Consider the following 424,374-nt stretch of genomic DNA (forward strand, 5'->3'; position numbering starts at 1 on the left):
GGCACAGGACGCCATCGACGCGGTGGCAGCGGCCCTGGCGGCCTGATCTGGATGAATTGAAAAAAGGCGGGGTTCTACCCCGCTTTTTTGATTCTGGATGTTGAAATCCGAAAGGAACGTGATGCGCTTTGTAAATCCCATCCCTTTCGTGTGCGATATCAACCGCTCCAGGGAGTTTTATCGTGACAGGCTCGGCCTGAAGGTTTTGGACGATTTCGGAAATTTCGTCCTCTTTGAAAGCGGCTTTGCAATCCATGAGGGGCGTTCGCTCGAACAGACGGTCTGGCGGACATCGCCGGACACGGACAAACCTTACGGCAGACGGAACCTGCTGCTCTATTTCGAACACGAGGATGTCGATGCGGCATTTCGGAATATTGCGCCGCATGTGGAGTTGATCCATCCCGTTGAGCGGCAGGCATGGGGACAGAGAGTGTTCCGTTTTTATGATCCGGACGGGCATGCAATCGAGATCGGCGAACCACTCGCCCAGCCCAACGAATAAGCCCGCTTCCAAAATCCGTTTTGTGACCCTTGTAAGCGCTCGTGCTCCGCTTTCAGGCGAAATGCCTGTCAGTTTCCTCAACCCGCTGCCTGCATATCCTTCGCTGCAGCTTCGTCAAGCTGGGTGGCCCGCTTGAAGGCGGGGCGGTCGGTCAGATGCGCCATATAGTCCGTGAAGGCCGGACGTTTTTCGATTGTGCCGAACTGCAGGCCCCAGCCGACATGGGCACCTACATAGACATCCGCCGCAGTGAAGTGATCGCCGGCGATGAAGCGGTTTTCGCTGACGGCACGTTCGAGCGTGTTGATCGCATCCGCATAGCTGCCGCAGCCAGCCATACGCAGCTTTTCCTGCGGCACCTCGAACCCCATCGCCTTCATGCTGGTTGTCATTTCCAACGGACCGGCAGCAAAAAACATCCAGCGGTAATAAAGTCCGCGCGCTTTGGGCGTCGGCGCAAGGTTGGCACCCGGAAAGGCATCCGCCAGATAGGCGCAGATCGCTGCCGCTTCGGTGACAATGGTGTCGCCGTGTTTGATGGCGGGCACCTTGGCCATCGGGTTGATCAGCCGATAGGCCGGCGATTTCATCGACGTCGAGAAGCCCAGTATCTCTGTCTTGTAGGGAACGCCCACTTCCTCGAGCATCCATCGCGCAATGCGTCCGCGCGACATGGGATTGGTGTAGAAGATCAATTCACTCATTGCTTTGCCTCCCCAAGCAAAATTGCAAAAGCATCATTGAAAACCTGCGCGCAGTTCGCGCTGACACGGTGCGTTTTTATAGTCCACAGCATTATCTGTTTTCCCGAAGGATCGCGCTGGTAACCACATGAATTTTTGACTGTGCCGGACAAGTTATGTGTCGTTTTATGCTGTTTCAGCTATATATTTTTATTTTTCTGACTGCGGCACGCTGTGGAATCGAAGTCTGCGCCTAGTGCAACATCTAAGCAAGATACTGTGAACAAAAAAAGAAACCCGGCGTTGCGGCCGGGTTTCCTTTTGTCGATATTTCAAACGGGCAGCGCCCCGTTCTTTTAAGCCGCCATCGCCGTCTTGAGGTTTTCATCGATCTTGTCGAGGAAGGCGGTGGTGGAGAGCCAGGGCTGGTCCGGACCGATGAGGAGCGCGAGGTCCTTGGTCATGAAGCCGCTTTCGACGGTGTCGACGCAGACGGTTTCGAGCGTTGCTGCGAACTTTGCGAGTTCTGCATTGTCGTCCAGCTTGGCGCGGTGGGCGAGGCCACGGGTCCAGGCGAAGATCGAAGCGATCGAGTTGGTCGAAGTTTCCTGACCCTTCTGGTGCTGGCGGTAGTGGCGCGTGACCGTGCCGTGTGCCGCTTCAGCTTCAACCGTGCGGCCGTCCGGCGACAGGAGAACGGAGGTCATCAGGCCGAGCGAACCGAAGCCCTGGGCAACCGTATCAGACTGAACGTCGCCATCGTAGTTCTTGCAGGCCCAGACGTAACCGCCGGACCACTTCAGAGCGGAGGCGACCATGTCGTCGATCAGGCGGTGTTCATAGATGATGCCGATTTCATCGAACTTCGCCTTGAACTCGGTCTGGTAGACTTCTTCGAAGATGTCCTTGAAGCGGCCGTCATAGGCCTTCAGGATGGTGTTCTTGGTGGACAGGTAAACCGGCCACTTGCGCATCAGGCCGTACATCATGGATGCGCGGGCGAATTCGCGGATGGATTCGTCAAGGTTGTACATTGCGAGTGCAACGCCAGCGCTCGGAGCGTCGAAGACGTCCTTTTCAATGACCTGACCGTCTTCGCCGACGAACTTGATCGTCAGCTTGCCCTTGCCGGGGAACTTGAAATCGGTTGCCTTGTACTGGTCGCCGAAGGCGTGGCGGCCGACGACGATCGGCTTCGTCCAGCCGGGAACGAGGCGGGGAACGTTCTTGCAGATGATCGGCTCGCGGAAGATGACGCCGCCCAGAATGTTGCGGATCGTGCCGTTCGGGCTCTTCCACATCTGCTTCAGGCCGAATTCCTCGACGCGCTGCTCGTCCGGTGTGATCGTCGCGCACTTGATGCCGACGCCGTGCTTCTTGATGGCGTGTGCCGCATCGACTGTTACCTGGTCGTTGGTAGCATCGCGGTTTTCGACCGAGAGGTCATAATATTCGATGTCGAGATCGAGGTATGGCAGGATCAGCTTGTCCTTGATGAGCTGCCAGATGATACGGGTCATTTCGTCGCCGTCGAGATCGACGACTGGATTGGCTACCTTGATCTTTGCCATGAATTCCTCACCTTCGAAGCTGTGGCGCCTGGTGACGCCGGTATTCGGAAAAATATCCGGTGCGGCTATAGCATCGCGCGCGCCTGAGGCAAAGCCATGGGGGGCGCTTTTTTGGCGCGGTGCAATAACGCTTTGCGCATTGCCAAACCATATTGCCGGAATACAGTCAGGCGAATCGCTTCGCCCGCGCGTCGGGCCTACCTCCGGGATCACATCATGCGGAATATTCTGCTTCTGACTGCCGCCGTCCTCTTTTCCCACAGCGCCCTTGCGGCCGGCCCCGCCGATCCCGTCCAGAAGGTGATGGACATTACCGTCAAGAACTGGTCCGGCGATGCGGAAAACTGGAAATACATCTTTGACGAGGACATGCTGACCAGCCTGTTCAGCAAGGACTTCGTTGCCCAATACCGCGAAGCTTCCAAGAAGCCGGCTTACGAGGCGGAAAGCGGCGAGACCGGCGATCCCTTCGGCTACGATGTGGTGACCAACTCGCAGGATGGCTGTCCGCTGGTGGATGTTTCGGTAACGCCCGGTGAGGTGAAGGACGGCGTGACTGACGTGACGGCAAAGTTCAAGCTCTGGGCCTGCATGGATGAGGCAGAGATGAAGGCAACGGTCGACGAGGTGCATTTCGATGTCATCGAGGAAAACGGCCAGCCTGTCATCAGCGACATTCACCGGGTTGGAGACGAGGGCAGGGATTCGCTGCGCGCAGAGATGGCGGCGATCATCAAGGGCGAATAACAGGGCGTTCTGCCTGCCCCGGCTTTGATTTTGGCGCCGATCTGTGCCAGTGAAGCGCGCTTTAGAGCATTTTCAGGAAAAGCGGCGACCGGTTTTCAGTCTGGAAATGCGCGAAAACCATAAAACGCATCGGCCTGAAAATCGATGCGGCGCTTCAGAAACTGGAAAACGACGATGGCAGGCACAAACAGCGAGCTTGAACTTGTGGCGGAAGGCCCGGCGATCATTCTGGTCGAACCGCAGCTCGGCGAAAATATCGGCATGGTGGCACGGGCAATGGCCAATTTCGGTCTTGCCGAACTTCGCCTCGTCAAGCCGCGTGACGGCTGGCCGAACGAGAAGGCGCGCGCCGCCGCTTCCAAGGCCGATCATGTCATCGACGGTACTAAGGTGTTCGAGACGCTGGAAGAGGCGATCAAGGATCTCAATTTCGTCTATGCCACGACCGCGCGGGAGCGTTACGGTTTCAAACCGGTTCGTGCCCCCGTCACCGCAGCCGGCACGCTGCGCGCGAAGTTCAAGGCGGGTGAAAGAACCGGCATCCTGTTCGGGCGTGAGCGCTGGGGCCTTACCAATGAAGAAGTGGCGCTGGCCGATGAGATCGTGACATTTCCGGTCAACCCCGCCTTCGCCTCGCTCAATATCGCGCAGGCCGTGCTTTTGATGTCCTATGAGTGGATGAAATCCGGCATGGACGATCTGGACGAGACGCTTTTCCAGCCTATCGAGCAGCGGCCCTCGACCAAGGAACAGGTCTTCGGCCTGTTCGAACACATCGAGGAGGCGCTCGATGCGCGCGGATATTTTCATCCGCCCGAAAAAAAGCCGAAAATGGTGGACAATCTGCGTGCGGTGCTGTCGAGACGCGGCTTTTCCGAGCAGGAAATCAGTGTTTTCCGTGGCGTGATCAGGTCACTCGATCGTTTTCCCCGGCAGTGGCCTAAGCAGGCAGGCCGGGCCGGAACGGCGGAGGGACCATTGTCGGAGAGGGCTGGGGAGAATGCTGAAGACGACTGAGGCTCTGGCCGATGTTCTCAAACCGGTGCTGGTGTTCGATTCCGGCATTGGCGGGCTGACGGTACTGCGCGAGGCGCGCGTGCTGATGCCCGAGCGCGGTTTCATCTATGTGGCCGACGACGCCGGTTTCCCCTATGGCGGCTGGGAAGAGGAGGCGCTGAAAGCGCGCATTCTTTCGCTCTTCGAAAAGCTGCTTGAAGACTATAGCCCTGAAGTCTGCATCATTGCCTGCAACACCGCCTTCACACTGGCAGGCGCCGATCTTCGGGCGCGCTTCCCTGATATGACTTTCGTCGGCACCGTTCCAGCTATCAAACCTGCGGCCGAACGCACCCGTTCCGGTCTCGTTTCCGTGCTGGCAACACCCGGCACCGTCAAGCGCGCCTATACGCGCGATCTCATCCAGTCATTCGCCACGCAATGCCATGTTCGCCTCGTGGGATCGGAAAATCTGGCGCGTATGGCCGAAAGCTGGATCAGGGGCGAACCGATCTCCGATGAAGCCGTGCTGGCGGAAATCGAGCCCTGCTTCATCGATAGCGACGGCAAGCGCACCGATATCGTTGTTCTCGCCTGCACTCATTATCCCTTCATGGCCAATGTGTTTCGCCGGCTGGCGCCATGGCCGGTGGACTGGCTCGATCCCGCGGAAGCGATCGCCCGTCGCGCGCGCCATCTGGTGCCGCTGCCGCAGGATGCGGAGCATCCAGATGGTTTCGATTTCGCCGTCTTCACTTCCGGCAAGCCGGATTTCGCCACACGGCGGCTGATGCAGGGTTTTGGCCTCAGCGTCTCGCTGAGCTGAACGGCTTGTTGCATTTTTGCATCTATTCTGCCGGACTTTTGCAATTCGAGATTGCGACCTCTTGTCGCGTCCGGCATCTCGTGTAAGATGCATCTTGTCTGTAACCGCTATAAAAAGGAGGCGTGGAATGACTGACTATATGAATATGCGCCTTACCGGCATGTCTGGCTTTTCCGGCATGGTCGTCGGCGGTTACATGTCCCGAGGCATCGACCTCCGATAAGGCTTCCTGCCTGATTTCCCTGCCGTTTGGCATCTTCACTTCGTCTGACAGCTGAATTGTGCGTCCGCGCTACCGCGTGTTGCGCCCGCCGTTCCTGCATGTCGTTTTATCATCGATAAAGGACCTGGCTGCTTCGCCGCGCCGGGACGGATTCCCCATGCAGAAAAATCAACCATTGGTAGCATATGCGCTGCCGGATGCGGTCGACCGCCTGTTCGTCACATTCGGCGTCTGGACAACCCTGAAAGCGGTTCTCGTCGCGGCAATGGTGCCGCGCCCGCCGCCCACCGATCTTTCCGATCTGCCGGAGCGTCTTCTGGACGATATCGGCCTGGAGCCGTCCGACCGCAAAATGCGGCGGGAGTGGGCGCCTCCTTACTGGGCGCCGCGGTTTTGATGGCGACAGTCTCTCCGGCGAGAAAATGCCGGGGAGGCTCCGTCGTCCGTTTCACACTTCTAATGATGTTCGAAATGCGCGCCTCCGTCATGCCGGACTTGACCCGGCATTCACCCACGATGCGTCTGTGAGGAGTTCATTGCCGCACTTCAGTTTTCCGTAACGGAAGCTGCGGAAAGGCCTGGCATATAGCGCGTTGCACTATTCTCGGGAACGTCCGGGCGGGCGATACCCCTGATCTTGCCCTGCGGCTGGAGCGGGCAGGGGGCAGCGCGGCGCGGCATGGCTTGCCATGCCGTCAAATTACGATCTTGCACAGGCGATGAAGCGGCGGCAGCAGCCTGTTCGTCCGCGGATGACAAAGCGGCATAGTCTCCGAAAATTTGGCTTGATACCGGGCGCTTTTGGTGGCTTGCTCCAAAGACCGAACGGGGGAGATTGCATCATGCCACTGGAGAACTGGCTGGCCTTCGTGGCCGCATCCGCCATCATGCTTGCCATTCCGGGGCCGACGATCCTGCTGGTGATTTCTTATGCTCTGGGGCATGGCCGTAAGGCGAGCACCGCGACGGTGACGGGTGTGGCGCTTGGTGATTTCACTGCGATGACGGCCTCCATGCTGGGGCTCGGCGCGCTGCTTGCCACATCGGCGGCCCTTTTTACCGGTCTGAAATGGATCGGTGCGGCTTACCTCATCTATCTCGGCATCAAGCTGTGGCGTTCGCCGGTGGGCGGAGAAGGTGGTGAAGCCGCAGGCGTGACCGGCCGTGAGCGGCCGCTCAAAATCTTCCTGCATGCCTATGTCGTCACGGCGCTGAACCCCAAGAGCATTGTCTTCTTCGTCGCCTTCCTGCCGCAGTTTCTTGTGCCGACGCTGCCTTTCTGGCCGCAGGTGCTGATTTTCGAAGCGACATTCCTTGTGCTTGCCAGCTGCAATGCGGCCCTTTATGGACTTCTGGCAAGTGCCGCCCGCAATACGATCCGCAAACCCAAGGTTCAGCGCATCGTCAACCGCACGGGCGGCGGTCTCCTGATCGGCGCCGGTCTCATTACATTTGGCTGGAAGAGGGCGGTTTCGGCGTAAAACGCCCGTCGATCGCCTGAAATTCGGACATAACAAAATGGCGTTGCCGCATATTCTTCTTGCCCTGATCACCGTGTTTTTGTGGGGCTTCAACTTCGTTGCCATCAAGATCGGCGTCGCCGACATGCCGCCTCTGTTTCTGACGGGGGTGCGCTATCTGTTTGCAGCCGTGCCGTTGGTATTCTTCCTGCCCAAACCCAATGTGCCGTGGCGGCATATGATCGTTTACGGCATGGCGATGGGTTTCGTGCAATTCGGCCTGCTTTACCCGGCCATCAAGCTCGGCCTGCCGGCTGGGCTTGCTTCGCTCGTCATGCAGTCGCAGGCCTTCTTCACGCTGGCGCTGGCCGTGGTGTTTCTCGGCGAGCGGCCGTTGCCGTCACAGATCGTCGGCGCAATCGTTGCCTTTGGCGGGCTGGCGGTCATCGGCGTGGAGCGCATGACGGCTGCAGCGTTGATACCGCTGCTGATGGGCGTCGGCTCGGCCATTGCCTGGGCCTGCGGCAACATCGTCAATCGCCGCATCGGCCAGGTGAATGCGGTCTCCTTTGTCGCATGGACGAGCCTTGTTCCCGTTCTGCCGTTGGTCCTGCTTTCGCTGGTGGTGGAGGGACCTGATGCGATTGCGGAAGGGCTGCGCAATGCGACGCCTACGATGGCTCTCGTGGTGATCTACATGGCCTATGGTGCGACCATCGTCGGCGCGGGTATCTGGAGTTACCTGCTTCTGCGTTATCCGGCCGGAACGGTGGCACCGTTTTCGCTGCTGGTGCCGATTGTCGGTTTCGTCAGCGCCTATCTCGCTTTTGCGGAGCATATTACCGTCTTCGAAGTGGTCGGTGCGGCATTGGTCATCATCGGGCTGATGCTGAATGTGTTCGGCAGGCGGCTATCATTTTCGCGCGTCTCGTCCAGAGCCGCATAGATGTGGCGCAATTGCCTGTGCATTATCGGCACGGGGCAGACGCAATCGGTGATTTTTTGGTAAAGAGCATGTTCGGCCGCCGTTACGGGAATCGGCCGGATGACATGCAGCACGAGGAACGGAACATTGCAGGTCGGCATCGACATGGGAACCCTATCGGGCGGGCAGCAGGCCAAGCTCGATATTGAGGAATTGCTTGCAACGCGTTTGCTGGTGCAGGGCAATTCCGGGTCCGGCAAGTCACACCTCCTGCGCCGGCTCCTGGAGCAATCGGCGCAATGGGTGCAGCAGGTCATTATCGATCCCGAGGGTGATTTCGTCACGCTGTCCGACAAGTTCGGCCATGTGGTGGTGGATGGAGAGCGCACGGAAGCCGAGCTTGCGGGCATTGCCAACCGCATCCGCCAGCACCGCGTTTCCTGCGTGCTGACGCTTGAAGGTCTTGATATCGAACAGCAGATGCGGGCCGCTGCCGCTTTCCTCAATGGCCTGTTCGATGCGGATCGCGAATTCTGGTATCCCGTGCTTGTCGTTGTGGATGAGGCGCAGATGTTTGCGCCCTCCGTCGGCGGCGAGGTGACCGAGGATGCGCGCAAGGCGTCGCTGGGCGCCATGACCAATCTGATGTGCCGTGGGCGTAAACGCGGGCTTGCGGGCGTTATCGCCACGCAGCGCCTTGCCAAGCTTGCCAAGAACGTAGCGGCTGAAGCCTCGAACTTCCTGATGGGCCGCACCTTTCTCGATATCGATATGGCGCGCGCTGCCGATCTGCTCGGCATGGACCGGCGGCAGGCGGAAATGTTCCGCGATCTGCAGCGCGGCAATTTCGTGGCGCTTGGACCGGCGCTGTCGCGCCGCCCGTTGCCCATCGTCATCGGTGCGGTGGAAACCTCGGCGCGGTCTTCCTCGCCGAAGCTCATGCCGCTGCCGGATGCACCGCAGGATGTGGAGGATCTGATCTTCACGCCGGACCCGGAAGAGTTCACACGACCCGCCACGCGCCGCACGCCGCCAGCGCCGCGCCCGACAACCGATATTCTCGCTGAACTCTCCCGCTCCACCCCCGCCGCCGCCGGTCCTTCACCGGAGCAGTCGGCGCGTGCAGGTCAGCCGGAGCTGACACCGGAGGAGCGCGAAGAGAAGATCGCGGCAGTGCTGGTCGAAATTCTCGACGATCCGCAATCGGCCTATCGCACGGACGCCGTGCTGTACCAGGATTTTCTGGTGCGCGCGCGCATGCGCCGTATTCCCGGCACGCCGATGACGCTGGCGGATTTCCGCCGGCAGGTGGCGATTGCCCGCTCCGGCGTGGATGCGGCAATGGCGGCCAGCGAAGGCTGGGAGAAAGCGCTGGAATTGTCGATGTCGGTCTCCGACGATCTGCAGGGGGTTTTCCTGCTGTTGGTCAAGGCGGCGCTCAATGAGGAGCCTTGCCCATCCGACGCCCGTATTGCCCGCGCTTACGGTACCCATTCCGCCCGCCGTGCGCGCCGTCTTCTCGGTTATTTCGAGGAGAAGGAGCTTGTGGTGGTACACGCCGATTTCTCCGGCAAGCGCATCGTGGCGTTCCCCGATCTCGACGCGAAGACCGCACCCGGCGATGCGGATGCGGCTGAGGATGATGCGAGGCTGGCGGCGGAGTAATCGCTATTCAGTCAAAGTCCGCACCGCAAAACTGATCGTCGTGTAGAGACCACTGAGGCTCAGAGCCAGTACGCAAACAATAACGGCTATAAACAGTGCCGAGGTCAATCGATGCGGCCGTTGATAGGGGCGGGTGCTGACATGTGTTTGCAAGGGGGCGAGCCGGGAGAGCTGGGTCGCTGTCCATCCGTCACGTTCGAATTCCGGCGAAGCGATAAATTCAGCAAGATGCCGTTGTCGTCTAATAGAAGAAGGCAATTGCGCCAGAAAGCGTTGCGGTTCACGCCTGTTGCTTCTCGACAGGAATATAGTGATCGCTTCCCTGAAACGCTCGTCGCGTGCGCCTGAGCAGAACAACATCCGTCCCGCTTCAATGAGATCGTTCATCTCAAGCAGCACTTCACCGTATTTTTGAAAGAGTGCCAGATCGACGTCGGGATGGCTGAGCCTGCCCTGAAGGATTTCCTTCGCTCGCCAAAGTTTCTTTTCTGAGATTGCCTGATCAACGGGTTCAAAAGTCATTTTTGCGATGAATTGGACGTTTGTTTTAATATTGAGAAAATAGATTTCGGTCTAGCTAACAATAATACAGATTATATATTTCATCATCAAAAAAGAAAGAGGAGGCGTAATCGCCTCCTCCTTGCTCATCATTACTCGATAGCCTTTGTTTCCTTGCGCGTCGCAATGAGCGAACCGATGATGCCGGTTGCGAGGATGGCGACGGTGACGCCGAGCGAGACGGCGGGCGGGATCTTGGCGATGCCGAGCATATCCGCGACGAAAATCTTCGAGCCGACGAAGACCAGAACCGCAGCCAGCGCGTATTTCAGATAGGCAAAGCGGTGGATGAGGGCGGCAAGTGCGAAATAGAGGGCGCGCAGGCCGAGGATCGCGAAGATGTTCGAGGTATAGACGATAAACGGATCGGTGGTGATCGCGAAGATCGCCGGGATCGAATCGACCGCGAAGATAAGGTCGGCGATTTCGACCATGATGAGGGCCAGAAACAGCGGCGTCACGAAGGTCTTCAGCTTGCCTGTGGCAGCATCGGTCTCCTTGACGAAGAATTTCTCGCCATGCAGCTTCTCCGTTACCGGAAGGCGGCTACGCAGGAATTTCAGGATGCGGTTATTGCCGATGTCGTTCTCGTCATGGTCGGATGAAAACAGCATCTTGAGGCCCGTGAAGACGAGGAAGGCCGCAAAGAGATAAAGCACCCAGTGGAAGTTTTCGACAATGGCGGCGCCGCCGGCAATCATGATGCCGCGCAGAACGATCACGCCGAGGATACCCCATAGCAGCACGCGGTGCTGATATTGGCGGGGAATGGCGAAATAGGAGAAGATCATCGCGATGATGAAGATATTGTCCATGGCGAGGCTTTTTTCGACCACGAAGCCGGTGACATATTCCATCGCTGACTGTTCACCGGACTGGTACCAAATCCATCCGCCGAAGGCCAAGCCGATGGCGATATAAAAGCCGGACATCAGCAAGCTTTCACGGATGCCGATTTCCTTGGAATTCTTGTGCAGCACGCCGAGATCGAGCGCCAAGAGGCCAAGGACGAGAGAAATGAAGACCGCCCACATCCATGTGGGGGTACCGAGAAAATCGTTGAGGAGGAACTCCATCAGTCAACCTTTAGCCGGACGAGGTTGGCTTTGCGGATGGGGACGCGTATCAGGAATAAACGTGGGCCCCAACCTTCAAGAGACTCGACATCGCGTGTTGTCCGGTAACACGCCAGAGGGGCCCGAGTCCTGATTACGGCTTAGAAGTGGGTGGGCGTTCCAGCTTTTCAAGGGCTAGTTCGAGAAAAAAGCGGCGGGCTTTGTTTGACAAATTTGTAAAACGTGTTTAGAAGCCGCCCCAACGCCGGGCAGTCATGTCCGGTGTGTTTCGTTGACTGCCTTGCAGTTTATAAGCTGACGTTCGGCGGTCAACATCACCGACATGTCCCGTGGTCTCTCCATTCGCATGTGAGAAACCTGTCAGAGGTCCTGAAACGGGCTTCAGAGGAGGGCGTGTTTCCTCAAACCGGTTTGGCAACAAACCGGCATAACCTATTGAGAAGGAAATACGATGAGCAAGCGCGAATCGGCTAAGTATAAAATTGACCGCCGTATGGGCGAAAACATCTGGGGCCGTCCGAAGTCCCCGGTAAACCGCCGCGAATACGGCCCGGGCCAGCACGGTCAGCGCCGCAAGGGCAAGATGAGCGACTTCGGCACGCAGCTGCGCGCCAAGCAGAAGCTCAAGGGCTACTACGGCGAACTGCGCGAAAAGCAGTTCCGCGCCACCTACGACGAAGCAAACCGTCGCAAGGGCGATACCTCCGAGAACCTGATCGGCCTGCTCGAGTCGCGTCTGGACGCCATCGTCTACCGCGCCAAGTTCGTTCCGACCGTTTTCGCATCGCGTCAGTTCATCAACCATGGCCACGTCACGGTTAACGGCGTTCGCGTCAACATCGGTTCTTACCGTTGCAAGCCGGGCGACGTTATCGAAGTTCGCCAGAAGTCCAAGCAGCTGGTGACCGTTCTCGAAGCTGTTCAGCTCGCAGAACGCGACGTTCCTGATTACATCGAAGTCGATCACAACAAGATGGTTGCGACCTATGCTCGCATCCCGGCTCTGTCTGACGTTCCGTACCCGGTCGTCATGGAACCGCATCTGGTCGTCGAATTCTACTCGCGTTAATCGGCGCGTTTCAGTATTGAGAAAGCCGCCCCTCGGGGCGGCTTTTTTGTTTGCTGGGGAAGGCTTTGCATGCAGGACATTCAGGCGATCGTCGATTCCATTTACGACAGCATGGTGCCGCGCCTGGGCGAGGGCAAGGTTGCGGATTACATTCCGGAACTCGCCAAGGTCGATCCGAACCAGTTCGGTATCGCCATCACCACTGTCGACGGAACCACCTATACGGCTGGCAATGCGCTCACGCCGTTTTCGATCCAGAGCATCTCCAAGGTCTTCATGCTGACGCTGGCGCTCGGCAAGGCGGGCGAGACGGTATGGAACCGGGTGGGGCGTGAGCCGTCGGGGTCGTCCTTCAACTCCATCGTCCAGCTGGAGCACGAGCACGGCATTCCGCGCAATCCCTTCGTCAATGCCGGTGCCATCGTGGTGACGGATATCGTTCTTTCCGGCCACCAGCCGCGCGAGGCGATTGGCGAGCTTCTGCGTTTCGTCCGTTATCTCGCTGATGATGACACGATCAGCATTGATGACACCGTGGCGAAATCCGAGCAGGCGACGGGTTTCCGCAATTTCGCGCTTGCCAATTTCATGCGGTCCTTCGGCAATCTGCATCACCCTGTTGAATATACGCTGGGCGTCTATTTTCATCAGTGCGCGCTGTCCATGACCTGTGCGCAGCTTTCACGGGCCGGTCTTTTCCTTGCCAATCGCGGCCGCAATCCGCTGAGTGGTCATACGGTTGTGTCAGACCGACGCGCGCGGCGCATCAATGCGCTGATGCTGACCTGCGGCCATTATGACGGATCGGGCGATTTCGCCTATCATGTCGGCCTGCCGGGCAAGAGCGGCGTGGGCGGCGGCATCATGGCAGTCGCGCCGGGTAAGGCGTCGATTGCGGTCTGGTCGCCGGGTCTGAACAAGGTCGGCAATTCGGCGCTTGGGTCGCATGCGCTGGAAATGCTGGCGACGAAAACCGGCTGGTCGGTATTCGGGGCTTGATATTGCGGGCGGATGCGGGCATTTCCTGCATTGAAAATGGCTGAATGCCAGAGCGGGCTAATCATGAACATTGTCACCAGCATCGCAGATGAGGTCGAGGCCGATCAGGACCTGGCCGGAGAAAATGGCGCTTCGCATCCGCTGTTCGACGCGGCACCCCGTTCTGTCTCCTTCAACAAGCTGCGCAAGCGGCTGTTGCGCAATGTACGTCAGGCCTTCGGGGATTTTGGCATGCTGAACGGCCAGAAGCGCTGGCTGGTAGGCCTTTCCGGCGGCAAGGACAGCTACGGCCTTCTGGCGCTGCTGCTTGATTTGAAGTGGCGCGGCCTTTTGCCCGTGGAACTCATTGCCTGCAATCTGGATCAGGGCCAGCCGAATTTCCCCAAGCACGTCCTGCCGGAATATCTGGCGAAGATCGGCGTCGCACATCGCATCGAATATCGCGACACTTATTCCGTTGTGAAGGAAAAGGTGCCGGCGGGTGGCACCTATTGTTCGCTCTGTTCGCGGCTGCGGCGCGGCAATCTCTACCGTATTGCGCGGGAAGAGGGCTGCGACGCGCTCGTGCTCGGCCATCACCGGGAGGATATTCTCGAGACCTTCTTCATGAACTTCTTCCATGGCGGCCGTCTGGCTGGCATGCCGGCAAAGCTGATGAACGACGAGGGCGACCTGATGGTGCTGCGCCCGCTTGCCTATTGCGCCGAAGAGGATATGGCGAAATTCGCGGCGGCGATGGAATTCCCGATCATTCCCTGTGACCTCTGCGGCTCGCAGGACGGGCTTCAGCGCAATGCCATGAAGGAGATGCTGGCTGACATCGAAAGGCGTATGCCGGGCCGCAAGGACGTGATGCTGCGGGCGCTTGCCCATGTCAATCCATCGCATCTGCTCGACCCGAAGCTTTTTGATTTCTCGGCGCTTTCTGTCACCGGGGCGTCACCTGAAGAGCGTACGGAGGCCAGCCCTCCCTTATGAAGAAGTGCCCTTAGCGATGACCCTTTCCGATAAAGATATCGACTTTCTGATTTCCACCGTTGTCGCTGCCGGCCGCCAGGAAATCATGCCCCGCTTCCGCAATCTCGACGCAGGCGCGATTTCCGAAAAGACCTCTGCGGTCGATCTCGTCACCGAGGCGGATATTCTGACGGAAAAGGCGATAACCGCCGCTCTTCTGCAACGGTTTCCGAAGGCCCATATTGTCGGCGAAGAGGCCTATGACGCGGATCAATCCGTTATTCCTGCCCTTGCCGATGCACCATTTGCCTTCGTGATCGATCCAATCGACGGCACTTTCAACTATGCTTCCGGTTTTCCAGCTTTCGGCACGCTGCTCGCCGTCACCGTCAAGGGTGAGACGGTCGCAGGCATCATCCACGATCCTGTCATGGGTGATACCATCCTTGCTCTCAAAGGCGAGGGCGCTTATCTCCACCGCAAGGACGGCTCGCAGGCAAGGCTCAAGGTTGCCGATCCCCTGCCATTGTCCGAAATGGTCGGCATATTTTCCTGGGGTCACAGCCATGAAGATCGCCGCCCGGTGATCGCCGCCAATATGGCCAAGATCAAGATGGCGCTTTCAATCAATTGCTCGGCTCATGAATATTGGCTTGCCTCGACTGGCAAGCTGCACTTCATCGGCCATGAAAAGCTGATGCCCCGGGATCATCTCGCCGGCGTTCTCATTCATCAGGAAGCGGGCGGCTACACGGCCCGTTTCGACAATACGCCCTACCGGCCAGGACAGACGACAGGCGGCATCCTGTCGGCACCCGACAAGGAAAGCTGGAAGATGCTGCGCCGGGAAATCGTGGCCTTATAATATTGATGCTTAAATAGAAGGATATCGCCCATGGCTATCGAACTCGACATCGCCTCTCTCGCCAATGCGCTTCAGGAGGCGGCGGCAGTGGAAATCCTGCCGAGGTTCCGTAATCTGAGTGAGGGCGACGTCAGGATAAAGAGCGAGGCGATAGACCTCGTAACCGAGGCTGACGAGGCTGCTGAGCGGCTGATCCGCGCCCGCGTGCAGGACATCATGCCGCAGGCGCTGTTCATCGGTGAAGAGGCCGTTGCGGCGGATGCCTCGCTGCTTGCCAAGCTTGCGGATGCGGATCTTGCCGTGGTGGTCGATCCGATCGACGGCACCTACAACTTCGCGTCGGGCCTGCCGCTGTTTGGCGTGATGATGAGCGTCATCTCCAAGGGCGAGACCGTTGCCGGTCTCATTTTCGATCCGATGGGCAATGACTGGGCGATTGCCGAAAAGGGTTCCGGCGCATGGCTTTGTGCCGCCGATGGTTCGCAGACGCAGATGTCCGTCGTGCCCGCACCGGCACTGTCGCAGATGGTCGGCATCGCCAACACCGGTTATTTTGAAGTGGAGACCCGTCGCAAGATTCTCATGAACCTCGCGGATGTGCGGCTCTTCACCAGCTACCGTTGTGCTGCGCATGAATACCGCGTGTTCTGCGGCGGCCATATGCATTTCCTGATGTACAACAAGCTTATGCCCTGGGATCATCTCGCTGGCACCCTGCTTTCGCAGGAAGCGGGCGCCTACGCCGCCCGTTTCGACGGCTCGCCATACCTGCCGCGCCACCTTGAAGGTGGCCTGCTGCTTGCTCCTGATCAGGAGACATGGGAATTGCTGCGCGAGAAGATTTTCACGGTTTGAGTGAAGTTCGGCTTTGATCAACAAAAAAGGGCGCGGAACCGAGTTCCGCGCCCTTTTTATTTGTCTGTCCGCCCTTAGTGCGTCGGCTTGTTGTGGGCCTGAAACAGCACGCCCTTTTCTCCAATCAGCACGAAGACGAGGCCGATAATGGAGACAGCGAAGAAGCCGGCTACCATTGGCAGCGCCGTGCCATCGAAAGCCTGACCAATAACGGCACCGATCAGCGAACCGCCGACGGTTCCCATGAAGCCAATGACGGACGAGGCCGTGCCGGCGACATGGCCGAGCGGCTCCATGGCGAGCGAGTTGAAGTTCGAGCCGATCCAGCCGAACTGGAACATGGCAAGCGCGAAGAACACGATGAAGATCGCAAAGGGCATCGGTTCCGGCCCGACCATCTGTACCACCAGCCACACGAAGGTGATGGCGATGAAGCCGAGCAGCGAACCGTGCGACAGCTTGCGCATGCCAAACCTGCCGACAAGCCTTGCATTGATGAAGGACGAGAAGGCCATGAACAGGGCGACGCCCGCAAAAGCGGCCGCAAACCATGCGCCCAGCCCGTAGATGCCCTTATAGACCTGTTCGGCGGAATTGATGAAGCCGAACAGCGCACCGAAGATGAATGTGCTGGAGAGCGTGTAACAGAGCGCGATACGGTTGGTGAGCACGATCTTGAAGCCACCGAGGATCGAACGAACCGTGAAAGGCCTGACGTCATCGGCATGCAGGGTTTCCGGCAGGCGGAAATACATCCAGGCGGTCACGACGGCGGCAATTCCGGCCATGAAGGCGAAGATAAGGTGCCAGTCACCGAAAAACAGCACGATCTGGCCAGTGCCGGGTGCGATGACCGGAACGACCATGAATACCATCATGATCAGCGACATGACTTCCGCCATCTGACGGCCGCCATAGATGTCGCGCACGATCGAAATGGTGATGACGCGCGTCGCCGCAGAGCCGATGCCCTGAATGAAGCGCAGAACCAGCAGGCCAGTGAATGACGGTACGAAGACGACGGCAATGGCCGAGACGATGTAGATTGCCAGCCCGACGAGCATCGGCTTGCGGCGCCCGAAACGGTCCGAGATCGGTCCGTACAGAAGCTGGGCAATGCCGAAGCCTAGAAGATAGCTGGAAATGACGTATTGACGGTGGTTTTCATTCACGACGCCAAGTGACGCGCCGATTTCCTGAAGGCCGGGAAGCATGATGTCGATGGCAAGCGCATTCAGCGCCATCAGCATCGCGGCAAGCGCGATGAATTCCGTGCGCCCCATCGAAACGGCGCGCGAAGTGGTGGATTGTGAAAGTTCTGTCACAGGATTGCCCCAAAAAGAACGGCAAAGGCGTTGCATGAAGCAACGCCTGGCATAAGTTTTCTGACAATCAGGGTGGGCCGGATGAACCGGCCGAAATCAGGCCGCGCCGCGGACGCTGATACCCTGTTCTTGGAAGTGATTTTGAAGTTCACCGGACTGGAACATCTCTCTTACGATGTCACAGCCGCCGACGAATTCGCCCTTGACGTAGAGCTGCGGGATGGTCGGCCAGTTGGAATAATCCTTGATGCCCTGACGGATGTCGGCATCGGCGAGCACGTTGACGCCCTTGTAGTCGACGCCGAGATAATCGAGGATCTGTACGACCTGGCCGGAAAAACCGCACTGCGGGAATTGCGGGGTGCCCTTCATGAAAAGAACGATGTCGTTGCTCTTCACTTCGCTGTCGATCATATCGTGAATGCCGCTCATAGGCCTATTCCTTTCACATGCGGTTCAAGGCCGCTGCTTTGACTTTGTCCCTAAATAACATGTCGCGGCGCGATTTCCACCCGGGAAGCGTAAAAAATACGCTGCTGTGGTATCGCTAAGTGAAGGTCGCAACCCCGCTACCAGCGCGTCGTCCCGGGCGGGTAAGAAAAGTTGAGCATTATCTTCCCGATAGGCTCCCGCCGCCTGAAGACTGATTTTATTATCGGACCTGATCTGCCGTTATAAATATTGAGTTCCTGTTTGTTGTCGAACGTCATGGTTTCGTGCCCGCTATTTAGTGAGCAGTCATCCTTGCACTTGATTTCGATCTCGCTAGAGAAGCGACCCGCTTTGATATCGATAATTAGTTTTGGACTTTTCTGGTCCACCAGGCGGCAGGTGTTGCCGGTTTCGCAGAAGGCTGTGCCGGATATCCGATCAGCACCATCAAGCTCTACGACGAAGCCGATCTTGATCTCTTTGCTGCTCTTAACCTCTGCGGCACCTTGTAGCGGCCCCGAAATCGCCAACACCAAAAAGGTGGGAAGCAGGCGGAGGTGATGCATCATCGAAGCCGCTGTCTGCTGCGGGCCGCGGCGGTGCGTCTTTTGCTCACCTGTTTTTTGGCCGGCTTGGGTTTGACGGCTGCTTTGATTGCCGCTTCCAGCACGGAGCCGACGATGCCGCCTGCGAGGGACGTGTTGCTTTTGGTCCGGCGGCGGATGCGGCGGGTTTTGCGAAGGCCTGTCTTGGCGAGGACTTCGGACAGAGCGCCTTTGACGACGCCGTTTAGCAATTGATCGACGATCCCAGACAAAATTCCCTCGCAACAAATAAATCATATTTCCGTCGCGTTTTTTACTATACGTGCATCGCCCACTGTATCAAGCGATCCTTTCGGGTGTCTCCAGCCCGAGGGTTTATGCATGCCGACCGTCAAGTCACGACTTGTTCTTTATTTCCCGGGCTTCGATCCGCTCGATGCGGCTGCGCATCATCTGCGCTATCAGCGGGCGGCAGCGCTTGCTGGCAAGACGTGGGATGTCAATTATGCCGTGGGTGCGCTGGAGAACTCGCCGGCTGGCGAAACATTCTCGGTGGAGGCCTCGGCCGGCGACTGGCGGACGCGTTCCACGATCTTCGTCTACGACCACAATGCGGTGATATCGCGCCTGCGGGATGCGCCACTCTGGCGGCAGATCGCACTAGGCTTTGCGGCTGCGGCCGGTATCGTCGCGGAAGGTGGGGCAGGGCGTTACCTCCGTCATGCCTGGCGTTTCGGCCTGTTCTTCATTTTCCCGTTTCTGCTGATGCTAGTGGGTGGTGCACTTACGGCGGGGATCGCGCTCTCGCCATGGCTGTTCGGTTTGCCGCTCTGGCTGTTTGCGATCAGTCTTCCCGCTGCGGCCTTGTTCTTCGTGAAGGCGTTTCTGCCTTTCGCCGAGCGGTTTCATACGTTGCATCTTTATGCCGACTGGCGCTTTGCGCTGGCCGTCGGGCGCGATGAGCCGATTGCCCGCAACTGGATTGAAGAGAAGGCAGCCCTCGTTCTCAAAGCGCTGGAGCAGCCGTCTGAGGAGGTTCTGGTCGTGTCGCATAGCATGGGCGCCAGCCTGGCGCTCGCCGTGATAGGCCGTGTGCTGGAACTGCGGCCAGATGCGCTGGATGGCCGGAAGCTGTCCTTTGCGACGCTCGGTGGCGCTGCGCTGCAATGCGCGCTGCTGTCGAGTGCGGACAGGCTTCGCCAGAGCGTCGGCGTGATTGCGCGTCACCCTGAAGTGACATGGTTCGATATCCAGTGCCTGACGGATCCGATCCACCTCTACCGCTGCAACACCGTGGCGCTGACCGGGCACAAGGATGCGCCGCAGCCGAAGATCGTGCCGATCCGTTTCAAGCACTCGCTTTCACCCGAACGCTACAAAAAGAACAAGCGCAACTTCCTGCGCATGCACCGGCAATATGTTCTGGGGCCGGACCGCAAGTCCGGTTACGATTTTACCCTGCTGACGGCTGGGCCGTTGCCGGCTGGCTCCTTTGCCGATCTGGAATCGCAGCAGCCACCTGTTTTGTAAGCGGCACGCGCCATTTGCCGGAAAAGAAAAGGCCCGCGTGACAGTCTCACGCGGGCCTTTTTCAATCCATGGCTTCAAGCGTTGCCGCGGCAAGGACAGTGAAACCGTCCTGCCGGAGACGCTTTTCCGGGCGCAGTCATTCGGGAGCCGAGGTCTGCAGGGCAAGGGCGTGCAGAACACCGCCCATATTGCCCTTCAGCGCGTCATAGACCATCTGGTGCTGCTGCACGCGGGTCTTGCCCTTGAAAGCATCCGCGACGACTTCCGCCGCGTAATGATCGCCATCACCGGCCAGATCGCGGATCGTGACCTTTGCCCCGGGAATTCCCGCCTTAATCATGTCTTCAATGTCGCCGGGTTTCATGGGCATGGTGTATCTCCTTAATTCATTCTGCGGCGATTAGAGTTTCGCCATCCATGAATTGAGGGAACCACGATTCATAGGCCAAGTGCAATTCTTTAATCTCGATAGCGCGTGCCGTGCCCAGCTTTACGCTTGAGCCGCCGGTGACGCCGATCGCCGGGCAGGAAACGCCCGCTGCCTTCGCTGCCGCCCGCACTTCATCCAGATCGCTCTTCTTGACGGTCAGCACATAACGGCCCTGATCTTCGCCATAGAAGGTGAGGACGGGATTATGGCCCGCGACCGCGTCGATCGTCGCGCCGATGCCGGAGGAAATTGCCATTTCGGCAACCGCGAGAGCCAGGCCGCCCGAGGAGCAGTCGTGAACCGCTGTGGCAAGACCGTCTGCGATAAGGGCGCGGACGAAATCGCCATTTCTCTTTTCAGCTTCCAGATCGACATGCGGTGCGGGGCCATCGATGCGGCCATGCACGTCGCGCATGTAGACGGACTGGGCAATATGGGTGCCAAGACCTTCAGGCGCGCCCGCCAGCAGCACGACTTCGTCCGCGGCGGCAAAGCGGATGCGTGCCATACGGCCCCAGTCCTTCAGCAGGCCAACGCCGCCAATGGTTGGGGTGGGCAGGATCGCCTGACCGTTGGTCTCGTTGTAGAGCGAGACGTTGCCAGAAACGATCGGGAATTCCAGTACGCGGCAGGCTTCGCCGATGCCCTTTATGGCATGGACGAGCTGGCTCATGATCTCGGGCTTTTCCGGATTGCCGAAATTGAGGTTGTCGGTGGCCGCGAGCGGCAAAGCGCCGGTTGCGGTGATGTTGCGCCAGCATTCGGCCACGGCCTGCTTGCCGCCTTCAAAGGCGTCTGCCTCGACATAACGCGGTGTCACGTCGGAGGAGAAGGCCAGCGCCTTCTTGTCATGGCCTTCAACGCGGACAACGCCGGCATCGCCACCCGGCAGCTGCAGGGAATTGCCCTGGATCAGCGTGTCATACTGCTCGTAGACCCAGCGGCGCGAGGAGTTGTTGGCCGAACCGACCAGTGACACCAATGCGTCGGCAATGTCTGCATCAGGAACGTCGTTCTCCGCAAGCGGAGCCTGAACCTTGGCGGGCGTCCACGGGCGGTCGTATTCCGGAGCCTGATCACCGAGATCCTTGATCGGAAGGTTGGCGACTTCCTCGCCATTGTGCAGCACGCGGAAACGCAGGTCGTCGGTGGTCTTGCCGACGATGGCGAAGTCCAGGCCCCATTTGACGAAGATCGCCTTGGCGACTTCTTCCTTGGAGGGCTCGAGAACCATGAGCATGCGCTCCTGGCTTTCCGATAGCATCATTTCGTAGGCCGTCATGCGCTCTTCGCGCACCGGTACGGCGTTGAGATCAAGTTCGATGCCGAGATCGCCCTTGGCGCCCATTTCGACGGCCGAGCAGGTAAGGCCGGCGGCACCCATGTCCTGAATGGCGATGACCGCGCCTGTTTTCATCAGCTCGAGGCAGGCTTCCAGCAGGCACTTTTCGGTGAAGGGGTCGCCGACCTGAACGGTTGGGCGCTTTTCTTCGATCGACTCATCAAATTCGGCAGAGGCCATGGTCGCGCCGCCGACGCCGTCGCGGCCGGTCTTCGCACCGAGATACACCACCGGCAGGCCGACGCCCTTGGCTTCCGAAAGGAAGATCGCATCGGACTTGGCAAGTCCGGCGGCAAAGGCGTTGACGAGGATGTTGCCGTTATAGCGGGGATCGAATTCCACTTCGCCGCCGACGGTCGGCACGCCGAAGGAGTTGCCGTAACCGCCGACACCGGCGACGACGCCAGCCACGAGGTGGCGGGTCTTCGGATGGTCGGGTGCGCCGAAACGTAGCGCATTCATGGCTGCGATCGGGCGTGCGCCCATGGTGAAGACATCGCGCAGGATGCCGCCGACGCCGGTTGCCGCACCCTGATAGGGCTCGATGTAGGACGGATGGTTGTGGCTTTCCATCTTGAAGACGACGCAGTCACCATCATCGATATCCACCACGCCGGCATTTTCGCCGGGGCCTTGAATGACACGCGGGCCCGTGGTGGGCAGGGTCTTCAGCCATTTCTTGGAGGACTTGTAGGAGCAGTGCTCGTTCCACATGGCCGAGAAAATGCCAAGCTCGGTAAAGCTCGGCTCCCGTCCGATCAGGTCGAGGATACGCTGGTATTCGTCGGGCTTCAGCCCGTGGGATGCAACGAGTTCCGGGGTGATCTTGATGGAGTTTGGAATCGACATAGGTCTCACGCGGTTCGAGCCGAGGAAAGTTTCCGGTTCTTTAGCGCAAGAGGCCTCTCCGTGCGACAGGAAAATGCGCAGTTTTGCCAGCAAAACGCTGCTTTGTTGGGTTATTCAGAACTTGTAGCCGACCATAAGTCCGACACGCGTCAGCCCGTCATTGGGGCCATCGCATAGATTGGCATGGGAGGCATGTTCGATCTGGGTCGAAATATTCCAGTTGCTGTTGAAGCGATATCCGATGGCGGCATATTCATGAAAAAGCACGCGGCAACCGAATTCCGCGCCAGTTTCGCCCGGACCGTTTCGCAGCCTGCCGTCATGCCACAGGCCGCCAAAGCCTAGGTCGACGAAAATCTTCGGATTGAGGTCGAAGGTCCAGTTGATACCGCCGTAAATGGTATTTGCTTCGCCCTCGGTGCCGATTTCCGCACCCAGATGCAGACGCGGTCGGGCAAGCTTTTCGCCAAAGGTGACGGCCGAGGCGCTCGCGAAAGGATCGAAATAGGCTGCGAAGGCCGGGAATACACCATCTTCGCCGCCACCATTGCGATCGGCGAGCGAGGTTGTGACCCCGAAACGCAATTCATCGAACACCGTGCCGTCTGCGGCAGCGGCCGGTGTCATGTCACTCAACACACATGCTGCGAAAACCATCGCGAGAGCAACAAATGCCCTGGCGGACATGGAACTGAATGCTGCCATCGAATCATTCCCCGCTCCGAAGTAGGGAAAGGATGGCAGATTCGTCGGCGTGGTAAATAATGAGTTACTGAATTAGGGGGCGTGTTGCAGGAAAGACTCGCTCCCGCTCACGCCTCGCTTTCGTAACCGGCTGAACCATTGTCGAGCAAATGCCGCAGGATACCCAGGGCATGCTTCAGTTCTTTCTGGTTTGACGGCCCGGAAAGGCTGATGCGGACACGGTGGTAAACCTTCTCCGTGCGCCCGGCCTTAAACTCGTCCTCATCGTCTATCAGCACACCTTCCTTCATGGCAGCGCTGCGGAAGGTTCCAGACAGCCACGGTTCAGGCAGCCTCAGCCACAGAAAGGCGATGTCCGGCAGGGAGTTGAATTCCAGCCCTGCAAAGATGCGTCTGGCGAGGGCCTCGCGCTGGTTGATCTCGGCGATACAGTCCTTGCGGATGTCGTCTGCGTCGCCGCTGTTGACGAGGCGTGCATTCAGTTCGGCGAGCATGAACGGCAGTCCGCCGGTTATCATCGAATGCGAAATGCGAATTCTCGAGGCGAATTGCGCCGGGCAGGCGACCCAGCCACCCCTGACGCCGGCGGAAACGGATTTCGACAGGCCGCCGACGACGAAAGTAAGATCGGGCGCGAATTCCGCAATGAGTGGGATCGCATCCCGCGTCATGGCGCCATAGAGATTGTCCTCCACGATCCATACGCCGTATCTGCGGGCGATATCGGCGATCGCCCGCCGCCGCTCCTCGGGCAGGGTGGCGCAGGTCGGGTTCTGGCCCGCCGACATCAGGAAGATCATTTTTGGATGCTGTTGGGCGCAAACGCGCTCGAAATCATCGGGGATGATGCCTTTCTCATCCACTTCCACCAGTGTTACCCGCCGTCCGGCAAGGGCGGCGCTGCGGCTGATATGGGAATAGGTGAGGGGTTCGAAAACGATACGGTCGCCCGGCGCGGTCATTGCCGTTACCACACTCATCACCGCAGCATGGGCGCCAAGCGTCGAAACGATGTTTTCCGGTTTCGGCGACCAGCCATTCTGGGAAAGCCAGCGAACGCCCGCCATGCACCAGTTGTCGGGAAAGGAGCGGGTGTAGTTGGAAATTTCGAACGGATGCTCTCTCGTCACGGCCTCGACGTGTTTGCTGACCAGCGCGCTCTGCCCGACATCGGGAGCAGCCGTGGTGTTCAGGCGGAACTCGGCGCTGGTGTCCACCGCGTAGCGCGTGCCGCCGAATGCCGATGCCGTCGGTTCCACGCGTGATAACGGGGCGGCAGCCTTACGCTCGTTGACATAGGTGCCACGGCCGACTTCGCCGCTGACGAGGCCGCGTTCGTGGATGAGGGCATATGCCCGGCTGATTGTACCGATTGTAACGCCCAGATCGAAAGCGAGATTGCGTTGCGGCGGCAATTTCGACCCGGCCTGCAAGATGCCATCCGAAATTGCGCCTTCGATCTTGTCCGCGAGGCGAAGGTAAATGGGGCCGTTGCCCTCGGTGATATCGGGAAGCCAATTTGTCATGGTGACAATTTATGCATTGTATCTATCCGCAAGTCAATTGTATTTATCGGATGCAGTCAATGAGATCAAACGCACGGAGACAATAGGTGCAATATGCGCAAGATGGATCAATACCTTTCGACAGCGGATACGCTTTATCCTGACGGCTACGAACGGGAACGCGTGTTCCGCGATACCGGCGACATGGTCGCACCGTCGCCCTTTCCGGCCCGGATCGCTCACACGCTTATTGGCCGCCTGATTGCGGGATTGTCCAACTGGCATGGCAAACGTCAGGGACGGCTTGCCTTGCGGGAATTGTCCGACGATCTTCTGGACGATATCGGCGTTACGCGGGACGAGGCCTTGAAGGAGGCCGCGAGATCGCAGCTGTTTTCATGGCCGTCGCGGCCGCTTTGATTTTCTGCCGGAGAGCGGCGCCATCTTTCCCCGGTGCCTGAACAGCCATTCGGCAGGCCCGCCACGCCAGTCCCAACCGGCGTCGGCGGGTCTTTTTTGTATTTGGTAGGCTTTTAGCGCAGTTTTGCCCGATCAGCAGCCCTTGCCGCCATTCGCCCAGCGTTTGACGTCGGTTGCGATGCGCCCGGAGATGGCTTCGTTCATAACGGGGCCGAAAGCGTCGAGCTTTGCCGGGTTGCCTTCTGCCTGAATAACCAGCATCGGGCGCGATTCCGGGCTGTTGCGCGGTACGAGCAGAATGCGCGGACGGCCCGAGAAGGAGTTGAGTTCGGGCGCCAGGCGATAGGCCTTGAAGGCCGGATCGCCCGATTTGAACCAGCAAGCATTGGCGCCAAGCGCGATGCGCTCCATCGTCGGTAATGCCGCACGGGATGCGGAGGACGATGCCGGTTGCGGCTTGGGCTGGCACGCAGCAAGCGCTGCTGCGGCGAGAAGCAATCCAGCGGCCTTCGGGGCGTGGGAACGGAGCAGGCGTTTCATCGCGTCATCCAAGGTAAGGGCCAAAAACTGGAGCCATAAAAAGCATCATCGGGAAGAGGGCAGGCGGGGATGGCCCGCCCGCTTGTCAGGCTGCGATAACGCCAAGCGCCGAGGCGAAGAGGCCACGGCCGTCATTGCCGCCATGGGCAGCTTCGATCAGGTTTTCCGGGTGCGGCATCATGCCGAGAACGTTGCCCTTGGCGTTGATGACGCCGGCAATGTCGTTCAGCGAGCCGTTCGGATTGGTGCCATCTGCATAACGGAAAACGACCTGACCGTTGTCTTCGACGGACTTAAGCTCATCCGTATCGAGGAAATAGTTGCCATCGTGGTGGGCGACGGGGCAGCGCAGAACCTGGCCCTTGTCATAGGCGCGGGTGAATTCGGTGTCGTTGTTGACGACTTCGAGTTTCACTTCGCGGCAGACGAATTTCAGTGAGGCGTTGCGCATCAGCGCGCCCGGCAGCATGCCCGCTTCGACCAAAATCTGGAAGCCGTTGCAGACGCCGAGAACCTTGACGCCCTGCTCAGCCTTTTCGCGAATGGCCTGCATGACCGGCATGCGTGCAGCAATTGCGCCGCAACGCAGATAGTCGCCATAGGAAAAGCCGCCCGGAATGACGATCAGGTCGACATCCGGGATAGTCGTCTCCGTCTGCCAGATGGTGACGGGCGCCTTGCCGGAGATTTTCGTGAGTGCCGCGATCATGTCGCGATCGCGGTTGAGGCCGGGAAGTTGGACGACAGCGGATTTCATGGTCGGCGGCTCCTGCGGCTTTAGAGAATGGCGATAGAATAGTTTTCGATAACCGTATTGGCCAGGAGCTTTTCGCACATCGCCTTCAGGTCGGTCTCGGCCTTGGCCTTGTCTGCACCTTCCAGTTCCAGATCGAAGACCTTGCCCTGACGGACATGGCCGACGCCACCGAAACCGAGGCTGCCGAGTGCGCCTTCGATTGCCTTGCCCTGCGGATCGAGAACGCCGTTCTTCAGCGTAACAGTCACCCGTGCCTTGATCACCTGATCTTCTCCTGATTTTACCTTGCTAGGCCGATATTATTTCACGAGGCCGAAATTACTTTACCAGGACAGGGCCGGTGCCGCGGATCGGTTCGTTTTCATTGATGATGCCGAGACGGCGTGCCACTTCGGAATAGGCTTCCACGAGGCCGCCCATGTCGCGGCGGAACAGGTCCTTGTCCATTTTTTTCTGGGTCTCGATGTCCCACAGGCGGCAGCTGTCGGGCGAAATCTCGTCGGCGAGGATGATGCGCATCATGTCGCCTTCAAACAGGCGGCCGCATTCGATCTTGAAGTCGACCAGCTGGATGCCGACGCCCAAGAACAGGCCGGACAGGAAGTCGTTGACACGGATCGCCAGCGCCATGATGTCGTCAAGCTCGGCAGGGTTGGCCCAGCCGAAGGCCGTGATGTGCTCTTCGGAGACCATCGGGTCTTCCAGCTCGTCGGACTTGTAGTAGAACTCGATGATGGAGCGCGGCAGAACCACGCCTTCATCGATGCCGAGTCGCTTCGACAGCGAGCCGGCGGCGACATTGCGCACGACGATCTCGAGCGGGATCATCTCGACTTCCTTGATCAACTGCTCGCGCATGTTGAGGCGGCGGATGAAGTGTGTGGGAATGCCGATCTTGTTCAGATGCGTGAAGACATATTCACAAATCCGGTTGTTCAACACACCTTTGCCGTCGATGACTTCGTGTTTTTTCTTGTTGAAGGCAGTCGCATCGTCCTTGAAGAACTGGATAAGCGTGCCTGGCTCCGGACCTTCGTAGAGGATCTTGGCCTTGCCTTCGTAAATACGGCGGCGACGGTTCATAATGGCAGGTCTCTTGGTTCACGCCGATTCTGGTGGCGTTGCGTTTCTGTCTTTGAGCGGTCCCATAAAGGAAAAGAGTGCATTCTACAATGCGGCTCGCATATCTTCCCTTCAATTCTTGTGTCGGGCGGAAGAATGTTGCCCGGCCGAAAATCGACCGGCTTCAGCGGCTGGCCACGATGGTCAGGGCTCGTTCACCTTGAGGCGGCTCAGGAACTGGGCAAATACCATGCCACCCTCGGGCCAGGGGCCATGGCCAGACTCGGCGTTGATATGGCCGGACATGCCTGCATCCACCAACATCGCACCCCAGGCGGCGGCAATATCGTCGGCATGTTCGTAGGATCCGAAGGGATCGTTGCGGCTGGCAATTGTGATTGCCGGAAACGGCAATGGATCGCGCGGATAGGGACCGAAGGTCATCAGATGTTTCGGCCTGATATCGGGATTGGCGACATCCGGTGGCGCCACCAGAAGCGCGCCTGCAACCTTCTTGCCGATTTCCGGAAGGGCGTGGATGACGGTCGGCACACCCAGCGAATGGGCGACGATGACAACGGGCTTGGTCGAGGCGTTAACTTCTTCCACCAGCCGCGCGATCCAGTCTTCCTTCACCGGTTTTGACCATTCAGCCTGCTCGACGCGGCGCGCTGTCGAAAGCTTGCGCTCCCAGCGTGTCTGCCAGTGGTCAGGACCGGAATTGGTGTAACCCGGTACGATGAGAATATCTGCTTCTGAAACTTTCATGGGCCCATATCTGTGGTTTCATGCCGTCGCGATCAAGGTCGCGACGGCATTAACTTCGGGAGCCTCGCCTCAGGCGTTGCCGAAGACGCGGGCGAAGATCGTGTCGACATGCTTGGTGTGGTAACCGAGGTCGAATTTTTCGCGGATGACGCTTTCGGGAAGGGCGGCGCGCACTTCCTCGTCGCCCAGCAGTTCCTCAAGGAAATCCGCACCCTGTTCCCAGACCCTCATGGCGTTGCGCTGCACCAGACGGTAGGCGTCCTCGCGGGAAACGCCGGCCTGCGTCAGCGCCAGAAGAACGCGCTGCGAGTGCACGAGGCCGCGGAACTTGTTCATGTTCTTCAGCATGTTGTCGGGATAGATCACCAGCTTTTCGATGACGCCGGCAAGGCGGTTCAGCGCAAAATCGAGGGTGACTGTGGTGTCGGGGCCGATGGCGCGCTCCACGGAGGAGTGGCTGATGTCACGCTCATGCCAGAGCGCCACGTTTTCAAGCGCGGGAACGACCGACATGCGCACCAGGCGGGCAAGGCCCGTGAGGTTTTCGGTGAGAACCGGGTTACGCTTGTGCGGCATCGCCGACGAACCCTTCTGGCCGGGCGAGAAGAACTCTTCCGCTTCCAGAACCTCGGTGCGCTGCATGTGGCGGATTTCGATGGCGACGTTTTCGATCGACGAGGCGATGACGCCGAGGATGGCGAAGAACATGGCGTGGCGGTCACGCGGGATGACCTGCGTGGAGACCGGCTCGGGCACGAGGCCGAGCTTTGCGCAGACATGTTCCTCGACGCGCGGATCGATATTGGCGAAGGTGCCGACAGCACCGGAGATCGCGCCCGTGGCGATTTCCGCGCGCGCATTGACGAGACGCTCGCGGTTGCGATGCATCTCGGCGTAGAAGCGGGCGAAGGTCAGGCCCATCGTGGTCGGCTCGGCGTGGATGCCGTGGCTGCGGCCGATGCGTACCGTGTTCTTGTGTTCGAAAGCGCGGGTCTTGAGCGCAGCCAGCACGCGGTCCATATCGGCCAGCAGCAGATCGGCGGCGCGGACGAGCTGGATGTTGAGGGTTGTGTCAAGCACGTCGGACGAGGTCATGCCCTGGTGGATGAAGCGGCTGTCGGGACCGACGAATTCCGCAAGGTGGGTCAGGAAGGCGATGACGTCGTGTTTGGTGACGGCCTCGATCTCGTCGATACGGGCGACGTCGAAAGTCGCGCTGCCGCCTTTTTCCCAGATGGTCTGTGCGGCCGATTTCGGAATGACGCCGAGCTCGGCCAGCGCGTCACAGGCATGCGCCTCGATCTCGAACCAGATGCGGAATTTTGTTTCCGGCGACCAGATGGCGACCATTTCCGGCCGGGAGTAACGAGGGATCATGGCAATGACTTTCTTTGTGGAGGAATTTTGCTGCCCGTTTAGCAAAGTGTTCCGCGAATCTCAATCTATCAAGCCTTCGCATCGGCTCGATGCGTACATTCAAAATGCTAGAGCGTCCGGTGTACGTCCGAACGGACGCGTGGCGCTCTGTGCGCACGGCGGCAAAGGATGGCGCCTGCCAGCGCAAGCGGAATGGCGGCAAACGGAAAATAGAGGCCGAGGCCGAGAATGCAGAACTGGTAGATCGCGCCAAGCGAGGTGAAAAATTGCTGGAAAAACCAGATGCGGGAAAATGCCGGCGCGTGCCATTGCGCATAAAAGATGCGGTACTGGAGCGCGAAAAATGCCGCCGCGACCGCGATCGTGAAAAAAGCGATGGCAAGGCAGCTTGCCGCAAAACGCAGCGGCAGGCTGGTGGATGCGGGCAGGAAGCGCAAGGCAACCATGGCCAGCGGCCAGCCCAGGAGACCGCCGAAGAAGAACAGCACGGCGATATCGGCGGCATGGTCGGTTTCCAGCCGGTTGCGGAGATAGAGGCCGAGGGTAGCGGTGGCTGCCGAGATGGCGGCCCAGACAAGCGGAGCGAGGAGCGAAAACAGCGCTGCCGGGATGACGTCGTGGAAATTCCGCCTGTCGCTGTTCATCAAAGCCCCCACCCAAACGTCCTGCCGTCCCGTCTCCGGTGTATCCGGCTGCTGTGGCGGGTCAGGACCGGGCGGCTTCCGACACCGAGCGCAACAACGAAACCGTCTTGCGATAGTCTGCGACACCATCGCCCTTGAAGACGGCCGAACCGGCCACGAGTGCGTTGGCACCGGCTGCGACGATGGCGCCGGCTGTCTCCGCCGTCACGCCGCCGTCCACTTCAAGTTCGATCGGCCGGTCGCCGATCATGGCCTTTGCCGCACGGATCTTGTCGAGCATGGCCGGAATGAATTTCTGTCCACCGAAACCGGGATTGACGCTCATGATCAGCACGAGATCGACATCGTCAAGCACGTTTTCGATGACCGAAAGCGGCGTGGCGGGGTTGAGCGTCACGCCGGCCTTCCTGCCGAGCGTGCGGATGGTCTGGAGTGAGCGATGGAGATGCGGGCCTGCCTCCGCATGGACGGTAATGCCGTCGCAGCCGGCCTTGGCGAAGGCTTCGAGGTAGGGATCGACGGGGGCAATCATCAGGTGGCAGTCGAAAAAGGCATTGCTGTGCGGGCGGAGCGCCTTGATGACGTCAGGACCGAACGAGATGTTTGGCACGAAATGGCCGTCCATGACATCGAGGTGGATCCAGTCTGCGCCCGCTTCCGTCACATCGGCGACTTCCTGTCCCAGCTTGGCGAAATTGGACGCCAGAATGGACGGTGCGATCCGGATGGGCAGGGACATGGGGCAAACTCCTCTCGACGCGTTGCGTAAGCTGCCTTTAGCATCAAGTATCAGGGTTTGAAACGGCTTGTCGCGCGGTTGCCGCCGGTTTTCAGCCGCGGCTTACTGAATTTCCAGCGATACCGGCTTCACCTATTGTCTTTCGGCCTTGTCCGCCTGTTCGAAACGCTGGCCGTTCCAGCGCTGCAGGCGATAGGGATTGTCTGCAAGTTCATGCGAAGGGTTGAAAGCGATATCGCCGAGCACGGTTTTGAAGACGGTGCCGTTCGCCAGTATCTCCGGTGCGGGTTTCCCTTGGGATTGGGCTGCTTCGGCAAGCGCCGCAGTCAGTTCCGCAGCCGCATAGGAGGGCAGGACGTAACCTTCCGGCTCGATATTGGCGGCACGCAATTCGCCGGCGACGGCCTGTGCCGAAGGCAATGTGTCATAGGCCGGGCGCGTGACCGCTAGCACATTTGCCGCAAGTGGCACGGGGTTGTTTGCCGCATTCATGGCGTCGCCGCTCATGATGGTGAGCGGAATGTTTTCGGAGCCGGCGTCTCTGGCGACAATCGCGACGTCGTTGCGTTCCGCGCCGATGAACACATGGGTGATGCCGGTGCGCCCCAGCCGGCGCACAAGCGCCACCTGTTGCTCCTGTGCCGGGCGCAGCGTATCGGTGAGTGTCGGTTTCAGCCCGTTCTCCTCCAGCGCCGAACGGATGCGATCTACCAGATCGCGACTGAAGATCGTGCCATCATCCACGAGGCCAATGGAATGTCCCTTCCAGTCGCGCAGGATGATTTCTGCGGCCCGGTCCGATTCGGCCTTGTCCGATGGCGCTAGGCGGAAAAGCGGCCAGCTATATTTCAGAGCGTCTTCCATCAGGATCGGGGCACGGCTGGAAAGCGTGATTGCTGGAATGGCGGCTGACTTCAGAGGCGGCAGAACGCCCTGAAGCGTTTCCGTGCACAAAAAACCGATTGCCGCGCTGACTTTGGCGGCCACGAGACCATCGGCAATCGCGCCGCCGCTGCCGTCTTCGCAGCTTTCATGGATTTCGACGACATCTAGCCCGAGCTTGGCGGCCGCGGCCTTCGCGCCCTGCCTGACCTGTTGCCCCAGCAGTTCGTATGGGCCGTTCTGTGGGGCAACGATGCCGATCGACGCCGCGCATGCTGAGCCCGCAAAGGCAAAACCGGCGATGATCGTTAGCAGGCGAAGTGAAAGCATGACGTGCGCGAAATCCTGTTGTCCCGGTTTGATGTTTATCGGCAACAACTGGTTTTCCAAAGGAAAAATCGCTGATACCCATCATAATCGCACATCATCGTTCACTGCACGGCCGTTTTGATCGCAACTCATCCAATTTGAAACAACAGTCTGCAATTGCGCGTTATGGTTGTATATATTCAATGTGATCGCGCGCGATTGTTTTTTGCCGAGATTCATCTTTTTTAAGGTCGGCAATTCACTCTGTAATTTCATAAGAGCGGAAGTACTGCTCGTCATGGTTTAGAGCATTTTTACTTTATAAAACTGTAACATGCAGTGCGTATAAGCACAGTTTTATAAGGGCGGGTTTGCGATTTTGCCTTTTATAGTGCACCCCAATAAAATGCACATTTTATTTCCACTAATCTAATTTATTGATATAAAAAGAGAATATACATATTTCCCTGCGCTTTATTTGTGCTTTGCCATGTTTTTTTCGCATTTGCGAGAAGATCTGCTTGACGAAAAGTAAATGGTTAGATTAGATATAGGTGTTTCAGGGGACGACTGAAATTGGCTGTAACAAGCCTCGGAAGTGTTCCGAACTTAAGCACTGCCAAACTATATTACATTCTATATTCTATTATTTTCATTACGTATAAACCGCTTCGGGCAACCGGGGCGGTTTTTTATGTGATGCTAATTTAAGCAATTTTAAATTGCATTCAAAACGCTTCCCGAAAAGATATTCTTCCAGCATTGGGTTTTCCGAAAGCAAATCGCGCAGGAGCGTCGCGTCTGTCGAAGGCGAGGCCTGTTTGTAGTAAAGCTCAAGACGCCGTTGAGTGCCGCGAAAAGCCCACGCCGGTCAGCGCTGATGCCGCTTCCGTCCGCTAGCGGCTCTATTTCGTCAGAGCAGCCAGCGCGTCTTTTGCAAAGGCAGAGATGGGTTCGGGAAGGTTATCGGGGTCGAACCAGCCGATATCGGAAAGCTTGTCCGGTTCTGTCAGTACCGGCTCACCCTGCGTGTCGCGGGTGACGAAGATCAGCGAGACCCAATGGTGCCGGTCTGCGACATTGATATATTCGCTATGACAGAGAAATTCGACCTTGCCGATTGTCAGCCCGGTCTCTTCTTCAGCTTCTCGCCGTGCTGCGGCGAGGGATGATTCAAGGTGATCGACTTTGCCGCCCGGAATATTCCAGTATCCGGCTTCCGGCGCTTTCAAGCGCCGGCATAAAAGCAGGCGGCCATCACGCAATATGGCAAGCCCAACGCCGACGCCTGGAAAATCTTGTCCTGGCTTGATCGTCGGCGTCATGCGTATTGTTTCCTGCGTCAGGCCGTCGGGGCTCAGCCCTTGGCGTTGGCCACGATCAGCATGAAAGCGGGAATGTCATCGCCGAAACCAACAGGCGTCGGGCCATCGTCATGGTCACGGTAATGGCGGCGACGGTCGCGGTTGTCGTCATTGGCGTGCAGCGGGTTCAGGTTGCGGCTGTTGCGCTCGGAATTGCGCGGGGTCTTTTCCGGTCTGCGTTCTGCCTTCACCTTGTCTTCTCCGTGAGCCGCGATGTCCGTATCCACAGTGGTGGATTGTGCACCCTGATTGATGTTTTCTACCGGCGATGCAGGTGCATCGCGACGGTTTCTGTCGCGGCCTCTGCCGCCACGTTCCTTGGTGCCCCGGCGGCCGGTATTGCTTTCAAAGCTTTCCATGGGCGCGGGGAGGGAGGACAGGTCACCGTTCAGCCATTCGACCTTCTCGGTGATCAGCTTTTCGATCGCGTCGAGATATTTCGCATCGCTCTTGGTGACGAGGGTGAATGCCTTGCCCGAACGGCCAGCACGACCGGTACGGCCAATGCGGTGGACATAGTCTTCGGCATGAATGGGAACGTCGAAGTTGAAGACGTGGCTGACATCGGGAATATCAAGACCGCGGGCTGCAACGTCGGAAGCGACCAGCAGCGTCAGCTGACCGTCCCGGAAGTTCTGCAGCATGGTCGTGCGCGAACGCTGGTCCATGTCGCCATGCAGCGCGCCAACGGAAAAGCCGTGACGATCCAGCGAACGGAAGAGGTCGGCAACGTCCTTTTTGCGATTGCAGAAAATGATCGCGTTCTTGAGTTCGGCTTCTTCGGCACGGACGAGATCGCGCAGGACAGCGCGCTTCTCATAGTCCTTGTTGTGCGAAGCGACGATGCGCTGGGTAACGGTCTTCGCCGTGGAGGAGGGCTTGGCAACCTCGATACGGGTCGGGTTCTGCAGGAACCTGTCGGCAAGCTTCTGGATTTCCGGCGGCATGGTGGCCGAGAAGAACAGGGTTTGCCGGGTAAAGGGAATCATCTTGGCGATGCGTTCGATATCGGGAATGAAGCCCATATCCAGCATGCGGTCGGCTTCATCGATCACGAGGATTTCAACGCCGGTCATCAGGAGCTTGCCACGCTCGCAATGGTCGAGAAGGCGGCCGGGCGTGCAGATGAGAACATCGGCGCCGCGCTCAAGCTTGCGGTCCTGATCTTCAAAAGAAACGCCACCAATCAGAAGGGCGACGTTCAGCTTGTGATTCTTGCCGTATTTCTCGAAGTTTTCGGCTACCTGAGCCGCCAGTTCGCGGGTCGGCTCGAGGATCAGCGTGCGCGGCATTCTGGCGCGTGCGCGGCCTTTTTCCAGCAGCGTGAGCATCGGCAGAACGAAGGATGCGGTTTTCCCCGTGCCGGTCTGTGCGATACCGCAGATATCACGCTTTTCGAGAGCGGGCGGAATTGCGCCAGCCTGAATGGGTGTCGGCGTCGTGTAGCCGGCATCTGCAATAGCGGAAAGAACTTTTTGGCTCAGGCCAAGATCAGAGAATGTTGTCAAAGGAAGAACTTTTTCCGTTCTGGTTCGGTAAGAATACCTGCGTGCCGCTGCGACACTTGCAAAGACTTGGCGCGGGGATATGCCCAAATTGCCAGAAAGTCAAGGAAACAACCGGAAATGCGCGCGAAACGGCGAGAGGTTGGCGAGGCTTTTGAGCCTTGGACGCGGTTTCGGGCGATTTATCGCAAAAAGGGCGAAAAAAGCGTTAAAATCGGACTGCTATTTGAGATAGGTTTTAAGCTCGGCCCCGGCGACCAGAAACCGCATCGGATCAACAGGCGTGTCGTTGCGGCGGACCTCGTAATGTACGTGCGGACCGGTGGAGCGGCCGGTGCTGCCAGCACGGCCAACGATGTCGCCGGCCTCCACCTTGTCGCCGGCTTTGACCAGAATGGTGGAGAGATGGCCGAATCGCGTCGATACGCCCTGGCCGTGATCGATCTCGACCATATTGCCGTAGCCGCCGGAGTTTTCCGCAACCGTCACCTTTCCAGCGCCCGTCGCCTTGACGTCGGCGCCTGTTTCGGCGCGAAAATCGATGCCGGTATGTAAGGCAGGCCGTCCAAGGAACGGGTCGAGCCGGTTTCCGAATCGGCTGGTGATCGCCCTGCCGGGGGCCGGATTGCCGAAGGGCAGGGCGGTTGCGGTTTCCTTGACGATATCCAGCCGGTTGAGCGCATTGTCTAGATTGGTCAGAGACATATTGAAGGGATCGGTTTCATTCCCCTGCGGATCCGCATAGGGGCCGCCGACACCGTCCGTGCCACTTTCGTCGATTTTCAGACCCGCCTGCCGGATGATATCCTGCATCGCGCTTGCCTTGTCCTCGGCGTCGCTGGTCAGTCTGGCGATCCGTGATATCTGCTGGCGTTCGATATCCTTCAGCGACAGCGTTACCTTGGAAAACACGCGGTCAGCGCGGTCGGAAGGCGTTTCGCCGTTTTCGGGCACATAGGACGCCCGCTTGTCGGTTCCGGCTGCCTTTTCCGGCTGCGATGGGCGGGGCGCCATCAGATTTTCTATGGCAGAGAGACCACCTGTCAGATCGGCGCGTTTTTCCGGCGCCATCGCGTTCGAGAGCGAGGAAGGCGCGGTTGGAATGGGGGCCGTGGCCGTGGAGGCGGCGATGCCGGAATTTTCCGCGCGCTCCAGCAATTCGCTCATGCGACCGTGTCTGGACGTGAGTGCCGCCTGCTGTTGCAGCAGCTTTTCCACTTTCTTTTCAACCACCTGCTGGTCGAGCAATTGTCTTGAGGTAACGCGGTCCACCTGCGCCCTCAGCGCGGCGATACGGTCTTCGTAATCGTGCTGCATGCGGGTCTGGCGCGCCATGGTCGCGCCGATCAGGTCGTCACGCAGGATGAGATAGCCGGTGGCGCCCAGATAACCGAGCGAGAAAAGGCCGATCGTGCAGCCGGCAAGCGCCGTCATCCACGGCCGGATCGTCATGTGCCGGACCTTGTCACCGCTTGCCAGCACCAGAACGTGCTGCTGCCGCTTTTTGCCGAATACCCGGTTTTCCGCTGTATCAGTCAAAATCTCTCTCCGGACTGGCCGATTTCTCACAGGAAATCATACTTCGTTAAGGTTAACGAAGTTTTGCACCATGCGCCGGGCTGCGGGCGTCAGCTGCTGTTGCTCACAGCGGTGAGGGAGCGGTAAAAGGATGGCGTCAACCCGGCTTCGGCGCGGGCGAGGTCGTTGAAGGGCGGTTTCAGCGGTCCCCGGAAATTGGCACGTACCAGTTGCCTGAAGGTTGCTGCCGGGTCCTTCTTTTCGCGGGCGCACAGGAAGCGAAACCATTTGGCGCCGATGGCGACATGGCCCTTTTCGTCATTGTAGATGACATCGAGAACGGCGGCGCTTTCAAGGTCTCCGGTTTCGCGCATCTTCGCCTGCAGGGAGGGCGTCACGTCCAGTCCGCGCGCCTCGAGGATGAGCGGCACGACTGCGAGCCGCGCGGTGAGGTCGTTGCGGGTTGAATTCGCCGCCTGCCAGAGCCCGTCATGGGCGGGCAGATCGCCGTAATCCGCGCCGAGGTTTCGCAGCCTTTCCCGCACCAGCCGGAAATGTTTCGCCTCCTCGAAGGCAACCTGCATCCAGCCGTTGAAAAAGGAATGCGGCACCGGCTCGCTGGCATAACGGGCGACGATGTCGAGCGCGAGGTCAACGGCGTTCAGCTCGATGTGGGCGATGGCGTGCAGCAGCGCTATGCGACCCTTGACGCTGTGGAGGGAGCGGCGCTCCACGGCGGTCGGCGGAACGAGTTCCGGTTTATCCGGCCTGCCCGGACGTTCGGGCAGGGGTGGATCTAGGGGGGAGCGCAGCGACAGGCGGCGCTCGAACCATCGTGTCGCCGTTTCCTGCGCCAGTGCGGTTTTTCTGTCGAGATCGGCGCAGGCAATCGCCTCGGTGGCGCCGCCGCGCAGCGAGATGATCCTGAAGGTGGGCGTCACGACAGGGGCGTTTCTCAGAGCTTCCGTGCGGCGTCGAGAACGGCCTGTGCGTGGCCCGGAACCTTCACCTTGTTCCAGATTTCCGCGACCGTACCGTCAGGTGCTACGAGGACGGTGGTGCGTTCGACACCCATGTATTTTTTGCCATACATGCTTTTTTCCTTCCAGACGCCGTAGGCCTCAAGAGCCTTCCGTTCCTCGTCGGCGGCCAGCATCACCGAAAGCTTGTGTTTTGCAGCAAACTTGTCGTGGCTTTTGACGCTATCAGGGGAAATGCCGATGACGACAGTATTGGCGGCCTCGAATTCCGCGCCAAGGGCACTGAAATCTATCGCTTCGGCGGTGCAGCCGGATGTGTCGTCCTTCGGGTAGAAATAGAGAACGACCGCCTTGCCTCGCAGGCCGGACAATGTCACCGTTCCTTCACCGTTGCGGGGCAAAGTAAAATCCGGGGCAGGGCTGCCAATCGTCAGTTCTGTCATAATCATCTTTCTTTCGCCGGGATGTTGAGTGAAAGTCGCCACATTCGATATATAGCGAAACCGGGCGTCGTCCAGTGTTGAGGCGAAACAAAAGCTATTCAGGGGCAAACACGGGCGTATGGCTGAAGTAAGGGGTGAAAAGGTCAAGTTCAGCAAGCGCGATATCGTTGCGCTGCATGATCTTCCTTCGGCGCAGGCCGAAGATCCTCTCATCGTGCATTGCCCGGCGCCGCGCTCCATGGCGCGTGCTCTCATCAAGATTTTCGCTGCTCTTTTCGTACTGGCCTTCTTGTCCATCGGCGGCATCATTGTCTCCGTCGAAACCGGATCGATCGACAATGCCCTTTCCAGCCAGGCGCAGCAGGCGCTCGAACGGGCGCTCGGACCCCACTACAGCGCGCGAATCGGTTCGTCCGCCATCAGGTTCTCGACCGGGCTGCGGCTTGCGCTGGTGGCCGAGGATGTGGATATCGTCGAGAAGGAATCCGGCCAGCATTTGAGCCGGGCAAGGGCTATCGGCATGGCGCTCGATCCGCTAGCGCTTTTGACCGGACGCGTCTCCGTGCAAAGCCTCGAGGCCGACGGGATGGAACTCGATACGGCCCTTTTGCCCAAGGGTAACGGTTTCGATCTCGCCAGCATCCGGCTGGACGCGGTGCCGCAGCAGTTGCAGGCGGCGTTTTCCCAGCTAGACAAATTGGCGCAGGCGTTTTTAAGCAGCGGAACCGAGGAAATCGATATTTCCAGCGTCTCGATCCACTTGCCACCGAGCGAAGCCGGCAAGCCACGCGTCGTTGAAGTGCGCGAGCTTTCGTTGACCCCTGACCAGCAGGGCGGATATTCGCTTGAGGGTGAAACGCTGTTTAACGGCGAAATCGCCAGCCTGTCGCTAAAGACATCGGGATCAGGCGGTGTGATCGACGGTTTCGACGCGCGCATCGACGGTTTCGACATCGGTCCTTTTCTGGAAAAATTCGATCCTGAAGGCAATCTTCATGAGGGGCTGAACGTCAAGACCGGTGTCAGCATCCTCGCCCGGCGTTCCATGCCCGGACATGAGCCGCGGCTGGAAATCTCACTCGGCATGGGCAATGGAATGCTTCTTATCGGCGGCGAGGCTCAACCCTTCACTGCCGGCACCGTCAACGCGCGCTACGATTTTCAGAAAAGCAGTCTTGTCATTGGGAATTCGCGGATCGACCTTGGGCGAACGGCTATTCCGGTCACTGGGGAAATCACGGATACCCAAGAGGGCTTCGGTCTTTCGCTGCGGATCGACAATGCGGTTGCTTCGGCTGAAGCCTCTGGCGAAGAACCCGTTCCTTTCAGCTTGAAGGCGGACGGGCAATTCAATGTCGCGACCAGGCAGCTCGAGGTTCCCTCGCTATACGTTACCGGCCCTCTTGGAGACATGGCAGGCTCGCTGAAAATCCGCTTCGGCCAGGGCTCGCCTGAAATCAGTTTCGCCGGACAGATTCCCAAGATGGAGGCCACGGCGGTTAAGCAGCTTTGGCCGTTCTGGATGGCGCACAAGCCGCGCGAGTGGGTGGTGTCCAATCTTTATGGCGGCACGGTCACAAACGGCTCGATTGCGATCTTCATTCCGCAGGGACGGATGTGCGGTCCCGGTTGCCCGCTGGTGCTGGGCGAGAGCGAAATGCAGATCCGCTTCGATATCGACGGTACGCGTCTCAATACCACCGGAGACATTCCGCCGCTGCGCGACGTTGATGCGCATTTCAATCTCGTCGGCAGCCGGATGAATGTCGATCTCAAGAACGCGACATCCTATTTCGCCTCCAATCGGTCGCTTGCGCTGGAGGACAGCCGGTTCTCCATGTCCGACGTCTATGCAAAGCCCCTGCTTGGAAATCTCGAGTTGAACGTTTCGGGCTCGGCCGATGCCGTGGCGGAGCTTGCGACGCTGAAGCCTATCAATGCGCTCAAGGATACGCAGTTCAAGCCGGATGACTTCACCGGCGACGTGACGGCGAATGCAAAGCTGACCGTCGGCATGCTTTCCAGCCAAAATCCACCGCCGCCGGTGTGGACGGCCGATCTAGATCTGAAGAACCTGTCGCTGACAAAGCCGTTTGCCGGCCGCAAGGTGACCGCGCTTGACGGTTTCATGTCCATCAACGACCGGCAGCTCAAGCTTGAAGGCAAGGGCCGGGTGGACGATGTGCCGATGTCTATCGAGATGACGGAGCCGGTGCGCAAGAATAGCGACGTTGCTCCAACGCTATCGCTGAAAGCAACCCTGAACGAGACGCAGGTCGCCAAGCTTGCACCGGAACTTTCCACGGTTCTTGGCGGCACGACCGTTGTGGAAATCGATGGCGCGGATACGAAAAGTCAGGAGATACAGCTCGATCTGGCGAAGGCGTCTATCATTCTGCCGGGGCTTGGATGGAGCAAGGGCGTCGGTATTCCGGCAAAAGCGACCTTTACCCTGGAAACCAGCGATGGCCGCACGACGATCAGTGATTTCTCCCTAACCGGGGACGGCTTCGGCGCTGCCGGAGATGTCACCTTCACCAAGAACGGGCTGATTTCGGCCGATCTCAGCCGCGTGCAATTGTCACCTTCCGACAATTACGCCGTCGCCGTCACTGCCTCCAAAAACGGATACAGCATCAACGCTTCGGGAAAATCTGCCGATCTCCGGCCTTTCCTCTCAAAGCTTCGCAGTTCCTCAGGGGCAGGTGATGGCACATCGCGTTCGCAGCCGTCCCTTGCCATCAAGGCGCAACTCGACAAGGTCTACGGCTTTAATGACGAGATCCTTTCCAATGTCAGTGCCGATGTCAGTGTGCGTGACGGCAAGGTCCGTTCGGTTGATTTTCGCGGCGTCACAGGCAGGGGCCAGGCGGTTGTGGCTCAGACGACCAATCGCGGCGCGACGGGAACCGTGACGCTTACCAGCAGCGACGCCGGTTCTCTTGCCCGTTTCACCAATATCTACACCCGCATTCGCGGTGGTCTTCTCAATCTCGCACTCTCGACCGTCAACGGCAGCGACTGGAGCGGCTCGCTCGATCTGCGCAATTTCGCCGTCGTCAACGAAGCGAAGCTTCAGGATATCGTCGCCACGCCGACGGGCGATGACGGCCGGAGCCTCAACACGGCGGTCCGCCGCAATATCGATGTCAGCTCGGAGAAATTCCAGCGCGGTTTTGCCCGGCTCGTTTACGTCAACGGCTCGGTTGCGGTGGAAAACGGCGTGGTGCGCGGCGAACAGATCGGTGCGACCTTCCAGGGCCTGCTGAAAGACCAGAACGGCCGTATGGACATGACCGGCACCTTCATGCCCGCCTATGGCCTGAACCGGCTGTTCGGCGAGCTGCCCTTTATCGGCATCTTCCTCGGCAACGGCCGCGACCGGGGGCTGCTCGGCATCACCTTCAAGCTTTCCGGCCAGACGGACCAGCCGAAGCTGACTATAAACCCGCTGTCGCTGATAGCGCCCGGCGTCTTCAGGCAGATTTTCGAGTTTCAATAAAAAGGGCCGCTTCCGCGGCCCTTTATCTGATGATTTGCGCGGGTGTTACGCCGGGCGAACGAGAACGTGCTTCTTCTTGCCAACCGAAAGCTTGATGATGCCATCGCCGGTGATCTCGGCGGAACCGATCATCTGGCGATCGTCGGATACGCCCTTGTCGTTGATCTTTACCGCGCCGCCCTGAACGTGACGGCGGGCTTCGCCATTCGAGCCGGCAAGGCCAGCGCGGACGATGAGCGACAGGACGCCAACGCCGGCATCGAGTTCGGATGCCGGAACCTCGATGGAGGGCAGGTTTTCAGCAAGCGCGCCTTCCTCGAAAGTCTTGCGCGCCGTTTCGGCTGCTTCTTCGGCAGCGGCACGGCCATGCAGGATAGCCGTGACTTCGGTCGCGAGGATTTTCTTCGCCTCGTTGATCTCAGATCCGCCAAGGGCGGCGATGCGTGCGATCTCATCCATCGGCAGCGTGGTGAAGAGCTTCGCGAACCGAACCACGTCCGCGTCTTCCGTGTTGCGCCAGTATTGCCAGAAATCATAGACCGGCAGCAGGTCCTTGTTGAGCCAGACGGCACCAGACGCGGACTTGCCCATCTTCGCACCCGAAGAGGTGGTCAAAAGCGGGGAGGTCAGCGCATAGAGCTGCGGTGTCCCCATGCGGTGACCGAGGTCGATGCCGTTGATGATGTTGCCCCACTGGTCAGAGCCGCCCATCTGCAGGCGGCAGCCGGTACGCTGGTTCAGCTCCACGAAATCGTAGGCCTGGAGGATCATGTAATTGAATTCGAGGAAGGACAGCGACTGCTCGCGGTCGAGGCGCGTCTTCACGCTGTCGAAGGACAGCATGCGGTTGACCGAGAAGTGGCGGCCGACGTCGCGCAGGAATTCGAGGTAGTTGAGCCCACGCAGCCAGTCGGCATTGTTGATCATCAGCGCCGGATTTTCCGCGCGATCGTAATCGAGGTAGTTGGCGAAGACGTGCTTGAGCGAGGTGATGTTGTCCTCGATCATGTCGATCGTCATCAGCTTGCGGGCCTCCTCCTTGAAGGAGGGATCGCCGACCATGCCGGTGCCGCCGCCCATCAGCGAAATCGGCTGGTGACCGGTCTTCTGCATCCAGTGCAGCATCATGATCTGGGTGAGGTGGCCGACATGCAGGCTGGAGGCCGTCGGGTCATAGCCGATATAGGCGGTCACGGTTTCCTTGGCGAACAGTTCGTCGAGACCCGACTCGTCGGAGATCTGGTGAATGAAGCCGCGCTCATCGAGCGTGCGGAGGAAATCGGACTTGAACCTGGACATAACCTTTTTCTTTCTGGTTGGACCTTTGCCGTCATTGTCTGTCAATGAACGCGGGGGGCTTTACCATTGTTTTTTGAAAAGTGCACCCGTTTCGGCCATGAATAACGGCGATTCATCTCCGCATGATTCGATATTGAAAGGGAGCAGCGCGTGGGCGAGGTCAAAACGGCAATCGGGCTGATGAGCGGGACGTCGATGGACGGCATCGATATCGCCCTGTTGCGCACGGATGGCGAAAACGTGGTCCGGCATGGGCCGAGCGGTTATTTCCCCTATGATCCGGGCCTGCGCGCCACGTGGCAGAAGGCGCTGGTTACGGCCAAAGCCATTCGCGAACGGCGCGAGCGTCCGGGTGACCTCGCGGATGCGGAACGCAAGCTGACGCTTGCCCATGCGGCGGCAGTCAAATCCTTCCTCCACCGCCACCGGCTTGAAGCCAGCGATATAGACGTGATCGGTTTTCATGGCCAGACGGTGCTGCATCGGCCGGATGAGGCGTTGACCGTGCAGATCGGCGACGGCGCACTTCTGGCCGAGGAAACCGGTATCGATGTGGTTTACGACATGCGCGCCAACGACATGGTGCATGGCGGGCAGGGCGCACCGCTCATTCCTGCGTACCACATGGCGCTCTCCGCCAATCTGCCTGATGGCTTCGAAACGCCCGCCGTCTTCGTCAATATCGGCGGCATATCCAATCTCACCTATATCGGCGAGGGAGGGCGGCTTGCGGCTTTCGACAGCGGTCCCGGCAATATGCTGATCGACCAGTGGATCGAGGCGCATACGGGCAAAGCCTTCGACAAGGGCGGCAGGACGGCGGCGGGCGGCAGCGTCGTTGCCTCGCTGGTCACGCGCTACATGGAAAGCCCGTTCTTCTCGGCCAATATCCGCCGCTCGCTTGACCGCAGCGATTTCGTGCCGCCGCAAAAGGGCGAGGTTTCGCTGGCGGACGGCGCACGCACGCTGTCGCATCTGACGGGTGCCGCAATCCTCAAATCGGCGAGCTATCTGCCGGAAGCGGCTAAGACCTATGTGATCTGCGGCGGCGGGCGGCTCAATCCTGTTATCATGGAAGAGTTTGCGAGCCTTGCTGCCAAGCAGGGTGCGCGGGTAATCGCGGCGGAAGAGGCGGGGTTCGACGGCGGGGCAATGGAGGCGGAGGCCTGGGCCTATCTGGCGGTGCGATCGCTGAAGGGGCTGCCGCTAACCTATCCGGGGACGACCGGTGTGAATGAGCCGGTTACGGGTGGGGTTTTGGTCAGGGCGTAAATAGACGATGGCGGGCTTGGCTCCTCCCCTCTGCCCTGCCGGTCAGAGGGGGTGAGCCAAGCCCGCCGTCGATCATTGTAGGTAGATCAACACTGACCTAAGCTGCGCTCCTAAATCACCGAATGCGCTTCGCCGCCGGTTCCGGAACCAGTTCGCCATTCAGGCGGCGGTCGAGGTAGTCCTCGCATTCGCTCATCAGCTCATCAACCTTGCCGTTGAAGAAGTGGTTGGCGCCGGGAAGGGTGCGGTGGGTGATGAGGATGCCCTTCTGGGTCTTCAGCTTTTCGACCAGACCGTTGACGTCCTTTTCAGGCGCGACCTTGTCGGCGTCGCCATTGATGATGAGGCCGGAAGACGGGCAGGGGGCGAGGAAAGAGAAGTCGTAGGTGTTGGGCTGCGGCGCAATCGACATGAAACCTTCGATTTCCGGGCGACGCATCAGAAGCTGCATGCCGATCCAGGCGCCGAAGGAATAACCGGCGACCCAGCAGCTTTTCGAATCGGGATGCAGGCTCTGCACCCAGTCGAGAGCGGACGCGGCATCGGAAAGCTCGCCGGCGCCATGGTCAAACTCGCCCTGGCTGCGGCCGATGGAGCGGAAGTTGAACCGGAGCGTCGTGAAACCGCGCTTCTGGAAAAGATAGAAGAGCTGATAAACGATCTGGTTGTTCATCGTGCCGCCGAACTGCGGGTGCGGATGAAGGATGATCGCTATCGGCGCGCTCTTTTCCTTGGAGGGTTGATAACGGCCTTCGAGGCGACCCGCAGGGCCGTTAAAAATGACTTCGGGCATTGGTACTCCGGTCGTGTTTTTTCATTCTCCAACCGCATTCTTCCGACGAGAAGACTTGACGAACTGTGTCATCTTTTCTAGAACGCAGTTTAGAATAATTCGAAACTTTGCGTGTGCTTAAGCACTCGGACCGTGTCATAAGGCAAGCGCAACTGTAATTTCAAGAAAAATGCGTTTTGGCGCATGGAAGATTGAGCGAAGCTTTTCCGCGATGACGGTTTTGACGCGCACATATATGGACTGGAACGCCACGGCGCCGCTTTTGCCTGCCGTGCGGGATGCTCTTGTCCGCGCTCTCGATATCACGGGTAATCCGTCCTCCGTACACCGGGAAGGGCGCGCAGCCCGTGCGGCCGTCGAGGCCGCGCGTCGTGACGTTGCTGTGGTCTGCGGCGCCCAGGCGTCACATGTGACCTTTACGAGCGGTGCGACCGAAGCGGCCAATCTGGTGCTTTCGCCTGAATTCAAGATGGGGCGCGCTCCCGTGCGCCATGGTCGTCTTTACGTTTCGGCGATCGAACACCCGGCTTTTCGTGAAGGAGGCCGGTTCGGCAAGGCTGACGTTACGGAAATTCCCGTTACGTCAACGGGTGTCATCGATCTTGCGGCCCTTGAGGCGCTGCTGTCAGCGCACGACAAGTCCACTGGTCTGCCGATGGTCGCCTGCATGCTGGTCAATAATGAGACCGGCATTCTTCAGCCGGTGGCTGAAGCGGCGCGGCTTGCACATGCAGCTGGGGGATTGATGGTCGTCGATGCCGTGCAGGCTGCCGGCCGCGTTCCGCTCGATATCAATGCATTGGAGGCCGATTTCCTTGTGATCTCGTCCCACAAGCTTGGTGGCCCGAAGGGTGCTGGGGCGCTGGTGTCCCGCGGCGAGGTGATGATGCCGAAGCCGCTGATCCATGGTGGTGGCCAGGAAAAGGGACATCGTTCCGGTACTGAAAATACCCTGTCGGTCATCGGTTTCGGTGCCGCCGCCGCTATTGCTGCGCAAAACCTCGAGACCGAAGCGACGCGTCTTGCAGCGCTGCGCGCAAGGCTGGAAGACGGCATGCGGGCAGTCGCGCCTGACGTGATCATCTACGGTGAGGACGTCGGCCGTGTCGGCAATACCACGTTTTTCACCTTGCCCGGTTTGAAGGCGGAAACGGGCCAGATTGCATTCGATATCGAAGGCATTGCGCTCTCGGCCGGTTCGGCCTGCTCGTCCGGCAAGGTGGGTGAAAGCCATGTGCTGACGGCGATGGGACGCGATCCCAAGCTTGGCGCACTCAGGATTTCGCTTGGTCATGCGACTGATGAGGCGGATATCGAGCGCGCGCTCGCAGCCTTTACGAAAATTGCCGGGCGGCGCAGGCTGACCGGTCAGGCCGCTTAAAATGCGGCAAAGAATTGCGGAATAGCAATTTTCCGCTTGCCGGGATGTGTGAAAAGCGCCATCCCGCACTTACATGGGTATAAGCTCCGCCCCGTTTATACGGGCCCGGATTATTTGCCCGAAGATGGATGAAGGCGGCTATCCGCCTTGATACGTTGACAAGCCACCGGACCTTGGCTCCGGCGAGATTGGAGAACGACATGGCAGCGGTTCAGGAAACGATCGATCAGGTTCGCCAGATCGATGTGGACCAGTATAAATACGGCTTCGAAACCGAAATTGAAGTCGACAAGGCCCCGAAGGGCCTTTCGGAAGAGGTGATCCGCTTCATCTCGGCCAAGAAGCAGGAGCCGGAATGGATGCTGGAATGGCGTCTTGAGGCTTACAAGCGCTGGCTGACGATGGAAGAGCCGACATGGGCGCGCGTCAGCTACCCCAAGATCGACTTCAACGATCTCTATTATTATGCCGCACCGAAAAGCACGCCCGGCCCCAAGTCGCTGGACGAAGTCGATCCGGAGCTGCTGAAGGTTTACGAGAAGCTGGGCATTCCGCTGAAGGAACAGGAAATCCTGGCCGGCGTGGAAAACCGTCGTGTGGCCGTGGATGCCGTGTTCGACAGCGTCTCCGTTGTCACCACCTTCAAGGCGGAACTAGCAAAGGCCGGCGTGATCTTCATGTCGATCTCCGAAGCCGTGCGCGAATATCCTGATCTGGTGAAGAAATATCTCGGCTCGGTCGTGCCGCAGACGGACAATTTCTACGCAACGCTGAACTCGGCCGTCTTTACCGATGGTTCCTTCGTGTTCGTGCCGAAAGGCGTTCGTTGCCCGATGGAGCTTTCCACCTATTTCCGCATCAACGAAAAGAACACCGGCCAGTTCGAGCGCACGCTGATCATCGCTGAAGAGGGCGCCTACGTCTCCTATCTGGAAGGCTGCACGGCACCTCAGCGCGACGAGAACCAGCTTCACGCCGCCGTGGTGGAACTCGTGGCACTCGACGATGCCGAAATCAAATATTCCACAGTCCAGAACTGGTATCCGGGCGACAAGGACGGCAAGGGCGGCATCTACAACTTCGTGACCAAGCGCGGCGATTGCCGTGGCAACCGTTCGAAGATTTCGTGGACGCAGGTTGAAACCGGTTCTGCCATCACCTGGAAATACCCGTCCTGCATTTTGCGCGGCGACGACAGCCGTGGCGAATTCTATTCGATTGCGGTTTCCAACGGCCATCAGCAGATCGACAGTGGCACCAAGATGATCCATCTCGGCAAGAACACGTCTAGCCGCATCATCGCCAAGGGCATTGCCGCCGGTTTCTCGGAAAACGTCTATCGCGGGCAGGTCTCGGCTCACCGCAAGGCGACCAACACGCGCAACTTCACGCAGTGCGACTCGCTTCTGATCGGTGACAAGTGCGGCGCGCATACCGTGCCCTATATCGAGGCGAAGAACTCGTCTGCTCATTTCGAGCATGAGGCGACGACGTCGAAGATTTCCGAAGACCAGCTGTTCTATTGCCTGCAGCGCGGCATTCCCGAGGAGTCGGCCATCGCACTGATCGTCAACGGCTTCGTGAAGGATGTCATCCAGCAGCTGCCGATGGAGTTTGCGGTTGAAGCGCAGAAGCTGATCGGCATTTCGCTGGAAGGTTCGGTCGGCTGATCGTCATACGAATACGCACTTTGAGTGCGCGGTTTCGCGCACCTTCGCTCACACTATTCTTAGGATAAAACCATGCTTGAAATCATCGACCTGCACGCAAAGATCGCCGATACCGAAACCGAGATCATCAAGGGCCTCAACCTTAAGGTTGCTGCCGGTGAAGTTGCGGCCATCATGGGCCCGAACGGTTCCGGCAAATCGACGCTGTCCTACATCCTGTCGGGCCGCGAAGACTATGAAGTCACCTCCGGTGACATCCTCTATAACGGCGAAAGCATTCTGGAACTGGATGCCGCCGAGCGCGCTGCCAAGGGTATTTTCCTGGCCTTCCAGTATCCCGTCGAAATTCCGGGTGTTGCCACCATGCAGTTCCTCAAGGTTGCTATGAACGAGCAACGCAAGGCGCGCGGCGAGGCCGAGCTTACGACGCCGGACTTCATCCGTCGCGTCAAGGAAGCTGCCGGCGATCTGAAGATCGACATGGACATGCTGAAGCGTCCGCTGAACGTCGGTTTCTCCGGCGGTGAGAAGAAGCGCGCCGAAATCCTGCAGATGGCACTGCTGGAGCCGAAGCTCTGCGTTCTGGACGAAACCGATAGCGGCCTCGACATCGACGCGCTGAAGATTGTGGCTGATGGCGTCAATGCGCTGAAGTCGCCGGATCGCGCCACTGTCGTCATCACCCACTACCAGCGCCTGCTCGATTACATCGTGCCTGATAGCGTTCACGTTCTCTACAAGGGCAAGATCATCCGTTCGGGCGACAAGGCCCTGGCGCTGGAGCTGGAAAACAATGGTTACGCCGACATCATCGGTGAAGCGGCCTAAGCCAGAGGCCAGGAGGTGATGTCCATGAACATTCAAACGACCAATCGGCTGACGCCAGCGGAAACCGCGCTGATCGACGCCTATACCGCCAAGTTCAGCGAATTGCCGGGCAATGGTGCGGTTGTCGCCGCCCGTGACGTGCTGTTCGACGATCTGAAGACCGGCGGTCTTCCGACCCGCCGCATCGAGGCGTGGCACTATACCGATCTCAAGAGCCTGTTGCGTGCCATTCCCGAGGACCAGCCCGCACCTGTTATCGAAAAGCAGGCGTCTGTTGTCGCCGGCTCGTCCGTCGCCTACGTGCTGCATGGCACGGCCAATGTCGGCAAGATCGAAGATATCAGCGTTTCCAGCTTTGCCGAGAGCCTGCTTGACGGCTCGGCCGCCACAGGCCTTGCGGAAGCCAGCAAGGACGACGTGATCGGTCGTATCAACGGCAGCTTCGTGCGCGACGGCCTGACGCTCGACATTCCCGCCGATGCCGAGATCGAAAAGCCGATCGAATTGCAGGCGATCCATGGCGCAGGTCAGGTTCACAGCCGCTTCCCGGTGCGCTTCGGCAAGGGTTCGAAGGCGACCGTCATCGAGCGTCACCTTTCGGTGACTTCGGATGCCGCCCTGGTTTCCTCCGTCACCGACATCGTTGTCGAAGACGGTGCGGAAGTGACCTGGATCATCCTGCAGCAACAGGGCGCGGCCGATATTCATCTTGGCCAGCTGCGCATGAAAATCGGTGCGGACGCCAAGATTCGTCTGTTCGTCATCAATGCCGGCGGCAAGCTGGTGCGGCAGGAACTGCGCATCGACGTGGACGGCGAGGGTACTGACCTCATCGTTCGCGGCGTCAACCTGTTGGGCGGCGAAACCCATACCGACGTGACGATGGTTCTTGGCCACAACGTGCCGAACACGACCTCGACGGAAGTGTTCCGCAACGTGGTCTTCGACCGTGCAAAGGGCATTTTCCAGGGCATGATCCGGGTTGCCCCCGATGCCCAGAAGACCGATGCGAAGATGGCGTGCAATACGCTGCTGATGTCTGACGATGGCGAGTTCTCGGCAAAGCCGGAGCTTGAAATCTTCGCCGACGACGTTCAGTGCGGTCACGGTGCGACGGTTGCCGATATTGACGACAACCATCTCTATTATCTGATGGCGCGCGGCGTGCCGCGGGCAAAGGCGCGGGCGATGCTCGTCAACGCCTTCGTCGCTGAGATCGCCGAGGAACTGGAAGAAGAAAATCTGGTAGAGGCGTTGGAGACTATCATCTCCGGCTGGCTGGAACATCATGCCTGAGAGCGAACGCGCCGCATTGGCGGCCCCTTATGACGTTGAAGCCGTGCGGAAGGATTTCCCGATCCTGTCGCGCGAGGTCTATGGCAAGCCGCTGGTCTATCTCGACAACGGCGCGTCCGCTCAAAAACCGCAGGTGGTGATCGACGCCGTTTCGCATGCCTATTCCAATGAATATGCGAATGTGCACCGTGGCCTGCATTTCCTCTCCAATGCCGCAACCGACGCCTATGAGGCGGCGCGCGAAAAGGTGCGCCGTTTCCTGAATGCCGGTTCGGTGGACGAGATCGTCTTCACCAAATCCTCCACCGAGGCGATCAATACGGTTGCTTACGGTTACGGCATGCCAAAGATCGGCGAGGGCGACGAGATCGTCATCTCGATCATGGAACATCACTCCAACATCGTGCCGTGGCATTTCATTCGCGAGCGGCAGGGCGCAAAGCTCGTCTGGGTGCCTGTCGATGACGACGGCGCGTTCCATATCGAGGCTTTCGAAAAAAGCCTGACGGAGCGCACCAAGCTCGTTGCCATCACCCATATGTCGAATGCGCTGGGCACCATCGTGCCGGTCAAGGAAATCTGCCGCATCGCCCATGAGCGCGGCATTCCGGTGCTTGTCGATGGCTCTCAGGGCGCGGTTCACATGCCGGTCGACGTGCGCGATATCGATTGCGACTGGTACGTCATGACCGGCCACAAGCTTTACGGTCCCTCGGGCATCGGCGTGCTCTACGGCAAGGCTGACCGCCTGAGCGAGATGCGGCCGTTCCAGGGCGGCGGCGAGATGATCCTCGACGTGTCCGAAGACAATGTGACCTATAATGAGCCGCCGCATCGTTTCGAAGCGGGAACGCCACCCATCGTGCAGGCCATCGGTCTTGGCTATGCGCTTGATTATATGGACAATCTCGGCCGTGCCGCGATTGCAGCCCACGAGGCTGATCTTGCGGCCTATGCTGCCGAGCGGCTGCGCGAGGTCAACTCACTGCGAATCATCGGCAATGCGCCTGATAAGGGCGGTATCTTCTCCTTCGAACTCGAGGGCATCCATGCCCATGACGTGTCGATGGTGATAGACCGGCGCGGCGTTGCCGTGCGTGCCGGCACCCATTGTGCCATGCCGCTCTTGAAACGGTTCGGCGTCACCTCCACATGCCGGGCATCGTTCGGCCTTTACAATACCCGCGCCGAAGTAGATCGTCTTGTCGAGGCGCTTGATTATGCGCGCAAATTTTTCGCCTGATATCAGGATTGAGGTTCAGGACCATGACTGCCGAAGCCACTGCAAAGACCCATGATGTGACCGAAGACGCTGCAAAGCCGTCTTCCATTGCGCCCGACGAACTGGCGCGTCTTAGCGACGACGTGATCGCGGCGCTGAAAACCGTGTACGATCCGGAAATTCCGGCCGATATTTTCGAACTCGGTCTCGTTTACAAGATCGATATCGAGGACGACCGGATGGTCAAGATCGTCATGACGCTGACAGCACCGGGCTGCCCGGTTGCCGGCGAAATGCCGGGCTGGGTGGAAAATGCCGTCGGCGCGGTCGAAGGTGTTTCCGGTGTCGAAGTATCGATGACCTTCGATCCGCCGTGGACGCCGGACCGCATGTCGGAAGAGGCTCAGGTCGCCGTCGGCTGGTATTGAGACTGACGTGATTTTGACAGGCGTCATCCCTTGATGGCGCCTTCAAGCGCTATTAAATTGAAATCCATAAACATCGAGCCTTGAACTCGATTGTCGAAGGAGAATTAAGCCCATGGGCTTTGCGATCATGACCATGACCGGCGCTGCTGCCTCGCGCGTTAAAGCAATCGTCGAGAATTCCGGCCCGGACGCCAAGGGTGTGCGCGTCGGCATCAAGAAGGGCGGCTGCGCGGGCATGGAATATACCATCGACCTCGTGACGGAAGCGGATGCGAAGGACGATCTGGTCGAATTCGATGGAGCCAAGGTGTGGGTTCAGCCCTCCGCCGTGCTCTATCTGCTCGGCACCCAGATGGATTTTGAAGTGACCAAGATGCGCTCCGGCTTCACCTTCAACAACCCGAACCAGACGTCAGCTTGCGGCTGCGGTGAGTCGGTGGAACTGAAGCCTGCCGATCTGGCGGCGCTGGCGAAGCAGCGCGAGGCTGAAGCCAGCGTTTGATTGGCTGCGCCATTTTTCCGATCAGCGGGATGATTGCTGTTTCAGCGTATCGATAAAATCCGCCAGCGGATGAATCGATGGCGTCGTTGTCAAAAGCGGCTCGAGAGCTGCTGCAATCTTCCCGCAATCCTCCTCGGCAAGTGGTCGAAGGCTGGAGCTGACTTTGTTGTAGTCGGGCGTTCCGCGTGACGCGAGGGAGCGATTGATCACAAACAGTTCCGTTTGCCCGTCAATTCGTTCCACGAAGAGCGCAAGCGAACCGCCGTCTGCAGCAGCGGCGCTATCCGATACCGATTTGAACATCGAAACTCTCCGTAAATCATGAACCTTTTCCGTTGAGGCCGTTGCAGCCTCGACGGCTCGTTTCACTCGTGCCGCAGCGCCTCGATCGGGCTCAAACTCGCTGCCCGCCGCGCCGGGAAATAGCCGAAAATCACGCCGATGGCAGCCGAGAAGGCGAAGGCGAGGAAGATGATCGACGGGCTGGTGACGAAGGGCACGTTGAGGAAGCTGACGACGCCATAGGCAAGGCCAAGGCCCGTCAAGATGCCGACCGTGCCGCCCAGGGCAGAGAGCATGACGGCTTCCACCAGAAACTGCGTCAGTACCTGTTTTTCCAGTGCGCCGATGGCGAGGCGAATGCCGATCTCGCGGGTGCGCTCGGTTACCGAAACCAGCATGATGTTCATGATGCCGATGCCGCCGACCAGCAGGCTGACGGCTGCAACCGCACCCAGAAGCCCGGTGAGCAGCGTTGTCGTGCCGGTCATGGCCGAGGCGATCTGCGTCATGTCGTTGACGGTGAAATCATCCTCGCGGCCAATGTTGATGCGCCGCCGTTCCCGCAGCAGGTTCTGCAGGTCGCTTTGCACCTTGGCGGTGGAAACGCCGTCCTGCGCGGAGACCATGATGGAGGAAATGGTGGTGGTGCCGCCGATGCGCCGCTGGTGGATTTTGAGCGGCATGATGATGGTGTCATCCTGATCGTCGCCGAGGCCGGATTGGCCTTTTCGGGCGAGAACGCCGATGACGGGGCAGGAAATGTTGCTGACGCGGATCGTCTGTCCGACCGGGTTTTCAGCGCCAAAGAGTTCCTGCCGCACCGTTTCGCCGATGATGCAGCCTATCTGCCCTCCGCGATCTTCGGCCGGCTGGAAGTCACGGCCCAGCGCAAGCGTCCAGTCCTGTGCTACAAGATAATCATTGGTGGTGCCGATGACGCTTGTCTGGTGGTTCTTGCCGCCGAAAATGACCGTTGCGGCGGAGCTGCGGTTTTGCGGAGCAACGGCGCGCAAGCCGCTGATCTGGTTGCGGATCGCCTCGACATCGCGATCATCGAAACGTTTGGCTTCCGTGCTGGCGCGGCCAGGCCCGAACTGGCCGGGGCGCACGAACAGCATGTTGGTGCCGAGCCGCGACAATTCCGATTTCACCTGTTCAGTCGTGCCGTTGCCGATGGTTACCATGGCGATGACGGCGGCAACACCGATGACGACGCCGAGCACGGTGAGGAAGGAGCGGAGCAGGTTGCGGCTGATGGCACGCAGCGCAAGACGCGACGTTTCAAAGAACATCGGAAGTCTCCTTGTTTTCCGCTGCGCTGTCGGAGGCGAGATGGCCGTCCACGAAACGCAGGAGGCGTCCCGCATGGGCAGCGATATCCTCTTCATGCGTGACCATGACGACCGTAATGCCCTTGTCGCGGTTGAGCGTGGTGATCAGCTCCATGATCTCGGCGCTGGTTTTGGTGTCGAGGTTGCCTGTGGGTTCGTCGGCCAGAAGCAGAGCGGGGCGGGTGACGATGGCCCGCGCAATGGCCACACGCTGCTGCTGACCGCCGGAAAGCTCCTGCGTCGTGTGGTGCTCGCGGCCATTCAAACCCACCTGTGCAAGCGCCTCCATGGCGCGCGCGCGCCGTTCCGAGGCTTTCATGCCCCGGTACACGAGCGGCAGCTCGACATTTTCCACCGCCGAGGTCCGCGACAGGAGGTTGAAGCCCTGAAACACGAAACCCAGCATGTGGCGGCGCAGCAGCGTCAGATGTTCATTGTCGAAACCGCTGGTCGGCACGCCCTGAAACAGATATTCGCCCAATGTCGGCACATCCAGGCAGCCGATGATGTTCATCGAGGTGGATTTGCCGGAGCCGGATGGCCCCATGATGGCGACGAATTCCTTCTCGTGGATCGACAGGCTGACGCCGTCAAGCGCGCGGATCGTCGCTTCGCCCCGGCCATATTGCTTGACGACATCGCGGAATTCTATGAGCGGCGGCTGTTGCATGCGGTTTTCCTCCGTCAGCCGGCGTTGCGGGCTGAGGCGTCGGTAATCACCAGATCGTCGGCCTTCAACTCGCCCGATTTTACCACGGTATGCTGGCCATCGGTGGAGCCGGTTTCGATCGAAACCGAGACGGGCGTGTTGTTACGCAGCACCCACACCGTTCTTTTGCCTGTCGCGGCCGGACCGGCATCGCGGTTCTGCGACCGGCCCATGCGGGGAGGGCGGAACAGGCTCATCAAGCCACCGCCACGGGAGGCGGATTCGCGCGGCGGCGTATATCGGAGCGCGGAATTCGGCACCAGCAGCGTATTCTTGATCTCCTCAACGACGATATTGGCGGTTGCCGTCATGCCGGGGCGCAGCAGCAATTCCTCATTGTCCACCGTCAATATGCCCTTGTAGGTCACTACGTTAGACACGGTCTCGGAGGCGAAACGCACGGTCTCTATTTCAGCCGGGAAGCTACGGTCGGGATAGGCATCGACGTTGAAGGTGGCCTTCTGCCCGGTTTCAACCTTGCCGACATCCGCCTCATCCACCGACACCTGCAATTCCATATGGCGCAGATCGCCAGCAATGGTGAACAGCACGGGAGCGTTGAGCGAGGAGGCGACGGTGGCGCCGGGATCGACACTGCGGGTGAGGATGACACCATCGATGGGCGAGACGATCTTCGCCTTGCCGAGATTGACCTCGGCCAGTCGCAAATCCGCTTCCGCCGAAAGCACGGTCGCCTCGTTGACCTGTAGCGTGGCGCCGGCGGCATCGTGGTTGAACTGCGCGGCATCCAGATCCTGCTGGCTGGAGACCCGGCTCTGGACGAGGGACCGCAGACGCTCCATCGATGTTTTTGCCGAACCGAGATCGGCGCGCGCCTTCAGCACATTGGCCTTGGCGGAGGCGAGCTTGGCGCGGGCGCTCTGCACGTCGGCCTCCAGCTTGTTGGTGTCCAGTTCCGCCAGAATATCGCCTGATTTGACCGGGCTGTTATAGGTAACGTTGACCTTGCGAATGGTGCCGGACAATTCGCTCGATATGTCGACCTGATCGGTCGGCTGGACTGAGCCGGTGGAGGTTACGATGACGGAAAGGTCGCCCTGTCTCGCCGCTTCCGTGGTGTAGGTATAGGCGACGCCTGCGGCACGCGACTGGTAATAATAACCAAGGCCCCCGCCGACCAGCACCACGGCTGCTGCGGCATAGAGATAGCGGCGCGACTTCTTCTTTCTACCTGACCTGCTGGTACCCAGAATGTCCCGCAGATCGGGCTGGCTGTTTTCCGTGTCGCGGCCATTGGTGTTGGCGTCATTCATTTTCGTCACCCGCAAAATTCAAAATACCACAGAGGATTGTTTCCAACCCCTGTTTCCGGTCCGTCTGTCGCTGTTTGTATTCCTCTGATTGTGGGAAGTGACATAGCTTGCCCAAAGGGGGAAGTGAAAACTTGGTAATATTTATGATAGCTCTGGTCTGCTAGAGATAAATCCGAAAAGGCCGATGCCATTGATGTGGCGCCGGTTTCAGCAGCGACATGCAGGACGATGATATAATGAACGACAATGTGGTGAAGTTCCGCAAACCGGCGCCCCCGAAAAAGCCGCGCCAGCCGCTTGGGCCAAAATCGAAAAAAGCCCTGACGATCGCCGCCATCATCGCTTTTTTTGCCGCCGCCTGGGGGTATTTTACGCTGTTCGGGCAGGGGTGACGCTCTGAAAGCCGTATTGGGTATAGACGCCGCATGGACTGTTACCCAGCCAAGCGGGGTCGCCTTGGTCATCAACGATGGAACAGGCTGGACGCTGCGTGCCGCCGCATCTTCCTACGTTGGCTTCCTCGCCTGTGGAACCGATATCCCGGTTCTCGCTGATCGCCCCAGGGGATCAGTTGCCGAAGCATCGGCGCTTCTGGCGGCCGCAGAAGGCCTTGCAGGATGCAAGATCGATCTCGTTACGATTGATATGCCGCTCTCGCATCAACCGATTACTGCCCGCCGTGCTTCGGACAATCTGGTGTCTTCCGCCTATGGTTCCCGGCAATGCGGCACCCATACCCCAAATGCAATCAGGCCCGGCAAGGTCAGTGATGATCTTAAAATGGGGTTTGAACTTGCGGGATATCCGTTATTAACCAGGGAAATCAGCAGTCCCGGTCTGCTCGAAGTCTACCCGCACCCTGCGCTTGTTGAACTGACCAACGCCGCGAAACGGCTTCCGTATAAGCAGGGAAAAGTCGGCAGCTACTGGCGGTCGGATACGTCCGCAGACCGTCGCGCCAAACTCCTCGAGGTCTGGTCTTTCATCATCGCACATCTGGATCGACGGATAGGTGGGGTTGCCGATGCACTCATCATTCCCGCGACGAACGCAAAGGGATGGGAGATGAAGGCTTTTGAGGACAAGATGGATGCCGTCGTGTGCGCCTGGGTCGGGATTTGTGCTTTGGAGAGTGAGGCAGTGCCGTATGGCGACGACATTTCCGCGATCTGGATCCCGAAAGCGGCAGTTTAGATGGAGATGGCGACCCCTGCAGGATTCGAACCTGCGACATTCGACTTAGAAGGTCGACGCTCTATCCAGCTGAGCTAAGGGGCCGTCGTGCCGGACTATTATTGCTCCGGCTAAAAATCGTTCAGTGCGTCTTCTTCAATGCGTCCAGGGCTGGGTGCGGTTGAAGCGGAAATTATCCGTGTAGGATACAACCTTGCGGGTTGCTTCCTTCGGCTGGATGACGCGGTATTCGATGCCCTTGCGCTGTGCATAGGCTTCTGCCTGTTCCTGCGTCTCGAATGTCAGCTTTACCTGCTGCTTCATGTCGGATGTCGAGGTGTATCCCATGATCGGATCGATCTTGCGCGGGACCTCAGCGTCGAATTCCAGAACCCAGACATTGGTTTTCGCCTTGCCGGATTGCATGGCGGTCTTTGCAGGGCGGTAAATCTTCGCAGACATGTCGAAACTGCTCCGGTTGGGCGGTGGGGCATGCGCCCCGGATTACTATTCACGGACCTGAATAGAATAACCAAATCGTGTCAGGAACGCTGAATTTGAAATGGACCGACTCCATGTGAGAGTCAAGACGATTATCCCTTGCGGCCTCTTCACGGTCCCATCGCGTCGCATGAGTTTTCAACAATCGAGGCAATGGGCTCAACAAAGATGAATTTCCCTGTTGCGGACTGCGGGTGAACCGTGTATTCCCCAGCCATCGCCTCGGCGGAGTGTAGCGCAGTCTGGTAGCGCATCTGGTTTGGGACCAGAGGGTCGGGAGTTCGAATCTCTCCACTCCGACCATTTAAAGCGAAACATTCGCTTGTCGGTGTAACCCCTTCAAATAATAGCTTCCGTTCAGTCCGCTGAAGGTCCGGCCAATGTGCTTTCGGCCGTGCCGATCGTCATGACATTGCCGCGCCATGCAACCGCGCTGCCGATCCAGCTGCGTACCCAGACGAATGGCATGATGACATCCCGCGCGACCATTGCCGGAAGGGTATAGAGTGATACCGGCCACCGGTTGAGAGCTGTGAGCGCCAGTTCCGGGCCATACATGATGGCGAGTACGGCAATCGCGGTGACGGCAAGGTTCGCATCCGCGGCAACCGCGGCAGCGAGCGCGAAGAGGAGCGGGGGAAGCGCGCCGGTGAGGATTTCCGGGGCGAAATATTGCGGGAAGGTGACGCGCCGCAGCCGCGCCCAGCGGGTCTGCCGCGACCAGATCTCACCGGCATGGCGCTGTCCGAGCGGCTGCTCGAACGGGGCCGACACCAGATGTACCTTGCGACCGGCATTTCTGACCAGCTTCGTGGAAGCGGCATCTTCGGCGATTTCGGCGGCGAGCGCGCGGATGCCGCCGCGCTCTTCCAGGAACGGCTTGTTCCACAACATCGATTTGCCCTGCGCGAAGCCCGTGCCGATGGCTTCCGCCGCATATTGCCAGCGGCCTTGCGAGCCGTTGAGGAAGGCGCATTCCACATGCGCCCAGAAGCCATCCGGCCGGGAGCCGAGTGGCGGCGAGCAGACCAGTCCGCTATCCGGCCGCCAGGCCGACATCATGGTTTCGATATAGGATTGCGGCATCAAAACATTGGAATCGGCCAGAATGACCCATTCGTGCCGGGCAGCACGCCAGCCCTTGACGCAATTGTTCAGTTTGGGATTGGCGCTGATGCGATCATCGCCGATGAGCAATTGCGCTGAAACTGCGGGGAAGGCCGCGCTTGCCTTGCGCACTTCCTCGATCACGGGATCGAACTCGTCGGCGACGCAGAACAGAAGCTCATAGTCCGGCCAGTTGAGCTGGAAGGCGCGCGACAGCGTCAGCGGTGTGAAAGTTTCGATGCCGCGCAGCGGCACCACCAGCGATACCGGCGGCTTCTGTCGTACAAGTGCGTTGTCCGTATCGCGTCTTTTAAGCCGCCAGCCTGCCAGAACGACGCCGAGAAGATTGAAGGCGAGGAGCAGAATTGCGCAAAGGGCAAAAACAGTTTCCATGCTGGCCAGTTCCACTCCCAAGCTTTCAGCGGTTTACCCGCCAACCGATTCCATGGAATTCGTCATTGCGGATTATAACGTTTGCATGACAGTTACATGTCATGTTCCGCAGGCAGGATCCGACTTCGGTCGTTCATGCGCCCCTGGCGCACGGGTCGATGCCGCGTTTGTTACCGAGAAAGCGTGAACGGTTTTTCCAGGCAACCTGTTCGCTAGGGGAGACGGTTGTTTGCCTGGTTGAATGCCATAACGACGAAGCGGGCCTGCCGCGCTATCAGGAATAGTCACGTCTAAACACCGATTGTAAGACCGAAATCTATCCGAGTATTGACTGCCGGTGCATGGGGAAAACTAAGACGGTGTATCTCACACCAACCTCCCGATCCCTGTGCACCCGGCCATCTGAATAGGACGAAGCTCAGGCTTCAATCAAACGGGCGATCCACGCAGGTGGATTGCCCGTTGTTTTGACCTATGGAGGCATGTTGATGAACGCAGATCGACTTGTCGCCCATCCGGTTGTCATCACCATAAGTTATTGATATTGGTCAATAATATTCACAAAGCCTTCCACATGACGAGCTAGTGGATGTTCAGAATATGCGCGTGGCTGCTTGCGACCAGAAACGATTCCCGCGCTTTTTCGATGTCGCATTTTCCGGCGATAGCATCGAGACAGTTCCTGCGTGCGTCCTCATATTCCGGTCCGTGTTCGTCCGGCCAGCGGTACATCAGCATGTCCAGCGCCACCAGAGGGCTGTAGATTTCCACCGCTGCGGATAGCGGCAGGTGGATCGCCACCGGCTTCATCCACGAGGCGTGGTGACACGGCTCCGTTTTGTTAATCAGCATGTCATTCTCCTCCCTGTTTCATGCGCCTTGACGGCAGATTTCACTCCCATGCGCGAAATGCTCACCTCACGAAATGGTTCCCGATCACCTAAAATGTGATCGGGCAGGGGGTTCCAATTTGCCAAGATGAATGGAAGATGAACGAATTGATGAACCGGAGATGAACAAAACCGTGATTCGGGCGTTGTAATAGCCAAGAAGGAGAACGCACATGTTCAATTTGTCAGGCATTCAGGAAAGCTTCTTTGGAGACCGCATGGCGGGTGTATGCGAGGCCATCACCTCTGCATTGGCTTTCGAAAACGGTCTCGAGAAGTCGCGGATTTCCGCAACCGTCGAAAATGACGTGATCTATCTTGAAGGGACGGCGGATTCGGTAGAGGCAATCGACATTGCCATCAATCTTGCCGCATCCATTTCCAATTGCCGGATTTTGAGCCATATCGAGCCGGTCTACTGAGATCTTGCCGGCCGAGCGAAACGTCGTCCGGCCTTTTCAGACGCAATAACGCGGCAATGTCATTTCCGGTTGCCGATTTGTGCACTGCGCACCAGATCGCCCGGTTTGATGCCGTAGCGTTTGGCAGTGCCGCCATTCAGTTCAAGCACGAATTTGACCGACCCACGGGAGCTGATGATCGCTTCTGAGTGTGGCACGGCGTTCTCGTGGATATGGGTTATGCGCCCGTCCCGGGCGATGAACAGCATGTCGAGCGGAATGAGAGTATTCCTCATCCACATGGCCACATCCCGCTCCTTGCCGAAATCGAACAGCATACCGCTTCCAAGCGGCATGGACTTGCGAAACATGAGGCCCTGTTCGCGCTGGGCGTTGTCCAGCGCCAGTTCCGCAACAAATTCGTGGGTTTCTCCGGAGGCGGTCTCTATCGTCAGCGGTTCGGATTGAAACGTCTGCTGTTGTTGAGCCTGTGCTGCGCTTGAGAGCGTGAAAAAAAGAAGCGCCAGAACGGCGCTCTTCATCAAGTTGCGAAACACAGCGGACATCAGTGCGACATCCCGATCGGGGCCGGGTTGTCGGGGTGGATTTCCGCCGCCATCAAACCCTTGTCGCCATCGCCGAAGCGCACCAGCACCACCTGGCCCGGACGCAGTTCAGTGAGGCCGAAGCGGCGCAGCGTCTCCATATGCACGAAAATATCTTCAGTGCCTTCGCCGCGCGTCAAGAAGCCGAAACCCTTGGTGCGGTTGAACCATTTGACGATTGCACGCTCAAGCCCGCTTGATGGCGTGACCTGCACATGGGTGCGCACCGGCGGCAGCTGCGACGGGTGAACGGCGGTGGACTGATCCATCGACAGGATGCGGAAGGCCTGAAAGCCGCGGTCACGCCGCTGGATGAGGGCAACGATGCGTGTACCCTCGAGAATGGTCTGATACCCATCGCGGCGCAGGCAGGAGACATGCAGCAGCACGTCCTGCATGCCGTTGTCAGGCACGATAAAGCCGAAACCCTTGGCAACGTCGAACCATTTCACCGCGCCGGTGATTTCGGTCAGGTCCACGGCATCGGCCGAAAGGTCCTCGACATCGACTATCGTTTTCGATGACATCCTATCAGCCATATCCTGCCAACCCCTCGATTACGCGCCACACACCGGTCAACTGATTCCTGTGTACCAGATTAACATCTTGGTAACGGTTCCACGCAAGCCCTAGTTTTTGATTTGCGTAGCTGCTTTTATGTCGCCGTCCTTGTCCGGGGCTTGCGATCATGCGTTTATGGCCCGGAAAAGCGTATTGGAGAGGAAGAAAATGCGGTATCTGCACACGATGGTTCGCGTCAAAGACCTTGGCGAATCAATGAAATTCTATTGCGACCTGATGGGTCTCGAGGAAATACGCCGGATCGAAAACGAAAAAGGCCGTTTCACTCTGGTTTTTCTTGCAGCGCGCGACGATATCTCTGCGGCGCGGGAAAAAAAGGCGCCTTCCCTTGAACTCACCTACAATTGGGACACCGAAGATTACACCGGCGGCCGCAATTTCGGGCACCTGGCCTATGAGGTCGACAATATTTACGACTTCTGTGCCCACCTTCAGCAAAATGGCGTTGTGATCAACCGGCCGCCGCGTGACGGTCACATGGCCTTCGTTCGTTCGCCCGACGGTATTTCCTTCGAAATCTTGCAGAAGGGCGAAAGCCTCGCTCCAGCCGAACCGTGGATATCTATGCAGAATACGGGTTCGTGGTAGGGGTTTTCCCGACCAGAAGAGACGATTTCGGTCACTCTTGCCTTGTCCGGATGGGTTGAGGCATAGTCCGCGAATCGAAACGGCATGTCCTGTTTTGAAAAAGCAGACGATTCCGTTCCCGTGCTGCTGTTGTAAATGCAAGATACGGAGGCCACCCATGAAAGCAGTCGATAGCGCGAAAGGACGCGTTGCCTGTCAGCGTCTTGTTGTCGCGGTTTCGTTGCTCGGGCTTTCCGGATGCGTTTCAGCGGTGACGGATGACGACATGGCTGCCAATAGCAAAAAGCCGGCGATTTCCGCCGAGCAGAAGGCGCAGGCGGCATCGGCGGTTCATAATCCGGCCGCCAAACAGCAGCAGGGGCATTATGTGGATCCCGCCGTGGCCTTCGCAACCGGCGGGGCCGTTGCGGCCCAGCCGCAGGCGCCCGGTGGCCCCGGACAGGGTTACGGTGCCGCCGCCGATATTGGCGGCCTGACGACGCAACCGACGGCGATTTCCGCGGGTACATCAAGCATATATTCAAGCAGACCTGCCGTTGCGGCGGGGGCTACAGCCGCAGCGGGCGCACCTTCCCAGGGGATCGCGCCCGCTGTCAGCAGCGTCTATTCGGCACCAGTGCAGGCGACACAGCCGCAACCGGTATCCGCAACGGGACAAGTGCCGACTGCCGTGCCGGTACCGGCAGAACAGCATAGCGAAAACCGTCAGGCGGTTCCCGTACCAGCGCCGCAAAATGCGTCGGAACAGCTCGCAGCTGCGTCAGTGCAGTCTTCTGGAGCCGGGAAACGGGCAGGCGAGGGGCAGGAAAGTGAGGGCACAGTCGTGCCGCTGGCAGCTTTCTTCGCCGGTGCGGCCAAGAAGCGCCTTCCGAAAATGATCGAAAACGGTACGGCGGAGAATACGCAGGTTGCGGCGCTCTCCGGCGGATCGGACAGGACAATGGGTATAGCGCTTTCCGGCCGTTCGATGATGTCTGACGAATTCGACGATGCGCATCTCGAAGACGAGGATGACCAGCCGGCCGGCCTGATGAAGCTTGCCTCGCTCTCCGGCCTCACTCGAGTTTCTCCGAACGGGCTTTTCCTGCAGACCGATCATGTTGAAGTCGGTTGTTTCAAGCCGGAACTGGTGCGCATGATCAAGGATGTCGAGCGCCACTACAACAGCCCGGCCATCGTCACCTCGGGTTATCGCCCGCCAAAGGGCATAAGGCAGGGTTCCAAGCACTACACCTGCGATGCAGCCGACATTCAGATCAAGGGCGTTTCCAAATGGGAGCTTGCGTCCTATCTGCGCTCGATGCCGCAGCGTGGTGGTGTAGGCACCTATTGCCACACCGAATCGGTTCACATGGATACGGGCGAAGCCAGAGACTGGAACTGGCGCTGCCGCCGCACCGCCCCGCGTAAATAATCTCGCGCCGCATTCTCGAACCGTCAAAGCTTGCGCGTTGCTCGCCCGAAATTTCGCCGGCGTGGAAATCACGGCATGCAGACAGGGTGCGCCACATGCTGTAGGAGACGGTTTCCCGACTCTATGCGCATGGTGCTTTCCGAATGCTGCCGATATCCGCTTTTCCCGTTTACATCATCTCCATCGCCAGAGCGCGCGCCCGTCTTGAAAAGATGCTGAACGGAGCATCAGGTCTTGGGCTGGATTTGCGCCCGGTGGAAGGTGTTGACGGTAAGACCATTCCCGCTGCCGAATGGACGGATTTTAACAGGCGCGGCTTTGAGCTTCGCAACGGCCGTCATGCCTTGCCTGGGGAGTATGGCTGTTATGCCAGCCATATCAAGGCACTGGAGATATTCCTTGCCACGGATGTGCCGGTGGCCGTGATCGTTGAGGATGATGTTACCTTCACGCCTGACTTCTCCGATCGGGTCAAGGCAATGGTCGCGATCATGCCTGAGAATTCCATCGTAAAGCTGACCAATCACCGCCACAGAGGTTTCAGAGCCAGGAAGACCAGCGCTCTCGGAGACAAGCTGGGGCGCTGCATATACGGGCCACAGGGATCGTCGGCCTGCTATATCATCTCACGCGGTGGAGCGGAGGAGTTTCTGAAAGCGGCAAGGGTGATGACGCTGCCTTTCGACCGGGCGCTGGAATGCGGCTGGGGTTACGGCACGCATGTCTACGTCACCGAAAAGGATTTTCTGCCTTTCGGCGATCCGGACACGCTGGTCGGAACGCGCGCGGAATATCGCGGCAGCAAATTTGCCCGGTTGAACCGGGTGCCAGCCTATCTCTCCAGTTTTTATGACAATATCGCGCGGTATGTGTACGGCTATCTGTAGAGGGAGGCCGCTTAACGCACGAAATCTTCCCTCTGGACCGCTTTGCGGCCCGTGAGGCTTTCTTTTTGGATGCTGAAGAAAATCGGCTTGGTGGAGTCCGTTCCAGTTTCGTGCGGATGGATCGTTGAGCCTCCCGGCTCCCACCAGTTCGGGTGTTTCTGGATCAGAGACCAGGCGTAGATCCGCTCGCTTTGCCATTGCTCGTTATCTTCAAGCTCCTGATAGAGGCCATGGAGAATTACGCTTGTCCACGTGCTGGTGTTTTTGACCTCATCGACCTGAAGGCAAACATGAGGGTTCAGGCGCATATTCTCTATCTTGGCTCCCATCATCGAGAAGCTGTAGACTCCACCCTCGTGAAACACGAAATGGATCGGCACCACATAGGGCCTGTCATGATCGATACAGGCAAGATGCCCGAAGCTCATCCGGGAAAGGAATGCGATGCATTCCGCCGATGTCATTTCTTCTAGATGGACACTTGACGCCATGATGATCACTCCGTTCTGGGCAGGTGACAACGATCATCTGATCGCGCCGCCTTCATTTTCCCATCTCTCGACAGCCGGGCTTCCGGATTTTTGGGTAGACTGAAATATTTCCCGGTTCTTATGGTGAGGAGCCGACGCAGCCGGGATTGGTTTACGCCTGCCGGAACCACGTCGAATGGCGGCGATCAGAACTCGCCTGCACGCGCCGAGTTTCGTGGAGCCGCATAACGTTGCAGCACCTTTTTCAAGCCTGTCGATCGCCTTGACGAGCAGGGGCGCACGATCTGGATCGACATTTCGTTTTCGATTGATGGAAGACATTTCGTCCTCCTTTGGTTGGGGCCAAGGCAGATGCACCTTCACACAACAGCGCCCGCTTCAAATGCTGCGATTGATTTATTCTGCGCTCTATATGAGGGATGCGCAAGCACATAGCTTGTCTGGAAACCATCCATGAAGTGCTGCAGCTGCTACTGTACCACCGGCACACAAAGCGCGTTCCGTTGCAAATGGAATCGGCGCGCGGGCGCGATTTTCCGTATTTTGTCGTAAATTTTCTAGCCTGTTTGTTTCAGCATGAGTTTTGTCAAAAGGTCGATCTGCTGCTGCTGTTTATCGACGAGGGCTTTCAGCTCGATAGAGCGCATCCGATCGAACTTATCGTGCAGCGCCATGATTTCGATCTCTGCCTTCAGATTGACCTCGTAGTCATGTGCGGCGTCGATCCGATCCTTAGCCGCATGGCGGTTCTGGCTCATCATGATCACCGGCGCCTGAACCGCTGCGAGCATGGATAAGATGAGATTGAGGAAAATGAACGGGTAGGGATCGAAGGCGTTCGAAGCCGCGATGATGTTTGCGCTCAGCCATATCGCAAGCAAAGCCGCAAATATAAGGATAAAGGTCCAGGAGCCACCGAATTTGGCAACTGTATCCGCAAGCCGCTGGCCGGGCGTCAGTCTCTCGTCGAAAACCGCATTCGCGTCCGCCGAGATGGTGCGCCTTGCTGCAAGACGACGAAATATTGCTTTTTCCCTGTCCGGCAGCAGCTCAAGCGGTTTCCCCAGATAACGGCTCGCTCCCTCCGCCAGGTCCTGAGGTATGAGCATGTCACTGTCGTCTTCGATATGGGTTGCCATTGTTCTTTCTCCCTTGGCTCGCGCCAATCCGACAACCGACTCCGGACCGAAGGCCGCCCCTACACGGATCAGGTATTAGCACACGCCATCGTACCATGCTTTGCATTGAGCGGCCTTATCGGCCGGTTCGCGAGGCAGGGGACGGCGTGTCAGGGAGGGCGGCGATTTGCGTTCTTTTGGGAGGCAGTTTCAGGGACGAGATCTGTCGTAACGCAACTTCATGTCACGCGGCGCAAGCGCATATCGTTACCGCCAGCGAACATATCGATGAGCATTATGCGTCTTAACTTACTGATATCTTTGATGAAGGTGGTGAGAGCGCAGGGATTCGAACCCTGGACCTACTGATTAAAAGTCAGTTGCTCTACCGGCTGAGCTACGCTCTCCCGTGTCGGGGCTGGGATGCCCTTCGGAAGTGCGCGGAACATAGGTAGAGCGATCCGTTCGGTCAACCCAAAAAAAGCGCTTTCTACAATCAATCCGGTTTTTTTTGTCGCACCCCCGAAAAGGTGATTGGAGAGAGGGGGCGGCTGGGGATAAAAGCGGCTTCAGACATGTCTGGCAAACGGGTGAAATCGTTTTGCGGCAATGGCATGCGCCAAAATGAGAGCGTGAAACGCGGCGAATCTCGGGAATCGCGACGTGCCTTGCTGATCTTTTTGCGCGTGACGTTATCCCAAAACCGATTCCCGCTTTTGGGAGACATGCGTCAATGCGGAGTTCTTTCTTGTCGATTGCCGATATTTCCCTGTTCAGCGCGCTTCTGGCCGGTGCCCTGTCATTTCTGTCGCCCTGCGTCCTGCCGTTGGTGCCGCCTTACCTCTGCTATATGGCCGGTGTTTCGGTGGAGCAGTTCAGGACGGAGAATACCGCGCCGCGGCCCGAAATCCGCAGGGCCGTGCTGTTTTCGGCTTTCTTCTTCACGCTCGGTTTTGCCACGGTCTTCGTGGCGCTGGGTGCCGGTGCTTCGACGATCGGCACGCTGTTGCGCCAGAACCTCGATATTCTCGCCAAGATTGGCGGTTTCATCATCATTCTAATGGGTCTGAATTTTCTCGGCGTTTTCCGCATTGGCCTGTTCTCGCGCGAGGCGCGGTTTCAGGGGGCGGGCAAACCGGCCACGCTTTCCGGCGCCTATGTCATGGGCCTTGCCTTTGCCTTCGGCTGGACGCCCTGCATCGGTCCTGTCCTCGGCGCGATCCTCGGCGTTGCCGCCTCGCGTGACACGGTTGGCGATGGCGCGATGCTGCTTGCGGTCTATTCGCTTGGCCTTGCGGTGCCGTTCTGGATTGCTGCAGCCTTTTCCGGTTCCTTCATGCGTTTCCTCGTCCGTTTCCGCCGCCATCTCGGTCTTGTGGAAAAGCTGATGGGTGTGTTGCTGGTGCTCACCGGCCTCGCTTTCATGACCGGTTTCATCACCAATGTGGCGATCTGGTTCCAGGAGACCTTTCCGATCCTGATGAAAATCGGCTAAGCCTCCCCGCGTATTTCATACGCGGGGGAAAGACTGTGGCCGATATCGTCGGATTGCTTTTGCCGTTTTTCGGCCTGATCTTCATCGGCTACGGCGCGGCGTGCATAACGAAACAGCCGGTCGAGGCGATGGGCTGGCTGAACACCTTCATCATCTATGCGGCGCTTCCGGCGCTGTTTTTCAAGCTGGTGTCGAAAACGCCGGTGGAAGAACTGACGCGCATGGATTTCGTTGCCGCCAGTCTTGCCTGCACCTACGGCATTTTCTTGGCTGTGTTCCTGATCGGCCGGTTCGTGAGAAAGAACAATCTCGCCGAAACGACGATCCAGAGTTTCGCGGCAAGCTACGGCAATATTGGCTATATGGGTCCGGGGCTTGCGCTTCTGGCGCTCGGTGAAAAAGCGGCAGTGCCCGTCGCGCTGATCGTCTGTCTCGAAAACGCCGCCCATTTCATCGTCGCACCGGCGATGATGGCGGTTGCGGGCGGTGATAAGCGCTCTGCAGCAAGGCTTGCGCTGGATGTGGCGCGCAAGGTCATTACTCACCCGTTCATCCTGTCGGTAATCGCCGGTTTTCTGGCCGCTTCGCTGTCATGGCAGCCGCCGGAGGCGGTGCAGCGGCTGGTGGACTATCTGGCGCAATCGGCAGCACCATGCGCTCTGTTCGCCATGGGTGTCACGCTGGCGCTGCGGCCAATGAAGCGGGTGCCGGTCGAAATCAGCTATATCGTACCGGCAAAGCTTATCCTGCATCCGCTCGCCGCTTATCTTGTGCTCTCGTCGCTCGGGCGGTTCGAACCGGTATGGATCTATTCCGCCGTGCTGCTTGCGGGCTTGCCGACCGCGACAAATGTCTTCGTCATCGGTCAGCAATATCACGTCTGGCAGGAGAGGGCGTCGGCGACGATCCTGATCTCGACGGTGCTTTCGGTCTTCACGCTGACGGGCGTGGTTTATTTCATCCAGCCTTTTTGAAGCTGCCGAACAGCAGCGAGGGCAGTGCCTTCAGCCCGCGCCCCGGCTCGATGCCTTCGCGCATGACCATGCTTCTGAGCGTGCCGATGCCGGATAGCACATGCAGACCAGCCGCACGCGCCATCTGCACCGGCAGTAGATCGGAAAGCAGCGACCGGTTGAGGAGATCGACGCTGAGGGTGCGGGTGTAGACATCCGCCCGCCGCTTGCGGTCGAAGCTGCTGCCGGCATCCGCCGCAATCGGGCGGTCGGAGACGGCGCCGAGCAGTTCGGTGAGGGCGATGATGTCGCGCAGGCTGAGGTTCAGACCCTGTGCGCCGATGGGCGGGAAACCATGTGCAGCCTCGCCGATCAGGGCGACGCGGCCCTTGCCGAAGCGATGCGCGGTCATGGAAGACAGTGGCCATGCCTGCACGCTGTCTTCCACCGTAACGCCGCCGAGCATGGATTGCATGCGCTCTTCCACCTTGAGGCTGAGCGCTTCAAGCGGCAGTGCCGTCAACTCTTCCGCTTGCGCTGGAGTGACAACCCAGACGAGGCTGGAGCGGTCGCCGGGCAGGGGAACCTGCGTGAAAGGTCCCGTGGGCGTATGGAATTCTGTCGAGACATTGCCGTGCGGCCGGCTATGGCTGAAGTTCAAAACGATGGCCGTCTGCGGATAGGACCAGGATTTGACGCCAATTGCGGCTGCATCCCGCACCATCGACTTCCTGCCATCCGCGCCGATCAGAAAATCTGCGGAGAGCGCTTCACCATCGCCAAGTGTTACCGATACACGGTCGTTGCCGATATCAATCGTCTCGGCGGTGGTTTCGAAGCGGGTAATATTGTGTTCCTGTTCGACCGCTTCGCTAAGCACGCCAAGCAGCGCCTCATTGGGAATATTCCAGCCGAATGCATCCAGCCCGATTTCAGAGGAGCGGAACTGCACGGTGGGCGCGCGCAGCAGGCGGTCGGTGCCGTCAATGATCTGCATGGTGGAAAGACGGGCTGCGGCAGGGGCTATGCGCGACCAGAGGCCAAGGCGGTCCATGAAGCGGATCGACTGGTCCATCAGCGCCGTCGTGCGCCGGTCCTTCTTTTCGCTGGGGGGCGCAACAAGCGCCACGTGGCGGCCCGCCCGCGCAAGCGCTATGGCCGCAATCTGGCCCGCAAGTCCCGCACCAGTGATGGCGATATCGAAGTGTCTCATGGTCCTGATCCGTTGTTATTTCCAAGGCATCATAAAGGCTTTGCGCGGGTAAATCCACTTTGACCCCGGAACATCCCGGCGTAAACATTCGTTGGTTGTACCGCTATATTAGTCCTAGGATAAGCCAGATCAGCCGGTTGCAAAGCGTGGTGAATGGCCGCATACCGGAATGAACAGGGCGGATGAAAAGCGGGGCGCAGACGCTGACCATGAAAATTTTCAACTACAAGCGTGTTCCCTACGCGGAAATCCGCGCCTTTTCCGTTCATATTTTGACGGCATCCGGGTCGTTTCTGGCTTTTCTTGGCGTCGTCGCCGCTTCCGAACACCGCTTTGTCGACATGTTCTGGTGGCTGGGGCTTGCGCTGCTGGTGGATGGCATTGACGGACCCATCGCCCGCAAGGTTCGGGTGAAGGAAGTTCTGCCCAACTGGTCCGGCGATACGCTCGACAATATCATCGACTATGTCACCTATGTGCTCCTGCCCGCCTTTGCGCTTTACCAGAGCGGCATGATCGGCGAACCGCTGTCCTTCGTGGCGGCTGGCATGATCGTGGTGTCGAGCGCCATCTATTATGCCGACATGGGCATGAAGACGGACGAATATTTCTTCTCCGGCTTTCCGGTGGTGTGGAACATGGTGGTGTTCACGCTGTTCGTCATGGATGCCAGCGCCACAACAGCCATGACTGTTGTTACCGTTTCGGTGTTCCTGACATTCCTGCCGATCAATTTCCTGCATCCGGTGCGCGTGAAGCGATTGCGGCCGCTAAATCTGGCAATCGTGTTCGTCTGGTGTGCGCTTGGCGGTTATGCGTTGCTGATGCATTTCGAAACGCCGACCTGGGCGGTGATCGGCTTTGTAGCGAGCGGGCTTTATCTCTATTGCATCGGCGGAATATTGCAGTTTTTCCCCGCGCTCGGCGCGAAATAAGAAAAGCGTAAAGCCGTTTATTGCTTGTGCAAATTGCATTTAAGCAACGTCTTTTTCAGTTGTGCGCAGCAGCAAAACAGTTATCAATAAATCATGATCGCGCAGCATTGCATACGTGTTGTAGCCTGATTGGGAACAATGACCACGGTTGCTGAAATGCTTCGAAGAAAGCATGGGTAGCCGGTGTAGAGAGGGAATTCGTGACTGGAACTATGGCGCCGGAGGCCGTGCCTCTCCTGTCCGTTCGCAAGCTGACCAAGCTGTTCGGCAATTTCGCCGCATGCAACGGCATCGACCTCGATATAGCGCCGGGCGAAATCCACGCGCTTCTGGGTGAAAACGGCGCGGGCAAGTCCACGCTCGTCAAGATGCTGTTCGGCGTGCTCTCGCCGAGCGAGGGTGATATCGTCTGGCAGGGTCAGCCGGTTTCCATAGGTTCGCCAAGCGAGGCCCGCAGGCTCGGCATCGGCATGGTCTTCCAGCATTTCTCCCTGTTTGAGGCGTTGACGGTTGCTGAAAACATCGCCCTGTCGCTGGACCCGAAAATTTCATTGAAGGAAATCGCCAAGGAAGCGGAACAGCTTTCGCGTGCCTATGGCCTGCCGCTCGATCCCAATGCGCATGTGGCCGATCTTTCGGTTGGCGAGCGCCAGCGTATCGAGATCGTGCGCGCCCTGTTGCAGAACCCGCGCCTTATCATTCTCGACGAGCCGACCTCGGTTTTGACGCCGCAGGAGGCGGACAAGCTGTTCGAGACGCTGGCGAAGCTGAAGGCCGAAGGCCGTTCGGTGCTTTATATCAGCCACCGGCTGGAAGAGGTGCAGCGTATCTGCGACCGCGCCACCGTTCTGCGCCATGGCAAGGTTACGGGCGCCTGCGATCCGCGCAAGGAAACACCGGCATCTCTGGCGCGCATGATGGTGGGCAGCGATGTCGCAAGCGTTTCGCGACCGACGGGCGACGCCCTCGGTCAACCGCAGATCGAAGTCATGGGGCTTTCCGTTGCGCCACGCACGCCCTTTGCCGTGGCGTTGAAAGCGGTTTCCATGACTGTGCGCGCCGGCGAAGTGCTGGCGATTGCCGGGGTTGCCGGAAACGGGCAGGGCGAGTTGTTCGATGCGCTTTCGGGCGAATATCCCGTCTATAATAATGATGCGATCCATCTCCGCGGCAAGCCGGTCGGTCGCATCGGCATCAATGGCCGGCGGCTGATGGGCGCCGGTTTCGTACCCGAGGAGCGCCACGGCCATGCCGCCGTTCCCGGCATGAGCCTTTCCGACAATCTTCTGCTGGCGCGGGCGCGCTCCGACCGCAAGGCGTTTCTGACGGGCGGTTTCCTGCGCATCGTCAGGGGCTCAGCTATCAAGGCGGCGGCGCGGCGCATATCGGAAACCATGGATGTGCGCAAAAGCGGGGCCGATCCGCTGGCGGGATCGCTGTCGGGCGGCAATCTGCAAAAATTCATCGTCGGGCGCGAACTCGATCGTCAACCGGCCGTACTTGTTGTCAACCAGCCGACATGGGGTGTGGATGCGGGGGCGGCGAGCCGTATCCGGCAGGCGCTGGTCGATCTCGCCAAAGCCGGCTCGGCCGTCATCGTCATCAGCCAGGACCTCGATGAAATCTTCGAGGTCGCCACCAATATCGCGGTCATTTCCGATGGGCAGCTTTCGCAGGCCTATCCGGTGGAAGACATGACGCTTGAAAAGATCGGCCTGCTGATGGGCGGCGTCCACACACAGTCAGGAGCCGCCCAGCATGCGCATTGAGCTTGAAAAACGGGCAGGGATCTCGAAGCTATTTACCCTTCTCTCGCCGCTTCTGGCACTGGTGCTGACGCTGCTTGTCGGCGCCATCATGTTCGCCATACTCGGCAAAAATCCACTCGATGCGCTTTACGCCTTTTTCATCGAGCCACTGCTGGAGGTCTGGTCGCTGCATGAGCTGGCGATCAAGGCCGCACCGCTGATCCTGATCGCGGTTGGCCTGTCTATCTGTTATCGCTCCAACAACTGGAACATCGGCGCGGAAGGACAATTCACCATCGGCGCGATCACCGGTTCCATCCTGCCGGTGCTTTATCCGGACTGGCATTCGCCACTCATCCTGCCGTTGATGCTGGTTATGGGCGCCATCGGCGGCGCACTCTATGCCGGTATTCCGGCGCTGTTGAAGACGAAGTTCAACACCAACGAAATCCTCGTCAGCCTGATGCTGGTCTATGTCGCGCAGCTTTTTCTCGACTGGCTGACGCGCGGCATCTGGCGCGATCCGGGCGGCTATAACTTCCCGCAGACGAAGCCCTTCAACGAGAGCGCAGTGCTGCCGGAAATGCTGGCATCGGGCCGGGCGCATTGGGGTTTCGTGTTTGCCATCGTGGCGGCCATCGCGCTGTGGTTCATGATGCGTTACATGCTGAAAGGCTTCGAGGTCACGGTTCTTGGCCAATCGGCGCGGGCAGGGCGTTTTGCCGGTTTCTCATCGAGCCGCATGGTCTGGTTTTCGATGCTGCTTTCCGGCGCGCTTGCCGGGCTTGCGGGCATTTCGGAAGCCTCCGGCTCCATCGGCCATCTTCAGCCCAGCATTTCTCCGGGTTACGGCTTCACCGCGATCATCGTCGCCTTTCTCGGCCGCCTCAATCCGCTCGGTATCATCCTCTCCGGGCTGGTGCTTGCACTGACCTATCTTGGTGGTGAGGCGGCGCAGCTTTCCATCGGTGTGTCGGACAAGGTGACGCGCGTGTTTCAGGGGCTGATGCTGTTCTTCGTACTCTCCTGCGATACGTTGATCTTCTACCGCATCAGGGTCGTCTTCACCGGCAAGGCGCATAACAGCCAAGGAGCGGCATGATGGATATGCTTCAGGCCATCCTTCTCACGGTCATCACTGCCGCCACACCGCTCGTCCTTGCCGCCTCGGGCGAGCTGGTGGCGGAACGCTCCGGCGTTCTCAATCTCGGCGTCGAGGGCATGATGATCATGGGTGCGGTCTGCGCTTTCGCTGCCGCGCATATGACCGGTTCGCCCTATCTCGGCATTCTGGCCGGTATCGCGTCGGGCGCGGTTTTCTCGCTGCTCTTCGGTTTCCTGACGCTGACGCTCGTTACCAACCAGGTGGCGACGGGACTTGCGCTGACCATTCTCGGTCTTGGCGTTTCCGGCATGCTGGGCGAAAGCTTCGTTGGCCTGCCGGGCGTCAAGCTGCAGCCCATCGTTTTTCCGGTGCTGTCGGAGATACCCTTCATCGGCCCCTTGCTGTTCCGGCAAGACCTGATCTTCTACATGTCCATCGCGCTCGTTGCCGGCATAAGCTGGTTTCTGTTCAAGAGCCGCACGGGTCTCAAGATCCGCGCCATCGGCGACAATCACGGTTCTGCCCATGCGCTTGGCATCAACGTCATCCGCACACGCTATCTGGCTGTCATGTTCGGCGGTGCGTGCGCGGGGCTTGCCGGCGCGCAGCTTTCGCTGGTCTATACGCCGCAATGGGTGGAAAACATGTCGGCCGGGCGCGGCTGGATCGCACTGGCGCTCGTCGTCTTCGCGTCCTGGCGTCCATGGCGTGTGCTGGCAGGCGGTTATCTGTTCGGCGCTGTCACCATAGGACAGTTGCACGCCCAGGCATTCGGCATTGGCGTGCCGTCGCAACTGCTTTCGGCGCTGCCCTATATCGCAACTATTGTCGTGCTGGTCATCATCTCGCATAATCGCCGCACGACCTTGATCAACACGCCGGCATCACTGGGCAAATCCTTCGTGCCGGACCGGTGAGAAAAACTTCCAGTCTCCAAACCAAACAGGGGTAAAAATGAAAAAACTGGTCATCGCACTTGCTGCTTCCATAGCGGCTCTTGGAGGCGTCGTTTCTTCGGCTGAGGCCGCCGACGCAAAGAAGGTCTGCTTCATCTATGTCGGCAGCCGCACCGATGGCGGCTGGACGCAGGCGCATGAAATCGGTCGCGAAGAGCTGCAGAAGCATTTCGGCGACAAGATCGAAACGCCGTTCCTCGAAAGCGTTCCGGAAGGCCCGGATGCCGAACGCGCCATCGAGCGCATGGCACGTTCCGGCTGTGAGCTGGTCTTCACCACCTCCTTCGGCTTCATGGATGCGACCGTTAAGGTTGCCCAGAAGTTCCCCCAGGTGAAGTTCGAGCACGCCACCGGTTTCAAGACCGCCGAAAACGTCGCGACCTACAATTCGCGTTTCTATGAAGGCCGCTACATTCAGGGCCAGATCGCCGCAAAGATGTCGAAGAAGGGTGTTGCCGGCTACATCGCTTCCTTCCCGATCCCGGAAGTGGTGATGGGCATCGACGCTTTCGTTCTGGGCGCGCAGTCCGTCAATCCTGAGTTCAAGGTCAAGGTCGTCTGGGCCAACACCTGGTTTGACCCCGGCAAGGAAGCCGATGCCGCCAAGGCGCTTATCGACCAGGGCGTCGATATCCTGACGCAGCACACCGACACGACGGCTCCGATGCAGGTTGCAGCCGAGCGCGGCATCAAGGCCTTCGGTCAGGCTTCCGATATGATCAAGGCCGGTCCGGAGACACAGCTGACCGCGATCAAGGACACCTGGGGCGCTTATTACATCAAGCGCACGCAGGCCCTGCTTGACGGCACGTGGAAGTCCGAATCCATCTGGGACGGCCTGAAGGACGGCATCCTGACCATGGCGCCTTACACCAACATGCCTGATGACGTGAAGAAGATGGCTGAGGAAACCGAAGCCAAGATCAAGTCGGGCGAGTTGCACCCCTTTACCGGTCCGGTGAAGAAGCAGGACGGTTCGGAATGGCTGAAGGCGGGTGAAAAGGCTGAAGACGGCGTTCTGCTCGGCCTCAACTTCTACGTTGCCGGCGTGGACGACAAGCTGCCGCAATAATGTGACACGCAGGTACTAGCTGCTAACGGGACCGCGCATGCAATTCATGCGCGGTCTTTGTTATTTTGATGTGTTTTATTGTTCGAACGAAGTTTGGCTTTGCTTTTCACGCGCGTTGATGTTTTTCACTGTATTCTGCGTTGAAAATCGGGCTGCTTTCCTGGATTACACAAGTCAGGCGCGATTTTTACATCTTCAACCGAACGGAAGGACATGGAATTTGCAGCGCGGAATGCTCGATGCGGCGATCGGTTTTCGAAAGTTGCGGACAAATCATGCTCAGGTCGTTCACAAGCTCGGTCTCGATATCGTGTCTGGAGTTTTCAAGACGGGTGACATCCTGCCGGGCGATGCCGAGCTGATGGAGCGGCTGAAAGTCTCTCGAACGGTGCTTCGCGAGGCGATGAAGACGCTCACCGCCAAGGGCATGATCTCCCCCAAGGCGCGCATCGGTACCCGTGTGACGGAGCGCGAAAGCTGGAACATGTTCGACAGCGAGGTGCTGCTCTGGCACTTCGAGGCTGGTGTCAGCGAGGAATTCCTGCTGCATCTCTACGATATCCGCCAGGCGTTCGAACCCTATGGCGCGGGTCTTGCTGCGGCCAGGGCAAAAGACGCCGATATCGCAAGGCTTGTCGCTTACGCCAACGAGATGGGCAACACGGCTTATTCCAAGGAAAAGCGCGCGCTTGCGGATATGAATTTCCACGTTCTCATCACCGAAATGTCCGGCAACCCGTTCATGCGCACCGTCGGTTCGCTGATAAAGGCGGCGCTGGCGGGCATTTTCCGGATGAGCAACCCGGAAGCCGATCCCAACGAGATTTCCGACGTGTCTGCCTCTCACCTGCGACTCGTCGAAGCGTTTCGCCTGCGCGATGAGGGGGCAGCCCGGCGCGAGATGGAAAGGCTGATTGAAAACGGCCGTCAGCAGATACTCGAATTCACGGCCCGTAACTCCCGCCCATAGATCATGCCAGCCTGCCGCTGATCACGTTTGATGAAAATCGGCGTGGAAATTTGGTGGAGATTTGCATGGTTTCTTAAGTGGGGCGCCGTTATAGCAGTGCCGGAAAGAAATCACCCATACGCCCGTCCGCAGTGCTGGCCGGCGTAAAGTCAAACATTGCCCCTGTCCGGGCCGCCTGTGGCCGGTGACGGGGTGTTGGAGGTCTTATGGAGCGCAGCTCTCTAGCCGTTATTCTCGCAGCGGGCGACAGCACGCGCATGAAGTCTTCGAAGTCCAAGGTGCTTCATCCGGTCGCTGGACGCCCGATGATCGGGCATGTGGTGGAGGCTGTTGCTGGAGCGGGCGTCGGCGCGGTGGCGCTGGTGGTCGGGCGCGATGCCGACAATGTCGCTGCTGCGGCAAGTCTCAAGGGCCTGCAGGTCGAGGCTTTCCTGCAAAAGGAACGCAAGGGCACCGGTCATGCGGTTCTTGCCGCACGCGAGGCGATCGAACGCGGTTTTGACGATGTCATCGTCGCTTATGGCGATGTGCCGCTCATCACCTCAGCCACGCTCGACAGGGCGCGCGAGGCGATTGCCGACGGTGCCGATGTCGCCGTTATCGGGTTCCATACCGACCGTCCCACGGGTTATGGGCGGCTTCTGGTCGAGAATGGCGAGCTGGTCGCGATCCGCGAGGAAAAGGACGCCACCGACGAGGAGCGCAAGGTCACCTGGTGCAACAGCGGATTGATGGCCATCAACGGCCGCAATGCGCTGGATCTGCTGGATCGGATTGGCAACAGCAATGTTAAGGGCGAATATTATCTGACTGACATCGTCGAGATCGCCCGTTCTCTCGGCCGCCGCGCCATTGCCATCGATGCGCCGGAAAAGGAATTGACCGGCTGCAACAACCGCGCTGAACTCGCCTTCATCGAGAGGCTCTGGCAGGAGCGCCGCCGTCACGAATTGATGGTCGACGGTGTTTCGATGATCGCGCCTGAGACAGTATTCCTTTCCTTCGATACGAAGATCGGTCAGGATGTCCTGATCGAGCCCAACGTCGTTTTCGGTCCCGGCGTGACGATCGAGCCGGGTGCGATCATTCATGCATTTTCGCATCTGGAAGGGGCCTATCTGGCCGAGGGTGCGGTTGTCGGTCCCTTTGCGCGGTTGCGTCCGGGTGCAAACCTGCACGCCAACGCCAAGGTCGGCAATTTCTGTGAGGTCAAGAAGGCCGAGATCGGCGAGGGCGCAAAGGTCAACCATTTGACCTATATCGGCGATGCTTTCGTGGGTGCAGGCAGCAATATCGGCGCGGGTGCCATCACCTGCAATTATGACGGTTACAACAAGTCCGAAACGCGGATCGGAGCCAACAGCTTCATCGGCTCGAATTCGTCGCTGGTTGCTCCCGTCTCCATTGGAGAGCGGGCCTATATCGCCTCCGGCAGCGTGATTACCGATGACGTGCCTGCCGATGCGCTGGCTTTCGGGCGCGCGCGCCAGGAGGTGAAACCGGGCAGGGCGGTCGCCTTGCGCGAGCGGGCGAAAGCGCTGAAGGAAGCGAAGAAAAAATCCTCTTAGATGACGTTACCGAGCGATACTGAAAGTGACCGGCGGGATAATTGCCGATTTCAGAGAAACGGTTAAAGCATTTCCAGTAAAGGTGCGCAGCGGTTTTACGTCCGGAAATGCGTCAGAACAAAAAGGTGGTGTATTTTCGCATTTCAGGGAAGGCGGAAATACTCTGGAAGTTTCGGTGAAGAGATCGCCGTCTGGAGAAATATATGTGCGGAATTGTCGGAATTGTCGGAACGCAGCCCGTTGCTGAACGGCTTGTCGATGCGCTGAAGCGCCTCGAATATCGCGGTTACGATTCGGCGGGTGTCGCCACCATCGACAATGGCGCGATGGACCGTCGCCGGGCGGAAGGCAAGCTGTTCAATCTGGAAAAGCTGGTCTCTGAAAAGCCGCTGCCAGGTGTCGTCGGCATTGCGCATACGCGCTGGGCGACGCACGGCGTGCCGAACGAAACCAACGCCCACCCGCATTTCGTCGAAGGCGTTGCCGTCGTTCATAACGGCATCATCGAAAACTTCTCCGAATTGCGCGAGGAACTGAGCGCCGAGGGTGCAACCTTCACCACCCAGACCGACACCGAAGTAGTGGCGCAGCTACTGGCAAAATACACCCGCGAAGGGCTTGGCCATCGCGAGGCGATGCTGAAGATGCTGAACCACGTGACCGGTGCCTATGCGCTGGTGGTGATGTTTCAGGACGATCCCCATACGCTGCTTTCGGCGCGCTCCGGCCCGCCGCTTGCCGTCGGTTACGGCAGGGGCGAGATGTTCCTGGGGTCCGACGCAATCGCGCTTTCGCCTTTCACCAATGAGATCACCTATCTGGTGGATGGCGACTGCGCCATCGTGACCCGTGACGGTGCGGAAATCATCGATTTCTCCGGCAAGCCGGTGAAACGCGAGCGCCAGATTTCGCAGGCGACGGCTTTCGTGGTCGACAAGGGCAACCACCGCCATTTCATGGAAAAGGAAATCTATGAGCAGCCGGAAGTCATTTCCCATGCGCTCAGCCACTATGTGGATTTCGCCTCCAAAACCGTGAAGGATGCCGACACGGCAATCGATTTCGCCAGGCTTTCCGGCCTTGCCATTTCTGCCTGCGGCACGGCCTATCTTTCCGGACTCATCGGCAAATACTGGTTCGAACGTTACGCGCGCCTGCCGGTGGAAATCGATGTCGCATCGGAATTCCGTTACCGCGAGATACCGCTCGTTCCCACGCAGGCCGCCCTGTTCATTTCGCAATCGGGCGAAACCGCCGATACGCTGGCGGCCTTGCGATATTGCCAGCAAGAGGGACTGAAGATCGGCGCAGTGGTCAATACACGTGAATCGACCATGGCGCGCGAATCGGATGCGATCTTTCCGATCCTCGCCGGCCCGGAAATCGGCGTGGCCTCCACCAAGGCCTTCACCTGCCAGCTTGCCGTGCTCGCTTCGCTCGCGGTTGCCGCGGGCAAGGCGCGCGGTACGCTTAAGCCGGGCGAGGAAAAGGAACTGGTGCAGCAGCTTATCGAGATGCCGCGCATCATGAGCAAGGTGCTGAACCTCATCCAGCCGCAGATCGAGGCGCTGTCGCGCGATCTGTCGCGCTTCAAGGATGTACTTTATCTCGGCCGCGGCACCAGCTTCCCGCTGGCGCTGGAAGGCGCACTGAAGCTCAAGGAAATTTCCTATATCCATGCCGAAGGTTATGCAGCCGGCGAGCTGAAGCATGGGCCAATCGCACTGATCGACGAGAACATGCCTGTCATCGTCATCGCGCCGCATGACCGCTTTTTTGAAAAGACCGTTTCTAACATGCAGGAAGTGGCCGCGCGCGGTGGCCGCATCATCTTCATCACCGACGAGAAGGGTGCCGCTGCCTCCAAGCTCGACACCATGGCGACGATCACGCTGCCCAATGTCGACGAGCTGATCGCGCCGATGGTCTTCTCGCTGCCGATCCAGCTGCTGGCCTATCACACCGCCGTCTTCATGGGCACGGATGTGGACCAGCCACGCAATCTGGCGAAATCGGTGACGGTGGAATGATCATCCGGCCGGAGCGGCAAGGTGATGAAGAGGCGATTGCTCGCGTTACGGAAGGTGCCTTCCGTGACGTCGACTACAGCGACAAGACGGAACATGTGATCATCGAACGGCTTCGCAAGGCCGGTGCGCTGACTGTTTCTCTGGTTGCCGAGGACAGCGAAGGCATCATCGGCCATATCGGTTTTTCACCGGTAACACTGTCGGGCGGCGAGACCGGCTGGTTCTGTCTTGCGCCCTTATCGGTGGCGCCGGACCGGCAACGGCAGGGTGTCGGCTCAGGGCTGGTTCGGGAAGGGCTTGCCGCGCTGGACCGTCTGAGTGCTTCTGGCGCAGTTGTCGCTGGCGATCCGGACTATTACGGCCGCTTCGGTTTTCGCCATGTTGAGGGCCTGAGCGGCAAGGGGATTCCTGACGAATATTTCACAGTTCTTCGCTTGCATGGCGGAACTCCATCCGGCATTGTCGGTTTTCATCCGGGTTTCGATAGCGACAACGCTTAATTCCGAACGGTAAATGACCGATATTCCAGTCAAAATTTCATTCGCAGCCCGTCTGCGCAACAGCTTCCTCACGGGTGTCCTCATCCTTGCGCCTGTCACCATCACCATGTGGCTGGTATGGAGCTTCCTGCAATGGGCGGATAGCTGGGTTAAGCCCTATATTCCCGCCCGTTACGATCCCGAGCAATATTTCGATGTGGCGATCCCCGGCTTCGGCCTGCTGATCGCCGTCATCGGCATCACACTCATCGGCTTTCTCGGCAACAACCTCATTGGCAAATGGATCGTCGGCGTCGGCGAATCCGTTCTCAACCGCATGCCGCTGGTGCGGCCGATCTACAAGAGCATCAAGCAGCTGTTCGAATCCGTCCTGAAAGAGCATTCGAACTCTTTCAAGAAGGTCGGCCTGATCGAGTTTCCGTCACCCGGCACCTGGGCGATGGTATTCGTATCCTCGGAGGTCAAGGGAGAGCTTGCCCATCGCTTCAACGAGATGGGCCAGGAGATGGTTGCCGTCTTCCTGCCACCGACTCCGGTGCCGACGGCGGGTTTCCTGCTGTTCGTGCCGAAGGACAAGATCGTGATGCTGGACATGACACCGGAAGACGCGGCGAAACTGCTGATTTCAGGTGGCCTGGTGGCTCCGGATTTCACGCCGCCGAAAATGATTGCGCCGGTTTAAGCGTTACAGGAGGCCGCTGATATCTGTTTGCGAAAAGTCGTTGCCGACATAAAGCAAAGGGCAGCCTTCAGCTTTTGCCAGCTCATAGGCAAAGCAGTCTCCGAAATTCAGCCCGGCGGGGTGGATACCCTTTCCCCAGATGCGATAGGCTTCCGAAATGCCACGGATTGATTTAGCAGTAACGGGTTTGATTTCGACGCTCAGCCCTTCGATCAGCATCTCGAGTTCCCGGCTGCGGCCACGTCTTTGCGCTACGATCACAGCTTCGGCAAGCGTACCGGCGGATATCAGCAATGGTTCATCCGTATCGAGAGCCATGGCACATGCATCTGCTGTGGGTTCATCAAGCAGGATTGCAAGCAGAGCAGATGTATCGATGACCATCATTTTGGAAGGCCGTGCTCGTCGTAAAGGAAATCCTGACTATGCGCGGCATCCGGGCCATCGTCGCTCTTGGTCGCGACGGCCACGCGCACTTTATCAAGCACGGCCCTGCGGGATTTTTTATCCGCCACAACAACCACTGGAACCAGCCGCACTGCTGCATGACCATGCCGGGTGAGAATGATTTCGTCCCCGGCCTCGGCGCGTCGTACCAATTCTGTCAGTTGGCCTTTTGCATCAGTTACGGATATCTGCATGGCTAACCTTAAGCGTTAAATCTCGCTTTAGATTAGTCTATTGAATGGACCAAATCAATCCTCGTCATCGAGATCATCCACCTCTGTTCCCGTCGTGGTCGCATGGAACACGGGGACGAAAAGCCGCATGTAGACCAGCCGCACGCTCCAGCCCTGTTCCAGTGCCTCTGTCCATGCCTTCTTGCGGCCTGGCTTTTTGAAGGCCTTGCCGATCGCTTTCTTCTGGCTTTTGGCGAAGGTGTCGGGTTGCAGGATGTTTTGCGGCGAGCAGAGCGCGTAGCCCTTTCTGAAGGCGGGCGGTGGGCGGCGTGGGTCGATCATGTTCATGGCGGTTCACTTTCAGCCGGCGTGCAGGAAGCGGATAGCTTCGTCGCGGCGGTGCAGATAGAGCAGGGTGCGCAGGCTTTCGCCGCGCGGGCCGGTCAGTTCGGGGTCGCGCTCGATGACATAGGCGGCGTCCTTGCGGGCGATTTCCAGGAGATCGGCATGGGCTTCGAGGCTGGCGATGCGGAAGCCCGGGGTGCCGGACTGGCGGGTGCCGAGGAGTTCGCCTTCGCCGCGCAGCTTCAAATCCTCTTCCGCAATCAGGAAGCCGTCCTCGCTGTCGCGCAGGATGGAAAGTCGGGCGCGGCCGTTTTCGCTGAGCGGCCCCTTGTAGAGCAGGATGCAGGTGGAGGCCTCGTCACCGCGTCCAACCCGGCCACGCAGCTGGTGAAGCTGGGCCAGGCCGAAACGTTCGGCATGTTCGATGACCATGATCGTGGCGTCCGGAACGTCGACACCCACTTCCACCACTGTCGTTGCCACCAGCAGCCGGGTTTCGCCGTTCTTGAAAGCCAGCATGGCGGCGTCCTTCTCCGGGCCGCTCATGCGCCCATGGATGAGACCGATATTGACACCGAGCATCTGCGAGAGAACCGCATGTCGTTCTTCCGCCGACATCAGGTCGGACTCTTCCGTCTCCTCCACCAGCGGGCAGATCCAGTAGGCCTTCTTGCCCTCCTTCAGCGCGGCGCGCAGCCGCTCGACGATGTCGCCGATGCGCTCTGTGGGGATTGTCACGGTCTGGATGGGTTTTCGGCCAGCCGGTTTTTCGGTGAGTTTTGATACATCCATGTCGCCGAAGGCGGCCAGCACCAGCGTGCGCGGAATGGGCGTAGCGGTCATAACAAGCATATGCGGCGTGATGCCCTTGGCGGTGAGACGCAGGCGCTGGTGCACGCCGAAACGGTGCTGCTCATCCACCACGGCCAGCACGAGGTTCTTGTAACTCACGCTGTCCTGGAACAGCGCGTGGGTGCCGATGACGATCTGTGCCTCACCGGAGGCCACGCGTTCTTCGATCTCGCGACGCTCCTTGCCCTTGGTGCGGCCGGTCAGCACCTCAACCGTGATGCCCGCGGCATTGGCGAGTTTGGAGATGGTGGCGAAATGCTGCCGGGCAAGAATTTCGGTCGGGGCCATCAACACCGCCTGTCCTCCGGCCTCGACGGCGGTTGCCATAGCCATTAGCGCCACCAGCGTCTTGCCCGCGCCGACATCGCCCTGCAACAGCCGCAACATACGGTCCTCGCTGGCCATATCGGTCAGGATATCTTTCACCGAGGCATTCTGGCTCGGCGTCAGGGAGAAGGGCAGTTGCGACAGGATTTTTGCAGCAATGTCCCCCTTGGCGCGGATCGGCTGGCCCGCGACCTTGCGCAGTCTTTGCCGCACCAGCGCCAGTGACAGCTGCCCGGCCAAGAATTCGTCGTAGGCGAGCCGTCTGCGTGCCGGGGCCTGAGGATCGATATCGGCGCTGTCGCGTGGGTCGTGCAATTCACGGAAGCTCGATGCCACGTCGCCGAACCCCTGACGGGTCTTCAGGGTCTCGTCGATCCATTCGGGAAAGACCGGCAGTTTCGAAAGTCCGCCTTCAATTGCCCGCCGCAGCACCTTCGGAGACAGCCCGGCTGTCATCGGATAAACGGCTTCGACCAGCGGCAGGTTCTCTGCCTCGGAGAGCTTCACCATGAAATCCGGATGCACCATGGAGGCGCGGCCGTTGAACCAGTCCACCTTGCCGCTGACGAGAACCTCTTCATCGACGGGCAAGGCCTTGGAAAGCCAGTCTCCCTTGGCGCGGAAGAAGGTCAGCGCCAGTTCCCCGGTCTCGTCATGCAGGAAAACACGGTAGGGCGCGGAACGATTGCCCGGTGGAGCTGGCTGATGCCGGTCGACACGTCCCTGGATGGTGACAATGGCGCCGGGAGCGGCAAGCGCGATGCCCGGGCGGTTGCGCCGGTCGATGACGTTTGATGGTGCGTGGAACAGAAGATCGATCACGCGGGTGTCGTCGGCATTTTCCCGGCTCAGCAGTTTGGCCAGAAGGTCGGCAAGCTTCGGCCCCACACCGGCAAGGGTGGAGACGGAAGCAAATAGCGGATCGAGAATGGCGGGACGCATGCTCAGCAAAATCGGGGAAGGGGACGCGTTATGCAAGACGTGGCGCCCGACAAAGGCTGTTTATCACCGGCAGATTTTAGCCGCCGTGGCATTATTTCGATAAAAACCGGTTCCAAGCGTTCGCCTCCTGTTCTATAGGAGGGCGCAATCAACATCCTGTTGAATAGCCAACCGAAAGGTGAATGCGATGACTGGACTGGTGCGCACGAGCGCCGACCTCGATCCGAGGCGCAGGCGGATACTTTACCGCTGCTGGCACCGGGGCATTCGCGAGATGGATCTGGTGCTCGGGCAATTTGCGGAAGACAATATTGCCGGGCTTTCCGACGATCAGCTCGACGAGCTGGAAATCATCATGGCGGAAGAGGATAACGACCTCGTCAAGATGGTGACGGGTGCCCTGCCGGTGCCGGAAAAATTCCAGACCCCGTTGTTCGAGAAGATCGCCTCTTACCGTCCCGATTTCGATCTCGTCACAGCCGAAACCCTGAAGGCCTGAAACATGATAGCCGGATTCGATGCAAAGCTGGTGGCGTCGGCCGATACGCCGCTGACCATCGGAAACGTGCCCTCCGGCATGGAAGCCCTGCTGCTCGCCGATATGGCGCGGGCGGGAACATCGGTGGCTTACGTGATGTCGGACGGCCAGCGGGTCGCCGATCTCGAACAGATTCTTGGTTTTGTCGCGCCGGATATTCCGGTGTTGACGCTGCCGGCCTGGGATTGTCTGCCTTATGACCGCGTGTCACCGAGTGCGGACACCTCGGCGCGCCGGCTCGCGGCACTTGCCGGCCTCATCAATCACGCCAAGAAACCGCATCCGGCCATCGTTCTCGTCACCGTCAACGCCATGCTGCAGAAGATGGCGCCGCGCGACGTTATCGAGAGCCTGGGCTTTTCGGCCAAGCCCGGCAACCAGATCCGCATGGAGGACATCGCCGCGCGGCTGGAGCGCAACGGTTTCGACCGGGTGGCGACGGTGCGTGAAGTGGGTGAATTCGCCGTGCGCGGCGGCATTCTCGATGTCTTCGTGCCGGGCACCGAAGAGCCGGTGCGGCTCGATTTCTTCGGCGATACGCTGGAAAGCATCCGCACCTTCGATCCGGCCAGCCAGCGCACCATCGCACAGGCGCGCTCGCTTGATCTCAATCCGATGAGTGAAGTGACGCTGACGCCGGATACGATCGGCCGGTTCCGAAAGAATTACCTGTCGCTATTCGGTGCGGCGACGCGCGACGATGCGCTTTATCAGGCCGTCTCCGAAGGTCGCCGTTATGCCGGTATGGAGCACTGGCTGCCGCTGTTTTACGAAGAGCTGGAAACCGCCTTCGATTATCTCAGCGGTTTCCGTATCGTCACCGACCATACGGCGCGAGAGGCGGCGAAGGAACGCTCCAAGCTGGTCCTCGATTATTACGAGGCGCGGCGGGCTTCGGGCGAGACCAAGGGCTCGACGCAGGGCGCGCCTTACAAGCCGGTATCGCCTGGGCAAATCTATCTCGACGGCAAGAGCTTCGAGGCGGCGCTTGCGAGCGTCAATGCGGTGCGGCTGACGCCCTTCAACGAACACGATAGCGAAGGTCGCCCGGTCGCGACGCTTGATGCCCATGTTGGTCCGCGCTGGGCACGTCCACCGACGGAAGGCGACAGCGAAGAGCGGGTCAATGTTTTCGATCTGGCGGTAAAGCACATTGCCGAGCGCCGGGCCAAGGGCTGGAAGGTTTTGATCACCGGCTGGTCGGAAGGTTCGCTCGACCGGCTGTTGCAGGTCTTGAACGAACACGGGCTTGAAAAGATCAAGCCGGTGACATCGCTGAAAGAGGTGGAGAAACTCGGCAAGGGTGAGGCGGCTTCGGCGGTGCTGAGCCTCGAAGCCGGGTTTGAGACCGGAACGCTCGCTATCATCGGCGAGCAGGATATTCTTGGCGACCGCATGGTGCGCCGTTCCAAGCGCCGCAAGCGCGGCGCGGATTTCATCGCGGAAGTGGCGGGGCTGGATGAAGGCTCGCTCGTGGTTCACGCCGAACACGGCATCGGTCGCTTCGTCGGTTTGCAGACCATCGAGGCAGCGGGCGCGCCGCGCGCCTGTCTGGAACTGCATTATGCCGACGACGCCAAGCTGTTCCTACCGGTCGAAAACATCGATCTTCTCTCGCGTTATGGTTCTGATGCCGCGGAAGCCACGCTCGACAAGCTCGGTGGCGGCGCATGGCAGATGCGCAAGGCCAAGCTCAAGAAGCGCCTGCTCGATATGGCCGACGAGCTTATCCGCATTGCAGCCGCGCGTCTGGTGCGCCACGCGCCGGCGCTTATCGCACCGGACGGGCTTTACGACGAGTTTGCCGCCCGTTTCCCCTATGACGAGACCGAGGACCAGCTGAACGCCATCGACGCTGTTCGCGACGATCTCGGTGCCGGGCGGCCGATGGATCGCCTGATCTGCGGCGATGTCGGTTTCGGCAAGACCGAAGTGGCCTTGCGCGCCGCTTTCCTTGCCGCCATGAATGGCGTTCAGGTGGCGGTGGTGGTGCCGACCACGCTTCTGGCGCGACAGCATTTCCGTACCTTTTCCGAACGGTTTCGCGGTCTGCCGATCCGGGTGCAGCAGGCCTCGCGCCTTGTGGGTTCGAAGGAGCTTGCGCTCACCAAGAAGGAAGTGGCTGATGGAAAGACCGACATTGTCGTCGGCACCCATGCGCTGCTCGGTGCGGGCATAAGCTTCGCCAATCTCGGCCTGCTGATTATCGATGAGGAGCAGCATTTCGGTGTGAAGCACAAGGAGCGGCTGAAGGAGCTGAAAAGCGACGTGCATGTGCTGACGCTGTCGGCAACACCAATTCCGCGCACCTTGCAACTGGCCATGACCGGCGTGCGCGAGCTGTCGCTCATCACCACGCCGCCAGTGGACCGCATGGCGGTTCGCACCTTCATTTCGCCCTTCGATCCGCTGGTAATCCGTGAAACGTTGATGCGCGAGCATTATCGCGGTGGCCAGAGCTTCTATGTCTGCCCCCGCCTTGCCGATCTCGCCGATATCCATGCATTCCTGCAGTCGGATGTGCCGGAACTGAAAGTGGCGGTGGCGCACGGCCAGATGGCGGCGGGTGAACTCGAAGACATCATGAACGCCTTCTATGACGGCAAATACGATGTGCTGCTTTCGACCACCATCGTCGAATCCGGCCTCGACGTGCCGACCGCCAATACGCTGATCGTGCATCGTGCCGACATGTTCGGTCTCGCCCAGCTTTACCAGCTGCGTGGCCGTGTCGGTCGTTCCAAGGTCCGCGCCTTTGCGCTGTTCACCCTGCCGGTCAACAAGGTGTTGACGACGATGGCGGAGCGGCGGCTGAAAGTGCTGCAATCGCTCGACACACTCGGCGCCGGTTTCCAGCTTGCCAGCCACGATCTCGATATTCGCGGCGCGGGCAATCTGCTTGGCGAAGAACAGTCCGGCCACATCAAGGAAGTCGGCTTCGAGCTTTACCAGCAGATGCTGGAAGAAGCTGTCGCAGAAGTGAAGGGTGACGAGCAGGTACAGGATAGCGGCTGGTCGCCGCAAATCTCGGTCGGCACCTCGGTGATGATCCCGGAAGACTACGTGCCGGATCTGCATCTGCGTATGGGTCTCTACCGCCGTCTCGGCGAGCTTGCGGATATAGGCGAGATCGACGGCTTCGGCGCAGAAATGATCGACCGTTTCGGCCCGCTGCCGAAGGAAGTGCAGCATCTCCTCAAGATCGTCTACATCAAGTCGCTCTGCCGCACGGCCAATGTGGAGAAGGTGGATGCCGGGCCGAAAGGCGTGGTTGTGCAGTTCCGCAACAAGGAATTCCCAAATCCGGCAGCGCTTGTCGGTTACATTGGCAAGCAGGGCTCGATGGCGAAAATCCGCCCGGACCACAGCCTGTTCCTGAACCGCGATCTGCCGACGCCGGAAAAGAGGCTGGCGGGTGCGGCGATGGTCATGACGCAATTGGCGGAACTGGCTCGGTCGTAGATTTAAGCCTTTGGCGGGGGAGGTGGGTGTGGCTTACCCCCTCTGCCGTGCCGGGCATCTCCCCCACAAGGAGGGAGATCGGCAAGACGCGCTGTCACCACTTCATTCTCTAACGTTGACATAGGCAAAACCTTGCCGCATATCGATCTCCCCACCTTTGGGGGAGATGCCCGGCAGGGCAGAGAGGGGTAAACCACACCCATCTTCGGCTCATTTCCGTTAGCCAATCCCTCGAAAACTACACTCACTGCCTTCAGCGAAAATTACCGCGATGTAACGAGACGGACATGTATCGGTAGTCTTCGCGGGCGTAATCTTTCCTTCATACCCGGTGCGGCGGATCGTAAAGCCGCCGGGTCTTGAAGGAGCAGGACGATGTGGACCAACATCAACAGGTTTGCCACCGCTGGTCTGGTTGCTTTGACAATTGCGGGCACCACAATTGCCACCACCAGTCAGGCGGAAGCGCGCAATAATTTCGGCCGCGGCCTTGCCGCCGGGATCGCAGGAACGATCATTGGCGGAGCGCTCATCGCCGGGGCAAGGCATCCCGGTTACGCTTATGGCCCCGGTTATTATGCACCGGCCTACGGTCCACCCGTCTACGCCGCGCCAGCTTATGGACCGCCTGTTGTTTACCAGCCGGTTTATCCTCGCTGCCACGTGGCCTGGCGACAGAACGCCTGGGGCGACATGTATCGGGTCAGGGTTTGTGATTGATCGAATGCCATGCCAGCGACGCAAACATGCGTCGCTGGTTCTCATGCATTTTCGACTTTAGCGCTCGTCTTCCGGCGTGATCCCGACAGCCACATTCTGGTCGGTCGCGGCGATGGAGGCGGGAAGCGGCACTTTTCGCTGCTTCTCGCGGATCAGCGTCAGCAAGCCGGAGCCCACGATCAGGGCGATGCCCATCAACATCCAGCCATCAATGCGGTCGCCGAAGATCAGGTAACCGAACAGGATGGCCCAGAGCATCTGGCTGTATTGCGTTGGGCCGATCATGGCGGCGGGCGCATATTGGGCAGCATACATGACAAGCACGTTGCCAAGCGCGCCGAGTAGGCCGTATCCCGCCAGTAGCAACCATTGTTCGCCGCCCGGCATGATGAAGGTCGGCACCATGGCGATGCCGCTGATGGTAAGACAGCCCAGGACGCCGGCCCCATACAGCGAGACGTTCTTTTCCGACGGACCCATGGCGCGGAAGATGACGATGCTGAGCGCGCCGCTGAAGCCGCCGATGATGGCGCCGATATGGCCGATGCCGAGTTCACGGAAACCCGGCCGCAGGATGACCAGCACCCCGAGGAAACCGATGATGACCGCAGACCAGCGGCGAATGCCCACCTGTTCCTTCAAAAACACCACCGACATGATGGTGACGAACGAGGGAAGCAGGAAGATCAGCGCAAAGGCTTCGGCCATGGAAAGATGGGTGAAAGCGGTGACGCTGCCGACGGCACCCGTACCGGCGGCAAAAAATCGGATGATCCATAAAGGCCGGTTGGTCGTCTTCACCACATCCACCCAGCGATCATTGCGCTTGCGGATGAAGGGCAGGGCGATGAGGCCGAACAGGGCGCCGAAGAAGGCCGATTCGATCGGCGAAATCTGGCCTTCTATGAGTTTAACGCTCGCGTCGCTCCACGCGTAGGCAGCGAAGGCGGCAAAGGCAAGCAGAATGCCTTTCAGGGTCTGGTCGGACACGGGAAAACACCAACAGTTTATCGATTACGGCAAGCTGCCGGTGTTCGACCGTCAGTTCATCGACTTATGCTCGTCCGCCTTGATTTTTGCAATATCCCGCAGTGCAGCAATCAATACATCAGGCGTTTGTGCACCGCTGATGGCGTATTTCTGGTCAACGATAAAGAACGGTACGCCGGAAACACCCATTTGCTGCGCCGCGTCAATTTCGGCAATCACCGTGTCCTTGTCCGCATCCGACGCCAGAAGTCGTGTTACCACCTTGGCTTCCATGCCCGCCTTTTCGGCGATATCGGTCAGCACGGCGTGATCGCCGATATTGCGGCCTTCCTCGAAATTCGCCTTGAACAAAGCGGTGACGATCCTCTCCTGAACGTCACGGCCTTCAGCATGGGCCCAGAGCGACAGGCGATGTGCGTCGAGCGTGTTCGGGCCAATCTTGATTGCATCGAAATCGTAGTGGATTCCTACCTGTTTGCCGAGTTCAACCAGCGAGGCATGGGCCTGCTCGAGACGCTCCTTGCCGAGCTTTTCCTCAAGCGCGGCCTTCTGGTCAACGCCTTCAGGCGGGTAATCCGGGTTGAGCCGGTAAGGTCGCCAGTTCACGTCGACGCTGATTTCGTCCTGCACCTCGGCAATGGCAAGATCGAGCCTTGCCTTGCCCAGATAGCACCAGGGGCAGACCATATCCGATACGACGTCGATAACGATGCGTTCCATGGCTTTATCTTCCGTTGTCTTGGACCGGGCAGGGGCGGGTTATTGCGCCCGCGCATCCCACCAGGTCTGTTTCTGATTGCCTGATATCGGGGTCATATCCGGGCGGTCGATATATTTCCAGCGGGCTATCCATTGCGCGCCGATGTAGTAGAGCGGAATGACATAGTGGCCGGCGACGAGAAGACGATCATAACCACGCACTGCCGCCTGAAAATCCTCCGTGGATCGGGCCTGCAACAGGGCCTCGATCATGCGGTCGATGTCGGGGCTGGCCGCACCCGCATAGTTGAAGCTGCCCTGCGCATCCCGCGACAATGAACTCCAGCGGTTGAGCTGCTCGGCGCCCGGCGAGAGCGATGAGGGCAGGGACCGGATGATCATGTCGTAATCGAAGCTGTTGGAGCGTGCCTGATATTGGCCATCGTCAACGGAGCGGATGCCCATGGCGACGCCGATCAGGTTCAGCGAACGCTGATAGGCAAGCGCTATGCGTTCCTGCGCCGGGTTCTGCGTCATGATTTCGAATGCGAGCTGGCGGCCATTGGCGTCGGACATCTTGCCGTTCTTGATGCTGTATCCGGCCTCTTTCAGCTTATCGACGGCGAGCTTCAGGACCTTGCGGTCCGCGCCGGTCCCGTCGGTGGTGGGCATGGCGTAGGTTCCCGCCAGAAGTTCCGGCGGCATGCTCTTGGCCGCATCGCCAAGCAGCGCAAGTTCGCGCTCATCTGCGGCATTGCCATAGGCACCGAGCGCGGAGTTCTGCCAGTAGCTTTGCGTACGCTTGAAGGCGCCGCCGAGAATGTTCTTGTTCATCCACTCGAAATCGAGTGCATAGGACAGGCCCTCGCGCACCTTTTCGTCTGCAAAGACCGCGCGGCGGGTATTGAAGACAAGGCCGAACATGCCCGATGGCAGACGTGGCTGGAACACATCCTTGACGATATCGCCGCGATGAACGGCGGGGAAGTTGTAGGCCTGGCCCCAATGGGACGTATCGGAGGTGCCGTTGATGGCGTCGCCTTCGGGATAGATGTCGATATCGCCTTTCTTGAAGGCCTCGAACATGGTGGTGACCTGAAGGAAATAGGTGATGCTGATCTCGTCGTAATTCTCGAAGCCGACCTTGCTCGGGATATCCTTGCCCCAATAGTCCGGGTTTCGCTCCCAGATGATTCGTTCACCCGGCCGCAATGTCTTGATTCGGTATGGACCCGACCCGACAACAGCGCCGAGGCCCGCCTGCTCGAATTTTTCCGGATCGATCGCGTGTTTCGGCAAAATCGGGGTGGAAGAGGCGAGAATGAGCGGCGTTTCGCGGTTCGCCTTGTCGTTAAAGGTGAAGCGGACGCCGTGTTCGCCGATCTTTTCCAGCTTCGCCACGCCGTCGAGGCGGCTGTTGAACGGCGGACGGCCTTTTTCCTTCAGGAGATTGAATGTGAAGATAACATCGTCAGGCGTCACCGGCTCGCCATCCGACCACTTGGCCTTGGGATTGATGTTGAACTGCGTGAAGGTGCGCTCCTCGTCCCACTCCACGGTTTCCGCAAGCAGGCCGTAAAGGCTGAAAGGCTCGTCGCTCGAGCGCTGCATCAGCGGCTCGTAGAGGAGATTGCCGAATTCAGGGTCCCAGACGCCGCGCGCCGTGGTGCGCATTCCCTTGAGAACAAAGGGGTTGAGGCTGTCGAAGGTGCCGACGACACCGTAGGATATGCGACCACCTTTTTTCACGTCCGGATTGACATAAGGGAAGTGCCGGAAGTCGGCGGGAAGTTCCGGCGTGCCGTGCATGGAAATGCCGTGAAGCGGCTGCGCTACGGCAATTTCCGGAGAAAGCAGGGCCGTTCCCCAAAGAAACAATGCGGGGATGAGGGCCGCAAGCTTGCGCATGTCACTATCCTGTCTCAACTGTCGGTCCGTTTTGTCGTCGTGGTCGGTTATCGTCATGATTGGTTTTTTGTTATGATTCTGGCGAATATGTAGCACAAGCCCATGGCTGGACCCATGCGAGGGCGGGAAATCTTGGGTTACCTCAAGAAAAAGTTAAAGAAGTGCTGGATATCGCCGCGAACGGCATGTAACAGGGTGGCCGGAAGAGACGGGTCACGCATTTGCCTCATTTAAACGACAGTTGAACGGGCAGAAGGATACCGCCATCGGCGAGCAGGACCCGCGGTTCTGTTCTGGCAGACATTCAGGAGACGGAACTCTTATGATGCAAAAGGCAAACACATTCACCCGGACAGCTCTGTCCGCTCTCGTTCTTTCCCTGGGCGCGGTTTCCGCTCCGGCCATCTCGCAGGCACAGGATGCTCCCGCCAATCAGGGCGCTGGCGCTCCGCCGCTCGGCTGGTTCAAGACCTGCTCGAAGCAGGAAGACAACGATGTCTGCGTCGTGCAGAACGTGGTTCTTGCCCAGAACGGCCAGATGATCACTGCCGTCGGCCTCATCACTGTCGAGGGCAAGGTCAACCGCAAGCTGCTTCAGGTTTCCGTTCCGACCGCGCGTCTCATTCCCCCGGGTGTGATGATGCAGATCGACGGTGGCAAGGGTCAGAAGCTCGATTACGCTGTTTGCCTTCCCGACAAGTGCACGGCTGAAGTTCCGCTGACGGACGCCATGATCGCGTCGCTGAAGAAGGGCAACGAGATCGTCTTCACCTCGATCAACTTCCGCCGCGCGCCGAACCCCATCAAGATCGCGCTTACCGGCTTTACCGGCGCTTATGACGGCGCGGCTATCACCCAGTCGCAGCTCGCAGAAAGCCAGCGCAGCCTTCAGGAAGGCATGCAGAAAAAGGCCGAAGAGGCTCGCAAGAAGCTGGAAGCTGCTCAGGACGCCGCAAAGGGCGCGCCGAAGCCCTGATCTCTTTACGAGAACACGAAAAAACCGGCCTGTTTTCAGGCCGGTTTTTTTATGCGCGGTTTTGATCCGACGTATTTTCAGTAAAAGCGCACAGCGCCCTTATGACTGTTGTCAAATCGGGCGTGCGCTAATGCGCCAGCGACATCTTCGGCCGCCACTCGCCATTAGGCGCCTTGTCGAACATCCGCTCGATATTGCGGTTTCGGAGCGGCGCCTCGTTTTCATCGTGGACGAGGTTCTGTTCGGAAACGTAAGCGACATATTCAGTCTCATCGTTTTCCGCCAGAAGATGGTAGAAGGGCTGGTCGCGCTCCGGGCGAATATCGGCGGGGATGGCGTTCCACCACTCTTCCGTATTGGCATATTCCGGATCCACGTCAATCACCACACCGCGGAACGGAAACACCTTGTGGCGGACGATCTCGCCAAGCGTAAATTTTGCGTCTCTTTGTTTCATGGTATGAACTTCCTTTCCCACTAATAGTTGGGTGCGGAATGGGAAATATCAAGGGCTAGCGGTATCCGGCCCTTTTTCCCGTGATGCTCTTAAGCGACCCTGCGGCCGATCGGTGCGGTGGCGATGACGACGCCGCCGGTAACCAGCACGATGCCGATGGCGTGATATGTTTCAAACGTTTCACCAAGGAAAAGCGTGGCCATGACAATCGAGACGGGTGGCATCATGTAAAGCGTGATGCCTGCCGTGGCGGGGCCGAAAACGCGGACCGTATGGGTGAAGCAATAAAAGGCAAGCAGCGAGGCGAACAGGATGATGCCGCCGATCTTGGCCCAGGCGATGGCCGTGGCCGGCAGCAAGCCACCATGCGCCAGTTCGACCGCTGCCGGCGGGAGCAGGACCAGCGCGCCGGAGAAGGCGATGAGGCCGAAAAGGCTGAACGAGGCCATCTGCCGCGCCGCGGGATCGCGCAATAGTAGCGAATAGACCGCAAAGGCAATCGCTGCCGTCAGAATGGCAAAATCGCCAATGTTGAATTTCATCTGCCAGAGAGCGGACATATCGCCCTTGAGCACAATTGCCGCCACGCCCGCAAAAGCGATGATCATGCCCGCCACTTCGAGCCTGCGGATCGGGCGGCCCTGAAAGATGCGCTGGAACAGGATGATGAATAGCGACGAAGTCGTGTAGATCAACGTACCGTTGGCAGCCGTCGTCATTGTGAGGCCCCAATAGACCACGCCACCGCAGACGCCCATGCCGAGAATGCCAAGAACGAGCCAGAGCAGCGTTTTCTGGCGCACGAAGGCGAGGCAGTTCCGCCAGTCGGCGATCATGAAGGGAGCGATGATGAGGCTCGATCCGATCCAGCGAATGAAGGCGGCAATGAAGGGCGAGACCTCGCCGATGACGCCGCGGCCGAAAATGATGTTGCTGGAGAAAAAGAACGGTACCGCCAGAAAGATGAGCCAGTCCGTGAGGCGCGTTTGCTGAGAGGCTGGCTTGATCGACATTGTTCGCGACATGGCTGGGCATCAAAAGAAAACGGCGGCTTTCCAGGGGAAAACCGCCGAGCGGGAAGGGACGCCTCTAAAGGCGTCCCAAATGCCGGTCAGGCAGAGTAGTACATGTCGAATTCGACCGGATGCGGGGTCATTTCGAAGCGCATGACTTCCTGCATTTTCAGCTCGATGAACGAGTCGATCTGGTCGTCGTCGAACACGCCGCCGGCGGTGAGGAACTTGCGATCCTTGTCGAGGCTTTCCAGCGCTTCGCGCAGCGAGCCGCAGACGGTCGGGATCTTTTTCAGTTCCTTGGCAGGAAGGTCGTAAAGGTCCTTGTCCATCGGCTTGCCGGGATGGATCTTGTTCTTGATGCCGTCGAGGCCGGCCATCAGCATGGCCGCAAAACCGAGATAGGGGTTCTGGGTCGGGTCCGGGAAGCGGACTTCGACGCGCTTTGCCTTCGGGTTGGAGCCGAAGGGAATGCGGCACGATGCGGAGCGGTTACGGGCGGAATAGGCCAGCAGAACCGGAGCTTCATAACCCGGCACCAGACGCTTGTAGGAGTTGGTGGTGGGGTTGGTAAAGGCGTTGATTGCCTTGGCATGCTTGATGATGCCGCCGATGTAGTACAGGCAGTTTTCAGACAGGCCGGCATATTCGTCGCCAGCAAAGGTCGGCTTGCCGCCCTTCCAGATCGACTGGTGCACGTGCATGCCCGAGCCGTTGTCGCCGAAGATCGGCTTCGGCATGAAGGTTGCCGTCTTGCCATAGGCATTGGCGACCTGGTGCACGACGTACTTGTAGATCTGCATCTTGTCGGCGCTGGATACCATGGTGTCGAACTTCACGCCCAGCTCGTGCTGCGCGGAGGCGACTTCGTGGTGGTGCTTTTCGACGACGACGCCCATTTCAGCGAGAACCGTCAGCATTTCGGAACGCATGTCCTGCAGGCTGTCGATCGGCGGAACCGGGAAGTAACCGCCCTTGACGCGCGGACGGTGGCCAAGGTTGCCGGTTTCGTAATCCGTGTCGTCGTTGGACGGCAGTTCCGACGAGTCCAGCTTGAAGCCGGTGTTGTAAGGGTCTGCCTTGTATTTCACGTCGTCAAAGACGAAGAATTCCGGCTCGGGGCCAACGAAGATGGTATCGCCGATACCGGAGGCCTTGAGGTAGGCTTCGGCCTTCTTGGCGGTGCCGCGCGGGTCGCGGTTATAGGCTTCGCCGGAAACCGGGTCGAGAATGTCGCAAAGGATGACGAGGGTCGACTGGGCGAAGAACGGATCGGTATGGGCAGTTGCCGGATCGGGCATCAGCACCATGTCGGATTCGTTGATGGCCTTCCAGCCGGCGATCGAGGAGCCGTCGAACATGACGCCATCGGCGAACATGTCTTCGTCTACGCAGACAACATCCATGGTGACATGCTGCAGCTTGCCCTTGGGGTCGGTAAAGCGCAGGTCCACGAACTTGATGTCGTTATCCTTGATCTGCTTCAAGATATCGTTTGCGGTCGTCATTTAAACGTTTTCCTTGAGTGTGGTGGTGACGAGGTGAAAAACCTGAGCCTCCCCGGCTCAGGACCTGGTTCCGATTATATGGCGTCCACGCCTGTTTCACCGGTACGGATTCGGATGACTTCCTCGACGTTGGAAACGAAAATCTTTCCGTCGCCGATACGTCCGGTCTGTGCCGCATTGCGGATAGCCTCAATGACGGCTTCCGCATTTTCGTCCGCCAATACGACTTCGACTTTCACTTTCGGCAAAAAGTCCACGACGTACTCTGCTCCGCGGTAGAGTTCCGTGTGGCCCTTCTGACGACCAAAGCCTTTTGCTTCCGTGACCGTGATTCCCTGAAGTCCGACTTCCTGAAGGGCTTCCTTCACTTCATCGAGCTTGAAAGGCTTAATGATCGCTTCGATCTTTTTCATGAGAAAATATCTCTCCGCTTCTCCCGTTAAAGCAGGTTATTCCCGCTCTGCCACAAGAATGCACGTATTGTGCCAGATCGGAAGCGGGCTTGAAGAAAAAACTTCGCTTGCCCGGCTTTCTGGCACAAAATGCATTCGCTTTTTGTGGTTTTCCAGCCAATTTCTCGCCAAAACCCGAAAAATCCGTCATCAATTCTGTCGGTTTTCCTTATTTTAGTTATATTGAATATTTCGGAATGCACTGACGGCGTTTTGTTGATTTGTTTATATTTTATGCATTTGATTATTATTTCGCCGCAGCCATTTGCTTATTTTTGTATCGATTGCCTTTCCGGCGTTTTGAAGGGATGATCGCTCCATGAAATCCCTATTGAATCTCTCTCTTATCGACCCTGCTGTGATGGCCCGCATCGATGCGGCCTCAGGCCAATCCGGCATTCCCCTATACGATCTTATGGAGCGGGCAGGGCAGGCGGTCGCTGCTTCGGCCCTTCGCTACTATCCGGACGCGCTGCGTTTCGTCGTGCTCTGCGGAGGCGGCAATAATGGCGGTGATGGTTACGTTGCGGCACGCTCGCTTGTGCAAAGCGGGGCGACAGTTGCGGTTCATCATCTTGGCCACGTCACGGCCATGAAAGGCGATGCCCGCACGGCTTTCGAGGGCAGCGGCGTCACAGCCCTGCCGCTTGGCGACTATGTGCCCATGGCTGGTGACGTGGTGATTGACGCAGTGTTCGGTGCCGGATTGTCCCGCGAGATTCCGTCGGAGCTCCGGCGCGTGATCGATGCGTTGACGCAGGCTGCCGTGCCAGTTCTCGCCGTCGATCTGCCGTCTGGTCTTTGCGGCAGGAGGGGCGTACCTCTGGGCGCATCGTTCAAGGCGGAGCGGACCGTAACCTTCATGGCGCGAAAACCCGGCCATCTGTTGATGCCGGGGCGAGAACTGTGCGGGACGCTTGAGGTGTTCGATATCGGTATCCCCTCCCGTATTCTCGCCGCTCATGCGGGATCGGTTGCGGAAAACGATCCACTTGTCTGGCGCGACGCCTTGCCCCGCTCAGAAATGGAAACGCATAAATTCCGCCGTGGGCATCTGACCGTCTTTTCCGGACCGCCACATGCGACGGGAGCAAGCCGCATGACGGCAATTGCGGCGCTGAAGGCGGGGGCGGGCATCGTCACCATCGCCGCGCCGAAGCAGGCGCTCGACGTGCTTTCGGTGACATTGACGGCGGTGATGAGCTCCGGTCTGGATGATGCGGACGATCTGCGCCACTGGCTGGACGACAAACGCCACGGCGCTTTCGTCCTCGGTCCCGGTTTCGGCGATCTCGAAAAGGCGCGGCAATTCGTGTCCCTGCTCGGGGAAAAGATGGTGGTGCTGGATGCCGATGCGATCACCGCTTTCAAGGACTGCCCGCAAACCCTGTTTGACCGGATGATTTCAGGCGCGGGGAAATTCGTATTGACGCCGCATGAGGGCGAGTTTGCCCGGCTGTTTCCCGATCTCGCCGCTGACACGTCACTGAGCAAGATCGAGAAGGCGCAGACCGCATCGGCGCGCAGCGGCGCAGTGCTGGTCTACAAGGGTGCGGATACGGTCATCGCCGCGCCGGACGGCCGCGCGCTGGTCAATACCAATGCGCCGTCGAGCCTTGCGACGGCGGGGTCAGGCGATGTGCTGGCTGGCATCATCGGCGCATTGCTTGCGCAGGGAACGCCTGCCTTTGAGGCCGCCGCTGCCGGTGTCTGGCTGCATGGCGAGGCGGGCAGCAGGGCGGGTGCAGGTATGACGGCAGAGGATCTCGCCGACGCGGTGCGGCCGTTTGCGTGACCTTGAGTTGGTGTCCACGCCGTCACCGGACTTGATCGCAGGAGATACCTTTCGCTGCGCAGACGCGTCGTGCCTGGATGCCGGACCTAGTCCGGCATGACGGGGGGAGGTTTTCATCACTGAGGCGAGGGCTTTTTCGCCCTAGAGGTTTAAAGCCGCGTCAGTGCGCGGCTTTGCCCTGGCTCGCGGTTGCCATCCGCGAAGCGCTGATCAGCAGCTTGCGTTCCGCCCGTTCCTGTTGCGGCGTGCGATTGTAGATTTCGCGATAACACTTGGAGAAATGCGAAGCGGAGACGAAACCGCAGGCAACGGCAACCTCGACCACCGGCATGGCCGATTGCACCAGCAGGTGGCGGGCGCGGTCCAGGCGGATTTCAAGATAGTAGCGGGCGGGTGAGCGGCCCATTTCCTGCCGGAAGAGACGCTCCACCTGTCGGCGCGACAGATCGGCCGCATCGGCGATGTCGAGCAGCGACAGCGGCTCGGACAGATTGCCTTCCATCAATTCGATGATCGACAGGACCTTGCTATTCTGAACGCCGAGGCGCGCACGCAGCGGCAGGCGCTGGCGGTCGTTGGGGCTGCGCACCCGGTCCGTCAATTGCTGCTCGCAGACGCGGTTGACAAGATTTTCGCCGAAATCCTGACCGATCAGGCTCAGCATCATATCGAGCGATGCGGTGCCGCCGGCGCAGGTATAGATGTTGCTGTCCACCTCGAAGAGATCGGCATAGACTTCCACCTGCGGGAAGGCTTCGGAAAAACCAGGCAGGTTCTCCCAGTGGATCGCGCAGCGTTTGCCGTTCAAGAGACCAGCCTGCGCGAGGATATGCGCGGCGGTACAGAGGCTGCCGATGGCGATGCCGCGATTATAGGCTTCACGCAGCCAGGCATTGACGGATTTGTTGATGTGCTGGTCGACATCGATGCCCGAACAGATGATCGCCATTTCAACGCGGTTTTCGCCGCTGACATATCGGCGCTCATCGGCAAGACAGGTGTCGACCTCAAGACAGATGCCGCTTGATGACATGACCTTCTGGCCGTCGAGCGAGGCAAGGCGCCATTCGTAAGCCTGATACCCCAGCATGCGATTGGCGATGCGAAGCGTTTCAACCGCTGCGGCGAACGGCAGCATGGTAAATTGCGGAATGAGAAAAAAGACGATTGAGCGTTTCTTCTGGGAGTTCCTGCTCATTTGCCCGTGCTCCGTTGCGAATACGCAATTCCTCCCTTGGAATCGGTCTTCTGGATGTCCTGTTTCCGACATCTTTAACGAAAAATACGCCGTGAAATCCGGGCTGTCAAAAAATAGCTTTTGAAATATGCAAAATTTGCGACAAGCCTTTTTAAAGGGCGTCGTGTCGCATGTAAAACAGGCAGGTCATTTTACGCCTATGCCGGCGCGTCTCGGGATTGACGGGGATGGCTCGCAAGTCCTGAGACGGCTGCGAGCCACGGGGTTGCGCATCATTTGCGGACGACCCTGATGCGGTTGCTGTCGGTTGTCGGCCATCCAATGTCCTTCAATGTTTCAGGCGGCAAACCTTCCAGCGCGCGGAGCATTCTTGCGCGCTTCCATGACGTATGGAGAGCGGAAATCTGTCCGGACAGGCGCTGGAGCCAGCTACCGGTCGAGGGGCGTTGCGACGAACGGCTCGCTGCGGGGTGATAATGTATCATGGCCATGTCTTGATCCTTTCGTGAACCACGATCCTGTTTACGACTTCGGTATGCGCTTACATATCTCATCAAACAAGAGAATGAATTTTATGTCATTCATCAGTTTTAGGAATGACTCGCGCTAGCCGCCTGCCGGAATTCCTGTCGTTCCGTGATGGGCCAGCGCTTCATTCCGACAAGGCGTTAGTTGCCCCGTCATTCGATGTCCCGGATGGTGCGCCTGTGTTGACATTCAATCAAACGAAATGATATCCATCTATAAATCAAAATATTTGAAGGTTCGTGCCATGACCGTAACTTTCCGCCAACCGCTGCCGCTGCTGGATAACGACATTCTGAGAACCTTCGTCGCGATTGCCGAGACCGGGAACTTCTCCACCGCTGCAGAGGTGGTGTTCAGAACGCCGTCCGCCGTTTCCATGCAGATAAAGAAGCTGGAGGAACAGCTGAAGACGACGTTGTTCCTGCGCGATGCCCGCTCGGTGACTTTGACGGCGCATGGCGAAACGCTTCTGACCTATGCGCGCCGCATGATCGCGCTGTCTAACGAGGCCGTGTCGCGTTTCGTCATGCCTGAACTGTCTGGCGTCGTCAGGCTCGGTGCGCCGGAAGATATTGGCGAGCGCGGTTTGCTCCCGGGTATCCTCAAGCGTTTTGCCGAGGTTTTCCCCGGCATCATGATCGATGTCACGATCGATTCCAGTTCCAATCTCTACAAGCGCATGGATGAACGGCGGCTGGATCTGGCACTGGTCAACTGTGCGTCGCATCCGCTGCGGGATACGGGCGAGGTGCTGATGCGCGAACGTCTCGTCTGGGCAGGGGCAAAATGCGGTACGGCCTATCTGCGCGATCCGCTGCCCATATCGATCTGGGAAGAGGGCTGCATCTGGCGTTCGGAAGCGATCAACTCGCTTGAAAAGCGGGGTCGCAATTTCCGCGTGGCCTATCTCAGCGGCCATACCATGGCGCAGCGCGCAGCAATTGCCGCCGATCTCGCCATCGCGCCCCTGCCGCGCTCCTATGTGCAGAACGACATGGTCATTCTGAGCGACAAGGAAGGCCTGCCGGAACTTGGTTATTTCGATATTCGCCTGATCACGGGCGAAAGACCCTCGCGCCCCATCCTTGCGGTCGCGGAAAGCATCCGCAACGCCTTTGTCGAGGTCGCCAAGGCGGCCTGAGGTAGATCTTTATAAGGAATGCGCGACGGCGAGCGTCCGTCGCGCCATAGGCAAAGGTGGGCCTAGATCGCTACCGTGCCCCGCTTTGCGGAAAAGTCCGCATCGCCGGTTTGCCAGCTTCCACGACCGGCCAGCCAGTCTGCCGAATTCTGTAGCCCACCAAATGGGAAAACGTGTATTTGCCGGATCGGCCCTGCCGGATTTGCCTGCCAGTGCCGTTCGATAGGGCCGACCACGCTTTCCGGTGAATGGCCCTTGGCCAGCGTCGTCAGGGAGAGCGCGTTCTTTTTCAGATAGGCGATGGAATTGCCGACGCCGCAGAGAGCTGCATATTTCAGCAGCGTCGTGATCCTGGCCGGACCGGAGACGCCGATATGCACCGGCAAGTCGATGCCGGAGGCGGCAAGTCCTTCCGCCCAGGCAATGAATCGCGCGGGGTCGAAGCCGAACTGGGTGACGATGCGCATTGCCGCATCGCTTCTTTCGGCAAAATCATACTTCAACTTCAAGGCGGCCGTCGCCGTCTCATCGCTGAAATCGGGGCTGCCTTCGGGATGGCCGGCGATTGCAATCTGATTGATCCCGCAGCGATCGAAGATGCCGGTCGACAGCATATCCATGCTGGATGTGAAGGGACCAGCCGGCGTGGCGACGCCACCGCCGACTACCAGCACATCCGACACACCCGCTTCGCCTGCCAGCCGCTTCACCTGCTCCTCGAATTCCACGCCAGACGATATGCGCCGTGCCGCGAGATGCGGCACTGGTGTGTAGCCGAGATCGCGAAGATGTTTTGCAGCGTCGACCAGCCTGTCCTGCGAGGCCTGTCCGGTGTCTGTCAGATAAACACGCACGCCCTGTGGAAAGAGACCGGCAAGACTTGCCGGGCCGAGCACCTGTGCGGGTGAGGCTTCAATGGAGGCGGCAATGGCGGGAGAGGTCGAGATATCGTGCAATTTGAATTTGGTCCTTTTCCTTATCATGCACCGCTTTTTTGCCCACGTCTTTGCCTGTTGCGGCAAGACAGCCCTGCATCTGCGACGAAGCTTGATTTCATGCGTTTGGCTGGCGGCAATGGCTGGTTGTTCTCACCAGACATGTTTGGTGAGGCCGTTCCACAGCCATGTCCAGATCGTCGGCGGAAACCGCAGCACCGATTTGCCAGGCAAGGGCGGTTGCGGCGCAAGGCTGCCGGAAAGGGCGTCCTCGATAGCGCTGACCGCAATATCGACCGAGGCGGCGGTCAGAAGCAGGGGGTAGGTGGCAATGGTATCGGAAGGCGAGGGCTTCAGCCGCTTTTCGTAAAGGGTTGCGCCGGTATCCACGCCCTTGTCGACCAGATGCACGGTTGCGCCGAAATTACCCCGGTCCTTTTCCACCAGCGCCCAATAACCGCCCATCTGGCCGCGATAGGCGGGATTGATGCCGGCGTGGAAATTGATGACCGGGCAGCGCAGGGCTTGAAGGGTTGCCGGTGTCAGAAGGCGGCAGGAAATGGTGAAGATCGCCGCCGGTTGCAAGGTGTTGATGGCCTTGTGGCACTCTTCGTCGTTCAGGGAGGCAACGTGTGTAACAGGAACTGCCTGGCCGAGATCGGCAGAGAGGCCATGTTCGGCAATGATCTCATTGGTGCGCCGAACAGTGAAGCGTTTGCCGAGCCGGGAGGCGATCATCGTCGCCATCTGGCCTGCGGCTGTCATCCAGCCGAGCCGCCGCGCCCGTCTTTTCAGAATGGCCGATTTGCTTTCCGCCTGCTCCACGATGACATGGATATCCGGAAACCGGGCGGCCAGCGCATTGATCATGACATTGGGGTTCAGCCCTCCCGCCGTCATCACCAGTAGCCGATTGTTTATCTCAGTCATGTCACCCACACGATTTTCCCGATCATGATCCCTGCGCCCGAGTTTCCCTCGCGAAGTTCAAAACCATGTTAATTTTCACCGACGGGATTTTTTCAAACGCCGGTGGAACCGATTTCCAATGCTCACGTTATTGTGACGCATATCACATCGGCGCTTGCCTTTGGACGGCAAGTCATAGGGGAGTTATTTCAAATGATCACACGTATTCTTTCGACAGTTTTCGTGGCTTTGTTGACCGTCGTGACCTTGAGTTCCTGCGGTAATACCATTCGCGGCGTTGGCCGGGATACGGCAAATGCAGTGGACGCCACGCAGGACGCAGGTCGTAGCGTAGACCGCGCCGCGCGTCGCTAAGTCTCTCCCCTCCAAGGTCTGGCGTCTCCCTGAATGAAGGGGACGCCTTTTCTTTGACCTGATTTCACCGTCACAGTTCATGTGTAAGAATCGCGCCGTACTAAGATGGGGCGCGAGGGCATGAGCGGGCGTTGATGAAAAGACTGGTGACGAAAAGACTGATTGGCTTGCTGCTGCCATTGCTTTTGCCGTTTTCGGCTAAGGCGGGCGGACAGGTGGATTTCTGCAAAACCATGGAGCATGCGGGCGGACGCTACATCGTCTGCAGTTTCGATCCGGCGAAAAGCATGATCCGGATTTACGACCGCGATCATGTTTCGGGTGAGGGATATCGCTCCTTCTCCGATCTCTCCTCCGCCCTGTGGCGGCAGCACATGTTCAGCGTCTTCGCCATGAATGGCGGCATGTATCATTCCGACTATTCTCCCGTTGGCCTCTTTGTCGAAAACGGCGTCGAACGTTCGCCGATTATTACCGGCGGCGGGTGGGGCAATTTCCATCTTCTGCCGAACGGCGTGTTTTATCTGAAGGGTGCAATGGCGGGCGTTCTGGAAACGCAGGCCTATGTCTCTGCCGGCTTGAAGCCGGATTTTGCCACCCAGTCCGGCCCGATGCTGGTGATCGATGGAAAGCTGCATCCGCGATTTCTGCCCGATAGCGACAGCCTGAAACGCCGCAACGGCGTCGGCGTGTCGCGCGACGGCATGGTGCATTTCGCGATTTCGGAAAACACCGTGCGTTTTTATGACTTCGCGACGTTGTTCAGGGATGTGCTGGATGCGCCAAACGCGCTGTATCTCGACGGGACGATTTCGAGTGTCGACATTCCCGCGATGAAAAGGCGCGATTCCCTGTTTGCCATGGGGCCGATTATCGCTGTCGTCGACAGGGTGCCTGACTAAGTCAGATCGGCGCCTTGGGGTAGGCTTTTTCGAGGCCTGCCGATGCCGTCAGTCCCTTGCGGAAGGCCAGATAGGCAGGATGCTGGCTGGCCTTGGCCGCTTCCGTGATGCGTATCTGCAGGCGGGCAGGGGCGTTACAGCCCAGCCATTCGCCTGATGTCTCCAGTTTCAGACTGTTGAGGAAGCGGGCGTTGGCCTGTTGATCGAGATAGAGATTGAGGCCGGCCAGCAGGTTTTCGTCCTGCAACACGTTTTCCATCAAAAGCAGCACCCACGCCTTGTCCTCGCTTGCAAGCGAGGCAAGTTTCGATGCGACCGTCTCGCGGTCCGGAAAAGATGATGCCTGCTGCATGTAATGACGAATCCCGTTGCCGTTTTCTGTCGATAAGGCACAGCCGAAAGGCTTTCAAGACACAACAGTCCGGACACTGAAATTCAACTCTGGAATGCCGATTGCCGCTGGCTTCAACAGGTGTTTGTGCGAAACCTTCATAAACCAGTTACACTTTGGTTCAAATTGAGGCGAACGGCAAAAAGGGGTAACCCGAAAGCGCCGATCTAAAGCCTTGTTTTTTCACACACCTATGCAACTGACGAATGGCAGCCCGTCAAAAACGCCTTCATTTAGCCGCTTTTTGCATTTGCGTTCTGCGCCGGATTTTAATAAATGCTTCCCCCAACGGGCCCGGTCTTGAAGATCGCCCGGAGAGTGAATAGCTGGAGTAATCATGGAAGAAACCGCTCAGAAATCCTGTTGGGCCGTCACCTTGCGCGCGCTTGCAGGCTTTGCCGCATTTCTCGCATTGACGTACATTTTTGGCAGCCCATAAGCACTTCTCATGAATGACGGGTTTTGAAACGGCGCGGTTTCCTCTGGAAACCGTGCTGTTTTCGTTTCTGCGGCCTGTATGTCGCAGCTGCAAAAGCCGGTGCCGCTCTTTTGTGGCGATCCGTCGCGGCTTTGGATATGATGGCGGTGGAATCCATTCTTATTCAAGGTAAGCCTCATGTTTCTTTCGGTCTTCGACGTCTTCAAGATCGGTATCGGTCCTTCCAGCTCGCATACGATGGGGCCGATGACGGCGGCGAACCGCTTTCTTGCGCTTATCCTCGGTGATGAATGGCCGCGTCCGGCGGGTGCTTCCGTGTCGCGCCTGAAGGTCAGCCTGCACGGTTCGCTTGCTTTTACCGGCATTGGCCACGGCACCGGCCGTGCGGTCATCCTCGGCCTGACGGGCGAGCGGCCGGATCTCGTCGACCCCGACGCCATGGACCCGATCATCGAAAAGGTTGAAAAGGCCGGTACCGTGTCGCCACCCGGCCACCCCTCCTATGAGTTCAACCCAGCCGAGGATCTGGTCTTCGACAAGAAGAACCCGCTGCCCGGCCATGCCAACGGCATGACCTTTTCCGCCTTCGACAATCAGGGCAGGCTGCTTCTCAAGCGCATCTATTATTCCGTCGGCGGCGGTTTCGTCGTGACCGATACGGAACTGGAGGCGATCAAGCAGCGCGGCAAGACCATCGATAATGGTCCGCGTGTGCCTTATCCGTTCGCCACGGCGCGGGAAATGCTTGAGATGGCGGGCCGCTCCGGCCGCACCATCGCCCAGATGAAGCGCGCAAACGAAGAAACGGTGATCTCCCGCGACGAGCTGAACGAGCGCCTCGACCAGATCTGGGAGGCGATGAACGGCTGCATCGAGCGCGGGCTGAAGGTGGACGGCATCATGCCCGGTGGCCTGAAGGTGCGCCGCCGTGCCCGCTCCATCTACGAGAAGCTGAATGAGGAATGGCGCAGCAACCGGCTCAATCCTGTCATGGCGAATGACTGGCTGAGCGTCTATGCCATGGCCGTGAACGAGGAAAATGCTGCGGGCGGGCGCGTGGTGACAGCGCCGACCAACGGTGCTGCGGGCGTCGTTCCGGCCACGGTCCGGTATTTCCGGCATTTCCACGAGGATGCGACCGTTGACGATGTTCGCGATTTCCTGCTGACGGCGGCCGCAATCGGCGGCATCATCAAGCATAATGCATCTATTTCAGGTGCCGAGGTCGGCTGTCAGGGCGAGGTTGGGTCCGCTGCCGCCATGGCGGCTGCAGGCCTTGCCGCCGTCATGGGCGGTTCGCCAGAACAGGTAGAGAATGCCGCCGAAATCGCGCTCGAGCATCACCTCGGCATGACCTGCGACCCGATCGCCGGTCTGGTGCAGGTGCCCTGCATCGAGCGCAATGCGCTGGGTGCGGTGAAGGCGGTAACGGCGGCTTCCCTGGCGTTGAAGGGTGACGGCCAGCATTTCGTGCCGCTCGATGCCTGTATCGAAACCATGCGCCAGACCGGCAACGACATGAGCGACAAGTACAAGGAAACTTCCACCGGCGGTCTTGCCGTCAACGTTGTGGAATGCTGAGCGGGCAGGGCGTCAGGCATTGTCCACATGCTTGACGCCCGACGCAAAAAGGCATTGATAAGCATATGCCTCTACATCTTATAAAACTTTGCGTCGGCGCGGATTCACTCCAGGATTTGAGAGACTGGGTCGCGCATCGCTCGCTGACCGCGATCGCAGCTGGCCTTGAGCCGCACAGCGTCCACACCACGCGGATGATCCCGAAACGGCTTGACGAATTGCTGGAAGGCGGTTCGCTCTATTGGGTCATCAAGGGCCAGGTGCAGGCACGGCAGAAACTTCTCGACATACGTTCCTTCAAGGGCGACGACGGCATTACCCGCTGCGATCTCATTCTCGGCCCCGAGGTGATCGAGACGTCGCCTGCGCCGAAGCGGCCGTTTCAGGGCTGGCGCTATCTCAAGGACAACGAGGCCCCACGCGATCTCGGCGGCGGTGATTTCGGCGGCGAGGAGATGCCCTCCGACCTCAAGCGGGAACTGGCCGAACTAGGCCTGCTCTGATCGTCAATGGATGTGATTGAAATGAAAAAGCCGGCTTCCTTGCGGAGCCGGCTTTTTCATTTGGGGAGACGGTATTTGCGTGGGTTTGGATGGCTTCAGTTGATGCCGCCAACCGCAGTGGTGGCGCGGCCATCCTGTATTTTCACCCAGCGTCCGGGATTGGCGGTGTCCTGACGCTTCAGGTAGGTATATTCGGTCTCCGACCAGTTCATGACCTTGTTGCGCATGTTGTCGAGGACGAAATCACCGCGATCGGTGCGAACGGTCAGAACTGCATGGCCTTCGCCATTCGGCTGCAGAACAACCGTGATCAGCAGGTTGTTGGCGGAGAAGCCCTTGTTCATTAGCATCTTGCGCTTCAGAAGCACAAAATCTTCGCAATCGCCGACCGTGGTGGGGTAGGCCCAGCGCTCTTCGACGCCGTAGATTTCCATGTCGGTCATCGGCGTGATCGTGGTGTTGGCGGTATAGTTGACGTCGAGCATCGTCTTCCAGCGCTCTTCGGTCAGTTTCATCGGGCCGTTATCCAGCGATGTCGGCTGGCATTCGCTCTGATAGGTCTGGCAGAACTCGTAGTGGCCGATCGGCGGGTTGGCCTTGCCGATCACGCGCATGGCGGCGGATGGCGAAGCGCTGGCCTGATGGGCGATGGCGCTGACGATGAATGCGATCAGAAAGAAACCGAAACGGTTGTTTTTGTTCATTGCTTGTCTCCCCGTGTTGAGGAGACACTCGCATGTATATTTTGACCCCGCGGAAAGATGCGCGTGTCAATTTGAGCTTATATTTCAGCAAATTAGCGGTTGTTTTGAACTGTATTCGAGTTAGTTTTTACGCGTGTTTGAAGCAAATTTTATTACAATTTTACGCATCTCGACCTTAGGTTTTTGGTAGCCATTTAGGCCGCTGTATTGAAAGCGATTTTCGGCACAGAGATATTTTTGCGATGCTGAGTAGTCAGGCCGCGGAGCGTATCGAAGACGCGGATTTCCCGTTTTGGGATTGGTGTTTCAAGTCGGGACAGAGCAAAAAGGCAGCGAAAAAAACTCCAAGAAAACTGTTTTTTTCTTGGAAAAAATGCCTGGAGCGGGATTTTCCAGTGCGGTTTTGCGCGAGAACTAACGCAAAATGGAGCGCGCCGGTCACTCTGACCGGATAGCACGGAAGTCAGCTTCAGCGGAATCCAAAGTGCGGGAAAGCAGTATTTTAGAGTGTCAGCGCAAATGCACGAGCGGCATTTTTGTAGACGAAAGCAGTCTGCTCCCATCATTCCGGCCTTGAGCCGGAATCGGATCGATGTGCGCCTGCGTGGCGGGAAAAGCTCTTTCGGCGCAGAGACTTGTGCTGGCTGTATTCCGGCTCACGGCCGGAGCGCCGGAAAGCGATAGCCGTGACAAGATCTGGCGAATGCCGCACTTGCCGCACGGACATATCGCTCCACGGTATTACGGGAAATGACCTAGAGAAATTCGATCAGGGCGTCGGGCGACTGGACCCGGTCGAATTCGACCGCAACGCCTTCCATGAAGTGGCGTACGATCTTGCCGCTCATGTTCTTGCCAAGCTGGACCCTGGTGCCGAGTGGAGGCCGGTTTTCGATCTCGATGGCTGCGCCCGACAAGGAAAGGTCGATCAGCCGGCAGGCGAGAAGCACGCCGTCTTCCAGCATCAGATGTGCCCGGGTATTGCGTGGTGTCAGGCGGTCGTGGCGGCGGTCTTCCGGCAGGCCGAGCAGCTGGCGCTTGGCGATCCATGCGAGCTGGGCGGCCAGCTTTTCCCGCTTGCGTTCGGGCGCATTGATGGCAATGACGAAGCCCGACGCGGTAAGCGCCGTAACCGTTCCTTCGATGCGGCCGATATGCTGGAGATAGGAGATGACGCGATCACCGTTGCGCGCAATGCCCGAGCAGGCGAACAGCGCTCTTTCGGCGGTCATCTCAGTTGCGGTGCAATCATATTCCTGGTGATCGGGCAACATGAGGCGGCCGGTGAAGGACACACGGACGGGATCGTCGAAGTGAACCTCTTCAACTGGACGCAGGGTTTGGGCAGTGTTGACCGAACGTGATGAGAACATGGCAGCGCAATTGTAACCAGTGATGATGACAAATCTCTACGCCGCCCGGGTTAACAGACTGTATTGTTTAACCCTTACAATTTTTGCAATCGTCAAAATCGTTACAGCTTTGACGTATTTCGTACGAAATTCCGGCGCGATCATACGCGATCCACCCTCACCATGCGGGGTGGGATGCGGCACTCAGCGGGTTACCGCATGCGGCATGACAGCGGTTCGCGCATTCGTCGAATACGTTGTCGGCGCGATATCCATGCGTAGCAGGCGGCTGCTTTTCATGACGAGGCAACTGATCGGTGCTGCGAATTCGTGACGGGGCCGCTCCGGCAGCAGCGCTCCGAGCAATCTCGGGGCTGTGTCATTATCCGAACTTAGCGGCAAGAGCAGCATTTCGAAAGCAAGCGGCGCCGCGCCATGGTCGTCCTCCGCTTCGATATCGAACACCACGGGCAATTGATGTTGCAGGATGCCGCGTGCGACACGGCAGGGGAACGTGGCACTTGCCGCCGGCCACAGATCCGAGAACGGGCTGTCGCGCAATTCCCGGCCGAACAGGTCGCACAGGTGCGTGCCTGCAAGGCGGAAGAATGGCGTCCTTTCTCCCTTGTCCACGAGGATGAAGAGGTCGCCGAGATGATGTTTCAGCTTTGCGGGATCGAAGTCTTCTCGGCGGGGCGCAGGTTTATTGCCGCGCAGCGTGTCCCAATAGGCATATATCTCCAGTCCGGCCATGCTCTTCATAGCATCGTTCTCCATGTTCGTTTTTGGGACATCATGTCCATCCGAACGTCTGTTACTTGTGGTGTAGCGAATTTCATGCCAACCGATTTTGTTAAGGTTAACAAATGGTTGAGATTGCGTAACGACCAATGTCGTGGCATCGCTGCGGCCATGTCGGGGACATGCTCCCAGTCAGCACAATTGATGCTTTCGCCCGTAATTTTACGGCGGGCGCGCAGGCCGGACTGCCCCTGGGTACAGGCGCTTGAACCGATTGCGGTTTTTGCGTCGTGGCTCGAAAGGCAGGACGGCTTTTTTTTCGCCCGGGCTTCCTATATTGCTCGGGAGACGCAAATTTCCACAAAAACAGGGATGGAATCATGTCCAACGGCGACGGCGAACAGCCGCCGGTTTCGGAAAGTCAGGAACTGAAAGAGGACGCACATAATCCCGTCTTCAACCTGCCGCCGCTTCTGGTCGGCATATTGGCGGCGCTGCTCTTGGCCTTCGTGGTTCCGGCCTATCTTCTTTCGGAGGATGGCAACGGCTGGTTCATCTTCACCTTCGGCTTCATTCCGCTGCGTTACGCGGTGCCATTATCCCAGCAGGGGCTGGAATGGCTCTGGACGCCGGTGACATATTCTTTTTTGCACGGCGGCATCGAGCATATTCTTTTTAACGGATTGTGGTTGATGGCCTTTGGCGCGCCGGTTCTGCGCCGGATCGGAACGCTTCGCTTCGTACTGTTATGGTGCACATCCGCCGCCGTTTCAGCTTTTGGCCACGCGGCGCTGAACTGGGGCGATGTGACGGTTCTGATCGGAGCATCTGGTGTCGTTTCGGCCCTGATGGGCGCCGCATGCCGTTTCGCTTTCCCGTCACGCGGCGGCTACAGCGCCTCTTTCGGCCATCTGATGCCGAGGCAGAGCATTGTCGCGGCGCTTTCGAACAGGACCGTGCTGATCTTCACGCTGATGTGGCTTTTCGGCAATGTCCTGATCGCGGTCGGCGTGCCGCTGTTTGGCGATGTCGGCGGTGAAGTAGCCTGGGATGCGCATGTCTTCGGCTTTCTGCTCGGCTTCCTGTTCTTCGGCCTGTTCGATCGCCCGATCCGCGGGAACCTTCCCAGTGAGGGTGTGGAACACCCGCTTTAGGGCGATCACGCTCCTTGTCGGCCGTGGCGCAAATTTGCTTGTGCAGGTCCCATCCGGGATTGCATTCGCATAGGCCTCAGCGCACCATGTTCCATGATTTGCAACCGCGGAGAGACTTCGCCGCGTTGCAGATTGCTGACAGGAGGAGGAAGGCATGGCAACATTCGTAAAAGATCTTCTCGACCGCAAGGGCCGGAATGTCGTGACTGTGGGTCCGAGCGTAAGCATCGGCGAGGCGGCAGCAACGCTGAATGCGCACAAGATCGGTGCACTCGTCGTGACCGATGCCGACGGCGTCGTTCTCGGTATTTTCACGGAACGCGATCTGGTGAAGGTCGTGGCAGGCGAGGGCGCTGCCTCCCTTCTGCAATCCGTTTCGGTGGCCATGACGAAGAACGTCATCCGCTGTCATCACAATTCCACCACCGACGAATTGATGGAAATCATGACCGGAGGGCGGTTCCGCCATATTCCGGTTGAGGACGACGGTCGTCTTGCCGGCATCATCTCCATCGGTGACGTGGTAAAGGCGCGGATCGGCGAGATCGAGGCGGAAGCCGAACATATCAAGGCCTATATCGCCGGATGAGGTTTCGTTTCCGGCGCGTCCGCAATAGTCATTTCGAAACGACTCCGTCATTCCTGTGACACGCGCAGGAATGACGGCCTAGGAGGCTGCGGCTACCGCAAGCTGGAATGCTCAGCACGAATATTTGTAGTGTAAGTTAGCGTCGGAACGCCTGCTGCATGCGCTCCAGCTCGGGAACGCGGGCGCGTGTTTCCTCGTATCCCCTGTCGATGGCTTCGCTGGCGCGATGGAATTCCGAGAGGCCGATATCGTTGATACGGGGATGCAGCATGAGGTCGGGCGGGTCGCCCGCCAGGCGCGAGCGCGAAATCCGGTCCTGAATGATATTGAAGGCCTGCACCATGACGCCAGGCAGGCCGGGGCGCGGCGGACCTTCCAGGGAAGGTGCTGCGCCATTCGGGGGCGAAGAGGAATGTTTGACCACGGCAGAGCGGCCGAACAGATCGTAATTGAGATTGACGGCGACGACGAGCGCCTGCTCATAGGCCCTGCAGACCGAAACCGGCACGGGGTTGACGAGAGCGCCGTCGATCAGGGTGCGGCCGTTGCATTGCACGGGCTCGAAAATGCCCGGCAACGCATAGGATGAGCGCAGTGCGGTGACGAGGTCGCCCTGGTGAATCCAGACCTCGTGGCCGGTGCGCAATTCCGTGGCGACGGCGATGAAAGGGTGCTCGAGGTTTTCGACGCGCAAGCCTTCGAGATGCTCCTGCATGCGCTTAGTCAGCCGCATGCCGCCGAAGAGACCGCCGCCGCCGATCGTCAGATCGAGCAGGCCGGCAATACGCCGCATTGTCAGCGAACGGGCAAATTCCTCCAGCTCATCGAGCTTTCCGGCGAGATAACAACCGCCGACCAGCGCGCCTATCGAGGTTCCGGCAATCATGCCGATTTTTACACCGGCTTCGTCTAGTGCCCTCAGGACGCCGATATGGGCCCAGCCGCGCGCAGCACCGCCGCCGAGCGCAAGCGCAATCCGGCGCGTATCAACGACCTCGTTGACGATTGTTTCGGTGCTGCCAGCCGCAAGAGCATTGTGACGATTGCTTCCCCAGCCCAACATGACCGTACACTCCCTGCCTGCTCCCAGGACCCGGTCTGTTCCTCCCCGAATCCTGAATTATTGGTAGCAAATTGGTGCGGCGGATGGAAGGTGGCCGTTCACGTGCCAGAATAGGTAGTCGCCGGGTCGAAATGGCGGGTATCGTCGGTGATTCTGGTGACGGCATTGCCATCGGCCAACTCGACCGTGCGGTAGAAGCAGGAGCGGCGGCCGGTATGGCAGGTTGCGTCATGACCTGCGACGGAGACCTTCAGCCATACGGCGTCCTGATCGCAATCGGTGCGGAATTCCTTCACGGTTTGCAGGTTGCCGGAGGTTTCGCCCTTTTTCCAGATCTTGTCGCGCGAGCGGCTGTAATAGTGGGCGATGCCCGTTTCCAGCGTCAGCGACAGGGCTTGCGCATTCATATGGGCGACCATCAGCAATTCACCATCACGCGCATCGGTGACCACGGCGGTGACAAGGCCGTGGGCATCGAATTTCGGTGAGAAGAGACCTGAATTTTCAAGCACTTCCTTGTCCGCAGGCGCGGACGGAAACGAAATGGACATTGCTACCCCGGGGAAAAAGCGGAACCGTTAGCGGTTCCGCACCATGGTCATGAAGCGCACCTGCTCTGCCGGGTCGTTCTTGAAGGTGCCGGTGAAGCTGGTGGTGAGGGTCGTGGACCCCTGCTTGTTTACGCCGCGCATGGACATGCACATATGTTCGGCGTCGATCATGACGGCCACGCCGCGCGGCTTCAGAGTTTCCTCGATGGATCTTGCGATCTGCGCGGTCATGTTTTCCTGCGTCTGCAGGCGGCGGCCAAAGATTTCGACGACGCGGGCGATCTTCGACAGGCCGAGCACGCGCCCGGCCGGAAGATAGGCGACATGCGCTTTGCCGACGATCGGAACCATGTGGTGTTCGCAATGGGAGAAGAAGGGGATGTCGCGCACCAGCACCACATCGTCATAACCGCCAACTTCCTCGAAGGTCGTGCCGAGAACGTCCTGGACGTTCAGCTCGTAACCGGCGAAAAGTTCGCGATAGGCCTTGGCAACGCGCTTCGGCGTGTCCAGGAGTCCTTCGCGGGCGGGATTTTCTCCTGCCCAGCGCAGAAGAACGCGCACTGCTTCTTCCGCTTCCGTCTGGCTTGGGCGAGCCTCTGCCACATCGGGTTTTGCGCCAGCGCCGGGGAAATTCTTCACGATCGCATCCATTCCGTCTCTCCCGATGCGGGTCAAGGCCGCACCTGAACTTTGTTTTTCGTAGCGGGGACTTCGTCCACCGTTGCTGCTATCTGGTTGTTTTACAGCATTTTGGCAAGGCCGATGCTGATATTTCGGTATCGGAGCCGTTAATTTCATATCGGCTTGATGTCCAGAAAGCTCGTTAGCATATAATGGGAATGAAGGGCAGGAAAGCTCCACTGCGACAAACGCTGTGTTTGAAAAATATATCCTGTCCCGTTTTTGGGCATTCTTGAACGCCGGATACCTGATGATGGACGATATCTACAACAACCGAATTCTGGAATTTGCCGGAAATATTCCGCTGACCGGCGTGCTTGATGATGCCGATGCCAGCGCTGAAAAACACTCGCGGCTGTGCGGCTCCAAACTCAAGGTCTATCTGAAGGTGGAAGGCGGCATCGTCACGGCTTTTTCACATGAGGTTCGCGCGTGCGCGCTCGGCCAGGCATCCGCCTCGATCATGGCGCATCATGTCGTCGGCGCTTCCAGCGGTGAGATCCGGCAGGCGCGGGAAGACATGCTTGCCATGCTGAAACAGGGCGGCGAGGGGCCGACAGGCCGTTTCGAGGATATGCGGGTGCTTTCACCCGTCCGGGATTTCAAGGCACGCCACGCCTCGACCATGCTGACCTTCGAAGCGGTCGTCGATGCTCTCGACCAGATCGAAGCCCGGCCGGTTCTGAACGCTGCGGGTTAGGCGATGTGCGGTGAACCGGACTGCGGACATCAGAAGACGGGGGAGAAGGTCGGGCGATCCCGCAACTGGGGGGGAGTGTTTGCGAAGACCCCAGGCCGTCTTTTCGGTGTTGGCTTCATCCGGCTCTATCAGCTGACTTTGTCGAATTTCGTCGGCAATTCCTGCCGCCACATTCCTACCTGTTCCGAATATGGGTATGAGGCGATCGCCCGCCACGGACTTTGGCCGGGCGGGTGGATGACGCTGTTTCGCGTCGCGCGTTGCGGTCCGGGCGGCACCAGCGGGCTGGACCCCGTGCCGGAAACACTGGGCGCTGACAAGCACTGGTGGACTCCCTGGCGGTATTGGATGCTGCATCGATGACCTATGTCGCTCTTCTGCACAGCATCGTGCTCGGGGCGGGCAAGCGGCTCATCATGGCCGATCTGCGTGAAATGGCGCAGGAGCTGGGCTTTGAGGAATGCAGGACGCTGGTCGCGACCGGAAATCTGGTCTTCCGTGCACCGGAGGCGCCTGTCTGCGAAATCGAGGAGGCGTTGGAGCGCGCCTTTGAAAAACGGTTCGGCAAACATGTCGATATTCTCGTTCGCTCAGCGCCTGATTGGCTTGCCTTGACTGCCACAAACCCGTTCCCTGATGGCAATCCACCGGATGTCTGCGTAAGGGTGATGCGCAAGCCCCTTGCCGGGGATTATCTTGGAATCTTGGAGAAGTATTGCAAGAAGGAAAAGATCGCCATTGTCGGCGGTGACCTGTGGATCGACTTTTGCGGCAAGCCAAGCGAAAGCCGGCTTCTCTCTGCGCTGACCACGAAGAAGCTCGGCATTGGCACGACCCGCAACGCCAACACCGTCAATGGAATTGCCGAAATGCTTCGCTGAGCCGCCGTTCACCTTTGACTGGAACGGGAAAATTCTTTATCAGCCTGCCTGCCCATCTGCGAAAGAGGGCGTTCTTTTTATTCCAACACCACCCGCATTCGTTGGCGGGACTGGATCAGGAGCATTCGACGATGTCACAAACCGTTTCCCTTACATTTCCCGATGGTTCCGTACGCAGCTATCCCGCCGGCACGACCGGCCGCGAGGTCGCCGAATCCATCTCCAAATCGCTTGCGAAGAAGGCTGTCGCCATTGCGCTTGATGGCACCGTGCGCGATTTGTCCGAGGCAATCACCGATGGCAAGATAGAAATCGTCACGCGTGAGGACAGCCGCGCGCTGGAACTCATCCGCCACGATGCCGCCCACGTCATGGCCGAGGCCGTGCAGGAGTTGTGGCCCGGCACGCAGGTGACGATCGGCCCTGTCATCGAGAACGGCTTCTATTACGACTTTGCCAAGAACGAACCTTTCACGCCGGAAGATCTGCCGAAGATCGAAAAGCGGATGAAGGAGATCATTCAGCGCAACAAGCCGTTTACCCGCGAAGTCTGGTCGCGCGAGAAGGCCAAGGAAGTGTTTGCCGCAAAGGGTGAAAACTACAAAGTCGAGCTGGTCGATGCCATTCCCGAAGGTCAGGACCTGAAGATCTATTATCAGGGCGACTGGTTCGATCTTTGCCGCGGCCCGCATATGGCGTCCACGGGTCAGGTCGGTACGGCCTTCAAGCTGATGAAGGTAGCCGGCGCCTATTGGCGTGGTGACAGCAACAATGCGATGCTGTCGCGCATCTACGGCACCGCCTGGGCGACCCAGGAAGAGCTGGACAATTACCTGCACGTTCTGGCTGAAGCCGAAAAGCGCGACCACCGCCGTCTTGGCCGGGAAATGGACCTGTTCCATTTCCAGGAAGAAGGTCCGGGCGTGGTCTTCTGGCACGGCAAGGGCTGGCGCATGTTCCAGACGCTGACGGCCTATATGCGCCGTCGGCTTGCCAATACCTATCAGGAAGTCAACGCGCCGCAGGTGCTGGACAAGTCGTTGTGGGAAACCTCCGGTCACTGGGGTTGGTATCAGGAAAACATGTTCGCGGTGAAATCCGCCCATGCCTTTACCCATCCCGATGACGAGGATGCGGACCAGCGCGTCTTTGCCTTGAAGCCGATGAACTGCCCCGGCCACGTGCAGATCTTCAAGCATGGCTTGAAGTCTTACCGCGAAATGCCCGTTCGCCTTGCTGAATTTGGCAATGTCCATCGCTACGAGGCTTCAGGTGCACTGCATGGCCTGATGCGCGTTCGCGGCTTCACGCAGGACGATGCGCATGTCTTCTGCACGGAAGAGCAGATGGCTGCGGAATGCCTGCGCATCAACGACCTGATCCTCTCGGTCTATGAGGATTTCGGTTTCAGCGAGATCGTCGTCAAGCTTTCGACCCGTCCGGAAAAGCGCGTCGGTTCCGACGATCTCTGGGACCGTGCCGAAAGCGTCATGATGGAGGTTCTGAAGACCATCGAGGAACAGTCCGGCGGCCGCATCAAGACCGGCATTCTGCCGGGCGAGGGCGCTTTCTACGGGCCAAAGTTCGAATATACGCTGAAGGATGCCATCGGTCGTGAATGGCAGTGCGGCACGACGCAGGTGGACTTCAACCTGCCGGAACGTTTCGGCGCCTTCTATATCGACCAGAACTCCGAAAAGACGCAGCCGGTGATGATCCATCGCGCCATCTGCGGCTCGATGGAGCGCTTCCTTGGTATCCTGATCGAGAACTTTGCCGGTCACATGCCATTGTGGTTCGCGCCGCTTCAGGTCGTGGTCGCGACGATCACCTCGGATGCGGACGATTATGGCCGCGAGGTTGCCGAAGCACTGCGCGAGGCGGGCATGGCTGTCGAAACCGACTTCCGCAACGAGAAGATCAACTACAAGGTCCGCGAGCACTCGGTGACCAAGGTGCCGGTCATCATCGTCTGCGGACGCAAGGAAGCGGAAGAGCGCACTGTCAACATCCGCCGTCTCGGTTCCCAGAACCAGACGCCGATGTCGCTCGAAGACGCGATTACAAGCCTCGTGGAAGAGGCGACGCCGCCGGATGTAAAGCGCAAGCTTGCGGCGAAGAAGCAGGTTGCGTGACAAAAAACAACGGCCCCTTCGGGGGCCGTTTTCGTTACTGGCTGAGGGTATTGAGGCCTATTCGAAATCGCCGGTCATGTCTTCCGGCGCCTGATCCTTCATCAGCACTTCCACATCGGCGTCCCGGCCGGACGTGACCTTGAAGTTGCGCTGGTAGACCTTGTCCTTGTTGCGGGCCATGGCGGTATATTCGCCTTCCGCCAGAACCATGGTCGAAAACGCGCTGACGCTTTCGTTCACAACGTCGCCGCCGCCGTTCAGCACCGACCAGGCCGTATCGGCAATGGCTTCGCCGCCCTGTTCAGAGACGAGCTTGAGCGTGATCTGTGCCGCCTGATGCTGCAGGGTCGCTTCGGTCAGCTTGCCTGCCTCGACCTGAATATCGGCGCGCACCACCGCATTGACGTTGCCGTATTCGGAAACGACATGATAGGTGCCGGCATTGAGGCGAACGACGGTGTTGGGCTTGATGTCGGCCATGACAAGGCCGCGCTCGCCATCCGGTCGGGCGTCGGAGGAATAGACGGAAAATTTGAGCTGGTTAGCGGAGATCTGTTTGTCGGAACCCGCGATCGCATTCAGAACGAAACCGCCAGCGTCGAGAATCAGCACCTGTTTCTGGACATTACCGGAGCTCGGAACATTGAGTTTCTTGGTAACACCTGCGCGCCCGAAGGCAACGTTGACGAAATATTCGCCGGGTACCAGATGGAACTGCGCCGAACCACCCTCGGAGCTTGCCAGCATCGGCAATTTGCCGTCAGCGCCCGGAATGGGGCTGAAGACGCGCCAGGAAAGGCCTTCCTTCACCGCTTCGCCTTCACTCGTCAGTTTCGCTTCCATGTCGATATCACGGGCGGTGCTTGCGGGGGCATTCGGGGCGGTAGGAGCGGTGAAAGCATTGAGTTTCGGCATTTTAGGCGTGCCGCCAAGCTGCTTGAAGTCCTTGAAAGCGTCTTGCGAAAAGGCTGCCTGTGATAAAACGCCGATCGCGGCGAACGCAATGGCCAGACGTGCCGCGATTTTGATTGCCGACATTTTCGATACCGATTGACTTCTTGATTTTCCCGCATCACTTCAAAACCAATGCCGTGGCTATTTCAAGGCCCATAATTTCGCGATGACAGCACAATGGAAGAATTTTGATCATGACAAGTGACATCAAGCTCCTCGACTATCTCAAGGTTCGCCGCTCCACCCCCGCCCTGCAACTTGCTGAGCCGGGTCCATCGAAAGCGGAAATCGAGGAAATCCTGCGCCTTGCCGTGCGCGTGCCTGACCATGGCAAACTGGCGCCATGGCGCTTCATCGTTTATCGCGGCGAAGACCGCGTGCGTCTCGGAGAAGAAGCGCTCCGGATCGCGCTTGAGAAGAACCCGGAACTGGACCTGCAGCAGCAGGACGCGGAGCGCACCCGCTTCACGCGCGCTCCCGTCGTCATCGCCGTCATCAGCACCGCCAAGCCGCATTTCAAGATTCCGGAATGGGAACAAATCATGTCCGCCGGTGCGGTGTGCCTCAATCTCATCTTCGCCGCCAACGCCAATGGTTTTGCGGCGAACTGGCTGACTGAATGGCTTGCCTTCGACCCGGCCTTCCTGTCGGAACTGGGGATTGCCGCAGACGAGAAGGTCGCCGGATATATTCACATCGGCTCAACGACATTCCCGCTTGTGGAGCGGCCGCGGCCGGAGCTTGCGGATGTGGTAACCTGGGTTGGGGACGTCTGATGTTCTATACCACCGACACCAACCAGCACGGCCTGCCGCATGATCCGTTCAAGGCTATCGTCGCGCCCCGGCCGATCGGCTGGATTGGTTCTAAAGGCCGGGACGGCTCTTTCAACCTGTCGCCCTATTCGTTTTTCAACGCGATTTCGGACCGGCCGAAGCTGGTGATGTTTTCCTCCAGCGGGCGCAAGGACAGCCTTCGCAATGTCGAGGAGACCGGTGTCTTCACCGCCAACCTCGTCAGCCGCCACCTCGTCGACCGGATGAACGCGTCTTCCGCGCCGGTGAACTATGATGTCGACGAGTTCCGGCTTGCCGGTCTGACTGCCGTTGACGGGCGGGTGGTGGATGCGCCTTTCGTGGGGGAGGCGCTGGCCGTTCTGGAATGCCGCGTGACCGAGATCATCCAGCTGAAGGACATCGACGGCACGCCGGCGGACTCGTGGATGGTGATAGGGCAGGTCATGGCGATTCACATCGACGATGCGATCATTCGTGATGGTCGCATCGATATGGGACTGGCACGTCCGGTGGCCCGAATGGGTTACATGGACTACTGCGACGGCGGCAGCGACGTGTTTCAGTTAAAGCGTCCGTCTACTGCGCCGTAGAACTTCTTCGCCGGCAACTGTTAAATTTTATGGTGAACCAAACGTAAACTATTTGCGCCTAGAGTTTTATACATGGCGGCGGCAATGATGCCGTCGTCCATTGTTGCGAATGTGTTTCGAGGCTCAGGTGATCGTACAGGCATTTCTTCGCTGGTCTGAAAAGGCTGGATCGACCGAGCGGGCGAAGGCCGCCAATGCGCTCGGCCGTGCCTATCTGCATTCAGACATGGCGCGGGAGAACCGTGACGCCGCCTATATGGCGATGACCTATCTTCTTGACGACCCTTCTCCGCGCGTGCGGCTGGCACTTGCCGAGGCGCTGGCGGATGATCCCGATGCGCCGCGCGCCATTCTCGTTTCGCTTGCCGAAGACCAGCCGGAGATTGCCTGCACCGTGATTGCCCGCTCGCCGGTTCTCGGCGAGGCCGATCTGGTCGATCTCGCCGGGCGCGGCGAAAGCCTGACACGCGCCTTCATTGCGGCTAGGCGGGGCCTGCCGCGCGGTGTCTGCGCAGCACTTGCCGAAGTCGGTGATCTGCCGGAAACGATGATCCTTCTAGAGAACGACGACGCCTTCATCACACCGTTTTCGCTGCGCCGCATTGCCGAGCGGCATGGCTGCAACGCCGACATTCGCGACCTGCTGCTGTGCCGAGAGGTGCTGCCCGCCGATACCCGCCATCTTCTGATGGCGCGCGTCAGCGAGGCCCTGGCAGGTTCGGCGCTGGTTCATGCCCTGATGGCGCGCAACCGCGCCGACAGTATTTTCCGCGAAGCGGAAGATTCCGCCACCATCCTCATCGCCGCCAATGTTTCGTCGCCGGAGTTGCCGGCGCTGGTGGAGCATCTGCGGCAAAGGCTGGAACTGACACCGGCGCTTCTCATCCATGCCGTCTGTTCGGGCAGGCTGGAGTTTTTCACGGCGGCGATGGTCAATCTCTCAGGTCTCGACGACCGCAAGGTGCGCGCCATTCTGGCGACCGGACGGCCGCACGCGCTGAAGGCGCTGTTCCAGTCCGTCGGTCTTTTGGGCGATGTCGTTGATGTCTTCATTGAGGCGACGCTGATGTGGCGCCGCGCCGCCCGATCGCATCTGTCGCAGGCCGCAGCCTCTGTATCGGCCGAACTGCTTGCGCATTTCCGCAACGTCGATGGTTCCGAAACGCTTTTCGAACTCTTGCACGCCGTGCGTAAACTGACCATTGCCGAGGAACGGCAGAAAGCGCGGCACTATGCGGAAGCGCTGACGGTCGAGGCGGCCTGAGGCTTACTTCTCGAACCGCTTGGCAATCCACGAATAGCTGTTTTCCACCATTCTGACCGGCGTTCCAAGCAGGTGCTTCACGCCTTCGGTGGAGGGCAGGATGCGGCTGACGCGGCTGATCGCCTGTTTTGTCAGGCTCTCTTCTTCCTTTTGCGTGACCTGTGCCGGTGGCTCCTCTGTTCCGGCCGGGGCCGTGGCGGCGGGAGGCTGCGTTGCGGGCGCGTTGCCCGCAGTCTGGGGCGTCTGCTCGCCCGGTGTCTGACACACGGCCACCACGACCGGATAGGACGCATTTGCGAAACGTTCCAGCTCTTTCTCCGACACGGCGTCGCATAGTTCGATGCTCGTCCAGCGCTGCTGCGAGGTGGCGAGGTAATGGCAATCGGTGGCGGTGTCGTCACAGCCTAGGAAAGTCATGAGAACGAGGGCTGTTTTCATGGTGTGTGTTGCCTCTGTCGGGAACTATGCTCTAGAAACTCATCTATCCCGATTGCAGTGACATTACGACGAAATACGCATTTTTTTGAGAGAAAGCAGGCATCGCATTGGCCCCCGAAATCAAGCTTGAAACACCCCGGCAGGAAGCGGTTCTGCGCCTTATCGATCTGTCTAACGTCTATATGGCGTCGCTTTATCCCGCCGAAAGCAATCATCTGGTCGATATCGGCCAGCTGGAAAAGGACAATGTCTCCTTTTTCGTGGCGCGGCATGATGGCCGTGTCGTTGGCTGCGGCGCGCTGGTGGAGGCGGGTGACGGTACGGCGGAGGTTAAGCGCATGTTCGTCGATCCAGAGGCGAGGGGATTGCGGATCGGCAAGCTGATCATGGATACGCTCATTGCGCGCGGCGCCGAGCTTGGGCTTACCGCCATCCGGCTTGAAACCGGCATCAGCCAGCCGGAGGCGATCGGTCTTTACCGCAAGGCGGGGTTTGTCGAGATTGAGGCGTTTGCGCCCTATAAGCCGGACCCGCTCAGCCTGTTCATGGAGAAGACGCTTTAAAGGCGAGGCGGGCGCTATCGGCGCGCTTTGCAGAACACTCGATGCCGCCCTTGGCGATGTCATCCTCGGCCTCGTGCCGGGGATCTGCCGACGTCTGGTAACATCGTTGGGTTGCAGATGCCAGGGACAGGCCCGAGCATGACGAAGACGAGGTTTAAGACGCTGCTTTTCGGAACGCCGTCGCTTCGTTGCTATCCTCTTCACGCGCAACGATGTCGTCGAGCGGGTCATTTTCAGCTGTAGGGGTCGGCGGAACGTCGACGGTGGCGCCAGCGGAGATTTCTACTTCACGCACCCATTCCCGCCAGATTGCCACCAGCAGCGCCATCAGCACCGGGCCGATGAAGAGGCCGAGGAAGCCCATGGTCTTGACGCCGCCGACGAGGCCGAAAAAGGTCGGCAGGAAAGGCAGCTTGATCGGGCCGCCGACGAGTTTCGGACGGATGGTCTTGTCGACGATGAAAAGCTCTACCGAACCCCAGATGAATAGCCCCAGGCCATAAGCGGGAGAGCCGCTGGCGACCAGATAGATCGATACGAGAGTGAAAGAAAGCGGCGCGCCGCCCGGGATGAGCGCCATGACACCGGTGAGCACGCCGAGTGTGACGGGCGAGGGGACGCCGGCAATCCAGTAGGCGATGCCGAGGATTATGCCTTCGCCGATGGCGATCAATGTCATGCCCGTGACGGTGGAGCTGATGGTGGCTGGCACGACGCGGGAAATGCGCTCCCACCGCGTCGGCAGGATGCGTTCCCCCACAAGATCGACCTGATGGGAGAAGCCGGCACCGTTGCGATAGACAAAGAACAGCGCGATCAACATGAACAGCAGGGTCAGCACGAGGTGGAACGCGCCGTTGCCCGCGGCGAGGATCGCCCGGTAGATATTGCCGATATTGGCACCGCTGACGAGCTGGATCACTTCGCCGATCGCACCCGGTGTGCCGATATATTTCACCCACTGCTCGCCGAGCCAGGAGCCTACGCCGGGCAGCGCCGCGATCCAGTCTGGCACGGGTGCGCCCACCTTGTTGACATGCACCGCCCAGCCGAACCATTCGCGGATTTCGCTGGCCGTATAGGAAGCGGCGATGAAAATCGGCACCACGAGGAAGGTGAGGATGAGGATGATGGCGATGGAGGCGCCGAGCGTGGTGTTGCCGCCCACCTGCCGCAGAAGCCGCGTGTAGACCGGCCAGCTGGCGAAGCCGATGACAAGGGCCGCCAGAACCGGAACGAGAAAGCCGTGGAAGAAGTAGATGCCCGCAAGGGCGACGAGAACTAGCAGCCAGCGCGCAGCCGATATTGGCGGGATCAGGGCGATCCGCGTCGGGCTTGCAGGACCAAGCCATCTCGGTTCGCCACTGGGCTTACGGCTGTCAATATTACTCACGGCAGGCTCTTTCTCGCATTCTCCCCGAAGGGTGCATTCACTCTGTCACACCAATACATATAAGTGCAATATAGCCGTATCACATTACCGTTGTGTGTTTATCGCTCAGCCTATTGAACGATTTTGGTAAAAATAGAACATCGGTCTTGGCGCGCGCATTGAAATATGACAATTGAACTCCGTTTTTATTGCGGCCTCCGCTTGCCGCGCACGCTCTTCAGGTCACGCCATGCTGCGCCGTTTCTTCGCCTATTACCGTCCCTATCGCGGTCTGTTTATTCTCGATTTTTCCTGCGCGGTTCTGTCGGGCGTGCTCGAACTCGGCTTTCCGATGGCGGTGAAGGTCTTTGTGGACGTGCTGTTGCCGGGCGGTGAGTGGGGCATCATCCTTGCCGCCTCCGTCGGGTTGCTCGTCATCTATGTCCTGAATACGGGTCTGATGGCGACAGTCACCTATTGGGGACATATGCTCGGCATCAATATCGAGACCGACATGCGGCGGCTGGCTTTCGACCACCTGCAGAAGCTCTCCTTCCGCTATTTCGACAACCAGAAGACCGGTCATCTGGTTGGCCGGCTGACGAAGGATCTGGAAGAGATCGGCGAGGTAGCCCATCACGGCCCCGAGGATCTGTTCATCGCCATCATGACCTTCATCGGCGCATTCCTGCTGATGCTGTCGGTCAATGTGCCGCTGGCGCTTGTCACCGCTGCCGTCGTGCCTGTCACCGCCTGGGTGACGAGCCGTTACGGTGGCCGTATGACGCAGAACTTTCGCGCGCTCTATGGTCGGGTAGGCGATTTCAACGCCCGTATCGAGGAAAATGTCGGTGGCATGCGGGTGGTGCAGGCCTTTGCCAATGAGGACCACGAACGCGCGCTGTTTGAGAAGGACAACCAGAAATACCGCCGCACGAAGCTGGATGCCTACAAGATCATGGCTGCCAGCACTTCGCTCAGCTACATGAGCATGCGGCTGACGCAGATGATCGTGATGATCTGCGGCGCCTGGTTCGTGCTGCATGGCGGCCTGACGGAAGGCGGCTTCGTTGGCTTCCTGCTTCTGGTCGGCGTGTTTTTCCGCCCGGTGGAAAAGATCAACTCGGTCATCGAGACCTATCCGAAGGGCATTGCCGGTTTTCGCCGCTTTACCGAGCTTCTGGACACGGCGCCGGATATCATCGACGCACCGGATGCGATCGAGGCACCGGCGCTTTCCGGCGCCATTGAATATCGCCATGTCGGTTTCGGTTATGCCGAGGGCAAGCAGGTTCTCGACAATATCGACCTGAAGATCAATGCGGGCGAGACGGTGGCTTTCGTCGGGCCTTCGGGGGCGGGCAAAACGACGCTTTGCTCGCTGCTGCCGCGCTTTTATGATGTCACCAGCGGTTCGATCACCATTGACGGCATCGATATCCGCAAGATGAAGCTTGCCTCGCTGCGCAACCAGATCGGAATCGTGCAGCAGGATGTGTTCCTGTTTGGCGGCACGATCCGCGAGAATATCGAATATGGCCGGCTCGGCGCTTCCGATGTCGAAATCATGGATGCGGCGCGGCGTGCCCGGCTGGATGGCGTCATCGAAGCGATGCCGATGGGGCTCGACACTGTCATCGGTGAGCGTGGCGTGAAACTTTCCGGTGGTCAGAAACAGCGTCTTGCCATTGCCCGCATGTTCCTCAAGAACCCGCCTATCCTCATTCTCGACGAGGCGACCTCGGCGCTGGATACCGAAACCGAGCGGGCCATCCAGCAATCGCTGACGGAGCTTGCCAAGGGCCGCACAACGCTCGTCATCGCCCACCGGCTGGCAACGATCCGCGATGCGTCACGCATCGTTGTGGTGGACCAGACGGGTATTGCCGAGACCGGCGCCCATGCCGAGCTTCTGGCCGCCAAGGGCCATTATAGCCGCCTGCATGAGGCGCAGTTCAGCGGGCATCTTCAGGGTCTGAGTTAAGCGACGCATCTTGCGCCGCATATCAGGCGTTCTCCGCTGCGTTTTCCTCGATGATGCCGGTATTCGGCTCGGGCTTGCCGGGATGGCTGGTGACGAGATAACCCATGGCGACAGCGGCGGCGACGATGACCAGCAGCACCACGCCGCTGATGGTCATCAGCCAGTCGCGCGGCCTTCGCTGCGCCATGATATATTTCGGCCACCGGTAAGGCTGGTTCGCCACGCTGAATTTATTGCCGTCTCGCATGAACTTCCCCGGACTATTGTCGCTTCGTGACAGACAAACGCGGGCATGCACGCGGCTGTTCCGCAATGGCGGGGCAGAGGCGATGACAACCCCGTGAGGTTTCGCGGTAGGATTGGCCGTGGGTCCCCCTTGTTCGCTGGTCACTACACGACGGAGAAGAGTCTTTTCAGCCCAGAGACTTTGGCTTGCTGGCTTCCGGCTTAAGGCTGGAATGACCGAGGAGGGGTCTCATTTCATTAAATCCATGAAGCGTTGCGCCGGTGCTTGCGTTCAGGCCGAATGTTACTGCGGCCTCTCGCGCCGGCACACAGCTTCGAAACTCCACTTGCCAGTCCACACCCTTTTATGCGAATGATTTGCAATTGCATTAATTCTATTTCCATTTGAAAGTTCGCAAGATGGACAAGCCTGTCTTTGGATGGCGGCGGAATGGCGACGATCTCTCGCTGTCCGACGTTCACAGCTCGATCAAGATAAGCCCGAATGCCGGTACGTTTCGCCGGGCGATGGCGTTCTTCGGACCCGGATATCTCGTCGCGGTCGGTTACATGGACCCCGGCAACTGGGCAACGTCGCTCGCCGGCGGTTCCAAGTTTGGCTACACGCTGCTGACGGTGGCGTTGATATCGAACATCATGGCCGTCGTTCTACAGGCGCTCTGTGCCCGTCTGGCGATTGCTTCCGGGCGCGATCTGGCGCAGGCCTGTCGCGATGCCTATCCGAAACCGGTGGCGATGGTGCTCTGGCTGCTGGCCGAAATCGCAATCATCGCGACTGATATCGCCGAGGTCATCGGGACGGCTATCGGCCTCAACCTGATTTTCGGCATTCCGCTCGAACTGGGCGTCCTCATCACGGCGCTTGACGTGTTCCTGATCCTTTATCTGCAAAGGCTTGGCTTCCGCTGGGTGGAAGCGCTTGTCATCACGCTTCTCGGCGTCATCGCGGTGTGTTTCGCCATTCAGCTGGCGCTGGCAGACCCCGACTGGAGCCAGGTGATTCGTGGTTTTGCGCCGACGACGGAGATCGTCACCAACCCCGAGATGCTCTATCTGGCGCTTGGCATTCTGGGCGCGACGGTGATGCCGCATAATCTCTATCTGCATTCAGGGATCGTGCAGACGCGCGCCATCGGCGAGACGCTGGCCGAAAAACGCGAGGCGCTCAAATTCGCGACACTCGATTCAACCATCGCCCTGACGTTTGCTCTCGTCATCAATGCCGCGATCCTCATCCTCGCAGCGGCGACCTTCAACAAAACGGGTCAGACGAATGTTGCCGAACTGGGTGAAGCGCATAGTCTGCTCGCGCCGCTGCTCGGCCTTGCGATTGCGCCGACGCTGTTCGGGGTGGCGCTTTTGTGCTGTGGCATCAATTCCACCGTTACGGCAACGCTTGCGGGCCAGATCGTGATGGAAGGTTTCCTCAAGATGCGGCTTGCCCCGTGGCTGCGCCGCCTCATCACCCGAGGCATCGCCATCATCCCCGCCGCCGGCGTCACCATCGCCTTCGGCGAAAGCGGCACGTCTCAGCTGCTGATACTGACGCAGGTGGTCTTAAGCCTGCAACTTTCCTTCGCCGTCTTCCCGCTGGTCATGTTCACCGCCGACCGCGCCAAGATGGGCGAACTTTGCGCCCCGCGATGGCTCTCGGCGTTTGCATGGCTTATCGCGGTGGTAATTGCGGCGCTGAATGTGAAGCTGCTGTTTGATTTTGTGGGGTAAGGCGCGTCAGGCCGCGCCTCTACGGAGCGCGGCCGCCGTTCCCCCGGGATCGACGGCGATGACTATCAGATAGGCGCGGGCAGGTTGATCCGGCTCGCTGCGGCCCTGTTCCCAATCACGCAAGGTGCCCAGCGGAATATGATAACGGGCGGAAAACTCTTCCTGCGTCAGTTTCAGCGCCCGGCGAGTGATCTTGATGCGCGGCATTCTCGAGGCGGAGGCGAGCTGTTCGGCGGAAAGCGGTGGATTGTCGGGGTCAGCAAGCGCGTTGGTTTCCGCTTCTTCGTCGGTCATTGCGTGAAGACGCGCCCAGTCGGTTTGATCGGTTTTACCAGCCATTGTCGTCATATTCCTTGCGCTCTGCGCGCGTCGAATGTGTTGACTGCTACTTCGATGGTGGCTTTCCTGCTGCTGCCAATTTTGCGTCCAACGCGGCTTTTTTCTGAGCTGCGATTGCGGGACGTTCGTAAAAGTGTTCGAACAGCTCTTCTAATATTTCAAGGCACCATTCGGCTTCTTCTGCCTCAACATCAATCACTTGCAAGGTTGTTTTTTCATCTATTGGATGAGCTGAGAAGTTTCCAAAATTACGGATAGCATCGACCGTTTCGTGTAATCCAATCGGTAACGCTTTTTTGGGATCCGTCTCATTAATTAATGCGTCGATCTGTTTTGCTAAATCCGTCGCCTTGTAATCTAGGCTGTTTAGAATGTTTTGCAGGCATCTCCGGGAAAGAGCTGCTGAAGCTTTGGCGCTAATGGGAAGAACATCGCACGCTTCTAGGTAATCTCGAGTAATGTCATCTGGAACAAATTGCGAAATTGAGCCGCGGTTGGGACTCATTGGTTCAACCATCCGTGCGTTACCGGATGGGCTTTCGATAACAATAGTCAATTTTTTGCAGCTTGGACATACAGCCGTTTCGTAGGACCAGTTTGTAACATAACCGTTGCGGCTAAAGCTGCCAGGAACCCAATTTTCATGGAAATTAATATTGCAATGTGGGCAGCGCATATATGCCTCCAATAAAAAGTCCCGCAGTGAACCTTAATCACTGCGGGACATATTCACTTCACCTTCCAAGACTGGAAAGTGGATTCACCACTTATCCATGTATTTCTTAAGAGCAACCGCTCGTCGCACCACAAGTATCGCACTTCTCACAAGTGCCATTGCGCACCATCGTGAAGTTCTGGCATTCCGAGCACATGTTGCCGGTATAGCCTTGCGCGATCGAGCGCATGCGGCGTTCGTTTTCCTTCTTCTTGGCTTCCGCTTTGGCCGATGCCGCGTCGGCGGCGGCCTTGTCGGAGAAGAGGGCGGTGGCGGTCTGCTTGGCTTCCTGAACCACGTCGTCGATTACCTCTTCGGCAATCTCTTCCGCCAGTTCCTTGGCGCGTTCTTCATAATCGCGCTTGAAGGAGACGATTTCCGAGGTGGAGATCGCGACTGTCGGTTCCAGCTTGCGGGCGGCTGAGCCTGCAAAGGAAGTGACGTTGGCCGAGGCGCGGGCGGGCGCTGCCGTTGCCGAGCCCTTGGGTTCGGAAGCAGCACGTTCGCCTTCGTTGTTGGAAACCAGCGTCGGCTTGTAACCGCGTGTCCAGCCGGTGGAGAGCAGATTGGTCTTGCCTTCCTGGATGCCCTTGCCGAGTGCGGTATTGGAGAAGTCAGACGTATCGACATGAGCAAGGTCGTGGCGGCCGAGATAGGATACGGCGAGTTCGCGGAACACGTAGTCGAGGATCGACGTGGCGTTCTTGATCGCGTCGTTGCCCTGCACCATGCCGGCCGGCTCGAACTTGGTGAAGGTGAAAGCCTCCACATATTCTTCCAGCGGCACGCCATATTGCAGGCCAAGCGAAATGGCGATGGCGAAGTTGTTCATCATCGCACGGAAGGCAGCGCCTTCCTTGTGCATGTCGATGAAGATTTCGCCGATGCGGCCGTCACCGAATTCACCGGTGCGCAGATAGACCTTGTGACCGCCGACCGTTGCCTTCTGGGTGTAACCCTGACGGCGGTTCGGCAGCTTTTCACGCTCGCGCGATACCCGCTCGATGACGCGCTCGACGATCTTTTCGGTGATCGTCACGGCCTGCTGGGCGAGCGGCTGCTGGATCAGTTCTTCAACGAAGTCTTCGTCGTCCTCATCTTCCACCAGCGAAGCGTTGAGCGGCTGGGAAAGCTTGGAGCCATCGCGGTAAAGGGCGTTGGCCTTGAGCGCCAGCTTCCAGGACAGCATGTAGGCTGCGCCGCAATCTTCCACGGTTGCATCATTCGGCATGTTGATCGTCTTGGAGATCGCACCCGAAATGAACGGCTGTGCTGCCGCCATCATGCGGATATGCGATTCGACCGAGAGATAACGCTTGCCGATCTTGCCGCAGGGGTTGGCGCAATCGAATACGGCCAAGTGCTCGTTCTTGAGGAACGGTGCACCTTCCAGCGTCATCGCACCGCAGACGTGCACGTTGGCCGCTTCGATGTCCTTTTTGCTGAAGCCGAGGTGCTCCAGCAGGTTGAAGCTCATGTCGGACAACTGCTCGTCGGAAACCTTGAGCGTGCCCTTGAGGAAATCGGCGCCCAGCGTCCACTGGTTGAAGACGAACTTGATGTCGAAGGCGCTTTTCAGCGCGCCGTTGACGGCTTCGATCTTCTCATCGGTGAAGCCCTTGGCCTTCAGCGTCGAGGGATTGATCGCAGGTGCCTGGTTGAGATTGCCGTGGCCAACGGCATAGGCTTCGATTTCGGCGATCTGGCTTTCCGAATAACCGAGCGAACGCAGGGATTCCGGCACGGCGCGGTTGATGATCTTGAAGTAGCCGCCGCCGGCGAGCTTCTTGAATTTCACCAGCGCGAAGTCCGGCTCGATGCCGGTCGTGTCGCAATCCATCACGAGGCCGATCGTACCTGTCGGCGCGATAACGGTGGTCTGGGCGTTGCGGTAGCCGTGCTTTTCGCCAAGCTCCAGCGCCTTGTCCCAGGCAGCCGTGGCGTGGGCGACAAGGTCCTGATCCGTGCAATCGGAATGGATGAGGGCAACCGGGTTCACCGACAGGCCTTCATAACCGTAGGAAAGGCCATGGGCGGCGCGGCGGTGGTTGCGGATGACGCGCAGCATGTTGTCGCGGTTCGGCGCAAAGCCCGGGAAGGGGCCAAGCTCGCCGGCCATTTCAGCCGAGGTGGCATAGGAAACGCCGGTCATGATGGCGGTCAGCGCACCGGCGATAGCGCGGCCTTCGTCGCTGTCATAGGGAATGCCCGAGGACATCAGCAGGCCGCCGATATTGGCGTAACCGAGGCCGAGCGTGCGGTATTCGTAGGAGCGTTCGGCAATCTGGCGCGAGGGGAACTGCGCCATCATGACCGAGACTTCGAGAACGACGGTCCACAGGCGAACCGCATGTTCGTAATCGGCGATGTCGATGCGCTTCGTTGCCTGATCCTTGAACTGAAGCAGGTTTAGCGAAGCAAGGTTGCAGGCCGTGTCGTCGAGGAACATATATTCCGAGCACGGGTTGGAAGCACGGATCGGGCCTTCGGCCGGCGAGGTGTGCCAGTCGTTCATGGTGGTGTTGAAGTGCAGGCCGGGGTCTGCCGATGCCCAGGCGGCGTGGGAGATCTTTTCCCAGAGGTCGCGGGCCTTCAGCGTCTTCATGACCTTGCCGTCCTTGCGGGCGGTCAGGTTCCAGTCACCGTCGTTTTCAACAGCGCGCAGGAAGTCATCCTTCAGCGATACGGAGTTGTTGGAATTCTGGCCTGAAACCGTGAGGTAGGCTTCGGAATCCCAATCCGTGTCGTAGGTCTTGAACTGGATGTCCTTGTAACCCTGCTGCGCGAACTGGATGACGCGCTTGACGTAGTTTTCCGGCACCATGTCCTTCTTGGCAGCGCGGATTTCGCGCTTCAGGGCAGGGTTCTTGGCCGGGTCGAAGCAATCGCCGTTATCTGCCTCGCAGTTGACGCAGGCCTTCATGATTGCCTTGAGGTGCTTGGCAACGATCTTGGAACCGGTGACGAGAGCGGCAACCTTCTGCTCCTCGTTCACCTTCCAGTCGATATAGGCTTCAATATCGGGATGGTCGGCATCAACGACGACCATCTTGGCTGCACGGCGGGTGGTGCCGCCGGACTTGATTGCGCCGGCTGCCCGGTCGCCGATCTTGAGGAAGCTCATCAGGCCGGAGGACTTGCCGCCGCCGGAAAGCTTTTCGCCTTCGCCGCGCAGGTAGGAGAAGTTGGAGCCGGTACCGGAACCGTATTTGAACAGGCGCGCTTCACGCACCCACAGGTCCATGATGCCGCCTTCGTTGACCAGATCGTCTTCGACAGACTGGATGAAGCAGGCATGCGGTTGCGGATGTTCGTAAGAGGACTTGGACTTGGTCAGCTTCCCGGTGAAGGGGTCGACGTAGAAGTGGCCCTGGCCCGGGCCGTCGATGCCATAGGCCCAGTGCAGGCCGGTGTTGAACCACTGCGGGCTGTTGGGGGCTACACGCTGGGTCGCCAGCATATAGGCAAGCTCGTCGCGGAAGGCGAGTGCGTCTTCCTCGGTGGAGAAATATTTGCCCTTCCAGCCCCAGTAGGTCCAGGTGCCGGCAAGGCGGTCGAAAACCTGACGCGCATCGGTTTCGGAGCCATAACGCTCACCCTCGGGGAGGTCCTTCATGGCCTTCTCATCGGCAACCGAACGCCACAGGAAGGAAGGAACATCGTTTTCCTCAACCTTCTTAAGCACCCTCGGCACGCCGGCCTTGCGGAAGTATTTCTGCGCCAGAACGTCGGTCGCGACCTGGCTGAACTGCGCGGGAACGTCGATATCCGCCAGACGGAACACGATGGAACCGTCCGGGTTCTTGATTTCACTGACGGCCTTGCGGAATTCGATTTCCGCATAAGACGATTGGCCGGGCTTCGTGAAGCGGCGTTCGATGCGCATGGTTTCGTGTCCTCGTCCATTGGGCGCCCGGCAAAGGGCGCAAAAATTCGTTCCAGCCGTGCGAACTATGCGCGCAGCCGGTTTTTGCCGATCTGTAAGGGATGTTCATCCTTGGATGTGATCCCTGTATCTCGTGGCTTATTCGGCTGCAAGAGTCATGTGAGTACTAAATATAGTATCAACAGCTTCCTGCCGCCAGTCCCCGCGTCATGTTTTTGGCGGTATCCGCAAGGCACGCAAAATCCACCGGCGAACCGCCCCCTGATGGTCGGGACGCCCCTTCTGGACTTGCGAACTGAGATTGAAAGGAACCGGCCTCGTTACTTTCCGGTCCGTTGCCGCCGCAACATAACTGTCACTTTCCTCCTGCGGCATAGATTCGTCAAGCCATAGATTGAAACCGTTTTTTAACCACAAGATATTGTGTGCAGTGCCTGTGGAAAACGGGGATAGCAAAAGCGTTCAAAAAAATCAGTGACTTGGCGTGAGACTTTGAAGCTTGTGCGAGGCTGGTTTCCGCAGCGGAAAGCGAAAACCCCGCATTTCCGGGGTGCGGCATAAAGGCGACACTGCGGTTTTTCCGTGTTTTTTTGCCGTTACCAAAAAAGCATTTCCACACAAAAAAACCGCCCCGAAGGGACGGCTTTTCAGGCATGGTTTTGGGTTGCGACAGGCGATCAGCCGCGCGATCCCTTGGCGATCGGTTCCTGATAGGTGAAGCCCATGTCCCAGGGGAAATAAATCCAGGTGTCCTGGCTGACCTCGGTGACAAAGGTGTCAATGGTCGGCACGCCCTTCGGCTTGGCGTAAACGCAGGCAAAATGCGCCTTCGGCAACATTTCGCGCACTTCCAGTGCGGTCTTGCCGGTGTCGGTCAGATCGTCAACGACGAGCACGCCTTCGCCGCCGTCGGACATCAGCTCCGGCGCCACGCCCTTCAGGAGAACCGTGTCGCCCTGGTTGACGTAATCGTGGCGGGTGGCGATGCAGACCGTATCGATCAGGCGGATGTTCAGCTCGCGGGAAATGATCGCTGCCGGCACGAGACCGCCGCGGGTGATACAGACGATCGCCCGGAACTCCCGGCCAAGGCCGGCAAGACGCCACGCAAGCGCGCGGGCGTCGCGGTGAAACTGATCCCAGGTTACGGGAAAGGCTTTATCGGGAAGGGACATGTCGTCTACCATCTGGTCAAAATTGTCGATGGCTTTGGCTAATAGCCGCAAGACCTGCAAAAAGGCAAGCATTGCGCGCAGGCTCTTGCGGCTTCATCCACGGCTACCGGTGTTTAACGCGACAGAAGCGTCATCGCCGTCATGGAATCGAGCAGCGTGCGCGTCACGCCGCCGAACAACAGTTCCCACCAGCGGGAATGGCCGTAGGCGCCCATGACCAGAAGGTCGATGCTGTGGTCTGACAGCCGGTTTTCGATAGCCGCCTGCGGCGAGATGCCGGCGATTTTTTCCTGCGAGGTTACCGTGACGTTGACGCCGTGGCGGGCGAGTGTTGCGGCCAGTTCGGTTCCGGCAAGTCCAGACGATTGCGTTTCGCTCTCGGCCTGATCGACGGAGAAGATCTCGACGCTCTCGGCTGCAATCAGGAAGGGCAGGGCATCGAAGGTGGCGCGTGTTGCCTCGCGGGAACCGTTCCAGGCGATCAGCACACGCTTGACCGGTTTGGCAACCGTCAGCACATGCGGAACGAGAAGAACAGGGCGGCCGCTTTCATGGAGAAAGCCGTCTATATCCGAGCGGCTGTCGGAGAGTGCGGAGGAGTTGCTCTGGCGGGCGACGATGAGATCGGCGCAGCGCGCGCTATCGATTGCCGATGACGAGGCGTAACCCACCGAGGTTACAAAGCTGCGCCACTCATGCGAGATGCCATTGGCAGACAGCGTGTGTTCGAAGAGGTTTCCAACATCCGTGGTTTCCTTGTGCGCCACGTCCTGAAGCACCTGAACGGTAGCGGGGTCGGGAATTTCCATCGGCGCGACGAGCGGAACGGCGGCCAGCGTTTCCATGTGCAGGCCAATCACATGCGAGGAAAACTGGTTGGCAAGACTTACCACGAAATCGCCGAGCTTTTGCGTGTTCTCCACATTGTCGATCACTGCCAGTATCGTTTTGTAACCCATTTTTTTGCTCCTCGGTGACGCGTCGTTTTTGGGAGAGTGGCTGCCTTTGCCGGGTGCCACCTTGATTTTGGTCAATCCGCTTCAGTCTCAGGCGGTTGCATCGCCCTTGCTGGCCGACAGTGTTTTTTCCTGACCAATGGTTTCGATCATCGTCGCCACTGCATCCGCCGCCGCTTTCAGGACGGTGGCATCACGGGCGCGCACGACGATCTCCGTCGAAAAGCGTTGTCCGTCATATTTCGGGTAGGAGCCGATGCTGGTTTCCGGGTGCGCTTTCTGGATTGCGGTCAGCGGCGTGCCGATGTCACCTTCGCCATAGGGAGACCGCACCGACTGCGACATGACTTTCGCGCCGGTGCGCAGCGTTGGCATGACATTATCCAGCATGGCCTGAAACACCTGCGGAACGCCGGCCATGACGTGGACGTTGCCGATGACGAAGCCGGGGGCGACCGAGACGGGATTGGCGATGTGGCTTGCCCCCCTTGGCATGCGTGCCATGCGCTTGCGCGCTTCGGTGAATTCCATCTCGCGCACACGGTACATGTCACCCAATATCCGCAAAGCCTCGGCATCGTGCTCGCAGGGCAGGCCGAAAGCCACGGATACCGCATCAGCGGTGATGTCGTCATGGGTCGGGCCGATGCCGCCGGAGGTGAAGACATAATCATAGCGGGCGCGCAGCGCATTCAGCGCTTCGACGATTGCATGCTCCTCGTCGGCGACGATGCGCACTTCCTTCAAGTCTATTCCGGACATGGTGAGCACATCCGCGAGGTGCCCGATATTCTTGTCCTTGGTGCGTCCCGACAGCAATTCGTCGCCGATGGCGAGCATGGCGGCGGTCACGACGGATGGGGTGGGTGAGGGATTGGACATGGGGGTACTCGTCAGCTGTTTTGTCCGACGTTAGTCCGCCGCCCGGTGAATGCAAAGCGGTTTTGAAAAAATGTCTATCTGTGAAAGGTTGACGTTCCGGCGTTTCGTTCACTGATTGCGAACAGTGCGTATGCGGATGCACCGCTGGTGTGGGACCTGCCTCTGGGCTACCTTTGCATCACATGCTTGTAACTGGTCACCACTAATGATCATCGCGTTCTTAAAAAGGCTTCTGGCTGGTACGCCTGAGACGATTAACCCTAAGGATACAAAGAAAATGACAAAAGTTCTTGTGCTTTATTATTCATCTTACGGCCATATCGAGACGATGGCATATGCCGTTGCCGAAGGCGTGAAGTCTGCCGGCGCGGAAGTTGTCGTCAAGCGCGTTCCGGAACTGGTTCCTGAGGAAGTCGCCAAATCCTCGCACTTCAAGCTCGATCAGGCTGCTCCCATCGCGACTGTTGACGAACTGGCAGAATACGATGCCATCATCGTCGGCGCCGGCACCCGCTTCGGCACGGTTGCCTCACAGATGCGCAATTTCTGGGACCAGACCGGCGGTCTGTGGTTTGGCGGCAAGCTTGTCGGCAAGGTCGGCTCGGCCTTCACGTCGTCGGCCACGCAGCACGGCGGTCAGGAATCGACCATCCTTGGTTTCCTCCCCACCTTCCTGCACCACGGCATGGCCGTTGTCGGTCTGCCCTATGCTTTCCAGGGCCAGATGGGCGTCGATGAAATCAAGGGCGGCTCGCCTTATGGCGCCTCCACCATCACCGATGGCGACGGCTCGCGTCAGCCTTCTGCTATCGAACTGGAAGCAGCACGCTATCAGGGCGCACATGTCGCCAAGCTGGCCGCCAAGCTTTCCGCTTGAGCCTGCATTGCTGGAAAAAGAAATGCGGCCCGAAAGGCCGCATTTTCTTACCCCGGCATCTAACGTCGCCGGTACCGCAGGGAATGATTTTTAAGGCGGGTCAGATCGGCAGGTTGACCATGAAAAGGCAGCTTGCAATCACGACGCCGAGCATGGAAATTTCGAGAAAACCATTCAATCCGTCACGCATTTCAATCCTCCTTGTTGATCGAAGAGAGAACGGAAAAGATTTATCGCGGTTCCATAACAGCAGAATGAAATTTAGGAAATTTTAATGCCCTGCCGCTCCGCCACAATACGGAGTGGACATCGGTGCTTCAGCCGGTAACGACGAAGGCGACCACGAGGTGGCCGAGAAGGCCGATGGCGAGGCAGGAGAGGAGAAATATGAACAGGGCTTTTTTCATGTTTCCAGAAGCTTCCATCTGATTTAACCCTTTAAACCTGTTTTCCTGACTTGTTTCGCCTCAGGACGCCATTTTAATTCTCGACCATGGGTCTTGATGCCGTCAGGCCTTGATGTCGAGACCAGCCTCGATTGCGGCAGCGATGAAGGCCTTGCGCGCATCCTCCGGCTTTTTCCTGCCGGCATCGACGGCGGCGCAGACCAGCAACGCCGCGTCCAACGCATCGCCATCCTCTATCGGCCAATCCTCGATCATGGCCCAGGACGCCGCCTGCGTGGTCTCGATGCTCGTATAGTCGCCCGGCGTTTCGAACGCGATCAGGACGGGTTTTTGCCAGCGCGTGTTCATCGCTCATCCGTGTTGGTTATCGTGCCCGGCTCTAAACCAAGCGGGCAGAATGCGCAATTGGTTTCGGTTGGCTTGCGGTGCGGTCAGTCGTCGCGTCCGAACAGCCAATCGCGAATGATGCGGCGGTCTATGAGTTCGAGCGAGCGATCGGGCGCAATGCGATAGGTTTCCACCGCCCTCGTGCTGCCGTCGATGCGGAACTCGTGGCTGAAGGTACTGCCGATCGGCGATTTCGTCAGCTTGGTGCGCGGCTGGCCCTTATAGGTGATGCTGCCGGGGATCGGTTCGACATAAGCGGCCGGGCCTGTGGTCGTGCAGCCCGCAAGCGTAAGCGCGATTGCGGCCAATGATACGAGCGTTTTCATCCTGTCCTCCGAAGTGCGTCTGCGAAAACGATATGGAGGCGCAACGGTTCCCCGCGAGTGATAAAGGGCAGAGCTATTCGCACCTGCTACTTGCGTCTCGGATTTTGAGTGTCGCGCGCGACCCAGCGGAAGAAAGCGTAGACGAGCAGGCCGAAGATGAAAAGCGGGATGAGGTTCGCAAAACCGGACATATGATTCTCATTTCTCCCTCCCGATCCGGGGTCTAACCGGAGAGAAAGAGGCAAGGCAAGCGTGGCGTGCAGCGCCGCAGGTAAAATGTCCGTGTGCCTGTTTGGGGAACGGTTTGCGTGCGGCGGGAAGATCGCCGGAGAAGAAGGAAACAGGTGAGACCTGGCGCACTGCCAGTGATACCAGGTCTCCCAGTCCCCCGCCAGTTTCAGGGAACGGGTGACTTGATTTAGTATGACGAACGGCATGCGATATACATAGACCGAGAAATTACCTCGAATAAATCGCTACCTTGGTCGATCACCCCGGGGCCTGAGCGTGGTGCGTAGCTAATTGCTGCCGCCATGCGCGCACGACCCGCCGCGTTGTCCGCAAATGCCGTTTAACCCGTTGAATCGGCTGGAGATGCATTCTCGGCCCACGCCATAAGCGGATGAAGTAAACGGAACTTTTTGCGTGTTTGATCATTAAATACAGCGCATACCTATTATTCATGGAGGGCTAAACATGATCGGCACCATTCTCGTTATCCTCATCATTCTTTTCCTGATCGGTGCTTTGCCAAGCTGGGGTTACCACAATTACGGTTATGGTCCCTCGGGTGGCCTCGGACTGGTTCTGGTCATCGTCCTCGTTCTTGTTCTGCTGGGTCGCATCTGATCGATCCGCATTGAAGATGCAGCGACTGCCCGCACCCGCGCAAAAGCGCCGGTTGCGGGCATTGTTTCTTCTGGAATATGAGTGAGATACAAAAAATGACGGAATCCGAAGGGCTTAGGACGTGGACTATTGCCCTTTGTCCATCGGATCGGAAAAAACAGCACATTCGGAACGAACCCTCTTGCGCGCATAATGGATTCGTTCTAAATGCCCGCCATCGCTCGAATTCATGAGCGTGTGAGGCCTCGTGGCGGAGTGGTGACGCAGAGGACTGCAAATCCTTGTACCCCGGTTCAATTCCGGGCGAGGCCTCCAAAAATTTCACCGAATAAAACCTGTTTTTTTGAACCTTTGGCTAACATTGCGGTCATCGGCTGCCCTTGCCGTTCTAAAAAATCCCGGCCATTTCGCTTTTTCCAGCACTTAGGGCTCACCGCGCTTGAAAGCGCAGGCTTGGGCAATTATGAGATTGTTTAAAGGCGAGGGGAGACCCGCGCCGTTTTGAGCTTTTGGGGCCGAGGCTTCCCGACCGGCATCCGCGAAATTGAGGCGATAACGATATGATGGATTTCGAAACCGCACGCGCCAATATGGTCGACAGCCAGTTGCGCACGACCGACGTGACGTCGCATTCTGTGCTGAAGGCGTTTTTGAGCGTGCCGCGCGAAGCTTTCGTGCCGGCGGGTGTGCGGCAGATTGCCTATGTGGACGAGGATCTGCAGATCTGTCCCGCCCGGGATGGTCGCCCGGCCCGTTACGTCATGAAGGCCTCGCCGCTGGCGAAGCTTTTGCAGCTTGCGGCGGTGACCAAGGAAGACGTGGTGCTGGAAGTCGGCGGCGGCGCCGGTTATACCGCGGCCATCCTGTCCCAGCTCGCCGGTTCGGTGGTTTCGCTCGAATGCGACGAAACGCTGGCAGCTGAGGCGACTGAGACGCTGGCCTCGCTCGGATATGACAATGTTGCTGTTGTCACCGGCGATCTCGAAAATGGTTATGCGGGCGAAGCACCCTATGACCTGATTTTCATCAACGGCTCTGTAGAGGAAGTGCCGGCGGCACTGACCGACCAGCTGCGCGATGGTGGACGTCTGGTTGTCGTTGTCGGATACGGTAACGCTGCCAAGGCAACCGTTTACCGTCGCGATGGCAACAGCACCTCGGCTGCAACCTCTTTCAATGCGTCGATCAAGCCTCTGCCCGGTTTTGCCAAGGCGGCCGAATTCGTTTTCTGATCTTTAAAAGCGATCATTGTTTTGGACGCCGGGGTGGACTTTTCGCCCCGGCGTTTGTTTTTGCGGATGCCGCACCGGCAGACCCGCTTCGCCCACCCAATTGCCCCAAAAGACCATTCTCACAAAGCTGTGCATCACGGCGAAACTTGTCGAATCAGTGATTTAGTTCCTGACTATGCTGCCCTAGACTAAGGGTGATTCGGGGTGTGCGTATTTCTACCCCTTTTCAGGCCATCGGCCCGAAAACCGGAAGCGATTTTCGACAGGAACGGTGTGCAGATTTAAAATGTTGGAGCGTCCTTTGGGCGTCCGTATGGACGCAAGGCGGTCTAGAGAGTGGAAACCGGGGATTGATATGGCTCAGCCAAGCGTAGCGCGTGAACCGTCCATGGAAGAGATCTTGGCGTCCATACGCCGGATCATCGAAAGCAACGAGACCGGGCCTACCGGCGCGTTTTCCGGGCAGTTGCCGCCTGTCTATGACGACGAAGACGATGGCGCAGGCGAAGCGTCCTTCGTGACGGAGGCCATCAGCCCGCCGGCGCGCGTTCCCCCCGCCGCAAACCAGGCATTTGGCGCAAGGCCGGTGCAGGATTTTTCCACGGCCGCCGAAAAGCAGACGCCAGAACAGCAGGAAATCTCGGCCGAGAAAAGCATGTCGCTTGCCGATGTTGCCGCGCGCGTTCGCGCTGCCGCCGACCGCAACGCTGCCATGGGGCCGCAGGCATTTGCCGCCCAGGCGCAGCGTGAGCCCGCGCAGGCAGCCCCGGCCGCTCATTCCTCCAGCGTACCGCAGCCTTCGGCTGCGCAACAGGTTGAACGCCCTGCGCCGCAGCGCCCGACGGATGTGCGGCCGCTGCTGGCGGCCGCTGCCGCGAGCACCAGTGAACAGCCGGCAGCTTTTGCCTCCGAGGATCGTGCTGCTGCTGCCGCTGTCGAGAGCGCAGCTTTCGAGAACCGCTTCGACCAGCTGACGCTGCGTGGCGCCATCGAAACGCCTGTAGCCCAGGATCATTTCGAGATTTCGGTGCAGGAACCTGCTGTCGAGATGCCGTCATTCGATCTGGCCGAACCCAAGGAAGAGGGCGGTTTGTCGCTCAACCTCATTTCCGAGGCTGCCGGTGCGCAGATCGCCCGTTCCTTCAGCGAACTTGCGGAAATTTTCGATGGCGTCGAACGACGCTCGATCGAGGATATGGCCGCCGAAATGCTGCGTCCGATGCTGCAGGACTGGCTGGAAGACAATCTGCCGACCCTGGTTGAACGTCTCGTGCGTGAGGAAATCGAACGTGTGGCGCGCGGCTCGCGCCGCTAGGCTCTGTTCGTCCGCATCTTGTAACATGCGCAAGATAATGAAACAGAGGCCGCTCCGGCACCGGGGCGGCTTTTTTGTTGAAGATGAAGGCGCTATGGGGTCATAGTCGCTGACGGGTCGGTTTCTGTTGACTCTCGACCATCCATCCTTATTTAAAAAATCCACACAAGAACTCTAAAATTCAGGTCAGGAAATGCTCGAAAAGACCTACGATTCCGCATCCGTCGAACCGAAAATCGCCAAAGCCTGGGACGAGGCGAACGCTTTTCGTGCCGGCGCCAACGCCAAACCGGGCGCGGAAACCTTCACAATCGTCATCCCGCCGCCGAATGTCACCGGCTCCCTGCATATGGGCCATGCGCTCAACAACACGCTTCAGGACATATTGGTCCGCTTCGAGCGCATGCGCGGCAAGGACGTGTTGTGGCAGCCGGGCATGGACCATGCGGGCATCGCCACGCAGATGGTCGTCGAGCGCAAGCTGATGGAACAGCAGCTTCCGGGCCGCCGCGAAATGGGCCGTGAGGCCTTCGTGGAGAAGGTCTGGGAATGGAAAGCCGAATCCGGCGGTTTGATCTTCAACCAGCTGAAGCGCCTCGGTGCGTCCTGCGACTGGTCGCGTGAGCGCTTCACCATGGATGAGGGTCTGTCCGAGGCCGTTCTCGAGGTGTTCGTCACCCTTTACAAGCAGAACCTGATCTACAAGGACAAGCGCCTCGTCAACTGGGACCCGAAGCTGCAGACCGCGATTTCCGACATGGAAGTCGAGCAGCTGGAAGTGAAGGGCAACCTTTGGCACTTCCGTTATCCGCTGGAAAAGGGTGTGACCTATCAGCACCCGATCGCATTTGACGAGGAAGGCAAGCCCACCGAGTTCGAAACGCGTGATTACATCGTTGTTGCTACCACGCGGCCAGAAACCATGCTCGGCGATACCGGTGTTGCGGTGAACCCGGAAGACGAGCGCTACAAGGGCATCATTGGCAAGCATGTCATCCTGCCGATCGTTGGCCGCAAGATCCCGATCGTTGCCGATGACTATGCCGATCCGACGGCCGGAACGGGCGCCGTGAAGATCACGCCTGCGCACGACTTCAACGATTTCGAGGTCGGCAAGCGTTGCGGTCTGCGCGCCATCAACGTCATGAATATCGATGGGACGATCTCCATCAAGGAGAACGAGGATTTCCTCGAGGGCCTCAATCATCCGGCGGCGCTGCACGGCGCATGGGATCGTCTGGAAGGACAGGATCGTTTCTTCGCCCGCAAGGTCATCGTCGAAATCTTCGAGGAAGCCGGCCTCCTCGACAAGATCGAGCCGCACAAGCACGTCGTGCCGCATGGCGACCGTGGCGGCGTGCCGATCGAGCCGCGCCTCACCGACCAGTGGTGGGTGGACAACAAGACGCTGGCTCAGCCGGCCATTGCCTCGGTTCGCGAAGGCCGCACCAATTTCGTGCCTAAGAACTGGGAAAACACTTATTTTCAGTGGATGGAGAATATCCAGCCCTGGTGTATCTCGCGGCAATTGTGGTGGGGACACCAGATTCCGGCATGGTACGGCCCTGACGGGCAGGTCTTCGTTGAAAAGACCGAGGAAGAGGCGCTTCAGGCCGCTATCCAGCATTATATTGCCCATGAAGGTCCGTGGAAGGCCTGGGTCGAGGAGAAGCTTGAAAACTTCAAGCCGGGTGAGATTCTGACCCGTGACGAAGACGTTCTCGATACATGGTTCTCATCGGCGCTGTGGCCGTTCTCGACGCTCGGCTGGCCGGAAAAGACGCCGGAACTGGCGCGCTATTATCCGACCAACGTGCTTGTCACCGGTTTCGACATCATCCCGTTCTGGGTCGTCCGCATGATGCAGATGGGTCTGCATTTCATGAAGGACGATGCCGGCAATCCGGTCGAGCCGTTCAGCACCGTCTACATCCACGCGCTGGTTCGCGACAAGAACGGCCAGAAGATGTCCAAGTCCAAGGGCAACGTCATCGATCCCCTGGAACTGATCGACGAATACGGTGCGGATGCGCTGCGCTTCACGCTCGCCATCATGGCGGCGCAGGGTCGTGACGTGAAACTCGATCCGGCACGTATCGCCGGTTATCGCAACTTCGGCACGAAGCTCTGGAACGCCACGCGTTTTGCCGAAATGAACGGCGTAAAGCGCGATCCGCATTTCCTGGCCGAAACCGCATCGCTGACGATCAACCGTTGGATCCTGACCGAGCTTGCCAACACCGCGCGCGATGTGACGGCGGCTCTTGAGAACTTCCGGTTCAACGATGCATCCGGCATCCTCTACCGTTTCGTCTGGAACCAGTTCTGCGACTGGTACCTGGAACTGCTCAAGCCCGTGTTCGGTGGCGAGGATGAGGCGGCAAAGGCGGAATCGCAGGCCTGCGCGGCCTATGTTCTGGATGAGATCTACAAGCTCCTGCATCCCTTCATGCCTTTCATGACGGAAGAGCTGTGGGCGCATACGGCGGGCGAGGGCGAGGAGCGGGCTGATCTTCTCTGCCTTACCGACTGGCCGACTCCGGAATTCCGCGACGATGCTGCGGCTGCGGAAATCAACTGGCTGATCGATCTTGTTTCGGGCATCCGCTCGACGCGTGCCGAGATGAACGTGCCGCCGGGCGCCACCGCATCGCTGGTGGTGGTCGGTGCCAATACCTCGACAGAAGCGCGGCTGGACCGCCATGCCGCCGCCATCCGGCGCTTGGCGCGTGCCGATGAAATCCGTGGTGCCGATGTGGCGCCCAAGGGCTCCGCGCAGATCATCATCGGTGAGGCCACCGTCTGCCTGCCGCTCGGCAACCTCGTCGATCTCGCGGCCGAAAAGGCCCGTCTCGAAAAGGCGATCGGCAAGGTGGATGCGGAAATGGAACGCATAGACAAGAAGCTGTCGAACGAAAAATTCGTGGCCAATGCCGATCCGGAGGTTGTGGCCGCCGAGCGCGACCGCAAGGCGGAGCTGGAAGTTCAGCTGACAAGTCTTCGAACCGCCCTGCAGCGGGTCAGCGAAGCAGGATAAGGTTCCTGTTGCGTGTAAAATCAAAACGCCCCGTGAAAACGGGGCGTTTTGCGTTCTGTCAGGGCCGGCTCAATTCATTGCTGCGTTGCAATGGCGAATCATGCACTGCGTGATAGCGCGATTATTTCTGCCGCGAGGCGCACAAAACCGCGCGGGAAGACGAAAAAGATCAATAAAAACGGCCTGATAAGCGATTTTCTTCGGAAACGTCCAACTGTGGTTATTTGGCGACATTTCCGGTGTGGATTGGGAGTTTGTTTCGTTTTGTGTCGTTTTTTCTAATTGGATTAGAATAATAGCCTAAAATGATTATGTAAGATGCCAAACATCAAAAACTTACGTAAAAAAATGGCCATCCGGTGGCAACCGCGCCGCGCCACGGCAGATTGTCATTTGCCGCAAAGCATTTCACTCTCTCAATGATCACATTGCCTTGATTGGGGAGAGAGATGGCAAAAACTGCATTTTTTCGCGGCGCAGTATGTTTCGTAGCCAGCATCGCGGCGGTCACGCCTTCACTGGCGGGCGGCCTCGAGCGCGGTGGCTACAATATCGACCTGCTGTTCGACCCGTCGGACTATGTTCTCGACAGTTCCGCTACATTCGTTGCGCCACAGCGCAAGGTTGAGAATGCGCGTGACAATCCGCTGAAGAGCGGTCCGCTGCCTGCGACTTGGTCAAGGAGCGCAGATGACTCTGAAAACTTCTGGTCGACCCGCATCGGCGCCAAGGCGGCAATCGGCGATTTCGGCGACTGCATGTTCGATTATTCGCAGCCTTGGGGCGCGCACCTCAATCCGGGCATCTGGCAGGGATCGAGCTACAATATCGAAACCAAGGTAAAGTCGCACAATTACGCCACCACCTGCCGTGTGAAGTTTGATCTTGGCAAGGGCGACTTCTCGATTATTGGCGGCGGCTTTTACCAGGAGATCAGCGGTTATAAATACCGTCAGGTTCTTGGCCCAGCTGTTCTTGGCCTCAATCCGGCCTGGTCCAGCTTCAGCGGCGTCGGCAAACTTGAGATGGAAGGTGACGGTTGGGGTTGGCGCGCCGGCGTTGCCTACGAAATCCCCGAGGTCGCCTTCCGGGCGAGCCTTGTTTATAACAGCGCCGTCGATCATGACCTGACCGGTTTCGCCGACGTCAGAGGAGTTCCGCAGACGCCGCCGTCCATCTCTCCGACGCTGGCGAAATACGGCGGCAAGCTGGTGCCGATCTATGGCTCCGTTTCGATGCCAGACAGCATCGAACTCAAGGTGCAATCCGGCATAGCGCCGGACTGGCTGGCTTTCGGTTCGGTGAAGTGGACTGACTGGAGCCAGATTCAGGTCATTCCTTTCTGCGCGGTCGGTACGTCCCCCTGCGTTCCAAGTGGCCAAGACACGCTGAACACGCTTGACCTGTTTTATCGTGATGGCTGGACGATTTCCGGCGGCGTTGGTCACAAGTTCAACGAGCAGTGGAGCGGTGCTGTGAGCCTGACCTGGGATCGCGGTACATCGACTGTTATCGGCACCCAGACCGACACCTGGACGCTGGGCACGCAGATCGTCTACTCGCCGAACAAGAATATCGAGTTCAAGGTTGCCGGTGCTCTCGGCCTCCTGACCTCCGGAAGCTCATCCATCAACGGTGGACCTTGCGGTGCGGGCTTCACCTGCGGCAATGAGGCGGGCTATGACTTCGGCAACGATCTCGTGGCTGCGATCTCTACAGGCGTCAAGGTCAAGTTCTGACACCATTCGCCACACCTGAACGAAAAGAAAGGTCCGGTTTACCAACCGGACCTTTTTTCATTCCCGACTATGATTCCTGCTCGATAAAAATTTCTATCCCGAAAGTTTTGTGACGATTTGGCAACACTTTTCTGCAAGCGTGGTGCCGCGTTGGAATGTGGGCATATCTGTCCATTTCCCGCCACAAACAAGGTGCTTGGCTTCTGTTTATGGACGCGGGGATGGAAGAACATGCAGGCGTTTGATGTGGGCCTGCGGAGTTGCGAAGAGTGAAAACGGGTTTGGATTCAGGGTTTAAGCAAGTAATACGGGAATTTGATCCGGGTTTCTTGTTTGGCGCTGACCGGCAGGCGGTCAAACGCCGTTATATTGCCGGAAATTATGCCTATATCTGTCTCACTGAAAATTTGGAGCAATTACCGCATATGACCACCGGCAGTGCGCTGGAAAGTGCTGCCGGAAAGACGCAGTGTGTTCGAAAAATCGCGACCCGGCGGGGTTCAGCTTTGCAGTATTCCGCAAGTATTGGCTATATGCCGGGAAGAGTGAGAGAAGTTCGCCTAAATGCTGAAATGTGAAGCACATGTTCTAAAGCCGCTCATCATGAGCCTTTTGCTTGCGTCGCTCGCAATGCCGGTGCTGGCTTTTGACATCAACGCAGGCGTTACCAAGGAATCCGGCCCCTTCGACCTGTTCAAGTTCGGCTTCAAGGCCTACAAGAACGGTAACAAGGACGAAGCCGTCGAGGCCTATCGCTATGCGGCCGAAAAGGGCCATACCGGCTCGCGCTGGGCGCTTGCCAATATGTATGCCTTCGGCGATGGCGTTGCCAAGAACGACTTCGAAGCTTTCAAGATCTACAGCGAAATTGCCAGCCAGGGCGTCGAGCCGGGCTCCGAGGATACCGGCTTCTTCGTCAACGCGCTGCTTTCTCTTGCCGATTATTACCGCCACGGCATTCCCGGCACTCCGGTAAAGATGGACCTGTCGCAGGCCCGCCAGCTCTATTTTCAGGTGGCTTCCACCTTTGGCGTGGCTGAGGCCCAGTTCCGTCTGGCGGAAATGATCCTTGCGGGTGAGGGCGGCCGGGCGGATGTGCAGCAGGCCAAGAAGTGGCTCAATCAGGCACGCAAGCACGGCCATGCCGGCGCCATGTCGATTTTCGGTAATCTGCTTTTCCAGGAAGGCCAGACGACGCAGGGACTCGCCTTCATGACGGCCGCGCTCGACAAGTGCACGGCGGTGGATTGCACCTGGATCCAGACCCTTCAGGAACAGGCTTTTTCGCTCGCGGGTGAAAACGATCGCCGCGCGGCCATCGCGCTGGCGCAGAACATGCAGATCGACGATCCGAACTGACAATTATGTCTATTGTGGCTGAGGCGACTTAGAGCGCGTCCTGTTTAAACGGGCTCGCTTGCCGTGCTCTAACTCTTTGTTTCGGCTTACTTTTACCGGAAATTCTCTAACTCGCCCGGCGAGCGCCGTTCAATTGATCGGCGTAAAATTGAAATAACCGCAGACCGGTACGTGGTCTGACGGTTTTTCCCAGGCCCGCACATGTTTTTCGATGCTCACCGATTCCAGCCTGTCGGCCGCTTCCGCCGACAGCATCAGGTGATCGATTCGGATGCCGTTATTCTTAGGCCATGCGCCAGCCTGATAATCCCAGAAGGAATAAAGTCCGGGTTCATCCGTCGTCGCGCGTGCGGCATCGGTAAAGCCGAGATTTTCCAGCCTGCGGAATGCCGAGCGCGTCTTGGGCAGGAACAGCGCATCGCCAGCCCAGACCCGCGGATCGTGGCAATCGAAGGGTTCGGGGATGACGTTGTAGTCACCCGCCAGAATAAGCGGCTCCTCAAGCGCAAGGCGATCTTCGGCAAAGCGGCGCAGCCGCTCCATCCATGCGAGCTTGTAGGGATATTTGACCGGATCGTCAGGCGGATTGCCGTTCGGCAGGTAGAGCGAGCAGACCCGGATCGCACCGCCATCAACGGAAAACACGCCCTCGATGAAGCGGGCCTGTTCATCGGCATCGTCGCCCGGCAGGCCGCGATTGATCTCGTCGGGCTTCATCTTCGACAGAAGGGCGACGCCGTTGAAGCCCTTCTGGCCATGGGTCTCGACGTGATAGCCGAGCGCTTCCAGCTCAAGGCGGGGAAAGCCTTCGTCAACCGACTTGATTTCCTGAAGGCAAACGATGTCGGGCGATGAATCCTTCAACCACTGGCAGAGGTTTTCGATACGCGCCTTGACGCCGTTGATGTTCCAGGTGGCAATCTTCATCGGAGTTTCCCTTTTGTGAGGTTACTTTTACCCGATGCAAAAGCGATTGCCACCGTTTTTGGAAACGGCTGGTGAGGATGTGGTGGATAGAGGGGAGGTTGGTAGAGTGAACTGGGCCGCGAAGTCAGCGTCATGTCTCTATCCCCTCATTCCTGTGCTTGTCACAGGAATCCAGCCGACGCGCGTCTGCGCGGCGGGGAGACAGGGATGAGGCAGGAGTGGGACGCGGATCACCTCAAAGCTGAGAGCATTGAGGCAGAGCCGCGGGCCGTTTCACTCAGATCGAGAAGCTGGTGCCGCAGCCGCAGCTTGCGACCGCGTTCGGGTTCTTGATCTGGAAGGACTGGCCGAGCAGATTGTCGACGAAGTCGATTTCAGAGCCGGCCATATAGACAACCGACAGGCTGTCGATCAGCACCTTGGCGTCGCCACGCGCAATCACGATGTCGTCATCGGCGGGGTCTTCCGCCAGATCGAACTTGTAGGAGAAGCCCGAGCAGCCGCCGCCTTCCACCGAAACGCGCAGAGCCTGCTTGCCCGCATCCGCTGCGACGATCTGGGCGATTCGCTTCGCTGCGGCTTCCGAAAGTGTAATGTCGCTGTTTTCCATGTCGTTCCTCGTGCCGGGGTCAAGAACCGGAGAGCAATAGATTTGTCGCCACCATTATAAACCAGTCAAATAAACGGTCTATAGCGATGTCCGCAACGGCATTTGCCGCGATGATGCTTTGCGCCGACCTTTGCGATAGGTATGAAGGGCGGATGAAAAGGTCAATGGTCAAAGGCCATGGACTTCGGGTCAAATGAAGTCCCGGCCAGAGAACAGTACAGGTGGATGAATGATTATAGACCAGCGCGCATTGGGTTTCGGAAGTGGCGAGAGGGCGGTTTTCGCCTCTGATCCATGGACCACGCGCGGGCGTCTTTTTGCCGAGGAAGGTAGCCTGACGCGTTCGGAGTTCCAGCGCGACCGGGACCGCATCGTCCACACCACGGCCTTTCGCCGGCTTAAACACAAGACGCAGGTTTTCATCAGCCCTGACGGCGACCATTACCGCACCCGGCTCACCCACACGATTGAGGTTGCGCAGATTGCCCGCGCACTCGCACGTGCTCTGAAGCTGGACGAGGATCTGGCCGAGGGCGTGGCTCTGGTGCATGATTTCGGCCACACGCCGTTCGGCCATACTGGTGAGGATGCGCTGGATGCGGTGTTGTTGCCCTATGGCGGCTTCGATCACAACGCGCAGTCGCTGCGCATCGTCACCAAGCTGGAGCGCCGCTACGCCGAATATGACGGCATCAACCTGACATGGGAGACGCTGGAGGGGCTGGTGAAGCACAATGGCCCGCTGGTCAATGCCGAGGGCGAGGGCGTGAAGGGCCCGGTTCCGCTGCCCATCCTCGAATATTGCGAGCTGCAGGATCTGGAAATCGGCAGCTATGCCAGCCTTGAGGCACAGATGGCGGCTATTGCCGACGACATCGCCTATAATACCCATGATATCGATGACGGCCTGCGTGCCGGTTATCTGAGCTTCGAGATGCTGGAAGAGGTGCCTTTCCTCAGCAAGGTGATGGCTGAGGTACGTGCGAAATATCCCGTGCTCGACAAGGAACGCTTCGCCAATGAAATCATGCGCCGCCAGATCACTCATATGGTCGAGGATGTAATCGGGGTCGCGCAGCAGAATCTTTCCCGGCTGAAACCGAAGAGTGCGGCCGATATCCGCGCCGCTGATTTTACCGTCGCGACTTTCTCGCCGGAAATGGCTGAAACCGACAGGCAGATCAAGAAACTGCTGTTTGCCCATATCTACCGGCATCCGGAAATCATGCGCATCCGCGCCGGCGCTACGCAGATCGTTACCGACCTTTTCCACCGTTATATGGAAGTGCCGGCAGAGATGCAGAGTCACTACTGGGTGGACAGCATTTCCGGTATGAGCAAGGCCGCAAAAGCCCGCCATGTGGGGGATTATCTGGCCGGTATGACCGACAGTTATGCACTGCGCGCCCACCAGCGGCTGTTTGACCACACCCCCGATTTGCGATAGGGCAGCGGGCGATCGCGAAGCCAACCCGGTTATGATGGCCGGACATGAACAGAAGCCCTTCGCGCAGGTTGGAACGATGAACATTTTTGCCGATTTCGATACCAGGATCAAAAACGCGCTCGAGACTCTCGATCTCGTGAAAGAGAACCGCGAAAAGGTCGATTTCAGTCGAATTACGGTCGAATCCCCGCGCGATCTCAGCCATGGCGATGTCGCAACCAATGCCGCTATGGTTTTGGCGAAGCCGCTCGGCACCAATCCGCGGGCGCTGGCCGAACTCATCGTGCCAGCACTTCAGGCCGATGGCGATGTCGATAGCGTCAACGTCGCCGGTCCCGGCTTCATCAATCTCAAGGTCTCTGTCGGTTACTGGCAGCGTCTTCTTGCCGACATGATCGGGCAGGGCATCGATTTCGGCCGCTCGAAGATCGGCGCGGGCCAGAAGATCAACGTCGAATATGTCTCCGCCAACCCCACCGGTCCTATGCATGTCGGCCATTGCCGTGGTGCTGTCGTGGGTGACACGCTGGCGAACCTGCTCGCCTTCGCCGGTTATGGCGTGACCAAGGAATATTACATCAACGACGCCGGCTCGCAGATCGACGTGCTCGCGCGTTCGGTCTTCCTGCGTTATCGCGAGGCGCTTGGCGAAGATATCGGCGCCATTCCGTCGGGCTTCTACCCCGGTGACTATCTCGTTCCAGTCGGCCAGGCGCTGGCGGATGAATATGGCATCAAGCTGCGCGCCATGCCCGAGGAAAAGTGGCTGCCTATCGTCAAGGACAAGGCGATCGCCGCAATGATGGTGATGATCCGTGAGGATCTGGAGACGCTGAACGTCAAGCACGACGTGTTCTTCTCGGAGCGCACGCTGCATGAGGGCAATGGCGGACCCATTCTCTCGGCCATCAACGATCTCACCTTCAAGGGCCACGTCTACAAGGGCACCCTGCCGCCGCCGAAGGGCGAGTTGCCGGAAGACTGGGAAGACCGCGAGCAGACGCTGTTCCGTTCCACCGAGGTGGGCGACGACATGGACCGTGCGCTGATGAAGTCGGACGGTTCCTACACCTATTTTGCCGCCGACGTCGCCTATTTCAAGAACAAGTTCGATCGCGGTTTTTCCGAGATGATCTATGTGCTCGGCGCCGACCACGGCGGCTATGTGAAGCGGCTTGAAGCGGTTGCGCGCGCCGTCTCGGAAGGCAAGTCGAAGCTGACGGTTCTTCTGTGCCAGCTCGTGAAGCTGTATCGCGATGGCGAGCCGGTGAAGATGTCGAAACGCTCAGGCGATTTCGTCACGCTGCGCGATGTGGTGGACGAAGTAGGTCGCGATCCCGTGCGATTCATGATGCTCTATCGGAAGAATTCCGAGCCGCTGGACTTCGATTTTGCGAAAGTGACCGAACAATCGAAGGATAATCCGGTCTTTTACGTGCAATATGCGCATGCCCGTTGCATGTCCATCTTCCGCCAGGCGCAGGAAGCGTTTCCGGGTCTTGCGCTCTCGCAGGACGATATGTCGTCTTCCGTTGCTTTGATTAGCGATATCAACGAGTTGCAGCTGGTTGCAAAGCTTGCTGAGTACCCGCGCCTGATCGAATCCGCAGCCCTTGCGCACGAGCCGCACAGGCTTGCTTTTTACCTCTACGATCTCGCCAGTTCCTTCCATGGACACTGGAACAAAGGTAAAGACCATCAGGAATTACGTTTTATTAACGATAAAAACCGAGAATTGAGCATTGCCAGACTCGGGCTGGTGAATGCTGTCGCGAATGTTTTGAAGTCTGGTCTTACGCTTTTAGGAGCGGACGCGCCTGACGAGATGCGATAACATATCACCATTATTTGCTCACAATACGCTGGCAAGAGCTGCAATGCGTAGATGGTGGAACACGTAATGGTCGAAAAAAATGTCGCGTATAACCGGGACGCCCGGTCTGAAGGGTTCGCTGACAACGATCCTCTGGCAGAACTGGCGCGCATCGTCGGTTTCGATGAGCGTCCTTCGCATGCGGGTTCCGAAGCTGCGCCACGCGCCGGCTCTGCGGCAACCCGCCGCGAACCCGAATTCAATCTCGAAGACGAGTTGCTTCGAGAGTTCGAGGTTTACGATGCGCCGCATGCCGATCCGGTCGTTCTTGACCCGGCAAACGATGTGCGTGCGGGCATCCACCCCAGCGACTTCATGCAGCGCGTCGAATCGGTTTTCGCCCGGCGCGAGCCTGAGCTTGCGCCAGCGGACGAACCCGTGTTCGAGGCAAGCCCCGCACCCGAAGTGAGCCAGGAGCCGCTTCCCGAGGCCGATCAGGCCTACATTCACAATTACGTCGAGACGTCGACGCAGGACATCCGCGCGGATTTCCGTGATGATGCCGGTGCGGTTGCCGAGGTTTTCGATGTGCATTCGCGCCAGTCGCGCCCTGCCGAGCCGGTGGTTTACCAGCAGGCTGCATGGGAAGAGCCGCAGGCTGTCGAGCCGGCTCAAAGCACCTGGCACGCTATGCCTGAGCTTCCGGCCGATGTTTCGAGCAATATTGCGCATTCCGATCAGAGCCATGCGCCTGAGCCGCAGGCTTTCGATCTTGCCGATGAGGTAGAGATCGCCGTCGCCGAAGCGCCTGCACCGATTTCCGTGCGTCCGCCTTCGCATGGTGGCCGTTCTTCGCTGGAATTTTCCAGCCTGCGTCTGCCGCTTGCCAATTTCGGCGCGCGCCGCGATGTTGCGGCAGGTGATCCCAGGCGGATCGAGCCGAGGTCCGAAGCGCTGGCCGCAGCCCGGATCGAGCCACAGGCCGAACCAGTTCCGGCGCCTGAGCCCGTCTTCGTTCAGGCGGAAGAAACTGCACCTACCTTTGCGCCTTCGGTTGCAGAGAAGCCGGTTGAAACAAATCTTTCGCCGATGGACGAGCTGATCTACGGCGTTGCGAAATATTCCATTCCCGGACGCGGCGAAGAGCCTGTCGTTCAGGATGCCCCCATTGCACAGGCTGCGCCTATCGTCCCGGCTGCAAGAGTGGAGCCGCCTTTGGTTGCCACGGCGCCGGTTGCCGCAGCCCCTGTAAAGGCAGCCTCGGCCGTAACAGCGCCGCCCGTTCAGGAGCCGGACTTTGGGGATTTCGCAGGTTTCAACGACGATGATTTCGAGCTTGCGCTTGATGATCTCGATCTTGACCTCGATCTGTCCGAAATCGCTGCAGCGGAAGTCGCACCTGCGCCTGTGCCGCAGCCCGTTCGCCAGCAGCCGGTCGCTCCGGTAGCGGTTGCTGCCGCCGCGCCGCAGCCGGTGCGGGAACAGCCAGCACCTCAGCCGCGCCCGGCCCCGGTTGCTGCAATTCCGGTAGCCGCCCCTCCGGTTCAGCCGCGTCCGGTCGCAGCCGCACCGCAGCCGGTTGCACCACAAACGCTGGAAAGCCTGCCTTTCGATCCCTCGCAGATCGGTGAGACGGAAGAACATCCGGAAAATATTACCGAGATGGACGTGCCGGAATTGCCGGTCGGCGTTTTCGAACCCAAGCCTGTCGCCCGTCGTCACGAAGAAGACCTCGATATCGACACCGAGCTCGCAACGCTGTTTGCCCCGGCGGTTGCCGGTGGTCTTGACCGTCACAAACATGCGGAAAACCGGGCTGCTGCCCCGCAGGCGCGTCCTCAGGCACAGGGTCCGGAGGAGGTTGACGAATTTGAGCGGGCGCTAGAAGAAGATTTCCGCCGCTCCATGCAGGAGGCTGCTGCCTCGCGTGGCAATGCGCCGCGCGATGCCGAGAATACCTATGTCGACCATCAGCCGGCCTATCGCGAAGAAGAAGAACGCGGCGGTCGCCGCTGGATCATGCCGGTTGCCGCAGCAATCGGTCTGGTGCTTGTCGGTGGTGGTGTTTACGCGCTGATGTCGGGCGGTTCGTCCGGTGCGGGCTCCAATGGCGCGCCGGTCATCATTTCCGCCGATAACGACCCGATGAAGGTGGTGCCGGAAAATCCGGGTGGCCGCGTCGTGCCCAATCAGGACAAGGCGGTTTACGACCGCGTGGCCGGTGGTAGCGCTGCCGATCCGAAGCAACCGGCGCTGATCTCCAGCAACGAAAAGCCTGTCGATGTGGTCCAGCGTACGCTGATACCCGAACAGCTGCCGCTGGAAGGTGAAAACGACGCGGACATGGAAGCCACCGGCACGCCGGTTGGCGAGACTGAAGATCCGCGCCTGCTTTCGCCGGAAGAAAAGGCCAGCCAGAACGAAGGTGCCGGTGCGACGGGCGTTTCGCCGCGCAAGGTCCGTACCATGATCGTCAAGCCTGATGGTACGCTGGTTGCACAGGAAGTCGATGCGCCTGCTGCCCAGCCACCGAAGGCCGACAAGGTCGCGGAGCTTGCTGCACCGCAGGCAGCCAAACCGGGTGAGGGTGCTCCCGCCGTCATCGCCGCTTCGCGTGTTCCGGTTGCGCCTGAACATCCGCAGGCCAATACGCCAGCCGCTTCCTCCACACCGGCCTCGCAGTCGGCTGCGCCCGTTCCTTCGGCGCGTCCGTCCGCACAGCCTTCCAATGTGGTGGCAACGGTGACCAATCAGGGCAACGTCCGTCCTGCTGCAACTGCTCCGGCCCAGCCGCAGGCTGCACAGCAGCAGACAGCCGCCGCCATGCCCGCAGCAACGAGCGCGCCGTCTTCGGGTGGTTATTACATCCAGATCGCGTCCCTGCCGAGCCAGGCGGAGGCCCAGAAGTCCTACCAGAACATGTCGGCCAAGTTCGGTTCGGTCATTTCTGGTCGGGGCGTCGACATCAAGGCCGCTGAGATCGCCGGCAAGGGCACGTTCTACCGCGTCCGCATCCCGGCGGGGGACAAGAACGAAGCCGTGGCGCTGTGCGAAAAGTTCCGCGCAGCTGGCGGCAGCTGCCTGGTGGCGCGCTGATAGCGGCTGATCCGGTTGAGTGAAGATTGGGGCTGCCGTCTAAGGCAGCCCTCGCAGTGGGGAAAGGCTTTCCTCACATTCGACGTCATCCTCGGCCCCGTGCCGAGGATCTGCCAACGTTTCGCCAACCGGTCGGTTGCAGATGCTCGGGAAAGGCCCGAGCATGACGGCGGAGGGGTTGTCGACTTATCCCCGACGCCTTGCGGTATAAGGCCATTTCCCCATTCTGTGAGCGTGACATCATGACCGATTGCAAAGCTATGATCCTCGGATGCGGCGGGCTTACGCTTTCCGCTGACGAGATTGCCCTTTACCGCAATGAGCGGCCCTGGGGTTTCATCCTGTTCGGGCGCAATATCGGTGATGCGCAACAGATTACCGATCTCGTCGCCTCAATGCGCGATGCCGTCGCGCGGCCGGATGCCCCGGTTCTGATCGATCAGGAAGGCGGGCGCGTTCAGCGCATCAAGCCTCCGCTTTTGCAAGCCTATCCGAATGCCCGCATTCTTGGCGAGATATACGAGCGTGACCGGGAGGAAGGCCTGCGCGCGGCGTGGTTGATGTCGCGTCTGCATGCCTTCGATCTCATGAAATTCGGCATCAATATCGATTGCCTGCCGGTGCTCGACGTGCCGGTGGAAGGCGCCAGCAACGTCATTGGCAACCGGGCCTATGGCTACAGCCCGACCATGGTGGCGGAGATGGGGCAGGCGGCGGCTGACGGTCTCAAGGCGGGCGGCATGTTGCCTGTCATGAAACACATGCCGGGCCACGGTCGCGGCATGGTGGATTCGCACCATGAATTGCCTGTTGTCGATGTGCCGCTGGACGAGCTGGAGGCCCATGATTTTGTGCCATTCCGCGCGCTGAACCGTGAATTGATGGCGATGAGCGCGCATCTGGTGTTCAACGCCGTCGATCGGGAGCGTCCGGCAACGACCTCGCCAAAGGTGATCGAGGAGATCATTCGTGGGCGAATCGGCTTTGACGGTCTGTTGATGTCCGACGACAGTTCCATGAATGCGCTGAAGGGCACGCTTGGCCAGCGTGCCGCGAATATTGTTGCGGGTGGCTGCGATATAGTCTTGCATTGCAACGGCGTGATGGGTGAAATGCTTGAGGTCGTGAAGGAGGTTCCCGTTCTTTCCGGCCGTTCGCTGGAGCGGGTGCGGGCCGTGGAAGCGGGTTTTCCCGCCACTGATGCCTCCGACGAAGCTGAACTGAGAGCCGAATTCAACGCCATGTGGGCCGTTTCCTGACAATCGGGCGGCGGCCCGGTACTCGGGACGACAGGCCGGACGCCCGGCGGATGGAACAATGGCAGCAGACAAGTCTCGCACTTCAACGCCTATGGACAAGCTCTGGCAGGATGTGACGCCGGAGCGGCTGACGGGCGAGGCCGGGCTGGTGATCGATGTCGCGGGTTTCGAAGGCCCGCTCGATCTGTTGCTACACCTTGCCCGCACGCAGAAGGTCGATCTGTCGCGCATTTCGGTGCTGGCGCTTGCCGAGCAATATCTGCAATTCGTGGAAACAGCCCGCCGCGTGCGCATCGAGCTTGCTGCCGACTATCTGGTGATGGCGGCCTGGCTTGCCTTCCTCAAGTCCAAGCTTCTCATTCCGCAGCAGGCGAAGGATGACGGCCCCTCCGGCGAAGAAATGGCCGCGACGCTGGCCTTCCGGCTGAAACGTCTTGAGGCGATGCGGGAGGCGGCTGAACGCCTCGTCAACCGCGCCCAGCTTGGCCGCGATATCTTCGCCCGTGGCGCGCCGGAGCATATTCCGCATATCAACCGCTCGGCTTACGAGGCGAACCTCTACGATCTCCTGAGTGCGTATGCCAATCTGCGGCAAAGGCAGGCCATCACCCAGGTCACGATTGAAAAGCGGCAGGTCTGGTCGCTTGTGGAAGCCCGGGAACTCCTGAACAGTCTGCTCGGGGATGTCGGCGAGTGGACGGTGCTCGACCAATATCTGCTGCAATATGTGCCTGACCCCGCGATGCGCGTGACGGCAATCGCCAGCGCTTTCGCCGCCTCGCTGGAGCTCGTGCGCGAGGGATCGCTGCAAATCCGGCAGGAGGGCGCGTTCCAGCCCATCTATATGCGCAGGAGCGAGCGAGATGACCGCGCGCCGAATGCGGAAAGGACTGATAATGACGCATGACGACGAGACCGGCGAAGCCGCCATCGTGGCAGATGGGGCGGCGGATGTGGTTGGGGCCGAGCCCGCGGTATTTTCCGAGCGTCAGCTGAAGGAAGCCGAGCGCATTGCCGAGGCGCTGGTCTTTGCCTCGGCCGAACCGGTTTCAGTTGCCTTCATTGCCGAGCGCCTGCCGCGCGGCATGGATGTCGTTGCCATACTCCACGGGCTGAAGGCGGCTTATGGCGAGCGGGGCGTCAATCTGGTGCAGGTTGGGGGGCAATGGGCGTTCCGCACGGCCGGCGATCTCTCCTTCGTCGTCCATTCTGAGGAAAAGGAACCTAAGAAGCTTTCGCGTGCGGCGCTGGAGGTTCTGGCGATTGTAGCGTATCATCAGCCGGTGACACGCGCCGAAATCGAGGAAATCCGTGGCGTGCAAACCTCACGCGGTACCCTCGATGTGCTGATGGAAGCGGGTTGGGTGCGTTTCAGGGGCCGCAGGCGCACGCCGGGCAGGCCGGTGACGATCGGCACCACGGTGGAGTTTCTCGACCATTTCGGCCTTGAGGAATTGCGGGACTTGCCGGGCCTTGAGGAACTGAAGGGTGCGGGCCTGCTTTCGGGCCGTATTCCTTCCAATTTCGGCGTGCCTTTGCCGATGATGAGCGACGAATTGCGCGAAGACGAAGACCCGATCACGCAGCTCGATCTGGAAGAGTTGGGCCTGCTTGCACCTGGTGGCGGCGATGGCGACGATTGATATCGTCTTCATGCGGATGACAAGGCACGAAAACTTTATGCCCACAGCCTGTTGAAGCAACGATTTGTTGTTTGAAAAAGCCTTTCAAACGTCTTACATCGTCTGAAAGCGAAATTCAGGAGTTTCAGTTATGGGTTCTTTTAGTGTGTGGCATTGGCTGATCGTGCTGGTGATCGTTCTCGTTCTCTTCGGACGCGGAAAGATCCCGGAACTGATGGGCGATGTCGCCAAGGGCATCAAGAGCTTCAAGAAGGGCATGGCTGACGAAGATCAGACTCCGCCGCCGGCCGATGTCAACGCGAAGACTGTTGACCACAAGGCTGACGAGATCAAGTAAGCGGCTTGAACCTGCTTGTTTTGAGACTGGCGCTAGGGTCTCGGGAGCGTTTTGATGTTTGATATCGGTTGGAGCGAGCTTCTGGTGATCGCGGTCGTTTTGATCGTGGTCGTCGGTCCCAAGGACTTGCCGCCCATGATCCGCGCCTTCGGTAAGACGATGGCCGGCCTTCGCAAGATGGCGGGCGATTTCCGCACGCAGTTCGACGAGGCCTTGAAAGAGGCAGACATGGACGATGTGCGGCAGACAATCTCCGATGTGCGCAATCTCAACCCGACCAATTCCCTGCGCGATGCTATGAACCCGCTTCGCCAGCTCGGCAACGAAATCAAGTCTGATCTCCAGAAGGCGACATCCGCTCCCGATGCGATTTCGTCGACAGCAGCACCTGCAACAAGTGAGCCGGTGGCTCCTCTTGTCAGCGTGCCGGAGCCCGAGATGAAGCTTCCGGATGTGGCGCCTGCGGTGGTTCCCACGCCTTCTGCATCTGGGCCGGTTACTGCGGTTGCTGCTGCGGAAGAAAAGCCGAAGCGTGCGCGTGCGAAATCTGTTGCGACCGTTGAAGCCGAAGCGGTTGCCGCCAAGCCGAAGCGCACCACCCGCAGCAAGCCTGCCGCAGCGCCTGTTGAAGAAGCTGCTGTCTTGAAGCCGACCGTGAAGGCTGTCGCCAAAAAGGTTGCTGTCAGGAAAGCGGCAGCGGAGAAGGCGGTTGCCGTTGCGGATGCCAAGCCGGCCAAACCGGCAAGAACCAAGGCTGCAAAGCCCAAAAAGGATGAAGCATGAGCGGGGACATCGAGGACAAGCCGCAGCCGCTTATCGAACATCTCATGGAGTTGCGCACGCGGCTGATCTGGTCGCTCGGCGCGTTCTTCGTCGCCTTCATCGCCTGTTTCGCCGTTGCCAAGCATCTCTTCAACCTGCTCGTCATTCCCTATAAGTGGGCGGTCATCTGGGCGGGGCTGGATGTGGCGAAATCATCGCTGATCTATACGGCGCCGCAGGAATTCTTCTTCACGCAGATCAAGGTTGCCATGTTCGGTGCCATGGTGATCTCCTTTCCGGTGATTGCCTCGCAGCTCTATAAATTCGTGGCGCCGGGCCTCTACAAGAACGAGCGCGCGGCCTTCCTGCCGTTCCTGATCGCGTCGCCGATCCTTTTCCTCATCGGCGCGGCGCTCGTCTATTTCTTCTTCACGCCCATGGTCATGTGGTTCTTCCTCGCCATGCAGCAATTGCCAGTAGATGGCGAGGTGGCGATTTCCCTGATGCCGAAGGTGTCGGAATATCTCAGCCTCATCATGACGCTGGTTTTGTCCTTCGGCCTGGTATTCCAGCTGCCTGTCGTCACCACGCTTCTGGCGCGGGTCGGGATTCTGACCAGCGACTGGCTGCGGGAAAAGCGCAAGTTCGCCATTGTCATGGCCTTCGTGGTTGCGGCCGTGCTGACGCCGCCAGACCCCATGTCCCAGATCGGTCTTGCGCTGCCTGCGATCATTCTCTACGAGATTTCCATCTACATGGCTCGACTCGTGGAGAGGAAACGTGCTGCGGAATCCAAAAGCACGGAGCTGGAAGAGACCTGACGCTTCGCCACGGTCTTCCTGCTCATCAAATCTCCTCGCGCCGGGCCTTTCGCCCGGCGTTTTGCTGATAAAACGCGAGCGACCAACAATAGTCTGGAACGACGATGCACGACATTAAATGGATACGCGAAAACCCCGAAGCCTTTGATGCAGCACTTGCACGGCGCGGCGCAGAGCCTGCCGCAAGCAGCCTGATCGCTCTCGACGAAAAGCGCCGGTCCGTCATCCAGTCCCTGCAGGACATGCAGTCGCGTCGCAATGCCGCTTCCAAGGACATCGGCGCCGCCATGGCGCAGAAGAACATGGAGCTGGCGGAAAAGCTGAAAGCGGAAGTCGCCGACATCAAGGAGAACATGCCGCGCGCCGAGGAGGAGGACCGCCAGGTCACCGCCGAGCTTAACGACGCCCTGTCGCGCCTGCCAAATATACCTTTCGACGATGTTCCTGACGGTAAGGACGAACACGACAATGTGGTGACCCGCGTGGTCGGCCAGAAGCCAGGCTGGAACCATGAAGCAAAGGAGCACTTCGAGATTGGCGAAGCGCTCGGCTACATGGATTTCGAGCGGGCTGCCAAGCTTTCCGGCTCGCGCTTCACTGTGCTGACCAGCCAGCTGGCGCGTCTGGAACGGGCGCTCGGCCAGTTCATGATCGACCTGCACACCTCGGAACATGGCTACACGGAAGTCTCTTCGCCGCTGATGGTGCGCGATGAGGCGATGTTCGGCACCGGCCAATTGCCGAAGTTTTCCGAGGATCTGTTCAAGACCACTGATGGCCGCTGGTTGATCCCGACGGCGGAAGTGACGCTGACCAACCTTGTCTCCGGCGAAATTCTCGAGCAGGAAAAGCTGCCGCTACGCTTCACGGCACTTACGCCGTCCTTCCGTTCGGAAGCGGGCTCTGCCGGCCGCGACACACGCGGCATGCTGCGCCAGCACCAGTTCTGGAAATGCGAACTCGTCTCCATCACCGACGCGGAAAGTGCTGTTGCCGAGCATGAGCGCATGACGGCCTGCGCCGAAGAAGTGCTGAAGCGTCTTGGCCTGCATTTCCGCACCATGACGCTGTGCACCGGCGATATGGGTTTCAGCGCGCGCAAGACCTACGATCTGGAAGTGTGGTTGCCCGGCCAGAACACCTACCGCGAAATTTCGTCCTGCTCCGTCTGCGGCGATTTCCAGGCGCGACGCATGAATGCGCGTTATCGCGGCAAGGACGACAAGGCGACGAAGTTCGTGCACACGCTGAACGGCTCCGGCACCGCCGTCGGCCGCTGCCTCATCGCGGTCCTCGAAAATTACCTGAACGACGACGGTTCCGTCACAATTCCAGACGTGCTGCTGCCCTATATGGGCGGTCTGACACGGATCGAGAAGGCGGCCTGAGGGAGCGCAGCGTCGTGCTATTGGAAGGAGAATCTTCCAATTACGCCGACGTCATCCTCGGGCCTGTCCCGAGGATCTGCAACCTGTCGATTGATTTAGACGTGATTAGTTCCTCGGGACAGGTCCGAGGATGACGTTGAGAGAACTGCACACCTCACTGCCGGTGGGGAGGATGCTCCGTCCCGGAAGATATGAAAAGCGGAGAGAGAAACATGCGGATTTTGCTGACCAATGACGACGGTATCCATGCCGAAGGGCTGGCGGTGCTGGAACGTATCGCCCGCACGCTGTCCGATGACGTCTGGATCGTGGCGCCCGAGACCGACCAGAGCGGTCTCGCTCACTCCCTTACTCTCTCCGAGCCGCTGCGGCTGCGCAAGGTTTCCGACAAGCATTTCGCGCTGCGCGGTACGCCGACCGATTGCGTCATCATGGGCATCCGTGAAGTTCTGCCGGAAAAGCCCGATCTCGTACTCTCAGGTGTCAATGCCGGCGCCAATATGGCTGACGATGTCACCTATTCCGGCACGATTGCCGGCGCCATTGAAGGTACGCTGCAAGGGGTACGCTCCTTCGCACTCAGCCAGGCTTTCAGCCATTCCGAAGGCCGCGTCGTGCCGTGGGAGGTGACCGAGACCCATGCGCCGGATCTGCTGCGCAAGCTGATGAATGTGGAATTGCCTGATGGCACCTTCCTCAATCTCAATTTCCCCAATTGTGCACCTGATGATGTGCAGGGTGTATCCGTCACCGGGCAGGGCAAGCTCGATTTCGGCCTGACGGTAGAAGAACGCCAGGATGGCCGCGGTCTTCCTTATTACTGGCTGCGCTTTGGCGAACGCCTCGGCACCTTCCTCGAGGGCACGGATATCCACGCTTTGAAGCACTGCAAGATTTCGGTCACACCGCTAAAGCTTGACCTTACGGATTACACGGTCAAGGATCGGGTTGCGCAAGCACTTGGATTCGGAGTCGCCGATTGAAATCCGCAATGGTTGAAAAGGAAGGTTTTGCCGCTCTCGTTCTCCGCTTGCGGGGCGAGGGGATTTCCGATCTCGACCTTTTGACGGCGGTGGAACAGACGCCGCGCTCCAGATTCGTGCCGCCGCAATTCGCCGCTGATGCCTATTCCAGCCGTACAATCCCGATCGACTGCGGCGCCTTCATGGAAGGCGCTGACATGGCGGTGAAAATCCTGGCCCGCCTGCAATTGAAGCCGGGCCAGCGCGTGCTGGAAATCGGTACCGGCAGCGGTTTCATGACGGCGATCATCGCGCGCCGGGTGGAGCGGGTCTTTTCGCTGGAGCGATACAAGACGCTGGTGCAGCAGGCGCAGAACTGTCTGGACGATCTTTCCATCCGCAATGTCGTCATCCGCCAGGCGGATGGCAGCAACGGTCTGGTCGGCGAGGGCACCTTCGACCGAATCGTCGCCACCGCCGCCTTTACCACCATGCCCCGCTTTTTCGCCGAGCAGATCGTCTCCGGCGGCATGATGATCGCGCCGATCATTCTGGAAGACGGGCGCTGCGTGATGACGCGCTTCTCCAAGACCGGCAGCCGCTTCGAGAAGGAAGAGCTGTTCGAGACGCCCTATCTGCCGCTTGGCAGCCATATTGCCCGGCATTTGTGACAAAATGAAAATATCGAAGGCGATTAATTTTCGTCTTAGAATGTTCTAAATCATCACAACCAACTGATTTTCCATAATAATATTGTTCAGACATGACACATGCCGTTTTCGTCATGGTTATCGAAGTGTCAAAAAAGCGCCGAGCGGCTTAACGTTTTAACGGCGTGGTAACACTAACGCGCTTTAATCATAAACATCGACGCATGGTTTTCCCGGGATCGGGAAATGGGCCTTGCAAGAAGTGAAATTTGTGCCGGATCGACCTCGATGCGGCGGGTTGGCGTCAGTGTAGATCGAGTTATGCGTATGAGACATTCGTCTAAAATCGGAAAATCAGTCGCAAAAATGTTCGCAGCGGCATTGCTGGCAAGCGTCGCAACGGGCTGTAGCTCGGATGCAACGCGGTTCAGCGGCCTCTTTTCCAGTGGACCGGATCGGATGACGACAGCGTCAATTCCAGCCCGCCAGGGCGGCAGTGCTTATGGGCAGGCCCCGGTCCCGCAAGGCGACATGAACGGTGGTTATGCCTCTGCGGCACCCCAGGGCGGCTACGCCAATCAGAACATGGCGGCCAACTCCTATCCGTCTTCCGGCGGTTATGGCGGTGGCGTTCAGCCTTCGACGGCCCGTTCGGCTTCGGCCTCTCCGGTGCAACGCTCCGAGCTGTCGGCTCCGCCGGCGGTGGCAAGCCGCGACCCGTCGACCCGCAACGAAGCCATGGCCCAGCCTTTCCCGTCCGCACAACGATCAGCCGCTCCGTCTCTCGCAGCACCTGCACAGCAGGCTGCCGCTCCCGTCGCCGACAATCTCACCACCGCAACCGTCCGTTCCGACAAGAACGGCTGGCATACGGATGGCGCCTCTTCGGTAACGCTGCGTCCGGGTGAAAGCATCGCGACGATCTCCAACCGCTACGGCGTTCCCGAAAAGGAACTGCTGCGGGTCAACGGTCTGAAGACCGCGGCGTCCGCGCAGGCTGGCCAGTCGATCCTTATTCCGAAATTCGGTCAGGTCCGCAATGCCGCTAAGGCTGCGGCTGGTGACATTGCGCTCAACCGCAGCGGCGACGAGCCGAACCCGCTGCGCGGTCCAGACCAGAAGGTAGCCGTGCTGCCCTCGCAGAGTGTTGCCCGCGACAAGGTTTCGGCTGAAAACGGCAAGCTCACACCTCCCGGTGGCAAGCCTATGCCGCCAGCCGGTGGTTACAAGGTTCAGCCGGGCGACAGCCTGGCAAAGATCGCCCGTGAAAACGGCGTTTCGGTTGCAGCCCTCAAGGCCGCGAACGGCATTTCCACCGAAAGCATCCGTGTCGGCCAGACACTCGCCATGCCGGGTGCTTCGACCGACGCCATTAAGACAGCCTCCGTACCCGCAAAGGAAGCGGCCAAGGCAGTGGAAACCGCATCCGCCAAGCCGGAACCCTACAAGGCTCCTGCCGCAGCTGCGACCGTACCGTCCGCTCCTGCCGCAACGGCAAGCGTCGGCGATATCGAGAAGAAGTCCGATATGGCCTCGCTCGCTCCGGAATCCACAGGCATCGGCAAATATCGCTGGCCGGTTCGTGGCGCCGTTATCAATAATTTCGGCGACAACGTCGAAGGCAGCCGCAACGATGGCATCAACATCTCCGTTCCGGAAGGCACGCCGATCAAGGCCGCCGAAAACGGTGTGGTCATCTATGCGGGCAATGGCCTTAAGCAGCTTGGTAACACGGTTCTCGTGCGCCATGACGACGGCAAGGTCACCGTTTACGGCAACGCCGCCAATCTTGACGTGCAGCGCGGCCAGAAGGTTCAGCGCGGACAGACCATCGCCACGTCAGGCATGACTGGCAGCGCCAAACGTCCTCAGGTTCACTTCGAAGTTCGCAAGGATGCGACGCCGGTGAACCCCTCCGGTTTCCTTGAATAGGTATTGCGTCTCAAGGAATGATGAAGCCGGGCCGAACGCCCGGCTTTTTCATTTTTGGGGGTAGGCCAAACGTCCTCACACATTCGACGTCATCCTCGGGCTTGACCCGAGGATCCATGGTGCGGTCGGTTTGCGGGCCCTCGGGTCAAGCCCGAGGATGACGGAGGAGAAGAGTTTGCCGAAACGGCAGTTACGCCCTCACCAACCCAACCGTCTTCTCGACGAAGTCCGCAATCGTGGCGGTATCGTCGAGGTCGAAGACGGGAAGAGTGGTGTCGGTCACCGCGTGATCGGCGGCAATTGCGATGATGTGCGGATCGCCTCCGGCAAGCGGTTCGGTCTTGGCAGCTTCCAGCCGTCGCGCCTCGATCTTCGGCACCGGCTCGTATTTGTAACCCTCGATCAGTACGAGATCGCAAGGGGCGAGGCGGGAGAGGATTTCCTCGAAGGACGGTTCGGCTTCGCCGCGCAATTCATGCATGATGGCAAAGCGGGTGCCGGAGACGATGGTGACCTCGTGCGCGCCCGCCTGACGGTGACGCCAGCTATCGGCGCCGACCTTGTCGATATCGAAATCATGATGGGCATGCTTGATGGTCGAGACCCGATAGCCGCGGGCCGTCAGCTCGGTGACGATGCGGACCGCAAGGCCGGTCTTGCCCGAGTTTTTCCAGCCGGCAATACCGAAGACCTTTTGGCTCATCATGGTTCCATGCTCTCCAGATAGCTTCGAGCGAGCGCCAGTTCATCCGGCGTGTTGATGTTGAAGAACGGATCGAGGCTGCCCTTGGCCGTTTCCAGCGGCGGGAAGGCGATACCGATCGTGACGTGTCGTGCAAGATAGGCGCGGATGCGCCGGTTTGCATCGTTCTTCAGCCATTCCTCCAGATCGTCCGCGAGCGCCACGGGCCATAGCGCGAAAACCGGGTGCAACTGGCCGCTGGAGGCGGCGATGACGATTGCGTCTTCGGCCATGTGTTCGCAGAGGCGGTCGACGAGATCTTCGGGAAAGAACGGGCTGTCGGCGGGCACTGTCAGGAAGTGGCTTTTCCGGGCGCGATGGTTCTGGAAATGCCGCATGCCGGCGAGAACGCCAGCGAGCGGCCCGGCATGGCCGTTCACGGTGTCAGGCAGCAACGGCAGGCCAAAGCTTTCGGCCCAGCCATTCGCGGCATTGATGGCGACATCCGACACCTGTGGCGCGATGCGGCGCACGACATGGGAAAGCAGCGGTTCGTCGCCCAGCATCACGGTCGCCTTGTTGGTGCCCATCCGTCGCGACAGGCCGCCGGCAAGCACAAGACCGGGTATTTCAAATCGCGCCGTCATTGCCGCTTTTCCTGCAGCCTTACGATATAGGTGGTGAGGAGGGCGACAAGGCCGGTCGCCAGCATCACGAGAAGAAGCGGCCAGGTTCCGTCCTCTTTGGACAGAACCGAGGAGGCAAGCACGGAAAGTGCCGCACCGCCGCCGATGGTCATGGCGCCGCCAAGACCGGAGGCGGAGCCTGCCAGATGCGGCTGGACGCTGACCATGCCTGCATTGGCACTTGGCAGGGTCACACCGTTTCCGACACCAATGAGCGCAAGCGGCACGAAAAACGCATAGGGGCTTTCCGCCCCGGTGAATATCAGCGCTATGGCTGCGACAATCCCGGCGATGGCGACGACATTGCCCGACAGCATCATGCGGGTGATGCCGATCTGGCTCGCATAACGGCCGGAGACGAAGTTGCCGAGCATGTAGCCGCTGGCCATGAAGAAGAATTGCAGGCCGAGCATGGCCGGGGCAAGGCCATAAAGCACGCTGCCGACGAAGGGTGCGCCGCCGAGAAACGAAAAGAACATGCCCGACGAGAAGGTCGAGGTCAGCGCATATCCCCAGAAGAGTGGCGAGCGCAGAAGTTCCGGCCAGGCGTGGAACTGCTGCGAGAAGCTTGCCGATCTGTTGTGATTGGTTTCGCCGAGATCAAACCAGGCGAGCACCAGAATGCCGACCCCGAGCAGGGCAAGAAGCGCAAAGCTGGATTGCCAGCCGGAGATATCGTTGAGCAGACCGCCGACCGTTGGGCCGACCATCGGCACCACCGACATGCCCATGGTCACATAGCCGATCATCGAAGCGGCTTGTTCCATCGGCACCATGTCGCGCACGATGGCGCGCGCCAGCACGAAGCCGGAAACGACGGCCGCCTGCGCCACACGCCCGAACATGAAGACGGTGATATCTGGCGCCAGCATGCAGACGAGCGTGGCGACGATCATCATCGCGATGCTGGCAAGCATGACGGGTCGGCGTCCGAAGAGATCGGATAGCGGGCCGATGAGGAGTTGCAGGCAGGCGGTGGCGGCAAGATAGCCGGACACGGCAAATTGCATCACGGCGTAATCGGTCTCGAAATGGAGCGCCATCGCTGCAAGCGAGGGCAGGAACAGGTTCATGCAAAGCGCCGCGACGCCGGCGATAACGACGAGCGTGATGATGTGGGGCGGGGTGGTGCGATCCAGAAAGCGGGCGTTTTTCATGTCATTCTCCCGCTTTTTCCGTAACGGCAGCTTTCGTTACGGACGCTGGCCGCACGGTGGTCGCGGCAGTGGGCGTGGCGGCGGAGCGCTTGGCCATCTGCGAGCGCTTGCGCAGGCTTTCACGGTAGAAGGTGTAGAGGCCCGAGCCGATGACGATCACGGCGCCGACGATCGTGAAGCTGTCGATCTTTTCATTGAAGAAGAACACGCCGATCATGAAACCCCAGAGCAGGCTGGTGTAACGGAATGGCGCGACGAAGGAGATTTCGCCGGTTCGCATTGCCAGAATAATTGCCTGGTAACCGACCAGCACCAGAACGGCAGAACCGGCCAGATGCGACAGGATCATGAAGTTCATGGGCTGCCAGCCGCCGAAGGGCTGGATCAGCAGGCCACCCACCGCCATGTTGACGGAGGCGGTAACGAAGGTGATGGCAAGCGAGGGGACATCCGCATACATCTTGCGGGTCAGAAGATCACGCGCGGCGGTGACCGCCAGCGAGGCGACGACCAGCAGCGCGCCTGAGGTAAAGCCTTCCGGGCCGGGCCGGATGATGACGAGCACCCCAATGAAGCCGACGATGATCGCCGCCCAGCGCCGCCAGCCGACGGGCTCGCGCAGGAACAGTGCCGCACCCAGCGTGACGATCAGCGGCAGGGACTGCAATATGGCCGAGGCGTTGGAAAATTCTATGAGTCCAAGCGCCGTCAGATAGAGAACGGCGGCTGTCACTTCGCAGAGACAGCGCAGGATGATGATGGGGCGCATCAGGGTTTTCAGCGGCCGGAGCGCGCCGAAGTGCCGGGCGGCAATATAGATCAGCACCACCGTCATGATGCCGCGCACGAACATGATCTGGCCGGTATTGATGTAGGGGGTGACGGATTTCGTCAGGGCGTCGTTGGCCGTAAAGCTTGCCATGGCGAGCGCCATCAGAAGGGCGCCGCGCGTATTGTCCGTCAATGCCATTTCATACTGTCCCAGACCATGCGCAGCCTAACCCCAAATTCCTCTCAGGGGTCGCCCGCCGGGCGGGACCGCGCATTCCTCCATGCCAAGAGACCTGACACGGCCAAGCCGGCATTTCAACCGCTTAAATGGGTGGGTGGACGAGAAACAGGTTCAGCCGCCGGTCACACTCATATGGCGGGCGACAGCGGGGCGCTTGTGGGTGCGGTCAATGATGAAATCATGCCCTTTCGGCTTACGCAAAATGGCCTCGTCTATGGCGCCCGAGAGATAGGCGTCGCTGTCGGAAGCGCGCAGCGCCGTGCGAAGGTCGGCGGCATCGTCCTGCCCGAGACACATATAGAGCGTACCGGTGCAGGTGAGGCGGACGCGGTTGCAGCTTTCGCAGAAATTATGGGTCATGGGTGTGATGAAACCGAGCCTGCCGCCGGTTTCCTTTACCGTCACGTAGCGGGCAGGGCCGCCGGTCTGGTAGTCGTTGTCAACAAGCGTGAAGCTTTGTTCCAGATCGGCGCGCAGCCTGGAAAGCGGCAGGTAGCGATCGGTGCGATCTTCCTCGATCTCGCCCATGGGCATGGTCTCGATGACAGTCAGGTCCATACCGCGACCATGGGCGAAACGCATCAGCTCGGGAATTTCAGTCTCGTTGAAGTCCTTCAGCGCGACAGCATTGAGCTTGATCTTGATGCCGGCGGCCTGCGCGGCATCCAGCCCTTCCATCACACGGTCGATATCGCCCCAGCGGGTGATCTCGCGGAATTTCTGCGGGTCCAGCGTATCGAGCGAGACGTTGATGCGCCGCACGCCGCAATCGGCGAGTTCAGCGGCGAATTTCGCAAGCTGCGAACCGTTGGTGGTCAGCGTCAGCTCATCCAGCGCGCCGGTGCCAATATGGCGGCCGAGGTTCCTCACCAGCATCATAATGTTCTTGCGCACCAGCGGCTCGCCGCCTGTCAGCCTCAGCTTGCGCACGCCCCGTTGAATGAAGACGGAACAGAGCCGGTCGAGTTCCTCCAGCGTCAGAAGGTCCTTCTTGGGCAGGAAGGTCATGTGTTCGGACATGCAGTAGGTACAGCGGAAATCGCAGCGGTCTGTCACGGAAACGCGCAGATAGGTTATGGACCGGCCGAAAGGGTCCACCATCGGTGCTTTGTTTTCCGTCAGGGACTGCGCTCTTTCGAGCGATCCGGGGAAACTGTTCACGTCTCCGTCCTCACTGCGCGATGCGCCGGGCACAAGATTGCCGGGCATGTGCTTTACAGGTGATGTAGTGACTTGCCTATCGCGAGGCAAGTCCGTAATTCTGACGCATAAGACGAGCTTGCGGAAGTGAAAAATGAGTGATGCCTGGCCGACTGAACTGCTTGTGTCGAAAGACCGGCGGCAACTGACCGTTTCCTTCGATGATGGAAGCGTCTATCGGCTTGGTGCCGAGATGCTGCGCGTGCTTTCACCCTCCGCGGAAGTGCAGGGCCACGGGCCGGGCCAGAAGGTCACTGTTCCCGGCAAGCGCAACGTGACGATCCGCTCCATGATGGCGACGGGCAATTATGCCGTGCGCATCGTCTTCGACGACGGCCATGACAGCGGCATCTTTACCTGGAGATATCTGAAGGAACTGGGAGAGACCGGCGACGCATCGTTTGCCGATTATGAGCGACAGCTCGCCGAAAAGGGCTTGAGCAGGGAACCGCTGTCCCGGTAGGCGGGCGCAAGGCCTGCGGACACTCCCCACCCTCATTCCTGTGACAAGCACGGGAATGAGGGGAGAAGGGCAGCGGCATCTGAAGCCCGCATGCCTTATGGACAAATAACCCGTTGAATCTGCGCATCGTCCTTCTGTAAAATCATTTTCGATTTTCATACTGATGCGCTAGGAAGTGAGGGAGGGAACACCCTCGTTCTATCAATTTAAACGGGGTGATGTGTGGCGGTCGAAGCGAACGGAAATGATCTGGCCCAGGTGGTCGTGCTTTTGGCGGCGGGCGTGGTGGCCGCGCCGATTTTCAAGCGCATAGGCCTCGGTTCGGTGCTGGGTTATCTGGCCGCCGGCCTGGTGATCGGGCCATATGGCTTCGGTTTCTTCTCCGATTCGCAGGCGATCCTTCATATCGCCGAACTCGGCGTGGTGATGTTCCTGTTCATCATCGGCCTTGAAATGCAGCCGTCACGGCTGTGGTCCATGCGGCAGGATATTTTCGGGCTTGGCGCGCTGCAGGTGCTGGTCTGTATGGCGGGTCTGACGATGGTTGGCGTCAGCCTCGGCTTTCCGCTCATCATGTCATTCGTCGCCGGTACCGGCTTCGTGCTGACTTCCACGGCAATCGTCATGCAGATGCTGCAGGAACGCAACAGCATGTCCAGCCTCAAGGGCCAGCGCATCATCGCCATCCTGCTGTTTGAGGATCTCGCCATCGTGCCGCTTCTGGCGCTCGTTGCCTTCCTCGGTGCTGGTGGCGAGCACGTCACACCCTCGGAGCGCTGGATTTCCGTCGGCATCGCGCTTGCCGCCGTCGGCGCGCTCATTCTGGCCGGGCGTTATCTTCTCAACCCGTTCTTCCGCCTGCTGGCGGCGTCCGGTGCGCGCGAGGTAATGACAGCCGCCGCTCTGCTCGTGGTGCTCGGTTCGGCGCTGTTGATGCAGGTCAGCGGTCTTTCCATGGCGATGGGCGCGTTTCTGGCTGGTGTGCTGCTGTCCGAATCGTCGTTCCGCCATCAGCTGGAAGCGGATATCGAGCCGTTTCGCGGCATTCTGCTCGGCCTGTTCTTTCTCGGCGTCGGCATGGCGATCGATCTTGCCGTCATTGCATCGAACTGGCAGCTCGTGGTCGTCAGCGTCGCAGGTTACATGCTGCTCAAGGCATTCCTGATCTACGGCGTGGCGCGGGCGCTCGGCACCACCAGGCGCGAAAGCCTGGAGCGGGCCGTGTTGATGGCTCAGGGTGGCGAATTCGCCTTCGTGCTCTATTCCGCCGCTGTCAGCGCCGGCATCCTCGACCGCGAAGCCAACGCCATCCTGACGGCGACCATCATCATCTCGATGGTGCTGACGCCGCTGATGGTCATTCTGCACGACCGGCTGGTGCCGGCGGCCGTTCCCAAGACCGATGATCTCGACGTGCCGGAAAATGTCGAGGGCAGCATTCTGCTGATCGGTTTCGGGCGTTTCGGCCAGATTGTCAGCCAGCCGCTTCTCGCGCGTGGCTACACGCTGTCGCTGATCGACAAGGATGCCGACTTTGTGCGCGATGCTGCGGAATTCGGTTTCAAGGTCTATTATGGCGACGGCTCACGTGCGGAAATCCTGCATGCCGCCGGGGCAAGCACCGCGCGTGCGGTGCTGATCTGCGTCGACGACAAGGAAGCCGCTGTGCGGATCGCGGAGATCGTCAAGCATGAATTTCCGCTGGTTCCCGTTCTTGCCCGTGCCTATGACCGTGGCCACGCAATCGATCTTGTGAAGGCCGGCGTGGATTACCAGATCCGCGAGACGCTGGAATCGGCGATGAATTTCAGCGAGGAAGTGCTTGGCGCCATGGGCGAGGAGCGGGAAGATGCTGCCCGCTTGGTGGAGGAATTCCGCGACCGCGACGAGGAACGTTTCGCGATGGAAGTCGTCGGCGGCATTTATGCGGGCCGGTCGCTGATCCGCGGCAATTCCCAGCCGGCGGACCTCGTTGCTGCACGCACCGCGCGCGAGCGGGCGGAGCGGGAAAAAGCGGAAGCGGCAGAGGAATAACGCGCCCTGATTTATGGGTGGGGCAGATTGATTGCAGGGGTTGGAGCGCACAATGACGGTCATTCGCACGGTTGAGGAATTGAAGGCCATTTACGATGGCACAAGCGAGGCATCTATCGCGAAGGTGACAGCCACGCTGACCGCCGAATACCGGCAGATGATCGAGGCTTCGCCATTTCTGGCGCTGGCGACTGTCGGGCCGGAAGGCATGGACTGTTCGCCGCGCGGCGACAAGGGCGGTGTGGTAAGGGTGGCCGACGACAGGACGGTGCTTTTGCCCGACTGGCGCGGCAACAACCGCGTTGATTCGCTTTTGAACATCGTCCGCGATCCACGCGTGGCGCTGATGTTCCTGATCCCGGGCTCGAATACAACAATGCGCATCAACGGCCGCGCTGTCGTTTCGGTCGCACCCGATCTGCTGCAAAGCTTCGAAATGGACGGAAAACACCCGCGCACCATCATTGTGGTCGAAATCGACGAGGTCTATTTCCAGTGCGCGAGGGCCTTGATGCGCTCGGAACTGTGGAACCCCGACAACTTCGTGGAACCCGCGTCACTGCCCACACCCGGCAGCCTGCTCAAAGCCGCCAAGGCGGAGTTCGATCAGGAGACTTATGACCGCGAATGGGCGGTTCGGGCGGCGAAGACCATGTGGTGAGGGGTGGCGGTGCGGCTTTCGTCCTGACGAGACCAGCACATTCGCCCGTGAGCCATTGGCTTCTCTCCGCCCTCATTCCTGTGCTTGTCACAGGAATCTAGCCGACGCGCGTCGGCGCGGCGAGAGAGGCTCTTTTCAGCCCAAGGACTTGGGCTGGCTAGATTCCTGTGACAAGCACAGGAATGAGGGAAGAGGAGAGCGTCCGTTAACTGCGCCCCCGATAAGGACGCACGACGCCCTAGGTACGATAAATCAGCCAGTTCTTGCCGATATAGTTCTTCTGCATGCCGTCCTCGTAAATGACGGAACGGTTCCTGCCGGTTTCCTTGGCGTGATAAAGTGCCATATCGGCATGTCCGTAAAGTTCGCCCGGATTGTTTGCCTGAGAGGCGGAGGCGAAGCCGATCGAGATCGTCACCGTACCGTAGTCGGCGCCCGATCTTGAATTGCGGAACGGCGTGCTTTCCAGCGACAGGCGGATGCGCTCACAGATCACCATGACTTCTTCCGGCGTGTTGCCATCAAGAATGATGGCGAATTCCTCGCCGCCACTTCTGGCGACGAAGCCGTCCTTGCGGACATTGGCGCGGATGACGGAGGCGACGGTGGCCAGTATCTTGTCGCCGACCGGGTGGCCGAACGTATCGTTGATCCGCTTGAAATGGTCGATGTCGAGCAGGATGAGCGTCGTATATTGCAGGCCGATGGAGCTGTTGTAGACGGAGGCCAGCCTGTCATCGAAAGCGCGACGGTTGGAAAGGCGCGTCAGCGAATCGGTATTGGCGATGCGCTTGTATTCATCCAGCTCCAGACGCACCTGTTGCATTTCCTCGGCATGGCGGTTGACGTCGTTGAACGCCTTTTCGCCATCGATGATTTTCGAGCCGGTGGCCTCGGCCAGCAGCGAGACCGCATTTTTCAGGATATTGGTGCTCGATACGGTCTTGTCGTCAATGCGCTGGCGGGTTTCGCCGAGAATTCTGTTGTAGTTCTCGATGGAGGACTGTTCGCGCCTTAGCGTTCCGAGAAGTGCCTCCAGTTCACGCCGCAGCTTCTCATGCGCGTCGTCGATCGAGGCCGTGGGATTGCCTTCCCCGTACCGTGAGGACAGTTCGTCCAGATCCTCCTGCGTCACCCGGTTTCCCAGTGCCGCCAGATCCCTCGTCAGCGCCGGGTTCGAGCCGATATAGGCTTCGTAAAAAAGGCTATAGTTGCGCGGGATCGGCGACACACCCATGCTCCGCATGGCGTAGGCAATCTGCCCGGCGATGTCGGGCCCCGTGGATTTGGGCGTGGATGCCGTGTTCATCAAGAAACTCCAGTGAGTCTGCTTATCGACTATGATTATTATTATGTAGGCCGTTTTGAAAAGCTTAATTTATGGGAAACTAATTTTTGTTCCCTGAAATTTGATATTCGGCAATTTTTATCTTATTTAGCTGATAATTATAAGTAATTCTCATTTCGAGGAAGTTCCGGAGTTTTTTGATTTCTACTGCTCGTCTTGGTGCCAGCTTCGTATTTATTCTGTCAATCCCGATAGTGATTTTAGGGTGATTTATTTCGGCACAACAACGCAGGGTGATAATCGGGAGATGGTTGAGGCACGGAGTTTTTCATCTGGCAAGACGCCGCTTATAAGCAACGAACTTCTTCGCGCATGTCCGGATACAGCAACGTTACAGTTTTTATTACGTCGTCTCAACAGGAGTGGCTGCAGCCCGTCTCATTTCTGTGACTACTTGCGGTGGAAATTGCGCAAGATTTTGAAACAATGCGTTGTTTTGTGCGCCGCCGGAATATGTCCCGTCAGGCTCTAAGCCGTATCACCGAGCATTCCGCACCTGCGTCAACTGCCGGCGCATTTGGCGGGCGCACGATCAGGCCGTCTGAATGTGCCAGTATGTTCATCATGGATGAATCCTGTTTGGCATAGGCTTGCGCCACCAGAGCGCCGTTGTCATCGGCGCTGAAACGGGAGCGAAGATAATCCTGCCGGTGATCGTTCGCCTTCAGCGGTGTGGCGGTTCGGGCTGTGGTGACGCGTTGCGGCGGAATGCGGCGGGCGATTCTGTGGAGCAGTGGCTCGAGGAACAGCAGGCCGCAGACGAGGCTCGCGACTGGATTTCCTGGCAGGCCCAGAACCTGCATGGCATCGATGGCGCCCACCATCAGCGGTTTTCCAGGACGCATGGCAATGCGCCAGAAATCGAGCTGCATGCCTTCGGCCTTAAGCGCCGCCTGAACGAGATCATGGTCGCCGACAGAGGCGCCGCCGAGCGTCACGAGCACATCGGCCTTTGCCACGACAGCCTTGCCGATGGCGGCGCGGATCAACGTGTCGTTGTCGGGTATAATGCCGAGATCGAGAACCTCCGCACCGGCTGCCCGCACAAGTGCGGCGACACCGAAGGTGTTCGAGGCGATGATCTGGGCGGGAAGGGGCGTGCTTCCGGGCGGCAGCAATTCGTCGCCGGTGGCAAGGATGGCGACCAGTGGCTTGCGATAGACGGCAAGCGTTGCGTGATTCATCGCCGCCGCAACGGTGAGATCGGTGAAGCCGAGTTCGCGCCCGGACTTCAAAACCGTGTCGCCCTCGGCAAAATCCTGTCCGCGCGGGCGAATGTGTCTCCCGGCGGTGATGTCGAAAGCGGTGCGGATTTTGCCCTCGCCGAGAAGCTCGGCATCTTCCTGAATGAGAATGGCATCCGCACCCGCTGGCACCGGTGCGCCGGTAAAGATACGCACGGCCTCGCCTTTACCCACCGTGCCCGCGAAAGCGTGGCCTGCGGCAGCCTGGCCTATGACGGTGAGGACTGACCCGATTTGTGGCGCATCGGCACTGCGCAGCGCATAGCCGTCCATGGCCGAGGCATCGAAAGGCGGCTGGGTCAGACGCGCCGCAAGGTCAGCCGCAAGGACGCGGCCATCGCATTCGGCGAGCGGAAGGGTTTCACTGTCAACCACAGGAACCGCCGCATCCAGAAGACGCGTTACGGCCTCATCCACGGGCAGCAGTGGCTTCATTCAGGTCTCCTGTCGCCGGAAATCGCCCGACTTGCCGCCGCTCTTTTCGAGAAGGCGGATATTGACGATCTCCATCGCCTTGTCGGCGGCTTTGGCCATGTCGTAAATGGTCAGGCAGGCGATGGACACGGCGGTCAGCGCCTCCATCTCCACGCCGGTCTTGCCGGAGAGCTTCACCATGGCCTCCACCCGCAGGCCGGGCAGGGCAGCGTCTTCGGTAATGTCCACCGCAACCTTGGTCAGCATCAGCGGGTGGCAGAGCGGAATGAGGTTTGCCGTCTGCTTGGCTGCCATGATGCCCGCGAGCCGGGCTGTGCCGATGACGTCACCCTTCTTGGCATTGCCATCGCGGATGAGCGCCAGCGTTTCCGGCTTCATCTTCACAAAGCCTTCGGCAACAGCGATACGGACGGTCTCGGCTTTGTCGCCGACATCGACCATATGTGCCTCGCCGCTCGCATCGATATGGGTGAGCTTTGTCGCCTCGCTCATCGGCGCATCATTCCGCCGCCAGAACGCCGGATTGGCCGGTTAGCAGGGTTTTGGTAGCTGCTGTCACATCGTCCTTGCGCATCAGGCTTTCGCCGACGAGGAAGGTGCTGATGCCGCTCTTTTCGAGGCGCTGGCAATCCTCATAGGTGAAGATGCCGCTTTCGCCGACCATCAGCTTGTCGGCGGGCACGAGGCCAGCCAGTTTCTCGCTGGTTTCGAGGCTGACCTCGAAAGTGCGCAGATTGCGGTTATTTATGCCGAGAAGCGGCGAGGCGAGCTTCAGCGCCCGTTCGGTTTCTTCCGAATCATGCACCTCGACCAGCACGTCCATGCCGAGTGAAAAAGCCTCGCCTTCAAGGCGTTTCGCCTCATCGTCGGAAAGAGACGCCATGATGAGCAGGATGCAGTCCGCGCCCCAGGCGCGGGCCTCATGCACCTGATAGGTATCGAACATGAAATCCTTGCGCAGCGCAGGCAGCGTGCAGGCATTGCGGGCAGCCGTCAGAAATTCCGGCGCACCCTGAAAGCTCGGCGTGTCCGTCAGCACGGAAAGACAGGCGGCGCCACCAGCCTCATAGGCGGCGGCCAGTGCCGGTGGATCGAAATCCGGGCGGATCAGCCCCTTGGAGGGGCTGGCCTTCTTGATTTCGGCAATCAGACCGAATTTGCCCTCAGCCTGCTTTGTTCGCAGCGCTTTGTAAAAACCGCGCGGCGCAGTCTGGCCTGCGGCCATCGCCTTGAGATCGGCAAGTGAAACCCTGGCCTTGGCGGCGGCAATTTCCTCGCGCTTGTAGATCTCGATATTTTTCAGAATGTCGCTCATGGTTTCGCTCTCATTCCTTTTAGTGGTCGGCCTGCCCGGAGACTGTTTCATTGGAGACAGCGACCAGGCGGTCGAGCGCTGCTGCCGCCGCGCCGCTGTCGAGCGCTTGGCTCACGGTCGTCATCGCCTCGCCAAGCGTTTCGGCCTTGCCGGCAATGACGAGGGCTGCCGCGGCGTTGCACAGCGATACGTCGCGATAGGCGTTGCGCTTGCCGGACAGAACCTCGCGAAGTGCCGCTGCATTGGCAATGCCGTCGCCACCCTTGAGGTCTGCCATGGAAGCGGGTTCAACACCGAAATCCTTCGGCGTCAGGTCGAAGGTGCGGATCTTGCCGTTTTCAAGCGCCGCCACATGGGTGACGCCTGTCGTCGTGACTTCATCCATGCCGTCGCCATGTACGACCCAGATGCTTTCCGAGCCGAGATCGCGCAGCACTTCGGCGAGCGGCACCAGCCAGCGCGGCGAAAAGACGCCGAGCAATTGGCGCTTCGCGCCCGCCGGGTTGGAAAGCGGGCCGAGCAGGTTGAAGATGGTGCGCGTGCCAAGTTCGACGCGGCTTGGACCGACATGGCGCATGGCGGAATGGTGCAGCTGCGCGAACATGAAGCCGAGTCCTGCCTCACTGATGCAGCGGGCGATAAGGTCAGGGCCGATATCCAGCTTCACGCCGAGCGCGGACAGCGCATCCGCCGTGCCGGATTTGGAGCTTAGCGCCCGGTTACCGTGCTTGGCAACGGGAAGGCCCGTGCCGGCAACGATGATCGAGGCGAGCGTCGAGATATTGTAGGTGCCGATGCCGTCACCGCCGGTTCCGACGATGTCGATCGCGTTTTCGGGGGCCGAAACCGGCAGCATGCGCGCGCGCATGGAGGAGACGGCGCCGACAATCTCGTCCACCGTCTCGCCGCGCACGCGCAGTGCCATGAGGAAACCGCCGATCTGCGATGGGGTTGCTTCGCCCGACATCAGAATGTCGAAAGCGGCCCGCGATTCCTCACGGTTCAGGCTTTCCCCGTTTGCGACCTTTGCGATCAGCGGTTTCAGTTCGGCCATCGTTTCCGCCCCCCGGTTAGAAGCCGACCATCGCCTGATCGGCGAGGGCCTGATTGATGGTCACACCGTAGTCGTTCTGCAGGCGGTTGACCATCTGGTCGAGCATGTCGTCACCTGCCGCGCGGGCGATGGCGGCGAACTGCTGATCGTCATTGGCAAGCGCATCGGCAGGCGCGTTGGTGTCGACTGCCGTGACCTTGAAGAGGATGCGGCTGGAACCATCGGCGTCTGCCGCTGTGCCCGTCATGCCTTCAGCGCCGGAGAATACCGCCGTAATCGTCTGGCGACCGAAAATCGCGTCCTCGCTGGTGCGGCGCAGGCCGGATTTCTGCTCGACGGCAAGGCCGAGTTCGCCAGCCACCGCTGCCAGTGTCTCGCCCTTTTCAACACGTGCCTTCAGCTCGTCGGCCTTGGTGGCAAGCGCCGTGCGCTGCTGCTCTGCCGTCCAGTCGGCCACGACATCGTCGCGCACTTCGGCAAGCGTGCGGTCGCGGGCGGGGATGATCTGATCGACGTCGAACCAGATGTAGCCTTCGCGGCCAAGATTGATCGGCAGGGCTTCGGTGCCGGGTTCGGTCTTGAAGACTTCCTGGGCAAGCTGCGGCGAGGGCAGGTCCTGAATGGCGTCGCCCTTTTCATCAAGACCGGCGGCATCGATGGCGTCGATGGTGACGGGCTTGAGGTTCAGCTGCTTTGCCGCATCGGCAAGCGAGGAGCCGCCGGCACGCAGGTCTTCGTAACGGTCATGCACATTGGTGACTTCTTCGGCTGCAGCAGCGGTGGCGAGGTCCTTGCGGATGTCCTCTTTCGCTTCTTCCAGCGTGCGGGTGGTTTCCGGCTTGATGCCGGTGATGCGCAGGATGACCGGGCCGAAGGAGCCTGCCACGACCGGAGACACGCCGCCATCCTTCTGGACGGCGAAAGCAGCATCGGCAATCGACTGGTCGGGGATCGTGTCCTTGGTGAATTCGCCAAGCGTCACGTCGGAGGCGGTCTTGCCCTGATCCTTAACCACCTGATCATAGGTGGTGTTGCCGAGGCGGATCTGCTCTGCAGCGGCTTCTGCCATTTCCTTTTCCGGGAAGGTCAGCTGCTCGACGGTGCGGCGACCGGCGGTGCGGAAGCTGTCCTTGTGGCTGTTGTAATAGTCGGCGATCTGCGCATCCGTCACCGAAGCCTGATCGGCAATGTCCGATGGTTCCAGCTTCACATAGGTGAACTTGCGGAACTCGGGCGCGCGATATTTCGCCTTGTTGGTTTCAAACCAGGGTGCAAGCACGTCGTCGCCCGGCGCCTTGACCGGCGCAATGACGGCGTTGGACAGGATGACGTAATCGACCGAGCGCTGTTCGTTGCGGTATTGCTTGAGTGCGTCCACCAGTACCTGCGGTGCCTTGAAACCATCGGAAACGGCTTCAACGATCTGGCTTCTTACCGCGACCTTGCTGCGTTCCTTGATATAGTCGTCTTCGCGCAGGCCGGAATTGCGCAGCCGTTCGGTGAACAGGGTGCGATCGAACTGGCCATTAACCGATTTGAATGCCGGGTCTTCGGCGATGAGATTGGCGAGGCGGTCTTCCGAAAGGCCGAGATTCATCTTCGACGCCAGTTCATCCAGCGAGGCACCCGCCGCAAGCTGGCTGAACACCTGACGGTCGATGCCGAAGGCCTTGGCCTGTTCGGTGGTCAGTCTCGCGCCGAACTGGCGGCTGAGATCGGAAACCTGACGCTGATAGGCGAGGCGGAATTCCTGCGGGCTGACCGTCTGGTCGCCGACGGTCATGACCGCATGCGAATTGGAGGTGACGAGTGATGCGGAGACGCCCCAGACGCCAAACGAAACAACAAGCAGGAGAAGCAGCAGCTTGGCTGCCATGGTTCGAGAAGCATTTCTCAGGGAATCGAGCATCGTTATGCAAACCTCACAGGAACGTCATTGCGGTCGCCAGCCGTCCGGCCCGCAACGTATCGGCGTTCCTTAAATCAATCCAATGGGAAATTGAAGGGAATTTGCCTTGGAAAAACGGGGTTTTGAAAACGCTTATGTGATTGGGACTAGGTTTTTACGCCTTCATCTTCGCCATACTGGCCCTTAAGGCGGCAAAATAAAACCGCCCGGAGCGTCCAGGCGGTTGCGGAGAATCATATTCTGAAAGACGGCTAAGTCTGATGGTTGCGGTCAGAACGCGCGGTTGCGTCTTACCGAGGCCTTGAATTCCTCGTCTTCCCGCCGCATCTCGGCGACGGCGGAGATCATTGACGTCACGAACATAATGCTGATCAGGGCAAGAAGCAGTGTCAGGAATGTGAACATGATATCATCTCCGTTGGTGGCGAGGAAATCCTAGTTCCTCATCAGTAATAGGTCATGGACTGGTAGCGGGCGGTCATCTGTGGATAGTCTGGTCCCTGGGCAGCAGGCTTCTGATCATAAAGGCTAAACGTTGTTGCTACCATTGCGATGACCAGTACTGTCCAGGCGGTGCTGATGACGCTGATTTTCGCCGAAGTAGACTGTTTTTCTCTTACAAACATCTGTCTGTTCCTTTGGTTTGATATTAACGCGCCACGTCCAATCATGTTCCGCGTCAACCTTAAAAATCGATTAGCATCGCGCCTGTGAAACTTCCTTGAATGGCTTGTTCATCTGGCGTTCAGGAAACCGGCGACTGGCCTCATTCGAGGAAAAGATACTCGGCTGCGAATGATGCGATGACCGAAAAGACGATCATAAAGGCCAGCATTTTCATTTCTCCGGGGGCTTAACGAGGTGAGGGGCATTTCGGTTTCCCGATGCCGTGTATTTATATAAATGAGCCCTGAAACCGCACTGAACGGCGCATTCATCCGTTGTTCAGACCGCACCGGGAGGGCGTCCGGGTTGTAAAAGTCTTGCGCCGCGCCCATCTCCATGACAAAAGGCGGCACATAACGCCCACCACTTGAGAGCGATATGACGATTGCCTTTTATCCAGGATCCTTCGATCCGATGACCAACGGACATCTGGATGTGCTTATCCAGGCGCTGAACGTGGCGTCCAAAGTCATCGTCGCCGTCGGCATCCATCCCGGAAAAGCACCGCTGTTCAGTTTCGAGGAGCGGGCGACGCTGATAAGCCGGGCGCTTTCCGAAAGCCTGCCCGGTGAGGCGGCGCGCGTTGAGGTCGTTTCCTTCGACAATCTGGTCGTCGATGCAGCCCGTCAGCATGGCGCGCGCCTTCTTCTGCGCGGCCTGCGTGACGGCACCGATCTCGATTATGAAATGCAGATGGCCGGCATGAACCGCCAGATGGCACCTGATATACAGACCGTGTTCCTGCCGGCGGGTACGTCGTCGCGACCCATTACAGCCACATTGGTCCGGCAGATCGCCGCCATGGGCGGCAATGTGGATGCCTTCGTTCCCATAGCCGTGCTTGAAGCCCTCAACGCCAAGCTGAAGCGCTGACTTCAGCCTCACATTCCGGAGCCAATCCAATGAAACTCGTTCGATTTGCCTTTGCCGGCGCCCTGTTTGCGGGCGCGCTTGCCGCCAGCACCTTCGCTTCGGCTGCCGAATTCCTGACCGTCCAGCTGAAGGACGGCCCCGTCGTCATCGAACTGATGCCGGAAGTCGCGCCCAAGCACGTGGCGCAGATTGAAGCGCTGGCGAAAAAGGGCGCCTATGACAACGTGGCCTTCCACCGCGTCATTGACGGTTTCATGGCGCAGACCGGCGATGTGCAGTACGGCAACATGGAGAAGGGCTTCAACGCCCAGCGTGCCGGCACCGGCGGCTCTGACATGGCCGACATTCCGGCTGAGTTCTCCAAGACACCGTTCACGCGCGGCGTTGTCGGCATGGCCCGTTCCAGCGATCCGAATTCCGCCAATTCGCAGTTCTTCATCATGTTTGCCGACGGTCCGTTCCTGAACGGCCAGTACACCGTGGTCGGCAAGGTCGTGTCCGGCATGGAAGCCGTGGACAAGATCAAGCGCGGCGCCGGCGGCAACGGCGAAGTTTCCAACCCCGACCGGATGATCAAGGTCACCGTCGGCAAGAAGTAAGGTAGGGCAATAGAGCCCGAACAGAGGAGAATAATCATGGCCGAGATCAAGGATCCGGAAAACACCATCATCATGGAAACGACGACCGGCAAGGTCGTGATCCAGCTGCTTCCGGAAGTTGCTCCGGGCCACGTTGCCCGTATCAAGGAACTGGTATCGGAAGGCGCTTACGACGGCGTCGTGTTTCACCGCGTCATCGAAGACTTCATGGCCCAGACGGGCGATGTGAAGTTCGGCAAGAAGGGTTCGGAGAGCTTCAACCCGGCCCGCGCCGGCATGGGCGGCTCCGAGAAGCCTGACCTCAAGGCTGAATTCTCGGCTATTTCCCACGTACGCGGCACCTGCTCGATGGCCCGTTCGCAGAGCCCGAACTCCGCCAACTCGCAGTTCTTCATTTGCTTCACCGATTCGCCTTGGCTGAACAAGCAGTACACCGTATGGGGCCAGGTCATCGAAGGCATGGAAGCCATCGACAAGGTCAAGCGCGGCGAGCCTGTGAAGGACCCCGATTCGATCGTTTCGATGAAGCTTGCTTCGGCGGCCTGATAATAGCGTATAAAGTGTTTACCCGCTCCGCAGGAAACTGCGGGGCGTTTCACATTGATGATGGCGCCAACCTCTCAGACGTCATCCTCGGGACAAGCCGAGGATGACTTCGAGTGTAGTCGGAAGCCTTGTCATCACCCACCACCCGCCCCATGCCATGCAGGGCGGGTTTTGATATTTCGAGAGCCCTTGCAATGCGCGTAGACCTGTTCGATTTCGATCTCCCCGAGGACAATATCGCCCTTCGCCCGGCGAACCCGCGCGATAGTGCGCGTCTTCTCGTGGTCGATCCGAATGCGAACCACATGGAAGACCGCATCGTATCCGACCTGACTTCCTTCCTGAAGCCCGGCGACGCGCTGGTATTTAACGACACCCGCGTTATTCCAGCCCAGCTTGAAGGCGTGCGGCTGCGCGAAGGTGCGCCTGAAACGGCAGTTTCAGCCACGCTGCACATGCGCGCCGACCAGTCGCGCTGGAAGGCTTTCGCGCGGCCGGGCAAGCGTATCAAGCAGGGTGACCGCATTCGTTTCGGTTATGAGCGCGACAATGCCTGCGGCCTTGCCCATCTGGAGGCCACCGTCGAGGAAAAGGGTGAGGAGGGCGAGATCACGCTGCTTTTTGACGTTTCCGGACCTGTTCTGGACGAGGCGATCGCCTCCGTCGGCCATATTCCTTTGCCGCCCTATATTGCCGCGAAGCGCCCGGAAGATGCGCAGGACCAGACCGATTACCAGACAATTTATGCCCGCGAGAAGGGCGCCGTTGCCGCACCAACTGCCGGCCTGCATTTCACGCCCGATCTGTTTGCGGCGCTGGACGAAGCCGGCATCGAGCGACATTTCGTGACACTTCACGTTGGGGCAGGCACCTTCCTTCCAGTTAAGGCCGACGATACCGACGATCACAAGATGCATTTCGAGATCGGCCATGTTTCGCAAGAGACTGCGGCAAAGCTCAATGCCGTCAAGGCGCGCGGCGGGCGGATCGTTTCTGTCGGCACCACTTCGCTGCGGCTTATCGAAAGCGCCACTGATGAGAATGGCGTTATTCAGCCATGGTCGGGCGCGACGGGCATCTTCATCACGCCCGGATACCGTTTCCGCGCGGTCGATATTCTGATGACCAATTTCCACCTGCCGAAATCGACGCTGTTCATGCTCGTTTCGGCTTTTTGCGGTCTCGAGACGATGCGTGCCGCTTATGCGCATGCCATCGAAACCGGATACCGTTTTTATTCCTATGGCGATTCCAGCCTGTTGTTCCGGAAGAACTGATGCACGACAAATTCACTTTTACCCTGAAAGCCACGAGCGGCGGCGCCCGCCTTGGCGAAGTCGCCATGCCGCGCGGTGTCATCCGCACACCTGCCTTCATGCCTGTTGGCACTGTCGGTACTGTCAAGGCCATGTATCTCGACCAGGTGCGCGAGCTCGGGGCCGATATCATTCTCGGCAATACCTATCACCTGATGCTGCGGCCCGGCCCGGAGCGCGTGGCAAGGCTTGGCGGGTTGCATGAGCTTATCCGCTGGCCGCATCCGATCCTCACCGACAGCGGTGGCTTCCAGGTCATGTCGCTTTCCGGCCTGCGCAAGCTGGACGAGAAGGGTGTGACCTTCAAGAGCCATGTGGACGGTTCGCTGCACCATATGTCGCCGGAACGCTCGATCGAAATTCAGGGCATGCTTGATTCGGACATCCAGATGCAGCTCGATGAATGCATCGCGCTGCCGGCCGAGCGCAAGGAAATCGAGCGCGCCATGGAAATGTCGCTGCGCTGGGCGGAGCGTTGCCGCGTCGCCTTCGGTGAACAGCCCGGCAAGGCCATGTTCGGCATTGTGCAGGGCGGCGACCAGCCGGATCTGCGCATTCGCTCCGCCGAAGGGCTGAAGCAGCTTGATCTCAAGGGTTACGCTGTCGGCGGCCTTGCCGTCGGTGAGCCGCAGGATGTGATGCTGGGCATGCTCGACATCACGCTGCCGGTGCTGCCCACCGAAAAGCCGCGTTACCTGATGGGCGTCGGTACGCCTGACGATATTCTGAAATCGGTGGCGCGCGGCATCGACATGTTCGACTGCGTGATGCCGACCCGTTCCGGTCGTCACGGGCTTGCCTTCACCCGTCGCGGCAGGGTCAATATCCGCAATGCCCGCCATGCGGAGGATATGCGGCCGCTCGATGAGCAGTCAAACTGCCCGGCCTCGCGTGATTATTCCCGCGCCTATCTGCATCATCTTACGCGCTCCAACGAGGCGCTGGGCGGTATGCTGCTCTCCTGGCACAATCTTGCCTATTATCAGGAGCTGATGCAGGGTATCCGCAAGTCGATCGAGGAAGGCCGTTTCGCCGATTTTTATGCGGAAACCATAGAGATGTGGGCGCGGGGCGACATAGACCCGATCTGATTTTTCCCGACCCTTTCTCCTGTTCGGACGCTTTCCTTGGCACATGCGCCTTACGTTCTTTTCCGGGATGACACGACCGGCACGGTGACAGCCTTCACCGAGCCGGAGGAGATCATCGTCGCGGATGAGCCAGAGGCGTTTTTCGCGGCGCTGAAACGCATGGAGCAGCTGCGCCGCGCCGGGAAATACCTTGCCGGCTATATGTCCTACGAGGCGGGTTTCCTGTTCGAGCCGAAACTTGCGGACTTTGCTGCCGAGCCTCGCAACGTGCCGTTCCTTCGCTTCGGCGTCTTTTCCGGCCCACAACCGGATGAGGGGCGATTTGCGCGGCCCGAAAGTCTGCCGGATGCCGATGCGTTCCTGGCCGATCCCGCGCCCGCATGGAGCCTTGAAGACTATTGCCAGCGCTTCGAGCGGCTGCACGGGCATCTGCGTCGCGGCGACTGTTATCAGGGTAATCTGACGATGCCCGTTCATGCTCGCTGGAGCGGCGATCCGCTCACGGCTTTCTGGTCATTGGTTGAGCGCCAGCCGGTCAAATATGGCGCGCTGGTCGATCTCGGTGGACCGGTGATCCTGTCGCGCTCACCGGAACTGTTTTTCTCGGTGGACGGGGAAGGTTTCATCGAAACCCATCCGATGAAGGGAACGACGCCGCGCGGTGCGAATGCGCAAGAGGACCGGGCGATCATCGCGGCGATGCTTGAGGATGAAAAGACGCTTGCCGAAAACCGCATGATCGTCGATCTCCTGCGCAACGATATTTCCCGCATCACCGAAGTCGGCAGCCTCCATGTGCCGCGACTGTTCGATATCGAGACCTATCCCACCGTGCACCAGATGGTCAGCCATGTGCGCGCGAAGCTTTTGCCGGATGTGACGGTGGAGGATATTTTTGCGGCGCTTTTTCCCTGCGGTTCGGTGACCGGCGCGCCGAAAATGTGGGCGATGAAAATCCTGCGCGAACTGGAGCAGACGCCGCGCGACGCCTATTGCGGTGCTATCGGTTTCATGTCTCCGAATGGAGAAATGCGTTTTTCGGTGGCGATCCGCACGCTGACCCTGTTCGATGGCGGCCGCGCGATCTTCAATGTCGGCGGCGGCATCGTTTTCGATTCGGATGCCGAGGCGGAATATGATGAGTGTCTGCTGAAATCGAAATTCGCGGTGGGCGACAGATTGTTGCGGGGGTGATCGGTACGTTGCGTGGGGTTAGGCTTGCTTTATCGGCGACAACACTCACTTCCCTCATTCCTGTGCTTGTCACAGGAATCCAGCCAGCCCAAGTCCTTGGGTTGATAAGACTCCTCCCGCCGCACGGACGTGCGTCGACTGGATTCCTGTGACAAGCACAGGAATGAGGGAGGTTGGAGGAAGCTCCAATGTCAGCAGCCGGATATGCGTCCGTAAGAAAACCGGCTACGGTTTTCGCTGACAAACGTCCTCAGCGGCCTATCACCTCAAACGCACCATTCTCCACCAGCACTTCCTTCGCCGCCGGATGGCTGAGAAAACCCGAAGGGCTGGCGGTGGCGCCATAGGCGCCCGATTGCAGGATTGCCAGGAGATCACCAGCCTTCAGCTTCGGCAGGGCCGCATTGCGTGCCAGGGTGTCGAGCGGTGTGCAGAGCGGGCCGACTATGGTTGCCGTTTCCTCATTGTCTGCCTGCATCATGGCCGGTGCGACGATAGGGTAGTTACGCTTGACGATCTGGCCGAGATTGCCGGAGGCTGCCAGATGGTGATGCATGCCACCATCCGTCACCACGAAGGTGGTGCCGCGCGAGGTCTTTACCGAATTGACTTCCGCCACATAGATGCCGCCGGGACCGGCGAGGAAGCGGCCGGGTTCGACAATGATATGGGCATCGGCGATCAGCGGATGTGCCTGCACCAAGGCCTTGAGGTCGGGAATGGCGGCACTGACCGCTGCAAGATCGAGCGGCGTCTCCCCGGCGAAATAGGGGATGCCGAGACCGCCGCCGAGATCGACGGTTTCAAGGGGCCTGCCGAGCATTTCGGCCATGCGTGCGGCAAGCAAAATGGAGTGTCTCCATTGGGAGACAAGCATGTCGGCATCGAGGATCTGCGTGCCACCGTAAATATGGACACCGACGAGATTGATATGCCTGATGTCCCTGAACAGCGGCAGGACGTTTTCGAGTTCTTCCTCGTCGAAACCGAAGGCGGTGGCCTTGCCACCCATGCGCATGGCGCCTGCCTGCGCATCCGGCACCGGATTGATGCGGATCGAAGCCTTGACCGGCCTGCCGATCGCCTCGATGCGGGCAATTTCCTCGGCGCTCTCGATATGGATTTCGCCGATGCCGCTCTCGATCACCTCAAGCAATTCGGCCTGGCGCTTGCCGGGGCCGGCGAAGATGATATTTTCCGGCGGTATGCCCGCCTTGATGGCGGCGCGATATTCACCGACGGAGGCGATTTCCGCGCCAGCGCCTTCTTCGCGGAAAAGCGAGATGATGGCTGGCAGGGGATTGGCTTTCACCGAATAAAAGATATCGGCAAAACCACTGAGCGCGGTTGCGAGATCGCGATACGCGCGGCGCATGGCGCTGGCATCATAGAGGAAGCACGGCGTTCCGGTCTCAGCGACGATATCGCGCACGGCAAGGCCGCCGATGACAAGATCGTTTTCGTCGACTGCGAATTGCGCGGCGGCAAGGGCAGGGCCGTGGCTTTGGGGTTTATCCGTGGGCGCCATTATCCGTCCGTTCGCGCACCAGCGCGCGGTAATCCACCTTGCCATTGGCCGTGACCGGAAGCCGGTCGACCAGTTCGATGGCGCGCGGAATCATGAAGGGGGCAAGCATTTCGGCGGCTTTTTTGAGAGCTGCCGAAACATCGATATTTTCGTTGGCGGCGGTTGCCACGGCATGCACCTTCTCGCCTGCAAAGGGGTCCGGCAGGCCGATGACGGCGACCTGCTGGAAAAGGCCAGTCGACATCAGGCTTTCCTCCACCTCGGTCGGGCTGATGCGATAGCCTGACGATTTGATCATCGCATCGTTGCGGGCAACGAAACTGAAAAAGCCGTCCTCGTCTTCCACCGCCAGATCGCCGGAATAACACACGGTCTCGCCGCCGCGTGCAGCCGGAATGAAAGGGTGAGGGCGCAGCACCTTGGCGGTATCTTCCGGCCGGTTCCAGTAACCCAGCGACACGGTCGGGCCGCGATGGACGAGAATGCCGGGCTCACCCGGTTTTGCCCTCTGTCCCTCGGCGGTGACGATGAAGATTTCACATTCGGGGATAGCCTTGCCGATGGAAGTCGGGCGGCGGTCGATTTCATCAGGCGGCAGGAATGTGGATCGGAAGGCTTCGGTCAGGCCATACATCAGATAGATTTTGGTGTCCGGCAGCTTTTCGCGCAACGCCCTCACGGTTTCCTGCGGCACGCGTCCGCCGGAGTTGGTGATGTATCGCAACTGCGGCAGCGGCGTTTTCGCCAGCAACGGCGCGGCCCTCGTCAGGATAGCCCAAACGGTCGGCACGCCGGCAAGCCCGGTAATGGCATGGTCGCGCAAGTCCCTGACAATGTCGTCGCCGAGCCTGAAGGTGGAGATAACAGTGGCCGCACCCTGTTCCACCGCCGTCAGCAACTGGTTCAGGCCATAATCGAAACTGAAGGGCAAAATGGAGAGAAGGCGGTCTTTTCCGGTGATCTCCAGATAGGTGCGCACGATGCGCGCTCCGGCCAGAAGATTACGGTGCGACAGCATCACGCCCTTGGGCGAGCCGGTGGAGCCGGATGTGTAGAGGATTGCTGCAAGGTCCTCGCCAATTGATGGGGAGACTTTGGCAGGCACGGGCGGGCGGCGGTCGATTTGTTCCGCCAGCAGTACAGTGAACTCGGGCAGGTCTTCCACAGCCGCGTTCAGCTCATCCATCATCGTAGCACTGCTGATGACGATTTTTGCGCCGCAATCCGCGACGATATGGCGGATTTGCTGCGCCTTCAAAAGCGCATTGACCGGCACGAAGACGCAGGAAGCCATGCTCACGCCGAAGATCGACCAGCATTCCTCGATGCCGCGCGGCAGGAAGATGACGACACGGTCGCCGCGCTCCGTTCCGGCCTCCTGCAATGCCGCCGCACAACGTGCGGCCGCTTCGGAAAATTCGCGATAGCTCAGTGATTTTTCTTTGTAGACAAGCGCCTCATCGCCGCTTTCCGCCCGCGCGGTGAGCAGGTGGTGCAGCAGGATGTGGGTTGTCATCTGCGCCGTTCCTGCGTGACGAAGGCAATCAGATCGGCCGGCGTGCTGAGATTTTCCGGGGTGAAATGTTCATCATTGAGAACGATGCCGAAACCTTCGCCGAGAAAGATCATCAGTTCGAGAAAACCGAGCGAATCGATCACGCCGCCTTCGAGCAATTGCGTATCTGCGGAAAACGGGGCATGAGCCGGGAAACGCTGCGAGAGGTAGGAATAGATGGTCTCGGAGACATCGACTTCCCTGGGTTTCGCTGAAAGCATGCTTATTCTCCGCTCGTTCGCGCAGTCGGGACTAGTCTCGGCCGAAGCGCATTTTCTTCTTTTCAGGCAAGGTTTAAGCGCGCGTCTTTTAAGAGCGTCCCAATACCCAGGGTGGCAATAACACCAATTCTGAATATGTTTCGTTAATAAACCGTGGGTTCCATGCTCCCTTTACTTGTATTGGCGAGGATTTGAGTATGGCAAATCCGCCGGCGTCTCGCTTCTCATCGGAAGCCGCCATGGTCAATGCAAGCCGGCCTTTGCCAAGAAGATGGCGGGCAATTGCCGAAATGTGCCTCTGGGCGACTTGCCTGTCCTCGCAATAGATGAGGCGGGCGGAGGGCAGCCTTTTGGTTATGGTTTTTAAAAACACCAGCGGATAATGGCTTCCATCCGCCTCCATGACTGCCACGATGCAGCCGAAACGCGCATGATCTTCCAGCATGTCGCGCGTGGCGGCAGACAGCGTGCCCTGCGGCACTTCGGCAAGCGGGCGCAGCCGCGCCCTGGCCGGGCCGAATGCCTTTAAAGGCAGGGGATAAAAAAGCGTGCAATTCGTCACCGTTGTGAACCCCAGTCTCTCGTTCAGCTTGCAGGCTTCTGGAGACGGGGTGAGATCGGTGAAGATGTCTTCTTCGGAGGATGTCGCCATTTGCAGCATACGCGGTGCAAACCAGCGGCTGGAAGGTTCGACATACCAGCTGGACAGGTTGACGACTGTCCTGCCGGTCTCGGTAAGGCGGCTTCGGATCGTTAATAGAACGCCCACGGCATCGTCGCCCTTCATCAGCAATTGCCCGATGGGGCCGAGATCCTGCCGCTGATGATGGTCGCTTATAAGGGACACGCCGAGCGCCCAGAAAGCCTCGCTCTTTTCCGGAAAACCTTTCGTCAAAAGTGCAACGGCAGCGACGCGGTTTCCGTTGTCGATCGGTACGGTTCTCAGAGGTCGCTCCCGCTATCTGGCGTCGTTTCGGGCAGGGAGGGATTTTTCAACTCCACCGCGCAATATCGGCATACGACGATAGATTTACCGTCCCGTTAATCGGCACGGCTGTAAGCGAAAAGGTCGGTCAATTCATATGGCAGACGCGCGGTGCGCGCCTGCCATTTTGTCAGCCGATCAATAGACCACGACGCCGCGGATGCTCTCGCCCTTGTGCATCAGGTCAAAGCCCTTGTTGATGTCTTCGAGCGGCATCGTGTGGGTGATCATCGGATCGATCTGGATCTTGCCTTCCATGTACCAGTCGACGATCTTCGGTACGTCGGTGCGGCCACGCGCGCCGCCGAAGGCCGTGCCCATCCAGTTGCGGCCGGTGACCAGCTGGAACGGACGCGTGGAGATTTCCTGGCCCGCACCGGCAACGCCGATGATGACAGACTTGCCCCAGCCGCGATGCGAAGATTCCAGCGCCTGGCGCATGACCTTGGTATTGCCCGTGCAGTCGAACGTATAATCCGCGCCGCCGATCAGGTCGCCATTGCGCTTCGTCATGTTGACGAGATAGGGCACGATGTCGTCGCCCACTTCCTTCGGGTTGACGAAGTGGGTCATGCCGAACTTCTCGCCCCAGGCCTTGCGGTCATTGTTGATATCGACACCGATGATCATGTCAGCGCCGGCAAGACGCAGGCCTTGCAGAACGTTGAGACCAATGCCGCCGAGACCGAAGACTATTGCCGTCGAGCCGATCTCCACCTTGGCGGTGTTGATGACGGCGCCGATGCCGGTCGTCACGCCACAGCCGATGTAGCAGACCTTGTCGAAGGGCGCATCGGGATTGATCTTGGCAAGGGCGATCTCGGGCAGGACGGTGAAGTTCGAGAAGGTCGAGCAGCCCATATAGTGGTGGATCTTGTCCTTGCCGATCGAGAAGCGCGAGGTGCCGTCAGGCATCACACCCTGGCCCTGGGTGGCGCGGATGGAGGTGCAGAGATTGGTCTTGCGCGATGTGCAGGAATAGCACTCGCGGCATTCCGGCGTGTAAAGCGGGATGACATGATCGCCCTTCTTGACCGAGGTGACGCCGGGACCGACATCAACGACGATGCCTGCACCCTCATGGCCGAGGATGGCCGGAAACAGACCTTCGGGATCGGCACCGGAGAGGGTGAAATCATCGGTGTGGCAGATACCTGTCGCCTTGACCTCGACCAGCACTTCGCCAGCGCGGGGGCCTTCGAGTTGAACGGTCATGACCTCAAGCGGTTTTCCTGCCTGAATGGCAACTGCGGCGCGAACGTCCATATTCTATCTCCTGGCATGGTCTCGTGATTGGATAGGGCTGTTTTGCCCGAGCTTGGCGGCAGGGGCAAGGTACAAATCCGTCTTGCCGTATTCAAAAGACGGCAATGCCCGTCACACCTGTGAGGAATTTTCGCATCGTCGCGGAACTGCCATCAGGGCAATGTTTCGCGTTGTCTTTATATGGTTTACTTCAGCTATTCTAAATTATGAATACGTGATTTAAGTGTATGTTTTTACATATATTTTTCGGAATAAAGGTGACTATTAATTTACAAATTTGGTGTTTATACCACACTATAGAATTTCGAATGGAGCATAACCCGCAGTCGGCGCTGTATTTCGGCGGCTGTTATTAGTTTTTGCATCTCTTGCTTGCAAGTGGTTCGGCTCATTTGCCGCGTGCCGCCATGATCGCGGTGCATCAGCCTTTGCTGAGTTTGTTTGCTGCTGCCCCAATATTCCCTCCGGCTGTGGCGTTGTGTCTGTCCGGATGCGTGGAGGGAAACTGGGCGATTTATTTTAAGGCGGGTGATAGCCAATTTCATGAAGCGGCATTTTCAAATGTTGAATTTTAAGACAAAACTGGACGGTCTGGCGGAGATTTTCGGGGCGTTTTTGCACGACCGAAGGGCCAGTTTCGCCATTATGACGGCGTTGCTGTTGCCGGTTTTCCTGCTTTTTTTCGGGTTTCTTTTCGAAGGCGGCCGGGCGTTGGCCTATTATAGCCAGTCGAAGCGGGTGGTTGCACAGGCCTGTGAGCGTTCGACAAAACCGACGCGCACGAACGTACCCCTGGATGAGGTGCGCCGTAAAAACGTGCTCGACACGTTCGACGCACTGATCCGTTCCACCAAACAGGATGTGGTCAGTCGCGATGTTAAAATCGACTGGCTGACGACGGATATAGACGCAAAGTTCAGCTACAAAACCGTGTTCAGTGGCATGTTCGGGGCGGAAAAACTGGACTATCAGCTGTCGTATCGTTGTGGCGGTATACCGCCTTATCCACATGACGGTGAGGTCGTTGTCAACAACACCTTCGAAAAGACGCTGAACGGCACGGAACGTATGCTGAAAAACGGCAGAACCGCCAAAACACCCAACGGTTGCTGGGGTGTTTATACCTATGCCGAACTGGGGTGGGATGGCGGTACGGGGCCGGGCATCGAACTTCAGGATTGGAGCAATGCGGATTGCCGGAAGAACTATGGCTGGCAGGGCTACGGGGATCAGGAAAAGGAGAAAGAGACAAGCGCCGGGATGACATGCACCCCAAAGTCACACGCTACTCTTCCCAAAGAAAACACCGATTCGAAAAACGGCAGCAAGGCGCAAACGGATGGCAAGGACGCCTTGAATTCCGACCAGGAGCAGCAGTGTACTACAGAAGAGAAGAACAACACGCCCTCGATGCGCAACGGCCAAAATGAGCGAATACCGCCAACCCGCTACGCTGTCGAACTTGACAGTCACTGGGAAGGGCAAAAAAGACGCGACGCCAACAGCTCGATCTTCAAATATGTGGAAATGCATCCCGGCAAATACGAAATCTCGGTCTGGTACAACGGGCGAAACCAAAGTTACGAAGGCTCGAACGACATCGATATTTCGCTGCAGGTGTTGCGGCCCCAAATGGGTGTAGAGAAAAAATTATCCAGATGAGCCAGAAGGCGAATGAAATTCGATGGGAGCGCCGAAGCTACGAGGTCACTGTCGATACTTATTCGCTATACAAGCTGTCGATCGCCGCCGCTGGAACGAGCGACAGTCTGGGTGGCATCATAACGGCATTCGAGGTCACTTATCTTGACTCGTTTTAAGATATCGCATCGTGACTTCCCCAGTCTCATCCGGTCGCTTGCCACGGATATCCGTGCGGCTACCGCCGTTGAGTTCGGTTTGCTTTTGCCGGTCTATCTCCTGCTGATCTTCGGTATCATCGAAGTTAGTCTCGTGCTTTTCTTCAGCCTCAATATGTCGACGGCGGCCACTGCCGGGACTGAATATCTGCGCAAGGCGGCGGCTGGCCGAACGTCCGTCACCGCGGCGGAGTTCAGGAAGGTTATTGCCTCGAATTTCCTGCTCGCGACAACTGAAGATGATCTGAAAATATCGCTCATTGCCATTGCTGATGCCAACCTTGCTACTACACCGGTGACATTTCCGGTCGAGAACAAATTCGAGGCGCCAAGCAAGGGCGCCGGGCAATATCTTCTGGCGCTGGGGTATGACTGGAAATTCATTCTTCCCACCACCCATCTGCTCGTTCCCAGTTCCGGGAGCAAGCCGCAATTGCAAAATCTCTCTCTGGCGATCACCGCAGTTCGGGTGACGGAATGATTGGTAAGAGATTGAAATATCTATCCATCTCGCTGATAAGTTCGCGCTCTGGCGTTGCCGCGGTGGAATTAGCGCTATTGATGCCTTTGCTCATTCTAGTACTGGCGATGGTGATCGAAATCGGGCGGGGCTGGATGAGCTATGACCGTTTCGTAACAGTTGTGGACAATACGGCCCGTTGGTCGGCCCGATTCCCGGAATTTGAGGAGCGCGTCAGGACGGGCGTCAAGTCCTTTGTCATGGCTGCCGGGCGCCCGCTCGAATCTGAAAAGCTTGATCTGACGCTCAGAAGCGCCAAGCTTGTGGGTGGGGTCGCCGTGACCGAGTTCGCCCCATACAATTTTTTTGGCAACGCCGAAAACGTGAAGTGGGACAAGATATTGACGCAAGGAAACTTCAAGACCGAAGAAGCGGTAATCGTAATTTCGGGGCGTTACAAATACCGCCCGCTCATTTCGTTGCTGGGCAATACGGATATCGAGTTCGAATACGTGACGGCGGTAAACCCGTATTTCTCCCGACACTACAAATATCAGAAGGGAAAGTCGGACTGGCTTTTCTGGAATGTTCGCTGACGGCATTGGTCAGGGTCTTCACCCTAGCCAATGCCGTGGCCTTTCAGCGATAATGATCGGTGACGGTTTCTAGGGTGGCTTCGCCCCCGTTCAACCACGTCGCACAATCCCTCAACGCCCGCGCTGCAACGAGCTGGCGTTTCATGATTGTCTTGTCCTTGCCGCGAAAACGTTTCACGCCTTCCGGCTTGACGATGGAGCCTGGCTCCAGTTCTGGGAAGAGGCCGAAATTGATGTTCATCGGCTGGAAGGAACGTTTGCCCGGCTCATCATTCGAGGAAAGATGCCCGCCGGTGATGTGGTTGAGAAGTGAGCCGAGGGCTGTCGTTGCGGGCGGCAGGCTCGGGGTCTCGCCTTTCCGTTCGGCGGCAGCGAAACGGCCGGCCAGAAGTCCGACGGAGGCGCTTTCCACATACCCTTCGCAGCCGGTGATCTGGCCTGCAAAACGCATGTCAGGCCGGGATTTCAGCTTCAGCGATGGATCGAGCAGGACGGGGGAATCGATATAGGTATTGCGGTGCAGGCCGCCCAAACGGGCGAATTCCGCATTTTCGAGACCCGGGATCATGCGAAATACATCCGCCTGCGCGCCGTATTTCAGTTTGGTCTGGAAACCCACCATGTTGTAAAGCGTGCCGAGCGCATTGTCCTGGCGAAGCTGGACCACGGCATAGGCCTTGACGGTGGGGTTGTGGGCGTTGGTCAGGCCCATCGGTTTCATAGGCCCGTGGCGCAGCGTCTGGCGGCCGCGTTCAGCCATGATCTCGATTGGCAGGCAGCCGTCGAAATAGGGTGTGCCTTCCCATTCCTTGAAACCCACCGTGTCGCCGGCGATCAGCGCGTCGATGAAGGCGTTGTACTGCTCCTCGTTCATCGGGCAGTTGATGTAGTCCTTGCCCGTGCCGCCGGGGCCAACCTTGTCGTAACGCGACTGGTACCAGCAGATATCCATGTTGATGCTGTCGCGGTGCACGATGGGGGCAATGGCGTCAAAGAATGCCAGGGCATCCTCACCCGTCTCGGCCTGAACCGCCGCCGCCAGATCCGGCGAGGTGAGCGGGCCGGTGGCGATGATGCTGCTGCCCCATTCCTTCGGCGGCAGGCCGGAAACCTCTTCGCGCAGGATCGTCACCAGTGGGTGACTTTTGAGCCGGTCCGTGACGGCCTGAGAAAATCCGTCGCGATCGACGGCAAGCGCGCCGCCGGCAGGTACCTGATGCCTGTCGGCGCAGGCCATGATCAACGAGCCGGCAAGCCGCATTTCCGCATGGATGACGCCCACTGCATTGGCGGTCGCATCGTCGGAGCGGAAGGAGTTGGAACAGACCAGTTCCGCCAGCGTATCGCCCTTGTGCGCTTCCGTGCCGCGCACGCCGCGCATTTCGTGCAGGATGACTGGAACGCCGCTTTCAGCGATCTGCCAGGCGGCTTCCGAACCGGCCAGTCCGCCGCCCACGACGTGAATGGGAGAATAGGTCTTGTCTTGCATGCTGGCGCCCATAGGCCGCGTGGGGGCAAAAGCTCCCCTCCGGCGGCTGTCTTTCGAGTGATTGTTCCGCGCGGGTCCCGAAGGACGCGTTTTTCAGGGCGATGCACTACCATGCATGGCTGCGACAGCCAAATGTTTTTGCGGGTGGGACGATTGGGGCGGAGGGAATGTGGCTCTATGCTTGTAAGCCAAAAATCTCCGGCGAATACCGCCAGAATCAAAAACGGCGCCAGAGGCGCCGCTTTCTTTTACCTGTCGCTCAATCGTCGCGCCCTGGAGGTCGGGCAGCGGGACGATCTTTTACGCCTTAGCGGAACGAACGGGAAGCTACGTTACGGATGTCGTAACGTGTCAGGCCGATGTCGCTCAGGGCCTGGTTGGACAGGCTGCCAAGTTCGTTGATCGTGCGACGGTAGGAGATCCAGTTCTTTGCGATGCGGATAGGGTTCATGATCGTTTCCTCAATCTTTCTTTGATTTCGTCGGCCGGCTCAGTGTTTCTGTGCTCTCGGCTGTTGAGGTTTTATATATAGACATTGAGCCATGTTGTGCAGTGCAGAATTTAGGCGACTGCCATGCATTTGTGCACTATGTCGGCTAAATTTGCGGCTTTGACTACCGCATGAGCAAAATATGAGCGGAAATGCCTGTCTTTCGGGCGGTTTTGAAGGGGTTTGCGGCCATTGGCGGTGTTAGATCGGCTTTTTGCTCCCCTCAGCGGTGCTTGAAGGGCGTTCGGGCTCTCCAGACATGCCGGATGCAGCCGCCTAATCGATGCATTTTTCATCTGTTTGTCACGCGCACATGCCGGTGGGGCGGCGCGGCTCGGTTCCGAGAGGGTGCCAGAACGAAAAAAAAAGGCCGGAGGCGGGAGCCTCTGGCCTTTTGGGAAGGTCGTCTCGCATCCGCCGCTTCAAGCGGCGGAGCGTATTAGATGCCGACGGCGGTGCGTGCGACGCGACGGATGTCCTGACGGCCAATGCCGAGGTCATTCAGTTCGCGGTCGGTCATGCGGCCGAGTTCGGTTACGGTCTGACGATACTTGCGCCAGTTGGTGAGCGAGCGTGTAATGTTCATTGTCATCTTCCTCTTCGTGCTGTCCAGCATTTCCGGCCCGTCTTGGGAGGATTAGGCTCGGGGCTGAACTCGATCTCTGTATGACCATGAATATAATCGGTTTAATAAAAACAAAAACAGACAAAGCAAGATGCCACCTATGCATGGAACGCAAAGCAAGCCGGTAAATGACCCCAATTGCGGCGGTTACTGCATAATTTGTGACCAATTTGTGTGCTTTTAGTGAACTTGGCGGCATCTGTCGCTGCCAAGCCGTGCGGTCCGGCTGAATACAAAGGGTCGGGCAGCGCAGAGGCAAGGATGGGGATGCAAAGGTCGTTCGTATAAGGGCTTCTGCTGGAGGCGCGCGTTCTCGTAAAATGACGGGCGGCACGTCATATATATAATGTCATGTAGCCGCATAAATGTTGCGCGTTTTTCCTGTCGGGACATGTGAAGCGGGACGGGAAAGAGGGAGACGGCGTGCGCAGTTTTGCGGCCCCTCGTGTCATCGTCTGCGGGCGCGTCGTTCCCTTTTATGCGGGCACGAAACGGCAAGAACGTACCGGCCGGCTTTTGCGGCTGGGGCGGGGACCCAAGAAAAGTCCGGGCGAAACGGGACGCGGCGATAAGGCGTGCTTGACCCTTCCAGAACATTGTGACATACCGCCGCCCAACGTGCGGGTATGGCGGAATTGGTAGACGCATTGGTTTTAGGTACCAACGCTTCGGCGTGGGAGTTCGAGTCTCTCTACCCGCACCACAAGTAAAGCATGGCTGTGCCACGCTTGTGCCAGAGTGCATCCTTAGTGATGCAGGGAGCTTTGGGGTTCATCATCCCCTTCGCGCCCTTGTCTCCGGCGCGAGCGCAATTTTGTCCGGCAGGCGCTTGTGTGAAGAAATAATGGAAGCCACGGCCGGGGAACGACGTTTCCGGCGCAGTGCTCGAAAGTAAACCAACGGCTGTCTGAGCACCGCCGCCATGATGTGAAGGTTTGAGAAAATGCAGGTTATCGAAACGCTGGCTGAAGGCCTGAAGCGCGAACTCAAGGTCGTTATCCCGGCTGCCGACATGAAGGCCCGTCTGGACGAGCGCCTGGTTGACGCCAAGGACAAGGTTCGCATCAACGGTTTCCGTCCCGGCAAGGTGCCGATGGGCCATCTGAAGAAGATGTATGGCAAGTCCATCATGGCCGACCTCGTCAACGAGCTGGTTCGTGAAAAGCCTTCCGAAATCCTTTCCAGCCGCGGTGAGAAGTCTGCAACGCAGCCGGCCATCTCCATGACCGAAGACGAGCAGGAAGCCGAAAAGATCCTTTCGGCTGAAACCGATTTCGAATTCACCGTTGCCTACGAAATCATTCCGGCCATCGAACTGAAGGCCAATGACGGCATCAAGGTTACCCGCGAAGTTGTTGAAGTCTCCGAAGACGAAATCAACGAGCAGATCCTCAAGATCGCTGAGAGTGCCCGTACCTTTGAAGCCAAGAAGGGCAAGGCCGCCGAAGGCGACCGCGTCACCATGAACTATCTCGGCAAGGTTGACGGCGAAGCCTTCGATGGCGGCGCTGCTGAAGACGCTGAACTGGTTCTCGGTTCTGGCCGCTTCATCCCCGGCTTCGAAGACCAGCTCGTTGGCGTCAAGGCTGGCGACGAAAAGACCATCACCGTGACTTTCCCGGCTGACTACCCGGCTGCGAACCTCGCAGGCAAGGAAGCCAACTTCGACATCACCGTCAAGGAAGTTGCTGCTGCCGCTGCTGTTGAAATCAACGACGAACTGGCGGAAAAGCTCGGTCTCGAATCGGCTGAAAAGCTGAAGGAAATCGTTCGCGGCCAGATCGAAAGCCAGTACGGCAACGTAACCCGCCAGAAGGTCAAGCGTCAGATTCTCGACCAGCTCGACGAAATGTACAAGTTCGACACGCCGGCTGGCCTCGTCGATGCCGAATTCGACAACATCTGGCGCCAGATCAACACCGATCTTGCCCAGTCCGGCAAGACCTTCGCTGACGAAGACACCACGGAAGAAGAAGCCCGCGAAGAATATCGCAAGCTTGCTGAGCGCCGCGTTCGTCTCGGCCTCGTTCTCTCCGAAATCGGCGAAAAGGCCGGCGTCGAAGTGACCGAAGAAGAAATGCAGCGCGCGCTGTTCCAGCAGCTGCAGCAGTTCCCCGGCCAGCAGAAGGAAATCCTCGATTTCTTCCGCAACACCCCCGGCGCTTCCGCTTCGCTGCGCGCTCCGATCTTCGAAGAAAAGGTCATCGACAAGCTGCTCACGGAAATCTCGGTAACGGACAAGACCGTTTCCAAGGAAGAGCTTCTGGCTGACGACGGCGAAGAAGCAACGGAAACCAAGAAGAAGGCGCCTGCCAAGAAAAAGGCTGCTGCCAAGGCTGACGACGCCGCTGAAGGCGAAGAAGCCGCTCCGAAGAAGAAGGCTCCGGCCAAGAAGAAGGCCACTGAGGCCGACGCTGAATAATCTTGCCTGGTGAAAGCTGAATGAATGGAAGGGCCGTGGCGAAAGCTGCGGCCTTTTTTGTTTGTGGCGTCCGGCGCGCTCTTCAACGGTTGAGAAAATTCGACACTCCGACATCTTCACGTCTTTCTCGAATATTATCTTCAGAAGGCATGACAGGACGTTGGGCAGTCGCGGCGATGGGCAGAAGAAATTATTTTATCGAGGGTGTCTCCGGGGCTGGTAAAACCTCGGTTGCAACGGAACTTCAGCAACGCGGCCTTCATGTGATTCACGGCGACCGTGAACTGGCTTACAAAGGCGACCCCGAAACGGGCGAAACCATGGATGTCGCGCTGTTTCAGGGCGGCGACACAAAAATCGCCTTCCGTCACCGACATCACATCTGGAATGTCGAAAAAGTTCGGCAGCTTGTGGCTGATCAAGAGCACGCCGTCACCTTCTTCTGTGGCGGATCGAGAAATTTTCGACGCTTTGTAGATTTGTTCGATGAGGTCTTTATTCTGGATGTCGATGCAGCGACCTTACAAAGACGGCTGGCTGCCAGGCCCGAGGATGAGTTCGGTGGCAATCTGGCCGAAAGACAATTTGTCCTGCAACTCCACGCAACGAAAGAAGACCTTCCAGTCGGTGCATCTGCCATTGATTCATCGAGGTCTTTGGGAGTGGTGGTGGATGATATTCTGGCTCGTTGCAATGTTCCGAAGGCAGGAAATTAACACGCTGCGCTTCCCGTCACCTTCGTTTCGATCACAATGCAGTGCAGCATGATTTTTTGCTGCATCTGCTCTTGTTCATCTCCCGTTCATCTGGCACCCTGCGCAGCATGATTTGCCTTGGCTGCCGGTGCAGCCGTCAAGGAAACATGGCCGCCAACGCGCGGCTGTCATCGCTGCCAAAACCTTTGGCCTTAAGCTTTTACCGTGCCTGCCGGGTTCACCCGGTGCGCCCTTAATTTGCCAGGGGACAAGATATGTCACCACGAACAGGCTTTGGCCTTTTGCTCTCTTTGTTCACTGCTCTTGGGTCCTCCGCCCATGCCGATGAGGCTGGTTTGATCTGGAAGCCGGTCAAGAATTCCGATCGTTCCTATACGGCGCGTATCGGTGCGAAGCTGCCGGTCGAGACGCCGATCCGGGCGGGGCTGGAAATGGGCATGAATGCCTCCAGGACGGGGCAGGTGGTGGATACGCCAGTAAGGTTGTGGGGCAATGTCACGCTGCTGGCGGAACAGTTGCCCGGTGTTTCGCTTGCCCGTGATTTCGGCGTCCTCTTCAACGCGTTGACGGGGTCGAGCAGCGTTTCCATGACGTCGCGACAGAAACGCATCGTTACGCCGGAACTGGATATCGAGGCCAACCGAAATTTCACGGTGCGTTATGACGGCACGGCGCAGCAATGGAACGGCCTGGACGTATCGCAGTCGCTGCGCCTTTCCCGCTCGGAAACCGGCACGGCTTTCGTGCTGACGGGGGCAAGCCGCAACAGCTTCAACGAGTTCAGCAGCGGCGTGGCCGTGGAGCAGAAGATCGGCGATCACCTGACAGTGCGCGGAACGCTCGATCAGGGATATGCGGATCATTTTCGGCCGGGTGTGAGTGCGCGGTATAGTATTCGGTGGTGAGGGGCGTCACCCGTTATCGTATGGATGAGCAGAAGGTGATAGACGTTCTTGCGTCGCATTCGGCGTCATCCTTGGGCTTGTCCCATGGTCTAATCACGTCGCATAAAGTCGCGACGTTGCAGAGGCTCGGGACAGGCCCGAGCATGACGGAGGAGAGGTTTGCGCACATTGCAAACGATCTCCACCCCGCAACAGCCAACCTCAATCCTTCTTCAGCTCACCCATGCGGTTCCACGCGTCGAGACCGGCAATCTTGTAGGCCTCGGCAAGTGTGGGATAGTTGAAGGTGTTCTCGACAAAATATTCCACCGTACCCTTCAGGTTCAGCACCGCCTGGCCGATATGCACCAGTTCGGTGGCACCTTCGCCGACGATGTGGACGCCGAGCAGACGGCGGGTTTTCAGCGAGAAGATCATCTTCAGCAACCCGCTGTCGAGACCCATGATATGGCCGCGTGAGGTTTCGCGGAAATGGGCGATGCCGCATTCATAGGGAATGTGGCGTTCAGTGACTTCTTCTTCCGTCAGGCCGCAGGTGGAGATTTCCGGAACGGCATAGATGCCGTAAGGGAAGAACTGCGGCGGTTCACCGGCCGGTGCACCGACCGCGTGGCGGGCGGCGATACGGCCCTGTTCCATTGAGGTGGAGGCGAGGCTTGGAAAACCGATGATATCGCCGGCGGCGTAAATGTTCGGCACTGTTGTCTGGAAGGTCTCGGGATTGACCTTCAGGCGGCCGCGGCTGTCGGCTTCCAGCCCACAGGCGGAAAGATTGAGCGTATCGGTTGCGCCGACGCGTCCGGCGGCGAACAACACCGTCTCGGCTTTAAGGACGCGGCCGTTGCTGAGCGAAACGAGGCACTTGCCGCTGTCGTCGCGCTCCACCTTTTCCGCTTTCTGGCCGAAGATCAGCTTCATGTTACGGTCGCGCAACTGATAGGTGAAGTCCTCGACGATTTCCTTGTCGATGAATTCCAGCATGGTTTCGCGCGGTTCAACCACCGTTACCTGCGTGTCGAGCGCACTGAAGATCGTGGCATATTCGATGCCGATGACGCCCGCGCCGACAACGACCATGGAGCGCGGCAGTTCCTTGATCTCGAGTATCTCGTCCGAATCGAGCACTGCCGCGCCGTCGAAGGGAATATGCGGTGGCCGGTAGGGCCGCGTGCCGATGGCGAGCAGAATGGAAGCGCCGGTGACGTTCATGACTTCACCGTCGTTCTTCACCACCTTCACCGTGTTGGCATCGACGAAGCTTGCCGTGCCGCGAATGTGCTGCACGCGGTTGCGGGCGAACTGGTGTTCCAGCACCTCGACCTCGTGGTCGAGCGTGATCAGCAGGCGGCGGCGCAGATCGTCCGCGTCGATCTCCTGCTTGACGCGGTAGGAGCGGCCATAAAAACCGCGTTCGCGCCAGCCGGTGAGATTGAGCGCGGTTTCGCGCAATGTCTTGGAAGGGATGGTACCTGTGTGCACCGAAACGCCGCCGACGCGGCTGCCCTTCTCGATGACCAGAACCCTCTTTTCGAGCTTGGCGGCCTGGATGGCGGCGCGTCTTCCCGCCGGACCGCTGCCGATAACAATCAGATCGAACTGGTACATGAAAACCCCGGAACAGAATGTATTGCAATGACCGGATGTCGCATCCGGGATGGCGCTGCCGCGAAATGGTCGTGATGCCATTTTGACCAGGGGAAGTGATTCCCTTGTCAGCCTTGCACACAAGAGTGCAATGCAACAAACGCCTGCGTCAATCTGTAGCGCAATAATCTGACGGATTCGTAACCGTTTTGCCCGCTTGTCGTTTTGCGACGCAAAGATGCGCCTTTGCGCCCGGCACGGCCTTCGCCGTCGGGTTTTCGTAGTTTCAGACGGGTTGTGCCCGGTCACGCGCTGATTGGGGTTGGAGTGGACGGATGCTTGCGCGACCGGGCCTTTGCAGAAAGCCGTATTTCGCAAGAGGCAGTGCACGGCCTTTTGCGAAATGGTCCTGTCACCATGAACGTGCCACCGTTCCCACCACCAGGACCGTCCTTCGGTTTACGCCACGTCTGGCGTCTACCCGGCAGGACTGCATTCAAGATAACAGGGTAAGGCGGGGCGGGGAAAAGCGGGGATGGATTTCGCGCGCCGGTTCTTTTTCGTCAGTCTTCTTTCCGGGTCACATGGCGGTGAAGGGCAGCGAGGTCCTGCCTGAGTGCTGCCAGTTCGGCCAGTACCTTCACGTCGATCTTTTCGTGCAGAGACAGCACCTCAAGCTCGGCTTTCAGGTTCACCTCATAATCCTTGGCGGCCTCGAAACGGTCGCGGGCGGCCTGCCGGTTCTGCGACATCATGATGATCGGCGCCTGAATGGCCGCGAGCATGGAGAGCAGAAGATTGAGGAAGATGAAGGGGTAGGGGTCGAAGGCCCGCGTCGTCAGCACGATGGTGTTGATGATTGCCCAGAACACCAGGAAAAAGCAGAAGCTGAGGATAAATCCCCAGGAGCCGCCAACCCTTGCAATGCTGTCGGCCAGCCTGTCGCCCAGGTTTGCCCCGGCGGAAAATTCCGCATTGGTGTCGGTCGAGACCAGCTTTTTCTGGTGCGACAGTTCCAGAATACGACGCTCCACCTCGCCGATTTCCCGGGAGGAGCGCTTGAAGTGCGAAACGATATAGTCGGAGATGTCTGACACGGTGCTTCTCGTGGTGCTGATGGTTCGGTAAGGCCCTGTCGAGATAAACCCGCATGGCAAAGGAATTCAAACGATTTCCGCTGCCATGCCGTTTAGGCATCCAGCCCCATCAGACGGAGGGTGTAGCGTCATTTACCCAGTTGAAGCCGGGGAAGAAGCGCTCTCGGCCATATTGCTCGCCGAACATCATGTCGAATTGCAGCAGGCGATAATTGCGCACCACGTCCGGAATGGAATTGGGTGAGATCGACCAGTCGGGCAGGGCCTTGCCATCCGTTGCCACCAGCATATGCCGGTCGACAACGGAAAACGCATCCTGCACTTCACCCAAAGTCCCCGTATAGAAGGGGTCTGAGAAACCGGCTGTTTTCAGTACGTGATAGGGCAACAGCGCCGGGCTGATGGTGCCGATATTCTTGCGCACCCCCGTCTTCGAGGACCAGACGACAAGCGGCGTCTCGTGTTCCTTTTTCATGACTTCCAGCGGCGCGCGGCGGCTGGCCACCATGCCCGGCATGTAGCCGCTTTCCACGAATGTCTGGCCAAGCGGCGGCAGGTGATCGCCGAAGAGCACGATGATGGTTTCGCGCTCGCGCTTTTTTGCCCAGCGCATCAGCTTCAGAAGGGCGTCGTCGGCCTCCGCCACGCCCTGCGCATAGGTACCAAGCGCCTGCGATGCGGAAGCGGAAAGATCGCCCTCTACGCCGATGGTGTCGCTGGCATAACGGCCCGCCTCGTAAGGTCCGTGTCCCTGCAGGGTGACGGCGAAGAGGAAGAGCGGGTTGCGCGCATCGTCCGCGGCCACCATGATCTGGTCCATCAGCGCGTCGTCGGAGGCGAAGTTGCCGCGCTTTTCCATGGGCGGCAATGTCTCTTCCGAGCGGAACTCCTCGAAGCCGAAATTCCTGTAAACTTCCTTGCGGTTCCAGAACCATTCCTGAAACGGATGCATGGCGATGGCCGAATACCCTTCGCCACGGAAGAAGCTGGCAAGCGAGGGTACCGGGCGGCGGATATATTGCTGGTAGGGAATGCTGCCATAGGGCAGGAAGGCGTTGGAAAAGCCGGTCAGCGCCTCGAATTCCACATTCGCCGTCATGCCGCCGAATTCCGGCGAGAACACGTTGCCGGATTGCTTGGCGCGGATGTTGGGCATCGGATCGGCAGAGAGCTTCACGTTTTCAAGCCGTGTCGGATCCCACAGCGATTCGCTCATCAACATGATGACATCAGGGTAATCGCCCGTGTTGGCGGCAAAGGCGGCGGGTTCCGAGGTCAGGTCCGCAATGCTGTTTTCGCCGTAACCCTGCGGCGCCGAGACGTTGGCCATGGGAATATTGAAGGCAAAGGCCATCAGGAAACCGTTATGGCGGTAATTCTCCTGTTGATCCCACATCATGGGGATGATGTTGAGACGATCGCGCACCCACGAATAATGCGAATAGTCCATGAGCGAGGCGAGGCCGGCCAGAAGCGGCAGCGCCAGCACAAGACCTGCGGCGCGTTCGCGCCAGCTCAAGCCCGGCGAATAACGCCGCGCCAGCAGCCACAGGGTGGAAAGGGCCGCAACCGTGGCGCAAAGGCCAAGGCCGACCAGCACGGCCGTCAGCGGCTGGGCTTTCAGCATGGTGGGCAGAAGCTCGAGGATCTGCCGGCCGAACAGCAGGTCGGAGGGATAAAGCGGATCGGAGAGATAGGTCTGTTTCTGCGCGGAAATCAGCCCTGTCAGCGCGCAAAGCGGCGCAACGGCGATGAGCGACAGGTAACGGCGGCCGAGGATGGAATCCAGCGCTACGAGCAGCAGCAGCACGGCGGCGATGGTGGTCATGCCGGGGCGGGCGGATGAGGTGAGGAAGGTGCCGACATCAACTAGCGAACCGCGGGCGATCCATTCCAGCGCGACGACAAGCACGACCGAGGAAAACGTTAGATTGGCAAGCGTGTAGGCCTTACCCGAAAGCTTGGAAAGGCTCCGCGTCCATGCAGGCGAAAAGACAAAATCAGCCTTTTCGGAAGCCGTTGTTTTTGGCGCCGAATTTCTCAAACTCATACTCCGGTATTACGAGGCAACACCGCGCAATTCGGGGAGGTGAATCGGGGCGTCGCAAAACTGTCATGTAACTGTCACATAAGCGCGATGAACGCGACATGAACTTTGCGGGGTGTGGCCGGTGCGGTGATAACCTTAGCGTGAATGCCGGTTGCGGCTTCATCCTATCAAGGTGGTGCGGCATGCAATTGCCGCGTTGCGGAGCGGGCACGGGCGCGGTATTGAAAAGCCATGAGCGACAGACACGACATCAAAAACCATCTTCGAATTGCCGTCGGGCAGTTCAATCCGACTGTTGGCGACGTGGCGGGCAATCTCGCCAGGGCGCGCGAAGCACGGGCCGATGCGGCGACGCAGGGTGCCGATCTCCTGCTTCTGACCGAGCTGTTCATATCCGGCTATCCGCCGGAAGACCTGGTATTGAAGCCGGCTTTTCTGAAAGCGTGCCTGAAGGCCGTGGAAGAACTGGCGGCGGAAACCGCCGATGGCGGGCCGGGCGTCGTCATCGGTTTTCCGCGTCAGGGCGAAACGGGCCGGCACAATTCGGTTGCGCTTCTGGATGGCGGCAGGATCATCGCGCTGCGCGACAAGATCGACCTGCCGAATTACGGCGAGTTCGATGAAAAACGCGTTTTCGCCGAAGGTTCGATCTCCGGTCCCTATAATTTCCGCGGTGTCAGGATCGGCATTCCGATCTGCGAGGAAATCTGGAACGATATGGGTGTGTGCGAAACGCTTGCCGAAAGCGGGGCGGAAATCCTGCTGGTGCCGAATGGTTCGCCCTATTATCGCGGCAAGCTGGATGTGCGCCATCAGGTGGCGCTGAAGCAAGTAATCGAAAGCGGCTTGCCGCTGGTCTTCGCCAATCAGCTTGGCGGGCAGGACGAGCTGGTTTTCGACGGCGCGAGCTTCGGTTTCAATGCCGACAAGACCCTTGCCTTCCAGATGAGCCAGTTCGAGGCGACCCTTGCCGTTACCGATTGGAAACGCACCGCAGAAGGCTGGCGCTGCGAGAGCGGTCCTTTCTCGAAAATCCCTGAAGGCGAGGAGGCGGATTACCGCGCCTGCATGCTGGGCTTTCGCGATTACGTCAACAAGAACGGCTTCAAGAGCGTGGTTCTCGGCCTTTCCGGCGGTATCGATTCGGCGATATGCGCTGCGCTTGCTGTTGATGCGCTGGGCGAAGAGCGGGTGCGCTGCATCATGCTGCCCTATCGTTACACCTCCGAGGATTCGCTGAAGGACGCAGCCGATTGCGCCAGAGCGCTCGGCTGCCGTTACGATATCGTGCCGATTGCCGAACCGGTGGATGGGTTCCTGTCGGCGCTTTCGGAAATGTTCGAAGGCACGGAAGAAGGCATTACCGAAGAAAACCTGCAGAGCCGAACACGCGGCACCATTCTCATGGCTGTTTCCAACAAGTTCGGCTCGATGGTGGTGACAACAGGCAACAAGTCGGAAATGTCGGTGGGGTATGCGACGCTTTATGGCGACATGAATGGCGGTTTCAATCCCATCAAGGACCTCTACAAGATGCAGGTCTACGCCATCTCCAGCTGGCGCAATTCCCATGTGCCGCCCGGCGCGCTCGGGCCGTCCGGCGAAGTGATCCCCGCCAATATCATCTCCAAGGCGCCATCCGCCGAATTGCGACCCAACCAAACAGACCAGGATTCGCTGCCGCCCTATCCGGTGCTGGACGATATTCTGGAGTGCCTGGTGGAAAAGGAAATGTCGGTCGAGGAAATCCTCGCGCGTGGCCATGATATCGCGACGGTGCACCGGATCGAGCATCTGCTCTATCTCGCCGAATACAAACGCCGCCAATCCGCGCCCGGGGTGAAGATCACCAAGAAGAACTTCGGCCGCGATCGCCGTTATCCGATTACCAACCGGTTCAGGGACAGGTAGTCGAAGGAGGGCATGGAGGGAGCTTGCTGGACCCCGAATCTAGTTCGGGGTGACGGAGTGCGGATGCTGCGGCTTCGCCATATATCGATGGCGAAGAAGCATCCTTTTCCTCCAACGGCGCGGACACGCCGCGCCGTCTCCCTATCTCGTTAAATAACCTGCCCCACATCGATGCGGTTACCATCCGGGTCTTCGAAAACGAAGGCCCGCAGGCCATAATCCTTGTCCTGCAGACTTTTGATGATGCGAAGCCCGTGGCTTTTGCAAAGCGCATGCAGCGCGTCGGCGTCGCTGACCAGCATATGCGCCACATTGAAGGGGGCCGGTTTGTGCGTTGACTGCAATGTCAGGTGCAACTCGGCGTTACCTTGTTTCAGGATCATGAAACCGACAGGGTTGCCGTTTTCGAAGGTCTTTTCGAAGCCCAGCACACGGACATAAAAGTCATGGGCCTTCTCGATATTCTTGACAGGAAGCATTGCGGCGATCCGACCGAAGCGGATGCCGTGATCGGCGATGGTGTTCATCGCGGAACCTCGGATCTGGGAGAAACGGGCAGGGGTGCGGGCGGTGCCGGAACGCTGCTGTTTTTTCCTATTTGAATTTGCAGGGCGGTGCCTGCGGCAATAGGATCATAATTACGGCGGTGGCGGATGCAAACGGAATGGTTGTGCCATTCAACGCTCCACGCCAGACGATCGACAGGCCCGGGAGGCAGCATGCGCAGTTCCATCGAAATCTTCAACATCCGCACTCGGCAGATGCGGGTGGTCTGGCAGACGCCGGAGCTGTTCGAGGCTCCGAACTGGTCGCCGGACGGGAAATACCTGCTTCTGAACTGCGACGGTCTGCTTTATCGCCTGTCACTTGCCGGCGACCCTTCGCCTGAAAAGGTCGATACTGGCTTTGCGACAATCTGCAACAATGACCACGGCATTTCGCCTGACGGTTCGCTTTATGCCATTTCCGACAAGGTGGAGTTCGGCAAGAGTGCCATCTATCTGCTGCCTTCGACGGGCGGAACGCCGCGGCTGATGACTAAGAACCTTCCGTCCTACTGGCACGGCTGGTCGCCGGACGGGAAAGGTTTCGCCTATTGCGGCATTCGCGATCAGGTTTTCGATATTTATTCCATGGACATAGACAGCGGCGTTGAGACACGCCTTACCCATGGTGAGGGCCGCAATGACGGGCCGGATTATTCGCCGGATGGAGAATGGATCTATTTCAACTCCAGCCGCACCGGCCAGATGCAGATCTGGCGCGTGCGGGTGGATGGCTCGGCCGTCGAGCGTATCACCGACAGCGCCTACGGCGACTGGTTCCCGCATCCGTCCCCCAGCGGTGACAAGGTCGTCTTCGTCTCCTACGACGCCGATGTCTTCGACCATCCGCGCGACCTTAACGTGCGCGTGCGGCTGATGGATATGGATGGCGGTAATGCCGAAACGCTGTTTGACCTTTTCGGCGGGCAGGGAACGATGAATTCGCCCAACTGGTCACCGGACGGGGATGAGTTCGCTTATGTGCGGTATTTTCCCGTTGGGTGATGCGGTAGGGAGTGCTTCAGCCGGCGCGCTTCTGCGCGGCGGCTGAAGGCCGCAATACGCCGGTGAGGTGGCCACGGTCACATTGCCGCATCGCTGCGCAAGATACTTGTATTTGCAATCTTTGTTGCTCATAAGCTTCTTCGTCAGGTGCCTGCCCTTTAGGGCGGGAGAATCGGGAATCCGGTGCAAGACCGGAACGTGCCCAGCGCTGTGAGGCGGATGCCCTTTTTCTTGATGCCACTGAATCCATTCGGGAAGGCGAAAGTGGGCGGATGAAGCCGAGTCAGAAGACCGGCCTGACAGGATAGACCAGACCGCGTGGACGGCGGCAGGTTGTTGCAGCAGCGCGTCGTGCAGGCGAAAACCGGAGCCGGTTTTCGTGGCGGCGCGCCAGCATTGTTGGGGATAGACGATGCCGACCGATCCACTCGCGACCAGTTCGCTCGACGCCGATGCATTCGATCACGCGCTTTCGCCCGCCTACCCGTTTTCCGAGGGGGAGCGAGAGGCGATCTACCGTGCCATCGAAACCCGCCGTGATGTGCGCGACCAGTTCCTTCCGGATCCATTGCCGGAAGATGTGGTCGAGCGCTTGCTGAAGGCGGCGCATTCCGCGCCCTCGGTCGGTTTCATGCAGCCGTGGAATTTCACGCTCGTCACTGACGGTGCGGTCAGGCAGGCAGCCTGGGTTGCCTTCAGCCGCGCCAATGGCGAGGCGACGGCGATGTTCGAGGGGGAGCAGCAGGCGCTTTACCGCAGCCTCAAGCTTGAGGGCATCCGCAAGGCGCCGCTCAGCATCTGCGTCACCTGCGATCCGACGCGTGGCGGCAAGGTGGTGCTGGGCCGTACCCACAATCCGCGCACCGATGTCTATTCCACCGTCTGCGCCATCCAGAACCTCTGGCTTGCAGCGCGCGCCGAAGGCATCGGCGTCGGCTGGGTCAGCATTTTCCACGATAGCGACATTCGGACCATTCTGGAAATCCCGGACCACATCGAGATCGTCGCCTGGCTATGCCTCGGCCGCGTCGATACACTTTATACCGAGCCGGAACTGGCGGTGAAGGGTTGGCGCCAGCGCGTGCCGCTGGAGGAGCTGGTGTTTCGCAATCGCTGGGGCGGGCGGTAAAGAGAACACGCGACCGCCTTGTGAGTGAGATAGAGCGTTGCCAACTCCATACCGCGTGCTTGATGGGAGCTATTGCTGCGGCTGAATGCCCTTCAGCGCCGGGTTCTTCAGGTCGATCCGGCCTGTCTGGTCGGGCAGGAATTTAGGGCCGATGACGCGGACCCTGCTGTTGTTCGGGTCATAGTCGCGTTCCGGAACCGGTTGTTCCGGCGGCTTTGCGGCCTGCTGCAGTTCGGTGGGTTTTTTGGGGGTGTCACCTTGCGGTGGTGGAATGGTCGTGATGCTGGAATAGGGTTTCTCAGCTTCCGGCCGCGCAGCCTCCTGCTGCTTCATCTCCTCGTGATAGGCGGCCATGTTGCAGGCGCAGCCTGGGGCTTTCGTTGAGGCATTTCGATAAGCAAAGGCGGTCGGCAGGTCCTTATAGGGCTTTCCTGTTTCAGCCGAGACCATGTCAGCCGTTTCCTGCTCCGTCATGGAGTGGAAATAAAGCTCCGTCTGCGTACCCGGACACATTTTCTGGCATTGTTCGGCCTGCGCACGGAAATCGAGCGGCGAGGCATTGGAAGCGATGGGGAAAAACGAGCCGTCGCAGGTGCGCACGCACAGCGTCCTGAGCCCGCCCTCCGCAGCGGCATTGGGGTAGGTCGAAAGCCCTGCCTGTCCCGGCGGGTTGCCCTGTTCGCCGAAGGCGTCGGGGTAACGTGTCACATCGGGTGCCGTCGGCTGGCGCGCTTCCGTTTCCGGAATGGCGCTGCAGCCATTGGCGTCGAGTGCGGCGAGAATGCGCTGGCGTCTGATGTCGCCATCATCGCTGCCCTGGGCCGCCATGGCATAGTCGCGGTCACGGATGATGGCATCGCGTTCGCTCTGCGCATCCGCCATCGCGTCGCTGATCTCCGCGCAGAGTTCGGCATTCGGGCTGCCATAAACGGTGACGCTTGCGGATGAACAGCCGTAACGGCGCAGATCGTTCCTGATCCTGCGGATCTCGATGTTCTGGCGGGTGAGCGCATTGGCGTAACGCCGTACCTCGGCGGTGTTGCCGATGACACGCGGCGGTTCGCGCAGCTGCGCATAAAGCGTATCGCAGACCTGATCCGCGAAAGCAGCGGCCGGGGCGATGAAAACAAGGGGAAGCAGGAGGCCGATAATGCTGCGGCGCCGGGTCAATGGTGCGATCCGTTCGATGTCCCCGGCCGGTGGCGAGGGTGTTATGCTTCGGGAAATCCGTGTTTCAGGAAGATAACATAAGCTGTTGCCGCAATGCGGCAACAGCATGTTCAAAACTGCGTTAATACGCCTTCATCACACCGAAGGGTGCGATGCCTGCACGACGGCAAAGGCCGCCATGTTGACAACGCCGCGCGAGGTGACGCTGGGCGACAGGATATGGGCGGGAAGAGCCGTGCCAAGCAGGATGGGGCCGACATGCAGGCCCTCCGTCAGCGTGCGGGTGACGCCGAGCGTGATGTTTGCGGCATCGAGGTTCGGGAAGACCAGCAGGTTTGCTTCGCCGGTCAGCACGCTGTTGGGCATGGCGCGCTTGCGCAGCGCTTCCGAAAGTGCTGAGCCGCCCTGCATTTCGCCGTCCACTTCCAGTTCGGGTGCCGCTGCCTGCACGATCTTCAGGGCGCGGCGCATCTTGCGGGCGCTTTCCGAATCGCGCGACCCGAAATTGGAGTGGCTGGCGAGCGCGATCTTCGGCGTGATGCCGAAGCGGCGGATTTCCTTTGCCGCGAGAATGGCCATTTCAGCCACTTCTTCGGAGGTCGGATCGTTGTTGACGAAGGTGTCGGTGAGGAACAGCGCGCCCTGCTGGGTGATGAGCAGGCTGAGGCCTGCGAAAGAGCGAACGCTTTCCTGCTTGCCGATGATCTGGTTCACGTCGCGCAGGTGCCGGTCGTAACGGCCTTCCAGACCGCAGATCAGCGCATCCGCCTCACCACGCTTCACCGACAGCGCGCCGATGACCGTGGAGTTGGTGCGCACGATGGTGCGGGCCGCCTCCGGGTTGATGCCAGCGCGGCCGACCAGTGCGAAATAATCATCGACGTAGTCGCGGTAACGCGGATCGTCTTCGGGATTGACCACCGCAAAATCGGTATTCGGGCGGATACGCAGGCCGAAGCGCTTCAGGCGCGTTTCGATGATCTGCGGGCGACCGATGAGGATCGGGATGCCGGTGCCTTCTTCCAGAAGCACCTGTGCGGCGCGCAGCACGCGCTCGTCTTCGCCTTCAGCAAAGATGATGCGCTTCTTTTCGGCAACCTTGGCGGCGTTGAAGACCGGTTTCATGATGAAGCCGGAACGCCAGACGAAGCGGTTGAGCTGGTCGAGATAGGCTTCGAAATCGCTGATTGGCCGGGCGGCGACGCCGCTTGCGGCGGCAGCACGGGCAACGGCCGGCGCGATGCGCAGGATGAGGCGCGGATCGAAAGGCGAGGGAATGAGGTAGTTCGGGCCGAAGATCGGCGTTTCGCCGCTATAGGCCTTGGCGGCGACTTCCGAGACTTCCTCGCGGGCAAGCTCGGCAATGGCCTGCACGGCGGCCATCTTCATTTCCTCGTTGATCGTGGTTGCGCCGCAATCCAGCGCGCCGCGGAAGATATAGGGGAAGCACAGCACGTTGTTGACCTGGTTCGGGAAATCCGAACGGCCGGTGCAGATCATCGCATCCGGGCGGGCAGCACGGGCCACTTCCGGCATGATTTCCGGATTGGGGTTGGCAAGCGCCAGGATCAGCGGGTTTTCCGCCATGCGCTCCAGAAGTTCCGGCTTCAGCACGCCTGCCGCCGAAAGACCGAGGAAGACATCGGCGCCGTCGATCGAGTCGGCCAGAACCCGCTTGTCGGTCTTCTGCGCGTAGACTTCCTTCCACTCGTCCATCAGCGAGTTGCGGCCGTCATAAACGAGGCCCTCGATATCGTGGACCCAGATGTTTTCTTTCTTTGCGCCCATGGCGACAAGCAGGTTGAGGCAGGCGAGGGCAGCCGCACCGGCGCCTGACGCAACGATCTTGACGCTCGAAAGCGATTTTCCAGCCAGTTCCAGCGCGTTGGTGACGGCGGCGGCGACGATGATCGCCGTGCCGTGCTGATCGTCGTGGAAGACCGGAATGTTCATCTTCTCGCGCAGCTGGCGCTCCACCTCGAAACATTCGGGCGCCTTGATGTCTTCAAGGTTGATGCCGCCGAAGGTGGGTTCCAGCGCTGCGATGGTGGAGACCATGTCGTTGATGCCGGGCGCATCGATCTCGATATCGAAAACGTCGATGCCGGCGAATTTCTTGAAGAGGACGGCCTTGCCCTCCATAACAGGCTTGGACGCAAGCGGGCCGATATTGCCAAGGCCAAGCACTGCCGTACCGTTGGAAATCACTGCAACGAGATTGGCGCGGGCGGTATACTCCGCTGCCATTTCCGGATTTTCATGGATGGCGAGGCAGGGGGCGGCGACACCCGGCGAGTAGGCAAGCGCCAGATCGCGCTGGTTGCCAAGGGGCTTGGTGGCCTGGATTTCCAGCTTGCCAGGGCGCGGGTAGCGGTGGAAAAAGAGCGCCTGTTCCTCGATGTCGGCCTTTGCCGTGTTGGCGGGCGTGTTGTTCTTATCGTGAGAGGTCATGTCTTCCACCGTCATGTCTGGTTCAATTCCGGCCCTCTGAATACAACAAACTTTCCCGTGGTACAGCCGTTATTTGCCGCCCCCTTATGCAAATGCGGGCATGGCTTATTCGCGTTTTCGTGATGCCAACGGTCATATTCCATATAAAAACCGGCCATTGTCATGTTGCTGCAACACGAGTCTGGTTCTGAGAGGGAAGAAAGCCGCAGGGACGCAACCGAACAAGGGGATTAAATCCGTGGCCGGTCAAATTGAAACCAGACAGTTCAGAACGCTTTTCATTTCGGATGTCCATCTCGGTTCCAAGGCGGCCAAGACGGATTTTTTGCTCGACTTCCTGAAACATCACGAGGCCGATACGATCATCCTGGTCGGTGACATCATCGACGGCTGGCGCCTGCGCCGCAGCTGGTACTGGCCGCAGGGCTGCAACGACGTGGTGCAGAAGTTGTTGCGCAAGGCCCGCAAGGGAACGCGTATCGTTTACATTCCCGGCAACCACGATGAATTTCTGCGCGAGTTTCCGGGCATGCATTTCGGCGGTATCGAAGTGGCCGAGCGCATGATCCACGAGGCGGCAGACGGCAAGAAATATCTCATCATCCATGGCGACGAGTTCGATGTGGTGGTGCGCAACGCCCGCCTGCTCGCCTATCTCGGAGACTGGGCCTACGACGCGGCGATTGCGATCAATATCGTCCTTGCTGCGGTGCGCCGCCGCATCGGCCTGCCTTACTGGTCGTTCTCGGCCTGGGCGAAATTGCAGGTCAAACACGCCGTCAACTTCATCGGCGAGTTCCAGCGCGTAGTGGCCGACGAGGCACGCCGCAACAATGTGGATGGTGTGATCTGTGGCCATATCCACCACGCCGTGATGGAAGACATGGACGGCATCCGCTACATCAACACCGGCGACTGGGTGGAAAGCTGCACGGCGATTGCCGAAAATGCCGATGGCACTTTCGAGCTGATCACCTGGATGCAGACGAGCGATGTCCCTTCGCAGACATCGGACGAGATGGAGCCGGTGGATATTCCAGGTCTGATTGGCAAGCACGCGGCCTGATTGGGGTTGGTTCAACAGGCAGGGCGATCCCTAAGCGCGGGATGGTTCAGCTCTCTGTCGTCATCCTTGGGCTTGTCCCAAGGATCTGCAACCGATTGATTTCGCGCGACGTGGATAGATCCTCGGGACAAGCCCGAGGATGACGTCGAGTGTGAGGCGAGGCTGGTCATACAGTTTACGTGATACTGCAAAGACTATTGCGATGTGCGGCGTAGTGCTTTCACACGAAACCCGAACGACGACTCTTATCCCCACAACTCCGGCTGCGGCGGATAAACCAGCGAACCCTCGTAAACGAGGCCCGGCTGCCGGTCCTGCCTGAGAATCAGCGGGCCGTCGAGATCGGAGAAGGCGGCTCCCTGGGCGGCCAGAACGGCGGGAGCCATGCCGAGCGAGGTGCCGAGCATGCAGCCGACCATGATGATGAAGCCTAGCCGCTCCGCCTCTGCCTTCATGACAAGTGCTTCCGTGAGACCGCCAGTCTTGTCCAGCTTGATGTTGATCGCATCGTAACGGTCGCGCAGGTCTGCGAGGTCCTTGGTGGAATGCACGCTTTCATCGGCGCAGATGGGGACCGGGTGGTCGATGCGGGCCAGGATGGCGTCCTTGCCGGCGGGAAGCGGCTGTTCGATGAGCGCGATGTTCAGTTCCGCTGCGAGTTTCAGATAATATTCGATATTATCGTCGTTCCAGCCCTCATTGGCGTCGATGATGATGCGCGCGTCAGGTGCTGCGGTGCGCACGGCCCGCAGGCGCGCCTCGTCATCCACCGTTCCTGTCTTGATCTTCAGCAGCGGGCGGCCAGCGTTTTCCGCTGTTTTAGCCGCCATGGTCTCGGGATCGGCAAGCGAGATGGTATAGGCGGTAACGAGCGGTTCTGCCGCGTGTCCGAGACTATGTTCGGCAGCACTTTTGCCACTCGTCTTGGCTTCGAGGTCCCATAGTGCGCAATCCACTGCATTGCGGGCGGCGCCGGGTTTCATCACCTGCTGCAATTCATGCCGTGTCAGGCCGCCGGCAATCTGCTCAGCCATCGCTTCGATATCGGCGATAACGCCTTCGATGCTTTCGCCATAACGCGGGTAGGGCACACATTCACCTCTGCCGGTAAAGGAACCATCGCGGATGGTGCACGTTACGACATCCGCATGTGTGCGAGTGCCGCGTGAAATAGTGAAGCTGCCAGCAACGGCGAAACGTTCTGTTGTGGCTTGAAGGTAACGGGGCATGTTTTTTCACTTCCTGACAGGCGTTAAAAGACACATGACGCCAAATTTATCGCGAATTGTCGGCTGTCACTGTGGCTTGCCGAAGGCCAAACCGTTATGAAACCTTTAAGAATCTCGTGACGGCTGCACTCGCTCGGAGCATTATGCAAGAACAGGATATACGGCAACAGGCGAACCCGGCCGCAATCACCGAAGACGGCGCCGTCTCCGGCGGCGGCCAGCGGTATGCCTTGAGCGGTTCCTGGCGTAACAGCAATCTTTCAGGCATTTTTGCACGCCTCGAAAACATCGAGAAAAGCGGCCCTGCCGGTCCGGTGGAGATCGATCTTTCCTCGGTGGAGGCAATCGACACGACCGGCGCCTGGGTCATCCGGCGATTGCGCGAAGATATGGAAGCGAAGGGCGTTACCGTCACGCTTACCGGAAACGAGCGAATCGAGGATCTGATCGGCCAATTGCCGGATAAAGCGGCGATGGAGGGCGAGCCTGCCGCCAAGGTGGGACTTGCCGAACGCTTCTTCTCGCCGATCGGCCAGGCTGTCGTCCAGAATGGTGCGGATTTCCTCGCGGGCATGTATATTCTGGGTTCTGCCGTGCGCGGCGCGCAGATGAAGCTCGGGCGCGGCCGTGGCGTCTCGCCGGCGGCCATCGTCAACCAGATCGACCATATGGGCGTGCGCGCCGTGCCGATCATCATGCTGATGTCGTTTTTGATTGGCGCCATCATCGCCCAGCAGGGTGCCTTCCAGCTGCGGTATTTCGGCGCGGAAGTTTTCGTCGTCGATCTCGTCGGCATCCTGCAATTGCGTGAAATCGGCGTGCTTCTGACCGCGATCATGATCGCCGGTCGCTCCGGCAGTGCGATCACGGCGGAAATCGGCTCGATGAAGATGCGCGAAGAAATCGACGCGCTGAAGGTGATCGGTCTCAACCCCGTTGGCGTGCTGGTGTTTCCGCGTCTCGTGGCGCTGACAATCGCACTGCCGCTTCTGACCATCCTTGCCAATTTCGCCGCACTTTTCGGCGCCGCCATCGTCACGCTTCTCTATTCCGGCATCACCTTCGAAGTGTTTCTGTCGCGTCTGCACGGCGCGGTCGAGGAATCGACAATCGCCGCCGGCATGATCAAGGCGCCGTTCATGGCGCTGATCATCGGCATCGTCGCGGCGGTTGAGGGTATGAAGGTCGGCGGTTCGGCGGAATCGCTCGGCAAACACGTCACGTCGTCGGTGGTCAAATCGATCTTCGTCGTCATTCTGGTGGATGGCCTTTTTGCCATCTTCTACGCAGCCATCGATTTTTAAGGAGGGCGCGTTGGAAACTTTGGACCAGAAGCCGCAAGAGACAAAAACTGCAAAGGACGGCCGTGAGACGGTTCTTTCCGTCGAGGGTGTGACTGTCGGTTTCAACGGCAGGAACGTGCTTGAGAATCTCGATCTGGATGTCTATCGCGGTGAAATCCTTGGCTTCATCGGCCCATCCGGCGCGGGTAAATCCGTCCTGATGCGTGCGATCCTGAGGCTTCTGCCACGCCAGGCGGGTGCAATCCGCATTCTCGGCACCGATTACGACAAGGCCAGTGAAGACGACCGCATGATGCTTGACCAGCGGCTCGGCGTGCTGTTCCAGCAGGGGGCGCTGTTTTCCGGCCTGACGGTGAAGGAAAACATCCAGCTGCCCATGCGGGAATATCTGGACCTGCCGAAAAAGCTGATGGACGAGCTTGCCTATCTCAAGATCGAGATGGTGGGCCTCAAGCCCGATGCGGGCGACAAATACCCGTCGGAGCTTTCCGGCGGCATGATCAAGCGTGCGGCGCTTGCGCGCGCGCTGTCGCTCGATCCCGACCTTGTCTTCCTCGATGAGCCAACATCCGGCCTCGATCCCATCGGGGCGGCGGAATTTGATATGCTGATCGCGCGCTTGCGCGATTCGCTCGGTTTGACCGTGTATATGGTGACGCACGACCTCGACAGCCTGTTCTCCGTCTGCGACCGCATTGCGGTGCTAGGGCAGAAGAAGGTGCTGGTGGAAGGGACCTTGCAGGACATGTTTGCCTGTGACGACCCCTGGGTGCAGTCCTATTTCCGTGGCAAACGGGCGCGCTCTGTCGTTCTTCCGGACGACAGACACGAAAATCCGGTGGAGTAACAAGAAGCATGGAAACCAAGGCGAACTACACCATAGTCGGAATTTTCACGCTGATCGTGATCGCCGCCGCATTCGGCTTCGTTTACTGGATGGCGGAATTCGGCCGGGGTGGACCGACGGCGCAGCTCGTGGTGCGTATTCCCGGCTCGGCAAACGGCCTTTCCGTCGGCTCTCCGGTACGCTTCAACGGCATTCCTGTCGGCACGGTGCGCGGTCTTGCGATCGACCGTGACGATCCGGCCTATTCCATCGCCTTTACCGAAGTGCAGGCGGACGCGCCGGTTTTCCCGTCCACCCGCGCCGTGCTTGAAATTCAGGGCCTGACGGGCGCTGCCTATATCGAGCTCTCCGGCGGCAACAAGGATGGTGAGCGCATTCTGCAGAAATCCGTCGAAAGCGGCGTTCCCGCCGAGCTGACGGCCGATCTTTCCAGCGTCACCAACCTTCTTGCCACCGCCGACAAGATCCTGAAACGCGCCGATGGCGCCATCGGCGAATTGCAGGGTTTCGTGCAGGATGCCCGTGGGCCGCTGACGCAGACGGTGCGTAACGCCGAGAAATTCTCCGATGCGCTGGCCGCAAATTCCGATGGTATCAAGAGTTTCATCGCCAGCCTCAGTTCGCTTTCCACCACCGTCCAATCGGTCTCGGTACGCCTGGACGGCACGCTGACTGCTGTCGAAGATCTGGTGAAGGCGGTGGATGCCGGCAAGATCGATTCCATCCTGTCTAATGTCGACAAGGTGACGAAGGACGTCGCTTCCGCTTCGAGCGATATTCAGGGCATCATGGAAACGGTGCAGAGCACGGCGCGCAACTTCGAGGCGGCGAGCACGGAAGTGCAGACGGTGGTGAAGCGCGCGGATGAGCTTTTGGCGTCGGTCGATCCCGCAAAGGTCAGCACCGTGGTGGGTGATGTTTCCGCAGCGACTGCCGATGCGCGCGATGCCGTGGCGAACTTCAAGCGGATTGCCGACGATGTCGGCGCGCGCCGGGCCGATATCGACCAGGCGGTCTCCGATTTCACCGACATGGGCCGCAAGCTTAACCTTGCCTCAAGCCGTGTCGATGGCATTCTTGCCAAGGTGGACGGGATGCTTGGAACCGACGATGCCAATTCGCTGTTTGCAAAGGCGCGCGAGACTTTGACCTCGTTCAAGGCCGTAGCCGACAATCTCAATGCCCGAATCGGGCCGATTGCAGACAATCTAACGCGCTTCTCCAGTTCGGGCCTGAAGGATTTCCAGGCGCTTATCGGCAGCACGCGGCAGACGGTCGACAATCTCAACAATGCGATCACCAATATCGACCGCGATCCGCAGCGGTTGATTTTCGGCGGCGAAACCGTGAAACAATATGACGGCAGAACAAGGCGCTAAAAGGGGTATGGGCCAATGACACGATTGATGAACGGCCATAAGCGCCGTGCCCTGCTTCTGGCTCCGCTGCTTGCGGTTGCGATGGCGGGCTGTGCGGGAACCCCATCGAACGATACGTTCGACCTTTCCGTCTCTTCGGCGACTGTGACGCAGGGGCCGTCGCTCAAAGGCCGGCAATTGCTGATCGCCGATCCGACGGCGCTGAAAGCGCTTGATAGCGAAAACATCGTGGTGCGCCTTTCCGGCTCGGAAGTGCAATATCTCGGCAATTCGCAATGGAGCGACCGCCTGCCGCGCATGGTGCAATCCAAGCTGGTGCAAGCCTTCGAGGATACCGGCAAGCTCGGTGGCGTCGGCCGGCCGGGGCAGGGGCTGGCGATCGATTACCAGGTGGTCAGCGATATTCGCACCTTCGAAATCGATACGGCAAAAAACACCGCCGATATCGAGATTTCGGTGAAGCTGTTGAACGATCGCAACGGCACGGTAAAGGCGCAGGAAGTATTCCGCGCCAGCGCACGCGTCAGCGGTTCCGGAAATGCCAATTTCGTCAAAGCGCTGGACCAGGCTTTCGCCGCCGCCACCCGCGAAATCGTGGCGTGGACGCTGAAGTCGCTCTAAGTCTGACAACGGTCATTTCCGCTACAAAAGATTGCTCTATGTTGCGGGTGAAGCCTGTTGGTGACGGCCTTGCATTTAATGTTTCCGATCTGCGGGTCCGTCATGCGATTTCTGGTGTTGCTTTGCCTTTCCCTTGTTTCCGCCATGTGCGGAGCGGGCACCGTTCTGGCAGCCGGTCTTCGGTTGATCGAGATTCCCTCGGCAGGCGGAAAGCCTTCCATGAGGGCGGCGGTGTGGTCGCCCTGCGCGGCGACTCCGGTGGAGACCCGCATCGGCCCCTTCGCTCTGCAAGCGGTGCGTGATTGCCCAGTTGTCGATGGGCAATATCCGCTCGTCATCATCTCCCACGGTTTCGGCGGTACGTATTTCAGCCATCGGGATACCGCGGCGGCGCTGGCGGATGCCGGTTTCATCGTCGCGGCGATAAATCATCCCGGCGATAATGCCATTGACATGAAGCGGGCAGGCGATCTTTCCGCGCTGACCGAACGACCGGCCGATATCGTCCGCCTGCTCGACCATATGCTGGCGAACTGGAACGATGCCCGTTTTATCGATGCCGGAAGGATCGGGGTGTTCGGATTTTCGCGCGGCGGTTATACGGCGCTGGTACTTGCCGGCGGCGTTCCGGATTTTCCAAATACCGGATTGCCGTGCCCTGATGGGCAGGCGGCGGTGTGTGCTCAGATGCTGGAAAGGTCTGCTTCGCCTGAGGACCGGGTCTACGATGCGCGAGTGAAGGCTGTGGTTATTGCAGACCCCCTCAACGCCTTTCCAGGGCGGGCCGATCTGCGAGATATCAAAATCCCCGTTCAGCTCTGGAGTTCAGAGCGCGGCGGCGACGGTGTGGCGCCGGAGGATATTTTAGGGCTGCGCGACGACCTGCCGGCAAAACCGGACTATCAGACGGTGAAAGGGGCAGGGCATTTTTCGTTCATAACACCTTGCCCCGCCGAGATGGAAAAAGCCCTGGCCGAGATATGCGGCGATATTCTGGGGTTTGACCGGGCGGAGTTTCATCGTCGACTGAACAGCGAAGTCATCCGCTTTTTCACGGCTTCGCTACGCTGACGCACACGCCGGTGCCGCCGTCGATCAGACGGCGTCCTGCGACCGCCATTCCGGCAGCGGGAAAAGCCGGTCGTAGCCCCAGTTGAAGACGAAGGCATAGACTACGTAGAACAGCGCAAACGAGATATCCATCACCAGCGCCTGGGCAAGGCTGATGCTGAGATACCAGGCGATGAAAGGCATCAGCACGATCAGCAGACCCAGTTCGAACAGCAGGGCATGGGCGACGCGGATAGCAGGCGTCTTCAGCGTCGTGCCTTTCAGGCGCTGCATGGCATGGTCGAAGCCGAGATTGTAAAGATAGTTCCAGGCGGTGGCGAGCGTGGCGCTGACGAGGCCGACAACGCCGATATCTTCCATGGGCATGTGAAATACGAATGCACCCAGCGGCACGACCAGCAGAAGGCCGATGATTTCGAAGCTGAGAGCGTGGCGGATACGATCGGGCAGGGAACGCAATTTATTCTCCGGTATGTGACCGGGCCGTCCCGCATGCTGTCGCCATAATGGCCGAGGTCGTCCTCTCGCAAAGCCATATAGCGGTTTCGGGCAAAATTTCAAGCCTTGGGTCATGGTTGGGTTCGGGAGCGCTCTTCTCAGCGGGAGCGGGATGAGGTGGCGAGGCCGGAGTTATGCGGCGAGACTTCGCCTTCATGCGACTATTCGTGCCACCGTATCACAGGCGTGGAGACGAAGCACGCGGCGGTGCCTTATCTTTTCAATTGTCCGCCGTTTCGCCGCTGCGGAACAAGACCGCTGTTTTTTCGTTATCGCTCATGGAAGGAGGCGTGCCATGCAGCATAATTCTCCAGATGGACGAACGATAAAGGCCGCCAACGCGGCACAGGCCACAACTTACAAGCCTAGCCTGATTTCCCTGAAGGGAAGTTATGTGGCGATGATATTCCGCAGGCCGCTTTGCCAAAATCCGCTGGATTTGCGGAAAAAATAAAGCGGCACGCCTCACCCATTGCCACCGATGACGACTGCCGCAATGACAGAGAGCTTTAGATGTCTCTAAAGTGTGATTTTCAATCCGGACCGTCTCCCCTTAGATTGGGAGATCGCCACGAAAGCGAAGGGAGAATGACATGAAATCAGTTCTCATTATCGCCGCTGTACTTGGCTTTTCCGCCAGTGCAGCGTTGGCGGAGTGCGCAGGTCATGAAAAGATCAACGCTTCCGTTCCTGCTGTCGACCGTGAATTCAAAACTGCAAGCATCGTTCCGCCGACGGATCCGGTGGACAAGCCCATCGTCATACTGAAAAAGACCGATCGCCTTCCGGCGGCAACGGTTGCGACGACTGGCGAACCCGAAGCCGCAATGCAGCGCATGCAATAAGACAAGACAATGATCGTTTCATTCTGAAAATCCCGTGTGTGAGGTAATCCGCACGGGATTTGCTTTTTGCCATCTAGCTGTCGAGTTTCAGCGACAATTGCTTCGGGCCTTCATTCTTTTTCAGCACGTAGAGCGGCCGGGCGATGATGACTTCCGTTCGCCGCTGCAATTCCCGTCGCCTTTCAAGCGCGCGCTCGCGCATATCGCGGGAGCGAGCGACCACGGACAGGGCATTTTCTATGGTTGCGTCTGCTGCGTTCATCGCTGACCTCCATAATGTTCACTTTATGTTCTCATTATCGGTCGCTTATGTCAACACTGTGGCAGCGATACTTAAAGGGCAGCTGAAATGCCCTGGAGATGGTCTGTGACGGGACACTACGGGCTGCGTTGAGGGGGGGCAGGGCTTCGCGTGGAGCGTTTTCTCCCCTCGCGCTTGTGACGGAGCATCGAAGGCCCGTGCGGGCGCGACGGGGGATACTCCGGCCTGCTCAATCAATTTTCGGGATGCTTTGGCAATCATGCCGGGTGCTGATCAGCTCCGGCGGGCGGGAGGCTGTCAGGACAGGGGGCGTTGATCGGGTACGGTGAGGCCTGGAAGCAGGTCACTCAGATGTTCACTGGCGAGCGCGACGATGGCAAGCGCGGCCTGCTGGCGGTTCCAGCCAGCGTCTTCCGCTTTTTCGATCAGCCCTTGAATGGAGGGCTCCAGCGCGAACTGGCACTCGGCCTGATAGTCCATGGTATCGATAGAAAGCGATGGAGAATTAATTGCGGCCCGCATCGTTTGGTCTCCCTGTTTTCCGCCATGCACGTCGTTAAGCGACGCGCAAATCGGAAACATGCACATTCAGAGGCCTATGATATCGGGCAGGCCCGTATATCAATGGCAGCGAATCCCCCAGCAGGCGGGACGTTAACGGCAAGTCTCGATGGCTGTCAACGAACGTCCGGTAGCGACGGCGCCGTCTTACCTATTTCAGAGCCTTCCGTTCCGGAAAGGTTTTCGTCTCCAGACCAGCAATGCCATGACATAAAGCGCAAAAAGCACGAACCATGTGACGGGCAGCACCATGAAAAGCGCCGCATAGGCACAACTTCCCTCGAAACAGGAACCGAGAAATCCGGAATCGGCAAGCGTACCCGACAATAGAAACGCACATACGCCGCTTCCGACTGCGCCGAGGGCGAAAAGCAATATGTTGACGATCAATCTCATCACGCCAATCATAGGCATGATTAAGACCGCTTTGCGGAGCGGGTGGCACTGCCGCGCTGATATTTCGTCGTTTCAGTAGCTGTGTTGCAAAACCGGCGTTGCCGGAGCGGCTGGTTTTTTTGAAGGCCGCTTGTTGGTGCAGGCCCCGCCATGATCGGGCAGGGCCGTTATTGCCGGATTCTTACTCGGTGATGGTATACTCGCCGAGTTCGCACAGGTTCTGCGTATCCTCGAGGTCTTCCAGCTCATCGCCCTGGAATTCAAAACGCATGTCGTATTTGCACACGCGGCGGCCATCGGCGATGGTGATCTCCATCGTTTCGCCCGGACCAAGCGCCTTCTTTCCGAAAACGTCGTCTTCCCAGTCATCGACGCCGACTGGCGAGGTGTAGAAGGCATTGAGAACGGAGTTCGTTCCGTTCTTCAGCGAAAAGACGAGGTCGTCCGCCTGCGCCGCACCCGCAACCGTCAGCGTAGCTCCGAAAAACACCGCCGTTACCCATTTTGATTTCATGATATCCCCCTTTTGCGCCATCGTTCTGGCTTGGCAATGCATACAACCAAACCAGTGGCTTGCAATGCAAACTGCGGGTTTTGGTTAAATTGCGAAGGGTTCGTTATGGGTAACTTTTCGAGATATCCAGTCTATTTTAAATATTACAAATATATATAAATAAATATTTCGAATTTTTGCCTTCATTTGTGATTTTATTTTTATTAAACAAATATATTATTTTTCTATTTCGAAACTATTTTTTATTTTCAATTGTTTTTTTATTTATTTTGAGTTTTATTTTGATGTGTTTATGATTTTTCTGTGTGTATCGTGGACTTTATTATTTTTTATATTTCTACTGCTGAATCAGCGAAGAGTTTTTACTGACGAAATATTTTTTCTAAAATGACGTTAATTGGTGGATGGGCCAGGCTGATCGCTTTCCGACAGAGGATAATGGATTTGATCAAGCGTTCGTTTTTATTCTTCTGCGGCCTCAAGCTGCCGGGTATCGTGGCACTGGCCACCCTGTACGCGGGTTTTCTGACGCAGGCTTTGGGCCAGTCGCGGGTCTGCAACGATCCTGCTCCGGTCAGCAACCTCAACGAAATGTTCGATGCGATTTACGCATGCTGGGTGCCGCCGGAAGACACGGAGGGGCTTGTCGTGACGCTGCAGTTCATTCTGCATAAGGATGGGCAGATAAGGGGCAAGGTGGTCGTCACAGCCGCGCGCCCGCAGGAAGACAGTCCAAGACGGCAAGCCTTTATCGATTCCGCCATCGACGCGGTGAGGCGGGCAGCGCCTGTTCCTTTCACCGAAGAATTCGCAAGACGTATTGCCGGGCGGCCCTTGGGGCCACGTTTTATCGGGACAAAAATCATACCCGAAACGAAGTTGTAGGTTTTCTTGGGAGCTAGGTCCGCTGTCGCGGCCGCATGTTCAGGGGCGCCGAATGCGAACTATTTTTTCAGTGCCCGGCGCCGAAGGCGATGCTTTAACTTAGCACCGCAACGTCTTGTCATTTTTGAAGAATTTGGTGGGTGATGTAGGGCTCGAACCTACGACCCGCTGATTAAGAGTCAGCTGCTCTACCAACTGAGCTAATCACCCGACCGACACCGTGTGGCGGTGTGAGGGGGGCTATAAAGGGGAAGTTTCGGCTTGTCCAGCGCGGAAATGAAATTTCTTCGATTTTTGTGACGAAAAAATTTCAGTCGCGCTGGAAAAGGCTGGAAATCCGGGATTTTACGGATTTTTTTCTTTTGCTATCCTCGCCGGAAGGCTCTTCCGATAACGATGAGGATGCAGGCGCCGATGAAGCCGGCGATGAGATAACCGATCCATCCGGTCAAAACGATTCCGAATACCGAGAGAATGGCGTTAGCGACGATGGCACCGACGATTCCAAGTAGGATGTTCATGAAAACACCCATATTGCTTTTCATGAATTGTTCGGCGAGCCACCCGGCGACACCACCGATGATGATAGCTGCGATCCAGCCAATACCAGCAGATTCCATGATTTCCTCCCATGATTGCTGCACTATTGAAGGTGATGATTCTCCGGGTGAAAAGCAAGGTAAACTCCCGAAAACCTCGCTTTTTGCGGGTGGTTTTCCGCGCAGCAGGCGATAAATAGCCTGATGCTGGGTGAAGATTTGAAAGGCATGGATGTGCGGTTGATGTTTGGCGGAATGATTGACGGTAGGCGGATGTTCGGCGGGCCTTTATCCGACCGGCGGCGAAAGGCCGCCCTGGCTGCGATAATGGTCGCGGTATTCACCCTCCTTGGCAGCTTTCTGTCGTCCGCAACCTTGGCGTCGGCGCAGGATGCGCCAGCGGCCGCACCAGTCGCTATCCAGGCTTCCATCGTCGAGCAGGCGCGCACGGATCTGGAAAAATGGAAGGCCGATATTTCGGCAATCGCCAAACAGGTGGAGGCGGGCGGCAGCGATGACGTGCAGCTGGTGGACCTGAAGGGACGCGCCGATACCATTGCAGCCGATGCTGCCGCCGCCAACACCAAGCTGCGGACCCGTCTGGACCAGATCAAGACGCGTCTCGACGCGCTTGGTGCTGCCCCGGCGGAAGGACAGCCGCCCGAAGCGAGCATGGTGACGGAGGAGCGCTCCCGGCTGACTGCGGAGCGCGCCGAGGTGAATGCCATTGCCGGCGAGGTGGAGAGCACTGCCACCAACGCCGCGCAGATTTCCAACAACATTACGGCGGTTCGGCGGGCGCTTTTTGCCGCGACCCTGTTCAAGCGCACCGAAGTCTCTTCCCAGACGCTGGGCGACGCCTCTTCCGCCTTCGTGAGCGAGCTGACCAATCTCAACAACGCCTTCAGCAGCTGGGCGGGTTTCGTCTGGAACTACAAACGCCTGCCGATGTTCGGGGCGGTGATGCTGTCGATCATGGCGGCGCTGTTGTTTCTGGTGGGCGGTTACCGCTTTTTCGGCAGCCGCATGGAACGGCGGGCCTTTTCCGGCGAGCCTTCCTATCTGCGGCGGCTTTCGGTGGCCTTCTGGTCAACCATGGTGCAGTCGCTGTCGCTTTTCCTGTTTCTGGTAACCTCGGCGTTTTTCCTCGATAATTTCAACGTGCTTCGTTCCGATATCGCGCCGATCCTGTTCGGCGCCATGGCAGTTACGGGCTTCGTCTATTTCGTGTCGCGGCTGAGCTACGCTATCTTTGCGCCGACGCAGCCGGAATGGCGTCTGTTGCAGGTTTCCAATCGCGGAGCGCACACGCTGTCCTCGGCCGTGCTTTTGATGGCGCTCGTCAACGGTCTCGATTATCTGTTCGGCACGATCAGCGAGACGCTCTATTCGCCGCTGATCGTCACCGTTGCCAAGAGCTTCATTGCCTCCATCATCATTGGCATCATCCTGCTCACCGTGTCGTTCCTGCGCCCGGTGATCGGTGAGGGGCAGGACTACGAGACCGGCAACCAGCGCCTGCCGCGCTGGCTGGTCATTCTGCTCAGGGTCGGCGGGCTTGTTCTCATCGGTGCCTGCCTGACGGGTTATGTGGGGCTGGCGCGGTTCCTTGCGACGCAGATCGTCGCCACCGGTGCGGTGCTCGCAACAATGTATATCGGCATTCTTTCCGGCAAGGCGATTTCGCGACAGGGCGCCTTTTCCGAATCCCTGGCCGGTCGTTATCTCGGGCGGCGCTACGGTCTCGGCCCGGTTGCGCTGGATCAGGCCGGTCTTGCGGCGGGGCTCGGCATCTATGTGATCGCACTCGCCTTCGGCGTGCCGCTCATCCTGTTTTCCTGGGGGTTCCAGCCGGGCGATATCGAAAGCTGGGCCTATCGTCTGCTGACCGGCATCACCGTCGGCAATGCCTCCATCTCGCTGATCGGGCTGTTCGGCGGCGTCCTCGTCTTTGCTATCGGCTACATCATCACACGCTGGTTCCAGAAGTGGCTGGACAACAACGTCATGGCGCGCGGGCAGGTGGATGCGGGCGTGCGCAACTCCGTCAAGACCGGCATCGGTTATCTCGGTATCGCGGTTGCGGCCATTTTCGGCGTCTCTTCCGCCGGTCTTAACCTCTCCAGCCTGGCGCTGGTGGCGTCTGCCCTTTCGGTCGGTATCGGTTTCGGCCTTCAGAACATCGTCTCGAACTTTGTCTCCGGCCTCATCCTGCTGGTCGAGCGTCCCTTCAAGGTGGGTGACTGGGTGGTGACAGGCACGACTGAAGGCACCGTCAAACGGCTTTCGGTGCGCGCGACCGAGATTGAAACCTTCCGCGGCCAGTCGATCATCGTACCGAACTCGGAATTCATCAATTCCTCGGTCGGCAACTGGACACACCGCAACCGTATCATGCGTGCGGAAATTCCGGTCTCCGTTGCCTATGAATCCGATCCGCAGCAGGTGATGGATATTCTGTTGGAACTGGTGCGCACCCAGCCGCCCGTACTGCGCAACCCCGAACCGCACGTGGAATTCCTCCGTTTCGGCGACTTCTCGCTGGATTTCGAATTGCGTTTCCACCTCGCCGATCTTTCGAATGGGCTTGGCGTGAAAAACGCGCTGAGGATCGCGATCCTGAAACGCTTCCGCGAAGAGGGGATCGCCATCCCGTTCCCGCAGCGTAACCTCAACATCCACGTGGAAGGTGATGCAAATCCGCAAATGCTGGCGGCGCTGCTTTCGGAAGAGGGTGACAAGGCGGTGGCGGCGCATACTGGCGCGGCGGCGCCTGCCGCGGCAACTGCACCGGAAAAGGATCCGGGCAAGGCGGGTGACAAAACCGTGGTGGAGCCGAAGGCGACGTTGAAGGCGGCCGGCAAGGACAGTTAATCTGCGGCTACCGCGGCTGCGGCGACGCAGCCGATACGGGCATTGACGGGCGCGGGGAGTTATCCTCGCGCCCGATTTGCATTGTGGCGGATGAGACGCCGGGGGGAAACAAACGCGACGTCCAGAAGACTGTGGATGGTGCGGACGTTGCCGCGACCACAGGCCCGCAGGGCCAGCAGCCGGCGGCCGAAAACATGGCCGGCAATGACAACACCATTCGCAGCACGAACAGTTCCGGCCTCTTTTCCGATAGCCAGTTTGCGAGGCCGCTCGTCATAGGCTTCAACAGCGTTTCCATCGGTATGCGCAACAGCACGCCCGCATGGCTGGACGCCGCGGCAAAAGCTGCCGCTGGCAAGGACGTAAAAGACCGCGCCAAGATTTGTGCATCTTCGCAGGTGGTTGCGAAATGAGACTGGCTATTTTTCTCTTCGGTATGTTTTTTCCGTTTCTGGCAAATGCGCAGGATGTGGTTCGCCCGTCTGCGAGTGGAGATATTGCGCAATTCAACGATGATTGCATTTATCGCATTCCACCTTGCAGCAAGGATGATGGTGGCGGCGTTTTTCCGCCGCCACCACCTCCGCCCGGTGGCGGCGGCGGGATACACAATCTGCCAGGCGGTCCTGTCCTCAAGAACTCGATTATCGTTCCCGGCAATGACGTTATAAAGGGGTTTAACTTGGACGGCCCGGATGTGCGGGGAATGCAATTGCAGCTTCAGACCAGATAGACGGTTTATCCGGCGCTTCAGGCTCCAATCCGTCTTGGCTGACACTTGATCCGTTCCGGTTGGTATTTTCCCATATGTGCGCCACCGTCGTCTTCAAAAGGCGACGGTGGTTTGAAACCCGCCTCCAGCGACGGCATTTTCTCCCCTGTCGCAGCACCCTATGGCCATGTCGCAATCAGGCGGCTGAACGGCCGCCGGGCGCTTCATATTCCATCCCATCGATTTGGCAGCACGACAGGCAATGCCGGCGCTTTTTAGGGGTTCTGTAAATGAAGACACATGCACGGGCGGTGGTGATCGGTGGCGGCGTCGTCGGCGTTTCGACGCTTTATCATCTTGCCAAGAAGGGCTGGAGCGACAGCGTCCTTATCGAGCGCAAGGAACTGACCTCCGGTTCCACCTGGCACGCAGCCGGTCTTTTGCCGCTGTTCAACATGAGCTACTCGGTCGGCCAGATCCACAAGTATTCGGTGAAGTTCTACGAAGAGCTTCAGGAAGAGACCGGCATGAATGTCGGTTTCTCCAAGGTCTCGAACATTCGTCTCGCCCGCACCAAGGATCGCTGGGACGAATATATGTATTATGCTGGCATTGCCGAGACCATCGGTGTGCGGGTCAACATGCTGACGCCGGAGCAGGTGAAGGAAATCTGGCCGCTTTGCGAGACGGACGGCCTGCTGGGCGCCATCCAGCACCCCGATGATGGATATATCCAGCCCGCCGACCTGACGCAGGCGCTGGCGAAGGGCGCGCGAGACCGTGGCGCCACCATCTATCGCAACACCACCGTCACCGCCATCGAGCAGCTGGAAGACGGTCACTGGAAGGTGACGACGGATAAGGGCGAGATCATCGCCGAGCATATCATTTCCTGCACCGGCTCCTTTGCCCGCAAGACCGGCGAGATGGTCGGCATCAATATTCCGGTCATCCCGGTTGAGCACCAATATATCGTCACCGAGCCGCATCCGGCCATTCTGGAGCGCCGCCGTCAGGGTCTGCCGGAAATGGGCGTTCTGCGTGAATCGGATTCGGCCTGGTACATGCGCGAGGAGGCCGGCGGTCTGATCCTCGGCCCTTACGAAGTCGGCGCTCCGGTCTGTTATGTCGACGGTCCCTCTGACGATAGCGAATATGAGCTGTTCCAGGAGGAACTCGACCGGCTTATGCCGCATATCGAAACGGCGATGGTGCGCGTTCCGGCTTTCGGTGAAGTCGGTATCAAGAAGGTCTATAACGGCGCTATCGCCTATACGCCTGATGGCAACCCGATCGTCGGTCCGGCACCGGGCCTGAAGAATTTCTGGCTGAATGAAGGCCACTCGTTCGGCATCACCGCTGCTGGTGGTGCTGGCTGGCAGCTTGCCGAATGGATCGTTGATGGTGAGCCTACACTCGATCTGATGGGTGTCGATCCGCGCCGCTTCGGCCCTCACGCAACGGAAGGTTACCTCATTGCCAAGAATGAGGAAGCCTATGCCAACGTCTTCACCATGCATTACCCTGATGAAGAACGTTCCGCTGCCCGTCCGCTGAAGACGACGCCGGTTTACGACCGTCTGAAGAAGCTTGGCGGCGTGTTCGGTTCCGTTTACGGCTGGGAGCGTGCCAACTGGTATGCGCCGGAAGGTTATGCGCTGCGCGAAGAGGACCTCGGCGTCGGTGCGGATGTCATCACCAGCCACAACTATGCGCCGCCACTGGATGATGGCCGTATCGTTGAGAAGTGGTCGTTCCGCCGCTCGAACTATTTCGAACATGTCGGCAACGAGGTGAAGAACGTCACCCAGAATGTCGGCGTGCTTGACATGTCGGCCTTCGCCAAGATGGAAGTTTCCGGTCCCGGCGCGCGCGCCTGGCTGGACAGCATTCTCGCCAATATCGTGCCGAAGAAGCGCGGCCGTATTGCGCTGACGCACCTTCTGACGCCGAATGGCGGCGTGAAGGTGGAGTTCACCGTCTATGAATGGGCGCCGGGCCGGTTCTATCTGGTGTCCGCCGGTGGTCTTGAAGCGCACGATCATGACGTGCTTCAGCGCCTTGCGCCCACCGACGGTTCCGTCGTGCTGCAGCCCATCACCCAGAAATACGGCGTGCTGGTGCTTGCCGGTCCGAAGTCGCGCGATCTCCTGAAGAAGCTGACCCGTACCAGCCTCGAGAACAAGGATTTCCCGTGGCTGACGGCGAAGCAGATCTCCGTGGGTGTGGCGACGGCGCATGCGCTGCGCGTCAACTTCGTCGGTGAACTGGGCTGGGAGTTGCACCATCCTATCGAAATGCAGAACTACATCTTCGACCGGCTGATGGAAGCGGGCGCCGAATTTGGCATCAAGCCATTCGGTATTCGTGCGATGGTGTCGATGTCGCTTGAAAAGTCGTATCGCAACATGGGTCGCGAGCTTTCGGTCGAATATAACGCCTATGAATCCGGTCTCGACCGTTTCCTGCGTCCGGAGAAAAACTTCATCGGCCGCGACGCGCTGGTGGCCTACAAGGAAGCCGGATTGAAATCGGTGTTCTCGACGCTGACCGTTTCGGGCAATACGGATGTCGATGCGCGTGGTTCTGAAGCTATATTCGATGCAGATGGCGCACTTGCCGGCCGTGTGACGAGCGGCGGCTTTGGCTGGCGTATCGGAAAATCGATTGCCCTTGCCATGCTGAAACCCGAATATGCCACGATTGGCACAAAGCTGAAAATCCGCATTCTTGGCACGCTTTATGACGCCGAGGTGGTGGAAGAAAGCCCCTTCGATACGGAAAACGCGCTGCTGCGCGCCTGAGGGATTTTCCTGGAAGCATTCGAAACACGGCCCTCCCTCGGGGGCCGTGTTTTCTTTTGGGTAAGCATGTATGCCGACTGTTTTCGGGCAAAAGTGTTATTAATGATTCTGAAAAATACGCCTGCTAATTTCCCGTGAAAGACGACGGGGGACTGGGACAAAATGAATTTTCTGGGCATTACGGGCATGCAATATTCGGGTGTGCCATTTACCAATTGCCGCATTTTGCTTGCGGAAGATACCAATGTGTTCACCCAGATGGTGAGCATGCGCCTGAAGGAATTGCTGGGCGTTTCCGTGGAGGTGTGCCGCAACTTCGAGGAGTTGCAGGCGTGCTACGAACACTCGGCCGAACCCGTGACGCTTGCGATTTCCAACATCAATCTTCCGGGGGCGGAGAATGGCGAGGCGCTGGAATATCTGATCGATCTCTCGATCCCGACCATCGTTTTCACCAGCACGTTCCATGAGGCGACCCGCGAAACGCTGATCGCCAAGAATGTGGTCGACTACATTCTGAAAGACAATATCTTTGCCGTGGACATGCTGACGGAATCCATCTGTCGGTTCCTCACCAACCACCGCCACCATGTGCTGATCGTGGATGACAGCCCAACGGCGCGGGCGCTGCTTTCCAGCCGCCTCAAGCGTTATAATTTCCGCGTCAGCCTTGCCGATAGCGGTGCGAAGGCGCTCGAAATCCTGAAGGCCAATCCCGATATCGGACTGGTGGTGACCGACTACAATATGCCCGATATTGACGGTTTCGAACTGACACGGCGCATCCGCACCGTGCGCGGCTCGCACGAGTTGCGCATCATCGGCGTTTCCTCGTCCACCAACCGGCTTTTGTCGGCGCGGTTCCTGAAGGCGGGCGGCAACGATTTCATGCTGCGGCCCTTCATCGACGAGGAATTTTATTGCCGCGTCAACCAGAACCTCGACACGCTGGTGCAGATACAGCTGGCCAAGGCTGGCGTGAGACCGGCGGCCTGACCGGACTTTTCGTTATCAAAGCCGCGATAAGTCAAAGCTGAGACTCGAGCGGCAGGAAACGCATGATGCCCGCGACGATCCGGCGGCTGATGGCAGCGTCTGGTTCGCGTCGGTATGTCTTCGGCTGGCCGTGTTCTTCGGTCATCCAGACGATGCGATTGCCGTTGTCTATATCCAGCTCGAAGCTCATCGAGCGGCGGATCTCTTCGCTGAATATCTCGTCCATGCGCGCAACCAGCGGGGCTGAGGTGAAAACGACGCCCATTTCCGTGTTGAGAGAAGCAGAGCGCGGATCGAAATTGAGCGAGCCGATATAGCCGGTCTTGCCGTCGCGGGAGAAAGCCTTGGTGTGGAGGCTCGCCTGTCCTGAACCGCGAAGCGTAAAGCTTGGCTGGTCCGCCTGTGCACGCAGTTCATGCAGTCGCACCCCGCCCAGCAGAAGCGGCTTTCGATACCGTGCGTAACCGGCGTGAACGGCGGCAACATCTGTTGCAGCAAGCGAGTTGGTGAGGATGGCAACCGAGACGCCGCGCTCGGCAAGGTTTGCAAAAATGTCCAAGCCCTGTTTGCCGGGAATGAAATAAGGGGAGGTGATGTGCAGGCTGTCATTTGCCGCCTGCATCAGCGGCAGCAGGCTCTCCATCAGGAAGTTGTGGCCGTTGCGGCGTTTTCCCGCTGCTTTTTCCGGCGGGTCGGCAAGCACGTCAGCTTCATCGACCCAGTGCAGGCGGTCCGACATCAGGAAATGTCCGCTGCCATATTGGTTTTCGACGCGCTCGAGATAGGGTTTGGCAGCCTCGCTTTTCGGTAGCGCAGCAAGCTCGCGCCTTAACCTGGCAAGCTTGCTCGGCCTGCGCGCCAGAAGCGAGCGCACGGGAACGGAAACGGCGCTGTTCCAGTAGTCGTCGAAGATTTCGGTGGCATCCGCAACGATCCTGCCGAAACCGAGAATGTCGAAATCGTGGAAATTGGCCCGTTCGGCGGCATCGAAATATGCGTCGCCAATATTACGGCCGCCAACGATCACGGCGCGTCCATCGGCAATCCACGCCTTGTTGTGCATGCGCCGGTTGACGCTTCGGAACCGGAGGACCAGTTCCAGGCTTCGATACAGGATGTTTTCCCGCGCCCTGGTTGGGTTGAACAGCCGCAGCTCGATATTGGGATGGCTGTCGATGGCGTGGAAGATGCGGTCAGACATCGAAACGCCGAGATCGTCCAGAAGCAGCCTCACGCGCACGCCGCGATCTGCCGCGGCAATGACCTCGCGCATCATCAGCCGACCGGTCAGGTCGGCATTCCACATGTAATACATCAGATCAAGGCTGCGGCCGGCCGCCCGCGCCGCCGCCATGCGCACTGCAAAGGCATCCAGATTGGAATGCAGCAGGCAGAGCGCGTTTTTCTCGTTCCAGCCATTCCTTATCGACTGCCAGTGGCGGTCGAGCCCGGTCGCATCCTCGGCAACGGGCAGGGCAGTTGAGGGGCGTTTGGGAATGGCCTTTTCCCGCTGCTTGCTGATGACAACAAACAGGGCTGGTCCGACGACCAGCAGCACCATGGCGATAAAGACCGTAAATGCAGTCACTTGTTTTGATCACTCCCGGCCTGAAGATTATCAGGCCGGGTGAAAACGCGCGAGCACATAAAGCGTTCACGGCAGAAGAGGGTGCGGGAGCGAAAAAGCCTGCCTTGCGAAGCGAATGCAGTAGGCGGGACTTGTGAATCACATAAGTGTATGCTTATCTGTTGTCATGACAGAGAATGATATTTTCCGGGCGCTGGCCGATCCGACACGCCGCGCTATTTTCGAAAAGCTCGCGGATGGTGCCCAGAACGCTTCCGCCTTGCGTGAGGGTTTCGATATCAGCCAGCCGGCCATGTCGCAGCATCTTGCTGTGCTGCGGGGGGCGGGGCTGGTCGTCGAACGGCGGCAGGGTCGTTTCGTCAATTACGAGGTCGATCCGGATGGGCTGACACGGATTGCGACATGGCTTGGCAAATACCGCGCCTACTGGCCGCAGCGCGTAGAAGCACTGAAGCTCTTGCTGAAGGATATGGATCAATGAACAGGGAACTGCCCGCAGCACCGAAACCCGGTATCAAGCTGGAATATGATCTCGATGAGCCGCCGCAAAAAGTCTGGCGTGCGATCAGCATTCCGGCCTTCCGTGAACACTGGTTGCCGAAGGAGGCTTTAGCTGAACCCGAGGCGATCAGGATCACCCCGGGGAAGGAGGTCTGTTACAGGATGCGGGATGACGTTCCGCCATTTCTGGAAAGCACCGTCACCTTCAGGATTGCACCCAACGCGAGCGGCGGCACCAGCCTGCGGGTCATTCATGAGTTGCCCATCACCGGTTCCGGTCGGATGACAAAGGCCGCCGCAAACCACAACCGTTCGCCCATCAAGCTCGCCGCCTGATCCACCACATTTCCTTACATTTTCAAACGACAGGAGTTCGCCGATGCGCGAAGCGATGCAACTCGTCCCTATGGTAGTTGAACAATCCGCTAGGGGAGAAAGGTCCTTCGACATCTATTCCCGGCTGTTGCGGGAAAGGATCATCTTTCTCAACGGTGAGGTCAACGACGCTGTTTCTGCGCTTGTCTGCGCGCAACTGCTGTTTCTGGAGGCGGAAAACCCGAAGAAGCCGATCCATCTCTACATCAATTCTCCAGGCGGCGTCGTGACCAGCGGTCTCGCAATGTATGACACCATGCGCTACATCCGCGCGCCGGTTCATACTCTATGCATGGGGACCGCCCGTTCGATGGGCTCGTTCCTGCTTATGGCGGGCGAACCGGGCGCGCGGGCGGCATTGCCCAACGCCAGCATCCTCATTCACCAGCCGTCCGGCGGGTTTCAGGGTCAGGCGTCGGATATGCTCATCCATGCTGAAGAAATCAGGCAGACAAAGCACCGAATGACGCGGCTTTATGCCGAGCATTGCAAACGCAGCTATGACGAGTTTGAAGCGGCAATGGATCGCGACCGTTTCATGACGGTGGAAGAGGCACTGGAGTGGGGTTTGATCGACCGTGTTCTGGACGTTCGCGAAGATGTGGCGGCGGCATGACTCAAATCGTCCCGGTTGGCGCATGGCTGGCCGGGACGGTTGATCAGATATCCAGATTATCCGCAAAAGCCGCCCGTTCCTGAATGAAGCGGAATCGGGCATCCGCCTTGGTGCCCATCAGATTGTCGACCGCCTCGCGGGTACCTTCGAAATCCACGTCATCGATCTCGACGCGCAGCAGGGTGCGCTTTTCGGGATCCATGGTGGTTTCCTTCAACTGTGCCGCCATCATTTCACCAAGGCCTTTGAAGCGGCCGATTTCGACCTTCTTGCCCTTGAAGACGGTTTCCATCAATTCGGCGCGGTGGGCGTCGTCACGGGCATAGGCGCTCTTGGCACCCTGACGGATGACGTAGAGCGGCGGCACTGCGAGATAGAGGTGGTTGCCACGAATGAGTTCCGGCATTTCCTGATAGAAGAAGGTTATGAGCAGTGAGGCGATGTGAGCACCATCGACGTCGGCATCCGTCATGATGATGATGCGTTCGTAACGCAGATCCTCTTCGCGGTACTTGGTGCGCGTGCCGCAGCCCAGCGCCTGGATGAGATCGGCGATCTGCTGGTTGGCGGAGAGTTTTTCACGGCTTGCGCTGCCGACGTTGAGGATCTTGCCGCGCAGCGGCAGGATGGCCTGATTGGCGCGGTTGCGCGCCTGCTTGGCCGAGCCGCCAGCCGAGTCACCCTCAACGATGAAAAGCTCGGCATTCTCAGCCGTGTTCTGCGAGCAGTCCGCCAGCTTGCCGGGCAGGCGCAGCTTGCGCACCGCCGTCTTGCGGTTGACTTCCTTTTCCTTGCGGCGGCGCAGGCGTTCTTCTGCGCGCTCGATCACCCAGTCCAGCAGCTTCGCCGCTTCGCCCGGATTGCCGGTGAGATAATGGTCAAAGGGATCGCGTAGCGCGTTTTCGACGATACGCTGGGCCTCGACGGTCGCGAGCTTGTCCTTGGTCTGGCCGACGAATTCCGGCTCGCGGATGAAGACGGAGAGCATGCCCGCTGCCGAGATCATCACGTCATCGGTGGTGATTTCCCTGGCGCGCTTGTTCTGGGTCAGCTCCGCATAGTTCTTCAGGCCCTTGGTGAGCGCGATGCGGAAACCGGCCTCATGCGTACCGCCTTCAGGCGTCGGGATGGTATTGCAATAGGAATGGATCTGCGTGTCGCCGCCATACCAGGTCACAGCCCATTCCAGCGCGCCGTGGCCACCGGTCTTTTCGGTGCGGCCGGAGAAAATCTCGCGGGTGACGGTGAATTCCTTGCCGAGCGTGGCGGCCAGATAGTCCTTCAGACCACCGGGGAAATGGAAAACGGCCTTTTCGGGGATTTCGCCACCGGCGGGCACCATGCCGGGATCGCAGCTCCAGCGGATCTCGACGCCGCCGAAGAGATAAGCCTTGGAGCGGGCCATGCGGAAAATACGGGCCGGTTCGAATTTTGCGTGATCGCCAAAGATCTGCGGGTCCGGATGGAAACGCACGCGGGTGCCACGACGGTTGTGCACGTCACCCAGTTCTTCGAGACCGCCGATGGGCGCGCCGCGCGAAAAGCGCTGGCGGTAAAGCTTGCGGTTACGGGCGACTTCCACTTCCAGAAGATCGGACAGCGCATTGACCACGGAAACGCCGACGCCGTGCAGGCCGCCGGAGGTCTCATAGGCCTTTCCATCGAACTTGCCGCCGGCATGCAGCTTGGTCATGATGACTTCGAGCGTCGACTTGCCCGGAACCTGCGGATGGTTTTCCACCGGAATGCCGCGTCCGTTATCGGTGACGGTGAGGAAACCCTCGGTATCGAGATGGACCTCGATGAAATTGGCGTGGCCTGCGACGGCCTCGTCCATGGAGTTGTCGATGACTTCGGCAAAGAGGTGGTGCAGCGCCTTCTCGTCGGTGCCGCCAATATACATGCCGGGTCGCATGCGCACCGGTTCCAGCCCTTCGAGCACGCGGATCGACGAGGCACCGTAGTCGTCACCGGAAGGAGACACGGGCGCTGGGGGCGGGGGCGTCGTGACGGCCGCAACGGCTGCTGGTTTCGGCTGCACGTTCACGTTCGCGGCTGCGGACACCGGGGCCTTCACGGGTTTTGCCGTGTCCTCGTTCTTTTCCGTTTCGCTGTTTGGTGCCACCGGAAGACCGGAGAAGAGATCGTTGCTATCGTCCATCATGTCCAAGGTTCAAAAAAGCGTGTCGTCAGAATTTCGCCAAGCGAATCAGTATGCCAATAGGGGCGAGTATAGCGCCAAACGTGCAGGGCGTGTGGCCTAACGCGGCGCACCCTATGCCACGACTATGTCAGGGTTTCGCAGCAGGAGGATTGCGCTGCCGCCCTGGCAATGGCAAGTCTCGCAGCCACGAATGAACGGTTAACCAAGTCATGTCCACAGCTCATTTCACGTTTTGTACTCTTTTCTGCCTGACTGTTGCGGCGATGCCGGGCGGTGCCGGGGCGGCGGACGGGCCGCTGCGGCCGTTCAAGGACGAGCTGTTTTCCAGCCAGACAGTGCTTTCCGCGGCCGATGGCGGCGCATCTGAGGTGATCGATTATCAGGAGATGCGCGATATCAACGGCCGCGACGAGGTACCGGAACGCCGGGTGAAGCGGCAATATGTGGATATGGCGCCCAAGACAGCGCAGGCGATGGAATCCGTGGCGGTTGAGGGCAGGGCGCTTGAGGTGGGCCGCGTCGGGCCATCATCCGGGCAGGCCTTCACCGTGATCTTCATTCACGGGCGCGGCGGCGACCGGCGGCTTGGCATGAACGACTATACGTTCGGTGGCAATTTCAACCGGCTGAAAAATCTGGCTGTCGCCAATGGCGGCACCTATTATGTGCCGAGCGTACGATCCTTCGATGCCAATGGCGTTGCCGACGTTTCCGCGCTGATCACCTATGCTGCTAGCAAATCCGGCGGCAAGCCGGTGGTGTTGGCCTGCGCCTCCATGGGCAGCTTCATCTGCTACGGCATCAGCCGCGACAAGGCGACGGTCGGCAATCTCAAGGGCATGGCGATCCTTGGCGGCGCGGTCGATCCCGATTTTCCGAAGAGCGCCTTTGCGAAAGCCAAAAAGCCGGTGTGGTTCACCCATGGCAGCGCCGACAAGGTCTATTCCGCCGACAGCCAGGCGACCATCTTCCGCACCTTGCTGAAGGCGGGAGAGCCGGCGCGCTTCACGCTTTTTGAGACAGGCACGCATGGAACGCCGGTGCGCATGACCGACTGGCGGGCGGTTTTGAACTGGATTTTGAGCCGATGAGGTCCAGTTTTGGTTCGACAGGCGCGAATTTCGGCAAATTGACTGACGTTTTGAAGCTTATGACTGCTTTTTTGTACCAATTGTCATCAGCTGCGTTTAAGGAAATATTCCGGGATTTCCGGCAGGGTTTCTGTCGCGATTAGGGGCCGCCTGGCGGCTGAGGTAAGGGGTGTCCGCGCCAGCGGCTCTCCGAGACAAAGGGAATGGGATACGCATGACGCCGAATGTTCGACCGCTTGTAGCCGGAAACTGGAAGATGAACGGCACCCGTTCGTCGCTCGATCAGATCAAGGCCATGGCAGAGGGCGTCAAGGGCGCGCTTTCCGAAAAGGTGGATGCGCTGATCTGCCCGCCATCGACGCTTCTTTATGTGGCAACCGCGCTTTGCGACGACAGCCCGCTGATGATTGGCGGACAGGATTGCCACCAGAATGTTTCCGGCGCGCATACGGGCGACATTTCCGCCGAGATGATTGCCGATTGCTTCGGCACCCATGTCATCGTCGGCCACTCCGAGCGTCGCACCGACCATGCCGAGACGGATCATCTGGTCCGCGCCAAGGCCGTTGCCGCCCATCAGGCCGATCTTATCGCCATCGTCTGCATTGGCGAGACGGCGGATGAGCGCAAGGCGGGCCAGACGCTCGATATCCTCAAGCGCCAGCTCGCCGGATCGCTTCCGGACGAGGCAACCGCCGAAAACACCGTCATCGCTTATGAGCCGGTCTGGGCCATCGGCACGGGTCTGACGCCGACCACGCAGGATGTACGCGAGGCCCATGCCTTCATGCGCGACGAGCTGGTCAAGCGCTTTGGCGATGAAGGCAAGACCATGCGGATTCTCTACGGCGGCTCGGTGAAGCCTGCCAATGCGCTGGAACTGATGGGTGTCGAGAATGTCGACGGCGCATTGATCGGCGGCGCGAGCTTGAAAGCCTCCGACTTCCTTTCCATCTATGCGGCATACGAGCAACTGACGGCTTGAGACACGCTTTCCTGCCACAGTGGCGGGAAAGGGGCTTGGAATAAGCCTTCGCCTCATGTAAAGAGCCGCGAAACCTTCTTTGTAGTGCTCCGCGCGGGGCATGGAATGGATTGTCATGCAGACCGTTTTGATTGTTATTCACCTCATGATCGTGCTGGCGCTTGTCGGCGTGGTTCTGATCCAGCGTTCCGAAGGCGGCGGCCTCGGCATCGGCGGCGGTTCGGGCTTCATGTCCGCGCGCGGAACGGCCAATGCGCTGACCCGCACGACGGGTATCCTTGCCGCGCTGTTCTTCGTGACGTCGCTCGGACTTGGTCTTCTGACCCGGTACGAATCGCGCCCGACGGATATTCTGAACCGTATTCCGGCCACGCAGGGTCAGGGCAACGGCATTCTCGACACGCTCGGCCCGGCACAGACGCCGGCAACGCCGGCTCCGGCTGAGAATGGCGTTCCGACCAACAGCGGCGCTGCAGCACCTGCGCAGACCGCGCCTGCGCCGGCCACTGCTGGTGAAGCCGCTCCGGCACCGGCCAAGCCCGCCGATCCGAACGCAGTTCCGACCGGTCAATAAGCCCGGTTATGATTTAACGCTCCGGCAGGCCAAAAGCCTGCCGGTTTTCTTTTGTTTGCATTTCGCCACATCCCATTGCCAATTCGTCAACAGCGAATTTGCAACAGCATGAAATTTGGGCTGGCGGAATCAGAGGTAAAAAGGTATCCGGTGAATCCCATGGCGCGATATGTATTCATCACAGGCGGCGTGGTCTCCTCTCTCGGTAAGGGCATCGCAGCTGCGGCACTCGGAGCATTGCTGCAATCCCGTGGTTATCGGGTGCGGCTTCGCAAACTTGACCCCTATTTGAACGTCGATCCCGGCACGATGAGCCCGACACAGCACGGCGAAGTGTTTGTGACGGACGACGGTGCCGAGACGGACCTCGACCTTGGCCACTATGAACGCTTTACGGGGCGTTCGGCGACCAAGACCGACAACATCACCACTGGCCGGATCTACAAGAACATCATCGACAAGGAACGCCGCGGCGACTATCTCGGCGCGACCGTTCAGGTCATTCCGCATGTCACCAACGAGATCAAGGATTTCGTGACCGAAGGTAATGACGAGTACGACTTCGTCATCTGCGAAATCGGCGGCACAGTGGGTGATATAGAGGCGATGCCGTTCATGGAGGCGATCCGCCAGCTCGGCAACGACCTGCCGCGCGGCACTGCAATCTATGTTCACCTGACGCTGATGCCTTACATTCCGGCAGCCGGCGAATTGAAGACCAAGCCGACCCAGCATTCCGTGAAGGAACTGCAGGCGCTTGGCATTCATCCCGATATCCTGCTGGTGCGCGCCGACCGGGAAATCCCGGAAGCGGAACGCCGCAAGCTTTCGCTGTTCTGCAACGTGCGTCCTTCCGCCGTCATTCAGGCGTTGGATGTTGCCAACATCTATGACGTTCCGATCGCCTACCACAATGAAGGTCTCGATTCGGAAGTGCTGGCCGCTTTTGGTATCGAACCGGCGCCGAAGCCGCGTCTGGAACAGTGGGAAGAGGTCTGCAACCGTATCCGCACGCCGGAAGGCGAGGTAACGATTGCGATCGTCGGCAAATATACCGGCCTCAAGGACGCCTACAAGTCGCTGATCGAGGCGCTGCATCACGGTGGTTTTGCCAACCGCGTCAAGGTCAAGCTGGAGTGGATCGAGTCGGAAGTCTTCGAAAAGGAAGATCCGACGCCCTATCTCGAAAAGGTCAACGGCATTCTGGTGCCGGGCGGTTTCGGCGAGCGCGGTTCGGAAGGCAAGATCATGGCGGCGCAGTTCGCCCGTGAGCGCAACGTGCCCTATTTCGGGATCTGCTTCGGCATGCAGATGGCAGTCGTGGAAGCGGCGCGTCATCTGGCCGGCATCGAGAATGCCTCGTCCACCGAATTCGGTCCGACGGCTGAGCCCGTCGTTGGCCTGATGACCGAGTGGGTAAAGGGCAACGAGCTGGAGAAGCGCTCCACCAAGGGTGATCTCGGCGGCACCATGCGTCTCGGTGCTTACAAGGCAGCGCTGAAGAAAGACACGAAGATCGCCGAAATCTACGGTTCCACGGATATTTCCGAGCGCCACCGCCACCGCTACGAAGTGAATGTGGACTACAAGAACCGGCTGGAAGAATGCGGCCTCGTCTTCTCGGGCATGTCTCCTGATGGTGTGCTGCCGGAAACGGTGGAATATCCTGACCATCCCTGGTTCATCGGTGTGCAATACCACCCGGAACTCAAGAGCCGCCCGCTCGACCCGCATCCGCTGTTTGCCAGCTTCGTCGAAGCGGCGGTGGAGCAGAGCCGGCTGGTTTGACGGTTTGAATGAGATGAAGAGGGCCGCTTTTGCGGCCCTTTTTTATTGGGGTGCGCACAGAAAGCGTCAGGCCAGAAGGTTGTGCTTCCTCAGCCATGCCTCATACCATCCAGGCCATTCTTGCGTGGGGGTTCCGGGCTTGCCCATGCCGAAGCCGTGGCCGCCAGAAATGATTGGGTGAACTTCGACATCCACATCCGCCTTCTCGCACGCCTGCTGCATGATACGGCTATTGGCGGGATTGGAAATCCGGTCGTCATCCGCCTGCGTGAGGAAGACCGGAGGGCAATCTTTGCTCACATGGCTTTCCACTGACCACTCTCGTGTTGCCTCGTCTGTCGGGTGCCTGCCGATAAGTGACCTCCGGGTCGATGTATGGTCATAGGGCGCTGCAAGCGTGATGACCGGATAGATCAGGGCCGCAACATCCGGCCGGGCTGATTGCCTGTCGATGTCATCGACTGCTTCGTAAGACGCAAAAGCCGAGCGGGCGGCGGCCAACCCCATCAAGTGCCCGCCCGCAGAAAAACCAAGTGCGCCGATCCTGTACGGATCGATCTGCCGGTCCGAAGCGCGTGCACGCACCAGACGAAATGCGCGCTGCGCATCCTGAAGCGGTGCCAGCGGTCCAGCAGCCCATCCTTCAATCGGCAGACGGTAGGTGAGGACAAAAGCATAAATGCCTCTGGCCGCGAGCCAGCGTGCGGCGGGATAGGACTCCTTGCCTTCCTCGATGCGTTTATATCCACCGCCACCTGCAATGATCATTGCGGAACCATTTGGCTTTGCGGGAGCGAACACCTCCAGGGTCGGTACGGCAATGTTGGTGACAGCGCCTTTTTTGGTTATATTCGGGGCGCCGTTCGGACCACCGCCTCCCGGAGGCGGGCCGGGCCAAAGCGAAATCCGTTGCCTATCGCCTTGCGCAAGCAGACTTGGGACTTTCATGGCCGTGGCGAGGAACGCACCACCAAGAAGCAGGCTGCGGCGGCAGATCATGATGTCATCCTCAATCGTGCATCTGGTTTCGGCATTCTCTGCGGAAGAACAGCTTACGGGGACGATTTAAAAACACCAAGAGTGGTCAGAACCGGGACATCCCAATGCTTTGACCCTACACCACGGTCTCATCGCTCATCCGTCAATCGAACAAACAAAAAACGGGCCCGAAGGCCCGTTCTCTATTCCAGCGATAATCTCGACCGGCTTACTTCGGGCCGATCATGTTTTCCGGGCGCACATACTGGTCGAATTCCTCGTTCGTGAGGTATCCGCCGCCGACGGCCTCGTCGCGCAGTGTCGTGCCGTTCTTGTGCGCGGTCTTGGCGATCTTGGCGCAGATGTCGTAGCCGAGCTTGCTGTTGAGAGCCGTGACGAGCATCAGCGAGTTCTCGACGCCCTTCCTGATGTTGTCTTCGCGGGCTTCGATGCCGACGACGCAGTTGTCGGTGAAGGAGACGGCGGCATCGCCCAGAAGCTGGACCGACTGCAGGAAGTTGTAGGCCATCATCGGATTATAGACGTTCAGTTCGAAGTGCCCCTGCGAGCCTGCGAAGGAGAGCGCTGCATTGTTGCCGAAGATGTGGGCGCAAACCTGCGTCAGCGCTTCCGACTGCGTCGGGTTGACCTTGCCCGGCATGATCGATGAGCCGGGTTCGTTTTCCGGCAGCGACAATTCGCCAAGACCGGCGCGCGGGCCGGAGCCGAGGAAGCGGATGTCATTGGCGATCTTGAACAGGGCTGCTGCTGCGGCATTGATCGCGCCATGCGCGAACACCATGGAATCGTGCGAGGCAAGCGCTTCGAACTTGTTCGGCGCCGTCACGAACGGCAGGCCGGTGATCTTGGAAATCTCTTCGGCAACCTTTTCAGCGAAACCGACGGGGGCGTTCAGGCCCGTGCCGACCGCCGTGCCGCCCTGGGCAAGCTTGGAAAGTGCGGGCAGGGTGAGTTCGATATTGGCAATCGCCGAGGCGACCTGCGCGGCATAACCGGAAAACTCCTGGCCGAGCGTCAGCGGCGTGGCATCCTGCGTGTGGGTGCGGCCGATCTTGATGATCTTTTCGAACTGCTTGACCTTGGCTTCCAGCGCCGTGTGCAGGTGCTTGAGGGCCGGCAGCAGGTGGTGAACGATTTCTTCCACGCAGGCGATGTGCATCGCCGTCGGATAGGTGTCGTTCGAGGACTGGCTCATATTGACGTGGTCGTTGGGGTGAACCGGCTTCTTGGTGCCCATTTCGCCGCCGAGCATCTCGATTGCGCGGTTGGAAATCACCTCATTGGCATTCATGTTGGATTGCGTGCCGGAGCCGGTCTGCCAGACGACCAGCGGGAAATGCTCGGTCAGCTTGCCGTCGATGACTTCCTGCGCGGCTGCGATGATGGCGTCGCCTACCTTGGGGTCGAGGCCTGCAAGCGCCATGTTCGCACGGGCGGCGGCCTGCTTGACGATGCCGAGCGCGCGAACGACAGAGGCGGGCTGCTTTTCCCAGCCGATCTTGAAGTTGCCGAGCGAGCGCTGCGCCTGCGCGCCCCAATAGCGATCGGCCTGAACTTCAATGGGTCCAAATGTATCGGTTTCCGTCCGTGTGGCTGTCATCAATCTTGCCTTTTTACTCGTTTTCCTCCGCCAAAACGGCACTTCGGCCGCCTTGCGCGCGCCGATATATAGAATCATCGCGCTGGCAATGAAAGCGTTGCGAGGCATGCCTGGCAGATATTTCCCTTGGGACAGGGCGATTTTGGCGCTCATCCTGCCCGGTTAAGAAAAAGACCTTGGCGTGTCATTTTTACTACGTCGATAAAAGCCCGGAAAACTGGGGTTTCACCGGCTTGGAACGGCTTGGCCAACCACGGCAAAGTGAATGAAATAAATAGAAATTTAACCATTCTCGCCAATTCTGGAAATTACGTTTTTATGGTTTTGGCCGTAATATGAGGTTCATTTCGGGTGCGTTCTGGACTTCGGCGTTTTCTTTTCAACGGGCCGTCTATCGGCTAGACAAGCATGAAACTGGATGCTCCGTCTTCGTTGGCGGCGCTGGGTGCTACGAGGATCAAATTGCAAGTCACATCTGGAAAAACATCGGCAGCGCTGGTGCTGGCTCTCGGTCTTTCCGTTTCCACCGCTCTTCCCGGCAGCGCCGGCGCGGTAACGCTGATGGACCTTTTGCGTGGCGGGCCTGGCAAGGTTGCGCGCGATCGCGGTGAAATGCCGCCAGCCGGTATCGTCACCTCGCCGCCGACGGTCGGACCGAGCGCCGATGCATCCGATCCCGAGCCTCTGCCGCGTGTTTCCGGTCCACGTTATTACGATTACAAGGCCGATACCGCACGCGCTGTGAACACCGCCAATTTCGGCGAGGGTCTTGCCAATGTGAAGTTCAGCGCCACCCCCGAAATCGGCAAGGCTCTGGAAGCCTATTACGGTGCCGGCGGCAAGGCGCTCTGGGTTTCGGAAGGCGAGCTGACTGCCCGCGCGAACGCCGTCATGGCGTTTTTGGAGACTGTTGGCGAAAGCGGCCTCGATCCGGCCGATTACAGCATTTCAGTACCCGCAAAGGACGTGACCGCCAGCATCAGCGCAGGCGCGAACGCATCCGGCACGCCGGTGGAAGTGGCTTCCGCATCGACCTCCGACGCCTATCAGCGCGCGCAGATGCAGTTCGAGCTTGCGCTTTCTTCCAAGGTTCTGGCCTATGTGCAGGATACGACGCGTGGCCGTGTCGATCCGAACCGGCTGTCCGGTTACCACGATTTCAAGCGCAAGACGGTGAACCTTGCGCCCGTGCTGAAGCTTGCAGGCCTCAGCCCGGATATCGCAGCCTATCTGCGCAGCCGTGAACCTTCGAACGCCGAATATCTGGCGCTGAAGGCCGAACTGGCCCGGTTGCGCAGCGAGGGTGATACGGCCAACACGGTCAAGGTTCCCGCCGATCTGGTGCTGAAACCCGGCAACAGCAGCGGCGACATGGCGAGCGTCGTCAAGGCAATCGAACATCGCGCTTCGCCTGCCTTCAAGGCGGAACATGCGGCGATCATTTCTGGCTACCAGCAAACGCCGGATTATACGCCTGATCTCGTTGATCTGGTGAAGGCATTCCAGAGCGAAAACGGCCTGAAGGCCGACGGCGTCATCGGCCGCGCGACCGTGCGTGCCATGGTCGGCGAAAGCAACGACGCCCGGATTGCCAAGGTGCAGGTGGCGATGGAGCAGATCCGCTGGCTGCCGGCCGATCTCGGCCAGCGCTACGTCTTGATCAACCAGCCCGCCTTCATGGCCTACTACCACAATGACGGACAGGAACAGTTCGGCATGAAGGTGGTGGTCGGCTCCAAGGCCAACCAGACCTACTTCTTCCAGGACGAAATCCAGACCGTCGAATTCAACCCCTATTGGGGCGTTCCGCAGTCGATCATCGTCAACGAGATGCTGCCGAAGCTGCGCCGCGATCCGTCCTATCTCGACCGCCTGGGTTATGAGGTGCAGGTGGGTGGCCGTGCGGTTTCTTCTACCAGCGTCAACTGGTTCGGCTCGACCAACGCCATTTCGGTGCGTCAGCCGCCAAGCAGCGACAATGCGCTGGGCGACCTGAAAATCCTGTTCCCGAATGCGCATGCCATTTACATGCATGATACGCCTGCCAAGAGCTTCTTCAACCGCGACATGCGAGCGCTGAGCCACGGCTGTATCCGTCTGGTCGATCCGCGCCGCATGGCGGCGGCTGTTCTTGGCACCAGCGTCGACAAGGTCAACGAGCAGATTGCAGCGGGCAAGAACCGCGCCGTGCAGGTGCCGGTGAAGATACCGGTCTACGTGGCCTATTTTACCGCCTGGCCGGACAAGGCCGGCAAGGTGCAGTTCTTCGACGACGTCTACGACCGTGACAGCTACGTCCAGAAGGCGTTTGCGGTAACGACGAAGGCGCGGGCCGCGTCGATTTGATAGAAATCACATTGAGAAAAAGAAAGCGCCGGAAACGGCGCTTTTTTTGTTTGATGGCAAAGTCGCCACATGAATGGTGGCGTTAAACGGCAGCATCCCCACTCCGTCATTCCCGGACTTGGTCCGGGGTCCAGTGCGATCAGGACTTTGATCGCGAAAGAGTCGTATCATGGCGCAGACGCGCCGTGGCTGGATGCCGGATCAAGCCCGGCATGACGGTGGAGAACAGCGCCGTCTCAAGCCGCAGCGGCGCCCTTTGCGACCAGCTGCTCGAACAACGCGGGCGTCAACGCAGTGAAATCATCTATCACGACATCCGGTTCCAGTTCGGCCATCGGCACATCCGAATAACCGAAGGTGACGCCGATCGATGGGACGGCCGCATTTTTGGCGGCGAGAATGTCGTTGATGCTGTCACCCACCATGACCGAGCGCTGCGGGTCGCCGCCAGCCTTTTCGATGGTGCCGAGAATATGGCGCGCATCAGGCTTGCGGAAGGGGAAGGTGTCGCCACAGGTGATGGCGGCGAAATATCGGGTGAGATCCAGTTTTTCGAGCAGTGGAATCGCAAGGATTTCGGTCTTGTTGGTGCAGACCGCGAGCGTGATGCCAGCTGACGAAAGCGCATCCAGTACGCTGACGATGCCGGGGTAGGGGCGGCTGTCGCCGGGCATTTCTGCGCGATAATGGTCAATGAAACGCTCGTACAGCGGCTCCAGTTCGGCTTCCGGCAATTCTACCTGACGCAACGCGAAGGCCCGCTTGATCATCACGCGCGCGCCCTGGCCGACGAGATGCGTCAGGTCGTCATAGGTAACGGGGGCAAGACCAGCTGCGGCGATGGTGTGGTTGAGGCTCGAAACGAGATCGGCGGCGGTGTCGACGAGCGTACCATCGAGGTCGAAGATGGCGAGCGAGGAGAGCGGGCGGGATGTCACGGGAACTGGCCTCTTGAGAGAATGCTTTTGGCGATGATATCGATGCGTTCGTTGTGGCCAAGCCTAGGCAAACGGCTTTGTCTTTGCAACCGCACCACAACGTTCTGTTCGTTGCCTGCAAAAATGCTTTCGTTTGGCTTTCGACCCGTGTAAACAGCACGGCGACGACAAAGCTACCGGAGTTTCAGGCACATGGATGCCCGCCAGATGAAGATCAAGGCCGCCGAGGCCGCATTGTCCCATGTGCAAGACGGGATGCGACTTGGTATCGGCACGGGCTCTACAGCTGAGGAATTCGTCAGGCTTCTGGCGGAAAAGGTTGCTGCAGGCCTGAAGGTGGAAGGCGTGCCGACATCCGAGCGTACCGCGCGCCTTTGCGTGGAGCTTGGCGTGCCGCTGAAATCCCTCGATGAGTTGCCGGAACTGGACCTTACCATCGATGGCGCGGACGAAGTGGATCACGGCTTGCGACTCGTCAAGGGTGGTGGCGGTGCGCTTCTGCGCGAAAAGATCGTGGCGGCGGCATCCGCCCGCATGATCGTCATCGCCGACCAGAGCAAGGTTGTGGAGACGCTTGGCGCCTTTCCGCTTCCCATCGAAATCAATCCGTTCGGTCAGGTGGCGACACAGATAGCCATCGAGAAACTGGCGGCGCGGTCCGGCCTCTCGGGCGACCTGACGATGCGTTCGTCGGGCGACGGCGCCTTCATGACGGATGGTGGACACCTCATTCTCGACGCATCTTTTGGCCGTATTCCTGATGCAGAAGCGCTTGCACGCGAGCTGAACACTATCCCCGGTGTTGTCGAGCACGGACTTTTCATAAATTTGGCATCGCTTGCCATCATTGCGGGTCCTGAAGGCGCCCGCGTGATGCAGGCAGTATAACAGGAGCGAGATTTTCATGATCAAACTAGCGGGACTGGGCAAAGCTGCCGCTGCTTCGATCCTCATTTCCGGCATCGTGTTCGGTACTGCCGCACGCGCTCAGGAAATTTCGGAAGCGCATATCGCTGCCGCACGGCAGGCGATCGCCTCTCTTGGCGTTACTGACCGTTTCGATGATATCCTGCCGGGTCTGGCGGAACGTCTGAAGGCCGAACTCATTCAGGCATCGCCGAATGTGCAGGACGCGATCACCGCGACTGTCGACGCCAAGGCACTTGAGCTTGCGCCGCGCCGCGCCGATCTGGAACGCGAGGCAGCACTCACCTACGCGCGCGCCTTCTCCGTCGAAGAGCTGAACGCTATCTCCACCTTCTACAGCAGCGAAGCCGGCAAGAAGCTTCTGAAGGACGGCCCGATCGCCACGCGCGAACTGATGAAGGCTGCCGACATCTGGGCCGCGGGCATCAACCGCGATCTGAACACCTCCAGCATGACCGAATTGCAGAAGGTGGCCGGCGCTGATCTGAAGCCGCTTCCGGCCGATCAGGGCAACACCGGTGGCGCTCCGGCTCACAAGCCCTGAGTGAAATAGATAGAGCGTCGGGTCCCAAAGCTGACGTTCAGAAATATTCAAAGCCCGGCCGCAAGGTCGGGCTTTTCATTTGTGCGTCGCAGCACCTATATGTGCCATGAATACGCCACAGCCCGCCTTGAGGCCGATGGCACGTGGTTTTGATCAGGGGTTTTGACTATGACAGCTTATGACTACGATCTTTTCGTTATCGGTGGCGGCTCGGGCGGCGTGCGCAGCGCTCGCGTTGCCGCCTCACTCGGCAAGCGTGTGGGAATTGCCGAGGAATACCGTTACGGCGGAACCTGCGTCATCCGTGGTTGCGTGCCGAAGAAGCTGTTCGTTTATGCCTCGCAATTTCCTGAGCATTTCGAGGATGCCGAAGGTTTCGGCTGGAGCGTTGGCGAGCGTCGTTTCGACTGGAAAAAACTGATCGAAGCGAAAGACAGGGAAATCACCCGTCTCGAAGGGCTGTACCGCAAGGGTCTGGATAACGCCAAGGCCGATATTTTCGACAGCCGTGCAGAGCTTGTCGATGCGCATACCGTGAAGCTGACGAAGACTGGTGAGACCTTCACGGCCGAGCGTATCGTGATTGCCGTTGGCGGTACGCCGAACGAACACAAGGCGCTGCCCGGCCACGAGCTGACGATCTCCTCCAACGAGGCTTTCGACCTGGAAGAGCTGCCGAAATCAATCCTGATCGCTGGCGGTGGTTACATCGCCGTGGAATTCGCCAATATCTTCCACGGACTCGGTGTCGAAACGACGCTGATATATCGCGGCAGGGAAATCCTTTCGCGCTTCGATCACGATATGCGCAAGGGCCTTCATGAAGCGATGGAAGCCAAGGGCATTCGTATCATTCTTGAAGACGTCATTCAGGAAGTGAGCAAGGACGGTGCGGGCGGCTTTGTGGCACGCACGAAGCAGGGCAACTCGCTGCATGTCGGCCTGGTGATGCTGGCGCTCGGTCGCGATCCGAATACGCATGGTCTAGGCCTTGAAAATGCCGGTGTGAAGGTGGATGCGCGCGGCGCGATCATCGTCGATGAGTATTCGCGCACGAACGTTCCTAGTATCTTCGCACTGGGCGACGTCACCGACCGGGTACAGCTGACGCCGGTGGCGATCCACGAGGCCATGTGCTTCATCGAAACCGAGTACAAGAACAACCCGACCAAGCCGGACCACGAGCTTATTGCCACTGCGGTGTTCTCGCAGCCGGAAATCGGCACGGTTGGACTTTCTGAAGAGGAAGCGGGCAAGAAATACCCGGAACTGGAAGTCTATCGCGCGCAGTTCCGTCCGATGAAGGCAACGCTGTCCGGGCGTCAGGAAAAGACGATCATGAAGCTGATTGTCAATGCCGCCGACCGTAAGGTCGTCGGCGCGCATATTCTCGGCCACGAGGCGGGCGAAATGGCGCAGCTCCTCGGCATCACACTGAAGGCCGGATGCACCAAGGACGATTTCGATCGCACCATGGCGGTTCATCCGACAGCGGCCGAGGAACTGGTGACGATGTATTCGCCAAGCTACCGCGTGGTGAACGGCGAGCGCGTGTAACGCCGTCGCTTGCGCAACGTGATCACGTCTCCGCTTGGCTCGCCACCACTTGAAAACCGTTGTTTTCCGGGTGGTGGCGGGCTTATTAAATCGTTTGAATTGACTTTTATGCACGTTAAACGCCTAAAAACGGGCGGAATGGGCCCGATGGCCCTGACATCGGCTATGCAAAGCCTGTGCTTGGAGCTATAAGCCGCTCAATTTTTCGAGGCGGTCGTGCACAAATGCGCGGGCGAGAAAAGGGTAAGGACATGGCACAGAATTGGACACCCGGCAGTTGGCGGCAGAAACCGATCCAGCAGGTTCCCGAATATCCTGACGCGGCAGCGCTTGCGGCGACGGAAGCCACGCTTGCGACCTATCCGCCGCTCGTTTTTGCCGGTGAAGCCCGCCGCCTGAAAAAGCAGCTTGCCAATGTGGCAGACGGCAACGCCTTTCTGTTGCAGGGTGGCGATTGCGCCGAAAGCTTCCTCGAGCATGGCGCGGATAATATCCGCGACTTCTTCCGCGCTTTCCTGCAGATGGCTGTCGTCCTGACCTATGGTGCGCAGCTGCCGGTGGTGAAGGTCGGTCGTATTGCCGGTCAGTTCGCCAAGCCGCGCTCTTCGAACGTGGAAGTGCTCGATGGCGTGACGCTGCCGTCCTACCGCGGCGACATCATCAACGGCATCGAGTTCAATGAGACCTCGCGCGTGCCGAACCCCGAGCGTCAGCTCGACGCGTACCGCCAGTCGGCGGCGACGCTTAACCTGCTGCGCGCTTTCGCAATGGGCGGCTACGCCAACCTTGAAAACGTTCACCAGTGGATGCTCGGCTTCATCAAGGACAGCCCGCAGGCGGATCGTTACCGCAAGCTGGCTGACCGGATTTCCGAGACCATGAACTTCATGCAGGCAATCGGCATCAGCGCAGAAAACAATCCTAGCCTGCGCGAAACCGATTTCTTCACCAGCCACGAGGCTCTGCTGCTCGGTTACGAAGAGGCGCTGACCCGCGTCGATTCGACCTCCGGTGACTGGTATGCCACGTCTGGCCACATGATCTGGATCGGCGACCGCACGCGTCAGCTCGACCATGCGCATGTGGAATATTTCCGCGGCATCAAGAACCCGATCGGCCTGAAGTGCGGACCGTCGCTGACGCCGGATAATCTGATCGAGCTGATCGACGCACTGAACCCTGCAAACGAGGCCGGCCGTCTGACGCTGATCTGCCGTTTCGGCCACGACAAGGTTGCAGACAGCCTGCCGAAGCTCATCCGTGCCGTGGAGAAAGAGGGCCGCAAGGTCGTCTGGTCGTGCGATCCGATGCATGGCAACACGATCACGCTCAACCACTACAAGACGCGTCCGTTCGAGCGCATCCTGTCGGAAGTCGAAAGCTTCTTCCAGATCCACCGTGCCGAAGGCACACATCCGGGCGGCATCCACATCGAGATGACCGGCAAGGACGTGACGGAATGCACCGGCGGCGCGCGCGCCGTGACGGCAGATTCGCTGTCGGATCGTTACCACACCCATTGCGATCCGCGTCTCAACGCCGATCAGGCACTGGAGCTGGCCTTCCTTCTGTCCGAGCGCATGAAGAGCGGCCGGGACGAGAAGCGTCTGGCAATTGCTACTGCCTGACAGAGGCAGATCAAACAAAAAAGCCGCCGGATACTGCCGGCGGCTTTTTTTATGGTTGTCGGCCTGATTACTGGACGAGTGCCGGCTGCTGGCAGCGAACGTCGGTGACGCGCACATCGGCTTCGCCGATCTTGACGCCGAGTACCAGCAGCACATTGTAGAGCAGCTGATCCACGGGCGCCGTGACTGCCGCGAGCGTGTTGGCAAGCGCCGACTGGATGCCCGCCATACCTCCCAGATCGATGTTGAGGAAGAGAAGCCTGATATCCAGATTGAGGTTCTTCAGCAGTGAACTGACAAGAGTGGTAACGGTATCCTTGGTGGAAACACTCTTGATCTTGGCCTGGGTGATATCCGACTGGGTGAAGGTCAGCTTGGTCTTCGTCATGTTGGTGGCATTGATGAGAGCGCTGCCATTGATGGCAAGCAGGGCCGAATCCACGATCGCCGTCTTGGTGACGCGCGGATCCTTGCCGAAATTGGCAAAGGCCGTGGTATCGACATTGCCAAGCGCGATTTCTGCGACGCCGGGAACAACTTCGACATCGACCGTACCCTGTCCGCCGCCCGTGCAGCGAATGTCGGCGAGCCGCGCTTCAGCATGGGCGACTTCCACATAGAGCGGAATATTGACCTTCAGACCGGCAATCGCCTGAAGCCCGTCAACCACGACACTGACCGCCAGCCGGGTTTGTGCGGTGCGCACCACGGTGCCCTGGCCGCCGACGGCAAGCGACGGCGTTTCGACGGGTGGCTCACCGATGGCGAGCGTCGTCTTGACCGAGGCTAGACCGAGAAGATTGGCGTTGAGGTTGAGCGCCAGCTGGTTGCCGCCATTGCCTGCCACGGCGGCGGCGTTGAGGAGATCGAAGACGCCTGCGGTGACCTTGAGGTTTTCGCCGCTACCGATCAGCTTGTCCGAGAACGGGCCGAGATTGAGGATTTCTTCAAGCTTGAGCTTGATGTTGCTCTTGTTAGCGGTTTTTGCCAGCGTCTTCAGGATGTTGGCCACAGCCGGCTGCAGGCCGGTGGTCTTCGTCAGCGCGTCCAGGAATTTGCCGTAGGTGATTTCCGTCTTCAGGACATCCTTGTAGGTGCCGGCTGTCAGGTTGAGATCGACAGCCAGCGCTTCGACGACATGCAGCGCGTTGACATCTGCAGCCACAAGCGCCTGGTAATCCATAACCTTGAGCGAGACCGTGGTGCCGAGCAGGCCGCCGAGCAGGCTGTTCAAAATGCCTTCATCGAGGCTCGCCAGTCGCGAGCCCACCGAAAATGCCGCGATCTTTTGGGATGAGGCCGTTCCGGCCGCGGAAATCTTGGGCGGCGTGGTGAAGGCGGAAGCAAAGAATATCTGGCCCTTTTCGACGATATTCACTTTCATCGCATTGGTGGGAAGTGCATTTTCGACGAAACGCTGGCCGACAGGCAGGGTCGCGTCCGGCTCATAGTGACCTTTGACGACTTCGGCATAACCGTTGCTCTTGGCAAATTCGTTCAAGGGGTCGAAAGGTTGAAGACCGTCCACGGTCAAGAGGCCATTCGGTGTCTTGACCCCGAGATTCATGCCGTTGAGGGCGAAATATTGCTGGACCGCCTTTTCGGGATCAGCGGCATTGGCCGCCGCTGATATGGCCGCAAGATCGGCGGTCTGCTGCAATTGCCGCTTCTGCAGGGTCAGATAGCCATAGTCGACGCCAAGCGCCAATATGCCGATGAAAAGCGGTGCGGTAAGCCCGGCCGAGATGGCGATGTTGCCTGTGCGATCCTTCAGGAAACGGGGAAGCAAAGAAGAGATATTTTGCATGTCATGCTCCTCCGATCCGGATTGTGGAAAAACGCCGGATGACCGGCTCGGGCAGGGTGTAGCTGTAGAGGCTCCAGATCGGCAGATCACGGGCGTCATATTCCACCTTGACCGTGAACTGGTTGGCATTGGCGGGATCGGTGGCGACGTTGACCGTGAAACGCGTCTTGTCCATGAAGGCGTAGCTGAGGTCACTTTTGGTGACAAAGTCACGGGCCAGCTGCTGGCGCTCGGTCGTATTCAGTCCGGCAACAGCCGTTCTTGCCGCGTCGGCGGCGATCTGCTGCACCGAATAGGCGGCCATCAGGTAGATACCGTAGGCAATCATGGTCAGCAGGACGAGAAAGAAAATCGGCGCGACGATGGCGAACTCGACAGCGGACGAGCCGGATCGATCACGAAGGAAATGCACTCCATTACGCATAAAGCACCCCCGTTTCTTCAGGCACCAAAGTCAGATGCCTTTATTCTTATTTTCGGAAATGCTAATTTATAGGTGTTAATTTTGTATTGATGTCGCTCTTATGGGTTGCAGGCCGGGAAAAGCCTTCGCGTTGATACCCATGGATTTCAGATCAGCCGAAGCCCTTTGAAGCTGGCGTGGCCGTCTTTGCCGATGATGATGTGGTCGTGCACCGCTATCCCCAGCGGCTTTGCCGTATCGATGATGGTTTTGGTCATCTCGATATCGGCACGCGAGGGGGTAGGGTCTCCACTCGGATGATTATGTATTAGAATCAAAGCTGTAGAGGAAAGTTCGAGGGCGCGGCGCACCACTTCGCGCGGGTAAACCGGCGTGTGGTCCACGGTTCCCTGACCCTGCACCTCGTCGGCGATCAGGACGTTGCGCTTGTCGAGGAACAGGATGCGGAATTGTTCGCGGGTTTCATGGGCCATGGCGGCATGGCAATAGTCGATGACCGAAGACCAGGAGCCGAGAATCTGCTTGTTGCGGAGTTCGCCCTTCAGCATGCGCTGGGAAACGGAGGCGACGAGCTTCAGATCGAGCGCCACGGCCTCACCCACGCCCTTCACCTCCTGCAACAGCGGCAGCGGCGCGCCAAGCACCCCGCCAAGAGTACCAAAGCGGGCGATCAACGCCTTGGCGATGGGTTTGGTATCACGCCTCGGTATCAGCCGGAAAAGCAGAAGCTCCAGCAGTTCGTAATCGGCAAGGGCGGTATCGCCGCCGTCGCGATAACGCGCCCGCAGCCTGTCCCTATGGCCGTGATAGTGTGCGATCTCCGCTTCCGGCTCCGCAACGGCTGCGGGGTGTTCCGAGGCCTTCTTCACCGCACTTCGCGGTTCGGCAAAGAAGCCGCGCTCATCCGTTGCGTCGAACAGATCGCCGTTTCCCGCCTGAAAGCCGGAGGTCGATGGAAGATCGGCGGAAGGCGGGGCAGGGCGTTTTGCCATGGCGGTCTGGCCTTATGCGAGTGGCGGCAGGCCCGGACGGTCAAAGCCGCCCGGCGACAGTGTGAAGATTTCGCAACCGGTCGCGGTTACGCCGACCGCATGTTCGTATTGTGCGGAAAGGGAGCGGTCGCGCGTTACTGCCGTCCAGCCATCGGAAAGTACCTTCACATGCGGCTTGCCGAGGTTGATCATCGGCTCGATGGTGAAGATCATGCCCTCGCGAATCTCCGGGCCTTCGTCCGGGCGGCCGTAGTGCAGGATATTGGGGGTGTCGTGGAACAGGCGTCCAACGCCGTGGCCGCAGAAATCACGCACCACCGAGCAGCGTTCCGCCTCGGCATAGGCCTGAATAGCCGCGCCGATCGCGCCGGTGCGCGCACCCGGTTTCACTGCCGCGATGCCGAGCATCAGGCATTCATAGGTCACTTCCATCAGACGTTCAGCCGCGCGCTTGATCGTGCCAACCGGATACATGCGGCTCGAATCGCCGTGCCAGCCGTCCAGAATATAGGTCACGTCGATATTGACGATTTCGCCTTCACGCAGCGGCTTTGCGTCCGGAATGCCGTGGCAGACCACATGGTTGATAGAGGTGCAGACGGATTTCGTATAACCGCGGTAATTCAGTGTTGCCGGCAAAGCGCCATGGTCGGCGCCGAACTCGAAGACGAAACGGTCGATGGCATCAGTCGTCACACCCGGCTTGACGATTGCCGCCAGTTCGTCGAGGCAACGCGCCGTCAGCTGGCACGCCTTGCGCATCCCGTCGAAATCCTCAGGGGTATAAAGGCGGATGACGCCGGTATTCTTGAGGGGGGCGGAGGCTGCGTCGATATAGGTGACCATCATAGTGCTTTCTGTCTCTTTACGTCCCTGTTCATAAAACAGCCGGACGCCATTCGTCCATCTTAACCGTTCCCGTGACTGAAATTTGTGCCGGGGAAACGTCGCATTTCACCGCATAGGCCTCCACGCCGCGCGACATGGCTCGCTGAAACGCCAGCGCATAGACCGGATCCAGATCGTCGCAGATGCGCATCCGGTCGCAATCGTTGCGCTGAATGAGATAGAGCATCACCGCCCGGTGACCGGCCTCTGCTGCGTCGCCCAGCTCCTCCAGATGTTTGGCGCCGCGTTTGGTGGCGGTATCAGGGAATTCGGCCAGACCTTTTTCGCGCATGAAATGCACGTTTTTTACTTCCACGTAGGCATCCGGCCGCCCAATTTCGGAAAGCAGGAAATCGATGCGGGAATTGCGGCCGTATTTCTGCTCGCGCCGGATCGTCGAATAGCCGGCAAGCTGCGGGATGCGGCCATTGAGGATCGCTTCTTCCGCCAGCCGGTTCGGCATGCCGGTATTGATGCCGACCACGGTGCCATCGGCCTCGACCATTTCCAGCATATGCCGGTACTTGCGGGTTGGGCTGTCATGCTCGGACAGCCAGATACGCGAGCCGGGCGTGGTCAATCCGCGCATGGAGCCGGTATTGGGGCAGGAGCCTGTAATCGCCGTGCCGTCCTCCAGAACAGCGTCGAAGAGGAAACGCTTGTAGCGGGCGATCAGCGTGGCGGGAACGAGTGGGGGCGTGAAGAGCATGTGGCCTGAAAGATGAGAGGTGGGGGCTGGTCAGGACAGGACGTAGGTTCCGGGTGCATCACCGAGTACTGGTCGCTTGCCGTCTCCCGGCGCCCTTGCCTTTACCTTCTCGCCATTCTGGCTTTCGATCCAGTTTTGCCAGTGCACCCACCATGATCCCTTGTGGGCCGTGGCTGCGGCCTGCCAGGCATCGAAGTCTCCGGATGGTGATGCGCCTGTCCAATATTGGTATTTTTCGGATTGCGGCGGATTGACCACACCGGCTATGTGGCCGGAAGCGCCGAGCACGAATTCCACGGGGCCGCCGAACAGTGCCGCCCCCGTGAAGACCGATTTCGCTGGCGCGATATGGTCGTCGCGGGTGGCGAGATCATAGACGGGGATTTTTATGTCGCCGAGGTTGATCCGCTTGCCCGCCACGCGCATCAGCCCGCGGGCGAGATTGTTGTCGAGATAACAATTGCGCAGATAGAAGGAATGGCAGGCAGCGGTCACCCGGGTCGAATCTGAATTCCAGTAGAGGAGATCGAAGGGCAGGGGTTCCGTGCCGCGCAGATAATTATCGACCATATAGGGCCAGATGAGATCGGAGGCGCGCAGCATGTTGAAGACTGTGGCCATGATCGAGCCATCGAGATAACCGACGGCCTGCATGTGCCTGTCGAGCGCGGCGAGCTGGCCTTCGTCGATGAAGACCTTGAGGTCGCCCGCATGGATGAAATCCGTCTGGGCGGCGAGAAGCGTGGCGCTGCGAATGCGCTCATTGCCTTCCTGCGCATGCAATGCCAGGGCCGAAGACAAAAGCGTGCCGCCGACGCAATAGCCGATGGCGTTGATCTCTTTTTCGTCGGTTTGCTCCTCGATCGTGTCGAGGGCAAAATCGATACCTTCGCGGATATAGTCCTCCCAGCCCTTGTCGGCCAGCCTAGCGTCCGGGTTGATCCACGAGACCATGAACACGCTGTGACCCTGATCGAGACACCATTTAACGAAGGATTTCTGTGGGTTGAGATCGAGGATATAAAATTTGTTGATCCATGGCGGCACGATGAGCAGCGGCCGTTTGAGGGCCTTTTTCGTCGTCGGCGCGTAATGGATGATCTCGCAGAGCGGGCTTTTGGCAACCACCTTGCCTGGTGTGATGGCGATGTTCTGGCCGATGACGAATTTGCTGTAATCGGTCTGGCGCAGTTTCAGATGGCCGTGGCCGGCCGCGACATCTTCGGCAAGCTGTGCCATGCCCTTGACGAGATTGGCGCCGCTGGACGCGACCGTCTCGCGGAAGACCTGCGGATTGGTGAAGACGAAGTTGGCCGGCGAGAGGGCTTCCGTCACCTGGCGCATGTAAAACAACGCCTTGGTGCGGGTGTGCTCGTCCAGCCCTTCGGCTTCCATAACCATCCGGTCGGCAAAACCGACGGTGGTCTGATAGGCTTTGAGGAGAAAATCGAAAAACGGATTGGCCTGCCAGTCCGCGTCGGCAAAACGCCTGTTCTTTCGCTCTGCCGGGCCGGTCTGTGCGGCCTTTTCCGAGCGGGAATCGGCATCTTCCGAAAACTGCGCCACGGATTTTGTCCACAGATCGTAATAGCTGGAAAGCAGATGGGTCTGCGCTTCGAGCGAGCGCTTCGGTTCAGCCATCCAATATTCGGCGACGTCGGACAGCGTCTTGACGAGGTCGGTCATCGGATCGGCGCTGGTCTGCGGAATTTCACCGCGTTCGCGGGGTGCCAGCCATTCGGACGCGGCTTTGCCGAGGTTTTCCAGCGCGCGGGCGATGTTGACCGCAAAGGCTTCCGGGTCGCGGATCAGGTAAGCTCCGGCGGATGTGGCGTCGAAACCGGGCGTTTTGCCACCCTTTTTCTCTGCCCCGCCGTCAACACCTGCCATGCGCTGTCCTCCACCAAATTTGTATTTGCACATTCTGCATGAAAACGAATACAAGTTCCACCAGCAAGGGGAGGCCACGAAGAGCCGAACCGCAGTCGAATTCGATATCGGCGATATCCTTACAGGCGGAACATGACGATGGGCAAGCACATGGGTACATGGGGAAGATTTGCGGAAAACGCTGGAAGGATCGCCCTTCTTTCGCTTTCCGGCGCCATGCTCGTTACAGTACTTGCCGCCTGCAAGACCCCGGCACCGATCGTCGCACCGGCCCATATGCCCCACCCGCAAGCCCAAATCGTCGGCCCGCGCCCCGTCAGCGACAATGTGGTGAGCCAGAGACGCGATACCGGCACATATCCAAGCTTTTCAGCGCCGATTACGGCTGCCGGCAGCCAGATGGGGGATGACGAGGCGTCCAAAATGGAATCGAACCTGTCGCGCCTCGGTGCTGCACGCCGCAACGGCCAGATTTCGGAAGCTGAATACAAACGCCGAGTCGCGGAATTGCGGGCGCTTGGCGAAAACCAGAAGCCGGTTGCGACGCCTGCTACGCAGTAAGGTTCTTCCGTTCGTCGTTCTGGGGCCTTTACCGAGAATCGACAACCTGTGGATCTCGGGATTCGCTCGGCACAAGGCCGAGGATAACGGCAATCCTTGTGCTTCATTCTGTTACCAAGCCGTTCTCATAACCCCTTATTTACCCTGCATTTGAACCATCTGCTTACTGAAGATGTTAAGCGGATGGATGCGCTTTGCCGCTTATGATGCGGTCATAACAAACAGGCCGCTGAAAAAGCGGTAGACAGGGTGAAATATCATGAGATGCATCGCTGCTTTGCTGGTTCTTGCCGGTTTTGCGCTCGCACCCGCGCAGGCGCGGGCGCCGTACATCAACATCGGAACGTCAGCGCCTCATGGACGATGAAAAGTTGAAAAACGCCGGTCAGTCGTTTCCGGCGGCTTCGCTGAGCATATCGAGGTCCGGCACTGTGATATGACGGTTGTTCTCGATGCTGATCGTGCCTTCCTTGCGCAGCTTAGTCATTTGCCGGCTAACTGTTTCGATTGTGAGACCAAGGAAGTCAGCTATGTCTGCGCGCGATAGCGGCAGGTCGAACGTTGATTTATCGTCCTTTTCCGGATCGATATGCGTGGCGATCATATAAAGGAAGCTGGCAACCTTTTCCTGCGCCGATTTTCGGCCAAGTGTCAGCATCCAGTCGCGCGCCTCATCCAGTTCCTTCAGAGACTGGCTGTGAAGCTTACGTTCCATATCCGGCACTTCGGAAACCATGCGGTCGACGATGCGGCGCGGGAACAGGCAGATTTCCACATCGGTTGCGGCTTCCGCCGTCATCTTGCTTTCCGCCATGAACGGGCGGCCGAGAAAATCCGGTGCAAATTGCAGGCCGACGATCTGCTGGCGGCCATCCGACATCATCTTCGAGAGCTTCACCACGCCGTTGAGAATGTTGCCGTAGGAGCTGACGAGCTCCCCCTGGGCAAGCAGCTCGTTGCCCGCTTCCAGCTTCTTACGGCTGGAATGACGGTTGAGGTCGCAGAGCTGCTGCGGCGTCAACGTGCTGCAAAGACCACCGTGACGCGCCTCGCAGGAGCGGCATACGACGGGATATTCCGAATTGTGGATGGTCTTCTGTAGCGTGTCCATCAGCCTTTTCCGATGCTGGCTTTAAGGGACGAATGCGACCGCAGGTGTAAAATCCGGTCTTTTCGAAGGCTTGCGCCGCGTAGTCGTCGCCCCCGCGTCTACTTTAGCAAGAACTTAAGGTGCAATTTGATTGAAGTCAAAGTTGCAAACTGTCGCAGCCGTTACTGAAGGGGAGGAAATTGACATTTTCTTGATAAAAGGCAAATCCGGGGATGAATACCGAACTTCTTCGCAAATATTCGGGCGCCGTGCCGCGTTACACGAGCTATCCCACCGCGCCGCACTTTCACGAGGGAATCGATAATGGCACCTATCGCCGCTGGCTCGGCGAGCTTGGCCACCGGAACCGGATATCGCTTTATCTGCATATTCCCTATTGCGACCGGCTGTGCTGGTTCTGTGCCTGCCACACCAAGCACACGCTGAAATATGAGCCGATTGCCGTTTATCTTGAGGCACTTAAGCGGGAGATAGCAGCCGTCGGCTCGCTTGTTTCCCCCGATGCAGTGGTCAGCGCGGTGCATTTTGGCGGCGGTTCTCCCACTATGCTGAGGCCTGAAGACATGGTGGGCTTGATGGACTGCCTAAGACGCCATTTCACCTTTGGTCTGGCGCCCGAAATCAGCGTGGAAATGGACCCGAACGATCTTGACGAAAGTCGCTATGACGCGCTTGCCGTCATCGGCATGACGCGCGCGAGCCTCGGTGTGCAGGACTTTGATGACAAAGTGCAAAAAACCATCAACCGGATTCAGACCTTCGAGCAGACGGAATCGGTGGTAGATGCCGTGCGGGCAAGGGGCGTTCACTCGGTCAATTGCGACATTCTCTATGGCCTGCCGTTCCAGACCTGCGAGACATTGCAACAGACGGTTGACCAGATCATCTCACTCGACCCCGACCGGATCGCGCTGTTCGGTTATGCGCATGTTCCGTGGATGAAAAAACACCAATCGCTGATCCCTGAGCAGGCATTGCCAGATATTGCCGAGCGCTACCGCCAGATGACGATGGCGGCGGAGATGCTCAGCAAGGCGGGTTACAGGGCAATCGGGATCGATCACTTCGCCAAGCCCGCCGACACTCTGAGCCGGGCGGTCGAGACGGGGGAGCTGCGGCGGAATTTTCAGGGCTACACCACTGACACGGCCGATGCCCTGATCGGGCTTGGTGCATCCGCGATCGGCCGGCTGCCCCAGGGCTACGTGCAGAACATGGTGGCGACGGGGGAATATCAGCGGATGGTGGGCGAGGGTGGTTTCGCGGTTCTAAAGGGAATAGAATTGTCCGAGGAGGATCACCTGCGCTCCTATGTCATCGAGCGGCTGATGTGCGATTTTTTGCTCGATCTGGGCGATTTGAAGCGGCGTTTCGGCAAGGCCAGCCATTCCGTCAGCATGGAGGCGCAGCTTTTCGCTGGCGGCGACAGGGACGGTGTGGTGCGGATGGATGGCGATGTTTTTGCCGTGACGGAGGCGGGAAAACCCTTTGTCCGTCATATCGCGGCAACCTTCGACGCCTATCTCGGCAGCGGACGCGGCCGTCATTCGGTTGCTGTTTAGGCAACAGTTTTAAGGCAAATTTCAAAGTTACGTCACGAAACCATTGGCTTTTTTGTGCGACTTGCCTATGTGGTGCGTCAGACAGGATATTTAATACGAACGACAATAAGGATTATGGGCGTGACAGCTACATTCGACAAGGTTGCCGACATTATCGCCGAAACCAGCGAAATCGACCGCGAAACCATTACGCCGGAAAGCCACACGATCGACGATCTGGGCATCGACAGCCTCGACTTTCTGGATATCGTTTTCGCCATCGACAAGGAATTCGGTATCAAGATTCCGCTCGAGCAGTGGACGCAGGAAGTCAACGAAGGCAAGGTTACCACCGAAGAATATTTCGTGCTGAAGAACCTCTGTGCCAAGATCGACGAATTGCGCGCAGCCAAGGGCTGAGGCGATAATGCCCGCTTCGAGCGGGCATTTCTTTTTCTGGACCTGACCTTCAGGGACGGGTCGTAACCGACCAGAAACGGGCCGGACGGATGCTGCTTGAATATTTTCAGATGATCGACAAGGTCGAAGCCGTGGATATGGCGACGCGCACATTGAAGGCGCGGTCTGTCGTTCCCGACAAAAGCCCGGTTTTCGAGGGACATTTCCCCGGCATGCCGCTGGTTCCGGGCGTGCTTCTGATCGAGACCATGGCGCAGGCTTCCGGCATGATGGTTCTGGCGTTCAGCGATTTTTCCGCCATGCCCTTCCTGATGTCGGTTGACGGCGCCAAGATGCGCACCTTCGTGGAGCCCGGCGCGGTTCTCGATATCGAGGCGGTGCTGGAACATGACGGTTCGGGTTTTGCAGTCACCAAAGCGAAGATCACTTGCGAAGGCAAGAAGGTCTGCGATGCGCAGCTGAAGCTCAGGACAATGCCTTTCAGCGAAATTCCGCTCGCGCCTATCGTCAGGAAGCGGGCCGAGGAAGTCGGCCTGATGGCGGCGATTGCCGTGGATGCGCAAAAATAAGCGCTTCCGCTGATGCCGGGAGACGGCATTTTTCCCCTAGACCCGGTTTTGATTCACGAAAATCGTGGGCTTGTGCTGGCGGATCGGGCCTTCACCATTGCCAATCCGCATCGCGCGCTTTATTCCGCAACGCATGGAGTGGTCGTTTGCGACCGCTGTTGGATAGCCGTGACCGCTTCAATGGGTCAGGCTGCAAAGGATGACAGACGATGAAATCTGACAATGATGTGGTGATAACCGGGGTCGGCATCGTGACCTGTCACGGCGTCGGCAGCCAGGCGCATCTTGCGCTTCTTTCGGGAACTGCGGCGCCGGCAACGGTGATCGAGACCGAAAAGTTCAAACCCTATCCGGTTCATCCCATGCCGGAGATCGACTGGTCCACGCAGATTGCCAAGCGCGGCGACCAGCGCCAGATGGAAAACTGGCAGCGTCTCGGCGTTTTTGCCGCCGGCCTCGCGCTTGATGATGCAGGGCTGAAGGAAAACCCGGAAGCCTGCGCTACCATGGACATGATCGTGGCTGCCGGCGGTGGCGAGCGCGACATCAATGTCGATACGCTGATTGTCGATGAGGCGCTGAAACGCAACGACCGCGAAGTGCTGCTCAACGAGAAGCTGACGACGGAATTGCGTCCGACCCTGTTTCTCGCCCAGCTTTCCAATCTGATGGCCGGTAACATTTCCATCGTGCATAAGGTCACCGGTTCGTCCCGCACCTTCATGGGCGAGGAAGCAGCCGGCATTTCCGCCGTCGAGACTGCGTTTCACCGTATCCGTTCCGGCGAATCCAGCCACGCCCTGGTGGGCGGCGCCTTCTCGGCTGAGCGCCCGGACATGATCCTGCTGTTTGAAGCGATCGGCGCGCATGCGCAGGGCGATTGGCAGCCGCTGTGGTCGCGTGGCGGCCAGGACGGCGGCGGCATGATTTCCGGTTCGCTGGGAGCCTTCCTGGTGCTGGAATCGCGCAAGCACGCCAGTGAACGCGGCGCACGCATCTATGCCCGCATCGACGCCATCGAGGGCGATCGTGGTAGCCGTGATGACGGCAAGATGGAAAAGCGCATGGAACGGCTGCTTGCCCCTGCAAAGGACAGTGCTGCGACCGTCGTGTTTTCCGGTGCGAGCGGTTACGACGCCGTGACGCAGCGTGAAAAGAATATTCTCGAAAAAGCTTTGCCGCAGGCCGTCATTCGCGGTTTCGGCGGTATCACCGGCCATGGACTTGAAGCACAGTTCCCGCTTGGGCTGGCGCTTGCTGCCCTGACGCTTGAAAGCGGCGCGAAGGTTCCTACTTTCGATGGCGCCGCGGAAAAGCCCATGGGCGAGGCGGCCAGCGAAGCGGTCGTCACCACCGTCGGCCATGTTCGCGGCGAAGGTGTCGCCGTTCTGTCCCGTGACGTGTGAGGAGAAAAGACCATGACTTCCAACTTCAAGGATCATCTCGGTCGCCCGATCGTTGCAGTCACCGGTATGGGCATCATCACATCGCTCGGGCAGGGTCTTGCCGATAACTGGGCGGCTCTGACTGCGGGCAAGTCGGGCATCCACAAGATTACCCGCTTCCCGACGGAGGGGCTTTCCACAAGGATCAGCGGCACCGTCGATTTCATCGACATCCCGGTTCCGAATTCCGTCGAGCGCTCTTATGCCTTTGCACGCGAGACAACCATTGAGGCTTTGGCGCAGGCCGGCATATCGGGCGATTTCGATGGCCCGCTGTTTCTGGCTGCACCACCGATCGAGCCGGAATGGAGCGCGCGTTTCGAGCTTGCCGACCGGTCTCCTCCGGCCGCCCAGCCGGGTGATGCCTATGAACGGTTCCTGACGGCTTTCCGTCAACGTCCGGACCCGGCGTTTCAGGAAGCGGCTCTTTTCGGCGCGATTTCGGAGCGTCTCTCGGACCGCTTTGGTACACGCGGCCTGCCGGTCACGCTCTCGACGGCCTGTGCATCCGGCGCGACCGCAATCCAGCTTGGTGTCGAGGCTATCCGCCAGGGCCGCACCGAGCGCGCGCTGACGGTTGCGACAGACGGTTCGGTCAGCGCCGAAGCGCTGATCCGGTTTTCGCTTCTCTCGGCGCTGTCGACCCAGAATGAGCCGCCGGAAAAGGCATCCAAGCCGTTCAGCAAGGACCGCGACGGTTTCGTGATCGCCGAAGGTGCGGCAACGCTGGTGCTGGAATCGCTGGAATCGGCAATTGCGCGCGGCGCGAAGGTTCTCGGCATCATCAAGGGCGCCGGTGAAAAGGCGGATAGCTTCCACCGCACGCGTTCCTCGCCAGATGGCGGCCCGGCGATCGCGACGATCCGCGCCGCACTTGCTGATGCGGGTGTTGCTGAAAGCGATATCGGCTACATCAATGCCCACGGCACCTCGACGCCGGAAAACGACAAGATGGAATATGGCTCGATGCTTGCCGTCTTCGGCGAAGGCCTGAAAGACATTCCGCTGTCATCTAACAAGTCGATGATCGGCCATACGCTGACGGCGGCCGGCGCGGTTGAGGCGGTGTTCTCGTTACAGACCATGCTGACCGGCACCCTGCCGCCGACGATCAACTACAACAACCCCGATCCGACCATTTCGCTCGATGTGGTGCCGAATGTGAAGCGGGACGCGACGGTCAATGCCGTGCTTTCCAACTCCTTCGGGTTCGGCGGGCAGAATGCCAGCCTTGTCATGACGCGTGAACCGGCTTAACCGGTTCCGCCAGAAGACAGGGGCGTTTCCGGCCTGAACGAAGCCCGGGAACGCTCTCGTTGGTGTGACTACACATTCCGACCGCAAAACCGTTACAGAGTTTTGCTGGAATTACTCTTGAGATAGACGCCTCCGGGCGAAGGACTAAAAACATGCGCGCTCTTCAACTCGTGGACGACCGGAAGCTCGAAAAAGTGGACCTGCCTGAACCCGATGCACCAGGTCCGGGCGAGGTGACGCTGCGCGTCAAGGCCGTGGCGCTGAACCACATCGACGTCTGGGGCTGGCGCGGCATGGCTTTTGCCAAGCGCAAGATGCCGCTGACCATCGGTGCTGAGGCTTCCGGCGTGGTGGAGGCCATTGGCCCGGGCGTTTCGAATGTGCTGCCTGGCCAGCTCGTTGCGATCTACGGCGCGCGCACCTGCGGGATCTGCAAGCCGTGCCGTGAAGGCCGTGACAATCTTTGCGAACATGTTCAGGGCGTGCACGGTTTCCATCTCGACGGCTTTGCGCAGGAAAAGATCAATATTCCGGCCCGCCAGCTCGTTCCGGCTCCGCATGGCGTCGATGCCATCGGCGCGGCTCTGGCGCCTGTGACCTTCGGCACGGTCGAACACATGCTGTTTGACAATGCCAAGCTGGAATCGGGCGAAACGATCCTCGTGCATGCCGGCGGTTCCGGCATCGGCACGGCGGCGATCCAGCTTGCAAAGAAGATGGGCTGCACCGTCATCACCACGGTCGGCTCCGACGACAAGATCGAACGGGCGAAGGCTCTGGGTGCCGATCACGTCATCAACTACCGGACCGACCGTTTCGAAGGCGTCGTGCGCAAGCTGACGAAAAAGAAGGGTGTAGACGTGGTGTTCGAGCATGTCGGCAAAGACACCTGGGCGGGATCAATGTTCTCGCTGAAGCGTGGCGGCCGTCTCGTCACCTGCGGCTCCACGTCAGGCGTATCGACCGATATCAACCTGATGATGCTGTTCCAGCAGCAGCTGAAGCTGCTCGGCTCCTTCGGTTGCCGCATGGAAAACATGGCCAACGCCATGCAGAAGATGGCGCGCGGCATCGTTCATCCTGTTATCGACACAGAAGTCACCTTCGAGGATATCGACCGGGCGCTGGAGCGCATGGAAACGCGCCAGGTATTCGGCAAAATCGTTCTGCGGATGGATTGACGCCTTGAAACTGTTCATTACGCGGATCGTCCTGAAGCTGGACCATTTCCGGCAATGGCTGATTGCGACGTTTGCCTTCGGCCTTCTCAATCTGCTGAAGATATTTCCAGCTGACGCGGGAATTCGCGCTGCCGACAGGCTGGCGCGTTTCGTGGGGCCGAAAACCGGCCGCCACAAGCTGATGCTCTACAATCTGGCGCGCGCCTTTCCGGAGAAATCCGAAGAGGAGCGGCTTACCATCGCAATGGACAGCTGGGGCAGCATGGGGCGGCTTGCGGCGGAATATGTCTTTCTCGACAGGCTGTTCGATTTCGATCCGGAAAATAGCGAGCCGGGCCGTATCCGGGTCGAGGGTATTTCGACCTTTATCGAGCTTCGCGATAACCCGCGGCCCTTCATCGTATTTACTGCCCATAGCGGCAATTTCGAATTGTTGCCGGTGGCCAGTTCTGCCTTCGGTCTGGATGTGACGGTGCTGTTCCGGCCGCCGAATAATCCTTTCGTGGCCGACAAGGTGTTCAAGTTCCGCAAGGAACGCATGGGCAATCTCGTGCCGTCGCATGCCGGCTCTTCCTTCGCGCTTGCGCGGCAGCTGGAAAGGGGCGGCGGTGTCGGCGTGCTCGTCGACCAGAAGTTCGGCAAAGGCTTGACGACGAAGTTCTTCGGCCATGAGGTGCGCACCAACCCGCTTCTTGCCAAGCTGGTGCGGCAGTTCAATTGCGATGTCTATCCCGCCCGCTGCGTGCGTCTGCCTGATAACCGCTACCGGCTGGAAATAGAGCCGAGGGTTGAAATTCCGCGCGATGAAAAAGGAAATGTCGATATTCAGGCGACGGCGCAGCTTTTGAATGACAAGGTGGAAAGCTGGGTCCGCGAATATCCAGAACAATGGCTGTGGTATCACGACCGTTGGGACGTTAAACACCAGATCTGATTATTTGCAGCGCGGCCGAATTTCTAGTGATTTTTTACAGAATTCGGCCGTAAAATTGCGTTTTTAAGTATTTTTACTTATTAGTGGAACCTTATTTTTCGTTCATGGATTATCGAAATTGAAAAAATAGCAGTAGCTATGATATTTTAGAGATTAATCCCTGCGGCGGTCCTGCGTGTCGTTACGTCATTTTTTAATGCACAGACGCTACAATGAGGGGATAAGTGTCTATCCATTCGGATTGGGAGCGGGCTGTCTGCCCGTTCAGGGAGAGTTGGGTTGAAAGATTTGATTGAGCTGTTCTGGCTGCGTTATACGGAACTGCAATCAGCGGTTGGTAAGAACGAGGCCGACAAGATCGCAGTGCTGGAGCGTGAACTGGAGCTGCTGCTTGATCGGGTCATCGGGCGTAAGACCGGCAGTTCCGAGGACATTCGTGAGCAATTCCGTTTCGCCATCGACCTCCTCAATCACGAGGCGGAAGACCTCGGCTGCGTGCAGCGCAATTCCGATCTTTTGAGAACGCTGGTCGACCGCTATGTCGGCATGCCGCTCAAGGCAAAGGTGATCGGCGACGAGGACGAGGACATCCTGGAGTGGCACCACCGCCATCTCATTCTCGATGAGGATATGCTGAACGACCTCGACGAGCCCGTGGTCGTCGTCTCTCCCGGTTATCGGGTATCATTCTCCAATGGGATCGATGCTTTTCCGCGCAATACGCCGGAAGGGCCTTTGGGATGTCATATCGCCGAGCTTGTCGGAGTGCACCGTTTTCAGAACGATCTGCGGGAGAGGCTCGACAATTGCTTCAAGGGCGGTACGTCGAAATACACCTATGCCGAAGATCACGACGGCCATACGATCGTAAAATCGCTTGAAATGTCGCCCTGCTATTCCTCCAACTACAAGCTGGTTGGCGCAATGGTGGTCATCCGCGAAATCGCCGATCGTAGGCGCCGTCGCGCCACGGCATAAATTCACGGTCCGAACGCAAGCGTCGAGCCGTGTCCTTTTCCTGTCATTTCGGGAAGATGGTTTCCCAGATCGTGGCGATTGACCATGCGGATGATGCATCCGCAAGAAGCTTCGTCGCCATTGCCAGACAGGAAAGAACCAAAAGCGGGCGGATGATCTTCGCGCCGTTTTTCATCGCGAAACGCGATCCGATCTGCGCGCCGACGAACTGGCCGATGCCCATGGCGATGCCAAGCTTCCAGAGAACCGCGCCTCCAGCCGCAAAAACAACAAAGCCGCCGAAATTCGAACCCAGGTTCAGAAGCTTGGTATGGGCGGTTGCCTTCAGCATGCCGAAGCCGGCAAGCCCCACGAAGGCAAGCATGTAGAAGGAACCCGCGCCGGGGCCGAAAACGCCATCATAGAAACCCACGAGCGGTGCGGCGGTGAGGCCGAACACGAAAGGCGTGATGCGGCGATGGCTGTCGATATCGCTGAGCTGCGGCTTGAAGGCGAAATACAGAGCAATCGCGATCAGCAGAAAGGGCATGATGGTGCGCAGGAGGTCTGACGGCACGAAGGCGGCGGTGAAAGCACCGAGTCCGCCGCCGACCATCGCCATGATCGCCATCGGCAATTGTTCCCTCAGATTGACATGGCCGCGGCGGGCATAGGCAATGGTGGCCGACGCCGAGCCGAACTGCGATTGCAGCTTGTTGGTGCCGAGCGTATCGAGCGGTGGAATTCCCATGATCAGCATGGCCGGGATAGTGATGAGACCGCCGCCGCCGGCGATGGAATCGATAAATCCGGCAAAAATGGCGACGCAGAAAAGAACGAGGAAAACGTTGAGGGCGATGTCTTGCACTTGGCATGTCCAGGCGGGCTTAAGGGAGAGGGCCTCTTCTTTCACCGAAAAGATCGCCACGCAATATTTTTCTCTCCGATCCGGGACGGGCAGGGGGATTGCGGTGTTGCCGCTTATGGTTATGTTTCCGTGGCGCACCGCCAGACGCGGCGATGACGAGACATCAGGATGAGGGCATTATGCATAAAGTGATATTCGATACGGACCCCGGTGTAGATGATGCCATGGCGCTTCTTTTCCTGCACCGTCACCCCGATATCGATCTGATCGGCGTCACCACCGTCTTCGGCAACGCGCCCATCGACATCACCACCCGCAATGCGCTCTTCCTGAAACGGGAATGGCAGATGACGGCGCCGGTAGCGAAAGGTGCGGGCGTGACCTTCGATCCGGCCCGCAAGGAAGGCCACTGGCCGACTTTCATCCATGGCGAAAACGGTCTCGGCGATATCGATATTCCAGAGACCATCGATCTGCCGCTCGATCCGCGTCCCGCGCATCGCTTTATTATCGAGACGGTCAAGGCCAATCCCGGCGAGGTGACGCTGATCGCTGTTGGTCGCATGACCAATCTGGCCTTGGCGCTGCGCGAAGAGCCGGATTTTGCGGCATTGGTGAAGCAGGTGATCGTCATGGGCGGCGCCTTCGATATCAACGGCAATGTGTCCCCGGCGGCCGAGGCCAATATTCACGGTGATCCGGAAGCGGCCGATCTCGTCTTCACCGCGCCCTGGCGCGTGGTCGTCGTCGGCCTGGACGTGACGACGAAAACGGTGATGACCAGCGCCTTCATGGCCGAGATGGCAGAGGCGGGCGGCAAGCCGGTGCAGCTGCTTTCCGATCTGTCGCAATTCTACATCGATTTCTACAAGACCCGCACCGGCGATGGCATGGTGGTGCATGACAGCTGCGCCTGCGTTTACCTTGTTGCGCCCGAACTGTTCGAGACCCGCAGCGGCCCTATACGCGTCGTCTGCGGCGGGCTTGCCGATGGCCAGACCATTCAGAAGCCGGATGGCCGCGCCTTTCCGCCGGGCGACTGGGACGGGCATCCGAGCCAGCTCATCTGCACCGATATCAAGCCGGAGCGGGTGCTTTCCGTCATCCGCGCGGCAATTGTGAAGGGCGAGCGTGACTGAACGGCCGGAATGGCCGTTCTTGACCATGGTCTGCCTTGCAATTTCCAAGAATCTGGCGTTATGCAGGTTTCCTGATTACATTGCGCAATTCGACATGCCTGTGGTCTGAAAAGGCCGCGCCGGAGCCACAAGGCGGATGATCGCGATGCCGCGTGGACCGAGAAAACCGCTGTAGGTTTTCTTGTGCTTTGCGGTACAATGAATAGCGCCCGCCGGATCGGTTCGTGTCGGCGGCGTTTAACAACAAGAACGAACTTCGTTATGGGCCGGCAGAACCAGTCCATTTCCATGAGGAAAGTGATGGAAGAGTTTCATAAGGTCCGGCGTCTGCCGCAATACGTCTTCGAACAGGTCAACCGTTTGAAAGCGAGCGCGCGAGCGGCCGGGGCCGATATCATCGATCTCGGCATGGGCAATCCCGACCTTCCGACCCCCAAGGCGATCGTCGACAAGCTGTGCGAAGTCGTTCAGGACCCTCGCACCCATCGCTATTCCTCGTCCAAGGGCATTCCCGGCCTTCGCCGCGCGCAGGCTGGTTATTATGCCCGCCGGTTCGGCGTGAAGCTGAACCCCGATACGCAGGTCGTCGCGACCCTTGGTTCCAAGGAAGGTTTCGCCAATATGGCGCAGGCCATCACCGCGCCTGGTGACGTGATCCTGTGTCCGAACCCCACCTATCCGATCCACGCTTTCGGCTTCCTGATGGCGGGCGGCGTTATCCGTTCCATGAATGTGGAGCCGGACGAGAGCTTCTTCGGGCCTCTGGAGCGGGCGGTGCGCCACTCCATTCCGAAGCCGCTGGCGCTGATCGTCAACTATCCGTCGAACCCGACGGCGCACGTTGCCTCGCTCGATTTCTACAAGGACGTGATCGCATTTGCGAAGAAGCACGAAATCATCGTGCTTTCCGACCTTGCCTATTCGGAAATCTATTTCGACGACAACAATCCGCCGCCTTCGGTTCTCGAAGTTCCCGGTGCAATCGACGTTGCGGTGGAATTCACCTCCATGTCGAAGACCTTCTCCATGCCCGGCTGGCGCATGGGCTTTGCCGTTGGCAACGAGCGGCTGATCGCGGCGCTGACCCGCGTGAAGTCCTATCTCGACTACGGTGCCTTCACGCCGATCCAGGTTGCGGCGACGCACGCGCTGAACGGCGACGGCTCCGACATCGCGGAAGTACGCAGCGTTTATCGCCGCCGTCGCGACGTCATGGTCGATACGTTCGGCAAGGCGGGCTTCGAAGTTCCACCGCCGGCGGCAACGATGTTCGCCTGGGCGAAGATCCCGGAAAAGTTCCGCCATCTCGGCAGCCTGGAGTTTTCCAAGCTTCTGGTTGAGAAGGCAGACATTGCCGTTGCTCCCGGCATCGGCTTCGGCGAAATGGGCGATGATTACGTCCGCCTCGCGCTCGTTGAAAACGAGCATCGAATTCGTCAGGCAGCGCGCAATCTGAAGCGTTTCCTGTCGAGTGCTGACGAAACGATGCACAATGTCGTTTCGCTCAATGCCCACAGATAAGGGCAACCGAAGGCGGCCGGGCCCCGGCCGTCACCATCACCAGCAAATCAGGAACATACCCATGGCAGATTCATTGAGAATCGGCATAGCGGGGCTCGGCACTGTCGGCGCTTCGCTCGTGCGCATCCTCCAGCAGAGAAGCAACGAACTTGCGATTACCTGCGGACGCGCGATTGAGATTATTGCAGTGAGCGCGCGCGACCGTTCGCGTGACCGCGGCATCGATCTCAAGGGTATTACCTGGTTCGATACGCCGGAGCAGCTTGCAAACGAAGCCGATATCGACGTGTTGGTGGAACTGGTCGGCGGTGCTTCCGGCCAGGCGGAAAAAGCTGTGCGCGCAGCACTTTCGCGCGGTCTCCATGTGGTGACAGCTAACAAGGCGCTGCTTGCCAAGCACGGCGTCGAGCTGGCGACGATTGCCGAAGACAAGGGTGCGCTTCTCAATTTCGAAGCGGCTGTGGCCGGCGGTATTCCCGTCATCAAGGCGCTGCGTGAATCTCTCACCGGCAACAACGTGTCGCGCATCTACGGTATCATGAACGGCACCTGCAACTACATCCTGACCAAGATGGAGAAGGAAGGGCTGTCGTTCGAGGTCTGTTTGAAAGAAGCGCAGCGGCTGGGTTATGCCGAAGCCGATCCGGCCTTCGATATCGAGGGTAACGACACCGCCCACAAGCTCGCCATTCTGACGACGCTTGCCTTCGGCAACAAGATTTCGGCCGACGACATCTATCTCGAAGGCATCACCAACATCTCCAGCGAGGACATTCAGGCGGCCGCCGAGCTCGGTTATCGCATCAAGCTTCTCGGCGTGGCGCAGGTGACCGAATCCGGTATCGAGCAGCGGGTGCATCCGACCATGGTGCCGCTCGATTCCGTTATCGCGCAGGTTGATGGCGTTACCAATGCGGTGGCGATCGAGTCCGATATTCTTGGCGAACTTCTGATGGTTGGCCCAGGGGCGGGCGGCAATGCCACGGCCTCTGCCGTGCTCGGTGACATCGCCGATATCGCCAAGAGCCGTCCCGGTGCCCAGCAGGTTCCGGTGCTCGGCCGTCCGGCGAAGTCGCTGACCGATTATCGTCGCGCCAAGATGAAGAGCCATGAAGGCGGCTATTTCATCCGGCTGACGGTGAAGGACCAGGCGGGCGTCTTCGCCTCCATCGCTACCCGCATGGCGGATAACAACATCTCGCTGGAATCCATTGTGCAGCGCCAGCGCGTGCATGTGGAAGGCGCGCCGCAGACGATTATCCTCGTGACCCACGCGACGATGGAAGATGCGATCCGCAAGGCCGTCAAGGCGATCAAGAACGAGAAATATCTGGTCAGCGAACCGCAGGTCATCCGCATCGAGCGGACCTGAGACGCTTTACGATTTTTCTGAATTTGAGGGCCGCGCCACCACATGGAGGCGCGGTCTTTTTTCTCCCGAAACCCGTTTTGGCGACCACCGGATAAGCCGCCATAAAATTTGAGGGGATCGCCTCAGAACCGCTGGAAAACAACGCGATTCGGCTCTATGGTTAATCATGTTACCAAGCGAGGGAGGCGTGGCTGTGACATCGATTATCCTTTTCAAGGACAGTAAGCGCGAAAGCGTTCTGGCCGCCCATCATCGGGCGCGGCCTCACAATGCCAACGACAATATTCGAGGCATGGAATTCGATATTGCTGAATATGAGCGCAACTGGTGTTCACTTGCGGTGTTTTCCCTGTTGCTGCTGGTCGGCGCGGTATCGATCGTCAGCCCGTTTTTCTCGATTTTCTCGGTGTGAAACCTCATACGGGCGTTTTTGCTTGAAAAAGGCGCCATCGCCATTTAGCCCGTTGTCATGACAAGGCGCGGATACGCATTCGCATGACAGGACGATGGACAGGATGGCAATGATGGAGCCGGCCGATACCGTGGCCCGCGCATTTCTAAGCGTGGAGCGGTCGGCGACAGAGCAACGTTGGGTTTCGCGGCTGGATCAGGCCGCACAGAACCGTGCGCTGGCCATGTCCCAGATCCATGCCATTCCCGAACTGATTGCCCGGGTGCTGGCCGGGCGAGGGGTGGGGGTGGATGAGGCTCTCGCTTTCCTCGATCCGACCATTCGCTCATTGATGCCCGACCCGCATGTGCTGACCGATTGCGAAAAGGCTGCCGAAAGGCTGGTCCGCGCCATCGAGACCGGCGAGAAGGTGGCGATCTTCGGCGATTATGACGTCGATGGCGCCGCGTCTTCCGCGCTGATGTATCGGTTTCTCGCACATTTCGGGCTGACGCCGGAAATCTATATTCCAGATCGTATTTTCGAGGGTTATGGGCCGAACCCGGCGGCGATGCAGCAGCTTGCCGCCAATGGCGCGACCCTGATCGTGACGGTCGATTGCGGCTCCACCAGCCATGAATCTCTGAATGCCGCAAAGGATGCGGGAACAGATGTGGTGGTGATCGATCACCACCAGGTCGGTTCGGAACTGCCGCCGGCGGTGGCGCTGGTCAATCCCAACCGCGAAGACGATCTTTCGGGGCAGGGGCATCTCTGCGCCGCAGGCGTGGTATTTCTGGTTCTGGTCGCCACCCTCAGGCTGTTGAAGGACAGGCGCAACAGACAGGCGTTCACGATCGATCTGCTGGCGCTGCTGGATATAGTCGCACTCGCAACCGTATGCGACGTGGTGCCTTTGAAGGGGCTGAACCGCGCCTATGTAGTAAAGGGGTTGATTGCCGCGCGCCATATGAACAATGCCGGGCTGGCGGCGCTGTTCAGAAAGGCGGGGTTGGGCGGGCCGGTGACACCGTATCATTTCGGTTTCCTGATCGGGCCACGCATCAATGCCGGTGGCCGTATTGGCGATGCCGCACTGGGTAGCCGTCTGCTTACACTCGACGACTCGTCACAGGCCGACGTGATTGCCGAAAAGCTGGATGAGCTGAACCGCGAGCGACAGGCGATGGAAGCCGTGATGCTGGCGGAAGCCGAAGCGGAAGCGCTTTATGAGTATGGCGACGGGTCTGGCGCTGGCGTCATCGTTACCGCACGGGAAAACTGGCATCCGGGGATCGTTGGCCTGCTTGCCTCACGCCTCAAGGACCGTTTCCGCCGCCCGGCCTTTGCAATCGCTTTCGATCCCTCTGGCAAGGGCACAGGCTCCGGCCGCTCGATCAATGGTTTCGATATGGGCAGAATGGTCCGCGCCGCTGTGGATGCCGGCCTGCTGGTCAAGGGTGGCGGTCACGCCATGGCCGCGGGCCTGACGGTGGAACGCGCCAATCTCGGCAAACTCCGGACCTTCTTCGAGGAAGCCGCCGCAAAGACGGTGAGCGAGCTGGTGGAAAGCAGCGTGCTGAAGATCGACGGCGCAATCGGCGCGTCTGGTGCGACCCTGCAGCTTGTCGATCAGCTGGAACAGGCTGGTCCTTATGGCTCCGGCCATTCTCAGCCCATTTTTGCCGTGCCTGCCCACCGGCTGCGCGATGTGCGTCTGGTCGGCACCTCCCACGTCAAGATCACGCTGGAGGCCATGGATGGCTCACGGCTGGACGGCATCGCATTCCGCGCCGCAGAGGCCCCTCTGGGGCAGATGCTGCTGAATGCGCGTGGCAGGTCCATCCACGTGGCAGGCACCGTGGGTGCCGATCTCTGGCAGGGCCAGAGGCGTGTGCAGCTGCGTGTTCTGGACGCGGCTTTCGCGCCCTGACAGTCGGCACAGATCGAGGCTTGATTTTACGGGAAAAGCTGAAGGACGGCCGGAAACGGCGTGAATTCTCTATCTCACACATCACGTGAAGATTTGAACGCATAATACTGATTTTCAAGGAGAAGCAAGTGGCACGCCCTAGGGGAGTCGAACCCCTCTTTTCAGAATGAAAATCTGACGTCCTAACCGATAGACGAAGGGCGCGTGCGCTTGTGGTGTGGCGCCCTTATAGTCAGGCTCCCGTTGCTCCGCAAGCGGAAAAATTGATTTTTTCCGCTTCGTGGCGAGTTTTTTTATGGAGGCCGGACCGGCTGTGGAAAACTGCGCCGGCACTGGCCAAGGCCTTGAAATTTCGCCGCTATCACTGCGCGCCGGCAATGCCTTCATGACTCGTGGAAGGCCTCGGGGCGTGGTTTTCCAACCCTTAGCTGGCATCTGCTGCCCGCCAGAAAGAACCGACGATGTGATTTGGCTGGAAGGGGAAAGGCAAGCCGGTCGATTTGCCCGCTGGCGATTCATCCGGCTCGCCTTCCATCGGGGGGACAGCACTCTAACGTATCGCCCGGGAATCGGTTCCGGCGCATCGATCACGCGTGACGAATTCGCTATCTGCGAAGCTGCTTTATATTTTCGAAGGGGGAAACACGAAGGCAAGTGGCACGCCCTAGGGGAGTCGAACCCCTCTTTTCAGAATGAAAATCTGACGTCCTAACCGATAGACGAAGGGCGCGTGCGCTTGTGGTGTGGCGCCCTTATAGTCAGGCTCCCCGTGGTCCGCAAGCGGAAAAATGCATGATTTGACAAAAAAATGACATTGGCTGTCAGAACCCTTGGAAAACAAGGATTTCCGTTTCGTAACAAATGGTTAAACCGAGGTCGGCTTGGCAGTTTCAGTGCTTCTCGCGGATGAAGAACGACGTGAGACGACGATTTGCCGGGGCCGGTGATTCACTCAACGGGGCTTATGGTGCGAAAGAAGCCATCAAAATGAATGGCGAACCTTGCCAAACATTCCGGCGTCACCCTTGGGTTTTTCCCGAGATCTGCAACCGCTCGATTTTGTTACTTAGATCCTTAGGACAAGCCCATGGATGAGGTCGAGCGTGGAGAGGTTGTCGTCAAATGAAAACGGGGCCGAAATGGCCCCGTTCCATGATGTTAGCTGATTGCAGCGTCTCAGTGCAGGATCTGGCTGAGGAACAGCCTCGTGCGCTCGTGCTGGGGATTGTCGAAGAATTCGGCAGGCGAATTCTGTTCGACGATCTGGCCCTGGTCCATGAAGATGACGCGGTTTGCGACCTGGCGGGCAAAGCCCATTTCGTGGGTCACGCACAGCATCGTCATGCCGTCTTCGGCAAGGCTGACCATGGTATCAAGCACTTCCTTGACCATTTCCGGGTCAAGCGCCGAGGTCGGCTCGTCAAACAGCATGATCTTCGGCTTCATGCACAGCGAGCGGGCGATTGCCACGCGCTGCTGCTGACCGCCGGAGAGCTGGCCAGGGTATTTATGCGCCTGTTCGGGGATCTTGACGCGCTTCAGATAGTGCATCGCCACTTCTTCGGCTTCCTTTTTGGGCATCTTGCGAACCCAGATTGGCGCCAGCGTGCAGTTTTCCAGAATCGTCAAATGCGGGAAGAGGTTGAAGTGCTGGAACACCATGCCGACTTCACGACGCACCTCATCGATCTTCTTCAGATCGTTGGTGAGTTCGATACCGTCGACGTTGATCGTGCCCGACTGATGTTCTTCCAGCCGGTTGATGCAGCGGATCATGGTCGATTTGCCCGATCCCGAAGGACCGGCGATGACGATACGCTCGCCCTTCATCACCTTCAGGTTGATGTCGCGCAGGACGTGGAAGTCGCCATACCACTTGTTCATGCCGACGAGTTCGATTGCCACGTCCGTTGTCGAAACGGCCAGTTTTTTTGTTTGGGTTTCTGCCATTTTGAGCGTCCCTTATCGTTTATGCCCGGTGTCGAGGTGCCGTTCCATGAACAGCGAATAACGCGACATGCCGAAGCAGAATATCCAGAATATGAACCCGGCGAAAATATAGCCCGTCATTGCGGTGACAGGTGTCGCCCAGTTCGCATCCGATTGGTTGAGTGTGACAATGCCAAGCAGGTCAAACATGCCGATGATCGAGACCAGCGACGTGTCCTTGAAAAGACCGATGAAGGTGTTGACGATGCCCGGAATGACGAGCTTCAGCGCCTGCGGCAGCACGATCAGCCGGGTTTTCTGCCAATAGTTCAGGCCGAGCGAGTCTGCCCCTTCATATTGCCCCTTCGGGATGGCCTGCAAGCCGCCACGGATCACCTCCGCCATATAGGCGGACGAGAAGAGCGACACGCCGACCAGAGCGCGCAGGAACTTGTCGAAGGTCCAACCGTCGGGAAGGAACAGCGGCAACATGATGCTGGCGAAGAACAGGACGGTGATCAGAGGAATACCTCTGATAACTTCGATGAAAAGCACGCACAGCATTTTGATTACCGGCAGGTTCGACCGGCGGCCAAGCGCCAGAAGAATGCCGAAGGGCAGGGACACTGCAATTCCGAAGAAAGACAGGATCAGGGTAACCATCAGGCCGCCCCAGAGCTGCGTTTCCACCACCGGCAGGCCGAAGACGCCGCCGATGAGGAGGAAAAACGCAATGACTGGCAGGATGATGAAAAGCGCCAGCGCATTGAGCCGCTTGAACGGCGCTTTCGGAATGAGCATTGGCACCAGGAGGATGGTGAACATGACCATCACAAGGATAGGACGCCAGCGTTCATCGATCGGGTAACGGCCGAACATGATCTGGCCGAACTTCGCCGAAACGAAGGCCCAGCATGCGCCGGACTGGCCATCGGCCAGCGCACCGCCCTGGGAGGCGGTGAGGCAGGCGATGCGATCCGTACCGGTCCATACCGCGTCTACGAACAGCCACTTGAAGATTGGTGGCAAAAGATAGGCGAGGAACGCGATGGCAAGAACCGTAAGGACGGTGTCCTTCGGCGTGGCGAAAAGTTTAGTGCGCAGCCAATGGCTGATACCAACCGCGCTTGAAGGCGCGGGTTTGGCTTCTTCAATGGTGTGGCGCACGAACGCGTGATTGCTGATCGTCATCTATTATCTCTCCACCAGGGCCATTTTCGCGTTCAACCAGTTCATGACCACGGCCGTGAGAATGGACAGCGAGAGATAAAGAACGAGCCAGATAGCGACAACTTCGACCGCCTGTCCCGTCTGGTTCAGGATCGTGCCGCCAACGGAGACGATGTCGGCGAAACCGACCGCGACCGCGAGCGATGAGTTCTTGGTCAGGTTGAGATACTGGCTTGTCAGCGGCGGGATGATGATGCGCATCGCCTGAGGAACGACGATCAGACGTGTCGTCGTGCTGGCGCGAAGACCCAATGCCTCCGCTGCCTCGGTCTGCCCTTTTGCCACGGCCTTGATGCCGCCGCGAACGATCTCGGCGATAAAGGAAGCGGTGTAGAAGGAGAGCGCCAGAAACAGCGACATGAATTCAGGTGCGACGACCGAACCGCCCGCAAGGTTGAACCGCCCGGCAATCGGGTAATCGAATGTCAGGGGTGAGCCGAGCGCGAGGAATGTCGCAGCCGGAAGGCCGATGATGAGAAGTGTTGCGGTGATGCCGGTGCGGAACTGCTCGCCGGTTCTTTCCTGCCTGGCCTTCGCCCAGCGATAAATGAAGACGCTGATGACGATGGCGACCACGAAAGCGAGCGGTATCAGCCACGTCCCTTCGCCCCAGAGAGGCTTTGGAAAGAAGAAGCCGCGATTGTTGAGGTAGGTTCCAAGTGGAAGCTGCAGCGAATCGCGGGCCTGCGGCAGAACGGAGATGACGCCCTTGTACCAGAAGAAGATGACGAGCAGGGGCGGGATGTTGCGGAAGATTTCCACATAGGCCTGCGCCAGCTTCGAGATTAGCCAGTTGTTGGACAGCCGGGCGATACCGACGATGAAACCGATGATCGACGCGGCGATGATGCCGAAAAATGCGACCTGAATTGTGTTGAGAATACCAACGAGCAATGCCCGGCCATAGGTCGCATCGCTGGTGTAAGCGATCAGCGACTGGCCGATATCGAAGCCGGCTCTTCCATTGAGGAAGCCGAAGCCGGACGAAATGTTTGACCGTTGAAGATTTGTGATCGTATTCGTCACGATGATCCAGACGAAGGCGGTCAGGATGACGACTGTCAGAACCTGATAAAAAATTCCGCGTATGCGTGGATCGTAAATGAGTGACGACGCGCTTTGCGCGCGCGATCGTTGCGAACTGACCGCGTTGCCTGCCATAGGCACCTTTCCCTTTTATATGCTCTTTGCGAGCTTATTCTATAATTTCAAGTGGAGGCCGGGCATTGCCCAGCCTCCCTTCAGTCCTTAGCCAACGATAGTGCCGATCAACGAACCGGCGGTGCGTATTGCAGGCCGCCCTTGGTCCAAAGCGCGTTCTGGCCACGCTCGATCTTCAGCGGCGAGCCGGCGCCAACGTTACGGTCGAAGACTTCGCCGTAGTTGCCGACCTTCTTGACGATGTTGTAGGCCCAGTCGTTCGTCACGCCGAGATCGGTACCGATCTTGGTGCCTTCTTCAGTGCCAAGCAGACGCTTGATATCAGGGTTGGCGCTGTTCTTCTGCTCGTCGACGTTTTTCGACGTGATGCCCAGCTCTTCGGCGTTGACCATCGCGTAGTGAACCCACGTCACGATGTCGAACCACTGGTCGTCGCCCTGGCGAACGGCCGGTCCAAGCGGCTCCTTGGAGATGACTTCAGGCAGAACGATGTTGTCATCGGGGTTCTTCAGCTTGAGACGGATAGCGTACAGACCGGACTGGTCGGTGGTGTAAACGTCGCAACGGCCGGAATCATAAGCCGAAGTCGCATCGGATTCCTTTTCGAAAACAACCGGGTTGTACTGCAGGTTGTTGGTCTTGAAGTAGTCGGCAAGGTTGAGCTCGGTGGTCGTGCCGGTCTGAACGCAGACGGCGGCGCCGGAAAGCTCAAGCGCGGACTTCACGTTGAGGCCCTTCTTGGCGATGAAGCCCTGGCCGTCATAATAGTTGACGGTACGGAAGTTGAAGCCGAGCGATGTGTCGCGGCTGATCGTCCAGGTGGTGTTACGGGTCAGAACGTCGACCTCGCCAGACTGGAGAGCCGGAAAACGGTCCTTGCTCGAAAGAGCGACAAATTTAGCCTTTGTAGGATCGCCGAAAACCGCAGTGGCAATACCGCGGCAATAGTCCACGTCGATGCCGGACCATTCGCCCTTGTCATCGGGATTGGAAAATCCCGGAATGCCAGCGCTCACGCCGCAGGTGACGAAACCTTTCGACTTCACGTCCTGAAGCGTCGCAGCCGAAGCGACCGAGGCTCCTCCCAAAACTGCTGCGCCGATAACGGCCGACAGAATTGCCTTTTTCATTTTTCCCAACCTTTGTTTGTTATCGTCAATCGGAAGAGGACCGGCATATTGTTTTTGCCCCAGCTCCCCCCTTCAGCAGATCTTTTCGATCCGCTTTTTCTATCACAATCGTAATTGGCAGCGGGGTCAAGACATGCTGACAATAATTGTGCCTATAAAACGGAATTTTCCAAATTTTGGTCGGGAAGTGTGCAAAGGGTGAAAATATAAGCATATTTTTGCGGAAAAATACACTTGCACGATTTTTGTATACTTCTTGTATGCTGTTGCCGGGTGGATCAATCCTCCCATCTACGAATGTTCTGCGGGACTTGACCTTGCCTCCGGCTCTCCGCATTGTCGCTCGCGTCAATATCCCTTCGAAAGCTGATCTGAAATGACCAAGACCAATGACCTGCTTTCCACCGCAGGTATGAATACGCGCCTGACCCATGGCGGCAACGATCCCGCCGACTGTTTCGGTTTCGTCAATCCGCCCATCGTGCGCGGTTCTACCGTGCTTTTCCCCGATGCCGAGACGCTTTCGACCGAAAACCAGAAATACACCTATGGCACCCACGGCACGCCGACGACCGATGCGCTATGCAATCTCGTCAATGAGCTGGAGGGTTCTTTCGGAACCATTCTCGTGCCATCGGGCCTTGCGGCGATCACCGTGCCGTTCCTCGCCTATCTTGGCGCCGGCGATCATGCGCTGATCGTCGATTCGGTTTATTTTCCCACACGCCGCTTTTGCAACACGATGCTGAAGAAGCTTGGTGTGGAGGTGGAGTATTACGACCCGGCGATCGGGACGGGTATCGAAGCGCTGATCCGCCCGAATACCAAGCTGGTGCATCTTGAAGCGCCGGGTTCCAATACCTTCGAGATTCAGGACGTTCGGCTGATCACCGAGATTGCCCATAGGCACGATTGCGTCGTGACGATGGACAATACCTGGGCGACACCGCTTTATTTCAAGCCGCTCGATTTCGGTGTCGATGTTTCCATCCATGCCGCCACCAAATATCCGTCAGGTCATTCCGATGTCCTGATGGGCTTTGTTTCCGCCAATGAAAAGCACTGGAAGACGCTTTATCAGGCGAACACCAATCTTGGCATCTGCGTGACGCCTGATGACGCCTATCAGATACTGCGCGGCATGCGCTCCATGGGCATTCGACTTGCGCACCACCAGAAAAGCGCCCTCGACATCGCCACCTGGCTGGAAAGCCGCGACGACGTCGTGAGCGTTCTGCATCCGGCCCTGCCGAGCTTTGCCGGGCATGAACTCTGGAAGCGCGATTTCAAGGGCGCGAGCGGCGTATTTTCCTTCGTGCTGAAGGCCGAAGAGGGCAAATACAAGCAGACTGCGGCGGCATTCCTGAATGCGCTGACCTTCTTCGGGCTCGGCTATTCCTGGGGTGGATACGAATCGCTTGCCGTGTCGGTGTCGCTTGTCGACAGGACGATTGCCAAAGGCCCGTCGGAAGGTCCGGTCATCCGTCTGCAGATAGGGCTTGAAGATATCGCCGACCTCAAGAAGGATCTCGAGGCCGGGTTTGCGGCGGCAGCCGGGGTTTGACCTCAGCCTTTGGCGCGGTAGCCGTATAGCCAGTCGAAGTCCTTCAGGAAGGCTTCCCTCGGACGTGTCGAAAAGACGAAGTCCCGGGCAAGCCGAACCGGGCCTGTGGCGTGATAGGCGAAACGATTGAGAGAGGCCCGCTTGCGGGCCTTTTCTATGCGCGGCAGACGCAGGGCTTCGAAGGCGGCAAGGGCCTGTGGTACGGGCAGGGATGCTCCGGTCAATGTGCCCGCCAGTTCAAAAGCATCCTCGATGGCCATCGCCGCCCCCTGTGCCGCAAAGGGCATCATCGCGTGGGCAGCGTCGCCGATCAGCACCGTATCGCGACCATTGTGCCAGCGTCCGGGACCGGCCTGATAAAGTGGCCAGAAGGTCGGATTTTCCGACGATGCCAGCAGCCGAACGATATCCGGGCTCCAGCCGCGAAACTGCGCGAGCAGCATGGCTTTCTGTTGGCCGCTCGATTCCGCCCGCCATGTTGCGCCGGGATCGGCGCCGAGTGCGATGGCCACAATGTTGAAGCCGCCGACTTCCTTCAGCGGGTAGGCGACGATATGGCCACCCGAACCGAGATAGGCGGTGACGGCGCTTTTGTTGATGGCTGACGGCACATCTTTTGCCGCGACCGTGAAGCGCCAGGCAATATTGCCGGAGAAAGTGGCAGTGGGGGCGGAGGGGACAGCGAAACGGGCCGCGGACCAGACACCGTCTGCGCCGACGATCAGGTCGTGATCGCGGAACGTGGTTGCAGCGATGACGTCTGTCGTCGCGTTTTCGATACGTTTGCCAAGATGCAGGCGGCAGAGCGGATTGCGTGTTACCGCATTGAGAAGCGCGTTTTGCAACGTCGAGCGATGCAGCACGCCATAAGGTGCGCCCCAGCGTGTGCGGGCCGTCGCACCCACGGGCAAAGACAGCAACGTGGCAAGCGATTTGCCATGGGCCAGATCGACACTGACCGGCTCGGTCCAACGCGCCTCTATCTCAGCCATCACGCCGAGTTCGGCAAGGATGCGGGCGGCATTGGGCGATACTTGCAGGCCCGCACCGACTTCCGTCAGTTCGCCGGCCTGTTCAACGATGTCAGAGCTGATGCCCTGGCGGGCAAAAGAAAGCGCTGCGGTGAGACCGGCGATGCCGGCACCGACGATGGCTACGGATTTGATGGGCATGTCGCGCCCCGATCAGGAAAGGTGGAAGGTCAGGCGGCCTTCACATGGAAGACGCAGCCTGGAGGATTGGTCTGCTCGGCCTTCAGCGACGGATTGTAGCGGTAAAGGGTGGAGCAATAGGAACAGACCTTCTCGTTGTCGTCGCCCATGTCGATGAAGATGTGGGGATGATCGAAAGGCACCGAAGCGCCGGTGCACATGAATTCCTTGACGCCGATCTCGATCACGCTGTGTCCGCCATCGTTCTGGAAGTGGGGAATGGAATGCCCGGCCATGTTCGTCTCCAAATGCAATATCGTGGTTAAGCCGCAGGTCGTCATCGAGCATGGGCTTATTGCTGCGGATATGTAGCCTCAAACGCATTGCATCTCCATAAAAATCGTCAGGAAAACATGTTCAAAATTTCGATTTCCTGCCATATGGTCCGGCAAAAAGGATGTCCTTGATGAATCTCAACATGCCGCAATTTTCCGATTTTTCCCATGACGGCCTTCGCCTTGCCTATTTCGATGAAGGTGATCCGGCGGGCGATCCGGTTCTGTTGATTCACGGCTTTGCCTCCAGCGCCAACGTCAACTGGGTGCATCCAGGCTGGCTGAAAACGCTTGGTGACGCCGGTTACCGGGTGATTGCCATCGACAATCGCGGCCATGGCGCAAGCGACAAGCCGCATGATCCGCAAGCCTATTATCCGCCCGTCATGGCCGGCGATGCGGTGGCGCTGCTTAATCATCTCGGCATCGCGGAGGCTCATGTGATGGGCTATTCCATGGGCGCACGCATTTCGGCCTTTCTGGCGATGGCACATCCGGAGCGTGTCCGCTCACTGGTTTTCGGCGGACTTGGCATCGGCATGGTGGAAGGTGTGGGCGACTGGGATCCGATCGCCGAAGCGCTGCTGGCCCCCTCGCTCGATGTCGTCACGCATGAGCGCGGCCGCATGTTCCGCGCCTTTGCCGACCAGACGAAAAGCGACCGGCTGGCGCTTGCAGCCTGTATCGAGACGTCGCGTGTCCTCGTCAGTCGGGAACAGGCCGCAAAGATCGATGCACCGACGCTGATCGCGGTCGGAACCAATGACGATATCGCCGGATCGGGTGCCGAACTTGCGGCGATCATGCCGCATGCGCGCGCTATCGACATTCCCGGCCGTGACCACATGCTGGCCGTTGGCGACCGGGTGTTCAAGGCGGCGGTTCTGGAATTTTACCGCAGCCTTTGATTGGTGGCGGCAAGAAACGGTTTTTCATGCTGCATGAAGAAAAACTGAAGCCTTGCCGCCTTTAAAGTCGTCATTCGAATCCCATTTCTTATGCACGTCTTTTTCTGTATAAAGAACGACTACTGCAAACGAGGAGACCATTCATGGTCGCACGTACCGAGGCCCGTCAGCCGGAACAGCTGGCGATCGTCGATCCGATCTGGGGCAGCCTGCTGCATGAGGCACGAAGCGCCGTGGCGCAGGACCCGCTGCTTTCGGCTTTCCTTTATTCGACAATCCTCAATCACCGGTCTCTGGAAGAATGCGTGATTTATCGCATCTGTGAACTCCTCGATCATCCCGATATGCAGGCCGTTCTTCTGCGCCAGACCTTTCAGGACATGCTGGATGACTGGCCCGAATGGGGCAGCGTGCTGCGCGTCGATATCCAGGCAGTTTACGATCGCGATCCGGCCTGCACGCGCTTCATGGAGCCGCTCCTTTATTTCAAGGGGTTTCAGGCCATCCAGACGCATCGCCTTGCCCATTGGCTGCTGCAAAAGGGCCGCAGGGATCTGGCGCTTTATCTGCAAAGCCGCTCGTCCAGCATTTTCCAGACGGATATCAATCCGGCAGCACGCATCGGCAAGGGTATCTTCCTCGATCATGCCACCGGGCTTGTGGTCGGCGAGACGGCCGTTATCGGCGACAACGTTTCCATCCTGCATGGCGTGACGCTTGGCGGCACCGGCAAGGAGGGGGCGGACCGTCATCCGAAGATCGCCAATGGCGTGATGATCGGAGCGGGCGCGAAAATCCTCGGTAATATCGAGATCGGCAGCTGCTCGCGCATCGCCGCCGGTTCTGTGGTGCTGAAGCCGGTCCCGCCGAAGACCACCGTTGCCGGTGTGCCGGCGCGGGTGGTGGGAGAGGCAGGGTGTTCCGAACCCTCGCGCCTGATGGATCAGGTCATCGGAGCCGATATCTGACGGGTCCGATATTTTCTCAATTGTCCGTGTGGAAGGCTCCGCGTGAAAGACATGGCCTGTGAAAGACATTGGCGATGTGCCGCTTTCACTTTACTTTCGCCTTTGTCCCATGCCAAAAGCGGCGCAACCCGAACCGCACAGGAGAATAGTGGTGAAAGCCGACGAAATCAAAAAACTCGACGCCTATTTCAAGCGCACCTTCAATGAAAAGATGGTTGTGAAGGCGCGTCCCCGTAAGGACGATTCCGCCGAAGTGTATCTTGGCGAAGAGTTCCTTGGCGTTGTCTACATCGATGACGAGGACGGCGACCGCTCGTACAACTTCTCCATGGCAATCCTCGACGTCGATCTTTGATCGTCACTGCCCGGTGACGGGTGTTTTCCCGGATTAATAGTCGCCCGCGGTGGTTCACGCCGCGGGCGATTTGTTTTTGCGGTCGGTGATACGCATCATCAAGCGGCTTTGCGGCCGCAACGTCACCCTCATCAGTGGCTCCGCCGGACTTGCCGATCTGTTTTCGAGATGGACGTTCTGCAACAGCACCGCCAGGATCGACACGGCCTCCATCATCGCAAATGCGTTGCCGATGCAGACACGCGGACCTGCACCGAAGGGCATGTAGGCGTAACGGTGACGCGCCTTGGTCTTTTCCGGCTCGAAGCGGGAAGGGTCGAAACGTTCCGGTTCGTCCCACAGCGCCGTGTGCCGGTGGACAGCGTAGATCGGCACATAAAGAACGGTTCCGGCAGGAATATCATGGTCGCCGAGCTTGAAATCCTGCAACGCCGTGCGGGTGACCACCGGGGCAGGTGGGTAAAGCCGCATCGCCTCGGAAAATACCTGTCTGGTATAGGTCAGTTGGGCGATGTGCTCTGCGGCGACGGGATTTCCACCCGTGACGGCTGCGATTTCCTCGACGACTTTCCGCTCCACGTCGCTGTGTTGCGACAGCAGATTGAACGTCCATGCCAGACCGAGCGCGGTCGTTTCGTGACCGGCGGTGATGAAGGTGAGCAGATTGTCGATGATTTCCTTGTCGCTCATCATGCGTCCCGTCTCGGGGTCCTTCGCCTGAAGTAGCATGGACACCAGATCGTTTCTCTCGACGGGGTTCTGCCGCCGGTCCGCAATCACCGTCGACAGGCTGGAGCGCAGATAACCGACAGCGGCCCGGGCCTTGCGCCGACCGGGGTGAGGGAGCCATTCCGGTGCGCCCAGCATGGCGAGCGCGAAGGTCCAGCCTGTCGGTTTCAGATAGTCGGTGATGCTTTGCTCCACGCGCCCGATATCGATCCCGTGGCCGCCGGACATCATGGTCTCAACGATGATGTCGAAGGTGGTCCGCATCATTTCATGGCCGATATCGATGTCACCGAAAGGAGATGCGCGCCAGCGCCTGCCGGTTCGCTCCGCCGCCTCGATCATGACAGGCAGCAGTTCCAGCAGCTTTTCGTGCCGGAAGGCGGCGGCAACCGATTGCCGTTGCCATTTCCAGTGATCGCCATCGGCGGTCAGAAGGCCCTGTCCGAGAGCGGGGCCAAGCGCGCGGCGCACGTCCTCACCCTTGCCGAGCAGATGGGCGTTCTTGACGAGGGCCTCATGAATAAGTGCAGGATCGGCAAGATGGACGCGCATCGTACCGCCGACACGGATAAACACCGCCGGTTCGTTGAAAATCTCCGATGGCAATGCGTTCAGCGGATTGCGGATGAGTGAGAGGGCCAAACGTGCTGTGGCGAATTTCGATACGGGTGCCGCAGCGGATGTATCCGGGAGCGGGGTGCGAAGGTCGGTTCCGGGCATGGACAGGTCCTTTATTCGCGTTGAACACTCAAATTTATTTGTTAAGGTGTTTACCTTATTTTATTCATTTAAGGTGTGCACCTTAGATTTCAATAGCGGGGTCCGATATCAATGAAGAAAAGCGAGGCCGGACGATCGACGGGGCGTCCTTCCCCCACACGACAGAGAATAATCGCTGCCGCACTCCAACTATTTAACGAGAGGGGGCCTGATCACGTAACCACAGCCGAGATCGCAAGGGCAGTGAATATCAACGAGGGTAATCTTTATTATCATTTCCGCACCAAGGAGGCATTGGTGCTGGCGCTGTTTGCCCTGTTCGAGACCGACGCGCTGGCGGTTGTCGCAAAGATTGACGAAGAAGACGAAGTAGCCGCATCGACATATGCTGGCTTTTTGCGCCTCTGGTTTTCGCTGGTGTGGAACTACCGCTTTCTGTTTCGTGATTTTGTCGGCCTTCTTTCCTCCGCGCCTGCGCTGGTGGAGCCGGTTCGCGGCATAAGCGCGGCAATGCGATTTGCCGTTGATGATATCGTCAGCCGGATGGAGAGGGCAGGGCTTGCAGAGATTCCAGAAACCGAGCGGGCGACCCTTCTTACCAATCTCTGGATCGTCTCGACCTATTGGGCGGCGTATCTCAACCTTCAGGAAGGCGTCACCGAATTCGGGCCGCAGCAACTGGACTGGGGACTTCGGCAGGTGTCCAGCCTGTTTCGACCCTATCTCTCACCATTGGCCACCTCCGAGCTGGAGGCGATGCTTGAAGTTGATCCATGATTTCACCTGATGGTGACAATGTGAATGCAGGCAAAAACGCCCGCGACAATATCTATCGCGGGCGTTTCCCATCTCGCGGGTCTTAAGCCGCCGGTATCAGGCCGACTTCAGCAGATCGCCGTGCGGATCGAGCACGAACTTGGTTGCGGCACCCTGGTCGAAGCTTTCATATCCCTGTACGGCGTCGTCGAGTGCGATGATCTTGGCGTTGACGATGTCGGCAATGGGCAGGCGGTCGTGCAGGATCGACTGCATGAGCTGGCGATTGTATTTCAGCACCGGCGTCTGGCCGGTATGGAAAGATTGTGCCTTAGCCCAACCGAGGCCGAAGCGGAGAGACAGGCTGCCCTGTTTTGCTGCGGCATCGACCGCACCTGGATCTTCGGTGACGTAAAGACCGGGAATGCCGATCGAGCCGGCGGCACGGGTGATTTCCATCATCTGGTTGAGAACGATGGCCGGCTGTTCGCCACCCGAATGGCCACGCGCTTCGAAACCGACGGCATCGATGGCGCTGTCGACCTCGTTGGTGCCGACGATCTCGGCAATCATGTCGCCCAGCCGGTCGCCCTTGGAAAGATCGACGGGCTCGAAGCCGACCTTTGCGGCGTGCGCAAGGCGATCCTTGTTGAAATCACCGATCATGACGACGGCGGCACCGAGAATACGGGCAGACGCGGCAGCCGCCAGACCGACCGGACCGGCGCCCGCGACATAGACCGTGGAGCCGACACCGACGCCGGCCTTCACCGCGCCATGAAAGCCGGTCGGCAGGATGTCCGAGAGCATAGTGAGGTCGCGGATCTTGGACATTGCCCTGTCGCGGTCGGGAAATTTCAGAAGGTTGAAGTCGGCATAGGGAATGGTGACGTATCTGGCCTGTCCGCCGATCCAGCCGCCCATATCAACATAACCGTAGGCGCCGCCGGCACGGGCGGGGTTCACCGTCAGGCACACGCCGGTATCCTGCGACTTGCAGCAGCGGCAGCGACCGCAGGCGACGTTGAACGGCACCGAGACAATATCGCCGATATCAAGCATCTCGACGTCGACGCCTTTTTCAATGACTTCGCCGGTGATCTCATGGCCAAGGACGAGGCCGGGCATCGCCGAGGTGCGGCCGCGCACCATATGCTGGTCCGAACCGCAGATATTCGTGGAAATAACCTTGAGAATGACACCGTGCTCGATACGGCGGCCATCCGGCGCCTCCAGCTTCGGATCATCGATGTCGCGGACCTCGACCTGGCCGGGGCGCAAATAGACGACGCCTCTGTTTTTGCTCATATCCATCTCCTCCTTGGGTTGAACACCAATACCGGCCCGCTCCTCCGCGGACAGGATATCGTCAAAACTCATGCGCGGACCCGTATGCGGCTCGCGTGGAATCTCAATCGGCGAAGGGATGGAAAGAAGAACAATCGGCGCGTCTGGACAAACGTCGCCTGCCTCTTGATCACCGCCCGCCGCAGATACCCGGCATTACGCCGAATATGTGCAGCAAACCATTTGGCGGGCGATGTGGCGGTCGGGAATACGACAACGCCTATAGCCGCAACGACACCGGCTCTCGCCAGATGTCACGGTGGCGTTATCTGTCGATCGATTTTCTCAGGCGCCCGGCGGCATCCTGAATATATTGCCAGGCGACGCGACCGGAGCGGCCGCCGCGCGTGGTCGCCCATTCCAGCGCCTCGTGATGCAGGGTTTCGCGATCAAGGCCGAGATCGAAATGTTCGGCATAGCTGTCAATCATCGTCAGATAGTCTTCCTGGCCGCATTTGTGGAAGCCGAGCCACAGGCCGAAGCGGTCCGACAACGAGACCTTTTCCTCAACAGCTTCCGAAGGGTTGATGGCGGTCGATTGCTCGTTCTCCATCATGTGGCGCGGCAGAAGATGACGGCGGTTGGACGTGGCATAGAACAGCACATTGTCCGGACGCCCCTCTATGCCGCCATCGAGTGCCGCCTTCAGCGATTTGTAGGCCGTGTCGTCGTGATCGAAAGAGAGGTCGTCGCAGAAGACGATGACGCGTTCGCCGGAAGCTTTCAATATATCCAGCAAGGCGGGCAGGGTGTGGATATCTTCGCGATGCACCTCGACCAGCTTCAAGGGAACGCCGCTTGCGGCGCGCACATCTTCGTGAACGGCCTTGACCAGCGAGGATTTGCCCATGCCGCGTGCGCCCCAGAGCAGCACGTTGTTGGCGGGAAAACCATCGGCAAAACGCAGCGTGTTCTCGTGCAGGATATCGCGCACATGATCGACGCCGCGAATGAGTTTCAGCGCAATGCGGTTCGGACGTGAGACCGGCTGCAGAAAGGAATTGACCGGCGTCCAGACAAAGCAATCCGCCGCATTCCAGTCGTTCACAGCAGGTGCCGGGCCTGCCAACCGTTCCATGGCGACGTTAAGCCGGCGCAGTTCGGCAAGAAGCAGGGTGGCCGTCTCTTCTCGAATCATGGTGTTTCTTCCGCTTATCCGATGTTCATAACGATGTTTTCAACCCGGCCTAGCATGGCGTTTCAGGCCCATAAAGGTTAAGAGGTCCGGAATCGGTACGGCGTGGCTTCTGCATCTGTTGCATTCCCGGCGTTCCCCACTATATTCCGGCGGCTTGAAAGCTGGGGCGGCATACGAGGTCGTGCTGTAATCGTTGAGGAGTTTTATATGTTCATTAGTCAAGCTTTTGCCCAGGACACGGCGGGCGGCGCGTCTGCATTCGGTTCCGGCCTTGAGATGCTTTTCCTGTTTGCACCGCTTATGGTGGTCTGGTACTTTTTCCTCATTCGCCCGCAGCGCGCGCAGATGAAGAAGCGTCAGGAAACGTTGACCAATATTCGCCGTGGCGATCAGGTCGTTCTTGGTGGCGGCATCGTTGGCAAGGTGACCAAGGTCATCGACGACAATGAACTCGAAGTCGAAATCGCCGAAGGCGTGAAAATCCGTGCCGCTCGTGCTTACATTGCCGAAGTGCGCGTGAAGGGCGAAGTGGTCAAGACGGAAGCCGCTTCCTGATCCTGCCGGATAATCGAACGTCCGCTTCCGAATTTGACGGGTTGCGCATCGCGCAACCCCAACCCTGACCGAGATCGAAATGCTTCATTTTTCCCGTTGGAAAACAGTCTTTATCTGGTTGCTTGTGCTGGCAAGCGTCTTCATCGCATCTCCCAACCTGTTTTCGGACAAGCAGCTGGAGGGCATGCCTGCCTGGTACAAGGACAACAAGGTAACGCTCGGTCTCGACCTTCAGGGCGGCTCGCACATCATGCTCAAGATCGAGCGTTCCGACATCGTCAAGGAACGGCTTGAAACGATCGTGGGTGACGTGCGCACGCAGCTTCGCGACGCCAACATCCGCTATTCGGGGCTTACCGGCAACGGCCAGCAGATCCAGGTTCGCATCAGCGATCCCGCTCAATATGAAGCGGCGAAAACCGCGCTTCGCGACCTGACGCAGCCGGTGTCCGCCGGAACGCTGGTCGGCGGTTCCATCACAGAAGTGACGATGAACGACGGCGGCGACAATCTGCTGCGGCTCAACCTGACCGATGAAGGTGTGGATTATCGCCTGTCCTCGGCCGTATCGCAGTCCATCGAAGTCGTGCGCCGCCGCGTTGACGAAGTCGGCACCACCGAACCTCTCATCCAGCGTCAAGGTTCCGACCGCATCATCGTACAGGTGCCGGGCCTCCAGGATCCGCAGCGCCTGAAATCGCTTCTCAACCAGACGGCAAAGCTGTCCTTCCGCATGGTCGATACCACCATGCCGGTGCAGGAAGCGATGAATGGCCGTCCGCCCGCGACCTCAGAGGTTCTTTATTCGCAGGACGATCCGCCGGTTCCCTATCTGGTGGAACGCCGCGCGCTCGTTTCCGGCGACAACCTCGTCGATGCGCAGGCAAGCTTCAACCAGCAGACCAACGAACCCGTCGTCACCTTCCGTTTCGACAGCCGCGGTGCGCAGCGCTTTGCGCAGGCGACGCAGCAGAATGTCGGCAAGCCTTTCGCCATCGTGCTCGACAATCAGGTCATTTCCGCACCTGTCATCCGTGAGCCGATCATCGGCGGTTCGGGACAGATTTCCGGCAGTTTCTCGGTTCAGGGCGCCAACGACCTTGCAGTCCTGTTGCGTGCGGGCGCACTTCCGGCCACGCTGACCGTGGTTGAGGAACGCACCGTCGGTCCGAGCCTTGGTAACGACTCCATTACCGCCGGCCTCACGGCAAGCGCCATCGGCGCCGTCGGCGTCCTCATCTTCATGTTCGTCTTTTATGGCTTCTTCGGCCTGCTTGCGAACATCGCCCTCATCGTCAACGTGGTCATGCTGATCGCCGTTCTCAGTGTGATCGGATCTACGCTCACCTTGCCCGGTATTGCCGGTATCGTCTTGACGATCGGTATGGCGGTGGATTCCAACGTTCTGATCTACGAGCGAATACGCGAAGAGGTGAAGAGCGGAAAACCGCTGATCCAGTCACTGGATAATGGTTTCACACGCGCCTTTGCGACCATTATCGACGCCAACCTGACGACGCTGATCGTTGCAAGCGTGCTGTTCTACATGGGCACGGGTCCGGTCAAGGGCTTTGCCGTGACGCTTGCGGTCGGTATCATCACCACCGTCTTCACGGCCTATACGCTGACGGCCTGGATGTTTGGCTACTGGGTTCGCCGCAGCCGTCCGAAACATCTGCCGAAGGGTGTACGCACCGCCATGTTCGACGGTCGCGACATTCCGTTCATGCGTTATCGCCGTGTGGTTTTCATGATCACCGGTGTGATCATGCTCGCCTGCGTCGGCGGCTTCGTCGCCAAGGGCCTGAACCTCGGCATCGATTTCCAGGGCGGCTCGGTTATCGAAGTGCGCGCCAAGCAGGGTGAGGCCGATCTCGCAGATATTCGCGAGCGTCTGAACCAGCTGAACCTCGGTGAAATCCAGGCACAGAATTTCGGCACGCCGCAGGACGTTCTCATCCGCATTCAGGCGCAGGACGGCGGCGAAAATGCCGAGCAGTCGGCAATCACCCTGGTGCGCGGCGAGTTGCAGGACAAGTATGATTTCCGTCGCGTGGAAGTCGTTGGTCCGGCCGTGTCCGGTGACCTGACCGTGACCTCCACGATCGGCGTTGTGCTCGCCATGGCGGCGATCATGATCTACATCTGGGTTCGCTTCGAGTGGCAGTTTGCGCTGGGTGCGGTCATCTCGATGGTGCACGACGTGGTCTTCACCATCGGCCTGTTCGTCTTCCTGGGTATAGAGTTCAACCTGACCAGTATCGCGGCGATCCTGACGATCATCGGTTATTCGCTGAACGATACGGTGGTCATCTACGACCGTGTCCGTGAAAACCTCCGGCGATACAAGAAGATGCCACTTTCGATGATCATCGACGTCTCGCTGAACCAGACCCTTTCGCGCACGATCCTTACTGGTCTGACCGTGCTTCTGGCACTGCTGGCACTGTATCTGTTCGGTGGCGAGGTCATTCGTTCCTTCACCTTCGCCATGTTGTTCGGCGTCGGTATCGGCGTGTTCTCCTCGGTCTATATCGCGGCTCCGGTGCTGATCGCCTTCAAGCTGCGTCCCGACAGCAAGGATGCGGAAGATGAGAAGGATGAGAAGTCCGGCAATGCCATCGGCGGCAAGCCTGCCGTCTGATGGCCGGCGGGATTGAAATACGCCCGGCCCATTTTCCCGGCCGGGCGCCCATCGATGCCTATGGCAATGGCGGTTTCCGTTTCGCCGACATGTCGCACCGCGGCTCTCTCCTGTTGTTGCCTTCCGGCATTCACGGCTGGAGCCCGGTTGATGTGAAAGAATTGACGCTTGAGCATTTCGACAAGGTTCTGGCTGATGCGCAGGATATCGAGGTGCTTTTGATCGGCACGGGTGATGGCATGCGGGTCTTGCCGAAGGAATTGCGCGAAGCCTTCAGGCAAGCGGGCATTTCGGTCGATCCGATGAGCACGGGTGCTGCCGTTCGCACCTATAATATCATGCTTTCGGAATCGCGCGCCGTGGCTGCGGCGCTGATTGCCGTCGAAGGCTGACAGGACGTTTCGCGCGGGGAAACATGGCACCCACAGAGAATCTAGACGTCTGCCTCGCGACGCTGCGCGACACCGATCGCGACCGCTATCTCGCGTGCCTTCTGTCTCCGGCCGACAAGCGCGCAGCGCTTGCCGCGCTTTACGCCTTCAATGCCGAAATTGCCCGAATCCGCGATTCCGTGCGCGAGGCGCTGCCTGGCGAAGTTCGTATGCAATGGTGGCGCGATCTCCTTGATGGCAATGCGCATGGGGACAGCCAGTCTCACCCCGTTGCTGCCGCTCTTTCGTTGGCGATCGAGCAACATCGCCTGCCGCGACCGGTTCTTGCCAATATGATCGAGGCGCGCATCTTCGATCTTTATGACGATCTGTTCGTGGATCGTAACGCGCTCGAAGGCTATGCGGGGGAGACCGCCTCGGCACTGATCCAGCTGGCGAGCCTTGTGCTTTCGCCGGAAGACACTCCAGCAAGTGCGGAAGCTGCGGGACATGCGGGGGTTGCGCAGGCCATGGCCGGCATTCTAATGCTGATGCCGCTGCACCGTCGTCGTGGGCAGGTCTATATCCCTGCGGATATGCTCGCGGCTGCTGGGCTTGATCGCGAGACGTTTCTGGAAGGCGACGACAAACAACGCATCGGCATCGCCATCGAGATTTTTGCAACGCACGCGCTTGATCACATCGAGAAGGCGAGACGCGCCAAGATGTCCCGGAATGTCTTTGCGGCCTATCTTCCCGTTGCCTTGTCCGGCCCGGTCATCGCCGCTGCCAGAAAGGCGGGAGCGGGCGTGTTTGAAGGCGAAGTGCAACTGTCGCAGCTTCGCCGGCAATGGCTGCTGGCAAAGGCGTCTTTCCTCAAGCGTTTCTGATTGCTCGACCTGCACATCGCGCAGACAGATCGGAGCAATTTTCGCGTCGAGGCCGGAGAGCCACACTTCACGCAAGCCTCGGTGTTTAAGAGCTTGAGCCGGGTTCGCATCGTTTCGATTCGCGAATCGCGATGTTTCGGTGCTGAGGGAGCCTTCCCGCATGAATATGGCGGTCTGGATAATCGTTTTCGTGCTGCTTGCGGTCTTCGCTGTTTATGCCTGGCGCATGACACGGGCAACGGATGAGGACAATAACCACGATGTGGGGCAGGCGATCATGGATTTTGCCCGCGCGTTTCCCACCGAGGCGATCAGAAGCCTGCATATGACGGTGGATGGCGGCGCAGCCTTCGTGCGGCTGCACGACAACAAGGCCGGCTTCATGCGCAATATGGGATCCCATTATGTGTGCCTGATGATCGATCCCGAGCGGATAAGGGTCGAGAGTCTGGAAAGCGGTGACGGTTTCGTCGTCACGTTTTTCGATACGCCGAAATATAGCGGCTCATACCGCTTCAAATCCGCCGGAGAGGCCGCCGAGGTTTCGCTGTGGCTGCTCGGTAGCCTTGTGGAGGCGCAGGACCATCACGACGAAGGACCGCAGCCCTCGGGCGCCTGAAAGCGTTCTGGGCGTCATTGTCCGTCGAGCGGCGGGTTCGCTTCCGTCTGCACACGCTCGCGCCAGATGATGAAAAGGCCGGATGCGACGATGATGAGGATGCCGAGCCATTTCGATGGCGTCGGAAAATCCGAAAACAGCGCATAACCGAGAACCGTCGCCGAGATGATTTCGAAATACTGGAATGGTGCCAGAAGCGACAGCGGCGCCAGCCTGAAGGCTCTGACGATCAGGAGATGCATATAGCCGGATATCGACCCTAACAGGATGAGCAGGGTGAGGGTGAAGCCGGATTGCGGAAGCGAGATCGCGAAATCCTTGTCACCGTAGGCGTCGCCGACCAGAAGGGCTGCCGCCATGAACACCGTGCCGGCAATGCCGGACATGGTCTGCATGACAAGCGGACTGTCGGCATCGCCGATAGCGCGGTTAAGGAACAGGTAGAGCGTGTAGAGAAATGCGCAGGCGACCGGCAGGAGCGATGTCCAGCCGAAAATCTCAAAACTCGGCTGAATGACGATCAGAGCGCCGCCGAAACCCACCGCAATCGCTGTCCAGCGTTTCCAGCCGACCCTGTCGCCAAGGAAGAGGGCCGACATCATCGTCAGCATGAATGGCTCGACGAAATAGATGGCAAAGACATCGGCAAGTGGCATGTATTTGACGGCGGCGAAGAACATCAGGCTGGCACTCGCATGCAGCACGCCGCGCAGGCAGTTCATCCACGGTCGTCTGGCGCTGAACAGCGCTTTGGGTGAGACCAGCAGCAGCAGGGGCAGGGTGCACAGAAGCTGGAAAAAGAAGCGGTAGAAGGTGACCTGCGCCGGTGACATTCCGCCGCTCACCGCCATGTATTTGGCGATGGCATCCATGACGGGCAGCACGAACATGCAGCCCGCCATGATCATCATGCCCTTGGCGACATCGTTCAAACCGGTCTGGTTGGTCATGGTAGGGCTGCGCTTTCAACCAAAAGGTCCGACGAGGAAACGGGAGCGCCAGAGGGCGCTCCCCCCTCGACGAGGTCAGGCGGCCTTCTGGCGTGGCAGGCTCTTCATATCAATGACGAAGCGATAACGCACATCGCTTTTTATCATGCGTTCATAAGCCTCATTGATCTGATCGATATTGATCATCTCGATTTCGGCGGCGATGCCTTTTTCGGCGCAGAAATCCAGCATTTCCTGGGTTTCGGGAATGCCGCCAATCATCGAACCGGCGAAGGTCTTGCGGCCGGGGATGAGGCTGAATGCGTGCACCGATAGCGGCTTCTCAGGCGCTCCGACCTGCACCAGTGCGCCATCCCGCTTCAGCAACGCAAGATAGGCGTTGATGTCGTGGTCGGCGGCAACCGCGTCGATGATAAGATCGAGGCTGGAAGCCGCTTTCTTCATCTGGTCGGCATCGCGTGAAACGATCACCTCATGGGCACCGAGCTTTTTCGCGTCTTCTGCCTTGCCGGGGGAGGTGGTGATCATCACGACCGTGGCGCCCATGGCATTGGCGATCTTGACTGCCATATGGCCGAGGCCACCGAGACCGACGACGCCGATGCGCTTGCCGGGACCTGCATTCCAGTGCCGCAGCGGCGAATAGGTGGTTATGCCGGCGCAGAGCAGGGGTGCTGCGGCTGCTGGATCGAGCCCTTCGGGGATCCGCAGCACATAGCGATCATCGACGACCACATGGGCAGAATAACCACCAAGCGTATGTGCGCCGCCGCCCATGGCCTTGTCAGGCGAGTTATAGGTGCCGGTCATGCCGTTTTCGCAATATTGCTCCAGCCCTTCGGCGCAGCTTGCGCATTCACGGCAGCTGTCGACGATACAGCCGACGCCGACGCGGTCACCCGCCTTGAATTTCGTGACCTGCGCGCCCACCCGACCGACGCGGCCGATGATTTCGTGGCCGGGGACGCAGGGGTAGAGAGAACCCGGCCATTCGCTGCGGGCCGTATGGATATCGGAGTGGCAGACGCCACAGAACTCGATTTCGATTTCGACATCGCGCGGGCCGGGATCGCGACGCTTGATGGTCGCGAGCTTCATCGGCGAAGAACCGTCATCGCAGGCATAGGCTGACGTTGTGAACATGGTCGTTCCTCCTCTTTTGGTGATCGATATTGCATGCACTGGCAGGCGATAAAAAAGTTGCGGCGGGTTTCAGCCGCCGGAGCCGGCTTCGGGCACTGCCGGGCCAAAGACCTCCTCAAAGGCTTCTCGCAGCAGAACATCGACATCGCCGATCATAACCGGCAATCCAAGATCGACAAGGCTGGTCACGCCATAGGCGCTGATGCCGCAGGGAACGATGCCGGAAAAATGCGCGAGGTCGGGATCGACATTGATCGACAGCCCGTGAAAGCTCACCCATTTGCGCAACCGGATGCCGAGCGCGGCGATCTTGTCCTCGGCCATGCTACCATCGGGAAGCAGGGGTTTTTCCGGACGCCTGACCCAGACACCAACCCGGTCTTCGCGCCGTTCGCCACGGACATTCATCTTGTCGAGCGTGCGGATAATGACATTCTCCAGCGCGGCAACATAGGCGCGGACATCCTGGCGCCGGCGTTTCAGGTCGAGCATGACGTAAACGACGCGCTGTCCCGGCCCGTGATAGGTATATTCGCCACCGCGACCGGTGGCGAAGACCGGAAAACGCTCCGGCTCGATGAGGTCGGCAACATCGGCACTGGTGCCTGCCGTGTAGAGTGGCGGGTGCTCCAGAAGCCACACGAGTTCGTCGGCCTCGCCATTGGCTATGGCGGCGACTTCGCGTTCCATCTCTTCTATAGCCAGTTCGTAAGGCACGAGACCTTCCGAGATTCGCCAGCGAACAGGCGGCGAGCCGGGAACGGGCAGCATATTTGTCTCGATATCCGTGCGTGTGAGCATGAAAAAGTCCTTTCCACAGCCTTCTCGCAAAATGATGAGAAGGCTGCAACCCCAGCATTTCCGGGCTTCCTGCATATAGGGTGGGCCGGGCCGATTTTTAATTTCAAAAAACTGTCACGACGCTCTTGTGCACCCAAAATCCTTTTGCTACATGCACCCCCGTCGGCGCAAGTCGACGCCTACCACGATGCGGTCGTGGCGGAATTGGTAGACGCGCAGCGTTGAGGTCGCTGTGGGGCAACCCGTGGAAGTTCGAGTCTTCTCGACCGCACCAAAGAAACCCGCTTCGGCGGGTTTTTTCTTTTTCTGCCAATTGTTTGGCTTTGCTCCTCCCCAAAAAAGAAGAAGCAGTTACGTCGATTAGATACGCCTCGGGCGACTTCGACTTGTTTCGTCTCGGCAGCCCGGGCTGTAAAATTTCAGGGCGTCAGATTATCGATCTTGCCGCCATTCGGATGAGATGTTTGCGGCTTAGCGTCTCCCCGCGCGATTGCCGTCACCGACCCGGTAGGGGTCGCCATCCATGACCTGGTCCATCCGCCATTCGTTTCCGCGATAAGGGCTTTGCCACGTCTGGCAGCCAGCTAGAAAGACAGTTGCCGACAGCAACCCAAAAGTAAGAGCGGTTCGCAGCATATGAGCATCCTTCGAAATTTCATCATGCAGTCATGTAGGTGCAAGCGGTTGGCTTTGCGACGCTTTTTTTGGAAATTATCGTGCTTTCGAAACCGGCATCCGGATCAGGCGCCATTAAATTTCGGTGGATATCGATACACGTTGTAGTAGCCGGTTAAATACCCCCTCAAAACAAGGGGTGGAATATTAGAGGTCTGATGTTAGCGTTTGTCAGAAAAAAAGGTCTGGAGGTTTTCGTGCAGGGGGACAAGGCGGATTCAGACAATGCGCTCGGCTATTATATGTGGAGCATTTCCGACAATAGGTTGATCATGGACACCGTCACCGCGGAGTGTCATGGCTTTTCCGAAGCGGTGGCATCGCGAGGTGTGTCGATTGAGGATATTCTCGAAAGAATAGATGTGGAAATGCGCGATCAGGTGGCGCGGGCAATTTTCGAAAGCATCACTACCGGCGTGTTTTTCGACCAGCGTTACAAGGTGCATCTGCCAGATGGTTCCATCCGCTGGATCGTGGCGAAGGGCAGGGCGATTTTCGATGCTGAAAATACGCCGTTTCTTGGTCTCGGCAGCGTTCGCGATATCACTCTCAAAAAAACCTACCAGTTCGAGCCGCGCCAATAGCTATCGAGTGTCATGAAAAATGGCGCAAAAAAGAGGCGGCTTTCGCCGCCTTTTTCTGTTCGCACGCTACCGGGATATCAGAAGACGGCGAGATATTTCAGCAGCGAAATAATGCCGATGATGATGACGATGACTTGCGCGATCTGTTTCGCGCCGCCGCCGACGGGCAGTCGTGCGATGAGCCACAAGACGAGCACGATCACCAGGAAGGTGATCAGAATGCTGACGAGCGTAGATGTAACCATAGGTCCCAGCTCCCTGTATAATAAAGGTTCAACGGTCGTTCACCGTTGTGTGAGTAAAAAGCGCCAGACAGGTTTTGGTTCCATGCGATTGGTTGCACGCGATTAAATTAGGAATATTAGAATGATAGATGGTGGAAAGGTGAAGTTAAGGCCGGTTGGCGCCACCGCCAAGGTCGGGCGGCTTGGTCGCCCACTGATTTCGACAGTGACCGGCGGCGCCCTGGAAATTGTGACGGGTGTCTCTGAACCGGGCTTCAATCCGATCGACCTCCTTTATTCGTCGCTTGCGGCATGCCTGGCGCTCAGCGCCCGGATTGCGGCGAGCCGCATGGGGTTACTGGACGGCTTCGAGAGCGTGCTCGTTGACGTTTCCGGTGAGAAATCGGCGCAGGAGCCCTATCGCATCATCCGTTTCGATATCAGGATGGAGATTGCCGGGAGTTTCGATGAGGCGACGCGCGCCGCAATTGCCCATGCGGCCGAAGATATCTGCACCGTCAGCAACACTTTGAAGGGCGACGCGGACTTTGCTCTTTCGATCGCTAGCTGATCGTCACGGCTTTCGGGATTTTTCCCATTTCTTCACAAGCCGGTCGCGTTTCAGCTTCGACAGGCGCTTCAGCCAGAACACACCATCCAGCTGGTCGATCTCGTGCTGGATGCAGATGGCGTGAAATCCCTTGGCGCTCTCTCGATGTTCCACGCCCGCTACGTCCTGAAACCTCACCTCGACCTCAGACGGACGTTCCACCTCCTCGGTGAAGCCCGGCATTGAGACGCTGCCTTCCACATGCCGCATGGTCTGCGCGGAGTGACTGACGATTTCGGGATTGATGTATGTCAACACGGTTCCCGGCGTCAGCTCAAGCACGAAGACGCGCTGTTTTACACCGATGTGAGCCGCGGTGATGCCGACGCCGGGGGCGGCGCGCATGGTGTCGATCAGGTCCGTGACCAGATTTTGCAGGTGGTCGTCAAAAACAGTGACCGGCGCGCAAATCTCGGAAAGGCCGGCATGGGGGTAGGACAGGATCGGCCTGATTGCCAAGGAATGCTCCGTTCGTTTCAGGTTTGAGAGGATAGCACGGCGAGCGCCTGTCCTTCCGCTGTGACCTCCAGCCAACTGCGCTGGGTGCGGGCGTCGCGTTTCGTCACCCGCACAAAGCGCGGTGACAGGGCGGAGATTTCGCGCAGGACGAGGGCATGCGCAAGTCCCAGCCGATTGGCGATGCTGCGGCTGTCGGTGGCGATATCCATATTGATGGCAAGAAGGATCGCCGCGCACGTGGCCGAAAGCGCCTGCGACGATCCTTGCACGATCTGCTCCACCGCTGCCATGAAAGCCGCTGCAGATTGTTCCTCACCCATCAAGCCATCCTGTTCAAGAGGCGGAACCGGCAAGCAGGCGGAAGGAGACGAGTACCGATTTCGACGTTGGCGTGAAGCTGCCTTCGCCATAGCTTGACAGCGGCACCAGCACGTTCAGTTCGGGATAATATCCGCCGACACTGCCGCGCGGAATATTGTAGGGGACCAACCGGAAATTTTGGGCGATCCGCTCCACGCCATCGCCATATTCGCCGATGACATCGACCCGCTGGCGGGAGTGGGCGCCCAGCGCCTCCATATCCGCAGGATTCATGAAGATGACCTGGCGTTCGCCATAAACGCCGCGATAACGGTCGTCCATGCCGTAAATCGTGGTGTTGTATTGGTCGTGGCTGCGGAATGTCTGCAGCACGAAAAGATTGTCGCCCGTGAGCGCCTGCTGATGCTCAGTCTGTTCGGGAAGCGGGCCGCTATAAAAGACGGCCTTTTTTGCCGGCGTGTTCCATTCCCGTTCGGAGGCCGTGTTGCGCAGGCGAAAACCGCGCGGCACGCGGACGCGTTCGTTGAAATTGTCGAAACCGGGGATGACCCGCTCGATCATGTCTCGGATGAGATCGTAATCCTCGGCAAGCGCTTTCCAGTCGACCTGCGCATTGCCAAGGGTCGCTTGCGCAATGCCGGCAACGATGGCGACTTCGGAGCGTAGTTCCTCCGAGGCAGGCGGATTGATGCCGCCGGAACCATGCACCATGCTCATGGAATCCTCGACCGTGACGATCTGCGGCTTGCCCGCAGAATTACGGTCGATTTCCGTTCGGCCAAGGCAGGGCAGCACGAAGGAGATTTCGCCCGGCACCAGATGCGAATGGTTGAGCTTGGTGGCGATATTGACCGTCAGTTTCTGATTTTCAAAAGCCTTGACGATCAGCGGACTGTCGGGCGTTGCCCGCATGAAGTTGCCGCCGAGCGCGATGAAGGTTTGCGCCTCGCCAGCCAGCATGGCGGCTACTGCTTCGACGGTGTTGTGGCCGGGTTTGCGCGGCATGGCGACGCCGAGTTCTTTTTCCAGTGCGTCTAGCAGCGCCGGCGGCGCTTTTTCATCGATACCGACCGTGCGATCACCCTGAACGTTGGAATGGCCGCGTACCGGGCAAAGACCGGCACCGGGGCGGCCGATATTGCCGCGCAGCAACATGAAGTTGGTGATTTCGCGAACCATGATGACAGAGTGGCGATGCTGGGTGACGCCCATGGCCCAGGTGGCGATGACGGAGCCGGCATTCATGTAGATGCAGGCGGCTTCTTCGATTTCTGCGCGGGTGAGGCCGGACTGGTCGAGAATGCTTTCCCAGCTGGTTGCCTCGACGGCATCACGATAAGCCTCGAACTCGACCGCATGTTCGGCGATGAAGTCGTAATCGATGATGGCAGATTCTCCGGCAGTCCTTGCGGCGTCGTCGGCTGCAAAGATCGCCTTGCTCATGCCGCGCACCACCGCCATGTCGCCGCCTTGCCGGGGCTGGTAATAATTCGTGGCGATCTTGGTGTTGCCGCCGGTGATCATCTCGATCTTGTCCTGCGGATCGGCGAAGCGCTCCAGCCCCTTTTCCTTGATTGGATTGAGGACGACGATTTTCGCGCCGCGAAGCGCTGCCCGGCGCAGGTCGCCCAGCATGCGCGGGTGGTTCGTGCCGGGATTTTGGCCAATTACGAAGATCGCGTCTGCCTGCTCGAAGTCTTCCAGGAGCACCGTGCCCTTGCCGACGCCGATCGAGGCTTTCAGGCCGACACCGCTTGCCTCGTGGCACATGTTGGAGCAGTCGGGAAAATTGTTCGTGCCGTAAAGCCGAACCATCAATTGATAGATGAAGGCTGCCTCGTTGGAGGCGCGGCCGGATGTGTAGAATTCCGCCCGGTCCGGGCTGTCGAGGCTGTTGAGAACGCCGCCGATTTCGGCAAAGGCGTCGTCCCAGGAGACCGGTAGATATTTGTCGCTCGCCCGGTCGTAACGCATCGGGTGGGTGAGGCGGCCCTGATTTTCCAGATCGTAGTCAGACCAGCCGCGCAGTTCGGAGACGGTGCGGGTGGCGAAAAAATCCGGCGGCACCCGGGCTTCCGTCGCTTCCCAAGCGACCGCCTTGACGCCGTTTTCGCAGAATTCGAAGGAAGAGCCATGCTCCGGATCGCCCCATGCACAGCCCGGGCAATCGAATCCATCCGGCTGGTTTGCCTTCAGCAGCGTGCGTGCGCCGGAAATCGGCGCGCCGGATTCCATCAGCCGTTTGCCAACGCTTTTAAGCGCGCCCCAGCCACCTGCGGCGGCGGAAGCCTTGCCGATGAAATCTGTCTTGCTCATTGTCGTGATTTTCCTGAAATTTTCCTGGCCGCCCAGGGATACTTACCGTTTGGCAACGGCCAATCATATATAAAAAAAGCTCTTTCAGAATCGTCTATGGGCGACATATGTCAATCTCTATCTTACCGGTTCCGACGGAACGGCAAGGGCTTTCCGGACGTTAGGCGGATTGAGGTGCACTGCCTGCCGCTGCATCATCATGGAGTGCTGCGCTCTTCGATCATGGTCTTGCGAAAGGGCGCTCCATGCCATTTTCGTCGCAGTTCCTAAGCCCGTTGTTTTTCACCTATCCGGTTGTTGACAATATACTTTTTAACGCCATTCTGCCTGCAAATTCGTGCACTGCGGCATTTAAAGAAGGGGACGCCAGATGACAGACCGTGACGACGATCTTCTCGCGCCCGAAGAGTCGAAACCGACAGAGGCACCCTCCGATATCTACGCCGAGGACGGCTCTGTCCGCTCCGACTTTCTGGCGATGGTGGGGGCAGCGATTGCCGACCGCGATCTGCTTTTCCTGCGCAAGAATGTGGCGCGGCTGCATGAGTCTGAACTCGGCGACGTGCTGGAGTCGATCATGCCGGAGCAGCGCCACGCGCTCGTGCGGTTGCTGGGTTCCGATTTTGACATGACGGCGCTGACCGAGGTGGATGAAGGCATCCGTCTCGATATCGTCGACCAGATGTCGAATGAGCAGATCGCTGCCGGTATCGGCGAACTGGATTCGGACGACGCCGTCTACATTCTCGAGGATCTCGACGACGAGGACCGCGAGGACATCCTCTCGCAACTCCCGTTCACCGAACGGGTGCGGCTGATGCGGGCGCTGGATTATCCGGAAAGCTCTGCCGGCCGTCGCATGCAGACGGAATTCGTTGCCGTGCCGCCGTTCTGGACCGTGGGACAGACCATTGATTATCTGCGTGAGGAGGAGGAGTTACCGGATTCCTTCACGCAGATCTTCGTCATCGACCCCACGTTCAAGCTTGTCGGCGCTCTCGATCTCGACAAGGTGCTGCGCGCCAAGCGTCAGGTGAAGATCGAAACGATCATGCACGAGACCAACCACTCCATTCCGGCCGAAATGGACCAGGAAGAAGCGGCGCAACTTTTCGAACAATACGACCTTCTATCCGCCGCCGTGGTGGACAATAACGGCCGTCTGGTTGGCGTGCTCACCATCGATGACGTGGTCGACGTCATTCAGGAAGAAGCCGAAGAGGATTTGCTGCGGCTTGGCGGTGTGGGTGACGAAGAACTGTCTGACAGCATCACCAGCACCTCGCGCTCGCGTGTGCCGTGGCTTGCGGTCAACCTCCTTACCGCCTTTCTGTCTGCCTCCGTCATCAGCCTTTTCGATGCGACGATCCAGCAGATCATTGCGCTGGCGATTTTGATGCCGACGGTTGCCGGGATGGGCGGCAATGCCGGATCGCAGACCATGACCGTGTCCGTGCGGGCGCTGGCTACCAAAAGCCTAGATATTCACAACGCTGCCCGCATTATCAGGCGTGAAGCGGGCGTTGGCATCCTGAACGGGTTGTTGTTCGGCTGTGCCATCGGCATCGTTGCAGGCGTGTGGTTCCAGGATGTCCATATCGGCGGCATCATTGCTGCCGCCATGTGTCTCAACATGCTGGCGGCGGCGCTGGCAGGCATTCTCATTCCGCTGGTTCTCGACAGGTTCGGGGCAGACCCCGCCGTTTCCTCTGCTGTCTTCGTGACGGCGGTAACGGACATTGTCGGCTTTTTTTCGTTTCTGGGCATCGCTACCTGGTGGTACGGTATTTCGGGATAGGCCAGAACAGGCGAAAGCGGCAGGAAAAATTGACTTTTACGTGAAGGTCAAATAATAATTGTCCGGTTATGAATCGGATAGGCCCTTGGACAAGTATTATAGCATAACCGAACTGACGCGCGAATTCGGTGTTTCCACCCGCACCTTGCGATTTTACGAGGATGAGGGCCTCATTCACCCTGAGCGACGCGGGCGTACGAGGCTTTTCAGGTCTGCGGATCGGCGTCTCATTCAGGAAATCCTGCGCGGCCGCCGTATCGGTTTCACGATCGCAGAAATTCGCGAGATCATTCACGTCTACAAGGAGCCGCCGGGCGAATCAGGCCAGCTTGTGCTTCTGATGAAGAAGGTCGATGAGAAGCGCGCCGATCTCAGGCAAAAGCGCAAGGACATCGAAGAGACGCTGGCTGAACTCGACAATGTCGAAGAGGCCTGCCTTACGCGCCTTGCCGAAATCGGCGTAGGGACCTGATGCAGGTTTCCCGCCGTCGCGCTTGACGTGATGGCCCTAGATTTCCCGCGGAGAGGAAAACCTCTCACTTCGTCATGCTTTTGATTTTACGCGACGTGGATAGATCCTCGAGTCAAGCCCGAGGATGACGCAGAGCGTGGATTGATGTGTGTCGTCCTTTATTGCGCCTCAACCGTGCACTGTTGCGCCACGTCGCTGACCTTCGTCTGCTGCTCCGCGCTGAGCTTGCCTTCCATCATGATGTCAAACAGGCTTTCTGCCTGCAGCTTTTCAAGCGTGCAGCCGCAGAAACGTTGGCACAATTCCTGGCCGTTAGCCTGCTGGACGCAGCTTTTTTCACAGCTCGATTTGTAAAGCTCCACCTGGTCGACAGGAGGAGGCGGTGCCACAAGTGATACCGCGTAGACGAGGCCAATCAGCGCCGGCTGATGAATGAGGTAAAAGGCAAGGCTGTGACGGCCCGCTGTTGCTATCAGATTGCGGGGGGAGCTTGGGTTGCGAAAACGGTCCAGCCAGCTGCGCGGTGTGACGAATTGCGAAACCGCAAGTCCGGCAAGAAAGGGCGCGAGCCACGGTAAGAGCGGCACATAATCGTTCGAGCGCGGCGGCATGGTGGAGAAACCGACCCATGCCAGCCATTTGCTGTTGAAAAAATCCGACTGGACGTAGTGCGGCAACGCAAAGGCAAGAGCCGCGAAAAGCAGCGTCACCAGCGGGGGTGCCCGCAGGAACAGCAGCCCGACAAGGCTTGCAGCGGCTATGTTGTGCAGGATTCCGAAAAAGATGAAGCTATCCGGAAAGGCGACATAGGTAGCGATGGTGATGAGCAGCGCCGAGCCCGCCACCATTGCAAAACGCTTGCTGAAGGACGGCCAGTTTATGGCTTTGCCATGGGCGAGAAACAGGCTGAAACCGGCGAGGAACAGGAACGAGCTTGCAATGGCGCGCGCATAAAGCTTCCACAGGCCGGTGGTTGCCGTACCCGGCTCCAGATAGCCGAAATACTCCAGATTCCACGTGAAGTGATAAGACGCCATGGCGATGAGCGCCAGCCCGCGCAGTGTATCGAGACCGCCCATGCGGCCTTTGCGGCGGGTGTCGATTGCAGCTGTTTCTGTTTCCATAATTCCCGCTGTTTCAGCTGTCTGAAGCCGTTGTCTACTCAAGGGCTTGGCCCGTGAAGTAAGGCTATTTCAAGGCCCGGGCCTGTCCATGATGGCGCGGCGTGCCTCGGAGAAGAACTGGCGGCGCAACAGCGCCACTATGATGATGACCGTGCTTGCGATGAAGACATAGGGGCTGATGAACCAGCCGAGATAACCGATCGACAGGAAGATCGTCCGCAGCCCATCATTGAAGTTCTTAGCAGCGATGATGTTCATCTTTATGACGTTTTCAGCGGCACGCTCGGCAGCGTCGCGATCCGCGTTGACATCATGGACCATGGGTATGGCACCGAACAGGATCGTGCAATAATTGAACAGGCGGTAGGACCAGCCGAACTTGAAAAACGAGTAGCCGAAAAGGCAGGTTAGCCCCATGACCTTCAGTTCAAAGGCCGTGCGCCCGGCATACTGCACGAAGGGCAGGTCGCGAAACACGGTTTCGACCCGATCTGTCGCCCCCAGAAGAGCAAAGCAGCCGCCGATGGCAAAGATCGAGGTAGACGCGAAAAAAGCGGTACCATTCTGCAAACCCGCCATGATCTGCGTGTCGATCATCTTCAAGTCGCGTTTGAGAGAATTGTAAATCCAGTCGCGTCGACGCTCCGCCATCGCCTGATTGAGGCTGGTTCGCGAAAACAGCGTCGTTCCCGTCGTGAGGTGGGTATAGGTGGCCCATAACACGATAAAAACGACGATCGAGATATAGTCCATGACGGTCATCACGGGCAGGTCACCTTGCTGTTTGCGAATCTTCGCGGCCATATTGATTTGAAGGCCATGGCAAGGCAATGGCAGTGGCCTCCATGGGCAAACATTCTCCCGCCGCGTTGCAGCTTCGTCATTTCGTTTTCTGCTAACGTTCCGGTAACCAAGTGGCTTTATCAATCCCGTCGCGGACGGAAAGGTCTGCCGGTTCCGGGTCAAGGTTTTGCGTACCGGTTCCGCTTGATTTTTCGTAGACACCGCGCGCCGATTGACAGAATGACCGTTCGCACCTAGCTTTTTGTCAGGACCGGTGTTTCCGGCATCCGGAGTTGCCAAGGCTGTCAATGTCCCGCATCGTGCGGACAGGTTTTGTCGTCTCCGACCCGGTATCATCGGCAGTCCGGCGTGAGTAACCGGGGGACGCCTTTTTCTACGAATCGTTCCCTTCATGTACGGCTGTCTCTGGCTTGCGACACCGCAATGATGCCGGTCCGTCTTATTCTTTTCTTCCAGGTTCTTTATGACAGATAAAAACCGCTCCGTTTTCATTCTAGGCGGCGCGCGCTCCGGCAAGTCCCGTTTTGCCGAGGACCTTGCGGGCAAAGCCGACGGGCGCCTGCATTATCTGGCCACCGGCCGGGCATGGGATGACGAGATGCGCGATCGCATCGACCATCATCGGGCCCGGCGCGGCGAGGAGTGGACGACACACGAGGCGCCCGTTGATATCGCTGCCGTGCTCGCACGGCTGGATGCGCCGGACAATGTCATCCTGATCGACTGCCTGACATTGTGGCTCACCAATCTGATGATGGAGAACGCCGATATCGAGACGGCGTTCGCCACGCTGGCAGCGGCAATCGCGTCCACCAAGGCGAAACTGATTCTCGTCTCTAACGAGGTCGGCCTTGGCATTGTGCCGGAAAACCGCATGGCGCGCGAATTCCGCGATCACGCCGGAAGGTTACACCAGCGCGTCGCGGCCATCGTCGATGAAGTCTATTTCGTCGCAGCCGGGCTGCCGCTGAAAATGAAGGGCTGACGCAAGCCCTATAAAGCCGGTGTCGCGCGTCGGCGTCCGTTCTTTCAGTTTCTACGTACCTCTTATCGCCAAATCCCGGCTCGGTTTTGCCGGTGCTGCGACAGCTTCTCTTTCTTGATCTGGATCAAGGTGGCTTCCCCACGCCGGTGGCAATGCTCCAACCGATGCAAAGGCCCGTTTCCGCTTCGTAAAGCGCGCGCCAAGCCTTTCGTCGGTCTGCTTGCACGTTGGGGGAAACCAACAATGAATTACACGTTAGAAACCGCGATCGTGGCCCTTGGGGCTTTTCTCGCGCTGCTCGGGGCTGCTTTCGCTCACGACAGTCTTTTCGCCGCCCATATGTGGGTGCTGTTCTTTACGCTTCTGGTCAGCACGGTGCTTCTGCTGCGCCGTGTTTCTTTCGCGCCTGTCGATCAGGCCGCGCGCGCCCGGCTGAAATCCGAATATTTCGATGAGGTCGTGAAATACGGCGTCGTCGCTACCGTGTTCTGGGGCGTGGTCGGGTTTCTGGTCGGGGTCGTGGTGGCGCTTCAGCTTGCCTTTCCCGATCTCAACATCGCGCCCTATTTCAATTTCGGCCGGATGCGGCCGCTGCACACCTCCGCGGTGATCTTCGCTTTCGGGGGAAATGCGCTGATTGCCACGTCATTTTACGTGGTGCAGAGAACCTGTCGCTTGCGCCTGTTCGGCGGCAATCTGGGCTGGTTCGTATTTTGGGGCTACAACCTCTTCATCGTCATGGCTGCCACTGGCTATCTGCTTGGTATCACGCAGGGCCGCGAATATGCCGAGCCGGAATGGTATGTCGATATCTGGCTGACGATCGTCTGGGTCGCCTATCTCCTTGCATTTCTCGGCACGATCCTCACGCGCAAGGAGCCGCATATCTATGTGGCAAACTGGTTCTATCTGAGCTTCATCGTGACGATCGCCATGCTGCATATCGTCAACAACCTCGCCATTCCGGTGTCGTTCCTCGGCGTCAAGAGCTACTCCGCTTTCTCGGGCGTGCAGGATGCGCTGACGCAATGGTGGTACGGCCATAACGCCGTCGGCTTTTTCCTCACCGCCGGCTTCCTCGGCATGATGTATTATTTCATTCCCAAGCAGGTGAACCGCCCGGTCTATTCCTACCGCCTGTCGATCATCCACTTCTGGGCTTTGATCTTCATGTATATCTGGGCCGGTCCGCACCATCTGCACTATACGGCGTTGCCGGACTGGGCGCAGACGCTCGGCATGGTGTTCTCGATCATGCTGTGGATGCCGTCCTGGGGCGGCATGATCAACGGCCTGATGACGCTATCGGGCGCCTGGGACAAGATCCGCACCGATCCCATCGTGCGTATGATGGTAATGGCGGTGGCCTTCTACGGCATGGCGACCTTCGAGGGTCCGATGATGTCGATCAAGGCTGTCAACTCGCTCAGCCACTATACCGACTGGACCATCGGCCACGTGCATTCCGGCGCTCTCGGCTGGAACGGCATGATCACCTTCGGTGCCATCTATTATCTGACGCCGAAACTGTGGGGCAGGGATCGTCTCTACAGCCTGCAACTGGTCAACTGGCACTTCTGGCTCGCCACGATCGGCATCGTCATCTACGCCGCCGTGATGTGGGTGGCCGGCATCCAGCAGGCCTTGATGTGGCGCGAATACGATACGCAGGGCTTCCTCGTCTATTCCTTCGCGGAATCGGTCGCAGCGCTGTTCCCCTATTACGTGATGCGTGCGCTGGGTGGCCTGATGTTCCTCAGTGGCGCGCTGATCATGGCCTACAACGTCACCATGACCATCCTCGGTCGTCAACGCGAGGAGGGCGTCCGAAATGACGCCGCACCTTCGCTGCAGCCCGCTGAATAAGGAGGGGCCGATGTCCATACTCGACAAACACGGCGTCATCGAACGCAACGCCACTCTGCTTCTGGTCGGTTCGCTGCTCGTCGTCTCAATCGGCGGTATCGTGGAAATCGCGCCGCTTTTCTATCTCGAAAACACTATCGAGAAGGTGGAGGGCATGCGGCCCTACTCGCCGCTCGAACTGGCCGGGCGCAACATCTACATCCGAGAGGGATGTTATGTCTGCCACAGCCAGATGATCCGGCCGTTCCGCGACGAGGTGGAGCGTTACGGGCACTATAGCCTGGCGGCGGAATCCATGTACGACCACCCGTTCCAGTGGGGTTCCAAGCGCACGGGGCCGGACCTCGCACGCGTAGGCGACCGCTATTCGAATGAATGGCACGTGCAGCATCTGGCCGATCCGCGCTCCGTCGTGCCGGAATCGATCATGCCGTCCTACGCGTTCCTTAAAACCACGCCGTTGAAGATTACGGATATCTCCATGGAGCTGAAGGCTAACCGCGCCGTTGGCGTGCCCTATAGCGACGAGATGATCGAGAAATCAGCGGCTGATCTTCAAGCGCAGGCCGATCCGAACGCCGATACGACCGAGCTTCTGGCGCGTTACCCGAAAGCGAAAGTCGGCGATTTCGATGGCGATCCAGCCAAGCTTACCGAAATGGATGCGCTGGTTGCCTATCTGCAGATGCTCGGCACGCTGGTCGATTTCTCGACCTATGACGATGCCGCCGGATATCGGTGAGGAGGCGACACGATGGAAACCTACACGGCCATGCGCCACTTCGCCGATAGCTGGGGCCTGCTTGCCATGACCCTGTTCTTCGCCGGCGTCGTCGTTTTCACCCTTCGTCCCGGATCGAAAAAAGCTGCGGACGACGCCGCCAGCATTCCGCTTAAGGAGGACTAGGATATGTCCGAAAAACACATTGATGACATCAGCGGCGTCGAAACCACCGGCCATGAATGGGACGGTATTCGCGAGCTTAACAATCCGATGCCGCGCTGGTGGGTCTGGACCTTCTACTTCACGATCCTCTGGGCCATCGGCTACACCATCGCCTATCCGGCATGGCCGCTGATCAATGGCGCAACGCAAGGGTTGCTCGGCTGGAGCAGCCGTTCCGAGATCGCCGCCGATATGGCGGACGCCAAACAGGCGCAGAGCGTCTATTCCGACAGAATCGCCAGTTCTTCGCTCGCCGAGATTGAGGCCGATCCGACGCTAAGGCAATTTGCCCTTTCCGGCGGTGCCGCCGCCTTCAAGGTCAATTGCATCCAGTGTCACGGTTCAGGTGCGGAAGGCGGGCAGGGATACCCCAACCTCAACGACGATGACTGGATGTGGGGAGGCAGCGTCGAGGATATCTATACGACGGTAAAGCACGGCATTCGTTTTGCCGACGATCCCGATACGCGCCTGTCGGAAATGCCGGCCTTCGGCGATATCCTCAAGTCCGAGGAAATCCGCGAGGTCGCCGCCTATGTGGTCAGCCTGACAGGAACGCCTTCCAACCCGGCGCTCGTAGAACCCGGTAAACAGATTTTCGCCGACAATTGCGCCTCGTGCCACGGTGAGAACGCCAAGGGCAACCGCGAGTTCGGCGCGCCCAACCTGGCCGACGCGATCTGGCTGAAGGCCAGTGGCGAGCAGGGGATCGTTGCGCAGATACGGTCGCCAAAACACGGGGTCATGCCCGCCTGGGGTGAACGGCTTGGTGATACCACGGTCAAGCAGCTTGCGATCTTCGTGCACTCGCTGGGCGGTGGCGAGTGAACGTAACAGTCAACAAATGGAAAGGGCCGCTCGATGCGGCCCTTTTTCTTATCGATCAGACCAGACGGCCAGTTCGTATCCATCCGGATCGGTGAAATGAAAACGGCGTCCGCCGGGAAAGGCGAATATGGCGACGCTGATCTGCCCACCGGCTGCCTCGACACGCCGGTGCGCATTCTCGATATCGGCGGCGTAAAGAATGACAAGCGGTCCACCCTTGGCTGACACAGGTGCCGTGGTGGTGAAACCGCCGGTCAGCCGGCCATCGGAAAACTCGCAATATTGCGGGCCGTAATCCTTAAAGGACCAGCCGAAAGCGCCGCCGTAAAATTCCTTGCTGCGCTCGATATCGGCGACGTTGAATTCGACATAGTCGATGCGCCGGTCATTCGTATTCGTGGTCATCGTTTTATCCTTCAATCCGTTTCGAGCAGCGACTTCAGTGTTTCCAGATCGACCCGGACCATCTCCGCATCCCGTTCGAAATCCTCGTCCGTCATGTCCGGCAGGCGAAGCAGGGTAAAGCTGACTTCGGCACCGCTGCCATTCGGTGTTACCCGCAGCGCGTTATACACCTTCATGCCATCCGGCAATGTTACGACGTGGTCTATCACGCCGAATTCGTTTAAGGGCGCGAAATTGACGCGGACCTCACCCAACGGGCCGCCATCGGCGATCCAGTCCTCGCCGTCTGGTTTAAGACCGCCTGCTAGACCGGCGGCCCAGTGCGGCATGTTTTGCGGGTTGGAGGCGAAATCAAAGACATGGCTCCATGGTTTTTCCACCGACAGATGAATGATTTTTGACTGCATGACTGGCATCTCATCCTCCCTGTTTAATGCAGGCCGCAGGCTGCGCCACTTTGTCCGCGCTTGATGTAAGTCAAGGATGTTTCGCCGGTGAGATGGGAGAAAGCAAGGAGATAAAAACGGACTGCAATCATGAACATCTATCCCGTCGGACAGGACCGCCCGCAACAGCCCGTCGAAAGGCTGGAGGCGGAAGCTGTCAATTCCGCAAAAACGCGTAAACCCCTCTATGAAGCGCGCAAGAAAATTTTCCCGAAGCGCGCGGAGGGCCGGTTCCGGCGGTTCAAGTGGCTGGTTATGCTGGTTACGCTCGGCATTTATTATCTGACGCCGTTTCTGCGCTGGGATCGCGGTCCCTATGCGCCCGACCAGGCGGTGCTGATCGATATTGCCAACCGGCGCTTTTATTTCTTCTTCATCGAAATCTGGCCGCAGGAGTTCTTTTTCGTCGCGGGATTGCTGGTCATGGCGGGTCTGGGGTTGTTTCTCATCACCTCCGCCGTGGGACGCGCGTGGTGTGGTTATACCTGTCCGCAGACCGTCTGGGTGGACCTGTTTCTGGTCGTCGAGCGGGCGATCGAGGGCGACAGGAATGCCCGCATGAAGCTCGATGCAGCACCTTTCACTTTCGGCAAGCTGCGCAAGCGGGTGATGAAACATGCAATCTGGCTGGTGATCGGCGTTCTGACCGGCGGGGCATGGATCTTCTATTTTGCCGATGCACCGACGCTGGCGAGGGAGTTCATGACGGGACAGGCACCGATGATCGCCTATACGACCGTCGCGATACTCACCGCCACAACCTATGTTTTCGGCGGGCTGATGCGGGAGCAGGTCTGTACCTATATGTGTCCCTGGCCGCGCATTCAGGCGGCGATGCTGGATGAGAACTCGCTGGTCGTGACCTATAATGACTGGCGCGGTGAACCTCGCACGAGGCACGCCAAAAAGGCTGCGGCCACAGGGGAGAGCGTCGGCGATTGCGTCGATTGCAATGCTTGTGTCGCAGTCTGTCCCATGGGCATCGACATCAGGGACGGGCAGCAGCTGGAATGTATCACCTGCGCGCTCTGTATCGATGCCTGCGATGGGGTGATGGACAAGATTGGTAAGCCACGCGGGCTGATCGCCTATGCGACGCTGTCCGAATACCAGTCCAACATGGCGCTTGCGACCGGCAACGGCCAGCACGCAATCCGGCCTGCGAATGTGCGCAACGAGGACGGCGGGTTCAAAAACAGCATTCGCCATTTCGACTGGCGCATCGTCTTTCGCCCGCGCACGCTTCTTTACACGGCAATATGGGGTGCAGTCGGCATCGGCTTGCTGTTGGCTCTGGTGACGCGCGAGCGGCTGGCTCTGAATGTGCTGCACGACCGCAATCCGCAATATGTGCTCGAATCGAACGGGTCCATCCGTAACGGCTATACCGTTCGCATCCTCAACATGGTGCCGCAACCGCGCCTAATGAGCCTGACGATAGAGGGCATTCCAAGTGCGGTGATGAAGATAAACGGCGTGCCGGATGCAGCCTCTCGCAGCTTCGAGGTGATGGTGGAACCTGACGAGGCGACAACGCTGAAGGTGTTCGTCACCCTGCCGGGCAGTCACGTCGCGCGGGCTGCTGAAAATTTCGAATTCATCGTCAGCGATACGGGCGGCCATGAGACGGCCCGTTACGACGCCGTCTTCAACGCTCCGGGAGTGAAAAAATGACAACGACCAATCGCCAGACGTCCGGTTTCATTTTCACCGGCTGGCATATGCTGGGTGTTATGGTGATGTTTTTCGGCATCGTCATCACAGTCAACATGGTGATGGCCTGGAACGCTGTCACCAGCTGGAGCGGGCTGGTGGTGCCCAATACCTATGTTGCCAGCCAGCAGTTCAACGCCAAGGCCGAGGCCGCCAAGGCAAGGGCCGCGACCGGCATCAAGGGCAGGCTCGTGGTGGATGATAAGACCGTGCGCTACGAAGTTTTTCATCCAGATACCGGCCCTGTGGATACGGATACGGTAACGGCGCGTTTTCGCCGGCCGGTCGGCGAGCACCAGAATTTCGACATGGAGCTGACCCCGGTGTCTACCGGGGTCTTCACCGGCCCGCATGACATGCTGCCCGGCCAATGGATCGTCGAGGTCACTGCCGTAAAAGACGGCAGGATCATCGTGCATGAAGGCACGCGGATCGCGGTGATCAGGGGGCGTCAATGAGCTGCTGTGCACCGGGAACGGAAGGGTCGCTTCAACTCGGAGAACCGGTCAACCCACCATCATCAGAGGAGCTGATGCTGGCAAGCCGCGATCTGGGGCAGGGGCTGCGCCAGACAGATCTCAGCGTGCCCGGCGTTTATTGCGGCACCTGCATCACCACCATCGAAACGGCGCTGCGCCGTCTCCGCCAGGTGGAGCAGGCGCGCGTGAACCTGTCCTCAAAACGGGTGGCGATTGTCTGGAAAGAGTATGTCGATGGCATCAGGACAGATCCCGCCGAACTTGCCCGCGCAATCCTTGCAACCGGATACCGGACGCATCTTTTCGCGAGCGGACAGGATGCTTCGGACGTGTTGCGCTCGCAACTGATCAGGGCGGTGGCGCTCTGCGGCTTTGCTTCCGCCAATATCATGCTTCTATCCGTGTCCGTCTGGTCCGGGGCCGATGCCGCGACGCGTGACATGTTCCACTGGATTTCGGCGATGATTGCCGCGCCGGCGCTGATCTATGGCGGCCGGTTCTTCTATCAGTCGGCCTGGAATGCGCTGAAGCACGGGCGCACCAATATGGATGTGCCGATCGCGCTCGCCATCACGCTATCCTACGCAATCTCGCTGTGGGAGACGATTCATCATGGCGAACACGCGTGGTTTGACGCGACCGTGTCGCTGCTGTTCTTCCTGCTGATCGGCCGCACGCTTGACCATATCATGCGTGACAGGGCGCGCTCGGCCATTGCGGGCCTGGCCCGGCTTTCACCACGCGGCGCAACCGTTATCGGTGAGGACGGAACGCGGGAATATCGCCCGCTTGGCGATGTGCTACCCGGTATGACGATTGCGATTGCTGCCGGTGACCGCGTGGCGGTGGATGCGATCGTCACCAGCGGAAGCAGCGATCTCGACATGTCCATTGTCAACGGCGAAAGCGCGCCGCGTCGGGTGGAGGCGGGTGATCTGCTTCAGGCAGGCACGCTCAATCTCACCGGTTCGCTCGCCGCGCGGGTGACCGCATCGGCAAAGGATTCGTTTCTGTCGGAAGTGATCGGGCTGATGGAGGCGGCGGAAGGGGGGCGGGCGCGCTATCGGCGGATTGCCGACCGTGCCGCGAGCTATTATTCGCCCGTCGTACATCTTCTTGCTCTCATGACCTTTCTCGGTTGGGGCGTTTTGGGCGGTGACTGGAAGCAGGCGATGCTGATCGCGATTGCGGTTCTCATCATCACCTGCCCCTGTGCGCTTGGCCTTGCTGTTCCGGTGGTGCAGGTGGTGGCGGCAGGCCGGCTCTTTCGGCATGGCATCATGGTCAAGGAAGGCTCGGCGATGGAGCGACTGGCCGAAATCGACACCGTTCTGTTCGACAAGACAGGCACCCTGACGGTCGGGAAGCCGCGACTGGTGGAAACCGGCGATGTGAACCCCGCCACGATGGCGATCGCGGCTGGCCTTGCCGCCCATTCACGCCATCCGCTGTCCAAAGCCCTGCATGCAGCCTATGGCGGAATTTTACCGGTCTACGACGCGGTGCGTGAAATTCCCGGCTCCGGTGTTGAGGCTCTCACGCCGGCGGGAACCTACCGGCTTGGCAACCGCCGTTTTGCCTGCCCGGATGAATCGCAACTGGAAAACGGCGACGCGCGATCGGAAGTGGTGCTTTCGCTTGACGGCGGGTATCTGGCGAGTTTCGGTTTCGAGGACAATCCGCGTCCTGGCGCCGTACAGGCACTGCGCAGCCTTTCTGCGCGAGGACTGGTGCTGGAAATCGTGTCCGGGGACCGGGTGCCGGCCGTGAAGGCCATGGCGCAGCGTCTGGGCATTGCGAAATGGAACGCCGACCTGTCGCCGAAAGACAAGGCGGGGCGCTGTGCGGCGCTGGCAGGCGAGGGACGCAAGGTTCTGATGGTGGGCGACGGCATCAATGATGCGCCGGCGCTGGCTGCAGCACATGTTTCCATGGCACCGGCAACCGCCGCCGATATCGGCCGGCAAGCCGCCGACTTCGTGTTCATGCACGAGAATCTGGATGCCGTTCCTGTCGCCATCGAGACATCGCGGCGGGCCGGACAGCTTATCCGGCAGAACTTCGCGCTTGCCATCGGCTACAATGTCATTGCCGTGCCGATTGCGATTGCCGGTTATGCGACGCCGATGATCGCGGCCATCGCCATGTCGACATCGTCGCTCATCGTTGTTGCAAATGCGCTGCGTCTTGCCGGAACGGCTGAAGCCGTTTCTGCGCAACAGAGCGTGCCGACCGGATTTGCGGGCGAGGGGGCGCAACCGGCATGAACATGTTGATCTATCTCATCCCCGTCGCCTTGTTTCTCGGAGCGCTCGGGCTTTTCGCCTTCCTCTGGTCGGTGCGATCAGGGCAATATGAGGATATGGACGGCGCTGCCTGGCGAGCGCTGGACGATGGCGACGACCGGCCACGACCTTCCTAGGGGAGGCGCATTGGTTACGACCTTCCCCCGACCTGTCGCAAATATGCAAAGCTGATTTGCGTCATCAAAATTTAATCGTTTCAGTCGCCCCTAGCCTTGCCGTTTGTTCATTACAGTGCCACAACACGACCACCTAAAAGCAAGATGGAGGCACATCCGTGGAACAGGCAGAAATCGGTTTGATCGGTCTCGGCGTCATGGGCTCGAACCTGGCGTTGAACATCGCGGAAAAGGGCAACAAGATTGCCGTATTCAACCGAACCCCTGAAGCGACGAAAAAATTCTACGCCGAGGCTGGGGACTTGCAGGGGCAGTTGATCCCTTGCGAAACCATCGAGGAATTCGTCGCCGCCATTCGTCCTCCGCGCCCGATCATCATCATGATCAAGGCCGGCGATCCAGTTGACCAGCAGATGGAAATCCTGAAGCCGCATCTCTCGAACGGCGACATCATGATCGACGCCGGCAATGCGAATTTCCGCGATACGATCCGCCGTTTCGACAATCTGAAGGATAGCGGCCTGACCTTTATCGGCATGGGCGTTTCCGGCGGTGAAGAAGGTGCGCGTCACGGACCGTCGATCATGGTCGGCGGTACCGAAGATAGCTGGAAGCGCGTCGAGAAGGTTCTGACCTCCATTTCCGCCAAGTATAATGACGATCCGTGCGTGGCATGGCTCGGCAATGACGGTGCCGGTCATTTCGTCAAGACGATCCATAACGGCATCGAATATGCCGACATGCAGATGATCGCCGAAATCTACGGCATCCTGCGTGACGGCCTGAAGATGAGTGCGTCTGAAATCGCCGATGTATTCGGTGAATGGAACAAGGGCCGTCTCAACTCCTACCTGATCGAAATCACCGAGAAGGTTCTGCGCGCTGCCGATCCGATCACCAGCAAGCCGATGGTCGATCTGATCCTCGACAAGGCCGGCCAGAAGGGTACAGGCAAGTGGTCGGTTATCGAGGCGCAGAACATGGGCGTCGCCGCAACTGCCATTGAGGCCGCCGTGGCTGCCCGTATCCTGTCGTCGCAGAAGGACGAGCGCGAAGCTGCCGAGAAGATCTTCGGCCTGCCGACCGTTGCAGCTGCACCCGCTGACAAAAAGGCCTTTATCGCCGATCTGGAAAGCGCGCTTCTGGCCGCCAAGGTCGGTGCTTACGCACAGGGCTTTGCCGTCATGTCGGCCGCATCGAAGGAGTTCAACTGGAACCTGCCGATGCCGACGATCGCCCGCATCTGGCGCGCCGGCTGCATCATCCGCTCGGAATTCCTCGATGAGATCACCTCGGCCTTCACCAAGGATCCGCATGTGGCCAACCTCATCGTGACGCCTGCCTTCTCCGGCATCGTCAAGGACACCGACGCCGCCCTGCGCCGTGTCGTTTCCTACGCGGTTCTCTCCGGTCTGCCGGTTTCGGCACTCGCTTCCGCGCTTGGTTATTTCGACGCCTATCGTCGCGCCCGCGGCAGCGCGAACCTTATTCAGGCGCAGCGCGATTTCTTCGGGGCGCATGGCTTCGAACGCACCGACGGTGTCGACAAGTCGCATGGCCCATGGGGCAGCGGCGCCGACATTTTCTGATCGGCTATAACGATAAACAACAAAAGGCCCGCGCAAGCGGGCCTTTTTCGTTTCATCCGTCGATTTACTTAGCGTGCCGCAGAAAGGCCAACGATCAGGCCGGTGACGGCGTTGATGAGCAGGAACTGGTTGTCGACGCGTACCCAGCGCTGGTCGCGACGCGGCTCTGCCAGGCGGTAACGGCGATAGTCGCGGCGGTCGACGAAATGACGACGCTCTGCTGGCGAGAGGCGCTGACCGCGATCCCAACGGTGCTTCTTGACGATGACCTTTTTGGTGGTCGTGTGACGCTCGACGGTTACACCGCGATGACGATCGTCGTGGCGGCTTTGTGCCTGGGCCATTGGAGCAGCAAGAACAGTTGCGGCCAGAAGAATGGTGACGAACTTTTTCATGAATGTTTCCTCTCGTGTTTCGATAAGGAGAACTTACGAATAAACGAATGAACGGAAACTGAATTTAAAATTACATTTATGTAATGGTTGTTAATGGTTAGACGGGGACGTTAATCTTTCTGTTGGAGATTTCAGTCCAGCTTTTGCGTCGATCAGGCTGCCCGGTGGAAACCGGGCACCCTGTTTCAAGTATTAAACGCGTTCAGCGGATTTTGCCCAGAGGTTGATATCCGCGTCCTTCGCGTAACCGTCGATTTCCGCAAGCTCCTCTGTGGAGAAATCGGCATTGTCGAGCGCCTTGACGCAATCCTCGACCTGTTCGACACGGCTCGCACCGATGAGCGCCGACGTGATGCGACCACCGCGCAGCACCCAGGCGATTGCCATCTGCGCGAGCGTCTGGCCACGCCGCTCGGCAATGCGATTGAGCGCGCGGATGTTTTCGACATTGCGCTCGTTGAGGAAGGCGGGGTTGAGTGACTTGCTCTGCGATGCACGGCTGCCATCAGGCACGCCACCCAGATATTTCGTCGTCAGCATGCCCTGCGCCAGCGGCGAAAAGACGATGGAGCCAATGCCAAGATCTTCCAGCGTATCGACCAGACCGTCTTCCTCGATCCAGCGATTGATCATGGAGTAGCTCGGCTGGTGGATGATGCAGGGCGTGCCGAGATCTTTCAGGATCGCGGCGGCCTCACGGGTGCGTTTCGAGTTGTAGGACGAGATGCCGACATAGAGCGCCTTGCCCGAGCGCACGATCTGGTCCAGCGCGCCGCAGGTTTCCTCAAGCGGCGTGTTGGGATCGAAACGGTGGGAGTAGAAGATATCAACGTAGTCCAGCCCCATGCGCTTCAGGCTCTGGTCGCAGGACGATATCAGATATTTGCGGCTGCCCCACTCACCGTAGGGACCGGGCCACATGTTATAGCCCGCCTTGGACGAGATGATCATTTCATCGCGGTAGCCTCTAAAATCCGTCTTCAGGATTTCGCCGAAGGCGGTTTCGGCGCTGCCAGGCGGTGGACCGTAATTATTGGCGAGATCGAAATGGGTAATGCCAAGGTCAAAGGCGCGGCGGCAAATGGCCTGTTTGGTTTGGTGCGGTGTGTCGTTGCCGAAATTGTGCCACAGCCCGAGCGAGATCGCCGGCAGCTTCAGGCCAGTCTTTCCGCAATGATTGTATTTCATGGATGTATATCGGTTTTCGGCCGGTTGCCAAACCATGGGTCTTCCTCCACTTGCTGATGAATGGTTGCCGGAGAAGCCGGCAAACCTTTGAAAGATGAGGGCAGGCGCAACGTTGCCTGCCGTTCCGCTAAGGATGGTTAAGCCTTTCGCCGCGTGGTTTCAATGCGAGGATTGGCAGGTATAAAGATCGAAGATACGGAACTGCGGCTGCCCGCTGCCCGCCTTCGGGGTGAAGATGATCCGGCGTGTTTCGCCCGCTGCGAGATCGAACAGATTGTCGGAATAACGCCCGGGCTGATCGGCCTCCAGCATGACGAAGAGGGCAAGACCTGCTGCGGTGACATCGATTTCGAGCTGGCCGTTTTTCAATGTGCCGGTGGAGAACGTCAGTCCAGCGGGCTGTAGCTCCAGAGACTTGTAGGTGTCGCGCACATGATGGCCTTCGCCTGTCATGCCGTTGGATGCTATGAAGTTCCAGGCAAGAATGGAACCATCAGGCAGGCTGTCCATGTCGATTTCGGTCAGCGTCGCCGCCTTGTCCGTACCGCACGTGCCGTTGGCAGATTTCAGCGGCACGCGGTTACCCTCCATGGTGAGGGCGACAATATTCATGTCGATCTCGACATCTTCCGCCGTGTCGTTGACCATGGAGAAACTTAACCGGCGCCCGTCTTCCGAGGGAATGGCGGAAACCGAGACCGGTTGGAAGAAACGGCGGGCAGCATAATGCAGCGCCTTCCAGCCGCCGCCGTAATCCAGGCTCGACCATGATGCAACCGGCCAGGTATCGTTGAGCTGCCAGTAGAGCGTTCCCATGCAATGGGGTTTCAGCGAGCGCCAGTAGTCGACCGCGGTTCGGATGGCCAGCGCCTGCTGTACCTGGCTCAGATACACGAAATTTTCGAAATCCTTCGGAAAGCGGAAATAGCGGAACATGGTGCCAGCAATGCGCTCATTGCCGCCGACATTCTTCTGGTGCAGTTCGATCACCGGGGAGGCGATGTTCATGTCTTTCTCTTCCGCATAGGTGCGGATGACAGGCATGGAGGTGTAGGACTGAAAACCGAATTCAGAGCAGAAGCGCGGTTTGACCGAGCGGTAATTGTCGAACGATTTGTTTTCGTGCCAGACGGACCAGTAATGCATGTCGCCGGAACCATCCGCATGCCAGGCATCACCATAATCGAGGTAGCCTGAAGCCGGGCTGGAGGGCCACCAGAGTGCTTCGGGGGCGGCTTTTTTCAGCGCCTTTTCGATAGTGCGGTTGAGGCGGTCGTAAGCCACGAGATAACGGTCGCGGTTGTTGCGGGGCTCCTCGAACCAGGTGAGGGCACCCACCAATTCGTTGTCGCCGCACCAGAGCGCGATGGACGGATGGGAGGACAGGCGTTTTACCTGATAGTCGACCTCGTGTTCGACATTGTCGAGAAAGTCTTCGCTGCAGGGGTAAAGGTTGCAGGCGAACATGAAATCCTGCCAGACCAGAAGACCGAGACGGTCACAGAGATCGTAGAACCAGTCTTCCTCGTAAAACCCGCCGCCCCAGACGCGGATCATGTTCATATTGGCCTCGACGGCCGAACATAGAAGGTCTTCGGTTTTTTCGCGGCTGGTCAGCGAATAAAGCGCATCGGATGGAATCCAGTTCGCGCCACGGCAGAAGATTTCCCGGCCGTTGATGCGGAAGGCAAATCGGCTACCTGCCTCATCCTTGTCCGTCAGAAGTTCAATGGTCCTGAAGCCGATCCTGCGGGTGACGGTTTCATCCGGCAACTCCACCGCCAACGTGTAGAGCGTCTGTTCGCCGCTGCCCGCCGGCCACCACAGCGCGGGCTCTTCTACGAAGAAGACGTGGCGCACCACCGTCTCACCCGCACCCACGCCGCAATCAAGCCGCAGCCTTTCGTCGTTGAGGGAAAGATAGAGCGGAAGGCTCGCCGGACCTTCGGCAAACAGCGTGATTGCCACATGCAGCTCGACGCCGCCCTCGACATGATGTTGTGAGGTGACGACGTGTTCGACCCGTGCCGTATCGAGGCGCTTCAGCAGGATTTTGCCATAAAGGCCGAGCGGAGCGATCGCGATATTCCAGTCCCAGCCGAAATGGCACTGTGGCTTGCGCAACATGTTGCCGTTGGCAATCGGCGAGTTGCCCTCATGATAGGGAATGTAAAAAGGTTGTCGCGCCTGCCGTTCCGCCCCGGCTGCGATGTTGGAGTGGAAATGGATACGAATGGTGTTTTCACCGGGCCGCACGGCGCGAGACACATCGGGACGGTAACGTCGGAAGCAATTGTCCGAACTCAAGACCGGGACATCGTTGACGAAGACGATCGCGACGGTGTCGAGATAATCTATATCGAGATACCAGCTGGCATCGGCGTCATCGAGGATGAAGGTCCGCTCTATGATCCAGTCCCGATGCGCGACCCATTGCACCGCATTTTCATTGGCACCGTGATAGGGGTCTGGAATGATGCCCGCGTTTTTGAGTGCGCTGTGAACGTCTCCCGGCACGGTAAGGTCGGTCGTATGGTCTCCTTCCAGCGAGGTCAGGCGCCAGAGCCCGGCCAGATCGATGACGGTTTCGGGCGTGGAGGAAGAAATCATGATGGGACCCTGCATGGACGAATTCAAATAGGATAAGCTGGCCATTATGACGCAGGCTTGTGTCGGAATCTGGGGAAGATGCATGCCCGCCAGCCAGCCGTTATCCAGCTCCCTCAGCTCGGCAATCTCCTCCCTCCGGCAACGTTACCGTAAAACAATCGTTCCGTCATGTCTTCGGAGTGAAACTTCATGCGCGAAAAATGCCCGTTGGTACTATTGGAAAACCACGGGTACGGATGCCTTGATATCTATTGACTTTTATTTATAAATATCAATTAATTATTGATACTAATTAATCTAGTTTATTGGCATTGTTTCTCTCTCGAGCAGAATTTTCGAGAGCGCGTAAGGTCGGTAATCCGGGATAAGTCTGTTCGATATTTTTCACGACCTACATCGTTATAGCCAAAGGCCCGAAGACCGGATCGGGTGTGACGGCGACCGGCGACGTTTGCCTTTGCAAGAAACAAAAAGCTATCTATGATTATTGTTCTGCAAAGCGTGGCGAAATGACATGAACGATACTGGTAATTCCGGCAGGGACGAAGCGAAGGCGACAACGGGCGAGCGCCCGACCTTGAAGACCATCGCCTACATGACGGGTCTTGGCATCACCACCGTGTCACGCGCGCTGAAGGATGCGCCTGACATCGGCGCGGAAACCAAGGAGCGCGTGCGGCTGATTGCCCAGCAGATCGGTTACCAGCCGAACCGAGCTGGTGTGCGCCTTCGCACCGGCAAGACCAATGTGATCGCGCTGGTGCTGAGCGTCGACGAGGAATTGATGGGCTTCACCAGCCAGATGGTATTCGGCATCACCGAGGTTCTTGCGACGACGCAATATCACCTCGTCGTTACCCCTCACACCCACGCCAAGGATTCCATGGTGCCGATCCGCTACATTCTCGAAACCGGTTCGGCGGACGGGGTCATTATCTCCAAAATCGAGCCGAACGATCCGCGCGTCCGTTTCATGACGGAGCGCAAAATGCCCTTCGTTACCCATGGGCGGTCCGACATGGGCATTGAGCACGCCTATCACGATTTCGATAACGAGGCTTATGCCTATGAGGCCGTGGAGCGGCTGGCGCAATGTGGGCGAAAGAGGATCGCCATCATCGTGCCGCCATCGCGGTTTGCGTTCCACGACCACGCCCGCAAGGGGTTCACCCGCGGTATCAGGGATTTCGGCGTTTCCGAATTCCCGTTGGATGCCATCACCATCGAGACGCCGCTCGACAAAATCCGCGATTTCGGCAAGCGCCTGATGCAATCAGACGATGGCCCTGACGGCATTGTCTCCATCAGCGGCAGCAGCACGATTGCGCTTGTGGCGGGGTTTGAGGCAGCCGGTGTCAGGATCGGCAAGGATATCGATATCGTGTCGAAACAGTCCGCCGAATTCCTGAACTGGATCCAGCCGCAAATCCACACAGTCAACGAGGACATAAAACTTGCGGGCAGGGAGCTTGCCAAGGCTCTGCTGGCACGCATCAACGGTGCGCCGCCAGAAACGCTGCAAAGCATCAGCCGCCCGGTCTGGTCCTCAATGGCGCCGAAGCCTTGATAGAAGGAACGCCTGTGCGGATCAGGACAGGCAATCCTTCAGCGAGTCGGCGATGCCGCGCATCATCTTGAAGTAGAGATCAGGACCCGGTTCAAGCGTGGCCGCTTCGGGATCGAGCGTCGCAGACTTTGCCGCCGTGCCTTCGGTTATGACGGAGATCAGTTTCGGCTCGAATTGCGGTTCGGCAAAAACGCAGGTCGCGCCAAGTTGGCGAACCTTTTCCTGCATCTCCCTGACGCGATCGGCACCGGGCAGGGTTTCGGGGCTGACGGTGATCGATCCCGCCGTTTTTACGCCGTAGCGATGCTCGAAATATTGATAGGCATCGTGGAAGACGATGAAGGGCTTGTCCCTCACAGGCTTGACCGTTTCGGCAATTTCGCTGTCGAGCGCATCGAGATCGTCGATCAGTTTCTTCGTATTGGCCTGATAGGTTTCCGCATTGCCGGCATCGGCGGCAATCAGCGCGGTTTCTATCGTCTGGGCCATGGCCTTGGCGTTGGCCGGATCGAGCCACAGATGAGTGTCGTACGCGCCGTGTTCATGGTCGCCGTCATCGTGCGCATGATCATGATCATGAGCGTCTTCGCTGTCCGAATGGCCGGCATGTTCTCCATGGGCCTCTTCGCCATCGTCATGCGCCTCGAAAGGGCCGCCTTCGCGGAAGGGAAGCTTTTCCAGCCCCTTGGCGTCTTCCAGTTCGACCACTGTTGCCTTGCTGGTCAACGCCTCCAGCGGCTTCTGCAGAAATGCCTCCAGTCCAGGCCCGACCCAGAAGACCAGATCGGCCTTTTCCAGCGTGCGGGCATTGGAAGGCCGCAGATTATAGGTATGCGGTGAGGCGGCGCCGTCGACAATGAGTTGCGGTTCGCCCACGCCACGCATGATTGCCGCGACGAGGGAATGGACAGGCTTGATCGAGACCACGACATTTGGGGCGGCGGTGGCGCCGGAGGCGGCCGCCGCTATTGCTACCGATGCCATGAGCGGGATCACGAACGATCTCATGAAATGCACTCCACTTGAAGAAGTATAGTTATGTTATTACATTTATTGCGTAACTCTATAACGTATGCGATAGCGGTAAGCAACATCGCCGATCGGACAATCCCATGCTTCATTCCGCCCATGCGGGCAAAGAGATACTGGTGTCACTTTCCAATGCCGGCGTGCAGCGCAACGGTCGCTGGCTCGTGCGCGGCGTGGAGTTTTCCGTCAGCAAGGGTGAGATCGTCACGTTGATCGGGCCGAACGGTTCGGGCAAATCAACCAGCGCGAAAATGGCGATCGGTGTCTTGAAGCCGAGCGAAGGCGCGGTATCGCGCATTGCCGGTCTGAGGGTCGGGTATGTGCCGCAGAAGCTTTCGGTCGACTGGACCATGCCGCTTTCTGTGCGCCGGTTGATGACGCTGACCGGGCCGCTTCCCGCGCGCGAAATCGACGCGGCGCTGAACGCCACGGGTATCGCGCATCTGGCAAACGCGGAGGTGCAGCATCTTTCTGGCGGAGAGTTCCAGCGGGCGCTTCTTGCCCGCGCCATTGCGAGCAAGCCCGATCTGCTGGTTCTCGACGAGCCCGTGCAGGGCGTTGATTTCTCCGGGGAGATCGCGCTTTATGATTTGATAAAAAATATCAGGAATTCAAACAATTGCGGAATTCTGTTAATCTCGCATGACTTGCATGTGGTAATGGCGGAAACCGATACCGTAATATGCCTGAACGGCCATGTCTGCTGCCGGGGAACGCCGCAGGCGGTGAGCCAGAGCCCGGAGTATATGCGGCTTTTTGGTGGGTCGGCCGCCAAGGCGCTTGCTGTTTACAGCCACCATCACGACCACACCCATCTGCCCGATGGCCGGGTGCAGCACGCGGATGGTTCGGTGACCGAACATTGCCACCCCGATGATGGCCATCATCATGCGCATGAGCAGCATCACGACCATAATCATGACCACGGGGACTGCGGCTGCGGCCACGAGCATGACGGACATGCCACTTCAAGCCACCAGCAGGGAGAGCGGCATGTTTGACGATTTCTTCGTTCGCGCCATGATCGCCGGCATCGGTGTTGCGCTCACCGCCGGTCCCCTTGGCTGCTTCGTTGTGTGGCGGCGCATGGCATATTTCGGCGATACGATGGCCCATTCGGCACTGCTTGGCGTTGCGCTGTCGCTGCTGTTGCAGATCAACCTCATCGTCAGCGTCTTTCTTGTAGCCTCGGCGGTTTCGATCCTGCTGATTTTTCTGCAACGGCGGCAGGCGCTTTCCGCCGATGCGCTCCTCGGCATACTCTCTCATTCGGCGCTGGCGATCGGTCTCGTCATCGTTGCCTTCATGAGCTGGGTGCGCATCGATCTCGTCTCCTTCCTGTTCGGGGATATTCTGGCCGTTACCCGCAGCGATATCGCGCTGATCTGGGGCGGCGGGCTGGTGGTGGTGGTTTCCATGGTGTTCCTGTGGCGATCTCTGCTGGCCTCCACAGTCAATACCGAGTTGGCCGAGGCCGAGGGGTTGAACCCGGAACGCGCCAAGCTCATCTTCACGCTGTTGATGGCGCTGGTGATTGCCATCGCCATGAAGGTGGTCGGCATCATGTTGATCACATCGCTGCTCATCATACCGGCGGCGACAGCCAGACGTTTTTCTTCCACGCCTGAGGTGATGGCTGTGGTCGCATCTCTGATCGGAGCGGTTGCCGTCGTTGGCGGCCTGTTCGGATCGCTGAGTTACGACACGCCATCGGGACCGTCCATCGTGGTTGCCGCCGTGATCCTGTTCGTTATAAGCCTGTTGCCGGCACCGGGTTTTTCCCGCTCCGCAGATGAAGGAGGCAAGTCATGAATGCGCAGAACCTTACCAAAAACCAGTCGCTGGTCATGAATGCCCTGTCGAATGCGCATGCGCCTCTCAGCGCCTATGTGATCCTCGACAAGCTGCGCGACGATGGTTTTCGCGCGCCGCTGCAGGTCTACCGGGCGTTGGAAAAGCTGGTGGAATATGGTCTCGTGCACCGGCTTGAAAGTCTCAACGCCTTTGTTGCCTGCACCCATACGCAAGCCGAATGCTGCTCGCATCATCATGGCACGGTCGCCTTTGCCATTTGCGAATCCTGCGGCCAGGTGAATGAGTTCCACGATCACGAGATCGACCATCGCCTCGAGCGCTGGGTCAAGGACAGCAAGTTCAAGGCGGAAAAGACCACTATCGAAATTCGTGGTCTGTGTGCCGTCTGCGCGGGGTAACACCGTTTGGCGACAGCGGGCGTTCTTGCCCGCCATCCGTCATTCTTCGATGACTTCCAGATCCTTCGAAAAACGCTTCCAGTTTTCGATGTAATTTTCCGCCGAGCGGCGGATGCTGGCGGCGGCCTCGTCATCCAGCGTTCGGACGGCACGCGCCGGCGATCCGACGATCAGGGAATTGTCTGGAAACTCCTTGCCCTCCGTCACCAGCGCATTGGCGCCGACCAGGCAGTTGCGGCCGATCTTTGCGCCGTTCAGGATCGTTGCGCCCATGCCGACGAGCGAATTGTCGCCGATGGTGCAGCCGTGGATGATGGCGTGGTGGCCGATGGTGCACATTTCGCCGATCGTGGCGGCAAAACCGAGATCGCTGTGCACCATCACGCCGTCCTGAATATTGGTGCCGCGACCGATGCTGATTGGATCATTATCGCCGCGCAGCGTCGCGCCGAACCAGATGCCGACATCCTCGGCAAGTATCACCGAGCCAATGACATTCGCATCGGGTGCGACCCAGTAGCGATCCGGGGCAGGGGTCTGCGGCACCCGATCTGCGAGGCGATAAAGCGGCATGGCGGTTCTCTCCCTTTGGATTATGCGCCGATAGCGATCAGGCGACCGTAACGGACAGAGTGCCGACACCGTCTACACCACACTCGATCCGATCGCCGCGCACGATAGGGCCGACGCCCGCGGGCGTGCCGGTCATGATGACATCGCCAGCGGCAAGCGTGAACAGCTTGGAAAGCTCGGCAATCACTTCCGGCACTTTCCAGATCATCTGCGCAAGATCGCCTGTTTGCTTGCGCTCACCATTGACATCGAGCCAGATCGCACCGGTCGACGGATGGCCGATCTTGTCTGCGGGAACGATGGCGGAGACCGGCGCGGAATATTCGAACGCTTTTGCGCCCTCCCACGAGCGTCCCATCTTCTTCAAACCATCCTGAAGGTCGCGGCGTGTCATATCGATGCCAACCGCGTAACCCCAGACGTGGCCTAGCGCATCGCTTGCCAGAATATCCGCACCTCCGCTTTTCAACACCACGACGCATTCGACTTCGTAATGCACGTTCGACGACAGCGAAGGGTAGGGGAAATCCTGACCCGCAGGCAGAAGGTTGTCCGGATTTTTCTGGAAATAAAACGGCGGTTCCCTTGAAGGATCGTGGCCCATCTCGATGGCGTGATCGGCATAATTGCGGCCGACACAATAGACCCGCCGCACGGGGAACATCTCGTTTGTGCCCTCTACAGGCAGAAGAACGGGTTCTGGAACTGGAATGACGGTGGCGGCCATGGGGTTTCCTGTCGTCTTTTTTAGAACTGCAAGTCTTGTCCCCCGATTCCTGGGCGATTTCCAGTTCAAAATGACCGCAGCTGCAAAACTGGCTTTTTGCGGTCCTTTGCTGTAGAAGCCGCCGCAAAGAGGTTAATTCATGTACAGACAAGCGCTTGCAAACGGCGAAAAAATCTTTGCCGTGGCCCCGATGATCGATTGGACCCACTAGTCTGCAAAATATGCCGTTGACAAGGGATGTTGTACTACTAGTTGTACCAGATTTCGTGACAGCGCTGGCGACCCGATGACAAAAACGGAATTTTTTACAAACGCAGTCAAATTACTTATTGCTGCCGCGGACAAATAAATCAGTCGAAAAATTTGTAAAACGCGTCTATATTCGTGTTGTCGAAATTGTGGTGTTTCGACATTGGTGGGGTGGTGCCCGCCAAGACGCAGCGCCAGGAAGACTGGCTCACCGGCGTTTATCGCCGTCAACCTAACCCGGCATCAGTCGGCAACCGAACCTTCTCAAAAATCATCGATCCATTTCGCGCCCAGATTCCGTCTGGGACTGAGGAGTCACCATGCGATTGAACACTACCGAGGCAGCAATCTACCTCAGGATGTCGCCGTCCTGGCTTAATAAGACGCGCCTAAACGGCACAGGCCCGGTTTACATGAAAACCGGAGGCCGCGTGCAATACGAAACCAGCGACCTGGACGATTGGCTTCGCAGTTCGCGTCGAACGGCCGTCTACGATCACGCCAATGACAATGCTCGTGCGAGGGGGCCGGCATGATCGACCCGTTCAAGCAATACGGTATCGGTAATGATGTTGTGTATCACGCGGTCACCGGCGTCAGCATAAAAGGCAAGATCATAAACTTCGTCGACGGCAATCCCGAGCTCACATTTAGGGACGGATCGACCGCTGTATGTACCGCTTCGCGCGTCAGTCTCGCCTCGATAGACCTAAGGTCAAAAGAGAAGCGGGAAGCGTTCCTTGATCACCTGACGCACGGCGTCGCCTAACCCAACCACCACCGGCTACCACAATATTCAACGTCCGGCGCTGCCGGCGAGAGGAGAAGCTATGACCAATCGCAACGAGAATACTACGTCAACAGGATCGCTGTTCGCCGATGAGCACTTTCAACAGATCGATCGGGAGCCCGTTGATATATGGGGTACCCCCCCAAGTTTCACGCAAGATGATGGGGCTGTGAAGGTTTGGACTTTCGACAAAAAGACCATTCCTCGGGGACTTACTGGCCGGATCAATGTTGAGGAATGGCCTAACGATGCGTCTGTTCAGAGCTTAAAGAACGTCCTCCAGCCGGACAGCGAAGTGGGCCGTCGGTTCTTTTTGAGCCCGAAAGCGTGTTCCGGGATACTCCGTCGAGCCGAGAAGCGGGGATGTGAACTTCCTCAAAAGTTCAAAGAAGCTGCTGAGCGTGTGGCGAGCTTGACCGACCCAGAAGCTCCATAATGCCACTCACATTCTCAAATTCCTGCCGGCGTAATGCCGGCAGGAGGTATGTGATTAAAGCACAAACCCACTACGGATGGCTAAATATGAGCAAGCTTGATCACGCTGGCGGTCCCGTCGACCGTATAGAACTCTTAGGAGCCATCATCGACGATGAGCGCGTGCGGCTCATCCACATCAAGACCGCGCGCCACATTCTCAAGCGCTATTACCAGAAGCATGGCAACGCACGCGCCAGCGTTAGTTTCTTGCGGCAAGCCACTGGCCTCACGAGGGGCAGCGTCGCAAGCGCAACAGAAGATCTTGTCGCCTGGGGATATTTCACCCGTGTCATGGGTTCTGGCAAACGGCCCTCCGAATACCATCCGAATTTTCGCGTCCTACAGTCGCCGGACACTACTAGCGTCCTACCGTCGCAGGACGAAACAAAATCAAGCGTCCTACAGCCGCGGGACGAGATCGTCCTACCGTCACAGGACGCAAAATTTCCTAGTGTCCTACAGCCGCGGGAGCAAACTCTTTTACTTGGCTCGGCTACAGCCAGAGACAAAGTAAAAGAAACATCCGCAACGGGCACGGGGTCGGGCCTGGCGGCCGCCCCGGCCCGTGCGTCTGGGGACCGCGTGATGACAGTTGTGGCGAGCTACATTGAGCACGACGATGACGACGGCTCAGACTGGCTTCGACTGGACATGGAGACCCATGACGGCGTAACAGAGCCGTACGCTATCTGCGTGCAGAGCGACGACGATCAAGGGATGCAGGAACGCGGCATGAAAAAGCTCGAAAGGCTGGCCATCGCGCTAGGCATCGACCGGATCAATGGGCCGGGTGACGTGATAGGCATTCCGTTGGTTCTTACCGCAAGCGACGACTTCCTTCCTCTGGAGGGCGTGTGACATTAACCCAGAACCTACATGCGCCCGCCAAACGGGTAGTACCAAGCCAATCTCCTCACGATGGGGCGCCAATACCCAACCCGAGTAGCCCCGGGTCGAGTAAACAGATTCTGTAATGTAATCTTCCCTCCCGGCTTAACGCATTGCATTCTGCGCTCGATTGGAGCTGGTAGAATCATGCAAGAGAAACGCAGCAGAGCTGCGCATCTTCATACGGTAGTTGTCAAAGATGCCTATGAAATGTGGTCAAAGCTCTTTTGGGACGTAGAAGTCTTTCAAGACTTACAGCGTCGAAATCCCGACGAGAAGGAACCGTTAGGCTTCGCAGCGATAAATGCGTGCATTTCGATATCCGCGTTTGTCGATTGGGTGGCCACAGCGGCACTCACCGGAGATAAGCGGATCTTTCTGGACGAGTACCCCGATTTTCTGATGTTTATGGCTATCGCCAACACGTCAAAGCACTGTCGTCATATTGATAAAGATGTCGCTCCAATTGAGGCGAAAATGGCCTGGTTTGATGGTGACGAGGATTGTGCGCCGACGTGGGCGCTTTACTATGTCAATTCCGGCGAAAGCGTCACGGCATATGAGCGCTTTGATCGCATCAAGATAGTCGCTTGGAGGGTTCTCGAAAAGTTTGACCTCACAGACAATCGCCCATCAGGCCCGGAATGGTATCAAAGAAAGATGCGTCCTACGTTTCCACCGATATCTCAAGATGATGTCAAGGCGCTGATCCAGAGCCATCAGCAGCGAGAGGTCCAGCGTGACGTTTGAAGTATCGATTGTGACAGACACAGACGCCGACAGTGTTGAGGGTGACGCCGATGTATGTGCAATCTTCCTGAGGGATACACTCGGAATGAGCGTCGATGAAGCTATGGTAGCTCTAGCAAAGGCAATGTTTTTCGACGTCGATATACAGTGGCCAATTACCGTGCACATAACAGTTCAGGGGCGAGACCCTGCTGAGCGTAATCAGACCCCTTTGGGATCTCTCCTAGACCTTGCGCCGGGTGATTGGAAGTTCCGCTACATGGATAGCGGAGACACGGACGAAGATCTCTGACAGTCATTTTGTTGCCATCTCATCCAATGATAGAACCATACAATCGAAAATATCATTGGCGGAAGACACAGGTTGACGCTGGCGATCTACGGAATTCGACTGGATCGATTATCACGATATCGGAGCTGTGGGCCTTGCGCAGCCGCAGGACTTCGCGCCGGTAGTTACGGAGTGGCATTGGCCGAGCTCCGAGGAAGTAGCGGGAGACCTGACGGAAGACCAACGTGCGTCCATTCTGGCGGCTGTAAGCGCGTCCGACTTCAAGAAGTCACCGAAGGCCAAGAACTGGGTCGGAAGCGCTGTAGCGTACGCTGTGGGGCTGGATTTGGACGACAACGTGCAGCGCAAGCGGGCGTCCAGCCTTGTGTCCGCCCTGATGCGTGAAGGCGCACTCGTCGAGCGTGAGGAACGGGATCCTGTGCGGCGCGAGTTGGCGGTGTTTGTGAGGGCGGCTTAGTCGTCGACTTCTTCTGGCGCACCAGCGCTCACAATCAAAGTCTGATGAACCAAAGTCTCCAGTGGAACGCCGACAGAGCATTTAGTTGGATAGGTCGCATACATTTGAACTAACGCCATCCTTGCGGCTTGAAGGTGTACTTCCCGAGTAGGCGTGCGACCACTCTCGAGGTTCTCGTAAGTGCGAAGCGGAACGCCCATCATTTTTGCGAATGCCCTCTGTGAGAGTCCAGTTTGGACGCGCAGCAATTGGAGGCTCTTCAGGTTCTCAAACATTGAATTCCACACTCCCTTTTGTTATCTTGGGGAACCGGAGAGGTTGCAGCCCCTCCGGCCCCCAGTTTAACGGCCGATGGAGATCGTTACTCTCCACTTGCCGAACCGGACTTGGACGGTGAGCTTGATGCTCATGGTATCCTCCAGTCGGGTTGCCGAAGCGGGTTTGCTTCGGTGATTTCTTTATGCCACCATTTTGGTGGTCTCGCAAGCGAAAACCACCATTTTGGTGGTAAAAAATAAAGCCGTCGGCCTTACGGGGCTGGCGGCTTTTTTTGTCTCGTCTGCGGCGGCTTTGATCGCGGTTCTCACTAATCGGGGAACCATTTGCGCCACCTTGCGTTTTCTCCTCACACAACAAAGAGGAGACATATCAATGGATTGGAACCGCGTAGAAGGTAACTGGAAGCAGATGAAGGGCAAGGTTAAGGAGCAGTGGGGCAAACTCACCGACGACGACCTTGATGTCATCAATGGCAAGCGCGAGCAGCTGGAAGGCAAAATCCAGGAGCGCTATGGCTATGCGAAGGACCAGACCAAGAAGGACATCGACGACTGGTATGGTCGTCAGGGTTGGTGATGCTGGAACCTTGCTCGCGCCGGGCCGTTAAATTGGTCATGGCGGCGCGTTAGCGCAGCGGCTTTATCGTCGACCACGGATGTACTGGCGGCGCAGAGAAGCAAAAGAAGGCTGGTGCAGAGATGCGCCGGCCTTTTTTGTTATTCAGCTGTTTGAGCAGCCGCTATGCCTCGCTCAATCCTTGCAGTGAGGACAAACAAAAAGTTTCCCAGAGCTTCAGCAAACTCGACAGACTGTTTTGCCTCTTCATAGCTGACATGCGGACTGTTTTCGTCAGCGTGCCTTGGCCTATTCGATCCAAGTCTTACAGAATGCGCCCAGTCTGCCATGCCCTGCGTCAGAACGCCATCCGTTAAAGCTTGGTCGATGCGGGTGTACAAGCTGCCCTCGACGTATTCTTTACTCTTCAGCATCGCGTCTACAGCGCTGCCCGCCATTACTGCGGCGGCATCAGGTGCGTGGAGGACGTTGAAGGCTTGTTGGAGGAAATTTCTCGCCACGTCTGGAATATCTTCATGCGCCGTCTTTGGCGCTGGAAAAACCTTTTCGGCAGACTGCCTCAAGTATGGCCCGCGTGCGACGGCCGTGACGACGCCCCCGCATGTGGAGCAAGCGTAGGCGGCCCAAGCCCGTCGATTTTGTCCATCTGATCTGGGCGTTCCTTCACCTTCAGCGGTACACCATACTAGCCTTAGTAGTGGAGACGCCACCGAGCAATGAGGGCATCTTACAAGAGGGAGTTGATCGGTCATCGTAACCATACGTCTGCCCTCACAGATGCCTTACCCAATGATCTTCCGAAACGATCCTTATCGGTCTGCCTTCGGCTCTCATTTCAGCGGCCTTCAAAATCTTGTTGCCGAAGGAGGAGTGTTTCCAGGAGTCGGTTGCGTAGACGCCGATAACTAGAAAATTGGTTTTTTGCGTCAGCGATCCAGCAGAAGCGCCCTTGACTGTGACTGCGCTCTCGCAGGCTTTCCGCTGGCCGTAGTTGAACGTGCCCGTGAAACAATAATTCATCCCCTCGAAAGACAACGTGGGAGCGGGTGAGCAGAGTGGCAATGTAGTTGATTTGAGCGTCTCACCAAGCTCAAAATCCCGATTGGAAAATCTGTTGAGTGTGTCGAGAAGCTCAGCCTTTTCCTCTTCGTCGACTACGCCGTCGTGAAGTATTTCATTCACGCGTCGGTAAAGAACAGAGAGCAGAGGGTGGTCGCTGACACTTCCATTTGCCACTAACCACTTTTGAAGAAATTCGACCTCAGCCTGATTGATTTGCCCGTCAGCTACTAAGCCTCGCGCAAGCCCAATTAACTCGTCAATCTGTCTGCTGTCGATCCTGTCATTGGAATATTGGTAAAGCAGTTTCTCGTCCATAACTCCCCCAAGCGTTGGACACAACGCAAATCGCGTATAGCTAATACAACCTATTTTTCTGGCAATAACAACTTTAAATACAAATCCCGCGGCGGTTTTTTTGCGTAACAAATCCCGCTAGGACGCATTTCTATCGGCAACTATCTTGCGCGCTGACCACGGATGGACAGGACTGCAAGCGACAAGAAAGTTGGCGCGATTTCGCCCCGGCCTTTATTGTTACACAAGCGCAGTCGATACTGACTGCACCCAGTTACCATTGAGGGTGGAATAGGCTCCTCCGATGATGCAGAATGACGACAACACGCCGAGAACCAAGGCGGCCCAGTAACAAAAGTTCACACCCCATGTGTGCACATTGTCACCCGTCCATTTTTCCGGATCCCAGAGCATAGCCTTGTTGGCCCAAGCCTCGTAATTGTTGCTGTTCATTGACCAGTTTAGCCAAGTGAACAGGCCTGCGAAAAGCGTAAGCATGAGGCCAGATACAAACCACCACACCGTCAACTGATACCGCGTCAAGGCGTCCGGCTTGTCTGCAAGTTCGCTTAGGAAAGTGAATAGTCCAAAAAGTGCTCCCCCGTGGATTAGGAGGAGGCTTGCAAGCAACCATCGACCATATTGACCCGCGAGATCAAATGTCACTCGCTGCATTTCCTTGTAGTCTTTGTAGACGATCTCGGCGACTTCAGCCCGATTCTTCATGAACTGCTTTGCCTGTAAGGGAGGGGTGTTCGCGTCGCCTTCGGTCATATGTTGCCCATAAGATTCGGTTCGATTTACCTATTGAGACACAACCAAATTCTAATCTATAATTCAACTTCTAATACTGCACGGATAGCGCATTATTTATCCGTGCAGTAACTGTGCACATACGGGCGGAGACACCTGCACAGCGCTGCCCGGTTGGTGCACGTTTAGTAGGGTATATATTTATATATACCCCTACACGTGCAACCGTGCAGGGCGGTGTGCCGCGCGCACGGTTCTCATGATGATTTTAACTGGGCAACGTGCGGTCGGCAGAAGGCTATATTCATTACAACCCGGAACCGACATCACCCCATCCGCATTTCGCAGATGAGGAGAATGCAGATGCCAGAGAACGAAATGCAGCCGTACACCGTCGAGCAGCTACAGCAGAAATATGCCGTAAGCCTGCATGTGGCAGTGGAGGTGCTTGAACACTTTCGAGGGGACCGGTCAAAAATCGACAAGTTCATGAAGCGGTGCCCGAACCGGGACGACGAAAAGCACTAGTGAAAAAGGCCGGCGTTCAGCCGGTCTTTTCTTTTGGCCAAAAAATATTTCACAAATCGACTACCCGTTTTTGCTCCTCTCTCGGAAAGTATGTGTGTGGTTCACGCTGTGGCGAATGGGCGTGGATCACAGAAACCGACCCAGAACACGATATCCTAAGGCTCTGTATGGAGCGCATCCGACCAAATATGGAGGCGTTATGATCAGACTTCGTGTCGAGAATATTGGCGGGCCATTCCCTGGCAAGGGGCAGGCTCCTTCGATGGCACACGACAAAATACTACCCCGAAATGAGCGGGCAGCCTTTGAAAGGCTAAACGACTTAGCCGCAATGCGCCCGCATGTAATGGATGCGGGTTCCCTCTCTCCAGCGAACGATAATCCAAGACCGCCAGAAACGCCTGCGACCAAATCTATCTGGCCAGCGCAAGAGCTAAGGCTAACGCCATCGCAAGCTGATTTTCTTCATCGCGGACGCAGCTCGGTGCATCAGCGCATCAACGACAGGACGGAATTGATTTTGAAGTCCCGCGGAATGTTGGCATGGCGCAAGGGCAGTGACGACCAATTCTACCTGGTGCCGAGCGACAAGGGCCAAGCAGCGCTCAGCAAATACGAACAGCGAGAGGGACGTAAATGAATACGACGATCACCCCAGCCGCAGGCTACTACCTGTCACCGATGTTCCCAGGGGCGCTATTCAGGCGCAGGGACAAGGCGCCATCATCTGCCACACCGTCATACCGCACACCAGCCGAACACCGCGCAGCAACCGAGAAATGGCATAAGACGGCACCTGCGAATGACAGCGAGATCTTCGGAAAGAAGCCAAAGACAGAAGCCCCACGACATAGAGATCTAGGCGCCATGAACGGCTTGCTGGCATTCCGAAACAGGCCAACAGGCGCCGCTGAGGGCAGTGGCGTCAGGATGAAGGGCTTCAGCGCGCTGGCAACCAACTGGTCAATTGTGCCCGCCAACGACAACGTGCCGACAGAAGATGGCTTCGGCAATGAGCGCGAGGTGCAGTATGAGCCGAGCATACAGTTGATCATGGAATCGGTAGAGAAAATCGAGGTGCGCGAGCGTCCAGAGCCGTCGATGCTTAGCGCGAAAGGCAAAAGGGAAATTCACGCGATACCAGTCGGTGGATCGGTCGAATACGGCTCGTACGTGGATGATGAAGGCAAGCGGCACAAATGCATCGTCCGGATCGGCTCGCTGCGATTCAGTGACGGCAGCCAAAAAGAAAAGGGCCAGAAGCTCGTGCTAGGGGAGGCGGTCGACACTGAGATCAGAATGCCAGTCGGCGCTATGTTGGGATGCAACGAGAAATCAGCTCGCGATAAGGGCGCAGAGATCGACGAGACGGGCAGCAATTCTCACTACCGATGGATGGTAAAAGGAAAGACGGCCAGGCAGCCGAAGCGGAAGACTCGCTCGAAAGTGCGCGTCGCCATTTCTAAGGCGGAAGCGCGTGCAATGCTTGCGAAGGCTATCGAAAACACGCCGGTAATGCCCGAGATCAAGAAATGCCCCGATGGTTTTCCATTTGGCCCTACAGCGTTGCGTCAGCTCTTCATTGCCGGCCGCAAGGGCAAGAATGGCGAGACGGGATCGCAGGCGTGGGAGGATATCGCGGTCGAGAGCGAGAACAAGCGACAATTCGAAATCGCGCTCGAGAGCATGCTCGATAGCGACGTCAGGATCCTTGCCGACGCCGTTGAAGCAAAGAGCCTGGCTCAACTTGGGGAGGCTCGAGGCTACAAGGGACGCCATGCGGTGGATGCCGGACGTTCACTTCTAAGGGCTGCCAACGACAATTTCGAGCGCGCGTTGGAATTGGCGATGTACGCAGCGGAGGGATAGGGAAGAAAAATTCCACTCATCCACCTTTAACAGTGAAGGGGTCGAAAGGCTCCAAGCTGTTCTGGACGCACAAAGATTGCGACAGACGCTCGGCCAGCGATGAGCCGGGCGTAACTATCACGTGGAGTAGAGCAGCCCGGTAGCTCGCCAGCCTCATAAGCTGGAGGCCGTGAGTTCAAATCTCACCTCCGCAACCAATCCCATGCGCGTTCTCCTCCGCTTGCATGGTGATCGTGCGGCCCGTTCGCCTTGATCTGTTACCGGATTGGGTTGAGCGGGCCGCTTTTGTTTTTCTTGGTTGCTTCGGCTGCCGATCCGCTGCGGAGCTATGCTGCGATACGACGAGCAGCTTTGTCAGATGCTTTACGATCGGCACCATGTTCCGAGATGATTTTAGCTGCCTCTTCCACGGAAATGCGATGCTTCTTGGCCAATGTCTTGGCGTCATAAGCCTGTTCGGACGCCGAAGCGCCTTGCGGTTGTGCCATGGTTTTTCTCCTTGATATGGCCGACGCTACTTGAGCCGCATATTGCAGGCTGTCGGTCACTGTCCTGTATGTAGGTAGTCGGGCTACACTGCGCAACCACGATGGCGTCCATATCGGGAGACGCAATGCCCAATCCCTACGGTCGCTCGGCCGAAGCCGCGCTCTACCGTCGAATGTACAAGACGGCACGATGGCAGCGCTTACGTTTGGCGCAGCTTGCTGCCGAGCCGCTATGCCGGTTCTGCTTGGCGATTGAGGATGTTACCGAGGCAACGACGTGTGACCACGTCAAGCCGCACAAGGGCGACGATCCTTCTCGTGACCGGCGATCTCTACGAGGTGCGCGAGCCTGACCCGAAGGCAACGGGCGACGCGGTTCTTCCGCGAGCGGTACGGATGCTTCTGGCTCCGTGGCGTGTCTGGCGAACAGTGGCGGACGACTATGTGGCTCCGATTCCATGAACCGTTCGACTGGCGCCAGCCAGGCTTCACCATCGCCTATAAGGCTGGCCTCTACAACGTCACGCGCAAGTGCGCTGCGGCTGCGATAGCGGCTAAGGCTGCTGAACCCACCAAGGATCGACCTAATGCCAAAACGCAAGAGGGCGGGCGCAGGCTCGCTGAGTGAGCGCATCGGCTTTGAGGCCGAGGTCGAGGGTGATGACGGGTATGGCGGCGTGGTGGTCGACTTCGCGGAGCAATTCGTGGAGCCAGCCCGCCTCGAGCCGCGCGTCGGTAGCGAGACTGTTATCGCCAGTCGCCTTCAGGGCTTGCAGCCCTACACCATGACCGTCCGCAGCAACGAACGCACGCGCACCATCACGCCCGCGTGGCGGGCGCGGAATAAGCGGTCTGGCGTGGTCTACGCAATCAAGGCTGCGGTCAACATCGACGAGCGCAATCAGTGGATTGAACTGCTGGTGGTGCAGGGGGAGGCGGGATGACTATTCTAGGCCTCGCTAAACTGAACCGTAAGCTTGCTAAACTGCCGGCTGCTGCTGGAAAGCGCATCAAGGAGGCGATGGGGCAGGGCGCCGACGAGATTGTCGCCCTCATGAAATCGCTTGTCGCCGTCGATAGCGGCGAACTTCGCGATTCGATTGGCTGGACATGGGGCGACGCTCCAAAATATAGCCAAAAGATTGCCACCGTGAAGTCCGCTGACGGCAAACTCGTGATCACGATTTACGCCGGGAACAGCAAGGTGCGCTATGCCCACCTCGTAGAGTTCGCCACCAAAGCGCACGAAAATGCTGGCCAGTTCCCCGGTACGCAGCATCCGGGCACCAAAGCACAACCATTCTTCTTTGTCTCTTACCGAGCGCTCCGCCGACGGACCAAGTCTCGCATCACACGGGCGATCAACAAGTCTGCGAAGGAGGTGGCTTCGGGTGGCTGATCCAGTTCTCGAGTTACAGGGCGCCATCATTATGCGCCTCAAGGCTACGCCAGCCGTTACCGCTCTTGTTGGGGCTCGGATTGGGGACATTCCACAGTCCACATGGGCTAAGCCGTATATCAGCATTGGCCCTTCCAATTATGTGGCCGAGCTTATCGATTGTGTAGACGGCGGCGAGGTGATGATCCAAGTCGATTGTTGGTCAACGTCTCGCTCCAGAGCGACGGAGAGATGGTCCGCGTCACTACGCCGGTCACGCCATAATGCGGGATGCGACTGTTACGTTCGATTGGGCAGACGGGACGTACTCGTTCCGTCTTGCTTGGGGGCAACTGGCAGAGCTTCAGGAAAAATGCGACGCAGGCCCATATGTCATTCTGCAACGTTTGCACAGCGGCGCGTGGCGGATTGAGGACATCACCAACATTATCAGGCTGGGCCTGATCGGTGGCGGATTGGAGCCAGCACCAGCCTTGAAGCTGGCGCGCCGTTATGTTGAGGGCCGCCCGCCGATGGAGAATCTTATTCCCGCGCAGGTCATTCTGTCTGCTGGTCTCACCGGCGCACCGGAGGAGAAGGTGGGGGAGGGCGACGCAGCAAATCAAACGGAAAACAGCTCGACGAACTCCCAAACGGAAAGCTGAGATTTGCTGCGCTCTACGGGACCGGCGCTGTGATCGGCTTCACGCCTCAGCAAGTCAACGAGATGTCTGTATGGCAGCTCATGGCTGCGGTGGATGGTTACGTCGAGGCGAATACGCCTGATGATGGATCGCTCACGACGAAAGAAATCGATGAGCTTTGGGATTGGGTGCAGGGGTAGCTAGCGCCACATACCGTTGTCGCGTGGCTGCTCCTCGCCAACATACTCTCGCCCAATCATCATCATCGGTATCGAAGCTAGAAATGCCAAGACGCCGATCGTGATTATGACGTGGTAGAGAGTAACGTCGGGAATTTCACTCACAGACCGAATATTACCGCGCAAAGATGCGAGCGTGTATGTCAGCCATTCTCGCGTTCCCAGCGCGAGACACGGGCCGATAAAAAAAAGCGCCACCCCAAACTTTCCAACACGAGTGAACTTCTGCCTTAGCTTCAATGTGGCCTCCCTAGGTTGCCGCGACAATATCAGGACGCAATCCTAAATGGCAACAGACTTGGAACGCCTTGTCGTTCAGCTTTCTGCTGACGTAAAGGGCTATCAGAACGCGCTAAATCGTGCGCAGGGGATCACCAACCGGCAGGCTCGGGCTATCGAGAGCCGGTTTGAGAAGATGAATTCCAACATTAATGCATCGTTTCGCGGACTGCTGACTGGATCTGTTGCAGGCATTGGAACCGCACTCGGCACGCGTGAAATTGCGCAATATGCGGACGCATGGACGGAGGCTGGCAACAAGATTAACGCAGCAGCCCAGTCTGCGGGTGTGCAGGCGCGATCTCTTTCGCAGCTGAAGGATGGCGCAAACGAAGCGAGATCAGCGTTCGGTGACTATGCCGACCTTTATGCGCGTCTTATTCGATCTGCATCTAATGTCGCCAAGAATGAGAACGAAATTGCGACTGCGACAAGCGTTGTTGCAAAGGCATTTAAAGCAGGAGGTGCGGCTGCTTCGGAGCAAGCAGCGGGTATCCTGCAGTTGGGACAGGCACTCGGATCCGGTGTTCTTCAGGGCGACGAGCTTCGATCACTTAGAGAAAACGCCCCGATCCTCGCGGATGCGATTGCGAAGGAATTTAAGACCACAATCTCTGGGCTGAAAGAGCTCGGCGCCGAGGGAAAATTGACCTCTGACCGAGTTTTTAAGGCAATCCTGAATGCACAAAAACCAATCGAAGCTCAGTTCGCAGCGACTAACGCTACCATCGGTGACGCCTTCACCCGGCTGAAAAACCAGATGATGGAGTATGTCGGCGGATCAGACTCTGCATTCGGCGCATCTGCAAAGCTAAACGAAGCCCTCGGCCTTCTATCCAACAACATTGGTGCCGTCGCCGATGCCGCGATTATCATGGCTGGCGCGTTCCTTGTGAACTACGCAGGTAATGCTGCGAATGCGGCAGTTGCAGCTACGTACAAGATGGTTGCCGCCAATACGGCTCAGCGTGTTGCATCCGTCGAGAGCGCGCGTACCGCTCTGGCATCTGCTCAAGCGATACAGGCATCAGCAGCTGCAAATCTACAGTATGCGCAGACGGCATTGGTAGCTGCGCGCAACGGCACAGCTTTGGGTCTGAGCGTCCAGCAGGCATCTCGGGCGATGGTAGTTGCTCAGGCGGGTAGTGGCGGATGGCTTACGAAGCTGTTTTCTGGCTTTGCAGAAGGCGGCTATACCGGCGACGGTGGCAAATACCAGCCGGCGGGTGTCGTTCATAAAGGCGAGTACGTCTTTGACAAGGCTGCGGTTCAAGCTGCCGGCGGCCCCGCCGCGATGGAGGCAATGCGGCGCAATCTCAAAGGCTACGCCAACGGCGGCGCAGTAGGCGTCTCCGTCCCGACAATCCCCTCACTAAGGCCAGCCAACGACAACGCAGTGAAGGTCAACTACGCGCCCGTCATTGACGCGCGGGGTGCTGATGCTGCTGCGGTGGCCAGGCTGGAAAAGGTTGTCGCGAAGCAGGGTGCAGAAATGCAGGGCCGCGTCGAAGCTGCCGTCCGATCGGCTCAAAAACGAAACGTGAAGTTGGGATGATATCTTTGGGCAGAAGAAAAGGCCTCCCTTAAAATGGGAGGCCTTTGCAAACTATCTTAAGCAGCCTTCTTCGCGCCCGACGTCTTGTTGATCGACGTAACAGCAAGGTTGGTGAGCTTGTTGTTGGTAGCTTTTTCCTGGTCAAGGATTTCGCTGAGAATCTTGTGCGCTTCATCGTGGCCGAGATCCTTAGCCCATTCGCGCAGCGAACCATATCGGGCGATTTCATAGTGCTCGACAGCTTGGCAGGCGGCCAGAAGGCCAGCGTCTAGCGCGGTACCTTCTGCCTCTTTCATGAGACTGTCGGCTTCCTTGATCAAGCCTTCAATCGCGTCACACTTTTCACCGGAGGCTTTCTTGCCAATGGATTTAAAGACCTGATCGAGTTTTTTGATCTGGTCTTTTGTCTCCGCGAGATGATCTTCGGCGGCCTTCCTCAACTCGGCGCTCTGGGCTGCCTTAGCTACCTTCGGCAGCGCCTTCGTAATGGCGTTCTCTGCGTAGTAGACGTCCTGAAGCGTGTGCTCGAAAATGTCTGCAAGCGATTTCATGGGATTTCCTCCGGTTGTTGATTGCGCCGGGGGAAATGCGCGGTTGCGAGCTTTGTTCCTTTGCGGCCACTCAAGGCGGATACACAATGACAATCACATACCCGCTCCCAACTTCCTTCTTCGATGAGTTCCCAGGCTGGTCGACCGAGTTCAACCTGCTTTGGCGGCAAGAGCAGTCGCGTACAGCTGGTGGCCAGACGATTGTCAAGGATTTGGGGTCTCCGCTCTGGCAGATGACGGCACAATCGCGATCGATGAAGCCGAACGAACTGGATTACTGGCGTGCGCGGCTAACAAGTCTGGAGAACGGCCTCAAGACTTTCCGAGCCTTCCCGAAGTCACGCTGTTTTCCGGTTGCGTATCCTAACGGCAGTTGGCCAACAGGCGGTGCTTTCAACGGCGTTGCCCAGGTGGCAACCATTGCATCGAACCGCAAGGCTATTTCACTCTCGGGCTTGCCCGCTGGCTACAAAGTCACGGTCGGCGATTACATCCAGATAGGCGACAAAGACCTGCATATGGTCATGGAGTCAGTGACTGCTAGCGGCGGTGGCGTGACGACGCAGTTTGAAGTGCGCCCTCATCTGTGGCCCGGTGTGGTGGCGCCTGTTGCCGCAACGTTGGCAAAGCCATCCTGCATCATGGCTATCGTTCCGGGGTCGATCTCGACGACTGCCGACATGGCCACGGGTCGTGGCACGGTTACGTTTCAGGCTATTGAGAACAGGTAGTCATTGAATTTTCACCCCGAAATGCGCCGCGATCATTTTCGATTCACGCGTGCCCTTGGCCACTTCACGATCAAAGCACTTCGCATACAGCTCGGTTCCCTTCTTCTCACGGCAAGCGCGCTCAGCATTCCTGTTGACCGCTTTTTTCCAATCGAACGGCTCTGACTTTACGATGGGACCTTGTTGGCAGGCAGTCAGGCACGCGGCCAATAGCGCGACAATTAAGTACTTCATGAAATCTCCGGAGCAAAATCTCAACGCGGTTGCACATGGGCGTAACGAGCCATGATGCCGTCATAGAATTTTTTACGGCCGCGAACTTCTCGCTCGTAACACGTAGCAAACTGCTCCTTCCCTTTCGTGGTGCGGCAGTAGCGATCGGCGCCGTCTTCAATGGCCCTCTGCGCTTTCCATTCCGTAGGCGTTTGGGTCTGGCATGCGGTGAGCGTCAAAGCCGCAATGGCTAGAAAAAAGTACTTCATGAAATCCCCCAGTGACGGCGGGATTAATGCTCAACTTTAAGTCTGTGTCTAGGCCACCTCAGGTGGATTTTTGGTGCCAGATCCCAACGGGAAATCAATGAGAAACATCTCAGCAGAAAACCTTGCTGCGCTTGAGGCGCGGCAGCTGGTGGCGCGTGACTTCCTCTGGTTTGTCGCGCGCGATCGGGCAACTGGCGCGCCGGTCACCGATGGCATGTGGTCGGACGTCGGCAACGTGTCTGCCGCTGTCGTTCATCCAGACACGGGCTTGCCTGTCACGCGTGACTGGTACGGATCCGGCACACTGGTCCAGATCGATGACATTCCGCTCGTCGCCAATCTGTCGGTGCAGAACGTCAACATCCGCCTGTCTCAGGTTAGCGAGCACGTTCAGACGTTGGTCCGCCTATACGACTGTAAACAGGCTCGCGTCGAGATCTACCGCGGCTTGTTCGATCCGGATAGCCGCCAGATGGTCGCGCCGGCAGAGTGCCGTTTCGTAGGCTTTGTCGACACAGTCACCATCACGACGCCAAGCGAAAACGAGGAGGGCAGCGTGACGATGGTCTGCGCAAGCCATACTCAGGAGATGACGCGCTCCAATCCGTCGACGCGCAGCCATGCCACGCAGGTTCTGCGGCAGGCAGGTGATGCATTCTACACAGACGCTGACACCTCGTCCGAGTGGGAATTCTTCTGGGGTTCCGAAAAGGGCAAGGTCGCAACGCAGCCGAAGCGCAAGAAATTTCTTGGGATCTTCTGATGGACGTCCGCCCCGCCACACCTAAGGACCGCGACCGCGTGGTCGCGCTCTTACAGGAGAGCCATGAAGCGGCCGGCTTCACTTTTGCATTTCAGGCAGCTTATGCCGATCGACTTTTTCAGCAGCATATGGCTTCGCCGTTGGCGTGCGTTCTTGTAACCGGCAACCCTGCGCAGGGCGTGCTGATGGCTTGTGCTTTTGATCACCCGTTCGGTGCTGGCCGCATTGCCAAGGAAACGGTCTGGTTCGTGTCGCCAGAGGCGCGCGGGCGCGGCGCGATCGGGATGCTCGACGCTTACGAAGCGTGGGCGCGCTCAGTCGGCTGCGTCTCCGTCGGCATGGCATCGTTGGCAACCAATGACGTTTCCAGCCTTTACGAGCGGCGCGGCTACAGCGCCGTCGAAACACACTTCATGAAGCCGCTTTAGCGGCTGGCGCGCGCACGGCGCATCCCAAGGAAAATCGATGGCTATTTTTTCTGGTATCGCGACCGCGATATCCGGCGCGGTATCGGCTGTCTCGGGCTTTATTGGCGGCCTCGGCGCTTTTGGATCCTTTCTGCTTAAGACGGCAGTTGGCGTCGGCGTCAGTCTGCTCGCGCAGTCTTTGGCGGGCAAGACCAAAGACCCGACATTCTCGATCAACGGCACACTGCAAGGCGGCGGCGATATCTCGCGCTCCTTTATCCTCGGTCGTACTGCGACTGCTGGCTCTCTCGTGTTCGTCAATACGTGGGGGCAGGATGGTGACACACCGAACGCCTATCTGACGCAGGTAATTGCGCTTTCGGATATGCCGATACGTGGCCTTGCTGAAGTCTGGGTCAACGGCGAGCGCGTCACGCTCGGCGGCCTCACCGATCGCGGCTACGCGGTCAACGAGTATCCGGACAGTCTCTGGGTCAAGTTCTACGATGGCACCCAGACGACTGCCGACAGCTTCCTGTTCACGTCAGTATCGAACGGCAACAGATGGTGGAACCCTGACCGTATCGGTAGGGGTGTTGCTTACGCGATCGTCACGGCTCGCGTTTCCAAGAACATGTTCTCCGGCGTGCCGTCCTTCAAGTTCGTGCTGGAAGGTATGCGCCTGTACGATCCATCTCGCGACAGCACCGTTGGCGGTGTAGGTGGCCAGCGCTATGCAGATCCGGCGACTTGGGGCGGCGACGGCGACTTTCTGCCGGCGGTGCAGATCTACAATCTGCTGCGCGGCATCAGCTATAACGGCCAGTGGTTTTACGGCTTGCAGAACATGGCGGCGGCCCGCCTCCCTGCTTTGGCGTGGATTGCTCAGATCGAGAAGCACCGCGCAGGCACGCTGGAATCGACGGGCTGGGTCAACACCTATCGGAGCGGTGGGGAAGTTCAGGTCGAGGCTCCGCTGACGTCTGCCGTTGAGGCGTTGCTCACGGCCTGCCAAGGCAAGATCTCGGAAGTTGGTGGCGTCTATTACCTGCATTCTGGCGCTCCGGATGCTCCGGTTATCGCATTCACCGACGACGATATCCTGTCCACTGAAGAGCAGGAATTCACGCCGTTCCTTGGATTGGCGGACACCATCAACGGCGTTTCAGCCAACTATCCTTCTCCGCAAGACGGATGGGTATCAAAGACGGCGCCGCCGCTCTACCGGACTGACCTTGAAGCGATAGACGGCAATCGCCGTCTTATGGCCGACGTCGACCTGAACTTCGTTCCTTACGCGGAGCAGGTGCAGCGGCTGATACGGTCTGCCCTTGAAGAGGCCAGGCGTTTCCGCAGGCACACGATTGTTCTGCCTCCGCGCTTCTGGGCTTACGCGACACCGGGCACGGTGTTCTCGTGGACGTCGGAGCGCAACGGTTACATCGCGAAACTGATGCGCCTCGATGGCGTCGCAGATCGGGCCAATCTCGATGTTATGATCGATATCACCGAGGTTGATCCGACCGACTACGATTGGAACACGGGGGCTGATTTCCAGCCTCCTGTTGACGGGCAGATCGGGGTAATTCGCCCATCGCCACAGGCGATTGTTGATTGGTTCGCTGAGCCCGCCACAATCAAAGACGCGGCGGGTGACGATAGGCGACCTGCCATCCGGCTGACGTGGGATAACAGCGATGGTCGCCTCGATGACGTGATTGGCATCGAATACGAGGTCAGATTACAGGCGTCGCTGGAGAAGGTGTCTGAAGGCCGAACGGACCAGCCGCAGGTGGGTTCGATGCTCATCTCTCAGAGCCTTTTGCCGAACGAAGGCTACGTTGTTCGCGGGCGTTACATTCCTGGTGGCGACAGGCCGGTTTTGTGGTCTGGGTTCATCCCGGTCATCACGCCTAACATTCTGCTTTCCGATAAGGATGTGTTCGTCGATATCGATCTCACCGGCATAGGTGAGGCTCTTGGCTGGCTCCGCAACAGCACGCGTACCGCACAGGATGCCATTGACGGCCTCATAGCATCGCAGATGGAAATGGCGACGGTTGCCTACAAGGACACCCGAAATCTCGCCAGGGAGCTTTCTGTCGAGCTGGGCGCGGCCCGAGCTGAATATCGCGAAGATATCCAGCTAGCTGTTAACGAAACGATGGCCGTAGCTGGCAAGGTCGAAACACTTACGGCTGCACTGGGCGGAAATAGTGCTTCAGTCAATATCGCCTTCGCGGCTTTAGCCACACCGGCAGGCTATGCGGCTCGATACGGCGTGACGGCAGCTGTCAACGACGGTCAATATCGTTCTGCAGCACTATTGTTGGATGTTCCCGCAAACCCGTCTAGCCCAACACGTTTGGTTGGCTTCGCTGACCAATTCGTCATTGCCAGCGGCGATATGTCGGTCATAAAGCAGCCATTCGTTGTTCAGGACGGGGTGCTTTACGCTAACGACATCAGGGTCAACAAGCTGTCGGCATTCACTTCGGTGTTGGGGAACGTCAACATTGAGGAGGCCTATATCGGCAACCTTCAGGTTGGAACGTCGAATATTGCTTCTGGTGCTATTTCAGATGCGTTTGAAGTTTCGCAGTCTGGCAGTACGCCGCAGAGCTTGGTTGTGAACCATGGCACCGGGGCTCCGAGGATATACCTTTTTTATTCCAGCGAACTCGTCACCGCAAATAACCAGATCGGCGCGCAAATTCGCTACGACATAAACAATGATACCGACGGGGGCGTTATCGGTTCTATCGGGTCGGTAAACCCTGGCGTTAACAATGGCGATATCGTGTCAGCTTCATCTTTCCGTATTTTCGTTCCCCCTTCGGGAAGGACGCAAACCACGTTCAGAATAAGCAGGTTCGCACCGGTAAACCTAACAACCTCAGCACGCCTCATCGCCATGGTTCTTCGGCGCTAGTTACAAGGAAATCCCATGACAACCGGCAATCATATGCAAGTCGACGCTCTCGTCGCCTTGCACGAGGCAGAAGTGCGCGAAGGCTTCTTAAAGCAGCGCACTCTGCTGCTCTCTCAGCATCTTTCGATGCAGAAGCAGGAAAACCAAATCCTTCTCGACAAGATCAACGGTCTTGAGGCCGATCTGCGCGTTGCGCGCGGTGAAGGCGAAGGAGACCCCGCCAATGGCTAACATCACATGGTACGGCGACGGATTGACGACGGTGGCTGTTGGTTCCCGCACTGTCATCGGGACAGATACAGGCTGGCTCACTCCTGTTGCGGGCATGACGCCAATCAAAGATGGCGACAAGTACGGCATTCACGTTGGCCGCCCGATCGTTATTGAGCAGATCATCAGTGACACAGAGCTGTTGCTTTCCGATGATTGGCCCGGTCCTGCTCAGACGGACGCGCCTTACAAGATCGAGTTGACGAACCCGACAATCGTTGCCGTCGAAACAATGCGGCGGCTGATGCTGAGCCTGAGTGGCGGCAATCTGTCCAGCATCGCTGAAACGTCCGTTGGGACTGATGACCTCCTGATCGGTATCGGTCCCGGCGTCTTCAGCACGATCAACAAAGCAGCGCTGGTTCAGGGCGTCGAGTACGATGCGTTCGTAGCGAACCTCGCGGGCAGGGCGGCTTACAATGGCGCTGCTGCGGGCTTTGCTGTCCTTGTGATTGATATCGGAGATGGCCGGTCTGCGCTTTATTTCAAGAATTCGGCAACGTCGGGTGACTGGAGCGCACCGTCTTACATTACCGGTCCTGCCGGTCCTGCGGGCGTAACGTGGCGGGGAAACTACAGCGCGGGAACTGCATACGTTGTGCGTGACATCGTGCAGTATGGCGGGTCGACTTGGTATGCGAAGGTAGGCACGACAGGCAACGCGCCTCCGACGTTACCAACCACCGAAAACACACAGTGGATACTGTTCACACGATCTGGCTCTGCTGGTGTTGTTGATCGCGGCACCTACAGCGGCGCGACTGCCTACGAGACAAATGACATCGTCCTCAACAACGGCTCGACGTGGCTTGCGCTTCAGTCGACCACCGGCAACGCCCCGCCTGTTCTGCCGGCCGAGAGTAACGCCTACTGGCGCTTGCTGGCCCGCAAGGGCACGGATGGGAGCGGTACGGGTGATTTCACCGGTCCTGCTGGTGGCGTCGCTGCTGGGGACATTGTTGCGTTTGCCGACACTACGGGTAAGGCAGGCAGAAAGGCAACGCAAGCCGAACTGAAGGCGGCCATCGGCGGGGTTCCAATTGCAGGCTACATATCGCCCGGCTTCAATCTTGGGAACAATGCGAGCGACGCAGCGAACGATATTGATTTCCCTGCTGGCATTGTGGCGAGCGAAGTTGCGAACCCGATCTTGATGGCGCACGCCGCCGGTACCGCGCAGCTTGATGTTGCATACGGCACAGGCAATGGTGGCCGGTTCGATTCCGCAATCAGTGACGGTTGGTGGCACTGCTTCATTATCAGCAACGGCACTACGTTTTCACGGGGATTCTCGAAGTCATTGAACCCAACATCCCAGCCCAACTATCCGGCAGGCTTTACGCACTATAGGCGCGTTGCGAGTTGGCCGCGCATCAGCGGTTCTCTCTCTCAGTTGCGGCAAAGGGAAGATCACTTTGATTATGTCAGCTTTATTCAGGACCGCAGCAGCACAGCCGCGCAGGCATCGACGCTTTTGACAATTTCCGTGCCGCCTGGGATCGTTGTTCAGCCAAAGTTTACTATTGTTCAGCAGCAAGGTGCAGCGGGACAGTCACAAACGCAGGTAGCGAACGCCGGAGATTCAACGCAGTCAACAGTTATCACTGTTGCTGCCGGGGAAACCGACTCAGCAACCGTAACGAGCGGCATTTTCACAAATACCGCCTCTCAGATTCAGTTCCTTGTTGCTATTCTTTCTGGGTCTTTAACTGTGAACCAGTTCCAAACAAAAGGCTGGATCGATAAAAGGGGTCAGTCGTGAGAGTCTTCGTTCAGCGAAATGGCGACGGGGAAATCAACGGCATTTACTCGAATTTCCAAGAAGGTATAGCCGAAGAAGCGCTGTCGGAAGACAATCAGGAAGTCCTGGCTTTCCTCAATCCAGTCCGCATCACCGACTACGAAAACGCCATCCAGAACCTTGTCGACAGCACCGCTCGTGAGCGTCAGTTCCGCGATGGTGTGACGTTGGCTTCCTACACGGCGTCTACGAAACCGAAGTGGGCGGCAGAGGCGCAAGCATTCGTCGCATGGCGAGATAACGTCTGGTTCTACGCTTACGGTGAGCTTGCAAAGCTGCAGGCAGGCCAGCGGCCACAGCCGACCGTAGAGCAGTTTCTGACCGAAATTGCGCCCATCGCTTGGCCGGTAGCGTAACCCGTCGTCTATAAAAACCATCAGGAGAACTTCGATGACGGCTGTACGCGAGGTACAGCAGCGCTTGCTGCGCTCGGTCTAACTGAAGCGCAGATTGACGCCATGTGGGCGGAAGCGGTCATGGCTTAAACACATAGAGCAGAGCCACATCCTTTCTCATTGTCGACATACAACGCAAGATAGGATAGATCGATAGAAGTCGAATTGCATGCAACTACAGTTTGTAAGGTGCGCCATGGCAGAAATCGACCCTAAAGATCCCTCCCAGTGGTTGAAGCCGATTGGATTGATCAAGCAGATGCTCTCCTATGACGTCTCGGACGTGGACGGAACAATGTCCCCGACTGACACAATGGCTGGTCCAAATTATATTTGGGTTGGTGCGTCCGCGGTGGAGGCAATTGTCGCCGCCGTTTATTCCAGTCGACTAACTGAAGTAAAAACTGTCCTGGACATGCCCTGTGGTCACGGCAGGGTACTTCGGCATCTAAAAGCTCTGTTCCCGGAGGCAAGCATAGACGCATGCGATCTGGATAAGGAAGGCGTTGAGTTCTGTGCCAGCAACTTTGACGCCAGACCCATAATGTCTCAAGAAGACCTAACCGCTGTTGAATTTGACACCAAATACGACCTGATCTGGATCGGCAGCCTGTTTACCCATACCTCGCGTGAAATCACGGAGAAGTGGCTTACGTTTATGTCGAAGCAATTGACCGAGAACGGGATTATTGTGGCCACCTTCCATGGCCGGTTTGCTCCGAAGCTCCACTACCATACCCCATACGTCGACAAAGACCGATGGGCCGTGATCATGGATCAGTATCTCAGGACCGGCTACGGGTACACCGACTATCACCCCAGCCAGTCGCACGACTTCATTGAAGGCAGCTATGGCCTTTCAGTCACTCGGCCAAGCACGCTTCTGGAGATTATCTTCAAGATCCCCGGCGTTCGCGTTCACCACTATCAAGAACGCGGATGGGGCGACAATCATGACATCATCGCGTTTGGACCACCGAATTGGGACAATTCCTTCTGGGAATCGGAAGAGCCGCAGATGATCCCCGATCCTGTGCCTCCGCCAGTGAAGCGACGGTTGCCTGAGCGGTTGCGTGATGCGGCCAAGGCGCTCTTCGGGGAGTGATACACAAAACTGATGACAAAAAGGGCTCGCTTCGGCGGCACCTTTTATTGTTGCTCTCGACCTTGTAGCGGCGCGAATCCTTGCGCCATCCGCGCAGTGATCATCGCTTGGCCGGTAAGCACCTTGAAAATCGATCGTCGCCATAGCTAATATGTCGGCTATCCAACCCTGTCGGCGGCACAAAGATGAACATGGGTCATTTGGCGCTTTTGTATCTCGGTATTGCCGTTCTGGCTGTTGGCTGCACTACATTTGTTGGCGGTTTGGTCTATCTCATCTGGCTGATTTTCAGCGAGCCCGCCATCATCAGGAATGAGATCGGTGCGCGTGCCTTAATGTACGTCTACGACAACCTTCCGCTTCGACGGTAGCGTATCTGGCGGTCAGGATCGGAATGCTAAAAGAGGCTCGCACGGTGGCTGGGGGGTGTTGAGCGCGAGCCTCAGTGCTGTGAACAAGATACACTGCACAGCGGCATACAATGCGCGACATTTGAAATCGTTCCATGAGGTGGAGGCCAGTCGCTCCTCGTAAGCGCCAGGCCTCCACGCCGTGGCGATCGGGATGCCACGGCGGCGCAGTGTCGTTGGGGGCCCGTGAGCCGTCAACAGAAACCTTTGGGAGAGGCCCGCCGCTCCGCCAAGCAGCGGACCCCAATGTCGCGGCCTGTTTCAGGGGACGCGCGACGGCGGCGTTTTTAAAACCGTCGCCACATGCCTGCAATCTCAGAAGTTACCCGTCATTCAGAGAAGCCTTTGTTCTCAGGGGTTCGCGATGATCAACTTTTCGCGACCGAAAAAATAGAGGCCCGCAGGGCCGGGGGGCGGCTGCGGGCCTCTGTCAGGTCGCTGGGCGGAGCGACCACGCGCAAGGTGGCCTCGGCCGCATGAACCGCAGATGAACGACTCGCCTCTGCTCTGGGGCGAGAAACAACCCGTAAAAATCAGGACTCCCAAATGCCAATCACCAAAATCTCCACACAGGGGAGGGCTTTCGTGCGCCTGCACGAGGGCAATCCACTTACCTGCTATCTCGACCCTGTCGGTATTCCGACGATCGGTACGGGCTTCACGATGCGCAGCGATTCAGTTCGCCGCGAACTGGCCAAGATCGGCATCACGAAGCTTGTCCCAGGTAAGACTAAGATCACCGCATCGCAGAGCGATGTCATCCTCGACGCTGTTCTAGCCGCCGAATATGTGCCAGCAGTCGTCGCTGGTTCGCCCGAGAATCGCAAACAGCATGAGCTGGACGCCGCTGCATCCGTGACGTTCAATCTCGGCGTCGGCGCGATGAACTGGACGTGGGCTGATCTCTGGCGCAAAGGCCAGATCCACAAGGCCGCCGCTCATCTCGCAAGCAACTACAACACTGCGAAAGGCAAGAAACTGCCTGGCCTCGTGCGCCGTCGCAAGGAAGAGGCGCTTCTATTCGAGAAGGGCATCTATACCGGCGTTGGCGTGACGAAAGAAGTGACGGCGGAACCGCCGGTGCTACCGGATCCAGTTGTGAAGGAAGCGCAGGAGCTGCTCACGACTGCTGGCCTCAATCCCGGCGCGATCGACGGCTGGATGGGCGAGAAGACCAAGGCTGCCGTAATCGCCTATCAGAAGGCACACCCGCACCTTATCGCTGACGGCATCATCGGCCCTGCCACCATCGCACAGCTTCGTCGCGACGCAGGCGCGGCCAAGGACGTGGTTACAAAGGGCGCAAGCTCTGCGGCTGGTTCTGGATTGCTCGCCTTCACTGCTGGCCTCCCATGGGGCTGGATCGCCGCAGGCGTGCTTGTCGCCGTGGTCGTCTACGTGGCCTACCGCAACCGCGATGTGATCGCGCGCCGCTGGAATAGCTGGCGCGGAAAGGAGGTGGTGGTTTGATGATCATCGCCAAGCTTAACGGCTACCTAGCCGCAATCGGCACGGCGCTCGCGATCCTCGCGGGCGTCTTTTTGTATGGCCAGCGGGCAGGGCGCACCGCAGCAAAGGACGAGCAGGCTGCGGCAAATGCCAAGGCTATCAAGAAGGCCGGGGACGTCGAACATGAAATCAAAAATCTTGGCGACGATGATGTTGATCGTCGTCTTGCTCAGTGGATGCGCGACAAGCGGTAATTACTGCGACATCGCGCGACCGGTGCGTCCTTCCTTTGAGGATAGCCTGACGAGTGAAACGAAGCGGCAAATCCTCACCGAGAATGAGAAGCTGCAAAAGCTTTGCGGGGTGAAGCCATGACCGGCCCTGAAATTATGGCTGTCGGCGGGTTTTTCGTGCTGCTGTTCGGTTTCCTCTTCGGCCTCTGGAAGTACGTCGATGCGAAGATCAGTGCCGCAAAGATGGAGGCGTCTGGCGCGGCATCTGCGGCGTCGGCAATGGCGTCCCTTGCAAGGGAAGAGCTCGCGGCTCACCGCCTGCATGTGGCGGAAACCTACGTCTCAAAGTCCGGCCTTCGCGAACAGACTGAGCAGATCATGGGCGCTATCGGTGCCGTGAAGGATGCCGTCGACAAGATGACGTTGCGCGTGGATCGCATCGTCGAAAATCAATCAAAGCCGCGCGCGACGCGGGGAGCCTGATTCAACCCGCTTGCCGAGAGGTAAGCGGGTTTTTGTTTGGTCTGGCACGACTCGAGAACATTAAAAGCACCTCGATAGCGCTAATAAGAACCGTTATGGTTTGCTGGGCGCGGCTTCGGCCCCTTCTAGCTACCGCTTCAACTCGTCCGTCTCAGCTCTCCTAAGCTCGTTGGTCGCTTCGACAATAGCATTCGTATACCTTCTGCTGCATCAAGCAGTACGTGCACCTTTTCATCTTCGGAGAGCCGGCCGGTCTCCATAGATGCGGTGCGGAGATAGCTCATCAAATCACGATTGATCGGTTCGCCCGGTATTTCCTCATGAAGTCGTTGGACCATATTAATGGTTCTATTCAGCAGTGTTCTCACTTGATGTGAAGTGAGGCTAGATACTTCGGACGCCGCTTGCTCCAACTCTGAAATAAGCCCCCTAGGCATACGTTCATCCCTCCCACCTGCACTATGTTCTCTCCTCTTCAAATGAGAACACGCGACAAGCGAAGAGTCTATGTGTGAATTCTATATGGTCGAGTGTGAGGATGCGCCGAATTTACTTAAAGCGCATAACAGATTTAAGGGGGATTCTCGCGATCAAATGGCCGTCGCCGCGAATAACTTCAAATGAGCTGCCATCTACGACTTCGTCCTTGAGGATTTTTTCTGAGAGCATTTCTCTCGCGGCTTGCACGGCCTCATGTCTGGCCTGCTCATCAGTAGAGAGAATTGCACCCTCCATATCCACGGAAAGCCCTTCAGCGTCTCGGACGTGGAAAAAGTACCGCGGCATAGCGAAATTCCCGGCATGCGTTCAAAGAATTTCGATATCAACGACCAGTCACTTGATATTGTTCCGCAGCTTCATGCCCGTCAGACCGATGGGCGATATTCGAGCTCACCTAAAAAGAAACCCCCCGGCGGGGAGGGTTCTAATCGCGCCGACTAAAGGGCACTAGGAGCAATGGGCGGAGGGGGAAAGGTTCCGTCCGGCCTTAAAAACTCGCGACCTGAAAATCGGTTCCGAAAAAATTACCTATTCCACCACACACAGCACCGGCGGCGCACCTTCAGCTCTGAACGTCTTTAGATTTACCTGCGTCATTGGGCCACGAGATGTATGCATCATCAGGGTGCTGATATCGACGTCGAGGCCTGTCTTGTGAACTTCTTTGATGGCATCGTTTAACTGGCGAAGGGCCATTGCCAACCGTTGTTCCGCGTTCTTCTGGCGGGAAATGCGGGTTATCATTGTAGTGGCTCCTTATGTGGATAATGCGCCCAGCAATGCCAGGATGACTTCTCGGCCTTCGATCGAGAATACCCGAAGCCGCCCCATTTCTTGCAGCCAGGATGCTCGCAATAGTGATTCTCGTGAATGCCGTCGCTGTTTTTGGATTGGTCGCTCATATGGTGGTGGTTCCAGTGATGTCTATGGGCTCGTTAGATGTTTCAATCAACGGCCAGCGAACTTTCTTTTTCCATTTGTCCAAAGCATCCTCAGCGGAGGAACAAAAGACCCATTCGATGAATGCGTCTGAAATGTTAGGGTGGTCGTATAGGATGGCAGCGATCCCCTTGCGCTGGCTGAACAAAATCTCCGTTCTTGCGCCTGTCGGTATATCGTCATCGTCAGCGAGTAGTTCTGTGGCAAAGTAACCGGTGAAGGATGTGAGGTCAGAGTCACGGTCGACTTCATCGAGGATGCGCGGATCAAGGTCGTCGTGGCTGGCTTTCGTTGCGCCCACGAAGTCGCCTTCATTCAGCGGGAATTTTGCGTATACGCCATGTTTTTCAAGCAAGTATGGACGAATGCGCATGTTTGCCTCCTATCCAAATAGATCCTGTTGCGGCCTTTCTTCCTCAACTGGCAGCAGCACAAGGCTGTCGTCAGGCAATGGCCGCTGAAGTACTTTCGCTTCCTCCCATGGCGCCGTAAGCCATGTCTCAATTTCATCTTTGTTTGTCAGAATTACCGGCATGGCCTTCGGGTGGATCGGCTTAACAATGCCGTTCGGGTCGGTCGTCAAGAACGCAAAAAGCTGATGATCGCCTTCGCGCGGGTTCTTCATCGATCCCCGAACGCCATGCCAGTCCGTCCAGATGCCGGCGAAGAAGGCGAGGGGTGTTTCCTCGTTGGTCGCAAACCAGCGCTTCGTCTTACGGGGTTTGGTGTCTTCCCATTCGCAAAAGGTCGTCCAAGGCACCACGCATCTGCTCTCAGGCCTAAGCCAGCGCCGCCAGTGCGGTGAAGTGACGTTGCGGATGTTGGTCACGCCGGTGTCAGGCTTGCCTTGCGTGACGAACTGCGGCGAGGGCATGCCCCACGTCAGGCCGATCAACTCCCGTCCGGCGTCACCGTTGCGCACCACTGGCGCCGGCCGATCTGGATAGACCTCAACGTCTGGTTCCAGATTAAGCCGCTCCTGCATGGTTCCCACGATGTCGCGGATAGATTCCTGATTGGTCTTCACACGGTACAAATTACACATGCTCACCTCGGCATCTTGGCTATGGTGATTTTGACGTCACCCTTGGTGTTGCACCTTTTGCACTTTAGCCGCTTGGCAATATCGTCGACGGTGGTATCGGTTTTAGCCACGCGGTTCAGTTGCCAATGCTGGATATTCGAAACGTGACCGCAGTAGTTGCACTTGGCAACGACAATCTCCCAGTTCCGTATTTCCTTGACCTTAACGGCCGTCGGCGGCGCTTGTTTCAATGTTTCGATGAGGCTGCGTGCGCGGGCGTGGTATCTAAGTCTGCATCGATCCGAAAATCCTTCGAAGGGACGGGGGCATTTGATTATGTCTTTTGCTATCTTGTTGAGCAGGGATGGCATTGAGTGGTCGCCATATTCGATCATAAGCTCTCCCGAGCAGATGAATTTGAGAAGCTCGCAATCCTCGCATAAAACTCCGACAGGCTCGCCGCCGTAATCCGACAGCCAATACGCTCCTTCACCTGGCATCTCGATCTGCTTCCGGCATCCATCCCCTCGTAAAGCCTCGGCCCATTGCAGCCGTTGCCAGAGCGAGTTGCATCCTCAGATGCAGAATGTCCTCCATGAGCGTCTCAATGGCGGCTCGGCTATCTCCATCGTGCCATGCAATGATGTGGTCCACCGGATCGGCTTCGGGTTCTCGTCTTTCTGGGCGCACGTTCTCATTCTCCTTTTTCAGAGGTCCAACAGCCGCATATTTAGCTCGGGAAGCACGCGCCCTTCGTGCTGGCGATGTTCTTATTATGTTCCGCATTGAGGAGGAGTCAAGTCAGACCGGCCAATTGCCTTGGATGGGTTGCCGCACGATAGTTGTGTTTTATTCAGGGCGGCACTATCAAGCGACTGTCAGTTAAGGTCATCGCCGACGAAAAGGGGGGGCGTCAAAATGCCTGTAGCATCGACCAGCTTCGTCAAGCGCCGAGACTCGATCCTTCGGGTCATAGGTTTCTTGGTCGTTGGAATGCAGCAGACGGAAGACCTCATCAACACGTCCTTGCAGCTCGCTCTTCCTGATGGCCAATTTCTCACGCTTGACGGCTTAATGAGGGACAAAAAACGCCTGCGCAAAGCTACACTTGGGCGACTAATAACCGTCATGAAACAGCGGACAGCGCTTTCTCCCGATTTCGAAGAAGTGCTGGAGGCTTATCTCGAGGACCGCAACATCCTTATTCACGATTTGGGGCGAATGGGCGGCTTTGATTACAAGTCCAAGGAAGGTCTAGATCGAATGGAGCGCTTCTTAGGCAACCTTAATCAAAACTATGAGGTTGTAACTAAAGTGTTCTTATCGCTTCTCTGGGAGTGGTCGGGTCAAGTTGGGATCAGCGCGGACATCGACCATGAGAGGGTGAAGCGTGTGTTAGGCGACCTAGACGGAATCGCTGACCAAGTCTTTCTTCCAAGGGTGTGAATCTCTTCTTTGGTGCTTCAGCGTGTAGAGGAGGCCCCAGTGTGAACACCGGCAGGCACCCTTTGCCCCTGAATCATCTTCCGCATCGCACTCGCTGCGAGCTCAGCACGCCCTCCCAGATAGTGCATATCGAGTATGGCCTCGACATCCTTCAAGCTGTGGCCGGTAACTGCGGCGATCTCTGGCACCGTGCAGCCAGCCAGCGCCATCCTCGTGATCGCCGTTCCACGAAGGTCATGGAAGGTGAGGTCAGTGATGCCAGCCTTCGCGCAACACTTTCTCCAAGAGGTATTGAACCCGTCGCTTGTCCAGGCTGCGCCGCGGCTGTTTCGCAGGATAGCGCCACTACCGACCTGTGAGCGGAGAACCTCAGCGAGGGGACCCATGGGCACCAAAACGCGTGCCTTCGTTTTGGACTGAGTGAACCGCAAATTGGAACCGTCAAAATCGCTCCAGGAGAGCCGCAGAAGGTCTCCTTTGCGCTGACCGGTCCACAACGCCAACTGAATGGCTAAACGCATGTAGACAGGCGCCACGGCCTCGAAAGCCGCTACGTCGGCGTCAGCCCACGTCTGATCGCGTCTCGTCGAGCGGTACAGTCGGCCGCCTCGTTCTGCGATGTTGACCGAGATCATTCCTCGGTCTTTTGCAAATGACAGCACACGAACCAAAATCATCCACGCAAAGTCCGCCGTCCTTGGGGTGCTCGCGAAAGAATCCCGCCATTCCTTAAACGCGCCGCGCGTCGGCGGCCGCTGTAGCTCCTCAAGCGATAGGCCACCGAACTGCATTCGGATCTTATCGAGATAACGATCGTATTCGTTACGCGTGCTGAGCTCGGTTCGGCGAAAATCAGAAGAGCCGCGATAGAGCGTTATAAGCGTCGATAGGTTGATAGGTGAGGGCGCTCTGCGCTGCTCGTGGGCTAGCTTGAAGGCGCCATCGAGAAGAGGATCGCCGGGCTGGATCGGCTCGCCTTTGTCGTTCTTTAGCAGCGGCCCACCGCGCCACGCATAGCAGTAGTAGACGGTCTTGCCGCTGGCGAGAGTCTTCTTGACCGTGGCCAGGCCCTTTAAGTTTGCGTCACGCATTGCTCAACCCTTCCGCAAAGGAGCGACCTGCCGCCGGCAGAATGCCGAAAGCGTTTTGTCGTCTCCTCATGTGGTGGTGGTGGTGCGCTTGGTGGCCGCGAAGATAGGTTAGCCAGTATCGTGTGCGTAGGTCAAGCGCGATCGCGCAACCGCACGCCCGGGCCGTTGCCGTTCGACGGTATGAAAATAATTCCCAGATCAAGGAGAGCTTGGACCACGGCCGCTACGTTGTTGGTCATGCCCGACACCCCGCCTTCGCTCGCCTCCATTCTGCGTAGGGTAGGCGCCGAAATGTTCGCCTTTCCAGCAAGCTCGACTTGACCAATGCCAAGCAACGCACGTGCCGCCGCAATTTGTTTGCCCGAAACTTGATTAAATTCGCTCATTGTGAATATTTCCGCTTGACGTATTAACCTCATTGATTAATAGTTATCTCAATGAGCTAAATTAATCAATAAGGGATCTAGAATATGGTAAACGACGCATTACCGGCGAACGCCGAAGGCATCCCAGAATCGTTCATATCCCGCATGACCCGCCTTTATATCGAGCTCGACACGATTGGCAGTCGCGTTGGCAACATGCCTGACGACGCCATGGACCACATAACCGAAGCGGCGGGCATTGTGCGGCGGGCGGTTATTAAAGCACCGGTGAAGACCGAGGCTGACATTGCTGGGAAGTTTCGCTTTGCTGCCATGCTCATTGAGGATCCGCACGGGATCATCTGTGATGAGGAAGAAGCGGCAGCGATAGCGGTTCGCGAACTCTTCAAGTTCCGTGATGATGAGTGGGCTGCGATGCGTGCGGAGGCTCGGTCATGACCTATAACTTTGACCCCGGCCCACTCGCTTTGGATGACGCTACTATTTTGCTCGGTGAAGTCCGCAAGGTTGTTCATCTGATATCAATCGCTGCGCAAGGCGCGGACCCCGCGAGCACTGTGGCACTCGGCGCCATAGCCGCTACGGCCGATCTCGCTGGTGAAAGGCTTGAGGAGATTGAGGCGCGTCTGGACGTCCTGAGGGAGGTTTGGATGAAGGAGCGCAAGAAGAAATAAATTCTCTGCCCTTGTATCGGCCTGGGTCTTCTACCCCCGCGAAACCGTAGAGGATGACGCCCGTTCGAATCGGGCCAGGGGCTCCACTTTCCCAGCTGGCCTTACGACATGGAGGTCGGCCAACTTGCCGGTGTGCGCCTTCGGGCAGCACCCGGTCCTTTATTACCGAGGAGGCCTAGTCGCGCTTTTGCGGCTGGATTAAGCGCCACCACCGCTGCTCACCCGTCGACCTACCAAGTCGGCGGGTGAATTGTTTGTCGTCCATTGCATTTTCCCTCTTGTGCAACTAACGGATATCCGTTAGTTTCTAATCATCAACAGGGAGCAAGCAAATGACCGACAGCACCGCAGCAATCAAAGTAAACGTTACCCGCCGCTTCGACCGTGACTGCAAGGTCTTTGCCTTCGACGTGCGCGTCGACAATGAAGTTTACCGCGAAGTTTCCAAACACAAGGCTTTCATGTTGATCATGCAGGCGCAGGAAGTTGCTGACGATCTGGACGTGATGTGCAATGTGTACGGCATGGACTATCTTCGGGCAGCGTAATGACACGGGAAGAATTCAAAGATATCCGCAAGCGGCTCGGTTTCAATCAAGCTGAGCTTGCCGCGCTCTTGGGCTACGGCTCAGCGATCCGCGTTTCTGAATTTGAGCGAAAAACTAACCCTGTACAGGTCCCGCGCCTTGTTGCCTTGGTCATGTTGGCCATGGATCAGACCGGCTGGCGCCCACCTGCCGAGTGACCAATTTTGCTGGCTAAGGTCTAGCTTTCCGTCACCGTCTTCAACCACTTCCAACCCTCGAATTTATCTCCTCTCTCCCTGATCTGCGTATACCGTTTCAAGCTGTTCCATGTTCGATGGCCCGACACGCTGGCGGCGAGTGGGATCGTCCTTCCCATCTCGAACAGGCGCGATATCCCTTCGTGCCGCAAGTCGTGGAAATGTAGGTCTTCGATCTCAAGGAACTGGCAGGCACGTGTGAACGCGGCGCCGACCCCAGCTGTACCGTAGGGGAATATCCGTAGCCCATTCTTAGGCATAGCTTTGATGATCTGCATTGCCTCAGGTGGAAGCTCGCACCACACGTCGTTACCCTTCTTTTGGCCAGGATGCTTTAAATCCCTGACAAGAATGCGGCTGTGAACCTCGTCCAGATCCTCCCATTCTATGCGAACGATCTCCTCTTGCCGGCGCGTCGAATAAATAGCGAAGGCGACAACCCGATCCATGCGCGACACATGCGGCGTGGCCTGATTTCGCTTGGTAAAGTATTCCATGATCTTGTCGAGTTCGGCTAGGGTAGGGCGGCGCGTTCGGCTCTCCGAATTTGCAATGGTATTGAGTTTCCGCAGCACGGTCTGTGCGTCGCGAATTACAACAGGATCTAGCGGCATACCCCACGCCGGCCGAGCAATGGAGAATATGGAAGACAGGTGCGAAATGTAGCTTCCGACCGTCTGCGGCTTACGGCCCTCGGCCAGTTCGTTCGCGAATGTGACGATGTCGTCGCTTCGAATATCTGCGCAGTCCATCGTGGCGAGCTTGAAGGTCTTGATCGTCCGAAGCACCTGATATTTGGTGGCTCCCATCGTTTCTTTCTCTTTCACGTACCGATCAATGGCGTCTGCCAGGGTGAAGCGGTTCGCATTCAGCCGCTCCAGCGCGCCAGGCTTATCGATTTCAGTCTCGCGAAATCGAACCCACGCCTCCGCCTCGCGCTTTCGATCAAAAGTCTTGGCTTCCCGGAAAACAATACGCCCGCCTTTTTTTCGAAGGATCTGCGCGGTATAACCAACTGAACCGTCTTTTCGTTTTCTCGCGGTGATGGTGCCCATCGGTACAACATTCCTTTCTCGGTACGACATTGTTGTACTTGACTATGAAACTGGGTGCAACATCGTGAAAAAGTACGACAGGAAACGATAACCAGTGACATTGAGATAGTGGACCTAAAGCGTTGAATTTTTACGAAAGTGCAGTGAAATCAGGCGAAAAATTTTTTGCCGTGGCCCCGATGATCGATTGGACGGACACGAGGTGCAGATTTCTGCACCGGCAATTGTCGAAGCGTGCGCTGCTTTACACGGAAATGATCGTTGCAGACGCCATCATCCATGGCCAGCGCGACAGGTTGCTCAGCTATCATACTCAGGAACATCCGGTTGCACTGCAACTCGGTGGGTCGGATCCGGTAAAGCTTTCGGAGGCGGTGCGGATCGCCGGCGATTATGGCTATGACGAGATCAACCTTAATGTCGGCTGTCCTTCGGACCGGGTGCAATCCGGCACTTTCGGCGCATGTCTGATGCGCGAACCCGAGATTGTCGCGCAATGCGTGACGGCGATGAAGGCCGTTGCGAAGGTGCCGGTCACGGTCAAATGCCGCATCGGCGTGGACGATCAGGAGCCGGAAGCCGTGCTGCCGGATTTTCTTTCGCGGGTCGTGGCGGCGGGCGCGGATGCGGTCTGGATCCATGCGCGCAAGGCTTGGCTGCAAGGGCTTTCGCCGAAGGAAAACCGTGAGGTGCCGCCGCTCGATTATGATCTCGTCTATCGCATGAAGCGGGAAAATCCTGACATCTTCATCGGTATCAACGGCGGTATCTCCGATCTCGATCAGGCAAGCCTCCATCTGCAGCATATGGACGGCGTGATGCTTGGCCGTGCGGCCTATCACAATACGTCCATCCTTGCCGATGTCGACCATCGCATTTATGGCGAAGAGGCCCGGCAAGCTGACTGGATGGGGCTGCGTGATGCGATGATGGCCTACGCCGCCGACTATATTGCCGCCGGCGGGCGCCTCAATCACGTCACCCGCCACATGGTCGGCCTGTTTCAGGGCATGCCCGGCGCGCGCCGTTTCCGGCAAATCCTTTCCAGCGACGCCACACGGCCGGGCGCTGGAACCGAGGTGATCGAGGCGGCGTTCGCGGCAGTCGATTTCAACCCGGCGAAAGAAATGGCTGGCTGAGCCAGTCAGACCAATTTCTGCAATACCTGTGCGCCGTTTGGTGCATTGACCTTGCCGCCGGTGATGAAGAAAGCGAAGACATCGCGAGGGGTCTTCTCTACTTTTCTATCGGGAGCGATCAGCGGCAGGTCATCCGGAACACCGCCCGCCGCATAGGTCTTGACCCGTTTTGCCCAATGGTCAATCTCGGCCTTCGGATAACAGGTCTCGATATCGTCTTCGCCCTTTTGCAGGCGGCAATAGACGAAATCGGCAGTTACGTCAGGCAGCATCGGATAATCGTGATGGTCGGCGCAGACGACCGCGACCTTGTGTTTGGCGAGAAGATCGATGAATTCCGGCACCTGAAATGTCGGGTTTCGCACTTCGACCACGTGGCGAAGGCTGACGCCGTCCTGTTTTTCGGGCAGCAATGCCAGAAACGCCCCGAAATCCTCGGCGTCGAATTTTTTAGTCGGCGCGAATTGCCAGAGAATCGGGCCGAGATGGTGGCCGAGCTCCGTCAGTCCCTGCGTCAGGAACTTCGTCATGGATTCACCCGCCTCGGCCAGGACCTTGCGGTTGGTGACGAAGCGGCTTGCCTTCAGGGAGAAAACGAAATCCTCAGGCACGTCCGCCGTCCATTTGGCGAAGGTCTCGGGTTTCTGGCTGCTATAATAGGTGCCGTTCACCTCGATCGCCGTCAATTGCCGGCTGGCATGTTCCAGCTGGCGTTTCTTCGGCAGTTTTTCCGGATAAAACGTGCCTTCCCACGGCTCGAAAGTCCAGCCGCCGATACCGGTGCGGATCGTGCCTGATGTCGACATATACTGTTCCTCCTCGGGCTATCGGCCTTACCTACCCTTGCTGCGAAAGGTGCGGATTACTCCGCAGCCTCGCGTTTTCCGGCCGGCCGGCGTTCCAGAAGTTCCTTCAGGAAATGGCCGGTATAGGATCGCTCGTTCTTGACGATGTCTTCCGGCGTGCCGGTTGCCACCACTTCGCCGCCGCCCGTGCCGCCTTCGGGGCCAATATCGATGATCCAGTCGGCCGTCTTGATGACTTCGAGATTGTGCTCGATTACCACGACGGAATTGCCCTGATCCACCAGCGCCTGCAGCATTTCCAGAAGCTTGTTGACGTCGTGGAAATGGAGACCCGTCGTCGGCTCATCGAGAATATAGAGCGTGCGGCCGGTGGAGCGTTTCGACAGTTCCTTGGCGAGCTTGACGCGCTGCGCCTCGCCGCCGGAGAGCGTATTGGCCTGCTGGCCGACCTTGATGTAACCGAGGCCGACATCGAACAGCGCTTGCAGCTTGTCACGCACGGCCGGAACGGCGGCGAAGAACTCAACGCCTTCTTCCACCGTCATATCCAGCACGTCGGCAATGGACTTGCCCTTGAAGGTCACATCCAGCGTCTCGCGATTGTAACGCTTGCCGTGGCAGACGTCGCAGGTGACATAAACATCCGGCAGGAAGTGCATCTCGATCTTGATGACACCGTCGCCCTGGCAGGCTTCGCAGCGGCCGCCCTTGACGTTGAAGGAGAAACGGCCAGGTGCATAACCGCGGGCCTTCGCCTCTGGCAGACCGGCGAACCAGTCACGGATCGGCGTGAATGCGCCGGTGTAGGTGGCGGGGTTTGATCGTGGTGTGCGGCCGATTGGCGACTGGTCGATATCGATCACCTTGTCGATGAATTCGAAACCATCGATGCGGTCATGCTCGGCCGGAATTTCGCGCGCGCCCATCACCCGGCGTGCTGCCGACTTATAGAGCGTCTCGATCAGGAAGGTGGATTTGCCACCACCCGACACGCCGGTAACGGCGGTGAAAACGCCAAGGGGAACGGCCGCAGTCACATTCTTCAGGTTGTTGCCGCGTGCGCCAAAAACCTTGATTTCGCGGCCCTTTTTCGGCTTGCGGCGTTCTGCCGGCACGGCGACGCCGAGTTCGCCGGATAGATATTTGCCGGTCAGCGATTTCGGATTGGCCATGACCTCCTGCGGCGTGCCTTCGGCGATCACCTGACCGCCGTGAATGCCGGCGGCCGGGCCGATATCAACAACATAATCCGCCGTCAGAATGGCATCCTCGTCGTGTTCGACCACAATCACCGTATTGCCGATATCACGCAGATGTTTCAGCGTATCGAGCAGACGGGCATTGTCACGCTGATGCAGGCCGATGGACGGCTCATCCAGAACATAGAGAACGCCGGTGAGGCCGGAACCGATCTGCGAAGCAAGCCGGATGCGCTGGCTTTCTCCGCCGGAAAGCGTGCCGGAATTGCGTGACAGGCTGAGATAATCCAGCCCGACATCGTTGAGGAATCGCAGACGTTCGCGGATTTCCTTGAGGATGCGAACCGCGATCTCGTTCTGTTTGGCGTTCAGATTTTCCGGCAGCGTCTCGAACCAGTCGCGTGCCATACGGATCGACATCTGGGTGACTTCGCCGATGTGCATTCTGTTGATCTTGACGGCGAGCGCTTCCGGCTTCAGGCGATAGCCGGCGCAGGCCGGGCAGGGGGCCGCCGACATATAACGCTCGATTTCCTCGCGCGCCCAGGCGCTGTCGGTTTCTTTCCAGCGACGCTCCAGATTGGGAACGATGCCTTCGAAATTCTTCACCGTCTTGTAGGAGCGCGCGCCGTCCTGATAGTTGAACTCGATCTTGTCGTCAGTGCCCTGGAGAATGGCGTGCTGCGCCTCTTTCGAAAGGTCCGTCCATTTGCTCGACAGCTTGAAACCGAAGGCCTTGCCCAGCGCCTCCAGCGTCTGGTTGTAATAGGGGGAAGACGACTTGGCCCAGGGGGCGATCGCGCCATCCCGCAGGGTGCGTGCAGGTTCTGGCACGATCAGGTTTTCGTCCACCTTCTGCTGCGAGCCGAGACCGTCACAGGTGGGGCAGGCGCCGAAGGGATTGTTGAAGGAGAAAAGCCGGGGCTCGATTTCCGGGATGGTGAAGCCGGAGACCGGGCAGGCGAATTTTTCCGAAAACAGCATACGCTCGTGGGTCTCATTGAGCGATTTGTTTGCGGAGCCGCCAGCCGAGGTTTCTTCCGGCGGCAGGGGCTTGTCGGCAAATTCGGCCACTGCCAACCCGTCGGCGAGCTTGAGGCAGGTCTCGAGACTGTCGGCAAGGCGTGCTGCCATGTCCGGGCGCACGACGGCGCGGTCCACCACCACATCGATATCGTGTTTGTACTTCTTGTCGAGGACGGGAACGTCAGCGATCTCGTAGAACTGGCCATCCACCTTGACGCGCTGGAAGCCCTTCTTCATCAGTTCGGCGAGTTCCTTTTTATATTCGCCTTTGCGGCCGCGCACGATCGGCGCGAGAATATAAAGGCGCGTGCCTTCCTCGAAGGCAAGGATACGGTCGACCATCTGGCTGACCGTCTGGCTCTCGATCGGCAGGCCCGTCGCCGGCGAGTAGGGCACACCGACACGCGCAAACAGCAGGCGCATATAGTCGTAGATTTCCGTGACCGTGCCGACCGTAGAGCGCGGGTTCTTCGAGGTGGTTTTCTGCTCGATGGAAATCGCCGGAGAAAGCCCCTCGATGCGGTCTACATCCGGCTTCTGCATCATTTCGAGGAACTGGCGCGCATAGGCCGAGAGGCTCTCGACATAACGGCGCTGGCCCTCGGCATAGATTGTGTCGAAGGCGAGCGACGACTTGCCCGAGCCGGAGAGCCCGGTCATGACGATCAGCTTATTGCGCGGTAGATCCAGATCGATACCCTTGAGGTTATGCTCACGGGCACCACGGATGGAAATCGTCTTCAGTTCACTCATGATAAAGCTCGGACAAAATTAACAGGCCTGATGGCGGCGCGTCCTTATGTAGTGACGCAACCGGACGTGTCGAGGTTTATTCCCTATCGATCGATGGCTTTTCGGCTCACTTGACTCGAATTTCGTGATTTAATAGAACAAAAAAGGAACAAATTGCAAGTGCGAATATACTCTCTGAGAAAGTCGGGATTATTCGCTGTGGATTGTTCCCCGTTGCGGTGCCCTTTGCGGGCGGCGATGGTTATTGTGTGCGGGATTTTTTGAAATACAATTGCCGGTCACGATGGCTGGCGGACAGGATGACGAGATGGCTGGTAGCGTAAACAAGGTAATTCTGATTGGGAACGTTGGCGCCGATCCCGAAATTCGCCGGACGCAGGACGGCCGTCCGATCGCCAATCTGCGTATCGCCACCTCAGAGACGTGGCGGGACCGCAACAGCGGCGAGCGCAAGGAAAAGACAGAATGGCACACGGTCGTCGTTTTCAACGAAGGTCTGTGCAAGGTTGTCGAACAATATGTGAAAAAGGGCGCCAAGCTCTACATTGAAGGCCAGCTGCAGACGCGCAAGTGGCAGGACCAGACCGGTAACGACCGTTACTCCACCGAAGTGGTACTGCAGGGCTTCAACTCCACGCTGACGATGCTCGACGGTCGCGGCGAAGGTGGCGGCGGCAGCCGCAGCGGTGGCGACATCGGCGGTGGAGATTATGGCAGCGGCGGCGGTAACTACGGTGGCGGTTACGACCAGCAGCCGGCGGCCCGCGGCGGTGCCTCGCGTGGCGGCAGCCAGCCTTCCGGCGGCTTCTCCAGTGACATGGACGACGATATCCCGTTCTGATCGGAACCGTGATTGACGGGGCGGGGGCCGGTCGAAACCGGTTGCCCGCTTCAAGGTCGCGACGACCTATGCCGCGGCTTTGTCCGCCAGCATCGCAACCATGACATCGGACTGCGAAAGAATACCCACCATCTTGCCGTTGGCGTCGATCACCGGCAGGTAATGCAGCCCTTCCTCCGCAAAGCGGATGATTGCTTCCTCGATCGCCGTTTCCGGCTGCACGGTTCTAACAGGCGATGTCATGATATCCTTGACGGTATCGTTGGGTGCGCTTGTGCCTGAGAGAATAAGGCGCAGGCGCTGCAGGAAACCGATGGAAGGGCGGCCGTTTCTCCAGCTAGCCTTTTCAAGAAAATCCGTCTGAGTGACGATGCCGACGATTTCGGCCCTGTCGTTGGTCACGGGCAGCGCCTTGAAATGGTGGTTGTGCATCAGTGAATGAGCGTGGCGCAGGCTATCATCCGGGGCGACGCCGACCACATCGCGTGACATGACGCTGGCGCAATCGAGGTGGAGGGCGCGGCGGCGCCAGGAGCGCAATTCCGTCTTGCGCAAAATCATCTCCAGCACATCGCGATCAATATCGAGAACCTCGTCATATTCCTTCAGCACCTCGTCCAGATCGGCTGAGGAAAAGCCGATTTTCTGTATTGGCGTCGGGTCTGCCGTGCCGTGGCTGGCCTTTCCCAACCTCAGGCCGTGCGGATAGGCGCGGCCGGTGGCATTGTTATAAACGAGCGCGAGGATGAGAAGGATGAGCGAGTTTCCGGCGACCGGCCAGAGAATAAAGCCATAGCCGAGACTATGCACGGCGGGACCGCCGAGAACGGCCGTCAGCGCCACCGCGCCGCTTGGCGGGTGCAGGCAGCGCAGCGCCATCATGGCAGCAATGGCAAGGCTTATGGCAAGCGCGCTGGCAAGGAAAATATCCGGAACGAGTAGAGCCACCGTCACGCCCACGAAAGCCGACACGATGTTGCCGCAGAGGATCGACCAGGGCTGCGCAAGGGGGCTGGATGGCACGGCGAATAAAAGCACCGCCGAGGCGCCCATCGGCGCGATCATGGCGGGCAGGGTAGGGTCTAAGCGGAAAGCAAGGCTGCCCAGAAGTCCGGTCAGCGAAATGCCGACGAAGGCGCCCGCCGCCGCGCGCAGCCTTTCCCGGTTACTGACGGGAGCGGCATCCGGGATGAGGCGGCGCAGCGTGGATCGCATGGAGAGAGCTTTCTGGTGCGGAAAAAAGACGCGCGTCTTTTAACCGAGGCAGGAGCCGGATTCAAAGGGCGGATTTTTCGCAAATCCGGCCGTTTGCGGCATTTTGTTGTGAACCGATGGTCGTCAGAATGCGAAGGCCGATTTTATGCCGTCCACTACGAACTGCACGGAAAGCGCGGCAAGAAGGACGCCGAGCAGCCTTGTCAGAATCGCGCGGCCGGTATTGCCGAGAAAACGGTCCATGCGTTCCGAGACGATCAGGGTGGCGTAGACGAGGGCCATGGCGAAGGCGAGGATGAGAATAAGCACGACCATTTCGAGCGTCGTCTTCATCGTTCCCGCCAGGAGCACGGTCGCGGAAATGGCGCCAGGCCCGGCGATCAACGGCAAGGCGAGCGGAAAGACCGCCAGATTGTGCAGATGGTCCTTGGTGATGGCGATCTCCGAGGTCTTTTCCTTGCGCTCCTGGCGTTTCTCGAAAATCATCTCGAAGGAAATCCAGAACAGCAGCAGGCCACCGGCGATGCGGAAGGCACCCAGCGAAATGCCGAGAAGGTTGAGGATGGTGAGACCGAAAAGGGCGAAGATGGCGAGAATGCCGAAGGCGATGATTGAACCGCGCAGAGCCACCTGGGCGCGCTGGTCGCGCGTCATTCCAACCGTGAGTGCGAGAAATACGGGCGCGAGACCGGGCGGATCGAGCGTGACCAGAAGTGTTGTAAGCGCGTTGATGAGCGTTTCGCTGCTGGCCATTCTTTCCCCGCCTGTTCTGTTTTTAGGCCGGAGCCTACGCAAGTCGTACTCGCTTTGAAAGGGAGCGGCGTCGCTTTTGCCAACCTAAATGGCGAAAAGCGGGGTATGTCTTGCAAATGACGCAAAAGACTGTTCAAAACTCGCCGGGAAATTGGCTTAACGTGGCTGTTTCCGCTATAAAAATCCATCCGATTCTTAACAGAGAATGTGATCCGTTTTGACTGACCAGAGCCCCCCCGGCGGCGGAAAACTTCCGCCAGGCATTGAACCGATTTCCATCATTGAGGAAATGCAGCGGTCCTATCTCGATTACGCCATGAGCGTTATCGTTTCCCGCGCGCTTCCCGATGTCCGTGACGGTCTGAAGCCGGTTCATCGCCGTATTCTTTACGGCATGTCCGAACTCGGCATCGACTGGAACAAGAAATACGTCAAATGCGCCCGCGTCACCGGTGACGTGATGGGTAAATTCCATCCGCACGGCAATGCGGCGATTTACGATGCGCTGGCGCGCATGGCGCAGGACTGGTCTCTGCGCCTGCCGCTGATCGACGGACAGGGTAACTTCGGCTCCATCGACGGCGATCCGCCGGCGGCCGAACGTTACACCGAGTGCCGTCTCGAAAAGGCAGCGCATTCGCTTCTCGACGATCTCGACAAGGAAACGGTGGATTTCCGCGATAACTATGACGGCACCTTGCATGAGCCGGTCGTCATTCCCGCGAAATTCCCGAACCTTCTGGTCAACGGGGCGGGCGGCATCGCCGTCGGCATGGCGACGAACATTCCGCCGCACAATCTTTCCGAAGTCATCGACGGCTGTATCGCCCTCATCGACAATCCGGCGATCGAGCTGCTGGAACTGATGCAGATCATTCCTGGCCCGGACTTCCCGACCGGCGCGCTCATCATGGGCCGTTCCGGCATTCGCTCTGCCTATGAGACGGGTCGCGGATCGGTCATCATGCGCGGCCGTGCGACCATCGAGCCGATGCGCGGCGACCGCGAGCAGATCATCATCACCGAGGTTCCCTATCAGGTGAACAAGGCGACGATGATCGAGAAGATGGCCGAACTGGTCAAGGAAAAGCGCATCGAGGGTATTTCCGATCTGCGCGACGAGTCCGACCGCCAGGGTTATCGCGTCGTCGTCGAGCTGAAGCGCGACGCCAATGCCGAAGTTATCCTGAACCAGATCTATCGCTACACGCCGTTGCAGACCTCCTTCGGCTGCAACATGGTGGCGCTGAACGGCGGCAAGCCGGAACAGATGACGCTGCTGGACATGCTGCGCGCCTTCGTGTCCTTCCGTGAGGATGTCGTCAGCCGCCGCACCAAGTATCTGCTGCGCAAAGCGCGCGACCGCGCGCATGTGTTGGTCGGTCTGGCGATCTCGGTTGCCAATATCGACGAAGTCATCCGCGTCATTCGTCATGCTCCCGATCCGGCTTCGGCCCGTGAAGAGCTGATGACGCGGCGCTGGCCGGCGCAGGATGTGGAAAGCCTGATCCGTCTCATCGACGATCCGCGCCACCGCATCAATGAAGACGGCACCTACAATCTCTCCGAAGAGCAGGCACGCGCCATTCTCGAATTGCGCCTTGCCCGCCTGACGGCGCTTGGCCGCGACGAAATCGGCGACGAGCTGAACAAGATCGGCGCGGAAATCAGCGAATATCTCGAAATCCTGTCTTCACGGCTGCGCATCATGCAGATCGTCAAGGATGAGCTTATCGCCATCCGCGACGAGTTCGGCACGCCACGCCGGTCCGAGATCGTCGAAGGCGGTCCTGACATGGATGATGAAGACCTCATCTCCCGCGAAGATATGGTCGTCACCGTTTCGCATCTCGGCTATATCAAGCGCGTGCCGCTGACCACCTACCGGGCACAGCGTCGCGGCGGCAAGGGCCGTTCCGGCATGGCGACGCGCGACGAAGATTTCGTCAATCGTCTCTTTGTCGCCAATACCCATACGCCGGTGCTGTTCTTCTCCTCGCGCGGCATCGTGTACAAGGAAAAGGTCTGGCGCCTTCCGATCGGTACGCCGCAGTCGAAGGGCAAGGCCCTCATCAACATGCTGCCGCTGGAACCCGGCGAGCGCATCACCACCATCATGCCGTTGCCCGAGGACGAAACGACCTGGGAAACGCTCGATGTGATGTTCTCGACGACGCGCGGCACGGTTCGCCGCAACAAGCTCGGCGATTTCGTGCAGGTCAACCGCAACGGCAAGATAGCCATGAAGCTGGAGGAGGAGGGTGATGAAATCCTCTCCGTCGAGACCTGTACCGACCAGGATGACGTATTGCTGACGACGGCACTCGGCCAGTGCATCCGCTTCCCCGTCGACGATGTCCGCGTCTTCGCCGGCCGCAACTCGGTTGGCGTGCGCGGCATCAACATGGCCGATGGCGACCGCATTATCTCCATGACCATTGTGGGCCATGTGGAAGCTGAACCGTGGGAGCGTGCGGCCTACCTCAAGCGTTCGGCCACCGAGCGGCGTGCCGCCGGGGTCGATGAGGAAGATATCGCACTGGTTGGTGAGGAAGTCGCGGAAGAAGGCGAACTCAGCGAAGAGCGTTATCAGGAACTGAAGGCACGCGAAGAATTCGTGCTGACCGTCTCTGAAAAAGGCTACGGCAAGCGTTCTTCGTCTTACGACTTCCGCACGTCGGGTCGTGGCGGCAAGGGCATCCGCGCCACCGATACCTCGAAGACGACGGAAATCGGCGAACTCGTTGCGGCCTTCCCGGTGGACGAAGGCGACCAGATCATGCTGGTTTCCGATGGCGGCCAGCTGATCCGAGTGCCGGTAAACGGCATCCGTATCGCAAGCCGCGCCACCAAGGGCGTGACGATCTTCTCCACCGCCAAGGATGAGAAGGTGGTTTCCGTGGAACGTATCAACGAGCCTGAAGGCGACGAAGAGGCGGAAAACGGCAATGGCGAAGATGTGGCAGACACTCTGCCGGATACGCCAGAGGCACCGGAGAGCGAGGCGTAAGCCGCCTCGTTTCTTCATTGTCAATCAACAAAAACCCCGCGGTGCACAGGCTCCGCGGGGTTTTCTTTGTCTCGTCCGGTTATGTTCGGTTTGTCAGCGGATTCGGATATGGACCGGTGCACGCCCGGAGCGGCGGCCGACATGAAGGTGGATATTTGCTTCCGGCTGATTGGCACGCCAGGCGCGGGCGACGTGCGACAGAAGCAGGCTGACGAGATCACGCGTCTTTGCCTTGGAGCGGTTAAGACCGAGATCGGCAATGCGCATTGCCGCCTCGTGAATGGGATGCAGAACCGACAGACTGCCTTGCCCGTTGCCAGACGCAATGTCCGAATAGTTCTCGTTAACTGCCATCTTGGAAAGCCTCGCTACACATTACACAATTCGAGGAGACAGGCGATGTTTCAACAAATAAGACACCGCCTGCACGAACGTCGATTACTGGAGTGACGCCCAGCAGCTGACGCCTTTCTTTTTCAATGCATTGCATGCATTTACCGCGGCGGCCTGGCCGTCGAAGCCGCCGAAGCGGGCGCGGTATACCTGGGAGCCTTCTCTGCTGAAGGCCACCGTGAAGGGTTTTGCGGACCGAAGGGCGGCGCCGCCTTTTTCCTGCGCATTCTGCAACAGGCCACGTGCCGAGTTTTCATCCGGCGATGCGCCAATCTGGATCACCCAGCCGCCCTGCGGAGCTTCAGCCTTTGCCGAAACGGAAGGGGTGGAGGGTACAGATGCTGGCGTGGACGCGGTGACGATATTGTCCACCTTGGTCGAGTTGGTAATCAACTTGCGGTCAGGCGCGACGGCTACCTGAGAAATAGGATCCTTGCCCTTCTGCCAGGTGGCGGCTTCCATGGCCTTTACGGCCGCATTTGAAGAGGAGCCTGCAAAGGCAGTAACCGGCGCGTCCTCGTAACGGGTCTGCGGTACGGGGCCGGCATGCGGCAGGCCGGAATCTGTCGCAGCGACAGCTGCGGACGGAGCCGCGACTGCCACAGGTGGAGCAGCAACAGCCACAGCGACTGGCTCTTCGACAGGTGCCGATCTCGTCTGCGCAATCAGGTTGCTGTTGCCGCTGCGGGAGGCCTGCGGCAGGTAGGTCGCAACAAGCTTGCGCATGGTGGCGTCACGGGCAGCGCTCGAGCGGCCGCCAAGAACGACGGCGACGATGGAGCGACCGTCTAGCTGTGCCGATGTTGCAAGATTGCTTCCGGCAGCACGGGTATAACCGGTCTTGATGCCATCTACGCCGCGCACGGTTCCCACGAGACGATTGTGGTTGCCGATGACCTGCTTGCCGAAATTGAAGGTGCGCGTGGAGAAGTAGCCGTAATATTGCGGGAAATGCTGGCGAAGGGCGATGCCAAGGCGGGCCTGGTCACGCGCCGTCGTCATCTGCGCCGTGTTTGGCAAACCGTTGGCGTTACGATAGGTCGTGCGCGTCATGCCGAGCGCACGGGCCTTGGCGGTCATCATTCTGGCAAAACGGTCTTCGGAGCCGCCGATATATTCACCGAGTGCGGTGGCCATGTCGTTAGCGGAACGGGTGACGAGCGCAAGAATTGCCTGCTCGACCGTGATGCTGCCACCGGCGCGCACGCCGAGCTTGGAAGGAGGCTCCTTGGCGGCGTTGGCCGAAACCGGCACCTTGGAATCGAGCGAAATGCGTCCGGAATTAAGCGCCTCGAACGTAAGATAAAGCGTCATCATCTTCGTCAGCGAGGCAGGATAGCGCAGGCCATCCGGATCTTCGCCATAGAGAACCTTGCCGGTCTTGGCATCAATGACGATGCCCGCATATTTCGGGTCCGCCTGTGCGGTGCCAACGGATGTTGCGGTTATGAACGCCGCAGCAAGGGTCAACGCAACGAACCTTACCAAAGACGTCGCACCCGCTTTGCGCGAATCTGCCCCAAATAGACTTTTCAACACTGCTGAACTCTTCAATCGCATATTTCTGTTCCGCTCGGACGCGCCCCGCCCGAGTGCTCCGGGAAGAAACTTTATCGGGATGGCGTTACCAAGTGGTTTATGAAAGGTATCCACGCTCCATAAAATGCGACTTTTCGGGCGCAATCTGTCTCACGCCTTTTCACGGATTTCAGTCTTTTACGAGGCGCTGCTCGATGTAGCGTTTCACACCTGCGTCGAGTTCTTTCCATTGTGGCAGCAAGGTTGCGGAGAATCGGTAGAACAGGCTGAGGTCCTGGCCGGCGTGGATATCCCTCTGGCAGTCGCTGCCCGTCGACGCCTGCTGGGTTTGCGGCAGAAGGCAGCGCACGACATAGTCACTTTCGCCCTCTCGCTGCCCGGTCAATATGACTTCCTTGCCGTAACCTGCGTCGGCACGCAGGCGGTGCAGTGTGAGGCCGTGTTTCAGCGGCACAGGCTCTCCTTCCGTCAACCGGGCATAGATCGGCCCGAAACGGCCGGACATGTCCTCAGACATCGTGCTTTGCGATAGCTGGATGAAAATAAGCCCTGCTGCCTGCGCCGGATCATCGAAAACAGCGCGATTGGAGTCTTCATATCCCTTGAGATCCGGCCAGGTGAGGTAAAGATCGGCCCGCTCACGCTCTCCATCATGGCGGTCGGAAGGTACACGCAGCGTGTTTTTCGCAAGTCTCAGCCGGTCATTGCCGATTGTGATCTCCACCGCATCGGTTGCTGTTGTATGGCCCGCCTGAAGGATCCGCTCGCCGTACCACTTAACGCCGATATTAAGGGCAGCAACAAAGCATATAATAATGACGGCAATGATGATTGCTCGCCGTATCAGGGAGGATGAAAGCAGGGGGGCTTCGTTGTGCATGAGCTTCCGACTTGTTCTTGCCACTGGACGCGTTTTCCACGCTGAAAACAGACGGGCAAAGCTTTAACCTGCGGCGATCGCCATTGAAATGCTGTTTTGCCGCTGCTACCTGATAGGGTGCAAGCAAAGGACGGCATATGGCAGCGCGCGACAGATATTCCCGGAAACTCGAATGTTCCAAATGCGGTCATCAGGGTTTTGCCGAGGTGTCGGAATCGGATGAGAAAGACCGCCGTAACCTCGATTTTCGCGTTGACGAAATGCCGCGTGGCTTCCGCACCGAGCGTGCCTCGGTCGATCCAACGGAATTCATGATCCGCTGCGGTCAGTGCGGCAACATATTCCGTTTCCTGCAAAAAACCGCCTATGCGCCGGGAGGCGAACCGCGCGTCAAGGCCTGAACGGAAGGTGCCGGGATGACTGTACCGCAACAACCCAATGGGGCGCCGTCTAAGCGCAAGCCAATCTGGCCGTGGATCGTGCTGCTGGTGCTGACACTTTGCGCCATCTATTCCTACAATCGCGCCAACGAGATCATACTAGAGCTGTCCGACACGTTACCGCCGGCGCTGCTGAACCTTCTCGAGGATATTTTCCGGGGCGGTTTTCGGCACGGCGATGGCGGACCGAGCATCGGTGTCTAAACCATAAAGCAGGTAACGCACCCCCAGCCTTTATCCGCCGGTCGCAGTTTTTCGGTAGTATAAAAGAAAAAAGCCCCGCAAACGGGCGGGGCAGGTTGATCGCTCGGGGAAAGTTGGGCAATGCCCGGGAGCGATGCGGCTATATAAATGACAATATTACTGACGCGATAGGCCACTTCCGTCCCAAACAGTACGCCGACGCATAAAATTTGCTCAAGTAGGAAGAATTTAGGAATATCAACTGGACAAATCTGTCAGGCAACTTGACAGGAGGTCGTTTTATTCTTTGATTGCCTCGAATTGCACATATTCGCGCCTAACATAACGGGACATGAGCAGACGCATGGATAAATCCGGAATCTTCTTCGTGGCGCTTTTATTGGTGCTTGTGGCGATCGTGCTGAGTCTGGCGCTATTCCACTCACCTCAGCAAAGTCCGGCACTTCCTTCGGGCGAGGGGTCTCTGCTGCCGCCTGCAACGACACAAGGACAATGAGGTGCTGACGGATGCGAAGAGGCTGTGCGCGCGTGCGCCATCGGGATTGACGGCCTTTTTCAAAACGCTATAAAGCCTCACCACCGATGGATGGGTGTCCGAGTGGTTTAAGGAACCGGTCTTGAAAACCGGCGTGCGTGAGAGCGTACCGTGGGTTCGAATCCCACCCCATCTGCCACTTTCGTTTCGCATATGTTCCCATATGTTCTCATTGGCCCTTGCGCGCCTCGATCGTTCCGGTTCATATATTCCCACTGGTTCCCATAACGTTTCGTACTATCCCGGTCATTTCCGGGTACCAAACCGGGTATCAGGTGGCGAAAACCGGGTATCGATGGGGTGGGCGTGCTAACCGACACGGCGATTCGAAAAGCTAAGGCGCAGGACAAGCCTTGCAAGCTTTCTGACACTAACGGACTGCACGTCTACGTCACGAAAGCCGGTGGCAAAATTTTCCGGTACCGCTACGAGTTTCTCGGCAAGGAAAAGACGCTCGTCATAGGTGATTATCCTGAGATGGGTTTGCTCGATGCACGGCGTGCGAGGGACGAGGCGCGCCAGCTCCTCAAATCCGGGAAAGACCCGTCAGCGCAGAAAAAGCTTGAAAAGGCGATCCAGCGCTCTGACGCGGTAGCGACATTTGAAGTTGTGGCAAAGGAGTGGTTCGACCTTGCCAGCACTGTTTGGGCGCCAGGCAGCTACGCCTTGGGCTGAATGGGACGATTTGGACGAAGACAATCCGGTTTGGCGCATCCTCGCGTCACGGATGAAGCTCAAGCTGGATCGGAAACAAGACGATCTTTACGATCACCTCGTGCCGCTACCTCGGCAAGCGATGGAGATTATCTCTCTGTTGCGAAGGCTGACGGGTAGGGGCGAATTTGTCTTTCCGAATCCGCGGCGGCCGACGCAACCGATGTCCTTAAATGCCATGGGCTACTTCCTGAACCGGGCAGATTATTACGAAAAGCATGTGCCACATGGCTTTCGTCGTTCTCGTCAATCATGAATGATGGGTACCCGCAAGACCGCTATGTCATCGATTTGATGCTGGCCCAAACATCGAAAGACAAGGTGGAAGCGGCCTACAATTGTGCGCTTCACATCGAGCGCCGAAAGGATTTGGCGCAGATCTACGCCGATCTAATGCTGGAAGGCGTGCCGGCGCTCGAGGATTTAGTAAATGGGCCTGTCCAGACCAGTAAAAAAGGGCCGAACCCGGCCTCCTCGAGAAAGAAGCGGATAGCGGCTTACCCGCCGGACATCTCGTCCAGGCGTCGAGGCGGGCTCGCATCTCATCGGTGAAGCGTTTCACTGTTTTCGCATCCACCGGCTGATTGTGATCTTTGGGCATGGTGAGCATGTCACGGGCCCACTTTGCGGCGTTCGTGGCGATGTAGGCGCAGAGCTGGGCGAATTTCGCTTCGGTGAGCTACGACTGACAGCGCTCAAGCGGGCCATCTAGGAGTTAAAAGCAGGTAAGCTAGTGACGTCGGAGCTAATGGGAGGCTGCTCAGAAAGTCTTTTTGACAAGTAGCGCAAAATTACCCGCCCCCGAACCAATCGATAATCGAGATCCAAGCATGTGTAGCCGATCATCAAACCTACCCAAGCCATAAAGACAGCGTTGACATCCAACTCCTCAAAAAGATAGCCACAAGTCAGCGTGACTGCGACGTAAAGAAAAAAACGAACCTTTCTAAAACGAAACACGATATACGCGACAGAGCTTACAACAAAAATACAAACCAATATGCCGGCAGTAAATGCAGTCGAAATAAAACCATTATGAGGCGTGCCAAAGTGGCTGAGCATCTTCATCTCGGCAACCCTAGCCATAAGTCCTACGCCAAAAGGGTTGTTGAGAGCTACTTGGATGCCGTAGCCTAGCGATTCAAGTCGCTCAAAAATATTTGAGGTGGCGTTCTCATCCTCAATAAACCTTTTCGAGATCGCGTCATCGAGCCAATCAAATGCTCCAAAAGACAACATAACTGAAATAATTAAAGTTCCAATAATGGCATACACCAATGTCAAAGCCATTTTCCGGCTCGAAATAGAAGACGTGTACGACAGTAGTCCTATTAAAATCACTGTGCCCAGCCCTGATCTATTTAATGTGGCAGTAAACGAGATGAGGTATACAGCTAAAAATGATGCAAATATAAGAAAGCTACGCTGCCTCTCTGCTAGATATGCAGCGGCCGCAGCTGCCAAGGCGAGCACTGGACCAGCTTCATTTCCGTGCGTCCAAAGTCCGCCAGCTTTTTCGAAGCGCAGTAAAGGTGCATTATAGTCGCCGCTTGCTGCAGCATCAGCTACTGCCTGATAGTCAAAGATAAGGGCCAAACCAACCTTTGTAAGCGTGTATGGAGCGTACAAATCAACAAACAAAAATACCGTTGTCGCTACAAATCCTGCCAAAATTCCCCAGCAAAATAAATTTAGAGAGTCTTCCCGGAGTAATGCGAAAGTAAACGGGAGAAAATAAAGTATATATAAAAACGTAAAAACGGATGAATATAACTCCCCATTGCCTCTATCGTTAAAAAAAGTCAGCGACATCAGGAGTGCAAAAATCACAGGAACAAGATGAATTAGGATAATTGCAAAATTGAACATCCTAATATAAACTATATACAATATAGGTATTGTTGTTATAACGATCATGTCCGTCATTCGAAGAAACGGAAGCCCAAAGGCTGTCGGAATAACGTTACATTGCAACAAGAAACCAAAAACGAATATAAATAAACGTATCATTCCACGGGACACAACTATCCGCCCGGGATACATAGGTAGCGCTTCAATGAAACTGGGCAATTCATCGCCTTGACGCGGTCTGTTAAGCTCTAGTCGCTGCACTTTGGAAAGCCTTATGCATAGATATTGTCGCTAGACTCATAAAGCTAAATCGGAAAACATTTCCTGTTTTTCATCTTCGCTTAAAGTACTATATTCGTAGTTGTTGGCGCCACCTCGCCGCATAACCACATGCGAAAGTTTCTCACCATCAATCGATATTACGGTAAGGAAAACGTGCGCGGGAACCCATTCATCCGGATCGCGCTTGGGCTTGTTACGTTTGAAGAATGCAGCTATCTCTAAGAGAGTGACATATAGTAGTGACGGCATAACTACCGAACTCATTTTTATCCCAATCTTTTTTCTTAAAATATCAAAAAATACCAAAATACATTTTTAGCCTAGGAAGCGACCTTGATCAAGAACCTTCATGCCCTCAGGGCTGTGGCCGCACTGATGGTGGTTTATGTACACATCGTTCCGGACTTACGACGTGCATATCCCGATCTTCCAATCTTTGTCTCTGCAAATGCGGGCGTTGACATATTTTTTGTGCTGTCCGGCTTCCTTATGGTAACAAGCGTCGAGAAGGTAAAAACAACAATATTTGACTTTTATTTCAATAGATTGGCACGGATAGTGCCATTGTATTGGCTACTCAATCTGCTCATCTGTGCTGCATATCTTTTAGGTCTGCGGCCGATTGGCGTCACCACCCTTCCGCTAGATGATGTTGTCAAGTCCTTCTTGTTTCTACCGGTCCATAGAAATGGCGTCGAGTATCCTATTTTGTATGTAGGATGGACCTTGATTTACGAAATACTTTTCTATTTTGTATTTGGAATTTTCGTTTGGATAAAAGACAGATTTTCTGCATCGCTTTTCGTTACGCTGATATTAATAATTTTGGCCGCACTACATTTGGTTTTGAATGTTGAAGATTCCATATTCTTACGATTTTACACGAACCCGATTATACTAGACTTCGCGTTAGGCGTTTGGCTCGCACGCTTGTCCTTGGCATACGATTTCAGAAGTCTGCCAGCTTACTGCTTGATAAGCAGCATGTTAGCGGGGGCGGTACTCATTGCTCTACCCGATATTATTTCCCTTCCGTCGTACGAGGGGTTTACTAGGCCTGCAACTTGGGGGGTTGGAGGAAGTTTAGTAATTTTTGCGCTGTTGGGTTTAGAAAAACGAGGCATATCCGTAAATTACTCACCCGTGCTTATGATTGGCTCAGCGAGTTATGCAATATATCTCATCCATCCATTTGTGTTACAAATTGTCGCGAAGGTGACATCGCACATCGTGGAATATCGCCCACTATTTTGCGTTCTGACTGTGGTTGGCGGGATTGGGCTGACCCTTCTTACCAGTGTACAAACATGGCAGCGGTTTGAAGTCCCCGCAAACAAAGTATTGCGAAATTGGCTGGCGTCGAGAGCGCTCCGAATAAACGCAAATGAGGTTTAGTCGCGGACAGGATCAAGCGCGAGTATGCAAATTCTCTTCGATACCGCGCGCGCAAGCGCTTGATTGGCCGCCGCACTTAGGTGCAAGCCGTCTACCCATTTTTGGGGGACATCTGACATTGCTGCCGAGGCATCGACGAAAAACATGTTCCGTTCGCGCGCCGAACTCCGAACGACCTCGCGATACGCTTCTAAACCCGCGTCTACTGCGCCTGTGGCAATAGGGGGAGGCGTCACGAGAAGAACTTGGCCCCCCGCGAGTGTGCGGCGCTTGATTAACCGTTCTAAGTTTACTTTAAATTCTTCTGTTGTAAGCGACCTCTCCAGTTTCCCGAAGTTGCCGAAGTCGTTGGTCCCATACATCAAAACTGTCAGACTGGCAGTTTTCTTTGCCGCCCATCTTTTGATGCCGTCGACACTTCTGTCACCTGGGAAGCCATGATTAGTGACTTGCAAATCCTTTAGAATTTTGCCTACCTCTTCCGGAAAAGGAACTTTGCTTCTTCGTGGCCATGCGCCGTTGATTTTTGGCTCACCCGCAATTTCGCTTTCATCAAAGCCGTAGGTTAAGCTATCTCCTTCAAAAACGATTTCTGAATTGGGCGTGACAATAATTTGGTCAGATAAACACGTTCCATGACTAGGGCTGGCGAAGATTAGCAGAGCGACCAGGCAGCCTGGAAATGCGAAGTGGGAAAAAGACTTTGTCAGCATTAATTTTCTCGTGAGATATATTTTTGTAACGATATTCTGAGGACTTCATATTATGATAATGAATTTGCAAGTTTTAAGAGCAGTGGCGGCTTTTCTGGTTTTTTTTCATCATTTTATTCCAAATATAGATCGAGTTTTTCCAGGGGCAAAAGCCTATGAATTCGGAGCTGCTGGGGTGGACATTTTTTTTGTCCTCAGTGGGTTCATTATGGTGTTAACAACGTTCGATAGAGATGGTGACCCAGCGAAGTTCTTCGTTAATCGAATTGTCCGTATCGTACCTATATACTGGATAATGACATTAGCTATCGTTGCCCTGTTCTTGATCGGGTTTCGCCCCATTGGCGTGCTCGATATGGAAATAAGCTACATTTGGAAATCACTTTTATTTATCCCGTTTACTCGCAACGGCCTGTGGGAGCCAATATTATCTGTTGGTTGGACGCTGAATTTTGAAATGTTTTTTTATACGCTATTTGCGTTGCTGCTTATTGTGCCTAATTTTAGATTTAGAATATCTCTTCTGGTAGCAATTTTAACGTTCCTCGTTGGTGCTGGAATGGTTTTCTCGCTGAACTCGTACCTCGAATATTATGCCAGCCCCGTAATATTGGATTTTGCTTTTGGAGCAGGATTTGGAGCTTACTATGTTTCGAAACGCGCTAGTTCTCTCTCAGGAAAGAAAGTGGGCGCGTGGCTTCTGATAACCGCAGGAGCACTTCTTATTGCCGCAACAGGCAGCGGACTGGGGCTTAGCTCAAGTAGTAATATATTGCGCCCAATGACTTGGGGCTTGGCTGGCGTATTGCTGATTTACGGCTGCGTGCTTCTCGAGGAACTTGGCTTGGTTGCACGAAACAGATTTTTGATCCAACTTGGAAACGCGAGCTACTCGATATATCTCGTTCATAATCTGATGATTCAGGTTTCCGTAAAAGCGGTAGGTGTATTTTTTACGCCCGGTTTGGTTGCGCTAGTGATAATGGTTTTGTGCGCTTTGGCGATGACAACGATATTTGGTTTGGCCTCGTATAAATTCATTGAGTATCCAATAAACCAAAGTTATCGTCGACTAACTATTAAGCCGCAAAAGATGGAATCGATGGCAGGATCGCGACTGTAGTAAGTATCGATATGCCGGTTTGCGCTAAGACGCGGACTCACTAGCTGACGCGAGATCCTCGTCGCGGCAAGTTTGAGCCCGGCAGGGTAATTATCTGCACGTCTGTCGTATCGCGTTGCCAGACCACGCGTCTGTTTGATGCGATTGAAGAAACACTCCACCAGATTGCGTTGGCGATATACCCAGCGGCTGAAACTGGAGGTCTGTTTGCGGTTGGCTTTGGCGGGGATATTGCCCAGCACTTACGTTGCTTGGCAAAGTTACGGATCGCGTCGTTGTCATAGGCCTTGTCGGCAAGCAGCGTCGAACCAGGCTTAATGTCACTTAGCAGCTTTTCGGCCATGGGAGCATCCGCAGCTTGACCCGCGCTCAATTCCAGTCGAACAGGCAAACCATCAGCATCAACGAGCGCGTGGATTTTTGTCGTCAGGCCGCCACGCGAACGTCCCATGCAAGGATCGGCAGATCCCCCTTTTCTGCGCTGGCACCATGCTTGTGAACGCGGACACAGGGGTAATCGATCATGACGATCTCTCCGGAATAATGCCTTGAAACAGCACCGAGAAGACGATCCCATACGCCCACCTTGCGCCACCGCGAGAAGCGATTGTGTAGCGTCTGCGCGGACCGTAGCGCTCCGGTACATCACGCCAGGATGAGCCGGTCCGAAAGTGCCAAAGGATACCGTTGATCACCCGGCGGTCGTCTACTCGAGCAACTCCACGGCTATTGGTCGGCAACACCTGGAGTGCCCCCGTTTCGCCAGACAGTCGGAAGGCTGAAAAAGGCTTCCTGAAAACTGAAAAATATTCCCGGGTATAAAACCAAGTACATTTCAAAATGACCAAAAAATTGTGGAGCCAATTTCAACGTAATAGGTGCTTAAACGTGACAGACACCCCATCTGCCATGAAATTCCAAACAGACAGTTTGAAATCAACAGAACCGGCAGCGTTAGCGACGCGTGGTGCTTTTAGCTTGGAAATTTCTTGTATAACCGAAATGAAGAAACCCGCCTGTCGGCGGGTTCCGTTGATTAATGTATTAGAGTTCTGGACAGCCGCGTTCGTTCGCGAATGTGATGCGCTCCGGTCCTCGGCGGGTGAAGCCCTGGACGACTACGCGACCAGGTGTGACGCGCACGATTTCGGGGTCGCGCAGGCCTGCCTCGCGGGCGGCGGCGCGGGCTTCGCGTTCGCCGCAGCCACGCATGCGCGGAGGTCCTCGTCGGTCCATGTCGCGGTCGCGATCACGTATAACCGGGCGAACGCCGTCTGGGCCGATCCGCAGCTCCATGTCCTGCGCACTTGCGTGAATAGGCGCGGCAATGGACACCAACGCGATGCCGAGTGCCAGGCCGGCGGTTTTTATTGACTTGATCATGTTCCCTCACTCAGCCGAAAACCGGCGGAAGCTCGTGTGTTTGCGAGGGGAAAACGCGGTCGGGCTTCGTTTGTTCCTTGAGCAGGAGACATCTCGAGACCGCGCGTTTACAGGCGCGTCGGGCTTCCCGCGCTGCGGAAAAGACATAAATCGTTAACCACGTTCATTACAATTTTATCGAATTTGCAGAAGTCGTTCGCATTTTTGCCACGTTATGCACAAGATTAAGCGACTGTTAGGTGCTTCGATGGCAGGGGCATGCATCGAGGCAAATGAGGGTGCGGTTCTTCGAGCCTGCAAGCAGCGTGGGGCAGACGATTTGAAATCTACGGTCAAGAAACTCGGCATCAACGCCAGATCGGGCGTGAAGTGGCTTGCAATTTCCGTGCTTTGCGCCGCGACAGCCTCGTGTTCCACCACCTCTGAGACCAAACCGAAGCAGAAGCGCAGCAAGGAATATTTCTCCGAATCGGAATATGGCGTCAAAGCCAGCCCGCGCGTGGCCGACGGCCAGAACATTCCCAAGGGCGGCGGGCGTGAGCTTCTCGGCAATGCATATACCGTCAAGGGCCGACGTTATTTTCCGAAGGAAGAGCCGGGTTACAACAAGACCGGTCTTGCCTCCTGGTATGGTTCCGCCTTCCACGGCCGCCTGACGGCAAATGGCGAGGTCTATGACAAGGAACATCTTTCCGCTGCGCATCCGACATTTCCCCTACCGAGCTATGCGCGCATCACCAATATGGAAAACGGTGCATCGGTTCTGGTGCGCGTCAACGATCGCGGACCCTTCCATGAAGGTCGCCTGATCGACGTTTCCAGCAAGACCGCAGATCTTCTCGACATGAAGGGCACTGGAACGGCGAATGTGCGGGTGCAATATGCAGGCCGCGCGCCGCTTGATGGGCACGACATGCCTTATCTGATGGCGTCCTATGTTCCGAAGGGCTCTCGTTCTCCGGGTGTTGCGCCGGAAGGGCAGATCGCGACTGGTGTCATGGTGGCTTCGGCTTCGCCGAATTTCGTGCCGGCCCCGACATCAAACCCGAATTACGGTGCTTCGACGCAGACGGCGCTGGTTGGTACCAAAAAGAATGCAGCGCTCCAGGCCATGCCGCTGGTCAACGGCCCCGCACCGGCCTTCGAACAATTTGCAATCCTGCCGGAAATCGGTCCGTTCCTGGCGGAACGCCCGGAAGGCAATTTCACGCGTGAGCCGGCAGCACCTGGCGGCAACTATCTGCGCGTGCCAACGCCGTCGTCCAAATATGCAGCGGCTTATTCCGAGGAATCCTCTGCGGTTTCGAGAACCTCACGTGCGTTCGACAGCGTGCTCGTCGATCGCGGAGCGCTCAACGAGGATTCCATACTTGCCCATGTGAAGCGTCAGCAGGCGAAGACGCGCTGACGGGTTGAAGAGTTTATGGCTGACTTGCGTTTTCGTCGCGAGCGGCGGGTTGCGGCAGGGAAAGCTGGGCGGTTTCATGCACAAGGCCATTCATCGTTCTTTTCTCCCGGTCGCGGCAGCGCTCGCATTTGCGTTTTTCGGTAACGGTCCGGCGCAAGCGCAAACGCAAACACAAACACAAACAGCACCTTTCATCGCCAAGGCCGAACAGGCCTATATGATCGATGCCGAAACCGGCACGGTGCTGCTTTCCCAGAATGAAAATCAATCCTTTCCGCCCGCTTCGCTTGCCAAGCTGATGACTGTGGAGGTGATGCTGGATGCGCTGGCCAAAGGGCAGGTAACGCCCGAGACAGCTTATCCCGTTTCTGAATATGCCTGGCGCACGGGTGGTGCGCCGTCGCGGACCTCGACCATGTTTGCAGCGCTGAAATCCTCCGTCAGCGTCAACGATCTTCTGACGGGAATTATTGTGCAGAACGCCAATGATGGCTGCATCATTGTCGCCGAAGGCATGGCAGGGTCCGACTCCGCTTTCGCCAAGCGCATGACGGTGAGAGCCGGCGAACTCGGCATGAACCGCAGTGTCTTTGCCAATTCGACGGGTCTTCCCGATCCGGGCAACCAGACGACCGCGAAGGATATGGTGCTTCTCGCCCAGCATCTGCGCGATACCTATCCCGATCGCTATGGGCTTTTCACCAAGCCGGATTTCGAATGGAACCGGATTTTCCAGCGCAACAAGAACTCTCTGCTGGGTAACGGCATAGACGGTCTCGGGCTTGGTTTTGCGGAAGGCAGCGGTTTCGCGGCAGTCGTTTCGGCAGAGCGGGAAGGGCGCCGGGTCTATCTGGCGCTTGGCGGCATCGCTGACGACAAGACGCGGCAGGACGAAGCACGCCGGGTGGTTGACTGGGGGCTGACGGCCTTCGAAAAACGCCATCTTTTTGCAAAGGACGAAGCTGTCGGTTCGGTCAGCGTCTACGGTGGCGATGTCTCGCATATAGACCTGTCGCCCCGGGAAGATGTCAGCGTGCTGGTACCGGTCAATAATCCCGAGCGTATTTCCGGGCGGATCGTCTATCGCTGGCCGCTCAATGCACCGCTCGACACTGGTGCGAATGTCGGCACACTCAAGGTTTTTTCGGGCGAAAAGCTGTTGCGGGAAGTGCCGCTTTACACGAGAACAGCAGTCGGCAAGGGCACGTTGACCCAGAATGCAGCCGGCGCGCTCAAGGAATTGCTGCTGTTCTGGCTCTGATGCCTATCCCGCAAGCCGCAACTTTCCCTATGCTTTTGTTCAGACATCGGATTTTCTGAAAAGCGCTTCACACTTTTCGGTTCGATGCTGTAAACAGGCATTTCGATATTTCTGAGAATTCCTCACAGGACGTGACATTGGCCGAAAAGACCGGATTGTTCATCAGCTTCGAGGGCGGCGAAGGCGCTGGCAAGTCGACGCAGATTCGCACGCTTGCCGAGGCGCTTCGCGGCCGTGGTTTCGATGTTATCGTAACCCGTGAGCCGGGCGGTTCGCCGGGGGCGGAGGCTGTTCGCCATGTTCTGCTGTCGGGTGCTGCCGAATCCTTCGGCGTGCGCATGGAGGCAATCCTGTTTGCGGCAGCGCGCAACGACCATGTCGAGGAGGTCATTCGCCCGGCACTGGAACGTGGCGCAATCGTGCTTTGTGACCGGTTTCTTGATTCCTCACGTGTCTATCAGGGTACGACCGGCAATCTGGAGCCGGATTTCATCGAGACGCTGCAACGCGTTGCTATTGATGGCGTCGTACCGGAACTGACGTTGATCTTCGATATCGCCGCCGAAAAGGGCCTTGCCCGGGCCAGAAAGCGTGCGGATGAGGGTGCCGCACCGGACCGTTTCGAAAAAGAGGAAATCGAGACCCACGAGAAGCGGCGTGAAGCCTATCTGGATATTGCGCTTGCCGAGCCGCGTCGTTGTCGGATCGTCAATGCCGATCAGCCGGAAGAAAAAGTGACGGAAGACGTCATGTCATTTGTCGAGCCTTTGCTCGAGCGGCTGGAGACTGCGGCGGGCACGGCGCATGAGTGAGGTTCAGGGCGTTCTCGACGGCGCAATTGCGCCGCAGCAGAACACGAAGCTTTTCGGCCATGGCGAAGCGGAGGCGTTTCTTGCGCAGTCCTATCGCTCCGGCAAGGGCCACCATGCGATCCTGATCGAAGGCCCTGAAGGCATTGGCAAGGCAACACTCGCTTTCCGTTTCGCCAACCACGTACTTACCCATCCCGATCCAGCCACCGCACCGGATTTCCTGGCCGATCCCGATATAGAATCGCTTGTCAGCCGGCAGATCACCTCCGGTGCGTCGCATAATCTGTTGCATCTGACCCGCCCGGCGGATGAAAAGACCGGCCGCGTGAAATCCGCCATCACGGTGGATGAGGTGCGGCGGGCAGGGCACTTCTTCTCGCAAACCTCGGGCACCGGCAATTGGCGTATCGTCATCATCGATCCGGCTGACGATCTAAACCGCAATGCCGCAAACGCCATTCTGAAAATACTGGAAGAGCCGCCAAAGCGGGCGATGTTCCTCGTTTTGTCGCATGCGCCGGGCAAATTGCTGCCGACCATCCGCTCGCGCTGCATGCCGCTCCGGCTGCTGCCGCTTTCGGATGCGGATATGGTGCAGTCGCTCGATCATCTCGGTATCAGCCCGGCTGGCGAAAAGCGGGATTCGCTGCTTTCCGCCTCCAAGGGCAGCGTCGCGCAGGCGTTAAAACTGATGAATTACGGCGGCTCCGACATTGTGGAGGCGCTCGCCTCCGTCATGACGGCCGAAGGGCCCGGTGCACGCAAGCAGATGCACAAGCTTGCCGAAGTTCTGGCACAGAAGGACGGCGATATTGTTCTTGGCTTCTTCATGGAGCACGTGACGGAGGAGTTGATGGCGCGTGCGAGAGCGGCGGCGATGGCCGGTGATATCGCGGCGGCAGAGAAACATGCGCGCCTTTCGTCGACGCTTTCGGAACGCATTACCGTGGCGCAGGCCTATAATCTCGACAAGAAGCAGATGGTGCTTTCCATTCTGGAAGATGTTCGCGGCGTGTGAGACCCAAGAGATCGTACGGAACGTACGCTTTTGCTTTCGCTGTTGCGAACAATCGTTTAAGAGCGGTCTATCCAAAAAACAGCCTGTAAAGTCGATAGACCGTCATGACAGACAAGACACCCTTCTACATCACCACCGCAATCTCCTATCCTAACGGCAAGCCGCATATCGGCCATGCCTACGAACTGATTGCGACGGATGCCATGGCACGCTTTCAGCGCCTGGACGGAATGGATGTTTTCTTCCTGACCGGCACCGACGAACACGGCCAGAAGATGCAGCAGACAGCGCGGGCGGAAGGCATTTCGCCGGAAGAGCTGGCGCAGCGCAATTCCGACCAGTTCCGCGAGATGGGCAAGCTGCTCAACGCCTCGAACGACGATTTCATCCGCACCACGGAAGAACGTCACCACGAGACCTCGCGCAATATCTGGAACCTGATGGCCGACAGCGGCGACATCTACAAGGACAGCTATGCCGGCTGGTATTCAGTGCGCGACGAGGCCTACTACGGCGAGGATGAGACGGAAGTGCGCGCGGACGGCGTTCGCTATGGGCCGCAGGGCACGCCCGTCGAATGGGTCGAGGAGGAGAGCTATTTCTTCAAGCTCTCCGAATATCAGGACAAGCTGCTGAAGCTCTACGAGGAAAACCCGGATTTCATCGGTCCCGCTGAGCGTCGCAACGAGATCATCTCCTTCGTCAAATCCGGCCTCAAGGACCTGTCGATTTCCCGTACGACGTTCGACTGGGGCATCAAGGTTCCTGATGACCCGAAGCATGTCATGTATGTCTGGGTCGATGCGCTGACCAACTACATTACCGCTACGGGTTACATCGAAGACAAGAACGGTCCGCGCGCAAAATATTGGCCGGCCGACGTGCATATCATCGGCAAGGACATCATTCGCTTCCACGCGGTCTATTGGCCGGCCTTCCTGATGAGCGCCAAGCTGCCGCTGCCCAAGCGGGTTTATGCGCACGGCTTCCTGCTCAACAAGGGCGAGAAGATGTCTAAGTCGCTCGGTAACGTCGTCGATCCGGTCAATCTGGTCAACCATTTCGGTCTCGATCAGGTCCGCTATTTCTTCATGCGCGAAGTCTCCTTCGGCCAGGACGGCAGCTATAGCGAAGAGGGCATCGCCACCCGCATCAACGCAGATCTTGCCAATGGCATCGGTAATCTGGCCAGCCGCTCGCTGTCGATGATCGTCAAGAATTGTGACGGACAGATCCCGACGCCCGGGCCGTTGACCGATGAAGACAAGGCGATGCTCGCCTCCGCCGACGGGCTTCTGGCACTCTGCCGTGAGGAGATGGGCAAACAGCTCATCCATCGCGCGCTTGCAGCCATCATCGCCGTCGTTTCGGAAACCGACCGCTATTTCGCGTCGCAGGAGCCGTGGGCTCTGAAGAAGACCGACCCAGAACGAATGGGCACCGTTCTTTATGTGACGGCGGAAGTCGTCCGCCAGATCGGCATTCTGTTGCAGCCCTTCATGCCGGGATCCTGCGAGAAGCTGCTCGATCTCATTGCTGCCCCTGCCGACAAACGGGATTTTGCCGCACTCGGCGAAGCCGGACGTCTGGTTCCGGGAACGCCGCTTGAGGCACCGAAGCCGGTCTTCCCGCGTTACGTCGCACCGGAAGCGTGAAGGCGACGACCATGCTGATCGATACGCATTGCCATCTGGATTTTCCCGATTTCGAGGCTGAGCGCGACGATATCATCGCCCGCGCCCATGCTTCCGGCGTTGCCCAGATGGTGACGATCTCGACCCGGGTGCGCCGTCTGCCCGAGCTTCTAAAGATTGCGGAAAAATATCCGTCGGTTTTCTGCTCGGTCGGCACGCATCCAAACAATGCCGACGAAGAACTCGACATTTCGGCCGACGAGCTTGTGCGGCTTGCCGAGAGCCACGACAAGATCGTGGCGATCGGCGAGGCGGGGCTGGATTATTTCTACGACACGCAAAAGCCGGAAGACCAGAAGACCGGCCTCGTTCGCCACATCGAGGCGGCAAGGAGAACCAAGCTTCCGCTCGTCATCCACAGCCGCAGCGCTGATGAGGACATGGCTGCGATTCTGCGTGAAGAAAGCGACAAGAGTGCTTTTCCCTTTATTCTGCATTGCTTTTCCGCAGGTCCCGATCTCGCCAAAACCGGCGTCGAACTTGGCGGTTACGTATCCTTTTCCGGCATTCTGACGTTCCCGAAATCGCAGGATATCCGCGATATTGCAGCCACCGTGCCGCTCAACCGTCTGCTGGTGGAAACGGATGCGCCTTATCTCGCGCCCAAGCGTTGGCGCGGCAAGCGCAATGAGCCTTCTTATGTGGTGAACACGGCGGAAGTGCTGGCCGAGGTACATGGCATCTCGTTCGAGCGCATGGCCGAAATCAGCACCGAGAATGCTTTCCGCTGCTTTTCGAAGATGACAAGGGTGTAGGCGTGGCAATCTACCGTCGCCGCTTTACGGTTCTCGGATGTGCGTCGTCTCCCGGCGTGCCGCGCATCAACGGCGACTGGGGCGCCTGCGATCCTGAAAACCCCAGGAATCGGCGTACTCGGGCGGCCTTCATGGTGGAGCAGATCGGACCTGATGGCGGTAAGACCACCGTTGTCATTGACACCGGGCCCGATTTTCGCGAGCAGATGATTGCCGCCAAAGTGGAGGCAGTCGATGCGGTTCTATACACTCATGCCCATGCCGACCATTTGCACGGTATTGACGATCTGCGCATCTATTTCGCCATTCAGCAGAGCCGCATTCCGATCTATGCCGATCCAGTCACCATGGCGCGCATCTGGGATGGTTTTGCCTATTGCCTGCAAACGCCTCCGGGCAGCAATTATCCGCCGATCGTCGAGCCGCGGATCATCGCCGATATCGACGCGACCCTGATCATCGACGGGGCAGGCGGGGCGATACCTTTCAACGTGCACATGCAGCAGCATGGTGACGTGCACTCGCTCGGCTTTCGGATTGGCAATGTCGCCTATTGCACAGATGTCAGCGATTTTCCGACCGAAAGCGTGCCCAAGCTTGCCGGTCTCGACGTCCTCGTCATCGATGCGCTGCAGCACCGTTATCACCCCAGCCATCTCTCGCTCGAACAGGCGCTCGGCTGGATCGATAGATTTGCACCCAAAAGGGCGATCTTGACCCATATGCACATTCCGCTCGATTATGACACGGTGATGCGCGAAACGCCTGATCATGTTGAACCGGCTTACGACCAGATGCGTTTCGAAGTCGAACTTGAGATTGAAGCGCCCTAATACCGCCTGAAAAGGAACAGCATGTCGACCCGGCCTTTCCGTGCACCCAGTATGGCGAGCTTCTTCGACAATCTGCGCTCCAGTCGCCTGCGGGCGATGTTCCGGCGCGGCGAGCTGGGGCTGGTGGCTCTCGCCGTCCTCATCGGCATAGCGGCCGGCCTTCTGGTGGCGCTGATTGGCGGATTGAGTACGGCCCTTCATGTGCTGGTCTTCGGTGTCGAGCGGCTGAGCAGCAGTGAACTCTCCGGCTGGATCGTGCTTGCCGGGCCGGTCATTGGCGGCATCGTACTCGGCCTGATCCTCTTCATTCTGTCGAAAACCCGCAAAAAGCCAATGGTCGACCCCATCGAGGCAAATGCGCTGCATGGCGGCCGCCTTTCGCTGACGGACAGCATCATCGTCTGCGTGCAGAACATCGTCTCAAACGGTTTCGGCGCATCTGTCGGGCTTGAGGCAGGCTATACGCAGATCGCCAGCGGTGTGGCGTCCAAGATCGGCATCAAGCTTAAGCTGAGACGAGGAGACATGCGCATCCTCGTCGGCTGTGGTGCTGCTGGTGCCATTGCCGCGGCCTTCAACGCGCCTCTGACCGGGGCATTCTATGCCATAGAACTCATCATCGGCACCTATACCGTCGTGACACTCGCGCCGCTCATTGTCTCTGCGCTGGTTGCCAGCATCGTGGCAGGGCTTATCGGCGGACATGGCTTGTCCATCGATATCTACGATGCCAGCCGTGTGACGCCTCCGGATTATGTACCGGCCATCTTTCTCGGCGTGGTATGTGCGTTTATCGGCATCGTGCTGATGCAGACGGTCTCCCTTATCGAGGAAACCGCCCGCAAAAGCGCCATTCCCGGCTGGCTGCGTCCAACAATCGGTGGCGTGGCGGTGGGCGCACTTGCGCTGATCTCACCGCAGGTCCTGTCGAGCGGCCACGGTGCGCTCCATCTCAACATCGATGCCGATCTGACGATATACGGGCTGGCCGGGCTTTTCCTGCTGAAGGCTGCGGCGAGCGCGATTTCCATCGGCTCGAATTTCCGCGGCGGCCTGTTTTTTGCCTCGCTGTTCATGGGGTCGCTGGTCGGCAAGATTTTCGCACTCTGCGCACCCTATATCGGCTATGGCTCGACAGCACCCGTGGTCTACGCCGTGGTCGGCATGAGTGCTTTTGCCGCCGCCATTATCGGCGGTCCTCTGACGATGACGTTTCTGGCGCTGGAACTGACCGGAGACTTCCAGATCACGGCTTTGGTGCTGGCGGCCGTCATCACGACATCGCTCGTGGTACGCACCACCTTCGGTTACTCCTTCGCCACCTGGCGTTTTCACCTGCGGGGCGAAAGCATTCGCAGCGCCCACGATATCGGCTGGATCCGCGACCTGACGGTGGGCAAGATGATGCGCGCCGATATTCGCAAGGCCAATGTCAGCATGGGACTTCCGGCCTTCAAGGAGAAGTTTCCGCTAGGCTCTACGCAGCGGGTTATCATGACACACGATGACGGGCGTTATGCCGGCATGGTCCTCGTGCCGGAAATCTACGCCGATCCGATGGATCGCGATCCCTCCAAGATCAGCCTCGAGACCTACCTCAATTACAAGAACGACGTGCTGCTGCCTGCGATGAACGCACGTCAGGCGGCGGCAGCCTTCGATGCTACCGAAAGCGAAGCTCTGGTTGTCGTCAACGACAAGATCGAAAACCGACCCGTGGGCCTGCTGACGGAAAGCCATACGCTGAGGCGGTATAGCGAAGAGCTCGAGCAAAGGCGCCGGGAGGCGTCAGGAGAGTTATAAATCACATCAGGAAACTGCACTTATATCTTGAAATATATAGGTTTATTATGATCTATATCTCGGGGCCACAGACTTCTGATTTTCCAGCGATGTCGCATGGGTTAACTTGGCATCACATTGTGAAGCAAGCTGTCATTCGCCGCAGCGGATGCGATTTGAGTACTCAAAGGAATAGACCATGGATGGCGGCAACTTCGATCTCAAGGAGGAAATCCGCGATTATTGGTCGAAAAGATCAGAGACTTTCGATCTGGCCTTTGGACACAAGATAGCAGCTGGCGCCGAGGCCAATGCATGGCAGAAGCCGATCCGCGACCTGGTGGGACCTGAGCCGAAACATATCCTTGAACTGGCCTGTGGCACCGGCGAGGTGACGCGGCTTATTCATGATCTCGGCCATGAGGTCACGGCACTCGACTTTTCGGAAGCGATGTTATCCGTAGCGCGCGCCAAACATGCGGGAAAACCAAGGCTACGTTTCGTGATGGCGGGTGCCGAAAACACCATGGAGCCGGATGCGTCCTATGATGCGATCATTTGCAGGCATCTGGTCTGGACACTGACGCAGCCTGAGGAGACCTTCCGCGAGTGGTTCAGGCTGCTTCGTCCGGGCGGTCGGCTCCTGTTTTTCGATGGTGACTGGGCAACGCCAAAACCGGCAGGGCGTCTTGCCAGCCTTTTGATCCGGCTCATCGATCTTTCGGTGGGGGCCGACAAGAATTACGATGGTGCCCAAAGCAGCCATCATGCCGCAATCATGAAGGCGCTTCCGTTCGGGCAGGGGTTGCGCCCGCAGATGCTGACGCCGCTCCTGATCGCCGCCGGCTTTACCGGCATAGAACTGCACTCACATGCCCCGATTGCGAGAGCGCAGCGGAAAAACACCAACCTGCGCAACAGGCTGCGAACTTTCGTCTACCGTCGTTTCATCCTGACCTGCCGCCGTCCTTGAAACGGGAATGGTAAAGGGAAACGGGAAAGGTGATGGCCGAGTGTGAAATCACACAACCAAGAACTCAGCGGTCTTTTACAATTGCACCACCCGAGAAATGGTCGCGGTACCAGGGCAGAAACCATATTGCGAGCGGGCCGAAGACCATGCGATAGAGCGCTTGCGTAAAGGTCAGTCTTTCGCCGGTGCGCCGGACGACCTTTAATCGCATTAGCAGTTTTCCGGGAGTTGCCATGAAGGCGCTGCTTTCGAAGGCCGGGAAATAGCAAAACAACACGGATGCCAGCCATAAAAGCGTTACACCCATCAGAGGTGTCGGCGGTTGCCCCGCTGGAGCGTCCATATACTGCGGTAGCCATTCTGCGGCGATGAATGTCGGTGCAAACGCCACACTGATGAGCAAGATGAGATCGACTATTCCTGCGACGATGCGTTTGAAGATCATGTTTCATCCCTGGACGTGAATCTGACTCGAATAAGATGATTGTACAAGCTATCTACAAACACCCGAAAGCGCTGTCATTCTTTCCAAGCGCCTCTGACGCAAGGAAACGAGATCCATGACTGCTCCACTCGTCATCTACGCGGATGGTTCATACAACCCTGTTGCATTATCGGGAAGCTGGGCATTCATCGTGTTTGAAACCGAGCGGCAGATCCATGCTGCGCGAGGAACGGAAATCGGACTTACGAACAATTCGTTTGAAGTCATGGCGGTCATGAATGCACTTTTATGGCTCGATGCACAGGCTCCAGGCCGGCCAGCCAAGCTCTGGACAGACTCCGCTCACGTGATGGAAGGTTGCCATCGCTGGCGCGAAATCTGGCGTAGCAACGGGTGGAAACGCATCAATCCAGATTCGCGAAAACGCAAACGACAGATACCAGATGGCGGTCTGTGGCAGAATGTGGATCGTTTGCTCCTTTGTAATCCGAACGTCGAGATAGCGTGGTGCAAGGGGCATTCCGGTATAGCCGGGAACGATCTCGCGGATACTTTGGCCCGTACCAAGATGGTGGATGGGGGCAATTAGTCTCACGCCAACCGGTCTATAGACGCACGCCAGCAGCTTGTTCTTGTTGAAGTAGCGGAGCTTCAAGCTGTCCGCACATGAACAAAATTTGGGCGCTATCAGCACGGCAATCCACGCCAATATGGTGCCGCTGTTCCTCCTTAAATTGCTACCCAATCTCTCCGCCAAGGGTCGGCAATTCGCTGTGGCAACGGGTGCATAAAAAATCCCAGCTGGGTTGACTCATTTATGAAACCGGTTACATTCACTGATGTAAACGGTTTCATCGGTTAAAAACCGTGCTTGGAGGAGCAAATTTTCATGTTTAAACATTTGATGGCTGCTGCCGCTATGGTGCTGGCGGCGGGCACGTCCGTGCAGGCTCAGGAACAGAGCTTCAAGATCGGTCTTTCCAATTCTTTCGTCGGCAGCGAGTGGCGCACGCAGATGATCGAGGAAGCCCAGGCTGCCGCAAAGGCGTGGGGCGAAAAGGGCGTGAAGGTCGAAGTCGTCGTTCAGAGCGGTAATGTCGATGTGCAGGGGCAGATCGGCCACATCCGCAATTTCATGAACCAGGGCGTTGATGCGATCCTCATCAATCCCGGTAGCCCGACTGCTTTTGATCCGATCTTCGCTCAGGCAAAGGCACGCAACATTCTCGTCATCGCAACCGACGCGGAAGTGTCCTCTAAGGACGCGATCTATGTCGGCATCGACCAGAAGGCCTGGGCGGCACAGTCCGCACAGTGGCTTGCGGATTCGCTGAAGGGCAAGGGAAGCGTCGTCGCGATCAACGGTATCGCCGGCAATCCCGCCAACGAAGCCCGCGTCGCCGGTTACCGCGAAGTGTTCAAGAAATATCCTGATATCAAGGTGCTGAACGAAGCCAATGCGAGCTGGGATCAGGCGCAGGGCCAGCAGGCCATGCAGAACCTTCTCGCTACCTATCCCGATATCAGCGGTGTGTGGGTGCAGGACGGCATGGCCGATGGCGCATGGCGCGCAATCGAAGCCGCTGGCAAGACCAAGGACATCGCCGCGACAGGTGAAATCCGCAAGGACTTCATGACGCGCTGGGAGAAGGAAAAGTTCAACTCCGGCGCCTCCGTCAATCCTCCGGGTGTCATGGCCAGCGCGCTCAACGTTGCGGTTCTGAAGCTGCAGGGCAAGGAATTCAAGGACGGCATTTTCGGCGGTACCTACGGCAACGCCATCTATATTCCGATCCCCTTCGTCAGCAACGACAACCTCGCGGAAAACATCAAGTCCGCCGAAGGTAAGCCGGGCTATTGGTCTGTCACAGCAACCGTGACGCCGGAACAGGCTGGCGAGTTCTTCAAGTAAGATCAGTCTCGGGCTGGCCGCAAACGCTAGCCCGAAACCTGAAATTCGAATGTGGACCGCGTATTGCGCGCGTCCGCCAGTGACGAAGCACAATGACAAGTAAAATTCGGGGACATGCGATGGCGAACGCTCTGGAAGCGGCCGGCATACAGAAGAATTTTGGCGCCGTGCGTGCGCTTTCCGACGGCAGGCTGACCGTTGGTCGCGGTGAAATTCACGCGCTGCTGGGCGCAAATGGTTGCGGCAAGAGCACGCTCTGCAAGATCGTTGCAGGTGCGGTCGCGCCGACCAGCGGCACCATCCGGTTCAACGGCGAAAACGTGCGCTTCAAAAGCCCGCGTGACGCCGAAAATGCTGGCGTTGCGCTGTTTTATCAGGAGCTCAGCCTCATTCCGCAGCTTTCTGTCGCTGACAACATTTTTCTCGGTCGCGAACCGAAGCGCGGCGTTTTTGTCGACGGCAAGGCCCTGAAAGCCGAGGCGCGCAGGCTGATCGCGCTGTTTGACGGGGTTGCCGGCGAAGGGCTGGAGCCGGATGCGATCGTCGGCAATCTGCCGCCCGATCAGCGCCAGCTCGTCGAAATCCTGAAAGTTTTCGCCCAGAATGCCAGCCTCATGATCATGGATGAGGCAACGGCGGCGCTTGATGGCCGCCAGTCCGAGCGTTTTTTTGAGATACTCAGAGCCAAGAAGGCTGACGGTATCTCCACCATCATGATTTCCCACCGGCTCGATGAGGTTTTTGCTGTCTGCGACCGCATAACCGTCATGCGTAACGGTGCGACCATTTCGGAACTCGACACCGCCGCTACCACCCGCGAGGCCGTGGTGCATGACATGGTCGGCGATGTCCGCGCCGCGCCTGCCCGCCAGCAGGGACGCGCAGGTTCAGCGCCCAGCCTGAAGGTGACGGACGTTGCGGGCGAGGGTGTTCGCGGTGTCAGTCTTGAAGCCTATCCGGGTGAAATCGTCGGTTTGGCGGGATTGCAGGGGCAGGGCCAGTCGGCCTTGCTGAAGGGCCTGTTCGGCGCAAGCCCCTTTGCCGCCGGGCAAATCCAGTTCGAGGGCCGTGATGTCGCCATCGGCAAGCCTTCGCAGGCGGTTCATAACGGTTTTGCCTATGTGTCGGGCGACCGCGGACGTGATGCCTCGCTTCAGGGCCGGTCGATCTTCGAAAATCTTGTTGCAGCTCTGATGGTGCGCGAAAAGATGAGACTGGTCCGGCCCGCGACGCTGAAGCCGCGTGTGCAGAAGGTCGCGGACGACATGAAGACGAAGTTTGCTGGCATGGATATGCCGATAGGCACGCTCTCAGGCGGCAACCAGCAGAAAATCTTCATTTCCCGCTGGCTTGCCACCGCACCGAAACTGCTGCTGCTCGATGATCCGACCAAGGGTATCGATCTTGGCGCCAAGGCCGATCTCTTCGCGCTTATGCGCCAGCAGGCTGACGCGGGCGCGACCATTCTTCTCTATTCCTCGGAAGATGCGGAAATCCTCGAATATGCCGACCGCATTCTCGTCTTCAACGGCGGACGCATTTCTGCGGAGCTGACCGGAGCCGACATGACATCCGTCAACATGACCCGCGCCGCCTATGGAGACGCCGCATGAATTCCCTCGGTTTTGTGCGCAAGCAACCCTGGATCATAACTCTTGTGGTTCTGGCCGTTCTCATCGGCGTCAACACGTTTCTGCAGCCGTCTTTCGTGCAGCCGGCCGTATTGCAGTCGAACCTGACGACATTTCTTCCCCTGATCCTGGTCGCCATCGGTCAGACCTATGTCATTCTGGCCGGGGATATAGATCTGTCGGTCGGAAGCATCGTAGCGCTCGCCAATGTCGTTACCGTCAGCGTCATCGCTGCACTTGGCGGAACGGCAGGTGCCGTCGTTGCAGGTATGGGAGCGGGTGTTGCGGTCGGACTGATCTGTGGGCTGGTCAACGGCCTGTTCATATCCGGCCTGCGTTTCCAGCCCATCGTCACCACATTCGCGACGGGCATCATCTTCGCCGGTCTGGCGATCTGGGTTCTGCCGCAGGCCGGTCTTCCCGTGCCGGAAGCCTATTGGCAGACCTATTCCGGTAGTTTCATCGGTTTACCTTTCGTGTTGTGGATGCTGTTGGCTGGTATTGCCTTTACGCTCGTTGTGTCGCGCATTCCGTTTCACGTGCATTTGTTGGCCGTGGGCGGCAATCGCACGGGCGCTTTCCAGACGGGCCTGCGCCTCTCCGGCATTCGCATTGGCGCCTACATGATTTCCGGTCTGTTTTCGGCGCTCGCAGCGCTGTGCCTGACGGGCGAGACCGCCTCCGGCGACCCCTTGCTCGGTGCAAGCCTGGCGCTCTCCTCCATTTCGGCGGTCGTTCTTGGCGGCACCGCACTGTCCGGCGGGTTCGGCAGCTCGACAGGATCGATCGCCGGCGCGCTGGTGCTGGGCATGATTGGCAATGTGATTTTCTTTGCGGGCTTGCCCTTCGAGTACCAGACTTTGGTGCAGGGGTTGATCGTGCTGACGGCACTTGCCGGCGGCGTTCTGGTGACGAGGCGTTGAGATGACAAATTCCGGTTTGAAAATCAAATCCATCATCACCGATCCGCTGACCATTGCGATTGGCGCGTCAGTGTTCCTGCTGCTGGTCGGCGAACTGTTGTCGCCCGGCTTCGCACAGGGGTCGCAGATCGTGCGGCTGCTGACGATCGCCGCTATTCTCGGTATCGTCGCGGCAGGCCAAAATCTTGTGATCCTCGGCGGACGCGAAGGCATCGATCTGTCCGTCGGCGCGATGATCTCGCTCGGCGCGGTCCTTGCCGGCAACATGATGAACGGACAGAATGTCGGAATACCGCTCGCCATACTGGTCGCAGGTGGTATTCCCTTCCTGATCGGCCTCATCAATGGCCTCGGCATCACCTTCGTGCGCATTCCGCCGCTGGTCATGACACTCGGCATGACAGCGGTGATCCAGGGCGGGCTTGTGGTCTATTCGCAGGGCGTTCCATCAGGTGCGGCGGCGCCCCTCCTGGCGGGTTTCATCAACCGGCCTCTCGTTTTCGGTATTCCCGGCGTCCTCTTCGTCTGGCTTGGCATTGCCGCGATCATGCTGTTCGTGCTGCGCCGCACGGCCTTCGGCTTCTCCATTTACGCCATCGGCTCCAACGAGCGGGCGGCGACGCTGGTCGGATTGCCTGTGTCTTTGATCCGCACGCTGCTTTACGGCCTGTCCGGCCTGTTTGCCGGTCTGACCGGGGTCTGCGTGATCGGCTACACCGGCACCTCCTTCATTTCTGTCGGCGACCAATATGTCCTCCCATCGATCATCGCTGTTGTCATCGGCGGCACTTCGCTTGCCGGTGGTGCGGGCGGATATATCGGAACCATGGCTGGGGCAGTTGCGCTCACCATTCTGCAAAGCGTACTGATAACGCTCAACCTCGATGTATGGGCCCGGCAGATCATATTCGGTGTCACGTTACTTGCGCTGATGCTGCTTTATGGCCGCCAAAAGCAGTTGCGTGTGTGACAGATGAGCAAAGACCAAGGTTCGAATATCAGGGAAGTTGCAGCTCTCGCGGGCGTTTCGATCGCGACCGTGTCACGGGCACTGCAACAACCCGACAAAGTCCGCCCGGAAACGAGGAAAAAGGTTTTCGATGCCGTCAGGCAGGCGAACTTTGTTCCCAACGCCCAGGCCGCAAGCTTCAGGCGTCAATCCAACAACACTGTCATTCTTCTCGTTCGCGATATCGGCAACCCGTTTTATCTCGAGATCTACAAGGGCGTGGAGGAAGCGGCGGGGGAGGCGGGCTTCAAGGTGCTCATGGGCGACGCCCGTAACGACGAAAACCGCGTGGCGACACATATCGACATGGTCAGGCAGAAACATGCTGACGGCCTCATCCTGATGACCGGCCAGTTTCCTTCGGAGCTTCTCGGTCAGGGTGACGCGCTGCCGCCGATCGTCATCGCTTCGGAAACCGTGCCAGGCATCGCGCTGCCCACCGTCAAGGTCGATAACCGCGCCGCGTCCAAAAACGCCGTGCATCATCTGATCGAAGCAGGGCACACGAAGATCGCGCATCTCGCCGGACCTTTTCCGGAAAGTCTGGCACAGGAGCGTTTCGAGGGCTACCGCGACGCGCTTGAGGAAGCGGGTATCGGTTACGCGGATGAACTCGTCGTGACAGGCGATTACAGCATCGAAGCCGGTAGACAGGCGATTGCCGGACTTCTCGAAAACGGCATTTCCTTCACCGCCATCTTCGCCTCGAGCGACCAGATGGCGATTGGCGCGATCAGCGAGCTGCGCGGGCGCGGGCTGTCCGTGCCGACCGATGTCTCGGTCATTGGCTTCGACGATATAATTTTCGCCAATGCTTTCGAACCACCGCTAACGACAGTGCGCCAGCCCCGGCAGGAAATGGGCCGCAAAGCCATGGCGCTGATGGTCGACCGGCTTAATGGCAAACGCACGGCCGAAACCATCGTGCTGGATACGGAACTGGTGGTGCGCGGCTCGGTCGCGCCCTGCCGTTCGCCGCACCGGTAGCGGCCAGACAGTGAATGCAAGGAGTGTAAGGACATGAAGACGATCAAAGGCCCGGCGATTTTCCTCGCGCAATTTGTCGGGGACAAGGCACCCTTCGACACGCTCGACAATCTCGGCCAATGGGCGGCTTCCCTTGGTTACAAGGGCATTCAGGTGCCGACCGATCCCAAGCTCTTCGATCTTGAGAAAGCTGCCGCTTCCAAGGCTTATTGCGATGATATCAAGGGACGTCTGGCCGAGACAGGCGTCGAGATCACCGAGCTTTCAACCCATATTCAGGGCCAGCTCGTCGCTGTTCATCCTGCCTATGACGAGATGTTCGACGGTTTTGCGCCCGCCGAACTGCGCGGCAAACCGCAGGCGCGTCAGGAATGGGCGGCCAACCAGCTGAAGTGCGCGGCGAAAGCCTCGCAGCATCTGGGCCTCAAGAGCCATGCGAGTTTTTCCGGCGCGCTGGCGTGGCCTTTCATTTATCCCTGGCCGCAGCGCCCCGCAGGTCTTGTCGAAATGGCCTTTGCTGAACTCGGCAAGCGCTGGACGCCCATTCTCGATACATTCGAGGAGAATGGCGTCGATCTCTGCTACGAGCTGCATCCCGGCGAAGACCTGCATGACGGCATTACCTTCGAGCGTTTTCTCGAAGCCACCGGCAATCATTCGCGCGCCAACATCCTTTATGATCCCTCGCACTTCGTGCTTCAGGCGATGGATTATCTTGATTTCATCGATATCTACCACGAGCGCATCCGGGCCTTTCACGTCAAGGATGCCGAGTTCAATCCGACCGGCCGGTCCGGCGTCTATGGCGGTTATCAAGGCTGGGTCGACCGGCCGGGGCGCTTTCGCTCACTCGGCGACGGGCATGTCGATTTCGGCGCGGTGTTTTCCAAGCTCACCCAATACGACTTCGAAGGATGGGCCGTGCTGGAATGGGAATGCGCGCTGAAACACCCGGAGGACGGGGCGCGTGAAGGTGCCGGTTTCATTGAAAATCACATCATCCGCGTGACTGAGCGGGCTTTCGACGATTTCGCCAAAAGCGGCGCCGATGATGCCGCCAACCGTCGCCTTCTCGGGCTTTGAAAGGGATAGACATGTCCTCCGCAACAGCAAGATTTAATAGCCGCCGCATTCGTCTCGGCATGGTGGGTGGCGGTCAGGGTGCCTTTATCGGCGCGGTGCATCGTATCGCCGCGCGGCTCGACGACCGTTACGAATTGGTCGCCGGTGCGCTTTCCTCCGACCCGGCACGCGCCAGCGCTTCGGCAACCCTGCTCGGCATTGCGCCCGAGCGGTCCTACGCTTCTTTTGAGGAGATGGCGTCGGCCGAGGCCGGTCGTGAAGACGGTATCGAGGCGGTCGCCATCGTCACCCCCAATCACCTGCATTTCGCCCCGTCCAGGGTCTTTCTCGAATCTGGCATCCACGTCATCTGCGACAAACCCGTCACCGCGACGCTGGAGGAGGCCAAGGAGCTGGCGAAGATCGTGAGGGCATCCGACAGGCTGTTCATCCTCACGCATAATTACACCGGCTATGCCATGTTGCGGCAGATGCGGGAGATGGTGGCCAACGGCGCCATCGGCAAGCTGCGCCATGTCCAGGCCGAATATGCGCAGGACTGGCTGACCGAAGCGGTCGAAAAGACCGGCGCAAAGGGAGCGGAATGGCGCACAGATCCGAGCCGCTCGGGCGCGGGCGGGGCAATCGGCGACATCGGCACCCACGCTTTCAACGCCGCCGCCTTCGTGACCGGTGAAATTCCCGCGAGCCTCTACGCAGATCTCACTTCCTTCGTTCCGGGCAGGCAGCTGGATGACAGCGCCAATATTCTGCTGCGTTACGAAAGCGGCGCGAAGGGCATGCTCTGGGCAAGCCAGATCGCTGTCGGCAATGAAAACGCCCTGTCGCTCAGGGTCTATGGCGATAAGGGCGGCCTTGAATGGCACCACCGCGTGCCGGACGAGCTGTGGTTCACACCTTACGGCGAGCCCAAGCGGCTGATTACGCGCAATGGCGCGGGCGCAGGCGCTGCCGCCAACCGCGTCAGCCGTGTGCCATCAGGGCATCCGGAGGGATATCTCGAGGGTTTTGCGACGATCTACCGTGAAGCCGCAGACGCAATCATCGCAAAAAGGGAGGGAAAAGCAGCCGCCGGGGATGTGATTTATCCCGGCATAGAGGACGGCCTTGCGGGTCTCGCATTCATCGATGCGGCCGTGCGGTCCAGCCTGACCTCGTCCTGGGTAGAGATCGACATATAGATCACTGGATATCGGGGACTGACGACGCAGGGCATCGGAGGTTGTGCCCAGCATTACCCGACTAATTGTTCGGAAGAGCACGGGCAGGCGTGTCGTCATATTGATCAAACGGAAAGGGAGTTACGCGTTTGAAAACGTTCAAGTCAAAATTCGCAAAGATGGCATTCGTCGTCGGACTGGCGGCCGGTATCGCAAATCCGGTTTTTGCCGATGACAGCAAGACGCTGCCGATTGCCGCGCAGATGTACACACTGCGCAACGCCGGAACGCTTGAGGAGCAGCTTGCCATCCTCAACCGCGCGGGCGTTTCCGCCGTGGAAACGGTGGATATGCAGAAGGTCAGCGCCAGCGAGCTGAACGCGCTTCTGGAAAAGCACAAGATCAAAGTCATTTCCTCGCATGTGCCGATCGACAAGCTTCGCGGCAATCTCGACGAGGTCATCACCGAGCAGAAGGCTGTCGGCAATCCGGTCGTGACCGTGCCGTTCCTCAAGCCCGAAGACCGCCCTAAAGACGCCGCAGGCTGGACAGCCTTCGGCAAGGAACTTGGCGGATATGCCGACAAGCTTTCCGCGGCTGGCCTCTCCATGGCCTATCACAACCATGATTTTGAAATGGTCAAGTTCGACGGCAAGACGGCGCTTGAACTGCTGCTCGACGCCGCAGGCCCGAAACTGCAGAGCGAACTCGACGTCGCCTGGGTGGCGCGCAGCGGCAATGATCCGGCTGAGTTCCTCGGCACTCTGAACGGCCGGGTTTTTGCAATCCACGCCAAGGACAATGCACCGGCCGGCACGGCCGAAAACGAGCGCGGCTTTGCAACGATTGGCACCGGCGTTCTCGACTGGAAGACGATCCTGCCCGCGGCCAAAAATGCCGGCGCACAATGGTTCATCCTTGAACACGACCTTCCGCTCGATGCCGAAGCGGTCGTGACCAAGGGCAACGCGTTCCTGAGCGAGCACTTGCCGACCATTCAGTAAACACTGCCAGTAAAACCAGAACCGCACCTCGGCGGCCGGTTTCGCCGGGGCGCATAAGGTTCGACAGACGCATGATGAAGTTTCCGCCGCGTTGCGACGGGGAGCGCATTGTCTCGTCGACTTTTTACCCAAGTACCAATCGGAGGAGTTATCATGGCGGACAATCATTATGATGCGATTGTTGTCGGTTCAGGCATAAGTGGAGGCTGGGCTGCAAAGGAACTCACGGAAAAAGGCCTGAAGGTCCTGCTGCTGGAGCGCGGCAGAAACATCGAGCACATTACCGACTATCAGAATGCCGACAAGGAAGCCTGGGACTATCCCCATCGCAACCGCGCCACGCAGGAGATGAAGGCGAAGTATCCGGTTCTCAGCCGCGACTATCTGCTGGAAGAGGCCACGCTCGGCATGTGGGCCGACGAGCAGGAAACGCCCTATGTCGAAGAAAAGCGTTTCGACTGGTTCCGTGGTTATCACGTCGGCGGCCGTTCGCTGCTGTGGGGACGCCAGACCTACCGCTGGTCGCAGACCGATTTCGAGGCCAATGCCAAAGAAGGCATCGCCGTTGACTGGCCGATCCGTTATCAGGACATTGCTCCCTGGTATGATTACGTCGAGCGTTTCGCCGGCATTTCCGGCAGCCGCGAGGGGCTGGACATTCTTCCTGATGGTGAATTCCTGCCGCCTATTCCGCTGAATTGCGTTGAAGAGGATGTGGCACGCCGGTTGAAAACCGCCTTTAAAGGCACGCGACACCTCATCAATTCGCGCTGCGCCAACATCACCCAGGAACTTCCCGATCAGGAGCGCACGCGCTGCCAGTTCCGCAACAAGTGCCGGTTGGGCTGTCCTTTCGGCGGCTATTTCAGCACGCAGTCATCGACCCTGCCGGCGGCAGTCGCCACCGGAAATCTTACGCTCCGGCCTTTCTCCATCGTCAAGGAAATCCTTTACGACAAGGACAAGAAGAAGGCGCGCGGTGTCGAAATCATCGATGCCGAAACGAACCTGACCTATGAATACACCGCCGATGTGATTTTCCTCAACGCTTCGACGCTCAACTCGACCTGGGTTCTGATGAACTCGGCCACAGACGTGTGGGAGGGAGGGCTCGGCAGCAGCTCGGGCGAACTCGGCCACAATGTGATGGACCACCATTTCCGCATGGGCGCCACCGGCGAGGTGGAAGGTTTCGAAGAGTTTTATTTCAAGGGCCGCCGCCCGGCGGGATTCTATATTCCCCGTTTCCGCAACACCGGCGACGACAAACGGAACTATCTGCGCGGTTTCGGTTATCAGGGATCCGCCAGCCGTTCGCGCTGGGAACGGGAAATCGCCGAACTCAACATCGGAGCCGACTACAAGGAAGCGCTGACCCAGCCGGGCGCCTGGACTATCGGCATGACTGCCTTCGGTGAAATGCTGCCTTATCACGAGAACCGCGTGAAGCTGGACCACGACAAGAAGGACAAATGGGGCCTGCCGGTCCTGTCGATGAATGTCGAGATGAAGCAGAACGAACTCGATATGCGCGAAGACATGGTCAATGACGCAGTCGAGATGTTCGAAGCGGTCGGCATCAAGAACGTCAAACCGTCGAGGGGCAGCTATGCGCCGGGCATGGGTATCCATGAAATGGGCACGGCCCGCATGGGACGCGACCCCAAAACTTCCGTGCTTAATGGCAACAACCAGGTCTGGGATGCGCCGAACGTCTTTGTCACTGACGGTGCCTGTATGACTTCGGCGTCCTGCGTCAACCCGTCGCTCACCTACATGGCGCTGACGGCGCGTGCCGCCGAATTTGCCGTTTCCGAACGCAAGAAGGGGAATCTGTGATGAACAGACGTGAACTGCTGAAACTGATAGCCATTGCCTCCGGTCTTCCGCTGATCGGCGCTGACGTGGTCACTGCGGCGGAAAACGCCGCCAAGCCTGCCGGCGACGTCCACGTGTTCAGCCCGGAGGAAATCCGGCTTCTGGACGAGGTGGCTGAAACGATCATCCCTCGCACATCCACCCCGGGTGCGAAGGACGCCGCCGTTGGCGCATTCATGGCAGTCTATGCGGCCGATTGTTACACGGGCGAACAGCGGAAACTCTTCCTCTCCGCGATGGCTGACATCGAAAACCGCAGCCGGACGGAATACAAGAAGGCGTTTCTGGAGCTGACGTCGCAGGAGCGGCAGACGCTGATTTCTGCACTGGACAAACAGGCCCGGGCGGAACAGACACCGACCGCACCGCATCCCTTCACACTCGTCAAGCAGCTGACGCTGCTCGGTTTCTTCACCTCGAAGATCGGCGCCACCGAGGTTCTCGTTTACGACGAAATCCCCGGCGGCTTTGAGACCTGCGTTCCCTACAAGAAGGGTACGCCCGCCTGGGGCACGACCTGAATTGAGAACAAGCCGCCCGCCTGCATTCGCAGGCGGGCGCGTTCATACGGCAGAACAAGGATGACACGATGCGCAAGAGAATGATCATCACGGCGGCAATGCTGGCAGCAAGCGCCATTCCCGCTTTTTCAGAGGGCGATGTTGCAAAGGGGGAGGCGGCCTTCAAGCGCTGTTCCGCCTGTCACGCCATCGGCGAGGGCGCGAAAAACAAGGTCGGCCCGCAGCTTAACGGGATCATCGGCCGCACTGCGGGCGGCGATCCGGACTATAATTACTCGAATGCGATGAAAAAAGCAGGCGGGGAAGGGCTGGTGTGGACACCAGAGGAACTGCGAGACTTTCTCAGCGCTCCCAAGAAGAAAATCCCCGGAAACAAGATGGCCTTGGCGGGCATCAGCAAACCGGAAGAACTGGATAATCTTATCGCCTATATCGAAAGCGCGTCTTCGAAACCAGCCGAATGACAGCGCGCCGTTCATCGAACATCAAAACTCCTGCAGTTTTGAGACGATGACCACGACTTTACCCCAGCATATCCTGCGCGCCGAAGGCCTTGCCAAGGAATTGCCAAGGCCTTCCGGCGTTGTCTTCAAGGATGCATTTGCGGTACTCAAACGCCGGTTCTCAAGGGTCGGTCCGTCCTTCCTGCAGGCCCGACTTTTCGAAAGACCTGTCCTGATGGAAGCCCAGTTTGGCCAAGCCGTTTTTCACCTCCGGTGCGTTCATGAATAAATCCCAGATCAGGCCGCTGCGATAGTTTTCCATCATCGCAACAACAGGCCCTTGATTGATCGCAAGATGCGTTCCGGACACCCAGCCGGTTGAGGGTTGGAATGAATCCATGAGGCCAAAGCGGCCGATGAGTGCACCATTGTTCCATTGCAGAAAACGCAAAGCCGCCTCGCGTGAGCGATGAGAAAAGAAGGGCATACTAGAGAGGGCTGCCGTTGTCGCAATGATGCCGTCATCGTCGGTCGGAGAGTTTACGACATAGCCCTTTGGCCCATCACACGCAGACAGACCCCACCCGGCCTCACTTGGGTAACGCGTGCGGCAGTAGCGGTAATTGATCATGCAATGCGCGTGAACCTGCTCCAGATAGTCGTGACAATAAACATCGCCGAGACCGCGCGGATCGAGTGTGCAGAAGGAATAGTGCGACAGGAAAAGCGGTCCTCCATACGGCTGGCCAAGCGGCAGCCGAACACCGAGATACATCGATCCGTTCCGGATTTCGCCATCGCTTGCCCATCCGGAATGATAAGACTCGGCGCTGATTGCATGCGTCGTTGAACCCGCCGCGAGCACATAACAGACGAGGGCCTCGTTCCAGCCCACAATCGGCAAGTTTTTCGCCCAGGCATACCGACGGCTCCAATGCCAGAACAGCGGCCCGGGCTTTCCCCTGGTAAACCAGCCCCATTCCACCGTCTCGACGATTTCATTTATGGACCGGCGTAAATCGATTTCGGAGGACGTCTGCGCGCCAAAAAACTGTCTGACGCAGATCAGCGCCTGAACCAGAAGAGCGGTTTCAACGAGATCTCCGCCGTCGTCGAATTTCGCGAAGGGTATCGTTCTTCCGCTGGACGCATCGATGAAGTGAGGGAAGGCGCCATGAAAACGCTTCACACTTGCCAGCGATCTCAACATCCGGCTCGCCCGGGCGATGGCTTCCTGTTCGGTTATCCAAGAACGGCGGACACCAACGATGAGCGAAAGAAAACCAAACCCAATCCCGGAGACCGACGCGATCTCATGGATCGCAACACCATCGGATCGCATACGATCCCGCGGTAGGCCACTCTCCGGGTGGCTCCCGGACCAGAAATATTCAAAGGTATTGCGATGCAAACCATCAAGTTCAGCAGGTAATTTGTCCGTCAATTCCAACCTCAGCGACCAGCGGCAATCAGTCGGCAGATCGACTGCCAAGCCTTATCCGACTCTGTCACCATCTCCAAATTTCAAGCGGAGCGGTGAATCCCGGTAGCCTCAAAAATTCCCGGCTACCGCAGCATCTGTCTTATCGTCTCCACGATCTGCTCTTCGCAGTAGGGTTTCGTAAAGAAAGCCGTATCTGCCGCGATCATATGACCGGGATCTTCGAGATGGCCGGAAACCAGGATAACTTTGATAGGGGGCCACCTGTCACGAACAATGGCTGCCAGTTGCAGGCCGTCGACGCCGCGTGGCATATCGATATCAGTGAAAACAATTCGTATGTCTGCGCGTGCCTCAAGGATATTGACCGCCTCCGTAGCATCTGCCGCAGCAAGCGCTGTGTATCCTGCGGTTTCAACCAGATCCACGGCGGCAAGGCGTAGCAGCGGCTCATCCTCGACGACGAGTATGGTTGCCACATCGGCAGCATTCGAGGTCACGGTCATCATGACTGTCTCAAATGGGAAACCAGTCCCTGCATCGTTACCCGCAGGCCGTCAGGATCAAAATTTACCTCGACACCGCCTGTACCCATCAGCCCAAGCTGGATGAGCTTCGATCCGAAACCTTTACCCGATGGAGCGGTCACCGGCGGGCCGTCCTGCTCCTTCCATTCCAGAACAAGCGCGTTCTCGCCGCCTGCATCTTCTATCGTCCATGAAATAACGACGGTTCCGGCATCAGAAGACCAGGCTCCATATTTCAAAGCGTTTGTGCCAAGCTCGTGCATCAGGAGAGCCAGCGACAGCGCAGTCCTGGGCCCGATTTCCATGTCTGTGCCCGATATGCGGTATCGCTCGGGAAGAGAAAGTTGGCGAAGCACGGAATCGATCACTGCCACCATGCGCGCCGACGACCAGTCCTGGTTCAGGAGAACCTCATGCGCATTGGAAAGCGCGCGCAATCTGCTCGTGAAGGCTTCGACAGGGGCTCTGTCGGTGACGGGGCGAAGCGTCTGTGTCGCAATTGCCTGAACCATGGCCATCGTGTTCTTGAGCCGGTGGCTGATCTCGTGATTGAGAACCTGCTGTTCCTGCTCGGCCCGAATCCTGGAGATCGCCTCACGCGTGCGGTCCGCTATCGCACGCACAAAATCACGCTCCTCGGACGAGAATTCATGCGGCTTGTCGTAGTGTACGAACATGACCCCCGCGAATGCACCTCTTTCGATGATTGGCACATTCACGAGGACGGAGATGCCTAATGAGTGTAGAAGCTCGGCTGAAGCGGAGGTTCTCGGATCTGTCGCCACATCGGGTATGATGACCGTCTCGCCGCGCTTCAAATCCTGGATGTAGGATCCGTAATTCCTGAAATGATGGAGCCCCGCGACAGTGAACATTCCCTCCGCACACCAGTCGGGAAGCATCTGCACCGTCTCGGCGATAGGGTCAACGATGCCGTAGCCCGCCCGCGTCGCGCCTCTCAGACTCCGTGCCAAAATCTCGGCGGCGGCAAATGCCACTTCCGCAACAGTATCCAGCTCGCGGATCTTTTCGCCGAGTTCCAGGAATGCAAGCTGCCTGTCCTCCGACAGTTTTTGAGCGGTGGCGTTGCGTGCGACCTTGATATATCCCGGGACCTTGGGCGACGAATGGTTGGACATCGGCCGGATCGTGCCGTCCAAAAAGATGCTGGAGCCATCGGCAGCGAGGTGCCATCGGCGGTCGGGTGCAACCCCTTCGGACGTGGCTCTGCTCACTTCAGCCGCAGGAACGCCGGCTGCCCGGTCCTCCTCAGTAAAAATCGACTCAAACGGCCGTCCGAGCATCTCGGCTTCCGACCAGCCAAATGTCTCCTGCGCTCCACCGAACCAGCTTGTAATGCGCTGGTCTTCATCGATCGTCATGATAATATAGTCTTTAGCGCCTTCGACGATCAGGCGAAGCTTCGTTTCGCTGTCGCGTAAAGCCTCCTGGGCTTGCATACGGTCAGTGACTTCAACGAACATGATGACGAACGTGTCTTCACCAGTGGCTTGAACATAGCCGTCAAACCACCGGTCCATCGATCCGATCTTGCGGGTGAAACGCTTGCTTTGTTGGGTCTCGACGGCCTCCACCACATCGGAAACCCACTCATTCTCGAATTCTGGAAAGAGTTCGCGCATGGTTCGACCAGGCACATCATCGCCTGGTAGTCCAAGAAGAGTGCTCCATGCGGGATTGACCGTCTCGTACCGCCAATCGACAATCGTTCCGTCGACGTCACGGATCACCGAGCCTACGACGATGCCTTCCTCCAATTGCTGGAAAAGCGCACCCCAGCGTCGCTCGGAAAGGAAGGTCGCAATCTGGTTCGAGGCGACCCTTCCGATCTGGTTCAGTAACTGCAGCTCGCTTTCCGTCCATGTGCGTGGTTCGCCATCGATTGCTGCGAGCGCGCCGATCACCATGCCATCAGGGAGGGTTACAGGCACTCCCATGTAGGAGATCACGCCCAGATCGGTTATGGCCAGATTATTTCTAACGAGATCATGAACCGTCGCATCCCCGATGATCAAAGGCTGTCTGTCGCGAACCACATGCTGACAGAATGAATGCGTGAGTGGCGTTTCCGCTGCTTCAGCCCATTTGGGTGGCAACCCGACATGAGCGATGAAAACCTGCCGGTGCTCGTCCAGAATGGAGATCAAAGCCACTGGGCATTTCAGGCCGGTTTTGACGACCTCGATAATATCCTGGAATTCGGGTGGGCTCTGGACATCAAGCAGCCCAGAGTTTCGAACTGCGTCAATGCGTTCCGACGGTGAATTCAAGGTCAATCCTTATCCGCACAGGGGCGGCGTTGGTCAAGCCGACAAGGCGGCAAGCAGTTTGGGCGAAACAACAAGGCTGGGAGGAGGGGTAGCGGAGCGCTCTGCGCCAATAACGATGCCTTCAATGAACTGCAAGGCATTTTGCAAACCGTTCATCGTGTAGGGTTTCTCGATCGCTCCAAGTGCGCCCGCAAAGTCCTCAGGTATTCTCTTCAGGTTACCCGAAACAAAAACATAGGGGATGGAGCTCGAGGAAAGATATCGGCCGACTTCTATGCCCGTTGGACCATCCAGCAATTGAATGTCTACAAATGCGAATTGCGGCAGTGCCTTATTGGCAAGCTCGATAGCTTCCTTGCTGTCGGCAGCGATCCCCACAATCTCGTGTCCGGCATCTTCCACTTCGCTTTCAAGTTCCATCGCCAGCAGAGCTTCGTCCTCTACGATCAAGATTTTCACAAGAAATCCTTTCAGTCTTTTACAGAAAGCGTGACACGAACATCCGAGAGGCTACCTTCAACGGTCCGAACTATCGTAGCGCGCAATTGTTTTACGCATGCTTCCAGCATCTTTTTGCTAAAGGCTGCTTCTTCCTTGTCCACTTCGCCCGGCGTGACGGTATCGGCAACCCTGACAAGGAAGTGGCCGTTGAGGCGCTTGACCTCCAGGTGCAATTGCCCGCCACGATCCTTCAATCCTCTGCGAATGGCGTCGCCGATGAGTTCGTTGATGATCAAGGCAAGTGGGGAGGCCTTGGTCGCCGGAACCACAACCTCGTGAAGATCGGTGGTGAGAATGATGTCGGTTCGCTTCAAGGCGCCGATCTTGTCGAGCATCAATGTATTGGCAAAATCCGCGACATCGAAATGCCCTACATCTTCATCGTTCAGAAGCTTGCGCTGAACGGTGCTGAGTGCTTCGACCCTGTTCAGCACAGACATCAATGTGCGCTCGACAACATCATTGTCAGTCATCCGCGCCTGAAGCTTCACGATTGAGGCGATCGTCAGGAGGTTGTTTTTTACGCGATGATCAACTTCGTGGACGAGGGTTGTTTTTGCCCGCAATGCCTCTGTCAAATCCGCCGTTCGCAGCGCCACCTCTCCCTCCGCGATGTGGCGGGCGCGAGCGAGTTCGGCTTCCTTGCTCTTGATATCGGTGAAATCGAGTTGCGAGGCGAAAAAATAGATGACGGTTCCGGCAGCATCGCGAACAGGACTTACGAAGAGAGCATTCCAAAACTCTGATCCGTCCTTGCGATAATTAAGGATGTCGATCGCCAAATCCTGCTCGGCTGCGATTGCCTCACGCAGCTTCGTAACTGAGCCAGGATCCGTGTCTGGACCTTGGAGCAGACGACAATTTTGACCAACCAGCTCTTCGGCGGAATAGCCCGTCAATCTGCTGAAAGCAGCATTGCAGAAGATGATTGGATTGTCGTTGAGGAGTGGATTTGTGATGATCATGGGCATGCGGGTGGCCTTGAAGGCTGCCGCAAACGGATCTTCAGAAGCGTGGCCAGATACTAGACGCTCTCCAGCGTCTTGAGCATCCTGCCGGAGGAGATCATTATCTTTCATGCAAGGTCCTGAAGGTAACGGTCCCCTAAAATGTTTGAATGGGAATTTGGTTCCAACGACAAAGTGAATTATTCCTGTTTTACAGGGTAGGGGATTCACCATCTTTTTGCATATTGTCCGTGAGCAGGTCTGCCGGCGTCCGATAGCCGAGAAATCGGCCTGATGACGTCAGTAGAACAAAAACGGGGCGGCCAACTGGCCGCCCCGCTTGATATGAGACTGGGTCGAAACCTCAAGCAGGCCGTTCTTCGCCCGCGTTCGGCCTCCAGGTGATCAGCTTTCTCTCGGCGACATCGAGAATGAGATCGATGACGAGAACAAAAATGGCGAGAATGATGATACCGGCGAAAACGCCGACCGCGTCGAAGTTACCTTCAGAACGGGCGATCAGGTAACCGAGGCCTGCGGAAGACCCGAGATATTCGCCGATGATCGCGCCAACCACCGCAAATCCGACGGATGTGCGCAGCGACGACAGAATCCAGCTGGCTGCCGCCGGAAAATAAACATGACGCAAGAGATCAGAGCGCTTTGCACCGAGGATGCGCGTGTTGGAAAGCACGACGGGGTTCACTTCGCGAACACCTTGCATGGCGTTGAAGAACGTCACGAAGAAGACGAGGGTGACCGCAAGAGCGACCTTTGACCAGAGGCCAAGCCCCAGCCAAAGGACGAAAATTGGCGCGAGGACCACACGCGGGATGGCATTCACGGCCTTGATGAACGGGTCCAACACACGGGCCACAAAGGGACTGAGGCCCAGCCAGACACCGGCGCCGACGCCGAGACCTGTACCGATGAGGTAACCGAGAACCGTTTCACTCAAGGTGATACCGACATGTTTGTAAAAGCCGGCATCGGCAACCCAGGTGATGACCTGCTTGACGATGTCGATGGGTGCCGGGAAGAAGAAGCGGTCGATCGCCCCGGAGCTTACCCCGAGTTGCCACCCACCCAGGAGCACGACCAGAAGCACGATCTGGATGATGCGAACATTAACGGCTTGCATAGCTTTTCTCCACTTCGCCGCGTAAAGACGCCCATATATCGCGATATAGGGTCATGAATTTCGGATCGAGCTTGATTTCGGCCACGTTGCGGGGCCGTTCCAGATCAACCGGGAAGCTCTCGATAACTCGGCTCTTGGGGCCGGCAGCAAGGACGACAACCCGGTCGCCGAGTGCAATCGCCTCTTCGAGATCGTGCGTGATCATGACCACTGCACGGCGATCCTCTTGCCACAATCTCAGGAGTTCATTCTGCATGAGGTGGCGCGTGTGAATGTCGAGTGCGGAGAAGGGCTCGTCCATCAGGATGACCTTCGGCTCGGTGATAAGCGCCTGCGCCATCTGGACACGTTTGCGCTGTCCGCCTGAAAGTTGATGCGGAAAGCGCTCTTCAAACCCCTTCAGGCCAACTTTTTCCAGCCAGGCCAGAACTTTGGTACGGCGCTCATGTTCGGATACGCCGCGGAACAGCAGGCCAAGCTCGACATTCTGATAGGCCGTTTTCCAGGGAAGCAGCGCATCCTGCTGGAAGAGATATCCGATGTTGTTCTGCACGCCCTGCACGGGAGAACCATCGATGGAGACCTTTCCCTGCGCCGGTTTCAGCAAACCCGCGATGGCATTGAGAATGGTGGACTTGCCGCATCCGGTTGGGCCGACAATCGACAGAAACTCACCATCTCCAACTTTCAGGTTCACATCCTGGACCGCAACGAACGCGCCAAAGGCCATTGTTACGTTCTCGATTGCCACCATTGGCTGAAGATTGAGTTCCGCCACGGGTTCTAACTTTCTAATTGGCAAAGACATTGAAGACCCTCAGTTTACGCCCTTCGAAGCCGCAGCCTCGACGAACTTGTTGGTGTAGGTCGTGTTGAGATCGATCGTGGCCTTCGCGACTGCGTCGTTGAAGCTTTTCAAAACCGCCAACGGGGTTTCCAGATCGGCCTGGTTGAAGGTTCCATCTTCGGAGAAGATCGCCTTGGCGGCTTCGACGGCCTTGATGTAGGTCTGCTTGTCGCCGGACACGAAATCATCGGGAAGCTTTGCAACGATTTCCTCGGCCGAATGCTCCTTCATCCAATGCAGCGCCTTTACCGTGGCATTGGTAACCTTCTGGATCACCTCGGGATGTGCATCGATGTATTCCTGCGTCGCATACAAGACGGAGGTGGGGTAGATCCCGCCGTAGACGTCCTTGGCGCCCTGATCGCTACGGGCATCGATCAAAATCTTGCCAAGACCACGCTCAACCACGATCGTCGCAGCCGGATCGTAATTGACCAACAGGTCAATCTTGCCCTGCTGCAGAGCGGCAACAGCAGCAGCGCCGGAGCCAACGCCGATGATAGCGATGTCGTTGTCGCTCAGATTGTGCTGCTTCATGTAATAACGAATGAAGAAATCGGACGAAGACCCGGGCGAGGTGATCCCGACCTTTTTGCCCTTGATGGTTTCAGGTTTTGCCGGATCGAAATCTGTATCGTTCTTTCCTGCGAGAACCAGCCCGGAATTGCGGGCAAGCTGAACGAAGCCAACCACGTGCTTGTTCTGGGACTGCATCTGAATCGTGTGATCGTAGAAACCGACGGCTACATCCGTGGACCCTGCGACGAGCGCCTGCAGGACTTTCGAACCGCCTTGGGCAAAGTTCTCGGTCGTCACCTCAAGGCCCTCGTCCTTGTAGAAGCCGAGGCTGGCCGCCACCGGAAAAGGCAGGTTGTTGAGGTTGTACGAACCAACACTCATTCTGACGGATTCTGCATTTGCCGACGCTGCCAGCGCACAGAGCGCCGCTGTTGCAAGCAAGTATTTACGCATGAGGGTCTCCTCCCAGTTTTGCTATGTTTTGAGCCAGTATGGCTTTGTCTAGGCTGCGTCTTCAATCGCAGCGTTTGGCTTGGCGAAGGCAAAGCCTTCGAAAAGTCTGCGGGCCGTTCTCACAAGCCCGGCTGTTATTGCTCCGTTCCGCATCTCAAGTTGCACGTCCAGCCGACCGGCGGGATGCTCGATGCAGATCTGGGTCGGAACAGATCGATTTCCCGCTTGTTCAAATGCCACGGAGCCTTCCGTGATCGCTGCGGTTGCTATGCCAACGGCGCCGGTCGTTGCCAGGGCAGGGTGGCACTCATTGGGCATGAAGTACCGGACAGACAGAGTGCCTCCCTTGCGGGCCGGCGCTACGATCACGGGTTTTGGTATGACCATATCCGTTACATCCCCCATCCCCATCAATTTGCCTGCCTGAATGCGTATGCGGGTCAATCGTTCGATGAGATCGCTATTGGAAGTCAGGGTCTGCGGATCTTCATATCCCGTGACGCCGAGGTCTCCCGCACGCATGAGGACCATCGGAATTGCGCAGTCTATCGCCGTCACATCTATTCCCTCAACCGTGTCGACAGGGTTTCCGGTGGGCAACAGTTTTCCGGTTTTCGCACCCGCCGCATCCACGAAAGTCAGGGCGATCGGTGCAGCCAGACCCGGAACGCCGTCGATGGATGCGTCTCCGAGATAAATTACTTCGCGACCACGCGTCGGCACCTTTGCCTCGATCAATTTTCCGGTGTTCACGTTGTGGATGCGAACCACGGTATCGCTTCCCCGAGCCTCGACAAGTCCAGCTTCGATCGCAAAGGGACCGACAGCGGCCAGCATATTTCCGCAATTGGGCGAATAGTCGACATACTGCCTGTCGGTACGAACCTGGGCGAAGAGATAGTCGATGTCTGCGCCTTCGACGGTGGAAGGACCTATGATCGCCACTTTCGAGGTGACCGGATTGCCGCCTCCAATCCCGTCTATCTGCAGCGGATGACCGGAACCCATGATGGACAAAAGTGCCGCATCCCGTTCCGCTCGATTACGCGGAAGGTCAGACGCCAGGAAGAACGGTCCACGAGATGTTCCGCCGCGCATCAGCACACAGGGTATCTTAAGCAGGTCGTTCATTTATCGCCTCAATCTTGCATTTGGTGGATCAATCCGCCTTGTTGTTGCAATATGAGCAAAAGAATCTAATCTGTTAAATGCAATGTTCGGAGGTATTATTGCGATATGAGCATCAATTGCGAAATTCTGGATTTAAGAGCATTTCAAGCAGTAGTTGAGCTTGAAAGTTTTCATAGGGCTGCCGACGCGTTGCATATTTCGCAACCGGCGCTTACCCGGCGCATCCAGAAACTGGAACAGGCCATTGGCGCGCCACTCCTAGAAAGGACCACACGCCACGTTGCCCCGACAGCGATGGGTCAGGAGGTAATGCCGCTTGTCCGGCGCATGCTGGAGGAGTTCGATGGATCGCTTTTTGCGATGAAAGATGGTGCACATCGGCGCGGCCTCATCACGATGGCCTGCGTTCCAACCGCAGCGTTTTATTTTCTACCCACCGTGATCAAAACATTTAGCAAGCAATATCCGCATATTAGGCTGCGTATCAGAGACCTTACGGCAAACGAGGGGCTGCAGGCGGTTGCGCGAGGCGAGGTGGAGTTCGGGATAAACCTCATGGGTAATTCTGATCCAGACCTGGCATTCGAACCTCTCATCGATGACCCGTTTGTGCTGGCGATGCGGAAAGACCATCCTCTGGCGGCTTTCGAAACGATCCAATGGAATCAACTGGAGCCTTACCCGCTGGTTGTCGTCGATCGCTCCAGCGGCAATAGAACGCTTCTGGATGGCGCACTCGCGCGGCACAATCTAAAGCTGAACTGGTTCTACGAGGTGACCCATCTCAACACGTCGCTTGGCCTGGTGGAGGCTGGGCTGGGGATTTCCGTGTTGCCGCGACTGGCTACCCCACAGGATGACCATCCTTTCCTCGTTACGCGGCCGATCGTTAATCCCGTGGTCTCCCGAACCATCGGTATCGTGCAAAGAAGAAGCAGCGCCTTATCTCCCGCCGCGGAGAAATTCGTGGAAATGCTGTTGAAGACCTGGAAAACGCCTTAGGGTTCACAATCGTGTATCTTGCCGCGAAGGGCCCGGGTCTGACGTCACCTGGTGGAAGGTCGAGAAACGGGCGAGGGTGACGCCGTCTTCTCAGAGATGGTTGCGTCGTCACGCCGCCTTACCGGCTCTTCTAATAGCGGACCGCCTTGGCGTTCTGGGTCATAGATATGGGTTTTGCTGTTGCCATTTTGGCTGTTGAAGGAAACGGCGACGTGCGCCGCGCCGATTGACGTCAGCAAGCTCAATACTGATCAACCGTACAATGTAGATATGGTTGAAGATCATAGCCTGCTTATCGACTGACAAGGCATACTCGCAGCAAGAGCGACCTCCATCAGTATCGCTTGAGGCAATAATGTGAGGCGGAAATTGAGTGGTGTTTTGTCTAGAGCGAAAGGATTCGTTACGCTTCGACTCAGCGCGATAACGCGACAACCAGATAAGGTTCAAAACGAGTTCTGAAGGTTGCCTAAAGAGTCATTTGGACTGAAAACGCAAGACATTTAAACCAGAAAAAGTTCCATAATCTATCTTATGCGATTATCGTATGTAGCCGCAAAGTTAAAGTGTCCTGTTTCTGCAAAGTTGGAATGTCACACTCCCCGGATCTGAATGATACCGGGGAGATTGCGGATGGGATTGATCACGATGAGCGAGCGCGATTTGCAGCGGATCGAGGTTTTGTCGAAAGTCGTTGATGGCCGCATGACCATCGTCGCAGCGGCGCATGTGCTGGCAATCAGCGCCCGGCATGTTCAGAGACTGATTGGTCGTATTGAGGCTACCGGCGCTGCCTCGATCAGACACAAGGCAATTGGTCGCCCGTCGAACAATAAAATCGCCACCGGCGTCCGCGATTACGTTTTGATTCTGGTGCGCGAACGCTACCTTGATTTCGGGCCAACGCTTGCGGCCGAGAAGCTTAAGGAAGAGCATGGCGTCACAGTCTCGCGTGAGACGCTGCGTAAGTGGATGCAGGATGCTGGCATATGGCTTTCGAGAAAACAG

428 protein-coding genes, 11 tRNA genes, 2 pseudogenes and 1 riboswitch (1 of these 442 only partly in view) are annotated in these 424,374 nt (G+C 58.3%); of the genes and pseudogenes, 245 read left to right on the forward strand and 196 right to left on the reverse strand.

Annotated features, from left to right (window positions below; translation table 11 throughout):
- Both alaS and ACQZ63_RS17520 read left to right on the forward strand, forming a co-directional pair.
- A protein-coding gene (gene alaS, locus ACQZ63_RS17515) for an alanine--tRNA ligase (RefSeq protein WP_025593920.1) crosses the window boundary here: on the forward strand, positions 1-46 show its 3' portion. Its footprint begins 2,618 nt before the window's first position; the window shows 46 of its 2,664 coding nt (coding positions 2,619-2,664); its start codon lies beyond the left edge, outside the window; it ends in the stop codon at positions 44-46.
- 75 nt (positions 47-121) lie between these two features.
- The gene (locus tag ACQZ63_RS17520; protein ID WP_113555989.1) at positions 122-505 is read left to right on the forward strand and encodes a VOC family protein; all 384 of its coding nucleotides are present in this window, start codon (positions 122-124) and stop codon (positions 503-505) included.
- 77 nt (positions 506-582) lie between these two features.
- Here the strand turns inward: ACQZ63_RS17520 and ACQZ63_RS17525 are convergent, their stop codons facing one another.
- Together ACQZ63_RS17525 and ACQZ63_RS17530 are read right to left on the reverse strand one after the other, a co-directional pair.
- Positions 583-1,209 carry a glutathione S-transferase family protein gene (locus ACQZ63_RS17525; protein WP_003516054.1) on the reverse strand — a complete coding sequence of 209 codons (627 nt, stop codon included), beginning with the start codon at positions 1,207-1,209 and terminating at the stop codon, positions 583-585.
- A gap of 335 nt (positions 1,210-1,544) precedes the next feature.
- Entirely contained in the window at positions 1,545-2,759 is a 1,215-nt protein-coding gene (locus ACQZ63_RS17530; RefSeq protein ID WP_003516051.1) for an NADP-dependent isocitrate dehydrogenase, read from the reverse strand.
- A 216-nt stretch (positions 2,760-2,975) separates the two neighbouring features.
- Here ACQZ63_RS17530 and ACQZ63_RS17535 point away from each other — a divergent pair, with 216 nt between their 5' ends.
- From ACQZ63_RS17535 to ACQZ63_RS17550, 4 genes are all read left to right on the forward strand, one after another.
- Positions 2,976-3,506, forward strand: coding sequence for a hypothetical protein (locus tag ACQZ63_RS17535; RefSeq protein ID WP_003516050.1), 531 nt, complete (start codon positions 2,976-2,978; stop codon positions 3,504-3,506).
- A 174-nt stretch (positions 3,507-3,680) separates the two neighbouring features.
- On the forward strand, positions 3,681-4,523 hold the full coding sequence (locus tag ACQZ63_RS17540) for an RNA methyltransferase (protein ID WP_003516049.1): 843 nt from the start codon (positions 3,681-3,683) through the stop codon (positions 4,521-4,523).
- Complete coding sequence (gene murI / locus ACQZ63_RS17545; RefSeq protein WP_013636403.1) at positions 4,507-5,328, forward strand: glutamate racemase; 822 nt, start codon at positions 4,507-4,509, stop codon at positions 5,326-5,328. The genes ACQZ63_RS17540 and murI overlap by 17 nt, the downstream gene beginning before the upstream one ends.
- 380 nt (positions 5,329-5,708) lie before the next feature.
- Complete coding sequence (locus ACQZ63_RS17550) at positions 5,709-5,948, forward strand: DUF1127 domain-containing protein (RefSeq protein ID WP_025593918.1); 240 nt, start codon at positions 5,709-5,711, stop codon at positions 5,946-5,948.
- A gap of 149 nt (positions 5,949-6,097) precedes the next feature.
- Here ACQZ63_RS17550 and ACQZ63_RS17555 read toward each other — a convergent pair whose 3' ends face one another.
- Positions 6,098-6,250, reverse strand: coding sequence for a hypothetical protein (locus tag ACQZ63_RS17555; protein ID WP_158006695.1), 153 nt, complete (start codon positions 6,248-6,250; stop codon positions 6,098-6,100).
- A 143-nt stretch (positions 6,251-6,393) separates the two neighbouring features.
- Between ACQZ63_RS17555 and ACQZ63_RS17560 the strand changes: the two genes are divergently transcribed.
- The 3 genes from ACQZ63_RS17560 (at position 6,394) to ACQZ63_RS17570 (ending at position 9,601) form a co-directional block, all read left to right on the forward strand.
- Positions 6,394-7,032, forward strand: a complete 639-nt coding sequence (locus ACQZ63_RS17560) for a LysE family translocator (RefSeq protein ID WP_097172152.1) — start codon at positions 6,394-6,396, stop codon at positions 7,030-7,032.
- A 37-nt stretch (positions 7,033-7,069) separates the two neighbouring features.
- A complete protein-coding gene (locus tag ACQZ63_RS17565) occupies positions 7,070-7,957 on the forward strand; it encodes an EamA family transporter (protein WP_113555737.1) in 888 nt (295 codons plus the stop codon).
- Between the two features lie 126 nt (positions 7,958-8,083).
- Positions 8,084-9,601 (forward strand): helicase HerA domain-containing protein, encoded by a 1,518-nt coding sequence (locus ACQZ63_RS17570; RefSeq protein WP_025593912.1) that lies wholly within the window; start codon positions 8,084-8,086, stop codon positions 9,599-9,601.
- 3 nt (positions 9,602-9,604) lie between these two features.
- Here ACQZ63_RS17570 and ACQZ63_RS17575 read toward each other — a convergent pair whose 3' ends face one another.
- Positions 9,605-10,123 (reverse strand): hypothetical protein, encoded by a 519-nt coding sequence (locus ACQZ63_RS17575; protein WP_113555738.1) that lies wholly within the window; start codon positions 10,121-10,123, stop codon positions 9,605-9,607.
- A gap of 131 nt (positions 10,124-10,254) precedes the next feature.
- Positions 10,255-11,238, reverse strand: coding sequence for a TerC family protein (locus tag ACQZ63_RS17580; RefSeq protein WP_003516041.1), 984 nt, complete (start codon positions 11,236-11,238; stop codon positions 10,255-10,257).
- Positions 11,239-11,689: 451 nt separating this feature from the next.
- Here ACQZ63_RS17580 and rpsD point away from each other — a divergent pair, with 451 nt between their 5' ends.
- The 5 genes from rpsD (at position 11,690) to ACQZ63_RS17605 (ending at position 15,983) form a co-directional block, all read left to right on the forward strand.
- On the forward strand, positions 11,690-12,307 hold the full coding sequence (gene rpsD, locus ACQZ63_RS17585) for a 30S ribosomal protein S4 (protein ID WP_003516040.1): 618 nt from the start codon (positions 11,690-11,692) through the stop codon (positions 12,305-12,307).
- 69 nt (positions 12,308-12,376) lie between these two features.
- Positions 12,377-13,306 (forward strand): glutaminase, encoded by a 930-nt coding sequence (locus ACQZ63_RS17590; protein ID WP_003495341.1) that lies wholly within the window; start codon positions 12,377-12,379, stop codon positions 13,304-13,306.
- 63 nt (positions 13,307-13,369) lie between these two features.
- Positions 13,370-14,284 (forward strand): tRNA 2-thiocytidine(32) synthetase TtcA, encoded by a 915-nt coding sequence (gene ttcA / locus ACQZ63_RS17595; protein WP_003516038.1) that lies wholly within the window; start codon positions 13,370-13,372, stop codon positions 14,282-14,284.
- A gap of 16 nt (positions 14,285-14,300) precedes the next feature.
- Positions 14,301-15,128, forward strand: a complete 828-nt coding sequence (locus ACQZ63_RS17600) for an inositol monophosphatase family protein (RefSeq protein WP_448799335.1) — start codon at positions 14,301-14,303, stop codon at positions 15,126-15,128.
- 30 nt (positions 15,129-15,158) lie between these two features.
- Positions 15,159-15,983, forward strand: coding sequence for an inositol monophosphatase family protein (locus ACQZ63_RS17605; RefSeq protein WP_113555740.1), 825 nt, complete (start codon positions 15,159-15,161; stop codon positions 15,981-15,983).
- Between the two features lie 74 nt (positions 15,984-16,057).
- Here the strand turns inward: ACQZ63_RS17605 and ACQZ63_RS17610 are convergent, their stop codons facing one another.
- The 4 genes from ACQZ63_RS17610 to ACQZ63_RS17625 all read right to left on the reverse strand — a co-directional run bounded on the left by ACQZ63_RS17610 (position 16,058) and on the right by ACQZ63_RS17625 (position 18,557).
- A complete protein-coding gene (locus tag ACQZ63_RS17610) occupies positions 16,058-17,266 on the reverse strand; it encodes a multidrug effflux MFS transporter (protein WP_026331057.1) in 1,209 nt (402 codons plus the stop codon).
- 138 nt (positions 17,267-17,404) lie between these two features.
- Positions 17,405-17,740: a Grx4 family monothiol glutaredoxin gene (gene grxD / locus ACQZ63_RS17615; RefSeq protein ID WP_003516034.1), complete on the reverse strand. Its 336-nt coding sequence runs from the start codon at positions 17,738-17,740 to the stop codon at positions 17,405-17,407.
- Positions 17,741-17,877: 137 nt separating this feature from the next.
- The gene (locus tag ACQZ63_RS17620; protein ID WP_113555741.1) at positions 17,878-18,309 is read right to left on the reverse strand and encodes a hypothetical protein; all 432 of its coding nucleotides are present in this window, start codon (positions 18,307-18,309) and stop codon (positions 17,878-17,880) included.
- Positions 18,306-18,557, reverse strand: coding sequence for a hypothetical protein (locus ACQZ63_RS17625; protein WP_013636391.1), 252 nt, complete (start codon positions 18,555-18,557; stop codon positions 18,306-18,308). The genes ACQZ63_RS17620 and ACQZ63_RS17625 overlap by 4 nt, the downstream gene beginning before the upstream one ends.
- Positions 18,558-18,666: 109 nt before the next feature.
- On the opposite strand from ACQZ63_RS17625, the gene ACQZ63_RS17630 reads away from it, so the two are divergent.
- Positions 18,667-19,815, forward strand: a complete 1,149-nt coding sequence (locus tag ACQZ63_RS17630; RefSeq protein ID WP_113555742.1) for a hypothetical protein — start codon at positions 18,667-18,669, stop codon at positions 19,813-19,815.
- A gap of 136 nt (positions 19,816-19,951) precedes the next feature.
- Here the strand turns inward: ACQZ63_RS17630 and ACQZ63_RS17635 are convergent, their stop codons facing one another.
- The 4 genes from ACQZ63_RS17635 to ACQZ63_RS17650 form a co-directional block, all read right to left on the reverse strand.
- Positions 19,952-20,185 carry a BolA family protein gene (locus ACQZ63_RS17635; RefSeq protein ID WP_003516012.1) on the reverse strand — a complete coding sequence of 78 codons (234 nt, stop codon included), beginning with the start codon at positions 20,183-20,185 and terminating at the stop codon, positions 19,952-19,954.
- 16 nt (positions 20,186-20,201) lie between these two features.
- On the reverse strand, positions 20,202-22,436 hold the full coding sequence (gene purL, locus ACQZ63_RS17640) for a phosphoribosylformylglycinamidine synthase subunit PurL (RefSeq protein WP_113555743.1): 2,235 nt from the start codon (positions 22,434-22,436) through the stop codon (positions 20,202-20,204).
- A 114-nt stretch (positions 22,437-22,550) separates the two neighbouring features.
- On the reverse strand, positions 22,551-23,141 hold the full coding sequence (locus tag ACQZ63_RS17645) for an acyloxyacyl hydrolase (protein ID WP_113555744.1): 591 nt from the start codon (positions 23,139-23,141) through the stop codon (positions 22,551-22,553).
- A gap of 107 nt (positions 23,142-23,248) precedes the next feature.
- Entirely contained in the window at positions 23,249-24,667 is a 1,419-nt protein-coding gene (locus ACQZ63_RS17650; protein ID WP_113555745.1) for an aminotransferase-like domain-containing protein, read from the reverse strand.
- 93 nt (positions 24,668-24,760) lie between these two features.
- Between ACQZ63_RS17650 and ACQZ63_RS17655 the strand changes: the two genes are divergently transcribed.
- A complete protein-coding gene (locus ACQZ63_RS17655; protein ID WP_003516008.1) occupies positions 24,761-25,066 on the forward strand; it encodes a DUF1127 domain-containing protein in 306 nt (101 codons plus the stop codon).
- Between the two features lie 132 nt (positions 25,067-25,198).
- Here ACQZ63_RS17655 and ACQZ63_RS17660 read toward each other — a convergent pair whose 3' ends face one another.
- From ACQZ63_RS17660 to ACQZ63_RS17725, 14 genes are all read right to left on the reverse strand, one after another.
- Complete coding sequence (locus ACQZ63_RS17660; RefSeq protein ID WP_019567095.1) at positions 25,199-25,606, reverse strand: hypothetical protein; 408 nt, start codon at positions 25,604-25,606, stop codon at positions 25,199-25,201.
- Between the two features lie 85 nt (positions 25,607-25,691).
- Positions 25,692-26,363, reverse strand: a complete 672-nt coding sequence (gene purQ, locus ACQZ63_RS17665) for a phosphoribosylformylglycinamidine synthase subunit PurQ (protein ID WP_003516005.1) — start codon at positions 26,361-26,363, stop codon at positions 25,692-25,694.
- A 20-nt stretch (positions 26,364-26,383) separates the two neighbouring features.
- A complete protein-coding gene (purS, locus tag ACQZ63_RS17670; protein ID WP_003495372.1) occupies positions 26,384-26,626 on the reverse strand; it encodes a phosphoribosylformylglycinamidine synthase subunit PurS in 243 nt (80 codons plus the stop codon).
- Positions 26,627-26,681: 55 nt separating this feature from the next.
- A complete protein-coding gene (gene purC / locus ACQZ63_RS17675; RefSeq protein WP_003516002.1) occupies positions 26,682-27,446 on the reverse strand; it encodes a phosphoribosylaminoimidazolesuccinocarboxamide synthase in 765 nt (254 codons plus the stop codon).
- Between the two features lie 183 nt (positions 27,447-27,629).
- On the reverse strand, positions 27,630-28,193 hold the full coding sequence (locus ACQZ63_RS17680; protein WP_003516000.1) for an alpha/beta hydrolase: 564 nt from the start codon (positions 28,191-28,193) through the stop codon (positions 27,630-27,632).
- A 69-nt stretch (positions 28,194-28,262) separates the two neighbouring features.
- Positions 28,263-29,570 carry an adenylosuccinate lyase gene (gene purB, locus ACQZ63_RS17685; RefSeq protein WP_025593893.1) on the reverse strand — a complete coding sequence of 436 codons (1,308 nt, stop codon included), beginning with the start codon at positions 29,568-29,570 and terminating at the stop codon, positions 28,263-28,265.
- 107 nt (positions 29,571-29,677) lie between these two features.
- Positions 29,678-30,214 (reverse strand): hypothetical protein, encoded by a 537-nt coding sequence (locus ACQZ63_RS17690; protein ID WP_013636387.1) that lies wholly within the window; start codon positions 30,212-30,214, stop codon positions 29,678-29,680.
- 61 nt (positions 30,215-30,275) lie between these two features.
- Positions 30,276-30,953 carry a ribulose-phosphate 3-epimerase gene (rpe, locus tag ACQZ63_RS17695; protein ID WP_003515995.1) on the reverse strand — a complete coding sequence of 226 codons (678 nt, stop codon included), beginning with the start codon at positions 30,951-30,953 and terminating at the stop codon, positions 30,276-30,278.
- A 132-nt stretch (positions 30,954-31,085) separates the two neighbouring features.
- Positions 31,086-32,165: a branched-chain amino acid ABC transporter substrate-binding protein gene (locus tag ACQZ63_RS17700; RefSeq protein WP_050923875.1), complete on the reverse strand. Its 1,080-nt coding sequence runs from the start codon at positions 32,163-32,165 to the stop codon at positions 31,086-31,088.
- An 884-nt stretch (positions 32,166-33,049) separates the two neighbouring features.
- Positions 33,050-33,469: an NUDIX domain-containing protein gene (locus ACQZ63_RS17705; protein ID WP_003515990.1), complete on the reverse strand. Its 420-nt coding sequence runs from the start codon at positions 33,467-33,469 to the stop codon at positions 33,050-33,052.
- A gap of 32 nt (positions 33,470-33,501) precedes the next feature.
- Positions 33,502-35,016 carry a DEAD/DEAH box helicase gene (locus ACQZ63_RS17710; RefSeq protein ID WP_019567097.1) on the reverse strand — a complete coding sequence of 505 codons (1,515 nt, stop codon included), beginning with the start codon at positions 35,014-35,016 and terminating at the stop codon, positions 33,502-33,504.
- Positions 35,017-35,235: 219 nt separating this feature from the next.
- Complete coding sequence (locus tag ACQZ63_RS17715) at positions 35,236-36,552, reverse strand: M23 family metallopeptidase (RefSeq protein WP_111782430.1); 1,317 nt, start codon at positions 36,550-36,552, stop codon at positions 35,236-35,238.
- Positions 36,553-36,641: 89 nt separating this feature from the next.
- Positions 36,642-37,472, reverse strand: a complete 831-nt coding sequence (locus tag ACQZ63_RS17720; protein ID WP_111782431.1) for a ferritin-like domain-containing protein — start codon at positions 37,470-37,472, stop codon at positions 36,642-36,644.
- 14 nt (positions 37,473-37,486) lie between these two features.
- Positions 37,487-37,954, reverse strand: a complete 468-nt coding sequence (locus ACQZ63_RS17725; protein WP_025593886.1) for a peroxiredoxin — start codon at positions 37,952-37,954, stop codon at positions 37,487-37,489.
- 118 nt (positions 37,955-38,072) lie between these two features.
- Here ACQZ63_RS17725 and ACQZ63_RS17730 point away from each other — a divergent pair, with 118 nt between their 5' ends.
- On the forward strand, positions 38,073-41,456 hold the full coding sequence (locus ACQZ63_RS17730; protein WP_111782432.1) for a YhdP family protein: 3,384 nt from the start codon (positions 38,073-38,075) through the stop codon (positions 41,454-41,456).
- Positions 41,457-41,501: 45 nt separating this feature from the next.
- On the opposite strand, the gene tyrS is transcribed toward ACQZ63_RS17730, so the two are convergent.
- On the reverse strand, positions 41,502-42,755 hold the full coding sequence (gene tyrS / locus ACQZ63_RS17735) for a tyrosine--tRNA ligase (protein ID WP_003515978.1): 1,254 nt from the start codon (positions 42,753-42,755) through the stop codon (positions 41,502-41,504).
- A 150-nt stretch (positions 42,756-42,905) separates the two neighbouring features.
- On the opposite strand from tyrS, the gene ACQZ63_RS17740 reads away from it, so the two are divergent.
- On the forward strand, positions 42,906-44,027 hold the full coding sequence (locus ACQZ63_RS17740) for an anhydro-N-acetylmuramic acid kinase (RefSeq protein WP_019567102.1): 1,122 nt from the start codon (positions 42,906-42,908) through the stop codon (positions 44,025-44,027).
- A 115-nt stretch (positions 44,028-44,142) separates the two neighbouring features.
- Here the strand turns inward: ACQZ63_RS17740 and ACQZ63_RS17745 are convergent, their stop codons facing one another.
- Positions 44,143-44,820 carry an alpha/beta hydrolase gene (locus ACQZ63_RS17745; protein ID WP_003507952.1) on the reverse strand — a complete coding sequence of 226 codons (678 nt, stop codon included), beginning with the start codon at positions 44,818-44,820 and terminating at the stop codon, positions 44,143-44,145.
- Between the two features lie 211 nt (positions 44,821-45,031).
- On the opposite strand from ACQZ63_RS17745, the gene ACQZ63_RS17750 reads away from it, so the two are divergent.
- The 7 genes from ACQZ63_RS17750 (at position 45,032) to sufA (ending at position 52,147) form a co-directional block, all read left to right on the forward strand.
- Positions 45,032-46,201 (forward strand): cysteine desulfurase family protein, encoded by a 1,170-nt coding sequence (locus tag ACQZ63_RS17750; protein ID WP_113555991.1) that lies wholly within the window; start codon positions 45,032-45,034, stop codon positions 46,199-46,201.
- Between the two features lie 200 nt (positions 46,202-46,401).
- A complete protein-coding gene (gene sufB / locus ACQZ63_RS17755) occupies positions 46,402-47,871 on the forward strand; it encodes a Fe-S cluster assembly protein SufB (RefSeq protein WP_003507956.1) in 1,470 nt (489 codons plus the stop codon).
- Between the two features lie 72 nt (positions 47,872-47,943).
- The gene (sufC, locus tag ACQZ63_RS17760; RefSeq protein ID WP_003507958.1) at positions 47,944-48,699 is read left to right on the forward strand and encodes a Fe-S cluster assembly ATPase SufC; all 756 of its coding nucleotides are present in this window, start codon (positions 47,944-47,946) and stop codon (positions 48,697-48,699) included.
- Between the two features lie 24 nt (positions 48,700-48,723).
- On the forward strand, positions 48,724-49,995 hold the full coding sequence (gene sufD, locus ACQZ63_RS17765; protein WP_065661536.1) for a Fe-S cluster assembly protein SufD: 1,272 nt from the start codon (positions 48,724-48,726) through the stop codon (positions 49,993-49,995).
- Positions 49,988-51,238 carry a cysteine desulfurase gene (locus ACQZ63_RS17770; RefSeq protein ID WP_003515973.1) on the forward strand — a complete coding sequence of 417 codons (1,251 nt, stop codon included), beginning with the start codon at positions 49,988-49,990 and terminating at the stop codon, positions 51,236-51,238. The genes sufD and ACQZ63_RS17770 overlap by 8 nt, the downstream gene beginning before the upstream one ends.
- A 23-nt stretch (positions 51,239-51,261) precedes the next feature.
- Positions 51,262-51,645: an SUF system Fe-S cluster assembly protein gene (locus ACQZ63_RS17775; RefSeq protein WP_003515972.1), complete on the forward strand. Its 384-nt coding sequence runs from the start codon at positions 51,262-51,264 to the stop codon at positions 51,643-51,645.
- 112 nt (positions 51,646-51,757) lie between these two features.
- Positions 51,758-52,147, forward strand: coding sequence for a Fe-S cluster assembly scaffold SufA (gene sufA / locus ACQZ63_RS17780; RefSeq protein WP_003515971.1), 390 nt, complete (start codon positions 51,758-51,760; stop codon positions 52,145-52,147).
- A 21-nt stretch (positions 52,148-52,168) separates the two neighbouring features.
- On the opposite strand, the gene ACQZ63_RS17785 is transcribed toward sufA, so the two are convergent.
- The 4 genes from ACQZ63_RS17785 to ACQZ63_RS17800 form a co-directional block, all read right to left on the reverse strand.
- Positions 52,169-52,450 (reverse strand): hypothetical protein, encoded by a 282-nt coding sequence (locus ACQZ63_RS17785; RefSeq protein ID WP_003515970.1) that lies wholly within the window; start codon positions 52,448-52,450, stop codon positions 52,169-52,171.
- A 62-nt stretch (positions 52,451-52,512) separates the two neighbouring features.
- The gene (locus tag ACQZ63_RS17790) at positions 52,513-53,721 is read right to left on the reverse strand and encodes an ABC transporter permease (RefSeq protein ID WP_003515968.1); all 1,209 of its coding nucleotides are present in this window, start codon (positions 53,719-53,721) and stop codon (positions 52,513-52,515) included.
- Complete coding sequence (locus ACQZ63_RS17795; RefSeq protein ID WP_113555748.1) at positions 53,711-54,430, reverse strand: ABC transporter ATP-binding protein; 720 nt, start codon at positions 54,428-54,430, stop codon at positions 53,711-53,713. The genes ACQZ63_RS17790 and ACQZ63_RS17795 overlap by 11 nt, the downstream gene beginning before the upstream one ends.
- A gap of 14 nt (positions 54,431-54,444) precedes the next feature.
- Entirely contained in the window at positions 54,445-55,743 is a 1,299-nt protein-coding gene (locus ACQZ63_RS17800; RefSeq protein WP_113555993.1) for an efflux RND transporter periplasmic adaptor subunit, read from the reverse strand.
- Between the two features lie 236 nt (positions 55,744-55,979).
- On the opposite strand from ACQZ63_RS17800, the gene ACQZ63_RS17805 reads away from it, so the two are divergent.
- A complete protein-coding gene (locus ACQZ63_RS17805; protein WP_003515963.1) occupies positions 55,980-56,135 on the forward strand; it encodes a hypothetical protein in 156 nt (51 codons plus the stop codon).
- Positions 56,136-56,199: 64 nt separating this feature from the next.
- A complete protein-coding gene (locus tag ACQZ63_RS17810; protein ID WP_112497460.1) occupies positions 56,200-56,937 on the forward strand; it encodes a DUF429 domain-containing protein in 738 nt (245 codons plus the stop codon).
- Between the two features lie 7 nt (positions 56,938-56,944).
- On the opposite strand, the gene ACQZ63_RS17815 is transcribed toward ACQZ63_RS17810, so the two are convergent.
- Both ACQZ63_RS17815 and ACQZ63_RS17820 read right to left on the reverse strand, forming a co-directional pair.
- Positions 56,945-57,021: transfer RNA gene (locus ACQZ63_RS17815), tRNA-Arg, on the reverse strand.
- Positions 57,022-57,072: 51 nt separating this feature from the next.
- Positions 57,073-57,378, reverse strand: a complete 306-nt coding sequence (locus ACQZ63_RS17820; protein WP_003495468.1) for an ETC complex I subunit — start codon at positions 57,376-57,378, stop codon at positions 57,073-57,075.
- Positions 57,379-57,643: 265 nt separating this feature from the next.
- Between ACQZ63_RS17820 and ACQZ63_RS17825 the strand changes: the two genes are divergently transcribed.
- Positions 57,644-57,720: transfer RNA gene (locus ACQZ63_RS17825), tRNA-Pro, on the forward strand.
- 54 nt (positions 57,721-57,774) lie between these two features.
- On the opposite strand, the gene ACQZ63_RS17830 is transcribed toward ACQZ63_RS17825, so the two are convergent.
- Complete coding sequence (locus ACQZ63_RS17830) at positions 57,775-58,917, reverse strand: ceramide glucosyltransferase (protein WP_113555749.1); 1,143 nt, start codon at positions 58,915-58,917, stop codon at positions 57,775-57,777.
- 582 nt (positions 58,918-59,499) lie between these two features.
- Positions 59,500-59,769, reverse strand: coding sequence for a DUF982 domain-containing protein (locus ACQZ63_RS17835; RefSeq protein ID WP_003515956.1), 270 nt, complete (start codon positions 59,767-59,769; stop codon positions 59,500-59,502).
- 211 nt (positions 59,770-59,980) lie between these two features.
- Here ACQZ63_RS17835 and ACQZ63_RS17840 point away from each other — a divergent pair, with 211 nt between their 5' ends.
- Positions 59,981-60,229 carry a BON domain-containing protein gene (locus tag ACQZ63_RS17840; RefSeq protein WP_003515953.1) on the forward strand — a complete coding sequence of 83 codons (249 nt, stop codon included), beginning with the start codon at positions 59,981-59,983 and terminating at the stop codon, positions 60,227-60,229.
- A 59-nt stretch (positions 60,230-60,288) separates the two neighbouring features.
- On the opposite strand, the gene ACQZ63_RS17845 is transcribed toward ACQZ63_RS17840, so the two are convergent.
- Together ACQZ63_RS17845 and ACQZ63_RS17850 are read right to left on the reverse strand one after the other, a co-directional pair.
- Positions 60,289-60,774, reverse strand: a complete 486-nt coding sequence (locus ACQZ63_RS17845) for a DUF192 domain-containing protein (RefSeq protein ID WP_013636346.1) — start codon at positions 60,772-60,774, stop codon at positions 60,289-60,291.
- On the reverse strand, positions 60,774-61,352 hold the full coding sequence (locus tag ACQZ63_RS17850) for a cold-shock protein (protein ID WP_013636345.1): 579 nt from the start codon (positions 61,350-61,352) through the stop codon (positions 60,774-60,776). Before ACQZ63_RS17850 ends, ACQZ63_RS17845 begins: the two co-directional genes overlap by 1 nt.
- Before the next feature lie 190 nt (positions 61,353-61,542).
- Between ACQZ63_RS17850 and ACQZ63_RS17855 the strand changes: the two genes are divergently transcribed.
- From ACQZ63_RS17855 to ACQZ63_RS17865, 3 genes are all read left to right on the forward strand, one after another.
- Positions 61,543-61,983: a VOC family protein gene (locus ACQZ63_RS17855; protein WP_003515949.1), complete on the forward strand. Its 441-nt coding sequence runs from the start codon at positions 61,543-61,545 to the stop codon at positions 61,981-61,983.
- A 157-nt stretch (positions 61,984-62,140) separates the two neighbouring features.
- Positions 62,141-63,397 (forward strand): D-Ala-D-Ala carboxypeptidase family metallohydrolase, encoded by a 1,257-nt coding sequence (locus ACQZ63_RS17860; protein WP_448799337.1) that lies wholly within the window; start codon positions 62,141-62,143, stop codon positions 63,395-63,397.
- 143 nt (positions 63,398-63,540) lie between these two features.
- The gene (locus ACQZ63_RS17865) at positions 63,541-64,284 is read left to right on the forward strand and encodes a glycosyltransferase family 25 protein (RefSeq protein ID WP_113555750.1); all 744 of its coding nucleotides are present in this window, start codon (positions 63,541-63,543) and stop codon (positions 64,282-64,284) included.
- An 11-nt stretch (positions 64,285-64,295) separates the two neighbouring features.
- Here ACQZ63_RS17865 and ACQZ63_RS17870 read toward each other — a convergent pair whose 3' ends face one another.
- The 4 genes from ACQZ63_RS17870 to ACQZ63_RS17885 form a co-directional block, all read right to left on the reverse strand.
- A complete protein-coding gene (locus tag ACQZ63_RS17870) occupies positions 64,296-64,775 on the reverse strand; it encodes a pyridoxamine 5'-phosphate oxidase family protein (protein ID WP_236762891.1) in 480 nt (159 codons plus the stop codon).
- A gap of 33 nt (positions 64,776-64,808) precedes the next feature.
- Positions 64,809-65,096: a hypothetical protein gene (locus ACQZ63_RS17875; protein WP_162692066.1), complete on the reverse strand. Its 288-nt coding sequence runs from the start codon at positions 65,094-65,096 to the stop codon at positions 64,809-64,811.
- A gap of 236 nt (positions 65,097-65,332) precedes the next feature.
- Positions 65,333-65,914, reverse strand: a complete 582-nt coding sequence (locus tag ACQZ63_RS17880; protein ID WP_111799525.1) for a DUF1003 domain-containing protein — start codon at positions 65,912-65,914, stop codon at positions 65,333-65,335.
- 310 nt (positions 65,915-66,224) lie between these two features.
- Positions 66,225-66,300: transfer RNA gene (locus ACQZ63_RS17885), tRNA-Lys, on the reverse strand.
- A gap of 341 nt (positions 66,301-66,641) precedes the next feature.
- Between ACQZ63_RS17885 and ACQZ63_RS17890 the strand changes: the two genes are divergently transcribed.
- Both ACQZ63_RS17890 and ACQZ63_RS17895 read left to right on the forward strand, forming a co-directional pair.
- Complete coding sequence (locus tag ACQZ63_RS17890) at positions 66,642-67,388, forward strand: cytochrome c biogenesis CcdA family protein (protein ID WP_025593718.1); 747 nt, start codon at positions 66,642-66,644, stop codon at positions 67,386-67,388.
- Between the two features lie 35 nt (positions 67,389-67,423).
- Positions 67,424-68,362, forward strand: a complete 939-nt coding sequence (locus ACQZ63_RS17895) for an AEC family transporter (protein ID WP_113555751.1) — start codon at positions 67,424-67,426, stop codon at positions 68,360-68,362.
- Here the strand turns inward: ACQZ63_RS17895 and ACQZ63_RS17900 are convergent.
- Positions 68,346-69,554, reverse strand: a complete 1,209-nt coding sequence (locus ACQZ63_RS17900; protein ID WP_065659296.1) for a UbiH/UbiF family hydroxylase — start codon at positions 69,552-69,554, stop codon at positions 68,346-68,348. The genes ACQZ63_RS17895 and ACQZ63_RS17900 overlap by 17 nt on opposite strands.
- Positions 69,555-69,763: 209 nt before the next feature.
- Here ACQZ63_RS17900 and pcsA point away from each other — a divergent pair, with 209 nt between their 5' ends.
- The 10 genes from pcsA (at position 69,764) to ACQZ63_RS17950 (ending at position 81,120) form a co-directional block, all read left to right on the forward strand.
- On the forward strand, positions 69,764-70,489 hold the full coding sequence (pcsA, locus tag ACQZ63_RS17905; protein ID WP_025593712.1) for a phosphatidylcholine synthase: 726 nt from the start codon (positions 69,764-69,766) through the stop codon (positions 70,487-70,489).
- A gap of 212 nt (positions 70,490-70,701) precedes the next feature.
- A complete protein-coding gene (locus ACQZ63_RS17910) occupies positions 70,702-72,258 on the forward strand; it encodes an ABC transporter ATP-binding protein (protein ID WP_003515765.1) in 1,557 nt (518 codons plus the stop codon).
- On the forward strand, positions 72,248-73,339 hold the full coding sequence (locus tag ACQZ63_RS17915) for an ABC transporter permease (RefSeq protein WP_013636336.1): 1,092 nt from the start codon (positions 72,248-72,250) through the stop codon (positions 73,337-73,339). The genes ACQZ63_RS17910 and ACQZ63_RS17915 overlap by 11 nt, the downstream gene beginning before the upstream one ends.
- On the forward strand, positions 73,339-74,259 hold the full coding sequence (locus ACQZ63_RS17920) for an ABC transporter permease (protein ID WP_019566110.1): 921 nt from the start codon (positions 73,339-73,341) through the stop codon (positions 74,257-74,259). Before ACQZ63_RS17915 ends, ACQZ63_RS17920 begins: the two co-directional genes overlap by 1 nt.
- Before the next feature lie 37 nt (positions 74,260-74,296).
- A complete protein-coding gene (locus ACQZ63_RS17925) occupies positions 74,297-75,370 on the forward strand; it encodes a BMP family ABC transporter substrate-binding protein (protein WP_113555752.1) in 1,074 nt (357 codons plus the stop codon).
- 232 nt (positions 75,371-75,602) lie between these two features.
- A complete protein-coding gene (locus ACQZ63_RS17930) occupies positions 75,603-76,340 on the forward strand; it encodes a FadR/GntR family transcriptional regulator (RefSeq protein WP_003515757.1) in 738 nt (245 codons plus the stop codon).
- Between the two features lie 206 nt (positions 76,341-76,546).
- Positions 76,547-77,908 carry a bifunctional UDP-N-acetylglucosamine diphosphorylase/glucosamine-1-phosphate N-acetyltransferase GlmU gene (gene glmU, locus ACQZ63_RS17935; protein WP_003515755.1) on the forward strand — a complete coding sequence of 454 codons (1,362 nt, stop codon included), beginning with the start codon at positions 76,547-76,549 and terminating at the stop codon, positions 77,906-77,908.
- 203 nt (positions 77,909-78,111) lie between these two features.
- Entirely contained in the window at positions 78,112-79,938 is a 1,827-nt protein-coding gene (gene glmS, locus ACQZ63_RS17940) for a glutamine--fructose-6-phosphate transaminase (isomerizing) (protein ID WP_025593708.1), read from the forward strand.
- Positions 79,935-80,438, forward strand: coding sequence for a GNAT family N-acetyltransferase (locus ACQZ63_RS17945; protein ID WP_113555753.1), 504 nt, complete (start codon positions 79,935-79,937; stop codon positions 80,436-80,438). The genes glmS and ACQZ63_RS17945 overlap by 4 nt, the downstream gene beginning before the upstream one ends.
- 13 nt (positions 80,439-80,451) lie before the next feature.
- Positions 80,452-81,120 carry a DUF502 domain-containing protein gene (locus ACQZ63_RS17950; protein WP_003515749.1) on the forward strand — a complete coding sequence of 223 codons (669 nt, stop codon included), beginning with the start codon at positions 80,452-80,454 and terminating at the stop codon, positions 81,118-81,120.
- Positions 81,121-81,123: 3 nt separating this feature from the next.
- On the opposite strand, the gene ACQZ63_RS17955 is transcribed toward ACQZ63_RS17950, so the two are convergent.
- Genes ACQZ63_RS17955 through recG form a run of 4 tightly spaced genes read right to left on the reverse strand, consistent with a single transcriptional unit; the run spans position 81,124 to position 84,206 of the window.
- Positions 81,124-81,507 carry a type II toxin-antitoxin system VapC family toxin gene (locus tag ACQZ63_RS17955; protein WP_035198363.1) on the reverse strand — a complete coding sequence of 128 codons (384 nt, stop codon included), beginning with the start codon at positions 81,505-81,507 and terminating at the stop codon, positions 81,124-81,126.
- Positions 81,504-81,761, reverse strand: coding sequence for a type II toxin-antitoxin system prevent-host-death family antitoxin (locus ACQZ63_RS17960; protein ID WP_113555755.1), 258 nt, complete (start codon positions 81,759-81,761; stop codon positions 81,504-81,506). Before ACQZ63_RS17960 ends, ACQZ63_RS17955 begins: the two co-directional genes overlap by 4 nt.
- A 54-nt stretch (positions 81,762-81,815) precedes the next feature.
- Entirely contained in the window at positions 81,816-82,088 is a 273-nt protein-coding gene (locus tag ACQZ63_RS17965) for a hypothetical protein (RefSeq protein WP_003515743.1), read from the reverse strand.
- 12 nt (positions 82,089-82,100) lie between these two features.
- Positions 82,101-84,206, reverse strand: a complete 2,106-nt coding sequence (recG, locus tag ACQZ63_RS17970) for an ATP-dependent DNA helicase RecG (RefSeq protein ID WP_112497451.1) — start codon at positions 84,204-84,206, stop codon at positions 82,101-82,103.
- A gap of 187 nt (positions 84,207-84,393) precedes the next feature.
- Here recG and ACQZ63_RS17975 point away from each other — a divergent pair, with 187 nt between their 5' ends.
- The 3 genes from ACQZ63_RS17975 (at position 84,394) to ACQZ63_RS17985 (ending at position 88,926) form a co-directional block, all read left to right on the forward strand.
- Entirely contained in the window at positions 84,394-84,705 is a 312-nt protein-coding gene (locus ACQZ63_RS17975) for an FAD assembly factor SdhE (RefSeq protein ID WP_003515739.1), read from the forward strand.
- Between the two features lie 3 nt (positions 84,706-84,708).
- The gene (gene mfd / locus ACQZ63_RS17980) at positions 84,709-88,206 is read left to right on the forward strand and encodes a transcription-repair coupling factor (RefSeq protein ID WP_111782446.1); all 3,498 of its coding nucleotides are present in this window, start codon (positions 84,709-84,711) and stop codon (positions 88,204-88,206) included.
- 375 nt (positions 88,207-88,581) lie between these two features.
- Positions 88,582-88,926 (forward strand): hypothetical protein, encoded by a 345-nt coding sequence (locus ACQZ63_RS17985; RefSeq protein ID WP_111782448.1) that lies wholly within the window; start codon positions 88,582-88,584, stop codon positions 88,924-88,926.
- 57 nt (positions 88,927-88,983) lie between these two features.
- Here ACQZ63_RS17985 and ACQZ63_RS17990 read toward each other — a convergent pair whose 3' ends face one another.
- The 3 genes from ACQZ63_RS17990 to ACQZ63_RS18000 are packed head-to-tail and all read right to left on the reverse strand — an operon-like array spanning position 88,984 to position 92,523.
- Positions 88,984-89,916: a DMT family transporter gene (locus ACQZ63_RS17990; protein WP_003515734.1), complete on the reverse strand. Its 933-nt coding sequence runs from the start codon at positions 89,914-89,916 to the stop codon at positions 88,984-88,986.
- A 51-nt stretch (positions 89,917-89,967) separates the two neighbouring features.
- Positions 89,968-90,636: a DsbA family oxidoreductase gene (locus ACQZ63_RS17995; RefSeq protein ID WP_111782449.1), complete on the reverse strand. Its 669-nt coding sequence runs from the start codon at positions 90,634-90,636 to the stop codon at positions 89,968-89,970.
- Between the two features lie 39 nt (positions 90,637-90,675).
- Positions 90,676-92,523, reverse strand: coding sequence for an extracellular solute-binding protein (locus tag ACQZ63_RS18000; protein ID WP_113555756.1), 1,848 nt, complete (start codon positions 92,521-92,523; stop codon positions 90,676-90,678).
- A gap of 322 nt (positions 92,524-92,845) precedes the next feature.
- Between ACQZ63_RS18000 and ACQZ63_RS18005 the strand changes: the two genes are divergently transcribed.
- Positions 92,846-93,499: an invasion associated locus B family protein gene (locus ACQZ63_RS18005; RefSeq protein ID WP_013636323.1), complete on the forward strand. Its 654-nt coding sequence runs from the start codon at positions 92,846-92,848 to the stop codon at positions 93,497-93,499.
- Positions 93,500-93,626: 127 nt separating this feature from the next.
- On the opposite strand, the gene hspQ is transcribed toward ACQZ63_RS18005, so the two are convergent.
- From hspQ to ACQZ63_RS18025, 4 genes are all read right to left on the reverse strand, one after another.
- A complete protein-coding gene (hspQ, locus tag ACQZ63_RS18010; RefSeq protein WP_003515726.1) occupies positions 93,627-93,956 on the reverse strand; it encodes a heat shock protein HspQ in 330 nt (109 codons plus the stop codon).
- A gap of 89 nt (positions 93,957-94,045) precedes the next feature.
- Positions 94,046-94,969: a DMT family transporter gene (locus ACQZ63_RS18015; protein ID WP_075807527.1), complete on the reverse strand. Its 924-nt coding sequence runs from the start codon at positions 94,967-94,969 to the stop codon at positions 94,046-94,048.
- A gap of 98 nt (positions 94,970-95,067) precedes the next feature.
- Positions 95,068-96,477 (reverse strand): type I glutamate--ammonia ligase, encoded by a 1,410-nt coding sequence (glnA, locus tag ACQZ63_RS18020; protein WP_003515722.1) that lies wholly within the window; start codon positions 96,475-96,477, stop codon positions 95,068-95,070.
- A gap of 74 nt (positions 96,478-96,551) precedes the next feature.
- A complete protein-coding gene (locus ACQZ63_RS18025; RefSeq protein ID WP_003515720.1) occupies positions 96,552-96,890 on the reverse strand; it encodes a P-II family nitrogen regulator in 339 nt (112 codons plus the stop codon).
- An 89-nt stretch (positions 96,891-96,979) separates the two neighbouring features.
- Between ACQZ63_RS18025 and ACQZ63_RS18030 the strand changes: the two genes are divergently transcribed.
- Together ACQZ63_RS18030 and ACQZ63_RS18035 are read left to right on the forward strand one after the other, a co-directional pair.
- Complete coding sequence (locus ACQZ63_RS18030) at positions 96,980-97,135, forward strand: hypothetical protein (RefSeq protein ID WP_448799338.1); 156 nt, start codon at positions 96,980-96,982, stop codon at positions 97,133-97,135.
- A gap of 113 nt (positions 97,136-97,248) precedes the next feature.
- Positions 97,249-98,724, forward strand: a complete 1,476-nt coding sequence (locus ACQZ63_RS18035) for an NAD(P)H-hydrate dehydratase (RefSeq protein WP_113555757.1) — start codon at positions 97,249-97,251, stop codon at positions 98,722-98,724.
- A gap of 160 nt (positions 98,725-98,884) precedes the next feature.
- On the opposite strand, the gene ACQZ63_RS18040 is transcribed toward ACQZ63_RS18035, so the two are convergent.
- Together ACQZ63_RS18040 and ACQZ63_RS18045 are read right to left on the reverse strand one after the other, a co-directional pair.
- A complete protein-coding gene (locus ACQZ63_RS18040; protein WP_003515714.1) occupies positions 98,885-99,922 on the reverse strand; it encodes a GlxA family transcriptional regulator in 1,038 nt (345 codons plus the stop codon).
- Between the two features lie 272 nt (positions 99,923-100,194).
- Positions 100,195-100,413 carry a DUF1127 domain-containing protein gene (locus tag ACQZ63_RS18045; RefSeq protein ID WP_025593690.1) on the reverse strand — a complete coding sequence of 73 codons (219 nt, stop codon included), beginning with the start codon at positions 100,411-100,413 and terminating at the stop codon, positions 100,195-100,197.
- A 239-nt stretch (positions 100,414-100,652) separates the two neighbouring features.
- Between ACQZ63_RS18045 and ACQZ63_RS18050 the strand changes: the two genes are divergently transcribed.
- Positions 100,653-101,591 (forward strand): LysR family transcriptional regulator, encoded by a 939-nt coding sequence (locus ACQZ63_RS18050; protein WP_003515711.1) that lies wholly within the window; start codon positions 100,653-100,655, stop codon positions 101,589-101,591.
- Positions 101,592-101,653: 62 nt separating this feature from the next.
- Here the strand turns inward: ACQZ63_RS18050 and ACQZ63_RS18055 are convergent, their stop codons facing one another.
- Together ACQZ63_RS18055 and ACQZ63_RS18060 are read right to left on the reverse strand one after the other, a co-directional pair.
- Complete coding sequence (locus tag ACQZ63_RS18055) at positions 101,654-102,574, reverse strand: methylenetetrahydrofolate reductase (RefSeq protein ID WP_113555758.1); 921 nt, start codon at positions 102,572-102,574, stop codon at positions 101,654-101,656.
- A 105-nt stretch (positions 102,575-102,679) separates the two neighbouring features.
- Positions 102,680-103,456 (reverse strand): formyl transferase, encoded by a 777-nt coding sequence (locus ACQZ63_RS18060; RefSeq protein WP_113555759.1) that lies wholly within the window; start codon positions 103,454-103,456, stop codon positions 102,680-102,682.
- A gap of 192 nt (positions 103,457-103,648) precedes the next feature.
- Here ACQZ63_RS18060 and ACQZ63_RS18065 point away from each other — a divergent pair, with 192 nt between their 5' ends.
- Positions 103,649-103,810 carry an entericidin domain-containing protein gene (locus tag ACQZ63_RS18065; protein WP_003515706.1) on the forward strand — a complete coding sequence of 54 codons (162 nt, stop codon included), beginning with the start codon at positions 103,649-103,651 and terminating at the stop codon, positions 103,808-103,810.
- A gap of 134 nt (positions 103,811-103,944) precedes the next feature.
- On the forward strand, positions 103,945-104,712 hold the full coding sequence (locus ACQZ63_RS18070) for a phosphodiester glycosidase family protein (protein WP_113555760.1): 768 nt from the start codon (positions 103,945-103,947) through the stop codon (positions 104,710-104,712).
- Position 104,713: 1 nt separating this feature from the next.
- On the opposite strand, the gene ACQZ63_RS18075 is transcribed toward ACQZ63_RS18070, so the two are convergent.
- The gene (locus ACQZ63_RS18075) at positions 104,714-105,064 is read right to left on the reverse strand and encodes a hypothetical protein (RefSeq protein WP_003515702.1); all 351 of its coding nucleotides are present in this window, start codon (positions 105,062-105,064) and stop codon (positions 104,714-104,716) included.
- Positions 105,065-105,454: 390 nt separating this feature from the next.
- A complete protein-coding gene (locus ACQZ63_RS18080) occupies positions 105,455-105,721 on the reverse strand; it encodes a hypothetical protein (protein WP_019566127.1) in 267 nt (88 codons plus the stop codon).
- Here ACQZ63_RS18080 and ACQZ63_RS18085 point away from each other — a divergent pair.
- Together ACQZ63_RS18085 and ACQZ63_RS18090 are read left to right on the forward strand one after the other, a co-directional pair.
- Positions 105,720-107,123 (forward strand): L-serine ammonia-lyase, encoded by a 1,404-nt coding sequence (locus ACQZ63_RS18085; protein WP_013636313.1) that lies wholly within the window; start codon positions 105,720-105,722, stop codon positions 107,121-107,123. The genes ACQZ63_RS18080 and ACQZ63_RS18085 overlap by 2 nt on opposite strands.
- Positions 107,124-107,188: 65 nt before the next feature.
- Positions 107,189-107,626: a DUF1489 family protein gene (locus tag ACQZ63_RS18090; RefSeq protein ID WP_013636312.1), complete on the forward strand. Its 438-nt coding sequence runs from the start codon at positions 107,189-107,191 to the stop codon at positions 107,624-107,626.
- Positions 107,627-107,721: 95 nt separating this feature from the next.
- Here the strand turns inward: ACQZ63_RS18090 and ACQZ63_RS18095 are convergent, their stop codons facing one another.
- From ACQZ63_RS18095 to ACQZ63_RS18105, 3 genes are all read right to left on the reverse strand, one after another.
- Positions 107,722-108,330 (reverse strand): transglutaminase-like cysteine peptidase, encoded by a 609-nt coding sequence (locus tag ACQZ63_RS18095; protein WP_019566128.1) that lies wholly within the window; start codon positions 108,328-108,330, stop codon positions 107,722-107,724.
- A gap of 755 nt (positions 108,331-109,085) precedes the next feature.
- Positions 109,086-109,703, reverse strand: a complete 618-nt coding sequence (locus ACQZ63_RS18100) for a PilZ domain-containing protein (protein ID WP_003515693.1) — start codon at positions 109,701-109,703, stop codon at positions 109,086-109,088.
- A 183-nt stretch (positions 109,704-109,886) separates the two neighbouring features.
- Entirely contained in the window at positions 109,887-110,444 is a 558-nt protein-coding gene (locus ACQZ63_RS18105; protein WP_025593679.1) for a PAS domain-containing protein, read from the reverse strand.
- Between the two features lie 359 nt (positions 110,445-110,803).
- Here ACQZ63_RS18105 and ACQZ63_RS18110 point away from each other — a divergent pair, with 359 nt between their 5' ends.
- Together ACQZ63_RS18110 and ACQZ63_RS18115 are read left to right on the forward strand one after the other, a co-directional pair.
- Positions 110,804-111,577 carry a rhomboid family intramembrane serine protease gene (locus ACQZ63_RS18110; protein WP_113555761.1) on the forward strand — a complete coding sequence of 258 codons (774 nt, stop codon included), beginning with the start codon at positions 110,804-110,806 and terminating at the stop codon, positions 111,575-111,577.
- A gap of 154 nt (positions 111,578-111,731) precedes the next feature.
- Complete coding sequence (locus ACQZ63_RS18115; protein WP_003515681.1) at positions 111,732-112,166, forward strand: CBS domain-containing protein; 435 nt, start codon at positions 111,732-111,734, stop codon at positions 112,164-112,166.
- Positions 112,167-112,302: 136 nt separating this feature from the next.
- On the opposite strand, the gene ACQZ63_RS18120 is transcribed toward ACQZ63_RS18115, so the two are convergent.
- The 3 genes from ACQZ63_RS18120 to folE form a co-directional block, all read right to left on the reverse strand.
- Positions 112,303-113,229, reverse strand: a complete 927-nt coding sequence (locus tag ACQZ63_RS18120) for a patatin-like phospholipase family protein (protein ID WP_111782456.1) — start codon at positions 113,227-113,229, stop codon at positions 112,303-112,305.
- Positions 113,230-113,327: 98 nt separating this feature from the next.
- Complete coding sequence (gene hisI / locus ACQZ63_RS18125; protein WP_013636306.1) at positions 113,328-113,780, reverse strand: phosphoribosyl-AMP cyclohydrolase; 453 nt, start codon at positions 113,778-113,780, stop codon at positions 113,328-113,330.
- A gap of 27 nt (positions 113,781-113,807) precedes the next feature.
- Positions 113,808-114,434: a GTP cyclohydrolase I FolE gene (gene folE / locus ACQZ63_RS18130; RefSeq protein WP_003515674.1), complete on the reverse strand. Its 627-nt coding sequence runs from the start codon at positions 114,432-114,434 to the stop codon at positions 113,808-113,810.
- A 283-nt stretch (positions 114,435-114,717) separates the two neighbouring features.
- On the opposite strand from folE, the gene ACQZ63_RS18135 reads away from it, so the two are divergent.
- The 4 genes from ACQZ63_RS18135 to thrS all read left to right on the forward strand — a co-directional run bounded on the left by ACQZ63_RS18135 (position 114,718) and on the right by thrS (position 118,180).
- Positions 114,718-115,164 carry an iron-sulfur cluster assembly scaffold protein gene (locus ACQZ63_RS18135; RefSeq protein ID WP_025593674.1) on the forward strand — a complete coding sequence of 149 codons (447 nt, stop codon included), beginning with the start codon at positions 114,718-114,720 and terminating at the stop codon, positions 115,162-115,164.
- Between the two features lie 3 nt (positions 115,165-115,167).
- Positions 115,168-115,527: a membrane protein insertion efficiency factor YidD gene (gene yidD, locus ACQZ63_RS18140; protein WP_111782457.1), complete on the forward strand. Its 360-nt coding sequence runs from the start codon at positions 115,168-115,170 to the stop codon at positions 115,525-115,527.
- Positions 115,524-116,045 (forward strand): DUF1697 domain-containing protein, encoded by a 522-nt coding sequence (locus ACQZ63_RS18145; protein ID WP_111788213.1) that lies wholly within the window; start codon positions 115,524-115,526, stop codon positions 116,043-116,045. The genes yidD and ACQZ63_RS18145 overlap by 4 nt, the downstream gene beginning before the upstream one ends.
- Positions 116,046-116,176: 131 nt before the next feature.
- Complete coding sequence (gene thrS, locus ACQZ63_RS18150) at positions 116,177-118,180, forward strand: threonine--tRNA ligase (protein WP_003515666.1); 2,004 nt, start codon at positions 116,177-116,179, stop codon at positions 118,178-118,180.
- A gap of 57 nt (positions 118,181-118,237) precedes the next feature.
- Here the strand turns inward: thrS and ACQZ63_RS18155 are convergent, their stop codons facing one another.
- Positions 118,238-119,218, reverse strand: a complete 981-nt coding sequence (locus ACQZ63_RS18155) for a hypothetical protein (RefSeq protein ID WP_003515664.1) — start codon at positions 119,216-119,218, stop codon at positions 118,238-118,240.
- 110 nt (positions 119,219-119,328) lie between these two features.
- Between ACQZ63_RS18155 and ACQZ63_RS18160 the strand changes: the two genes are divergently transcribed.
- The 3 genes from ACQZ63_RS18160 (at position 119,329) to ACQZ63_RS18170 (ending at position 121,785) form a co-directional block, all read left to right on the forward strand.
- Positions 119,329-119,910 carry a nitroreductase family protein gene (locus ACQZ63_RS18160; RefSeq protein ID WP_019566136.1) on the forward strand — a complete coding sequence of 194 codons (582 nt, stop codon included), beginning with the start codon at positions 119,329-119,331 and terminating at the stop codon, positions 119,908-119,910.
- Positions 119,910-120,521 (forward strand): flavin reductase family protein, encoded by a 612-nt coding sequence (locus ACQZ63_RS18165; RefSeq protein ID WP_025593667.1) that lies wholly within the window; start codon positions 119,910-119,912, stop codon positions 120,519-120,521. The genes ACQZ63_RS18160 and ACQZ63_RS18165 overlap by 1 nt, the downstream gene beginning before the upstream one ends.
- A 109-nt stretch (positions 120,522-120,630) precedes the next feature.
- Complete coding sequence (locus ACQZ63_RS18170; RefSeq protein WP_113555762.1) at positions 120,631-121,785, forward strand: DUF2336 domain-containing protein; 1,155 nt, start codon at positions 120,631-120,633, stop codon at positions 121,783-121,785.
- Between the two features lie 3 nt (positions 121,786-121,788).
- Here the strand turns inward: ACQZ63_RS18170 and ACQZ63_RS18175 are convergent, their stop codons facing one another.
- The gene (locus tag ACQZ63_RS18175; RefSeq protein WP_003515657.1) at positions 121,789-122,223 is read right to left on the reverse strand and encodes a hypothetical protein; all 435 of its coding nucleotides are present in this window, start codon (positions 122,221-122,223) and stop codon (positions 121,789-121,791) included.
- 107 nt (positions 122,224-122,330) lie between these two features.
- Here ACQZ63_RS18175 and ACQZ63_RS18180 point away from each other — a divergent pair, with 107 nt between their 5' ends.
- Positions 122,331-122,786 carry a GNAT family N-acetyltransferase gene (locus tag ACQZ63_RS18180; RefSeq protein WP_025593662.1) on the forward strand — a complete coding sequence of 152 codons (456 nt, stop codon included), beginning with the start codon at positions 122,331-122,333 and terminating at the stop codon, positions 122,784-122,786.
- Positions 122,787-122,940: 154 nt separating this feature from the next.
- Here the strand turns inward: ACQZ63_RS18180 and ACQZ63_RS18185 are convergent, their stop codons facing one another.
- On the reverse strand, positions 122,941-124,179 hold the full coding sequence (locus ACQZ63_RS18185) for an AI-2E family transporter (RefSeq protein ID WP_019566141.1): 1,239 nt from the start codon (positions 124,177-124,179) through the stop codon (positions 122,941-122,943).
- A gap of 229 nt (positions 124,180-124,408) precedes the next feature.
- Between ACQZ63_RS18185 and ACQZ63_RS18190 the strand changes: the two genes are divergently transcribed.
- A complete protein-coding gene (locus tag ACQZ63_RS18190) occupies positions 124,409-126,142 on the forward strand; it encodes an ABC transporter ATP-binding protein (RefSeq protein ID WP_113555763.1) in 1,734 nt (577 codons plus the stop codon).
- Positions 126,143-126,164: 22 nt separating this feature from the next.
- Here ACQZ63_RS18190 and ACQZ63_RS18195 read toward each other — a convergent pair whose 3' ends face one another.
- Complete coding sequence (locus ACQZ63_RS18195; RefSeq protein ID WP_013636298.1) at positions 126,165-126,389, reverse strand: hypothetical protein; 225 nt, start codon at positions 126,387-126,389, stop codon at positions 126,165-126,167.
- 398 nt (positions 126,390-126,787) lie between these two features.
- On the opposite strand from ACQZ63_RS18195, the gene ACQZ63_RS18200 reads away from it, so the two are divergent.
- Positions 126,788-128,113: an Nramp family divalent metal transporter gene (locus ACQZ63_RS18200; protein ID WP_013636297.1), complete on the forward strand. Its 1,326-nt coding sequence runs from the start codon at positions 126,788-126,790 to the stop codon at positions 128,111-128,113.
- Positions 128,114-128,119: 6 nt separating this feature from the next.
- Here the strand turns inward: ACQZ63_RS18200 and ACQZ63_RS18205 are convergent, their stop codons facing one another.
- The 7 genes from ACQZ63_RS18205 to ACQZ63_RS18235 form a co-directional block, all read right to left on the reverse strand.
- Complete coding sequence (locus tag ACQZ63_RS18205) at positions 128,120-128,452, reverse strand: helix-turn-helix domain-containing protein (protein ID WP_162763612.1); 333 nt, start codon at positions 128,450-128,452, stop codon at positions 128,120-128,122.
- A gap of 46 nt (positions 128,453-128,498) precedes the next feature.
- On the reverse strand, positions 128,499-129,128 hold the full coding sequence (locus tag ACQZ63_RS18210) for a DUF4145 domain-containing protein (RefSeq protein ID WP_196811689.1): 630 nt from the start codon (positions 129,126-129,128) through the stop codon (positions 128,499-128,501).
- 106 nt (positions 129,129-129,234) lie between these two features.
- Complete coding sequence (locus ACQZ63_RS18215) at positions 129,235-133,053, reverse strand: vitamin B12-dependent ribonucleotide reductase (RefSeq protein ID WP_113555764.1); 3,819 nt, start codon at positions 133,051-133,053, stop codon at positions 129,235-129,237.
- 382 nt (positions 133,054-133,435) lie between these two features.
- Positions 133,436-133,708 carry a hypothetical protein gene (locus ACQZ63_RS18220; RefSeq protein ID WP_162696595.1) on the reverse strand — a complete coding sequence of 91 codons (273 nt, stop codon included), beginning with the start codon at positions 133,706-133,708 and terminating at the stop codon, positions 133,436-133,438.
- Positions 133,709-133,730: 22 nt separating this feature from the next.
- On the reverse strand, positions 133,731-134,228 hold the full coding sequence (gene gpt, locus ACQZ63_RS18225) for a xanthine phosphoribosyltransferase (RefSeq protein WP_003515641.1): 498 nt from the start codon (positions 134,226-134,228) through the stop codon (positions 133,731-133,733).
- A 113-nt stretch (positions 134,229-134,341) separates the two neighbouring features.
- Complete coding sequence (locus ACQZ63_RS18230; RefSeq protein WP_003515639.1) at positions 134,342-135,187, reverse strand: universal stress protein; 846 nt, start codon at positions 135,185-135,187, stop codon at positions 134,342-134,344.
- A gap of 87 nt (positions 135,188-135,274) precedes the next feature.
- Positions 135,275-136,066, reverse strand: a complete 792-nt coding sequence (locus tag ACQZ63_RS18235; RefSeq protein ID WP_013636292.1) for a competence/damage-inducible protein A — start codon at positions 136,064-136,066, stop codon at positions 135,275-135,277.
- A 277-nt stretch (positions 136,067-136,343) separates the two neighbouring features.
- On the opposite strand from ACQZ63_RS18235, the gene wrbA reads away from it, so the two are divergent.
- Positions 136,344-136,943 carry an NAD(P)H:quinone oxidoreductase type IV gene (gene wrbA / locus ACQZ63_RS18240; protein ID WP_019566148.1) on the forward strand — a complete coding sequence of 200 codons (600 nt, stop codon included), beginning with the start codon at positions 136,344-136,346 and terminating at the stop codon, positions 136,941-136,943.
- A gap of 509 nt (positions 136,944-137,452) precedes the next feature.
- Here wrbA and ACQZ63_RS18245 read toward each other — a convergent pair.
- Positions 137,453-137,698: a DUF982 domain-containing protein gene (locus tag ACQZ63_RS18245; protein ID WP_003515635.1), complete on the reverse strand. Its 246-nt coding sequence runs from the start codon at positions 137,696-137,698 to the stop codon at positions 137,453-137,455.
- 83 nt (positions 137,699-137,781) lie between these two features.
- Positions 137,782-138,063 carry a hypothetical protein gene (locus tag ACQZ63_RS18250; protein ID WP_113555765.1) on the reverse strand — a complete coding sequence of 94 codons (282 nt, stop codon included), beginning with the start codon at positions 138,061-138,063 and terminating at the stop codon, positions 137,782-137,784.
- A 696-nt stretch (positions 138,064-138,759) separates the two neighbouring features.
- Here ACQZ63_RS18250 and ACQZ63_RS18255 point away from each other — a divergent pair.
- From ACQZ63_RS18255 to exoR, 8 genes are all read left to right on the forward strand, one after another.
- Positions 138,760-138,912, forward strand: a complete 153-nt coding sequence (locus tag ACQZ63_RS18255) for a DUF3309 family protein (RefSeq protein ID WP_003515628.1) — start codon at positions 138,760-138,762, stop codon at positions 138,910-138,912.
- Positions 138,913-139,153: 241 nt separating this feature from the next.
- Positions 139,154-139,227 (forward strand) — tRNA-Cys (locus tag ACQZ63_RS18260).
- A gap of 245 nt (positions 139,228-139,472) precedes the next feature.
- Positions 139,473-140,144 carry a protein-L-isoaspartate O-methyltransferase family protein gene (locus ACQZ63_RS18265; protein WP_113555766.1) on the forward strand — a complete coding sequence of 224 codons (672 nt, stop codon included), beginning with the start codon at positions 139,473-139,475 and terminating at the stop codon, positions 140,142-140,144.
- A 355-nt stretch (positions 140,145-140,499) separates the two neighbouring features.
- Complete coding sequence (popZ, locus tag ACQZ63_RS18270) at positions 140,500-141,459, forward strand: cell division protein PopZ (RefSeq protein ID WP_113555767.1); 960 nt, start codon at positions 140,500-140,502, stop codon at positions 141,457-141,459.
- A gap of 193 nt (positions 141,460-141,652) precedes the next feature.
- On the forward strand, positions 141,653-144,496 hold the full coding sequence (locus tag ACQZ63_RS18275; protein WP_065659322.1) for a valine--tRNA ligase: 2,844 nt from the start codon (positions 141,653-141,655) through the stop codon (positions 144,494-144,496).
- A gap of 449 nt (positions 144,497-144,945) precedes the next feature.
- On the forward strand, positions 144,946-146,235 hold the full coding sequence (locus ACQZ63_RS18280) for an outer membrane protein transport protein (protein WP_013636285.1): 1,290 nt from the start codon (positions 144,946-144,948) through the stop codon (positions 146,233-146,235).
- 269 nt (positions 146,236-146,504) lie between these two features.
- Positions 146,505-146,813: a hypothetical protein gene (locus ACQZ63_RS18285; protein ID WP_233283652.1), complete on the forward strand. Its 309-nt coding sequence runs from the start codon at positions 146,505-146,507 to the stop codon at positions 146,811-146,813.
- Positions 146,800-147,594, forward strand: coding sequence for an exopolysaccharide production regulator ExoR (exoR, locus tag ACQZ63_RS18290; RefSeq protein ID WP_003515620.1), 795 nt, complete (start codon positions 146,800-146,802; stop codon positions 147,592-147,594). The genes ACQZ63_RS18285 and exoR overlap by 14 nt, the downstream gene beginning before the upstream one ends.
- 129 nt (positions 147,595-147,723) lie before the next feature.
- On the opposite strand, the gene xth is transcribed toward exoR, so the two are convergent.
- Together xth and erpA are read right to left on the reverse strand one after the other, a co-directional pair.
- On the reverse strand, positions 147,724-148,521 hold the full coding sequence (xth, locus tag ACQZ63_RS18295) for an exodeoxyribonuclease III (RefSeq protein ID WP_003515617.1): 798 nt from the start codon (positions 148,519-148,521) through the stop codon (positions 147,724-147,726).
- A gap of 277 nt (positions 148,522-148,798) precedes the next feature.
- Entirely contained in the window at positions 148,799-149,131 is a 333-nt protein-coding gene (gene erpA / locus ACQZ63_RS18300) for an iron-sulfur cluster insertion protein ErpA (protein ID WP_003515615.1), read from the reverse strand.
- Between the two features lie 229 nt (positions 149,132-149,360).
- On the opposite strand from erpA, the gene ACQZ63_RS18305 reads away from it, so the two are divergent.
- The 13 genes from ACQZ63_RS18305 to ACQZ63_RS18365 all read left to right on the forward strand — a co-directional run bounded on the left by ACQZ63_RS18305 (position 149,361) and on the right by ACQZ63_RS18365 (position 165,241).
- Positions 149,361-150,578, forward strand: coding sequence for a deoxyguanosinetriphosphate triphosphohydrolase (locus ACQZ63_RS18305; protein WP_448799340.1), 1,218 nt, complete (start codon positions 149,361-149,363; stop codon positions 150,576-150,578).
- Between the two features lie 76 nt (positions 150,579-150,654).
- The gene (argS, locus tag ACQZ63_RS18310; protein ID WP_038492845.1) at positions 150,655-152,412 is read left to right on the forward strand and encodes an arginine--tRNA ligase; all 1,758 of its coding nucleotides are present in this window, start codon (positions 150,655-150,657) and stop codon (positions 152,410-152,412) included.
- A gap of 66 nt (positions 152,413-152,478) precedes the next feature.
- Entirely contained in the window at positions 152,479-155,487 is a 3,009-nt protein-coding gene (locus tag ACQZ63_RS18315) for an SPOR domain-containing protein (protein WP_113555768.1), read from the forward strand.
- A gap of 242 nt (positions 155,488-155,729) precedes the next feature.
- Positions 155,730-156,746 (forward strand): beta-N-acetylhexosaminidase, encoded by a 1,017-nt coding sequence (gene nagZ, locus ACQZ63_RS18320; protein ID WP_448799341.1) that lies wholly within the window; start codon positions 155,730-155,732, stop codon positions 156,744-156,746.
- Positions 156,747-156,804: 58 nt separating this feature from the next.
- Complete coding sequence (locus ACQZ63_RS18325; protein ID WP_025593638.1) at positions 156,805-157,653, forward strand: segregation and condensation protein A; 849 nt, start codon at positions 156,805-156,807, stop codon at positions 157,651-157,653.
- Entirely contained in the window at positions 157,643-158,389 is a 747-nt protein-coding gene (scpB, locus tag ACQZ63_RS18330; RefSeq protein ID WP_019566157.1) for an SMC-Scp complex subunit ScpB, read from the forward strand. The genes ACQZ63_RS18325 and scpB overlap by 11 nt, the downstream gene beginning before the upstream one ends.
- A 130-nt stretch (positions 158,390-158,519) precedes the next feature.
- Positions 158,520-158,726 carry a twin-arginine translocase TatA/TatE family subunit gene (locus tag ACQZ63_RS18335; protein ID WP_003515599.1) on the forward strand — a complete coding sequence of 69 codons (207 nt, stop codon included), beginning with the start codon at positions 158,520-158,522 and terminating at the stop codon, positions 158,724-158,726.
- A 54-nt stretch (positions 158,727-158,780) separates the two neighbouring features.
- The gene (tatB, locus tag ACQZ63_RS18340; protein WP_003515598.1) at positions 158,781-159,509 is read left to right on the forward strand and encodes a Sec-independent protein translocase protein TatB; all 729 of its coding nucleotides are present in this window, start codon (positions 158,781-158,783) and stop codon (positions 159,507-159,509) included.
- A complete protein-coding gene (tatC, locus tag ACQZ63_RS18345; protein ID WP_003515595.1) occupies positions 159,506-160,309 on the forward strand; it encodes a twin-arginine translocase subunit TatC in 804 nt (267 codons plus the stop codon). The genes tatB and tatC overlap by 4 nt, the downstream gene beginning before the upstream one ends.
- Positions 160,310-160,413: 104 nt before the next feature.
- On the forward strand, positions 160,414-161,697 hold the full coding sequence (gene serS, locus ACQZ63_RS18350; RefSeq protein ID WP_025593635.1) for a serine--tRNA ligase: 1,284 nt from the start codon (positions 160,414-160,416) through the stop codon (positions 161,695-161,697).
- Positions 161,698-161,909: 212 nt separating this feature from the next.
- Positions 161,910-162,680: a 5'/3'-nucleotidase SurE gene (gene surE, locus ACQZ63_RS18355; RefSeq protein ID WP_113555769.1), complete on the forward strand. Its 771-nt coding sequence runs from the start codon at positions 161,910-161,912 to the stop codon at positions 162,678-162,680.
- A gap of 8 nt (positions 162,681-162,688) precedes the next feature.
- Positions 162,689-163,330: a protein-L-isoaspartate(D-aspartate) O-methyltransferase gene (locus ACQZ63_RS18360; protein ID WP_029658770.1), complete on the forward strand. Its 642-nt coding sequence runs from the start codon at positions 162,689-162,691 to the stop codon at positions 163,328-163,330.
- 345 nt (positions 163,331-163,675) lie between these two features.
- Positions 163,676-165,241, forward strand: a complete 1,566-nt coding sequence (locus ACQZ63_RS18365; RefSeq protein WP_162763613.1) for a LysM peptidoglycan-binding domain-containing M23 family metallopeptidase — start codon at positions 163,676-163,678, stop codon at positions 165,239-165,241.
- Between the two features lie 190 nt (positions 165,242-165,431).
- Here ACQZ63_RS18365 and mobB read toward each other — a convergent pair whose 3' ends face one another.
- The 5 genes from mobB to moaA all read right to left on the reverse strand — a co-directional run bounded on the left by mobB (position 165,432) and on the right by moaA (position 169,987).
- Positions 165,432-165,947 carry a molybdopterin-guanine dinucleotide biosynthesis protein B gene (mobB, locus tag ACQZ63_RS18370; RefSeq protein WP_113555771.1) on the reverse strand — a complete coding sequence of 172 codons (516 nt, stop codon included), beginning with the start codon at positions 165,945-165,947 and terminating at the stop codon, positions 165,432-165,434.
- Entirely contained in the window at positions 165,944-166,570 is a 627-nt protein-coding gene (gene mobA, locus ACQZ63_RS18375) for a molybdenum cofactor guanylyltransferase MobA (RefSeq protein WP_065702451.1), read from the reverse strand. The genes mobB and mobA overlap by 4 nt, the downstream gene beginning before the upstream one ends.
- Entirely contained in the window at positions 166,567-167,766 is a 1,200-nt protein-coding gene (locus tag ACQZ63_RS18380; RefSeq protein WP_065660876.1) for a multidrug effflux MFS transporter, read from the reverse strand. The genes mobA and ACQZ63_RS18380 overlap by 4 nt, the downstream gene beginning before the upstream one ends.
- A 1-nt stretch (position 167,767) precedes the next feature.
- Entirely contained in the window at positions 167,768-168,736 is a 969-nt protein-coding gene (locus ACQZ63_RS18385) for a DMT family transporter (RefSeq protein WP_065702452.1), read from the reverse strand.
- Positions 168,737-168,889: 153 nt separating this feature from the next.
- Positions 168,890-169,987, reverse strand: coding sequence for a GTP 3',8-cyclase MoaA (gene moaA / locus ACQZ63_RS18390; protein ID WP_019566166.1), 1,098 nt, complete (start codon positions 169,985-169,987; stop codon positions 168,890-168,892).
- Between the two features lie 85 nt (positions 169,988-170,072).
- Here moaA and ACQZ63_RS18395 point away from each other — a divergent pair, with 85 nt between their 5' ends.
- The 3 genes from ACQZ63_RS18395 to ACQZ63_RS18405 all read left to right on the forward strand — a co-directional run bounded on the left by ACQZ63_RS18395 (position 170,073) and on the right by ACQZ63_RS18405 (position 173,136).
- Positions 170,073-170,441, forward strand: coding sequence for a gamma-butyrobetaine hydroxylase family protein (locus ACQZ63_RS18395; protein WP_003515573.1), 369 nt, complete (start codon positions 170,073-170,075; stop codon positions 170,439-170,441).
- Positions 170,442-170,663: 222 nt separating this feature from the next.
- On the forward strand, positions 170,664-172,475 hold the full coding sequence (locus ACQZ63_RS18400; protein WP_019566167.1) for a monovalent cation:proton antiporter-2 (CPA2) family protein: 1,812 nt from the start codon (positions 170,664-170,666) through the stop codon (positions 172,473-172,475).
- A gap of 52 nt (positions 172,476-172,527) precedes the next feature.
- Positions 172,528-173,136, forward strand: a complete 609-nt coding sequence (locus ACQZ63_RS18405; RefSeq protein WP_113555772.1) for a pyridoxamine 5'-phosphate oxidase family protein — start codon at positions 172,528-172,530, stop codon at positions 173,134-173,136.
- A 238-nt stretch (positions 173,137-173,374) separates the two neighbouring features.
- On the opposite strand, the gene ACQZ63_RS18410 is transcribed toward ACQZ63_RS18405, so the two are convergent.
- From ACQZ63_RS18410 to ACQZ63_RS18445, 8 genes are all read right to left on the reverse strand, one after another.
- Positions 173,375-174,445 carry a GGDEF domain-containing protein gene (locus ACQZ63_RS18410; protein ID WP_003515568.1) on the reverse strand — a complete coding sequence of 357 codons (1,071 nt, stop codon included), beginning with the start codon at positions 174,443-174,445 and terminating at the stop codon, positions 173,375-173,377.
- A gap of 500 nt (positions 174,446-174,945) precedes the next feature.
- Positions 174,946-176,163, reverse strand: a complete 1,218-nt coding sequence (locus tag ACQZ63_RS18415; protein ID WP_111804521.1) for a molybdopterin molybdotransferase MoeA — start codon at positions 176,161-176,163, stop codon at positions 174,946-174,948.
- Entirely contained in the window at positions 176,164-176,655 is a 492-nt protein-coding gene (moaC, locus tag ACQZ63_RS18420; protein ID WP_111804522.1) for a cyclic pyranopterin monophosphate synthase MoaC, read from the reverse strand.
- 7 nt (positions 176,656-176,662) lie between these two features.
- Positions 176,663-177,478: an indole-3-glycerol phosphate synthase TrpC gene (trpC, locus tag ACQZ63_RS18425; RefSeq protein ID WP_113555773.1), complete on the reverse strand. Its 816-nt coding sequence runs from the start codon at positions 177,476-177,478 to the stop codon at positions 176,663-176,665.
- A gap of 19 nt (positions 177,479-177,497) precedes the next feature.
- Complete coding sequence (trpD, locus tag ACQZ63_RS18430; protein ID WP_013636264.1) at positions 177,498-178,532, reverse strand: anthranilate phosphoribosyltransferase; 1,035 nt, start codon at positions 178,530-178,532, stop codon at positions 177,498-177,500.
- Between the two features lie 16 nt (positions 178,533-178,548).
- Positions 178,549-180,441, reverse strand: a complete 1,893-nt coding sequence (locus ACQZ63_RS18435; protein WP_013636263.1) for a peptidylprolyl isomerase — start codon at positions 180,439-180,441, stop codon at positions 178,549-178,551.
- Positions 180,442-180,711: 270 nt separating this feature from the next.
- A complete protein-coding gene (locus tag ACQZ63_RS18440; RefSeq protein WP_003515556.1) occupies positions 180,712-180,846 on the reverse strand; it encodes a hypothetical protein in 135 nt (44 codons plus the stop codon).
- 41 nt (positions 180,847-180,887) lie between these two features.
- Complete coding sequence (locus tag ACQZ63_RS18445; protein WP_003515553.1) at positions 180,888-181,067, reverse strand: hypothetical protein; 180 nt, start codon at positions 181,065-181,067, stop codon at positions 180,888-180,890.
- A 418-nt stretch (positions 181,068-181,485) separates the two neighbouring features.
- Between ACQZ63_RS18445 and coaD the strand changes: the two genes are divergently transcribed.
- From coaD to ACQZ63_RS18475, 6 genes are all read left to right on the forward strand, one after another.
- On the forward strand, positions 181,486-181,980 hold the full coding sequence (gene coaD / locus ACQZ63_RS18450; RefSeq protein ID WP_112496679.1) for a pantetheine-phosphate adenylyltransferase: 495 nt from the start codon (positions 181,486-181,488) through the stop codon (positions 181,978-181,980).
- A 29-nt stretch (positions 181,981-182,009) separates the two neighbouring features.
- Positions 182,010-182,579 carry a peptidylprolyl isomerase gene (locus ACQZ63_RS18455; RefSeq protein ID WP_019566173.1) on the forward strand — a complete coding sequence of 190 codons (570 nt, stop codon included), beginning with the start codon at positions 182,010-182,012 and terminating at the stop codon, positions 182,577-182,579.
- A 36-nt stretch (positions 182,580-182,615) separates the two neighbouring features.
- Positions 182,616-183,125 (forward strand): peptidylprolyl isomerase, encoded by a 510-nt coding sequence (locus tag ACQZ63_RS18460; protein WP_003515547.1) that lies wholly within the window; start codon positions 182,616-182,618, stop codon positions 183,123-183,125.
- A 194-nt stretch (positions 183,126-183,319) separates the two neighbouring features.
- A complete protein-coding gene (gene queA, locus ACQZ63_RS18465; RefSeq protein ID WP_003515544.1) occupies positions 183,320-184,402 on the forward strand; it encodes a tRNA preQ1(34) S-adenosylmethionine ribosyltransferase-isomerase QueA in 1,083 nt (360 codons plus the stop codon).
- Positions 184,402-185,532, forward strand: coding sequence for a tRNA guanosine(34) transglycosylase Tgt (gene tgt, locus ACQZ63_RS18470; protein ID WP_003515541.1), 1,131 nt, complete (start codon positions 184,402-184,404; stop codon positions 185,530-185,532). Before queA ends, tgt begins: the two co-directional genes overlap by 1 nt.
- 36 nt (positions 185,533-185,568) lie before the next feature.
- Complete coding sequence (locus ACQZ63_RS18475; protein ID WP_113555774.1) at positions 185,569-186,726, forward strand: aminodeoxychorismate synthase component I; 1,158 nt, start codon at positions 185,569-185,571, stop codon at positions 186,724-186,726.
- Positions 186,727-186,976: 250 nt separating this feature from the next.
- On the opposite strand, the gene ACQZ63_RS18480 is transcribed toward ACQZ63_RS18475, so the two are convergent.
- From ACQZ63_RS18480 to ACQZ63_RS18500, 5 genes are all read right to left on the reverse strand, one after another.
- Positions 186,977-188,254, reverse strand: a complete 1,278-nt coding sequence (locus ACQZ63_RS18480) for a type III PLP-dependent enzyme (RefSeq protein WP_162763614.1) — start codon at positions 188,252-188,254, stop codon at positions 186,977-186,979.
- Positions 188,238-189,770: an AMP-binding protein gene (locus ACQZ63_RS18485; protein WP_113555775.1), complete on the reverse strand. Its 1,533-nt coding sequence runs from the start codon at positions 189,768-189,770 to the stop codon at positions 188,238-188,240. Before ACQZ63_RS18485 ends, ACQZ63_RS18480 begins: the two co-directional genes overlap by 17 nt.
- Positions 189,767-190,030: an acyl carrier protein gene (locus tag ACQZ63_RS18490; RefSeq protein ID WP_003515534.1), complete on the reverse strand. Its 264-nt coding sequence runs from the start codon at positions 190,028-190,030 to the stop codon at positions 189,767-189,769. Before ACQZ63_RS18490 ends, ACQZ63_RS18485 begins: the two co-directional genes overlap by 4 nt.
- 88 nt (positions 190,031-190,118) lie before the next feature.
- Positions 190,119-190,877 carry a hypothetical protein gene (locus ACQZ63_RS18495; RefSeq protein WP_162763638.1) on the reverse strand — a complete coding sequence of 253 codons (759 nt, stop codon included), beginning with the start codon at positions 190,875-190,877 and terminating at the stop codon, positions 190,119-190,121.
- 276 nt (positions 190,878-191,153) lie between these two features.
- Positions 191,154-192,281, reverse strand: a complete 1,128-nt coding sequence (locus ACQZ63_RS18500) for an S-(hydroxymethyl)glutathione dehydrogenase/class III alcohol dehydrogenase (protein ID WP_013636254.1) — start codon at positions 192,279-192,281, stop codon at positions 191,154-191,156.
- Between the two features lie 543 nt (positions 192,282-192,824).
- Between ACQZ63_RS18500 and ACQZ63_RS18505 the strand changes: the two genes are divergently transcribed.
- The 3 genes from ACQZ63_RS18505 to ACQZ63_RS18515 all read left to right on the forward strand — a co-directional run bounded on the left by ACQZ63_RS18505 (position 192,825) and on the right by ACQZ63_RS18515 (position 195,196).
- Positions 192,825-193,943 carry a pilus assembly protein gene (locus ACQZ63_RS18505; RefSeq protein ID WP_448799343.1) on the forward strand — a complete coding sequence of 373 codons (1,119 nt, stop codon included), beginning with the start codon at positions 192,825-192,827 and terminating at the stop codon, positions 193,941-193,943.
- A gap of 144 nt (positions 193,944-194,087) precedes the next feature.
- On the forward strand, positions 194,088-194,621 hold the full coding sequence (locus ACQZ63_RS18510) for a TadE/TadG family type IV pilus assembly protein (protein WP_025593593.1): 534 nt from the start codon (positions 194,088-194,090) through the stop codon (positions 194,619-194,621).
- On the forward strand, positions 194,618-195,196 hold the full coding sequence (locus ACQZ63_RS18515) for a TadE/TadG family type IV pilus assembly protein (RefSeq protein WP_013636251.1): 579 nt from the start codon (positions 194,618-194,620) through the stop codon (positions 195,194-195,196). Before ACQZ63_RS18510 ends, ACQZ63_RS18515 begins: the two co-directional genes overlap by 4 nt.
- 43 nt (positions 195,197-195,239) lie before the next feature.
- Here the strand turns inward: ACQZ63_RS18515 and trmFO are convergent, their stop codons facing one another.
- The 3 genes from trmFO to ACQZ63_RS18530 form a co-directional block, all read right to left on the reverse strand.
- On the reverse strand, positions 195,240-196,697 hold the full coding sequence (gene trmFO, locus ACQZ63_RS18520) for a methylenetetrahydrofolate--tRNA-(uracil(54)-C(5))-methyltransferase (FADH(2)-oxidizing) TrmFO (protein ID WP_162763615.1): 1,458 nt from the start codon (positions 196,695-196,697) through the stop codon (positions 195,240-195,242).
- Positions 196,698-196,992: 295 nt separating this feature from the next.
- Entirely contained in the window at positions 196,993-197,136 is a 144-nt protein-coding gene (locus tag ACQZ63_RS18525) for a DUF1127 domain-containing protein (RefSeq protein ID WP_003515516.1), read from the reverse strand.
- 478 nt (positions 197,137-197,614) lie between these two features.
- Complete coding sequence (locus ACQZ63_RS18530; RefSeq protein ID WP_003502992.1) at positions 197,615-197,761, reverse strand: DUF1127 domain-containing protein; 147 nt, start codon at positions 197,759-197,761, stop codon at positions 197,615-197,617.
- A gap of 659 nt (positions 197,762-198,420) precedes the next feature.
- On the opposite strand from ACQZ63_RS18530, the gene ACQZ63_RS18535 reads away from it, so the two are divergent.
- From ACQZ63_RS18535 to ACQZ63_RS18550, 4 genes are all read left to right on the forward strand, one after another.
- A tRNA-Leu gene (locus tag ACQZ63_RS18535) sits at positions 198,421-198,503 on the forward strand.
- 240 nt (positions 198,504-198,743) lie between these two features.
- Complete coding sequence (gene tig, locus ACQZ63_RS18540) at positions 198,744-200,222, forward strand: trigger factor (RefSeq protein ID WP_003515514.1); 1,479 nt, start codon at positions 198,744-198,746, stop codon at positions 200,220-200,222.
- A gap of 176 nt (positions 200,223-200,398) precedes the next feature.
- Positions 200,399-200,938 carry an AAA family ATPase gene (locus tag ACQZ63_RS18545; protein WP_113555777.1) on the forward strand — a complete coding sequence of 180 codons (540 nt, stop codon included), beginning with the start codon at positions 200,399-200,401 and terminating at the stop codon, positions 200,936-200,938.
- A 254-nt stretch (positions 200,939-201,192) separates the two neighbouring features.
- Entirely contained in the window at positions 201,193-201,843 is a 651-nt protein-coding gene (locus ACQZ63_RS18550; RefSeq protein WP_113555778.1) for a hypothetical protein, read from the forward strand.
- 201 nt (positions 201,844-202,044) lie between these two features.
- Here the strand turns inward: ACQZ63_RS18550 and sthA are convergent, their stop codons facing one another.
- The 3 genes from sthA to ACQZ63_RS18565 all read right to left on the reverse strand — a co-directional run bounded on the left by sthA (position 202,045) and on the right by ACQZ63_RS18565 (position 206,574).
- Entirely contained in the window at positions 202,045-203,448 is a 1,404-nt protein-coding gene (gene sthA, locus ACQZ63_RS18555; protein ID WP_003515506.1) for a Si-specific NAD(P)(+) transhydrogenase, read from the reverse strand.
- Between the two features lie 542 nt (positions 203,449-203,990).
- Positions 203,991-204,524 carry a DUF1003 domain-containing protein gene (locus ACQZ63_RS18560; protein ID WP_003515504.1) on the reverse strand — a complete coding sequence of 178 codons (534 nt, stop codon included), beginning with the start codon at positions 204,522-204,524 and terminating at the stop codon, positions 203,991-203,993.
- Positions 204,525-204,633: 109 nt separating this feature from the next.
- Positions 204,634-206,574 (reverse strand): LTA synthase family protein, encoded by a 1,941-nt coding sequence (locus tag ACQZ63_RS18565; RefSeq protein WP_162692071.1) that lies wholly within the window; start codon positions 206,572-206,574, stop codon positions 204,634-204,636.
- 231 nt (positions 206,575-206,805) lie between these two features.
- Here ACQZ63_RS18565 and ACQZ63_RS18570 point away from each other — a divergent pair, with 231 nt between their 5' ends.
- Positions 206,806-208,485: an NAD+ synthase gene (locus ACQZ63_RS18570; RefSeq protein WP_065660896.1), complete on the forward strand. Its 1,680-nt coding sequence runs from the start codon at positions 206,806-206,808 to the stop codon at positions 208,483-208,485.
- A gap of 149 nt (positions 208,486-208,634) precedes the next feature.
- On the opposite strand, the gene ACQZ63_RS18575 is transcribed toward ACQZ63_RS18570, so the two are convergent.
- Positions 208,635-209,012 (reverse strand): VOC family protein, encoded by a 378-nt coding sequence (locus tag ACQZ63_RS18575; RefSeq protein WP_003515498.1) that lies wholly within the window; start codon positions 209,010-209,012, stop codon positions 208,635-208,637.
- Positions 209,013-209,204: 192 nt separating this feature from the next.
- Here ACQZ63_RS18575 and ACQZ63_RS18580 point away from each other — a divergent pair, with 192 nt between their 5' ends.
- Complete coding sequence (locus tag ACQZ63_RS18580) at positions 209,205-210,035, forward strand: TolB family protein (protein WP_065702470.1); 831 nt, start codon at positions 209,205-209,207, stop codon at positions 210,033-210,035.
- Between the two features lie 128 nt (positions 210,036-210,163).
- A riboswitch (cobalamin riboswitch) is annotated at positions 210,164-210,349 on the forward strand.
- A gap of 98 nt (positions 210,350-210,447) precedes the next feature.
- On the forward strand, positions 210,448-211,164 hold the full coding sequence (gene bluB, locus ACQZ63_RS18585) for a 5,6-dimethylbenzimidazole synthase (protein WP_111790270.1): 717 nt from the start codon (positions 210,448-210,450) through the stop codon (positions 211,162-211,164).
- A gap of 69 nt (positions 211,165-211,233) precedes the next feature.
- Here bluB and ACQZ63_RS18590 read toward each other — a convergent pair whose 3' ends face one another.
- Together ACQZ63_RS18590 and ACQZ63_RS18595 are read right to left on the reverse strand one after the other, a co-directional pair.
- The gene (locus ACQZ63_RS18590; protein ID WP_162632916.1) at positions 211,234-212,334 is read right to left on the reverse strand and encodes a DUF2865 domain-containing protein; all 1,101 of its coding nucleotides are present in this window, start codon (positions 212,332-212,334) and stop codon (positions 211,234-211,236) included.
- 135 nt (positions 212,335-212,469) lie between these two features.
- The gene (locus tag ACQZ63_RS18595) at positions 212,470-214,785 is read right to left on the reverse strand and encodes an NADP-dependent malic enzyme (RefSeq protein ID WP_003515491.1); all 2,316 of its coding nucleotides are present in this window, start codon (positions 214,783-214,785) and stop codon (positions 212,470-212,472) included.
- A gap of 229 nt (positions 214,786-215,014) precedes the next feature.
- Between ACQZ63_RS18595 and ACQZ63_RS18600 the strand changes: the two genes are divergently transcribed.
- The gene (locus ACQZ63_RS18600; protein ID WP_025593573.1) at positions 215,015-215,851 is read left to right on the forward strand and encodes a UDP-2,3-diacylglucosamine diphosphatase; all 837 of its coding nucleotides are present in this window, start codon (positions 215,015-215,017) and stop codon (positions 215,849-215,851) included.
- A 245-nt stretch (positions 215,852-216,096) separates the two neighbouring features.
- Here ACQZ63_RS18600 and dgcA read toward each other — a convergent pair whose 3' ends face one another.
- Entirely contained in the window at positions 216,097-217,080 is a 984-nt protein-coding gene (gene dgcA / locus ACQZ63_RS18605; RefSeq protein WP_113555779.1) for an N-acetyl-D-Glu racemase DgcA, read from the reverse strand.
- 143 nt (positions 217,081-217,223) lie between these two features.
- Here dgcA and ACQZ63_RS18610 point away from each other — a divergent pair, with 143 nt between their 5' ends.
- From ACQZ63_RS18610 to ACQZ63_RS18630, 5 genes are all read left to right on the forward strand, one after another.
- Positions 217,224-218,384, forward strand: a complete 1,161-nt coding sequence (locus tag ACQZ63_RS18610) for an ABC transporter permease (protein ID WP_097102727.1) — start codon at positions 217,224-217,226, stop codon at positions 218,382-218,384.
- A 10-nt stretch (positions 218,385-218,394) separates the two neighbouring features.
- Positions 218,395-219,231 (forward strand): ABC transporter ATP-binding protein, encoded by an 837-nt coding sequence (locus tag ACQZ63_RS18615; protein ID WP_003515481.1) that lies wholly within the window; start codon positions 218,395-218,397, stop codon positions 219,229-219,231.
- Positions 219,232-219,239: 8 nt separating this feature from the next.
- A complete protein-coding gene (locus ACQZ63_RS18620; RefSeq protein ID WP_003515479.1) occupies positions 219,240-220,610 on the forward strand; it encodes an MCE family protein in 1,371 nt (456 codons plus the stop codon).
- Positions 220,611-220,625: 15 nt separating this feature from the next.
- Complete coding sequence (locus ACQZ63_RS18625; protein ID WP_019566194.1) at positions 220,626-221,231, forward strand: ABC-type transport auxiliary lipoprotein family protein; 606 nt, start codon at positions 220,626-220,628, stop codon at positions 221,229-221,231.
- Between the two features lie 102 nt (positions 221,232-221,333).
- Positions 221,334-222,302 carry an alpha/beta hydrolase family protein gene (locus ACQZ63_RS18630; protein ID WP_112497218.1) on the forward strand — a complete coding sequence of 323 codons (969 nt, stop codon included), beginning with the start codon at positions 221,334-221,336 and terminating at the stop codon, positions 222,300-222,302.
- A gap of 24 nt (positions 222,303-222,326) precedes the next feature.
- On the opposite strand, the gene ACQZ63_RS18635 is transcribed toward ACQZ63_RS18630, so the two are convergent.
- Positions 222,327-222,761, reverse strand: a complete 435-nt coding sequence (locus ACQZ63_RS18635) for a PACE efflux transporter (RefSeq protein WP_019566196.1) — start codon at positions 222,759-222,761, stop codon at positions 222,327-222,329.
- 334 nt (positions 222,762-223,095) lie between these two features.
- Between ACQZ63_RS18635 and ACQZ63_RS18640 the strand changes: the two genes are divergently transcribed.
- Positions 223,096-223,254, forward strand: a complete 159-nt coding sequence (locus tag ACQZ63_RS18640) for a hypothetical protein (RefSeq protein WP_162993578.1) — start codon at positions 223,096-223,098, stop codon at positions 223,252-223,254.
- A gap of 139 nt (positions 223,255-223,393) precedes the next feature.
- Positions 223,394-223,645 carry a hypothetical protein gene (locus tag ACQZ63_RS18645; protein WP_003515471.1) on the forward strand — a complete coding sequence of 84 codons (252 nt, stop codon included), beginning with the start codon at positions 223,394-223,396 and terminating at the stop codon, positions 223,643-223,645.
- Between the two features lie 73 nt (positions 223,646-223,718).
- On the opposite strand, the gene ACQZ63_RS18650 is transcribed toward ACQZ63_RS18645, so the two are convergent.
- The 4 genes from ACQZ63_RS18650 to ACQZ63_RS18665 all read right to left on the reverse strand — a co-directional run bounded on the left by ACQZ63_RS18650 (position 223,719) and on the right by ACQZ63_RS18665 (position 225,378).
- On the reverse strand, positions 223,719-223,907 hold the full coding sequence (locus tag ACQZ63_RS18650) for a hypothetical protein (protein WP_003515469.1): 189 nt from the start codon (positions 223,905-223,907) through the stop codon (positions 223,719-223,721).
- Positions 223,908-224,204: 297 nt separating this feature from the next.
- A complete protein-coding gene (locus ACQZ63_RS18655) occupies positions 224,205-224,429 on the reverse strand; it encodes a hypothetical protein (RefSeq protein WP_003515467.1) in 225 nt (74 codons plus the stop codon).
- Between the two features lie 195 nt (positions 224,430-224,624).
- A complete protein-coding gene (locus ACQZ63_RS18660) occupies positions 224,625-224,876 on the reverse strand; it encodes a hypothetical protein (protein WP_019566197.1) in 252 nt (83 codons plus the stop codon).
- Positions 224,877-225,045: 169 nt separating this feature from the next.
- Entirely contained in the window at positions 225,046-225,378 is a 333-nt protein-coding gene (locus tag ACQZ63_RS18665) for a hypothetical protein (protein ID WP_025593566.1), read from the reverse strand.
- Between the two features lie 438 nt (positions 225,379-225,816).
- On the opposite strand from ACQZ63_RS18665, the gene ACQZ63_RS18670 reads away from it, so the two are divergent.
- Entirely contained in the window at positions 225,817-226,263 is a 447-nt protein-coding gene (locus ACQZ63_RS18670) for a hypothetical protein (protein ID WP_113555780.1), read from the forward strand.
- A 134-nt stretch (positions 226,264-226,397) separates the two neighbouring features.
- Here ACQZ63_RS18670 and ACQZ63_RS18675 read toward each other — a convergent pair.
- A tRNA-Lys gene (locus ACQZ63_RS18675) sits at positions 226,398-226,473 on the reverse strand.
- Positions 226,474-226,628: 155 nt separating this feature from the next.
- A complete protein-coding gene (locus ACQZ63_RS18680; protein WP_003515453.1) occupies positions 226,629-226,883 on the reverse strand; it encodes a GlsB/YeaQ/YmgE family stress response membrane protein in 255 nt (84 codons plus the stop codon).
- A 123-nt stretch (positions 226,884-227,006) separates the two neighbouring features.
- Here ACQZ63_RS18680 and ACQZ63_RS18685 point away from each other — a divergent pair, with 123 nt between their 5' ends.
- The 5 genes from ACQZ63_RS18685 (at position 227,007) to ACQZ63_RS18705 (ending at position 234,188) form a co-directional block, all read left to right on the forward strand.
- Entirely contained in the window at positions 227,007-229,676 is a 2,670-nt protein-coding gene (locus tag ACQZ63_RS18685; RefSeq protein ID WP_113555781.1) for a mechanosensitive ion channel family protein, read from the forward strand.
- Positions 229,677-229,759: 83 nt separating this feature from the next.
- Positions 229,760-230,089, forward strand: coding sequence for a hypothetical protein (locus ACQZ63_RS18690; protein WP_236736186.1), 330 nt, complete (start codon positions 229,760-229,762; stop codon positions 230,087-230,089).
- Complete coding sequence (locus tag ACQZ63_RS18695) at positions 230,086-230,409, forward strand: hypothetical protein (RefSeq protein WP_113555782.1); 324 nt, start codon at positions 230,086-230,088, stop codon at positions 230,407-230,409. The genes ACQZ63_RS18690 and ACQZ63_RS18695 overlap by 4 nt, the downstream gene beginning before the upstream one ends.
- A gap of 269 nt (positions 230,410-230,678) precedes the next feature.
- Positions 230,679-233,192: a GcvT family protein gene (locus ACQZ63_RS18700; protein WP_003515448.1), complete on the forward strand. Its 2,514-nt coding sequence runs from the start codon at positions 230,679-230,681 to the stop codon at positions 233,190-233,192.
- 162 nt (positions 233,193-233,354) lie between these two features.
- Positions 233,355-234,188: a response regulator gene (locus ACQZ63_RS18705; protein WP_003515447.1), complete on the forward strand. Its 834-nt coding sequence runs from the start codon at positions 233,355-233,357 to the stop codon at positions 234,186-234,188.
- Positions 234,189-234,219: 31 nt separating this feature from the next.
- Here ACQZ63_RS18705 and ACQZ63_RS18710 read toward each other — a convergent pair whose 3' ends face one another.
- Positions 234,220-235,776, reverse strand: coding sequence for a phospholipase D family protein (locus ACQZ63_RS18710; protein WP_080798438.1), 1,557 nt, complete (start codon positions 235,774-235,776; stop codon positions 234,220-234,222).
- Between the two features lie 166 nt (positions 235,777-235,942).
- On the opposite strand from ACQZ63_RS18710, the gene ACQZ63_RS18715 reads away from it, so the two are divergent.
- The 3 genes from ACQZ63_RS18715 to ACQZ63_RS18725 are packed head-to-tail and all read left to right on the forward strand — an operon-like array spanning position 235,943 to position 237,268.
- Positions 235,943-236,257, forward strand: a complete 315-nt coding sequence (locus tag ACQZ63_RS18715; RefSeq protein ID WP_003515444.1) for an ArsR/SmtB family transcription factor — start codon at positions 235,943-235,945, stop codon at positions 236,255-236,257.
- Complete coding sequence (locus tag ACQZ63_RS18720) at positions 236,254-236,613, forward strand: SRPBCC family protein (RefSeq protein WP_113555783.1); 360 nt, start codon at positions 236,254-236,256, stop codon at positions 236,611-236,613. The genes ACQZ63_RS18715 and ACQZ63_RS18720 overlap by 4 nt, the downstream gene beginning before the upstream one ends.
- Before the next feature lie 43 nt (positions 236,614-236,656).
- Entirely contained in the window at positions 236,657-237,268 is a 612-nt protein-coding gene (locus ACQZ63_RS18725; RefSeq protein ID WP_013636224.1) for an ATP-dependent Clp protease proteolytic subunit, read from the forward strand.
- Between the two features lie 43 nt (positions 237,269-237,311).
- Here ACQZ63_RS18725 and parE read toward each other — a convergent pair whose 3' ends face one another.
- Entirely contained in the window at positions 237,312-239,432 is a 2,121-nt protein-coding gene (gene parE, locus ACQZ63_RS18730) for a DNA topoisomerase IV subunit B (RefSeq protein ID WP_013636223.1), read from the reverse strand.
- Between the two features lie 209 nt (positions 239,433-239,641).
- Here parE and ACQZ63_RS18735 point away from each other — a divergent pair, with 209 nt between their 5' ends.
- The 4 genes from ACQZ63_RS18735 to ACQZ63_RS18750 all read left to right on the forward strand — a co-directional run bounded on the left by ACQZ63_RS18735 (position 239,642) and on the right by ACQZ63_RS18750 (position 243,870).
- The gene (locus ACQZ63_RS18735; RefSeq protein ID WP_038491116.1) at positions 239,642-240,523 is read left to right on the forward strand and encodes a dienelactone hydrolase family protein; all 882 of its coding nucleotides are present in this window, start codon (positions 239,642-239,644) and stop codon (positions 240,521-240,523) included.
- Positions 240,524-240,737: 214 nt separating this feature from the next.
- On the forward strand, positions 240,738-241,508 hold the full coding sequence (gene tpiA / locus ACQZ63_RS18740; protein WP_003515430.1) for a triose-phosphate isomerase: 771 nt from the start codon (positions 240,738-240,740) through the stop codon (positions 241,506-241,508).
- A gap of 115 nt (positions 241,509-241,623) precedes the next feature.
- Positions 241,624-242,082 (forward strand): preprotein translocase subunit SecG, encoded by a 459-nt coding sequence (gene secG, locus ACQZ63_RS18745; protein ID WP_003515429.1) that lies wholly within the window; start codon positions 241,624-241,626, stop codon positions 242,080-242,082.
- Between the two features lie 150 nt (positions 242,083-242,232).
- Positions 242,233-243,870, forward strand: a complete 1,638-nt coding sequence (locus ACQZ63_RS18750) for a CTP synthase (protein ID WP_162763616.1) — start codon at positions 242,233-242,235, stop codon at positions 243,868-243,870.
- Positions 243,871-243,936: 66 nt separating this feature from the next.
- Here ACQZ63_RS18750 and ACQZ63_RS18755 read toward each other — a convergent pair whose 3' ends face one another.
- Together ACQZ63_RS18755 and fumC are read right to left on the reverse strand one after the other, a co-directional pair.
- Entirely contained in the window at positions 243,937-244,869 is a 933-nt protein-coding gene (locus ACQZ63_RS18755) for an alpha/beta hydrolase (RefSeq protein ID WP_113555785.1), read from the reverse strand.
- A 208-nt stretch (positions 244,870-245,077) separates the two neighbouring features.
- Complete coding sequence (gene fumC, locus ACQZ63_RS18760) at positions 245,078-246,469, reverse strand: class II fumarate hydratase (RefSeq protein WP_111804872.1); 1,392 nt, start codon at positions 246,467-246,469, stop codon at positions 245,078-245,080.
- Positions 246,470-246,877: 408 nt separating this feature from the next.
- Between fumC and ACQZ63_RS18765 the strand changes: the two genes are divergently transcribed.
- On the forward strand, positions 246,878-248,815 hold the full coding sequence (locus ACQZ63_RS18765; protein ID WP_113555786.1) for a L,D-transpeptidase family protein: 1,938 nt from the start codon (positions 246,878-246,880) through the stop codon (positions 248,813-248,815).
- Positions 248,816-249,051: 236 nt separating this feature from the next.
- Here the strand turns inward: ACQZ63_RS18765 and ACQZ63_RS18770 are convergent, their stop codons facing one another.
- A complete protein-coding gene (locus ACQZ63_RS18770; RefSeq protein ID WP_113555787.1) occupies positions 249,052-249,753 on the reverse strand; it encodes an HAD family hydrolase in 702 nt (233 codons plus the stop codon).
- Between the two features lie 192 nt (positions 249,754-249,945).
- Here ACQZ63_RS18770 and rpiA point away from each other — a divergent pair, with 192 nt between their 5' ends.
- The 4 genes from rpiA (at position 249,946) to ACQZ63_RS18790 (ending at position 254,409) form a co-directional block, all read left to right on the forward strand.
- Entirely contained in the window at positions 249,946-250,641 is a 696-nt protein-coding gene (rpiA, locus tag ACQZ63_RS18775) for a ribose-5-phosphate isomerase RpiA (protein WP_003515412.1), read from the forward strand.
- A gap of 16 nt (positions 250,642-250,657) precedes the next feature.
- A complete protein-coding gene (locus ACQZ63_RS18780; protein ID WP_013636215.1) occupies positions 250,658-251,224 on the forward strand; it encodes a DUF2059 domain-containing protein in 567 nt (188 codons plus the stop codon).
- A gap of 168 nt (positions 251,225-251,392) precedes the next feature.
- A complete protein-coding gene (gene gor / locus ACQZ63_RS18785; RefSeq protein WP_113555788.1) occupies positions 251,393-252,781 on the forward strand; it encodes a glutathione-disulfide reductase in 1,389 nt (462 codons plus the stop codon).
- A 251-nt stretch (positions 252,782-253,032) separates the two neighbouring features.
- Positions 253,033-254,409: a class II 3-deoxy-7-phosphoheptulonate synthase gene (locus tag ACQZ63_RS18790; RefSeq protein ID WP_003515403.1), complete on the forward strand. Its 1,377-nt coding sequence runs from the start codon at positions 253,033-253,035 to the stop codon at positions 254,407-254,409.
- Between the two features lie 67 nt (positions 254,410-254,476).
- On the opposite strand, the gene ACQZ63_RS18795 is transcribed toward ACQZ63_RS18790, so the two are convergent.
- From ACQZ63_RS18795 to ACQZ63_RS18820, 6 genes are all read right to left on the reverse strand, one after another.
- Complete coding sequence (locus ACQZ63_RS18795; protein WP_448799345.1) at positions 254,477-256,216, reverse strand: TadG family pilus assembly protein; 1,740 nt, start codon at positions 256,214-256,216, stop codon at positions 254,477-254,479.
- A gap of 1 nt (position 256,217) precedes the next feature.
- A complete protein-coding gene (locus ACQZ63_RS18800; protein WP_003515401.1) occupies positions 256,218-256,640 on the reverse strand; it encodes a TadE/TadG family type IV pilus assembly protein in 423 nt (140 codons plus the stop codon).
- 146 nt (positions 256,641-256,786) lie between these two features.
- Positions 256,787-257,632 carry a RadC family protein gene (gene radC / locus ACQZ63_RS18805; protein WP_113157796.1) on the reverse strand — a complete coding sequence of 282 codons (846 nt, stop codon included), beginning with the start codon at positions 257,630-257,632 and terminating at the stop codon, positions 256,787-256,789.
- 12 nt (positions 257,633-257,644) lie between these two features.
- Entirely contained in the window at positions 257,645-258,478 is an 834-nt protein-coding gene (map, locus tag ACQZ63_RS18810; protein WP_025593534.1) for a type I methionyl aminopeptidase, read from the reverse strand.
- Positions 258,479-258,509: 31 nt separating this feature from the next.
- The gene (gene sfsA / locus ACQZ63_RS18815) at positions 258,510-259,229 is read right to left on the reverse strand and encodes a DNA/RNA nuclease SfsA (RefSeq protein WP_003515398.1); all 720 of its coding nucleotides are present in this window, start codon (positions 259,227-259,229) and stop codon (positions 258,510-258,512) included.
- A gap of 30 nt (positions 259,230-259,259) precedes the next feature.
- Positions 259,260-261,119: a PHA/PHB synthase family protein gene (locus ACQZ63_RS18820; protein ID WP_111783025.1), complete on the reverse strand. Its 1,860-nt coding sequence runs from the start codon at positions 261,117-261,119 to the stop codon at positions 259,260-259,262.
- Positions 261,120-261,257: 138 nt separating this feature from the next.
- Here ACQZ63_RS18820 and ACQZ63_RS18825 point away from each other — a divergent pair, with 138 nt between their 5' ends.
- Complete coding sequence (locus tag ACQZ63_RS18825; RefSeq protein WP_080863740.1) at positions 261,258-261,680, forward strand: hypothetical protein; 423 nt, start codon at positions 261,258-261,260, stop codon at positions 261,678-261,680.
- Between the two features lie 385 nt (positions 261,681-262,065).
- On the opposite strand, the gene fnrN is transcribed toward ACQZ63_RS18825, so the two are convergent.
- The gene (gene fnrN, locus ACQZ63_RS18830; protein ID WP_003515395.1) at positions 262,066-262,791 is read right to left on the reverse strand and encodes a transcriptional regulator FnrN; all 726 of its coding nucleotides are present in this window, start codon (positions 262,789-262,791) and stop codon (positions 262,066-262,068) included.
- A 212-nt stretch (positions 262,792-263,003) separates the two neighbouring features.
- Here fnrN and hemN point away from each other — a divergent pair, with 212 nt between their 5' ends.
- The 8 genes from hemN (at position 263,004) to ACQZ63_RS18870 (ending at position 271,116) form a co-directional block, all read left to right on the forward strand.
- Complete coding sequence (gene hemN / locus ACQZ63_RS18835) at positions 263,004-264,353, forward strand: oxygen-independent coproporphyrinogen III oxidase (RefSeq protein ID WP_113555789.1); 1,350 nt, start codon at positions 263,004-263,006, stop codon at positions 264,351-264,353.
- Between the two features lie 114 nt (positions 264,354-264,467).
- Positions 264,468-264,752, forward strand: coding sequence for an acyl carrier protein (locus tag ACQZ63_RS18840; RefSeq protein WP_019566223.1), 285 nt, complete (start codon positions 264,468-264,470; stop codon positions 264,750-264,752).
- Positions 264,753-264,841: 89 nt separating this feature from the next.
- Positions 264,842-265,321 carry a 3-hydroxyacyl-ACP dehydratase FabZ family protein gene (locus ACQZ63_RS18845; protein WP_113555790.1) on the forward strand — a complete coding sequence of 160 codons (480 nt, stop codon included), beginning with the start codon at positions 264,842-264,844 and terminating at the stop codon, positions 265,319-265,321.
- Between the two features lie 209 nt (positions 265,322-265,530).
- Complete coding sequence (locus ACQZ63_RS18850; protein ID WP_003515391.1) at positions 265,531-266,727, forward strand: beta-ketoacyl-ACP synthase; 1,197 nt, start codon at positions 265,531-265,533, stop codon at positions 266,725-266,727.
- Between the two features lie 12 nt (positions 266,728-266,739).
- Complete coding sequence (locus ACQZ63_RS18855) at positions 266,740-268,023, forward strand: beta-ketoacyl-ACP synthase (protein WP_003515389.1); 1,284 nt, start codon at positions 266,740-266,742, stop codon at positions 268,021-268,023.
- Positions 268,024-268,175: 152 nt separating this feature from the next.
- A complete protein-coding gene (locus ACQZ63_RS18860) occupies positions 268,176-269,204 on the forward strand; it encodes a zinc-binding dehydrogenase (RefSeq protein WP_003515388.1) in 1,029 nt (342 codons plus the stop codon).
- 4 nt (positions 269,205-269,208) lie between these two features.
- On the forward strand, positions 269,209-270,138 hold the full coding sequence (locus ACQZ63_RS18865) for a lipid A biosynthesis lauroyl acyltransferase (RefSeq protein WP_019566226.1): 930 nt from the start codon (positions 269,209-269,211) through the stop codon (positions 270,136-270,138).
- A 279-nt stretch (positions 270,139-270,417) separates the two neighbouring features.
- On the forward strand, positions 270,418-271,116 hold the full coding sequence (locus ACQZ63_RS18870) for a hypothetical protein (RefSeq protein ID WP_013636202.1): 699 nt from the start codon (positions 270,418-270,420) through the stop codon (positions 271,114-271,116).
- Between the two features lie 43 nt (positions 271,117-271,159).
- Here the strand turns inward: ACQZ63_RS18870 and ACQZ63_RS18875 are convergent, their stop codons facing one another.
- Positions 271,160-271,963, reverse strand: coding sequence for a TSUP family transporter (locus ACQZ63_RS18875; RefSeq protein WP_065661546.1), 804 nt, complete (start codon positions 271,961-271,963; stop codon positions 271,160-271,162).
- 179 nt (positions 271,964-272,142) lie between these two features.
- On the opposite strand from ACQZ63_RS18875, the gene ACQZ63_RS18880 reads away from it, so the two are divergent.
- The 5 genes from ACQZ63_RS18880 (at position 272,143) to recJ (ending at position 278,319) form a co-directional block, all read left to right on the forward strand.
- Positions 272,143-273,102, forward strand: a complete 960-nt coding sequence (locus ACQZ63_RS18880) for a nucleoside hydrolase (RefSeq protein WP_019566228.1) — start codon at positions 272,143-272,145, stop codon at positions 273,100-273,102.
- 300 nt (positions 273,103-273,402) lie between these two features.
- Positions 273,403-274,623, forward strand: a complete 1,221-nt coding sequence (locus ACQZ63_RS18885) for an LL-diaminopimelate aminotransferase (protein ID WP_003515379.1) — start codon at positions 273,403-273,405, stop codon at positions 274,621-274,623.
- A 61-nt stretch (positions 274,624-274,684) separates the two neighbouring features.
- Positions 274,685-275,995: a homoserine dehydrogenase gene (locus ACQZ63_RS18890; protein WP_003515377.1), complete on the forward strand. Its 1,311-nt coding sequence runs from the start codon at positions 274,685-274,687 to the stop codon at positions 275,993-275,995.
- A gap of 187 nt (positions 275,996-276,182) precedes the next feature.
- The gene (locus tag ACQZ63_RS18895; RefSeq protein ID WP_025593517.1) at positions 276,183-276,407 is read left to right on the forward strand and encodes a hypothetical protein; all 225 of its coding nucleotides are present in this window, start codon (positions 276,183-276,185) and stop codon (positions 276,405-276,407) included.
- A gap of 103 nt (positions 276,408-276,510) precedes the next feature.
- Complete coding sequence (recJ, locus tag ACQZ63_RS18900; RefSeq protein WP_111804861.1) at positions 276,511-278,319, forward strand: single-stranded-DNA-specific exonuclease RecJ; 1,809 nt, start codon at positions 276,511-276,513, stop codon at positions 278,317-278,319.
- A gap of 129 nt (positions 278,320-278,448) precedes the next feature.
- Here the strand turns inward: recJ and ACQZ63_RS18905 are convergent.
- The 6 genes from ACQZ63_RS18905 to ACQZ63_RS18930 form a co-directional block, all read right to left on the reverse strand.
- A tRNA-Glu gene (locus ACQZ63_RS18905) sits at positions 278,449-278,523 on the reverse strand.
- A 451-nt stretch (positions 278,524-278,974) separates the two neighbouring features.
- A tRNA-Glu gene (locus tag ACQZ63_RS18910) sits at positions 278,975-279,049 on the reverse strand.
- A 446-nt stretch (positions 279,050-279,495) separates the two neighbouring features.
- Complete coding sequence (locus ACQZ63_RS18915) at positions 279,496-280,269, reverse strand: amino acid ABC transporter ATP-binding protein (protein ID WP_003515372.1); 774 nt, start codon at positions 280,267-280,269, stop codon at positions 279,496-279,498.
- 12 nt (positions 280,270-280,281) lie between these two features.
- Entirely contained in the window at positions 280,282-281,439 is a 1,158-nt protein-coding gene (locus tag ACQZ63_RS18920) for an amino acid ABC transporter permease (RefSeq protein WP_013636194.1), read from the reverse strand.
- Between the two features lie 3 nt (positions 281,440-281,442).
- On the reverse strand, positions 281,443-282,639 hold the full coding sequence (locus tag ACQZ63_RS18925; protein WP_003515368.1) for an amino acid ABC transporter permease: 1,197 nt from the start codon (positions 282,637-282,639) through the stop codon (positions 281,443-281,445).
- A 107-nt stretch (positions 282,640-282,746) separates the two neighbouring features.
- Entirely contained in the window at positions 282,747-283,769 is a 1,023-nt protein-coding gene (locus ACQZ63_RS18930) for an amino acid ABC transporter substrate-binding protein (protein ID WP_003515366.1), read from the reverse strand.
- Positions 283,770-284,145: 376 nt separating this feature from the next.
- Here ACQZ63_RS18930 and ACQZ63_RS18935 point away from each other — a divergent pair, with 376 nt between their 5' ends.
- Positions 284,146-285,333 carry a cystathionine beta-lyase gene (locus ACQZ63_RS18935; protein WP_111783033.1) on the forward strand — a complete coding sequence of 396 codons (1,188 nt, stop codon included), beginning with the start codon at positions 284,146-284,148 and terminating at the stop codon, positions 285,331-285,333.
- A 2-nt stretch (positions 285,334-285,335) separates the two neighbouring features.
- Here the strand turns inward: ACQZ63_RS18935 and ACQZ63_RS18940 are convergent, their stop codons facing one another.
- Both ACQZ63_RS18940 and ACQZ63_RS18945 read right to left on the reverse strand, forming a co-directional pair.
- Positions 285,336-286,505 (reverse strand): FAD-dependent monooxygenase, encoded by a 1,170-nt coding sequence (locus tag ACQZ63_RS18940; RefSeq protein WP_113555791.1) that lies wholly within the window; start codon positions 286,503-286,505, stop codon positions 285,336-285,338.
- Positions 286,506-286,534: 29 nt separating this feature from the next.
- On the reverse strand, positions 286,535-286,780 hold the full coding sequence (locus ACQZ63_RS18945; protein ID WP_003495891.1) for a zinc-finger domain-containing protein: 246 nt from the start codon (positions 286,778-286,780) through the stop codon (positions 286,535-286,537).
- A 170-nt stretch (positions 286,781-286,950) separates the two neighbouring features.
- On the opposite strand from ACQZ63_RS18945, the gene ACQZ63_RS18950 reads away from it, so the two are divergent.
- The 3 genes from ACQZ63_RS18950 (at position 286,951) to ACQZ63_RS18960 (ending at position 289,050) form a co-directional block, all read left to right on the forward strand.
- On the forward strand, positions 286,951-287,727 hold the full coding sequence (locus ACQZ63_RS18950; protein WP_025593509.1) for an alpha/beta fold hydrolase: 777 nt from the start codon (positions 286,951-286,953) through the stop codon (positions 287,725-287,727).
- Between the two features lie 143 nt (positions 287,728-287,870).
- Positions 287,871-288,695: a serine O-acetyltransferase gene (cysE, locus tag ACQZ63_RS18955; RefSeq protein ID WP_003515358.1), complete on the forward strand. Its 825-nt coding sequence runs from the start codon at positions 287,871-287,873 to the stop codon at positions 288,693-288,695.
- A gap of 151 nt (positions 288,696-288,846) precedes the next feature.
- Positions 288,847-289,050, forward strand: a complete 204-nt coding sequence (locus tag ACQZ63_RS18960) for a DUF3126 family protein (protein WP_003515356.1) — start codon at positions 288,847-288,849, stop codon at positions 289,048-289,050.
- A gap of 54 nt (positions 289,051-289,104) precedes the next feature.
- Here ACQZ63_RS18960 and ACQZ63_RS18965 read toward each other — a convergent pair whose 3' ends face one another.
- Positions 289,105-290,499 carry a cytochrome P450 gene (locus tag ACQZ63_RS18965; protein ID WP_113555792.1) on the reverse strand — a complete coding sequence of 465 codons (1,395 nt, stop codon included), beginning with the start codon at positions 290,497-290,499 and terminating at the stop codon, positions 289,105-289,107.
- Between the two features lie 111 nt (positions 290,500-290,610).
- Here ACQZ63_RS18965 and ACQZ63_RS18970 point away from each other — a divergent pair, with 111 nt between their 5' ends.
- The gene (locus tag ACQZ63_RS18970; RefSeq protein WP_112497488.1) at positions 290,611-291,276 is read left to right on the forward strand and encodes a TetR/AcrR family transcriptional regulator; all 666 of its coding nucleotides are present in this window, start codon (positions 290,611-290,613) and stop codon (positions 291,274-291,276) included.
- 96 nt (positions 291,277-291,372) lie between these two features.
- Here the strand turns inward: ACQZ63_RS18970 and fdhA are convergent, their stop codons facing one another.
- On the reverse strand, positions 291,373-292,563 hold the full coding sequence (gene fdhA, locus ACQZ63_RS18975; RefSeq protein WP_025593503.1) for a formaldehyde dehydrogenase, glutathione-independent: 1,191 nt from the start codon (positions 292,561-292,563) through the stop codon (positions 291,373-291,375).
- A gap of 304 nt (positions 292,564-292,867) precedes the next feature.
- On the reverse strand, positions 292,868-293,740 hold the full coding sequence (locus ACQZ63_RS18980) for an ATP-binding protein (RefSeq protein WP_013636188.1): 873 nt from the start codon (positions 293,738-293,740) through the stop codon (positions 292,868-292,870).
- Positions 293,741-293,947: 207 nt separating this feature from the next.
- Between ACQZ63_RS18980 and yajC the strand changes: the two genes are divergently transcribed.
- From yajC to ACQZ63_RS19005, 5 genes are all read left to right on the forward strand, one after another.
- The gene (gene yajC / locus ACQZ63_RS18985; RefSeq protein WP_003515350.1) at positions 293,948-294,295 is read left to right on the forward strand and encodes a preprotein translocase subunit YajC; all 348 of its coding nucleotides are present in this window, start codon (positions 293,948-293,950) and stop codon (positions 294,293-294,295) included.
- Between the two features lie 79 nt (positions 294,296-294,374).
- Complete coding sequence (secDF, locus tag ACQZ63_RS18990; RefSeq protein ID WP_003515348.1) at positions 294,375-296,939, forward strand: protein translocase subunit SecDF; 2,565 nt, start codon at positions 294,375-294,377, stop codon at positions 296,937-296,939.
- The gene (locus ACQZ63_RS18995) at positions 296,939-297,331 is read left to right on the forward strand and encodes an Mth938-like domain-containing protein (RefSeq protein WP_003515346.1); all 393 of its coding nucleotides are present in this window, start codon (positions 296,939-296,941) and stop codon (positions 297,329-297,331) included. The genes secDF and ACQZ63_RS18995 overlap by 1 nt, the downstream gene beginning before the upstream one ends.
- Before the next feature lie 23 nt (positions 297,332-297,354).
- The gene (locus ACQZ63_RS19000; protein WP_019566236.1) at positions 297,355-298,200 is read left to right on the forward strand and encodes a phytoene/squalene synthase family protein; all 846 of its coding nucleotides are present in this window, start codon (positions 297,355-297,357) and stop codon (positions 298,198-298,200) included.
- 160 nt (positions 298,201-298,360) lie between these two features.
- On the forward strand, positions 298,361-298,819 hold the full coding sequence (locus ACQZ63_RS19005) for a hypothetical protein (protein ID WP_003515343.1): 459 nt from the start codon (positions 298,361-298,363) through the stop codon (positions 298,817-298,819).
- Between the two features lie 14 nt (positions 298,820-298,833).
- Here the strand turns inward: ACQZ63_RS19005 and ACQZ63_RS19010 are convergent, their stop codons facing one another.
- From ACQZ63_RS19010 to lipB, 3 genes are all read right to left on the reverse strand, one after another.
- Positions 298,834-299,769, reverse strand: coding sequence for a DMT family transporter (locus ACQZ63_RS19010; RefSeq protein ID WP_065687348.1), 936 nt, complete (start codon positions 299,767-299,769; stop codon positions 298,834-298,836).
- A 75-nt stretch (positions 299,770-299,844) separates the two neighbouring features.
- Positions 299,845-300,912: an NAD(P)-dependent alcohol dehydrogenase gene (locus ACQZ63_RS19015; RefSeq protein WP_003515339.1), complete on the reverse strand. Its 1,068-nt coding sequence runs from the start codon at positions 300,910-300,912 to the stop codon at positions 299,845-299,847.
- Between the two features lie 69 nt (positions 300,913-300,981).
- Positions 300,982-301,713 carry a lipoyl(octanoyl) transferase LipB gene (gene lipB / locus ACQZ63_RS19020; protein ID WP_003515336.1) on the reverse strand — a complete coding sequence of 244 codons (732 nt, stop codon included), beginning with the start codon at positions 301,711-301,713 and terminating at the stop codon, positions 300,982-300,984.
- A 189-nt stretch (positions 301,714-301,902) separates the two neighbouring features.
- On the opposite strand from lipB, the gene ACQZ63_RS19025 reads away from it, so the two are divergent.
- Positions 301,903-301,987: transfer RNA gene (locus ACQZ63_RS19025), tRNA-Leu, on the forward strand.
- 559 nt (positions 301,988-302,546) lie between these two features.
- A complete protein-coding gene (locus tag ACQZ63_RS19030; RefSeq protein ID WP_003515332.1) occupies positions 302,547-302,972 on the forward strand; it encodes a PAS domain-containing protein in 426 nt (141 codons plus the stop codon).
- A 77-nt stretch (positions 302,973-303,049) separates the two neighbouring features.
- On the opposite strand, the gene ACQZ63_RS19035 is transcribed toward ACQZ63_RS19030, so the two are convergent.
- Complete coding sequence (locus tag ACQZ63_RS19035) at positions 303,050-303,217, reverse strand: Thivi_2564 family membrane protein (RefSeq protein ID WP_003502827.1); 168 nt, start codon at positions 303,215-303,217, stop codon at positions 303,050-303,052.
- Between the two features lie 121 nt (positions 303,218-303,338).
- Here ACQZ63_RS19035 and ACQZ63_RS19040 point away from each other — a divergent pair, with 121 nt between their 5' ends.
- Complete coding sequence (locus ACQZ63_RS19040; protein ID WP_003515329.1) at positions 303,339-303,767, forward strand: OsmC family protein; 429 nt, start codon at positions 303,339-303,341, stop codon at positions 303,765-303,767.
- Between the two features lie 3 nt (positions 303,768-303,770).
- Here the strand turns inward: ACQZ63_RS19040 and ACQZ63_RS19045 are convergent, their stop codons facing one another.
- From ACQZ63_RS19045 to ACQZ63_RS19055, 3 genes are read right to left on the reverse strand one after another with little or no spacing between them, the layout of a single operon-like run.
- On the reverse strand, positions 303,771-304,265 hold the full coding sequence (locus tag ACQZ63_RS19045) for a peptide deformylase (RefSeq protein ID WP_065702495.1): 495 nt from the start codon (positions 304,263-304,265) through the stop codon (positions 303,771-303,773).
- 17 nt (positions 304,266-304,282) lie between these two features.
- Positions 304,283-304,585, reverse strand: a complete 303-nt coding sequence (locus tag ACQZ63_RS19050; RefSeq protein WP_113555793.1) for a hypothetical protein — start codon at positions 304,583-304,585, stop codon at positions 304,283-304,285.
- A gap of 13 nt (positions 304,586-304,598) precedes the next feature.
- Positions 304,599-306,902 carry an FdhF/YdeP family oxidoreductase gene (locus ACQZ63_RS19055; protein ID WP_113555794.1) on the reverse strand — a complete coding sequence of 768 codons (2,304 nt, stop codon included), beginning with the start codon at positions 306,900-306,902 and terminating at the stop codon, positions 304,599-304,601.
- 370 nt (positions 306,903-307,272) lie between these two features.
- Here ACQZ63_RS19055 and mgtE point away from each other — a divergent pair, with 370 nt between their 5' ends.
- Positions 307,273-308,700, forward strand: coding sequence for a magnesium transporter (mgtE, locus tag ACQZ63_RS19060; protein ID WP_111783046.1), 1,428 nt, complete (start codon positions 307,273-307,275; stop codon positions 308,698-308,700).
- 85 nt (positions 308,701-308,785) lie between these two features.
- Positions 308,786-309,172, forward strand: a complete 387-nt coding sequence (locus tag ACQZ63_RS19065) for a MerR family transcriptional regulator (RefSeq protein WP_003515319.1) — start codon at positions 308,786-308,788, stop codon at positions 309,170-309,172.
- Between the two features lie 158 nt (positions 309,173-309,330).
- Here ACQZ63_RS19065 and ACQZ63_RS19070 read toward each other — a convergent pair whose 3' ends face one another.
- Together ACQZ63_RS19070 and ACQZ63_RS19075 are read right to left on the reverse strand one after the other, a co-directional pair.
- The gene (locus ACQZ63_RS19070; protein ID WP_113555795.1) at positions 309,331-310,296 is read right to left on the reverse strand and encodes a DUF1624 domain-containing protein; all 966 of its coding nucleotides are present in this window, start codon (positions 310,294-310,296) and stop codon (positions 309,331-309,333) included.
- Between the two features lie 69 nt (positions 310,297-310,365).
- Positions 310,366-311,058, reverse strand: a complete 693-nt coding sequence (locus tag ACQZ63_RS19075) for a DUF599 domain-containing protein (protein WP_013636176.1) — start codon at positions 311,056-311,058, stop codon at positions 310,366-310,368.
- Positions 311,059-311,563: 505 nt separating this feature from the next.
- On the opposite strand from ACQZ63_RS19075, the gene cobU reads away from it, so the two are divergent.
- From cobU to ccoP, 5 genes are all read left to right on the forward strand, one after another.
- Positions 311,564-312,085, forward strand: a complete 522-nt coding sequence (gene cobU / locus ACQZ63_RS19080; protein ID WP_019566244.1) for a bifunctional adenosylcobinamide kinase/adenosylcobinamide-phosphate guanylyltransferase — start codon at positions 311,564-311,566, stop codon at positions 312,083-312,085.
- Positions 312,086-312,328: 243 nt separating this feature from the next.
- On the forward strand, positions 312,329-313,951 hold the full coding sequence (gene ccoN, locus ACQZ63_RS19085; RefSeq protein ID WP_113555796.1) for a cytochrome-c oxidase, cbb3-type subunit I: 1,623 nt from the start codon (positions 312,329-312,331) through the stop codon (positions 313,949-313,951).
- Between the two features lie 10 nt (positions 313,952-313,961).
- A complete protein-coding gene (ccoO, locus tag ACQZ63_RS19090; RefSeq protein WP_113555797.1) occupies positions 313,962-314,693 on the forward strand; it encodes a cytochrome-c oxidase, cbb3-type subunit II in 732 nt (243 codons plus the stop codon).
- A 12-nt stretch (positions 314,694-314,705) separates the two neighbouring features.
- Positions 314,706-314,858, forward strand: coding sequence for a CcoQ/FixQ family Cbb3-type cytochrome c oxidase assembly chaperone (locus ACQZ63_RS19095; protein ID WP_003502810.1), 153 nt, complete (start codon positions 314,706-314,708; stop codon positions 314,856-314,858).
- 3 nt (positions 314,859-314,861) lie between these two features.
- Positions 314,862-315,725: a cytochrome-c oxidase, cbb3-type subunit III gene (ccoP, locus tag ACQZ63_RS19100; RefSeq protein ID WP_003515305.1), complete on the forward strand. Its 864-nt coding sequence runs from the start codon at positions 314,862-314,864 to the stop codon at positions 315,723-315,725.
- A gap of 48 nt (positions 315,726-315,773) precedes the next feature.
- On the opposite strand, the gene ACQZ63_RS19105 is transcribed toward ccoP, so the two are convergent.
- Both ACQZ63_RS19105 and ACQZ63_RS19110 read right to left on the reverse strand, forming a co-directional pair.
- Positions 315,774-316,130: a VOC family protein gene (locus ACQZ63_RS19105; protein WP_003515303.1), complete on the reverse strand. Its 357-nt coding sequence runs from the start codon at positions 316,128-316,130 to the stop codon at positions 315,774-315,776.
- An 11-nt stretch (positions 316,131-316,141) separates the two neighbouring features.
- Positions 316,142-316,546, reverse strand: coding sequence for a polyketide cyclase (locus ACQZ63_RS19110; protein ID WP_080798497.1), 405 nt, complete (start codon positions 316,544-316,546; stop codon positions 316,142-316,144).
- 120 nt (positions 316,547-316,666) lie between these two features.
- Here ACQZ63_RS19110 and ccoG point away from each other — a divergent pair, with 120 nt between their 5' ends.
- From ccoG to gndA, 5 genes are all read left to right on the forward strand, one after another.
- Positions 316,667-318,250, forward strand: a complete 1,584-nt coding sequence (ccoG, locus tag ACQZ63_RS19115; RefSeq protein ID WP_111790244.1) for a cytochrome c oxidase accessory protein CcoG — start codon at positions 316,667-316,669, stop codon at positions 318,248-318,250.
- Complete coding sequence (locus ACQZ63_RS19120) at positions 318,247-318,747, forward strand: FixH family protein (protein ID WP_111790243.1); 501 nt, start codon at positions 318,247-318,249, stop codon at positions 318,745-318,747. Before ccoG ends, ACQZ63_RS19120 begins: the two co-directional genes overlap by 4 nt.
- On the forward strand, positions 318,744-321,035 hold the full coding sequence (locus tag ACQZ63_RS19125) for a cation-translocating P-type ATPase (protein ID WP_111804850.1): 2,292 nt from the start codon (positions 318,744-318,746) through the stop codon (positions 321,033-321,035). Before ACQZ63_RS19120 ends, ACQZ63_RS19125 begins: the two co-directional genes overlap by 4 nt.
- Positions 321,032-321,190 (forward strand): cbb3-type cytochrome oxidase assembly protein CcoS, encoded by a 159-nt coding sequence (gene ccoS, locus ACQZ63_RS19130; protein WP_003515291.1) that lies wholly within the window; start codon positions 321,032-321,034, stop codon positions 321,188-321,190. The genes ACQZ63_RS19125 and ccoS overlap by 4 nt, the downstream gene beginning before the upstream one ends.
- A 158-nt stretch (positions 321,191-321,348) precedes the next feature.
- Positions 321,349-322,779: an NADP-dependent phosphogluconate dehydrogenase gene (gndA, locus tag ACQZ63_RS19135; RefSeq protein WP_113555799.1), complete on the forward strand. Its 1,431-nt coding sequence runs from the start codon at positions 321,349-321,351 to the stop codon at positions 322,777-322,779.
- Between the two features lie 68 nt (positions 322,780-322,847).
- Here the strand turns inward: gndA and ACQZ63_RS19140 are convergent, their stop codons facing one another.
- The 3 genes from ACQZ63_RS19140 to ACQZ63_RS19150 all read right to left on the reverse strand — a co-directional run bounded on the left by ACQZ63_RS19140 (position 322,848) and on the right by ACQZ63_RS19150 (position 326,987).
- Positions 322,848-323,174 (reverse strand): RcnB family protein, encoded by a 327-nt coding sequence (locus ACQZ63_RS19140; RefSeq protein ID WP_003515287.1) that lies wholly within the window; start codon positions 323,172-323,174, stop codon positions 322,848-322,850.
- 192 nt (positions 323,175-323,366) lie between these two features.
- Positions 323,367-324,398, reverse strand: a complete 1,032-nt coding sequence (gene mgrA / locus ACQZ63_RS19145; RefSeq protein WP_013636166.1) for an L-glyceraldehyde 3-phosphate reductase — start codon at positions 324,396-324,398, stop codon at positions 323,367-323,369.
- 123 nt (positions 324,399-324,521) lie between these two features.
- Positions 324,522-326,987, reverse strand: a complete 2,466-nt coding sequence (locus ACQZ63_RS19150) for a glycoside hydrolase family 2 protein (protein ID WP_113556005.1) — start codon at positions 326,985-326,987, stop codon at positions 324,522-324,524.
- 499 nt (positions 326,988-327,486) lie between these two features.
- Here ACQZ63_RS19150 and ACQZ63_RS19155 point away from each other — a divergent pair, with 499 nt between their 5' ends.
- A complete protein-coding gene (locus ACQZ63_RS19155) occupies positions 327,487-328,539 on the forward strand; it encodes a LacI family transcriptional regulator (protein WP_111783051.1) in 1,053 nt (350 codons plus the stop codon).
- A gap of 21 nt (positions 328,540-328,560) precedes the next feature.
- Here ACQZ63_RS19155 and znuA read toward each other — a convergent pair whose 3' ends face one another.
- Positions 328,561-329,547 (reverse strand): zinc ABC transporter substrate-binding protein ZnuA, encoded by a 987-nt coding sequence (gene znuA, locus ACQZ63_RS19160; protein WP_111783052.1) that lies wholly within the window; start codon positions 329,545-329,547, stop codon positions 328,561-328,563.
- Positions 329,548-329,651: 104 nt separating this feature from the next.
- Here znuA and znuC point away from each other — a divergent pair, with 104 nt between their 5' ends.
- Genes znuC through zur form a run of 3 tightly spaced genes read left to right on the forward strand, consistent with a single transcriptional unit; the run spans position 329,652 to position 331,781 of the window.
- Complete coding sequence (gene znuC / locus ACQZ63_RS19165; protein ID WP_113555800.1) at positions 329,652-330,569, forward strand: zinc ABC transporter ATP-binding protein ZnuC; 918 nt, start codon at positions 329,652-329,654, stop codon at positions 330,567-330,569.
- The gene (gene znuB / locus ACQZ63_RS19170; protein WP_113555801.1) at positions 330,562-331,380 is read left to right on the forward strand and encodes a zinc ABC transporter permease subunit ZnuB; all 819 of its coding nucleotides are present in this window, start codon (positions 330,562-330,564) and stop codon (positions 331,378-331,380) included. The genes znuC and znuB overlap by 8 nt, the downstream gene beginning before the upstream one ends.
- Positions 331,377-331,781 carry a zinc uptake transcriptional repressor Zur gene (gene zur, locus ACQZ63_RS19175; RefSeq protein ID WP_113555802.1) on the forward strand — a complete coding sequence of 135 codons (405 nt, stop codon included), beginning with the start codon at positions 331,377-331,379 and terminating at the stop codon, positions 331,779-331,781. Before znuB ends, zur begins: the two co-directional genes overlap by 4 nt.
- 39 nt (positions 331,782-331,820) lie before the next feature.
- Here zur and ACQZ63_RS19180 read toward each other — a convergent pair whose 3' ends face one another.
- Positions 331,821-332,354 carry a gamma carbonic anhydrase family protein gene (locus tag ACQZ63_RS19180; RefSeq protein ID WP_113555803.1) on the reverse strand — a complete coding sequence of 178 codons (534 nt, stop codon included), beginning with the start codon at positions 332,352-332,354 and terminating at the stop codon, positions 331,821-331,823.
- 37 nt (positions 332,355-332,391) lie between these two features.
- Positions 332,392-333,081 (reverse strand): fumarylacetoacetate hydrolase family protein, encoded by a 690-nt coding sequence (locus ACQZ63_RS19185; protein ID WP_003515271.1) that lies wholly within the window; start codon positions 333,079-333,081, stop codon positions 332,392-332,394.
- Positions 333,082-333,650: 569 nt separating this feature from the next.
- Between ACQZ63_RS19185 and ACQZ63_RS19190 the strand changes: the two genes are divergently transcribed.
- The 6 genes from ACQZ63_RS19190 (at position 333,651) to ACQZ63_RS19215 (ending at position 336,984) form a co-directional block, all read left to right on the forward strand.
- Positions 333,651-333,866 (forward strand): helix-turn-helix domain-containing protein, encoded by a 216-nt coding sequence (locus ACQZ63_RS19190; protein ID WP_448799346.1) that lies wholly within the window; start codon positions 333,651-333,653, stop codon positions 333,864-333,866.
- Complete coding sequence (locus tag ACQZ63_RS19195) at positions 333,863-334,099, forward strand: hypothetical protein (protein WP_448799347.1); 237 nt, start codon at positions 333,863-333,865, stop codon at positions 334,097-334,099. The genes ACQZ63_RS19190 and ACQZ63_RS19195 overlap by 4 nt, the downstream gene beginning before the upstream one ends.
- A gap of 61 nt (positions 334,100-334,160) precedes the next feature.
- Complete coding sequence (locus ACQZ63_RS19200; RefSeq protein WP_448799348.1) at positions 334,161-334,556, forward strand: hypothetical protein; 396 nt, start codon at positions 334,161-334,163, stop codon at positions 334,554-334,556.
- An 86-nt stretch (positions 334,557-334,642) separates the two neighbouring features.
- Positions 334,643-335,455: a hypothetical protein gene (locus ACQZ63_RS19205; protein WP_448799349.1), complete on the forward strand. Its 813-nt coding sequence runs from the start codon at positions 334,643-334,645 to the stop codon at positions 335,453-335,455.
- A 177-nt stretch (positions 335,456-335,632) separates the two neighbouring features.
- Positions 335,633-336,235 carry a hypothetical protein gene (locus tag ACQZ63_RS19210; RefSeq protein ID WP_448799350.1) on the forward strand — a complete coding sequence of 201 codons (603 nt, stop codon included), beginning with the start codon at positions 335,633-335,635 and terminating at the stop codon, positions 336,233-336,235.
- A gap of 617 nt (positions 336,236-336,852) precedes the next feature.
- The gene (locus ACQZ63_RS19215) at positions 336,853-336,984 is read left to right on the forward strand and encodes a hypothetical protein (protein WP_448799352.1); all 132 of its coding nucleotides are present in this window, start codon (positions 336,853-336,855) and stop codon (positions 336,982-336,984) included.
- Here the strand turns inward: ACQZ63_RS19215 and ACQZ63_RS19220 are convergent.
- Positions 336,981-337,259, reverse strand: coding sequence for a helix-turn-helix domain-containing protein (locus ACQZ63_RS19220; RefSeq protein ID WP_173996764.1), 279 nt, complete (start codon positions 337,257-337,259; stop codon positions 336,981-336,983). The genes ACQZ63_RS19215 and ACQZ63_RS19220 overlap by 4 nt on opposite strands.
- A 376-nt stretch (positions 337,260-337,635) precedes the next feature.
- On the opposite strand from ACQZ63_RS19220, the gene ACQZ63_RS19225 reads away from it, so the two are divergent.
- Entirely contained in the window at positions 337,636-337,839 is a 204-nt protein-coding gene (locus ACQZ63_RS19225) for a CsbD family protein (RefSeq protein ID WP_019567253.1), read from the forward strand.
- A 140-nt stretch (positions 337,840-337,979) separates the two neighbouring features.
- On the opposite strand, the gene ACQZ63_RS19230 is transcribed toward ACQZ63_RS19225, so the two are convergent.
- The 3 genes from ACQZ63_RS19230 to ACQZ63_RS19240 form a co-directional block, all read right to left on the reverse strand.
- A complete protein-coding gene (locus tag ACQZ63_RS19230) occupies positions 337,980-338,402 on the reverse strand; it encodes a DUF4145 domain-containing protein (RefSeq protein ID WP_448799353.1) in 423 nt (140 codons plus the stop codon).
- A gap of 208 nt (positions 338,403-338,610) precedes the next feature.
- Complete coding sequence (locus ACQZ63_RS19235) at positions 338,611-339,216, reverse strand: BRCT domain-containing protein (protein ID WP_448799354.1); 606 nt, start codon at positions 339,214-339,216, stop codon at positions 338,611-338,613.
- 219 nt (positions 339,217-339,435) lie between these two features.
- Positions 339,436-339,969, reverse strand: coding sequence for a hypothetical protein (locus tag ACQZ63_RS19240; RefSeq protein WP_448799355.1), 534 nt, complete (start codon positions 339,967-339,969; stop codon positions 339,436-339,438).
- 342 nt (positions 339,970-340,311) lie between these two features.
- Here ACQZ63_RS19240 and ACQZ63_RS19245 point away from each other — a divergent pair, with 342 nt between their 5' ends.
- From ACQZ63_RS19245 to ACQZ63_RS19260, 4 genes are all read left to right on the forward strand, one after another.
- Entirely contained in the window at positions 340,312-340,476 is a 165-nt protein-coding gene (locus ACQZ63_RS19245; RefSeq protein ID WP_168165004.1) for a hypothetical protein, read from the forward strand.
- A gap of 199 nt (positions 340,477-340,675) precedes the next feature.
- Entirely contained in the window at positions 340,676-341,116 is a 441-nt protein-coding gene (locus ACQZ63_RS19250) for a hypothetical protein (RefSeq protein ID WP_448799356.1), read from the forward strand.
- Positions 341,113-342,345: a hypothetical protein gene (locus ACQZ63_RS19255; RefSeq protein WP_448799357.1), complete on the forward strand. Its 1,233-nt coding sequence runs from the start codon at positions 341,113-341,115 to the stop codon at positions 342,343-342,345. The genes ACQZ63_RS19250 and ACQZ63_RS19255 overlap by 4 nt, the downstream gene beginning before the upstream one ends.
- Positions 342,346-342,465: 120 nt before the next feature.
- A tRNA-Met gene (locus ACQZ63_RS19260) sits at positions 342,466-342,542 on the forward strand.
- Between the two features lie 129 nt (positions 342,543-342,671).
- Here ACQZ63_RS19260 and ACQZ63_RS19265 read toward each other — a convergent pair.
- Entirely contained in the window at positions 342,672-342,833 is a 162-nt protein-coding gene (locus tag ACQZ63_RS19265; protein ID WP_003515865.1) for a hypothetical protein, read from the reverse strand.
- A gap of 279 nt (positions 342,834-343,112) precedes the next feature.
- On the opposite strand from ACQZ63_RS19265, the gene ACQZ63_RS19270 reads away from it, so the two are divergent.
- From ACQZ63_RS19270 to ACQZ63_RS19295, 6 genes and pseudogenes are all read left to right on the forward strand, one after another.
- Positions 343,113-343,295: a hypothetical protein gene (locus ACQZ63_RS19270; protein ID WP_448799358.1), complete on the forward strand. Its 183-nt coding sequence runs from the start codon at positions 343,113-343,115 to the stop codon at positions 343,293-343,295.
- Between the two features lie 125 nt (positions 343,296-343,420).
- On the forward strand, positions 343,421-343,777 hold the full coding sequence (locus ACQZ63_RS19275; protein WP_112401373.1) for a head-tail adaptor protein: 357 nt from the start codon (positions 343,421-343,423) through the stop codon (positions 343,775-343,777).
- Entirely contained in the window at positions 343,774-344,232 is a 459-nt protein-coding gene (locus ACQZ63_RS19280; protein WP_448799359.1) for an HK97 gp10 family phage protein, read from the forward strand. The genes ACQZ63_RS19275 and ACQZ63_RS19280 overlap by 4 nt, the downstream gene beginning before the upstream one ends.
- 31 nt (positions 344,233-344,263) lie before the next feature.
- Positions 344,264-344,395, forward strand: a pseudogene (gene gp17, locus ACQZ63_RS19285) (tail completion protein gp17); the annotation flags it as partial.
- A gap of 100 nt (positions 344,396-344,495) precedes the next feature.
- The gene (locus ACQZ63_RS19290) at positions 344,496-344,876 is read left to right on the forward strand and encodes a gene transfer agent family protein (RefSeq protein ID WP_448799360.1); all 381 of its coding nucleotides are present in this window, start codon (positions 344,496-344,498) and stop codon (positions 344,874-344,876) included.
- A gap of 504 nt (positions 344,877-345,380) precedes the next feature.
- Complete coding sequence (locus ACQZ63_RS19295; protein WP_448799361.1) at positions 345,381-346,928, forward strand: tape measure protein; 1,548 nt, start codon at positions 345,381-345,383, stop codon at positions 346,926-346,928.
- A gap of 56 nt (positions 346,929-346,984) precedes the next feature.
- On the opposite strand, the gene ACQZ63_RS19300 is transcribed toward ACQZ63_RS19295, so the two are convergent.
- On the reverse strand, positions 346,985-347,479 hold the full coding sequence (locus ACQZ63_RS19300) for a YciE/YciF ferroxidase family protein (RefSeq protein WP_448799362.1): 495 nt from the start codon (positions 347,477-347,479) through the stop codon (positions 346,985-346,987).
- A gap of 86 nt (positions 347,480-347,565) precedes the next feature.
- On the opposite strand from ACQZ63_RS19300, the gene ACQZ63_RS19305 reads away from it, so the two are divergent.
- The gene (locus ACQZ63_RS19305) at positions 347,566-348,210 is read left to right on the forward strand and encodes a hypothetical protein (RefSeq protein ID WP_448799363.1); all 645 of its coding nucleotides are present in this window, start codon (positions 347,566-347,568) and stop codon (positions 348,208-348,210) included.
- On the opposite strand, the gene ACQZ63_RS19310 is transcribed toward ACQZ63_RS19305, so the two are convergent.
- The gene (locus ACQZ63_RS19310; protein WP_112357360.1) at positions 348,211-348,444 is read right to left on the reverse strand and encodes a hypothetical protein; all 234 of its coding nucleotides are present in this window, start codon (positions 348,442-348,444) and stop codon (positions 348,211-348,213) included.
- Between the two features lie 20 nt (positions 348,445-348,464).
- Complete coding sequence (locus tag ACQZ63_RS19315; protein WP_019567280.1) at positions 348,465-348,692, reverse strand: hypothetical protein; 228 nt, start codon at positions 348,690-348,692, stop codon at positions 348,465-348,467.
- Between the two features lie 97 nt (positions 348,693-348,789).
- On the opposite strand from ACQZ63_RS19315, the gene ACQZ63_RS19320 reads away from it, so the two are divergent.
- From ACQZ63_RS19320 to ACQZ63_RS19370, 11 genes are all read left to right on the forward strand, one after another.
- The gene (locus tag ACQZ63_RS19320; protein ID WP_060641798.1) at positions 348,790-349,455 is read left to right on the forward strand and encodes a hypothetical protein; all 666 of its coding nucleotides are present in this window, start codon (positions 348,790-348,792) and stop codon (positions 349,453-349,455) included.
- Positions 349,455-349,883, forward strand: coding sequence for an N-acetyltransferase family protein (locus tag ACQZ63_RS19325; protein WP_448799364.1), 429 nt, complete (start codon positions 349,455-349,457; stop codon positions 349,881-349,883). The genes ACQZ63_RS19320 and ACQZ63_RS19325 overlap by 1 nt, the downstream gene beginning before the upstream one ends.
- Before the next feature lie 37 nt (positions 349,884-349,920).
- A complete protein-coding gene (locus ACQZ63_RS19330) occupies positions 349,921-352,794 on the forward strand; it encodes a phage tail protein (protein WP_448799365.1) in 2,874 nt (957 codons plus the stop codon).
- Positions 352,795-352,809: 15 nt separating this feature from the next.
- A complete protein-coding gene (locus ACQZ63_RS19335) occupies positions 352,810-353,025 on the forward strand; it encodes a hypothetical protein (RefSeq protein ID WP_112752419.1) in 216 nt (71 codons plus the stop codon).
- Positions 353,018-354,826: a hypothetical protein gene (locus tag ACQZ63_RS19340; RefSeq protein ID WP_448799366.1), complete on the forward strand. Its 1,809-nt coding sequence runs from the start codon at positions 353,018-353,020 to the stop codon at positions 354,824-354,826. Before ACQZ63_RS19335 ends, ACQZ63_RS19340 begins: the two co-directional genes overlap by 8 nt.
- Entirely contained in the window at positions 354,823-355,221 is a 399-nt protein-coding gene (locus tag ACQZ63_RS19345; protein ID WP_448799367.1) for a hypothetical protein, read from the forward strand. The genes ACQZ63_RS19340 and ACQZ63_RS19345 overlap by 4 nt, the downstream gene beginning before the upstream one ends.
- Positions 355,222-355,456: 235 nt before the next feature.
- The gene (locus ACQZ63_RS19350) at positions 355,457-356,365 is read left to right on the forward strand and encodes a class I SAM-dependent methyltransferase (protein WP_448799368.1); all 909 of its coding nucleotides are present in this window, start codon (positions 355,457-355,459) and stop codon (positions 356,363-356,365) included.
- Positions 356,366-356,550: 185 nt separating this feature from the next.
- Positions 356,551-356,736 (forward strand): hypothetical protein, encoded by a 186-nt coding sequence (locus tag ACQZ63_RS19355; RefSeq protein WP_448799369.1) that lies wholly within the window; start codon positions 356,551-356,553, stop codon positions 356,734-356,736.
- Positions 356,737-357,321: 585 nt separating this feature from the next.
- The gene (locus ACQZ63_RS19360; RefSeq protein WP_448799370.1) at positions 357,322-358,245 is read left to right on the forward strand and encodes a glycoside hydrolase family protein; all 924 of its coding nucleotides are present in this window, start codon (positions 357,322-357,324) and stop codon (positions 358,243-358,245) included.
- Positions 358,245-358,478, forward strand: coding sequence for a hypothetical protein (locus ACQZ63_RS19365; RefSeq protein ID WP_448799371.1), 234 nt, complete (start codon positions 358,245-358,247; stop codon positions 358,476-358,478). The genes ACQZ63_RS19360 and ACQZ63_RS19365 overlap by 1 nt, the downstream gene beginning before the upstream one ends.
- 117 nt (positions 358,479-358,595) lie before the next feature.
- A complete protein-coding gene (locus ACQZ63_RS19370; RefSeq protein ID WP_112501895.1) occupies positions 358,596-358,940 on the forward strand; it encodes a hypothetical protein in 345 nt (114 codons plus the stop codon).
- A 549-nt stretch (positions 358,941-359,489) separates the two neighbouring features.
- On the opposite strand, the gene ACQZ63_RS19375 is transcribed toward ACQZ63_RS19370, so the two are convergent.
- The 5 genes from ACQZ63_RS19375 to ACQZ63_RS19395 form a co-directional block, all read right to left on the reverse strand.
- Positions 359,490-359,726, reverse strand: a complete 237-nt coding sequence (locus ACQZ63_RS19375) for a DUF6894 family protein (protein ID WP_025593740.1) — start codon at positions 359,724-359,726, stop codon at positions 359,490-359,492.
- A gap of 243 nt (positions 359,727-359,969) precedes the next feature.
- A complete protein-coding gene (locus ACQZ63_RS19380) occupies positions 359,970-360,185 on the reverse strand; it encodes a hypothetical protein (protein ID WP_448799372.1) in 216 nt (71 codons plus the stop codon).
- Between the two features lie 154 nt (positions 360,186-360,339).
- Positions 360,340-360,753: a hypothetical protein gene (locus ACQZ63_RS19385; protein WP_448799373.1), complete on the reverse strand. Its 414-nt coding sequence runs from the start codon at positions 360,751-360,753 to the stop codon at positions 360,340-360,342.
- A 9-nt stretch (positions 360,754-360,762) separates the two neighbouring features.
- Complete coding sequence (locus tag ACQZ63_RS19390) at positions 360,763-361,425, reverse strand: SOS response-associated peptidase (protein WP_448799374.1); 663 nt, start codon at positions 361,423-361,425, stop codon at positions 360,763-360,765.
- Positions 361,426-361,427: 2 nt separating this feature from the next.
- On the reverse strand, positions 361,428-361,904 hold the full coding sequence (locus ACQZ63_RS19395) for a hypothetical protein (protein WP_112752414.1): 477 nt from the start codon (positions 361,902-361,904) through the stop codon (positions 361,428-361,430).
- 418 nt (positions 361,905-362,322) lie between these two features.
- Between ACQZ63_RS19395 and ACQZ63_RS19400 the strand changes: the two genes are divergently transcribed.
- Positions 362,323-362,850: a hypothetical protein gene (locus ACQZ63_RS19400; protein WP_112355511.1), complete on the forward strand. Its 528-nt coding sequence runs from the start codon at positions 362,323-362,325 to the stop codon at positions 362,848-362,850.
- 17 nt (positions 362,851-362,867) lie between these two features.
- Here the strand turns inward: ACQZ63_RS19400 and ACQZ63_RS19405 are convergent, their stop codons facing one another.
- Together ACQZ63_RS19405 and ACQZ63_RS19410 are read right to left on the reverse strand one after the other, a co-directional pair.
- Positions 362,868-363,941, reverse strand: a complete 1,074-nt coding sequence (locus ACQZ63_RS19405; RefSeq protein WP_448799375.1) for a tyrosine-type recombinase/integrase — start codon at positions 363,939-363,941, stop codon at positions 362,868-362,870.
- Positions 363,942-364,072: 131 nt separating this feature from the next.
- Positions 364,073-364,327, reverse strand: a complete 255-nt coding sequence (locus tag ACQZ63_RS19410; protein WP_448799376.1) for a helix-turn-helix domain-containing protein — start codon at positions 364,325-364,327, stop codon at positions 364,073-364,075.
- Positions 364,328-364,411: 84 nt separating this feature from the next.
- Between ACQZ63_RS19410 and ACQZ63_RS19415 the strand changes: the two genes are divergently transcribed.
- From ACQZ63_RS19415 to ACQZ63_RS19430, 4 genes are all read left to right on the forward strand, one after another.
- Positions 364,412-364,765: a hypothetical protein gene (locus ACQZ63_RS19415; RefSeq protein WP_448799377.1), complete on the forward strand. Its 354-nt coding sequence runs from the start codon at positions 364,412-364,414 to the stop codon at positions 364,763-364,765.
- Positions 364,762-365,001 (forward strand): hypothetical protein, encoded by a 240-nt coding sequence (locus ACQZ63_RS19420; protein ID WP_265613830.1) that lies wholly within the window; start codon positions 364,762-364,764, stop codon positions 364,999-365,001. The genes ACQZ63_RS19415 and ACQZ63_RS19420 overlap by 4 nt, the downstream gene beginning before the upstream one ends.
- Positions 365,002-365,333: 332 nt before the next feature.
- A complete protein-coding gene (locus ACQZ63_RS19425) occupies positions 365,334-365,549 on the forward strand; it encodes a hypothetical protein (RefSeq protein WP_448799378.1) in 216 nt (71 codons plus the stop codon).
- The gene (locus ACQZ63_RS19430; RefSeq protein WP_448799379.1) at positions 365,549-365,746 is read left to right on the forward strand and encodes a helix-turn-helix domain-containing protein; all 198 of its coding nucleotides are present in this window, start codon (positions 365,549-365,551) and stop codon (positions 365,744-365,746) included. The genes ACQZ63_RS19425 and ACQZ63_RS19430 overlap by 1 nt, the downstream gene beginning before the upstream one ends.
- A 20-nt stretch (positions 365,747-365,766) precedes the next feature.
- Here the strand turns inward: ACQZ63_RS19430 and ACQZ63_RS19435 are convergent, their stop codons facing one another.
- Positions 365,767-366,840, reverse strand: a complete 1,074-nt coding sequence (locus ACQZ63_RS19435; protein ID WP_448799380.1) for a tyrosine-type recombinase/integrase — start codon at positions 366,838-366,840, stop codon at positions 365,767-365,769.
- 122 nt (positions 366,841-366,962) lie between these two features.
- On the opposite strand from ACQZ63_RS19435, the gene dusA reads away from it, so the two are divergent.
- On the forward strand, positions 366,963-367,979 hold the full coding sequence (gene dusA, locus ACQZ63_RS19440; RefSeq protein WP_448799381.1) for a tRNA dihydrouridine(20/20a) synthase DusA: 1,017 nt from the start codon (positions 366,963-366,965) through the stop codon (positions 367,977-367,979).
- 5 nt (positions 367,980-367,984) lie between these two features.
- Here the strand turns inward: dusA and ACQZ63_RS19445 are convergent, their stop codons facing one another.
- Complete coding sequence (locus tag ACQZ63_RS19445) at positions 367,985-368,785, reverse strand: DUF72 domain-containing protein (RefSeq protein ID WP_113555805.1); 801 nt, start codon at positions 368,783-368,785, stop codon at positions 367,985-367,987.
- 56 nt (positions 368,786-368,841) lie between these two features.
- On the reverse strand, positions 368,842-371,763 hold the full coding sequence (gene uvrA / locus ACQZ63_RS19450; RefSeq protein WP_003515263.1) for an excinuclease ABC subunit UvrA: 2,922 nt from the start codon (positions 371,761-371,763) through the stop codon (positions 368,842-368,844).
- Positions 371,764-372,070: 307 nt separating this feature from the next.
- On the opposite strand from uvrA, the gene ACQZ63_RS19455 reads away from it, so the two are divergent.
- Positions 372,071-372,604 (forward strand): single-stranded DNA-binding protein, encoded by a 534-nt coding sequence (locus tag ACQZ63_RS19455; protein ID WP_065687409.1) that lies wholly within the window; start codon positions 372,071-372,073, stop codon positions 372,602-372,604.
- 66 nt (positions 372,605-372,670) lie between these two features.
- On the opposite strand, the gene ACQZ63_RS19460 is transcribed toward ACQZ63_RS19455, so the two are convergent.
- Positions 372,671-373,819, reverse strand: coding sequence for a CBS domain-containing protein (locus tag ACQZ63_RS19460; protein WP_112497366.1), 1,149 nt, complete (start codon positions 373,817-373,819; stop codon positions 372,671-372,673).
- 123 nt (positions 373,820-373,942) lie between these two features.
- The gene (locus ACQZ63_RS19465; RefSeq protein ID WP_003515260.1) at positions 373,943-374,572 is read right to left on the reverse strand and encodes a MarC family protein; all 630 of its coding nucleotides are present in this window, start codon (positions 374,570-374,572) and stop codon (positions 373,943-373,945) included.
- 217 nt (positions 374,573-374,789) lie between these two features.
- Here ACQZ63_RS19465 and gyrA point away from each other — a divergent pair, with 217 nt between their 5' ends.
- Complete coding sequence (gene gyrA / locus ACQZ63_RS19470) at positions 374,790-377,582, forward strand: DNA gyrase subunit A (protein WP_025593447.1); 2,793 nt, start codon at positions 374,790-374,792, stop codon at positions 377,580-377,582.
- Positions 377,583-377,675: 93 nt separating this feature from the next.
- Here gyrA and ACQZ63_RS19475 read toward each other — a convergent pair whose 3' ends face one another.
- The 3 genes from ACQZ63_RS19475 to ACQZ63_RS19485 form a co-directional block, all read right to left on the reverse strand.
- Entirely contained in the window at positions 377,676-377,936 is a 261-nt protein-coding gene (locus ACQZ63_RS19475) for a hypothetical protein (RefSeq protein ID WP_448799382.1), read from the reverse strand.
- Positions 377,937-378,020: 84 nt separating this feature from the next.
- On the reverse strand, positions 378,021-379,535 hold the full coding sequence (locus ACQZ63_RS19480; RefSeq protein ID WP_003515257.1) for a D-alanyl-D-alanine carboxypeptidase family protein: 1,515 nt from the start codon (positions 379,533-379,535) through the stop codon (positions 378,021-378,023).
- Between the two features lie 148 nt (positions 379,536-379,683).
- Positions 379,684-380,394: a hypothetical protein gene (locus ACQZ63_RS19485; protein ID WP_113555806.1), complete on the reverse strand. Its 711-nt coding sequence runs from the start codon at positions 380,392-380,394 to the stop codon at positions 379,684-379,686.
- A 137-nt stretch (positions 380,395-380,531) separates the two neighbouring features.
- On the opposite strand from ACQZ63_RS19485, the gene ACQZ63_RS19490 reads away from it, so the two are divergent.
- The 6 genes from ACQZ63_RS19490 to ACQZ63_RS19515 all read left to right on the forward strand — a co-directional run bounded on the left by ACQZ63_RS19490 (position 380,532) and on the right by ACQZ63_RS19515 (position 382,543).
- Entirely contained in the window at positions 380,532-380,795 is a 264-nt protein-coding gene (locus ACQZ63_RS19490; RefSeq protein ID WP_003515255.1) for a hypothetical protein, read from the forward strand.
- Positions 380,796-380,810: 15 nt separating this feature from the next.
- Positions 380,811-381,038, forward strand: a complete 228-nt coding sequence (locus ACQZ63_RS19495; RefSeq protein ID WP_448799383.1) for a hypothetical protein — start codon at positions 380,811-380,813, stop codon at positions 381,036-381,038.
- 343 nt (positions 381,039-381,381) lie between these two features.
- Positions 381,382-381,534 carry a hypothetical protein gene (locus tag ACQZ63_RS19500; RefSeq protein WP_034502322.1) on the forward strand — a complete coding sequence of 51 codons (153 nt, stop codon included), beginning with the start codon at positions 381,382-381,384 and terminating at the stop codon, positions 381,532-381,534.
- An 88-nt stretch (positions 381,535-381,622) separates the two neighbouring features.
- A tRNA-Ser gene (locus ACQZ63_RS19505) sits at positions 381,623-381,712 on the forward strand.
- Positions 381,713-381,873: 161 nt separating this feature from the next.
- On the forward strand, positions 381,874-382,248 hold the full coding sequence (locus ACQZ63_RS19510) for an Arm DNA-binding domain-containing protein (protein ID WP_448799384.1): 375 nt from the start codon (positions 381,874-381,876) through the stop codon (positions 382,246-382,248).
- Positions 382,249-382,258: 10 nt separating this feature from the next.
- A complete protein-coding gene (locus tag ACQZ63_RS19515; RefSeq protein ID WP_448799385.1) occupies positions 382,259-382,543 on the forward strand; it encodes a tyrosine-type recombinase/integrase in 285 nt (94 codons plus the stop codon).
- A gap of 452 nt (positions 382,544-382,995) precedes the next feature.
- On the opposite strand, the gene ACQZ63_RS19520 is transcribed toward ACQZ63_RS19515, so the two are convergent.
- Complete coding sequence (locus tag ACQZ63_RS19520; RefSeq protein WP_448799386.1) at positions 382,996-384,204, reverse strand: O-antigen ligase domain-containing protein; 1,209 nt, start codon at positions 384,202-384,204, stop codon at positions 382,996-382,998.
- Between the two features lie 231 nt (positions 384,205-384,435).
- A complete protein-coding gene (locus ACQZ63_RS19525) occupies positions 384,436-384,684 on the reverse strand; it encodes a hypothetical protein (RefSeq protein ID WP_162690516.1) in 249 nt (82 codons plus the stop codon).
- Positions 384,685-384,753: 69 nt separating this feature from the next.
- Here ACQZ63_RS19525 and ACQZ63_RS19530 point away from each other — a divergent pair, with 69 nt between their 5' ends.
- Entirely contained in the window at positions 384,754-385,815 is a 1,062-nt protein-coding gene (locus ACQZ63_RS19530; RefSeq protein ID WP_113555808.1) for an acyltransferase family protein, read from the forward strand.
- Here ACQZ63_RS19530 and ACQZ63_RS19535 read toward each other — a convergent pair.
- The gene (locus tag ACQZ63_RS19535; protein ID WP_113555809.1) at positions 385,812-386,528 is read right to left on the reverse strand and encodes an SGNH/GDSL hydrolase family protein; all 717 of its coding nucleotides are present in this window, start codon (positions 386,526-386,528) and stop codon (positions 385,812-385,814) included. The two genes, ACQZ63_RS19530 and ACQZ63_RS19535, sit on opposite strands and share 4 nt — an antisense overlap.
- Before the next feature lie 52 nt (positions 386,529-386,580).
- Here ACQZ63_RS19535 and ACQZ63_RS19540 point away from each other — a divergent pair, with 52 nt between their 5' ends.
- A complete protein-coding gene (locus tag ACQZ63_RS19540) occupies positions 386,581-387,651 on the forward strand; it encodes an acyltransferase family protein (RefSeq protein WP_113555810.1) in 1,071 nt (356 codons plus the stop codon).
- A 53-nt stretch (positions 387,652-387,704) separates the two neighbouring features.
- On the opposite strand, the pseudogene ACQZ63_RS19545 reads toward ACQZ63_RS19540, so the two are convergent.
- Together ACQZ63_RS19545 and ACQZ63_RS19550 are read right to left on the reverse strand one after the other, a co-directional pair.
- A pseudogene (locus ACQZ63_RS19545) lies at positions 387,705-388,421 on the reverse strand (IS5 family transposase); the annotation flags it as partial.
- A gap of 274 nt (positions 388,422-388,695) precedes the next feature.
- Positions 388,696-389,034 (reverse strand): hypothetical protein, encoded by a 339-nt coding sequence (locus tag ACQZ63_RS19550; RefSeq protein ID WP_003515252.1) that lies wholly within the window; start codon positions 389,032-389,034, stop codon positions 388,696-388,698.
- Between the two features lie 319 nt (positions 389,035-389,353).
- On the opposite strand from ACQZ63_RS19550, the gene ACQZ63_RS19555 reads away from it, so the two are divergent.
- The 9 genes from ACQZ63_RS19555 to ACQZ63_RS19595 all read left to right on the forward strand — a co-directional run bounded on the left by ACQZ63_RS19555 (position 389,354) and on the right by ACQZ63_RS19595 (position 399,570).
- A complete protein-coding gene (locus tag ACQZ63_RS19555) occupies positions 389,354-390,442 on the forward strand; it encodes a septal ring lytic transglycosylase RlpA family protein (RefSeq protein WP_025593441.1) in 1,089 nt (362 codons plus the stop codon).
- A 76-nt stretch (positions 390,443-390,518) separates the two neighbouring features.
- Positions 390,519-391,703, forward strand: a complete 1,185-nt coding sequence (locus tag ACQZ63_RS19560; RefSeq protein WP_113555811.1) for a D-alanyl-D-alanine carboxypeptidase family protein — start codon at positions 390,519-390,521, stop codon at positions 391,701-391,703.
- 137 nt (positions 391,704-391,840) lie between these two features.
- Entirely contained in the window at positions 391,841-392,515 is a 675-nt protein-coding gene (gene tmk / locus ACQZ63_RS19565) for a dTMP kinase (protein ID WP_111796420.1), read from the forward strand.
- Entirely contained in the window at positions 392,508-393,533 is a 1,026-nt protein-coding gene (locus ACQZ63_RS19570; protein WP_113555812.1) for a DNA polymerase III subunit delta', read from the forward strand. The genes tmk and ACQZ63_RS19570 overlap by 8 nt, the downstream gene beginning before the upstream one ends.
- Positions 393,534-393,637: 104 nt before the next feature.
- Entirely contained in the window at positions 393,638-395,188 is a 1,551-nt protein-coding gene (gene metG, locus ACQZ63_RS19575) for a methionine--tRNA ligase (protein ID WP_113555813.1), read from the forward strand.
- Positions 395,189-395,199: 11 nt separating this feature from the next.
- Positions 395,200-395,982: a TatD family hydrolase gene (locus ACQZ63_RS19580; protein ID WP_065702555.1), complete on the forward strand. Its 783-nt coding sequence runs from the start codon at positions 395,200-395,202 to the stop codon at positions 395,980-395,982.
- 2 nt (positions 395,983-395,984) lie between these two features.
- A complete protein-coding gene (locus tag ACQZ63_RS19585; protein WP_113555814.1) occupies positions 395,985-396,815 on the forward strand; it encodes an MBL fold metallo-hydrolase in 831 nt (276 codons plus the stop codon).
- Positions 396,816-396,836: 21 nt separating this feature from the next.
- Entirely contained in the window at positions 396,837-398,618 is a 1,782-nt protein-coding gene (locus ACQZ63_RS19590) for a chloride channel protein (protein WP_013636093.1), read from the forward strand.
- A gap of 178 nt (positions 398,619-398,796) precedes the next feature.
- Positions 398,797-399,570 carry a class I SAM-dependent methyltransferase gene (locus ACQZ63_RS19595; RefSeq protein WP_448799387.1) on the forward strand — a complete coding sequence of 258 codons (774 nt, stop codon included), beginning with the start codon at positions 398,797-398,799 and terminating at the stop codon, positions 399,568-399,570.
- Positions 399,571-399,634: 64 nt separating this feature from the next.
- Here the strand turns inward: ACQZ63_RS19595 and ACQZ63_RS19600 are convergent, their stop codons facing one another.
- Complete coding sequence (locus ACQZ63_RS19600; protein ID WP_013636091.1) at positions 399,635-400,015, reverse strand: RDD family protein; 381 nt, start codon at positions 400,013-400,015, stop codon at positions 399,635-399,637.
- A gap of 115 nt (positions 400,016-400,130) precedes the next feature.
- Between ACQZ63_RS19600 and ACQZ63_RS19605 the strand changes: the two genes are divergently transcribed.
- The 12 genes from ACQZ63_RS19605 (at position 400,131) to ACQZ63_RS19660 (ending at position 412,587) form a co-directional block, all read left to right on the forward strand.
- Positions 400,131-400,604, forward strand: coding sequence for a ribonuclease H family protein (locus ACQZ63_RS19605; RefSeq protein WP_113555815.1), 474 nt, complete (start codon positions 400,131-400,133; stop codon positions 400,602-400,604).
- Positions 400,605-400,904: 300 nt separating this feature from the next.
- Positions 400,905-401,927 (forward strand): substrate-binding domain-containing protein, encoded by a 1,023-nt coding sequence (locus ACQZ63_RS19610; RefSeq protein ID WP_113555816.1) that lies wholly within the window; start codon positions 400,905-400,907, stop codon positions 401,925-401,927.
- A 119-nt stretch (positions 401,928-402,046) separates the two neighbouring features.
- Positions 402,047-403,540 carry a sugar ABC transporter ATP-binding protein gene (locus ACQZ63_RS19615; protein WP_113555817.1) on the forward strand — a complete coding sequence of 498 codons (1,494 nt, stop codon included), beginning with the start codon at positions 402,047-402,049 and terminating at the stop codon, positions 403,538-403,540.
- On the forward strand, positions 403,537-404,481 hold the full coding sequence (locus ACQZ63_RS19620) for an ABC transporter permease (RefSeq protein ID WP_019566277.1): 945 nt from the start codon (positions 403,537-403,539) through the stop codon (positions 404,479-404,481). Before ACQZ63_RS19615 ends, ACQZ63_RS19620 begins: the two co-directional genes overlap by 4 nt.
- Before the next feature lies 1 nt (position 404,482).
- Positions 404,483-405,451, forward strand: a complete 969-nt coding sequence (locus ACQZ63_RS19625) for an ABC transporter permease (RefSeq protein WP_003515236.1) — start codon at positions 404,483-404,485, stop codon at positions 405,449-405,451.
- A gap of 3 nt (positions 405,452-405,454) precedes the next feature.
- Positions 405,455-406,477, forward strand: a complete 1,023-nt coding sequence (locus ACQZ63_RS19630) for a LacI family DNA-binding transcriptional regulator (protein WP_003515235.1) — start codon at positions 405,455-405,457, stop codon at positions 406,475-406,477.
- A gap of 33 nt (positions 406,478-406,510) precedes the next feature.
- Positions 406,511-407,560, forward strand: a complete 1,050-nt coding sequence (locus ACQZ63_RS19635) for a sugar phosphate isomerase/epimerase family protein (protein ID WP_113555818.1) — start codon at positions 406,511-406,513, stop codon at positions 407,558-407,560.
- A gap of 11 nt (positions 407,561-407,571) precedes the next feature.
- The gene (locus ACQZ63_RS19640) at positions 407,572-408,741 is read left to right on the forward strand and encodes a Gfo/Idh/MocA family protein (protein WP_065658516.1); all 1,170 of its coding nucleotides are present in this window, start codon (positions 407,572-407,574) and stop codon (positions 408,739-408,741) included.
- A gap of 128 nt (positions 408,742-408,869) precedes the next feature.
- Positions 408,870-409,724, forward strand: coding sequence for a sugar phosphate isomerase/epimerase family protein (locus ACQZ63_RS19645; RefSeq protein WP_162763618.1), 855 nt, complete (start codon positions 408,870-408,872; stop codon positions 409,722-409,724).
- A gap of 153 nt (positions 409,725-409,877) precedes the next feature.
- The gene (locus ACQZ63_RS19650; RefSeq protein WP_003515231.1) at positions 409,878-411,563 is read left to right on the forward strand and encodes a GMC oxidoreductase; all 1,686 of its coding nucleotides are present in this window, start codon (positions 409,878-409,880) and stop codon (positions 411,561-411,563) included.
- Complete coding sequence (locus ACQZ63_RS19655; protein WP_080798554.1) at positions 411,563-412,123, forward strand: gluconate 2-dehydrogenase subunit 3 family protein; 561 nt, start codon at positions 411,563-411,565, stop codon at positions 412,121-412,123. The genes ACQZ63_RS19650 and ACQZ63_RS19655 overlap by 1 nt, the downstream gene beginning before the upstream one ends.
- Positions 412,124-412,191: 68 nt before the next feature.
- A complete protein-coding gene (locus ACQZ63_RS19660; protein WP_003515228.1) occupies positions 412,192-412,587 on the forward strand; it encodes a c-type cytochrome in 396 nt (131 codons plus the stop codon).
- A 160-nt stretch (positions 412,588-412,747) separates the two neighbouring features.
- Here the strand turns inward: ACQZ63_RS19660 and ACQZ63_RS19665 are convergent, their stop codons facing one another.
- The 9 genes from ACQZ63_RS19665 to ACQZ63_RS19705 all read right to left on the reverse strand — a co-directional run bounded on the left by ACQZ63_RS19665 (position 412,748) and on the right by ACQZ63_RS19705 (position 422,364).
- Positions 412,748-413,908 carry a glucoamylase family protein gene (locus ACQZ63_RS19665; RefSeq protein ID WP_025593417.1) on the reverse strand — a complete coding sequence of 387 codons (1,161 nt, stop codon included), beginning with the start codon at positions 413,906-413,908 and terminating at the stop codon, positions 412,748-412,750.
- 224 nt (positions 413,909-414,132) lie between these two features.
- Complete coding sequence (locus tag ACQZ63_RS19670; protein ID WP_025593416.1) at positions 414,133-414,516, reverse strand: response regulator; 384 nt, start codon at positions 414,514-414,516, stop codon at positions 414,133-414,135.
- Entirely contained in the window at positions 414,513-416,831 is a 2,319-nt protein-coding gene (locus ACQZ63_RS19675) for a GAF domain-containing protein (protein ID WP_236768926.1), read from the reverse strand. The genes ACQZ63_RS19670 and ACQZ63_RS19675 overlap by 4 nt, the downstream gene beginning before the upstream one ends.
- Before the next feature lie 27 nt (positions 416,832-416,858).
- Positions 416,859-417,284, reverse strand: coding sequence for a response regulator (locus ACQZ63_RS19680; RefSeq protein ID WP_003515224.1), 426 nt, complete (start codon positions 417,282-417,284; stop codon positions 416,859-416,861).
- An 11-nt stretch (positions 417,285-417,295) separates the two neighbouring features.
- A complete protein-coding gene (locus tag ACQZ63_RS19685; protein ID WP_111783072.1) occupies positions 417,296-418,405 on the reverse strand; it encodes a PAS domain-containing protein in 1,110 nt (369 codons plus the stop codon).
- A 232-nt stretch (positions 418,406-418,637) separates the two neighbouring features.
- A complete protein-coding gene (locus ACQZ63_RS19690) occupies positions 418,638-419,414 on the reverse strand; it encodes an ABC transporter permease (RefSeq protein WP_003515221.1) in 777 nt (258 codons plus the stop codon).
- A complete protein-coding gene (locus tag ACQZ63_RS19695) occupies positions 419,401-420,168 on the reverse strand; it encodes an ABC transporter ATP-binding protein (protein WP_003515220.1) in 768 nt (255 codons plus the stop codon). The genes ACQZ63_RS19690 and ACQZ63_RS19695 overlap by 14 nt, the downstream gene beginning before the upstream one ends.
- Before the next feature lie 63 nt (positions 420,169-420,231).
- Positions 420,232-421,233, reverse strand: a complete 1,002-nt coding sequence (locus ACQZ63_RS19700) for an ABC transporter substrate-binding protein (RefSeq protein WP_003515219.1) — start codon at positions 421,231-421,233, stop codon at positions 420,232-420,234.
- A 48-nt stretch (positions 421,234-421,281) separates the two neighbouring features.
- A complete protein-coding gene (locus tag ACQZ63_RS19705; protein ID WP_025593409.1) occupies positions 421,282-422,364 on the reverse strand; it encodes a 4-oxalomesaconate tautomerase in 1,083 nt (360 codons plus the stop codon).
- A 105-nt stretch (positions 422,365-422,469) separates the two neighbouring features.
- Between ACQZ63_RS19705 and ACQZ63_RS19710 the strand changes: the two genes are divergently transcribed.
- Entirely contained in the window at positions 422,470-423,366 is an 897-nt protein-coding gene (locus ACQZ63_RS19710; protein WP_003515217.1) for a LysR family transcriptional regulator, read from the forward strand.
- A gap of 633 nt (positions 423,367-423,999) precedes the next feature.
- A partial coding sequence (locus ACQZ63_RS19715; RefSeq protein WP_448799388.1) for a helix-turn-helix domain-containing protein occupies positions 424,000-424,374 on the forward strand: 375 nt, incomplete at its 3' end.

The sequence above is a fragment of the Agrobacterium sp. CG160-95 genome (assembly GCF_053521725.1).

Bases quoted from the DNA above. Each gene is read 5' to 3' on its own strand.
- ACQZ63_RS17520 (WP_113555989.1), top strand. From the start codon at position 122: ATGCGCTTTGTAAATCCCATCCCTTTCGTGTGCGATATCAACCGCTCC.
- ACQZ63_RS17525 (WP_003516054.1), bottom strand. From the start codon at position 1,209: ATGAGTGAATTGATCTTCTACACCAATCCCATGTCGCGCGGACGCATT.
- ACQZ63_RS17530 (WP_003516051.1), bottom strand. From the start codon at position 2,759: ATGGCAAAGATCAAGGTAGCCAATCCAGTCGTCGATCTCGACGGCGAC.
- ACQZ63_RS17535 (WP_003516050.1), top strand. From the start codon at position 2,976: ATGCGGAATATTCTGCTTCTGACTGCCGCCGTCCTCTTTTCCCACAGC.
- ACQZ63_RS17540 (WP_003516049.1), top strand. From the start codon at position 3,681: ATGGCAGGCACAAACAGCGAGCTTGAACTTGTGGCGGAAGGCCCGGCG.
- murI (WP_013636403.1), top strand. From the start codon at position 4,507: ATGCTGAAGACGACTGAGGCTCTGGCCGATGTTCTCAAACCGGTGCTG.
- ACQZ63_RS17550 (WP_025593918.1), top strand. From the start codon at position 5,709: ATGCAGAAAAATCAACCATTGGTAGCATATGCGCTGCCGGATGCGGTC.
- ACQZ63_RS17560 (WP_097172152.1), top strand. From the start codon at position 6,394: ATGCCACTGGAGAACTGGCTGGCCTTCGTGGCCGCATCCGCCATCATG.
- ACQZ63_RS17565 (WP_113555737.1), top strand. From the start codon at position 7,070: ATGGCGTTGCCGCATATTCTTCTTGCCCTGATCACCGTGTTTTTGTGG.
- ACQZ63_RS17575 (WP_113555738.1), bottom strand. From the start codon at position 10,123: ATGACTTTTGAACCCGTTGATCAGGCAATCTCAGAAAAGAAACTTTGG.
- ACQZ63_RS17580 (WP_003516041.1), bottom strand. From the start codon at position 11,238: ATGGAGTTCCTCCTCAACGATTTTCTCGGTACCCCCACATGGATGTGG.
- rpsD (WP_003516040.1), top strand. From the start codon at position 11,690: ATGAGCAAGCGCGAATCGGCTAAGTATAAAATTGACCGCCGTATGGGC.
- ACQZ63_RS17590 (WP_003495341.1), top strand. From the start codon at position 12,377: ATGCAGGACATTCAGGCGATCGTCGATTCCATTTACGACAGCATGGTG.
- ttcA (WP_003516038.1), top strand. From the start codon at position 13,370: ATGAACATTGTCACCAGCATCGCAGATGAGGTCGAGGCCGATCAGGAC.
- ACQZ63_RS17600 (WP_448799335.1), top strand. From the start codon at position 14,301: ATGACCCTTTCCGATAAAGATATCGACTTTCTGATTTCCACCGTTGTC.
- ACQZ63_RS17605 (WP_113555740.1), top strand. From the start codon at position 15,159: ATGGCTATCGAACTCGACATCGCCTCTCTCGCCAATGCGCTTCAGGAG.
- ACQZ63_RS17610 (WP_026331057.1), bottom strand. From the start codon at position 17,266: ATGGGGCGCACGGAATTCATCGCGCTTGCCGCGATGCTGATGGCGCTG.
- grxD (WP_003516034.1), bottom strand. From the start codon at position 17,740: ATGAGCGGCATTCACGATATGATCGACAGCGAAGTGAAGAGCAACGAC.
- ACQZ63_RS17620 (WP_113555741.1), bottom strand. From the start codon at position 18,309: ATGATGCATCACCTCCGCCTGCTTCCCACCTTTTTGGTGTTGGCGATT.
- ACQZ63_RS17630 (WP_113555742.1), top strand. From the start codon at position 18,667: ATGCCGACCGTCAAGTCACGACTTGTTCTTTATTTCCCGGGCTTCGAT.
- ACQZ63_RS17635 (WP_003516012.1), bottom strand. From the start codon at position 20,185: ATGCCCATGAAACCCGGCGACATTGAAGACATGATTAAGGCGGGAATT.
- purL (WP_113555743.1), bottom strand. From the start codon at position 22,436: ATGTCGATTCCAAACTCCATCAAGATCACCCCGGAACTCGTTGCATCC.
- ACQZ63_RS17645 (WP_113555744.1), bottom strand. From the start codon at position 23,141: ATGGCAGCATTCAGTTCCATGTCCGCCAGGGCATTTGTTGCTCTCGCG.
- ACQZ63_RS17650 (WP_113555745.1), bottom strand. From the start codon at position 24,667: ATGACAAATTGGCTTCCCGATATCACCGAGGGCAACGGCCCCATTTAC.
- ACQZ63_RS17655 (WP_003516008.1), top strand. From the start codon at position 24,761: ATGCGCAAGATGGATCAATACCTTTCGACAGCGGATACGCTTTATCCT.
- ACQZ63_RS17660 (WP_019567095.1), bottom strand. From the start codon at position 25,606: ATGAAACGCCTGCTCCGTTCCCACGCCCCGAAGGCCGCTGGATTGCTT.
- purQ (WP_003516005.1), bottom strand. From the start codon at position 26,363: ATGAAATCCGCTGTCGTCCAACTTCCCGGCCTCAACCGCGATCGCGAC.
- purC (WP_003516002.1), bottom strand. From the start codon at position 27,446: ATGAACCGTCGCCGCCGTATTTACGAAGGCAAGGCCAAGATCCTCTAC.
- ACQZ63_RS17680 (WP_003516000.1), bottom strand. From the start codon at position 28,193: ATGAAAGTTTCAGAAGCAGATATTCTCATCGTACCGGGTTACACCAAT.
- purB (WP_025593893.1), bottom strand. From the start codon at position 29,570: ATGATCCCTCGTTACTCCCGGCCGGAAATGGTCGCCATCTGGTCGCCG.
- ACQZ63_RS17690 (WP_013636387.1), bottom strand. From the start codon at position 30,214: ATGAACAGCGACAGGCGGAATTTCCACGACGTCATCCCGGCAGCGCTG.
- rpe (WP_003515995.1), bottom strand. From the start codon at position 30,953: ATGTCCCTGCCCATCCGGATCGCACCGTCCATTCTGGCGTCCAATTTC.
- ACQZ63_RS17700 (WP_050923875.1), bottom strand. From the start codon at position 32,165: ATGCTTTCACTTCGCCTGCTAACGATCATCGCCGGTTTTGCCTTTGCG.
- ACQZ63_RS17705 (WP_003515990.1), bottom strand. From the start codon at position 33,469: ATGACGCCGACGATCAAGCCAGGACAAGATTTTCCAGGCGTCGGCGTT.
- ACQZ63_RS17725 (WP_025593886.1), bottom strand. From the start codon at position 37,954: ATGACAGAACTGACGATTGGCAGCCCTGCCCCGGATTTTACTTTGCCC.
- ACQZ63_RS17730 (WP_111782432.1), top strand. From the start codon at position 38,073: ATGGCTGAAGTAAGGGGTGAAAAGGTCAAGTTCAGCAAGCGCGATATC.
- tyrS (WP_003515978.1), bottom strand. From the start codon at position 42,755: ATGTCCAGGTTCAAGTCCGATTTCCTCCGCACGCTCGATGAGCGCGGC.
- ACQZ63_RS17745 (WP_003507952.1), bottom strand. From the start codon at position 44,820: ATGCCCGAAGTCATTTTTAACGGCCCTGCGGGTCGCCTCGAAGGCCGT.
- ACQZ63_RS17750 (WP_113555991.1), top strand. From the start codon at position 45,032: ATGACGGTTTTGACGCGCACATATATGGACTGGAACGCCACGGCGCCG.
- sufB (WP_003507956.1), top strand. From the start codon at position 46,402: ATGGCAGCGGTTCAGGAAACGATCGATCAGGTTCGCCAGATCGATGTG.
- sufC (WP_003507958.1), top strand. From the start codon at position 47,944: ATGCTTGAAATCATCGACCTGCACGCAAAGATCGCCGATACCGAAACC.
- sufD (WP_065661536.1), top strand. From the start codon at position 48,724: ATGAACATTCAAACGACCAATCGGCTGACGCCAGCGGAAACCGCGCTG.
- ACQZ63_RS17770 (WP_003515973.1), top strand. From the start codon at position 49,988: ATGCCTGAGAGCGAACGCGCCGCATTGGCGGCCCCTTATGACGTTGAA.
- ACQZ63_RS17775 (WP_003515972.1), top strand. From the start codon at position 51,262: ATGACTGCCGAAGCCACTGCAAAGACCCATGATGTGACCGAAGACGCT.
- sufA (WP_003515971.1), top strand. From the start codon at position 51,758: ATGGGCTTTGCGATCATGACCATGACCGGCGCTGCTGCCTCGCGCGTT.
- ACQZ63_RS17785 (WP_003515970.1), bottom strand. From the start codon at position 52,450: ATGTTCAAATCGGTATCGGATAGCGCCGCTGCTGCAGACGGCGGTTCG.
- ACQZ63_RS17790 (WP_003515968.1), bottom strand. From the start codon at position 53,721: ATGTTCTTTGAAACGTCGCGTCTTGCGCTGCGTGCCATCAGCCGCAAC.
- ACQZ63_RS17795 (WP_113555748.1), bottom strand. From the start codon at position 54,430: ATGCAACAGCCGCCGCTCATAGAATTCCGCGATGTCGTCAAGCAATAT.
- ACQZ63_RS17800 (WP_113555993.1), bottom strand. From the start codon at position 55,743: ATGAATGACGCCAACACCAATGGCCGCGACACGGAAAACAGCCAGCCC.
- ACQZ63_RS17805 (WP_003515963.1), top strand. From the start codon at position 55,980: ATGAACGACAATGTGGTGAAGTTCCGCAAACCGGCGCCCCCGAAAAAG.
- ACQZ63_RS17820 (WP_003495468.1), bottom strand. From the start codon at position 57,378: ATGTCTGCGAAGATTTACCGCCCTGCAAAGACCGCCATGCAATCCGGC.
- ACQZ63_RS17830 (WP_113555749.1), bottom strand. From the start codon at position 58,917: ATGGAAACTGTTTTTGCCCTTTGCGCAATTCTGCTCCTCGCCTTCAAT.
- ACQZ63_RS17835 (WP_003515956.1), bottom strand. From the start codon at position 59,769: ATGCTGATTAACAAAACGGAGCCGTGTCACCACGCCTCGTGGATGAAG.
- ACQZ63_RS17840 (WP_003515953.1), top strand. From the start codon at position 59,981: ATGTTCAATTTGTCAGGCATTCAGGAAAGCTTCTTTGGAGACCGCATG.
- ACQZ63_RS17845 (WP_013636346.1), bottom strand. From the start codon at position 60,774: ATGTCCGCTGTGTTTCGCAACTTGATGAAGAGCGCCGTTCTGGCGCTT.
- ACQZ63_RS17850 (WP_013636345.1), bottom strand. From the start codon at position 61,352: ATGGCTGATAGGATGTCATCGAAAACGATAGTCGATGTCGAGGACCTT.
- ACQZ63_RS17855 (WP_003515949.1), top strand. From the start codon at position 61,543: ATGCGGTATCTGCACACGATGGTTCGCGTCAAAGACCTTGGCGAATCA.
- ACQZ63_RS17860 (WP_448799337.1), top strand. From the start codon at position 62,141: ATGAAAGCAGTCGATAGCGCGAAAGGACGCGTTGCCTGTCAGCGTCTT.
- ACQZ63_RS17865 (WP_113555750.1), top strand. From the start codon at position 63,541: ATGCTGCCGATATCCGCTTTTCCCGTTTACATCATCTCCATCGCCAGA.
- ACQZ63_RS17870 (WP_236762891.1), bottom strand. From the start codon at position 64,775: ATGGCGTCAAGTGTCCATCTAGAAGAAATGACATCGGCGGAATGCATC.
- ACQZ63_RS17875 (WP_162692066.1), bottom strand. From the start codon at position 65,096: ATGTCTTCCATCAATCGAAAACGAAATGTCGATCCAGATCGTGCGCCC.
- ACQZ63_RS17880 (WP_111799525.1), bottom strand. From the start codon at position 65,914: ATGGCAACCCATATCGAAGACGACAGTGACATGCTCATACCTCAGGAC.
- ACQZ63_RS17900 (WP_065659296.1), bottom strand. From the start codon at position 69,554: ATGAGACACTTCGATATCGCCATCACTGGTGCGGGACTTGCGGGCCAG.
- pcsA (WP_025593712.1), top strand. From the start codon at position 69,764: ATGAAAATTTTCAACTACAAGCGTGTTCCCTACGCGGAAATCCGCGCC.
- ACQZ63_RS17910 (WP_003515765.1), top strand. From the start codon at position 70,702: ATGGCGCCGGAGGCCGTGCCTCTCCTGTCCGTTCGCAAGCTGACCAAG.
- ACQZ63_RS17915 (WP_013636336.1), top strand. From the start codon at position 72,248: ATGCGCATTGAGCTTGAAAAACGGGCAGGGATCTCGAAGCTATTTACC.
- ACQZ63_RS17920 (WP_019566110.1), top strand. From the start codon at position 73,339: ATGGATATGCTTCAGGCCATCCTTCTCACGGTCATCACTGCCGCCACA.
- ACQZ63_RS17925 (WP_113555752.1), top strand. From the start codon at position 74,297: ATGAAAAAACTGGTCATCGCACTTGCTGCTTCCATAGCGGCTCTTGGA.
- ACQZ63_RS17930 (WP_003515757.1), top strand. From the start codon at position 75,603: ATGCTCGATGCGGCGATCGGTTTTCGAAAGTTGCGGACAAATCATGCT.
- glmU (WP_003515755.1), top strand. From the start codon at position 76,547: ATGGAGCGCAGCTCTCTAGCCGTTATTCTCGCAGCGGGCGACAGCACG.
- glmS (WP_025593708.1), top strand. From the start codon at position 78,112: ATGTGCGGAATTGTCGGAATTGTCGGAACGCAGCCCGTTGCTGAACGG.
- ACQZ63_RS17945 (WP_113555753.1), top strand. From the start codon at position 79,935: ATGATCATCCGGCCGGAGCGGCAAGGTGATGAAGAGGCGATTGCTCGC.
- ACQZ63_RS17950 (WP_003515749.1), top strand. From the start codon at position 80,452: ATGACCGATATTCCAGTCAAAATTTCATTCGCAGCCCGTCTGCGCAAC.
- ACQZ63_RS17955 (WP_035198363.1), bottom strand. From the start codon at position 81,507: ATGATGGTCATCGATACATCTGCTCTGCTTGCAATCCTGCTTGATGAA.
- ACQZ63_RS17960 (WP_113555755.1), bottom strand. From the start codon at position 81,761: ATGCAGATATCCGTAACTGATGCAAAAGGCCAACTGACAGAATTGGTA.
- ACQZ63_RS17965 (WP_003515743.1), bottom strand. From the start codon at position 82,088: ATGAACATGATCGACCCACGCCGCCCACCGCCCGCCTTCAGAAAGGGC.
- recG (WP_112497451.1), bottom strand. From the start codon at position 84,206: ATGCGTCCCGCCATTCTCGATCCGCTATTTGCTTCCGTCTCCACCCTT.
- ACQZ63_RS17975 (WP_003515739.1), top strand. From the start codon at position 84,394: ATGACTGGACTGGTGCGCACGAGCGCCGACCTCGATCCGAGGCGCAGG.
- mfd (WP_111782446.1), top strand. From the start codon at position 84,709: ATGATAGCCGGATTCGATGCAAAGCTGGTGGCGTCGGCCGATACGCCG.
- ACQZ63_RS17985 (WP_111782448.1), top strand. From the start codon at position 88,582: ATGTGGACCAACATCAACAGGTTTGCCACCGCTGGTCTGGTTGCTTTG.
- ACQZ63_RS17995 (WP_111782449.1), bottom strand. From the start codon at position 90,636: ATGGAACGCATCGTTATCGACGTCGTATCGGATATGGTCTGCCCCTGG.
- ACQZ63_RS18000 (WP_113555756.1), bottom strand. From the start codon at position 92,523: ATGCGCAAGCTTGCGGCCCTCATCCCCGCATTGTTTCTTTGGGGAACG.
- ACQZ63_RS18005 (WP_013636323.1), top strand. From the start codon at position 92,846: ATGATGCAAAAGGCAAACACATTCACCCGGACAGCTCTGTCCGCTCTC.
- hspQ (WP_003515726.1), bottom strand. From the start codon at position 93,956: ATGAAACAAAGAGACGCAAAATTTACGCTTGGCGAGATCGTCCGCCAC.
- ACQZ63_RS18015 (WP_075807527.1), bottom strand. From the start codon at position 94,969: ATGTCGATCAAGCCAGCCTCTCAGCAAACGCGCCTCACGGACTGGCTC.
- glnA (WP_003515722.1), bottom strand. From the start codon at position 96,477: ATGACGACCGCAAACGATATCTTGAAGCAGATCAAGGATAACGACATC.
- ACQZ63_RS18025 (WP_003515720.1), bottom strand. From the start codon at position 96,890: ATGAAAAAGATCGAAGCGATCATTAAGCCTTTCAAGCTCGATGAAGTG.
- ACQZ63_RS18035 (WP_113555757.1), top strand. From the start codon at position 97,249: ATGAAATCCCTATTGAATCTCTCTCTTATCGACCCTGCTGTGATGGCC.
- ACQZ63_RS18040 (WP_003515714.1), bottom strand. From the start codon at position 99,922: ATGAGCAGGAACTCCCAGAAGAAACGCTCAATCGTCTTTTTTCTCATT.
- ACQZ63_RS18045 (WP_025593690.1), bottom strand. From the start codon at position 100,413: ATGGCCATGATACATTATCACCCCGCAGCGAGCCGTTCGTCGCAACGC.
- ACQZ63_RS18050 (WP_003515711.1), top strand. From the start codon at position 100,653: ATGATATCCATCTATAAATCAAAATATTTGAAGGTTCGTGCCATGACC.
- ACQZ63_RS18055 (WP_113555758.1), bottom strand. From the start codon at position 102,574: ATGATAAGGAAAAGGACCAAATTCAAATTGCACGATATCTCGACCTCT.
- ACQZ63_RS18060 (WP_113555759.1), bottom strand. From the start codon at position 103,456: ATGACTGAGATAAACAATCGGCTACTGGTGATGACGGCGGGAGGGCTG.
- ACQZ63_RS18065 (WP_003515706.1), top strand. From the start codon at position 103,649: ATGATCACACGTATTCTTTCGACAGTTTTCGTGGCTTTGTTGACCGTC.
- ACQZ63_RS18070 (WP_113555760.1), top strand. From the start codon at position 103,945: ATGAAAAGACTGGTGACGAAAAGACTGATTGGCTTGCTGCTGCCATTG.
- ACQZ63_RS18075 (WP_003515702.1), bottom strand. From the start codon at position 105,064: ATGCAGCAGGCATCATCTTTTCCGGACCGCGAGACGGTCGCATCGAAA.
- ACQZ63_RS18085 (WP_013636313.1), top strand. From the start codon at position 105,720: ATGTTTCTTTCGGTCTTCGACGTCTTCAAGATCGGTATCGGTCCTTCC.
- ACQZ63_RS18080 (WP_019566127.1), bottom strand. From the start codon at position 105,721: ATGAGGCTTACCTTGAATAAGAATGGATTCCACCGCCATCATATCCAA.
- ACQZ63_RS18090 (WP_013636312.1), top strand. From the start codon at position 107,189: ATGCCTCTACATCTTATAAAACTTTGCGTCGGCGCGGATTCACTCCAG.
- ACQZ63_RS18095 (WP_019566128.1), bottom strand. From the start codon at position 108,330: ATGAACAAAAACAACCGTTTCGGTTTCTTTCTGATCGCATTCATCGTC.
- ACQZ63_RS18100 (WP_003515693.1), bottom strand. From the start codon at position 109,703: ATGTTCTCATCACGTTCGGTCAACACTGCCCAAACCCTGCGTCCAGTT.
- ACQZ63_RS18105 (WP_025593679.1), bottom strand. From the start codon at position 110,444: ATGAAGAGCATGGCCGGACTGGAGATATATGCCTATTGGGACACGCTG.
- ACQZ63_RS18110 (WP_113555761.1), top strand. From the start codon at position 110,804: ATGTCCAACGGCGACGGCGAACAGCCGCCGGTTTCGGAAAGTCAGGAA.
- ACQZ63_RS18115 (WP_003515681.1), top strand. From the start codon at position 111,732: ATGGCAACATTCGTAAAAGATCTTCTCGACCGCAAGGGCCGGAATGTC.
- ACQZ63_RS18120 (WP_111782456.1), bottom strand. From the start codon at position 113,229: ATGTTGGGCTGGGGAAGCAATCGTCACAATGCTCTTGCGGCTGGCAGC.
- hisI (WP_013636306.1), bottom strand. From the start codon at position 113,780: ATGTCCATTTCGTTTCCGTCCGCGCCTGCGGACAAGGAAGTGCTTGAA.
- folE (WP_003515674.1), bottom strand. From the start codon at position 114,434: ATGGATGCGATCGTGAAGAATTTCCCCGGCGCTGGCGCAAAACCCGAT.
- ACQZ63_RS18135 (WP_025593674.1), top strand. From the start codon at position 114,718: ATGGACGATATCTACAACAACCGAATTCTGGAATTTGCCGGAAATATT.
- yidD (WP_111782457.1), top strand. From the start codon at position 115,168: ATGTGCGGTGAACCGGACTGCGGACATCAGAAGACGGGGGAGAAGGTC.
- ACQZ63_RS18145 (WP_111788213.1), top strand. From the start codon at position 115,524: ATGACCTATGTCGCTCTTCTGCACAGCATCGTGCTCGGGGCGGGCAAG.
- thrS (WP_003515666.1), top strand. From the start codon at position 116,177: ATGTCACAAACCGTTTCCCTTACATTTCCCGATGGTTCCGTACGCAGC.
- ACQZ63_RS18155 (WP_003515664.1), bottom strand. From the start codon at position 119,218: ATGTCGGCAATCAAAATCGCGGCACGTCTGGCCATTGCGTTCGCCGCG.
- ACQZ63_RS18160 (WP_019566136.1), top strand. From the start codon at position 119,329: ATGACAAGTGACATCAAGCTCCTCGACTATCTCAAGGTTCGCCGCTCC.
- ACQZ63_RS18165 (WP_025593667.1), top strand. From the start codon at position 119,910: ATGTTCTATACCACCGACACCAACCAGCACGGCCTGCCGCATGATCCG.
- ACQZ63_RS18170 (WP_113555762.1), top strand. From the start codon at position 120,631: ATGTGTTTCGAGGCTCAGGTGATCGTACAGGCATTTCTTCGCTGGTCT.
- ACQZ63_RS18175 (WP_003515657.1), bottom strand. From the start codon at position 122,223: ATGAAAACAGCCCTCGTTCTCATGACTTTCCTAGGCTGTGACGACACC.
- ACQZ63_RS18190 (WP_113555763.1), top strand. From the start codon at position 124,409: ATGCTGCGCCGTTTCTTCGCCTATTACCGTCCCTATCGCGGTCTGTTT.
- ACQZ63_RS18195 (WP_013636298.1), bottom strand. From the start codon at position 126,389: ATGCGAGACGGCAATAAATTCAGCGTGGCGAACCAGCCTTACCGGTGG.
- ACQZ63_RS18200 (WP_013636297.1), top strand. From the start codon at position 126,788: ATGGACAAGCCTGTCTTTGGATGGCGGCGGAATGGCGACGATCTCTCG.
- ACQZ63_RS18205 (WP_162763612.1), bottom strand. From the start codon at position 128,452: ATGGCTGGTAAAACCGATCAAACCGACTGGGCGCGTCTTCACGCAATG.
- ACQZ63_RS18210 (WP_196811689.1), bottom strand. From the start codon at position 129,128: ATGCGCTGCCCACATTGCAATATTAATTTCCATGAAAATTGGGTTCCT.
- ACQZ63_RS18215 (WP_113555764.1), bottom strand. From the start codon at position 133,053: ATGCGCATCGAACGCCGCTTCACGAAGCCCGGCCAATCGTCTTATGCG.
- ACQZ63_RS18220 (WP_162696595.1), bottom strand. From the start codon at position 133,708: ATGCCTGAAAAGCCGTCCCTTCGGGGCGGTTTTTTTGTGTGGAAATGC.
- gpt (WP_003515641.1), bottom strand. From the start codon at position 134,228: ATGTCCCTTCCCGATAAAGCCTTTCCCGTAACCTGGGATCAGTTTCAC.
- ACQZ63_RS18230 (WP_003515639.1), bottom strand. From the start codon at position 135,187: ATGGGTTACAAAACGATACTGGCAGTGATCGACAATGTGGAGAACACG.
- ACQZ63_RS18235 (WP_013636292.1), bottom strand. From the start codon at position 136,066: ATGTCCAATCCCTCACCCACCCCATCCGTCGTGACCGCCGCCATGCTC.
- wrbA (WP_019566148.1), top strand. From the start codon at position 136,344: ATGACAAAAGTTCTTGTGCTTTATTATTCATCTTACGGCCATATCGAG.
- ACQZ63_RS18245 (WP_003515635.1), bottom strand. From the start codon at position 137,698: ATGAACACGCGCTGGCAAAAACCCGTCCTGATCGCGTTCGAAACGCCG.
- ACQZ63_RS18250 (WP_113555765.1), bottom strand. From the start codon at position 138,063: ATGAAAACGCTCGTATCATTGGCCGCAATCGCGCTTACGCTTGCGGGC.
- ACQZ63_RS18255 (WP_003515628.1), top strand. From the start codon at position 138,760: ATGATCGGCACCATTCTCGTTATCCTCATCATTCTTTTCCTGATCGGT.
- ACQZ63_RS18265 (WP_113555766.1), top strand. From the start codon at position 139,473: ATGATGGATTTCGAAACCGCACGCGCCAATATGGTCGACAGCCAGTTG.
- popZ (WP_113555767.1), top strand. From the start codon at position 140,500: ATGGCTCAGCCAAGCGTAGCGCGTGAACCGTCCATGGAAGAGATCTTG.
- ACQZ63_RS18275 (WP_065659322.1), top strand. From the start codon at position 141,653: ATGCTCGAAAAGACCTACGATTCCGCATCCGTCGAACCGAAAATCGCC.
- ACQZ63_RS18280 (WP_013636285.1), top strand. From the start codon at position 144,946: ATGGCAAAAACTGCATTTTTTCGCGGCGCAGTATGTTTCGTAGCCAGC.
- exoR (WP_003515620.1), top strand. From the start codon at position 146,800: ATGCTGAAATGTGAAGCACATGTTCTAAAGCCGCTCATCATGAGCCTT.
- xth (WP_003515617.1), bottom strand. From the start codon at position 148,521: ATGAAGATTGCCACCTGGAACATCAACGGCGTCAAGGCGCGTATCGAA.
- erpA (WP_003515615.1), bottom strand. From the start codon at position 149,131: ATGGAAAACAGCGACATTACACTTTCGGAAGCCGCAGCGAAGCGAATC.
- ACQZ63_RS18305 (WP_448799340.1), top strand. From the start codon at position 149,361: ATGATTATAGACCAGCGCGCATTGGGTTTCGGAAGTGGCGAGAGGGCG.
- argS (WP_038492845.1), top strand. From the start codon at position 150,655: ATGAACATTTTTGCCGATTTCGATACCAGGATCAAAAACGCGCTCGAG.
- ACQZ63_RS18315 (WP_113555768.1), top strand. From the start codon at position 152,479: ATGGTCGAAAAAAATGTCGCGTATAACCGGGACGCCCGGTCTGAAGGG.
- nagZ (WP_448799341.1), top strand. From the start codon at position 155,730: ATGACCGATTGCAAAGCTATGATCCTCGGATGCGGCGGGCTTACGCTT.
- ACQZ63_RS18325 (WP_025593638.1), top strand. From the start codon at position 156,805: ATGGCAGCAGACAAGTCTCGCACTTCAACGCCTATGGACAAGCTCTGG.
- scpB (WP_019566157.1), top strand. From the start codon at position 157,643: ATGACGCATGACGACGAGACCGGCGAAGCCGCCATCGTGGCAGATGGG.
- ACQZ63_RS18335 (WP_003515599.1), top strand. From the start codon at position 158,520: ATGGGTTCTTTTAGTGTGTGGCATTGGCTGATCGTGCTGGTGATCGTT.
- tatB (WP_003515598.1), top strand. From the start codon at position 158,781: ATGTTTGATATCGGTTGGAGCGAGCTTCTGGTGATCGCGGTCGTTTTG.
- tatC (WP_003515595.1), top strand. From the start codon at position 159,506: ATGAGCGGGGACATCGAGGACAAGCCGCAGCCGCTTATCGAACATCTC.
- serS (WP_025593635.1), top strand. From the start codon at position 160,414: ATGCACGACATTAAATGGATACGCGAAAACCCCGAAGCCTTTGATGCA.
- surE (WP_113555769.1), top strand. From the start codon at position 161,910: ATGCGGATTTTGCTGACCAATGACGACGGTATCCATGCCGAAGGGCTG.
- ACQZ63_RS18360 (WP_029658770.1), top strand. From the start codon at position 162,689: ATGGTTGAAAAGGAAGGTTTTGCCGCTCTCGTTCTCCGCTTGCGGGGC.
- ACQZ63_RS18365 (WP_162763613.1), top strand. From the start codon at position 163,676: ATGTTCGCAGCGGCATTGCTGGCAAGCGTCGCAACGGGCTGTAGCTCG.
- mobB (WP_113555771.1), bottom strand. From the start codon at position 165,947: ATGATGAGCCAAAAGGTCTTCGGTATTGCCGGCTGGAAAAACTCGGGC.
- mobA (WP_065702451.1), bottom strand. From the start codon at position 166,570: ATGACGGCGCGATTTGAAATACCCGGTCTTGTGCTTGCCGGCGGCCTG.
- ACQZ63_RS18380 (WP_065660876.1), bottom strand. From the start codon at position 167,766: ATGAAAAACGCCCGCTTTCTGGATCGCACCACCCCGCCCCACATCATC.
- ACQZ63_RS18385 (WP_065702452.1), bottom strand. From the start codon at position 168,736: ATGGCATTGACGGACAATACGCGCGGCGCCCTTCTGATGGCGCTCGCC.
- moaA (WP_019566166.1), bottom strand. From the start codon at position 169,987: ATGCCCGGCAATCTTGTGCCCGGCGCATCGCGCAGTGAGGACGGAGAC.
- ACQZ63_RS18395 (WP_003515573.1), top strand. From the start codon at position 170,073: ATGAGTGATGCCTGGCCGACTGAACTGCTTGTGTCGAAAGACCGGCGG.
- ACQZ63_RS18405 (WP_113555772.1), top strand. From the start codon at position 172,528: ATGACGGTCATTCGCACGGTTGAGGAATTGAAGGCCATTTACGATGGC.
- ACQZ63_RS18410 (WP_003515568.1), bottom strand. From the start codon at position 174,445: ATGAACACGGCATCCACGCCCAAATCCACGGGGCCCGACATCGCCGGG.
- ACQZ63_RS18415 (WP_111804521.1), bottom strand. From the start codon at position 176,163: ATGAAGCCACTGCTGCCCGTGGATGAGGCCGTAACGCGTCTTCTGGAT.
- moaC (WP_111804522.1), bottom strand. From the start codon at position 176,655: ATGAGCGAGGCGACAAAGCTCACCCATATCGATGCGAGCGGCGAGGCA.
- trpC (WP_113555773.1), bottom strand. From the start codon at position 177,478: ATGAGCGACATTCTGAAAAATATCGAGATCTACAAGCGCGAGGAAATT.
- trpD (WP_013636264.1), bottom strand. From the start codon at position 178,532: ATGGCCGAACTGAAACCGCTGATCGCAAAGGTCGCAAACGGGGAAAGC.
- ACQZ63_RS18435 (WP_013636263.1), bottom strand. From the start codon at position 180,441: ATGCTCGATTCCCTGAGAAATGCTTCTCGAACCATGGCAGCCAAGCTG.
- ACQZ63_RS18440 (WP_003515556.1), bottom strand. From the start codon at position 180,846: ATGTTCACATTCCTGACACTGCTTCTTGCCCTGATCAGCATTATGTTC.
- ACQZ63_RS18445 (WP_003515553.1), bottom strand. From the start codon at position 181,067: ATGTTTGTAAGAGAAAAACAGTCTACTTCGGCGAAAATCAGCGTCATC.
- coaD (WP_112496679.1), top strand. From the start codon at position 181,486: ATGACGATTGCCTTTTATCCAGGATCCTTCGATCCGATGACCAACGGA.
- ACQZ63_RS18455 (WP_019566173.1), top strand. From the start codon at position 182,010: ATGAAACTCGTTCGATTTGCCTTTGCCGGCGCCCTGTTTGCGGGCGCG.
- ACQZ63_RS18460 (WP_003515547.1), top strand. From the start codon at position 182,616: ATGGCCGAGATCAAGGATCCGGAAAACACCATCATCATGGAAACGACG.
- queA (WP_003515544.1), top strand. From the start codon at position 183,320: ATGCGCGTAGACCTGTTCGATTTCGATCTCCCCGAGGACAATATCGCC.
- tgt (WP_003515541.1), top strand. From the start codon at position 184,402: ATGCACGACAAATTCACTTTTACCCTGAAAGCCACGAGCGGCGGCGCC.
- ACQZ63_RS18480 (WP_162763614.1), bottom strand. From the start codon at position 188,254: ATGGCGCCCACGGATAAACCCCAAAGCCACGGCCCTGCCCTTGCCGCC.
- ACQZ63_RS18485 (WP_113555775.1), bottom strand. From the start codon at position 189,770: ATGACAACCCACATCCTGCTGCACCACCTGCTCACCGCGCGGGCGGAA.
- ACQZ63_RS18490 (WP_003515534.1), bottom strand. From the start codon at position 190,030: ATGCTTTCAGCGAAACCCAGGGAAGTCGATGTCTCCGAGACCATCTAT.
- ACQZ63_RS18500 (WP_013636254.1), bottom strand. From the start codon at position 192,281: ATGGACGTTCGCGCCGCAGTTGCCATTCAGGCAGGAAAACCGCTTGAG.
- ACQZ63_RS18505 (WP_448799343.1), top strand. From the start codon at position 192,825: ATGAAGCGGCATTTTCAAATGTTGAATTTTAAGACAAAACTGGACGGT.
- ACQZ63_RS18515 (WP_013636251.1), top strand. From the start codon at position 194,618: ATGATTGGTAAGAGATTGAAATATCTATCCATCTCGCTGATAAGTTCG.
- trmFO (WP_162763615.1), bottom strand. From the start codon at position 196,697: ATGGGCGCCAGCATGCAAGACAAGACCTATTCTCCCATTCACGTCGTG.
- ACQZ63_RS18525 (WP_003515516.1), bottom strand. From the start codon at position 197,136: ATGAACCCTATCCGCATCGCAAAGAACTGGATCTCCTACCGTCGCACG.
- ACQZ63_RS18530 (WP_003502992.1), bottom strand. From the start codon at position 197,761: ATGAACATTACACGCTCGCTCACCAACTGGCGCAAGTATCGTCAGACC.
- tig (WP_003515514.1), top strand. From the start codon at position 198,744: ATGCAGGTTATCGAAACGCTGGCTGAAGGCCTGAAGCGCGAACTCAAG.
- ACQZ63_RS18545 (WP_113555777.1), top strand. From the start codon at position 200,399: ATGGGCAGAAGAAATTATTTTATCGAGGGTGTCTCCGGGGCTGGTAAA.
- ACQZ63_RS18550 (WP_113555778.1), top strand. From the start codon at position 201,193: ATGTCACCACGAACAGGCTTTGGCCTTTTGCTCTCTTTGTTCACTGCT.
- sthA (WP_003515506.1), bottom strand. From the start codon at position 203,448: ATGTACCAGTTCGATCTGATTGTTATCGGCAGCGGTCCGGCGGGAAGA.
- ACQZ63_RS18565 (WP_162692071.1), bottom strand. From the start codon at position 206,574: ATGAGTTTGAGAAATTCGGCGCCAAAAACAACGGCTTCCGAAAAGGCT.
- ACQZ63_RS18570 (WP_065660896.1), top strand. From the start codon at position 206,806: ATGAGCGACAGACACGACATCAAAAACCATCTTCGAATTGCCGTCGGG.
- ACQZ63_RS18575 (WP_003515498.1), bottom strand. From the start codon at position 209,012: ATGAACACCATCGCCGATCACGGCATCCGCTTCGGTCGGATCGCCGCA.
- ACQZ63_RS18580 (WP_065702470.1), top strand. From the start codon at position 209,205: ATGCGCAGTTCCATCGAAATCTTCAACATCCGCACTCGGCAGATGCGG.
- bluB (WP_111790270.1), top strand. From the start codon at position 210,448: ATGCCGACCGATCCACTCGCGACCAGTTCGCTCGACGCCGATGCATTC.
- ACQZ63_RS18595 (WP_003515491.1), bottom strand. From the start codon at position 214,785: ATGACCTCTCACGATAAGAACAACACGCCCGCCAACACGGCAAAGGCC.
- dgcA (WP_113555779.1), bottom strand. From the start codon at position 217,080: ATGCCCCGTTACCTTCAAGCCACAACAGAACGTTTCGCCGTTGCTGGC.
- ACQZ63_RS18610 (WP_097102727.1), top strand. From the start codon at position 217,224: ATGCAAGAACAGGATATACGGCAACAGGCGAACCCGGCCGCAATCACC.
- ACQZ63_RS18620 (WP_003515479.1), top strand. From the start codon at position 219,240: ATGGAAACCAAGGCGAACTACACCATAGTCGGAATTTTCACGCTGATC.
- ACQZ63_RS18625 (WP_019566194.1), top strand. From the start codon at position 220,626: ATGACACGATTGATGAACGGCCATAAGCGCCGTGCCCTGCTTCTGGCT.
- ACQZ63_RS18630 (WP_112497218.1), top strand. From the start codon at position 221,334: ATGCGATTTCTGGTGTTGCTTTGCCTTTCCCTTGTTTCCGCCATGTGC.
- ACQZ63_RS18640 (WP_162993578.1), top strand. From the start codon at position 223,096: ATGCAGCATAATTCTCCAGATGGACGAACGATAAAGGCCGCCAACGCG.
- ACQZ63_RS18645 (WP_003515471.1), top strand. From the start codon at position 223,394: ATGAAATCAGTTCTCATTATCGCCGCTGTACTTGGCTTTTCCGCCAGT.
- ACQZ63_RS18650 (WP_003515469.1), bottom strand. From the start codon at position 223,907: ATGAACGCAGCAGACGCAACCATAGAAAATGCCCTGTCCGTGGTCGCT.
- ACQZ63_RS18655 (WP_003515467.1), bottom strand. From the start codon at position 224,429: ATGCGGGCCGCAATTAATTCTCCATCGCTTTCTATCGATACCATGGAC.
- ACQZ63_RS18660 (WP_019566197.1), bottom strand. From the start codon at position 224,876: ATGATTGGCGTGATGAGATTGATCGTCAACATATTGCTTTTCGCCCTC.
- ACQZ63_RS18665 (WP_025593566.1), bottom strand. From the start codon at position 225,378: ATGAAATCAAAATGGGTAACGGCGGTGTTTTTCGGAGCTACGCTGACG.
- ACQZ63_RS18670 (WP_113555780.1), top strand. From the start codon at position 225,817: ATGGATTTGATCAAGCGTTCGTTTTTATTCTTCTGCGGCCTCAAGCTG.
- ACQZ63_RS18680 (WP_003515453.1), bottom strand. From the start codon at position 226,883: ATGGAATCTGCTGGTATTGGCTGGATCGCAGCTATCATCATCGGTGGT.
- ACQZ63_RS18685 (WP_113555781.1), top strand. From the start codon at position 227,007: ATGCTGGGTGAAGATTTGAAAGGCATGGATGTGCGGTTGATGTTTGGC.
- ACQZ63_RS18695 (WP_113555782.1), top strand. From the start codon at position 230,086: ATGAGACTGGCTATTTTTCTCTTCGGTATGTTTTTTCCGTTTCTGGCA.
- ACQZ63_RS18700 (WP_003515448.1), top strand. From the start codon at position 230,679: ATGAAGACACATGCACGGGCGGTGGTGATCGGTGGCGGCGTCGTCGGC.
- ACQZ63_RS18705 (WP_003515447.1), top strand. From the start codon at position 233,355: ATGAATTTTCTGGGCATTACGGGCATGCAATATTCGGGTGTGCCATTT.
- ACQZ63_RS18715 (WP_003515444.1), top strand. From the start codon at position 235,943: ATGACAGAGAATGATATTTTCCGGGCGCTGGCCGATCCGACACGCCGC.
- ACQZ63_RS18720 (WP_113555783.1), top strand. From the start codon at position 236,254: ATGAACAGGGAACTGCCCGCAGCACCGAAACCCGGTATCAAGCTGGAA.
- ACQZ63_RS18725 (WP_013636224.1), top strand. From the start codon at position 236,657: ATGCGCGAAGCGATGCAACTCGTCCCTATGGTAGTTGAACAATCCGCT.
- parE (WP_013636223.1), bottom strand. From the start codon at position 239,432: ATGATGGACGATAGCAACGATCTCTTCTCCGGTCTTCCGGTGGCACCA.
- ACQZ63_RS18735 (WP_038491116.1), top strand. From the start codon at position 239,642: ATGTCCACAGCTCATTTCACGTTTTGTACTCTTTTCTGCCTGACTGTT.
- tpiA (WP_003515430.1), top strand. From the start codon at position 240,738: ATGACGCCGAATGTTCGACCGCTTGTAGCCGGAAACTGGAAGATGAAC.
- secG (WP_003515429.1), top strand. From the start codon at position 241,624: ATGCAGACCGTTTTGATTGTTATTCACCTCATGATCGTGCTGGCGCTT.
- ACQZ63_RS18755 (WP_113555785.1), bottom strand. From the start codon at position 244,869: ATGATCTGCCGCCGCAGCCTGCTTCTTGGTGGTGCGTTCCTCGCCACG.
- fumC (WP_111804872.1), bottom strand. From the start codon at position 246,469: ATGACAGCCACACGGACGGAAACCGATACATTTGGACCCATTGAAGTT.
- ACQZ63_RS18765 (WP_113555786.1), top strand. From the start codon at position 246,878: ATGAAACTGGATGCTCCGTCTTCGTTGGCGGCGCTGGGTGCTACGAGG.
- rpiA (WP_003515412.1), top strand. From the start codon at position 249,946: ATGGATGCCCGCCAGATGAAGATCAAGGCCGCCGAGGCCGCATTGTCC.
- ACQZ63_RS18780 (WP_013636215.1), top strand. From the start codon at position 250,658: ATGATCAAACTAGCGGGACTGGGCAAAGCTGCCGCTGCTTCGATCCTC.
- gor (WP_113555788.1), top strand. From the start codon at position 251,393: ATGACAGCTTATGACTACGATCTTTTCGTTATCGGTGGCGGCTCGGGC.
- ACQZ63_RS18790 (WP_003515403.1), top strand. From the start codon at position 253,033: ATGGCACAGAATTGGACACCCGGCAGTTGGCGGCAGAAACCGATCCAG.
- ACQZ63_RS18795 (WP_448799345.1), bottom strand. From the start codon at position 256,216: ATGCAAAATATCTCTTCTTTGCTTCCCCGTTTCCTGAAGGATCGCACA.
- ACQZ63_RS18800 (WP_003515401.1), bottom strand. From the start codon at position 256,640: ATGCGTAATGGAGTGCATTTCCTTCGTGATCGATCCGGCTCGTCCGCT.
- radC (WP_113157796.1), bottom strand. From the start codon at position 257,632: ATGGCAAAACGCCCTGCCCCGCCTTCCGCCGATCTTCCATCGACCTCC.
- map (WP_025593534.1), bottom strand. From the start codon at position 258,478: ATGGTCACCTATATCGACGCAGCCTCCGCCCCCCTCAAGAATACCGGC.
- sfsA (WP_003515398.1), bottom strand. From the start codon at position 259,229: ATGCTCTTCACGCCCCCACTCGTTCCCGCCACGCTGATCGCCCGCTAC.
- ACQZ63_RS18820 (WP_111783025.1), bottom strand. From the start codon at position 261,119: ATGGCAGGTGTTGACGGCGGGGCAGAGAAAAAGGGTGGCAAAACGCCC.
- ACQZ63_RS18825 (WP_080863740.1), top strand. From the start codon at position 261,258: ATGGGCAAGCACATGGGTACATGGGGAAGATTTGCGGAAAACGCTGGA.
- fnrN (WP_003515395.1), bottom strand. From the start codon at position 262,791: ATGGACACGCTACAGAAGACCATCCACAATTCGGAATATCCCGTCGTA.
- hemN (WP_113555789.1), top strand. From the start codon at position 263,004: ATGAATACCGAACTTCTTCGCAAATATTCGGGCGCCGTGCCGCGTTAC.
- ACQZ63_RS18840 (WP_019566223.1), top strand. From the start codon at position 264,468: ATGGGCGTGACAGCTACATTCGACAAGGTTGCCGACATTATCGCCGAA.
- ACQZ63_RS18845 (WP_113555790.1), top strand. From the start codon at position 264,842: ATGCTGCTTGAATATTTTCAGATGATCGACAAGGTCGAAGCCGTGGAT.
- ACQZ63_RS18850 (WP_003515391.1), top strand. From the start codon at position 265,531: ATGAAATCTGACAATGATGTGGTGATAACCGGGGTCGGCATCGTGACC.
- ACQZ63_RS18855 (WP_003515389.1), top strand. From the start codon at position 266,740: ATGACTTCCAACTTCAAGGATCATCTCGGTCGCCCGATCGTTGCAGTC.
- ACQZ63_RS18860 (WP_003515388.1), top strand. From the start codon at position 268,176: ATGCGCGCTCTTCAACTCGTGGACGACCGGAAGCTCGAAAAAGTGGAC.
- ACQZ63_RS18880 (WP_019566228.1), top strand. From the start codon at position 272,143: ATGCATAAAGTGATATTCGATACGGACCCCGGTGTAGATGATGCCATG.
- ACQZ63_RS18885 (WP_003515379.1), top strand. From the start codon at position 273,403: ATGGAAGAGTTTCATAAGGTCCGGCGTCTGCCGCAATACGTCTTCGAA.
- ACQZ63_RS18890 (WP_003515377.1), top strand. From the start codon at position 274,685: ATGGCAGATTCATTGAGAATCGGCATAGCGGGGCTCGGCACTGTCGGC.
- recJ (WP_111804861.1), top strand. From the start codon at position 276,511: ATGGCAATGATGGAGCCGGCCGATACCGTGGCCCGCGCATTTCTAAGC.
- ACQZ63_RS18915 (WP_003515372.1), bottom strand. From the start codon at position 280,269: ATGGCAGAAACCCAAACAAAAAAACTGGCCGTTTCGACAACGGACGTG.
- ACQZ63_RS18920 (WP_013636194.1), bottom strand. From the start codon at position 281,439: ATGACGATCAGCAATCACGCGTTCGTGCGCCACACCATTGAAGAAGCC.
- ACQZ63_RS18925 (WP_003515368.1), bottom strand. From the start codon at position 282,639: ATGGCAGGCAACGCGGTCAGTTCGCAACGATCGCGCGCGCAAAGCGCG.
- ACQZ63_RS18930 (WP_003515366.1), bottom strand. From the start codon at position 283,769: ATGAAAAAGGCAATTCTGTCGGCCGTTATCGGCGCAGCAGTTTTGGGA.
- ACQZ63_RS18935 (WP_111783033.1), top strand. From the start codon at position 284,146: ATGACCAAGACCAATGACCTGCTTTCCACCGCAGGTATGAATACGCGC.
- ACQZ63_RS18940 (WP_113555791.1), bottom strand. From the start codon at position 286,505: ATGCCCATCAAATCCGTAGCCATCGTCGGTGCCGGCATCGCCGGTCTC.
- ACQZ63_RS18945 (WP_003495891.1), bottom strand. From the start codon at position 286,780: ATGGCCGGGCATTCCATTCCCCACTTCCAGAACGATGGCGGACACAGC.
- ACQZ63_RS18950 (WP_025593509.1), top strand. From the start codon at position 286,951: ATGAATCTCAACATGCCGCAATTTTCCGATTTTTCCCATGACGGCCTT.
- cysE (WP_003515358.1), top strand. From the start codon at position 287,871: ATGGTCGCACGTACCGAGGCCCGTCAGCCGGAACAGCTGGCGATCGTC.
- ACQZ63_RS18965 (WP_113555792.1), bottom strand. From the start codon at position 290,499: ATGCCCGGAACCGACCTTCGCACCCCGCTCCCGGATACATCCGCTGCG.
- ACQZ63_RS18970 (WP_112497488.1), top strand. From the start codon at position 290,611: ATGAAGAAAAGCGAGGCCGGACGATCGACGGGGCGTCCTTCCCCCACA.
- fdhA (WP_025593503.1), bottom strand. From the start codon at position 292,563: ATGAGCAAAAACAGAGGCGTCGTCTATTTGCGCCCCGGCCAGGTCGAG.
- ACQZ63_RS18980 (WP_013636188.1), bottom strand. From the start codon at position 293,740: ATGATTCGAGAAGAGACGGCCACCCTGCTTCTTGCCGAACTGCGCCGG.
- yajC (WP_003515350.1), top strand. From the start codon at position 293,948: ATGTTCATTAGTCAAGCTTTTGCCCAGGACACGGCGGGCGGCGCGTCT.
- secDF (WP_003515348.1), top strand. From the start codon at position 294,375: ATGCTTCATTTTTCCCGTTGGAAAACAGTCTTTATCTGGTTGCTTGTG.
- ACQZ63_RS18995 (WP_003515346.1), top strand. From the start codon at position 296,939: ATGGCCGGCGGGATTGAAATACGCCCGGCCCATTTTCCCGGCCGGGCG.
- ACQZ63_RS19000 (WP_019566236.1), top strand. From the start codon at position 297,355: ATGGCACCCACAGAGAATCTAGACGTCTGCCTCGCGACGCTGCGCGAC.
- ACQZ63_RS19005 (WP_003515343.1), top strand. From the start codon at position 298,361: ATGAATATGGCGGTCTGGATAATCGTTTTCGTGCTGCTTGCGGTCTTC.
- ACQZ63_RS19010 (WP_065687348.1), bottom strand. From the start codon at position 299,769: ATGACCAACCAGACCGGTTTGAACGATGTCGCCAAGGGCATGATGATC.
- ACQZ63_RS19015 (WP_003515339.1), bottom strand. From the start codon at position 300,912: ATGTTCACAACGTCAGCCTATGCCTGCGATGACGGTTCTTCGCCGATG.
- lipB (WP_003515336.1), bottom strand. From the start codon at position 301,713: ATGCTCACACGCACGGATATCGAGACAAATATGCTGCCCGTTCCCGGC.
- ACQZ63_RS19030 (WP_003515332.1), top strand. From the start codon at position 302,547: ATGTTAGCGTTTGTCAGAAAAAAAGGTCTGGAGGTTTTCGTGCAGGGG.
- ACQZ63_RS19035 (WP_003502827.1), bottom strand. From the start codon at position 303,217: ATGGTTACATCTACGCTCGTCAGCATTCTGATCACCTTCCTGGTGATC.
- ACQZ63_RS19040 (WP_003515329.1), top strand. From the start codon at position 303,339: ATGATAGATGGTGGAAAGGTGAAGTTAAGGCCGGTTGGCGCCACCGCC.
- ACQZ63_RS19050 (WP_113555793.1), bottom strand. From the start codon at position 304,585: ATGGGTGAGGAACAATCTGCAGCGGCTTTCATGGCAGCGGTGGAGCAG.
- ACQZ63_RS19055 (WP_113555794.1), bottom strand. From the start codon at position 306,902: ATGAGCAAGACAGATTTCATCGGCAAGGCTTCCGCCGCCGCAGGTGGC.
- mgtE (WP_111783046.1), top strand. From the start codon at position 307,273: ATGACAGACCGTGACGACGATCTTCTCGCGCCCGAAGAGTCGAAACCG.
- ACQZ63_RS19070 (WP_113555795.1), bottom strand. From the start codon at position 310,296: ATGGAAACAGAAACAGCTGCAATCGACACCCGCCGCAAAGGCCGCATG.
- ACQZ63_RS19075 (WP_013636176.1), bottom strand. From the start codon at position 311,058: ATGACCGTCATGGACTATATCTCGATCGTCGTTTTTATCGTGTTATGG.
- cobU (WP_019566244.1), top strand. From the start codon at position 311,564: ATGACAGATAAAAACCGCTCCGTTTTCATTCTAGGCGGCGCGCGCTCC.
- ccoN (WP_113555796.1), top strand. From the start codon at position 312,329: ATGAATTACACGTTAGAAACCGCGATCGTGGCCCTTGGGGCTTTTCTC.
- ccoO (WP_113555797.1), top strand. From the start codon at position 313,962: ATGTCCATACTCGACAAACACGGCGTCATCGAACGCAACGCCACTCTG.
- ACQZ63_RS19095 (WP_003502810.1), top strand. From the start codon at position 314,706: ATGGAAACCTACACGGCCATGCGCCACTTCGCCGATAGCTGGGGCCTG.
- ccoP (WP_003515305.1), top strand. From the start codon at position 314,862: ATGTCCGAAAAACACATTGATGACATCAGCGGCGTCGAAACCACCGGC.
- ACQZ63_RS19105 (WP_003515303.1), bottom strand. From the start codon at position 316,130: ATGACCACGAATACGAATGACCGGCGCATCGACTATGTCGAATTCAAC.
- ACQZ63_RS19110 (WP_080798497.1), bottom strand. From the start codon at position 316,546: ATGCCAGTCATGCAGTCAAAAATCATTCATCTGTCGGTGGAAAAACCA.
- ccoG (WP_111790244.1), top strand. From the start codon at position 316,667: ATGAACATCTATCCCGTCGGACAGGACCGCCCGCAACAGCCCGTCGAA.
- ACQZ63_RS19120 (WP_111790243.1), top strand. From the start codon at position 318,247: ATGACAACGACCAATCGCCAGACGTCCGGTTTCATTTTCACCGGCTGG.
- ACQZ63_RS19125 (WP_111804850.1), top strand. From the start codon at position 318,744: ATGAGCTGCTGTGCACCGGGAACGGAAGGGTCGCTTCAACTCGGAGAA.
- ccoS (WP_003515291.1), top strand. From the start codon at position 321,032: ATGAACATGTTGATCTATCTCATCCCCGTCGCCTTGTTTCTCGGAGCG.
- ACQZ63_RS19140 (WP_003515287.1), bottom strand. From the start codon at position 323,174: ATGAAAAAGTTCGTCACCATTCTTCTGGCCGCAACTGTTCTTGCTGCT.
- mgrA (WP_013636166.1), bottom strand. From the start codon at position 324,398: ATGGTTTGGCAACCGGCCGAAAACCGATATACATCCATGAAATACAAT.
- ACQZ63_RS19150 (WP_113556005.1), bottom strand. From the start codon at position 326,987: ATGCAGGGTCCCATCATGATTTCTTCCTCCACGCCCGAAACCGTCATC.
- ACQZ63_RS19155 (WP_111783051.1), top strand. From the start codon at position 327,487: ATGAACGATACTGGTAATTCCGGCAGGGACGAAGCGAAGGCGACAACG.
- znuA (WP_111783052.1), bottom strand. From the start codon at position 329,547: ATGAGATCGTTCGTGATCCCGCTCATGGCATCGGTAGCAATAGCGGCG.
- znuC (WP_113555800.1), top strand. From the start codon at position 329,652: ATGCTTCATTCCGCCCATGCGGGCAAAGAGATACTGGTGTCACTTTCC.
- znuB (WP_113555801.1), top strand. From the start codon at position 330,562: ATGTTTGACGATTTCTTCGTTCGCGCCATGATCGCCGGCATCGGTGTT.
- zur (WP_113555802.1), top strand. From the start codon at position 331,377: ATGAATGCGCAGAACCTTACCAAAAACCAGTCGCTGGTCATGAATGCC.
- ACQZ63_RS19180 (WP_113555803.1), bottom strand. From the start codon at position 332,354: ATGCCGCTTTATCGCCTCGCAGATCGGGTGCCGCAGACCCCTGCCCCG.
- ACQZ63_RS19185 (WP_003515271.1), bottom strand. From the start codon at position 333,081: ATGGCCGCCACCGTCATTCCAGTTCCAGAACCCGTTCTTCTGCCTGTA.
- ACQZ63_RS19190 (WP_448799346.1), top strand. From the start codon at position 333,651: ATGCGATTGAACACTACCGAGGCAGCAATCTACCTCAGGATGTCGCCG.
- ACQZ63_RS19195 (WP_448799347.1), top strand. From the start codon at position 333,863: ATGATCGACCCGTTCAAGCAATACGGTATCGGTAATGATGTTGTGTAT.
- ACQZ63_RS19200 (WP_448799348.1), top strand. From the start codon at position 334,161: ATGACCAATCGCAACGAGAATACTACGTCAACAGGATCGCTGTTCGCC.
- ACQZ63_RS19205 (WP_448799349.1), top strand. From the start codon at position 334,643: ATGAGCAAGCTTGATCACGCTGGCGGTCCCGTCGACCGTATAGAACTC.
- ACQZ63_RS19210 (WP_448799350.1), top strand. From the start codon at position 335,633: ATGCAAGAGAAACGCAGCAGAGCTGCGCATCTTCATACGGTAGTTGTC.
- ACQZ63_RS19220 (WP_173996764.1), bottom strand. From the start codon at position 337,259: ATGTTTGAGAACCTGAAGAGCCTCCAATTGCTGCGCGTCCAAACTGGA.
- ACQZ63_RS19225 (WP_019567253.1), top strand. From the start codon at position 337,636: ATGGATTGGAACCGCGTAGAAGGTAACTGGAAGCAGATGAAGGGCAAG.
- ACQZ63_RS19235 (WP_448799354.1), bottom strand. From the start codon at position 339,216: ATGGACGAGAAACTGCTTTACCAATATTCCAATGACAGGATCGACAGC.
- ACQZ63_RS19240 (WP_448799355.1), bottom strand. From the start codon at position 339,969: ATGACCGAAGGCGACGCGAACACCCCTCCCTTACAGGCAAAGCAGTTC.
- ACQZ63_RS19245 (WP_168165004.1), top strand. From the start codon at position 340,312: ATGCCAGAGAACGAAATGCAGCCGTACACCGTCGAGCAGCTACAGCAG.
- ACQZ63_RS19250 (WP_448799356.1), top strand. From the start codon at position 340,676: ATGATCAGACTTCGTGTCGAGAATATTGGCGGGCCATTCCCTGGCAAG.
- ACQZ63_RS19255 (WP_448799357.1), top strand. From the start codon at position 341,113: ATGAATACGACGATCACCCCAGCCGCAGGCTACTACCTGTCACCGATG.
- ACQZ63_RS19265 (WP_003515865.1), bottom strand. From the start codon at position 342,833: ATGGCACAACCGCAAGGCGCTTCGGCGTCCGAACAGGCTTATGACGCC.
- ACQZ63_RS19275 (WP_112401373.1), top strand. From the start codon at position 343,421: ATGCCAAAACGCAAGAGGGCGGGCGCAGGCTCGCTGAGTGAGCGCATC.
- ACQZ63_RS19280 (WP_448799359.1), top strand. From the start codon at position 343,774: ATGACTATTCTAGGCCTCGCTAAACTGAACCGTAAGCTTGCTAAACTG.
- ACQZ63_RS19290 (WP_448799360.1), top strand. From the start codon at position 344,496: ATGCGGGATGCGACTGTTACGTTCGATTGGGCAGACGGGACGTACTCG.
- ACQZ63_RS19295 (WP_448799361.1), top strand. From the start codon at position 345,381: ATGGCAACAGACTTGGAACGCCTTGTCGTTCAGCTTTCTGCTGACGTA.
- ACQZ63_RS19300 (WP_448799362.1), bottom strand. From the start codon at position 347,479: ATGAAATCGCTTGCAGACATTTTCGAGCACACGCTTCAGGACGTCTAC.
- ACQZ63_RS19305 (WP_448799363.1), top strand. From the start codon at position 347,566: ATGACAATCACATACCCGCTCCCAACTTCCTTCTTCGATGAGTTCCCA.
- ACQZ63_RS19310 (WP_112357360.1), bottom strand. From the start codon at position 348,444: ATGAAGTACTTAATTGTCGCGCTATTGGCCGCGTGCCTGACTGCCTGC.
- ACQZ63_RS19315 (WP_019567280.1), bottom strand. From the start codon at position 348,692: ATGAAGTACTTTTTTCTAGCCATTGCGGCTTTGACGCTCACCGCATGC.
- ACQZ63_RS19320 (WP_060641798.1), top strand. From the start codon at position 348,790: ATGAGAAACATCTCAGCAGAAAACCTTGCTGCGCTTGAGGCGCGGCAG.
- ACQZ63_RS19325 (WP_448799364.1), top strand. From the start codon at position 349,455: ATGGACGTCCGCCCCGCCACACCTAAGGACCGCGACCGCGTGGTCGCG.
- ACQZ63_RS19330 (WP_448799365.1), top strand. From the start codon at position 349,921: ATGGCTATTTTTTCTGGTATCGCGACCGCGATATCCGGCGCGGTATCG.
- ACQZ63_RS19335 (WP_112752419.1), top strand. From the start codon at position 352,810: ATGACAACCGGCAATCATATGCAAGTCGACGCTCTCGTCGCCTTGCAC.
- ACQZ63_RS19340 (WP_448799366.1), top strand. From the start codon at position 353,018: ATGGCTAACATCACATGGTACGGCGACGGATTGACGACGGTGGCTGTT.
- ACQZ63_RS19350 (WP_448799368.1), top strand. From the start codon at position 355,457: ATGGCAGAAATCGACCCTAAAGATCCCTCCCAGTGGTTGAAGCCGATT.
- ACQZ63_RS19355 (WP_448799369.1), top strand. From the start codon at position 356,551: ATGAACATGGGTCATTTGGCGCTTTTGTATCTCGGTATTGCCGTTCTG.
- ACQZ63_RS19360 (WP_448799370.1), top strand. From the start codon at position 357,322: ATGCCAATCACCAAAATCTCCACACAGGGGAGGGCTTTCGTGCGCCTG.
- ACQZ63_RS19365 (WP_448799371.1), top strand. From the start codon at position 358,245: ATGATCATCGCCAAGCTTAACGGCTACCTAGCCGCAATCGGCACGGCG.
- ACQZ63_RS19370 (WP_112501895.1), top strand. From the start codon at position 358,596: ATGACCGGCCCTGAAATTATGGCTGTCGGCGGGTTTTTCGTGCTGCTG.
- ACQZ63_RS19375 (WP_025593740.1), bottom strand. From the start codon at position 359,726: ATGCCGCGGTACTTTTTCCACGTCCGAGACGCTGAAGGGCTTTCCGTG.
- ACQZ63_RS19380 (WP_448799372.1), bottom strand. From the start codon at position 360,185: ATGATAACCCGCATTTCCCGCCAGAAGAACGCGGAACAACGGTTGGCA.
- ACQZ63_RS19385 (WP_448799373.1), bottom strand. From the start codon at position 360,753: ATGCGCATTCGTCCATACTTGCTTGAAAAACATGGCGTATACGCAAAA.
- ACQZ63_RS19390 (WP_448799374.1), bottom strand. From the start codon at position 361,425: ATGTGTAATTTGTACCGTGTGAAGACCAATCAGGAATCTATCCGCGAC.
- ACQZ63_RS19395 (WP_112752414.1), bottom strand. From the start codon at position 361,904: ATGCCAGGTGAAGGAGCGTATTGGCTGTCGGATTACGGCGGCGAGCCT.
- ACQZ63_RS19400 (WP_112355511.1), top strand. From the start codon at position 362,323: ATGCCTGTAGCATCGACCAGCTTCGTCAAGCGCCGAGACTCGATCCTT.
- ACQZ63_RS19405 (WP_448799375.1), bottom strand. From the start codon at position 363,941: ATGCGTGACGCAAACTTAAAGGGCCTGGCCACGGTCAAGAAGACTCTC.
- ACQZ63_RS19410 (WP_448799376.1), bottom strand. From the start codon at position 364,327: ATGAGCGAATTTAATCAAGTTTCGGGCAAACAAATTGCGGCGGCACGT.
- ACQZ63_RS19415 (WP_448799377.1), top strand. From the start codon at position 364,412: ATGGTAAACGACGCATTACCGGCGAACGCCGAAGGCATCCCAGAATCG.
- ACQZ63_RS19420 (WP_265613830.1), top strand. From the start codon at position 364,762: ATGACCTATAACTTTGACCCCGGCCCACTCGCTTTGGATGACGCTACT.
- ACQZ63_RS19425 (WP_448799378.1), top strand. From the start codon at position 365,334: ATGACCGACAGCACCGCAGCAATCAAAGTAAACGTTACCCGCCGCTTC.
- ACQZ63_RS19430 (WP_448799379.1), top strand. From the start codon at position 365,549: ATGACACGGGAAGAATTCAAAGATATCCGCAAGCGGCTCGGTTTCAAT.
- ACQZ63_RS19435 (WP_448799380.1), bottom strand. From the start codon at position 366,840: ATGGGCACCATCACCGCGAGAAAACGAAAAGACGGTTCAGTTGGTTAT.
- ACQZ63_RS19445 (WP_113555805.1), bottom strand. From the start codon at position 368,785: ATGTCGACATCAGGCACGATCCGCACCGGTATCGGCGGCTGGACTTTC.
- uvrA (WP_003515263.1), bottom strand. From the start codon at position 371,763: ATGAGTGAACTGAAGACGATTTCCATCCGTGGTGCCCGTGAGCATAAC.
- ACQZ63_RS19455 (WP_065687409.1), top strand. From the start codon at position 372,071: ATGGCTGGTAGCGTAAACAAGGTAATTCTGATTGGGAACGTTGGCGCC.
- ACQZ63_RS19460 (WP_112497366.1), bottom strand. From the start codon at position 373,819: ATGCGATCCACGCTGCGCCGCCTCATCCCGGATGCCGCTCCCGTCAGT.
- ACQZ63_RS19465 (WP_003515260.1), bottom strand. From the start codon at position 374,572: ATGGCCAGCAGCGAAACGCTCATCAACGCGCTTACAACACTTCTGGTC.
- ACQZ63_RS19475 (WP_448799382.1), bottom strand. From the start codon at position 377,936: ATGGCAGTTAACGAGAACTATTCGGACATTGCGTCTGGCAACGGGCAA.
- ACQZ63_RS19480 (WP_003515257.1), bottom strand. From the start codon at position 379,535: ATGCGATTGAAGAGTTCAGCAGTGTTGAAAAGTCTATTTGGGGCAGAT.
- ACQZ63_RS19485 (WP_113555806.1), bottom strand. From the start codon at position 380,394: ATGCACAACGAAGCCCCCCTGCTTTCATCCTCCCTGATACGGCGAGCA.
- ACQZ63_RS19490 (WP_003515255.1), top strand. From the start codon at position 380,532: ATGGCAGCGCGCGACAGATATTCCCGGAAACTCGAATGTTCCAAATGC.
- ACQZ63_RS19495 (WP_448799383.1), top strand. From the start codon at position 380,811: ATGACTGTACCGCAACAACCCAATGGGGCGCCGTCTAAGCGCAAGCCA.
- ACQZ63_RS19500 (WP_034502322.1), top strand. From the start codon at position 381,382: ATGGATAAATCCGGAATCTTCTTCGTGGCGCTTTTATTGGTGCTTGTG.
- ACQZ63_RS19520 (WP_448799386.1), bottom strand. From the start codon at position 384,204: ATGATCGTTATAACAACAATACCTATATTGTATATAGTTTATATTAGG.
- ACQZ63_RS19525 (WP_162690516.1), bottom strand. From the start codon at position 384,684: ATGAGTTCGGTAGTTATGCCGTCACTACTATATGTCACTCTCTTAGAG.
- ACQZ63_RS19535 (WP_113555809.1), bottom strand. From the start codon at position 386,528: ATGCTGACAAAGTCTTTTTCCCACTTCGCATTTCCAGGCTGCCTGGTC.
- ACQZ63_RS19540 (WP_113555810.1), top strand. From the start codon at position 386,581: ATGATAATGAATTTGCAAGTTTTAAGAGCAGTGGCGGCTTTTCTGGTT.
- ACQZ63_RS19550 (WP_003515252.1), bottom strand. From the start codon at position 389,034: ATGATCAAGTCAATAAAAACCGCCGGCCTGGCACTCGGCATCGCGTTG.
- ACQZ63_RS19560 (WP_113555811.1), top strand. From the start codon at position 390,519: ATGCACAAGGCCATTCATCGTTCTTTTCTCCCGGTCGCGGCAGCGCTC.
- ACQZ63_RS19570 (WP_113555812.1), top strand. From the start codon at position 392,508: ATGAGTGAGGTTCAGGGCGTTCTCGACGGCGCAATTGCGCCGCAGCAG.
- metG (WP_113555813.1), top strand. From the start codon at position 393,638: ATGACAGACAAGACACCCTTCTACATCACCACCGCAATCTCCTATCCT.
- ACQZ63_RS19580 (WP_065702555.1), top strand. From the start codon at position 395,200: ATGCTGATCGATACGCATTGCCATCTGGATTTTCCCGATTTCGAGGCT.
- ACQZ63_RS19590 (WP_013636093.1), top strand. From the start codon at position 396,837: ATGTCGACCCGGCCTTTCCGTGCACCCAGTATGGCGAGCTTCTTCGAC.
- ACQZ63_RS19595 (WP_448799387.1), top strand. From the start codon at position 398,797: ATGGATGGCGGCAACTTCGATCTCAAGGAGGAAATCCGCGATTATTGG.
- ACQZ63_RS19600 (WP_013636091.1), bottom strand. From the start codon at position 400,015: ATGATCTTCAAACGCATCGTCGCAGGAATAGTCGATCTCATCTTGCTC.
- ACQZ63_RS19605 (WP_113555815.1), top strand. From the start codon at position 400,131: ATGACTGCTCCACTCGTCATCTACGCGGATGGTTCATACAACCCTGTT.
- ACQZ63_RS19610 (WP_113555816.1), top strand. From the start codon at position 400,905: ATGTTTAAACATTTGATGGCTGCTGCCGCTATGGTGCTGGCGGCGGGC.
- ACQZ63_RS19615 (WP_113555817.1), top strand. From the start codon at position 402,047: ATGGCGAACGCTCTGGAAGCGGCCGGCATACAGAAGAATTTTGGCGCC.
- ACQZ63_RS19620 (WP_019566277.1), top strand. From the start codon at position 403,537: ATGAATTCCCTCGGTTTTGTGCGCAAGCAACCCTGGATCATAACTCTT.
- ACQZ63_RS19625 (WP_003515236.1), top strand. From the start codon at position 404,483: ATGACAAATTCCGGTTTGAAAATCAAATCCATCATCACCGATCCGCTG.
- ACQZ63_RS19630 (WP_003515235.1), top strand. From the start codon at position 405,455: ATGAGCAAAGACCAAGGTTCGAATATCAGGGAAGTTGCAGCTCTCGCG.
- ACQZ63_RS19635 (WP_113555818.1), top strand. From the start codon at position 406,511: ATGAAGACGATCAAAGGCCCGGCGATTTTCCTCGCGCAATTTGTCGGG.
- ACQZ63_RS19640 (WP_065658516.1), top strand. From the start codon at position 407,572: ATGTCCTCCGCAACAGCAAGATTTAATAGCCGCCGCATTCGTCTCGGC.
- ACQZ63_RS19650 (WP_003515231.1), top strand. From the start codon at position 409,878: ATGGCGGACAATCATTATGATGCGATTGTTGTCGGTTCAGGCATAAGT.
- ACQZ63_RS19655 (WP_080798554.1), top strand. From the start codon at position 411,563: ATGAACAGACGTGAACTGCTGAAACTGATAGCCATTGCCTCCGGTCTT.
- ACQZ63_RS19660 (WP_003515228.1), top strand. From the start codon at position 412,192: ATGCGCAAGAGAATGATCATCACGGCGGCAATGCTGGCAGCAAGCGCC.
- ACQZ63_RS19665 (WP_025593417.1), bottom strand. From the start codon at position 413,908: ATGCGATCCGATGGTGTTGCGATCCATGAGATCGCGTCGGTCTCCGGG.
- ACQZ63_RS19670 (WP_025593416.1), bottom strand. From the start codon at position 414,516: ATGATGACCGTGACCTCGAATGCTGCCGATGTGGCAACCATACTCGTC.
- ACQZ63_RS19685 (WP_111783072.1), bottom strand. From the start codon at position 418,405: ATGAAAGATAATGATCTCCTCCGGCAGGATGCTCAAGACGCTGGAGAG.
- ACQZ63_RS19690 (WP_003515221.1), bottom strand. From the start codon at position 419,414: ATGCAAGCCGTTAATGTTCGCATCATCCAGATCGTGCTTCTGGTCGTG.
- ACQZ63_RS19695 (WP_003515220.1), bottom strand. From the start codon at position 420,168: ATGGTGGCAATCGAGAACGTAACAATGGCCTTTGGCGCGTTCGTTGCG.
- ACQZ63_RS19700 (WP_003515219.1), bottom strand. From the start codon at position 421,233: ATGCGTAAATACTTGCTTGCAACAGCGGCGCTCTGTGCGCTGGCAGCG.
- ACQZ63_RS19705 (WP_025593409.1), bottom strand. From the start codon at position 422,364: ATGAACGACCTGCTTAAGATACCCTGTGTGCTGATGCGCGGCGGAACA.
- ACQZ63_RS19710 (WP_003515217.1), top strand. From the start codon at position 422,470: ATGAGCATCAATTGCGAAATTCTGGATTTAAGAGCATTTCAAGCAGTA.